This window comes from Chloroherpetonaceae bacterium, assembly GCA_025056565.1.
GTDB lineage: Bacteria > Bacteroidota > Chlorobiia > Chlorobiales > Thermochlorobacteraceae > Thermochlorobacter.
Genome location: JANWWA010000001.1, coordinates 115344 through 496255, shown reverse-complemented (window position 1 = coordinate 496255; position 380912 = coordinate 115344). Strand labels below are relative to the sequence as shown.

Annotated in this window: 330 protein-coding genes, 3 tRNA genes, 1 pseudogene and 1 riboswitch (2 of these 335 cut by a window edge); of the genes and pseudogenes, 191 read left to right on the top strand and 143 right to left on the bottom strand. The window is 49.5% G+C overall.

All coding sequences use genetic code 11. The features are described from left to right. Nucleotides 1–47: riboswitch (cobalamin riboswitch) on the top strand (it extends 145 nt beyond the left edge of the window). 223 nt (nucleotides 48–270) lie between these two features. From metE to NZM05_02165, 4 genes are all read left to right on the top strand, one after another. Continuing rightward, complete coding sequence (gene metE, locus NZM05_02180; GenBank protein ID MCS7012428.1) at nucleotides 271–2580, top strand: 5-methyltetrahydropteroyltriglutamate--homocysteine S-methyltransferase; 2310 nt, start codon at nucleotides 271–273, stop codon at nucleotides 2578–2580. A 451-nt stretch (nucleotides 2581–3031) separates the two neighbouring features. Then, nucleotides 3032–4246: a VLRF1 family aeRF1-type release factor gene (locus tag NZM05_02175; GenBank protein MCS7012427.1), complete on the top strand. Its 1215-nt coding sequence runs from the start codon at nucleotides 3032–3034 to the stop codon at nucleotides 4244–4246. A 173-nt stretch (nucleotides 4247–4419) separates the two neighbouring features. Next, on the top strand, nucleotides 4420–6366 hold the full coding sequence (locus NZM05_02170; protein ID MCS7012426.1) for a TonB-dependent receptor: 1947 nt from the start codon (nucleotides 4420–4422) through the stop codon (nucleotides 6364–6366). Nucleotides 6367–6393: 27 nt separating this feature from the next. After that, nucleotides 6394–6954, top strand: a complete 561-nt coding sequence (locus tag NZM05_02165; GenBank protein MCS7012425.1) for a cob(I)yrinic acid a,c-diamide adenosyltransferase — start codon at nucleotides 6394–6396, stop codon at nucleotides 6952–6954. Nucleotides 6955–6977: 23 nt separating this feature from the next. Here the strand turns inward: NZM05_02165 and NZM05_02160 are convergent, their stop codons facing one another. From NZM05_02160 to hscB, 3 genes are read right to left on the bottom strand one after another with little or no spacing between them, the layout of a single operon-like run. After that, nucleotides 6978–7568: a thioredoxin family protein gene (locus NZM05_02160; protein MCS7012424.1), complete on the bottom strand. Its 591-nt coding sequence runs from the start codon at nucleotides 7566–7568 to the stop codon at nucleotides 6978–6980. Between the two features lie 16 nt (nucleotides 7569–7584). Then, entirely contained in the window at nucleotides 7585–8595 is a 1011-nt protein-coding gene (locus NZM05_02155) for an SDR family NAD(P)-dependent oxidoreductase (GenBank protein MCS7012423.1), read from the bottom strand. A gap of 13 nt (nucleotides 8596–8608) precedes the next feature. Then, nucleotides 8609–9175 (bottom strand): Fe-S protein assembly co-chaperone HscB, encoded by a 567-nt coding sequence (gene hscB, locus NZM05_02150; protein ID MCS7012422.1) that lies wholly within the window; start codon nucleotides 9173–9175, stop codon nucleotides 8609–8611. Nucleotides 9176–9250: 75 nt separating this feature from the next. Here hscB and NZM05_02145 point away from each other — a divergent pair, with 75 nt between their 5' ends. Beyond that, on the top strand, nucleotides 9251–10534 hold the full coding sequence (locus NZM05_02145) for an insulinase family protein (protein ID MCS7012421.1): 1284 nt from the start codon (nucleotides 9251–9253) through the stop codon (nucleotides 10532–10534). Between the two features lie 64 nt (nucleotides 10535–10598). Here the strand turns inward: NZM05_02145 and NZM05_02140 are convergent, their stop codons facing one another. Then, on the bottom strand, nucleotides 10599–12782 hold the full coding sequence (locus NZM05_02140; protein MCS7012420.1) for a bifunctional (p)ppGpp synthetase/guanosine-3',5'-bis(diphosphate) 3'-pyrophosphohydrolase: 2184 nt from the start codon (nucleotides 12780–12782) through the stop codon (nucleotides 10599–10601). Nucleotides 12783–13036: 254 nt separating this feature from the next. Between NZM05_02140 and NZM05_02135 the strand changes: the two genes are divergently transcribed. Beyond that, the gene (locus NZM05_02135; protein MCS7012419.1) at nucleotides 13037–15805 is read left to right on the top strand and encodes a M14 family metallopeptidase; all 2769 of its coding nucleotides are present in this window, start codon (nucleotides 13037–13039) and stop codon (nucleotides 15803–15805) included. Between the two features lie 34 nt (nucleotides 15806–15839). On the opposite strand, the gene NZM05_02130 is transcribed toward NZM05_02135, so the two are convergent. The 4 genes from NZM05_02130 to NZM05_02115 all read right to left on the bottom strand — a co-directional run bounded on the left by NZM05_02130 (nucleotide 15840) and on the right by NZM05_02115 (nucleotide 18900). Further along, nucleotides 15840–15913, bottom strand: a tRNA-Arg gene (locus tag NZM05_02130). Between the two features lie 30 nt (nucleotides 15914–15943). Further along, a protein-coding gene (prfB, locus tag NZM05_02125) for a peptide chain release factor 2 (GenBank protein MCS7012418.1) occupies nucleotides 15944–17039 on the bottom strand; the annotation gives its coding sequence in 2 pieces (ribosomal slippage) (nucleotides 15944–16978 and nucleotides 16980–17039; 1095 coding nt in all). Between the two features lie 115 nt (nucleotides 17040–17154). Continuing rightward, entirely contained in the window at nucleotides 17155–17775 is a 621-nt protein-coding gene (locus NZM05_02120; GenBank protein MCS7012417.1) for a methyltransferase domain-containing protein, read from the bottom strand. A 21-nt stretch (nucleotides 17776–17796) separates the two neighbouring features. After that, a complete protein-coding gene (locus tag NZM05_02115) occupies nucleotides 17797–18900 on the bottom strand; it encodes a hypothetical protein (protein ID MCS7012416.1) in 1104 nt (367 codons plus the stop codon). Between the two features lie 149 nt (nucleotides 18901–19049). Between NZM05_02115 and NZM05_02110 the strand changes: the two genes are divergently transcribed. From NZM05_02110 to NZM05_02095, 4 genes are all read left to right on the top strand, one after another. Then, nucleotides 19050–19122 (top strand) — tRNA-Arg (locus NZM05_02110). A 60-nt stretch (nucleotides 19123–19182) separates the two neighbouring features. Then, nucleotides 19183–20607 carry a sigma-54 dependent transcriptional regulator gene (locus NZM05_02105; protein MCS7012415.1) on the top strand — a complete coding sequence of 475 codons (1425 nt, stop codon included), beginning with the start codon at nucleotides 19183–19185 and terminating at the stop codon, nucleotides 20605–20607. 77 nt (nucleotides 20608–20684) lie between these two features. Then, nucleotides 20685–21530, top strand: a complete 846-nt coding sequence (locus tag NZM05_02100) for a glycerophosphodiester phosphodiesterase (GenBank protein ID MCS7012414.1) — start codon at nucleotides 20685–20687, stop codon at nucleotides 21528–21530. A gap of 13 nt (nucleotides 21531–21543) precedes the next feature. Continuing rightward, nucleotides 21544–21924 carry a response regulator gene (locus tag NZM05_02095; protein MCS7012413.1) on the top strand — a complete coding sequence of 127 codons (381 nt, stop codon included), beginning with the start codon at nucleotides 21544–21546 and terminating at the stop codon, nucleotides 21922–21924. A gap of 9 nt (nucleotides 21925–21933) precedes the next feature. On the opposite strand, the gene murI is transcribed toward NZM05_02095, so the two are convergent. Beyond that, the gene (murI, locus tag NZM05_02090; GenBank protein ID MCS7012412.1) at nucleotides 21934–22788 is read right to left on the bottom strand and encodes a glutamate racemase; all 855 of its coding nucleotides are present in this window, start codon (nucleotides 22786–22788) and stop codon (nucleotides 21934–21936) included. After that, nucleotides 22751–23242, bottom strand: coding sequence for a GNAT family N-acetyltransferase (locus NZM05_02085; GenBank protein ID MCS7012411.1), 492 nt, complete (start codon nucleotides 23240–23242; stop codon nucleotides 22751–22753). Before NZM05_02085 ends, murI begins: the two co-directional genes overlap by 38 nt. A 209-nt stretch (nucleotides 23243–23451) precedes the next feature. Between NZM05_02085 and NZM05_02080 the strand changes: the two genes are divergently transcribed. Both NZM05_02080 and NZM05_02075 read left to right on the top strand, forming a co-directional pair. Further along, nucleotides 23452–24258: a cyclic nucleotide-binding domain-containing protein gene (locus NZM05_02080; GenBank protein ID MCS7012410.1), complete on the top strand. Its 807-nt coding sequence runs from the start codon at nucleotides 23452–23454 to the stop codon at nucleotides 24256–24258. Nucleotides 24259–24360: 102 nt separating this feature from the next. Next, nucleotides 24361–24738, top strand: a complete 378-nt coding sequence (locus tag NZM05_02075; GenBank protein MCS7012409.1) for a 2Fe-2S iron-sulfur cluster-binding protein — start codon at nucleotides 24361–24363, stop codon at nucleotides 24736–24738. Between the two features lie 83 nt (nucleotides 24739–24821). Here NZM05_02075 and msrA read toward each other — a convergent pair whose 3' ends face one another. From msrA to NZM05_02055, 4 genes are all read right to left on the bottom strand, one after another. Then, the gene (gene msrA / locus NZM05_02070; GenBank protein MCS7012408.1) at nucleotides 24822–25481 is read right to left on the bottom strand and encodes a peptide-methionine (S)-S-oxide reductase MsrA; all 660 of its coding nucleotides are present in this window, start codon (nucleotides 25479–25481) and stop codon (nucleotides 24822–24824) included. A gap of 50 nt (nucleotides 25482–25531) precedes the next feature. After that, nucleotides 25532–27850, bottom strand: a complete 2319-nt coding sequence (locus NZM05_02065; GenBank protein MCS7012407.1) for a TonB-dependent receptor — start codon at nucleotides 27848–27850, stop codon at nucleotides 25532–25534. Then, the gene (locus NZM05_02060; protein ID MCS7012406.1) at nucleotides 27834–28385 is read right to left on the bottom strand and encodes a transcriptional repressor; all 552 of its coding nucleotides are present in this window, start codon (nucleotides 28383–28385) and stop codon (nucleotides 27834–27836) included. The genes NZM05_02065 and NZM05_02060 overlap by 17 nt, the downstream gene beginning before the upstream one ends. Nucleotides 28386–28545: 160 nt before the next feature. Next, a complete protein-coding gene (locus NZM05_02055; protein ID MCS7012405.1) occupies nucleotides 28546–29016 on the bottom strand; it encodes a RidA family protein in 471 nt (156 codons plus the stop codon). A gap of 153 nt (nucleotides 29017–29169) precedes the next feature. On the opposite strand from NZM05_02055, the gene NZM05_02050 reads away from it, so the two are divergent. Continuing rightward, the gene (locus NZM05_02050; GenBank protein ID MCS7012404.1) at nucleotides 29170–29292 is read left to right on the top strand and encodes a hypothetical protein; all 123 of its coding nucleotides are present in this window, start codon (nucleotides 29170–29172) and stop codon (nucleotides 29290–29292) included. Here the strand turns inward: NZM05_02050 and asnS are convergent. After that, complete coding sequence (asnS, locus tag NZM05_02045) at nucleotides 29289–30647, bottom strand: asparagine--tRNA ligase (GenBank protein ID MCS7012403.1); 1359 nt, start codon at nucleotides 30645–30647, stop codon at nucleotides 29289–29291. The two genes, NZM05_02050 and asnS, sit on opposite strands and share 4 nt — an antisense overlap. 220 nt (nucleotides 30648–30867) lie before the next feature. Here asnS and NZM05_02040 point away from each other — a divergent pair, with 220 nt between their 5' ends. From NZM05_02040 to cdaA, 10 genes are all read left to right on the top strand, one after another. Continuing rightward, nucleotides 30868–31410 (top strand): hypothetical protein, encoded by a 543-nt coding sequence (locus NZM05_02040; protein ID MCS7012402.1) that lies wholly within the window; start codon nucleotides 30868–30870, stop codon nucleotides 31408–31410. 8 nt (nucleotides 31411–31418) lie between these two features. Further along, nucleotides 31419–31730 carry a (2Fe-2S)-binding protein gene (locus tag NZM05_02035; protein MCS7012401.1) on the top strand — a complete coding sequence of 104 codons (312 nt, stop codon included), beginning with the start codon at nucleotides 31419–31421 and terminating at the stop codon, nucleotides 31728–31730. 14 nt (nucleotides 31731–31744) lie between these two features. After that, nucleotides 31745–32617: a DUF4292 domain-containing protein gene (locus tag NZM05_02030; GenBank protein ID MCS7012400.1), complete on the top strand. Its 873-nt coding sequence runs from the start codon at nucleotides 31745–31747 to the stop codon at nucleotides 32615–32617. 128 nt (nucleotides 32618–32745) lie between these two features. Further along, complete coding sequence (locus NZM05_02025) at nucleotides 32746–33435, top strand: HAD family hydrolase (protein ID MCS7012399.1); 690 nt, start codon at nucleotides 32746–32748, stop codon at nucleotides 33433–33435. Next, complete coding sequence (gene aroA / locus NZM05_02020) at nucleotides 33432–34745, top strand: 3-phosphoshikimate 1-carboxyvinyltransferase (protein ID MCS7012398.1); 1314 nt, start codon at nucleotides 33432–33434, stop codon at nucleotides 34743–34745. The genes NZM05_02025 and aroA overlap by 4 nt, the downstream gene beginning before the upstream one ends. Before the next feature lie 25 nt (nucleotides 34746–34770). Beyond that, nucleotides 34771–35700 carry an SdiA-regulated domain-containing protein gene (locus tag NZM05_02015; GenBank protein MCS7012397.1) on the top strand — a complete coding sequence of 310 codons (930 nt, stop codon included), beginning with the start codon at nucleotides 34771–34773 and terminating at the stop codon, nucleotides 35698–35700. A gap of 198 nt (nucleotides 35701–35898) precedes the next feature. Further along, nucleotides 35899–36999: a site-2 protease family protein gene (locus NZM05_02010; protein ID MCS7012396.1), complete on the top strand. Its 1101-nt coding sequence runs from the start codon at nucleotides 35899–35901 to the stop codon at nucleotides 36997–36999. Between the two features lie 3 nt (nucleotides 37000–37002). Next, on the top strand, nucleotides 37003–37446 hold the full coding sequence (locus NZM05_02005; GenBank protein MCS7012395.1) for a toxin-antitoxin system YwqK family antitoxin: 444 nt from the start codon (nucleotides 37003–37005) through the stop codon (nucleotides 37444–37446). Next, nucleotides 37443–38369, top strand: a complete 927-nt coding sequence (gene folP, locus NZM05_02000) for a dihydropteroate synthase (protein MCS7012394.1) — start codon at nucleotides 37443–37445, stop codon at nucleotides 38367–38369. The genes NZM05_02005 and folP overlap by 4 nt, the downstream gene beginning before the upstream one ends. Next, nucleotides 38356–39213 (top strand): diadenylate cyclase CdaA, encoded by an 858-nt coding sequence (gene cdaA, locus NZM05_01995; protein ID MCS7012393.1) that lies wholly within the window; start codon nucleotides 38356–38358, stop codon nucleotides 39211–39213. Before folP ends, cdaA begins: the two co-directional genes overlap by 14 nt. 19 nt (nucleotides 39214–39232) lie before the next feature. On the opposite strand, the gene guaA is transcribed toward cdaA, so the two are convergent. Beyond that, a complete protein-coding gene (gene guaA, locus NZM05_01990) occupies nucleotides 39233–40765 on the bottom strand; it encodes a glutamine-hydrolyzing GMP synthase (protein ID MCS7012392.1) in 1533 nt (510 codons plus the stop codon). A gap of 77 nt (nucleotides 40766–40842) precedes the next feature. Further along, complete coding sequence (locus NZM05_01985; GenBank protein MCS7012391.1) at nucleotides 40843–41385, bottom strand: LEA type 2 family protein; 543 nt, start codon at nucleotides 41383–41385, stop codon at nucleotides 40843–40845. Nucleotides 41386–41684: 299 nt separating this feature from the next. On the opposite strand from NZM05_01985, the gene NZM05_01980 reads away from it, so the two are divergent. From NZM05_01980 to NZM05_01970, 3 genes are all read left to right on the top strand, one after another. Further along, on the top strand, nucleotides 41685–43889 hold the full coding sequence (locus tag NZM05_01980; GenBank protein MCS7012390.1) for an alkaline phosphatase D family protein: 2205 nt from the start codon (nucleotides 41685–41687) through the stop codon (nucleotides 43887–43889). Between the two features lie 318 nt (nucleotides 43890–44207). Beyond that, nucleotides 44208–45236 carry a 3-deoxy-7-phosphoheptulonate synthase gene (gene aroF, locus NZM05_01975; GenBank protein ID MCS7012389.1) on the top strand — a complete coding sequence of 343 codons (1029 nt, stop codon included), beginning with the start codon at nucleotides 44208–44210 and terminating at the stop codon, nucleotides 45234–45236. Nucleotides 45237–45277: 41 nt separating this feature from the next. After that, the gene (locus NZM05_01970; GenBank protein MCS7012388.1) at nucleotides 45278–46063 is read left to right on the top strand and encodes an ABC transporter ATP-binding protein; all 786 of its coding nucleotides are present in this window, start codon (nucleotides 45278–45280) and stop codon (nucleotides 46061–46063) included. A gap of 52 nt (nucleotides 46064–46115) precedes the next feature. Here NZM05_01970 and tgt read toward each other — a convergent pair whose 3' ends face one another. The 7 genes from tgt to pheT all read right to left on the bottom strand — a co-directional run bounded on the left by tgt (nucleotide 46116) and on the right by pheT (nucleotide 53712). Then, the gene (gene tgt, locus NZM05_01965; GenBank protein MCS7012387.1) at nucleotides 46116–47258 is read right to left on the bottom strand and encodes a tRNA guanosine(34) transglycosylase Tgt; all 1143 of its coding nucleotides are present in this window, start codon (nucleotides 47256–47258) and stop codon (nucleotides 46116–46118) included. A 36-nt stretch (nucleotides 47259–47294) separates the two neighbouring features. Then, complete coding sequence (locus tag NZM05_01960; GenBank protein MCS7012386.1) at nucleotides 47295–48050, bottom strand: sugar phosphate nucleotidyltransferase; 756 nt, start codon at nucleotides 48048–48050, stop codon at nucleotides 47295–47297. A 34-nt stretch (nucleotides 48051–48084) separates the two neighbouring features. Further along, on the bottom strand, nucleotides 48085–48483 hold the full coding sequence (locus NZM05_01955) for an aspartate 1-decarboxylase (GenBank protein MCS7012385.1): 399 nt from the start codon (nucleotides 48481–48483) through the stop codon (nucleotides 48085–48087). 87 nt (nucleotides 48484–48570) lie between these two features. Next, nucleotides 48571–50163, bottom strand: coding sequence for a ribonuclease Y (gene rny, locus NZM05_01950; protein MCS7012384.1), 1593 nt, complete (start codon nucleotides 50161–50163; stop codon nucleotides 48571–48573). Between the two features lie 366 nt (nucleotides 50164–50529). Next, the gene (locus tag NZM05_01945; GenBank protein ID MCS7012383.1) at nucleotides 50530–50814 is read right to left on the bottom strand and encodes a cell division protein ZapA; all 285 of its coding nucleotides are present in this window, start codon (nucleotides 50812–50814) and stop codon (nucleotides 50530–50532) included. Nucleotides 50815–50828: 14 nt separating this feature from the next. Continuing rightward, a complete protein-coding gene (locus tag NZM05_01940) occupies nucleotides 50829–51173 on the bottom strand; it encodes a hypothetical protein (protein MCS7012382.1) in 345 nt (114 codons plus the stop codon). A gap of 112 nt (nucleotides 51174–51285) precedes the next feature. Then, nucleotides 51286–53712, bottom strand: a complete 2427-nt coding sequence (gene pheT, locus NZM05_01935; protein ID MCS7012381.1) for a phenylalanine--tRNA ligase subunit beta — start codon at nucleotides 53710–53712, stop codon at nucleotides 51286–51288. 138 nt (nucleotides 53713–53850) lie between these two features. Here pheT and NZM05_01930 point away from each other — a divergent pair, with 138 nt between their 5' ends. The 4 genes from NZM05_01930 to NZM05_01915 all read left to right on the top strand — a co-directional run bounded on the left by NZM05_01930 (nucleotide 53851) and on the right by NZM05_01915 (nucleotide 58079). Next, entirely contained in the window at nucleotides 53851–54651 is an 801-nt protein-coding gene (locus NZM05_01930; GenBank protein MCS7012380.1) for a class I SAM-dependent methyltransferase, read from the top strand. A gap of 181 nt (nucleotides 54652–54832) precedes the next feature. Next, entirely contained in the window at nucleotides 54833–56476 is a 1644-nt protein-coding gene (lnt, locus tag NZM05_01925) for an apolipoprotein N-acyltransferase (protein MCS7012379.1), read from the top strand. Between the two features lie 159 nt (nucleotides 56477–56635). Next, on the top strand, nucleotides 56636–57454 hold the full coding sequence (locus NZM05_01920; GenBank protein MCS7012378.1) for a DUF3108 domain-containing protein: 819 nt from the start codon (nucleotides 56636–56638) through the stop codon (nucleotides 57452–57454). Between the two features lie 94 nt (nucleotides 57455–57548). Then, nucleotides 57549–58079 carry an HAD-IIIA family hydrolase gene (locus NZM05_01915; GenBank protein MCS7012377.1) on the top strand — a complete coding sequence of 177 codons (531 nt, stop codon included), beginning with the start codon at nucleotides 57549–57551 and terminating at the stop codon, nucleotides 58077–58079. A gap of 9 nt (nucleotides 58080–58088) precedes the next feature. Here the strand turns inward: NZM05_01915 and NZM05_01910 are convergent, their stop codons facing one another. The 7 genes from NZM05_01910 to NZM05_01880 all read right to left on the bottom strand — a co-directional run bounded on the left by NZM05_01910 (nucleotide 58089) and on the right by NZM05_01880 (nucleotide 67443). Continuing rightward, nucleotides 58089–58760, bottom strand: a complete 672-nt coding sequence (locus NZM05_01910) for a CBS domain-containing protein (protein MCS7012376.1) — start codon at nucleotides 58758–58760, stop codon at nucleotides 58089–58091. Nucleotides 58761–58852: 92 nt separating this feature from the next. Beyond that, nucleotides 58853–59320, bottom strand: coding sequence for a ribose 5-phosphate isomerase B (gene rpiB, locus NZM05_01905; protein ID MCS7012375.1), 468 nt, complete (start codon nucleotides 59318–59320; stop codon nucleotides 58853–58855). Nucleotide 59321: 1 nt separating this feature from the next. After that, nucleotides 59322–61433, bottom strand: a complete 2112-nt coding sequence (gene ppk1, locus NZM05_01900; GenBank protein MCS7012374.1) for a polyphosphate kinase 1 — start codon at nucleotides 61431–61433, stop codon at nucleotides 59322–59324. A 140-nt stretch (nucleotides 61434–61573) separates the two neighbouring features. Then, nucleotides 61574–65305, bottom strand: a complete 3732-nt coding sequence (locus NZM05_01895; GenBank protein MCS7012373.1) for a hypothetical protein — start codon at nucleotides 65303–65305, stop codon at nucleotides 61574–61576. Between the two features lie 215 nt (nucleotides 65306–65520). Next, nucleotides 65521–65907 carry an STAS domain-containing protein gene (locus tag NZM05_01890; protein ID MCS7012372.1) on the bottom strand — a complete coding sequence of 129 codons (387 nt, stop codon included), beginning with the start codon at nucleotides 65905–65907 and terminating at the stop codon, nucleotides 65521–65523. Between the two features lie 19 nt (nucleotides 65908–65926). Beyond that, a complete protein-coding gene (locus NZM05_01885) occupies nucleotides 65927–66739 on the bottom strand; it encodes an NAD+ synthase (protein MCS7012371.1) in 813 nt (270 codons plus the stop codon). Nucleotides 66740–66756: 17 nt separating this feature from the next. Beyond that, entirely contained in the window at nucleotides 66757–67443 is a 687-nt protein-coding gene (locus NZM05_01880) for an ABC transporter ATP-binding protein (GenBank protein ID MCS7012370.1), read from the bottom strand. Between the two features lie 89 nt (nucleotides 67444–67532). Between NZM05_01880 and NZM05_01875 the strand changes: the two genes are divergently transcribed. Beyond that, nucleotides 67533–67805 (top strand): hypothetical protein, encoded by a 273-nt coding sequence (locus tag NZM05_01875; protein MCS7012369.1) that lies wholly within the window; start codon nucleotides 67533–67535, stop codon nucleotides 67803–67805. Nucleotides 67806–67877: 72 nt separating this feature from the next. Here NZM05_01875 and NZM05_01870 read toward each other — a convergent pair whose 3' ends face one another. Together NZM05_01870 and grpE are read right to left on the bottom strand one after the other, a co-directional pair. Continuing rightward, a complete protein-coding gene (locus NZM05_01870; protein MCS7012368.1) occupies nucleotides 67878–68405 on the bottom strand; it encodes a glutathione peroxidase in 528 nt (175 codons plus the stop codon). A gap of 32 nt (nucleotides 68406–68437) precedes the next feature. Further along, nucleotides 68438–69886, bottom strand: a complete 1449-nt coding sequence (grpE, locus tag NZM05_01865; GenBank protein MCS7012367.1) for a nucleotide exchange factor GrpE — start codon at nucleotides 69884–69886, stop codon at nucleotides 68438–68440. 80 nt (nucleotides 69887–69966) lie between these two features. Here grpE and NZM05_01860 point away from each other — a divergent pair, with 80 nt between their 5' ends. From NZM05_01860 to NZM05_01850, 3 genes are all read left to right on the top strand, one after another. Further along, nucleotides 69967–70254 (top strand): hypothetical protein, encoded by a 288-nt coding sequence (locus tag NZM05_01860; protein MCS7012366.1) that lies wholly within the window; start codon nucleotides 69967–69969, stop codon nucleotides 70252–70254. 3 nt (nucleotides 70255–70257) lie between these two features. After that, the gene (locus NZM05_01855) at nucleotides 70258–70746 is read left to right on the top strand and encodes an NUDIX domain-containing protein (GenBank protein MCS7012365.1); all 489 of its coding nucleotides are present in this window, start codon (nucleotides 70258–70260) and stop codon (nucleotides 70744–70746) included. Between the two features lie 263 nt (nucleotides 70747–71009). Next, a complete protein-coding gene (locus NZM05_01850) occupies nucleotides 71010–72728 on the top strand; it encodes a cation:proton antiporter (GenBank protein MCS7012364.1) in 1719 nt (572 codons plus the stop codon). Between the two features lie 54 nt (nucleotides 72729–72782). On the opposite strand, the gene rfbB is transcribed toward NZM05_01850, so the two are convergent. The 4 genes from rfbB to NZM05_01830 form a co-directional block, all read right to left on the bottom strand. Next, nucleotides 72783–73808, bottom strand: coding sequence for a dTDP-glucose 4,6-dehydratase (gene rfbB / locus NZM05_01845; GenBank protein MCS7012363.1), 1026 nt, complete (start codon nucleotides 73806–73808; stop codon nucleotides 72783–72785). Nucleotides 73809–73859: 51 nt separating this feature from the next. Beyond that, nucleotides 73860–74384, bottom strand: a complete 525-nt coding sequence (locus tag NZM05_01840) for a tryptophan-rich sensory protein (protein ID MCS7012362.1) — start codon at nucleotides 74382–74384, stop codon at nucleotides 73860–73862. A gap of 2 nt (nucleotides 74385–74386) precedes the next feature. Further along, nucleotides 74387–74950 (bottom strand): crossover junction endodeoxyribonuclease RuvC, encoded by a 564-nt coding sequence (gene ruvC / locus NZM05_01835; protein MCS7012361.1) that lies wholly within the window; start codon nucleotides 74948–74950, stop codon nucleotides 74387–74389. A gap of 81 nt (nucleotides 74951–75031) precedes the next feature. Then, entirely contained in the window at nucleotides 75032–76786 is a 1755-nt protein-coding gene (locus tag NZM05_01830) for a tetratricopeptide repeat protein (protein ID MCS7012360.1), read from the bottom strand. A gap of 158 nt (nucleotides 76787–76944) precedes the next feature. On the opposite strand from NZM05_01830, the gene NZM05_01825 reads away from it, so the two are divergent. After that, entirely contained in the window at nucleotides 76945–77370 is a 426-nt protein-coding gene (locus NZM05_01825) for a sensor histidine kinase (protein MCS7012359.1), read from the top strand. 79 nt (nucleotides 77371–77449) lie between these two features. Here NZM05_01825 and NZM05_01820 read toward each other — a convergent pair whose 3' ends face one another. The 10 genes from NZM05_01820 to NZM05_01775 form a co-directional block, all read right to left on the bottom strand. Next, nucleotides 77450–78451: an SDR family oxidoreductase gene (locus NZM05_01820; GenBank protein ID MCS7012358.1), complete on the bottom strand. Its 1002-nt coding sequence runs from the start codon at nucleotides 78449–78451 to the stop codon at nucleotides 77450–77452. Between the two features lie 87 nt (nucleotides 78452–78538). Continuing rightward, nucleotides 78539–79183 (bottom strand): hypothetical protein, encoded by a 645-nt coding sequence (locus NZM05_01815; GenBank protein ID MCS7012357.1) that lies wholly within the window; start codon nucleotides 79181–79183, stop codon nucleotides 78539–78541. Between the two features lie 26 nt (nucleotides 79184–79209). Further along, on the bottom strand, nucleotides 79210–79743 hold the full coding sequence (locus tag NZM05_01810) for a hypothetical protein (GenBank protein ID MCS7012356.1): 534 nt from the start codon (nucleotides 79741–79743) through the stop codon (nucleotides 79210–79212). A gap of 27 nt (nucleotides 79744–79770) precedes the next feature. Then, nucleotides 79771–80790 carry a BMP family ABC transporter substrate-binding protein gene (locus tag NZM05_01805; GenBank protein ID MCS7012355.1) on the bottom strand — a complete coding sequence of 340 codons (1020 nt, stop codon included), beginning with the start codon at nucleotides 80788–80790 and terminating at the stop codon, nucleotides 79771–79773. Nucleotides 80791–80795: 5 nt separating this feature from the next. Then, nucleotides 80796–81314, bottom strand: a complete 519-nt coding sequence (locus NZM05_01800) for an NADH-quinone oxidoreductase subunit J (GenBank protein ID MCS7012354.1) — start codon at nucleotides 81312–81314, stop codon at nucleotides 80796–80798. Nucleotides 81315–81407: 93 nt separating this feature from the next. Next, nucleotides 81408–82127: an SDR family oxidoreductase gene (locus NZM05_01795; protein ID MCS7012353.1), complete on the bottom strand. Its 720-nt coding sequence runs from the start codon at nucleotides 82125–82127 to the stop codon at nucleotides 81408–81410. A gap of 90 nt (nucleotides 82128–82217) precedes the next feature. Next, entirely contained in the window at nucleotides 82218–83225 is a 1008-nt protein-coding gene (locus tag NZM05_01790) for a cytochrome c (GenBank protein ID MCS7012352.1), read from the bottom strand. 271 nt (nucleotides 83226–83496) lie between these two features. Next, the gene (locus NZM05_01785; GenBank protein ID MCS7012351.1) at nucleotides 83497–84465 is read right to left on the bottom strand and encodes an SDR family oxidoreductase; all 969 of its coding nucleotides are present in this window, start codon (nucleotides 84463–84465) and stop codon (nucleotides 83497–83499) included. Nucleotides 84466–84586: 121 nt separating this feature from the next. Continuing rightward, nucleotides 84587–85003 (bottom strand): acyl-CoA thioesterase, encoded by a 417-nt coding sequence (locus NZM05_01780; GenBank protein ID MCS7012350.1) that lies wholly within the window; start codon nucleotides 85001–85003, stop codon nucleotides 84587–84589. Between the two features lie 37 nt (nucleotides 85004–85040). Next, nucleotides 85041–86357 carry a BCD family MFS transporter gene (locus tag NZM05_01775; GenBank protein MCS7012349.1) on the bottom strand — a complete coding sequence of 439 codons (1317 nt, stop codon included), beginning with the start codon at nucleotides 86355–86357 and terminating at the stop codon, nucleotides 85041–85043. A 230-nt stretch (nucleotides 86358–86587) separates the two neighbouring features. On the opposite strand from NZM05_01775, the gene NZM05_01770 reads away from it, so the two are divergent. From NZM05_01770 to uvrA (NZM05_01760), 3 genes are read left to right on the top strand one after another with little or no spacing between them, the layout of a single operon-like run. Next, nucleotides 86588–87310 carry a hypothetical protein gene (locus tag NZM05_01770; GenBank protein ID MCS7012348.1) on the top strand — a complete coding sequence of 241 codons (723 nt, stop codon included), beginning with the start codon at nucleotides 86588–86590 and terminating at the stop codon, nucleotides 87308–87310. 31 nt (nucleotides 87311–87341) lie between these two features. Next, complete coding sequence (gene leuS, locus NZM05_01765) at nucleotides 87342–89786, top strand: leucine--tRNA ligase (GenBank protein ID MCS7012347.1); 2445 nt, start codon at nucleotides 87342–87344, stop codon at nucleotides 89784–89786. Continuing rightward, entirely contained in the window at nucleotides 89779–92640 is a 2862-nt protein-coding gene (gene uvrA / locus NZM05_01760; GenBank protein ID MCS7012346.1) for an excinuclease ABC subunit UvrA, read from the top strand. The genes leuS and uvrA (NZM05_01760) overlap by 8 nt, the downstream gene beginning before the upstream one ends. 89 nt (nucleotides 92641–92729) lie before the next feature. On the opposite strand, the gene NZM05_01755 is transcribed toward uvrA (NZM05_01760), so the two are convergent. The 4 genes from NZM05_01755 to NZM05_01740 all read right to left on the bottom strand — a co-directional run bounded on the left by NZM05_01755 (nucleotide 92730) and on the right by NZM05_01740 (nucleotide 96661). Next, entirely contained in the window at nucleotides 92730–93032 is a 303-nt protein-coding gene (locus NZM05_01755) for a hypothetical protein (protein MCS7012345.1), read from the bottom strand. Nucleotides 93033–93044: 12 nt separating this feature from the next. Beyond that, nucleotides 93045–94103, bottom strand: coding sequence for a sodium-dependent bicarbonate transport family permease (locus tag NZM05_01750; protein MCS7012344.1), 1059 nt, complete (start codon nucleotides 94101–94103; stop codon nucleotides 93045–93047). 83 nt (nucleotides 94104–94186) lie between these two features. Beyond that, nucleotides 94187–94879, bottom strand: a complete 693-nt coding sequence (locus tag NZM05_01745) for a carbonic anhydrase (GenBank protein MCS7012343.1) — start codon at nucleotides 94877–94879, stop codon at nucleotides 94187–94189. A 222-nt stretch (nucleotides 94880–95101) separates the two neighbouring features. Continuing rightward, nucleotides 95102–96661, bottom strand: a complete 1560-nt coding sequence (locus NZM05_01740) for a radical SAM protein (GenBank protein ID MCS7012342.1) — start codon at nucleotides 96659–96661, stop codon at nucleotides 95102–95104. A gap of 438 nt (nucleotides 96662–97099) precedes the next feature. Here NZM05_01740 and NZM05_01735 point away from each other — a divergent pair, with 438 nt between their 5' ends. From NZM05_01735 to NZM05_01695, 9 genes are all read left to right on the top strand, one after another. After that, nucleotides 97100–100309, top strand: coding sequence for a SusC/RagA family TonB-linked outer membrane protein (locus NZM05_01735; GenBank protein ID MCS7012341.1), 3210 nt, complete (start codon nucleotides 97100–97102; stop codon nucleotides 100307–100309). A gap of 74 nt (nucleotides 100310–100383) precedes the next feature. Continuing rightward, on the top strand, nucleotides 100384–101922 hold the full coding sequence (locus NZM05_01730; GenBank protein MCS7012340.1) for a hypothetical protein: 1539 nt from the start codon (nucleotides 100384–100386) through the stop codon (nucleotides 101920–101922). Nucleotides 101923–102204: 282 nt separating this feature from the next. Beyond that, a complete protein-coding gene (locus NZM05_01725; protein ID MCS7012339.1) occupies nucleotides 102205–105081 on the top strand; it encodes a TonB-dependent receptor in 2877 nt (958 codons plus the stop codon). A 120-nt stretch (nucleotides 105082–105201) separates the two neighbouring features. Next, nucleotides 105202–106653, top strand: a complete 1452-nt coding sequence (locus NZM05_01720; protein ID MCS7012338.1) for a hypothetical protein — start codon at nucleotides 105202–105204, stop codon at nucleotides 106651–106653. 30 nt (nucleotides 106654–106683) lie between these two features. Next, nucleotides 106684–107496 (top strand): DUF4397 domain-containing protein, encoded by an 813-nt coding sequence (locus NZM05_01715; protein ID MCS7012337.1) that lies wholly within the window; start codon nucleotides 106684–106686, stop codon nucleotides 107494–107496. Between the two features lie 106 nt (nucleotides 107497–107602). After that, nucleotides 107603–109033: a tetratricopeptide repeat protein gene (locus NZM05_01710; GenBank protein ID MCS7012336.1), complete on the top strand. Its 1431-nt coding sequence runs from the start codon at nucleotides 107603–107605 to the stop codon at nucleotides 109031–109033. Between the two features lie 177 nt (nucleotides 109034–109210). Next, nucleotides 109211–112534 carry a SusC/RagA family TonB-linked outer membrane protein gene (locus tag NZM05_01705; GenBank protein ID MCS7012335.1) on the top strand — a complete coding sequence of 1108 codons (3324 nt, stop codon included), beginning with the start codon at nucleotides 109211–109213 and terminating at the stop codon, nucleotides 112532–112534. Nucleotides 112535–112660: 126 nt separating this feature from the next. Continuing rightward, complete coding sequence (locus NZM05_01700; GenBank protein MCS7012334.1) at nucleotides 112661–114169, top strand: SusD/RagB family nutrient-binding outer membrane lipoprotein; 1509 nt, start codon at nucleotides 112661–112663, stop codon at nucleotides 114167–114169. Nucleotides 114170–114286: 117 nt separating this feature from the next. Next, entirely contained in the window at nucleotides 114287–115600 is a 1314-nt protein-coding gene (locus NZM05_01695; GenBank protein ID MCS7012333.1) for a tetratricopeptide repeat protein, read from the top strand. Between the two features lie 9 nt (nucleotides 115601–115609). Here the strand turns inward: NZM05_01695 and NZM05_01690 are convergent, their stop codons facing one another. Continuing rightward, nucleotides 115610–116227: a hypothetical protein gene (locus NZM05_01690; protein MCS7012332.1), complete on the bottom strand. Its 618-nt coding sequence runs from the start codon at nucleotides 116225–116227 to the stop codon at nucleotides 115610–115612. Between the two features lie 436 nt (nucleotides 116228–116663). On the opposite strand from NZM05_01690, the gene dacB reads away from it, so the two are divergent. Together dacB and hisN are read left to right on the top strand one after the other, a co-directional pair. Beyond that, nucleotides 116664–117965: a D-alanyl-D-alanine carboxypeptidase/D-alanyl-D-alanine-endopeptidase gene (dacB, locus tag NZM05_01685; GenBank protein ID MCS7012331.1), complete on the top strand. Its 1302-nt coding sequence runs from the start codon at nucleotides 116664–116666 to the stop codon at nucleotides 117963–117965. A gap of 51 nt (nucleotides 117966–118016) precedes the next feature. Continuing rightward, on the top strand, nucleotides 118017–118805 hold the full coding sequence (gene hisN / locus NZM05_01680) for a histidinol-phosphatase (GenBank protein MCS7012330.1): 789 nt from the start codon (nucleotides 118017–118019) through the stop codon (nucleotides 118803–118805). A 44-nt stretch (nucleotides 118806–118849) separates the two neighbouring features. Here the strand turns inward: hisN and NZM05_01675 are convergent, their stop codons facing one another. The 8 genes from NZM05_01675 to NZM05_01640 all read right to left on the bottom strand — a co-directional run bounded on the left by NZM05_01675 (nucleotide 118850) and on the right by NZM05_01640 (nucleotide 127980). Beyond that, nucleotides 118850–119962, bottom strand: a complete 1113-nt coding sequence (locus tag NZM05_01675) for an adenosine deaminase (GenBank protein MCS7012329.1) — start codon at nucleotides 119960–119962, stop codon at nucleotides 118850–118852. Between the two features lie 13 nt (nucleotides 119963–119975). Further along, nucleotides 119976–122084, bottom strand: a complete 2109-nt coding sequence (locus NZM05_01670) for a tetratricopeptide repeat-containing sensor histidine kinase (GenBank protein ID MCS7012328.1) — start codon at nucleotides 122082–122084, stop codon at nucleotides 119976–119978. A 12-nt stretch (nucleotides 122085–122096) separates the two neighbouring features. Next, nucleotides 122097–123110 carry an NHL repeat-containing protein gene (locus NZM05_01665; protein ID MCS7012327.1) on the bottom strand — a complete coding sequence of 338 codons (1014 nt, stop codon included), beginning with the start codon at nucleotides 123108–123110 and terminating at the stop codon, nucleotides 122097–122099. A 39-nt stretch (nucleotides 123111–123149) separates the two neighbouring features. After that, nucleotides 123150–123992 carry a site-specific DNA-methyltransferase gene (locus tag NZM05_01660; protein MCS7012326.1) on the bottom strand — a complete coding sequence of 281 codons (843 nt, stop codon included), beginning with the start codon at nucleotides 123990–123992 and terminating at the stop codon, nucleotides 123150–123152. Between the two features lie 100 nt (nucleotides 123993–124092). Next, nucleotides 124093–125166 carry a transglycosylase SLT domain-containing protein gene (locus tag NZM05_01655; protein MCS7012325.1) on the bottom strand — a complete coding sequence of 358 codons (1074 nt, stop codon included), beginning with the start codon at nucleotides 125164–125166 and terminating at the stop codon, nucleotides 124093–124095. Nucleotides 125167–125303: 137 nt separating this feature from the next. Continuing rightward, entirely contained in the window at nucleotides 125304–126533 is a 1230-nt protein-coding gene (locus NZM05_01650) for a sigma-54 dependent transcriptional regulator (GenBank protein MCS7012324.1), read from the bottom strand. Nucleotides 126534–126535: 2 nt separating this feature from the next. Then, entirely contained in the window at nucleotides 126536–127165 is a 630-nt protein-coding gene (locus NZM05_01645) for an SPOR domain-containing protein (GenBank protein MCS7012323.1), read from the bottom strand. Beyond that, a complete protein-coding gene (locus NZM05_01640) occupies nucleotides 127159–127980 on the bottom strand; it encodes an enoyl-CoA hydratase-related protein (protein ID MCS7012322.1) in 822 nt (273 codons plus the stop codon). The genes NZM05_01645 and NZM05_01640 overlap by 7 nt, the downstream gene beginning before the upstream one ends. An 89-nt stretch (nucleotides 127981–128069) precedes the next feature. Here NZM05_01640 and ispE point away from each other — a divergent pair, with 89 nt between their 5' ends. Then, complete coding sequence (gene ispE / locus NZM05_01635) at nucleotides 128070–128939, top strand: 4-(cytidine 5'-diphospho)-2-C-methyl-D-erythritol kinase (protein ID MCS7012321.1); 870 nt, start codon at nucleotides 128070–128072, stop codon at nucleotides 128937–128939. 47 nt (nucleotides 128940–128986) lie between these two features. Then, a complete protein-coding gene (locus NZM05_01630) occupies nucleotides 128987–129775 on the top strand; it encodes a geranylgeranylglyceryl/heptaprenylglyceryl phosphate synthase (protein ID MCS7012320.1) in 789 nt (262 codons plus the stop codon). 8 nt (nucleotides 129776–129783) lie between these two features. Here the strand turns inward: NZM05_01630 and NZM05_01625 are convergent, their stop codons facing one another. Continuing rightward, nucleotides 129784–129984 carry a hypothetical protein gene (locus tag NZM05_01625; GenBank protein ID MCS7012319.1) on the bottom strand — a complete coding sequence of 67 codons (201 nt, stop codon included), beginning with the start codon at nucleotides 129982–129984 and terminating at the stop codon, nucleotides 129784–129786. Between the two features lie 116 nt (nucleotides 129985–130100). Further along, nucleotides 130101–130310: a Fe-S cluster assembly protein IscX gene (iscX, locus tag NZM05_01620; GenBank protein MCS7012318.1), complete on the bottom strand. Its 210-nt coding sequence runs from the start codon at nucleotides 130308–130310 to the stop codon at nucleotides 130101–130103. Nucleotides 130311–130452: 142 nt separating this feature from the next. Here iscX and NZM05_01615 point away from each other — a divergent pair, with 142 nt between their 5' ends. From NZM05_01615 to NZM05_01600, 4 genes are read left to right on the top strand one after another with little or no spacing between them, the layout of a single operon-like run. Beyond that, entirely contained in the window at nucleotides 130453–131784 is a 1332-nt protein-coding gene (locus NZM05_01615) for an amidohydrolase family protein (protein MCS7012317.1), read from the top strand. Further along, nucleotides 131781–132980 (top strand): amidohydrolase family protein, encoded by a 1200-nt coding sequence (locus tag NZM05_01610; GenBank protein MCS7012316.1) that lies wholly within the window; start codon nucleotides 131781–131783, stop codon nucleotides 132978–132980. Before NZM05_01615 ends, NZM05_01610 begins: the two co-directional genes overlap by 4 nt. Nucleotides 132981–133000: 20 nt before the next feature. Further along, on the top strand, nucleotides 133001–134032 hold the full coding sequence (ansA, locus tag NZM05_01605; protein MCS7012315.1) for an asparaginase: 1032 nt from the start codon (nucleotides 133001–133003) through the stop codon (nucleotides 134030–134032). Between the two features lie 18 nt (nucleotides 134033–134050). After that, nucleotides 134051–135016: a cation diffusion facilitator family transporter gene (locus NZM05_01600; GenBank protein ID MCS7012314.1), complete on the top strand. Its 966-nt coding sequence runs from the start codon at nucleotides 134051–134053 to the stop codon at nucleotides 135014–135016. Nucleotides 135017–135115: 99 nt separating this feature from the next. Here the strand turns inward: NZM05_01600 and NZM05_01595 are convergent, their stop codons facing one another. Then, nucleotides 135116–135397, bottom strand: a complete 282-nt coding sequence (locus NZM05_01595; protein ID MCS7012313.1) for a hypothetical protein — start codon at nucleotides 135395–135397, stop codon at nucleotides 135116–135118. A gap of 344 nt (nucleotides 135398–135741) precedes the next feature. Between NZM05_01595 and NZM05_01590 the strand changes: the two genes are divergently transcribed. Genes NZM05_01590 through NZM05_01565 form a run of 6 tightly spaced genes read left to right on the top strand, consistent with a single transcriptional unit; the run spans nucleotide 135742 to nucleotide 142447 of the window. Beyond that, nucleotides 135742–136851, top strand: coding sequence for an ABC transporter substrate-binding protein (locus NZM05_01590; protein ID MCS7012312.1), 1110 nt, complete (start codon nucleotides 135742–135744; stop codon nucleotides 136849–136851). Nucleotides 136852–136911: 60 nt separating this feature from the next. Continuing rightward, the gene (locus tag NZM05_01585) at nucleotides 136912–137781 is read left to right on the top strand and encodes an ABC transporter permease (protein MCS7012311.1); all 870 of its coding nucleotides are present in this window, start codon (nucleotides 136912–136914) and stop codon (nucleotides 137779–137781) included. Further along, nucleotides 137778–138575: an ABC transporter permease gene (locus NZM05_01580; GenBank protein MCS7012310.1), complete on the top strand. Its 798-nt coding sequence runs from the start codon at nucleotides 137778–137780 to the stop codon at nucleotides 138573–138575. The genes NZM05_01585 and NZM05_01580 overlap by 4 nt, the downstream gene beginning before the upstream one ends. Continuing rightward, nucleotides 138572–139606: an ABC transporter ATP-binding protein gene (locus NZM05_01575; protein MCS7012309.1), complete on the top strand. Its 1035-nt coding sequence runs from the start codon at nucleotides 138572–138574 to the stop codon at nucleotides 139604–139606. The genes NZM05_01580 and NZM05_01575 overlap by 4 nt, the downstream gene beginning before the upstream one ends. Next, nucleotides 139603–141084 (top strand): aldehyde dehydrogenase family protein, encoded by a 1482-nt coding sequence (locus NZM05_01570; protein ID MCS7012308.1) that lies wholly within the window; start codon nucleotides 139603–139605, stop codon nucleotides 141082–141084. Before NZM05_01575 ends, NZM05_01570 begins: the two co-directional genes overlap by 4 nt. Continuing rightward, nucleotides 141068–142447, top strand: a complete 1380-nt coding sequence (locus NZM05_01565; protein ID MCS7012307.1) for an aspartate aminotransferase family protein — start codon at nucleotides 141068–141070, stop codon at nucleotides 142445–142447. The genes NZM05_01570 and NZM05_01565 overlap by 17 nt, the downstream gene beginning before the upstream one ends. Before the next feature lie 16 nt (nucleotides 142448–142463). Here the strand turns inward: NZM05_01565 and NZM05_01560 are convergent, their stop codons facing one another. Beyond that, a complete protein-coding gene (locus tag NZM05_01560; protein MCS7012306.1) occupies nucleotides 142464–143087 on the bottom strand; it encodes a 5-formyltetrahydrofolate cyclo-ligase in 624 nt (207 codons plus the stop codon). Nucleotides 143088–143119: 32 nt separating this feature from the next. After that, nucleotides 143120–144094 (bottom strand): sugar phosphate nucleotidyltransferase, encoded by a 975-nt coding sequence (locus NZM05_01555; protein ID MCS7012305.1) that lies wholly within the window; start codon nucleotides 144092–144094, stop codon nucleotides 143120–143122. Between the two features lie 40 nt (nucleotides 144095–144134). Here NZM05_01555 and NZM05_01550 point away from each other — a divergent pair, with 40 nt between their 5' ends. Together NZM05_01550 and NZM05_01545 are read left to right on the top strand one after the other, a co-directional pair. Next, nucleotides 144135–144434 carry a hypothetical protein gene (locus tag NZM05_01550; protein MCS7012304.1) on the top strand — a complete coding sequence of 100 codons (300 nt, stop codon included), beginning with the start codon at nucleotides 144135–144137 and terminating at the stop codon, nucleotides 144432–144434. A gap of 230 nt (nucleotides 144435–144664) precedes the next feature. Beyond that, a complete protein-coding gene (locus NZM05_01545) occupies nucleotides 144665–146122 on the top strand; it encodes an inorganic phosphate transporter (protein MCS7012303.1) in 1458 nt (485 codons plus the stop codon). 86 nt (nucleotides 146123–146208) lie between these two features. On the opposite strand, the gene NZM05_01540 is transcribed toward NZM05_01545, so the two are convergent. Further along, nucleotides 146209–148293: an ATP-dependent helicase gene (locus NZM05_01540; GenBank protein MCS7012302.1), complete on the bottom strand. Its 2085-nt coding sequence runs from the start codon at nucleotides 148291–148293 to the stop codon at nucleotides 146209–146211. A 380-nt stretch (nucleotides 148294–148673) separates the two neighbouring features. Between NZM05_01540 and NZM05_01535 the strand changes: the two genes are divergently transcribed. The 5 genes from NZM05_01535 (at nucleotide 148674) to NZM05_01515 (ending at nucleotide 157108) form a co-directional block, all read left to right on the top strand. After that, a complete protein-coding gene (locus NZM05_01535; GenBank protein ID MCS7012301.1) occupies nucleotides 148674–149672 on the top strand; it encodes a YegS/Rv2252/BmrU family lipid kinase in 999 nt (332 codons plus the stop codon). Between the two features lie 260 nt (nucleotides 149673–149932). After that, complete coding sequence (locus tag NZM05_01530; GenBank protein ID MCS7012300.1) at nucleotides 149933–151162, top strand: GlmU family protein; 1230 nt, start codon at nucleotides 149933–149935, stop codon at nucleotides 151160–151162. Between the two features lie 86 nt (nucleotides 151163–151248). Continuing rightward, nucleotides 151249–153381 carry a BatA domain-containing protein gene (locus tag NZM05_01525; GenBank protein MCS7012299.1) on the top strand — a complete coding sequence of 711 codons (2133 nt, stop codon included), beginning with the start codon at nucleotides 151249–151251 and terminating at the stop codon, nucleotides 153379–153381. A gap of 157 nt (nucleotides 153382–153538) precedes the next feature. Further along, nucleotides 153539–156136 (top strand): TonB-dependent receptor, encoded by a 2598-nt coding sequence (locus tag NZM05_01520; protein MCS7012298.1) that lies wholly within the window; start codon nucleotides 153539–153541, stop codon nucleotides 156134–156136. A gap of 90 nt (nucleotides 156137–156226) precedes the next feature. Next, complete coding sequence (locus NZM05_01515) at nucleotides 156227–157108, top strand: methyltransferase domain-containing protein (GenBank protein ID MCS7012297.1); 882 nt, start codon at nucleotides 156227–156229, stop codon at nucleotides 157106–157108. Between the two features lie 249 nt (nucleotides 157109–157357). Here the strand turns inward: NZM05_01515 and NZM05_01510 are convergent, their stop codons facing one another. Then, complete coding sequence (locus NZM05_01510) at nucleotides 157358–158863, bottom strand: ABC transporter permease (GenBank protein ID MCS7012296.1); 1506 nt, start codon at nucleotides 158861–158863, stop codon at nucleotides 157358–157360. Between the two features lie 389 nt (nucleotides 158864–159252). Here NZM05_01510 and NZM05_01505 point away from each other — a divergent pair, with 389 nt between their 5' ends. The 5 genes from NZM05_01505 to NZM05_01485 are packed head-to-tail and all read left to right on the top strand — an operon-like array spanning nucleotide 159253 to nucleotide 163935. Next, nucleotides 159253–160323 carry an NAD(P)/FAD-dependent oxidoreductase gene (locus tag NZM05_01505; GenBank protein ID MCS7012295.1) on the top strand — a complete coding sequence of 357 codons (1071 nt, stop codon included), beginning with the start codon at nucleotides 159253–159255 and terminating at the stop codon, nucleotides 160321–160323. A 13-nt stretch (nucleotides 160324–160336) separates the two neighbouring features. Then, on the top strand, nucleotides 160337–161419 hold the full coding sequence (locus NZM05_01500; protein ID MCS7012294.1) for a response regulator: 1083 nt from the start codon (nucleotides 160337–160339) through the stop codon (nucleotides 161417–161419). A 6-nt stretch (nucleotides 161420–161425) separates the two neighbouring features. Further along, nucleotides 161426–162310 (top strand): exopolyphosphatase, encoded by an 885-nt coding sequence (locus NZM05_01495; GenBank protein ID MCS7012293.1) that lies wholly within the window; start codon nucleotides 161426–161428, stop codon nucleotides 162308–162310. A gap of 26 nt (nucleotides 162311–162336) precedes the next feature. Continuing rightward, complete coding sequence (locus NZM05_01490) at nucleotides 162337–163017, top strand: methyltransferase domain-containing protein (GenBank protein ID MCS7012292.1); 681 nt, start codon at nucleotides 162337–162339, stop codon at nucleotides 163015–163017. A gap of 6 nt (nucleotides 163018–163023) precedes the next feature. Then, on the top strand, nucleotides 163024–163935 hold the full coding sequence (locus tag NZM05_01485; GenBank protein MCS7012291.1) for a DUF4905 domain-containing protein: 912 nt from the start codon (nucleotides 163024–163026) through the stop codon (nucleotides 163933–163935). A gap of 19 nt (nucleotides 163936–163954) precedes the next feature. Here NZM05_01485 and NZM05_01480 read toward each other — a convergent pair whose 3' ends face one another. Next, on the bottom strand, nucleotides 163955–164263 hold the full coding sequence (locus tag NZM05_01480) for a rhodanese-like domain-containing protein (GenBank protein MCS7012290.1): 309 nt from the start codon (nucleotides 164261–164263) through the stop codon (nucleotides 163955–163957). Nucleotides 164264–164333: 70 nt separating this feature from the next. Here NZM05_01480 and NZM05_01475 point away from each other — a divergent pair, with 70 nt between their 5' ends. From NZM05_01475 to NZM05_01455, 5 genes are all read left to right on the top strand, one after another. Beyond that, entirely contained in the window at nucleotides 164334–165107 is a 774-nt protein-coding gene (locus tag NZM05_01475; GenBank protein ID MCS7012289.1) for a lysophospholipid acyltransferase family protein, read from the top strand. A gap of 153 nt (nucleotides 165108–165260) precedes the next feature. Continuing rightward, nucleotides 165261–167057, top strand: coding sequence for a Na+:solute symporter (locus tag NZM05_01470; GenBank protein MCS7012288.1), 1797 nt, complete (start codon nucleotides 165261–165263; stop codon nucleotides 167055–167057). 50 nt (nucleotides 167058–167107) lie between these two features. Beyond that, nucleotides 167108–168172, top strand: coding sequence for a glycosyltransferase family 2 protein (locus NZM05_01465; GenBank protein MCS7012287.1), 1065 nt, complete (start codon nucleotides 167108–167110; stop codon nucleotides 168170–168172). Nucleotides 168173–168191: 19 nt separating this feature from the next. Continuing rightward, nucleotides 168192–169256 carry a flippase-like domain-containing protein gene (locus tag NZM05_01460; protein ID MCS7012286.1) on the top strand — a complete coding sequence of 355 codons (1065 nt, stop codon included), beginning with the start codon at nucleotides 168192–168194 and terminating at the stop codon, nucleotides 169254–169256. Nucleotides 169257–169345: 89 nt separating this feature from the next. Beyond that, a complete protein-coding gene (locus NZM05_01455) occupies nucleotides 169346–171751 on the top strand; it encodes a polysaccharide biosynthesis tyrosine autokinase (GenBank protein MCS7012285.1) in 2406 nt (801 codons plus the stop codon). 153 nt (nucleotides 171752–171904) lie between these two features. Here NZM05_01455 and NZM05_01450 read toward each other — a convergent pair whose 3' ends face one another. Continuing rightward, nucleotides 171905–172504 carry a T9SS type A sorting domain-containing protein gene (locus NZM05_01450; protein MCS7012284.1) on the bottom strand — a complete coding sequence of 200 codons (600 nt, stop codon included), beginning with the start codon at nucleotides 172502–172504 and terminating at the stop codon, nucleotides 171905–171907. Then, nucleotides 172407–173864, bottom strand: coding sequence for a lactonase family protein (locus NZM05_01445; protein MCS7012283.1), 1458 nt, complete (start codon nucleotides 173862–173864; stop codon nucleotides 172407–172409). The genes NZM05_01450 and NZM05_01445 overlap by 98 nt, the downstream gene beginning before the upstream one ends. Nucleotides 173865–174018: 154 nt before the next feature. Here NZM05_01445 and NZM05_01440 point away from each other — a divergent pair, with 154 nt between their 5' ends. The 5 genes from NZM05_01440 (at nucleotide 174019) to NZM05_01420 (ending at nucleotide 179360) form a co-directional block, all read left to right on the top strand. Then, nucleotides 174019–174531, top strand: coding sequence for a MarR family transcriptional regulator (locus NZM05_01440; protein ID MCS7012282.1), 513 nt, complete (start codon nucleotides 174019–174021; stop codon nucleotides 174529–174531). Between the two features lie 109 nt (nucleotides 174532–174640). Beyond that, a complete protein-coding gene (dxs, locus tag NZM05_01435; GenBank protein MCS7012281.1) occupies nucleotides 174641–176593 on the top strand; it encodes a 1-deoxy-D-xylulose-5-phosphate synthase in 1953 nt (650 codons plus the stop codon). A gap of 198 nt (nucleotides 176594–176791) precedes the next feature. Next, on the top strand, nucleotides 176792–177982 hold the full coding sequence (locus NZM05_01430; GenBank protein MCS7012280.1) for an MFS transporter: 1191 nt from the start codon (nucleotides 176792–176794) through the stop codon (nucleotides 177980–177982). A gap of 20 nt (nucleotides 177983–178002) precedes the next feature. Beyond that, nucleotides 178003–178488 carry a septal ring lytic transglycosylase RlpA family protein gene (locus NZM05_01425; protein MCS7012279.1) on the top strand — a complete coding sequence of 162 codons (486 nt, stop codon included), beginning with the start codon at nucleotides 178003–178005 and terminating at the stop codon, nucleotides 178486–178488. A 20-nt stretch (nucleotides 178489–178508) separates the two neighbouring features. After that, nucleotides 178509–179360: an SDR family oxidoreductase gene (locus tag NZM05_01420; GenBank protein MCS7012278.1), complete on the top strand. Its 852-nt coding sequence runs from the start codon at nucleotides 178509–178511 to the stop codon at nucleotides 179358–179360. Here NZM05_01420 and queC read toward each other — a convergent pair. Then, complete coding sequence (gene queC, locus NZM05_01415) at nucleotides 179338–180036, bottom strand: 7-cyano-7-deazaguanine synthase QueC (protein ID MCS7012277.1); 699 nt, start codon at nucleotides 180034–180036, stop codon at nucleotides 179338–179340. The genes NZM05_01420 and queC overlap by 23 nt on opposite strands. 288 nt (nucleotides 180037–180324) lie before the next feature. Between queC and NZM05_01410 the strand changes: the two genes are divergently transcribed. Then, entirely contained in the window at nucleotides 180325–181614 is a 1290-nt protein-coding gene (locus NZM05_01410) for a sodium:proton antiporter (protein ID MCS7012276.1), read from the top strand. Between the two features lie 5 nt (nucleotides 181615–181619). Beyond that, complete coding sequence (locus NZM05_01405) at nucleotides 181620–182357, top strand: SDR family oxidoreductase (GenBank protein ID MCS7012275.1); 738 nt, start codon at nucleotides 181620–181622, stop codon at nucleotides 182355–182357. A gap of 36 nt (nucleotides 182358–182393) precedes the next feature. Here the strand turns inward: NZM05_01405 and NZM05_01400 are convergent, their stop codons facing one another. The 3 genes from NZM05_01400 to NZM05_01390 all read right to left on the bottom strand — a co-directional run bounded on the left by NZM05_01400 (nucleotide 182394) and on the right by NZM05_01390 (nucleotide 187069). Next, complete coding sequence (locus NZM05_01400) at nucleotides 182394–184259, bottom strand: ABC transporter ATP-binding protein/permease (protein MCS7012274.1); 1866 nt, start codon at nucleotides 184257–184259, stop codon at nucleotides 182394–182396. 212 nt (nucleotides 184260–184471) lie between these two features. After that, entirely contained in the window at nucleotides 184472–184933 is a 462-nt protein-coding gene (locus tag NZM05_01395; protein ID MCS7012273.1) for an MGMT family protein, read from the bottom strand. A gap of 24 nt (nucleotides 184934–184957) precedes the next feature. Further along, on the bottom strand, nucleotides 184958–187069 hold the full coding sequence (locus NZM05_01390) for a M1 family metallopeptidase (GenBank protein MCS7012272.1): 2112 nt from the start codon (nucleotides 187067–187069) through the stop codon (nucleotides 184958–184960). A gap of 64 nt (nucleotides 187070–187133) precedes the next feature. Here NZM05_01390 and thpR point away from each other — a divergent pair, with 64 nt between their 5' ends. Beyond that, on the top strand, nucleotides 187134–187754 hold the full coding sequence (thpR, locus tag NZM05_01385) for an RNA 2',3'-cyclic phosphodiesterase (GenBank protein ID MCS7012271.1): 621 nt from the start codon (nucleotides 187134–187136) through the stop codon (nucleotides 187752–187754). On the opposite strand, the gene NZM05_01380 is transcribed toward thpR, so the two are convergent. The 6 genes from NZM05_01380 to NZM05_01355 all read right to left on the bottom strand — a co-directional run bounded on the left by NZM05_01380 (nucleotide 187749) and on the right by NZM05_01355 (nucleotide 192472). Continuing rightward, a complete protein-coding gene (locus NZM05_01380) occupies nucleotides 187749–188255 on the bottom strand; it encodes a GAF domain-containing protein (protein MCS7012270.1) in 507 nt (168 codons plus the stop codon). The two genes, thpR and NZM05_01380, sit on opposite strands and share 6 nt — an antisense overlap. A 63-nt stretch (nucleotides 188256–188318) precedes the next feature. Further along, nucleotides 188319–188654: a hypothetical protein gene (locus tag NZM05_01375; GenBank protein MCS7012269.1), complete on the bottom strand. Its 336-nt coding sequence runs from the start codon at nucleotides 188652–188654 to the stop codon at nucleotides 188319–188321. Nucleotides 188655–188803: 149 nt separating this feature from the next. Next, nucleotides 188804–189985, bottom strand: coding sequence for a PepSY domain-containing protein (locus tag NZM05_01370; GenBank protein ID MCS7012268.1), 1182 nt, complete (start codon nucleotides 189983–189985; stop codon nucleotides 188804–188806). Between the two features lie 212 nt (nucleotides 189986–190197). Continuing rightward, a complete protein-coding gene (locus tag NZM05_01365) occupies nucleotides 190198–190545 on the bottom strand; it encodes a hypothetical protein (GenBank protein MCS7012267.1) in 348 nt (115 codons plus the stop codon). Between the two features lie 18 nt (nucleotides 190546–190563). Then, on the bottom strand, nucleotides 190564–191088 hold the full coding sequence (locus NZM05_01360) for a flavodoxin (protein MCS7012266.1): 525 nt from the start codon (nucleotides 191086–191088) through the stop codon (nucleotides 190564–190566). Between the two features lie 376 nt (nucleotides 191089–191464). Then, on the bottom strand, nucleotides 191465–192472 hold the full coding sequence (locus tag NZM05_01355) for a hypothetical protein (GenBank protein ID MCS7012265.1): 1008 nt from the start codon (nucleotides 192470–192472) through the stop codon (nucleotides 191465–191467). A 9-nt stretch (nucleotides 192473–192481) separates the two neighbouring features. Here NZM05_01355 and NZM05_01350 point away from each other — a divergent pair, with 9 nt between their 5' ends. Beyond that, on the top strand, nucleotides 192482–192952 hold the full coding sequence (locus tag NZM05_01350; GenBank protein ID MCS7012264.1) for a retroviral-like aspartic protease family protein: 471 nt from the start codon (nucleotides 192482–192484) through the stop codon (nucleotides 192950–192952). Between the two features lie 5 nt (nucleotides 192953–192957). On the opposite strand, the gene NZM05_01345 is transcribed toward NZM05_01350, so the two are convergent. The 3 genes from NZM05_01345 to NZM05_01335 form a co-directional block, all read right to left on the bottom strand. Beyond that, entirely contained in the window at nucleotides 192958–193575 is a 618-nt protein-coding gene (locus NZM05_01345; GenBank protein MCS7012263.1) for an HmuY family protein, read from the bottom strand. Between the two features lie 198 nt (nucleotides 193576–193773). Then, the gene (locus NZM05_01340) at nucleotides 193774–194253 is read right to left on the bottom strand and encodes a hypothetical protein (protein ID MCS7012262.1); all 480 of its coding nucleotides are present in this window, start codon (nucleotides 194251–194253) and stop codon (nucleotides 193774–193776) included. A 146-nt stretch (nucleotides 194254–194399) separates the two neighbouring features. Next, complete coding sequence (locus NZM05_01335; GenBank protein MCS7012261.1) at nucleotides 194400–196418, bottom strand: TonB-dependent receptor; 2019 nt, start codon at nucleotides 196416–196418, stop codon at nucleotides 194400–194402. Nucleotides 196419–196718: 300 nt separating this feature from the next. Between NZM05_01335 and NZM05_01330 the strand changes: the two genes are divergently transcribed. Further along, a complete protein-coding gene (locus NZM05_01330) occupies nucleotides 196719–197540 on the top strand; it encodes a CHAD domain-containing protein (GenBank protein MCS7012260.1) in 822 nt (273 codons plus the stop codon). 70 nt (nucleotides 197541–197610) lie between these two features. Here NZM05_01330 and NZM05_01325 read toward each other — a convergent pair whose 3' ends face one another. The 3 genes from NZM05_01325 to NZM05_01315 form a co-directional block, all read right to left on the bottom strand. Beyond that, nucleotides 197611–198051 carry a hypothetical protein gene (locus NZM05_01325; GenBank protein MCS7012259.1) on the bottom strand — a complete coding sequence of 147 codons (441 nt, stop codon included), beginning with the start codon at nucleotides 198049–198051 and terminating at the stop codon, nucleotides 197611–197613. Between the two features lie 75 nt (nucleotides 198052–198126). After that, the gene (gene pbpC / locus NZM05_01320; GenBank protein ID MCS7012258.1) at nucleotides 198127–200559 is read right to left on the bottom strand and encodes a penicillin-binding protein 1C; all 2433 of its coding nucleotides are present in this window, start codon (nucleotides 200557–200559) and stop codon (nucleotides 198127–198129) included. Nucleotides 200560–200609: 50 nt separating this feature from the next. Next, nucleotides 200610–201395: a nucleoside monophosphate kinase gene (locus tag NZM05_01315; GenBank protein MCS7012257.1), complete on the bottom strand. Its 786-nt coding sequence runs from the start codon at nucleotides 201393–201395 to the stop codon at nucleotides 200610–200612. A 364-nt stretch (nucleotides 201396–201759) separates the two neighbouring features. Here NZM05_01315 and NZM05_01310 point away from each other — a divergent pair, with 364 nt between their 5' ends. The 5 genes from NZM05_01310 to NZM05_01290 all read left to right on the top strand — a co-directional run bounded on the left by NZM05_01310 (nucleotide 201760) and on the right by NZM05_01290 (nucleotide 205489). Beyond that, entirely contained in the window at nucleotides 201760–202185 is a 426-nt protein-coding gene (locus NZM05_01310) for a hypothetical protein (protein ID MCS7012256.1), read from the top strand. 94 nt (nucleotides 202186–202279) lie between these two features. Further along, nucleotides 202280–202438 carry a T9SS type A sorting domain-containing protein gene (locus tag NZM05_01305; GenBank protein ID MCS7012255.1) on the top strand — a complete coding sequence of 53 codons (159 nt, stop codon included), beginning with the start codon at nucleotides 202280–202282 and terminating at the stop codon, nucleotides 202436–202438. Between the two features lie 149 nt (nucleotides 202439–202587). After that, nucleotides 202588–203802, top strand: coding sequence for a M20 family metallopeptidase (locus tag NZM05_01300; protein MCS7012254.1), 1215 nt, complete (start codon nucleotides 202588–202590; stop codon nucleotides 203800–203802). Then, nucleotides 203772–204797: a lipase family protein gene (locus tag NZM05_01295; GenBank protein ID MCS7012253.1), complete on the top strand. Its 1026-nt coding sequence runs from the start codon at nucleotides 203772–203774 to the stop codon at nucleotides 204795–204797. Before NZM05_01300 ends, NZM05_01295 begins: the two co-directional genes overlap by 31 nt. Next, nucleotides 204794–205489, top strand: a complete 696-nt coding sequence (locus NZM05_01290; GenBank protein ID MCS7012252.1) for an SDR family NAD(P)-dependent oxidoreductase — start codon at nucleotides 204794–204796, stop codon at nucleotides 205487–205489. Before NZM05_01295 ends, NZM05_01290 begins: the two co-directional genes overlap by 4 nt. 15 nt (nucleotides 205490–205504) lie before the next feature. On the opposite strand, the gene NZM05_01285 is transcribed toward NZM05_01290, so the two are convergent. The 3 genes from NZM05_01285 to gcvT all read right to left on the bottom strand — a co-directional run bounded on the left by NZM05_01285 (nucleotide 205505) and on the right by gcvT (nucleotide 210407). After that, complete coding sequence (locus NZM05_01285; protein ID MCS7012251.1) at nucleotides 205505–208375, bottom strand: DNA translocase FtsK; 2871 nt, start codon at nucleotides 208373–208375, stop codon at nucleotides 205505–205507. 112 nt (nucleotides 208376–208487) lie between these two features. After that, the gene (locus NZM05_01280) at nucleotides 208488–209255 is read right to left on the bottom strand and encodes a 2-phosphosulfolactate phosphatase (GenBank protein MCS7012250.1); all 768 of its coding nucleotides are present in this window, start codon (nucleotides 209253–209255) and stop codon (nucleotides 208488–208490) included. A gap of 18 nt (nucleotides 209256–209273) precedes the next feature. After that, nucleotides 209274–210407, bottom strand: a complete 1134-nt coding sequence (gene gcvT / locus NZM05_01275; protein ID MCS7012249.1) for a glycine cleavage system aminomethyltransferase GcvT — start codon at nucleotides 210405–210407, stop codon at nucleotides 209274–209276. Between the two features lie 205 nt (nucleotides 210408–210612). On the opposite strand from gcvT, the gene NZM05_01270 reads away from it, so the two are divergent. The 16 genes from NZM05_01270 to NZM05_01195 all read left to right on the top strand — a co-directional run bounded on the left by NZM05_01270 (nucleotide 210613) and on the right by NZM05_01195 (nucleotide 225530). Beyond that, on the top strand, nucleotides 210613–211020 hold the full coding sequence (locus NZM05_01270) for a hypothetical protein (GenBank protein MCS7012248.1): 408 nt from the start codon (nucleotides 210613–210615) through the stop codon (nucleotides 211018–211020). Nucleotides 211021–211185: 165 nt separating this feature from the next. Further along, nucleotides 211186–211401, top strand: coding sequence for a hypothetical protein (locus tag NZM05_01265; protein MCS7012247.1), 216 nt, complete (start codon nucleotides 211186–211188; stop codon nucleotides 211399–211401). Nucleotides 211402–211514: 113 nt separating this feature from the next. Beyond that, nucleotides 211515–212438, top strand: coding sequence for a heme o synthase (locus tag NZM05_01260; protein ID MCS7012246.1), 924 nt, complete (start codon nucleotides 211515–211517; stop codon nucleotides 212436–212438). Nucleotides 212439–212462: 24 nt separating this feature from the next. Next, a complete protein-coding gene (locus NZM05_01255; protein MCS7012245.1) occupies nucleotides 212463–213119 on the top strand; it encodes a cytochrome c family protein in 657 nt (218 codons plus the stop codon). 19 nt (nucleotides 213120–213138) lie between these two features. Continuing rightward, a complete protein-coding gene (locus NZM05_01250; GenBank protein MCS7012244.1) occupies nucleotides 213139–216189 on the top strand; it encodes a TAT-variant-translocated molybdopterin oxidoreductase in 3051 nt (1016 codons plus the stop codon). Between the two features lie 11 nt (nucleotides 216190–216200). After that, nucleotides 216201–216380, top strand: coding sequence for a hypothetical protein (locus NZM05_01245; protein MCS7012243.1), 180 nt, complete (start codon nucleotides 216201–216203; stop codon nucleotides 216378–216380). Between the two features lie 3 nt (nucleotides 216381–216383). Next, nucleotides 216384–216665: a hypothetical protein gene (locus tag NZM05_01240; GenBank protein MCS7012242.1), complete on the top strand. Its 282-nt coding sequence runs from the start codon at nucleotides 216384–216386 to the stop codon at nucleotides 216663–216665. A gap of 19 nt (nucleotides 216666–216684) precedes the next feature. Further along, nucleotides 216685–216873 (top strand): hypothetical protein, encoded by a 189-nt coding sequence (locus NZM05_01235; GenBank protein MCS7012241.1) that lies wholly within the window; start codon nucleotides 216685–216687, stop codon nucleotides 216871–216873. A gap of 132 nt (nucleotides 216874–217005) precedes the next feature. After that, a complete protein-coding gene (gene nrfD / locus NZM05_01230; protein ID MCS7012240.1) occupies nucleotides 217006–218469 on the top strand; it encodes a polysulfide reductase NrfD in 1464 nt (487 codons plus the stop codon). Then, complete coding sequence (locus tag NZM05_01225; GenBank protein MCS7012239.1) at nucleotides 218469–219167, top strand: DUF3341 domain-containing protein; 699 nt, start codon at nucleotides 218469–218471, stop codon at nucleotides 219165–219167. The genes nrfD and NZM05_01225 overlap by 1 nt, the downstream gene beginning before the upstream one ends. Continuing rightward, nucleotides 219164–219817 (top strand): cytochrome c, encoded by a 654-nt coding sequence (locus NZM05_01220; GenBank protein MCS7012238.1) that lies wholly within the window; start codon nucleotides 219164–219166, stop codon nucleotides 219815–219817. Before NZM05_01225 ends, NZM05_01220 begins: the two co-directional genes overlap by 4 nt. Before the next feature lie 9 nt (nucleotides 219818–219826). Next, nucleotides 219827–221023 carry a hypothetical protein gene (locus tag NZM05_01215; protein ID MCS7012237.1) on the top strand — a complete coding sequence of 399 codons (1197 nt, stop codon included), beginning with the start codon at nucleotides 219827–219829 and terminating at the stop codon, nucleotides 221021–221023. Nucleotides 221024–221065: 42 nt separating this feature from the next. Further along, on the top strand, nucleotides 221066–221563 hold the full coding sequence (locus NZM05_01210) for a hypothetical protein (GenBank protein MCS7012236.1): 498 nt from the start codon (nucleotides 221066–221068) through the stop codon (nucleotides 221561–221563). Nucleotides 221564–221880: 317 nt separating this feature from the next. Further along, nucleotides 221881–222723 carry an SCO family protein gene (locus NZM05_01205; GenBank protein ID MCS7012235.1) on the top strand — a complete coding sequence of 281 codons (843 nt, stop codon included), beginning with the start codon at nucleotides 221881–221883 and terminating at the stop codon, nucleotides 222721–222723. 29 nt (nucleotides 222724–222752) lie between these two features. Continuing rightward, nucleotides 222753–223697 carry a cytochrome c oxidase subunit II gene (gene coxB / locus NZM05_01200; GenBank protein MCS7012234.1) on the top strand — a complete coding sequence of 315 codons (945 nt, stop codon included), beginning with the start codon at nucleotides 222753–222755 and terminating at the stop codon, nucleotides 223695–223697. A gap of 51 nt (nucleotides 223698–223748) precedes the next feature. Continuing rightward, a complete protein-coding gene (locus NZM05_01195; protein MCS7012233.1) occupies nucleotides 223749–225530 on the top strand; it encodes a cbb3-type cytochrome c oxidase subunit I in 1782 nt (593 codons plus the stop codon). A gap of 96 nt (nucleotides 225531–225626) precedes the next feature. On the opposite strand, the gene NZM05_01190 is transcribed toward NZM05_01195, so the two are convergent. Further along, nucleotides 225627–226139 carry a low molecular weight phosphotyrosine protein phosphatase gene (locus NZM05_01190; protein MCS7012232.1) on the bottom strand — a complete coding sequence of 171 codons (513 nt, stop codon included), beginning with the start codon at nucleotides 226137–226139 and terminating at the stop codon, nucleotides 225627–225629. Continuing rightward, on the bottom strand, nucleotides 226139–226678 hold the full coding sequence (locus NZM05_01185) for a hydrolase (GenBank protein MCS7012231.1): 540 nt from the start codon (nucleotides 226676–226678) through the stop codon (nucleotides 226139–226141). Before NZM05_01185 ends, NZM05_01190 begins: the two co-directional genes overlap by 1 nt. A gap of 263 nt (nucleotides 226679–226941) precedes the next feature. Here NZM05_01185 and NZM05_01180 point away from each other — a divergent pair, with 263 nt between their 5' ends. The 6 genes from NZM05_01180 (at nucleotide 226942) to NZM05_01155 (ending at nucleotide 234805) form a co-directional block, all read left to right on the top strand. Continuing rightward, on the top strand, nucleotides 226942–227649 hold the full coding sequence (locus NZM05_01180) for a TetR/AcrR family transcriptional regulator (GenBank protein MCS7012230.1): 708 nt from the start codon (nucleotides 226942–226944) through the stop codon (nucleotides 227647–227649). Between the two features lie 36 nt (nucleotides 227650–227685). Continuing rightward, nucleotides 227686–228741 carry an efflux RND transporter periplasmic adaptor subunit gene (locus NZM05_01175; protein ID MCS7012229.1) on the top strand — a complete coding sequence of 352 codons (1056 nt, stop codon included), beginning with the start codon at nucleotides 227686–227688 and terminating at the stop codon, nucleotides 228739–228741. Nucleotides 228742–228782: 41 nt separating this feature from the next. Next, nucleotides 228783–231956 (top strand): efflux RND transporter permease subunit, encoded by a 3174-nt coding sequence (locus NZM05_01170; GenBank protein MCS7012228.1) that lies wholly within the window; start codon nucleotides 228783–228785, stop codon nucleotides 231954–231956. 238 nt (nucleotides 231957–232194) lie between these two features. Continuing rightward, nucleotides 232195–233088, top strand: coding sequence for an AAA family ATPase (locus NZM05_01165; protein MCS7012227.1), 894 nt, complete (start codon nucleotides 232195–232197; stop codon nucleotides 233086–233088). A gap of 76 nt (nucleotides 233089–233164) precedes the next feature. After that, a complete protein-coding gene (locus NZM05_01160; protein MCS7012226.1) occupies nucleotides 233165–234103 on the top strand; it encodes a ParB/RepB/Spo0J family partition protein in 939 nt (312 codons plus the stop codon). 9 nt (nucleotides 234104–234112) lie between these two features. Continuing rightward, nucleotides 234113–234805 carry a DUF5683 domain-containing protein gene (locus tag NZM05_01155; protein ID MCS7012225.1) on the top strand — a complete coding sequence of 231 codons (693 nt, stop codon included), beginning with the start codon at nucleotides 234113–234115 and terminating at the stop codon, nucleotides 234803–234805. A 54-nt stretch (nucleotides 234806–234859) separates the two neighbouring features. Here the strand turns inward: NZM05_01155 and era are convergent, their stop codons facing one another. Beyond that, on the bottom strand, nucleotides 234860–235801 hold the full coding sequence (gene era / locus NZM05_01150; GenBank protein MCS7012224.1) for a GTPase Era: 942 nt from the start codon (nucleotides 235799–235801) through the stop codon (nucleotides 234860–234862). A gap of 82 nt (nucleotides 235802–235883) precedes the next feature. Between era and rodA the strand changes: the two genes are divergently transcribed. From rodA to ahcY, 5 genes are all read left to right on the top strand, one after another. Then, nucleotides 235884–237125 (top strand): rod shape-determining protein RodA, encoded by a 1242-nt coding sequence (gene rodA, locus NZM05_01145; GenBank protein MCS7012223.1) that lies wholly within the window; start codon nucleotides 235884–235886, stop codon nucleotides 237123–237125. Further along, entirely contained in the window at nucleotides 237088–238029 is a 942-nt protein-coding gene (locus NZM05_01140) for a DMT family transporter (protein ID MCS7012222.1), read from the top strand. The genes rodA and NZM05_01140 overlap by 38 nt, the downstream gene beginning before the upstream one ends. Before the next feature lie 22 nt (nucleotides 238030–238051). Further along, on the top strand, nucleotides 238052–238186 hold the full coding sequence (locus NZM05_01135) for a hypothetical protein (protein MCS7012221.1): 135 nt from the start codon (nucleotides 238052–238054) through the stop codon (nucleotides 238184–238186). A gap of 83 nt (nucleotides 238187–238269) precedes the next feature. Next, complete coding sequence (gene metK / locus NZM05_01130) at nucleotides 238270–239478, top strand: methionine adenosyltransferase (GenBank protein ID MCS7012220.1); 1209 nt, start codon at nucleotides 238270–238272, stop codon at nucleotides 239476–239478. Nucleotides 239479–239542: 64 nt separating this feature from the next. Beyond that, nucleotides 239543–240862, top strand: a complete 1320-nt coding sequence (ahcY, locus tag NZM05_01125; GenBank protein MCS7012219.1) for an adenosylhomocysteinase — start codon at nucleotides 239543–239545, stop codon at nucleotides 240860–240862. 139 nt (nucleotides 240863–241001) lie between these two features. Here ahcY and NZM05_01120 read toward each other — a convergent pair whose 3' ends face one another. Together NZM05_01120 and cdd are read right to left on the bottom strand one after the other, a co-directional pair. Further along, nucleotides 241002–241607, bottom strand: coding sequence for a thymidine kinase (locus NZM05_01120; protein MCS7012218.1), 606 nt, complete (start codon nucleotides 241605–241607; stop codon nucleotides 241002–241004). Continuing rightward, nucleotides 241540–242040 (bottom strand): cytidine deaminase, encoded by a 501-nt coding sequence (gene cdd / locus NZM05_01115; protein MCS7012217.1) that lies wholly within the window; start codon nucleotides 242038–242040, stop codon nucleotides 241540–241542. Before cdd ends, NZM05_01120 begins: the two co-directional genes overlap by 68 nt. A gap of 266 nt (nucleotides 242041–242306) precedes the next feature. Here cdd and NZM05_01110 point away from each other — a divergent pair, with 266 nt between their 5' ends. Continuing rightward, nucleotides 242307–244730: a PAS domain S-box protein gene (locus NZM05_01110; GenBank protein MCS7012216.1), complete on the top strand. Its 2424-nt coding sequence runs from the start codon at nucleotides 242307–242309 to the stop codon at nucleotides 244728–244730. Between the two features lie 47 nt (nucleotides 244731–244777). Here the strand turns inward: NZM05_01110 and NZM05_01105 are convergent, their stop codons facing one another. Then, nucleotides 244778–245806, bottom strand: coding sequence for a KpsF/GutQ family sugar-phosphate isomerase (locus NZM05_01105; GenBank protein ID MCS7012215.1), 1029 nt, complete (start codon nucleotides 245804–245806; stop codon nucleotides 244778–244780). 194 nt (nucleotides 245807–246000) lie between these two features. On the opposite strand from NZM05_01105, the gene NZM05_01100 reads away from it, so the two are divergent. The 4 genes from NZM05_01100 (at nucleotide 246001) to NZM05_01085 (ending at nucleotide 248328) form a co-directional block, all read left to right on the top strand. Beyond that, nucleotides 246001–246402 carry a hypothetical protein gene (locus NZM05_01100; GenBank protein ID MCS7012214.1) on the top strand — a complete coding sequence of 134 codons (402 nt, stop codon included), beginning with the start codon at nucleotides 246001–246003 and terminating at the stop codon, nucleotides 246400–246402. A 188-nt stretch (nucleotides 246403–246590) separates the two neighbouring features. Further along, nucleotides 246591–247922, top strand: coding sequence for a 30S ribosomal protein S12 methylthiotransferase RimO (rimO, locus tag NZM05_01095; protein ID MCS7012213.1), 1332 nt, complete (start codon nucleotides 246591–246593; stop codon nucleotides 247920–247922). A gap of 41 nt (nucleotides 247923–247963) precedes the next feature. Then, nucleotides 247964–248212 (top strand): FKBP-type peptidyl-prolyl cis-trans isomerase, encoded by a 249-nt coding sequence (locus NZM05_01090; GenBank protein MCS7012212.1) that lies wholly within the window; start codon nucleotides 247964–247966, stop codon nucleotides 248210–248212. Next, nucleotides 248203–248328 (top strand): FKBP-type peptidyl-prolyl cis-trans isomerase, encoded by a 126-nt coding sequence (locus NZM05_01085; GenBank protein ID MCS7012211.1) that lies wholly within the window; start codon nucleotides 248203–248205, stop codon nucleotides 248326–248328. Before NZM05_01090 ends, NZM05_01085 begins: the two co-directional genes overlap by 10 nt. Nucleotides 248329–248332: 4 nt before the next feature. Here the strand turns inward: NZM05_01085 and NZM05_01080 are convergent, their stop codons facing one another. Further along, on the bottom strand, nucleotides 248333–248959 hold the full coding sequence (locus NZM05_01080) for a hypothetical protein (protein ID MCS7012210.1): 627 nt from the start codon (nucleotides 248957–248959) through the stop codon (nucleotides 248333–248335). A 236-nt stretch (nucleotides 248960–249195) separates the two neighbouring features. On the opposite strand from NZM05_01080, the gene NZM05_01075 reads away from it, so the two are divergent. Further along, the gene (locus tag NZM05_01075) at nucleotides 249196–251649 is read left to right on the top strand and encodes an HAD-IC family P-type ATPase (GenBank protein MCS7012209.1); all 2454 of its coding nucleotides are present in this window, start codon (nucleotides 249196–249198) and stop codon (nucleotides 251647–251649) included. A 94-nt stretch (nucleotides 251650–251743) separates the two neighbouring features. On the opposite strand, the gene NZM05_01070 is transcribed toward NZM05_01075, so the two are convergent. Next, a complete protein-coding gene (locus NZM05_01070) occupies nucleotides 251744–252115 on the bottom strand; it encodes a hypothetical protein (GenBank protein MCS7012208.1) in 372 nt (123 codons plus the stop codon). A 222-nt stretch (nucleotides 252116–252337) separates the two neighbouring features. Here NZM05_01070 and NZM05_01065 point away from each other — a divergent pair, with 222 nt between their 5' ends. From NZM05_01065 to NZM05_01050, 4 genes are all read left to right on the top strand, one after another. Further along, nucleotides 252338–252706: a co-chaperone GroES family protein gene (locus tag NZM05_01065; protein MCS7012207.1), complete on the top strand. Its 369-nt coding sequence runs from the start codon at nucleotides 252338–252340 to the stop codon at nucleotides 252704–252706. Between the two features lie 13 nt (nucleotides 252707–252719). Next, nucleotides 252720–253433, top strand: a complete 714-nt coding sequence (locus tag NZM05_01060; protein ID MCS7012206.1) for a hypothetical protein — start codon at nucleotides 252720–252722, stop codon at nucleotides 253431–253433. A 72-nt stretch (nucleotides 253434–253505) separates the two neighbouring features. Further along, the gene (gene nadA, locus NZM05_01055; protein ID MCS7012205.1) at nucleotides 253506–254492 is read left to right on the top strand and encodes a quinolinate synthase NadA; all 987 of its coding nucleotides are present in this window, start codon (nucleotides 253506–253508) and stop codon (nucleotides 254490–254492) included. Between the two features lie 9 nt (nucleotides 254493–254501). After that, a complete protein-coding gene (locus NZM05_01050) occupies nucleotides 254502–255146 on the top strand; it encodes a VTT domain-containing protein (GenBank protein ID MCS7012204.1) in 645 nt (214 codons plus the stop codon). Between the two features lie 147 nt (nucleotides 255147–255293). Here the strand turns inward: NZM05_01050 and NZM05_01045 are convergent, their stop codons facing one another. From NZM05_01045 to NZM05_01010, 8 genes are all read right to left on the bottom strand, one after another. Next, nucleotides 255294–256181 (bottom strand): MlaD family protein, encoded by an 888-nt coding sequence (locus NZM05_01045; protein MCS7012203.1) that lies wholly within the window; start codon nucleotides 256179–256181, stop codon nucleotides 255294–255296. Further along, nucleotides 256178–256645, bottom strand: coding sequence for a type II 3-dehydroquinate dehydratase (gene aroQ / locus NZM05_01040; GenBank protein MCS7012202.1), 468 nt, complete (start codon nucleotides 256643–256645; stop codon nucleotides 256178–256180). Before aroQ ends, NZM05_01045 begins: the two co-directional genes overlap by 4 nt. A gap of 79 nt (nucleotides 256646–256724) precedes the next feature. Next, entirely contained in the window at nucleotides 256725–257438 is a 714-nt protein-coding gene (locus tag NZM05_01035; GenBank protein ID MCS7012201.1) for a Bax inhibitor-1/YccA family protein, read from the bottom strand. A gap of 97 nt (nucleotides 257439–257535) precedes the next feature. Further along, nucleotides 257536–258915 (bottom strand): ATP-dependent protease ATPase subunit HslU, encoded by a 1380-nt coding sequence (gene hslU / locus NZM05_01030; GenBank protein MCS7012200.1) that lies wholly within the window; start codon nucleotides 258913–258915, stop codon nucleotides 257536–257538. A gap of 177 nt (nucleotides 258916–259092) precedes the next feature. Beyond that, nucleotides 259093–259635, bottom strand: a complete 543-nt coding sequence (gene hslV / locus NZM05_01025; protein MCS7012199.1) for an ATP-dependent protease subunit HslV — start codon at nucleotides 259633–259635, stop codon at nucleotides 259093–259095. A gap of 101 nt (nucleotides 259636–259736) precedes the next feature. Further along, nucleotides 259737–261278, bottom strand: coding sequence for an RNA polymerase factor sigma-54 (gene rpoN / locus NZM05_01020; protein MCS7012198.1), 1542 nt, complete (start codon nucleotides 261276–261278; stop codon nucleotides 259737–259739). Between the two features lie 12 nt (nucleotides 261279–261290). Then, nucleotides 261291–261893: a DUF3109 family protein gene (locus NZM05_01015; GenBank protein ID MCS7012197.1), complete on the bottom strand. Its 603-nt coding sequence runs from the start codon at nucleotides 261891–261893 to the stop codon at nucleotides 261291–261293. A gap of 132 nt (nucleotides 261894–262025) precedes the next feature. Then, entirely contained in the window at nucleotides 262026–262970 is a 945-nt protein-coding gene (locus tag NZM05_01010) for a LysR substrate-binding domain-containing protein (GenBank protein MCS7012196.1), read from the bottom strand. A 141-nt stretch (nucleotides 262971–263111) separates the two neighbouring features. Here NZM05_01010 and katG point away from each other — a divergent pair, with 141 nt between their 5' ends. From katG to NZM05_00990, 4 genes are all read left to right on the top strand, one after another. Then, nucleotides 263112–265349, top strand: coding sequence for a catalase/peroxidase HPI (gene katG, locus NZM05_01005; protein MCS7012195.1), 2238 nt, complete (start codon nucleotides 263112–263114; stop codon nucleotides 265347–265349). A gap of 173 nt (nucleotides 265350–265522) precedes the next feature. Continuing rightward, complete coding sequence (locus tag NZM05_01000) at nucleotides 265523–265957, top strand: SusE domain-containing protein (GenBank protein ID MCS7012194.1); 435 nt, start codon at nucleotides 265523–265525, stop codon at nucleotides 265955–265957. Further along, entirely contained in the window at nucleotides 265958–267391 is a 1434-nt protein-coding gene (locus NZM05_00995) for an FAD-binding protein (GenBank protein MCS7012193.1), read from the top strand. 134 nt (nucleotides 267392–267525) lie between these two features. Beyond that, nucleotides 267526–271002, top strand: coding sequence for a hypothetical protein (locus NZM05_00990; GenBank protein ID MCS7012192.1), 3477 nt, complete (start codon nucleotides 267526–267528; stop codon nucleotides 271000–271002). Here NZM05_00990 and tilS read toward each other — a convergent pair. Beyond that, nucleotides 270999–271994 (bottom strand): tRNA lysidine(34) synthetase TilS, encoded by a 996-nt coding sequence (gene tilS / locus NZM05_00985; GenBank protein ID MCS7012191.1) that lies wholly within the window; start codon nucleotides 271992–271994, stop codon nucleotides 270999–271001. The genes NZM05_00990 and tilS overlap by 4 nt on opposite strands. A 56-nt stretch (nucleotides 271995–272050) precedes the next feature. Here tilS and NZM05_00980 point away from each other — a divergent pair, with 56 nt between their 5' ends. Continuing rightward, nucleotides 272051–272707, top strand: coding sequence for a phosphatidylserine decarboxylase (locus NZM05_00980; GenBank protein ID MCS7012190.1), 657 nt, complete (start codon nucleotides 272051–272053; stop codon nucleotides 272705–272707). 43 nt (nucleotides 272708–272750) lie between these two features. Here NZM05_00980 and NZM05_00975 read toward each other — a convergent pair whose 3' ends face one another. From NZM05_00975 to NZM05_00960, 4 genes are all read right to left on the bottom strand, one after another. Continuing rightward, entirely contained in the window at nucleotides 272751–275894 is a 3144-nt protein-coding gene (locus tag NZM05_00975) for a putative LPS assembly protein LptD (protein ID MCS7012189.1), read from the bottom strand. A gap of 32 nt (nucleotides 275895–275926) precedes the next feature. Next, complete coding sequence (locus NZM05_00970) at nucleotides 275927–277924, bottom strand: heparinase II/III family protein (GenBank protein ID MCS7012188.1); 1998 nt, start codon at nucleotides 277922–277924, stop codon at nucleotides 275927–275929. A gap of 81 nt (nucleotides 277925–278005) precedes the next feature. Further along, nucleotides 278006–278416 (bottom strand): MerR family transcriptional regulator, encoded by a 411-nt coding sequence (locus tag NZM05_00965; GenBank protein ID MCS7012187.1) that lies wholly within the window; start codon nucleotides 278414–278416, stop codon nucleotides 278006–278008. Between the two features lie 116 nt (nucleotides 278417–278532). Further along, nucleotides 278533–278979, bottom strand: coding sequence for a BLUF domain-containing protein (locus tag NZM05_00960; GenBank protein ID MCS7012186.1), 447 nt, complete (start codon nucleotides 278977–278979; stop codon nucleotides 278533–278535). Between the two features lie 120 nt (nucleotides 278980–279099). On the opposite strand from NZM05_00960, the gene NZM05_00955 reads away from it, so the two are divergent. The 6 genes from NZM05_00955 (at nucleotide 279100) to uvrA (NZM05_00930) (ending at nucleotide 286493) form a co-directional block, all read left to right on the top strand. Beyond that, entirely contained in the window at nucleotides 279100–279543 is a 444-nt protein-coding gene (locus tag NZM05_00955; protein MCS7012185.1) for a hypothetical protein, read from the top strand. A 143-nt stretch (nucleotides 279544–279686) separates the two neighbouring features. Continuing rightward, nucleotides 279687–280577 carry a methylenetetrahydrofolate reductase [NAD(P)H] gene (gene metF, locus NZM05_00950; GenBank protein ID MCS7012184.1) on the top strand — a complete coding sequence of 297 codons (891 nt, stop codon included), beginning with the start codon at nucleotides 279687–279689 and terminating at the stop codon, nucleotides 280575–280577. 24 nt (nucleotides 280578–280601) lie between these two features. After that, entirely contained in the window at nucleotides 280602–281288 is a 687-nt protein-coding gene (locus NZM05_00945) for a hypothetical protein (protein MCS7012183.1), read from the top strand. Nucleotides 281289–281329: 41 nt separating this feature from the next. After that, nucleotides 281330–282304, top strand: a complete 975-nt coding sequence (locus NZM05_00940) for an FAD-binding oxidoreductase (GenBank protein ID MCS7012182.1) — start codon at nucleotides 281330–281332, stop codon at nucleotides 282302–282304. Nucleotides 282305–282385: 81 nt separating this feature from the next. After that, nucleotides 282386–283477, top strand: a complete 1092-nt coding sequence (locus tag NZM05_00935) for a class I fructose-bisphosphate aldolase (protein MCS7012181.1) — start codon at nucleotides 282386–282388, stop codon at nucleotides 283475–283477. Nucleotides 283478–283664: 187 nt separating this feature from the next. Next, entirely contained in the window at nucleotides 283665–286493 is a 2829-nt protein-coding gene (uvrA, locus tag NZM05_00930; protein MCS7012180.1) for an excinuclease ABC subunit UvrA, read from the top strand. A 60-nt stretch (nucleotides 286494–286553) separates the two neighbouring features. Here the strand turns inward: uvrA (NZM05_00930) and NZM05_00925 are convergent, their stop codons facing one another. Continuing rightward, entirely contained in the window at nucleotides 286554–287264 is a 711-nt protein-coding gene (locus NZM05_00925; GenBank protein MCS7012179.1) for a 3'-5' exonuclease, read from the bottom strand. Between the two features lie 12 nt (nucleotides 287265–287276). After that, on the bottom strand, nucleotides 287277–289205 hold the full coding sequence (locus tag NZM05_00920; protein ID MCS7012178.1) for a DUF294 nucleotidyltransferase-like domain-containing protein: 1929 nt from the start codon (nucleotides 289203–289205) through the stop codon (nucleotides 287277–287279). Nucleotides 289206–289253: 48 nt separating this feature from the next. Here NZM05_00920 and NZM05_00915 point away from each other — a divergent pair, with 48 nt between their 5' ends. Next, the gene (locus tag NZM05_00915) at nucleotides 289254–289673 is read left to right on the top strand and encodes a hypothetical protein (GenBank protein MCS7012177.1); all 420 of its coding nucleotides are present in this window, start codon (nucleotides 289254–289256) and stop codon (nucleotides 289671–289673) included. 125 nt (nucleotides 289674–289798) lie between these two features. Then, on the top strand, nucleotides 289799–291751 hold the full coding sequence (gene gyrB, locus NZM05_00910) for a DNA topoisomerase (ATP-hydrolyzing) subunit B (GenBank protein MCS7012176.1): 1953 nt from the start codon (nucleotides 289799–289801) through the stop codon (nucleotides 291749–291751). Between the two features lie 131 nt (nucleotides 291752–291882). On the opposite strand, the gene NZM05_00905 is transcribed toward gyrB, so the two are convergent. Then, nucleotides 291883–292356, bottom strand: a complete 474-nt coding sequence (locus tag NZM05_00905) for an acyl-CoA thioesterase (protein ID MCS7012175.1) — start codon at nucleotides 292354–292356, stop codon at nucleotides 291883–291885. Nucleotides 292357–292507: 151 nt separating this feature from the next. Between NZM05_00905 and NZM05_00900 the strand changes: the two genes are divergently transcribed. After that, the gene (locus tag NZM05_00900) at nucleotides 292508–293950 is read left to right on the top strand and encodes an FAD-dependent oxidoreductase (GenBank protein MCS7012174.1); all 1443 of its coding nucleotides are present in this window, start codon (nucleotides 292508–292510) and stop codon (nucleotides 293948–293950) included. Here the strand turns inward: NZM05_00900 and NZM05_00895 are convergent. From NZM05_00895 to NZM05_00870, 6 genes are all read right to left on the bottom strand, one after another. Next, nucleotides 293885–294763 (bottom strand): fructosamine kinase family protein, encoded by an 879-nt coding sequence (locus tag NZM05_00895; GenBank protein MCS7012173.1) that lies wholly within the window; start codon nucleotides 294761–294763, stop codon nucleotides 293885–293887. The genes NZM05_00900 and NZM05_00895 overlap by 66 nt on opposite strands. Nucleotides 294764–294766: 3 nt before the next feature. Then, nucleotides 294767–295360 (bottom strand): DUF937 domain-containing protein, encoded by a 594-nt coding sequence (locus NZM05_00890; GenBank protein MCS7012172.1) that lies wholly within the window; start codon nucleotides 295358–295360, stop codon nucleotides 294767–294769. A 17-nt stretch (nucleotides 295361–295377) separates the two neighbouring features. Beyond that, the gene (cyaY, locus tag NZM05_00885; protein MCS7012171.1) at nucleotides 295378–295695 is read right to left on the bottom strand and encodes an iron donor protein CyaY; all 318 of its coding nucleotides are present in this window, start codon (nucleotides 295693–295695) and stop codon (nucleotides 295378–295380) included. Between the two features lie 14 nt (nucleotides 295696–295709). Next, a complete protein-coding gene (locus NZM05_00880; GenBank protein ID MCS7012170.1) occupies nucleotides 295710–296510 on the bottom strand; it encodes a DUF4198 domain-containing protein in 801 nt (266 codons plus the stop codon). Beyond that, nucleotides 296507–296902 (bottom strand): hypothetical protein, encoded by a 396-nt coding sequence (locus tag NZM05_00875; protein MCS7012169.1) that lies wholly within the window; start codon nucleotides 296900–296902, stop codon nucleotides 296507–296509. The genes NZM05_00880 and NZM05_00875 overlap by 4 nt, the downstream gene beginning before the upstream one ends. Before the next feature lie 81 nt (nucleotides 296903–296983). Then, nucleotides 296984–297616, bottom strand: a complete 633-nt coding sequence (locus tag NZM05_00870) for a DUF4230 domain-containing protein (GenBank protein ID MCS7012168.1) — start codon at nucleotides 297614–297616, stop codon at nucleotides 296984–296986. A gap of 73 nt (nucleotides 297617–297689) precedes the next feature. Between NZM05_00870 and NZM05_00865 the strand changes: the two genes are divergently transcribed. After that, on the top strand, nucleotides 297690–298361 hold the full coding sequence (locus tag NZM05_00865; protein MCS7012167.1) for a DUF2490 domain-containing protein: 672 nt from the start codon (nucleotides 297690–297692) through the stop codon (nucleotides 298359–298361). A 49-nt stretch (nucleotides 298362–298410) separates the two neighbouring features. On the opposite strand, the gene NZM05_00860 is transcribed toward NZM05_00865, so the two are convergent. Next, the gene (locus NZM05_00860) at nucleotides 298411–298881 is read right to left on the bottom strand and encodes a protochlorophyllide oxidoreductase (protein ID MCS7012166.1); all 471 of its coding nucleotides are present in this window, start codon (nucleotides 298879–298881) and stop codon (nucleotides 298411–298413) included. A 57-nt stretch (nucleotides 298882–298938) separates the two neighbouring features. Further along, nucleotides 298939–299457, bottom strand: coding sequence for a L,D-transpeptidase (locus NZM05_00855; protein MCS7012165.1), 519 nt, complete (start codon nucleotides 299455–299457; stop codon nucleotides 298939–298941). A 63-nt stretch (nucleotides 299458–299520) separates the two neighbouring features. Between NZM05_00855 and NZM05_00850 the strand changes: the two genes are divergently transcribed. The 6 genes from NZM05_00850 (at nucleotide 299521) to NZM05_00825 (ending at nucleotide 306230) form a co-directional block, all read left to right on the top strand. Next, the gene (locus tag NZM05_00850; protein MCS7012164.1) at nucleotides 299521–300006 is read left to right on the top strand and encodes a ferritin-like domain-containing protein; all 486 of its coding nucleotides are present in this window, start codon (nucleotides 299521–299523) and stop codon (nucleotides 300004–300006) included. 192 nt (nucleotides 300007–300198) lie between these two features. Next, nucleotides 300199–301353 carry a substrate-binding domain-containing protein gene (locus NZM05_00845; GenBank protein ID MCS7012163.1) on the top strand — a complete coding sequence of 385 codons (1155 nt, stop codon included), beginning with the start codon at nucleotides 300199–300201 and terminating at the stop codon, nucleotides 301351–301353. A 20-nt stretch (nucleotides 301354–301373) separates the two neighbouring features. Continuing rightward, nucleotides 301374–302297, top strand: coding sequence for a substrate-binding domain-containing protein (locus tag NZM05_00840; protein ID MCS7012162.1), 924 nt, complete (start codon nucleotides 301374–301376; stop codon nucleotides 302295–302297). A 68-nt stretch (nucleotides 302298–302365) separates the two neighbouring features. Further along, nucleotides 302366–303685 (top strand): GGDEF domain-containing protein, encoded by a 1320-nt coding sequence (locus NZM05_00835; GenBank protein ID MCS7012161.1) that lies wholly within the window; start codon nucleotides 302366–302368, stop codon nucleotides 303683–303685. A 53-nt stretch (nucleotides 303686–303738) separates the two neighbouring features. Further along, nucleotides 303739–304959 (top strand): ABC transporter permease, encoded by a 1221-nt coding sequence (locus NZM05_00830; GenBank protein ID MCS7012160.1) that lies wholly within the window; start codon nucleotides 303739–303741, stop codon nucleotides 304957–304959. After that, nucleotides 304956–306230, top strand: coding sequence for an ABC transporter permease (locus NZM05_00825; protein MCS7012159.1), 1275 nt, complete (start codon nucleotides 304956–304958; stop codon nucleotides 306228–306230). Before NZM05_00830 ends, NZM05_00825 begins: the two co-directional genes overlap by 4 nt. A 78-nt stretch (nucleotides 306231–306308) precedes the next feature. Here NZM05_00825 and NZM05_00820 read toward each other — a convergent pair whose 3' ends face one another. The 4 genes from NZM05_00820 to NZM05_00805 form a co-directional block, all read right to left on the bottom strand. Then, nucleotides 306309–307130, bottom strand: a complete 822-nt coding sequence (locus NZM05_00820) for a purine-nucleoside phosphorylase (GenBank protein ID MCS7012158.1) — start codon at nucleotides 307128–307130, stop codon at nucleotides 306309–306311. 30 nt (nucleotides 307131–307160) lie between these two features. Next, a complete protein-coding gene (locus tag NZM05_00815) occupies nucleotides 307161–308393 on the bottom strand; it encodes an aminotransferase class I/II-fold pyridoxal phosphate-dependent enzyme (GenBank protein ID MCS7012157.1) in 1233 nt (410 codons plus the stop codon). A gap of 17 nt (nucleotides 308394–308410) precedes the next feature. Further along, the gene (locus NZM05_00810) at nucleotides 308411–309205 is read right to left on the bottom strand and encodes a DivIVA domain-containing protein (GenBank protein MCS7012156.1); all 795 of its coding nucleotides are present in this window, start codon (nucleotides 309203–309205) and stop codon (nucleotides 308411–308413) included. A 167-nt stretch (nucleotides 309206–309372) separates the two neighbouring features. Then, nucleotides 309373–310131 carry a hypothetical protein gene (locus tag NZM05_00805; protein ID MCS7012155.1) on the bottom strand — a complete coding sequence of 253 codons (759 nt, stop codon included), beginning with the start codon at nucleotides 310129–310131 and terminating at the stop codon, nucleotides 309373–309375. 162 nt (nucleotides 310132–310293) lie between these two features. Between NZM05_00805 and dnaG the strand changes: the two genes are divergently transcribed. Beyond that, nucleotides 310294–312210, top strand: a complete 1917-nt coding sequence (dnaG, locus tag NZM05_00800; GenBank protein ID MCS7012154.1) for a DNA primase — start codon at nucleotides 310294–310296, stop codon at nucleotides 312208–312210. Here the strand turns inward: dnaG and NZM05_00795 are convergent. Then, the gene (locus tag NZM05_00795) at nucleotides 312207–313037 is read right to left on the bottom strand and encodes a sterol desaturase family protein (protein ID MCS7012153.1); all 831 of its coding nucleotides are present in this window, start codon (nucleotides 313035–313037) and stop codon (nucleotides 312207–312209) included. The genes dnaG and NZM05_00795 overlap by 4 nt on opposite strands. A gap of 230 nt (nucleotides 313038–313267) precedes the next feature. Between NZM05_00795 and NZM05_00790 the strand changes: the two genes are divergently transcribed. From NZM05_00790 to NZM05_00780, 3 genes are all read left to right on the top strand, one after another. Then, on the top strand, nucleotides 313268–314620 hold the full coding sequence (locus NZM05_00790) for a DASH family cryptochrome (GenBank protein ID MCS7012152.1): 1353 nt from the start codon (nucleotides 313268–313270) through the stop codon (nucleotides 314618–314620). A gap of 200 nt (nucleotides 314621–314820) precedes the next feature. Next, nucleotides 314821–315015, top strand: a complete 195-nt coding sequence (locus tag NZM05_00785; GenBank protein MCS7012151.1) for a hypothetical protein — start codon at nucleotides 314821–314823, stop codon at nucleotides 315013–315015. Nucleotides 315016–315060: 45 nt separating this feature from the next. Then, nucleotides 315061–315582 carry a hypothetical protein gene (locus NZM05_00780; GenBank protein ID MCS7012150.1) on the top strand — a complete coding sequence of 174 codons (522 nt, stop codon included), beginning with the start codon at nucleotides 315061–315063 and terminating at the stop codon, nucleotides 315580–315582. 99 nt (nucleotides 315583–315681) lie between these two features. Here the strand turns inward: NZM05_00780 and NZM05_00775 are convergent, their stop codons facing one another. The 5 genes from NZM05_00775 to NZM05_00755 all read right to left on the bottom strand — a co-directional run bounded on the left by NZM05_00775 (nucleotide 315682) and on the right by NZM05_00755 (nucleotide 321471). Next, the gene (locus tag NZM05_00775) at nucleotides 315682–316149 is read right to left on the bottom strand and encodes a hypothetical protein (protein ID MCS7012149.1); all 468 of its coding nucleotides are present in this window, start codon (nucleotides 316147–316149) and stop codon (nucleotides 315682–315684) included. A gap of 197 nt (nucleotides 316150–316346) precedes the next feature. Continuing rightward, nucleotides 316347–317576: a M48 family metallopeptidase gene (locus NZM05_00770; GenBank protein MCS7012148.1), complete on the bottom strand. Its 1230-nt coding sequence runs from the start codon at nucleotides 317574–317576 to the stop codon at nucleotides 316347–316349. Between the two features lie 111 nt (nucleotides 317577–317687). Further along, entirely contained in the window at nucleotides 317688–319067 is a 1380-nt protein-coding gene (locus tag NZM05_00765) for a DnaJ domain-containing protein (GenBank protein ID MCS7012147.1), read from the bottom strand. Between the two features lie 41 nt (nucleotides 319068–319108). Beyond that, nucleotides 319109–320104 (bottom strand): 2-hydroxyacid dehydrogenase, encoded by a 996-nt coding sequence (locus NZM05_00760; GenBank protein MCS7012146.1) that lies wholly within the window; start codon nucleotides 320102–320104, stop codon nucleotides 319109–319111. Then, nucleotides 320101–321471, bottom strand: a complete 1371-nt coding sequence (locus NZM05_00755) for a DnaJ domain-containing protein (GenBank protein ID MCS7012145.1) — start codon at nucleotides 321469–321471, stop codon at nucleotides 320101–320103. The genes NZM05_00760 and NZM05_00755 overlap by 4 nt, the downstream gene beginning before the upstream one ends. 158 nt (nucleotides 321472–321629) lie before the next feature. Between NZM05_00755 and NZM05_00750 the strand changes: the two genes are divergently transcribed. The 9 genes from NZM05_00750 to NZM05_00710 all read left to right on the top strand — a co-directional run bounded on the left by NZM05_00750 (nucleotide 321630) and on the right by NZM05_00710 (nucleotide 330239). Next, the gene (locus NZM05_00750; GenBank protein MCS7012144.1) at nucleotides 321630–322895 is read left to right on the top strand and encodes a mechanosensitive ion channel family protein; all 1266 of its coding nucleotides are present in this window, start codon (nucleotides 321630–321632) and stop codon (nucleotides 322893–322895) included. Between the two features lie 71 nt (nucleotides 322896–322966). After that, nucleotides 322967–323179, top strand: coding sequence for a CDGSH iron-sulfur domain-containing protein (locus tag NZM05_00745; GenBank protein ID MCS7012143.1), 213 nt, complete (start codon nucleotides 322967–322969; stop codon nucleotides 323177–323179). Continuing rightward, nucleotides 323137–325107 (top strand): hypothetical protein, encoded by a 1971-nt coding sequence (locus NZM05_00740; GenBank protein ID MCS7012142.1) that lies wholly within the window; start codon nucleotides 323137–323139, stop codon nucleotides 325105–325107. The genes NZM05_00745 and NZM05_00740 overlap by 43 nt, the downstream gene beginning before the upstream one ends. Before the next feature lie 32 nt (nucleotides 325108–325139). Continuing rightward, the gene (locus NZM05_00735; GenBank protein ID MCS7012141.1) at nucleotides 325140–325553 is read left to right on the top strand and encodes an ATP-binding protein; all 414 of its coding nucleotides are present in this window, start codon (nucleotides 325140–325142) and stop codon (nucleotides 325551–325553) included. A gap of 18 nt (nucleotides 325554–325571) precedes the next feature. Continuing rightward, nucleotides 325572–326237 (top strand): flavin reductase family protein, encoded by a 666-nt coding sequence (locus NZM05_00730; GenBank protein MCS7012140.1) that lies wholly within the window; start codon nucleotides 325572–325574, stop codon nucleotides 326235–326237. A gap of 45 nt (nucleotides 326238–326282) precedes the next feature. Next, nucleotides 326283–326957, top strand: coding sequence for a popeye domain-containing protein (locus NZM05_00725; GenBank protein ID MCS7012139.1), 675 nt, complete (start codon nucleotides 326283–326285; stop codon nucleotides 326955–326957). 98 nt (nucleotides 326958–327055) lie between these two features. Continuing rightward, nucleotides 327056–328084: an ABC transporter substrate-binding protein gene (locus NZM05_00720; GenBank protein ID MCS7012138.1), complete on the top strand. Its 1029-nt coding sequence runs from the start codon at nucleotides 327056–327058 to the stop codon at nucleotides 328082–328084. A gap of 172 nt (nucleotides 328085–328256) precedes the next feature. Beyond that, on the top strand, nucleotides 328257–329210 hold the full coding sequence (locus tag NZM05_00715) for a hypothetical protein (GenBank protein ID MCS7012137.1): 954 nt from the start codon (nucleotides 328257–328259) through the stop codon (nucleotides 329208–329210). Further along, nucleotides 329211–330239 carry a VWA domain-containing protein gene (locus NZM05_00710; GenBank protein ID MCS7012136.1) on the top strand — a complete coding sequence of 343 codons (1029 nt, stop codon included), beginning with the start codon at nucleotides 329211–329213 and terminating at the stop codon, nucleotides 330237–330239. It begins immediately after the preceding gene. A gap of 53 nt (nucleotides 330240–330292) precedes the next feature. Here NZM05_00710 and NZM05_00705 read toward each other — a convergent pair whose 3' ends face one another. Beyond that, a complete protein-coding gene (locus tag NZM05_00705) occupies nucleotides 330293–330586 on the bottom strand; it encodes a hypothetical protein (GenBank protein MCS7012135.1) in 294 nt (97 codons plus the stop codon). A gap of 14 nt (nucleotides 330587–330600) precedes the next feature. On the opposite strand from NZM05_00705, the gene NZM05_00700 reads away from it, so the two are divergent. The 3 genes from NZM05_00700 to NZM05_00690 all read left to right on the top strand — a co-directional run bounded on the left by NZM05_00700 (nucleotide 330601) and on the right by NZM05_00690 (nucleotide 336247). Continuing rightward, nucleotides 330601–331227, top strand: coding sequence for a CDP-alcohol phosphatidyltransferase family protein (locus NZM05_00700; GenBank protein MCS7012134.1), 627 nt, complete (start codon nucleotides 330601–330603; stop codon nucleotides 331225–331227). Nucleotides 331228–331314: 87 nt separating this feature from the next. After that, nucleotides 331315–333921 carry a DNA mismatch repair protein MutS gene (gene mutS / locus NZM05_00695; protein MCS7012133.1) on the top strand — a complete coding sequence of 869 codons (2607 nt, stop codon included), beginning with the start codon at nucleotides 331315–331317 and terminating at the stop codon, nucleotides 333919–333921. Between the two features lie 175 nt (nucleotides 333922–334096). After that, nucleotides 334097–336247, top strand: coding sequence for a DUF1926 domain-containing protein (locus NZM05_00690; protein MCS7012132.1), 2151 nt, complete (start codon nucleotides 334097–334099; stop codon nucleotides 336245–336247). Between the two features lie 82 nt (nucleotides 336248–336329). On the opposite strand, the gene NZM05_00685 is transcribed toward NZM05_00690, so the two are convergent. Beyond that, entirely contained in the window at nucleotides 336330–337124 is a 795-nt protein-coding gene (locus tag NZM05_00685) for a DUF169 domain-containing protein (protein ID MCS7012131.1), read from the bottom strand. A 129-nt stretch (nucleotides 337125–337253) separates the two neighbouring features. Here NZM05_00685 and NZM05_00680 point away from each other — a divergent pair, with 129 nt between their 5' ends. Genes NZM05_00680 through NZM05_00670 form a run of 3 tightly spaced genes read left to right on the top strand, consistent with a single transcriptional unit; the run spans nucleotide 337254 to nucleotide 339460 of the window. Further along, a complete protein-coding gene (locus NZM05_00680) occupies nucleotides 337254–337700 on the top strand; it encodes a hypothetical protein (protein ID MCS7012130.1) in 447 nt (148 codons plus the stop codon). Then, nucleotides 337697–338329: a hypothetical protein gene (locus NZM05_00675; protein ID MCS7012129.1), complete on the top strand. Its 633-nt coding sequence runs from the start codon at nucleotides 337697–337699 to the stop codon at nucleotides 338327–338329. Before NZM05_00680 ends, NZM05_00675 begins: the two co-directional genes overlap by 4 nt. Then, complete coding sequence (locus NZM05_00670; protein ID MCS7012128.1) at nucleotides 338330–339460, top strand: hypothetical protein; 1131 nt, start codon at nucleotides 338330–338332, stop codon at nucleotides 339458–339460. Nucleotides 339461–339810: 350 nt separating this feature from the next. Here the strand turns inward: NZM05_00670 and NZM05_00665 are convergent, their stop codons facing one another. From NZM05_00665 to lipB, 4 genes and pseudogenes are all read right to left on the bottom strand, one after another. Next, nucleotides 339811–339933: a hypothetical protein gene (locus NZM05_00665; protein ID MCS7012127.1), complete on the bottom strand. Its 123-nt coding sequence runs from the start codon at nucleotides 339931–339933 to the stop codon at nucleotides 339811–339813. Nucleotides 339934–340031: 98 nt separating this feature from the next. Continuing rightward, the gene (locus tag NZM05_00660) at nucleotides 340032–341006 is read right to left on the bottom strand and encodes an alpha-ketoacid dehydrogenase subunit beta (protein MCS7012126.1); all 975 of its coding nucleotides are present in this window, start codon (nucleotides 341004–341006) and stop codon (nucleotides 340032–340034) included. A 93-nt stretch (nucleotides 341007–341099) separates the two neighbouring features. Continuing rightward, nucleotides 341100–342098: pseudogene (locus NZM05_00655) on the bottom strand (thiamine pyrophosphate-dependent dehydrogenase E1 component subunit alpha). Between the two features lie 11 nt (nucleotides 342099–342109). Then, nucleotides 342110–342841: a lipoyl(octanoyl) transferase LipB gene (gene lipB / locus NZM05_00650; protein MCS7012125.1), complete on the bottom strand. Its 732-nt coding sequence runs from the start codon at nucleotides 342839–342841 to the stop codon at nucleotides 342110–342112. 121 nt (nucleotides 342842–342962) lie between these two features. Between lipB and NZM05_00645 the strand changes: the two genes are divergently transcribed. Further along, entirely contained in the window at nucleotides 342963–346889 is a 3927-nt protein-coding gene (locus NZM05_00645) for a S8 family serine peptidase (protein MCS7012124.1), read from the top strand. Between the two features lie 179 nt (nucleotides 346890–347068). Continuing rightward, nucleotides 347069–347142, top strand: a tRNA-Met gene (locus tag NZM05_00640). Between the two features lie 199 nt (nucleotides 347143–347341). On the opposite strand, the gene NZM05_00635 is transcribed toward NZM05_00640, so the two are convergent. Then, nucleotides 347342–348532 (bottom strand): esterase-like activity of phytase family protein, encoded by a 1191-nt coding sequence (locus NZM05_00635; GenBank protein ID MCS7012123.1) that lies wholly within the window; start codon nucleotides 348530–348532, stop codon nucleotides 347342–347344. A 266-nt stretch (nucleotides 348533–348798) separates the two neighbouring features. Here NZM05_00635 and NZM05_00630 point away from each other — a divergent pair, with 266 nt between their 5' ends. The 9 genes from NZM05_00630 (at nucleotide 348799) to NZM05_00590 (ending at nucleotide 363882) form a co-directional block, all read left to right on the top strand. Beyond that, complete coding sequence (locus NZM05_00630; protein ID MCS7012122.1) at nucleotides 348799–350595, top strand: tetratricopeptide repeat protein; 1797 nt, start codon at nucleotides 348799–348801, stop codon at nucleotides 350593–350595. 237 nt (nucleotides 350596–350832) lie between these two features. Then, a complete protein-coding gene (locus tag NZM05_00625; GenBank protein ID MCS7012121.1) occupies nucleotides 350833–353973 on the top strand; it encodes a T9SS type A sorting domain-containing protein in 3141 nt (1046 codons plus the stop codon). A 108-nt stretch (nucleotides 353974–354081) separates the two neighbouring features. Continuing rightward, nucleotides 354082–354984 carry an OmpA family protein gene (locus tag NZM05_00620; protein MCS7012120.1) on the top strand — a complete coding sequence of 301 codons (903 nt, stop codon included), beginning with the start codon at nucleotides 354082–354084 and terminating at the stop codon, nucleotides 354982–354984. Nucleotides 354985–355270: 286 nt separating this feature from the next. Further along, nucleotides 355271–356407: a DNA double-strand break repair nuclease NurA gene (locus tag NZM05_00615; GenBank protein ID MCS7012119.1), complete on the top strand. Its 1137-nt coding sequence runs from the start codon at nucleotides 355271–355273 to the stop codon at nucleotides 356405–356407. A 7-nt stretch (nucleotides 356408–356414) separates the two neighbouring features. Further along, nucleotides 356415–358457: a TlpA family protein disulfide reductase gene (locus NZM05_00610; protein ID MCS7012118.1), complete on the top strand. Its 2043-nt coding sequence runs from the start codon at nucleotides 356415–356417 to the stop codon at nucleotides 358455–358457. Beyond that, nucleotides 358454–359047, top strand: coding sequence for a hypothetical protein (locus NZM05_00605; GenBank protein MCS7012117.1), 594 nt, complete (start codon nucleotides 358454–358456; stop codon nucleotides 359045–359047). Before NZM05_00610 ends, NZM05_00605 begins: the two co-directional genes overlap by 4 nt. Nucleotides 359048–359051: 4 nt before the next feature. Continuing rightward, on the top strand, nucleotides 359052–360011 hold the full coding sequence (locus NZM05_00600) for a dihydroorotate dehydrogenase (protein MCS7012116.1): 960 nt from the start codon (nucleotides 359052–359054) through the stop codon (nucleotides 360009–360011). Nucleotides 360012–360409: 398 nt separating this feature from the next. Next, nucleotides 360410–361768, top strand: a complete 1359-nt coding sequence (locus NZM05_00595; GenBank protein MCS7012115.1) for an insulinase family protein — start codon at nucleotides 360410–360412, stop codon at nucleotides 361766–361768. 32 nt (nucleotides 361769–361800) lie between these two features. Beyond that, nucleotides 361801–363882, top strand: a complete 2082-nt coding sequence (locus NZM05_00590; protein MCS7012114.1) for an insulinase family protein — start codon at nucleotides 361801–361803, stop codon at nucleotides 363880–363882. Nucleotides 363883–363944: 62 nt separating this feature from the next. Here NZM05_00590 and NZM05_00585 read toward each other — a convergent pair whose 3' ends face one another. Further along, entirely contained in the window at nucleotides 363945–364586 is a 642-nt protein-coding gene (locus NZM05_00585) for a DUF429 domain-containing protein (protein ID MCS7012113.1), read from the bottom strand. A gap of 41 nt (nucleotides 364587–364627) precedes the next feature. Between NZM05_00585 and NZM05_00580 the strand changes: the two genes are divergently transcribed. The 3 genes from NZM05_00580 to NZM05_00570 all read left to right on the top strand — a co-directional run bounded on the left by NZM05_00580 (nucleotide 364628) and on the right by NZM05_00570 (nucleotide 369691). Further along, nucleotides 364628–366652, top strand: a complete 2025-nt coding sequence (locus tag NZM05_00580) for a PDZ domain-containing protein (protein ID MCS7012112.1) — start codon at nucleotides 364628–364630, stop codon at nucleotides 366650–366652. A 174-nt stretch (nucleotides 366653–366826) separates the two neighbouring features. Then, entirely contained in the window at nucleotides 366827–368587 is a 1761-nt protein-coding gene (recN, locus tag NZM05_00575) for a DNA repair protein RecN (GenBank protein ID MCS7012111.1), read from the top strand. A 225-nt stretch (nucleotides 368588–368812) separates the two neighbouring features. Further along, nucleotides 368813–369691, top strand: a complete 879-nt coding sequence (locus NZM05_00570; GenBank protein ID MCS7012110.1) for a universal stress protein — start codon at nucleotides 368813–368815, stop codon at nucleotides 369689–369691. On the opposite strand, the gene NZM05_00565 is transcribed toward NZM05_00570, so the two are convergent. From NZM05_00565 to NZM05_00555, 3 genes are all read right to left on the bottom strand, one after another. Continuing rightward, the gene (locus tag NZM05_00565) at nucleotides 369679–370902 is read right to left on the bottom strand and encodes an MFS transporter (protein MCS7012109.1); all 1224 of its coding nucleotides are present in this window, start codon (nucleotides 370900–370902) and stop codon (nucleotides 369679–369681) included. The two genes, NZM05_00570 and NZM05_00565, sit on opposite strands and share 13 nt — an antisense overlap. Nucleotides 370903–371006: 104 nt before the next feature. Continuing rightward, entirely contained in the window at nucleotides 371007–371870 is an 864-nt protein-coding gene (locus NZM05_00560; GenBank protein MCS7012108.1) for a hypothetical protein, read from the bottom strand. Nucleotides 371871–371950: 80 nt separating this feature from the next. Beyond that, nucleotides 371951–372541 (bottom strand): hypothetical protein, encoded by a 591-nt coding sequence (locus tag NZM05_00555; protein MCS7012107.1) that lies wholly within the window; start codon nucleotides 372539–372541, stop codon nucleotides 371951–371953. Nucleotides 372542–372750: 209 nt separating this feature from the next. Between NZM05_00555 and NZM05_00550 the strand changes: the two genes are divergently transcribed. The 4 genes from NZM05_00550 to NZM05_00535 all read left to right on the top strand — a co-directional run bounded on the left by NZM05_00550 (nucleotide 372751) and on the right by NZM05_00535 (nucleotide 375649). Further along, nucleotides 372751–373311 (top strand): OmpH family outer membrane protein, encoded by a 561-nt coding sequence (locus NZM05_00550; protein MCS7012106.1) that lies wholly within the window; start codon nucleotides 372751–372753, stop codon nucleotides 373309–373311. Nucleotides 373312–373343: 32 nt separating this feature from the next. After that, on the top strand, nucleotides 373344–373898 hold the full coding sequence (locus NZM05_00545; GenBank protein ID MCS7012105.1) for an OmpH family outer membrane protein: 555 nt from the start codon (nucleotides 373344–373346) through the stop codon (nucleotides 373896–373898). Between the two features lie 87 nt (nucleotides 373899–373985). After that, nucleotides 373986–374552 carry an LPS export ABC transporter periplasmic protein LptC gene (lptC, locus tag NZM05_00540; GenBank protein MCS7012104.1) on the top strand — a complete coding sequence of 189 codons (567 nt, stop codon included), beginning with the start codon at nucleotides 373986–373988 and terminating at the stop codon, nucleotides 374550–374552. Nucleotides 374553–374554: 2 nt separating this feature from the next. Further along, complete coding sequence (locus NZM05_00535) at nucleotides 374555–375649, top strand: D-alanine--D-alanine ligase (protein MCS7012103.1); 1095 nt, start codon at nucleotides 374555–374557, stop codon at nucleotides 375647–375649. A 61-nt stretch (nucleotides 375650–375710) separates the two neighbouring features. Here NZM05_00535 and NZM05_00530 read toward each other — a convergent pair whose 3' ends face one another. Then, nucleotides 375711–377357, bottom strand: a complete 1647-nt coding sequence (locus NZM05_00530; GenBank protein MCS7012102.1) for an N-acetylmuramoyl-L-alanine amidase — start codon at nucleotides 377355–377357, stop codon at nucleotides 375711–375713. Nucleotides 377358–377401: 44 nt separating this feature from the next. On the opposite strand from NZM05_00530, the gene NZM05_00525 reads away from it, so the two are divergent. From NZM05_00525 to NZM05_00515, 3 genes are all read left to right on the top strand, one after another. Further along, a complete protein-coding gene (locus tag NZM05_00525; protein ID MCS7012101.1) occupies nucleotides 377402–377974 on the top strand; it encodes a hypothetical protein in 573 nt (190 codons plus the stop codon). After that, nucleotides 377943–379412, top strand: coding sequence for a family 10 glycosylhydrolase (locus NZM05_00520; protein MCS7012100.1), 1470 nt, complete (start codon nucleotides 377943–377945; stop codon nucleotides 379410–379412). The genes NZM05_00525 and NZM05_00520 overlap by 32 nt, the downstream gene beginning before the upstream one ends. Before the next feature lie 184 nt (nucleotides 379413–379596). After that, nucleotides 379597–380912, top strand: the 5' portion of a protein-coding gene (locus tag NZM05_00515) for a PAS domain S-box protein (GenBank protein ID MCS7012099.1). The gene runs 1168 nt beyond the window's last position; 1316 of the gene's 2484 nt are visible here — the first part of the coding sequence; it begins with the start codon at nucleotides 379597–379599; its stop codon lies beyond the right edge, outside the window.

Sequence of the window (380912 nt, the reverse complement as noted above, 5' to 3'; positions counted from 1 at the left end):
AAAGACTGCTACAAGCCAGGAGACTTGCCTGCAAGGCATTGACAAATGCCCTCGTGGATTGGGGCAGGTTGTCGGGTCTGATGAACTCACAAAGAAAGCGCGCGAACACACTGGGCTACTTACTCGCTAGCGTTGCCTGTCCTGCTTTCTTTGGGGTGCCATCTTCGGATTCTTCTAACCTAACGACTTCATTTTCGTCCTGCCTTCACTCTGCGAGCGCATTGCGAGTTTTCTTTAATCGCGTTTTTCATAACTTAAACCGACGTCGCAATGCAAACGCACAACTTAGGCTATCCAAGAATAGGCAACCACCGAGAACTCAAAAAAGCCTCCGAAGCCTACTGGTCTGGCAAGCTCTCGCAAGAGGAACTCTTACAAGCTGCGCGTAACATCAGGGCGCAAAACTGGCAAACTCAAAAAGAGGTCGGGATTCAGCTCATTCCCGCAAATGACTTTTCGTTCTACGACCAAGTGTTAGATATGACGCTGCTTCTGGGCGCAATCCCTGACCGCTACGCTCGTCTTGCAGAAACAAAATCGCCGCTCGACCTCTACTTCGCTATGGCGCGCGGCTATCAAAAGGAGGGCTTCGATGTAACCGCAATGGAAATGACCAAGTGGTTCGACACGAACTACCACTACATCGTGCCTGAGTTCAAGAAACATCAATCGTTCCGACTCTTCGGCACAAAGGTCTTTGACGAATTTGAGGAAGCCAAAGCGCAAGGGATTGCGGCAAAGCCTGTGCTCATTGGTCCTGTCTCGTATTTGCTTTTGGGCAAAGAGAAAGAGGGCGGTTTTGCAAGCATTGATTTGCTTGACCGCTTGCTTCCCGTCTATGTCCAAGTGCTGCAAAAATTGCAAGCGCAAGGCGCAACGTGGGTTCAGCTCGATGAACCGTATCTCGTGATGGATTTAACCGAAAAGGAACGCCAAGCCTTCGCAGCGGCATACGCTGAAATCCGAAAAGCCGTGCCCAAGCTCAAACTTATCGTGGCGGCTTACTTTGAGGGCTACGGCGACAATCTTACGACGGCGCTGCGTCTGCCTGTTGAAGCCCTGCACTTCGATGTGGTGCGCTCTTCTGCGCAGTTGGATGACGTCCTCAATCACCCTGAGCTTGGCACGAAAATTCTCTCGCTTGGCGTGGTTGATGGCAGAAATGTTTGGCGCAACGATTTTGAGCGTTCTCTCTTGCTCATTCAGAAAGCCGTTACAAAAGTGGGCATTGAGCGCGTTTGGCTTGCGCCATCGTGCTCGCTACTCCACAGCCCGATTGATTTGGACTTTGAGCAAAAACTCAATCCTGAAATCAAACAGTGGCTTGCGTTTGCGAAGCAGAAGCTCAGAGAGGTTGTTACGCTGGCTCGCTTGGCGCAAGGCGAAAAGTCGGCGGAGTTGGAGAAAGAGTTGCAAGAAAATCTCAAAGCCAATCAAAGCCGCCGCACTTCAACGCTCATTCACAATCCTGCCGTGAAGGCGCGCCTTGCCGCAATCGAGGAGAAAGATTTTGAACGCAAGTCCGACTTTGCAACGCGGCAGCAAATTCAAAAAGAGCATATCAAGTTGCCGCTCTTTCCAACGACCACGATTGGTTCATTCCCACAAACGCCTGAAGTGCGTCAGCTGCGAGCGCGCCTAAAGAAAGGCGAACTGACGCAGGAGCAATATGAGCACGAAATTGAGAAGGAAATTATTGAAGCGATTAGATTCCAAGAAGAGATTGGGTTAGATGTGCTTGTGCATGGCGAGTTTGAACGCAATGATATGGTTGAATACTTCGGCGAACTGTTGGACGGTTTTGTTTTCACGGAAAATGGCTGGGTGCAAAGCTACGGCAGTCGCTATGTGAAACCGCCCATCATCTTCGGTGATGTAGCGCGCAGCCGAGACCTGACGGTGCGCTGGAGTCGCTTCGCTCAGGCGCACACTCAGAAGCCGATGAAAGGAATGCTCACAGGACCTGTGACGATTTTGCAGTGGTCGTTTGTGCGCGACGACCAACCTCGCAAGGACACGGCGTTTCAGATTGCGCTAGCAATTCGTGATGAAGTCGTTGCGCTGGAAAAAGCGGGCATCAAAATCATTCAGATTGACGAGCCAGCGTTCCGCGAAGGCTTGCCGCTTCGCAAAAAAGATTGGGCAGAATACTTAGACTGGGCAGTCAAAGCGTTTCGCTTGGCTTCAAGCGGTGTGGAAGACTCGACGCAAATTCACACGCACATGTGCTACTCGGAGTTTAACGACATCATTGAGCACATTGCAAAGCTCGATGCCGACGTCATCACGATTGAGACCTCGCGCTCGGAGATGGAGCTGCTTAAAGCCTTCACGGACTTCAAGTATCCGAATGAAATTGGCCCCGGCGTCTATGACATTCATTCGCCGCGCGTGCCCAGCGTGGAGGAAATGGTAAGCCTGCTGAACAAAGCCGCCGAAGTGTTGCCAGTGGAGCACATTTGGGTCAATCCCGATTGCGGCTTAAAGACGCGCAAGTGGGAAGAGACGAAAGCAGCGCTCAGAAATATGGTGCGTGCTGCAGCGCAGATGCGAGAGGTGTTCAGCGAAGTGAAAGCGTGATTTGTAAATTGGACTTGAAGGCTCGAGAGGGCTTTCAAGTCCGTTTTGGTTTGCGATGCCACATCACGAAGAGAAAATATGTCCGCGTTGCGGCGTGCGATTCGAGTGCAAGATGGGCACCATCAATCTTTGCCAGTGCTCTACTGTGCCACTCAGTGATGACGAGCGCGCTTACATTGCTGCAAGGTATGACGATTGCTTGTGCGCTCTGTGCTTGTGGGAATTGAAGCAAGAGCATAAAAAAAGTGCTGTGGCTAATGTGGGTTACTTACCAAAGCCTTCGCAAGGTTCCGCACGGTAGGCAAAAGCGCATTTCAGCAGAGCGGTGTCTGTGGTGAAAGCTTGTTTGAGTCTTGCATAGACTACTAATTTTTGTAAGCTGCCTTGCTTTGGCGATAGCGGGCAGTGCTATGCAGGCAGAGTTTTCACAAACCTTTAAACACCTTGCAGTATGAACTTTGAACTTGAGAACACCCTTGCTGCACTTAGGCAGTGGGGTGAGACAGCCGCCGACAACTTCCTGAGCATTTATGCTGACATCAATCCAGCAAAACCTGAAAATCTGGGTGGCGCTTGGAAGAAGCGCATAAAGAGCAGCTTGAAGGACCTGACGGCGATTCGTGAACCGCAAGGTAAGCATGACCAGCCGCTATACGACAAGGTTCTGGAGTTAATAGAGGCAGAACGGCCTGAAGCGCGCACACTGGCACTGTTTGCATACCGTGATGCAAGGGGCACACTGCACTATGAACGCTTAGATTTGCAAATCGAACTCCCTGTAATCAATGTCGCCAATGGGCATGTAGAAGTTCGCTACGGACGACCTTATCTAACGCCGCTATGGTTTGCAGTTGATGAGTATGAACGGGTCGGCATTCTTGTCTTAGATGAACAGCGATGGCGCATCTTTGAAGTCTATTTAGGTGAAGTGCGAGAGGACCGTGACATTTTTGCAAGCATTGATGCGGAACGCTGGGCAAAACTTCGCCATGAGTCTGAACTCTTTTCTATGAGTGTTCAAGCGCTTCGCTCAGGGCGGCGGTTTGAGCGACTTTCTGCTAAAGACCGAGCGGCAGCTCGTCTCAGTGATTGGCTGCAGAGTTTCTACAAGAATGTGAAAATCTTGCTTGAAAGGTTTGTCGATGAGCGGCGTATAGAGCGGCTTGTAATGCTTGGCGAAGAGTGGCAGGTGAGCCATTTTGAATCGTATCTCAGCCCACGCTTGCTTAGTAAGTTGATTGCGAAACGACCGCTGTGGCAGGAAGCCAGAGAAGCATCGGCACAGGCGATTTGGAAGAAAGTAGAGCCCGAGATTGTGGCCTATGAGCGAGCTAAGGAACTTCAACTGCTGGAGCAAATCAAAAACCAGCCCGGGATTTGGGGTGTCGACCCTGTGCTGGATGCGCTGCAGCTTGGGCGTGTGCGGCTATGGGTCTTGCCGTGGCATTTGGACCAAACAGTCTGGTATTGCCCCGATGACCAGTATTTAGCTGCGACCAAAGACATTGCAGACCGATTGTGCCAGCAGCCAATTCAAGTGTCAATCAAGGACTATGCCTTCGAGGTCGCATCAACCTATGGGACAGATATTGACTTCGTCTGTGGTGAAGCAGAAACACGTCTGCTGAAGGAAATGGGAGGAATGGCAGCTCTATTGCGCTGGTAAAGAATTTTGCGTCTGCACAAAAGGGGGCTTGACGCTATGCCTTCAGAGAAGACCTTACCTTGCCAAGCTCTGAGGGCTGCAAAGTGGTGCGTGAACATTCACCATAACCCTGAGATTTGCGTAATAGAATGCGCAGCGAATGCCTCGTTATACTGACCTGCATTGCGATAGCTGTGCAAGTGTATGCACATACGCCAGACTCCATTAAGAGCGTAGAGGGACGGGAGCTGGAGGTGCGCGCTAAGCGTGCCGTGCGTCCTGCCGAATCACCTATTCCGCTCGAGAGCCTGTCGCAAGAGGAACTGGTAAAAACTTCCGCCAATAGCCTTGCGGATGCCGTACGACAACTCCCGAGCGTGATGCTAAAAGACTATGGCGGGATTGGTGGGCTGAAAACCATCTCTGTCCGCAGCTTGGGCGCAGAACACACGACCGTGCAGCTCGATGGCATTAAAATCTCGGACACGCAGACAGGACAGATTGATCTCAGCAAGTTTTCTCTGGAAAATGTGGCTCGCATTGAACTCTCGCAAGGCAATCCGACCGATGACCTTAGTCCAGCGCGAGCATATGCCAGCGCAAGTCTACTAAGTATCACCAGCCGCTCGCAAGCCAGTGAAAGCTCAAAAATGCTGAGTATGCGAGCAATGTTGCAACTGGGGTCATTTGATTTTTTCGGACTCAGCGCCAGTGCTGACCTCTCTGCCAGCAAATGGCTGAGAGGTGCATTGAGCTTCGAGCGACAAACAGCCAGCGGGCAATACCGTTACCTTTTTCGTGACGGCGCCCAGCAAATTCCACTGCAGCGCCGAAATAGCGATGTGCACACGACGCGTCTGGAGTTCGACCTTGCCACTAAGCTTGCCAGCAAAACCACGCTGCGTGCCAAAGCATACTTTTATGACTCAGAGCGAGGACTACCTAACGCAGCAATCATCGGCAACTTTGAAAATTCACAGCAGCGACTGTGGACGCGTGATGCGTTTGCACAAGCCACATTTGAGACGGAACTGGCAAGTCAAGTCCGCATGGCGCTCAATGCCAAAGCCGCACATAATTATCTGCGTTTCATCGACCCACTGGCACTGAGCTTAGATGGCATTGATGACCGCTACACCCAGCGCGAGGGCTACCTTTCGGTAAGCATTTGTTTTAAGCCAGCAGCAGCCCTAACGCTCGCAGCCGCTAGCGACGCAGTGCTCAACGACTTAGATGCTACGCTGTGGCAATTTGCAAAACCAACGCGCTTTTCAAGCTACACAGCCGTAGGGGCTAAAGTCCGAGAGGAAGGATGGAGTGTAGATGCAAGTCTTCTTTCGGTCTTCGTGCAGGAAACAACCGTGCGTGGAGAAGCAGCGCCGAAAAGAAGCGTGCTGTTGCCCACACTGGCTATGGCGTTTAAGCCGTTTCGGGATATTGGGTTTCGCACGCGTGCAGCCTATAAGCAGAGTTTTCGAATGCCAACCTTCAACGACCTCTACTACACACGCGTCGGAAACATAAATCTCAGACCTGAGCGCGTAGAACTATTCAACTTAGGACTTGGCTACGAACTTTTGGCGACAGACCTGTTCCAATACGCTGCGCTTCGCCTTGATGGATTTCGCAATCTGACAACCGATAAAATTTTGGCCATTCCGCGTGATGCATTCAATTGGTCAATGCAAAACATTGCGGTGGTAGAGGCATGGGGAGTGGATGTACGCTTGGAACTCTTCTTCAAAAAGTGGCTAGGGATTGAGTGGGCGGTTACTGCAAACTATACCTACCAGACCGTTACAGATGTGACGCCTGACTCCCCGACCTTCGGCAATCAAATTGCTTACACGCCGTTTGAGTATGCAATGCTGATGCTCTCTGCGTCGTGGGGGAAGTGGAGTCTGGTTTGGATGCAAAGTTATGTGGGGTATCGCTATCAGCTGGGTGAAAATATCATAGCAAACCTGCTGCCACCCTATATGCTAAGCGATGTGTCGTTGCGCACGGAAGAGCGGCTGTGGGAACTCACGGCAGCGCTGAAGCTGGACATCAACAATCTGTTTGATGAGCAGTATGAGGTCATTCGCAGCTTCCCAATGCCCGGCAGAAATGTTCGTCTAACGCTGAGCGTTTCATACTAAAACCTTCCAACCATCGCACATAAACGAATGCATAAAATTCACCTCTACTACGGATACGGCAAAGGCAAAACCACATCCGTCATTGGGCTTTCAATTCGCGCATTAGGAGCAGGCCACCGAGTGGCAATTGTGCAGTTCGACAAAGGCTACGATGGACAAAATGAACACTACTCTGAGCGATTGATTTTGCGCAAACTTCGAGACATTGGCTACCCTATTGAACTGGTGCCAACAGGTTGCGAGCGAATGATGCCAGATGGCACGTTTCGATTCAAAAACCAAGACGAAGACCTAAAAGAAGCGCAGCGTGGATTGGAGGTAGCAAGAGCCTTTATCAAAAGCGGAAATCTCAATTTGCTGGTGCTCGATGAAGCCTTAGCCGCCGTAGCCTACAACCTGCTGAAGCCATCTGACCTGATAGAATTGCTCGATTGCTACGAAGCAGCAGGACGACCATGCGAGCTGGTCATGACAGGGCACAAAATCTGGGACGAACTGGAGCGGCGCGCAGACCTAATTACCGAAATGCGAAAAGTGAAGCATTACTTTGATGAAGGCGTGCCAGCACGCTTGGGCATTGAGTTTTAGCAAATCAGTCTTGGTAACTGACTTCAAGAAGAGCGTTTGATAAGGCAGCCACGTGCAGTTGTAACAGGATTGGGCACGCGCAAGCCAGCTAAATATGCTGCAATAGCTTCTTCCAAATCTTTGGACACCACTCGCTCTTCGCGTTGGTTGTCGTCAATACGGCCACGATAGAGCAATCGGAAATTGGCGTCCAGTAGGAAAACTTCTGGCGTGTATTTCGCACCAAAAAGGTCAGTGACGCGGTTGCCCTCATCTTTTAGAACGGGAAAGGGAAAGCCTTTTTCTCGAGCGTGCAAACGCACTTCATCAAGTGGCTCTGTTTCATTTGGATTGATGGCAATCCATTCTATCAGGCTTTGTTTGGCCATCTCTGCCAGCTTAATGTAGCGCGCATTGTAGGCATTGGAGACAGGGCATTGGGTCGAGATGAACACCACCACAAACCCCTTTTTACCCTTCTGCGCATAGAGCGAGTATAGCTCACCGTCAATAGTCGGCAGAGTAAAATTCGGCACGACGGCGCCGGGCTGTAAACCCGAAGGTTGAGCCCATAGCAACGATGCCATAAGCCCCCACAGTGCAGCAGCAGAGAAAAACTTAAAGATGTGCTTCATCGCTTTCAAAGTTTAGTTAGCCTGCACTCATGCTCGAGAAGCGTTGCAACTGAAACTTATACGAAGAAAAGAGAAGGGTTTCCAGCGTTTTTTCAATGGGCTGGTAGGTGAGACCTAATTCTTGGCGCGATTTGGTATTGTCGTAGAAAAGCACGCGCTCTGAAAGGCGCACGCTGTCGAGCGCGATTGGTGTATCAATGCCAAAGAGTATAGAAATCATCTCAGCGCTGAGTGCGAAGATGCGACCTAAAGTGCGGCTAAGGGGCACAGCCGTGCGACTGCGTCCACCCAGCTGAGCAAGATGCTCATACAGCGTCTGATACAAGAGGTTCTCTGACACAATGATATACCGCTCTCCACACTGACCTTTGTGCCAAGCTAAGTGATGCGCAGCGACGACATCTTCAATGTCGACAAAACCTGCGCCGCCAGTGGGGTAGAAGGGAATTTCACCACGGAAAATTTGTCGAATCAGTCGAGAGGTGGCATTATCAATTCCCCGAACCTCGCCAATTACGATGCCCGGATTGACGATAACTGCATCTAACCCTTCGGCAACGCCCCGTAAGACTTCCAACTCCGCCAAATACTTCGATGCCATATAACCAATCCGCATTTGCCAGCTCTGAAAAGGTGTTTGCTCCGTGTTTAACCTGCTTACCACGCCGATGGCAGCCGTCGAGCTGGTGTGGATAAGCCGCTTGACTTTACTTCGCAGACAAGCATCCACCACATTGCGAGTGCCCATTACATTCGTTTGGTAGAGCCGCTGGTAGTCACGTTGCTGGTAGGAGACCAACCCAGCAACATGGAAAACCACGTCGGCTTTCTCAATAGCACGCCAGACGGAGACTGCCTCAGTAAGGTCGCCGCTAAGAAATGTAATCGGCAAGTGCGAGAGCCGTTCACGTGGCGAACTTGGGCGAGAAAGTGCAAGCAGCGCAATGCTTCGCCCATAATGGCGATGTAGGTATTCTGCCAGTGCTACCCCAATATAACCCGTTGCACCCGTGATGAGAATGTTCATTTAGCCTTTGCGCTCAGACTTCGGATGGATTAAGCTCGCTTTCTATTGAGCTGGCAAGCGAGCGAAGGTAGTTTTTCTTCAGTAACCATTTGCGAATCTGGGCAAGCACTTGCCGTTTAGTCTCTTCTGTGGTGGCTTGGTCGAATTGCGTCATAAGGTTATTAATTGCTTCGTCAATACGCTGTTGCTCATTGCGAAGTGCTTGAACCTCACGCTGTAAGTCGATGCGTGTAGCATCATCCTTTCGGTGCTTGAAGTCCTCAAGTTTCTCGCGGATTTCCATAAGTTGCATAAGTAACTCGGAGGGCGTTTGTTTTTTTTCAGCATCGCTTAGCTCACCTAAGTAGGTGTTAATCACATAGTGCAGGCGCTTTTCGCGGTCTTTGAGGGTCAAAAATGCTTGGTTAAGTTCAGACGATGCGTCTAAGCTCAGCGTTTTTTGTGCCTCTGTAGCCGTCTGGTGAAAGTCGGGGTGCACAGCACGAGAAAGGGCATAGAAGCGTTTCTGCAATTCCTTGACATCAAGGTTAAGGGTTTCAGGCAAGCCAAAAAGCTCAAAGTAATTTTTCTTTTGCGTCATAGATAGCCGCTTTATATTCGCTCAAACTTTTTTGTCGCTGCTACGGTTTTTCTCTTATCAATTTACTTTGGGGCTATGCATAAGGCAAAGTTGGTTTCATCATCGCCGTTGCAAGCACTGCCCTCAACGGCAGAGATGACCACGCTTCCAAATGGTTTAACCGTGATTACGGAGACAGTGAAGACCGTCCGAAGCGTCTCCGTTGGGCTATGGGTCGGCACTGGCTCACGTGACGAATCCGCAGAGCTGAATGGCATCTCGCACTTCATTGAGCACATGGTGTTCAAAGGCACAAAGAAGCGAGACTACATTGAAATCTCAAAGAGCTTAGAACGCGTGGGCGGCTACCTAAACGCTTATACCAGCAAGGAGCAAACCTGCTTTTATGCACGCGTCTTGGATGAATATGTGCGTGTCGCTGTAGATGTGCTGGCTGACTTGGTCTTTAACCCCACTTTCCCAGACGAAGAGCTTGAAAAAGAAAAAGACGTCATCATTGAAGAAATCAAAAGCATTGAGGATACGCCTGATGAACTAATTAGCGATGAATTTGATGAGCTGTTTTACCCCAACCACCCACTTGGCTTACCAATTGCAGGCACGCCAAAGACGGTGCGGGCTTTTACACGCGCTGCAGTTCAGGAATACCTGAGCGAAGCCTACACAACCAACAAGATGTTGCTGGTAGCGGCAGGCAATGTATCACACAAGGCCATGCTGGCGCTGGCAGAGAAGTATATTCCAAAGCGTCGACAGGGCAATGGGCGACTGCGTCAAGCCTACTTGCACGAGACATACCGACCCTTCGTGAAAGAGAAAGTAAAGCCAATCTCGCAGGCACACATTATGCTGGGTTTCCCAATGGCGCGAAACGACGAGACCTACTATGCAGCGCATTTGCTCAATATGGTCTTAGGCGGCGGAATGAGCTCGAGGCTGAATTTGGAGCTACGTGAAAAACAAGGCTTGGCTTACACCGTCTTTTCGTCGCTGCATCACTATGATGAGACCAATATGCTGAGCATCTACATGGGCACGGATTATGAGAAGGTGTCGCAGTCTATACAATCCATTCGCAGGGAGTTAGATAAGCTGACAGAGAAAACCGTGCCAGCAAAAGAATTAGAACTGGCCAAAGCACAACTGAAAGGCGGGGTGATTATGGCGCAAGAGAGTATGTCGAGCCGCATCTCGCATATTGCACGCGATATGTATTACTTTGGTCGAATTCTTTCCAGCGACGAAATCATTGAGCGAATTGATGCAGTAATGCCAAAAGACTTGCGCGCGGTGGCAGAAACAGTGTTTGATGAAAGACTCGGCTCTATGCTAACCTACTTACCGAAGAAGCGAAAGTGAAGGTGTAACTCAAACTCATCAGTGTGCATCAGTAAAGAAGAAGCAAAGTGATGAGTGGGTGAAGTTACGCATTTGAGAATCGCTCTACAGTAAAGACACCATCAATGCGCTTGATGCGTTCCACTAAGCGACTGAGATGCGCAATATCTTTGACATAGACAACCACTGTGCCCTCGAATATCCCGTCCTTAGCATTAAGTGCAATACTGCGAATGTTGGTCTCCGTCTTAAGAATTGCTTGTGTGATTTCGTTAGTCATTCCCATCTTGTCTTCGCCGAAGATGCGCAGCCCTGCCAAGAATTCATTTGTGGGACTGGCTTTCCAACTGACGGAAACCAGCTTACCGCTTTTTAGAATTTGCTCATTGTTGACATTGCGGCAATTGCGACGATGAATCTTGACGATACCCCCAGCGGTTACAATACCGATAATTTCATCGCCGGGCACGGGATTGCAGCACTTTGCATACCCAAAGGCAATACCGTTCATTCCTTCAATGACCACTGGCTCATTAGACCGGTCTGCAACCAGCGCATGGGTTTGGCGCGCATCTTTGAGAAAGTCCGTGTAGCGAATAACCTGCTTTTCTGGCTTCTGCTCGGGCTGTGAAAGCTCGTGCAGAGCTTTCTCGGGGTTAATTTCTTTGGCAGCAATTGCACGGAAAAAGTCCGCTACAGTGGGCAACCCATAGTGCCGAGCAAGCCTAACCAGTTCGCTTTCACTGATAGCTTTCTTGGTTTTCTCAATGAGTTTTGCCCAAATGGTGCGTCCTTCTTCAATTTGTGTGCGGCGCTCTTCATTGAGAAACTGGCGAATTTTGAGCTTGGCTTTGTGCGTAACAACGAATTTTTCCCAGTCAGCTTTAGGAGTCTGATGTTTGGAAGTGATGATTTCAACTTGGTCACCAGATTTAAGTTTGGTGTTGAGCGCAACGATTTTACCATTTACCTTTGCGCCGATGCAGCGCATACCAATTTCCGTATGAATCTCAAAGGCAAAATCAACAGGCGTAGCGTTGCGCGGTAAAACTTTCATATCACCTTTGGGCGTGAAGACATAAATCTCATCTTGATAAAGATTCATTCGGAAGCCTTCCATAAAAGCGGAGGCAGAGTCAGCATTCTCAATTAACTCACGCGCCCAGCGAATCAGCGAGTCAATTGCCTCATCTTTGGTGCTGACCTTTTCCTTGTATCGCCAGTGTGCCGCTACACCGTTTTCAGCAAACTCATGCATTTTGCGCGTGCGAATCTGCACTTCCACCATTCTGCCTTTCGGACCAATTATCGTTGTGTGTAGCGACTGGTAGCCATTATGCTTCGGCACAGAGATATAGTCCTTAAAGCGCTCAGGTACAGGCTGGAAAATCTGGGTAATGTAGCCGTAGACGCTAAAGCAATCCGATGGATTGTCTGAATTGAGAATGATGCGAATGCCGTAGAGGTCATAGATTTCAGAAAGCGACTTATTTTGCGTGCGCATCTTGGTGTAGATGGAGTAAAGGTGCTTCGGTCGACCGACAATCTCAAAGTCAAAGCCGCGCTGACGCAGTTCTTTTTCAATCGGCTGCATCACGGTCTCGAGGTATGCCATGCGCTCTGCGCGAGTGAGCTTCAAGGCTTCCACCAAGTCATCATATGCTTCTCGGTCGAGATACTTGAAGGCAAGGTTTTCAAGCTCGATTTTGATTTTGCCTAAGCCAAAGCGGTGTGCAAAAGGCGCATAGATGTCGCGCGTCTCGGTGGCAATTTTCACTTGGCGATGCGGGGGGAGCGCATCTAAGGTGCGCATATTGTGTAGGCGGTCGCAAAACTTGATGAGAATGACACGAATGTCGTGAATCATCGAAAGCAGCATCTTGCGAAAGCTCTCTGCTTCCTTGATTTCACGATTCGCAAAAACATCGGAAATTTTTGTCAGCCCCTCCACAATCGTCGCCACTTCATCGCCAAATTCATCACGAATGTCATCAATCGTGTATTCCGTGTCCTCTACGACATCGTGTAACAACGCTGCCGCTACAGAGACATCGTCAAGCGGAATTTCTTCCAGCATAATTTTGGCAACCTCAACGGGGTGATAAAAGTAAGGCTCACCAGAGGCACGCTTTACAGAGCTATGCGCACGGTAACACATAAAGAACGCCTTGCGAATCAGCGTCTCGTCGTAGCGGTGCAGTTTGGCTCTGCAGAGTTCCAAAAGTTCATTGAGCTTGAGGTAGTGCTCTTCTTCTATTTGAACAATCATTGCCATAGCTTTCACCTCTCAGCATTTGGTTTACGCCTCTGTATTGCGCGCTACACAGTCTTGCAAGTTTCGACTTGGCTGGACTTGAAATAAAAACAATTGTCAGGTGAAAACCAATTCGTAAAGTGCTAAGCTGGTAGGCGCTGCAGAAAGCAAAGCGTTCAAGCTGAGGCAGTATCGTCAAAGGCGACGCTCTAAAAGACTGCAGCAGGTCGTATCTTTGTCAATTCCATCAACTTTAACTGTTCATTGCTATGTCAAAAAAACTACTGCGTGTGCTCACCCTCATGCTGTTCTTTACCGAAAGGATACTGGCGCAAGAAATGGAGCCGCCGCCCTTTTACCCGAATGCAAGTTACGACCCTGCAATTCCAACACCTGATGCGGTATTAGGCTACCCATTAGGCTCACAGGCGACAAGGCATAGCGACATCGTGCGCTACTTCCAAACGCTGGCTGAAAAATCGCCGCTGGTAAGGATTGAAACCTTCGGCGAGACCTTCGAGAAGCGCAAAATGATTTATGCAGTCATTTCCTCACAAGAAAATTTGGCACGGCTGACGGCAATTCGAAGTGATATAGAGAAACTGGCTTCAGGAAAGCTTTCTACCACAGAAGCGAATGCCCTATCGGAGAAGCTACCAGCGATTGTCTGGCTGGCTTACACCGTGCACGGCAATGAACTCTCTGGCTCAGATGCCGCACTGCAGGTGGCCTACCATCTTGCAGCAGGCAAAGATGCAGCGACCGAAAAACTGCGTCAAGCGCTGGTAGTGATTATTGAGCCAGTTGAAAATCCTGATGGCAGAGAGCGTGCGATTCAGCAGTTTGTGCAGTGGTCAGGCAGTGTGCCGAATCCTGATGCACAAAGCCTCAACCACACAGGCGGCTTTCCCAGTGGACGCTTCAATCACTACCTCTTTGATATGAATCGGGACTGGCTGGCGTTGGTAACGCCAGAAAGCCAAGCACGAGTAAAAGCCATTCAGGCGTGGCGACCGCAACTCATTGTGGATGCTCACGAAATGGGGTCTGACCAAACTTACTACTTCAATCCACCAAGTGAACCGATTAATCCCAACATCTCAAACATCACCAAAAAGTGGTGGAAAATTTTTAGCGATGAGCAAGCTAAGGCGTTTGACCAATACGGCTGGAGCTACTACACTCGCGAGATTTTCGATGAGTGGTATGCGGGCTATGGCTCTTCTTATGCGCTCTACATTGGGGCAGTGGGGATTCTCTACGAACAAGCCTCAACACAAGGCTCGCTGGTAAGGCGCCCAGACGGCTCTCTGCTAACCTATCGTGAGGCGGTGCATCATCATTTTGTCAGCTCGCTGGCAAACCTAACCACTGCGGCAAACAACCGCACAGAGCTGCTGAGAGATTTTTTTGCGCTGCGTAAAGAGGGGGCAACGCGTGGCGCAAACGACCCTGCCGCTTTCTTCATCGTGCCAACAGCTCAAATCACGCGCGTGGAGCGGATGTTGGAAAAGCTGCTGATGCACAAAATTGAGGTGGAGATTGCAGAGCAAGAGTTTTCTATTAACGCAGTCGACTACTGGAGCGGCAAGGCAACCGTGCGCAATTTTCCAAAAGGGACGCTGATTGTGCGCCTAAATCAGCCTAATGGTAGGCTCGCCAAAGTGATGATGGAATTCGACCCGCGCATGCCGCTGTCGTTTCTGCAAGAAGAGCGGTATGAGCTGGAAAAAAATGGTGAGTCAAAAATCTATGATGTAACGGGGTGGTCAATGCCAATCGCCTACGGACTGGAGTGTTATTGGAGTCGCACATTGCCGAATGTGCCAGCCAAACCGGCAGCAATGCCTACTTCGCCGCAAGGCAAGCTGGAAAATCCTGATGCTCGATATGGCTTTCTGTTAGATGCCACCGATGAACGAGCCATGTGGGCGCTCTCACGGCTTTTGGCAAAGGATTGCAAAGTCTATGCAGCACGCAAGCCGTTTGAGATAGCTGGAAGAAGTTACCCGCGCGGGGCACTGCTGCTTCGCAAAAATGAAAATCCACCTTCGCTACTGCAGACCCTCACCGAGATTGCCAAAGAGACAGGAGTTACATTCTATGGTGTCAGCACAGCGCGAGCCAGCAAAGGACCAGACTTAGGTGGCAACGAATTTGTGCTACTTTATGCGCCTAAAATTGGTATTCTTGTTGGTGATGGGGTAGAGCCAACCAGTTTTGCCCCGATTTGGCATCTTTTAGATGCGCGTCTAAGGCAGCGCGTCTCGCTTCTCAATCCGAATGCACTCTCTCGGTATGACTTACAGCGATACAATGTGCTAATTATGCCGAGCGGCAATTACCAATACTCCATCGGCACAAAAGGTGCAAAGGCGCTCGAAAGATGGGTGGAGCAAGGTGGCACACTGATTGCGATTGAGGATGCGGCAGCTTTTCTGGCTGATAGTGCGCAGTCGCTGACTAGCGTGCGACTCCGCAGTCAGGCTCTGAAAGCCTTGCAAAGCTACGAAGCAGCGTTGCAACTCGAGGAGAGCATAGGCAAAAAACTCGATAGCCTTGAGATTTGGGAGCCTCAACGCAGAGAAACCCCAAAGCCCAGTAAAGAAGAAAAGCCTGAGAAAAAAGATGATGAAGCCTTGCAGCGCGAAGATGAGCGCATCAGGCTCTTTATGCCACGCGGAGCTTTGCTCACCGTCAAGCTCAATGAGGAGCATTGGTTAGCGTTTGGGGCGGGTGAAAAAGTCGCAGCGACAATCGCAACGCCGCATATCTACCTTTCCAAACCACCTGTGGAGACGGTCGGGCGCTTTGCGGATGCTGAAAACTTGCGAGTGTCAGGATTGCTGTGGCCAGAAGCGCGTGCAGGGTGGGCGAAAACAGGCTACCTGATGCGAGAAGCTAAAGGACGAGGACAAGTAATCCTATTTGCAGGGGAGCCAAACTTTCGGGCGTATTTTCACGCTACTGAGCGGCTTTTGCTAAACGCAATCTACTACGGGGTTGGATTTGGCACGCGTCAGAGCGTAGAGTGGTAGCAGTGAACATACAGCTCAGCGGATAGGTAACTTGTGCACCGAGAGGGACTCGAACCCCCAGCCGCCAGAGTCGAAGTCTGGTGCTCTATCCAATTGAGCTATCGGTGCAAAAAGTGGCGCAAAGTTAGGTAAATTCGCTCAGTCGCCAAATTCCATTAGGTAGCGCTCGATGAAATCGTCAATGTCGCCGTCCATTACATTTTCCACATCATAGCGCTCATAGTTGGTGCGGTGGTCTTTGACCCGGCGGTCATCGAAGACATAGCTGCGAATCTGCGACCCCCACTCGATTTTTTTCTTCTTGCCTTCAATTTCGCGCCGTTTGGCTTCTTCTTCTTCACGCCTGAGCTGATAGAGGCGAGATTTAAGCATCTTGAGCGCACGCTCACGGTTTTGAAGTTGCGAGCGCTCTTGCTGACAGGCGACGACAATGCCAGTTGGAATATGCGTAATACGCACGGCGGTCTCAACTTTGTTGACATTTTGTCCACCCTTGCCACCGCTGCGGAAAGTTTCAATCTGCAGGTCTTCTCGACGAATCTCGATAGGGGCGTCTTCGGGTGCTTCGGGATAAGCAAAGACGCTGGCAAAAGAAGTATGCCGGCGCGCATTGGCATCAAACGGTGAGACGCGCACCAAACGATGCACCCCATTTTCAGCCTTCAAATACCCGTATGCGTAGTCGCCAATAATTTCCAGTGTGGCGGTTTTGATACCTGCGCCTTCGCCTTCTTGATAATCATCGGTGTAGACCTTGTAACCACGCCGCTCTGCCCAGCGCATATACATTCGGTAAAGCATCTCAGCCCAGTCTTGTGCCTCCGTACCACCAGCCCCTGCGTGAATGGTCAGAATTGCATTGCGCTTGTCGTCAGGGCCAGAGAGCATATTTTGAAGCTCAAGGGCGCGAACTTCGGACTCCAACTTTGCAAGATGCGCACTTGCTTCTTGCTGATAGCTTTCTTCACCCAATTCAGCGGCGACATCTAAGGCTTCGGCTTCGGATTTAAGGGCATTTTCAATGCGCAGAAAGGTCTCTGTCCAAGACTTGTGGTCAGCAATTTCTTTCAAAACCTTCTGTGCTGCGATGCTGTCATTCCAAAAAGTATCTGAGGCAGTTTGTGCTTCCAGTGCTGCGATTTTGGCAAGGCGCGCATCGATGTCAAAGAAACCTCCGGAGCGACTGCATTCGCTCGTTGAGCGCTTTGATACGCTCGCGTTCAGGTTCAAACATGGTCTGTCAGTGCTTTTTTGAGCGGCAAATGTAGCAAACCTTTAAGCGATATGAAAACGTTGCAAGGCGGCAAGAGTTGAAAAGTAGGGTGAGCGATTTCGTAAAGGCAAAGGGGCTATGGCTTGCGCCGCGCCACAACTGCATAAAGCGGGTCGCCTTGCGCTGGGCTGCGGTCTAAGCACTCAATCTGATACCAATTGCCAGCCTCTTCCAAGAAACGCTTGACCAGATGCAAGTGCTGTAAATCGTCGGTGTAGAGCCATATCAAAATGGCTTTGGTGGGAAAGCAGCGGTTAGAAAAGGTAATCACTACGGGGGCATTGGGCTTCATGACGCGCCCTAAATCGCGCAGCACAGCAATAGGGTCAATGAGATAATCAATTGAGACGCAAATGCCAGCGGCATCAAACTCCTCATCGCCAAACGGTAACTTTGGATTGGTGTTGAGATTGTGCACCACAAACTCGGTCAGGCGTGGGTTGGCAGCCAGCTCCTCTCGGTTCATGCCTAAGCCCACCACACGACGATAGGAAATCTCTTCTGGTAGATGGCTCACCCAACTGCTCATCAAGTCCAAAATGGCTGAGTCGGGCGGAAAGTATTCACGGTAAAGTTGTGTCACGGCAGCAATAGCACCGTCATCAATGTGCGTAACAAAGCGTGGAATGCTGTAAAAAATCTCGTCGGGTGAGTTGTCTTGTCGCAGGAAAGCTGCTTTGGGCAATTTGTCAAACATAGTGTCTCGCTCTCTGTTTCGTTAAAAGCTAATTGGTTTGGCATAACCTGTAAGTTCCACATAACCCTTGCCTGAAAGAGGCTGACCGTTGCACATACCTGTAATTTTAACGCTTCCTTCCCAATAAGTAATGCGCGTGGATTCTTCCGTAAGCAGCTCTTGGTCTTGCACCGTCGGTGCAAGTGTGGCTTCAAATCTTAGCTTCGGCACACGCACGGTCCACTTGGCAGGATAAGTCGCGCCAGACTTCTTCGATGTGTAGGTCTCTAAGACTTCTACGGCAAAATCTTCCTTGTGCAGGTGCTGCGTTTGACCGCTTTGGTCAATAAATGTGCCGCTAGAGAAGCGGTTGATGCTGCCATCAGCTTGGCGAATGCAAAAGAGCATGAGTTCTGTGCTATCGGAGAGCTGCATAGAAAACCAATCCCAACCGACAGATTGTGGCTCAAGCTGTGATGTGCCGAATTCATGGTCGTGCCAGCTATCACCCTCGACAAGGTAGCGCTGTCCTTGCACCGTGAGCGCACCAATAGACCTAAGGCGCGTGTAGGAGTAATACATGGAGGCATTTTGAGAAAGCTCACCTTTCTGCGAGTAACCTTTTTCACCGTGCAGGGCAGCTGGTTTTAAGGGTTCGAGAATAAGCGTGAGCTCAATTGTGTCTGTTTCAGCTTGGAGCAGCGTGTATTTGCCGAGATCTTGCACGGACCAATTACCGATGAAGACCTTGTAATACTCAGTGTGTGCGTTTGCATCGCCGAAAGTGCCACGCGACTGTTTTTCTTTGTGGTAGAACTTACCGTTTGTCTCGTCAGTAATCGCAAAGTGGGCAAAATAGATTTGCTTGCGGGCGCCGCCGTCGGTGTGCGGCTGGTCGGCAAGAGAAAGAGCAGTGCGGAAGAAAGTGAGCTGGTAGCCAAATTCCTGTCCGCTTGCAGCACGGAGATGTCCCGTGTAATACCACCACTCAGTTCGGAAAGACGGATGAGCGGCGTGGTCTTTCGGGAAAAGCAGCGAGTAGGCTGGTGAGGCATAGTCAAACTCGCTGCGCTGCTGGCACGCAACAAAGGCTGCAAAGGAAAAGGCAACGATGACGGCCGATGCCAAGAAAGCCTTGCGCCACATTTCAAAGAAAGTGTTTCGTTATCGGCTAAAAACGGTTATATTGCCAAGTAAACCCTGAACGCCGAAAACAAGTTTTGCGCCGCTCTCTCAGCGTGCAGGCAAAGTAAGTCGTGCGGCAAGTCTCAGCGTAGTAAAGTCAGACATAGCTTGCCCTTGTAGCTCAGTGGATAGAGCAGCGGTTTCCTAAACCGTGTGTCGGCAGTTCGATTCTGCCCAAGGGCACAAACAAGGGAAGTGCACACCGAAATCATTTAACCCAATATTCTGCTGGGAAAGTGAGGTATGACAACGGTTCTGGTTGTCGACGACGAGCATACCATTTTAGCATTCATCAAAGAGGCACTCTCAGAAGAGGGATACACGGTAGAGACCGCAAGCAATGGCAGAGAGGCACTGAGTATCGCAAAGAAATTTGCCCCTGACATTGCAATTTTGGACTTTATGATGCCCGATATGAACGGGCTGCAGTTGCTCACCGAGCTACGCAAGCTCGATGAAAGCATGCAGGTCTTGATGCTAACGGCTTACAACTCCGTGCCAACTGCGGTGCAAGCTCTGCGTTTGGGAGCAGCAGACTATTTGCTGAAACCTTTTGAGTTAGATGTGCTCAAGTTAGCGGTAGCCAAGCTGGCTGAGAAAATCTCGCTGAGAAATCAAATTCGCTTCCTGCGTGAAAGTGCCGCCAAGCGCATCGCTGATTCAGAATTTATCCTCTGTCCATCGCCACAGATGACTCGAGTCTATGAGCTGGCTGCACAAGTGGCACAAACCAACGACACAACTGTCCTAATTCTGGGAGAGAGTGGCACAGGCAAGGAGCATGTAGCCAAGTTCGTGCATCTCAACTCGGCACGCAAGCAAAAGCCTTTTGTGGAGATTAACTGCGCAGCGATTCCAGATAACTTGCTGGAGTCAGAGCTATTTGGCTACGAGCCAGGTGCGTTTACCGATGCACGCAGCAAAAAAATTGGGCTGTTTGAATACGCTGATGGTGGCACAATCTTCCTCGATGAGATTGGTGATATGCCGTTAGCCACGCAAGCTAAAATTTTGAAAGTAATGGATTCTAAATCGTTCCGGCGCATAGGAGGCCTAAGGGATATTAAGACCGATGTACGCATCATTGCGGCCACTAACAAAGACCTTGCACTGGCTATTGAAAAAGGTGAATTCCGTGAAGACCTCTACTACCGCTTACAGGTGATGCCGATTACACTGCCACCATTGCGAGAGCGACCCGATGACATTTTGCAACTGGCAGACTTCTTTCTCAATACCTTCTCCCACGCTATGCGCAAGCGTTTGGAATTTTCCGATGAAGCCATCCAAGCGATGCTCTCTTACCAATGGAAAGGCAACGTGCGGGAGCTGAAAAATGCCGTCGAGCGTGCGGTCATTGTCGCGCCCAGTGGTGCTTGCATTCAGCCTGAGCACTTAGCACTCAAAGTGGAAATGCCCACTAAGCCTGTAGCCAATGCAACCCATACATCTGGTGCAGCAAATGCGCACAAAGAAAAAGAGCCGATAAAAATTCCAGAACACTTTTCACTCAAAGATTACCTCGAGCAAATTGAGCGTGAGCACATCTTAGCAGCGCTAGCACAAACTGAGGGCAATCAGTTGAGAGCCGCAAAGCTCTTGGGTATTGAACGCCATGTACTCCGCTACCAGATGAAACGTTTGGGAATTGAAGCCAAGTCAGATTAGAAATGGCAGCTCAACAACTAATCTGCTGCATTGCAATATGCCTACTGGGCTGCGCAAGCATAACACCATCACCCTCTATGACGCAAGCACCCCAACGCAGAGCCTTTGATTTGCAAGGACACCGTGGCGCACGTGGACTTTTGCCTGAGAACACTATTCCTGCCTTTCTCAAAGCCTTAGAGTATGGCGTGACAACCTTAGAATGTGATGTGGTCATCTCAAAAGACCGTCGAGTAGTGGTCTCACACGAGCCGTGGTTTTCACACGAGATTAGCACTGCCCCATCGGGCAAACCAGTTGAGAAGAGCGAGGAAAAGCAATTCAACATCTATGAGATGACCTACGATGAGATACTGCGTTTTGACGTAGGCAAGCGTGGACACGCCCGCTTTCCCAAGCAGCAGGCAATGCCAGCTATTAAGCCTTTGCTCTCGGAAGTGTTTCGTGAGGTAGAGGCATATTGCCTAAAACATAACTTACCACCTGTACGCTTCAACATTGAAATCAAAAGCACCCCAGAGGGCGACGGCAAATTCCACCCTTCACCCGAAGAATTTGCTCAGTTGCTCTACAAGGAGCTATATGAAGCAGGAATGCTCACGCGTGCCACCGTGCAGTCGTTTGATGTGCGAGCGCTCCAAGCGATGCGCGCTATTGATTCCACTGTCACGCTTGCGCTGCTAGTAGACAATACACTGAGCCTGAATGAAAACCTGTGGCAATTAGGCTTTACGCCCGACATCTACAGCCCATACTACCGACTGGTAACACCAGAACTTGTAGAGGAGGTGCACAAGCGACGAATGAAACTCATTCCTTGGACAGTCAATGATTTGGACGAGATGAAATGCCTGTTAGATATGGGCGTCGACGGCATCATCACCGATTATCCTGATGTAGCCTCAACGCTTCACCAACGCTAACCTTAAAAAACTTATGATTGTCATTGTCGATGACAACCTCGAGCTCTTAGAGGCACTCAAACAGCTTTTTTCGATGACGGGCAAAGCCGAAGCCTTCTCGTCGGGCAAGCCAGCCTTAGACTTTGTGAAAGCACATAAAGGAGAGGTGGCTGTCTGCATTGTGGATTACTCAATGCCTGAAATGAATGGGATAGAGCTGGCACGTAAAATCAAAGAGGTGGACAAAGACATCTTCATCATTATGATGTCAGGCTTTGTGGACTTTGAAAAAGTGGAACCTTATCTCAAGGAGCGCATCATTTATCAGTTTTTCACCAAGCCACTTAACATTCCAAGTTTGGTAAAAACAGCAGACGAAGCAGCACGGCTTTACCAAAAGCGGCGAGCGTTTTAGCATATATGCTCAAAGTGAATCCCATAGGATAAGCTCGGGTTGGCTAAGCGCAAAGCCCAAGAAGCGCTCAGCAAGCTGATGAAATTTCTGCGGCAAGTCGCTTACCATAAATTTGGTGCGGCGCATAGTATTGCTGAGGTTAAGTAGCCCAGACCGTGTAAGGAGTGTTTCGACTTCAATAGCGACGGCTTCAGCAGAGTCAACAATAAAGACGTCTTCTCCCATCACATCGGCAATCACGCTGCGTAGGAGGGGGTAGTGTGTGCAACCCAAGATAAGCGTGTCGATACCAGCGTTGCGCAATTCGGAGAGATATTCTTCCGCAATCAGGTGAGTGGCGCGATGTGTCGTGAAACCTTCTTCAGCAAGTGGCACAAATAGCGGGCACGCTTTGGAGACAATCGTAGCATGCTGACAAAGACGAGAAAGTTCTCGATGATAGGCTTGCGAAGCAATAGTTGCTTCTGTGCCAATTACACCGATGCGCCGATGCGTGCTGCGCTCAAGTGCAAGCCGAGCGCCAGCAGTCACGACCCCAAGAACTGGAATATCCGCTGCCACTGCTTGCACCACATCTAAGGCTAATGCGGAGACGGTGTTACAAGCCACTACAATCAATTTGGGAGATTCCCGAAGCAAAAGAGCAGTGTTTTCGGCTGCATATTTGCGAATCGTAGGCACAGATTTCGTACCATATGGCACACGTGCAGTATCGCCAAAGTAGACGATGTGCTCAGTAGGTAGTCGCTCAACAATGCGGCGCACAACTGTCAGGCCACCCACACCCGAATCAAAAACGCCAATCGGGGCTTCAGCCAGCGCTCGCTTAGAGTGATTTTGTGTAGATGAGTTTGTCGTCTCCAAGGCTGTAAAAGTCTTTAATTCGGGCTACTTCTGTGCAGCCCATTCGTTCATAAAACTGACGCGTGGGCGCATATTTTGGCTGAGAGGCAGTCTCAATTACAAGCAGTCGCCCACCCATCTCTTGAATACGTTGGCAAGCAAATTCAAATAGTCTCTGACCAATGCCTTTGCCTTGCTCGGACGGGGACACAGCAATCCAGTAAAGGTCAAAAGTAGAAGTGGTCATCGGTGTTTTGCCAAAACACACATAGCCTACTACACGCTCGGCACTAAGAGCCACAAAAGTGTGGTAATCTTCAGGCGTAAGGTTTCCATTGCGGGCAAGCGTCTCATCAATCAGTTCAAGTGCAACGGCAATTTCATCGGGCCGAAACATGCCAGTCTCTTGCAGCAGTGCGCCAATCGGCGCTTTGTGTTCAGCCTGAACTGGGACAATGCAAAGCGATGAAAGCATACCGCAGTTTAGGATAGATTTCAGGCATTTGCAACCCAACGCTACGATAGAAAACTTGGTGCAGTTGCCGCTTTGGGCAGCACGGAACGCAAAGGTATGGATATTGGCGCTAAAAAATTATATTACTACTTGGGCGGCGCAGAAAGAGAGAAGTGCGCAGACCAAATTCGCGATATAACAATCTTCAACGATCTTTCAATCCCGCAAAGATGCGAAAAATAGACCCGTCGAACATACCAATTTTTGAAGGGATCTCGCCTGAGGAAATGGACCAAATTATCAAGTATGCCTTTATCAAGAGTTTTGAGCCCGGCTATGTGCTCTTTAGAGAAAATTTAATTGTCGGTCAAATTATGTATGTGATTCTATCAGGCAAGGTAGATTTGGCAAAGAAAAACGCAGCAGGCGAGGATGTGGTCTTTCTTACCTTAGGGCCGGGTGCTTTGTTAGGCGAAATGTCGCTCTTCGAGCAACAGAAGCGTTCTGCCTCTGCTATTGTGCGAGAGTATTCTGAGCTGCTGGTGATGCCGAAGTATAACTTCGACCGGATGATTCAGAGCCGACCGAATGAAGCAATTAAAATTCTACTCAACTTTATCAAAATTCTCTCGCAGCGCTTGCGTGATACCACCAACAAAATGATTCAAGCGCAAAGCGAAGCGGAAGAGAGTCATCATGCGTCACCTGCTCCAGCGCCACAAGCCGCACCACAACAAGCGCCAGTGCCAATGACTGGCGTAAGTGTGCCGCCGCCCAGCATTACGCCTGACCGCTTAGCGATTAAATCAGCAAATGACAAGGGCAGTGAAATGTATGTACTGACAGCCGAAGAGTTGGCAAGTGGCAACCTCGTGCAAATCATTGAAGAAAAGCGCCGGCAGGGACTGACCACCGATAGCAATGTGCGAATGCTGATGATTCGCGACCTTGTTAACTACTACCTGCAACTACCTCTCGAGGAGCTGCAGCTAAAGGTGCGCGAAATGGAGTTGCGCTTCCGAAGCCGACCAAAGTAGCTGGGCGCAAAGGTAAGTGCTAAACCGAGCACAACCAAAAGCCCGAAATGAAGTGACCTCTAAATGCGTTCTCACTGATACAACAACAAATAAGTGACAGCAATGAGTGCAAGTCAAACAAGCACATTGGGGAAGCCTGAGGCGGTAACTACGCCACGCCACAAGGTAACCTTCCACTTTTACAATCAGCCCGGTGTAGAGCGTGTAGTAGAGGTAGATGAAGGCACGACTATTCTGGAAGCCTGTATGGAAAATGCGATTCGCCTGCAGCACAACTGCGGGGGCGCGTGTGCTTGCTCAACTTGCCATGTGATTATTGAGAAGGGAATGGAAAATTTACCTGAGATGAGCGAAGAAGAAGAAGAGCAACTCGATGAAGCAGTCGGACTGACGCTCAAATCGCGCTTAGGGTGCCAGTGCCGCATCTATGGCGATGTGACGGTGTTTATTCCAGACCAATCGATTTACCTGGGGCATTAGGTTGCACATGGTTCAAACCTATTGCTCGCTCACAAAAACGTGTCCCCGCAAGCTTGCAAAACGCAACTATCACGCAGCTAACTTCAATCTTTGGCGTATTCTTTTTTTAGCTTGGCTTTATACTCCTTTCGCAGTTTTTCTACCTTCGGGTCAATAACAAAAATGCAGTATGGATTACGCAGGCGGTTTTGGTTGTAGTAATTTTGATGATAAGCTTCGGCTTTGTAGAAAACCGTGAAAGGCACCACTTCTGTGACGATGGGGTCTCGCCAAATTTTTGCAGCATTGGTTTCACGGATGACCTCTTCAGCAATCTGGCGCTGCGCCTCACTGTGGTAGAGAATAATGGAGCGGTATTGAGGCCCTACATCATTGCCTTGGCGATTAGGCGTAGTAGGGTCATGAGTGCGGAAAAAAATTTCTAAAAGTTCTTTGTAGGAAATTTTCTTTGGGTCAAATGTTACTTGCACGACCTCTGCGTGTCCAGTGGTGCCGGTGCAGACCTGCTGATAGGTTGGATTAGGCACCGTGCCACCTGCGTAGCCCGACTCTACCTTCAAGACACCTTCTACTCGCTGGAAGACGGCTTCTACGCACCAAAAACAACCGCCACCAACCGTCATAACCTCCGTTTGCCCATTTGTAACTTGCGACATGGTGAGCGCATTCTCAGGTTTAGTTTGAGCTTCACTGTATAGCACAAAGGAAGCGAAAAGCAGAGAAATGAGAACGAACACTTGCATAGTGCACAGTTTCCGAGCCTAACGAAAGAAGAAAGTGAGACGTTTCGGCGCTACACACTGGCGCGCACTTGCAAAATGAAATGGCGAATCGGCGCAAGGCTGCCCGGCTGCTCTACATAGTTGTAGTTAAATAGATTTCGCACCATCAAATTGACGACAAAACCAACTGTGCCGAAAGCAAATCGAGTGCCAAGCCGTGCATCTGAGATATGCGCATCGACCAAGCGATTGCCGTCAGGCACGATAAGCATCAGTTCAGGGTCGATTGTGTCAAAGCGACTGAGAAAGCGGTAGTTCCATTCAAGCGTAAGAAAGCCAACATTTGCTTCTGCATTGACATAAAACAGTCGGCGGTGGCGGTATCGCAGCCAGCGAACATTTGCTGCGTCGGTGTAGTCAATCGGATTGGTATGCGTGTAGGAAAGCGTAAGAAGCAAAAGCCGCTGGTTGAAGGCAAATGTGGAGGAAATTTCGTAGCCTAAAACATTGGCAGCGGTAATATTCTGGAAAGAAAAAAAGCCAGCAGGCGTTGGACGTACCTCAATCAAATTGTCATACACATTTGAAAAAGCAGCCACATCAAGCGAGACATTCGTAAGGGCAAAATTGCGGAAAAGTTCAACTGGAAGGCTGTAGCTAAAAAGATAGCCAAGCTCGAAGCTCATACTGCTTTCGGGACGCAGGCTGGGATTAGGCTGCACTTGAATAAAACCAGTCTGTGTTGCGACAAAGCGCTCGCTAATCGTAGGATTGCGAAACGCTGTGCCAAAATTGCCTCGTAGGGTGTGATGCTGACCAAGCGTCCAATTCAGTCCAAAACGCGGATTGAAGCGTCCGATGAGCGACTCTCTATTCACGGAAAGTCCATCGGCACGCACCCCGAAGCTGGCAATTAGGCTCTTGAACAGCGGAAGGTCACTCTGCAAGTAAATCGCAGCACCAACAGCCGAATGATTGCCATAAAGGTTTGAGCGCACATCGGTAAGGAAGCCCTCCACACCGCCTGTAACAATGAACCCTTTACCAAAATCTATCAAAAGCTGTGCGTCTGTGCCAAGCTGAGAGGAAAGCGAAGTGAGACCATCGGTATCTTCAAAGCGGGAGCGGTAGAAGCGATTGCGCACGATGAGAGAAGCCAGACTGGATAGTTTCAGGTTAAGTGTTGGCGCAAAAATGAGATTGTCTGAAGCAATGCGAGGTTTCGTAGGTGAGCCGTCGAGCAACGCAGCATCAATATTGCGCCAGAAAAAACCATTGCCGCGCTGTTCTTCAGCAAAGGTGCCAACCAGTGAAAGTGAGGCGGCATCAGAGAATTGATAGGTTGCTTTGGTAAAGAGTCGCCAGCGGCGAAAATCCGCATTTTCACGGTAGCTATCGCTGACGCGCCGTGTAAGAGAGCCATAGATGCAAAACTTGCCGAAATTTTGTGCATGCGACAGCTCAAAGCCCGATTGCCAGCGCGCTCGCTCCGACCATTGCCAAATCTCAAAAGCCGGCTTATCAAAGAGACCCACATAAGTGAGCAGCGAAGTGCGGTTTTGAAAGTCATTTCTGGTGACAATGTTAATTGTGCCCCCCAGTCCAGCCGAGCCATAGAGCGCCGATGAAGCCCCTTTAATGACTTCAACACGCTCAATAAAATCTACAGGAAAAGCGTCCCAACGTGCGGAGCCATCATCGGGAGCAAGAAAGGGCACATTATCGAGCAGAAGTTGCACGCGATTGCCCACGCCGAAGCTAACGCCACTGGAAGCACGAATGTTGGGCGTCTGGTTGGTAAAACTAACGCCAGAAACATAGCGCAGCGCCTCGTCCAGCGTATTGCTATTGCGCTCTACAATGAAATCAGGTTTCAGGATGGAGACTGAAAGTGACAGTTCTTGCAGTTTTCGCTCATAGCGGTCAGCCGTAACGGTGATTTCGCTCGCTTCGGAGACAATAGGCGAAAGTGCCATGTCAATCTCCGTAATGGTATCGCTCTTAATGGTAATAGACTTGAAGACGAAGGTCTTATAGCCTTGTGCGGAGTAGATGATATCGTAAGTGCCACGTGGGATACCCTTAATTTGGTAGAAGCCAGCCGTGTCGGTAATTGCGCCGTAGGAAGTGCCCCGCAAAGCGACACGTGCGCCAATGACGGGCAGTGCAGTGCGCTTGCGAATCGTTGTGGTCGTAAGATGTCCGAGCGAGTCTGACTGCGAAACTTGCTCGAGCGTAACGCGGCTTTCGAAAACAGTGCCACGCAGCGTGCCAAACCCAGTTGGCTGAGTAGACTGTGCAAAAAGTGGAAAGAGATGTGTAAAGAAGAAAAAACAAAGGCAGACAGACAGAGCAATGAGCTGTGCCAGTGGATTAGTTCGATGCTCCAAACGTGGCACGCTTCTTGCGCTCGCAGTCAGGCTTGGTGCAGTCGGCAAAAATCTGAAGCGTATGTTGCTTGATTTCAAAGCCAAACTGACGGCAGACGGCTTCCTGCTGTGCCTCGATCTGCGGACAGGTGAACTCGAAGACTTCACCGCATTGATTGCAAATAATGTGGTCGTGATGTTCATAGCCGTAGGTGCGCTCGTAATGCAGGTGCTTGTGCCCAAAACTATTCTGACTCACAAGGTTGCACTCCACGAGCAAATCCAGCGTGTTGTAGACTGTGGCGCGCGAGATGGCATACTTTTTCTGCTTGAGCTTGATAAAAAGCTCATCGGCATCGAAGTGTCCAGGGTCGGCGTAGATTTCGCGCAAAATCGCACTGCGCTCAGGTGTGACGCGATAGCCTTTCTTGCGCAAGAACTCACGGAAAATTTCCTCGACCTGTGCAATCGATGGCGGGTTCGATGAAGTAGGCGTCGATGCCACGACCTTTGCCGCACTTTTCTTAGAGCGAGATGATGCAACTGATGTCTTCATAGTGCAATCGTTAAGGTTGAAAATAAGGATTAGAACCAAGAAACTGCGTCAAGCCCTTAGAAATTCCCCCATCACGGAGCGCTATGGCTGAAAGCTGCAACACGGCAGGCTGCGGGCTATGAACTGCAATAAATGCAAAGAACAAAAGCAGCAGCAATCACTAACGCACTTCATAGATGGCTTCCACTTCCACACTTGCGCCCAAGGGTAACTCGGCGACGCCGACGGCGCTACGGGCATGTTCGCCTTTCTCACCAAACACTTCTTTGAAGAATTCGGAAGCGCCATTCCCAACGAAAGGTTGCTCCGTAAAGCCCGACTCGCTTGCAACGAACACAGTCAGTTTGACCACGCGCACCACTCTATCCAAATCACCAATGAGTGATTTAAGTGCGGCAAGAGAATTAATAGCACATATCCGTGCCGCTGCTTTGGCATCTTCCTTGCTGACGATAGCGCCAACTTTGCCTTTGCCACCGGGGCGAACCAATTCGCCATTTACAAGCGGCAATTGACCCGATACATAGACCATATTGCCCGATTGCACAGCGGGCGTGTAAGCCGCAAGTGGCTTGGTAACAGGGGGCAAGGTAATGCCCATTGAAGCAAGCTTCTGTTCGACAGACGACATAGAACTGACAGGGTTTTTTTGTGAATATGCAAGTGCGCTGAGGCAAAAAATCACACTGCCGACTATGCAAGCAAATGCAACAAGGCGCATAACCATTGAATTTGTGCCTAAACATAGCCGAATCGGACGGCTTTTACAAGAAAGAAGAAATCAATGCATGAAAAAAGTTACTTAAACCCACAAGCAGGGCGGCAGATGTTGCACTGCCTACCTGTGGAAGAGACCGACACACCACAGAACTCGCTTGATGACCTCGGCAAGCAGCGTTCAAGTTAGGGTGTATTGCGGTAGATCATTCTTGGATAAGGTGAAGTTTCGCGAATGTGCTCAAGACCGCAAATCCACTTAACCACGCGCTCTAAGCCCATGCCAAAGCCCGAGTGAGGCACACTGCCGTAGCGGCGTAAATCCAAATACCACTCAAAAGGCTGCATCGGCAGGTTATGTTCTTTGATGCGCTGGACGAGCGTTTCGTAGTCATCTTCGCGCTGTGAGCCGCCGATGATTTCGCCAGCGCCTTCGGGAGCCAGCATATCCATTGCGAGCGCCAACTCTGGGTTTTCAGGGTCGCGCTTCATATAGAAGGCTTTGACAGCAGCAGGATAGCGGTGGATAATGCAGGGCTTATCGAACTGTTGCATAATCGCCTCTTCCTGCGGAGCACCAAAGTCTTCACCCCAAGGAAAGTCAATACGGAGCTCACTGCCGTCCTCTTGCTTTTTGATGAGCTTGACATTGTGTTCATTGAGCCACTTTACGGCGTCGGTGTAAGAGAGGCGGTAAAATGGGCGCGTAACTTTTTCCAATTTGCTGAGGTCACGCTCCAAGAGTTTGAGTTCCTCTTTGCGCCGCTCAAGCGTGCGCTGCACCACATATTCCACAAGCTCTTCTGCTAAGTTCATATTCATTTCAAGGTCATAGTAAGCCATTTCAGGCTCTACCATCCAGAACTCTGTAAGGTGGCGGCGGGTCTTTGATTTTTCAGCGCGAAATGTGGGACCAAATGTATAGACTTTGCCAAACGCCATTGCAGAGGCTTCAGCATAAAGTTGCCCTGACTGTGTCAGATAGGCTTTGCCCAAGTCGAAGTAGTCCAGTTCAAAAAGCGTTGTGGTGCCTTCAACTGCGTTGGGTGTAATGATGGGTGAGTCAACCAAAATGAACTCACGTGCATTGAAAAAGTCACGAATAGCGTTAATGACCTCGTGGCGCACGCGCATAATTGCCCACTGGCGGCGAGAGCGCAGCCAAAGATGGCGGTGGTCAGAGAGAAACTCTATGCCGTGTTCCTTAGGTGTAATGGGGTAACCTTGAGCCAGATGCACCAGCTCAAGGTCGCGGATTTGTAGCTCGTAGGTATCGGGCAACTTCGGATGGCGGCTGACCTCCCCTGTGACGATAATTGAACTTTCTTGCGTCAGTCGCTCACACGTTTCCCAGACTTGCTCGCTGACATCTTTCTTAGACACAACGCCTTGCACGATGCCTGAACCATCTCGGATTTCAGGAAACATCAGCTTGCCTGAAGAACGAATGTTATAGAGCCACCCCTTGATGACTACCACTTCACCAAGGTGCTCACCAAGATGCGAAATAGATACAACCGGTCTTGAAAGCGTCTCTGCTTGCATAGTTCTTTGGAAAAGTAATTAAACCCAAAGATACAAATTCACCCAGATTGAGCGATGCAAGCAGCGGTGAGGCGTGGTAAAACTTACCTTCTGTGCCTTGTCGGTGGAAGGGGACGGTGTCAATTCGGAAAGATCTGGTATCAGCGAAAGAGTTGTCCAAGCAGTGGCGATAGCGATAATCTATGCGTTTGTATATTTGCTCAACCAAACCGGGCAAAAAATGAGCACTGCGAACTTTTGCATTGATGCACAAGTCTGCACCGTCTATGATGTCCCGATTGAAAAAAAGCCGCTAATGCAATTTCTGTCGCAGCCGCAGACCTTTGAAAAGTATATGCCATCGGTGCGAGCCGTCAAGCTCATTGGCAAAAGCCAAGCAGGGCAACCGCTCTACGAGTGGCATTATGATGTAGAGATGCCGCTTGCCCCTACTTTGCACATCACGATTCCGACGGAATTTTGCAAGAATGGGGAAGTCTTCACGCATCATACGCCCGATGACGAAGCACATAATTGGATGGCGTGTTCACTCTCGTTTGAATCAGTGCCTCAGAATGAAGGCGATGAACCACACACGCTGGTGAAAATGAACCTCCACATTAAGCTGCGCCGCCATTCTGGCTCAGAACTTCATCCATTAGGGGCGTTGATGGGACAAGCCTTCATGTGTAGCCAGATGAAGAATCGAATGCAGGAAATTGCCAACACTTTTGTGCAGCGCAGCGTCAATGCACTCTACCAAGAACTGCAAAGCAGCAGGTGAAGCTGGAGATGGCCGAAATTTGCATCACCGTGCGATATGGTGCAGAGAAAGAAGAAATCGTGCGGATAACAACTGATAACCCGACTGGAAGAACACTGCAAGATTTGGCCTTAGACGAGGGATTGAGCATCGGAGGCGCCTGTGGCGGCTTGGGACTGTGCACCACATGCCGAGTGCAGGTTGTCGCAGGAGCCGAAAAACTGGGAAAGCTGACACGCGCTGAAAAAGAGTTTCTCTCACAAGGCCTGCTGAAAGATAATGAACGGTTAGCGTGCCAAATTTCGCCAACCCACGACCTAAGCGTAATTGTAGAAAAATAGGAGAGACCACCGCGATGCCACGCCCGCAAATGCCCCACTACCTTGCTGCAATGGTTATGCTCTTAGCTGGGCTAAGTATGAGTTGCCGCACTACAAAAGTAGAGAAGCCCAGTTTTCCCAACACACCCGTGCAGTCCCAAGCTATAGATGAGCGCTACTTAGTGCCTCTCCAAAAGGCTGCGTCAGGCTACCAGAGCATTCAGACGCTTGAAGGCTACGCTAATGTAGAAATTGACGCACCTGAAATCCGTCAAACGCTAAGCTGCCTTGTAAAAATCAAGCGCAATGAAGCAATGTATATCGTCGGCACCATTTTCTTAGGTATAGTGGCAGCAGAATCGTTCTTGCGAGAGGATAGCGTATTTGTGTATGTGCCACTGCAGAATCTACTTCTGGTTGGTCAAAATAAGCCAGAGAACATTCGCCGGGCTGTTGGTTTTGCCGCAAGTTTTGCACAAGCCAGTGATGCATTTTTAGGCATTGCACACCTTAGCAGTCCGCTGGATTCTCTTCAAAGCCTGCACGCTCAAAATGGACGCATTCTGTATGTCTTTCAAGTCGGTGCGGAAAAGGAAGTGATAGAGCTGGATAGCCTTTCGCAGCAAATTTACGCTTGGGTGCGCCTTGACAGCCTGAGTCGCCCAGTGCTCAAGGTAACATTTGAGGAGTTTGAGTTAGCAGCAGCGGATAGTCTGCAACGGCTTTTACCAAAACGCATTGAAGCCATAGCATGGCAATACGCTGCCTTAGAAGCGAGCACCGCACGCCGAGTGAAAATTTACTACTTAGCCAGAACGATTAACCCGAAAGACTTCGCAATTTCCTTTCAAGCGCCCAGAGCCGCTATGATTCGCCGCTTGGAGGAACTCAACTTCTTTCAGCGCTAAATGCGAATAAGTTGAAACGAAACGCTGGCGGAATCCATGCTGCCAGCGAGGCTAATTAGGTTACTTCTCCTCGTTATCGTTGTTTTCGCTATTTTTTCACTTTTCTGACGACGCAACCAAATCGCCTGATGAAACCAAAACTGGTCTTGTTTGACATTGATGGTACGCTCCTGAAAGTCGAGGGGATTAGCCGCAACGCACTGATTGAGTCGCTGCGTCGCGTCTATGGCACGGAAGGCGCAGCACGCACACATGACTTTGCAGGTAAGCTCGATAGCGTCATTATCACTGAAGTGATGAAAGATGCAGGGCTAAGTGATGAAGAAATTGCCAAAGGGTTTGAGGAAGTCAAGCGCACCTACATTCAGCTATTCAAAGAGCGAGCGCGCTTAGAGCACATCAGGCTGATGACGGGTGTGCTAGAATTGTTACAAGCGCTCGCTGCTCAAGCCCATATCACGCTGGGGTTGCTGACAGGTAATTTTGAAGAGTCGGGTCGTTACAAAATCACGCTGCCCGGGCTAAATCATTACTTTCCATTTGGGGCGTTTGCAGACGATGCAAAAACACGGGACGAACTACCACCCATTGCAGTCGAACGTGCTTATGCTCATACTGGCATACGCTTCTCTGGCAAGGATGTGGTGATTATTGGTGATACGCCGCACGACATTAACTGCGCTAAAGTGCTAAACTCCAAAGCGATTGCCGTTGCCACTGGCTTTTACACGGCAGAGCAGTTGCAAACCTATCAGCCTGATTATGTCTTTGAAAACTTTGCGGATACCTCAGCCGTCATTGAAGCAATTTGTGTATGAACCCGCACACCTTGCGTAAGCTCACAATTACTGGCACGGTCAATAGCTTACCGCCCGATAAGTCCATTTCACATCGCGCAGCTTTGATTGCTGCACTGGCACACGGCACATCGCATATTGACAACTTTTCAGGAGGGCTCGATAACCAAACCACCTTGCAAGCACTGGCGGCACTGGGTCTGGAAGTCGTGCAAACCATTCATAACGACCGACGCACTGTCCGCATTCGTGCAAACGGGCTGTGGAGTTTGAAACCAGCGGCAAATGCAATTGAGTGCCATAACTCTGGCTCTACGATGCGAATGCTGGCAGGCATTCTGGCAGCACAGCCTTTCTCAAGCGTGCTAATCGGCGATGCATCGTTGATGAGGCGACCGATGAAGCGCATTGCAGACCCCCTGTCAGCGATGGGAGCTGAAGTTGCACTCTCGCCAGCTCAAACTGCACCCATTCGCATCACAGGCTCTAAGCACCTAAGACCCATTTCCTACACATCACCTATTGCGTCGGCGCAGGTCAAGTCTGCTATCATTTTTGCGGCGCTGCATGCTGACGGCACAAGCGAAATTATTGAGCCAGCTTGCTCACGAGACCATACCGAGCGAATGTTAGGCTTGGAGAGGGAATGCTTGCCGAATGGATACTACCGCACACGCGTCTCTGGCATAGCGACTCTGCCAGCCCGACACTTTGTAATCCCAGCAGACCCATCTGCAGCGGCATTCCTCATCGCACTCGCTCTACTGGCAGATAGGTCAGAACTGGTGCTTCAGCGCGTCTGTCTTAATCCAACACGCATTGCATATTTGGATTTGCTCCGAGCAGCTGGCGCATGCATTGCAGTAGAATCTGTCCAAGATGAATGCGGTGAACCAGTCGGCAGTATAGTGGTAACAACCTCTAAGCTAACTACACCACTCTGTATTTCTGGTAAGCAAACTGTCGCCAGTGTGATTGATGAAATCCCTATGCTGGCAATGCTGTCCGCACTGGCAACCGAGCGCTTTGAGCTGCAAAATGCTGAGGAACTGCGCACGAAAGAATCAGATCGAATTGCCGCATTGGTTAAAAACCTCCGCAGAATGGGCTTTGAATGTGAAGAATACCCCGATGGCTTCTTGGTGCGGCAGCGCAAGTTTGTGCCGAGTGCCCCCGTGCATATTGAAACCTTCGGCGACCATCGCATTGCAATGGCGTTTCACATTGCATCGTACTGTGCAGGTGCAGAGCTGGTGCTAAGCGAAGTAGCCTCTATCCCTGTCTCGTTCCCAAACTTTTTCGAAGTACTGAAAGCACTCATTACGGCTTAGAATTGTGCTAACTCGAACCAACCTTATGTCCCGCATTGTCTTTGTGCTGTGGCTCATACTTGCGGCTTGCGAGACTCCACCAAAAGTTCAGTATGTGCAGCGAGAAGTACCCACCACCCATTTGAAACTAAAGGCGGTCTTGCCAATAGAATCCGCTGTGCCGAACCTTGAGCTATCAGGACTGGCGCTATACCGTGATACGCTGTATGCCATTTGTGATGACCACGGTGATATGATTTTTCGCTTGAGAGTTGGCGAGGATAAGGTTGTCGCTGAACCATTTGTGCGCTTTCCTGCACCTTCGCTTCGCCCTGATTTTGAGGGATTGGATTGTGACAGTTGCGGCAACTTTTACATCGTCAGTGAATCAGAATGCCGCATCTTCTTTGTAAGCCACGATGGTGCAGTGGCAAAGTGGCTGATGCCCAGCTTTGAAGAAGCGGGGAAGGCAGCAGGGCTATTTCAGAAATTTAACGCATACCCTGAAGGATTGGCATTAATAAGTCCCAATGAATTCTTTGTGGCAGCAGAGCGCTCCCCCCGAGGTTTAATTCGCCTAGTCCGAGATTCACTGCGTCCGGAAGAATGGGATGTCAAGAAAATCTATGTGTGCGACTATACAGCCATGCAGCTTGCGCCGCCACGCGTGCCTGACTTTGCTGGACTGCACTATGAGCAAGGACGACTGTTTGCACTGGCTCGCAACCACGATGCAATTGTAGAGTTATCCCTGTCACAGGATAGCGTCTTTGAAGCACAATGCTGGTCGTATCGAGAAATTGCAGCGCGCGATAGCTTGCAGTATAGCGATATGCGCTTCGGCTTGGCAGAAGGATTGACAATGAGCCAGACGAACATCTATGTCGTCTATGATACCAACGGCGACCACCGCAAGCTCTCCAAAGATGATCGTCGTCCACTGCTGTTCATTTTTGAGCGTCCACCTGAAAGGTAATACCGAGTGAGAGAAAAGTTCCAGTGCTGCAAGAGCCGAAGAGGCGGGTGCATTCAAACTTTTGGCTAATAGGTTGGTGTTGGGAAAGGGTGGAGTAACACACGCATTCAGCGTGAAGAAAAGCACTCAGCGACAAAATGCACCCAAAAATTTGAGCAAAGTTTGCTATGTTCCTGCAAATCAAACAAAGAGGTGTAAATGTCCGATAACTTGTTTAACTCTCGCTTGCTCTTCAATGCAGAAGGTAGTCCCGTCTCGTTGCGCAGCCGAAACCTCACCTTTCGCCAGCGTGTCGGTGAACAAAAATACTGGCTGCACCTTTTGCTTTTCGTCACAACATTTGCGACAACGACTTTGGCAGGAGCGCAATGGGTTGGCAAAAACATTGATCTCACCAACTTCGAAATTATTCGGAAAAACTTTGCATTTGGCTTGCCTTTCTCAGTATCCTTTCTGCTCTTTCTGACATGCCACGAATTTGGACACTTCTTTGCAGCAATGTATCATAGCGTCCGCGCGTCTTTGCCGTATTACATACCGATGCCGCCAATTCCAATTTTGCTTAACATTGGCACCTTTGGCGCACTCATTCGCACGCGTGAGCGAATTCCAGACTCAACCAGTCTATTTGACATCGGTGTCTATGGCCCAATTTGTGGGTTTGTCATTGCGCTGGGTGTCTTGATTTACGGCTTTGCGACCCTTCCACCTATTGAATACATCTACCAGATTCACCCTGAGTATCAAGCGCTGGGTTATATTCCAGAAATCAAAGGGGCACTCTTTACAGGCAAAAATCTCCTATACTGGTTACTGGAAAAAGCTTTTGCAAGTCCCAACATTCCGCCGATGACTGAAATGTATCATTATCCGTTTCTTTTCGCAGGTTGGTTGGGGTGTTTTGTAACGGCGCTGAATCTATTGCCAATTGGTCAGTTAGATGGTGGGCACATCATCTATGCAATGTTTGGGCGACGCAAGCACCAGATTATTGCGCGTGCATTTCTAATTCTCATCGTGGGGCTGGGCATACCTACTTTTGCAGAGTGGGCAGTGGCGGTTCTGAGTGTATTTGCAAATTTTGAGTTTGAGGGATTTGGATTCCCAAAATGGGTCTATGAAGTCTCTTGGGGAAGTTGGATTATTTGGGCAATCATCCTTGCGCGTTTCGTCAAAATTGACCACCCACCCGTGTATGATGAACACCCCTTGGACACAAAACGAATGGTGATTGGTTGGATAAGCATCATTATTTTTGTGCTTTGCTTTACACCAGTTCCATTTTCACAATTGCCCTAAGCGATGCACAGATACACCATTGCATTTTTCGGTTTCACGATTTTATTGCTCGGCGCGCTGGGTGCATTTACATTTTACGAGCTGCGCCGCCATCACGGCGAAGTGAAAGAATACTACCCTAATGGTGCGTTGCGCTCAGTGGTGATGTTCAAAGATGGCAAGCCACACGGCATGGCACGCACCTACTACCCAAATGGGCAACTGCGCCGAGAAGCCTTCTTCCAAGATGGAGTACAGCACGGGCTGACAAGAAGTTATTACGAAAATGGACAACTGAAGTCCGAAGAATACTACGAGAAAAGTATGCTGGAAGGCTTAGCAAGGTTCTACGAGCCGAATGGGCGGCTGCAGTGGGAAGCTGTATTCCACAAAGGTCGAATGATTGATAGCACATTCAGAAACTACACCCGCACACCAACGCAAGAAACCACACAAACCACACAATGAAACCGAACATTGGTTCAGACCTGCTGCGCTTACAGTGTCGTGACTTTGTGCTAGACCTTCGTCGCCCTCGTGTGATGGCAGTGCTGAACTTAACGCCTGATTCATTCTCAGATGGAGGCAGGTTTTACCACGCAGGTAAAATCGACTACGATAGTGTGCTCGAGACCGCCTTGCAGTTTGAGCAAGAAGGTGCTGACATCATTGACATTGGGGGCGAGTCGACACGCCCGGGTGCGGTGCCTATCAGCGCTGAGGAAGAAATGCGCCGTATCCTGCCAGCTGTAGAGCAACTTTCCAAACGGCTGTCTATTCCAATCTCGGTCGATACAACGAAGGCGGTAGTGGCAGAAGCCGCACTTCAACGGGGCGCAAGTATCGTCAATGATATTTCAGGCTTTGGCCGCGATACGAAGATGCCAGAGGTGTGTGCTCGCTACGGTGCAGCAGCCGTCATCATGCATCTCCCTAAGCGCCCAGAGACAATGCAGTGGAGCTATCACGAAAAGACGGCTTACAAAAATCTCGTAGCAGAAGTGATGCAGGCACTCGCTGAGTCGATTCAACAGGCAGAGCGAGTGGGACTGACTGACGTGGCTATTGATGTGGGATTTGGTTTCGGCAAAAGTGTGGAGGACAACTACGAACTGCTGCGCCGCCTAAGGGAGTTTAAAGCACTAAGCCGACCAATCTTAGTAGGTCTTTCGCGCAAATCGTTTATTGGCAAAGTAATCTCGAAAGGTGATGCAGTAGTGCCGCCCTCAGAACGCCTGTTTGGCACAATTGCCGCCAACACCATTGCGCTAATGCACGGTGCGAATATCTTGCGCGTGCACGATGTGAAGGCGACCGTAGAGACAATTGAAGTGTTTTTAGCAACGATGCAATCCAATTCCGTAGAAGAGCGCAACGATGTTCCCATTTAATTTTGAAAACCCTGAGCTCTTCAAGTTGGGCTTTTTGAGCTTTACAGCACTTGATGCTGTCGATGTGATGTTGGTGACGGTAGTCTTCTACAAGGTCTATCAATACATCAAAGGTACGGTAGCGGCGCAGATTTTTATTGGATTGCTGGTAATTGTAGCAGGTTCGGGAGCAGCCAGTTTCTTAAACTTATCATCCCTCAACTGGATATTCAGTCGTCTCACAAGTGTCTGGATTATCCTTGTCGTCATCTTGTTTCAGCCTGAGATTCGGCGCTTACTGCTGTTTCTTGGACAAAGCCGCGTGTTTGGACGACTATTTCAACAGTCAAGCACAGACGTGGTCAATGAAACAGTGGCAGCCGTTGAAGAACTGGCAGCTCGACGCATCGGCGCCTTAATTGTGTTTGCGCGTAGCGTAGGGCTTCGTATGTATGTTGAGACAGGTGAAGAACTCAACGCGCGGCTGTCGCGCAAACTCTTGGCATCGCTTTTCTATCCGAATACACCGCTGCATGATGGTGCCGTGATTATTGATAACCAGCGCATTGAGGCAGCACGATGCATCTTGCCCCTAACGCAAAATGACACGCTGCCCAGCAAATACGGTATGCGACACCGTGCAGCCGTAGGACTAACGGAAGCAACTGATGCAATCGTCGTGGTCGTGTCTGAGGAGACGGGACAAATTTCACTTGCGGAGAATGGTCGGCTCATTCCGATTCGCAATACTGAGGAACTGCGCATTCAACTCTTGGAGCGACTCCTACCAAAGCGAGCACGCAAGAAGTCTAAACATGCACTTTCACCTGTGCTAACTGATGTGCATCAACCACACTTGCGCTAAACTGTGGTGCAGAGCATCACTACTCCCACTCAATCGTGGCAGGTGGTTTGGAGCTAATGTCATAGACCACACGATTGATGCCACGCACTTCGTTGATAATGCGGTTTGAAACCTTTGCCAAAAAAGCAGGCGGCAATTCTGCCCAGTCAGCCGTCATACCATCGGTAGAGTGCACAGCGCGGAGTGCGACCACATTCTCGTAAGTGCGGTTGTCGCCCATCACGCCAACGGTCTGAATTGGCAAAAGCACGGCGAAGGCTTGCCAGACTGAATCATAAAGATTGGCCGCTTTCAGCTCTTCAATGAAAATCGCATCAGCTTCTCGCAGAAGGTCGCACCGTTCTTTGGAGACCGCACCGATAACGCGCACAGCTAATCCAGGGCCGGGAAAAGGATGACGCTTCAAAATAGCATCGGGCACGCCTAAGAGCTTGCCGACCTCTCGCACCTCATCTTTAAACAGCTCTCGCAGCGGTTCAATGAGTTTAAGTTTCATTTTCTTGGGCAAGCCCCCAACATTATGATGAGTCTTAATCGTCTGCGATGGACCTTTCACACTAAGGCTTTCAATCACATCAGGATAGAGTGTGCCTTGCACTAAGAATTTCTCACGGTGAATGTGTTGCTCAAAAACTTCAATGAAAGTTTTGCCGATAATTTTGCGTTTCTTCTCGGGGTCAATGACGCCCCTTAGGCGCGAAAGGAAAAGGTCGGCTGCATTGACGACTTTTAATTTCAACCCAAGTGATTGCAAGGCGGCTTTGACTTCCTTTGCTTCATTTTTGCGCAAAAGCCCATTGTCGACAAAAATGCAGGTCAGTTGCTTGCCGATTGCACGGCTGACCAGCGTAGCGGCTACGGTGGAATCAACACCGCCTGAAAGTGCACAGATAACCCTTTCTTTGCCGACGGTCTTGCGGATTTTTTCAAGCTCTGCCTCAATGAAATTTTGGGGAGACCAATCAGGCTCAATGCCTGCAATTTCAAAGAGAAAGTTGGAAAGGATACGCCTGCCTTCTGCGGTATGATGCACTTCTGGGTGAAATTGCAAGCCATAAATTTTTTTCCCATTCTGCACATACTCCACTGCGCAAAGTTCTGAATGCTCGCTTTCAGCTGTAATGGCAAAGCCAGTGGGCAGGGCAGTGACTTTGTCGCCATGGCTCATCCAAACCACCGAGTCGGGCACATTTTTGAAGAGCAAACTTTCTTGACCGTTGCGCCGAATCACCAAGTTTGCACGACCATACTCACGCGTTTTAGCCACTTCAACCTTGCCACCAAACTGCTTGGCAATCGCTTGTAAGCCATAGCAAATGCCAAGTATTGGCAAATTCAAGTCGTAGAGCCGTGTGTCAGGCAAAGGAGCAGATTTTTCATATACGCTGGCTGGACCGCCTGAAAAGATAAGCGCCTTAGGGCGGAGCAAAAGAACTTTTTCTATCGGTGCGTGATAGGGTAGAATTTCAGAATAGACACCAAGTTCACGCACGCGCCGAGCAATAAGCTGCGTGTATTGCGAGCCAAAGTCCAAAATAACGACCGTGTTCATGGCAAAGTGAATTGAAGAATGCTGCAAAGAAAGCAGCGCTCTCTGAAGAAAGAAGCCAGATTGTTGTGCGTCCAAGTTCAGCGTGGCATCGCACCACCTTGCGAGAATTCAACGCCGACATCTACAGCGTAAGAGAAATCAACGCCAAGTAGATTTAGCACAGGTTTGATGCGAAGTAGCATACGCGTTGGTCGATTGCCTTCACCCAGAAGATTGAATGCAAAGTTTGCAATTGCATCGGCAGACTGACCTGAGAGTACCTGAAACAAGTCAACCGAGATGTTAAGCGGCACAATGGTCGAACTGTTCGGAGCAATTTCAACACGCTCACTGAGGTTGCCTGAAAGCATTTCAATCTGGTCAATGTAAAGCGTCCAAGACATCTGACTCATTGCTGCCGCGATAGAGTTCGGGTTTTGCGCTTCCATATTAAGCCTGAATGTAAGCGGCAACGACCGATTCCCAACTGCCAGTGCCAAGCGCCCTGCATCAATTGCACTAAGTTGGTTGCGTGAGGTGACATTCTGAATGTCAATTCCAGCAAGGCGTAGGTTGCTGACCGATGCCAAGCGAAACCGACAGCGTGCAAATGCTCGAGCTTCTTCTGCTTGACGTAGCACTGCGCAGCTTTCCACGAGTATCAAGAATAAGACCACTGCACTAAGACCAACAATAGCTGAAAGCTTCTTTCTCACGCTTTGACCAAACTGGTTTTTGTAACACGCAAAGATAGTCAAAATCGCCACCGATTCTGTGTAGGACAAGAAGACAAAATGCGGTGCACAACGACGAAGCCTGAAAAATTTAACGCTTGCGTAACACGAGTCTAAAATCCAGCGTGTAACTTTGCGCCCGACAAGTTCCACTTGATTGCAACTGCAACTTCAAACTTACCCTAACGACTTAACTTTGTTTTGCTATGACTCGCATTCTAACGCTACTCGGTCTCATCTTGCTGCATAGTGCGCCGGCTTTTGCACAAGTAACCGTTACACACGGCCCTGTTGTGGGAGCGGTAACATCAAGTTCGGCGCGCATTACCGCACGCCTGAGCGGAGCAGGCACCCTGTCGTTCCAACTAAGCACTAGCCCGAGCTTTGCCACCACTGTGGGCACAGTGCAATCTGCAGCCGTAGATAGCAACCTCTTTGCGACAATTGCGGTTACAGGACTTGCGCCAAATACGGAGTATTTTTATCGCCCTGTTATCAACGGCACGCCAGTTACGGCAGCCAGCGAAATCAGACGCTTCCGCACGGCACCCCGAGATGGGGAAACGACCAGCTTTGCCTTTGCCTTTGGCTCTTGCCAACAAGATGGCGATGCGCCGCCCGGCACTTCCAACATCGGCAATGTATTCCCGCGCATTGCACGCGATAACACCATTCGCTTTATGCTGCATTTGGGCGACTGGGGCTACCCCGATACAACTGACAAAAACCCAAACAATCCACGTGAGAACACCTTCAACCTAAACTTTGCTAATGTGCGAAATGCCTTTTTGGCACGCTACAGCCGCACCTATCAGATGGACTCAGTCTTCCGCGTGATGCCAGTTGCATACATCTGGAGCGACCACGACCATGCGAACAACAACACTGATAGCACCTACAATGGGCCGCAGCATCTTTCACTGCGTGGTTACCGCGCAATGTTCCCACATTATCCGCTGGCTGACTCTAACCGTGGAGTCTGGCAGAGATTCCGCTATGGCAATGCAGAATTTTTCCTGCTCGATACACGCTCAACACGTAGTCCAAACACTAATGCATTCCCGAACATTGCGCAATGGGCAGCAAATCCACTTTCCGTAACCAACCCGAATGGTGTACGGCTGATTTTCAATCCACCAAGCACGCACAAGATTATCAGCGATGACCAGATGACATGGCTTATCAATGGGCTGCGCAACTCAACTGCACACTGGAAGTTTATCGTAACATCAGAGACCTTCAACCCAGCGCATCGGGCAGCTTTAGAACTGGCGCTCTCGCTGCAGGGAGTGCGAGGTATTGACCCATTGAGAATCCCTGATGGCGTCTATACAGCGGCGCAAATTGCAATTGATATTTCTGATGGCTGGTGCGGTTTCCCTGAGAGCATTCGTCAGCTTGTATCGGCAGTAAGTCAAGCCGGAGTGCAGAATGTGATTGTGATAAGTGGCGACTCGCACACGATTGGCACCGATACGGGCGCAAATTCACTCTTCCCCGAATTTATGGCAGGAGGGTTAGACCAGAACAATTCGGAGATTGTAAGTCTCTTTGAGCAATTTGGCATTTTCGTCTGGAACCGAGCGCGCCAGTCTCGCACGCCGGGACTGGGTGCAGTAAGCAACTTCCGTAGCCACTATGGTCGCGTAACAGTGTTTGGTAACGACTCTGTGCGCGTGGATTATTTTGACGACCAAGGAACTTTTCTAGGCAGTTACACGCAACCCAGTGGCAGCCGCGTGGCAACACGCAACATTACCATTACGCCGCAAGGCTTCGACTACGGCAACATAACAGTGGGTCGCGATTCTACAGCGGGCGTCCTGCTCATCAACACGGGCATTGACACCGTAACCGTTTCGCAAGTGCGCAACACACGCACAGTGGGCGCACGTGCCACACCAGCGCCAGTGGCACTCCTGAACGGCACAACACCAACACCGTTCCCTGTTGCGATTCCACCACGCGGGCTAGCGATATTGCCCGTTACATTCCGTCCCTCCACGCAAGGTTTGAACATTGATACGCTGGTCTTTTTCACCAACGACCCAGACAATCTAGGATTAGGTGCAGGCATCATTCCAGCACTCTTTCGTGCAAACGGCCAAGCCGCATCCAGTGTGATTGAGCGTGAGGATACGCAACCGCGAGACTTCAAGCTGGAGCAAAACTACCCGAATCCTTTCAACCCGACGACGACCATCCGCTACTCAATCCCATCAACGCAGCAAGTTACCTTGCGTATCTACGATGCACTCGGTCGCTCTATTATCACGCTAGTGAATGAACGCCAGAGCGCTGGCACTTACACCGTGCGTTTCAATGCAGGCGACCTTGCCAGCGGCGTGTATTTCTATCAGTTGCAAGCAGGCTCATTCTCCGATGCAAAGAAAATGATGCTGGTCAAATAAAGTAAGCTCAGGCAGACCCTTTTCCTCAGAAAAGGGTCTGCAAGAGTTAATTCCCCCGATTGCGTGCAGTAGCGTACAGTGCATTTGCATTTTATCCGACCTTTTGTTTATACTTGAGTATGACTTACCTCGAGCCAACATACTGCATCGCAACTGCTTTGACCTACCGATACTGGCGATGCACAGCTTGGCGTAGCGACGCTTGGCGTAGCTAATCTTCTGGCTCTTTAGCCGCTCGTCTCTCTATCCGATTGTTTTCAATCCATATCCAACATAACTATAACCAAAAGAAAGGAGCATACTCTAATGCTTGTTGTAATGAGCTGCAATGCAACAAAGGAGCAAATTGAAGCAGTGTGCGAAAAAGTTCGTGCAATGGGCTTTACGCCACACCCAATTCCGAGCGATGTGCGCACAGCAATTGGTATTACGGGTAACAAAGGACCAATCAACCGTGAAATTTTTATGAGTATGAGCGGCGTAATTGATGCTGTGCCAATAACCAAGCCATTCAAGCTGGTAAGCCGAGAGGTCAAGCCGCAGAATACGGTCGTGCGCATTGGAGAGGTAACAATCGGTGGTGATGAGTTGCAGCTGATGGCAGGTCCTTGCTCAGTCGAGAGTGAAATGCAAATTTCCGAAGTTGCGGCGCTACTGCAGCAGACAGGTGTAAAGATTATGCGTGGCGGTGCGTTCAAGCCGAGAACTTCGCCGTATTCATTTCAAGGACTGAAGGCACAAGGACTAAAACTGCTAAAAGATGCAGCCGAAAAATATGGCCTGCTGGTGGTAACAGAAGTCAAAGACACTGACAGTTTGCCATTGGTTGCAGAGCATACTGATATTTTGCAAATAGGCGCGCGTAATATGCAGAACTTTTCTTTGCTGGAAGCGGTCGCTAAGTATCCGCACCCCGTTTTACTGAAGCGCGGCATGGCAGCCACAATTGAAGAATTCCTGATGGCAGCTGAGTATATTTACAGCAACGGTAATCCAAATGTGATTCTCTGCGAGCGGGGTATTCGCACATTCGAGACTTACACACGCAACACCTTAGACCTCTCTGCGATTCCTGTTATCAAGGCACTATCGCATTTGCCAATTATTGCAGATCCATCTCATGGCACAGGATTTTGGGAGTATGTGCCTGCAATGGCAAAAGCAGCAGTGGCAGCAGGGGCAGATGGCATTATGGTAGAGGTGCACCCGAACCCAGAATGCGCACTGTCCGACGGACCACAATCGCTAAAGCCAAAACGCTTTGTGCAACTCCTAAGGGAGCTTGTGCCCATTGCAGGTGCTGTAAATCGGAAGTTGCCAATTCTGGTCGAAGAAGAAATGAACTGAGCTGTGAGCAGACCGCGGCTTAACCTGACACTGAGCAAAGGATGATTGAGATTAAGAACTTGAAGAAAGCGTTTCGCAATAAGCGCGTCTTGCAAGGCGTAACGCTGGATATCCAGACAGGGGAGACGATGGTCATCATCGGGCGAAGCGGATGCGGCAAATCTGTGTTGCTGAAACACATTGTTGGGTTGCTAATGCCCGACGACGGTGAGGTGCGCGTAGATGGCAAAGTGATTTCTCAACTCAGCAAAGCGGAGCTTTACAAACTGCGACTACGCTTCGGCTTCTTGTTTCAAGGCGCCGCACTCTTTGATTCAATGACCGTCGGTGAAAATGTGGGGATTGCGCTGCGCGAAAACACTTCTCTCTCGGAGAAAGAGATTCGCAAAATCGTGGCAGAAAAGCTCGAAATGGTGGGCTTACCGAACATCGAGCATTTGAAGCCAGCAGAACTCTCTGGCGGAATGCGCAAGCGTGTGGGCTTGGCGCGGGCGCTGGCAACCAATCCTGAATACATCTTTTACGATGAGCCAACGACAGGCTTAGACCCAATTATGTCGGACTCAATTGACACACTGATTCAAACGCTGGCAAAGACGCTGCGCGTAACATCGGTGGTCGTAACGCACGATATGCAAAGTGTCTATAAGGTGGCAGACCGAGTTGCGATGATGCACGAAGGTAAAATTTACTTTCTCGGCTCGCCGAGCGATTTAGCTGCGACACAAGACCCGATTATTCGCAATTTCGTTGACCGCAACTCCTACCACGACGTTGAAATTGAAGATGAATTAGGACGGCTAAGCAGGCAGCAAAAAGCAAGCTAAGCCAGCCGTAACAATGAAACGCAAGATATGATGTGGTTAATCTTTCAGGGCCTTAGTGAACCTCAGCACGTTCGCCAGACTGGAATTGTTCAGTAAATGCCTCCTTCCAGTCCTTGAAAGTGCCAGCTAAAATATGCTCTCGCGCGGTGCGAGTCAGCCATAGAAAAAATGAAAGATTGTGCAAGGAGCAAAGCTGCAACCCTAAAATTTCGTCAACGTTGAGCAAGTGACGTAGGTAAGCACGAGAAAAATTCTGGCAAACATAGTTCTCAAAGCCTTCATCAAGGGGGCGAAAATCCTCAGCATATTTGGCGGCGCGAAGGTTGAGGGTGCCGTATCGCGTATAGACTCTGCCATTACGTCCTTCACGCGTGGGGACCACGCAGTCAAACATATCCATTCCCCGCTCAATTGCGTTCAGAATGTTAATAGGTGTGCCAACGCCCATTAAGTATCGTGGTTTCTCTTCAGGCAAAAGTGGTTCGGAAATCTCAAGCATTCGATACATTGCGTCCTCTGGCTCACCGACCGCTAAGCCACCCACAGCATAACCTGCAAAATCCATCTCTACTAAGCGTTTGGTGGACTGAGCACGCAAATCTTCAAAAGTGCCACCTTGCGTAATCGCAAAGAGCGCCTGAGAGTAGCCATAGAGCGGTTCTGTCTTTGCAAAGTGTGCCTGCGCACGCGCAGCCCAGCGAATCGTGAGTTCGCTGGAAGCCTTGATGTAAGCTCGATCTGCATTGTATGGAGGACATTCGTCAAGCACCATCATAATGTCGCTGCCAATGCGGCGCTGTGCATCAATCACATTTTCAGGTGTAAAGAAGTGCCGAGAGCCGTCAAGGTGCGACTTAAATGCAACGCCCTCCTCGTAGATTTCACGCAAATCAGAAAGTGAAAAGACTTGATAGCCACCACTGTCTGTCAGAATTGGCTTGTGCCAGCTCATAAAACGATGTAAGCCACCAGCCTTGAAGAGAACATCGGTGGAAGGGCGCAGGTAAAGATGATAAGTGTTGCCAAGAATGATTTGTGCGCCGATTTCCAAAAGCTCACGAGGGGCGACCGCACGCACTGCAGCCCGCGTGCCAACTGGCATAAAAACTGGCGTAAGAATCTCGCCGTGAGCGGTAACCAGCCGGCCTGCGCGAGCAGCAGTATGGGTGTCTTTTTTTTGCAGCTCAAAATGCATACAGAAACCGTTAGCGCAAAAATAGCAGCTTGCAAGTTATGCTTGGGGTAAAAACACGCGGCGACGCAGAATAGCCTCTGCTTCTTGAAGCTGTTCGGGAGTGTTGACCCCGCAAATTTCATCAGGCGACTCTGTAGTCAGAGCGGCTACAGGCAGATCTTCAGCAAGGAAAATGTTAAACACGTCAGGCAAATAGTATTCCTGCTGAGCGTTGTCATTGCGAATGCAGCGAAGTGCCTCAAAGAGCGGTTTTTTCTGAAAAACATAAACCCCAGAGTTGATTTCGCGCACTGCACGTTCCTCTGGCGACGCGTCTTTATGTTCAACCATCTTCACAATGCGAGAGGTGCTATGACTACGAATAATGCGACCGTATCCAGTAGGGTCTTCCACGATTGCTGTAAGCACAGTCGCAACCGCATTTTCTTTGCAGTGATACGCCCAGAGCTTTTGCAGTGTAGCAGCCGTGATGAGAGGGGCATCACCAGAGAGCACCATTACATCGCCGTTGAAGCAACTAAGCAGTGGCTCAGCTTGCATCACAGCATGTCCAGTGCCTAATTGAGGGGATTGTAAGGCATACTCGACCTTGAATGCCGCCGTGGCTTGTTTGACACGCTCTGCTTGATGACCAACAATGAGCACCACCTTCTTCGGTGAAAGCTGCAAAGCTGCGTCTAAGACATAGTCAATCATCGGACGATTCAGAAGAGGGTGCAGCACCTTAGCAAGGTCAGACTTCATTCGTGTGCCTTTTCCGGCTGCCATGACGACAATTGCTAAATCGTGCATCAGAGTTGGCAGGATTCAATTAAGTGTTGTTGTGCTAAGATGCATCGCAGAGTGAGGCAGCATTAGGTACATCGGCAGCATAGCGGTGAGTGATCACGTTTTGTTTGCTAACCAGCACAATTACGGGGCGGTGCAGGCGTGCTTCCTCAGGAGTCATATCGGCATATGTCATAATGATAATTTCATCGCCTACTGCAGCAAGACGAGCGCAAGCACCATTGAGCTGCACCACGCCAGAGCCACGCTTGCCCGGAATAATGTAGGTCTCAAACCGTGCACCGTTGTGGTTATTGACGACCTGCACTTTCTCGTATGGCAGCATCTGCGCAGCCTCAACAAGGTCCATATCAATCGTAATGCTGCCTTCGTAGTGAAGGTCGGCATGCGTAACCGTTGCACGGTGAATCTTTGATTTGAGCAAAAATACTCTCATTGCCAAAGCAGTTGGAGTCGTTGTAGCACGCAAAGTTAAAAAGCTTTGACAAAGAAACAACGTTACAGAGAGTAAGCGAGGCGAGCGTTATCGCTCGCGCGCATATGCGACCGCACGTGTCTCTCGCACCACCGTAACCTTGATTTGTCCGGGATACTGCACGGAGGTCATAATCTTGTGTGCAATATCGTGTGCGAGCGCATCTGCTTGCTGGTCGCTAATGCGTTCACCGTCGACAATAACGCGGATTTCACGACCTGCCTGCAAGGCGTAACTTCTTGCCACACCTTGGAAAGAGCGGGCAATTTCTTCCAAGCTCTCCAAACGCTTGATATAGCCTTCTGGGGTAATTGCACCGCGTGAGCCGGGACGAGAGCCAGACATCACATTTGCAATATCGACCAACTCGGCAATAGGATGCTCTTTGGGAACATCACCGTGATGCGCCGCTACGGCATTGACTACAATAGGCGGTTCTTTATACTTTTTCAAAAATTCAGCGCCAGCTAAGCCGTGCGGCTGTTCCTGCGACTCCAACACTTTGCCAATATCGTGCAAAAGCCCAGCTCGCTTAGCCAGTTTCGTATCTAATTTGAGTTCGGCAGCCATATAACCTGCGAGCATAGCAACCTCGAGTGAATGCTTGAGCAAGTTTTGCCCATAGTTGGTGCGGAACTTCATCTTGCCAATGAGCTTGACAATATCAGGGTGAAAGTTAGGGATGCCAAGCTGCACTACAGCGTCTTCACCTGCGCTCATAATAAGTTCATCAAGCTCTTTCTGAGCCGCTTGGTAGGCTTTTTCAATCGTGCCTGGGTGAATGATCCCATCGGCTAAAAGGCGCTGCAAGGTCATCTTGGCAAGCTCTCTGCGAATCGGGTCAAAGCAGGAAATGATGACCACCTCAGGCGTATCATCAACGATAATTTCAGCGCCTGTAACATTTTCAAAGGCTTTGATATTGCGCCCTTCACGACCGATGATGCGACCCTTTAGCTCATCGCTTTGCAGGTGCACAGCAGTAACCGTGTTTTCAATCGCTAAATTCGGTGCCGTGCGCTCAATAGCGGACATAATGACTTTTTCAGAAATTTTCTCAGCATTGGCTGCCGTCTCGTCGTGTATGGCTTTCAGTGTCTCTGCCGCTTCTTCTTTGGCTTTTGCGATAAGATTTTCAATCAGCATTGCTTTGGCATCTTCTGCATTCAAACCACTGATGTTTTCCAAGCGCTGATTTTGTTCGGAAATGAGATGTTGCAGTTCAGCGGTACGCTGCTCAACAAACTGCATCTTTTGCTGCAGCTCTCGCTGGAGTTCCTCGAGGGCTTTTTCGCGCTTTTGAAGCTGTTCAGCACGGCGGTTGAGCGCTTCTTCCTTTGCCTTCGCTTGCTTTTGTGCTTGGGCAAACTTGTTGTTCTTGATATTGACTTCCTGCTCAAACTCACGCTTTTTGCGTCGCCACTCTTCGTTGACCTCTTCCATCTTTGCGTCTTTGAGAGCCTGCGCTTCGCGCTGCGCTTCTTGAATGATTTGAGCAGCGCGTTCCTCTGCTTCTAAGACTTTGGTCGTGCCAACTCTATCCAAAATGTAGCGGCTGATAAAAAAGCCGATGATGAAGGAAACCAATGACGAGACAATAACTGCCACAAAGTTGATCGAGATATTCAAAACACTTTCCATAGCTAAAATGGTCTCCGTGTTGTTACAAGTATTAGAAATACGGTAAAAACAATTGACGAAATAAAAAATCCGCACGTCGTCCTCGGGCTGTGTTCGGTCCAAAGAATCCAGACCATCAAGATGGGTGCGTCCTCAACGTCTCGTGCTTCCACTGCGCCCAACAATCAACCCAGCGATTGTTGAGACAACTCAGAGCTGAGTCTGAGTGAGGCCTGCATTCAACGCCGAGAGAACAGCTCCCTGTTGTATTAGCAACGATTCTTTGTGTTCAAATGCACAGCCCTAAGTACTGGTGCGGATTAAAACCCATGTTCAGATAAGCACTTAGGTCAGAGCGACTTGGTAAAGAACAGAACAGCAAATTGGTTATTTAGAATAAAGATTTTTACCAGTATAATGTTGCGAAATTTGATGGGTAAGTTGTGTAATTTTACTGGTAAGATGGTTTAATCGCTGTTCAAGCTCAAGGGCTTTTTCTGCAAAATTGACAGCTGTTAAAATTGCAAGTTTTGTGGTACCTAAATCTATGCCTTTGCGGCGGTATTCATGCATCTGAGCATCAACTTGCTGAGCAGCTGATTCCGTAAGAAAGCGATTTTCCACCAGCAGCGGATACTCTTCTCCAAATATGCGCACTTTGATGGGTTCCATTGCAGAAAATGAAGCTATGAGCTTGGTGTGCCTGACGCATCTAAGCGATGTAATTCAAGCGTAATCCTTTCCAGAAGGTGCGTAAGGCGTTCCTTGAAATAAAGTCGCTCTGAGGCCGTGAGAACCACGACTGGCTCATCTGGTGTAGTGGGCGGTTGCGCAGTGTCCGAAGAAACAGGCGCAAGTGAAGCATGCTGCTGCAAAAGCTGATTAGCAAGGTGTGTTTGCTCTTCCAGCTGTCGCAACAAAGCTTCCTTCTCACGCCGCAGAGCTAAGTTTTCTGACACAAGGTGTTCTACATACCGTTCCAATTCTTCCAGTGCTGCTTCGGGCGTCAGATGCTTCTCTTGTTTATCCATCTCTGTTCAAGTAGTCGCCAAAACTCCTCAATGTGGTCAGAGAAACTGCAGTTGCAAAGAGCTGTCCGAACTGGCAAAGCTCTGTTTTCAACTGCTTTGCCCTGCGCAACGGTTAGGACTGGCGCAGTTCCGCACCGTACTTGGATTGAACTTGCTCGATAACTTTCGTCAGCAACGCAGAAATTTCAGACTCTGTGAAAGTATGCGTATGACTGACGAATTTTAGCGAGAAGGCAACGCTGCGTCGTGGCTTGCTTTCTGCATTGTGACCATTCACAGGCGGTTCATAAACATCAAATACCTCTACCTGTTCAATAAGGTTACTGACCTTGCGCATATCCGCAATCATTTCAGCGGACGCCACTGAGAAGGGCACGTAGAAAGCAAGGTCACGAACAACCGCAGGAAACCTTGCAGGCGCAACATACTGGTACTGCTCATCAGCAAATGCACGAAGCACATCTAAATTCAACTCTGCCAAATACACAGGCTGCTCAATGCCATACTGGCTAAGATGAACAGCTGGCACAATCTGCAACAGACCTGCATAGATGCCCGCAGTCGGCGCATTGCCACCTGCAACAATTTCTAAGCGCAGGCTGTCACGAGTATAAGGAATAAACTTTGATTTTTCAAGTAAATGCATTCGTCGGAGAATTTCTTCAACAGCACCCTTTAAGTCAAAGAAATCCGACATCGCATTAGGATGAGCCCAACTGCGCGGGGCACGCCGACCTGTGAGTGCCAATCCGAGCATTTCTTGTTCTCTGTAGCCCTTCACCGCTGTAGGTTCTTCAGGGGAGGCAAGCTCGAAGATGCGTGCAATTTCAAAGATGCGCATATCGAAGTTGCTGAGGTTCTGATTGTGCGCAATGACCCTGAGCAGCGAAGGCACAAGGCTCGGTCGCAGCGCTTCCATTTCCTCCGAAATAGGATTGAGTGTGCGAATGACGCGTGCTGAAAAAAGCTCTGCCTCTGAGAGTTTGAGAAGTGGGTTAGTTAAGACTTCCTTGAAGCCCATTCCAATAACCATCTCACGCAAGCGGTCGTTGAAGTGTTCTTTGGAGGGACGCATAGCAGGATATGCTGCGTTCATCTTTTCTGCGGGCGCAATCTGGTCATAGCCATATATGCGGGCAATTTCCTCAATTAAGTCAACTTCTTCGGCAATATCTACGCGCCAGCTGGGCACGGAGAAAGTAATTTGCTCAGGCGATTGAGTCCGTCTCTCAAAGCCTAAACCGACTAAAATGGAAATCATTTGTGAGGGCTCAAGGGCAGTGCCTAGGAACGCATTAACGCGACTTGGGTTAAGCGAAACCGACCGGCGCACTGGTTCTGCAGCCATAGCTTCAGTAGTCTCTACAACCTGCCCACCTGCTAGCTCCAAAATCATTGATGTAGCCAGTGCAGCAGCACTGCGCACCTGTCCCCAGTCGACGCCTCGCTCAAAGCGATAGGAAGCATCAGTTGAAAGCCCCAACTTTTTTGCCGCTCTGCGAATGAACTTGGGATGAAAGTATGCGGACTCCAAGAGAACATTGGTGGTAGTGTCAGAAATTTCTGAGTGTAAGCCGCCCATAATCCCGCCAATTGCAACAGGCTGCACGGCGTCGCAGATCATAATCATTCCGGGTTCAATCTGGCGCACTTTGCCATCAAGCGTGAGAAATTCACCAGAGATGTCGGTGCGCACGCGAATGCGTTGCTCAGTGAGCTTATCCAAGTCGAAGGCATGAAGTGGCTGACCGATAGAGTGCAACACATAGTTAGTAACATCTACCACGTTGTTGATTGGTCGCAGACCGATAGTGCGCAATCGACGCTGCAGCCAGTCGGGGGAGGGCGTAATTTTGACGCCTTTAATAATCACGGCGGCATAGTGGGGACACGCAACCGGATCTTCAAGGCGCACTCGCGAATTAGACTTTATAAATGGCAGAGCGCGATAATGTGGCATGGCCACGCCAGTAACGCCTACAAGCTCTCGCGCTACGCCAAGATGCGAAAGCACATCAGGGCGGTTAGGCGTAATCGAGATGTCAAAGACAGTGTCATGTTCAACATACTGCTCGAAGGGCGTGCCTAATGCAAAGGGAGCATCACCTTCCGCCAAAACCATAATGCCATCGTGGTTATCAGACAGTCCTAATTCATCTTCGGCGCAAATCATACCCATCGACTCAATCCCGCGAATCTTGGACTTTTTGATGGTAAGTGTTTCACCGCTTTTCGTATTCAGCACTGCGCCAACCAGTGCCACAGGCACATATTGTCCTACTGCCACATTCGGCGCACCACAAACGATTTGCAGCGGTGCGGCTTGTCCAACATCAACTTTGCAGACCGTTAGTCTATCTGCATTAGGATGCTTTTCGCATGAGAGCACTTTGCCAACGACAACATTTTGGAAGCGACCGCCTATCTGCTCAATACCCTCAACTTCAATGCCTAATGAAGTGAGCTTTGCAGCAATTTCATCAGCAGATAAAGTCAGTGAAGGCGCAAAGGTTTTGAGCCAGCTAAGTGAAATTTTCATAGCTTATGAAGTATGTGAAAACATAAAGATAACAACTTCGTGGCGAGATTGTGCATTCAAACATCACGTGTCCCGAGAATGATGCTTGTATCTCTTCCTTCTAACTTGGCAGCGTAGCTGGAACTGCGTGTGGGAAAAATGAGATGGACAACAGTTATACGCCTTGCTAAAAGTTACTCGCTGCATCGTGTTGGCAAGTGCACAGTGTGTGGCAAGCGCTCGCTGTTTTTAGCAGGTAACCTACCAGATAGATCACAAATGCGTGAAAGTCTGCTCTGTGTGTGGTGCCGCAGTTCATCGCGCAAGCGCCATGTCGCATTAGGGCTTATGCAGCATTTTGGACTGCCGCTTACCTCATTGGCTGAAAATCGTGGGGCGCTCATGCAGCGAAAACTTTACAGTGCCTCGGCAAACGAACCAATTTACAGGGCAATTGGAGAAGGAAACCCAAACTACATTGCATCAGAATTTTTCCCCGATGTGCCTGCAGGTAAGCAAAAGGGGGGAGTGCTTTGCCAAAACTTAGAATGCCTAACCTTTCCCAACAGCGCTTTTGATGCAGTGATTACGGAAGATGTCTTGGAGCATGTGCGCAACTGGCATCAAGCAGTGCGGGAAATTGCGCGCGTCTTGAAACCCGCTGGCGTGCATATCTTTACCGTGCCACTGTGTCTTGACCGCCCAACTGTAGAGCGAGTTCGATTCAGCGGTGAAGCAGTAGAATATCTTCTGCCACCTGAATATCATGGCGATCCGCTACGCGGAGAAATTTTAGCCTATCGTAACTTTGGTATAGATCTGCTCGAGCATCTACGCAGCGTAGGCTTTGAAACAAAGTTATTGCTTTCTAGCTACCACGATATGCTTCGTTTTGGAATTGCCGATAGCATTGTGCTCATTAGCAAAAAGCTGGGAGAGCCAGCATGCGAGTCTGGGTGAATGTTCGACAATTAGCAAGAGACAGGTAGGCTCTGCAAAGGTTTGCTTTGCAGCTCTGAAATGACTTAATTGCGCCAATTTTCTCTGAGAAGGAAAGTGTATAAAGTCGCTTAGACCTGTGCCAAAGACCTCACTCTCCGCCAAAAGCTCATCAAAGTCCCGTGCGGTGGCGGCGCCAGCTATGCCGCTGCGAAAAACACTGCTTCAGGCGCTGCGTGCTGAAGCAGTCAGGTTGCCTGTGCTATCGGGTGCAATGCTGGGCTTTGCCTTTCCAACCTATCCCTTTATTCATCTTGAACCGCTGGCGTGGATTGGCTTTGTGCCACTGCTCTTACAACTCAAAAAATCAGATTCGTTTAGGGCATTTTACCGCACAGCCTATTTGGGAATGTTTGTGTTTGTGCTTTGCTCAGTGTGGTGGGTTGCGCTCTCTACTGCAGTTGGCGGTGCATTGATGTATGTGGCGCAGAGCTTTTTCCTTACTGTGCCGTTAGTTGTGTTTTACTTCATCTGGAAGCGCACCAGCTGGCACATTGCGCTAATCGCCTTGCCGTTTATTTGGACAGCGTGGGAATGGATTTACCTCGATATGGAAATTTCTTTCGGCTGGATGACGCTGGGCAATTCGCAGTCTTATCTCTTCTGGCTCATTCAGTATGCAGATCTGTTCGGAGTGTGGGCGATTTCGTTTTGGATTATACTGTTTAATGTGTGTATGCTGGTGTGGTATGAACGCTATCAGCAGCATCGGATGCGCTGGAAATGGCTGGCAGAAAGCGGCATGGTTGCACTGCTCCTGCTCCTGCCGCCACTTGCTTATTCACTGTGGGTGCTCAATGCGCCATTGCCCACCACAGATAAAACAGCAAAAGTGGCCATCATTCAGCCAAATATTGACCCGTTTGTGAAGTGGGAACGGCATCAAGAAGCCTTTGTGATGCAAAAGCACTACGACCTCACAGACCGTGCTTTGCGCAAGGAAGCCGTAGATATGATTCTCTATCCAGAGACAACTATTCCATTTTACATCTTAGAGCCATACAATCAATTTCACCGAGAAACACTTTGGGCGAAGGTGCAAGAGTGGCAGACGCCTTTGCTGACTGGTTTCCCCGATGTAGTGCGTTACAGCGATAGCACGCAACGACAAGCTACAGCGCGCTTTGACCGTTACACAGGCAAATACTACGATTCATTCAATTCTTCAATGCTCATCACGCTTGACTCAGATATGCCACAAATCTACCACAAGATGAAACTGGTGCCGTTTGCGGAGCGTGTGCCTTATTTGGACTACTTGCCGCTGCTATCCACCATTACAATCGGGGTGGCAGGCATCAGCAGTTGGGGCAAAGGCAACGAAATAAAACTCTTGCAGTTCAAAACCAAAAGCGGAGACAGCCTAAAGGTCTGCGGGCTAATTTGCTATGAGTCAATTTATCCGGGGTTCGTGGCAGAGTTTGTGCGCAAGGGTGCGGACTTTCTGACGATTATCACCAACGATGGGTGGTTTGGCAAGTCATATGGACCGTATCAGCACGCAGCGTTTGCACGCTTGCGCTGCATTGAGACACGCCGAGCCATGGCGCGCTGTGCCAATACAGGTGTGTCACTGTTCATTGACCGCTATGGACGCGGATATGGTGAAATTCCTTGGTGGAAGGAAGCTTTTACGATTGCTGCACTGGAGATTGGCACGGGTGAAACGTTCTACGTGCGCCACATTGATGCGTTTGCCAAGTTCTGTGTGCTGATTAGCGGGCTTTGTATTGCTGCAGCCTTGCTTTACCAACTGGTGGAGCAACCTGTGCTGCGCCGCACATAACTTTTGCTCTCTCTCAGCGTTGAAAGCATTGAGGTGGTGCAGAAGGGTAGAGGAAAAAGAGGAAGCAGTGAAAAATCAGGGCAAGCACAAGTTCGCTCGCACTAGTCTTCTCCATCAGCACGATAAAATAACCAAAGTGCCGTTTAACCAAACAACTATATGATACGCTACCAGACTTGCTACTTTGCTTCAACGGTTCTGCTGCTAACAGCGATGTGCGCACTGCTTTTTGCGCAAGAATCGGCTGAAACGTTCACATACCGCAAAGTGCCGAACAACACATTTCGCACAGGGGAGCGGCTACGCTATCACTTGAAGTATGGAATTGTAAAAGCAGCCAACACAGAAATTGCAGTCGTCAAAGATACCATCATACGCGGTGAGCCATGCCACCATGTCGTGTTTACAGCTAACACCATTCCCGTGTTTGACAACTTCTTCAAAGTCGACGACCGCTATGAGACCTTCATTCACAGAGATGCGCTTTGCCCACTTTACTTCAAGCAACGACTCCGTGAGGGCAAGTTTTCAAGAGACGATGAGATTGAATTTTTCCATAGCAGCGGTCGCGCACGCTCCCTGATTTACAACAAGGAATTCACCATCAGCCCATATGCACAGGACATCGTATCGGCATATTTCTATGTGCGCACGCTAAATCTTAAAGAATTTAGGAACGGACAGAGCATTTTTCTAAGACAAGTCAGCGATGACAAGGAGTATCCGCTCGAGGTAAAGGTGCGCTACCGCGATGTGATTGAGACAGAAATTGGCACATTTAACACGGTTGTGGTTGAGCCGCTGGTGCAGGGAGCAGGTCTCTTTAAGAGTGAAGGGCGCATTCTCATCTGGATGACGGACGACGACAACAAAATTCCAGTCAAAATTTCCATCAAGGTGCCAGTGGGAGCGATTACCGCTGAAATCGCATCAATGGAGGGCGTGCTCAACCCGCTAACAGCAAAGCGTGACTATTAGCCGCATCGGCTCCCTGAAAAAAGTGGTAAAATAAGCGACTTGCATACTGTCCGTTATTTTGGCGTAACTTTGCCCAATTCCTTTGCGACGCGCAATGCCAAAAAAACTCTCACTTGCAGAACAGCGGCGGCGTGCAATGCGCATCAAACTGGTCTTAACAGACAGCGACGGTGTGCTGACTGATACGGGCGTCTATTACTCTGAGCGAGGGGAAGAGCTAAAGCGCTTTTCCATCAGAGACGGAATGGGCGTAGAACGACTGCGCAAGCTGGCACGGATTGAAACCGCTATCATCACAGGTGAGAATTCTGGAAGTGTGCGCAAGCGTGCAGAAAAGCTACGAATGCCGTTTCTCTACTTAGGCGTCAAAGATAAGCGTGCACATTTAGAAGTTATTCTGCGTGAAACTTCTCTTTCGCTGGAAAATCTGGCTTACATTGGCGACGATATGAATGACTTGGATATTCTGCAAACAATTGGTGAAGTAAGTCTCACGGCTGCACCCAGTGATGCAATGCCAGCAATTCAAGCGGTTGCACACTATATCTGCAAAGCACGTGGCGGCTACGGAGCATTTCGTGATTTCGCAGAGCATATTTTGCAGTTGCGAGGTATCACGTCGTAAGGGAAACGTTCAAAGCTCCAAATAGCGCAAAAATTCCTGCGCTCTAAGTGCAGCATCGTCCAAAATGCTTTCGCCAGCGTGGGAGTTATAGGTAATGAGATACCCATAGCGCTCAAGTGTGCGCTGCAGGCGATATGCATCAGGGGTATAGAGATGAAAGAGGAGAAATTGGCGGTCGGTGCTGTCAGGTACAGGGCGAGTACCAACCGTAAAAAGCCGCGTCTCATTTTGCTCTAAGAGCCGAATCACTTCTGAGAGGCGAATGGAGGCAGGGGTTTCAAGTTCTATTAAAATTCCATCGGTTTGAAGCGAAAAGAGCTCGAGAAGTTGCTGCTCGGCATCACGGCGCAAAATAGCACCCAGATATGTCGCGTCCGCTTCTACAACGGGAAGCAGCGAAAGCGAAGTGCGGCGAAATTGCTTAATTGCGTCTAAGCAGTGTGCATCGTGCCGAAGCGATGGAGGGTCTGCAAACTTGACTGAGCCAAGGGTTTGAGAGGGAGTTTCTTCTGCGGCTTTGATGAGTGCGGCATCATCAGCATGCAGCATCCCAATGAGCTTGCGATGCCGAAGCACAGGCAAGGCACCGAGCTGACTGGAACGGACAATCTGCAGCGCATCTGAAAGAGTATCCGTTGATTTCAAAGTCCGAATATCGGTGCGATACTGAAGTTGGCTCATAGTTGCATTGAGTTTGGTTGTTCGATACTTCCAAAGAACACTATGTAGAGTTTTAGTTAGTTAGACGATTTTTGCGCCCTAACCGTTTCGGATTATGAGGCTTGGTTGTGATAGGGCGCAAGACAAGTGGCATCAAGCTCAATTTTGGAAACGCGCTGGGCATGCCGACCGCCTTCAAACGATGCTGCAAACCAATTTTCAAGGCATTGGAGCATGTCTGCATCGCTCATAAAGCGCGCAGGTAGGCACATAATGTTTGCATCGTTGTGTGCGCGGGCCAGACGTGCAATTTCAGGGTTAAACACTAATGCGGCGCGAATACCCTTCACCTTGTTAGCGACTATAGAAACACCCACACCGCTCCCACAAAGCAAAATCCCTTGTTCAAATTTCCCTTGAGCGACTGCGTTAGCCACAGCACGTGCATAGTCGGGATAATCTACAGAATCGGCTGAGTAAGTGCCGAAGTCGAAGTATGTGTATTGCTTTTCGCCTAACCACGCCAGTATGCGTTGTTTCTTTTCAAACCCCGCATGGTCGCTACCGACTGCAATGTTCATTTTAGTAGGTAATGTGTGGATGTTGCAAGAATACAATTTGGCTATTTAGCGGCTCGCCTTCTCGTATGGTCTTCATATAGGTGCCATCAGGATAAAGCATCCACGACTGGACATTGTCTTGCAGCATAATTTCTAAGCAGTGTTTGATACTTTTTTTGAACGAAATATCCAAAATCGGGAAGATCGTCTCGACGCGTCGGTCAAGATTGCGCTGCATCATGTCAGCGCTGCCGAGATAGACTTCTTCATCGCCATTGTTATAAAAATAGAACACGCGGCTATGTTCCAGAAATCGTCCGACAATGCTCACGACGCGGATGTTGTCGCTGATGCCTTTTTGCATGGGGCGAAGTGAACAAATGCCGCGTATAATAAGGTCAATCCAGACCCCTGCTTGTGAAGCACGATAGAGTGCCGCAATAACCTGTGGGTCAACCAGTGCATTGAGCTTCAAGATAATATGCCCATTGCCGTGCTGGCGCTGATGGGCAATTTCACGCTCAATCATCTCCAAAATCCACTTGCGGATGTTGAGCGGTGCGACAATGAGTTTCCGATACTGATCCTGACGTGAATAGCCCGTTAGGTAGTTAAATAGCTCAGATACATCTGCAGCGATATCAGGATTGGAGGTAAAGAGGCTGTAGTCAGTGTAAATGCGTGCAGTGGTGGCGTTGTAGTTGCCGGTGCTGAGATGCACATATCGCCGCAGCCCATCCTCTTCACGACGCACAACCAGTAGCATTTTGGCATGCGTCTTTAAGCCAAGCAAGCCATAGACGACATGGGCGCCTGCTTTTTCCAGCGCACGTGCCCAAACAATGTTGTTTTCTTCATCAAAACGGGCTTTCAGCTCGACCAGAACGGCAACTTGCTTACCGCGTTCAGCAGCTTCAATGAGGGCTTGCACAATCGGTGATTTGCTACCTACGCGATAGAGCGTTTGCTTAATTGCCAGCACATGAGGGTCGGTGGCGGCACACTGGACAAAATCAATCACAGGTTGGAACGAATCGTAGGGGTGATGCAAAAGCATATCGCGCCGCCGCAACAGAGCGAAAATATCTTCGTCATCGGCAAGTGCAAAGGGATTGCGTGGCACAAACGGCGCATCTTTCAAATCAGGGCGGTCAATCGACATCACTTCCATTAGGCTACTTAGCCCTAAGGCGCCTGGAATTTCATAGACCTTGCGGTCCTCAATTTCAAGGTTTTCAATGAGCACTTGCCGAATGTAATCAGGAATGCCGGGGTTAACATCCATCTTGACCACACTGCCATAGCGACGCTGACGCAGACCTTGCGAAACCGTCTCGAGCAAATCGCCTGCTTCATCTTCTTCAATTTCAATATCTGCATCACGCGTAACGCGGAAAGGATGTGTGGAGATAATCGTTACATTCGGAAAAAGTTTCTGGATGTTGTTGGTAATGATATCTTCAATCCAGACAAACATAATTTTCCCCTTCGGCACACGGCAACCGCTGATTTTGTCAAGGCGAATAAGACGCGGCAGCCCATCGGGAACTTTCACGCGAGCAAAACGTGGCGGAGAATTTTCGTGTGGCTTTAACTGAACCGCAAGCGACAGCGAAAGATTGGAAACAAACGGGAAGGGATGTCCGGGATCAAACGCCAGAGGTGTAAGCACAGGAAAAATCTGTTCATCGAAATACTTATCCAGCGCAGTCTTTTGCGACTCTGAAAGGTCTTGATAGCGCACAAAAGAAATGCCTGCGTCTGCAAGTTGCGGAATGAGTTCGTCGTAGAACAGGCGAGAATGCTCCGCCAGCAAATCAATGACGCGAGTGCGAATTTCCAGAAGCTGCTGCATGGGGGTCATCCCATCAAAGGAGCGCATCGTAATGCCAGCCTCAACCTGCTCCTCTAACCCAGAGACGCGAATCATAAAGAACTCATCGAGGTTAGAGCTGAAGATTGCGATAAATTTAACGCGCTCCAAGAGTGGATGCGACGGGTTGCGCGCTTCGTTGAGCACGCGCTTGTTGAACTCAATCCAGCTCAGTTCCCGATTGATGTAAAGTTCAGGTGCAACAATGTCGCGCAGTGGTTCACTCAGGTTTTTAGGAAGTGTTTTTCTTGTTCGCGCCATAGATTCTCGAAATAAGCCAACAAGTTTCAACAAATACACTGAACATACTCATTAGGGGCAAAAAAGAAAAGGTTGCAGGGCATCGCATTGGCAATACACAGCAGTGATGCTGTCTGAGAACCGAATTTTTAGGTGTAAGTTCAAAACACGGCGCGCACTTCAGCACGTCCAGTGTGAATAATGCGACCAGTTGGAAGTGCACGACCGTCGTACCCAGCGGAAGCCGTAATGAAATTGCTCACTCGATAATCCACATCAATTCGCCAGAGGAGTGTGGTGCCAAATGGATTTCCGTTGGTCAGCTCAAAGACGGCTTCGAAGGGACTAATGCCTGAGAGAGTGGCTTCGGTGCGCTCGAGCTGTGCGCTGATGCGGCCTTTGCCGCGCAGCGAATAAATCGCACGAAGTTGCTGCGTGTTCAGCGTGGCAAGGGCGGCTTGTCCGATGCGTGAAGCGGGGAAAGTGTCTTCTCGCCACTCGTAGGAGGTGCGGATGCCTAGCTCTAAATCTTGGATGGGGCGGTATGATATGTCAGCTGATAGACCAATGCCGCTAATAAAAAATTGCCGACTGATGCCGCCAAAATCTCGTCCTTCCAGAGCGCTGGCAAATGAGCGGTGAAGTGTTGAGAAAAAGTTTAGCTCTATGCCCCAGCTGTAACCGATGCGGCTAACAGCGCGCAAGCTGCGCTCTACAAAGAGCCGCCGCTCCACACCCAAACTAAACTGATTCAGGCTGCTCCGCTGCTGAAAGCGCAAGCGTAGGTTGGTTAGCTCAGTCTCAAAGAGGAAAATGTCTTGTTGAACAGTAAATGCGCCAACCAGCGTGGTGGAGTCGTTCTGGAAGCGAGAAAAGTCCAAGAGGTAGATGCGGCTAAGTTCGCGCTCTGTGCTTCGTTCTTCAACGCGAAAGAGCGATTCGCTCGAGAGCGCAGAAAGAATGTGTTCAAAGAGAGACTCACGCTGACTGAAAAAGCGTGCTGGACGCAGGCGGAATCGCAGACTGGTGCGAAGGTCAATTGTCGGAAAAAGTTCATCGCTGGGGAAGGTGCGAAGAATATACTGCAAATTGTCATCACCGACTTCGCCGATAAAGGTAACAGGAATGAATTCATCAAATTCACGCAAGCCGTTCCCGTTACGATCGCGCCAGATAAAGTTGCCGCGTCCAAGTGGCACGGCAAAAAATCGCCGTTCTAAGCGAGAGGTTTGTTCGGTGGAGACATCATAGAGCCACTCAAGCTCCAAAGCTGCACGAAATGGGGTGTAGCGTGTCTGAAATCGCAGGAGAAAGGTCTCCACATCGCTGTTGCCACGCTCACGAAAGCGTTCACTGAAACGACGCACGCGATGCGTAAAGTTGAGAAAGGCTAAGAAGTCGCTACTTGGCAAAAGTTGCCACTCTGCTGAGAGAGTATGGGCTGCGGAGGCTGGAATGAGTGAAGCGCCGAAAGGCATCTGCGAATCAAATAGCTCATCGGTGCGGTAACCGAAGCTGGCAGAGAGATTCTGACCCAGAAAGTTTGTAAGACTAATGCCGACTACGGCATCAAGAATTTTATGGCTGTCGGGACGCAATGTATCCGTTAGAGCAGCACGCGTATCTTTTTCGCTAAGCTCCAAATTGAAGAAAGGCTTTGCCAAAAAGCTCCAAAATCCCCCGCTGGCAGGACGCAGCTCTACCCCAAGCTGCCCACTGTGCCGTACCCAGTTAGCGTTTTCTGCTGTCAGCGCATTTTGACTGGCTGTGTGAGCAATAGAGTAGGTTACACTAAGGAGCGAATCCAAACGCAGTTGCAAACCCACTTCTTGGCGCAAGGCACTGAACAGAGTTTCTCGCTCCAATTGCCCCAATCGGTATGAAAAAGCAAGTGGTCGGATTGGCTTATAGGTCAGAAAGGCACTGCGGAGTCGCTCTGCGGCTTGCGCCGTAAAAAGGAGACGACCGTCAAAGTCAATCAGGTTGAAGTCGCGATTTAAGTCAACAGGCAATGTGCGGTCAATGAACGCAAACTGCCGAGAGGTCTCGCGCTGAGAGAGCCGAAGGTCAAAATCACCCAGCTTCACTCCGAAAAGCTCAAATGATTGCGGTGAGAATGTGGCACTAAGCGTGTAGGCGCGTCCATCTCGCAGCGAATCGTCGAGCGGAGAGAATTTGTTGAGGTCATTTTGCGAAAGCGCCCCTTCGAGCGAAAAAGACAAACCCTTGACAGGAGAAAGCTGCAGCGACAGGTCTAAAACATTTTGCGCTGTAGGAAGGGGTAAAAGCGCAAAGGGAACATAGTTGCCCAAACCTTCGCCAACATACTCATAGATACCAAAGTTGAGACGTCGATACGAACCTTGTCCTTCAGGCACGATGCTGAAGGGCGGGTTCCAGAATGCATAAGGTGCGCCTTCGCCGACAAAGCGAAAAATGCTCCGCCGCTCACCTTGAATGACAGTGTCAATTTTGACGTATGCGCCACGCGGTCGACCTAAGGAGTCCACGCCAACGAATGCGGTTGTGTCGGTAGCACGAAGTCGGTCTGCGCCTGCTTGCCGCAGACTCTCTCGCCCACGCTCTGTCAGCAAAAAGTCAATTGGTGAGTTTTCATCGTCAGATTCAGAGATGAACGAGGCTTGAAAACGCAAGCGGTCATCAAAGAGTGAAGCAACAGTTTTGCTTGTTAGGAAATTGCGTGGATAAAGCCGTTCCGTGAATTGGAAGTCGACGGTAATGCGCGACTGTTGCGTAATGAGCCGACGTGGCTGAAAGTATATTTCGCCGGTTGCATATTCAATCACATAGTCATTGTTTTGTCCGCGCACCATTAGCTCGCCGTTCACATACACGCGCTCTGTGCCAGCCAGCACAATGATAAAAGGCTCGCCATTTGGACCAGTCAAGCGGTATGGGCCTTGCACGCCATCACGACCGTTAAACTGATTAGTGTGAAAGCGTCCACGTGCATTTGCAAAGCTGAGGAGCGTTGAGATGGAGCTGGTCTCTGAAAAATTGAATGTGCCTTCAACTTTGCCACCCTGTAAGCGACGCTCAAGGTTTGCAAACTCTGTGCCGCCAAGTGAGAGATTAAAATCGCCAATTGTGGCTCTGGCTTTCTCTGCTTTTACTTCTACAAACACTCGGTCAAATTCTTGCAAAGTTTGCGTATTGCCTTCAGGCTGGATAGGGGTATTTTCGTCAGTCAGCGCCGCGGCAATCTCAACGCCGGGCGCAAGAGTGCCTTCTAACTGCAGCCGCAGACCAGAAGTGACATTCAAGTCTTGATTTGAACCCACTGTAATGCCGCGCACCAAGCTGCCTGAGCGGCGAAGGCTTGTGCCAGCGAAAATGTCATCTATCTGCAGCAGGGGGGCTTTAGGCTTGCGAGCCGCCAGCATATCTGGCAGAAGTGAATCGCGAGCGGTCTGAAAAAGAATTTCTCGACGCAAATACTCGCGCTTCAAGCTGAAAGGCAGAGCGCGGTAGCGAACTTCCAAGCGATGCAGAAGGCTATCGCGAAAGAGGTAGCGCAGGTAAAGAATGCCACGCACATCGTCTATGCGGTAGCGCGTGGAATCCACTGGAAGACCGTCAAAGAAGATTTTTTCAGAGCCACGAAAAATGAACTCGTCAGGCAGTTTGAGTGAATCCACTGGCAGGGTGTAAAGGACAAAGACTTTTTCGCCCCTGTTTGTGGTGTAGCGCTCGAGAAAGGGGCGGGTAGAAAGGCTGTCGCCGCACAGCGGCGGCGGTTTCAATGCAGAAGAGAGGGAAGCCGAAGGCTGTGCAAAAAGCTTTGTTCCAAACAACGCTGCAAGGACAAATGCACCAAAAGACGATAGAGCCAGAAGCGACCCCGTGCCGCTAAATGCAAACCCTTGTAGCAATGCCGTGATACGGTCTTAAACTTGCGGTCTTGAACGAAGCGAACAGGCGCTGCTAGTGTTGCATAGATACCTTGACCAACACTGCCTCTACAGCATTCAGCAGAGTGAAGTTAAAACGAGCACGAAGACAAATTCAAGACCGCTCTATGGGCAGAAGTTAAGGGGAGCTGCAAACCAGTATAACCCTCTCTCAGTTGAGAGAGGGCTTAGCGGTGTCAGGTTAAATCATCTACGGCTTGAATGTGCATCACTTGATGCAGGTTCATCGTCTCAAAGACCTTTTTAAGGTTAGGATTGGGGTTGGCAATGATGAGCTTTGCACCGTGCTTTTCAGCTTTGACGTGCAAGCGAATAAGTAACCCTACGCCGGAGCTATTGGCAAAGAAGACGTTTTTGATGTTGAGAACGATTTCCTTGTGCCCGTCCTCGAGCAGTTTCGTGACGGTGTTATATAGCGGTTGGGATTGCTCGCCGCCCCAAAGCTCGCCGCTGACTTCAACGACGGCGCGTAGGGTCGTAATGCGCGTGTTCAAGGTCAGAGACATTAAGTCAGCATCGTGTTGCGTTGGTTGCGGAATGGTTAAAAGTAGAATCGTCTGCATCGTCGTTTTGAGTTTTAGGCTATTTTATGGCTTGCCAATCACGTGCGTAGCGAAAGTCAGCGCCAATTGTACGCGGCGAAAGCTTAGCGATCACCGGCGTAAGGCGCTTGAATTGGCTACGCACCACAAGCCGCCTCGTTTTACTCAAAAACGCCAAAGAAGTTCCATTCTTCAGAATTTCGTCATCGCTGAGCCGCAAGTCTATCATCTGGTAGAGCACCCTGTCGACATCTTGATAAGTGAAGCCCAGCTCATCTTCATCTGTTTGACCTTCCCAGAGATCGGCACTGGGCTTTTTTTCAATGATGCGCTGCGGAACGCCCAAGTGTTTAGCCAGTTCCCAGACTTGGGTTTTGTAGAGGTCACCAATTGGGTTAATTGCTGAGGCCATATCGCCGAAAAGTGTCCCATAGCCCAAGAGCAGCTCTGTCTTATTGCTGGTGCCGATAACGAGCCGCCGGTCACGCATAGAGATGTCGTAGAGCACAATCATACGCATTCGTGCCATCACATTGCCGCATCGCACCTTATCGGCATCAGGGCGAGAGGCTAAGAAAGCATCTACCATTGGTGTAATATCACATCGCTCAGAGGCAATGCCAAGCTGCGAGACCAGCAGTTCAGCATCGCTGAGGCTATCAGGGCTGCTGGTCTTGTAGGGCATCATCACAGCAAGAACGTTCTCCTTGCCAAGAGCGCGTGTGGCAAGCGTGCATGAGACCGCTGAGTCCACACCACCCGAAAGGCCGACAACCACTTTTTCGAAACCGAACTTGCGCACTTCTGTGCGAATGAAGTTGAGCAGAATGTCTTCGACAATTTGGTAATTCATACCTATTGTAAGGCGAGTCAAGGTTTAACAGCCAGTTCATCCTCGACAACCTTCCCATCACGCAGCGTGATGATACGGTCGGCAATTTGTGCCACGTCGTGTGAATGAGTAGCGATAATGAAAGTCTTTTTTTCTTCTCGCGCCAGTTCTTGCACCAATTCCAAAATTTGCGCGGCATTCTTAGAGTCCAAATTGCCGGTGGGTTCGTCAGCAATAATGAGGTCTGGATTATTTATCAAAGCCCGAGCAATCGCCGTGCGCTGCATTTCACCACCCGACAGCTCGAAGGGCTTATGCGATAAGCGATGTCTCAAACCTACACGCTCGAGCAGCATCACTGCGCGCTGTCGCATCTCTGGCTCTGGTAAGCGTGCCAGATTGCTCGGCAAGAGCACATTTTCGAGCACAGTCAGCGTAGGCATCAGATTAAAGAACTGAAAAATAATGCCAATTTTCTTGCGCCGAAACAGCGTAAGCTGCCGCTCCGTCATTGTAGTAATGTCTGTGCCATCAATCAAGACTTTGCCGCGTGTAGGCTTATCAATTGCGGAAAGGATATTGAGCAAAGTGGTTTTGCCGCTACCTGAGCTACCCATCAAGGCAACCAGTTCATTACGGGCAATCGTGAGAGAAATGCCGGACAAGGCTTGCACAGGGGAGAGGTGCTCATTGTAGAGTTTTTCAACGTCTTGAAGCTCGACCATGGATGTATAGCATTTCCTGAAAACAACGCCGCACTGCGCAAAGACGTTCAGAAAGGGTGTATCTTTGCAAAAGCTTGCAGAAACAAATTATGTCGAGAAACGTGGTTGGTTTCAAAGAAGCGGCGCAAAAGGCGCTTTCGCACTTTCGTGATGTAATGCAAAGCACGCCGTATCAGAACATCTGCGTCGAGGAAATTGAAAAATCAGAAGATGGACAATTCTGGTTTGTAACAATTGGCTACGATATGCCAACCAATGATTCTTCCTACGCGCTCTCCAATATGGTGCGGCGCTACAAGGTCTTTAAGGTCGATATTCTGACTGAAGAAGTGGTCTCAATGAAAGTGCGAAATTTGGAGTGAGCCTTTTGTGCTCCCTGCCAGTGAAAGAAAGCAGCAAGTTCTAACTTCAAGGCATCTTTTTAACTTTTCTGCCTACTTCTTTGCTAGCTCAGCCTCTACGGCTTTGATAACCTCCTGACTCATTGGATTAACACTGCTTTTGAAGCGTGCAACAATTTTGCCATCACGAGAGATAAGAAACTTCTCAAAGTTCCAGCCCACTTCGCCCGAAGGCGTAGCATGGCTGGTAAGGTAGGCGTAGAGGGGGTGCTTCTTTTCGCCGCGCGTAGAAATTTTCTCAAACAGGTCAAAGCTGACGCCATAGCGCGTGGTGCAGAACTTTTTGATGTCTGCATTGCTACCCGGTTCTTGCCCGCCATAATCGTTGGAAGGGAAAGCTAACACCGCCAAACCTTTTTCACGGTAAGTTCGGTAGAGTTTTTCAAGGTCAGCATATTGTGGCGTGTAGCCACATTCAGAAGCCACATTGACGATAAGAAGCACCTTGCCCCTGTAATCAGCGAGTGATTTTTCCACGCCGTCAATTGTTCTAAGCGTAAAGTCATAAATCGATGGCACAGAGAGCGTAGCAGTAAGCAGTGAAATAAGAATAACTGTCATACAGTTAAGTTGGTTTCAGGTGTTGGACGAGATTACTCAGCTTTAATGACTTGGGCTTTGCGAATAGAGCCATCATACACTAAGCCGCGTCGAAGCACCTTGATAACAGTGCCCGGCTCATAATTCGTTTTGAGCACTGCGCCAACCTTCTCGTGTTTTTCTACGTCGAAAAGTGACTGCTTAGGACGAACTTCTATCTCCGTTACATTCAGCGCTTCCATCAACGCTTTGAGATATTCTTGCACGCCGTGAGGGGTGTTAAGTGGCGCATCAGGCTCAGCTTGGAAGAGGGCATCGATTTTATCAATGTGCGGAATAACGCACTTCTGAATAAAAGACTTTGACTGCAAGCCTGTGTCGAGAAGCACTAAATCAGAGCGGAGTTCATTGAGGTAAAAGAGCAGTTTTTGAAGAAGTTCATTCTCTTGAATGGGGGGCGCAGTTTGCCAGCGAGAAATGAAAGAAAGAATAAGCGCTTGAAGACGCTGACCGAGTTCGCTTTTTATCTCTATGGCAGACGGCGCGAGATTGAAGTGCCGTTCTAGCGCCGCAAGGCGAGCTGCGAGAATTTCAATTGTTTGTGCACTCGCTGCACTGGGGTCGCTTTGTTGCAACACTTCTTGATAGAAAGGTTTATTGAGCTTGGACTCGAGATGGCGCACTTTGGCGTCCAGTTTAGAAATCTGGTCGCGCTTTCGGCGCAAAAAGCCAGTGGAAACAACTGCAGCATAGAGCGACACAACTGCAGACAGGAACGCAAGAATCACTGCCCAAGTGGCTCGCTCATCTGCTTTCTGGATTTGTTTCAGTTGCTCAATCGGCAGTTCAGTGTGCTGGGCTTGCGGCTGGCGCACATCAAAAATCTGCTCCAGCACACTGCGACGAATAAGACGCAGAACAAGCGCACTTTTCAAAATGCGGTCTTTGTAGTCAATAAGCGAAGGGCGAAAAGCCCATTCACCCACCGCAAAGTTGTAAAGTGCAAGAGCTTCAGCAGTGCTGGGGTCTTTCAGTAAAACTGGGTTCGCTTCAGCCGCATCGGCATTGAAGACGATGACACGGTCTTTGATACCAAAGGCACTAACGCTAACTTGCTGAACAATGCGCTCACCACTAAGGAGCGCATCAATCAAGTCTCTATACTGAGCGGGCGAAGCAAGTTTGCGCTTGTCAAATTCCGTAAAGAACGACGCAAGACGGTTTTCTAAGACTTGGACAATTTCAGCATTACTGAGCGGCAAGCTTGGAATCGAGCGATCACTTGCAAGCTCCAGTATAAGGGATTTCGTTTTAGACGGAAGGCGCAGTCGCAGTTCATCAGAACGCTGACGATGATTCAAAATGAAGAGCGTGTAGCCTTCATCGAGGTCTAAAGGATTTTGACGCTTGAAGTAAAAGCAAACGGTTGGCTGCTCGGTCTGTGCCCAAAGCAGCAGTGGCGCAAAGAGCAGCATGGAGAGCAAAAAGAGGCGTTTGAACATTTCTCTCTAAATTTGCAAAACTTAGGTTCTGGATCGGCATACTTTGCGGTCGCCAAAAATAATGAAAATCACATAAGCCTGTGAATCAAAAAGCTCGAACCTTCGCCCCGCTATCAAGGGAAGAGGAACGCGTTTTAGATGCATTGCATTTTGTGCTCTCTTTTGAGGAATTAGCCGAAGAGACACACTTGGAAGCAACGCGTTTGCACGAAGTGCTACAAGCGCTCTTAGTCAGTGGTGATGTGCAAGCGTTGGAGTGGGTAGAGTCAAAAAAAGAGTTTCTCCCTGTGGAAGCGCTGCAAAAGCCGCTGGAAACTTACTACTTTCTTGCGACCAAAGAGGGGCTGTTTCGCCACCATTCTGCGTGAGCAATGACGGGAGGTAACCAATACATTCGCCTGCGCGTGGCGGCGCTTTGCATTCAAGAACATGCGGTGCTCTTTGTGAAGCATCGTCGATTTTTGCCCGATTTAGACTTGCCTGATGAGACATGGATTTTGCCCGGTGGCGCTGTAGAGGTAGGCGAGACATTGGAGCAAGCCGTTAAGCGAGAAGTGCAAGAGGAAACTGGCTTACTCTGCAAAGTAGGCAGAATGCTCTTTGTCAAGGAGCTGATTTTGCCAGCGCGCCATGTGCTCTCACTCTGTTTTTTAGCAGAGATTACAGGCGGCACACTGCGCACAGGTCGAGACCCTGAACTGCCAGAGGAACAGCAATTAATCTTGGAAACAGCGTGGCTGCCGATTGAATCGCTGCATCGATATCCTGTCTATCCGCCATCGCTGCCAGCCTTCATACAAGCTGGTGCCCCCTCACACTTTGCCGAATATCGTGTGCGCTACTTCAAGAGCGAGGAATAACCAAGCTGTGGATGTGCCGCAAGAGATGTCCCCTTCTCTTCAGAGAGGGTAAAGGTAAGGGTACAACGCAGCATAGCAGGGGAAACTGAGGCGAAGAGACTGGTGTGCCCAAATTGACCTTAGCGCATAAGGCACATCTTGATACCAATCTGCAAAGTGTGCGATTCCTTAACTGAGAGAAGACGACAACAATTAGCGAGCTTAACCTACTTTTGCAGTTCTGCTGTGTTGCAACGAACTCAGAAAACGAGCAAACACTCAAGATGCATCATAACGAACTTTTGCCAGCTATTGCTATCAGTGTGATGGCGGCAACAGTGCTAGGACTTCTGGCGCGTATGGCGCGCTTGCCACTGCTGATTGCCTACATTTTGGCAGGCGTTGTAATTGGTCCGAAAATTGGTTTTGGGTGGGTTAAGAGTGAATCTGAAATTCAATCTATCTCTGAAATCGGCTTAATTCTGCTCCTTTTTATTATCGGCTTAGAAATTGACCTCAAAAAACTTTTCCAAGCTGGAAAAGCTGTAACGATTACGGGACTATTGCAAGCGCCGCTGTGCTTTGCATTAGCTTGGGGCGTGCTCTGGCTGTGGGGTTTTGAAAACAAAAATGGGCGGTATGAACAGCTCTACCTTGCATTTTCGCTTGCCATTAGCTCCACCATGATTGTGGTGAAAGCACTTTACGAAAAACACGAACTGGACACGCTAGTCGGACGCATCACGTTAGGCGTATTAGTGTTTCAAGACATTTGGGCTATTATCTTCCTGGCTATTCAGCCTAACCTAACAAGTCCGGAGCTATGGCCGCTGGTCGGCTCCTTTGCACGAGGTGCAGGACTTATCGTGTTTTGCTTGCTACTAAGCAAATATGTGCTGCCATACCTTTTCAACACGATTGCTAAGCTCCCAGAGTTAATGCTGGTGGTGTCGCTGGCATGGTGTTTTTTGGTTGCCTCACTAGCTACACTGGCAGGGCTTTCCAAAGAAATGGGAGCACTCATTGCAGGCGTAAGCCTTTCAACCTTCCCCTACAACTTAGATGTGGCGGCTAAGGTCATCAACATTCGTGATTTCTTCATTATGCTGTTCTTGGTAGCGTTAGGCATGCAAATTCCGATGCCGACTGCATCGGTCGTAGGAGTTGCGCTCGGTTTGTCAGTGCTAGTGCTACTGACGCGAGCCATAACGGTTTGGCCGATTCTCGCTGGGCTAAGATTAGGGCGGCGAGTGGGCATTGTAAGTGCCATCAACCTTTCGCAAATCTCGGAATTTGCATTAGTTGCAAGTGCAATCGGGCTGAGCTACAAACACATTGAAGCGGAAACCATTTCTTACATCGTCTTCACGCTGGTCATCACAGCCGTGCTTTCCACCTACCTTATTGCAGCAAGTCATGACATCTTTTTGTGGATAAATCGAGCACTGAGCCGAATTGGGTTTAAGGAACGCATCGGCGAAGAGGAGCGTAATGAACAGGTCAAAAAAACAATCTTCATCCTGGGCTTTTTCAAGTTTGCAAGCTCGCTTATCTATGAGCTGGAAATGCGGCAGCACATCTTGAAATCACAAATACGCATTATCGACTTCAACCCAGCCGTAATTCAGGCGCTGCGTGAAAAGGGCTATGATGCGCAGTATGGCGATATTTCGCATCTGGAGACTTTGCACCACTTAGGCATCTCGCAAGCTGAAGTGGTCATCTCCACGATTCCAGATTCCTTGCTCAAAGGCACAACCAATTTGAATCTCTTGAAAGCCATGCAGCAGCACGCGCCGAAAGCAAAGACAATTGTGATTTCCGAAGATATTGGCTACGCTGTGCAGCTCTATGAAGCGGGGGCAGATTATGTGCTGGTGCCAAGACTGCGCATTGCCCAACAGTTGCTTGAGATTCTTGAAAAATCCTTCAATTGGACAAAGCCCGGCACTGACACAGAAGGCTACAAGGAGCTTCAGGTGCGCAAGGAAGTCCTAAGCTAACAGCAGAAGGTAGAGCGAAAATTGCGGCTACCTTGCCGAGCACATTTACCCCTACTAACGATTGGCATACTGGCGTTCATAATACTTTTGATACTCGCCGCTGATGATACGTTCCCACCATGCTCGGTTGTTAAGATACCATTGGATGGTTTTGGGCAAAGCAGAGTCGAAGGTTTCAGCAGGTTTCCAGCCAAGTTCTCGCTGGATTTTGGAGGCATCAATTGCGTAGCGACGGTCGTGTCCAGGACGGTCAGTTACGAAAGTAATGAGGCTTTCTGGTTTTTGCAGATATGCCAAAATGCGCTTAACAATCTCGAGATTGGGCATTTCGTTGTTACCGCCGATGTTATAGACTTCACCCACTTTGCCTTTGTGAAGGACAAGGTCAATGGCGCTGCAGTGGTCTTCCACATAGAGCCAGTCGCGCACATTCATTCCGTCGCCATAGATGGGAATAGGCTTGTCGTAAAGGGCGTTTGCAATTGTAAGCGGGATAAGTTTTTCAGGGAATTGATACGGACCGTAGTTGTTGGAGCAGCGCGTAATGATGCATGGTAGCTTGAAGGTTTCCACATATGCACGCACCATTAGGTCAGCGCCTGCTTTGCTGGCAGAGTAGGGTGAGTTCGGACGCAGAGGGGTCTCTTCTGTAAAGTAGCCAGTCTCACCCAGTGTGCCATAGACTTCATCTGTCGAGATTTGAATGAATCGCTGAACACCGAACTCTTTGGAGACCTCCAGAAGCGTCTGCGTGCCTAATACATTGGTTTCAACAAAGACGCGAGCACCCATAATGCTGCGATCCACGTGCGATTCTGCCGCAAAGTTGATAACCACATTGATTTGGTGCTGCTCGAAAGTCTCCCGCAGTTTGTCTGCATCGCAAATATCGCCCTTGACAAACTTGTAGCGCGGTTTATTCTCGACATTGCGCAGGTTTTCCAAGTTGCCAGCGTAAGTGAGTTTGTCGTAGTTAATGAGGTTATAAGTGGGGCGCTTTGCCAGCATGTAACGAATAAAATTTGAGCCAATAAACCCAGCGCCACCTGTAACTAAAATGTTGAGCGTTGGTGTCGGCATAGACCGTGTTTTTAGGTTGCAAATTTGGGTCTCTACCCCCTCTCTCTGCACTTAGCGCACCGCAAAAGGCTGCGTGCAAAAGAGTTCATCGGGTGTGTAGAGGAATTGCCAGCCAGCGACCGAAAGCGCAAGCGTAAGCCAAATCATAAGCGGCAGAAGCAAAAGTGCATAGCGTTTGTCGCGTGCTTGAAATCCAAAGTAAAGGTTAAGCGCATTGGTGGCAAACATTCCGAGCGTAGTCAGGAAGCCCAAAATTGGGCTATGAAGACCGAAGTAAAGCCAACTAAACATCGAAAAAAATCCCCATAGTGAGGTATAGCTCCAAAAGAGCACAGTGTATTGCGGCTCTGTGCGCATTTTTTGCACGAGCAAAAACCCAGCCCACACCATCAGTGCTTGAAGCACGACCCAGATAGGCGCAAAAGCCCAGTCAGGTGGCATAAACGGTGGGCGACCAACAGCGTCCAAATAAGAACGCGTGGCAATCCAGCCACCCGAAAGCAAGTTCATCACAAAGAAGAACAACACACCGTGATACCAGCGTAACTTTGACCAGAAAGTGTAAATCTTGTTCATTGCTAAGACTGAATAATGAGATGCGGATGAGCTTCAAGAAAACGTTTCCAACTCTGGCTTTTACGCTGAAGCGTGCGTTTGGTAACAGCTTGGGGTGAGTTATGTCGGAGCGCATCGCAGAGTGCAATGCCTAAGGCATCGCTGGCATCTAAGAACGGACCTGTGTCAGAAAGGCAGAGAAACTTTCGCACCATAAAGGCAACCTGTTCCTTTGCAGCGTTGCCATTGCCAGTGAGGGCTTGTTTTACTTCGCGGGGTGAGTATTCGGTAATCTCTAAGCCGTAGCTGACCGCAAGCAAAAGCACGACACCGCGCACTTGACCTAATTTCAACGCAGATTGTGCATTCTTGCCATAGAAGGCAGTTTCCAGTGCAAGGCGAGTGGGTCGGTATTGCTGCAATAGCTGCGACAGCCTGTCGTAGATATGTTTGAGGCGAAGTGCCATCTCCTCTTTGGCATGAGTGCATACAACACCGAAATCAACAGCAGCAACTGCCTGTGATGCAGCATCAATAATGCCGTAGCCAGTAGTAAGCGAGCCCGGGTCAATACCGATGATGCGCATCGTCTTTGTTGGTATTAGTTAGCAAAGGACAAAAATACACACAGAAGCATTCTGGGTGTTCAGGCGAAATGAACAGCGGCACTATGGCATACGTGCGCCGCTGACTTTCTCACGCAGGGAGACACTGCTGCTGTTCATTTGCAAGGCACGTTGCCAGAATTCTCTGGCTTTGTCAGGTTTGCCAAGTTTGTGATAGACATCGCCCAAGTGTTCCAAAACAGCGGGGCTTTCGCGACCAGCACTCAGCGCTTTCTCAATCCAGATACGAGCCTCTTCATAGTTTCCAAGCTTGAAATAGACCCAGCCAATTGTATCCAGATAAGCGCCGTTATTCGGCTCTTTTTGAACCGCAAGTTTTGCCATCTCAAGGCAGCGCTCTAACTGCTGATTACGCTCTGCCAAAGAGTAGGCAAGGTTATTAAGCACAAGTGCATTTTCGGGATCGAGCTTCAAGGCAGCCTCATAGCTGCGCTGGCTGTCTTCAGGTCTGCCAAGTCGGTCATATGCAATACCGAGTGTGCTGTAGGCTTGCACCCGTTCTGCAGAAGTGCCTTGGTCAGTAGATTGCAAAGCTGCCTCAAGCACATCCACGGCTTCACGGTCACGGTTCGCTTGACTGAGAGCAATGCCTAAAAGCATTTGCGAGCGGAAAGTCGGTTGCGGTTGTCGCTTCAAAGCGAGCTTGAAGGTGAGTATAGCTTGTTCAATCTCATTTTTTTGCAGGTAGGCAATGCCCAGATTCTCCCAGCCTGCAATCATATCAGGGCGCAGCACGGTGAGCTGCTTGAAATTCTCAATTGCCTGAGCAAGATTGTGCTGCTCGATGTGCACAATACCCAAAAACCAATACGGTTTCCACTCTTTGGGATAGAGCTTTTGCACTTTGGTTAGCACAATCTCAGCAGGTTTGAGAAAGAGCGTATCTTTTGCAGCGCGGCTAAGGTAGGCTTCGGCGAGTGTCATACGCTCCTCTTTGGTGCGGGAGCTATGCTCAAACATTTTCTCAACAATAGCTTCAAAGCGTTTCCAGTCGCGCTGACGGATATAGACTTCAGAGTAGCCAGCAAAAAGACGCGGTTCGTGCGGGGTGCGCTCAGCAATCTCGTCGTAAGTGGCAAGGGCTTCCTCATAGCGCGCCGATTTGAGGTAAATCTCTGCCAGCATATAGTAGAGATCATCATTGGTGGGGTCAATCACAATCATTTGCAGAAGCGTGAGCGTGGCTTCGTCATCGCGCTTGAGCTGAAGCTGCAAGAGCAATTTTTTGTAAAGGGCTTCGAGGTCAGTGCCGGAAACTTTCAGAATGCGGTCATAGACTTCAATTGCTTTGTCATACTTCTCACTGGCAGTATGAGCAGCAGCCAGCATGTAGAGGGCATTGACATCGTGCGGAGCTTTGCTCAAAAAGCGCTCTAAGGTGGCAGCGGAGGCATCGTATTGCTGAGCTTCAAAGTAAATTTGTGCAAGCAGATGGTCATACCACTTGTTAGTGCTATCCAGTGAGGTGGCCTTCTGTGCAGCTTGAATCGCTTGGTCTAATTTGCCAAGTCGCTGATAACACTTTGCAAGGGAAAAGTAAATAGCAGCTTCGTTAGGCGCATAGCGTAGAGCGTCTTGATACTCCAAAATCGCTTGTGAGAATTGTTCCTTAGCTTCGTAAAGCGCACCGCTCACAAAATATCGCATGGCTTTCGCCAAATTGGGTTTTGTCGGCTCAGCGGGCTGAACTTTGCGCTCTGGAATCTGCAATGCCGTGTTCTGAACCGTTGCGCAGGCAGAAAAAGTCATTGCCAGCAGCAAGAAGTATCCCAATCGTGAAAGCCTAGCGTATCTCATTGTTAGGTCATCTATGTGTAGAGCCGCCAGAGGCTCGCAAATTGCTTAGTAAGTCTGAGCAACAACAATGAGGAAGTTAAAATTTCCCGAGCACTCTTAAAACAACTTTTGCCGAGGCGCAAAGAGAGAGGGGTTACAGGCAAAAGATTGTGGCGGCTATGCGTGCTGAGAAAATAGTGTGTGTAATTGATAACCTGATTTCCAACGCTATTAAGTATTCACCTGTCAATACCACCATCTGGGTAACGATAGAAGAACGGCGTGAGAACCATCGCATACAAGCAGTGCTTGCTGTCAGAGATGAGGGACAGGGGCTAACTGAAGCAGATGTCAAGAATGCGTTTGGCAAGTTTCAGCGCCTTAGCGCTCAACCAACAGGCAACGAAAGTTCATCAGGGTTAGGGCTTTTCATCGTGAAGGAAATTGTAGAACGACATGGTGGTAAGGTATGGGTAGAATCGGCAGGAAAAAATATGGGTGCGACATTCTTTATTACCCTACCTGCACTTGAGCAAAATCTCAGACCTGCAGATGAAACCTGTGCCTCAAAAGTGAGCCTAACTAACCAAGCCAGCGCAAGCTGAAAAACCCATCAGAGCAAAGTATCGAGAAACGATGCACAATCGGGAAGAGCCTCAATACCACTGATGCGGCGTTGCCAGCCTAAATTAACCGGTGAGCACGATACCACGAAAAAGCGCGTGCAATCGTTTCCACAAATGCATCACCGACGCTGCGAGCGTTACTAAAGCCAAGCTCACTGATAGCCTTCTGAGAAGTGAAATAGAAAAACTTAGTAGCAGATATGAGAATTTCTCGGTTGGCTAAAGCGGTGATGCGTCTGAGGCGACGCGCTTTTTCAGTGAGCGCAACAAAAATCTTCACAATACTCTCCGAGAGTGGCACAAGAACTTTCGGTGCGCCCACCACGCGGCAAATAATGTCGAAGATTTGTTTGTAGGTCAGATTTTCGCCGCCTAAAATGTAGCGCTCGCCACGCTGACCTTTTTCCATTGCTGCAAGATGTCCTTCCGCCACATCTTCAACATCTGCGACGCAGACACCACCAGTCGGGTAGACAGGAACTTTGTGGTAGTATAAATCACGAATTAACTGTCCAGCATGGAAATTGATATCGCCAGCACCGAACACATAGCTTGGATTGACAATCACGCAGTCCTGCCCTTTTTGTGCAGCTTCTCGCACAGCTTCCTCTGCCAGATGTTTGCTTGTGTAGTAAGGCACGTTAAGCGTATCTAAGTTCCATCGCTGTGATTCGTCAGCAGGCTGTTTCGTGCCTGTGATGCCAATTGCAGAAACGGAGCTGGTATAGACAATGCGCTGAACATCGTTGTAAGCTGCTGCTTGCAGAAGGTTCTTTGTGCCTTGCACATTGATAGCGTATAACTCAGCTTCTCGTTTGGGGCCAATGTAGGCTTTGCCCGCACAGTGGTAGATATGCGTGATGCCTTTCGTGGCAGTGATAAGCGACGGCAAATCAGTAACGTCGCCATAGCGAATCTCGACTGAGCTGAGAATATCTTCTACAGCGTATAACTTGTGAGGGTTACGCACCAGAAGCGTAACTTGCTCGCCACGCTGAACAAGTTTGCGAGCTACAGCAGCACCGATAAAGCCCGTTGCGCCAGTAACCAGAATGTTCATACTTACCTCCTTTTTCAGGGTGGCAAACGAAGTCTAATTAGCGTTCATTTTCCTTGTCTGCCACAGTGCCTTGCTGAAAGGAACAACTTACCGCTTGCGTGTTTTTGGGCTTTGAGGTGTAGGAGCCGTTGCAACCATCTTTGCCGCTTGTTCAAGACTATCGAGCTGGGCTTCGTAGCGCCTAATTTTCTCTTTAAGCTCTTTGTGCCTGTCCATATAGTTACTGCTCAGTTCGGCGCGGAGCTTGTCAGCTTTTTGCTTGAAGCCATCGAATGGCTTGCCTTCAACGACACCACCTTTGAAGTCTTCCTCTATAAGCCGACGGTCAAAAGCAAATGACCCGTCTTGGAGCTTCGGAATAAGTCCGCGGCTAGCCTCAATCAAATCTTTGAGCGAGTTGAGCTTAGCTTCATGCTCGTCAACGATTTTCTGGTGAGCCTTCGTCAGAGCGTTGTAGGTGGAGTCGTGTTTGCCCAGCTTCTTTTTGAGTGCAGCATTTTTTTCGTTGAACTCCTTCTGCTCTGTACTAATGTGCTCTTGATTCTCTGTGAACTTGGCAATCTCAGGCTCGAGAGTGCTGATAAACTGCTCTATCTCTGCGATAAGCGCTTTGTTTTGAGCAGGGGGCTGGCACGCTGCTACAAGCACTACCCACAAAACCAGCACCAATCGAGCAAGATGCCCGCAGTGCTGCGCCGCAACTTTAACGCCTCTTGCAAATGTCAGTGGCATATAGACTTTCAGGTTTCTCGTGTAATTTATTTCTTTTTTGGCTGATTTTTAGGTTGCGCAGCGCTGGCTTGAGCAGAGAGCAGTTCGTCAAACTTCTTGTGGTCAGCGTCCATATTGGCGTGCTCTTGCTGCATCTTACTATGTTCCGCACGCATAGCCTCTTGCTCCTGTTTGATTTGCTCAAGTGCTTTTTTCATCTCTGAAAGCTCACCGATTTTGGTCGTGTATTTTTTGACCAGCTCATCGTGGGCTTTCATTTTGTCCATATGAGCTTTCATCATGGCGTCGTGCTGTGCCAAGACCGCTCTGTGTGCCGTAACCATTGAATCCAAAGCGGGGTTCGACTGACTAGCTGCTTTCAAAGAGTCATACTTCATTTCCATTTTCTTGTGCGCTTCGTCTGCCTGCTGATGTTCTTTCATGACAGCATCGTGAGCAGCAGCAAAGTCGCTGACAGCTTTTTTCATCTCCTCAAGCGTCTGGAGTTGCTCTTTGCTGGGACCGCAGCCAATTAAGAGCGCGACAAAAAGTAACATGCTGAGAGAAAGACGGCTTTTCATCGTTTGAGTAGTTTTTTGAGTTTGAAATTAAAGTGGTTTCAGCTCACCGCTGATGATTTTAGCACGAAGTTCCTCGACCTTTGCACGCACTTCGGGCGTAATCAGCGATTGGTTTTTTTCATTATAGACGTAGTCGACGCCTCTTTCTGCTAATCCCAAGACTAGCGGTGCGCCGCCCTTGAATGTGCCTTCTTTGACAGACTTTGCCACATTGTAGACCGCTTGGTCGACCAATTTCACCATACTGGTGAGCACCAGCCCAGGCGCTTCAGCCTCTTGGTTCATATCAACGCCGATAGCCAATTTCTGCTTTTCCCGTGCAGCTTCAAAAACGCCTAACCCAGTAATGCCTGATGCGTGGTAGATAATGTCCGCATTTTTACTGTACTGCATCAGAGCGATTTCCTTGCCTTTCGCAGGATTTTTGAAGCCCTCGCCGCTCAGTCCTGCATAACCAACCTCGACCTTGATGTCAGGACGAACATATTTCGCACCATTGGTATAACCGCGCTCAAACTTTTTGATAAGGGGCGAATCCATGCCCCCCACAAAGCCGATAACACCTGTTTTGCTGGTCAGGGCAGCAATCGCACCGACAAGAAATGACCCTTCTTCTTCCTTGAAGAGAATCGGCAAGAGATTTTCGGGGATTTTGCGTGTGCTATCCAGCGTGTAGTCGACACAGGCAAACTTTTTGTCTGGGAACGCCTTAGCCACATCGGTGATGTCGTCCGTGAAGATAAACCCTGCACCAACAATCAGCTTGACATCAGGCTGCGCAGCAAGCTGCTCGAGAGCTGTGCGTCGGTCTGCACCTTCGCCGGGTTCAATATACTCGAGCTTGAGCGACAGTTCCCTTGCGGCACGCTCGAGTCCTAAATATGCCGCATCGTTAAAGGACTTGTCGCCACGACCGCCAACATCAAACACAAGACCGACCCTAAAGTTAGCAGAGCCGGCTGGCTCTACCACCCTTCTGGGGTCTCTTTTAGCGGTGCAGCTAAGCAGCATCACGCATAGCAAGAGTGCCACGCCAGTCTTTTGCATAAATGCTATGAAGGATTAAGGCGTTTCTTCGACAGCACCACAGCACCTACAATCGCCAGAAGCAGGAGTGCCGAGATAATTTCAAATGGAAACAGAAAGTCGGTCAGAAGCGCTTTGCCGATAAACTTGGCTTCACCCATTTGCTCGGGCGGCAACATAGCAGGCTTCACAGGTAAATCAAGCTTGAGACTCAAAATATAGACCAGCTCTAAGAACAAGGCAGCACTAAGGAGGATAGCAAAACCCTTTCTGAGATCGAATTTTTCAGAGAGTGCGGTTTCATTATCCAAGTTGAGCAGCATAATCGTAAAAAGGAAAAGCACCATAATCGCACCCGCATACACCAAGACTTGCACGACCGCAATGAATTGGGCTTCCAACAAAAGGTAAAGACCGCCTAACGCAAAAAAGTTAAGCACCAAGAAAAGCGCACTCGTTACAGGATGACGAGACCAGACTGTGCCCACTGACGCCACAATGACCTGTGCACCGAGAAACACAAAGAGGAGACTACTGATGCTCATCAGTGCAAGTTGTTTGGAAGGTTACGCCGTTTTGCAGCGCAAAATTAACCAAAATTATCTAACCTAAAAAGCTGGGTGCAAGGTAGTTGGACTTTACGACAAATCGCCGGCAATCGGACGCAACACGATTTCTTCAACGCAGGTGCGCTCAGGCTGGAGGAAAGCGTCCACCACGATTTTAGCAACATCTTCAGGCATCATCATTCGATCTCGGAAGTGCTCGCCCGCTTCGCCCCACATTGGCGTATAGACTGCACCGGGCATCACATTCGTGATGCGCACATTACACTTGCGTCCGTAGAGCCGCAGCACTTCAATCAATCCTTTTTGACCGAACTTAGACATACAGTAAATCGCACTTTGCTCAAAGGGCGTGAAGGCAGCGACGGATGTAATGAAGATGATGTGGCCGCTTTGGCGCGCCTGCATATCGCGAAAGACTTTTTGCGTAAGAAAGAACGTCCCTTTGAGATTGGTGTTCATCGTGTAGTCATAGTCGTCCTCAGTGAGCTCCAGAATCGGCTTAAAGCGACCAACGCCTGCATTGTTGATAAGGCAGTCAATTTGCCCAAAGCGCTGCACAGCACAGGTGTATAAGCGCTCGACTGCTGCCATCTCTGCAAGGTCAGCAGTGCAAAAGTCTGTCTCTACGCTATACAACTGGCACACTTGCTGCACGGCTTCTAAATCTGCTTGTGTGCGAGACGCTAAAAACAGTTTGGGCTTAAATGTATCAGATGCACGCTGCGCAAATTCTATCGCTAAAGCGCGACCGATGCCTTTGCCTGCACCAGTAATAAGGATAACGGACATAGCATTTAGAGGTCTATGGACAGCAAAAAGAAAAGCGTTTCAAGACCGACTGCCTTGAAACGCTTGAAAGTCTTGTCACTACGAGGCAAATTAGTTCAGCTTAGCACCTGGAGCACGAATGTAGGCCGCAATTTTTTGTGCCTCTTCGTCGGTAAAGGCTTTCGAGCGATCCTGCTTAGCGAGGCGCTGCATCCACTTCACCAGCTCCAGTGTTTTGGCATCGTCTTTCATCCACTTTTGGCGCATCTTGCCCAAGTTAGCAGCCAAAGAGTGGCAACCCGCACACTTTTTACGGTAAAGCGCTTCATAGGCTAAGGCATCTTGACCAGCGGAGGCAGGCACAACTGCTGCTTCGGTCGGTGCTGGAGCAGGTGCAGGTTCAGGCGCAGGAGCGGGTTCCGCTGCAGCCACGGGCGCAGGAGCGGGTGCAGGAGCGGCTGAGGCGGACTCCGAAGCTTTCTTCTCCTTTTCCTCCTTGCGTCGCAGGAATTCCTTCATCAAGTAGTTCTGAATCTTGAAGACGTCCGCATCTTCAACCTTAATCGGTTCGCCTTTGGAGTTCTTAGAGGCAAGCATCTGTGCGACGAACTCATTCACCTTTGATTCGGAGGTGATAAAGGTCTCGTCGAACTGGCGGAACCGTTCGGGGAAGTCATATTTTTTCATCAGCTCGTCATACTCTGCTTTGGCAGCATCGGCTGAAGTCAGAGAAGGTGGGGCGGTTTCAGCAGCTGGTGCTGCAGATGCAGGCGCTTCGCCAGAGAGTTCTGCGACAGTGCGCGGCGCAGGTCGACCGTCCTTATACATTCTGACCTGACGTGGGTTAGTCGACACGACACCAATCCACGCAAAGAAGACAGAAGCCATTCCAACAAAGATGATGGGCAAAAACCAGCCAGAGTTATACTGCTGAACGAATTTGCCTGCAATCCAGACCGTTAGACTTGCGCCCAAGAATAGTGCCACGTATCGAACATAGGTGTAAGCGACCTTGCTAATCGGCACGCCATTCCAAGCAGCGACCGCAACATAAATCAGGAAAATCCCGACAATGCCACCGACCACCGCTAAAAAGAGCTTGATTGATGACTTTTCCATAGTTCGAGAAAGGTTATTGGTTATTGATAGACACCGATTGTTGCTGCCTGCAACAGCCACACATCGTTGGATAAAACTTGCTGCAATTACTGTGCAAGTAGCTCGTAGGTGCTGAGCAGGTAGCCAAAACTACACCCTGAAACCACTCAAATTTACGTAAAGTTCTTTCGCTAGCGCGCCGTGCCAGTCTGAAAGCGCCAGCCTGCTATGAAAACCCATCTCTCGTGCTGAAAGCAGTTAGTAGTAAATTCGTCTGTATCGTCCCCACGTCCTAATTGTGTGATGGGGTAGGTGCAGCAGTTGCGGAGAGGCGGCGACTGGCGTATTTTTTCTCATACGCCTCAGTGATGTATTCCTCGAGTGTCATCAGGCGGTCAATGCCTAAGATACGTTTGGGCTCGGTCATATCGCATTCCATGTTGTCGTAGCTAAAATCCAACAGGTGCACGATGCCCCAAGCCTGTTCCCAGAAAGGTTTCACGGCTTCGGCAAAAATGCGCAGCGGCGTAACAGGAATGTGAAATGGAATAACAGGCTTGCCTTCATATTTCAAGCGCACCCTTGACCACTCTTCAATGAGTTCATCAAAGGTCATCACGCGCCCACCGCCGATTTCAAGAGTGCGGTTCATACACTCTAAGTTGCCAATCGCTGCGACATACATCTTGGCAACGTCTTGCTCGGCTAACATCTGTGTGGTGGTCTTGCCATCGCCCAAAATTGGGAAGGCATTGGTAGCTTGCACAAAGGGCTCGCCACGATAATACAGCTCATAGAAAAATCCACAGGGGCGAAATATCGTATAGGTTAGACCGCTTTCACGTAACTTTTCCTCCGTCATAAGTTTCGCCCACACGAAGCTGTAGCCTAAGGAATTCTTCGGAAAAAGCGTAGAGGTGAAGATAAACTGCTTGACGCCTGCACGTTTTGCTGCTTCAATTGCATTCATCTGCCCGTAGTGTTCAGCTTTGCCACGCGATTCAGCCGTGCGATCTTGCCCAGCACTGACGCACGAAATGACGACATCAATGCCTTGCATGGCAGCTTGCAAGCTAGGAGGATCCATAATGTTGCCATACGCAACTTCGAACTCAGGTAGACCCGCCGCATAAGCCGCTTGCAGCTTTTCCTTAGACTCAGGGCGCACGAGCCCACGCACATAGTAGCCTTTGGCTTTCAGGCGTGGCACCAACTCGCGCCCCAAAACACCCGTTGTGCCAATAATGAGCACGTTTTTCATTGCTTGAATGTCCTCTATGGATAGGTTGAATGGTGATTGAGCAGTTCATTTAGCAACGCCCGTAATAATACAACCAAGCAAAAGTCCTGCACAGGGCTACCTTAGATTGGAGGCGCTGCTTTCAGGTAAAGCGTTCTACTAAATCCTGCGTAATGCGTCTTGGACGAAAAGATTGTCGGTCAAGTAAACACCACACACTGTGAGCTTTAGCCAGAAGACAGTGATCGCTAGGTCGCCAAATTTCGGTGAAGCGCTCGCAAGTCGCTGCAGTAGCGTTGCCAATCCAAGTTTTTGCAAGCAGTTCCTGCCCTAAAAAAGCGGGTCTGAGGTAGTCAATCTCGTGCCGAATAACAACCCAAGTAAAGGCTTCTTGTTGCTCAAGTGTGGCGCGGTGCCGCCAGTGCGATACTGCTGCATCTTGCACCCACTTTAGGTAAGAGATGTTGCTGGCGTGGTTCTGCACATCAATATCCTCAGGTAAGACACGAAAATGGTGCTCAAAAATATGTGCAGAAGCAGCTAACGAGGTGGTGCGCATGGCAAAGCGGTAAAAATTGTGATAATAACTGCACGCATTAGTCGGACGCTACGGCTAACACCCGTGCGAGCGAGACTTTGCTTTCTGCCTCAAACTTTTCTTGTGAAAATTGCGGTAGCATCAATGAAGCAATAGTGAAGGCTAAAATTTCTAATCCAAAAACGGCGCTATATGCGATTGTCGGATTGGGAAAAAGATGCATCAAGGCATCGCGCACAGCACCCATACCTAACTCGCCTGTAAAATTCGCAAGGCTTTGCGCAGTGCCCCAAAGTCCCAAATACAAGCCTGAGCGACCTGCGTGCATAGAAATCATAAAGACGATATTGCCAACGGTGCAACTGCCCAGCCCAATCCCAATAGTGACCAAGCCAATATAGAGCAGCTTGAGGTTAAGTGTAACAGCTGATGCGAACAAGATAGAAAATCCAACAGTGGCAACCGTGTTTCCAAAAACGATAGCGTTCTTTAGCCCAATGCGATTGATGGAAAAACCCGTAAGCAACATAAAGATCAGCTGCGCCCCGCCAAGATATTGACGAAACTTTGTGGTTTCACTCACGCTCAGCCCATGCACATCTGCGCCGAAGGGTTCCATAATCAGTTCGTTACCAAATGCAGCGAAAATGGAGATGAAAACATAAACGAAGAAGGCTTTGGTCATTGGCGAATCGGCAATCAGCCTCAGCGATTGAAAGAACGATAGCGCTTCGCCATCTTGCTGCGCTGCATCAGTCTCACGGCGTTCGACGCCAACAATCGTGACGACACCAATTGCAAGGGCAAGCAAGCTGGCATTTTGCATCGCTGCGATAAGCTTCTCATTTGTAAAATCCTTCAAAGCTTTGCTCATCACCACCGAAGTGAAAATGCCTGTCAGCACCATCAAAATCCAGCTGGTTGCCGCAACCTTGCTCAGGGATTTTTCGCCCACATAGTCCGCAATCAAGGCGTAGTAAGTAGTCAGCGAAGCGTGGTAACCGATACCAAAAATCGTAAAGACTGCAATCAGTAGAGGCAAATACAGCCAAAAGTTTGTGTTAAGTTCAATTGCCAGTGGAGCAATGAGCGCAAACATTGCACTGCAGAGAAGAAGCCCGCCTAAAATAAACGGCGTGCGCTTGTAGCCAAAGAAGTGCGTTTTATCGGACAGATTGCCTGCCCAAATTTTTACCCCAAGCAGAACCATTACTTCACGAATGCCAATGAGCGCGCCCACTAGCGCAGCCGCAATGCCAAGTTCAATCGTCATGACACGATTGAGCGTATCTGTGAGAATCGCATAAATAATGCCAAAAGATGTCTGGAAGAAAGCAAGGCGCGTCAGGTTGAAGTAAAAGGCAAGTTTCTGCATAGCTCAGAGGAAAGTCTTTCAGTTTTTTACTTCACAAGGTTAAATGTCGACTAAAAAGCGGAGAAAGATAAAAAACGAGAGTGGATTCTCAATTAGTGAGCGCTCGAGCGAGCAGCCTCTTCCAACTGGGAGAAGAAACTGCAACTTTATGCTTTCGCAGCCCTGTTAGGAGAGACGCAAAACTTGATATAGTTTGAGTATCTTCAAGGTTACAGCTGAATGCACAGGCAATGGACAGTTCAGACTTCAATCGTCGGCTTACTGACCTTGAAGCCATACTGGGCGAGTATATGGCTCAGAGTGCGCTAGCGGCGCGCCGTGCCGAAATTGCACAAGCCCAACGCGATAAGGAGATGCAAGCCTTCAGGGAAGAGATGCAGACGCTCAAAGAGGCAGTGCGTGTTCTTCAAGATGAAATGCTGACACTCAAAGATGGAATGCTGACACTCAAAGATGGGGTACAGGTTTTCGAGAAGGAGACAAGGGAAGTCATCAAAAACTTAAACAAGAAGTGGGGAGAGCTGTCCAACAGACTCGGCACGATTGTCGAGGATATTGTTGCACCGAACTTGCCAGCTGTTGCTGACCGCTACTTCGGTCTGAAGAAAATAGACCGAATGCTGCTCAATGTGTATGCCAGCAGCAGTAAGCCTGATGGAGTGGGCAGGGAGTTTGATGCAATTTTAGTTTCAGGCGATACGGTCTTGTTAAATGAGACTAAAGCCACAGTTCGGCAGCATCACATAGAAGATTTCGCTGAGGTGCTGCCTGAGTTTTTCGACTATTTCCCAGAGTACAAGGGCAAAAAGCTTATCCCGATTTTCTCCAGCCTCTCGCTCAATCCATCGCAGGTGGCGTTTCTGACAAAGCGCAACATCTACGCAATGGCAATGAGCGGCAATACGATGGACATTCTGAATTTCAACGATGTGCATCGCAACGGTCAAACTTAGTCAAAACATATTGCTTTACGCATAAATCACAATGAAATACAACTTTACCGAGATTGAAAAAAAGTGGCAAGCCTACTGGCAAGCCCATCGCACCTTCGAGGTAACCGAAGACCCTACAAAGCCAAAGTTTTATGTGCTGGATATGTTCCCGTATCCAAGCGGCAGCGGTTTGCACGTAGGACATCTTGAAGGCTACACCGCTACTGACATCGTCGCCCGCTACAAGCGTGCCAAGGGCTTCAATGTACTGCACCCAATGGGCTGGGACGCCTTTGGACTGCCAGCTGAGCAGTATGCCATCAAAACGGGCACGCACCCGCGCCTCACAACCGAGCGAAACATTCAGAGCTTCAAGCAAACTTTAATGCGCTTTGGCTTTGCTTATGATTGGTCGCGAGAAATCAACACAACGGACCCAAACTACTACAAGTGGACACAATGGATTTTTCTCAAACTCTATGAGAAAGGTTTGGCTTACACTGCCGAAGTGCCTGTCAATTGGTGTGTGGAGCAAAAGGTAGTGCTAGCAAATGAAGAAGTAGATGAATACTTGGAAAAGGGCTTTACAGTGATTCGAAAGCCACTGCGCCAATGGGTTCTGCGCATCACAGCCTACGCAGAACGATTGCTGCAGGACTTGGATGAGCTGGACTGGAGCGAGAGCATCAAAGAAATGCAGCGCAATTGGATTGGCAGAAGCGAAGGCTGCGAAATTGATTTTGCGCTGGCAGAACGCAGCGAAAAAATTACGGTTTTTACAACTCGCCCCGATACGCTATTTGGTGCAACCTATGTTGTGCTTTCGCCAGAACACCCACTTGTGGAGCAAGTAACCACGCCTGCGCAGCGCGCTGCGGTTGAGGCCTATCGTGAAGAAGCGGCAAAGAAGAGCGACTTGGAGCGCACGGATTTGCAGAAAGAAAAAACGGGCGTCTTTACAGGTGGCTATGCTATCAACCCAGCCACAAAGTCACCTGTGCCGATCTGGATTGCGGATTATGTCTTGATGAGCTACGGAACTGGCGCAATCATGGCAGTGCCCGGACACGATGAACGCGACTGGGAGTTTGCCAAAAAATTCGGTTTGCCCATCAAAGAAGTGGTGAAAGCATCGCACAGCCTTGAGGTGCAAGCCTATACAGGCAAAGACTCTGTCTGCATCAATTCCGCAAATGATGAGATTTCCCTCAATGGCTTGGGCTTCAAGGAAGCGTTTGAGCGCATGGTGAATTGGCTCACAGAAAAGGGAATCGGTCGGCGCAAGGTGAACTACAAGCTACGCGATTGGGTCTTCTCACGCCAACGATATTGGGGAGAACCAATCCCAATCAAGTACTACCAAGATGAAAAGGGCGAATACACAATCCCAAGACCTGAAACCAATTTGCCGCTACTTTTGCCCGATGTTGAAAAGTATGAACCCTCTGGCACAGGTGAATCGCCCTTAGCGAACATTACTGATTGGCTGTATGGCGAAGATGAATACGGTAAATTCCGCCGAGAAACTAACACAATGCCCCAATGGGCTGGAAGCTGTTGGTATTACCTGCGCTTCAAAGATGCAAATAACCCTAACGAGTTTGTTTCGCCTGAAAAGGAAAAGTATTGGGGCGCAGTTGACCTCTACATAGGCGGTGCGGAACATGCTGTTTTGCATCTGCTCTATGCGCGCTTCTGGCACAAAGTGCTTTATGATTTAGGACTGGTCTCCACCAAAGAGCCGTTCCAAAAGCTCTTCAACCAAGGAATGATTTTGGGCGAAGACAATGAAAAGATGTCCAAGTCGCGTGGCAATGTGATTCCAGCTGACAGAGTCTTGGCGGAGCACGGTGCAGATGCAGTGCGGCTCTACGAGATGTTTCTTGGGCCGCTGGAACAAGTCAAACCTTGGAGCACCAAAGGCATAGAGGGTATCTCACGCTTCTTAGGCCGCGTATGGCGACTGGTCTTCAAGTCGCACGAGACAGATGAATTTGACATCATTGTAAGCGATGAGCCAATGAGTCCAGAGATAGAGCGCGCCATGCACAAGACCATTAAGAAAGTAAGCGAGGATTGCGAAAACCTGCGCTTCAACACCGCTATTGCGGCAATGATGGAATTTGTAAACTTGCTCACAAAAGAAAACTGCCACAACCGCACGGCAATTGAAAATCTGCTCTTGATTTTGGCACCGTTTGCTCCCCACATTACCGAAGAGCTCTGGCATGCCATGGGACACAAAGAGTCTATCAGCCAAGTGCCGTATCCGACCTACAATCCTGAACTAGCAAAAGATGAAACAGTGACGATTGCTGTGCAAGTCTCAGGCAAGCTGCGTGGCACATTTGAAGCCACAGTGGGAATGAGTAACGAAGACCTCATTGAGCGCGCCAAACAAGTGGATTCGGTCGCCAAGTTCATCAGCGGCAAAGAGATTATCAAGCAAATTGTGGTGCCAAATAAACTGGTTAATCTTGTCGTGAAAAATGAGTGATAAATCGCTTCGTGAGGCAACTGCGACTCCTGAAGCACCCAACCCAGAGATTCGCCGAGGTATTTTTATCAAAGGCGCGCGCACGCATAATCTCAAGAACATTGATGTCTTTATCCCACGCAATAAACTGGTAGTAGTTACAGGCGTCAGTGGCTCGGGCAAATCCAGCCTTGCCTTCGATACGCTCTACGCAGAAGGGCACCGCCGCTATGTGGAGTCAATGTCAGCCTACATTCGCCAGTTTCTTGAGCGAATACCACGCCCTGATGTGGATTACATCTCTGGCATCGCACCTGCGATTGCAATCGAACAAAAAACCGTTTCTAAAAACCCACGTTCAACCGTAGGCACAGTTACGGAAATCTATGACTACTTGCGGCTGCTCTTTGCGCGCATTGGCAAAACTTACTCGCCTGACACAAATGAAATGGTCATGAAGCACTCGCCCGAAGATGTGCTAATTACGCTGCGCCTACTGGACGAGGGCACAAGGTTCTATATCTGCTTCCCTTTTCCGCACCACAAAGATGAACACAAAAAAGATCGCACCTTCAAGGAAGAAATTCACACGCTGAAGCAGAAAGGTTTCTATCGCATTGTGCAGGGCGAAAAAATTATTGACGTGAGCAATCCATACGAGGAAGCAGCTTTGCTCTCAATGCCAAAAAAAGAGCAAGAAAAACTTTTGGTGCTGGCGGATAGAGTGGTGCTAAGGCCCGATAGCGAGACTGAGGCTCGCATTACTGAAGCTGTAGAAACTGCCTTTGCAGAATCCAATGGATACTGCATTGTGCGTGTCTTAGGCGGACGAGACTACACATTTAGCGATAAGTTTGAGCTGAATGGCGTCGAATACGAAGAGCCAACGCCGCAGCTTTTTTCCTTTAACTCACCGTATGGAGCTTGCCCAACCTGTCAAGGTTTTGGACGTGTGGCAGGGATTGATGAAGATGCAGTCGTGCCGAATGGTGCGCTAGCACTTCGTGATGGCGCAATTGTATGTTGGAACTCAGATAAACATTCACAGCATCTGCGCGCATTGATTCGCATTGCGCCAAAATACGGCATTCCGCTCGATGTGCCTTACAGCAAATTGCCTGCGAGCGCCAAAAAGCTCATCTGGCAAGGAGTGCCCAAAGAGGGCTTCATCGGCATAGATGGCTTCTTCAAAGAAGTGGAGCGAGAGGCGCAATACAAGATGCACTATCGTGTTTTGCTGAGTCGCTATCGTGGCTACACGACTTGTCCTGACTGCGGAGGCTCGCGCCTACGCAAAGAAGCGCTCTACGTCAAAGTAGCAGGCAAGACCATTTTTGACATCGTGCAAATGACCATCGGCGAAGCCTACACTTTCATCAAGACAATGGAGATTTCGCGCTTTGACCGAGAAATTGCACAAACCATTCTAAGTGAGCTGGAAAAGCGTCTGGGCTATCTGGTAGAAGTAGGGTTGGAGTATCTCTCGCTGGGGCGTCCAGCCAGCACGCTGTCTGGGGGCGAGTCGCAACGTATCAATTTGGCGACCTCACTGGGTTCATCGCTGATGGGTTCAATTTATGTGCTAGATGAACCCTCTATTGGTCTGCATCAGCGCGATTCTGCACGCCTCATTCAAATCTTGAAGCGCCTGCGCGATATTGGAAATACAGTCGTGGTGGTCGAGCATGACCGTGAAATGATTGAAGCAGCAGATGAAGTCATTGACTTAGGTATCGGTGCAGGGCGAAATGGTGGTTCAGTGGTCTTTCAAGGACCACCGTCTGAGATGGTCCAATCGACAGTTTCACTAACAGGCAAGTATTTGCGCCATCGAGATGTGATTCCTGTGCCGAAAGTGCGCCGCAAACCTGATTTTTCAAAGGCGATTGAAATCGAAGGCGCAATGGAAAACAATCTGAAAAACCTTACGGTCAAGTTTCCTCTGGGCGTGATGACCTGCGTAACGGGCGTCAGCGGTTCAGGTAAATCGACGCTGGTCAATGATGTGCTATACTTAGGCTTGCTTAAACAAACGGTTGGCACGGCAGAACGGGTTGGCACGCATCGTGCACTACGGGGGGCACATTTAATTCAAAAAGTGGAACTGGTTGACCAGTCGCCAATCGGACGCACCAGTCGCAGCAACCCTGCCACATACCTTAAAGTCTTCGACGAGATTCGCGCACTGTTTGCTCAAACGCCCTACGCCAAAATGAAGGGCTGGGACGCAGGATACTTTTCGTTCAATGTGCCCGGCGGTCGCTGTGAAGTCTGTGCAGGCGAGGGCGTGCAGCGTGTCGAGATGCAGTTTCTTGCTGATATCGAAACCATCTGTGAAGCCTGCAACGGCAAGCGCTACAAGCCTGATACCCTGAATGCCCTCTACAAAGGCAAGTCTATTGCAGATGTGTTAGAAATGACTATTGCCGAAGCATATGAATTTTTCAGCGACCAAAAGCAAATTGCTAAGAAACTCAAGGTGCTCTTAGATGTAGGGTTAGGCTACTTGCAGTTAGGGCAATCAGGCAGCACCCTTTCGGGCGGAGAGGCGCAACGCCTAAAATTGGCTTACCACATCGCCAGCAGCGACTCGCAAAATAGCCTCTTTATCTTTGATGAACCCACAACTGGCTTGCATTTTGACGACATTCTAAAACTTATTCAATGTTTTAACCGCTTGCTCGAGCAGAACAATACGCTTGTAATCATTGAGCATAACCTTGATGTAATTAAGCAAGCTGATTGGATTATAGACCTTGGGCCAGAAGCAGGCGAGCGTGGGGGCGAAATAGTAGCACAAGGCACACCTGAAGAAGTTGCGCAAGTGCTGCATTCCCATACAGGACGATACTTGCGAGAGTATCTTCAAGTCTAGAACTTTCTGAGCGAAAAAGTCCCCTTTCCTTCATTTAGGAAAGGGGCTTACGGTCTGAAAGTTTGCCTCGTGCATACCTCACGGCTTAGTTACGCAAATCGATCTCCACGCACCACTTCGACACGCTCCACATATGCGATAACGCTATACTGGTCGAAGTAATGCGCAGCTAAGCGCTCCAAGATTTTATCGGCAACAGCTTCGCTCACGACGGTTTCAATGCGGATATTTTCGCCTTCAAACTCGTTTGTGCGGTCAGTATGCAAACCGACCCCACGCACGTTGGCAATGGTGTATCCTTTCGCACCCAGTGCTTTCAGGTCGCGCACCAGTCGCGCCTCTAAGCCGTCTTCTGCAATAATGGTAACCAGTTTAAGTTGTGTGGTGTTCATTGAGAGTACTCCTTATGCTCCGTAAATAAGTTTTGCAATGCTATGGTAGAGCGGTAGCCCGACAATGATGTTGAACGGAAATGTAATAGCTAGCGAGGCAGTGAGAAAGTAAGTTGGACTGGCCTCTGGCAAAGCAACGCGCACCGCTGCAGGGGCGGCAATGTAGGAAGCACTAGCTGATAAGACGCCCAAAATGGTTGCGCCGCCCATCGAGAGGCCGGCAAGTTTGCCCAGCACGATACCCAAAATCGCGTGCAGAACAGGCATAATAAGACCAAAGCCAATGAGAAACCCACCGACTTTCTTCAAGTCAGCCAGTCGCCGCCCCGTTACCAGCCCTGCTTCCAGCAAAAAGAGCGTCAGAATGCCACGAAAAGGTGTGTCAAAAAATGGCGAAACCTGCTCCCAGCCACGCTTGCCAGCCAGAGCGCCAATGACAAGGCAGCCAACAAGCAGCAAAGTGCTCTTGCCTGCCAAGAGTTCACGCAGCACTGCACCAGCTCGAGAGTTTTCCTCCTCATACAGTCCGCCATTTGCCAGTGCAAGGCTTACTTTGCTGGTGCGCGCAATAAAAAGCGCAACCAAAATACCGGGAACTTCCATAATCGTAAGTAAGCTTGGCATAAAGCCTTCATAAGTTGCACCCATCGCTCGCAAGGCAGTCTCCGTCAAAGCAGGGTTTTCTTCCAGCAAAGCCGCTTTGAGGTTATCGTGAAATGCAACAGCTTCGGCAAACGTAACAGCAGAGACGGAGCCATAGTGCGCCGCCACAGCAGCGGCATTGGCAATGTCAAATTTGCCAAACCTGTGCAAAATCCAGTATGACCAAATTGGAATGAGTATGCAAATTGCGATTGCGACAACGCCGGGCTTCCAGAATTCGCCAAACGGTGTTGTAGAAAGTTTGTATCCACCTTTCAGCCCGATGGCGACAAGTAAGTAAATAGTGAGTGCAATGTAAAGCTCTTCAGGAAATTTAAGGTCGCTCTTGATGAGCGTGGCAATGATGCCTAAGACAAACGCCAAGACCATTGGCGAAAGCAGACTGACAGTAAAATCTTGAATGCCCATTTTGCTGTTTGAGGTTGAATGGTTACATGAAATACACAAAAAGGTGATGCGGAAGAGCCAAACTCTTCCGCACCGAAAATGTGCTATCGTTGTGCGGTCTCTCCGTCAGGGAGAAACTCCACCTTGCCAGTGGCAAGGTCGTAGATTGCACCAACGATTTTGATTTGTCCTGTTCTAACTAATTCTGCCAAGATTGGCTCTAATCGCTGAAGTTGCTCGACTTGCAAGCGCACATTCTCACGCACAGCAGCATTGACGAATTGCTCTTTTGAGAGCTTTCCCATCTTAACCAGTTTCTCCACGGTGATAGCAGCGGGCTTGATAGCATTGACCAGCGTGATGATATGTCCAGGTACAGGCTTTTGGTAGTTGCACGCTGCTGCCACCGCACCACACTCTGTATGTCCCAACACCACAATCAAGTTGGCCCCAAGCACTGCACTGGCAAACTCCACGCTACCAAATGAAGCAGCGGCAGAGACCTGACCAGCAGTGCGCACGATAAAAAGGTCGCCTAACCCTTGGTCGAAGATGATTTCATTTGGCACGCGACTATCGGAGCAGCCAACGATAATTGCAAAAGGCTTCTGCCCCTTTGCAACCTCACGAATGCGCGCAGGGTCTTGACGCGGGTGAATGGTCTTGCCCTCTACGAAGCGACGATTGCCTTCTTTGAGGCGCTCTAAGGCTTGGTCAGCAGTGAGAGGATTGCGTTCCTGTGCAAGTAGCATTGGCACAAGCAGCGAAGAGAGTAGAATGAGAAGTGTCTTTTTCATTTTCAGTTTAAGTTTAATTTTCAAAAAAATGCAAACAAAAAGTGCGCAATTATATAAAGTGTTTGTCAAATAAAAAAAATTTTTTTGATATTCATCAAAATTTTTTTAAGCGACAAGAAAAAGTGAGTGCTCGCAGGCGAAAGACAGTGCCCTGCATTAAGAAGAAAAGAGCAGGCAAGTCGCTGCTAACTGAACAAGGTAGCTCGGACTAAGCCGATGCAGTTATGCTACAGGCTCAACTTGTGACTTCGGCATCGTGTTGTGGCGCTGCGCAGCCTCGAGCTGCTTCTGAATAGGGGCTTTCTTGCCACTGAGCACGCTTTTAAGCTGATCTTTCAAATTACGCTTAAAAATGAGGCTGGTAACAAGGTTGATAAGTTTGTTCGGATTCAAAAGCACGCGCTTGATAATCGTGCGCCACTTGTAGAAGCCGAGAAAATGCTTGAGGTATCGAATTTGGAACTCCATTGGGTCGTATCGGTCGCAGCGAATCACAAGGTTGTGAGCGGTGTATTTGTCCCAGTCCTCATCAACGATAAGCCCTTTGGCTTTGTATTCCTTATACATTGTGGTGCCTGGGTAAGGTGTGAGAATGGAGTAAATAGGCATCATCAAAAGGTTATCGTCGACAAACTTTTCAACCGCAGCCATGTCCTCATATGTATCAATAGCGGGGTTGACTAAAAAGTTACCTTGGACATTGAGCCCCATTTCTCGGCATTGCCGAATAACCTGTGCATACTTCTTGACGTTGTTCATCTTCCATTTGTCGTAGTGATTGACCGTCTCTTGATTGACAGACTCAAAGCCTACGAGTGCCATCACGCAACCAGCTTCCACCAGCTTTCGGACGGATTCTTTATCCTCCAAGAAGTTCATGCTGATAAATGAGCTAAACTTGATGTTGCACTCTTTCAGTATGTCCATAATTTGCCACATCTTGGCTTTGTTGACGCCCAAATTTTCGTCCGTGAACATAAACCACGGCTTATCGCCGTATTTGGTTTTCTTGAACCAAACGCGCTTAGCTGTCTCAACTTGCTCTTTAATGGTGTCAAGCGACTGGATGCGATAGAGCCGACCAGTGAAATTGGGGGTAACGCAAAATGTGCAAGTATAAGGACAACCGCGCGTCATATAGATTGGAATAGACTTGCGCGCATCGACTTTGCCGCGCTTGCTCGCTTTGAAGATGCGCTCGTAGTCAATCATAGGCACTGCTGTAACAGGCGGGAAGTCGGTGGCATTGTAGCGCGGTTGCAAGTTTCCCATTGCCACATCTTGAAGCACATATGCCCAAAGATTCTCTGCCTCGCCGCAGACAACCGAATCGCAGTGCTGAATCGCTTCCTCATAGTTAAACGACACATGCACGCCGCCCATAATGACCTTCTTGCCACGACGACGAAATTCGTCAGCAATCTCGTAAGCGCGTGTAACGTTCATTGTGCGTGCCGTAATGCCGACAAGGTCATAGTCTCCATTGAAGTTGATTTCGTCACCGAAAAGTTCATCGACAAGCTCAATCTCATGCTGCGGCGGTGTAATGCTCACCAAGACAGCTATTGCCATTGAAAAAAGCGGCTTTTGGCTAGTGTCTTCTTCCTTCTTGCCCTTCGGCGTAACAAAAAGAATCCTGAGCGGTCTGATGCTCTCTGGCGGCAGCAGGTCTTGCCGAACAGTCTTGCTGGGTAAAGTAGGCAGCACATCGGTGGTGTGGGCTGCTTCACGATGCGTAACAGCGTATCCGTTGCTGGCAAGTGATGGCTCAAGGCTGGGCATAGTTATTCCCTTTTAATGTTGGGTGAAGTTTTTGAGTAAGATACCGCCCTGCGTGAGAGATTCCAAATCCTTCACTGAGGTAGTGCAGTGCCGAAACACTGCCCTAACACCTGCGCAGAGATGAGAGAAAGCACACTTCTCTTCAGTGCAAATTTCGTGATAAAAATCCTCTGAGGCAGAGTTTTTACTTTTGGGCGAAATATGTAAATTGACGCTGTGGCAAAGGAGGAGACTGACTGAACATTACGCTATCACAAAACACGCGCTGCAAAGGGGAGAGAGGTAGCTCTGGTTCATTCCAATCTCCGAGAAAGCAATCTCACCTTGACAAGAAAGAGGAAGGTTTTCCTCTTCAGGCTTGGTAGGGGAGAGTGCAGCCTTTGCCTATTGAACTCTGAGCAAAATTGCATTTTCTCAAACAATAAAAAGAGAACGGAGATGAAAAAAGCGGTAATACTTTTTCTCAGCGTCGTTTTCCTGTGCACAGGTAGGCTTTGGGCACAGGAGCGCACCGTTAGGGGGACAGTAAAAGCGGCTGAAGATGGCAGCCCGCTGATTGGTGCCACCGTACTCGTGAAAGACACGCGAGTGGGCACGAAGACAAATGTGAATGGTCAGTACTCCATTCAAGTGCCCAGTGGAGCGACCACACTGGTGTTCAGTTACATTGGCTACCGTACTATCGAAGTGGCTATTGGGGATAGGACGGTAATTGATGTAACGCTCGAAATTGATGCCAAGCAGGTCGCAGAAATCGTGGTAACAGGCGTGGCAGAGGGCACATCGACCAAGAAACTGGGCTTTGCGATTGGCAAGATTGATGAAGAGACCATTAAGCAAGTGCCAGCGGTCGATCCAGCCAACGCAATTCGCGGCAAAGTCTCCGGCGTAACAATCGTGCAGCCAACGGGCATTCCAGGCACCGCACCCACGATTCGGCTGCGCGGCTCGACCAACATTCAGGGGCAATCGACGCCACTCATTATCATTGATGGCGTAATTACGCCGCCGGGCACCACGCTGGCTGATATTGATATCAATAGCGTTGAGTCTATTGAGATTATCAAAGGCGCAGCAGGGGCATCGCTCTATGGCTCACAGGCTGCAAACGGTGTCATTCAAATCATTACCAAGCGTGGAGCGGATAACCCAGGTGCGACTGACTTTACCGCTCGCACTGAGTGGGGCTTTACAAATTTGCAGAAACTCTATCCACTGGCTAATCACCATGCGTGGAGAGTCGAGAACAACGATTTTGTGCCCAGAACTCCTGGAAGTCCACTTCGTGCCTTAGAGGCAGATCAGTATGTGGATAATCCTTACCCTGGACAAGTGCGAGATCATCAGAAGGAGCTATTCAAGAACAGAAGTTTTAACCAGAACTTCTTCTCTATTGGTAGCACGGGCAAGAATACCAACTTTTATGCGTCTGGCGCACGGCTCTTCAACCAAGGTATTTTGGAGCTCACGCCTGCCTTTGACCGCTACAATGTAAATCTCAATGCAGACCATAAGATTGGGGGGTTCAAGCTCTCTGGTGCGATCCGATACACAAATTCAGTAGGACCAGATGCAATTGAGCGTACGCAGGGCGGGCCATTTTACGGAGTCTTACTCTTGGAGCCCGACTTTGATCTCTACACACCTAACCCTGATGGTACGCCGTATTGGGCATATCCTGGGCAAGTGCTAGTGCCAGGGGGGCGAAGCACTATCTCGAATAACAACGCAATTAACCCGCTATACTCACTTTCTACTACAACCTTTGACCTGTTCCGTAGCCGCGTACTAGCTAATGCATCACTTAGCTACCAAATTTTTGACTGGTGGAGAGTGGAAGCGCAAGGCTCGTACGACCGTGCAAACGAAGAATATAAGAATGTGACCCGGCGCAATACTTATAACAGCAATATGACAGGTTACACGAATGGTGGGCTGTTTGCATATAATAGCATGTCCGATGGGCTTATCTTGACAGCAAACTCCTACTTCAAAAAGAGCTTTGAAGACTTTAATCTCTCATTGACGCTGCGATACCAATTTGAGCGCTACACGACGCTCTTTGACCGAGTCTCAGGAAGCCAGTTTGTCGTGAGCGATGTGCCTCAGCCACAGGCGCTGACCACCTCGACACTTTCTAACTTCGGCTCGAACACAGATGTGCGTGCAGAGAACATCTTTGCAAATGCAATCATTGACTACAAGGAAAAATACATTTTGGAAGCACTGGTACGCCGCGATGCGTCATCACTCTTTGGACCTGACGCACGCTCGCAATTTTTCTACCGTATTTCGGGTGCGTGGCGGGTAACGCAGGACTTTGACATTCCGAATATCCAAGAGTGGAAAGTACGTGCCTCATACGGTACTTCAGGTCAGCGGCCGCCCTTTGTGGCGCAGTATGAGACTTTCGATATTGTCAATGGCGTGCCTGTTAAGAACCTGCTGGGCAATCGGGCACTGCGTCCATCACGCGTAGGGGAGTTCGAAGTCGGAACAAACTTGCTCTTTCTCAATCGATTCACCTTTGAATTCAACTACGCTAATAGCATTGCCGATGACCAGATTCTCATTGTGCCGCTGTTTGCATATGCGGGCTTTACGCAGCAGTTCCGAAATGCGGGCAAAATGCAGAGCACCACATTTGAATTCTCGCTGGGAGCAGAAGTGCTGCGAGAAGAAGACTGGAAGTTCAATATGAACATTGTGGCAAGCCGCATTCGTCAAGAAATTGTGGAGCTGGGCAGACCACCATTCCCAACTAATGGAAACTTTGGGGTTGCGTCAGCAGGTGGTGTCGCAAACACAATGTTCCGCATTGAGGCGGGGCAACCTTTCGGCGTGATGTATGGCAATCGCCACGCTCGCTCGCTGGATGAGCTAAAAGTTGACCAGAACGGCTTTGTAACTAACCTTGTAGGCTTGCCCCGTGGTGTTTTGCGCCGTGAAGACTTTACGATTAACTCCGATGGGTATGTAATTCGCCGTTTTGCACCGATTTCTGCAACAAACCCAGCAAATAGCACCACCCCAGCAGAGGGCTCGCCGTTTGAGCGACCATGGTTACTGGCAGACGAAGATGGTTCGCCACTTGTAACGAAGATTGGCGATAGCAACCCTGATTGGCTCCTTAGCATTAGCGGCACGCTGTCATGGAAGAAACTCTCGCTCTATTTCCTTCTGGATACACAGATTGGTGGTGATATCTACAATGCGACACGCCAGTTACTCTACTTCGCTGGTAATGGCGATTATGGACGTCATGGTGACCTCGATCAAGCTGGAAAACCACAGGACAAGAAAAAAGCTTTTCCGTATTACACAGCGACTACGCAGCTTGGTTACGGCACAGGGCTATACAATGGTAACAACCCGACCCAGCATTTTGTAGAATCAGGGTCTTTCCTGATTGTGCGCGAGATTAATGTCGCCTATACCTTTGATGCGGATCTTTTGAATAGCATCGGCTTGAACTTCATTCGCGATATTCGCTTGGCGCTGATTGGTCGCAATCTCTTTACCTTCTCGAGCTACTCAGGCTATAACCCTGAAGTGGCGCTAGCAGGTAATGCGACCAGCTTCCGCGTTGACCAGTTTACTTATCCTGTATTCAGAACCTTTACTGCATCGCTACAAGTGCGATTCTAAAGATTTGGGAAGAAGGCTGCTCCTTTCAGGGCAGCCTTCGCTGAAAATTTCAAACCTTAAACCAAGAACCAGAAATGAAAAAAGTTATTGCTCCAATTCTGGCTGTATTGTTGCTCGTGGCAGTAAGCAGTTGCGCTGACCTCAATGTGAATAACCCGAATAACCCTGACACACGGCGCGTTTTAGCCACACCGCAAGACTTGCAAGGCATCGTAGCAGGCGCTTTTGTAACGCTCTATAACCCATACATCGGATACCAGAATAATGTCCACATGGAATGGGCTGCAGACTATGTAACGATGACTAATGCCTTTCGTGGATTTTGGAATTTCTTCAAGGTCGAACCACGCGTGGCATGGGACAATACGCTGGCAAACTCTAATGGTGATATTGCGTCCATTCCATTTCAACGCTGGCATGCAGCGATTTCCAACGCAAATGATGTTATTCGCGCGATTGAAATAGAAGGAAAAAGTGCGGGTGCCAGAGACGTGAATGCGGCAACACTGGCAGGTGCATACTTCGTAAAAGCAATGGCTCTCGGGTACTTGGCTAACACATTTGATAAGGCTTATATTGTCTCGCCTACCCAAGACCTAAGTCAGCGGCTGGACTTTTCTGACTACCGCGCTGTGATGGCAGAGGCACAGCGAAATTTTGACCGCGTCATTCGCATCTGTGATAGCGTCAACTTCACCTTACCAGCAAACTTCATCAATACACCGTCGCCCTATACCAGCGATCAGCTGGGGCGTTTGGCACGTACCTACGCTGCCAACTTCCTTGTGCAGAATGCTCGCAACCGCCGAGAAAACAGCCAGACTGACTGGAACCGCGTGTTGCAACTCACTGAGCGCGGTATGACGCAAGACTATGTAATCAATCTTGACGGCAACAACTGGGAGAACTGGTTTGTAGAAATCGCTGGGCTGTTCTGGTATTGGCGCACAGACCATCGTGTAATTCGCATTATGGATCCAACCTACCCCACAGGCTACCCTGCAACAGGCACATTGCGCCGTGCTGATAGCACGCTCGATGCCCGAATGAGAGAATCCACAGGCTACTTTAGGTATGAGACCAACTTGGCTTTCTTCCGCCTTGATAGGGGACCGCAGCTCCGTAGTCACTATCGGTTTAGTCGCTATGATGACCTGTATAATGCAAATGGCATTGGTCCCTGCGTTTTTCTCTATGCAGAAACAAACCGATTGCTGCGGGCTGAAGCGTTGGCGATGCTGAATCGCGTGCCAGAAGCGGTAGAGATTCTCAATCAGTGCCGTCGTGTGACCGTCGGACGCCGGCCGCCCCTGCCACCCACTGCTTCACGAGACGAGGTGCTCCGCGTAATTTTTGATGAGCGAGATATTGAGCTTATGATGACGGACTATGGACTGCACTTCAAAGACATGCGGCGCCGAGACGCTTTACAGCGTGGCACACTTCTGCACTTCCCCGTTCCAGCTGTAGAGCTGGCTGCACGCCAAGAGCCACTATACACCTACGGTGGTGGCAACGGTGATGGGGTAAATACAGCTGATGGGTCGAACTCATGGCTTGGCGGCCCGAATGCGACACGCTTTACAGGCGGGCAAGTTCAACCACAACCATAGAGTAGGATACGCAGAAGCCAGCCTGTAGGCTGGCTTCTGAGTTTCAATGGGACAAAATGAGAGGCGACAGTGTATTCCTTCAGTAGCTCTGTGAGCACAGATAGTAATTGCAAGTTTGAAGACAGTTTATTAAACTGCGCCGACTAATTTGAAAGCACGTTGGAACATTAGTCCAGCTTCACACTTCAACTCTTTCCAGCCCATTTCCTGCTTAGTTGCGAAGTAGTGCAGCGAAGGCTAATTCCAAGTGAAGGTATCAACAAAACAACCAAACAAAATGCTATGATGCGGTCTACAAGAGCAAAGCGAACTTTCGGAGCAGTCTTTATACTTGGACTAATCATACTATCCAGCAGCACCCTCTGGGCGCAAACCGGTGATATCAAGGGGGTTGTAACGGACGCAAACGATGGTCAAAAGCTGGTTGGTGCGCAAGTGGCAATTTTAGATACGAAGATTGGAACGGTAACCAATTTGGACGGTGAGTATGCACTGCGCCGCCTAAAACCCGGTGAATACACGCTGGTGGTCAAGTATATCGGGTATAAGACCGCAACGAAACAGGTTACTGTCGAGGCGGACAAGACGGTTGAGGTAAACTTTGCGCTGCTTCCTTCGGCAGTAAGCGCAGAGGAAGTCGTTGTAACAGGATTGGCAGCAGCGACGGAAAAGCGTAAGCTCTCTGCGCCAGTGCAGTCTATTACGCCACAGATGATTCAAAACGTAACGGTACAGTCGATTGATCAGCTTTTGCAGGGGCAAATTGCAGGGGTTTCGGTGGGGATGGCTTCGGGCTTACCCGGGACAGGCTCACGCATTCAATCGCGTGGTGTGAAAAGTGCAGCTAATAACTCGACGCCTGTCTTTTATGTTGATAATGTGCGTGTCGATGTAGGCGATAACTTTGGTATCGGCACTGGCGGCACCGTAAGCTCCTCTATGGCACAGCTTGTAACAGGTGAAATTGAGCGCGTGGAAGTGGCACTGGGTGGCTCAGCGGCAACGCTCTACGGCACGCAAGCGGCAAACGGTGTAACGCAGATTTTTACTAAGAAAGGCACGCCAGGCTCCCCAACCGTAAGAGTGGTCGCAACCTTAGGTGCGGATAATCCTGAAACACGCTTCATTCAAGAAGAAGTAACGCGCAGACTCTTCTTCCAAACGGGCTTCTTCCAAAACTACACGCTAAACTTGAACGGCGGCGGTGATATTTTCACCTACAACATCTCTGCAATGGCACGTAGCACCAATGGCTTTATTACAAGAAACCAAGCAAGAGATGACCTTTACAACATAGCTTTCGGCGCACGCGCAATTTTTAATGAAAACTTAGATGCGGAGATTTCTACCTCCTTTGTGCGAAACGGCTTTAGCCGCTTCAATCAGGGGAATAACCTTCTGGCGCCGCTAGGTCAGATGGAACATGGAACCGCGTTCCGTGACCGTCGCTTTACTCCGGCAGGCACGGACAATCCCGACAGTCTTCTTGCTATCTGGATGCTGCCGGAGTATGATGAAAACGTCAATCGCGTTATTACTTCTCTGACGCTCAATTACTCACCCTTCAAGTGGTTCAGCAACCGCGTAACGATTGGCTTCGACTACAACAAGCGAGAGGCACGGTTCCTTACGCCTATTGAAGCCAGCATTGCATTCGGCTCGGCTGTGCTGGGCAGCATCACGCGCTCAGATCGAGAATTTATGCAGCCAATTATCAATTTTGCAGGGAGCATTAAGCTGCCTGAGTTAGATGTTGCCTCTATCTCGCTAAACTTTGGGGGCGAAGCCTTCCGCCAAGATGTGCGCGTGATAACTGGCTCGGGACAAAACCTTGCCGCAGGCACACGCACCTTTAACCAAGCAGGTATTGTAACAGGCTCAGAGAGTGTCGGCTCAGTGTTTCTCGCAGGTGTCTTTGGTGAAGTGCGTGCAGAAGTGCTAAAGCACATTTTCCTTGATGGAGGGGTGCGTTTTGACGGTAGCACGGCATTCGGTCGAAATGTCTCCTTCATTCCACTGGCAAGAGGAGGCATTGCAACCATTCTGTCGGACTTTGAGTTCTACCCTGCAGAGTGGAAAAAGTATGTCTCATTTCTCAAGCTGCGTGGAGCGATTGGTCAGACCGGTAACTTTCCAGCGCCGTTCCTAAGAGACCGCACCTATAGCGCGCCATCATTCTTAGGTTCTGCAGCTATTGCGCCAGCAAATCCAGGCAATCCTGACATTAAACCTGAATTTGTGACCTCACTGGAAGGTGGCATTGAACTGGGTTTCCTCGATGACCGCATTTCTTTCTCAGCAACTTACAGCTCAACCCTCACTACGGACGCGCTCTTTGCCGTGCCCAGTGACCCTGTAACAGGGTTTGGACTGGTGCAACGCAACGTGGGTAAGGTGTTCAACGGCGTCTGGGAACTCTCTATTTCCGGCAATGTCATCAAGATTACGGATTTCGAGTTCAATGCTCGAGTAAATATGGCGTTTGTGCGCAATGAAGTAACGGATATCGGCACCATCGGTGGCAGACCGATTCCGGGGTTTGGAGTCGGTGGGTTTGCCTTCTCAGGATTGTTTGTTGAGAACGGGCGTCCGATTGGAGCAATTCGTGCCAACCGCTTGGAGAGAGAAGCCGATGGCACATATCGCGGGCGTTTTATCTCTAACCAATTCAACGGTGCCCAATCCATTCCGACATACTTTGGCTCTGTAACTTTGGAAGCAGTGGTGATGCGTGATATTACGATTAGCGCACTGTTTGAATACTCGGGCGGCAATGCGCTGATTAACACGCTGCAAGTGCTAAGAATTGCAAACAACTATCCTGATGCACTCGCACGTGTGCCGGGGTATGTCTCCTTCAGTCAGAACTCGGTTGTAACGCCCGGAAACTTTGCTGCATATGGTTCATTCTTCGCAGAAGATGCGCGCTGGATTAAGTGGCGTGATATAACGGTTCGCTATCGAAATGCCTTTGGCTTCCGTGGCGCAAATCTAAGTGCGGCAATCCGAAACCCGCTGGTCATTGCGACGGCAGCGACTGGTGTCGACCCCGAAATTAACTGGGCACGTGCTGCAGGCGCACTAGACTTAGGCTCAACAGGTGGTGCAAACCTATCCCCAGCGCGGCAAATTCGGTTCACCGTGGAATACAACTTCTAAGCAACGCAAAAGAGCCTGAAAATCTGCAAAAACTAACCTTTAGGCGACATGAACAAACAAAAGTTTAGCTTCAAATCTCAGGTTTGTGCGGCCGTGCTTGTACTCATCGGAGGGAGTACAATGCTTTTCTTCAATGCCTGCCAAACTAATCCAACTGAAGTCATTAACCCAACCATCACAGATGAAGCGCTGCGTGCCTTTCCAGGTGGCAGTGCGAACCAAGTGCTGCAAGGTGTGCGCAACCAATTTTCGGCGATGATCGCAAACGTTACGCTCTACAATGCATATGTCAGTGATGACTATGTCAATATCTCAACTTTTCTTTCGCCAGTAGCCGATAACCCGCGCAATATCAATGCAGACGACATCAGCTTGCCTGCCTCGTATTCTAGCGCACAAACATTGCGGGCACAAGCGGAGTTTGCAATTACACAAATTCCGCTGGACCGAACACTCACGGCAGATCAGCGAACTAATGCAATTGCACAAGCGCGCTTTTTCAGAGGAATGGCGCTGCTGGTGCTAGCAGAGAACTTTGCGAACATTCCGCTTGTAGAGGGTGGTCCAGGGCTTACTTCAAGCCAAGTGCTGCGGGAGGCAATCAATGACTTTTTGGCTGCGTTGCCTGGCTTAGCGCTGCCGTCGCTTTTGCCATCCGGCTCTGACACACGCTTGGCAATTAACCAAGTAGCGCCGCGTCTTGCCTTAGCAAGAGCGTATCGCTTGCTGGGTCAGGCGGATAGTGCTGCATTCTATGCAAACGCCGCTCTGAACACACCGGGCAGCGCAGGCTATGTGTATCGAGCGCTCTACGATGCGCAGAATTTTACCAACGGCGTGATTCCGTTTCTGATTACACGACCAGCACGTGACTTGCAACCGTTGCCACGGCTAGACTTTTTAGATCCAAAATACACGGCGGTAGATTCACCTATCCCTGTGCTAAAAATTGAAGAAGCACATCTGATTTTGGCAGAGGTAGCGATTGCAGCAGGTAACTTTGCCGAAGCAAAAGCACAAATGAGGCGGGCAATTGCCGCTGCATTGCGCCCTGACTCAGTTGTGGGCTTCAATAGCACGAATACACGCCCGAATGTACCCGCAGTTGGAGGATTTCGACCACGCTCGGCTGACCTTTTGGTGCGAGCTGACGCAACTTCTCCAGCGATTCCAGGGCTGATTCGCACGCGCCCAGGTCTGATCAACGTTTATCCAACATCCTTTACTAGTCTTCGTGCCTCAGACATTGATGCGTTGCCAGACAACGAAGAAGAGCTGGTGCGCACGCTCTTTCTGTTGCGACAGGAGATTTTCTTCTTAGAAGGACGGCGCATCTGCGACTTGGGTATGCGCTTACCACTCTGGCGCCGCCAGTTAGATGTCAACCCGATTGGCACAGGACCTGGGTTTGACTTACCAGTTATCCCAACCTACATCCCAGGCTTTGCCAATATCAATCCCGGCACACACGACATGGACGCGTTCACGGTCTCAGGCAATATCGTTACCTGTGGTGTAGATATGAACCGTATCATAGCGCGAAACCGTGCATACCCACTGAGACGTCCATAAGCTTTCTCAGAACTTCAAAAACTTTTGGAAATGCTGAAACAAAAAAACTTGCTGCTCTTGGGGTTGGCACTGACGCTGTCTATTGCGACGGTGTCATGCTCAAACCTGCCAACAACAGGTGAGACACCTGAAATTGGTAGCATCCGCATTCTACATCTTTCTGCGAATGCCGGCCCTGTGGATTTGCTCTTGGACAATCGCGTCGTAGGCGACACCGTCTTTGCTTTCCTGAATCGAAGCGTGCCGGGCACACCGCCGCGCTTTACAGGACCAGCTGTTTCTTACTTAGGCAATACAGGATACATTGGCGTTGATGTCGGGAATCGGAATTTGAAGGTGTTTGCGGCGCCAGGTGGTGTGGCAGCGCGCCCACCCTTGCAATCGCCTGACCCACGCGTGGTGGCGCAAGTAGATGTCAATGTTGCAGCCAATCGCGCATACACCATTTTTATTTCCGATACAGTTGGGACACCGGGCGGTATTCAACCCAAAGTGGTGCAAGATGATGTGCCGAATTTCCCTGACCTGACGGTCTTTCGTGGCAGTGCACGGTTTGGTCACTTCTCGCCGAATGCCCCAGCCGTGCGTGTGCTAATTACGCGCACCAGTAGCCCGGGTATCACCAACTTGGAACTCTTTGGGGAAACGCGCTACAAGGATGTGCGCGACTTTGTGCCAATTGATACAGGCACGTTCCGTGTCGACATTGTTGCTGGCGGACAGACAGTAACCAGCGCAACACTCACTGTAGCCCCACGCCGTGTCTACACCATTCTTGCAAGAGGATTAGTTGGCGCAAGTGGTGCAGCAGCCTTGGGCGTAACATCATATCTGAATAACTGAACAAGAAAAGGTGCGCAGGAACGCCAACCTGAAAGTTGGCGTTCCGCTTTTTTAGCGACGTCTATCCAATAGGTGAGGAAGCGGGAACAGATAATTGAGGTAAGAGATGACAGGACAAGTGAGAGGTAAGCAAGGGTGGACGCTACTGGTTCTAATTCTCTTACTGCCTTGCGTAGCACTGACGCAGCCGAAACTGGCAATTCTCAAGCAAAAGCCAGCGAAGGCTTTAATAAGCGACAGCTTGTATGTGGAAGGCGTAACTGCAATGCGTCAAGCAGAATTTGCACGGGCAGCCACCCTCTTTTCAGAGGTAATTGAGAAGGACTCGCTGTATGTGCGTGCCTACCTGATGCGCGGCTACGCTAAACAATTCTTAGGTGACACGATCGGAGCCTTTGCTGACTACAATAAAGCCCTTGTCATAAACCCCCGAAACTTTGAAGCCTACATTTTTCGCGGACAGCTGGCAAGAGCAGCACGCAATTTTTCACGTGCAAATGCCGATTTTACGGCGGCAATCAGCCTGTCGCCAGATAGCGTGCAAGCCTACTTCTACCGAGCAATGGCAAGAATTGGGCTAGGGGCGCTGGAAGAAGCAATTGAAGACTTGACAACTGTAATCAACAGCAAAACCCCATTTGATGAAGCCTTCTCACAACGAGCGGCATGTTATGCCAGTCTCGGTCAGACTGAGCTGGCACTAAAAGATTATGCCGAGCTCATTCGGCGGCGTGAAGACGCTGAAGCCTACAGACTTCGCGCTGCCTTTTACCGACGCCAGAAACAGTATGGGCTGGCACTGGCAGACTTTGAGCGGGCCGTGGAGCTGAGACCAGACCACCCTGAACTGCTATTTGAAAGCGGCACACTAAAGCTCGGAATGGGAATGAAAGAAAAGGGACTGGCAGATGTACTCAAGGCGCAAAATCTGGGCTACAAGCCAGCAGCAGAGCTTCTAAGCAAGTATTACTCAAAAGACAGGACGCTGGATTCGCTGCGGGTGTATTACGCACCGCAAATTGTGGTTGAGGCACTGACGCCTGAGCAAGCGGCTGCTGTAAGGGAAATCAAGCTAATGTCTCAGGCTGGTACGAGCGTGGCGAGGGCAAATGTCGCCTCCATGCGCTCGGGTCGTGCCCAAGACCTCTTTAATCATCCTGTCTTCAAAGCAGCGCGCGTAGGGGGAATGAACCTTTTTGGCTGCAATGAAAATGCTTTGCTTTCAGCAATCTCGACAGACAACAGCCAAACATTGGGGGTTTTGGAAGGAAGTCGACTGCGTGAAGTGCCAATTCAATGTGTGGTAATACTGTTGCAGCGGCGAGCACAAATCCTGCAGGATGCCTTTGTCGTGCGGCTTGTGCAAGAGATGGCATTTCTGGTGGATAGAATCAATAATCAGATGCAGATGGCAGAGACATCACAAACGATTGACGACGCTCGGCGAGAGGCTGAAAACGCAATTCGTGAAATTGAAGAGAAGATTCAGCAGCTGCGAGAGTATATGCAAGCGAAAAATTATCCACTGACAAATTGAGAAAAGCAAAAATTCTGCTGCATTTGCAGCAGTGCTGCATACTGCTCGTTTGCACGTGTCTGGACTTTTGCGTAAATACAGCGCATTCTATCAACAGACATCGGCTCGGAGAGACTTGCTCCGTTTTTAAACGAGTTGATACGAAGACTTTATCAACAAAACAACAAACAGCGAACTATGAAGAAAGCAATACTCTGCTGCATTACCTTTTTGTGCATATGCGCGCATAGCTACGCTCAGCAGCAAACACAAACGATTTCAGGGCGCATCATTGATGCCGAAACAAAGGAAGGGCTGCCAGGTGCAGTGGTCTCTATTCCTGCACTGCGCATTGGTAGCTCGACCAACGCAAACGGCGAATACTCCTTCAGAGCCCCGATTGGCACACACATTGTTGAAGTCAAGCTGATTGGTTATGAGACCAAATCACAGACGGTTACGGTAACAGCCACAGAGCCAGTTAGGCTGGACTTTGCGCTACGTGTGAAAGCATCGCAAGCTGAAGAGGTCGTGGTGCTGGGACTTTCTGGTGAAGTTGATCGCAGTAAGCTGGGTGCGGCAGTGGGCAACGTCGCTGGCGAGCGCATCAATAACATTGCTTCACCAGCAGCGATTGATGGTCTATCTGGACAAGTTACAGGTATTCAAGTAACGCGTGCTTCAGGCGTGCCCGGTGGTTCAACCTTTATCACGGTGCGTGGTCCGAAGTCGGCACGTGGCAGCTCTGAGCCAGTCTATATTGTCGACGGTGTCATCATTGACAACACGCAAACCAGCCCAAACCAACCAGCTGTTGATGCGGGCGCACGCGCAATTGATATTAACCCACAAGACATTGAATCAATTGAAGTGTTGAAAGGTCCAGCGGCAGCGGCAATCTACGGTGCTGTAGCTGGCAATGGCGTCATTATCATCAACACGAAGAAGGGCAAATACAATAATCTCGAACGCCCAACGAAAATCAGCGCAGCAGGCTTCTATGAAACTGCAAGCCCACTTGGCTCAATTGATTTGCAAAAAGAATATGGTCAAGGTGTCAATGGCGTAGCAGGACCGAACGCCTATCGTGAGCCAGGTCCGGGTGAAACACGCGGCACGCCCGGTGGCGCATTCAGTTGGGGACCGCGCATACAACCCGGGCAGCCTGTCTATGACCAGCTCAATGGTATTTTCCGCACCCCAAATAGCTGGCAGCAGACCGTAAGTATCTCTGGTGCAACTTCATACTTTGACTACTACGTAGGCGGCACATTCGACCAAAATCAAGGCGTGTTCCGTAACTCTGACCTCAACCGCAATAACTTTCGCGCTAATGTCGGCTTTACGCTTCTGCCCGGCGTGCGCTACACCACTACAAATAACTACATCGTTTCGCAGACGCTGATTCCAACCGTTGGGAACAGTATTTCAGGTATCTACCTCTCTGCGCTGCGCACGCCGCCAGACTTTGACAATACACGTGCATATGAGCCTGACGGCTCTCAGCGCCGCTACGGTCCATATGACAACCCTATCTGGACACAAGAGAACAACTCTTACACATCGCGCCTGAGCCGATTTATCCATAACTCCGCTCTCACTTGGGACATTTACCAAAACCCTGAAACGGGTTTCGTAGCAAACTTGCGCGCTCAGTTAGGCTTGGACCGCTATGACCAAACCAACACTTATATCCTTGCACGAGGCGCAAGAGATGCGAATTTTGGTCCAGGTGGCACAGGCGCAGTGGTCAGCGACCCTCGCTTCGACAACCAACTGAATTTGGAAATAGCGGCAACGCTAAAGTATAATTTCATCAAGGACATCAAGGCGACACTGGTGGCAGGCGGTCAGTCCATCTCACTTCGCCGTGATGCTATCAACGCACAGACCAGCGACATTTCGCCTTTCTTCAGTCAACTGAACTCAGGTGCAACCCAGTTAGCCTCATCGAGTCGTCAAGAGTGGGTGATTATCGGACAGTTTGCACAATTGACACTGGACCTCTTCGACCGAATTGCCGTAACAGCCAGTGTCCGCCGCGATGGTTCCTCTGCATTCGGCACCAATCAGCCATTCTCGTTCTTCCCGAAAGCAGGCTTCTCCTACAACTTAGGTCAAGAAAGCTTTATGGAGGGCTTAAAGGGGATTGTGGATAATGTCATCATTCGTGCGGCATATGGAGAATCTGGCTCACCGCAGCAGCCTGACCCGTATGCAACGAACTTCCTCTATACTACGGGTGGCATTACCGCATCATTTGCGCGTGGCACATGGTCAAACCGCTTAGGCAATGCTGGTCTTAATGCCTCAACAGTCGGCGGTGCTACGCAAGACGTGAGACCCGAGCGGTTGGTTGAGCGCGAGATTGGTCTGAACTTAGGCTTCTGGAATAACCGCATCAATGTGGAAGCCAACTACTATATGACCAGCGTCTTTGATATTATTGTCTCGTTCCCTGTGGCACCCTCAACAGGCTATAACTCCGTGCTGCGCAATGCAGCAGCGATGACCAACGAGGGATTTGAGCTATCTATTCAGGGCACAATTCTCAACACGCCTGAAGTTACTTGGAACGCTACGCTGAACTATGCGCGCTTCCACAACATTGTAAATAGCCTCTCTGGTGCAGCACCAATTCTCTTGGGTGGCTTTGCAGGTTCTGCAGCGTACATCAACGAAGGACAGCCTTACGGTGCGCTGCAAGTCAATGGCTGGCTGCGTGACCAGAATGGTAACATTGTGCGCTCAGGCATCACTTGGGTGCAAGTCGATGCAAGTGGCAACATGGTGCGTCAAGGCGGGCGTGTCATCAGCGTGGCACCAAATGCACCGAACTCTCGCTTGGTGGTGGCAGGCGCATTCACAGCAAATGATGTGGCAAACAACGGTGCGATTACGGGACTGGTAGGAGCACCTGTGCAAGATGGGCAGCCTATCTTCGGATTTGCAAACCCATGGCCGGCTTACACGCTCTCACTGCGCAATGATTTCAGAATTTTCAAGAATCTCTCTATTAGCATCTTGTTCGATGGCGTCTTTGGCAATCGTGTCTTCAATGGCACACAGGGTGGTATGATTCGCTTTGGCACATGGGGACCGACCCGCGACCGTGAGGAGCCGGCTTTCTTCGAAGGCGAGCCAATTATCGTCGATCCAAGACGCACCACACCACTGACGCTCTTTGGCGTAACCTATCAGCCCGGACAGCAGGTACAGCGCACTGTGCTTTATCGTGGTTTCCTCGATGGCTTCGTAATTGCTGAGCCACATATTCAGGATGGCAGCTTCCTGCGCCTGCGTGATGTAACCATTCAATACAACTGGGACATCTTAAAGGACTTCGGCATTAGCCAGCTCTCCTTCATCTTCTCAGGTCGTAATCTTGCCACCTTCTTTAAGAGCTACACTGGCTACGACCCTGAGGTCAACTCTTTCGGCAACCAAAATGCACGCGGCATTGACTGGTTCCAGTTTGCGCAAATTCGCTCGCTGCGGTTTGGCGTGCAGCTAACTTATTAAGGGAGAGGTGGACAGGATTCATCTGTCCACCCCTCAAAGTAGCCCAAATCATATCGCAAAACTCAGCTTTCAGAGCATAAGGTTGAAAAACAACGGATTTCCAAAAATTTTAGAGACTCAAACACTATGAAACACCGTAGATTTAAGTTGCATCTGACTTCACTACTGATTGCAGCAATTCTTTGGCTTCAAAGCGGTTGCAACATTGATCCAAACCTCAATAACTCGCCAAATGCACCGAATGAATCTGTCATTGGCACGGTTGATGGGCTGAATGCGTTGTTAGTTGGACTAATTTCAGGAGGCGGTGATTTCTACTCTGGCGACCGAGCGATGTTCTGCTCAATTTGGACTTGGCAAATCATCAATGCTGATGGACGCACGCAGATTCTACAATGGAATGACTATGTAGAATCAACCTCGCGTGAGTTCAACCTAATCTGGCTGCAAGGCTACCAAGTGATGAAATCGGCTAATGACATTTTGCGCCTTGCGCCGAACATTGCCATGCCTGCCGAACTGCGGAATACCTATATGGGCATTGCGTTCTGGTATAAAGCGCTGGCAATCGGTGAACTTGCGGCGCTTTTCGGCTCAATCCCGATTCAAAGTTTGCAAGACGCAGGAGATTTTGTAAAGCGCTTTGACCCGCCACCGTTTGTAAGCCAAGCCGAAGCATATGCACAAGCGCAAGCTAATCTGGACTCAGCACTTGCACGCTTCACCGCAGGCACCGCAACGCTACCGCAAGACCTGATTTACGGCGGAAACCGTGCAAACTGGATTGCCGCCACGCGTTCACTCAAGGCGCGCTACTTCCTCCATGTCAAGAACTATACTGCAGCCTTAGCCAATGCAAATGCAGGACTTTCAGGGGCAGTGCCAAGTGTAAGGGCACGTGCAAACGCAGCGAATGTCAATGAGCAGGCCCTTTTTGGCACATTTCTCGCTAATGAGCAGGGGTTTCCTGTGCGCGCCGACAAATACTTTATGGACATTCTGCAAAACATTGACGAAATCTCTGGACCAAACGCTCTATCCAGAGCACCCGGTGATGACCGAAAGGAAGACGCACGAATGCGGCGCTACTTCGAAGCCCCAACCACTTCACCCGCGCGTGGCTCATTCTTCGGATATGCATATGTGCCTAACCGATTTAGTGCACGCACAGGCAACACGCAGCGCGACTCAGCTGAACGCTCTCCTGCAGGGGCCGCTTTCCTAAACCGCGCTACAGGTGGCTATGGCAATCTTGGCACTGACTTCCCAATTATGAGCGCACGTGAGACGGCATTCATTCGCGCTGAATGCCTTGCCCGAACAGGCAGCCTCGACTCAGCCGTGGCGCTACTGAACACGCTGCGAGCAGAGGGGAACTTGGGCAATTACGCCGGCCCTGTAACGCAGTTGGATGTCGTGCGTGAAATTTTGCGCCAGAAGTATATTGCGCTCTTCCTTGAAGGGCAAGCCTACCATGATATGCGACGCACCAACACGCTACCACGCCGTGCAGACGGCGGCGGGCGCGCACCGCTGCGCTTTACCTATCCAATCAATGAACGCTTGCGGCGGCCTGATGTGCCACCCGATAACGACAACCTTGTCTCAGCGCTGGTTGGGAACTCTATTCTGTAGCAGACTGAAAAATTAAATGCGAAAATGGCGCAGCAATTTTGTTGCGCCATTTTCTTTTGAAAAAGCACATTTAGAGAGTAACTCTGAAACCCTATGCGAAGCATCCGTAGATGGAAAATGCGCCTCTGCATTCTTCTTTGCGCAACGCTACTTGCAGCAGCGAAGAGCCGAGCACAGACTGCTGATGAACTGTATGCCTCTGGCTTAGCACATCTTTCCAATGAAGCATACAGCGCAGCACTGGTAGATTTCAACAAAGCAATTGCAAAAGACCCAAGCTACTGGCGCGCTTACTGGGGCAGAGCCTACACGCAGTGGCTCTATTTGCAGGATACAGCGGCAGCCCTGACCGATTACACCAGAGCAATTGAGTTAGCCCCGAATGAAGCAGACCTATACTACTACCGTGGACTTCTAAGACAGGAGTTGGGACAGCATGCGCGTGCGAATATAGACTTCACACGTGCGATTTTGCTGAATCCAAACAATGCAGACTACTTCTTTCAGCGTGGGAGAAGTCGCTTGGCCATTGAAGAGTATGCGTTAGGCATTGAGGATTTTAGCGAGGTCTTAAAGCGGGTGGCGGAGTCTAGTTCGGCATATTTTTATCGTGGGTATGCGAAACTAAGTTTAGAAAAAGCACTGGACGCTATTGAGGACTTTACCGCATCGCTCTCGCTGGTGGAGACTGCAGAAGCCTACTACTATCGTGCGATAGCTTACCGCAAACTAAGGCAGTATAACAGTGCACTAAGTGACCTGAACCGTGCGTTGCGCTTGCGCCCAGCATTCTCTGATGCATACTTTATGCGAGGCGTCGTGAAAGCAGAAATGGGACAAAAAGAGGAAGGTATTGCAGATGCGACCCTAGCACGAAAGCTAGGCTACCAACCAAAAGGCCGCAAAGCGCGAAAGATAAGCACGCTGGAGGATTCGCTCTATGTGTATTCTGCACCTGAGGTGGTGGTTGAAGCAGAGCGACCAGAGTATCGAGAGGCTTTGAGGGACACTAAGCAATTAGCTGTGCGTGGACGCAATGCCTTAGCAACGCGCATTATCAGTGTGACAGCTCCAATTACCTTTCTGCCCTCTACGCCACCCAGTCCTATCAGCTCCTTCAATACAGTTGATTGCAACAAGCAGACCTTGATGCTCAAGCGCCTCACCGAAGTCAACTTGCTATGTATCGTTCGACTCCTCAGAGAAGAAGCACGCCAGCTAAAAGATGCAGTGGTCGATAACATCATCGCACAGATTTCGGACATGGCTACCGAGTTAGCCACATTAGAAGACAATCTCCTGCGTGGTGCAATGCCTGAGACTGCAGCAGCAGTTGACCGCCAGCGACGCATTCAACTGCTGGTAAATGTGCAACAGCTAATGACAGACCTGCAGGAGCATTTAGACCGAAAGTCTGGTAAAAAAGAGTAGGCTCAATACTCACTTTTCTTCATTGACTTCAGCAGCGCGCATCATTGCCTGCATCTGTTGATGGAAAGCGTTGACGATGACATCGGCAATGATGTAATCAGCGCCATTAACGCCTGCCAGCATTGTCGTCCACTCCAAGCCACTTGCACTGCTGACCGTCATAGAGTTGTAGCGGGCAAAGTCGTGTGATTCTGCACGGGAAATAAAGTGCGCGCCGCGATTGGTCGATTTAAACGAAAGCGAAATGTCATAGAGAGCACTCGGGTTCGTAGTAGAGTTAAAAGGTGTAGCTAAATAATCTGTTGAGTATGTAATTAATCGATTTAGACGCGCGCTGGTATTCGAGGGAGAAATGCCAGATGAAGAACGTGTGGGATTGATCACGATAAGCAAAAGAGCATCGTGTTCTTCGTCAGTAGTGTATGCCGCAGTAGGCACGCCAAAGTCACTGAAGCGCGCAGACAACCGCTGAAAAACTTGCTCGCGCTGAATGAGGTTGAGACTGGGCGCAATGATTTTGAGCACAAGATGACCTTGCCGACCAGCAGTATTGATGGTTTGGGCGCGAACCGAAGCGGGAAAGAAAACCACGCTCAAAGCTGCGAGAAGAAAAAACGGGCGTCTCATAGTTTCAAGCAGGAATAGATGTTCGTGCAAAATTGTCTTCACAAAGGTATGCAGCGAAGTATAGCAAAAAGTGTTTGCTCCAAAAAATGCATAATCACTGAATTAGAAGCCAACGTCAGCAGGTTCAGCAATATGCCTTACTCAATTCCAACCTGCATAGCTCACCTGTTTCCCTGTAGTGAAAAAGAGGGAATGTAGCTACCTTCAGCCACGCTGCTTACGTTCCTTTTTGCACAGCACAATTTTTATTATCTTCCTGCACGCTTGGTTACCTGAACAAGGCTCTCTCTGGCGTTAAGCAAAAAACCAATTCCAAATGCGCTTAGCAGCAAACCTGTTACGCATCATATCCGCCCTTTTGCTGTTCAGCCTGCTTACTTGCGTGTCACTCGAGACGGTTCTCGCAAATGCTCACAAGCGACGACGCCCCAAAGCGATGAGCAGCTTTTCGCTAAGGCTCAGCGGCGTAACTGAAGCAGAACGGCTTGCAGAGTGCGTAGAAAAGATTGAGCAACTGGTTCAATCCCGCAAACGTGGCACAATCGGTGTCGCTATTCAAACCGTCGGAGGCGAAACAATTTATGCCTATCACCAAGATGAACTGTTTAAGCCCGCTTCAAACCTGAAACTTATCACATCAGCAGTTGCAATCGAGAAGCTGGGCGCAAGCTACCGTTACCGCACAGATTTTTTCGTAGAGGGCGAGATTAGAGGCGGCACGCTTCAAGGAAATTTGATTATGATGGGCAGCACTGACCCAATGCTTTCAGGTTACTTTGAAAAGGAGATTCACGACATTATCAAAACTTGGCTCGATACGCTGCGCCACTACGGGATTGCAAGAATAGAAGGCAATTTGATTCTTGACAATAGCTACTATGTGGGCAACAGACCGCTCAGCACAGAGGAACGAGATGTGCGCTTTGCCACGGTTGCCAATTTTAGTCGTGCCAGTGAGCAGCAATTGCGAAAAGTCTCACGCGTGCGTGTGATTAGAACAAAGGATGGCAGAAAGCGTGTAGTAAGGCGCGGGTTTCGTCGTCGCAGTCGCTTGAAGCTGGTCTCAATTGAGCCGAATGTCTACTGTGCCACTGTATTGCATCAAGCACTTCAAGATGCAGGAGTGATGCCTTCATCAAGCCGCCTCGAGAAGGTCTCATACAATCGCAAAATTGACCGCACGCGTTGGAGACATCTGTTCTCGCACTACTCTATTTCACTGACCGACGCCCTAAAAGCAACGAATAAAATTTCCGATAATTTTTATGCTGACCAGCTACTACGCACCTTGGGCGCGGAGTTTTATGGAGAAGGTTCTATTGAAAAGGGGCTAGCAGTTGTGTCAAAGTTTCTAAGAGACGAACTGAAAGCACAGCCGAGCACTTATCGTTTGACAGATGGGTCGGGTCTTTCACACGAGAATTTTGTAACGCCACATTTGATTGTGGAAACACTGGCGTATATGCGCACGCATAGCTCAGCATTTCGTGAATACTATGAATCGCTAGCTATTCCAATGACTGATGGCACGCTGGCTGGGAGGATTCATCACCCGCTGGCGCATCAAATTCGCGCAAAAACCGGCTCAATTACAGGCGTGGTGTCGCTCTCAGGTTACCTTAAAAGCAGAAGTGGCAAGGAGATAATCTTCTCAATTATTGCAAACGGTTTAGGTCGCCGCACCAGACAGGCAAAAGCCTTAGAAGACGCAATTTGCAAACTGCTGCTGGAAATTTAGCTGCTTTCCTGCATGGGAAATCCATAGCTTGGCAACCCAAATGCGCTGCAGATGACAACGGACTTGGAAATTGCCTTAGAAGCTGCAACCGCGGCAGGAAAACTGACGCTCTCTTACTTTCGTCGCCGAAACCTTAAAGTTTTTACCAAGCGCGATGCATCGCCCGTTACTGAAGCAGATCGCAGCGCTGAAAAAAAGATTCTCTCAATTCTGCGTGCAAAATTTCCAAAAGATGGATTCTTAGGTGAAGAGTTTGGCGAAAAGCCAAGCAAAAGCGGTCGCCGCTGGATTATTGACCCGATTGACGGCACGAAATCCTTTATTCATGGTGTGCCGCTCTATGGCGTGATGCTTGGCTTAGAAATCAATGGCGAGGTGGAGCTTGGGGTAATTGATTTGCCGGCGTTGTCTGAGACCGTCTATGCACAGCGCGGTTATGGCGCGTTTCGCAATGTCCAACGGCTAACTGTCTCGGCGATTGCTTCTCTCTCAGAAGCCACGTTGCTCACATCCAGCGAATCCTATCTGCTCAATGCAAAGCACACACATCCGCTGGATGCCATCAAGCACGAGGTAAAACTGGTGCGAATGTGGGGCGATTGCTGGGGACATACGCTTGTGGCAGCAGGTCAAGCCGATGTGATGATTGAGCCAAAAATGAGCCCATGGGACGCAGCTGCACTGGTCCCTATCATTGAAGAAGCAGGTGGAATGTGCTTTGACTATTCTGGCACACGCACGATTTATGGCAAAGGGTTCGTTACGGCGAATGCAGCATTAGGCGAGCAACTCTTAAAACTGGTTCGCTCTCAGCGTAAGAAAGCAAGCACGCAAGATTAGCAGATGCTGCACAGTATCCGCCACGCAGTCTTTGAACAAAGGTGCTACGCGCGGGCTTCAAGGAATTTCTCGTTTTGCAAGGCTAAGGTTTTCCGTAACTCCGCAAAGCGTGGCTTGATGACATTGAAGATAATATCCACGCGCTCATTGTATGGAATGAAAGCACTTTTCATTGCATTGATAGAAAGCCGCTCCAAATCGTCGAGGCCCAATCCATAAACATCGTGTGCAAGTTTATACTCTTGCGTAAAGCTGGTGCGGCTCATCAAGCGGTTATCGGTATTGAGCGTAACACGGAAGCGATGCTTGTAGAAAATCCAGAAAGGGTGTTCAGCAAAGCTGCGAGCCGCACCTGTGTGAATGTTCGAAGAAAGGCAAATTTCTAGTGGAATTCGCTTATCGAGCACATACTGCGAGAGTGTGCCTAATTTGATGACTTCGTTGTTAAGCACAGCCATGTCGTCAATGAGGCGCGTGGCATGACCAATGCGATGTGCGCCGCACCACTGCAAGGCTTGCCAAATGGACTCTTTCCCGAAGGCTTCACCTGCGTGAATAGTGATGTTAAAGTTCTCGCGCTGGCAGTAGTGAAAGGCTTCCACATGTTTTTTGGCAGGGTATCCGCCCTCTTCGCCAGCAAGGTCAAAGCCGACCACGCCACGGTCTCTGAAATCCACCGCCAATTGTGCCATATCTAACGAATGTTGACTGTCGAGATTGCGCATGGCGCAGATAATCAATCGTGCCTTGACGCCAAAGGTGCGCTCACCCAGTTCTAGGCCTCTCAATACGGCACGCACCACTTCTTCCCAGTGCAGACCTTTCTGCGTATGAAAAATCGGTGCAAAGCGCGTCTCCACATAGCACACGCCATCGTGATACATATCTTCTACCATCTCAAATGCCACGCGCTCGAGAGCTTCGGGAGTTTGCATCACGGCACAAGTGTGCGCAAAGCCAGAAAGATACTCAGGCAAACTGCCTTTGTTGGCGCCACGAAAGAACCATTCAGCCAGTTCAGTCGGGTCAGTCGTGGGTAAGCCAGTGTAGCGCTGGTCACGCGCTAGTTCGATAATCGTTTGCGGGCGCAAGCCGCCGTCTAGATGATCATGCAGTGCGACTTTGGGCATCTGGCGAATAAGTTCAGTAGTAAGCATCGCTATCTCCTTCCTATTGAGCTAAAGGCTCTGGCTGTTTAATGGGCAGTTTTACGATAAACTCCGTCCATTCGTTAGGGCTACTTTCAAAGGTTATTTCACCGTTATGTCCTTTAATGATTTCGTAGCAAATTGCCAGCCCCAAGCCCGTGCTGCCTGAGACACTAGGTTTTGTGGTGAAAAATGGCAGAAAAACTTTTTCTCTGATTGCACTGGCGATGCCTGTGCCATTATCCCAGATGCGAATTTCAACTGTGCCGTTTTGGCGATGAGTCTGCACACGCAGTTCAGGTTGGTAATTCGGCAAACCTGATTGCCACTTTTCCTGCATTGCATAGAAGCTATTGCTGAATAGGTGGCTCAGTGCACGGCTCATTTCCTGCGGAGAAAGCAAGACCTTGCCAATTGAGCGGTCATGCTGCAAAGTGAGCTTGACTTGGAAATGAGGGTTGGTGCGCTGCCACGCTCCAGATACTGCTTTCAAGGCTTCGCTAATCAGTGACTCGAGGTCAGTTTCAACCTTCTCTGCGGCATGCAGGTTAGCGTATTCCAAAAGACTGTGAACAATTTTGGCAGCGCGCTCACCGTGATAGAGAATCTTCTCTGAATGGCGTAGGAGGTCGCTCACCGCAGGAAGTAAAGCCTTTTTCTTCTCTGGCTCGAGATTCAGGGCGTCAAGTTCTTGCATCAAACTTTCGCAACGCTCTTTGGAGAGTTCGGCAAAGTTGCTCACGAAGTTAAGTGGATTTTGAAGCTCATGTGCCATACGGGTGGCTAATTGACCTGCTGACGCCATTTTTTCAGCGTAGATGAGTTGCGCTTGGGTCTCTCGCAATTGTTTCAGTGTGGCTTGAAGCTGAAGGTTCTGACGCTGTTTGGCGCGATAACTGGATGCGATAAGCAAAACAATCACAAGAAGCAGGAATGAACCGCCCAGCAGCGAATTGCGAATAAGGTTTTGACGACTTTTTTCCAATTCTAATGCTTTAATGCGCTGCGCTTTTTCCTCAACGGCAATTTTGGTCTGCAAATTGGCGATATTGCTTTGCACTTCTGAGGAGAGCAGAAGGTCTTTCATTTCCACATACTTGCGGTAGAAAAGTAGTGCACGCCGAGCATTGCCTTGCGCATCGTAGATATCAGCTAAAACACGGGCAGTTTCTTTCAGACCACGTTGCATACCAATTTCGTCTGCGATTTCATAGCCTTTTTCTGCTTGAGCAGCAGCAAGCTCATAGCGTTTCTGGGCAAGATAAGTCTCAGCCATATAGCGGCGGGTATTCACCTCAGATTGTTTATCACCCAGTTTCTCAAAGGCAGCTAAGGCTTTCTGATAGTATTCCAATGCAGTTTTGTAGTCACGGCGGTTGTGATAAACTCTGCCCAAGTAGCGATTGGATGTCGCAATGTCCCATGCATCACCAATTTCTTGCATAATTGCCAAAGAGCGAGCAGCATATTCGAGCGCTTGGGCGTTGTTGCCTTGTCTATCCAGAATTTCACTAAGGCTGCGCAGTGCTACAGCGATATTTTGTTCATCGCCCAAGTCTTCTGCGACTTTCAGAGCACGGCGGAAGTATTCCAGTGCGGACTTATCGTTTTCTTGGTCATTATAGACATAGCCAATAAAGCGCAGCATATCACCGATGCTGCGCTTATCGCCTAAGGTTTCATAGTGCTTATGAGCTTGAAAGGCGTAGTCTAAGGCTTCAGCATAGCGACCTTGAGCGCGCTGAATGAATGCCATTCGTTTCAGAATCTCAGCCAGTCCACTGATGTTTTGATCACTTTCATAGATGAGACGGGCTTTGTCGTAGTATTCAAGGGCGTTTTGAAATTGGGCTTGGGCGTAATGGTAGTCGCCGAAGGCACGCAGTGAGCGCGCCACGCCAGCTTTGTAGCCAAGCTTAATTGCAACTTGCTGCGCTTGGTCAGCATAGAGAAGAGCACTGTCGCTTGGGATTTCTTCTGAGATGCGAATCAAAATTTCAAAGCGGGTGCTGTCATCAACTTGTGGCAAAAGCTGACGCAGGCTATCGAGATTTACTTTCGGTTGCCCATAAAGCGAGAGGCTAAGCGCAGTAAGCCACCAAAGCACTGCCAACGGAATCGTGCGAACCATTCGTGCAAATCGCTATTGAACCAATTTAAGTTGCCGCAGTGGCAAAAGATACAACGCATTTTCAGTTAGTAAATACAGCGTCTCGTTAAGAATCGCCGCATCGCTGAGCGAGCTAACCCGACTGCCTATGAGCAATTCCAAGTCCGATTTAAGGCACTTGCCAAAGAACTTGAAACCAGTGTGTGGTTCTGTGTGAAAGAAAAAGAGTGCGCTTTCATCTACAACAACCAACCACTCTTGCAAGTCGGGACGACTTTCTACAGTAGGAGGCACAAGTCCTGCACCTAACCCTTTCAGCGCCTTAAACCAACCTTTGCCGAGTTCTGTAACATAATTGCCAAACATATCATAGACGACAACGGCGTTTCGTCCTACATCGGCGACAAAAATTTTCCCACTGCGGCTGGTTTGTAGGCAGCGAGGTTCAATCAAGTTGCCTGCGCCGGCATCAAAGCCGCCAAACTGAAATTGATTTGGATTCTGCCGCTGCTGAATTTCGGCTGCAAACGTGAGCGGGTTGATGCGAATGACTTGTCGCTGTGCTTCATCTAAGATGTAAAGGTCACCTTGTCCCAGAATAGAGACGCTAATTGGACGCCAGAGTTGGCTGGCAGAATTAGTGGGTTCGCTAATTGTTCCAAAGGGCACAAGTGGAGTAGGGCGGTTTTGCAGGAGCGTAACGAAGTTCAGGTAGCGGTCAAATTGTGAGATGCGCTGATTGCCTCTATCTGCAATAAACACATTGAGACCATCGGTCGTAAGGTCGAGCGGCATATCAAAAGCCTCACGGTCAATGCCAAATCCACCGACATGAGCAAGTTTCTTTCCAGTTGGGTCTAACTTATAGAGCCGTGATAGGGCGCCATCCAGCACAAAAATTTCGCCTAACGGTGTAACGGCAATAGCGCGGGCCTGTTGAAACTCTGCAACGGGCAAAATTCTTGCACTAGGTTCCTCCTGCGCGGCAAGAAAGAAGGGAGAGAAACATATCAGCTGAAACCCACATAGCCACAAAAAAGCACGCATAGAGAAACGTTGCAGCTTGGCTTTATTCTTCAAACTTGTTCAAAAGACCGTAAAAAGGTCTGGCTCGGCTAAGCGTGTCAGCAAATTTGCAGGTGGCTGACCCCAGATTTCTGCTAAATTTTCAGTGCAGGCGTAATCTTGATAGTATTTCTGAACGCAGTCTGCTTCGCGTAGGCGTTGCAAGCGCTGCTCAATGCAGGCGACGTTTTGAGGGTCTATTTCAATAGAGATGGAGTGGCGACCGATTTGCGAGGCAACTACGGCAGTAGTGCCTGTGCCTGCAAAAGGGTCTAAAACAGTATCCCCAACTCTGGTAGAAGTCAAAATAATGCGCAGCAGCAGCGATACAGGTGCTTGTTGCTTGTGAAATCGCTCACCTGTCTCAGTTCTAATTGCCTCATCACCAGCGAAATAGCCAGAGATCAGCTCACGTATATCGTCCCAGACATCTGTAACAAAGATGCCGTTTTCACGTTCGTATTTGTAGTGAGGTGGAAGCTCAGGATTGATGCGTAAGCGGTGAAAGGTTTTCGGCTTTTCACCTTTGGTCGCAAAGGCAATAATCTGGTATTGCTTGCTGTATCTGCCTCTAACAGGCACAGCGGAAGTGCGCGTTTTCCAGACGATAAGATTCTGAAATTCCCAGCCCGTTTCTCGCAAAGTTCTTAAGGCAAATTCAGCATTTTTTTCACGCTGCATAAAATAAATTGCACCGCCATCGTTACTAAGGTCAAAAATCAATTGGCACACGCGCTGCATCATCTCCCAGTATGCGTCGGGCGACATAGCGTCATTGTGGAAGGCGTAGTCTTTCTGCTGGTTAAATGGCGGGTCAAGGAATGTCAAATCTACTTTTTGCGTAAGCTGTTGGAGAAGTTGCATGCAGTCTCCACAGAAAACTTGAGTAGTCATATGTCTCGGCAGGGTTTCAAAAATGGCTTTACTGGCTTTAGGTGCAGCCTGCTTACGCCGCCATACACCTTTAAGGCGCAATACGCAAGCGCTGCCCTACTTTGATAGGTTCGCCGTCTCTAAGCTTATTGAGCTGCCGTATCTCGTGCACTTCTAAGCCGCATTGATTTGCAATGCTTTCCAGCGTGTCACCTTCACGCACAATGTAAAACCCTTGCGCCTTTTGCTCTGCATTTTCCGCGTCGAGCGTGTAAGCATAGTTGTCAGTTGGCAATGCGGGCGAGGTTATTTTGGGAAGCAGAATTGCAAAAGTTTTGTTAGGTGGCGGAGCAGGCACAGTGCGGTTGCGAATCCAAGGGTTAAGATACTTGACCATCTTCAATGTCGTGCCTTGCTGACGTGCCCAAAGCGCAAGGTTTGGAATCTCTCTTTTGACTTCCACCACCTTTGTCTCAAGTGGCTTATACGGCTCGACATCAGCGAACCCATATCGCTCAGGGTGTTCCATAATCTCCTTGATAGCGGCAATGCGAAAGATGTAACGTGCTGTTTCACGGTTGAGGTAGAGATTAAAGTAGTCTTTTTCAGCTTGATACGCTTGCTCGTCCTGTGCACCGTGCATTCCCATATTGTAAGCAGCGGCAACCATAATCCAGTTGCCGAACTTTTTGTAAGCCTCTTTGAGATAGCGAATAGCGGCGGTGGTGGCTTTGTCCAAGTTGTAGCGCTCGTCGATCTGAGCATTAACGATGAGACCATACTCTCGTGCCACTGAAGGCATAAGTTGCCAAATGCCTGCAGCCCCAGCAGGGGAACGCAAGTCCATCAGTCGGCTTTCGGCAACGGCTAAGTATTTGAAATCCTCAGGCAGGGAGTCTGCTCTAAGACGCGCTTCAATGTAAGGGAAGAAGCGACCAGCGCGCTTGAAATACATAATCATCTGCGCTCGGTCATTGATGTTGTAGATGTACTCCCGCTCGAAGCGCTCGAAGACTTCATCGTCCTCAAAGGGTAGGCGCTCACCGAAAAGATACACTGCTCGATTGCGCGGAAATTGCGCATATGAAAAACTGGGCTGCTCCGTGGCGGAAAAGCGGCGAGTGGGCTGCAGCGTGTCGCGAGAGATGGTTTTCAGCGAATCCATAAAAGACGGTTCAGCTTTGGCGCAAGCGCTGCACAGGCAAGCAAGCAGACCCACTGAGAGCATAACACAAAAGCAGGGACGCAAATAGCAAATCATCGGTCGCAAGTGGTTTATCAGTTTCAAGGCATAACTTGGCTTTAGCGACTCAGTTTATATTGGTTCAATTTGCGATAGAGCGTCCGTTCTGTGATACCTAAGGCTTCTGCGGTTTTGCGCTTGTTGCCGCTAAAGCGCTTTAAGGTTTCTTCAATCGCATAGCGCTCTAAGTCTTCCAGCGAAGGAATTTGCCCATCTTTGGCTAAGGAGCGGTAGAACGAGTTAAGGGCTTCGCGTAAATTATTGCTGTTATCTTTACCATTCGCAGTGCCATTTGTCCATTGTCCATGCGCACCATCTGGCAAAAGAAGCGTCTCTTTGGGTGGTTGAACTTGCAGCTTTTCAATCAAAGTGAGCAGCATTGATTTCAGCTCGGCCATATCTGCTTGTAGGCTCATTAGGGCACGGTAAATCATTTCTTGATGCGAGGCAAGGCTGGGTTCTGGCAGTGTGCGATGAGCTGGGACGACAGCTGGGAGCATCAGCGGTGGTTTTGCCTCAGTTTCGGGAGCTGGTTGCAGGCGGCGCATCAATTTCTCAGCCGTGATTTTGCCATCGCGCTCCAAGACAATGAGTGATTCGATAATGTTGCGTAGCTCGCGCACATTTCCGGGATAGTGGTAAGAGAGCAAAAGTTCGGTTGCCTCTGCAGTAAAGCCCGGAAATTTTAGTCCGTGTTTGCGCTCAAAATCACGCACAAATTTTTCAGTCAGCAGCAAAATATCGCCACGTCGCTCTCGCAGGGGCGGGATGTGAAGTTCAACGGTGCGCAGTCGGTAGTAGAGGTCTTCACGAAAGCGCTTTTTGGCCATTTCTTCCTCGAGGCGGCGGTTGGTAGCGGCAATAACCCGTGTGTCGCAACGCAAAGTCTGTGAAGAGCCGACACGCTGAAACTCGCCTGTTTCCAGCACGCGCAGGAGTTTGACTTGCACTTCGAGCGACATTTCGCCGATTTCATCAAGAAAAATCGTGCCACCATCTGCGCTCTCGAAGTAACCTTTGCGTTGGCGGTCTGCGCCCGTAAAGGCCCCTTTTTCGTGCCCGAACAGCTCGGATTCCAAAATGCTTTCAGGAATCGCCCCACAGTTGATAGGGATAAAAGGTGCATTGGCACGACGGCTCTTTTCGTGAATAAAGCGGGCAAAAACTTCTTTGCCCGTGCCACTTTCGCCCGTAATCAGCACGGTTACATCAGTTGCCGCCACTTGCTCAGCTAAGGCAACCAACCGCTTGATTTCAGGTGATTCACCAATGATGACTGTCTGTGCCATATCTACTTACTTTCCTCCACGACAAAGAACTCTACGCCAAGCGACTGTCCAAAGGCACGTGCTTGGTCTCGATGCGTCGCAAACTCCGCCCAACGCACTTTGTAGGTCTTTTGTCCTTTCTCGTCTTCGACCTCTAACACTCTGGTTTTGACTTTCGGTTTCAACTCATTGGCGCGCAGGTCTGCCGCTGCACGAGAACTAAAGCTGCCGAACTGCAAAGTGTAGCGTGTAGTTGGCAAATTTGGTGCAGGCCGCTCCGATTTCAGCTCAGGCTTGGAAGGCGGAGGGAGTTTTGGAGCAAGATGAGCTAAGGCTTTCGTAGCCGTTTGATACTCGGCTAAGCGCTCACGGCAAAGCGGTGCAAAGGCAGAAGTGGGATAATCGGTCAGCAACTTCAGATAAAGCTCAGCCGCACGCTTGCCCTCGGTCGTGGTGAGTGCATCAATCATCAAACGCTCATCACTGCTCAAGGGTAATGCTTTCATCGTCTCCAAGTGCTCCCAATCGCCTGAGTAAGCAAAGTGCAGGATATTGTCGGTAAACTTGCCCTTCTGCGTTTGTGCGCTAAGTGCAGTCGCCATCAGTAGTGCCGTAGCAAAGCCAAGCTGCCTTACGATGCGAGGTGTTACCATTTGAGCGTCTCCTTTCGCAAAAAGAGTTGAATGCCGCGTTCAAGGTCTGCGGTCTTGCGAGAAAAAGCGTTGAGCGCCGATGCTAAATTTAGCGCATCTTCAAAATCCATTGTTTCAATGGACCAAAGCAGTCTTTTGGTCAATGCAGTAGAAGTGGGGCTGACGCTGGTGCAGATTTCTCGTGCAAGAGCTTCAGCAGTGGCGTCAAGTTCAGCAGAGGGCACACTATAGTTAATTAGCCCCAAGCGCAGCGCTTCATCGGCCGAAAGCACATTGGCGCGCAAAAGCATTTCCCGAATGCCAGCATGGCGCGAGCGACGCAAAATCAGCACGGCGACAATAGCAGGAACGAACCCAATTTTTGCTTCGCTATAAGAAAACTTGGCATTGTCTTTATCAGCAATGACGATATCAGCTGCGCAGGCTAACCCGCATCCTCCTGCAAAAGCCGCGCCTTGCACCTTGGAGATAATCAGCTTTCTATGCGTGTAAATGTCACGGAAGAGTGCGGCAATCGCCTCAGAATCATAGAGATTGTCCATTGCCGACTTTTCAGTGATTTTGGCAAGCTCTTCAAGGTCTAAGCCAGCACAGAAGGCTTTGCCGTCGGCTTGCAGCATCACAAGGCGCACAGCGTCATCCGAGTTAGCATGTGCGAAGGCTTGACGCAGTTCTGCAATCAAGGTAGGTGTCAGCGCATTGCGTTTTTCGGGGCGACTGAGCGTAATGTAAGCCACACGCTCACGCACTTCGTAGCGCAGTGCAGTAAAGTGCGAAGGTGCAACGCTGAATGGCTCTTGAATAGAGTGCTGCATAGCTTGGCATTCTTACGCTTGAAGATAAAATTTTTTGCGCACTTCAAGTTCGCACGCTTCAGCGTAAATTTGCGCATCAGTATTGTGCAATGAAAGCCTTTGCCAAAATCAATCTGGCGCTCTTTATCACCAATCGCTTGCCAAATGGTTATCACGCGCTGGAGACCATTTTTGCACCAATCAACTGGTTCGATGAACTCTCTTTTGAGCCGTCTGACCGGCTGGAAATGACCTGTTCCGACCCAGAGATTCCATCTGATGAGACCAATCTTTGCCTGCGTGCCGCAAAGCTGTTGCAAGACTTCACGGCGACAAAAGATGGCGTCAAAATTCACTTGCAGAAGCACATTCCGCACGGCGCAGGGTTAGGTGGCGGCTCCAGCGATGCAGCGCTCACGCTCAAAGCACTGACGAATTTCTGGCAACTGGACATCTCACAAGCAAAGTTGAAAGAACTGGCAGTGTCGCTCGGTGCCGACGTGCCGTATTTTCTGTCGGCGCAAACTTTGACATATGCAACGGGCATTGGCGACCAGCTCTTTGACTTAGAAGCAACTTTTCCAGCTGCAATTGTGGTCGCGTTTCCAAGTGTGCGCGTCTCAACAGCATGGGCCTACAAAAACCTGCGTCTCAATTTCCCAAGAACAGCGCCAGACTTAAAGGCTTTGACGCTAAAGCTATGTGTCTCACGCGACCTGGAGATTCTGCGCCGATTTGAAAATGATTTCGAGCCGACGGTCTTGCCTGCGTTTCCAGCAGTAAAAAAACTGAAGGATATTTTTTGTTACGATGTAAATGCCGATTTTGCGCTAATGTCAGGGAGTGGCTCAGCCGTCTTTGGCGTCTATGAACATCTCTCGCGAGCTGAAGACGTGGCTCGGCAGCTCTCAGCAGAGTATGCGGTGTCGCTCACGCCGCCCTTTTTCTCACCCCAAGAAGCCCAAAACCAGACCGACTGAAACCAGACCGATTGTGAGAATTTTCCTATTTTTAAGGTTAAATGTCGATGAACCAAGCATCGCGAATGGGCTTCTCTCAAAAAACCTTCGACTACCTGCTGCATATCAAAGCACGCAAAGGCGCAGGATTTCTCTTGCTCATTGACCCAGACAAATACGCTGCAGATGAAATGATTAGGCTGGCAGTCGATGCAGAGGAGTGCGGCGCAGATGCGATTCTCATCGGCGGCAGCGTAATGGTAACCCATCGCTTAGATGACTACATTCGGCGCCTTAAAGCTACGGTCTCACTGCCTGTAATCATTTTTCCGGGCAGCGTGATGCAAGTGTCCAAAGAAGCTGACGCGATGCTGTATTTGTCGCTGGTAAGTGGTCGCAATCCTGAATACTTAATTGGCAACCATGTAATTGCTGCGCCAGCTCTTCGGCACTTGGGCTTAGAGCCTATTTCAACCGCATACCTATTCATTGAATCGGGCAAGATGACCGCCGCAAGTTTTATTTCGCAAACATTACCCATTCCGCGCTACAAGCCTGAGATTGCAGCTGTGCACGCGCTGGCGGCTGAGTATATCGGAATGAAGCTCGTGTATTTGGAAGCAGGGAGCGGCGCAGAGCTGAGCGTGCCGGAAGCAATGGTGCAAGCGGTTTCACAGACTGTGTCCATTCCGATTGTGGTCGGCGGCGGCATTCGTTCACCACTGGAAGCACGCGAAAAGGTAGAAGCTGGGGCGTCGTTTATCGTGGTTGGGAATGCTTTCGAGCAGCGGCGCGATAAGCTCTACCTGCGCGAGATGATTGAGGCGACGCATACGAAACTGCCAAAGGAGGTGTAGCAGTTCAGTTAACGAGGCGACCAGCGTGCAGCATCGAGAATTGACCAGAGATGAATAATCCAGCCAAGGAAGAATATCCACAAAACCGCAGCTAACACAAAGTGCACGATGGCCATCAGCAAGCGTCCTTGCACCAGTTGTCCCAAACCCGGTATGAAAAAGCTGCACAGTGCAGCAATGATATTACCACCTGAACCCTGTCCAGCCATTCGATAGCGTAGGTTGATTTTGGGAAAAGTTGCCTGCTACCTTGAGTGGAGCATAGCAGCGCAAACTCAGTGCCGAAATTAAGAAGGAATCCCAACAACAGAAAGAAAGCACCGTGCTACTTTGCGCTTTTCCATTCTTCATACCACGCCATTTGGATAGCCTCCAGTTTGCTTTCGTTTGATGCCTTTGGGTCGTCGGAAAAATCTGGCAGCTCGGTCACATATCGGTGCAAATCTGTAAAGCGCACCGTAAGCGGGTCAATGTCAGGATACTTTTCGTGCAGAAGGATAGCGATGTCTTCTGCGTCGTTCCAAGTCAGTTTCATGGTGCGTGCCGGTTATGAGTTTCAAAATGCGTTTGTGCAAAGTTACTCAAATGTAGCTTGCGTTCACGCTACGATGTGAAAAAGAAACGGAGAGTGTTTATTTTTCGGCAGTCGAAAAAAATTGAAAAAGGAGGAACAAAGGATGACTGCCAAAGCAGCAGCAACCGTCTCCCACCTTATCGTCTTCACGCTTTTTGCAATTCGTCTCTCTGCGCAGGAGCAACCGCATGTCTTTCGTGGAGCATTGATTTACCCGATTGCTGGCGAGCCGATTGAAAATGGGGTCTTAGTCGTGCAGGGCGGAAAAATTCTGGCGGTTGGCAAAGCGGGCGAAGTGCCTGTGCCACAAGGCGCAGTGGAGCACGATGTGCGAGGCAAGGTGATTATGCCTGGGCTTGTCGATACCCATTCGCACATTGGTCGTGGTGATGGAGGTGATGCATCTGCCACGCTGCACCCAAGTGTGCGCATCTTAGATGCGATTGACCCACGCGCCAGCAATTTCAAAAAAGCATTGGTGGGTGGCATTACCACCGTGAATGTCTTGCCCGGTTCTGGGCATTTAATGAGTGGACAGACGGTCTATCTCAAGCTGCGCAAGAATGCCAATACGATTGAAGAAATGCTCTTTGTTAAAGACCCAACCAATGAAATTGCTGGGGGGCTAAAAATGGCAAACGGCACAAATCCATTGCGACCGTTTCCCTTTACAGGCACGCGTGGCAAGTCTGCAGCAGCCGTGCGTGCCCTCTTCATCAAGGCACAGGAATATCGTGATAAAATCAAAGCCGCAGGCAATGACAAAGAAAAACTCCCAAAGCGCGACCTTGAAATGGAATGTCTGGTGCAGGTCTTGGAAGGCAAGCGCATTGTGCATCACCACACGCATCGGCACGATGATATTCTAACCGTGCTACGCATTGCCAAAGAGTTTGGCTTTCGAGTGGTGCTGCATCATGTCAGTGAAGCGTGGAAAGTTGCCAAAGAAATTGCCGAAGCTAAAGCGCCGTGCTCGATTATCGTATTAGATTCGCCTGGTGGCAAGCTGGAAGCTGTAGACATTCGCTTCGAGAATGGCAAAGTGCTGGAAGAAGCAGGCGTCGATGTGGCTTTTCACACCGACGATGGCATTACAGACTCACGGCTGTTTCTGCGGTCAGCAGGCTTGGCGGTGCGAGCAGGAATGTCGCGCAAAAAGGCACTGGAAGCACTCACGCTGGCAGGTGCACGAATGCTGGATTTGCAAGACCGCATTGGTTCGCTTGAAAAAGGCAAAGATGCCGATTTCATCATTCTCTCTGGCGACCCATTTAGCGTCTATACCCACGTGTTGGAGACTTGGGTGGAAGGAGAGAAAGTCTATGACCGCACTAACCCAGATGACTACAAGTATGCAGTAGGAGGTTTCGGCGTCTATCGTGGTGCGGACGCCTTAGACGATAACGGTCAATCTGAAGTGGGAGGGGAAAAATGAAACCTTTACTACTCATTCTGGTCTGGCTTAGCTTTGCGGCTCAAAGCTGGGCTCAGCTGGCCATCAAAGGCGAAACCATTTACACGATGTCAGGGCCGCCCCTTAAAAACGGTGTAGTGCTCATTAAAGACGGCAAAGTTGAAGCGGTAGGCACCAATATAGCAGTTCCAAGTGGATACCGTATTCTCTCCGCAAAGGTCGTTACGCCCGGCTTAGTCGATGCACACTCTGTCGTAGGACTGTCAGGCATTTTGAACTACAATCATGACCAAGATCAGTTAGAACTCTCCGAAGCAATTCAGCCTGAGCTACGCGCAGAAGACGCTTACAACGCCGAAGAGCGACTGGTAAAGTGGCTGCGTGACTACGGTGTGACAACTGTGCATACGGGACATGGTCCAGGAGCGCTTGCAAGTGGTCAAACGATGGTCGTCAAGACCGATGCGAACACTGCGCCAAGCGCTATCGTGAAGACCCCCGCAATGGTTGCCTTTACACTGGGCGCATCAGTCAGCCAGAACTACAAAAAGCCGGGCACACGTGCTAAGGGGGCGGCGATGCTGCGCGAGGAATTCATCAAGGCACAAGACTACGCGCAGAAAATGCGGTCTAAAGACCCGACAAAGCGACCTGCGCGCGACCTCCGAATGGAGATTCTGAATGAAGTGCTGACAGGCAAATTACCTGCTCTCTTTACGGTGCATCGGGCCACTGAGATTATAACGGCGCTTCGCTTGCAAAAAGAATTTGGCTTCAAGCTGATTCTGGATGGAGCGGCTGAGGCGTATCTGGTGATTGATGAAATTAAAAAAGCAGGCGTGCCTGTGATTCTGCACCCGCCAATGATTCGCACAGTAGGTGAAAGCGAGAATGCATCGTTTGAGACGGCTGCAAAGCTGCGGCGTGCAGGCATCAAAATCGCCTTGCAGTCAGGCTACGAGAGCTATGTGCCAAAGACGCGTGTGGTGCTCTTCGAAGCAGCAATTGCTGCCGCAAATGGACTGTCGTTTGAAGAGGCTCTGCGTGCAATTACGATTGATGCGGCGGAGATTTTGGGCGTAGCTAATCGAGTGGGCTCAATTGAAAAAGGCAAAGATGCAGACCTTGTGCTCTTCGATGGCGACCCGTTTGAATACACGACACATGTCTGCCAAGTGATTATCAATGGCAGAGTCGTAAAAGAAACCTGCAACTAAAGCAGGCTCACAGAGAAAGAATGGCACGCCGACGCGTTAGGAAAAAAATCTACATCGCCTACACGGGTGGCACAATCGGTATGAAGCAGACGCCGAAGGGCTACGTGCCAGAAAAAGGTTTCTTGGAAAAGCAGCTTGCGGCACTGTCGCTTTTTGCATCGCCAGATTTGCCAGAGGTGCACATTCACGAATACGAGCCGCTCTTGGATTCTGCCAATATGACACCGCGCGAGTGGATTCGCATTGCAAGCGATATTGAAGCGCATTACGACGACTACGATGGCTTTGTGGTGCTACACGGCACGGATACGATGGCCTATACCGCGTCGGCTCTGTCGTTTATGTTTGAGCATTTGGGTAAGAGCGTGATTTTAACGGGCGCTCAGATTCCGCTTATGGAGTTGCGCTCCGACGCACGTGAGAATCTTATCGGGGCGCTGTTCATAGCGGCAAACTTTCAGATTCCCGAAGTGTGTTTGTATTTCGGCGGCAAGCTCCTGCGCGGCAATCGTGCAGTGAAAGTGAGCGCCAGTGGCTTTGACGCATTTGAGTCGCCAAACTATCCACCGCTGGCAACTGCAGGAGTACAGATTGAAGCCAACTGGTCATACATTCTGCCAAAGCCGAAGGGAAAATTTCGAGTAAAGCCGCTCGAAGCAGCACGCATTGGTGTGCTGACGCTCTTTCCGGGCATCTTGCCAGAGGTGGTGCAAAACTTTTTCCGGGCACCAATTGAAGGCGTTGTGCTCAAAACATATGGCGTGGGTAATGCGCCTGATAGCGACGATGCCTTAATGGAAGTATTCCAAGAAGCCGTAAAGCGAGGCATTTTTATTGTCAATGTCTCGCAGTGCCTAGAAGGGCGGGTTGAAATGGAGCGATACAGGGGTGGACAACGCTTGCGAGAAGCAGGGGTACTTTCTGGCTATGATATGACCACCGAAGCAGCCTTAGCAAAGCTCTTTTATTTGCTAGGCAATCGTACTAATCCGCCGAGCCGAATCAAAAAGCTGATTGAGCAAAATTTGCGCGGTGAATTAACAAGGGCGTAACAAAGAAAGCGTAAAGCTGTGGAACACAATCAAGCCATTTACCTTAGGCGGCTGGAAATAGGGAAATCTGCACAGCAGAGTTTAGCCGTTGCGACTGCCATTACCACCAGCATTTTCCTAATGGAGCTGGTAGGAGGATTTCTTAGCGGCAGCTTGGCACTGCTGGCTGATGCAGGACACATGGCAACCGATGTGCTAGCACTCGGACTGGGTTGGGTAGCTATCTGGTTTGCCAAAAAGCCAGCCACTCCAGAACGCACTTACGGTTACTATCGCGTAGAGATTTTAGCAGCCCTTGCAAATGGCACGCTGCTTTGTGCGCTCTCACTGGTGATTTGCTATGAAGCGATTTTACGCTTTAGTGAGCCAAAGGATATTTCTCTTGAGCAAATGATGGGATTTGGTGCAGCAGGGCTGCTAGCAAATCTGGCGTCAGCGTGTCTGCTCCACAAATCAAGCAAGGCAAGCGTGAATGTGCGAGCGGCGTATCTGCATGTGCTAAGCGACTTGTTAGGGTCAGTGGGCGTGGTGATTGGAGCGCTGGTGATGCGACTGACAGGCTGGCTGGTTGTCGACCCCCTGATTAGCCTGTTGATTGCAGGATTAATTGTGCGAAGCGCTTGGGGCGTAGTAGTGGAGGCGGTTGATGTGCTCTTAGAGTCTGTCCCGAAAGAAGTGAATTTTGCAGAAGTTGAGACCGCGCTGCGACGAATGGAATATGTCCGTGATTTACACGACCTGCATATTTGGTCTATCACCTCAGGCGTCAATGCGCTCAGTTGCCACATTGTCGTGGAACGGTATGATTGCAGCGAAAGGCTAATTTTGGCAATTAACAAAATGCTGAAAGAGCGCTTCGGCATTGAGCATGTAACGATTCAGTTAGAGACAGCGAAAGTGCAGTCTGAGATTCGGCATCGCTCAATAGCAGAAAGCGTGGCAGCCAGAGAGCGCAAGCCTTGTCACTCCCACCACTCACACTAACTTGTAACGGTAGGTAAAATCGCTTCGCCACACACGGTGCATACTGTTGTCAGTAGGCTGCAAGCCGCTTGTCTCTGCGCAAAGCGTAAGGTGCAAACACTAAGCCAAGTTACTGTCTTCCCACTTGTCTTGTGGCATGTAGTCCGTAGCGAGTTTGAATAGCTCGCGTCGCAACCAGACGACAGTCAAAGTGTCGCTTGATATGGTGCGAATAAATAGCAATTTGGGCGTAGCGATAGTATCGCCGCAAAAACTCGGAGTTTTTGGGGTAACCTTTGGAATGCAGCGTTGTGCCTCTGTGAGCCGCCCAAGAAAAATCAAGGAAAAGACGCGCATCACTTCAGCGCGATGTCGCGTGGTCTCAGTCTTTCTGATGGGCAACAAGGTGGCAAACGGTCAATCTCCGAAAAAGAACACCTTTCAAATTGGGAGTGGACGCAAACATAGACGAACCTTAAAAGGTTGGGATAGAAGTAACGCTAAAAAGTTGTCTTTGTGAGTGTGGCGAAAAGTGAGGCGATAATGCCAGTGCTCTCCTCTGAAGGTAAAATTTCTGCAGCTGTGGCAGCGCACACATTCAGTGCCCGTGCTTTGCTGGCACTTGTAGATTGGGCAACACTTCTTTTTGCGCAATTGAATACGAGTGTGATTTTGTCTATATTGGTGCTATTACAACCGTGTTGGAAGTAACCGGAACTCGACTATCAACAAAACTAACAAAAACAATGAGGACGGCAAACAAACTAATCCTGTTGCTTGGCATCATTGGCTTGCTAAGCAGCTGCGGTGGAGGCAAATCGGACAAACCGACATCTGAAAAAGCCACAACTGCTAATTTTGCAGGCAAAACACTTAACATTCTCTGTTGGGAAGGGTATGCCCACGAACTCTTCACCAAGCCCTTCGAGCAAAAATACGGCTGCACTGTGAAGGGAACGTATTTTGGTTCTTCCGATGAGCTAATCTCTAAGCTGACAGCAGGTGGTGGTGAAGTCTATGACATTGTGTCCCCTTCTGCTGATATGGCACAGGCGCTCATTGAGCAAGGTTTGGTGCAACCTATTGACATAAAGAAAATTACGCACTACGACTCCCTTGCGCCAAAGCTCCGAGCAATGCAAGACGTCATCAAAGATGGCAAAGTGTATGGTGTGCCGTTCACTTGGGGGCCGGATTATCTGGTCTATAATGCAGACGAGGTCAAAAATCCAGATTCTTGGATGATTTTCTTTGACCCCAAGTATAAGGGCAAAATTGCTTTGTGGGACGATATTTCCAGTCTCTACTTAGCGGCAATATGGCTGGGCTTCGATAAGCCTGATAAAAGCGCCATTTACAATATGACCGAAGAGCAACTGGCAGCCGTCAAAGCCAAGCTCCTCGAGCTAAAGCCACACGTGCGTAAGTTCTGGATGACGGCAGGTGAGCTGGACAACCTCATGAAAAACAAGGAAGTGGTAGCGGCGGTAGGCTGGCCAATTACACCTGCTACGCTCTCTAAAGAAGGTCTCAACATCAAAGGCATTGTGCCAAAAGAAGGTGCAACAGGCTGGATTGACCGACTGATGATTACCAAGACCTCGCCAAATGTAGAGCTGGCGCATCTATGGATAGACTACATCACGCAAGCCGAAAACATGGCAAAGGTGGCCAAAGTGACGAACTACTCTGTGGCAAACCCTGGCGCCGCCCGATACCTTACGCCAGAAGAGCTCGAACTGACGCAGATGAATAACACGAACTACTACTTCGAGCGCATCAATTTCTGGCAGTATGTCAAAAACCGAAAGCGCTACAACGAAGTCTGGAATGAAGTCAAAGGAGGCGTGCAGTAAGCGATTGGGGGCAGCAGGAAAAGTCCTGCTGCCTTTTTTATCAAACCACATTGATATTGTATGCAAAAGAAGCTAGAGCTCAATTTTTGGTTGCTTTTTCTGCCGCTCGGAATCTGGTTGACGCTGTTTTTGATTTTGCCATATCTCAGGGTATTTGCGCAAAGTTTTTACACCACTAACGATTTTGGAGTCTTGCAGCCTGACCTAACCTTAGAGTCATACACGAAGTTTTTCACCAAAGAACTGTATCGCTCTACGCTCATTCGGACATTTGGTCTATCGGCTAGTGTAACCACAGCAGGCTTACTGCTTAGTATTCCGCTAGCTTATTACATCGCATTCAAGGTCGAAAAGAACAAAACGCTGCTTTATACATTAATCGTCTTGCCGCTTTGGGTGAGTTATATCGTTAGGGCATATGCTTGGAAAATTATCTTGGGCAAAGAGGGTATCTTGAATTCCTTCCTGATATTTACAGGCATCGTCAAAGAGCCAATTAGCGCGTTGCTCTACAGCGACTTGGCAGTGGTGATAGGTATGACACATATCTACACGCCCTTTGTGCTGATGCCGATATACACAGCCTTTGAACAAATTCCGAAATACTTGGTCGAAGCCTCCAAAGACTTAGGCGCAAACCGCATAACGACCTTCTTCAAAATTGTGCTGCCTCTAAGCTTGCCCGGCATTATTGCAGGGGCAACGTTCGCTTTTGTGCTCTCTCTGGGCGATTTTCTAGCTCCAGCCCTGCTCGGTGGCGTAGAAACGCTCTTTATTGCCAACATTTTTCAAAATATGTTTGGCACATCTAACGATAAACCTTTAGGCTCTGCAATTGGTATCGTGATGCTCATCGTGGTGACGATAGTGCTGGAAGTGTCTGCTTGGGCTGAAAAGAAATTTGCTTCGTTTCAATCGCAACGACTATGAAACAGCGTCCTGACCTTATAAGTGTGTTGATAGCGCTGGCAGCCTTTGCCGTGATGAGCTTTATATACTTCCCGCTGGTTACAGTCGTCATATACTCCTTTAACATTGACACTGTAAATTCCTTCCCGATGCGCGGCGTTTCACTCAAGTGGTATGAAATTGCATTTTCCAATTCGGCGCTGCTGCAAAGCCTAAAAATTAGCATTGCAGTGGCGCTGTCAGGAACGCTGATGGCGCTTGTGATCGGCACGACTGGCGCATTAGCGATGCACAAATATGACTTCCCGTTCAAGCGTTTCTTTGAGCGTGTCATTCTCCTGCCCATCACCTTGCCCGGTATCTTGACAGGTGTGGCGATGCTATCTTTCTTCCCACTTATTGGCATTAAGCTCTCGCTAACTGCTGTCGTGATTGGACACACCACATTTTTAATCAGCATCGTGCTCACACAAATCTATGCGCGGCTAAGGCGACTGGATCCATTTTTGGAAGAAGCAGCAGCGGATTTAGGCTCGAACCGCTGGCAAACTTTTTGGAAAGTAACATTGCCGAACATTAGAACCGCACTAATTGGGGCAGCCTTGCTGTCCTTTACGTTGTCGCTAGATGAAATTCCCGTAACCTTCTTTCTTATTGCCAGAGAAAACACATTGCCAATTGAGATTTACACTATGCTGCGGCGCGGCATCACGCCAGAAGTCAATGCAATTTCCACAGTGATATTTGCGATTTCTCTCTTTGCGCTTTTGCTCTTTGTCAAACTCGGTGAAAAACAGGCATCAACGGTGGTATGAGTCTGCAACTGGTCAAAATATCTAAGTCGTTTGGAAACAATTTGGTCATTCCCGAACTCAGTTTGGAAATTCTTGATGGAGAGTTTATCACGCTACTGGGACCGAGCGGTTGCGGCAAGACCACCTTGCTGCGCATGATTGCAGGCTTTGAACTACCAAGCTCAGGTTCTGTGGTGTTGGACGGAGAAGACATCACGCCGTTGCCGCCTTACCGCCGAAATGTCAATACTGTTTTTCAGAACTATGCACTGTTTCCGCATCTTAATGTGTTTGAAAATGTAGCCTACGGTCTGAGGCAAAAGGGCATCAGAGGCGAGGAGCTAAAGAAACAGGTGATGGCAGTGCTTGAAAAAGTTCAGATGGTAGATTTTATCAATCGCAAGCCCAGAGAACTCTCTGGCGGTCAGCAGCAACGTGTTGCACTAGCCAGAGCAATTGTCAACAAGCCAAAAGTCTTGCTGCTTGATGAACCACTAAGCGCCCTTGACCTCAAGCTAAGAAAGCAAATGCAGATTGAACTGAAGCAGCTACATAGAGAGTTAGGCATGACCTTTGTGTTTGTTACGCACGACCAAGAAGAAGCCCTGACAATGTCAGACCGTATTGCGGTGATGAACAAAGGCGTCATTGAGCAGCTTGCTGACCCACAAACCTTGTATGAAAGACCCAGAACAAAGTTTGTCGCTGACTTCATCGGTGAAAACAATACGCTGATTGGTGAGGTGCATAACGGCGTCTTCAAAGGAAAAGGATTTGAGCTGCCTGTTCAGACAGAGGTGCGTGGTAAAGCGATGCTCTTCATTCGTCCCGAACACATCTTTTTCAACATTCGCTCCCAAGAGGGTATTAAAGTCAGGATTGTGGATAAAACCTTTTTAGGCAATATGTGGCGTATTCGCTGTGAGACATTGGGACAAGAATGCATAGATGTAACGATTAAGCCAGATGAAGTGGAAAAACTCAGTGACCTCAGCGAAGCCTACATCGTCTGGCGGCAAGACAAGGCTAACATCATCAATTACTCACTATGAAACACTACCAGATGTTCATCAATGGAGAGTGGGTCAATGCGGCTGATGGGGGCACGCGTCAGATTATTGACCCAGCAAACGGTGAAGTGCTTGCCACTGTGCCCGAAGCAACCAGTGAAGATGTGGACAAAGCCGTAAAAGCAGCGCGTTACGCCTTCGACCATACTAATTGGGGCAGTAGCGACAATGCGCTGAACCGTGCCAGACTGCTAAATGCACTAGCAGACAAGCTGCGTGAAAACGCCAGCTTTTTTGCTGAGCTGGACACACGAAACTGCGGTAAGCCGATTGCTGAGTCGGAAATCGATGTGGCAGATTCAGCCAACTGCTTTGATTACTATGCGGGCTTAGCTACAAAAATCATGGGTGAGACAGTGGCAGTGCCTGCAAATATGCAAAGTATGGTATTGCGTGAGCCTGTGGGCGTGTGCGCCCAGATTATTCCTTGGAACTACCCCTTGCTGATGGCAACATGGAAAATCGCCCCAGCACTGGCGGCTGGCTGCACCGTGGTCTTAAAGCCCTCTGAACTAACCCCGCTTTCCGCCTTAGAGCTGGCGAGATTAGCGCAAGAGGTCGGCATTCCCGCAGGTGTGCTGAACGTGATAACAGGGGTCGGTGAAACCGCTGGTGCAGCGCTGGTCAGTCACCCTGACATTGACAAAATTGCGTTCACAGGTGGCACCGACACAGGTGTGAAGATCATGGCTGCTGCCGCCAAAGGCATCAAAAGAGTCACGCTGGAGCTGGGCGGCAAAAATCCTGCAATTGTCTTTGCCGATGCAGACCTAAACAAGGCGATTGAGTGGGTAGCCTTTGCTGGATTTGCAAACCAAGGAGAAGTATGCTCCGCTGGTTCACGAATTCTGGTAGAGCGCCCTATTTACAATGAAGTCATTGAGAGAGTGAAGAAAATTGCAGAAGGCATTAAGCTGGGACATGGGCTGGAGAGAGATGTAAAGATGGGACCATTGGTCTCGAAGGAGCAGTATGACAAGGTGATGCATTACATCAAGAAAGCACTGGAAGAGGGAGATAGGCTGGTTTGCGGTGGCAAACACCCTGAGGGCGCAGAGTATCAAAAGGGCTTCTTTATTGAACCAACCATTTTTGCCGATGTCAAACCCGACCACACACTTTTCCGCGATGAAGTGTTCGGGCCTGTAATGTCCTTTACGCCATTCGATAGCGAAGAAGAGGCCATCGCGCTGGCTAATCAGACCGAATATGGGCTGGCGGCAGGCATTTTCACGGAAAACATCGCCAGAGCACATCGAGTGATGAAACAAATCCGAGCCGGAATTGTCTGGGTAAATTGCTACCACCCCACCTTCAATGAATTGCCTTGGGGCGGTTTCAAGAAGTCAGGCATCGGTCGTGAGCTAGGCAAATACGGTCTGGAAGCCTATCTGGAAACGAAGCAAGTAAGTATCAATCTGGACTCTGGAAAATTAGGCTGGTATGAAGTCAATGCGTAACGATTTACCCAAAGTGACATCGCAAGAATTGCTGCAAAGGCGGAATAAGGTTGTCCCCAAAGCAATGCAGATGAACTATGCAATTGATGCAGCCTTTGCTAAGGGAGCAGTCTTTTACTCGCACGATGGAAAAGAATACATTGACTTTTCTGGTGGCATTGGGGTGCTAAACGCAGGGCACTGTCCGCCGCCTGTCGTGAAAGCTATTGCACGCCAGTCGAGAAAGCTAATGCACACCTTCTTCAATCAACTGACGCATGAACCCTACATAAGGCTGGCTGAAAAACTCATTGAACTTTTCCCGCACGGCGAAGAAACCAAAGTGATGATGGTGAACTCTGGCGCAGAAGCCGTCGAAAATGCTGTCAAAATTGCGCGGCAGGCGACTAAACGCAACGCAGTGATTTGTTTTACAGGTGGTTTTCATGGTCGCACCCTGCTCGGCATGACGCTCACATCCAAAGTCTCCTACAAGCAGCACTGCGGCCCGTTTGCGCCAGAAGTGTATCGACTGCCTTTCCCTGACTACTACCACAATGCCGTGAGAGGGCAATCGTTTGAAGAGTTTGTTGACCAAGAAATCGCTAAGCTGAAGAAGTATTTCAGCTCAGTGGTTGCGCCAAATGAAGTAGCGGCGGTCATCATTGAGCCTGTGCAGGGTGAAGGCGGTTTTTATGTAACGCCCTACCGCTACATGAAGGCCCTAAGAGAGATATGCGATGAGCACGGCATTGTGCTGATTCTTGATGAAGTGCAGAGCGGATTTGGCAGAACAGGTAGGTGGGCAGCCTACGAACACTATGACATCATACCTGACCTCTCAACTTGGGCCAAATCAATAGGGTCTGGGATTCCTATCGCTTGCGTCATTGGGAAGGCGTCCGTGATGGACAAAGCAGCGCCAGGTACATTAGGTGGCACATATGCAGGCAATCCAGTAGCGTGTGCCGCCGCTTTAGCGACCATTGAGTATATGGAGAAAATTAACATCAACGCAAAAGGCGAGCGGATTGGAAAAATCATCTTTAACTTTTTCAAAAAGCTGCAGCGGCAATGCAAGGCAATTGGCGATGTGAGAGGCTTAGGAGCAATGGTCGCCATCGAGCTGGTCAAAAATCAAGACCCAAATCAGCCCGATGCGGAACTCACCACAAAGCTGGTGCGCGCGTGCGCCGAAAGGGGACTGTTTATTATTTCAGCTGGCGTGTATGGTAATGTGATTCGAGTGCTATGCCCACTGGTGATTACCGATGCGCAGCTTAAAAAAGGATTGAACATCTTAGGAGAGGAGCTGATGAGACTGACAGCAAGCCCTATGCCGATAGCTACACCACAAAGGCAAGCGGTTCAACCTTCTGCCTGAGGTGGAAAAGAGCATTTCAAGTGGATTGACGCACAACTTCAATTAAGCCAGTCTCCGTAGCAATTGCATCAAGTGGAATATCCTTGTGCTCTTTTTCATGGATTTGTGGGATATGGTCTAAGATTTGGAAAGAAAATGCTAGTCCGATTTTGCGTGGCGAAACCCCCATTGAAGCAAGACGAGAAAAGAAATTGTCGTAAAACCCTTTGCCGTAACCCAATCGATTGCCAGAGCGGTCGCAGGCTAAAAGCGGGGTGAGCACCACTTCAATTTGCGAATCGTCAACAGGTGTGCGGTCAATTGGCTCTAACACTTCAAAGACACCACTGGCTAATTTGTCCATTCCAAGAAAGCGGGCGCTAAGCAAGTTGCGAGCCTTCATAACAGGCACAAGCACTTCTTTGCCTTGCTCTTGCAGCCACTTCAAAATAGGCTCGGTGTTGACTTCTCGCCGCTTAGCGATAGAAATAAAGCAGTGCACGACACGGGCGCGCTGCAGGGTTGAATCGCTTTTCAGCACCTCGAAAATTTTTTGGCTACGCAAAAGCCACTCAGCTTCGCTGAGCGCTGCACGTTGCTCAGCCATTCGAGAGCGAATAGCCGCACGCTCTTCTAAGACTTGCCGAAGAGAAGACTCCATTTTAGGTCTGACAATCAAGCACAGCAGAGTGCTTAGCTTAAATCCACTTCTGAAGAGTCTCCGATATTGACGCGTCGCGCCTTGCCACGCACAATTGCATTGTTGCCGATAATAGACTCGTTGAGCAACATTGAAGTTACTCGAGCTTGCTCACCCACAATTGAGTTTTGCACGAGTGAATTTTTCACCACTGCTTTACTGGCAATCGTCGCATATGGACCGATAATAGAATTCTCAATTTCTGCATCTTCGGCAATAAAAACAGGCGGATTGATAACACAGCCGTAAATTTCTCGGTAGCGCGATTTGGATTTAAGCAGTTTTTCATTGGTCGAAAGCAGTGTTTCTGGCTTGCCGCAGTCATACCAGCCGTCGACAGGGAAGGTAGAAAACTTCTCGCCCGCTTCAATCATGGCTTGAAGGGCATCGGTCAATTGAAACTCCCCTTTGGTGCGACGATTCTGCTCAATGTTTCGGCTAAGGCACTGCATCAGTAGCTGAGGATTTTTGATAAAGTAGAGCCCAACCACTGCAAGGTTAGAGGTAGGGTGTTCGGGCTTTTCAATGAGCTTCGTGATGAACCCATCTTGCACCTCTGCCACGCCAAATCGACGTGGGTCTTCGACGGCTTTGACACCCAAGGCAGAGTGCTCACGACGAAAGACATCTTTGAGGTCAACTTCAAAAATCGTGTCGCCTAAAATGATGAAAATGGGGTCAGTGCCGATGTGCTCGCGTGTAATCCAGATAGCATGTCCCAGACCCAGTCGTTCTTCCTGCTCAACAAAGGTGAAGTGAATGTCATAGTGGCGTGTGAGATACTCTTCAATCATATCGCCCAAGTATCCGACCACGACAATCGCTTCTTTAATGCCTTCCTCAATAATTTTGTCAATAATGTGCCCGATAATTGGTTTGCCAGCGACATTAAGCAGAACTTTGGGCAGCGTGTAGGTGTGAGGACGCAAACGGCTACCCACCCCTGCAACGGGAATGATGGCTTTCATAACGAACAAAATTAAGTTTGCAAAAACAGCGTGCGAAGTTATGCAAAACCGCCGAAAGAAACGCTATCTCAATGCGCCACGCAACTTAGTGCGCGCCGCCAAGACAGTTTCACGAGAGGAAATTTTGGACCTGAAGTATGCACTCTGGATTTCGCGTGCCAAGTTTGTGAGAGGTGAACTGGAGTTTGAAGCGCTGCGTCGCTGTGCCAAGCAACTGGCTGAGGCAATTGTGGCGCGCTATGAGCAGCGCTTTGGTAAAAACGCGCCGCTGACCCTTTTGCGAGACTTGTCGGAAGTGATGCACGAGCCCTGTATGTGCAACCACACGCATCGCCCATAGAAAGACGTGCCGGCACAAACACGCAGCGTGAAAAGACCCCTGCTTCCAATTTTTGTGGCGAAATTCGCAAAACTGGAGTGCAAGGTGATATGACACGAGGCAGGCAAGTTTGCTCTGCCCCTGTGTTACATTTTTGTTAAATCTGAATGTGAGCGTTTCATCTAAGCCCGAGCGCTGCTAATTTTACGGTTACCTGCGCCTATCTACATCTGCATAAACTATCTTCTGATATGGAAGCACTCTTTGATGGTTCGCTGACAAGCGGGATGATGATACTCCTATTTCTCTCACTAGCAATTGCGTGTGGGTTTGAGTTCGTCAATGGGTTTCACGATACAGCAAATGCTGTAGCCACTGTGATTTACACAAAATCCCTCAAACCAGTGCCTTCTGTAGTCTGGTCAGGTATCTGGAACTTTTTGGGAGTGTTTCTGGGCGGGATTGCTGTAGCAATCGGGATTATCAACCTCTTACCTGTGGATTTGCTGGTCTCGAGCGGCACTGGAGCAGGAATGGCAATGGTGCTTGCTTTGCTCATCGGCGCAGTGATTTGGAATGTAGGCACTTGGTATTTTGGCATTCCAGCTTCCAGCTCCCACACACTCATTGGTTCAATTTTAGGGGTGGGGCTGGCGAATTCGCTTTTGCCGGGGCACATTTTCGGAAGCGGGGTCAATTGGTCAAAAGCAGGAGAAATCGGACTGTCGCTGCTCATCTCACCGCTCATTGGTTTCACGCTGGCAGCGCTCTTGTTGCTCTTGCTCAAAAGGCTGGCACGAAACCCCAAACTGCATCAAGCGCCAGAAGGCGACACACCGCCTCCTTGGTGGGTGCGAGCGATCCTAATTTTCACTTGTACAGGTGTGAGCTTTGCACACGGTTCCAACGATGGACAAAAGGGCGTCGGCCTTGTGATGCTCATCCTCATCGGTATCTTGCCGGCCAGTTACGCCCTCAATATGGACTGCAGCAGGGAGCAGCTAACGGAGACACTGGCAGCCTCTCGAGAACTGGAAGAGTGGGTGCAGCACGAAATGACCGCAGCACTTATTATGCCTGCATCGCTGATGGCAAGTCCAGTGCAACAAGAAAAACAGTCGCTGTTTAGGACGCTCAAAGACAATTTGCGCGTGGTTCAAGCTAAGCTGGCAGGCAAATCTTCAGTGGTGGAAATTCCAAAAGAAGAACGCTTTGAAATTCGAAAGCGCATTTTGCTCATCACGAATGCATTCAGCAAGCTGGAAAAAGAAAAACAGCTTGCGTTACCAGAAGAAGTGCTGTTGTCGCTTAAAGCACGCCTAAAAGCCTTGCGCAACATTACGGAGTATGCTCCAACTTGGGTGATTGTAGCCATTGCGCTCTCACTTGGCATTGGCACAATGATTGGCTGGAAACGCATTGTGGTAACGGTAGGCGAGAAAATCGGAAAATCTCACCTCACTTATTCGCAAGGGGCTGCAGCTGAAATCGTTGCAATGAGCACAATTGGGCTGTCTTCACTCTTAGGCTTACCAGTCAGCACAACGCATGTGCTTTCATCTGGCGTAGCGGGCACAATGGTGGCACAAAAAGCGGGCATTCAAGTTGATGTAGTGCGCAAAATTGCGCTGGCTTGGCTTCTTACGCTCCCTGTCTCAATGCTTTTAGCAGGCACACTGTTCTTGATGTTCCGCGCCATCTTAGGCTGATGCTCCAAAGACCTTTCCATACAGAGGAAGCGCAGTGATACAGGGAAAAAAAAGTTTGACAGTCCGCTTGCGCCGCAGCGAAGGGCTTAGAAGAGAGCATCGAAGGCATCACTATCTGGAGGCGACGAGGTAGAAGGACGAGTGGAAGTGCGTGGCGAAGCCAGCGCTTTAGGCGCAGTGCGAGCGCTCACAAGCAAAATGCGCTCATAAAGCTCCGAGGGCAACTGTGCCAAAAACCGCGATGGGTTGCTGAAGTATTCTTCTTGCTGGCGACCTCGCAGAATTGGGAAAGAGATGTAGAGATACTCCTTTGCACGCGTCAGTGCCACATAGAGCAAGCGCAATTCCTCATCTAACTCCTCGTCGCTGACCGCATAGTAGGAAGGTAAGATGCCATCTAATGCATTGATGAGAAAGACAGCCGTCCACTCCAAACCTTTCGCCGAGTGAATCGTGGAAAGCACCAGTGGCGACTCGTCTTTACGGGCGGTTTTGGTGTCTATGGCCGAAAGGTCAATCGGCTCTAAGGCTAAGTCTGCTAGCAGGGCTTCCAGCGAGGTGTAGTTAAGAAGGATGACAAGGAAGTTTTCAAGGTCTTTCTGCCGCTTTGGGTAATCATCAAGATACTGCTCCTGCATGAGGGGTAGGTAGTATCTGTAGATGCGCTTGGCTTTTTCAAAGAGCGGTGCTGTGCTTTGGCTTAGCTCTGAGAGAAGCAAAGCCAGTGCGCGCAGCGATTCCAAATACTTGGGTGAGACGCTGGACATATCCACGCGGTAAGGGTCTGGAGCAGACTGAACCCACTCGGCAATGTCCTGCGCCGTCTTTGGCCCAATGCCTTTCAGCAATTTTAGCACACGATTCCAACTGAGCACATCGCGCGGGTTGTAGAGCAGTTTGAGATAGGCCACAAAATCCTTGATGTGAGCGGCTTCGGTGAGTTTCTGTCCGCCAAATTTGACAAATGGAATGTTGCGTTTTCGGAGCTCCAGTTCAAGGTCAAATGAGTCACGGCTATTTCGCATCAGGACCGCCATCTGGTTGAGAGCTAAGCCAGCTTCACGCAGTTCCAAGATGCGCTGAGCAACAAACTTGGATTGAAATTGCTCATCAGGCGCATGGACAATTGCAGGATACTCGCCATTAGGCTTAGTGGTCGTATAGAGCCGCTTGGAGAATTTTTCTTTCGCCTGAGCGATGACAGCATTAGTGAGGTCTAAAATATGCTGTGTGCTGCGATAATTCTCCTCGAGCTTAATAATGCGGCAGTTTGGAAAGTGTTTCGGAAAGTCCAAGATATTACGATAGTTTGCACCGCGAAACGCATAGATGGATTGCGCATCGTCGCCGACAGCCATAACGTTGCCGTGCACTTCGGAGAGCAGCTTAACCAGTTCGGCTTGAACGAGGTTGGTATCTTGGTATTCATCGACCATAATGTATCGCAACGTGCTGGAAATGTGCCGGCGCACAGTCGGATTGTCAGCAAGAAGTGTAGCCGTCAGCGTAAGCAAGTCATCATAGTCGACCAGCGAGTTTTTGTGCTTGTAATCACGATAGGCAACGGCAACTTTTTTTATATCCTCCACGACGCCTAAAAACTGCGGGTAGAGGGTTTCTACAATAGCCTCAATAGGCAAGGCACGGTTCGCAGCGTAGCTGATAATGGTCTGGAGCGTGTCTTTTTTCGGAAATCGCTTGTAGAGACCTTTTCGGTCGTAGCCCAGTGCGGCGCGGACAATGTCAATCACATCACGCGAGTCGCTCTGGTCTAAGATGGTAAATTGCTCAGAGAGTCCAATTGCGGTGCTATGCTGGCGCAGAAGACGGTTGGCGTAGCTATGGAAGGTGCCGCCGAGAATTTGTGCACAAGCGGGTCCAGCAACCATAGCTGCACGGGACAGCATTTCCTCTGCAGCACGCCGCGTAAAGGTGAGAAGCAAAATCGACTGAGCGGGCACACCAGACTCAATTAAGTAAGCTACACGGTAAGTAAGCGTCTTGGTTTTGCCTGTGCCCGCACCAGCGACAACCAGCACAGCACCTTCAGTAGTGCGCACAGCCTCTAACTGTGCAGCATTTAGCTCCTTTTCATACTTTGCGAGCGAAAAGCCCGAAGCAGCTGTCTCCGAGAAATGGTCACCTGATAAAACAAATGTGCGCGTTGGCATAGTGCAAGAAGTCACCAAGCTGCATTGAGTGAATGAGGCAGAGAGACCTATGCTCCCGCTTTATTTGATGGTGTCAATACAACATAGAGCGAAAATACAGATTCAAAGCGTGAGTTGCGAGAAAATTTCACTTGGAGCTTAGGCGTGCAGGGTCTTGCTTGAACGAATTGCCAGACGCTAAGGCTTCAAAAACAGCATAGGCAAATCACTTGCAAGGTGCACAGGCACGCAAAGCGACCAAAAGCGCTATGGTGCAGTGTTCTGCGGATTTTGCAAACACCGCTAAGCTTTCTACCTTCCGCAAGTTTGTAAAGTTGTCAGTTGCACTGGTCGCCTAAGCCACAACATTTTCAGAGATAAACCTTTGACACAACGCTGCTATGAGCTACAGTCAAGCAAATCTGGCTCTGGAGAAGTCGCCGCTGCCACAGACAACACCTGAGCCACTGCATCAGCGATACTGGTTTATTTTTAACCCTGCTGCCAATCGTGGTAAAGCGAGACGATGGGTCAAGCCATTGCAGGCGGTGCTGAAAGCCAATCAGATTGATACGGTCATTCAGCTGACGACACAACCTAATGATGCAACAGCGTTTGCAGAAGCGGCACGCAGAAAAGTAGAAGTTGTAGTAGCCTGTGGTGGCGATGGCACTTTCAACGAAGTGGCACAATCGCTCATCTACTCTGAGACCCCATTAGGCTGCATTCCACTGGGGTCAGGAAATGATTTTTATAGCAACCTTTCGGGCAATACCGCCCCAAGACGACTGCCACTGGACAATGCTGTAAGAAAAGTGCTAAACCAACGTGTGCAGACAATTGATACAGGTGCTGTGCTGTTTCAAAGTCAGAGAGGCAAGTACCAACGTGCATTTCTAAACTCAATGGGCATTGGCTTTACGGGCGAGATTGCTCGTGTGGCTAAATCAGTACGATACCTGCGCGGCGACCTTATCTACCTCTACGCGCTATGGTGGGTTGGCAGAACCCATCGTGCAGCACCAATGACGATTGAACTAACTACGCCGACAGGGCAACAAACCTGCTACGAACAAGTCTTTTCAATTATGATTGGCAATGGCAAGCGGGAAGGTGGCAAATTCTGGATTGCACCTGAGGCAGAAATGAACGACGGCTGGCTGGACATCTGTATCTTGAAAGAATTTCCGATATGGCAACTTCCGAAATGGGTGTATGCCTTTCTGCGTGGCAAGCATATCTACACCTCGCAAGTAATTTATACCAAAGTTAAAGCGGCGGATATTCATCTTTTGCGACCTGAGTCAATGCACTTGGATGGTGAAGTCTTTGAGCAAGTCTCTGGAACGGTAAGTGTGCAGGTAGTGCCACAATCGCTGAATGTAATAGCGGTCGCCTAAGGTGATTTCTGCCGACTACACCGCTACTTTTGATGGGTCAGGAGGCATAAGTTGCGCAAGGTTGTGCGAATCACACAATGTGGAGTAGGGTGCTCAGACAAGCCGTCTGCCTACAGAGGCGAGAATACAAAGCAACTTGCTTCGGCTTCTCAGTTCTCGCCGCTGCCCTCAACTGTGCACGTGATGCAGGACAAAATGGAAAAGCGCCTTGCAAGGCACCTTATTCCTTCTCTATTTTGGCAGCACATAAAATCGCAACTATGCACCTTGTGCTTTTTGAAGACGAAGCCGTGCTGAAGTTTCAGCCACTTTTGCATCTAAAGCCAATTTATGAACTCACGCTTGGAATGCGCACCTTGCGTGAAAAATTTGAACACGCGCTGCCCTCTATGCCACTTAGTCTGCAAATGCGTAGGCAACTGGTGCCGTATTGGCGCACGGTGTTCCCAGAGCGCGCCATTAACCAGTTTGAAGACGATACGCTGTTCATCAACGGCAGGGTGATTTGTGACCGTGTCTTTGCGCAAAAAGTGCTGAGTGGTGTGTTTGAGCATGGTAAAGCCTATTTCAACGGTGGGCAGCTGGTAGCATTTCGTGGCAAAGCAAGCGAGATTTTCCCAGACGGCCTGCCCGATCTCATTGAGGCGAAGGTGATTGCAGAGAGATTTCCAAGCTCGCAGGTAGACTGCCGCTATGTGGCATTTATGTGGGACTTGGTGCGCCTGCACCCTGAAGAATTTCGCCGAGAAGCTGTGCTATGCGAGGACTTTGGCACGATTCGTGGCACGGTGCATCCGCGTGCATGCCTTGTCAATGAAGCGCGCATTTTTGTAGGAGAAGGCGCTGAGATTCGTGCAGGAGCCGTCTTAGATGCCACCGACGGCTATGTGTATGTAGCGCCTGATGCCAAAGTGTTGCCTAACGCTGTGCTGATGAATTACGTCTATGTAGGTAAGGGCGCAACGGTCAAAATCGGTGCAAAAATTTACGACTATGTCTATGTCGGTGCGTATGCCAAAGTAGGCGGCGAAATTGAAGGGAGCATCGTAGAGCGCTACGCCAATAAGCAGCACGAGGGTTTCTTAGGACATTCCTACATTTCGAGCTGGTGCAACTTGGGCGCTGACACCAACACCTCCGACCTCAAAAACAACTACAGCACCATTCGAATGAAAGTAAATGGCAAGGAGATAGATACCAAGATGCAATTTCTTGGGCTAATTATGGGTGAGCATTCCAAGTCAGGCATTAACACGATGTTCAATACGGGCACAGTGGTGGGGATGAGTTCGAACATTTTTGGTGCAGGCTTTCCGCCCAAAACAATCGGTTCATTTCAGTGGGGGGGTGCTGAAGGGTTTGTGCGGTATGATTTGGAAAAAGCCTTAGAAGTGGCGCGCATTGTCATGAAGCGACGCGGTATCGTGCTCTCACCGGAGTATGAAGCAATGTTTCGGGCAGCTTATGCACACGCAGAAAGTGAAGTCTAAGAGCGGCAGCCAATTCAAAAAAGTAACTGGGATATGTGGCAGCAGAGTGTGTGCAGCAAAAGTCCGCAATTTTGCATTGAGCCAGTATGATCTTCCTCAATCCAGCAATGCTTTTCGGGCTGCTGGCAGCCAGCTTGCCAATTTTGCTCCACCTGCTCAACCTGCGGCGACGCACGCAGCTCGAGTTTAGCTCGCTTGTGCTACTGCGTCAGCTCGAGCAAAGTGCATTGCAGCGCTTCAAAGTGCGTCAGTGGCTATTGCTATTAATTCGTAGCCTTGTGGTTTTTTTCTTGGTGTCATCTTTCTCAAAGCCGATTGTGCCGGGCTATTTAGCAGGCTCGAGCTTCGGAACACATACCAAAACCAGCGCCGTGATTGTGCTGGATAATTCCCCGTCTATGGGATATAGCGACCCACGCGGAGGTGACCAGTGGAAACAAGCGCGAGCGGCAGCATTGAAAATTTTAGAGCACTTTTCTGAGCAAGACGAGATTTTCCTCTCCATCGGTCATCATACCAAGCCTGAGCGACTGGCTCTCTCAGAAGCAAAGCGCCAAATTGCCACAGCTGAGCTATCTGCGCTGCCTTTCTCAGCAGAGGAAAGTCTCCTGCACGCTATGTCTGCCTTAGCAACAAGCCAGCACTTTAATCGAGAGGTGTATGTTATCTCTGACTTTCAACCAAGCGATTTTCTGCGCCGAGATTCTTCTCGCCAGTATCAATACAATTTTGATTTCAAGCTCTATGCGGTGAGTGTGGCAGCAAGTCGAAAGCAAAATGCGGCGCTGACAAATGCAGAGCTGCTCACAAAGATTCTTGAGCCAAATAAGCCTGTGCGCGTTGAAGCCACGCTGCAGCAGTTTGGTGTATCATCTAGCCAGACAGAAAGCGTCTCACTTTGGCTGGCAGGCAAACTCTCAGCAGAAACTGCTGTAGAGTTACCCGCTAATCGCTCGACTTCAGCGGTGCTGACGGCAACCCCAACTCAGCAAGGATTTTTGTCAGGAGAATTAAGAATAGAAAACGACGCACTCGAGGCCGACAATCATCGCTACTTTACATTTTTCGTGCCTGAAAAGCTGCGAGTGCTGATTGCCTATCGGAACGAAGCGGACGCAAGATTTTTGCGCTTGGCGCTGGAGAGTTTGCAGAACAAAGATTTTTTTGAGCTAACGCTTGTGCCAGAGCCCGCCTTAGATGCCCAAGACTTCTCCAAGTTCGATGTGCTGATGCTCTGTGGCATTGGCACCGTCTCAAGCTCAGCCGTAGCCCGCATTCAGCAATTTGTGCAGCAAGGTGGGGGACTGGTAGTATTTGCACGCCCAGAAAGCCCTGAGTTTGGGGCGCTGAATGCAGTGCTGACTCCAATGAACGCAGGACAACTGATTCCAATGCCAAGCGTGTCACAGGCAGCACCACTTTCTATTGAGCAGATTGACTACCGACACCCTCTGTTTGAAGGAGTGTTCCAAAGTGACATCTCACGCCGTAAAGCCCAAAGTGCAGCAATAGAAGAGCCGTTCTTACTCTACGCCGCAGCGGAAATTCTTCCCACGGGGCAAAGTGAGGCGGTAATGCGTTCTGCGACAGGCAAGGCGTTTCTCACGGTTACACGCTACCAGTCTGGTTTAGTACTGCTGTTTGCAGCATTGCCAAAACCTGAGCACACTTCACTGGTGCTGCAGCCTTTGTTTGCTCCGCTGATGTTTCGCGCAGCACTTTACTCGAGTGCCAAGGCGCATAGCCGAAACTACCAATTCACCTGCGGAGAGCTAAGTGAAGTGAGCGTGCCAGTGCTTGCAGGTGAGGAGGCGCTGGTGCGGAAGCCAAGTGGCAAATTCTTCTTTGCGTCACTGAATCGTCGCCATAGTGAAAGTCGCTTGTTGCTGGAGCCCAGCGTCTTCAATGAAGTGGGTATCTACGAAGTCTTCTCGCGTAAGGGGTTGGATACGGTGCTGGTAATGAAACTGGCATTCAACATCGCTACATCAGAATCCGATGTGCAAACGCTTTCGCCTGACATGATTTACCGCTTTGCGAATTTAGTGGCTCTCGAAAAGAGAAATTTTTTCTTCACCAGTGTTGCAGAGCGGCTCGAAGAAGTGGATTCAATGCTACAAAACTCACGCTACGGTTTTGGCATTTGGAAAATTCTCTTGGCGCTGGCTGCAATCGGGCTCCTTGCAGAAAGTATTTTGGGTCGCCGTGATACAGCTTAAATCTCTCTGGAAAGTAGACAAAAAAGACTGAAGTTGTGGCAGTTACGGTGTAACGTCGGGTGTGGAATTTCTGGTGAGCACAGAATGTTTTGGCAGCTGGAAAAAGTTTGCCCCAAGTTAGGGTATCGGTAATTTGGTGCAGGAATTGCGTCTGAAAATGCTCTCTCTGAAGATGAATCCGAGAAAGGTAGTAAAGCTCTCCCTGCTGCTTGCGTGGTTCTCGAGTCTTCATACTGCTGTGCTGGCGTCGGGCACAATTAGTGGGAAAGTGGTAGATGCGACAAGTAAGGAGCCATTGGTAGGTGTCGTGATTCGCCTTGAAGGCACGGCATTCGGCGCCATCACCAAAACCGATGGTCGATTCCGCATTGAGAATGTCCCAGCTGGCGAATATGTGCTCAAAGCCAGTTTTGTAGGCTATAAGTCCCTGTCGCGCACGATTGTAGTGGAGGAAGGCAAAACCCTCTGGCTGGTGTTGGAAATGGTAGAGGGCAGCGTGGAGACAAGCGAAATTGAAGTAACGGCTGAAAACTACCGCCAGCCAAAAGAAGATGTGCGCACCAGTCTCTACAAGCTCGAGCCTAAACAGGTGAAAAACTTAGCGGGTGGTGTGGAAGATGTGTTGCGTGGGCTGCAAGCGGTTCCGGGCGTACTGGCTGCCAATGATTTTTCATCACAGCTCTACATTCGTGGCTCTGGACCCGACCAGAACTTGATGCTGGTGGATGATATTGAAGTCTTCAACCCGTATCGACTCTACGGCACAATTAGTATGTTCAACCCAGAGACGATTGCAGACATTAGCCTCATCACAGGTGGGTTTCCTGCGAAGTATGGTGATAGGCTGTCAGCAGTGCTGGACGTGAGCAACCGTGATGGCATTCGCGACCGATTTTTTACAGCGCAAATCAACGCAAATATCACCGATGCAAATGTGGTGGCGGAAGGCAAAGTACCATTTGGCGTAGAAGGGTCGTGGCTATTGTCTGCACGCCGCACCTACTACGACCTTATTGTCGGTCCAATTTTGCGGAGCGCACGCTTGGTAGAGGGCAATACAGCGTTCCCTAACTTTGCCGATGTGCAACTTCGCTTGGCATGTCAACTGGCGCCACAACATCGACTGCAATTTACAGGCATTTTAGGGCGTGATGGCATTGATGTAATCAGCGCAGCGCGCAATCAAGACCAACCTGATAGCCTCAACGTAGGCAACATAACCAGCAACGATGTAGCAGGGCTGTCGTGGCACTTTCGTCCGAATGCAAACACGCTAAGTAAGCTCACTGTGTCTTGGTATAAAAACGGTGGGTCGTCACGGTTTGCAGGCAATTTCGTTGACCGCCTGAACTATCCGCAAGATAAGCTCGACAGTGCCCTGCAAGCTAACCCGCTGGCTGTGTTGCAGTTGGCAGCTGCAACCTTGCAGTCAGAAAATGCTTTTGGCTTTGAGAAATGGAATTTTAGGGAAGATGTGTCTCTAAGGTGGGGAGAAAACCTATTGGAGGTCGGTGCAGGCGTGGACATTATGACAACATCTATTTTCTTCTATCTCCGACCGAATGAACAATTGCGGGCAGGTTTTCTGGCTGCACAAGCCTCTGGCAGAGTGGGGGCCTTGCCACTTGACACAACCGTAAGCCAGCAGCAGTCCTACCTTCGAGCCAACTTCTACCTGCAAAACCGCTTTGAAGTGGTCGACAGCAAGCTCTTTGTTCAGCCCGGTGTGCGAGTAGATTACTACCAAATTATTGAAAAGCTCTACCTGTCGCCACGACTAAATTTCTCGTTTGCGTTTGATGAAAGCACCACATTGCGCGGCGCATGGGGCATCTATGTGCAATCGCCCGGCTATGAAAAGCTCATTGACCAGCAGCAATTTATTGACCTACGCGACCCTGAGCATATTCGCTCCCTTCGTGCAGAGCGCGCAATGCATTTTGTCTTAGGCGTTGACCGATGGCTCGATGACAAGTGGCTCTTTAAAGCCGAAGCCTACTACAAGCTCTTTGATGACCTTATTGTGCAGCGTAAAGAAGAGCAACTGGTCTATACATCTCGCTTCTTGGGTGGCGATGCTTACAATGTACGCAACTGGTCAACGCCTACGCCAGAGCGACGCAAAGTGCTCTCGGCAATCCCTGTAAATGATGGACGCGGTGAAGCATATGGTGTGGAACTATTGCTCGAAAAGCGCCTTGTGTCGTCGCAAGACCGATTTAGCGGCTGGTTCAGCTATGCATTAGCGTTTGCTAACCGCTACCGTGATGGACTAACGATTCCTTTCAACTTCGATCAGCGACACACGATAAACATTGTCGGTAGCTACAAATTCAATGACTGGCTTGATTTGGCGGTGCGCTGGCGTTACGGCAGTGGATTCCCTATTACGCTGGCAATTGGCTTGCAGCCACGCATCATTCGCAACCCAAATGGGCAGTATGTCGTGCAAGAAGATCCGCTCTTCGGGCGAACAATGTTCTCGCTGGATTTCGGGGGCGAAGAAAATATCAACGCTGCACGCTTGCCTGAATATCATCGTTTAGATGTACGACTGACAGCACATACGGAGTTCTGGGGCGCACGCTGGGATTTCTATCTCGATATCATTAACCTCTACAACCGCACCAATGTGATTGGATACAACCACGATGTGGAGTGGGACGTGCCAGTAGGTCAAGTGCCAAGCGTAATCCGCTATGTCAACGGAATGTTGCCCATCGTGCCGACTTTGGGTATCAGCGCCGCATTTTAGCGGTGCTGCAACTTGCGTAGGACAGTTTCGTTGTGTCGGGAACAAAGTGGCTGGTCGTAGCAGTTAGGCGTTCAAACTTTTTTTGAACAAATGCAAACTTTTCCCGAAACAACTGAGCTAAACACTTCCAAAGAAACACACATTGAAGGGCAAGTGTCAAAAAACCAAGCTTCTGCAGCACAAAATTTTCTTGCCGAAGCGCAGCCCAGTCCTGAGACGCTGAGCTATGAGTGGTTTAGCGCTTGGTTTAGTAGCCCGATATATCTCAAGCTGTACGAGCATCGGAATTTTAAGGAAGCGGAAGAAACGGTCGAGATGATTCTGCGCCGCACGGGACTGAAAGAAACGCAGCCGAAGCCGAAGGTCCTGGATATTGCTTGCGGAGCAGGGCGGCACGCTGTGGCCTTTGCCGAAAGAGGGTGCGATGTAGTAGCCAGTGACCTATCAAGCTTTATGCTGCAGGAAGCTAAGCGTGTGGCAGAAAAACACAGCGTCAGGCTCACCTTCTTGCAACAAGATATGCGGGCGCTGACAGCTGAGGAGGAGTATGACCTTGTGGTGCAGCTTTTTACGAGCTTTGGTTACTTCGACAACTCAGAAGACGACCGGCGTGTCGTGCAGAATGTGAGGCGGGCGCTGAGACAAGGCGGCATCTATGTGCTGGACTTTTTCAATGCCGAGAAAGTGCGCCAAAGTTACAAGCCCCTAACACAGCGCGTTGTGGACGGCATGCTGATTTGCGAGGAGCGAAAAATCGTCGGCGATAGAATTAAGAAAACCGTAACGGTGTCTGAAAACGGCAATCTTAAGCGCTTTACGGAGTCCGTGCGGCTCTACACAGCAACCGAGCTGGCAGAGATGCTCACGCAAGCAGGATTCAAAGTTCGTGAGATTTTGGGTAACTACGACGGCTCCCCGTTTGATGCCGCTCAGTCGCCACGAGCTATTCTCTTCGCAGAGAAAGTGAAGTAGCAAACCGCTGTCAGGACTGGGCATACTGCGGTTTTCTTGTACGAGTAGGCTAACTTTGTATCTCAAACCTTGCGCGCTGCAAAAGCATAATGCTGTTGTAGTCCATCGGATCACTAAACCCAAACTCCCATAGGGCGTAGGTGTCAAGCCGCTTCTCAAAGAAAAACACGCGCACTTTCTTTGCTTGATAGCGCCAGTTTGTAGCTCATCGGATAGTCATGACCTCCAGAGAGTGATGATGAGCAGCTGTCAATCCCGCTGGCGTGGGTCTAAAGCATCGCGCACCCCATCGCCGACGAGATTAAAGCAGACCACAGTCAGCACAATTGCAAGGCCGGGAAAAGTAGAAATCCACCAGTGGCTAAGGAGATTGTCACGCCCTTCGCTAATGATGTTGCCCCAGCTCGGAGTTGGCGGTTGCACGCCTAAGCCTAAAAACGATAGCGCCGCTTCAACCAGAATGATGTTGCCAATGCTAAGCGTTGCCGCCACGATAACAGGCGTGAGCGCATTTGGAACAAGATGACGAAAAATGATGCGCGCATCAGAAAAACCCAGCGCACGACAAGCCTGCACAAAATCTTGCTCCCTCAGCGAAAGCGCTTGGCTGCGCACAATACGCGACACATTCATCCAGCCTGTAAGCGAAATCGTAAGCACGATGAGAAAAATGGAGTTGCCGAAAAGTGCAATCACAATCAAGATGAGAAAGATGCGTGGAAAAGCAATGAGCACATCAACCGTGCGCATAATCAGGTTGTCAATAAAGCCGCCAAAATAGCCTGCTGTGATACCCAGCACAGTGCCAATGGTGATAGAAATAAACACCACAAGAAACCCTATGGAGAGCGAGATGCGAGAGCCGTAGATAATCCGACTGAAAATATCTCGTCCATACTGGTCTGTGCCGAGCAGATAAAACTTGCGCATGACGAAATCGCCGTCTGCCAGTTCACGGCGCTGGAACGTGCGCGTGCGAAAATCTTGCTGAATAAAGACGGTCTCGCCCTCAAGGCGATAGTCAGTGACGAAAAGTTTTTGCTCGGTGTCGCCACGCAAGCGAAGCCACCAGTTGCGCTCAATCAGTCGGTTGGTCAGCCGTGATGACAGCGTAGAATCTGCTCGCAGGGGGATAGAAAAAGTCTTTTGCGCCTTGAGCCGAAGCGCAGTCAGCGTCGAGAGAGGGGGCTGGAATGCCGTAACCGTGAAATCTTGCTGGTCGTTAGGCTCATACGGAGCTAAGAAGGGAGCAAGCAACGCAACTGAGTAAAGCACGCCTGTAATGACAAGAGCAACCAGTGCAACGGTGCGCTTGCAGAAGGAGCGCCAAGCCAGTTGCCAGAGACTTCGCCCGCTGCGTTGCATTGTGCGCTCTACTACAGTTTTTCGAGACGCACGATGTGCCCAAACTGCAATGAAAATAGGCGCAGTCGCTAAGTAAAGTGAGGCGACCCAAAATTCGAGCACGTCGCTTGAGAAGGTGTCCACAAAATCTTTCCAAGAAAGAACTGCCAAAAGCAGCGATAGCCCAAAAGACTCCAAGCCACCGATGAAAAGAGAAAACTTGTAAGCGATGAGAAAGAGAAAGAAGGCAGTGGCGCTCATCGCTAAAAAGCCCGAAAAACGCTTGCCAAGGCGAATTAAGCCAAGACCAACTAGCAGACTATCGAGAACTGAGAGCCTGTAAGAGAGATTCTGAGACGGGGGCTGCGGCGTATCAGTGGATGCGTCTCTGTGCGATATGTGAGTGTGCATAGCTTTGTGTGTCCAGATAGAATTAAGCACGCCTGAAAAAGCAGAGCAAGAAATACTTTAACCCTTTGCGCATCATGATAACAACGTGCTGGAAAGTGTATCAAATTGGCCAACAGGGCGTGGAGCAACTGACTCTTGGCAGAAATATACTGTGCTACACTGTGCAGGTAAAGCAGATGGAGTGGCAAGTGAGGAAAGCTATCCTCCCTGATTCCGGCACGGTAAGGCACACCTGTTGCCCAAACGATAGGGAAACTCAGAGAGGGGCTATGTGTTGAGGCAGTTGACCTGTGTTTTTACTTTGATGGAAAATGCGTTATCTTCTTTCCCTTAACAACTCAAAAACTCTCGGCTTTGCCGCTTCAAGAAAAGTAAATTTCGACATACGAATGTCTGTATCAGTAACACCCAACGGCTCCAGCAACGGGCAACTTGCGCAAAATGGCTCGCCTGATGTGGCAGACATAACGATTATCGGTGCAGGGCCGACAGGACTGTTTGCCGCCTTCTATGCAGGGCTTCGCTCAATGCGCGTGCGCATTCTGGAAAGCCTGCCCGAGATTGGAGGCCAGCTAACGGCGCTGTATCCGAAGAAAAACATTTACGACGTAGCAGGCTACCCTAAAGTGCTGGCAGAAGATTTGGTGAAAAGTCTCTATGAACAATGCGCACAGTACAATCCTGAGATTCTTACCTCATCGCGTGTCGAGAAGCTCGAGCGAGAAAATGATTTATTGAAGCTCACTGTTGAAGATGGGCGCGTCTATTGGTCAAAGACGGTGCTTATTGCTGCAGGTGTCGGCGCATTTACACCTCGTAAGCTCGAGTCCCCTGAGATTGCACCGTGGGAAGGCAAGGGGCTTTACTACTTCGTCAAAGACCCGAGCATGTTCTACGGCAAGAAAATTCTGGTAATCGGTGGCGGCGACTCAGCAATGGACTGGGCGATGGCGTTGGGCGACAAAACCGACATGTTGCTCATTCATCGCCGCGATAAGTTTGTGGCGCATGAGGACAGTGTCCGAAAGGTGCGTGAGATGGGCATTCCTATCCGAACATTTTGGGAGCTGAAGTCGATTCAAGGTGAAAATGGACAAATTCGCAGCGCTACGATTTTTAACAACAAAACAAAAGAGGAAGAAACGATTGAAGTTCAAGCAGTGCTCTGCAACTTGGGCTTTCATACCAATCTGGGTCCCATTAAGGACTGGGGCTTAGAGATTCACAACAATGGCATTGTGGTCAATGCTCAGATGCAGACGAACATTCCGGGCGTCTATGCCGCTGGCGATATTGCATGGCACGCAGCAAAGCTCAAGCTCATTGCAACTGGGTTCGGCGAAGCAGCTATTGCGGTCAATCACGCCAAAACCGTGATAGACCCGCATGCGACCTTCTTCCCAGGACACAGCAGCAGCAAAGACGACAAGAAGGAAGACAAGCAGCATCAGCCTGCTTAGACGAGCTATTTTGATGAACTTAAATCTGCTTGCGATTATGCCTGATGTGTTACAAAGCACGGTCCCAAAGAATGGTCTGACCAGACCAAACGACCGCCCTCTGGCAGACATTCTTATTGTCGATGACCAAGAGATTATCCTCAAGCTGCTGGAAGAGACGCTTCGCAGCGAGGGCTACACGGTGCGTATGGCGACCAACGGCTTCGAAGCCCTTGAGGCCGTTAGCCAGAAAAAACCTGACCTCATTATCACCGATATGCTGATGCCAAAAATGAACGGCGTCGATATGGTGGCAAAGCTCAAAGAATCGGTCGATACGCGCCTCATTCCGACGATTATGCTCACAGGGCTTTTTGACTTTGATAACAAGGTGAAGGCACTGGAAGTTGGCGTCGATGATTTCTTGGGCAAGCCGTTTAATCGCGTGGAACTGATCACCAAAGTCCGTGCCTTGCTTAAGACCAAGATGTATATTGACCAGCTTGAAAATGCGGAAACAGTGATTTTCTCGCTGGCACTGGCGATTGAAGGACGAGACCCTTACACCAACGGACATTGCCACCGCCTCTCAGACTACGGAATGAAGCTAGCAAAGAAGATCGGCCTGAGTGAGTGGGATATTGACGCTGTGCGCAAAGGTGGAGTCATTCATGACATTGGCAAAATTGCTGTGCCAGATTCTATTCTCCTCAAGCCCGGTAAGCTTACGCCTGAAGAATACGAGATAATGAAAATTCACCCCGAAGCGGGAGAAAATATCTGCAAGCCGCTCAAGTCGCTGCATCATGTCTTGCCCATCATACGTGGGCATCAAGAGCGCTGGGACGGTTCTGGCTATCCCGATAAACTGGTTGGCACCGCTATTCCTATCACCGCTCGCATTATCGCCATCGTTGATTTCTACGATGCTTTGATGACAGTTCGACCGTATAAGCGTGCACTGGATGTCAAGGAATGCTTAGCAATTATGAGCCAAGAAACCCAAGAGCATAAGTGGGATCCAAACTTGATGCGCGTCTTTCAGGAAATGATTATCTCAGGTGAACTGGATAAGCCATTTTCAGAAATTCAACCGATTCCATACGAGCATCAATAGCTGGCTATGAAATACAACATTCTGACTCGTGCCGATTTAGACGGATTAGTCTGCGCCGTTATCTTGAAAAACACGGAAGAAATTGACAAAGTACGCTTCGTCGAACCAAAGTTTGTGCAAGATAGGGAAGTGGAAGTCTATCCAAATGACATCATCACAAATTTGCCATATCACCCGAATTGCGCAATGTGGTTCGACCACCATGTTTCAAATGTGCGACCAAAGGAGTTCAAGGGCGCCTTCAAGGCAGCGCCGTCCGCCGCACGCGTGGTCTATGACTACTACTTGCCGAACTTTCCGCATCTGACAAAGTATGATGAACTGCTGCGTCAGACTGACCGCATTGATTCCGCAGACCTGACCTACGATGAAGTTCTCTCGCCTGACGGTTACCTTCTGCTCTCAATGACCATTGATGGTAAGTTTCACGAAGATGAGCCCTACTGGCAGCGTCTCATTGACCTTCTGAAAGACAAGACGCTGCCAGAGATAATGAATGACCCCGAAGTGAAAGCACGGTGTGAAAAGTTCCGTGAAGATGACCTTAAATTCCGTGAGGCCATTCGTAAGAACTCGCGCGTAGAGAAAAATGTGCTGATAACAGACCTAAGAAGTTATGGCGATAGCCTGCCGAATGGCAATCGCTACTTTGTATATGCTTTTCAAGCAGCAACCAATCTGTCAATGCGTATCACGCCAGATCGCGAGCGCCCAGGGATGGTCTCAATTGGCGTCGGATATAACATCTTCAACCGCACCGCAAATGTCAATGTGGGCGAGCTGATGAAAAAATACGGTGGTGGCGGCCACAAGACGGTTGGGAGCACCAAAGTAAAAGCAGAAGACGCAGACCGTATCGTGAAGGAACTGCTGACTTACCTAACACGTTAAGCCTGCAAAGAACCCCTCATTCCTAAATGCTGCACACATCACATCAAGCGCTGCAAGAGCGGCTTGCGTCGCAATATGCGCTCTCGCAAGCAACCTACTTCATTGGTCGACATCGTTTTGTCTTCTTTAGCGTTGCCAGCAGTTATGACCTCTTAGACACTTTGCCAGAGGAATATATCGCAGCCGATATAATGCCTTATTGGGCAGAAATCTGGCCAGCGTCGTTTGTGTTGGCAGAATATCTGCTTGAAGATTGCCAGATTCAAGGCAAGCAATGTCTGGAGTTGGGAGCAGGCGTAGGGGTCGTCAGCGTTGTGGCAGCAAAGGCAGGCGCAGAGGTGCTGGCTACCGACTACGTGGTCGAGGCTCTGCCGTTTATTGAACTAAATGCGCACGCTAACGGTGTATCGCTTCGAACTGCACGATTGGATTGGAACGACATCACACTGACCGAGAAATTTGATGTGGTGCTGGCAGCTGATGTGCTCTATGAACGGCGAAATCTAATAGCGGTGCTGGCAGCAATTGACAAGGTGCTCAAGCCAGATGGACTGGCACTGATTGCCACACCGCGTCGTGAAATGTGCAGCCAGTTTCCAGCGTTAGCCATTGAGAACGGTTTTGCGGTGTCGCACATCATCAAGCCACTGTGCTTGTTAGGCAGAATGCAACCGATGGACATCTATGAACTAACACGAAAGGAGTAAAAGGGTATGCTGGGACTGTTCAAGAAGCGACTAAAACCTATCTGGCAATTTCACAAGCCAAATGGGCTGATTTGGCGTGCGCTGTTTCTAGACCCGCATTACCTCATTGGAGAGTTTCGAGAACGCGGTGCACGCAAAGTCTCTTTCTTTCTGCTCGATACGGAAACAGGGAAGCTCATTTGGGATAACTTCGTGCTCGCCGATGCGGCGGCCAGACCAGTGGGCGACGGCTGGTGGGTTGGGATGGAAACAGTCTATCGTGGCTTGGTTTTGTTTCATGGCTACTACAGCCCAAATGTGCCTGAGCATCTCGGCATTTGGGCGTTTGACCCGCTAACGAAAACGCTACGCTGGGTACGCCCTGATGTAAGCTATCTCTGTATTGTAGATGACCAACTGCTGGCAGTGCGTAATGTGCTAGTCGATGGCTACGCAGAGCGTGCCTTTCTATCGCTCAATCCACTCACAGGAGAGGCAATTGAAGATTTTGGACAGAACACAGCAGCCGTGAATGCACTGCGAGAGCGAGCACCGAACTTGCTGGAAGAACAGAACATCACCCTGCCTGAACACATCACGGAGCAATCGCCGAACTACGCAATTGTGGCAAAACAAGCACAAATGCAAACAGGCGCAGCGCGCGTGGTCGCAGGGTTCGATGTTCTAACCTATCAAGGTAAAACCATTCTGGGGTATCACGAGCAGACAGCACAGTGGGTGACCAACCAAGCAGGACTGCGTGTGCAAGCGCTAAACTACAAGCTTTTCGTGCTGGACGAAAAACAAGCAATCATCTACGAAGATATTTTGGGAGCGCAAATGAGTGGGCTCTTGGTGGATGGCTTCTTTATGCGGCAAAATCGGCTGTATTATGTAAAAGAAACAAACATGCTCTGTGCGGTAGAGTTGTTTTCCTGAGACTTGCGGAACGGAGCATTTATCCTGAAATCGTGCGATGTAGCCAGCGCGACATGCCGCCCGTCATATTGAACACCTTTGTAAAGCCAAGTTGCACCAGCATACCACTGGCAGAGAGGCTACGAATGCCATGCTCGCAAAGCGCAACAATCTCTTGCTCTGGGTCGAGTTCACCGTAGCGATGATAGAGTTCATCGAGCGGAATGTTGATAGCAGTGGGAATGCGCCGCCGATAAAACTCCTCTGGTGTGCGCACGTCTAAAAGGATAAGGTCTGGATTCATCTCCATTTTAGCGAGCACTTCCTCAGGGGACAGATGAACTACCATCGTCTAATAGTTTGATTGTGACAAGTAAATTTGCGCACTCTAAAACGAGAGACCTAAGGCAAAAATTTCAATGCTGAAAGTTCGCCGCAGCGCACTCTACACTCTTTGGTTTCGATACTACTCTCGGGCACAGCTACGCAAATACTTCGATAAAGTGCGCACCAAAGGCACAGAGGCACTCCAAACAATGAATCTGTCCATTCCAATCATCTTCTACTGCAACCATGCATACTGGTGGGACGGATTCTGGACACAGCTTTGTACTGAAGCCTATTTCAAACAAAATCTTTACATTATCATTGAGCACAAGCAATTGGTGCGTTACCAATTCTTTACGCGCTTAGGGGCATTTTCTATTGTGCGAGAAAATCCACGCCAAGCAATTGAGAGTATCAATTATGCCGTAGACAAGCTGCTCGAACCCTCACCCAAACAGAATGCATTATGGATTTTCCCGCAGGGCATTATTGAGCACGTAGATAAGCGGCCGCTACGCTTCTTTACAGGCACAGCAAAAATTGTGGAAAAAATTGTTACGCAAAGTCGGAGCGTGTATCTGGCGTCAGTGGTCTCCCGCATTGAGTATCTCGAGGAGCAAAAACCAGAGCTATTTCTTTCTTTTCAGCCCCCTGATTTGATTAGCCGAGAAAATTTTCCAAGTGTCAAGATGCTCACGCTGAAAATGCAGGAAAAGACAGAGCAGCATTTAGACTGGCTGCGTGAGCAAGTGCTAAATCGGCAGTTCGAGGGCTTCCACACATTGCTGGAAGGGAAGCTCTCTATCAATCGCCGCTGGGACCGCTTTCGCGAGCAACTTGGACTGCAAAGAACCCTGAGCGATTGAGGCAAATCGAGGCAGCAAGAGGCAGTGGTCAAGGGTGTTTTTCTGCGCAGAAAAGAGTGAAAAGCAGTAAGAGACCTGCGCTCCTGAGTGCGTTGTATGCAAAACTGCGATTTTCTATTTTGACAGCGGGACAAAGCAACAAAAAACCAAGAAATGCATCTATCACCACTCGACTTTGCCATCATCGCCGTATACCTTGCTCTCAGTGCAGGCATTGGGATATGGTTTTCAAAGCGAGCCTCTGGGAGCACATCAGAGTTTTTCCTCTCAGGCAGAAAGCTCCCATGGTGGTTAGCTGGCACAGGAATGGTGGCGACAACCTTTGCAGCTGATACGCCCTTAGCGGTGGCAGGATTGGTCGCAAAAAATGGCATTGCAGGCAACTGGATGTGGTGGTCGTTTGTGGCAGGCAGTATGATGACCGTATTCTTCTTTGCACGGCTCTGGCGGCGGGCACAGGTGCTGACCGACTTAGAGTTCATTGAACTGCGATACAGCGGCACGCCAGCCCTGTTTCTCCGCAGTTTTAAGGCTGTCTACTTTGGTGTGGTGATGAATAGCATTATCATCGGTTGGGTGAATCTGGCAATGTATAAGATTATCAAGATCCTCCTACCAGAGTGGAATGCCGAGTGGACAATTGTAGCGATTGCTTTGCTAACCATGCTGTATTCTGGACTAGGAGGGCTGTGGAGCGTATCGGTAACGGATGCAATTCAGTTTGTAATTGCGATGTCGGGCAGTATTGCCTTAGCCGTGATTGCACTTAATCGACCAGAGGTAACAGATGGTGGAGGACTGCTGCAAAAGTTGCCTGACTGGATGTTTCAATTTCTACCGACTTTGGTAGAGATTGCGCCCGATGCACGAGCAGGGGGTGCCTTGGAGCTAACGGTGAGTGCCTTTTTGGCGATGGTGGGTGTGCAATGGTGGGCATCATGGTATCCAGGAGCCGAGCCCGGTGGAGGGGGCTATATTGCTCAGCGAATGATGAGCACCAAAGATGAGCGGCACGCATTGCTGGCAACGCTTTGGTTTAGCGTGGCGCATTACTGCGTGCGACCATGGCCGTGGATTCTGGTTGGACTGGTGAGCGTAGTAATGTTCCCACTTTTGCCACTAAATCAAAAAGAAGATGGGTTTGTGTATGTGATGCGAGATGTATTGCCAGATGGCGCAAAAGGACTGCTCTTTGCGGCGTTTTTAGCTGCTTATATGTCTACGCTTTCGACACACCTAAACTGGGGCGCAAGTTACCTTTTGAATGACTTCTACAAGCGGCTCCTTAAGCCAAGTGAAACGGAATCACATTATGTGCGTGTAGCACGCATGGCAACGGTAGGAATTATGCTTCTATCGCTGTTTATCACTTTTTTTGTCTTAGAAAGCATCTCTGGTGCATGGGCATTTTTGCTCGAATGTGGGGCGGGAACTGGATTTGTGCTCATTATGCGCTGGTTTTGGTGGCGACTTAACGCATGGTCGGAAATCGCCTCAATGGTGACGCCGTTTCTGGCATATGCAGGGGTGCGGATGCTAACCAGCTTAGCCTTTCCAGAGTCACTTTTCGTGATTGTGAGCATCACCATTTCGGTCACGATAGCTGTAACATTCCTTACCAAACCTGAGAGCATAGAGCACCTAAAAGCATTCTATGCGAAAGTGCGCGTGGGAGGCTGGCTATGGCGGTACATCGCAAAGCAAATGCCTGAAGTAAAGGTTGAAGAGAACCTGTTTTCACAGCTAGTGAATTGGTTTTTCGGTGTGGTAATGATTTATGCATGGCTCTTTGGCGTGGGGAAACTCATTTTCGGACAAATTCTTTTCGGATTATTTTTGCTGATGACCGGCATTGCAGCAGGACTATTCATTTACAATCAGCTGAGTCGAGAATCAATGCAAACGCCTATTGCTTCACCCAGCGTCTCAACAAGTAGGCAGAGTCCCTAAGTTTTTTTAGCTTTGCTTGTTTGCGTAAGCAAGTTTAATGTGTAGATAATTTGATAGACACGATTCAAAAACATAGCCGCAAGAAAAAAAGCGAACACAAGACGCTGCCAAGCGTAGATGTGATTATCCCGCACTTCAACGGTGTGGAAATTTTAGACAAGTGCTTAGCCTCGCTGGAGAAAACCCGCTACGCAAACTTCTTAGTTACAATTGTCGATAACGGCACAGTTGACGAAAGTATCAAGCTAGCACTGGAGAAGTATCGTAGCATTCGAGTCATCAGTGCAGGGCGAAATTTGGGCTATGCAGGTGGATGCAATTTTGGCTTTCGGCACACAGAAGGGAAGTATGTGATTTTCCTCAACAACGACACAGAGCAAGAACCCGACTGGATTGAGCACTTGGTTGAGGTGGCAGAGAGTGATGAAAGGATTGCGGCCTTGCAGCCCAAGCTGCGCTCCATGCAAGCCAAGCTACGGGGCGAAAAAGTATTTGACTACGCTGGGGCGGCAGGCGGAATGCTGGATATGCTGGGCTATCCATATGCATTGGGGCGAGTTTTCAATGCAGTTGAACCTGACCATGGTCAGTATGATGAATCTCGGGATATTTTTTGGGCTTCAGGGGCGGCAATGATGGTGCGGCGAAAAGCCATTGAGCAGGTCGGTGCCTTCGATGATGATTTTTTCGCCCATATGGAAGAAATTGATTTATGCTGGCGACTAAAAATTGCAGGCTACCGCATTGTTAGCGTGCCAAAGGCGGTGGTCTATCACTATGGTGGGGCAACACTGGCAGCAGGCAATCCCCGAAAAATCTACCTCAATCACCGAAACAACCTGATGATGATTATCAAGAATGCGTCATGGTCGCGCTTGCTATGGCTGCTGCCAGTTAGGGTGTTGCTGGAACTGGCTGCGCTGATTTACTACCAGCGCTATGCTAGCGAGTATGTGCGCTATGTCTGGCGGGCGCTCTGGTGGAATGTGCAGCACTTTATAAAGAACATTGCCAAACGTCGAGCCGTGCAAAAAACGCGCACACAAAGCGACCGTGACATTTTCAAGCACTCAGGTGGCTTAGTGGTTCTAAGAAAAGTTCTGCTAGGCCGATAGGAGCTTAATAGATACATCAATGCTCAAACAAATCATCAAGTATAGCGTCTCGCTCGTTATAGCAGGTGTATTCTTTTGGCTAGCCTTCAAAGATTTTACACAAAGTGACCTTGAAAAGCTCTGGCAGATGATCACAGGAGCAAATTACAGCTGGCTAACTGTCACAGTGGCAATAATGGTGCTAAGCCACATCATTCGGGCGTGGCGCTGGGGCGTTTTGCTTTCTACGGTCAAAGAAAAAATGAGCCTACTGAATCTCTTCTACGCAACAATGATTGGCTATGCGGTCAATATGGTCTTGCCACGAGTTGGAGAAGTAACGAAGTCAGTAAACCTTGCACGCCAAGAAAAGCTCGACGCCAAAAAAGTGCTGGCTTCTGTTGTGATTGAGCGCATTTTGGATACGCTGATGTTTGCGTTTCTTTTAGCCGTCTCTGCTTTCTTTTTTCGCACAAAGATAAACGGCGCCTTTGGTGAAGTAAAGCTTTGGGGATTGAATGTGTCATTTGAGATTGCAACCTACCTCATCTTGCTGGCATCGGTAGCGCTGCTTACTGCGTTTGCAATACTGTCGCTCTACCCTGAGAAAATCGCAGGCTGGGCGGAGACAGTATTGGCGAAGCGCTCGAAGAAGTGGGCAGAGCGTATTGCCAATGCTTTACGGGCCTTCATAGAAGGCACAGCCTCGTTGAAAAATCGTGCCAAGTATGCAGAAATTGTTGCCTCGTCGCTAGTTATCTGGGTGCTTTACCTACTTGGAATGCTGCTACCATTTTATGCGCTCTCAATGCAGGAACGTTATGCACTGGGCGTCATGGAAGCCCTCACGACGCTAAGCATTTCAGGCTTCGGACAACTGATTACGCCAGCAGGTGCGGGGACTTACCAATATGCCTGTCAAATCACGCTGGAAAAAGTCTTTGATGTGGCGCGTGTAGAAGCATCTGGCTTTGCCTTGATTACCTTTGCGCTGCAAACTTTAACAAATGCCAGCTTAGGCATGATAGCGTTCCTTGCACAGGCAAAAGAAGAAGCGGGCGTCCGTGCAGAACAAGCAATTGCAAGCGAAAAACCAGTGGCATAAGCAAGGCGTTGCTCAAAAGCAAAAAAGAAGTAGTAAATTTCAAGTTCGAGTGAATAAAAAACTCGCAAAAACGAAGAGCCGAAGAGACGATGGATCGCACGACATCAAACGGATATAGAATGCCAAACGAAACACCGCTAAACTACAAGCAGCTGCAGCAAATGCTGCAAGAAGATGAAAGCAACGCCGATGTGTTTTACGCCTACCTGAGAGCGTTTGCAAAAGGAAAGTGGATTATTCTCACGGTGTTTCTGACGTCGGTATTTGCAGGTTATCTCATCAATCGGGCGCAGCCAGACATTTATGAGGGGGTTACAACTGTGCTGGTCAACAACAACCGTTCCACAGCATCGGTGGTCATCAGCTTAGACCTTTCGCAGCGCGAGTCAAATGTGGACGACATTGAAATTCTAAAAAGCCGCACAGTGTCAGAAGAAGTGGCCTATAAACTCCTGCAAACTGTCTACAAAAACCCAGCCGAGAAGCGCGACACACTGGACATTATTTTGAATGCTGAGCGAAAGATTGCAAGCGTAGATGAGATTGCTGGGCGCGTGCGAATGGGAATGTTTGTGCAGCCTTCTAAGGTGCCGGGAAGCAATATCATTGCAATTGGCTTTCGCGCACTAAATCCAGAGGACGCAGCCACTGTGTCGCGGGCGATTGCAGAGGTTTTTCAGGAACGAAAGCGTCGGTCAGCCAACAATGCGGCACGAGTGCTCAGGCAATTTATTGAAGACCAACTGGCACAGAAGAAGCGGCAACTGGCAGAAAGTGAGCGAGCCTTGCAAACCTTTATGGAGCAAAATCGCGTCGTAGCACTCAATGAGGAAGCGACGAGAATGATTCAGCGGCACTCGCAGGCTATTGCACAAATGGACGAAGCGACCGTGATGCTCAATGCACTGAATGCTTCGCTCAAGGCTTATAATGAAGAGCTGGCAGCTTTACAGCCGAAACTTTCCAACTCTGCAGTGCAAGCGACCATTGACCCCTATGCCAAGCAGTTTCAGGCAGAGATTGCACGATTGGAATTTGAACGGGACCGCGCACTGGCAGACCCCGGCACACAGTATAACCTGAGCGCGCAAGAGCGTGTGAAGCAATACGAAGACCAAATTGAAGCCTACAAGAAAAAGCTCCAACAAGCCTACGACCGACAGGTTAAGCAAGGCTTGGCGAACACGAACAACACAGAGTATTTCCGTGAGCTATACAAAAAGAAGCTGGAGACAGAGCTGCAAATCGTGGCTGTGCAGACGCGTCTCAAAGCATACAAAGAGCTAGCAGAAGAATATGACAAAGCGTTTCTGAAAACACCGGGCAAAAACATTGAGTTTGCACGATTGCAGCGCAACAATAAAACGCTGGAGGAGCTTTTCTCGCTGTTGGAGAAACGATACCAAGAGGCGCTGATTGCAGAGGAGCAAGTTCCAAGCGGCGTTGAAATTATTGACTGGGCTATACCAAACCCCTTCCCCGTCGGTCCAAATAGAAAAGTCAATATCATACTGAGTATTGTTGTAGGACTGACACTTGGCATAGGGGTTGTGATGCTCATTCAGTTTCTCGATAAAAACATTCACACACCAGAGCAAGCAGAAAAGCTGGGGTCACTGCTGGCTACAATTCCCGTCATTGAAACGTTTGACGATACCGTGCGCGACAAATCTGGCACCAGCGTGAAAGTGATTGAAGGGCCCGAAGCAGAATACAAAAAAATTGCCTCGCACCTTGTAACGCACCTCGACCCGAAGAGTGCTGTCTCAGAAGCCTATCGCTCGCTGCGAACAGCTATTCTCTTTTCAAGTTCTTACAATGCAAAGGAAAATGGTAGTGCAGGAAAAGTTTATGTCATAACAAGTTCCTCGCCGAAGGAAGGTAAATCCACAACAATTTCAAACCTTGCAATTACGCTGGCGCAAGGCGGGCAGAAAACCTTGCTGATTGATGCAGACCTGCGTCGCCCAGTTATTCATTCCATTTTTGGGTATAGCAAAGAGCCGGGCTTAACAAACTACTTGGTTGGACGCTCGAAGATTGAAGAAGTCCTGCGGACAGCACCCGTGCCAAACTTAAGCATTATTACATCTGGCACAATCCCGCCAAATCCATCGGAGCTGCTGGGTGCGCCGAGAATGAAGGATTTTCTGGCAGACATGAAGGCACAGTTTGACATCATTCTGTTTGATAGCCCACCTGTGCTGGCTGTAACTGATGCACAGGTTTTGTCGCAACATGCCGATGGGGTTGTAGTGATTCTTGCAGCAGGACAAACTCAGTTTGAGCTGGCAAAACGCACCAAACAAGCGCTAATGAAAGTCGACGCACCAATTTTAGGCTATGTGCTCAACAACTTTGACCTGAACAAAGCATATGGCTCTTACTACAAGTATTATCGCTACTACAACTACTACTACGAATCCAAAGGCGCTTCAAGAAAGAAAAACCTTTTTGAAGTGATTTCTGACCGACTCAGTGGGGTTAAGTCGTAAATCGAAAGGCACGGGGCGAGTAAAAACTCGCCCCTATGGTTTAGGCGCAGCCTAACTCTTTTGGGAACAGATGAGAAGTTTGCCGAAAGCGTCGTGCCAAGTGGAAAGAAAAGTGCTCCCAAAAGAGCACTTCTCCATCCAACGAAAGACGACTTACTTCACCAGCGTCATTTTGCGCGTCTCACTAAATGCACCTGCTTGCAAGCGATAGAAATACATTCCGCTGGGCAAGTTGGCTGCATTGAACGTTGCCACATAGACGCCAGCAGCTTGACGCGCACTCACAAGCGTTGCGACTTCCCGACCCAGAATGTCAAAGACTTTCAAGCTCACTTGTGCGGTTTGCGGCAAGGAATACTTGATGTGAGTGGTCGGGTTAAACGGGTTCGGATAGTTCTGTTCTAATGCAAAGCCATGTGGCATCGCATCAGGCAGGCGCTCCACAGAGGCAACTGCACTCAGTTGAATGGTCGTAACAGTGCCGCTTACTTCATTTGCAACCACAAGCAAGGGACGGTTGTTGGGACTCAGATTTCCCGGAATAAACAGTAATCCCTCTGCTCCCAAATCACCGACGCGGTCAGCGGCAACAGGTCCAGCTGCCGCGCCAACCAGCACAGTGCTCGCACTAGGGGTTACGCCAAAATTGCGATTGTTAATGTATGCCACGAAGCGAGGCGCAGTCGGAGAAGTGATATTGTAAATCATCACACCGCCAATGCGCTCTAAGCCGATGAACGCATATGAACGCATAGAGGCTATCACCGACCCGACCAATTTTGATGTCTTCCGGCTCAGGTCCTTTGTCATCACTGCGGTTATCACGGTCATTACTCGTGTTATTGGCATTAAAGTTAGCGGCAAACCGCTCAGCGGTAATGCGCTCGAAGTCCTCACCGCTGTCATAGACACGAACCAGCGTATCACGATCAACTCGGAAAATTGAGAATGAGCGACCACCAAAGCACTGCAAACTGCGGTAGAGACCAGTCGGTGTGGTATCAGGTATCGCAACGGAAATCTGCAGGCGTCCTAAAAGTGAATCACGGCGAATCCCCGTAGTGCGTGATGTATCTCCAAATACGGTAGGGTCTAAGCGAATGCTAAGAGCGCCTGCACGTGTCTCTGGCTCATTGGTGCCAGCGTAAGCATCACGTGCATCACCTTCGTTGGCGGTAACGAGAAAAGTCTGCCCGCCAACGCTATATGCGGCAATGCCATCGGGCTGATAAATACCGAACACAGGACGCGGTGCAATACTGATGGCGTTATCTCGGTCGCTGGGGTCAAGACCGAAGCCAGCTAAGTTATGGTTTTTCAATCCCAAGCCGCGAATGCCAATGAACGATGCCGTGCTGATGCGCACCAGTGCAATTGCGTTGTTTTCTTGGCAGACCACATAAGCAGTGTCGCCTTGAACAGCAATGTATTCGGGCTCTAAGTCTTGCGCCGCCGTTGCGCGCGGTCCGAAAATGCGCACGCCACGTGCGCGCAGTGCCGTTTCTTGCCCATTGAGCGAGCGAAAATCTACAGTGCGCACATTTGCCTGCGTGATAGCTTGCGCACCAGCAGCAGGAATTTCAATGATGCTCACCGAGCCTTCAGGGTCAATGTTGCCAGCATTGTAGTTGTTCGGTTCGCCTTCATTGGCAACAAGAACAAATCGGCCATCTGGCGTGAAGGTAAGCATGTCGGGCAGTGCACCGACTTGCACTGATGCCAGCGGTGAGCTGGTGGCGCCAGCAGTCGCAGCACGATAGAAAAAGACTCTACCCGATGCTTGACGGTTGGTGGAATCTACCGCAACGGCTAAAATGCCATTGCGAATGTCGATGCTGTTCGGCGAACCAGTAGTGAAACGAATGGAGTCAATGAGACGGGGTGAAGCAGGATTGCTGAAATCCAAGACCAGCACATTGTCGCTCACACTATTTACCACAAACAAGCGGCGAGAGGGAGGATCATATGCCAAAATTTCCGCAGAGCGTGGGTCAGCACTGCGATAAATGCCTGTGCCCCAAGAGCCAAGAACTGTAGGCGAAAGTTGCGCTGCTGCACGCTCAGTAGCGAAAAGCGCCAGTGCAAAACAAGTAAATCTTAGGATATGTTTCATAACGAGGTGTGTTTAGTGAGTGCAAAGACGTGTTTAAGTGCTCAAAAATACTGGCTGCTGAGTTAAGTAACTGTTAAATCAATATGAAAGTGGCGGGAACTTGAAGACGAAACTTTCAATTTTTTTTGAAAGTTTTGAACAGTAAATTTGTGTTGTGGAAAAACTAACACTGAGCGAGGCAAAAGAGAAGTTCATTCAGGCTTGGGGAGCTTTGGGGTCAAACTGGGGAATTAGTCGCACGATGGCGCAGATTCATGCGCTGCTGCTGGTATCGGTCGAGCCGCTCAGTGCTGAAGACATTATGCAAACACTGGGCGTCTCGCGCGGCAACGTCAATATGACCCTACGCGAGCTAATTGACTGGGGACTGGTAAAGCGTGAGCATAAACCGGGTGAACGAAAAGAGTTCTTCGTAGCAGAAAAGAACATTTTTGAGGCGGCGAAAATGATTGCTCGAGAACGCCGCAAGCGTGAGCTTGAACCGCTGCTCAAAGTCATCGCCGAGCTGAAACAGGTAAGCCCAGAACGCAGCGATGACTACGATAACTTCCGAACAATCGTAAGGGACGTAGAAAGATTCGCAAAGAATATAGATGCAGCACTCGAAAAGGTCGTCAAGTCGGATGAGAGTTGGTTCTTTAGCTTCTTCGCTAAACTGTTCAAGTGAGCGTCATGACAGAAGGGAATTTTTACGAAGTAAAGTGAATTTTTAGCTTAGCTGCCCTTTGCTTAAAAAACGGACACTTTGCAGTCAATCCTGAAACACTAAAAACACTATGATAGAGCACATACAGCCTCGAGAGGATCTTGTCAATTACGGCAAGTATCTGTCGCGCATCAATTCGCCCGACGATCTAAAGAAATTTCCTATTTCCGACCTTCCTGCTATTGCACAAGAATGCCGTGAGTTTGTCATTGACCTTGTTTCGCAATACGGCGGACACTTTGGTGCGAGCTTGGGTGCGACAGACATCACGGTAGCGCTGCACTATGTCTATAACACGCCCAAAGACCAGCTCATTTGGGACGTAGGACATCAAGCCTACGTGCACAAGATTCTGACAGGGCGACGAGGGGTTTTCCACACTAATCGGCAATACAAAGGCATTTCAGGTTTCCCAAAGCGCAGCGAAAGCATCTATGATACCTTCGGCGTAGGGCATGCTTCGACATCAATTTCAGCTGCAGCAGGGATGGCGGTGGCGCGCGACCTGAAAAAAGCCGACTACAAAATCGTAGCAGTCATTGGCGATGGGGCGATGACAGGCGGAATGGCATTTGAAGGGCTGAATCACATTGGGCATCTGAAGACCGATGTACTCGTCGTGCTGAACGATAACTGTATGTCAATCGACCCAAACGTAGGAGGGCTGAAAGAATATCTCACAGACCTCACCACAAATTCAACCTACAACAAAATTCGGCGTGACATCTGGGAACTCCTAAGCCGAATGGATAACGAACTTGGGGAGCGCGCAAGGCAATTTATCCGCAGCCTCGAGCAGGGACTGAAAGCAGCGCTGACGCCCGGACAATTCTTTGAAGCCTTAGGCTTTCGCTACTTTGGTCCAGTCGATGGGCATAATGTAATTCACCTTGTTGAGCTACTGCGCGAGTTGCGCGAAATGCCCCACCCAAAACTCTTGCATATTGTTACCATCAAGGGCAAAGGTTTTAAGCCAGCTGAAGAAGACCAGTTGAAGTGGCATGCACAAAGCTCTGCTTTTGACAAAATCACAGGCAAATCGCTCAAAGCACCCAACCCAAATGCACCACCGCTCTACCAAGATGTGTTTGGCAATACGATTACAGAGCTGGCCAGAATGGATGAGCGCATCATTGGGATTACAGCTGCTATGCCATCAGGCACCTCGCTCAAGATTTTGGAGAAAGCAATCCCAGAACGCTTCTTCGATGTGGGCATCGCTGAGCAGCATGCTGTAACCTTCGCTGCAGGACTGGCAACCCAAGGAATGAAACCCGTGGTGGCTATCTACTCTACCTTCTTGCAACGCGCATATGACCAAATTATTCATGATGTTGCACTGCAGAACCTGAATGTGGTTTTTGCAATGGATCGAGGCGGTTTAGCGGGCGCAGATGGTCCAACACATCACGGTGCATTTGACCTGTCATACCTGCGGCTAATACCGAATATGGTGATTATGGCACCGATGAACGAACAAGAACTGCGCGATATGCTTTATACAGCTGTAAAGTATGACGCAGGACCCATCGCAGTGCGCTACCCGCGTGGCAATGCTGTAGGCGTGCCGATGCGCAAGGAGTTCAGGCAACTGGAGATTGGTAAGGGTGAGCTACTGCGCAACGGCGAAGATATTGCGTTCTTGGGCATTGGCGTAATGACCAATCATGCCATGAAAGCGGCTGACCTTCTGGCTGAACAGGGTATCTCGGCGGCAGTGGCAAATATGCGCTTCGTCAAACCACTCGACACGGCGCTCATTGATGAACTTTGCGAAAAGTATGAGCGACTCGTCACAGTGGAAGAAAATACCATCAAAGGGGGATTCGGTAGTGCAGTCTTGGAATACCTGCAAGAGAAAGGTTACAGCAATAGAGTGCTGGTGATTGGTCTGCCAGACCGATTTATCGACCACGGTCAGCCTGCTGAACTGCACAAAGAAGTGGGCTTAGACCCAGAAAGCATCTGCCGACGCGTGCTGGCATTTCTCAATGCAGAAGAGCTGCAAGCAGTGGCAGAGTAGAAGTAGAAAAAGTTGTGCGAAAGGGGAAGCCGAAAGCTTCCCTATTTCGTTTTGCAGCGGGCATCACGCTACGCTGTGAGCAGGTAAAAAATTTGCGGCTCAGGAATGAATATCTAATATCTGCCTGCTCTCTCACCAGTAGCGACAACAAAAGGCAAGAAGCAGGTATTTTACAACGCCGATGTTGAAGATGGCTTTATGACAGGGGCTTACCAGCGCGCAGAAATTGCAGTGGTCTATGCCGTAGCGTTCTTTCAAGGCATTGGAAATGTGGCATTTCCAGCTAGCGCCACTCTCTTTAAGAGCCATCACGGGCTAAGTGATGCAGAGTATGGGTTTCTTTACCTGCCAATGATTACTTGTGCAATCGTTAGTTCGCTCAGTGCCACGTGGCTAGTGCACCGCATGGCTCTGAAAACACTGCTGGTAGTGGGAATCGTAAGCTACGCGGTGGCGCAAGGACTTCTGGCGCTGAGCTTTCCACTGCAAAGCTACAAGGTGCTGTTGTGGTCAATTGCAGTCTTAGGCGTTGGATTCGGCTATACAGGTGCCGCAGTGAATTTCTACCCGACACAATTTTTCCCGCTGCACCGCGATGCAGCAATCATTTTTGTCCATGCGGCATTTGGCACAGGGGCAACGCTTGCACCACTCTTACTTAGCTGGGTTGAACACATAGCAAGTTGGGTGGCTTACCCTACAGCTGTGGCAGCACTAATGAGCTGGCTGGCTGCAAAAGCGCATTCACTGCCATTACGGGTGAGAATGCCTATACGGCAAGCAGAGAGAAAAGTATCTTTGGGAGTTCCGTTTGGACTTTGGCTCTTTTGCGTTGTGGCGGTGCTGTATGCGTTGTGTGAATCAACATTTGCAAACTGGTCGGTCATTTTTCTAAGGGAAGCAAAGGGACTGTCTGACACATCGTCACAATCAGGGCTTTCACTCTTTTGGCTGGCGCTCACTTTGGGACGTATTGCCGCTTCGGCTGTCTCCCGCCGAGTGGGTGCAGAGAAAATTTACCTAAGCCACTTGCCTGTAATAGCCATTGCATTTCTCTTAGCATTTTACAGCGAGAGTGAAATCGTGTTGCTGGTCTCCCTTTTCGTCGCAGGACTTGGGTGTTCTGCATTTTTCCCGCTTAATGTCAGTCTCGCAATGAAATACTTTCCTGAGCAGGCAGCCGCGACAAGCGGACTAATGAGTGCGTGTGTGATGCTGGGAATTGGAATAGCCGCTTACGGAATTGCACCGCTGCGTGCATATTTTGACTTGGAGCAGATTTACCTGTTCTCCGTAATGTATCCGCTTGCTGCACTACTTATTGCAGGGTGGCTAATCAAGAAATTTGCGTGTGCAAAAGTGTCACACATTGTTTCGAGCGATGTGTAACGCAAAGAAAAATTACATCAGTGCATAGTGTTCGTGCAGGTCTAATAGTGCTATTGCTCAGCACAGTGGGGCTGAATGCGGTCGGGTGCCGCTCAGTGGCACGCTTTACTGCCACGCCAAGCCCTGCGACGCCGAGTTTGCGTGCAACCGCTGATACAGAAGCCTTGCCCAAAATACAGGCAAGTGGCAGAGCAGCGGAGAGGGTGCTTTCCGTAGAAGAAGGGTTTGCCTCCTACTACGCAGCAGAATTTCAGGGACGCAGAACGAGCAGTGGAGAAGTGTTTGATGCAGAGGCACTGACTGCGGCACACCAAAGTCTTGCCTTTGGCACACGCGTGCGTGTGACGAATCAAACAAACCAGAAAAGTGTAATTGTGCGCATCAACGACCGCCTGCCACCAAACTGCAAAGGGCGAATTATTGACCTGTCGCCTGCTGCAGCGCGTCAGATCGATATGATTCAAGCTGGTGTCGTGCGCGTAAAAATAGAAGTGCTTGCAAACTAATAGGCTAATAGGCGTAATCAATGCAGGGAAAAATTGTAATTGTGACCGGTGCAAACTCAGGTATTGGCTTTGAGACTGCCAAAGCCTTAGCGAAAATGGGGGCACAAGTGGGGCTGGTTTGCCGCACTGCTGCAAAAGCTGAGGAAGCAAAAGCCGCTATACTGCGTGCCGTGCCAGAAGCAAAACTAAGCACATTTGCAGCGGACCTTGCATCGCAAGCAGAGATTCGCCGTGTGGCAGAGGAGATCAAACTGACCTGTCCCAAGATAGATGTGCTAATTAACAACGCAGGGGTGATAGAAAACGAGCGCAAACTCTCGCCAGACGGTATTGAGATGACCTTTGCCGTGAATCATCTTGCTTACTTTTTGCTGACGCATCTGCTCTTGGATAAAATCAAAGCGGCTGCACCGTCGCGAATCGTGAACGTCTCATCAGCGGCACATTTCGGTGCATCAATCAACTTTGATGACCTGCAGGGAGAAAAAAGCTACAGTGCTTGGCGTGCATACAGTCAATCCAAACTGGCAAATGTGCTCTTCACATATGAGTTGGCAAGACGACTGGCTGGCACAGGCGTAACCGCAAATTGCTTGCACCCAGGTGTAATTAGCACGAAGCTGTTTCGCAACTTTGGGCTGTTCAACACTCTAGCAGGGATTTTTCTTGCCAGTCCTGAAAAAGGTGCAGAGACGTCTGTATATCTGGCTTCTTCGCCAGAAGTGGAAGGCATAACGGGCAAATACTTTGATAACAAGCGTGCTGTGCCATCCTCACCAGCTTCATACAATCTCGAAGATGCCAAGCGGCTGTGGGAAATTAGCGCGGCACTGACGCAAGTGCCTGAACCTAAAGCGATTCACCGTAGCTGATGTAGCTGGGGCGCACGGCATACTCAATTGGGTCACGAATACCTGCTTGTTCAAATGCACGCAGTCGCAAGGCGCAACTGTCACACACGCCGCATGCAATATCGTTGGATTGATAGCAAGACCAAGAGAGTTCAAACGGCGCTTCCAGCTCCATGCCACGAATCACAATTTGCCACTTTTTCATGTCAATGACGGGCGTAACTACCTCAATGTGTGTGGTTGGTTTTGTGCCCAAATGAATCAGGGTGTTGAAGGCAGCATAAAATTCTTTGCGGCAGTCAGGATATCCAGAAGAGTCTTCCTCGACCGCACCGATAAAAATTTTATTAGCACGAATGACTTCAGCCCAACTGGTTGCCATTGCTAAAATGTTGGCATTGCGGAAAGGCACATAGCTAGTGGGAATCTCACGGTTTTTGAGATTGGCAAGGCTGACGGGGATAGAAGGGTCAGTAAGAGAAGACCCGCCAATTTGTGCCAGATGCTTTGCATCGATAACCAAGCGGCGAGAGATGCGGTAGTGGTCGCAAATATCGTGAAAGGCTTGCAATTCACGACGCTCCGTGCGCTGCCCATAGTTGAGGTGCAACGCTGCCAATTCATAGCCTAAATGCTTGGCAATTGCGGTGGTAACCAGACTATCCATACCGCCACTAAGAAGCGTAACCGCTAGCATAGTTCAATCTGCGTTAAGTTTTTGTAAAGTTACACATTCGCAGCGTCAGAAGAAATCAGGGCTAGAAAAGTCTGAAGAGAAAGTAGCAGGTGTATGCTAAGTGACAGCTGAGGTAGAAAGAACAGTGTGCGCAAGCTCACTTTGTGCAGAAAAGCAGTGTTACCGAAACATTAAAAGTTTTAGCGCCGTTGCAGAGAACCACGAGGCGGTGCTATCTTTAGGCGCTGCTGACCAATCTCTGTGCTGACTGCATCAGTTTTCCTTCTACTAAAATCAAGCAGAAAAATTATGGCTTACAGTGTTCCAGCTTGGTCTCTGACGCCCTTTGTGTTGATGCTCGGTGCAATTGCGGTGTTTCCGCTTGCCTACAACCACTGGTGGGAGCATAATCGCAATAAACTCATTATTGCAGTAACACTATCTCTGCCCATTGTGGTATATCTGATTGCGACGGGGCATTGGCATGAGTTGGAACATGCGCTCATCTTTGACTATGTGCCGTTTGTCATTCTCTTGGGTTCACTTTTTGTGATTACAGGCGGCATTCGCGTCACAGGAGACATTGAGGCAAAGCCGATTATTAACACGGCATTTTTAGCGATTGGTGCGGTGCTGGCATCATTTATTGGCACAACTGGTGCGGCAACCTTACTGATTCGCCCAATTTTACAGACTAATAAAGAACGAATGTTCAAAGTCCACACTGTGCTGTTTTTTATTGGGGCTGTAGCAAACTGTGGGGGCTTGCTAACTCCGCTCGGCGACCCACCGCTTTTTATTCTTTACCTGCGTGGCGTGCCTTTCGACTGGTTTCTGCAACTGCTGCCACAGTGGTTAATGGTCAACCTGCTTCTGCTCCTGATATATTTTGGTGTCGATACATACTTCTATGACCGTGAGCCGATTGAAGCCATTCGTCGTGATGTAACGGAAATTACGCCGATTCGTGTGCGCGGGCTAATCAACTTCGTTTGGCTGTTAGGAGTAGTGTTGTCTGTAGCATACCTCAATGAGCAGTATGTGCCGACCTTCAAAGAAGTGCCTGCGGCAAAGTTTCTCCGAGAAGTTGTGATTGCAAGCTTTGCAGGACTGTCGTTAGTGACCACGAAAAAAGAGATTCGCGAAGGTAATAACTTTACTTGGGCGCCAATTGAGGAAGTGGCTTACTTGTTCTTAGGCATTTTTATTACGATGGTGCCATGTATTCTCTATCTTGAAGCTAATGCAAAATCTCTGGGTGTATCGGACACGATGCAATTCTACTATGCAACGGGTGCGCTGAGTGCCGTCTTGGATAATACACCCACTGCACTCACATTTTACTCTTTAGCGGTCGGGCTGGCGATGAATGCGCCAGAGATGGTGGCTGGCGTGCCAGCTGAAGTGCTGCAAGCAATTTCTGTAGCAGCCGTTTTCTTTGGCAGCTTAACTTACATTGGCAATGGACCGAACTTTATGGTTAAAGCGGTCGCAGAAGAAAATGGGGTCAGAATGCCAGACTTTTTTGCCTATATGTATAAGTTTTCGCTGGTGGTGCTCTTGCCACTCTTTGTGCTGGTGCAGATTCTTTTCTTCTAAATGAAATGGAGGCGGAGTCTGAAAAAGTCTGCTTTATTACTGGTGCAGCAGGTCGGTTAGGCAGGGCGATGGCGATAGCACTCGCAGAACGGGGATACAGTGTATGCTTTACCTATCGCACGTCGCTACTAGAAGCACGCCAAACGCTCAAATGTCTGCGAAAATTCGCACCTAAATCGCAAATGGTTCGTTGTGATGTCTCTAAGGTACGCTCGCTGGAGCACGCCTTTAAGTTCTTTGAGCGACGCTTCTCTCGGCTGGATTTGTGCATTGCGAATGCATCGAACTTTTTCCCAACGCCACTACCAGAAGTGACTGAAAAGGACTGGGATAGTCTCGTGGATACCAACCTCAAAGGCACATTTTTCACAATGCAGTTTGCTGCACGCCTTATGCAAGCGCAACCATTTGTATCAAGGATTATCACGATGGCAGATGTGGCGGCAGACCTTGTGTGGCGACGCTACGCACCTTACACGGTCTCAAAAGCAGGAGTGGTGCACCTGACAAAAGTTTTTGCAAAGGAGTTTGCGCCTAAAATCCTTGTTAATGCAATCGCACCCGGCACGATTCTTTTACACCCTGACCGTGACAAGCAGTATGAACAAGACATTCTCCAGAAAATTCCACTCAGACGACTCGGTACGCCCGATGACATCGTCAGAACAATGCTTTTTTTAGCTGAAAGTGAGTATATCACTGGTCAGGTAATTACAGTCGATGGAGGGAGGCGACTGTACTAACGCCAGATGGCTGATTAGCAACCGAATGTGGCAAGGTTATTGATATCCTCTTGCCTGCAAGGAGAAAAGTTCAGCATACCGTCCACCCTTGCGCATAAGTTCATCGTGTGAGCCCATTTCCAGCAGTTTGCCTTGCTCGAGCACGAGAATCGTGTCTGCCATTCGCACTGTCGAGAATCGGTGAGCAACCAAAACAGCGGTTTTGCCTTGCGTGAGCGTAACAAAGTGATGAAACACTTCATACTCGGCTTCTGGATCGAGAGCGGCGGTCGGTTCATCTAAGATGTACAGTTCTGCATCGCGCATATAAGCGCGTGCAAGGGCAATTTTTTGCCACTCTCCGCCCGAGAGATCGACCCCATTTGCAAAGCGTCGCCCAATGCGTTGCTCATAACGATGGGGCAATTTTTCAATGATGGAATGTGCCAAGCTGCGTGCAGCTGCCCATTCAATTCGTTGCTGATTGTGTCGTAGCTCGATTTCACCGACTGCAATATTGATGGCGGCAGTCATCTGGTAGCGAATGAAGTCTTGAAAAATCACGCCGATGCGTTTGCGCAACTCTTCTGGTGAGTATTCACGCAGGTCGTAACCATCAAGCAAGATGCGACCTTCGGTTGGCTCATAGAGCCGCAAAAGCAACTTGGTAATCGTGGTTTTACCAGCGCCGTTTTTGCCGACCAGTGCCAGTTTTTCACCTGCACGAAGCTCAAACGATAAGTTGCGCAGTGCCCATCGGTCGCTATGGGGATACTTGAAACTCACATTTTCAAACACAAAGCCTCTTCTGATAGGTACAGGCACAGGACGCGGTTTCGGCGGCGACACAATGCGAGGCCTTAGCTCGAAGAAATCAAAAAGGTCTCTTAGGTAAAGCGAGCCTTCCATCACCACTGGAAAGCGTAGGAGAATACCCTCCAAAAGTGAGCGCATATTTGAAAATGCGCCAGTAAAGTAAGTCAAGTCGCCTAATGTGATACGCCCACGCACAGTCTCGAGAGCAATGAGGAAGTAAGCAAAAAAGTATGCAGCACTACCAATTGCGGCAAACACTGTGCCCCAAAATGCTCTGCGCGTCGCTAAGGATTTATTTTCTCGATAAAATTTCTCGGACAGTTCCTTAAAGCGAGAAATTAGAAAATCCGATAAGCCGAATGACTTAATTTCCTTTGCGGTCTCGTCGCTAGCGCCAATATGACGCAGGTAATCCAGCTCACGCCGTTCAGGCGTGCGGCTATGCGCCAGTGAATAGCTTTGTCCGTTGAAGTGTGACTCACCCAAAAATGCAGGCACAAGCGCTACAGCTACTAATAGCACTAAGTAAGGTTCAAAGACAATCAGCCCTGCAGCTAACATCACGACCGTTAGAAGTTGCTGCAATTGCCCAGCTACTTCTGCCATAAGCCAAACTGGAGTGCCTGCCTGATTGCGTGCTCGCTCAAGCTTATTGTAAAACTCAGCATCCTCGAATTTTTCTAAGTCCAGCGTAGCGGCATGCTGCATGAGCTTGACAGATGTGTCATTGACAACTTTATCGCCTAGCATCCCGTTTGTCCAAGCATTTGCACGTCCCAGACCATCATTTAGCACAGTCAGAGCAAGCTGCACCGCAATCCACAGTATCAGGTTCGAGAAGTCTCTGTCACCTTCAGTCTGAATTAAGTGAACGACTTCATCGGTTAAGTATTTTGAGGCATAAAGCATAGCTAATGGTGTCACGGCACGGCAGAGCCGAATGAGAAGGTCAGCCACCACGAGCCTTGAGTCGACCTGCCAAACCAATTTGAAAAGTCTAGGCAGGTAGCGTAATGCAGCAAAGCCTTCTTTCAGGCTAAGCGGCTTATCTACGCCGGCAGCAATCGGCCTTCGCCAGAACGATTGCAAGAATGAAAAGACAAACATTGCTCTTCTCCAATCTCTCCAAACGGTTTATCAACGAACCCTGCGAAAGGAAACGCGCCGCGCACTGCGTTAGGCGGCAAGGGTTACACAGTCTGGCACTGGATAGCCCTAATAAATCCCTGACCGAATTGCAATCGTTCCCATGGCGTAGGGCTGAGGTAGAGGTCAGTGTTTCTCAGTTGTAACGGAGTAAAATGCGTTCAAGGCGCACTTCACTTCCGTTTCTGCTTTGCGTAGTTATGCGAAGGTCTGCGAGATGTTTTTGGGTGCTGAATACGCTGGGAGAGCCTTGTCGAGCGTTGATTGAAATCGTAGAAATGCTGCTCCATTTTCACTGTGTCATCGGGATTGAAGGTAACGCCTTCTTCGAGCAGAAGTTGTTTCATTAGGTCGGGGTGACCGAAGTGGTGCTTGCCAGTTAGTGCGCCAAAGCGATTCACAACGCGGTGGGCGGGTACATCAGAGCCAACGGCAGCATGCAAAGCATAGCCAACCATTCTGGCTGAAGCACGCGTGCCTAGCTCTGCCGCAATGGCTCCATATGTGGTAACAAAGCCGGGCGGCACACGGCGCACAAGCTCATAAACTTTTGTGTAAAAGTTCTCAGTGCGTTGACCAGATAGGCGACAGCGACGGTGACTGCCGCCCATCTGAATCACAGCGTGCTTTCCCATATGGGCTTAGAATTACATTATCATTTAATTCGGTCTTGTTGGGCGTTCTTCTTTTGGCTGCACCGTGGCGGGCTTGGCTTTACTGCGTTCCCAAACATTGTCGCTGCGGTCAACATCAGCATACACTTCTCTGGGGTCTATCACAATTTTTTCTACTTCCTTGTTGCTGAAGAAGCCTTTGATAAACTCAGTTTCATCTTTTCGCCAAATATCTATCGGCATTTTCATTGTCTCCTTCGAGCCATCGGCATATGTAACCTCCATTTCAAGCGGTAGCACAAGCCCACCCTTGTTCTTCACCTTGACGCGGTAGTAGTATTTGCCTTTTGTAGCAGCGCTGCCTGGAAGCAAAGAGTCGGACAGTTGCTGCGTAACCTCGACGATGGCTTGATCATTGTAATGCGTGGTGTAGAACCAACCACGCCAGAACCACGAGAGGTCTTCTCCAGCTGATTGATTTATCATTCGGAAAAAGTCATGCGGTTGAGGGTGTTTGAAAGCCCAAGTTTGGGCGTAGTCACGGAAAGCTTCATCGAAGACTTGTGGAGTCAGGATATTTTCACGCAGCATTACCAGTCCTGCCGCAGGCTTAGAGTAGGCATTGTTACCATATGTGCCGTCTGGCACAATATCAGAGTGCGACATAATCGGCACTTGATTCGGGTCGCGCATATAGGGCACAATCAGCTTGGCTGGACCGCGCCGCACAGGAAAATTTGGATTCCATTCTAAGCAAGCGTAGTATTCTAAGAAAGTATTCAAGCCCTCGTCAAGCCAGCCATACTTGCGCTCATCTGTGGCGACAATCATCGGAAACCAGTTGTGCCCAACTTCATGGATCGTAACGGCGACCAGCGCATTTTCTAACTGCTCCGTGTAAGACCCATCAGGGGCAGGTCGGGCACCGCAGAAGCAAATCATTGGATATTCCATTCCAAAGACGGGTCCGTGCACATTAACCGCTTTTGGATACGGATATGGGAACGCCATTCGCCCATAGGTTTTCATTGTTTGAATGATGGCTTTGGTCGAGACTTTGTCCCAAAGTGGCATCGCATCACGAGGGTAGAGGGAATGACACTCAATAACCCGACCATTTGGTTCATATTTGAATCCAGCAGCATCCCAAACATATGTCTTAGAAGACACCCAAGCAAAGTCGCGCACATTTTCCGCCTTGAACTTCCAAGTAATCGTGCCGCTTTGCTTAGGACGGGTTTCAGGTTTCATCACTTCATCGGGGCGAATAATAAACTTTGGGGTCTCGGACTGGAAAGCCTCCTTTAGGCGGCGCTGCTGTTCTGCCGTCAGCGTTTCATTTGGATTTTGCAAAACGCCAGTAGCTTGAACGATGTGGTTCCATGGCACAGTAATTTCCACATTATAGTTGCCAAAATTAAGATAAAACTCGCCTGTGCCTAAGTATTGGTCAGTTTGCCAGCCATTGACATCATCATAGACACAAAGGCGTGGAAACCATTGCGCAATTTCATACAGCCAGCCATCACGTACAAGCTCCTTAGCGCCACGACCGTTGTCAGGGATTCGATATGACCAGTCAATTTCCAACTGCACTTTTTCTTTGGGCTTTAGAGGTTGCAAAAGCGTTACCTTCATCATCGTGCCGTTGATATAGGTTTTGGCATCAATGAGCTTACCTTTTGCATCAACAAGTTGCACCCGCGTAACCTTGTGGCCGCCATCAAAGTTATCAATGTCAATAAAGCGACGGAATCGCTCGCCAATTTTGGACGGGAGCGCAGGGCGCGATTGATAGGTGCGGCTGTGCTCTATGGAGTTAAGGTTTTGGTCAAGCTGTATCCAGAGAAAGGGCAGTTCGTCAGGTGAGTTGTTGTAGTATGTAATGCGCTCTGAACCGATGACTTTGTGCTCGACCGTGTCGAGTGTGGCTTTGATGTCGTAGTCGACGCGCTGCTGCCAATATCGGTATCCGGGGCGACCGCTTGCCGTGCGGTATTCATTTGGTGTAGGCGCATCCTCTAAGGGCCGGAAAATGGAGCGATTGGTGCGGGTGCTATCGTAAGCGGCGTTAATCCAGCGCTGTGCCCAAGCGACTTGAATAGCCCCTACGATGCACCAACTCAGCAACAGCGAAATAAATACCCTGTGTTTCATTGAATTTGTGTTAATTTGATTAGTTACAGTTTGAAAAAAGAAGTTAAAAATTTCAGAAAATCTTGTGCAAACCAAGTTAAAAAGTGCTGCGCGTGCCCACTCTCTCAAAATTCGCGCATTTGTAGGTATTTGGCTCAGTGAACCATTGAGGGAGCGAGCCGAAGCACTGCAGCAGAACCTCATGCAGCACTGTCCAGCGCAAGCCGTCAAATGGGTAGAGCGGCAAAATCTGCACTTTACGCTCAAATTCTTAGGCGAGGTGAAGATGGAAGCCGTGCTGGCACTGGAGCAAGCCTGCCGACGAGCGGCGAGTATGACCGCGTTCAACATCACGGTAGCCGGCCTAGGGGCTTTTCCGTCGCTGTGGCGTCCTGAGACGATATGGGTCGGCATTGAGGAAGGCAAAGAACAGCTCGCAGCGCTGGCAGCAAGGCTTGAAGAGGAAGTTGCAGAGCATGGATTTGCAAAGTCAGCGCGCCCGTTTTCGCCGCACTTGACGCTGGGACGTGTGCGAGATGGACGCTACAGCAAAGACCTTGGACTTGCGCTCCAAAAAGCAGGTAACCCGATACTCGGCTGCCAGCCAGTGAGTTCCTTCACTTTGATTGAGAGCCGCCTAACGCCACAGGGACCAATTTACACACCTTTGGCTGACATATCGCTATGCACTGTGCCGCTTTTATGATGTCTGCTGCTGGCCAAGAGTAGAAGCCAAAAAGACCTCAACCAAGTTTTCTAAGCCAGCTTTGTCCTCTTCATCGAAGCGTGCCAAAAGTGGGCTATCCAAGTCTAACACGCCAATGAGCTGACCGCTTCTTATCATTGGCACCACAATTTCAGAGTTCGAGGCGCTATCGCACGCGATATGCCCAGGAAACTCGTGCACATTCGGCACGATAATGGTTTTCTTACGCTCAGCGGCAGTGCCACAAACGCCTTTGCCGAGTGCAATGCGCGTACAAGCCGGTTTGCCTTGAAACGGTCCTAAGACCAGCTCGCCTTGCTTGTAGAGGTAAATACCAGCCCAGTTAAGGTCGGGCATCGTGTGGTATAAGAGGGCAGAAAAGTTAGCAGCATTGGCAATAAAGTCGTGCTCACCTTCGAGAAGGTGATAAAGCTGCATTGTAAGGGTTTTGTAAAGGTCAGTCTTAGTTAAGTTAGATGTATCAGTCAGTTCAAACATCATATTGGTTGTGGTTTTTCATATCTCTACGCACTTTGCCTGAACGGCAAGAGCTTGTCAAAACGTTCATTGCAATGAGGTAAGCAGCTGGCGAATGTTTTTGGAAAACTCAAAGCGAGAGAGAACACGAGTGCAGCCTAAGGCTTCAGCTTGTGCCTTGAGGTCAGTGTGGATATGAGGCAGAAAAGCCAAAGTCGGCACAGCGGGAAACTTCTCCCGAAATGCGCGTAGTAATGCAAGATTGCCAGAACTAAGGTCAAAGACAGCAAGCGTCGGTGTTGTGTCTGCGGGCAGTGCATCGGGCGAGCTAACAAACATGAGCTCCGCATCACTGCCTTGCATGGCAACACGCACTTGACTTTGGAAAAGCAAATCCGTGATGAAAAGTGCAATCTTGGGCATAATGAAAGTGTTGATGCCCAAAAATACAGAATCACTTCAAATCTCACTTCCTGTGCGTCAGACTGGAGCACACGGCAATAGTGGAATACCTAGCGCAGTAAGCCTTACCAAAAAGATGCAGCTAAGCAGTGCGGCTTTCTGATGAGCACTTAGCTAGGCTTACGAGTTGCCGCAGCTGGCTTTACTGGTGCAAGTTTAAGCGGAAGAGCTGTAGGCTTCGGCGATGGCTGCGGTTGCATTACAGATATGTTCTTCCTTCGGCGTTTCCACCAAAGCACAAGGCCTGTAACAGAGAGAATCGCAGGTGTAAAACCGCCAAGCGAGTAGATGATTTTTACGAATATGCCACCAAACTGCCCAAAGTGAATAGAACGCAGCATCATATCAGCTTTCTCACTAAAACTGGCAGTGCGGATGTCCTGCACCTTTAGCACTGTGCCATCTTGCTTAAAATTCACATAGCTGCTGAGTTCATTGTAGAAAGGGTTTGAGGAGGTAGCATATCCCAAGACACGAATGGGGGCTTTTTCATTCTGTGGCAAAATGAGACTTTTAGGTTCAAAGTCTGAGATGAGTCCTCTGGCAACATTCATCAGCGAATCAGTGGAGAGCGAAAGCACAATAGGCTGAGACTTTTGCTCTGATGAGCGTGCTACAAATTGTCTTTGCCACCACTCAGGGTCAAAGATGTAAAGCATCATATAGAACCCAGTAATAGACATCACAAGGCAGAACAAAACGGAGGCTGAGCCAATGAGTAAATGAAAATCATGCGAAGCGACTTTTGTGCCTGCTTTCCAGCGAATAGGTTTCGTGTAGACACTGAAAAGCGACTTGCGCTGAATCCAAAGTCCTGTGAGCGAAAGTCCAATGAAGCAAAAACCAACGAGCGCCACAATGCCATCGCCGAAAGGACGCATAAGTAGCGTAAAGTGCAACCGCAAAAGCCAATTGGTGAGACGTGAGTGCACTTCAATTTGTCCAGTAACTTTACCCGTGTATGGGTTGAGGTATGTGTAAAGCCGTTCTTTGCCAAGTTGCATCACGGCGGTGTAGGCTTTCTTGGGCGAGTCACTTTTTGTAAGACGCAAGACTTTTGCGTCAGGATATTGCTGGTATAGTGCAGATAGCAAAGCATCAAATGATTTTGGCTCACCTTCTGGCACAATAAAGGCTTGCTCACGATAAATCAATTCGTTAAGTTCATCAGAGAAAACAATGAGTGAGCCTGTCAGGCCGATTACAATCATAAAGGTGCCTGCGAAAACCCCAAGCCAAGAGTGGAGCGAAAAAACTTTGGCAGTAAGCCCCTTCATCAAATTTTTCTTCATAGTTTACGGAGATGATTGGTGTTGCACGGAAAAAAGACAGGGGCTCTAATGCAGAGAGTGCATCAGAGCGCCCTCGTCGTAGTATGCTCAGAAAGAACACAGCATAGCAACTTCAACAAGTGAAAGAACAGACATCACACTAAAAAGAACAGCGTCTATAACAACAGCAACAGAACGGAGGACAAAAGAACAGAAAGAACAAACCGGAGAGACTAATTCAGCCGTGCCTGTGCAGCCTCGCAGAGCTGACGCTGTGCGAGCATAAAAGCAGCCCCGCGCGCCAGTTCTTGAAGCTGATGAATTTCGTGGAGATAGAAAGCGGCCTTAATAGAGGCACGCTCAAACGACAAGATGAGCTTGCGGCGGTAGAGATAGCTGTGATTCATCTGCTCGCACTTGGCAAAATCTACTGTGTTTAGACTGTCGCAGAATGTCTCAAAGCCCTGCATCGTAAATTCCAAGATGACATTGCCAAACTCCAAGTGAATCGTGCCGCAATCTTTGCAGAAAAAAATAGCGCCATGCTCCGTCTCAAATAGGCACACTGCGTGTTGATGCATATTTAGACGCTCCTTTCTCTACGGTTTTGCTTCAATGCCAAGTTCTTCACGGATTTGCATGCACCATTGCTTGATGCGTTTGTCGGTGAGGTTACTTTGGTTCTCGAAGTCAAGAACAAGTCCCCAAAAGTGTTTGTCGTCATAGAGTCCTTTTGAAGACTCGAACTGGTAGCCATCACGGGGCCAAAGCCCAAAGACCTGTGCGCCACGCGAGACGACGGCGTCAGCAATCACGCCGATAGAATCCACGAAGTATTGCGAGTAGCCAACTTGGTCGCCCAGCGCAACGAAGCCGACATACTTGTCCGTAAAATCAAGCGACTCGAGCTGTGGCATAAAATCTTCCCAGTCAGCCTGCATCTCTCCATCATACCAAGTCGGCGCAGCAAGAATGAGGATACTGTATTGCGCCATATCGTCCGCCGTCGCATGCTTGACATTGTAGAGATCGACAAGGTCTGCACCCAACTCTTGCTGGATTTTCTGAGCAACAAGCTCCGTGTTGCCCGTCTGCGTCCCGTAGAAAAGCCCGATGTAACCCATAGTGTGATAAATTTTTTTAATTAGACTAAGTCTATTTAAGAGTAAAAATTGAATTTTCCAAGAGTGACTTAGTGCCTTAAAAGGGGCGTGCTAATTCAATGAAAAACCATAGAAAAAGTGCTGGCTACACTGATATAGGTGGCATTCCGAAATGTTTGACCCAGACGATTTACTACGCCATGCAAGATCATTTGGCGGCACTTGGTTTGCAGCGTAGGAGGAGCGGCAGCACTGGTTTTTTGTCAGCACACTTCGGAGCAACGCAAGATAGAGCAAAACGCCGCTGCCACCCACTACGCTAAGTGCAAACGCTACGAGCATAAGAAATAGCCGCAACTGCTCAATCACTTTCAAGACGTCCTCAACAGCTTGCATATTACCTTGCGCCAACCTGCACTGCATGAAAATGCTGCTCAATGAGAGAGCGAATTTCAGCACGAACATCACTTGGTTTTCTGCCCTGCTTGAAACTTTCTTCATCCAGTTTGAACAAAGCTGCAGCCAGTTTGCCATCGCCATCTTTTTCCTTGAAAGCAATGTCGCGCTGCTGTGCATAGATATCGTTCCAGACAGCCAATACTTCACGCCAGAACGGTCGGTGTTTGTCCCACCATTCTTTTGCAGGGTTGCCCATCGTGGCATCCTCAACGCGCTTATACATATTCAGCCCTTTCTCTGCTACCAGCACGGTGTCAGGTGCACCCGCTGTGCGAACGATTTTGAGGTTATCTTGTTCGTGCAGAAAACCGTAGTCTGTGAGAATATGCCGGTTGCGACGGCGAAGCACATTGTAATCGCTGCGCTTCGTGTATTCGCGGCGCGGGAGCGGCGCATCAGCTTCCGATTCCCAGTAATGCTTCCCGTCGACATGAACCCATGTGCCAATGCCTTCATAGCGCGGACTGTCATCGACCGAGTAAACCTTCTGCACCCACCTGCCTTTTGCTTCTTCAGGTGAGAGTTTCCGATATCGCCAAGTAAGATTGTGGTCAAAAGAGTAGAGATCTGTGCATTCATAAATCCAATCTTCGCGCCAGTGCTTAATGATGGATTTTTCGCCTTTGGAATCTTCTACAATTAAGAGATGAAGGAGCGAGATTTTGTTATCTGTCTCTTCATCAATCACGATGCATTCTAAGCCGCTGGCGCGATACGGCTCTTTGAGCTTGTAGTCGGGGTCTTCAGCGAAGGTTTCTGCATAGCGAAAATCTACAAAGTATGTGCCCGCCATCGCTTTGATGGCTTGTTTGTCTTGTTCTTTTTTGCTCATTGCGGCAGCATCTTTAGCTTTCGCTAAGTCAGATTTTGACGCAGGTTTCTTTGCTTGCGCAAAAAGTGAACCAGCAAAAATGAGTAGCATTGAAAAGACGGTTAAGCGTTTCATAGCGTAACGATGTTTGAAGTTGACGAGTTAGAACCAAAATTCAAAGAGACGACAATGGAAATGGGACGAGTGAAGCAAACCGCTTTTCTCCAAAACAGCGCTGACCTTGTCCAAGCCCAAGAAGGCAAGTTGCCCATCGAGAAGGTTCGCTCGCTGGAGGTCGAGTTTGTGGTTGACACAGGTGCTGCATACATCTGCCTGCCGAAGCGAATGATTGAAGCGCTTGGACTGGTAAAGCAAAAAGAGAAAGATGTGCGCACGGCAAACGGGATTGTGAAGCGCAGCATTTTCAGCCCCGTAAACATCAAGATTTTTGACCGCGACGCGAATCTCGACGTGATGGAACTTCCCGATGATGGCACGCCGCCCCTGCTGGGCTACCTTGCGCTGGAAGCGATGGATTTGCTCATTGATGCCAAAGAACAGAAAGTAATTCCCAATCCTGCCAACGAAGGAAAATGGGTGATTGACTGCCTCTGATGCTTCTACTTCACGCGCCGCGAACCATCGGGCTGAAAGACATAGCGGAAGGTATAGACCCTTGCGCGGTCTCTGAACCCGTCAGGATTTTGTGGCGCACCAAGGTAGTAGCTCAGAATTTGCAGTTTGGCGAATCGCCCGTCTGCCGTGCGAATCCCCAGAACGACACCCGGAATCGGCGAAATCACGTTGGTGGCTTGGTTGTAGTTATACCACGCACGGTCGCTGCCAACGGGAATTGCAAGACTTGCTGCCGAAGAGTCCACGCGCCAACCTGTTTCAGGTAGTTCTGCAAGCGCATTGAAATCGGTGCCTGTTAGAACGATTGCACCACCACGACCAAAGCGAATGGGACCGCCATTGATGATGACTGTCGTGGCGCGAAAGGCAATATCCCAGCGAGTGGTGGCTGAATCGGAGTTGGGCACAATGGAGCTATCTCGCAGCGAAAAGAAGGTAAATCTGCCCGTGTTGGCGGTATCGGCTTGTAAATTGCGCACAATGCGCACAGGCAGTTCCGCTGGCTGACTGGGACTGGTTCCACCGCTGCCTGAACCACCACAAGAGACCAGCGCAGCTGAGAATGCAGCAAACCCTATCAATCGGAAAATGTTGAACTTCATAGTTCCTACTGAGTTTAGATTCGTTTCAAGATTTTCGTTTGTAATTTCCTTTCGCAAAAACGAGAGACGGGTCAGCAAGCCCCTCTGCAAGAAGCCCCTTTGCGTTTAGCCAATCCGCGATGCGGGTTCTTTGCACGTTTTTGCGTTTCAGCGGAGCGCGCCCTGCACGCGCGCTTCGCTTTTTGTTTTGTGCGTCGCTTAACTCACGGTTGCTGATTCTTTTGCAAGTTTAGATTCCCTCAGTTCTGGACTTTCAGCTTTAAGCGTTTGACCTTTGCCTTCTTTGAGCCATCGCCACGAGACCACATTCAAAAGCACGCTCACAACCAAAACCAGAGAGAGCAAATTCATTTGCGACATATCGGGCTTTTCAAACTCACGAATGAGGTGCGAAGCGTGGGCAAGTGTGTAGAGAACGCTCACGCCAAAGTGTGCCACACGAAACCACTGCACTTCAAAGAAGAGCAGAAATGTAACTGCCATCATTGGCGCAATCTGAAAGACGAAGCGAACGAGCCAAATCGTTGGCGGAAATTCACCCGTTGCGTTTGGGCGTTTGAGGTCAATGCCGTAGAAAATGCCGCTCACGTGATAGTCGAAGTGGAGCATCATGCCCACGACCATCAAGAGCCACAGGAGCGAGAGTTGAATGCGGCAAGTTGAAATCGCATTTGTCATTGTGATTGTCGTTTTGAGTTGTTAGCTATTGCTGCAAGAGATGTTTGGCAATCTGCTTAGACCTCACCCCTAACCCCTCTCCTTGCAAAGGAGAGGAGAACGATTCCGACCAGAGTCGGAATCGGGGGTGAGGCATGCCAACTGCATTAGAAACTCTCCCAACGCACGCCCACGAACCAAATTCGTCCGGGCAAGAAGGGCGTGTAGAACGGGTCAGTTTGATTGAAGATGTTGTCTACGCCTATCTGCGCGCTAAAGCCCGCCCAGAGTTTTTGGTTTATCGTGATGTCCCAAATCGCGTAGCCGGGCGCGTATTCGCTATCGTCGTCTAAAATCAAGTTCCCGTTGCGGTCTTGGAAACCATAGCGCGAGCGAATCACGCCGCGAAGGAACGCGCTGAGTCCCATCTCTTCGTTTTCGTAGAGCAGTTTCACATTCAAGAGATGGTTCGAGCGACCAAAGAGACCGCCATACTGTGATTCAGTAATCGGAACGAAAACGGGATTCAAGACATCGCCTGCGGTGCGACCGATTCTGCCTGCGCGAATTTTCTCGAGCACGCCTTCGTCTTTGGCATTGACGAATTGATAACCCGCCGAAAGCGTGAGACTTGGAAACAGTTTCACGGCGAGTTCTGTCTCAATGCCTTCGGTAAAGACGCGGTTGAGATTGAAGTAGGTGAAGATGTTTCCACCGCCCGTGCGCACTGCAATAGGCTGCGTGTCAATTAAGTCGCGCACGTTGTTGCGAAAGACGTTGATCTTGAACGAAAGGAATTTTGCGGGCGACATATCTGCGCCCACATTGAAGGCAAGTGAGCTTTCGGCGCGAATTGGCTCTAATTGACTGGGGTCAAGCAAGATGCCCTGAATCAAACCCTGCTCTTGCAAACGTCGAAACGACTCGCGCACGTTGGTTGAGCCAAAGACGCTGTAACCCGCTGCGGCATTGGTGAAGTCCAAGTAAAGTTGTTGGAATGTGGGCGCTTTGAACCCGCTGCCAACGGAGGCGCGAATGGAAAGCCATTCGGTTGCCTTGTAGAGCGCGGCGATGCGCGGCGAGAGTTGCGAGCCGAAATCGCTGTTTCTATCGAAGCGAAAACTGGCGGTAAGATTGAGCCAAGAAAACGGAATGAATTCGTTTTGCGCATAGAGGTAGGCAGTGTTCATTGCGCGAGAGCCGCCTGCGATTCTATCGGCGGCGACGCCTTCATCAATGTAGCCTGCGCCAATGGTGAGAATGTTACTGACGCCTATCACCCAATCGGTTTGCGACTCAATTTTTAGCATTCGTTGATCAAATGCGCCTGAGAAAAAGACGCTACCGTCGTCGCGGAATGTATTGGTGAAGCGATTGTCGTAGCGCGAGCCATAGAGGCGCAGACTGGTTTTCACGAAGGGCGAAAATTTGTGCGTGAAGTTTGCCGAAGCGTTCCAATCGAGAAGCGATTCTTTGGAATCAACAAGACGCATGCCTGACTGTGCAATGCCACGCTGCGACTCTACAAGCCAGCGCACTGCAAGCGCAAGCGTCGTAGCGTCACTGAATTTGTAGCAGAGTTTCGGGTTGAGTGTGTAGTTGTAAAATTCAGGCGTAGTGCGGCTTTCGGTTTCGGGCGTAAGGTCGTAACCGCTTGAACTATTGCGATTGATGATGAGCGAGGCAGAAAGATTGCCCGTTGAGCCTTCCAGAATCGCGCTAAGGTCTGCAGCGTCGAACGTGCCATATCTCGTGTTCAGCTTTGCTTTGAACGGCTCTTCGGCTTGTTTGGTGATGATGTTGATGACGCCGCCCAGCGCTTCGCTGCCAAAGAGCGAAGACGATGGACCTTTGACAATTTCAATGCGCTCGATGTTGGCGACTGTAAAGCGTGTAAGTTCCAGCGTGCCAGCGGTGCGTCCAATGACAGGTTCGCCGTCAATGAGAATGAGCGTGTAAGCGGGTGAAAAGCCTTGCATTTGCACGCCCGTGCCATGGTCATGCATAATCACCAGTCCCGTTTGTTCCTCAAGGACTTCGCTCAGACGCATCGCGCCTTGTTGCTCAATGCGTTTTTTTGAAATCACCGTTACGGGCAGCGCCACATCCTCCAACTCTTTCTCTGAGCGCGTTGCCGTGACGACCACTTCTTTGGCACTGTGCGTGTTCAGCGAGTCTATTGCCAAAGAATCAGGCTGAGCTTGTGCAGCTGCAGAAACTGCGCAAGCAAGTATCACGCAAATGCTACAAGATGCCCATAGACTAATATGCTGCATAACCTTTCTGGATATCTTTGTGCACTGCACGCAAAGCCGATGCAAGCTGCACAATGTTTTCACTTATTTAGACTTAGTCTACTTTAATAAAAAAGTTAATTCTCTCCAAATCGCTTGCCTAAGCGTAGTCAAAGCTCACAGATGAGGGAGCAAAAACTTTGAAGGTGGATATGCAAGCATTAGATTCCTTTTCTTCTGGAGGGCTAAACGATGAGCAATGGGTCTTCACTTCTGCCGCACTGGCAAAAAGAGGCTGAGCGTTTTCACCAGAAAGTTGCGCTTCTTGAGCGTCGCCTAAGCCACCCTGCGATTCACGATGCAAGGGTTGCAATGAAGAAATTGCGTAGCTATGCAAGGTTGGCAGATAAAGTGATGCATACATCACTGAGGGTCTCGGTTGCGCCGTTTGCCACACTCTATCGCACAGCCGGTGCATGCCGCGATGCCTACAATGCAACTCAGTTGCTCCAAACATTCAGCCGACAGTTGGAGTATCGATTCCCACTGTTTGAAGCGTATCTGAAGATTGCGCTGCAAGCAAGCGCGCGATACCTACGCAAAATGTTTGCGCTTCTACCTATTTCGGAAAATGAGTGGCTACTGCTGGCTGAGCCACAAGGCTTAGGCAAGATGCTTTCGGCGCAGACGGTGCAGGCCATGCAAGATGAAGTGCAAGCGCTATGGGAAAACGTGAAAATGCCCGCCTCGAGCCGTGATGCTGAGGCTTTGCACGAATTGCGCAAGGAGCTAAAGCGGCTTTTCTACTGGTTGGAAGTGGTGCCTGTGTCTCAGACCTTTGCGTTCCGTCATCACAGAGAATTAGAAGACCTAAATTCACTGCTTGGCAAGTGGCATGACCTCTACCAACTTGAAAGACGGGTGCGCACTTTTCGAGAAGAGCTTTTAGGCAAAGGCACAAATGAGCGACGCCAGCTCAAATTGCTCCTAAAAGAAATTGAGCAGCGTAAGCGAAAGCGATATGAGGCAATGTGTGAGAAACTCTCATTCTTGCTAAAAGCGTATCCGAAGTAGTGCGCATGCAATGCGTAAAATCGCGGCACGGCAATGCCCCATCAGAGAACACACTACGCTTTGCTCACGCCTAAGATGAAGATTTGGGCGGCTCTTTGGTAGGAATCACCATACCGTTGATGCGTAGTTCATACCGCTCTTCTGCAGCATTCGCAAATACATCCATAATTTCTTCTTCTGACATGCCGTGCGCATACAAAAATTCCATATAGCGGAAAAGCCCAAAGTCTGCAAGCATAGCGGCAGGAATCGCCTCGCTCGGCAAGCCATAGCTCTGGCAGTGCTGCTCAGCTTGCAAGAGCCAGTTGCGGATAAATGTGTCGTCTTCGCCGCGCTGACGGAAAAAATCGGCAATTGTCTGCTGCACGCGTTCCATCGTGGGATTGGGAGTTTCAGCAAGACGGCGTTCCATATCGGCAGAAATGCGAGCAAGCTCAATGAAGGCATCTTCGTCCAGATACTTCATGAGCAGCTCAATGACTTTTTCAGTTCGGTCGTTTCTCTCGGTCATAGTTGGCTCCGTTAAGATGATAAACTGCACAAAAACTCTGGTAAGAGAAAGCAAAAAGTGTAGGTATGCCCAGCGCTACTCAATCACGGTAAAGGTAACAGGAGCGCTACGCCGGCCATCCACAATCGCTTCTAAGCGATGCCGTCCTGTGCGTATAGGCCAGAGCCACTCTGGCTTTTCAGCGTTGCTTTCGCCCAGCTTTTCGCCGTCTAAAATCCACTCAATTGTGTGTGCCCCATTCGGCACAAGCGCTCTGAAAACGATGGCTTGAAAATTGGCACGCAGGTCTTTGTCGCGTGCAAACATCATGTCTGAGACAGGGTAGGCGATTTTGGGTTCGTGCGGCGCTGCATCTTGCGCCAAATGAAGCGAGTCATCAAGCAAGGAGAACATGCGGGGAGGAAGGGGTCTATGCTGTGCCGCTGCCCACGCACGATATTCAGGCGGATAATCTTCAAACACCGTTTCGCGAACAAATTCTCGGGGCGTGTGCGGCGTGGCCAGTGCGCCGTTGCGGGTGTCAATTCTAAAAAGGCGGTGAATGGTGCATCGCCGTTTAGGCAAGTGGTCAAAGATGAATTTTTCCTCTATTGCACTGGGACAATGCTCACACACAAGGTCGCCAGAAAGTGGGCACACTTTGCGCACCTTGATGGTCGCAGGCATATCAAACTCAGCCTTCTGAAAGCCTTGCCTGTCAGGATAAGTTTTGAAAAGGTGCATCATAATATCCCGCATGATAGGACCAGCGCCATCGACGCCAGACACATTCTGCATGGGCGAACCGTCAAAGTTGCCGACCCAAACGCCAACGGTAAAGTCTTCCGTTGCGCCAAAGGTCCAGTTATCGCGAAAGTCCTTTGTCGTGCCTGTTTTGCAAAGCGTCGCAAAGGGGAAGCGCAAGACGGAATTAGCGCCAAAGGCAGGTCGGCGTGCTGCATTGTCGCTAAGAATATCAGCCACAAGGTAACTGACCTCGGGCGAGAGGTATCGCTTTTCGCTGGGCTGAGCAGGCGCAAGATAAATGGTGTCGCCATTGGGTTGGACAAGGCGCATGACCCATCGCTCGGGCAGAAACCGACCGCCACGCACAAAAATCGAATAAGCCCGCACCATCTCAAGCAGCCGAACCTCGCTGCTGCCTAAGGTCAGCCCTAAGCCGTAATGCGTAGGGTCAGAAGTCAGCGTGGTAAAACCAAGCGATTTAAGTAGGGCATAGAAATTTTCCACGCCGACATACTCCAAAACCTTCACTGCGGTAACATTGTAAGAACAAGCCAACGCTTGGCGCAGACGCACAGGACCGTGAAATTTTTTGTCAAAGTTTTGCGGAAAGAAGGTTTCAGGAACGCCGTCGGGGTTCTGAGGCGCCTCAATGGGAAATGAAAGTGGCAAATCGGGCAAAAGGGTGGAAGCCGTCATTCCCTTCTCAAGCGCCAATGCGTAGGCAAACGGCTTCAAGGCAGACCCGGGCTGGCGAGCTGCCAATGCGCCGTTGTAAGCCCCATTAATCTCCTTGTTGAAATAGTCGGCTGAACCAACCATTGCAAGAATATCACCCGTGTGATTATCCATCACGATAGCCGCCGCATTGGTAACGTGGTGAAAGCGCAAGCGTCGAAGGTGGTCGCGCACATATCGCTCGCAGGCTTCTTGCAGCGGCAAATCTAATGTGGTGTAGACGGCAGCAGGACGCGGTGCAGAAGGCACCATGCCACGCATTAGAAGCGCATCCACAAAGTGGGGAGCAAGAAACGCACGCTTGGCACAAGCAAGCTGACCAGCTGGCTCAAAGAGAGGTTGCTCGAGCGCATCATGCAGCTCTTTTTCGCTAATGAAGCCTAAGGCGAACAGTCGGCGCAAAACTTCTTCTTGCCGCTTTCGGGCTGTCGCAAAGGAGTGAAAGGGATTGTAGCGCGAAGGCGACTGTGGCAAGCCTGCAAGCAATGCGGCTTCAGCAAGCGTGAGTTGAGAAGGCGGCTTTTGAAAATATCGCTCCGATGCTGCAGCAACCCCAAAGGTTTGGTTGCCAAAAGGCGCACGGTTAAGATACTCCTCTAAAATGTCGTCCTTTGAAAGATAGAGTTCCATCCGAAGAGCAAAAAGCACAACCCAGAGTTTATCGAGCAAACTGCGCTCTGCGCGCAAAATCAAGCGGGCTGTCTGTTGCGTGATGGTGCTTGCGCCAGAGACGACGCGCAGTGCAGTAAGATTTTGCCACGCTGCACGTAGCAGCGCGCCGAAATCAATGCCGATGTGCGAGTAGAAATTTTTGTCTTCAATAGCGATAAACGCTTGGGGAAGATAGGGCGGCAACTCTCTAAGTGAGACGCGCTGCACCACGCTAGATTCATCACTGAGGACTTCCCGCAAAAGAAGTCCGTTGCGGTCATAGATGCGAATGGAGGGTTGAAGCGTCTGCGCAAGCTCATGCTTTGAGAGCGGCAAAAGCACATACAGCACAGGCAGCGCCAGAGGAATCATCAACAGCACATAGATGCGTCGCATGCTTCGCTTGGAGTTGAGTTAGAAAGCCATGGCGCTGCCTTCTGTGCAAGCTATGCGCCGATATACTGCACAAAGTGGAACATTCCCAAAAACTTCATAATCATATTCGAGACATCTTGTTGCGAGAGCACGACATACTCGCCACGGTCAATGACTTCGGAGAACTCATGCTTACGCTGCTCATACTCAGAGCGGTCTAAGCAAGTCTTAAAGCTCACGGCTTTTTCCATCAGGAGCAGCCACTTGAGATAGCCGTGCGTTTTAAGGAAGTATTCGCCGAGACGAATCTTTTGCACCTCGGGCAGCTTATCGCTTTCGTGCCCGATGCGCTTGACAGTGCTTTCGCTCATTCGGCGCCGTGCTTCTTTGGAGTTAATTTCAATGACAGCAACAAGCGCATAAATCTGGCGCTGTGCTAAAAACTTCTGAAAGTGCTTGGCTTGCTCGAGTGTGCGCGGGTAGCCAACCATAATGAACGGACGGCTGTAGTATTCATCGCTGGTGTGGCGCTTGTCGTAAAACTCATGCAAAGCCCAGTCAGCGACCTTGTTGCGAAGGGGGTCGGGCAAATAGACGCTATTTTGCAAACACTCGGCAATAATTCGCCGCTCTTCGTCATTTTCAGGCGGATACTTTGTAACCCACTCAGAGAAAGCAAACTTCGGCAAGTTCAGCTCTTCGCTCATAACTTGCGCTTGCGTGTGCCGACCTGAATAAGGCATTCCCTCAATGATGATACAGGTATTGGCGCTGGGTGGCAAGTTCTTAAACTCCTCAACGGAAAGAAAATTGGGCAAATCAAGCCAATCTTTTGGCGGAAAACGAAAGTTGCTCATAGCGATACCTCCTTTGCGATAAAGTCAGAAGGAAAACGGTGCAATTTATCACTTCGCTGCAAACTTTCCACCTCACCCCCGACCCCTCTCCTTTGTAAGGAGAGGGGAGGAGCGGTGTCCCTTTCCTTTGCGAGGAGAGGGACATTCTGACGCGGTCAGGACAGGATGAGCATACTTCCAGCCCCTTTCCTGTGTAAGGAGAGGGGAGGGGCGCTGCCGCAGGCACTTTTTGCCTCTCTTTTACTTGACTCCTTGCTTGATGAGTGATTCAGCAATCCACTTGACAGTTTGCAAGTGTTGCAAGTGCTTTGCTACGTTTCGCTTGCCTGACAAAACAAATTCCCAAAACCAAATAGCCCCAAATATGAAAAGACTGGCTTTACTGCTGGCATGTTTGTGTCTGCTCTCAGGCGCAGAGTGCCTGTTTGCGCAAAGCACCAGACAGCCTTCGGTGAGAGAAATCCTAAACCCTGACGGCACGCTGCGCTTAGATAGGGACGGCGGATACAGCCTTGAAGGGTTTTCGTTGCAGCTGGATGCACAGGGTCGACCGATGGTGAAGCCGAAGGCAGAGGCGGAGACGCAAAGCGGCACAGGCAGTTGGGGCACAGGCTCGGCAAACGGGGTCAATAGCACGGTCAATGCCCTTGCGGCGTATGGGGGCAGCCTCTTTGTAGGCGGCGTCTTCACAGTCGCTAATGTCACTATCCCCTCTGCTTCCATTGCCCGATGGACTATCCCCTCTACTGCTAATGCTTTGAAGTGGAGGTGGTTTGCCGAGGGGGTATGAGTTGAGGCAGAATTATCCGAATCCGTTCAATCCGCGGACGGTGATTGGGTATGCAGTGCCAGTGTCGGGAGAGGTGAGTTGACGGGTGTATGATGTGTTGGGTCGGGAGGTGGCGGTGTTGGTGGCAGCTCGTCAGGAGGCGGGGCGGTATGAGGTGATGTTTGATGGGAGTGGGTTGCCGAGTGGCGTGTATTTTTACACGCTGCGAGCAGGGCGGTTTGCAGAGACCAAGAAAATGATATTAGCAAAGTAACGAAATCAAGGAAATGAGCTCAGGGGGGCGATTCTACCCCCTTTTTATTTTATCTTAGCGGGCAGAATAGAGTGCGCAAGATGGTGGGTGAGCGCGCTCGGTTCTTGCTAGCAACGGCATTTTTCGATGAACAAACGGCAAGTTGCAGAATGAACACCGAACAGATAAAAGCCGCAATTTCAGCGGAGACGGACAAGATTTTTGATGAAGTGGTGGCACTTCGGCGTGAGTTTCATCGCTATCCAGAGCTGGCTTACGAGGAAGTGCGCACGGCAGGCATTGTAGCGGAGTATTTGGAAGGGTTGGGGCTTGAAGTGCAGCGTGGCGTAGCTAAAACAGGCGTAGTGGCGCATCTCAACGGGGCAGCGGCAAACGGCAGTTCCAAAGTTGTGGCGCTACGTGCGGACCTTGATGCGTTGCCCATGCCTGAGGAAACGACGCATGCCTTTCGCTCAGCCATTGAGGGACGAATGCATGCCTGTGGGCACGATGCTCATACCGCAACCTTATTGGGGGCAGCCAAAGTGCTCTCATCCCTTCGAGCGCATCTTCAAGGCACGGTGAAGTTTATTTTTCAGCCATCAGAGGAAAAAATTCCGGGCGGTGCAAAGCCAATGCTGGAAGCAGGGATCTTCAAAGACCGCACACCTGACGCTGTGTTTGGGCAACACTGCATGCCACAAGTGCCCGTTGGAAAAGTGGGTTTCTACGCAGGCGCCATGATGGCTGCAGCCGATGAGCTATACATCACCGTGAAAGGCAGAGGTGGACATGGTTCAGCGCCACACCGCACCAGCGACCCGATTGTGGCAGCGGTGCAAATTGTCACCTCGCTGCAAACGATTGTCAGTCGCAATATGCCGCCTGCTGCGCCCGTTGTGGTGAGCATCACCGCGATTCACGGCGGCAGCGCCACGAACATCATTCCAAACGAAGTGCACATGATGGGCACCTTGCGCACAATGGACGAAACGGTGCGAGAACTGGCACACACGCGCCTAAAAGACATCGTGCACTTTACGGGCAAGGCAATGGGCGTAGAAGCTGAAATTGAAATTCGCAAAGGGTATCCAGTGCTCATCAACGACAAAGCGATGACGGAGTTTGCCTTCAAAGCGGCGCAAGAATACTTGGGTGAAGAACATGCTGTGCATGCTGAGCCAGTTATGGGCGCAGAAGATTTTGCTTACTTCCTGCAAGTCTGTCCGGGCACATTTTGGCAATTAGGCGTGGGCAATGCGGCGCGTGGCATTGTGCACAACATTCACTCCACGCAGTTTGACATTGACGAAGAAGCCCTGCGCGTGGGCACAGGCTTTATGAGCTATCTGGCTTGGAAATTTCTTTCTTCGACGATGTCGTGAAAAAACCGCTGCCGCCTTACACCCTGTCGGCGCTTTGTCCTCCAAACTATGAGCACCGCTATTTTGAGAACTGGAAAGCCCACCGCTTTAACCCAGATGCCACCACATTTGACCTGTGTAATGCGTGGTGGCTGGCTGAAGCAGCACTGCTGGCTTACGCCGATACCGCCTTTGTTCAAAAGGTGTTTGACGAAGCGGACCTACACGAGACAGGTGCAAAAATCAAACCCTTCCACAAGCAAAGTATCTGGTGCTATGTGGCTTACACGGAACAAACCATTCTGGTTGCTTTTCGTGGCACAGAGCTGCAAAGCTTTTGGGACAGCGTGCAAGACTTGATGACAGACTTTGACTTCTTTCTTGTAAGCGACGGGGCAGGTGCAAAAGTGCATCGTGGCTTTCGTGATGCGGTAGAAAGCATCTGGGACGAACTGGCGGCCTACCTTGCGGAGCTGTCGGCACAGCGTCCGCGCCGACTGTGGCTCACGGGACATAGTCTCGGGGCAGCGTTGGCGACAATTGCAGCAGATAAACTGGCACGCTGCTCTCCGCTGGTGGTGCACGGACTGTACACTTTCGGCTCCCCACGCGTAGGGGACTTGCGCTTTCTGCATCGCTTTTTGTTACATCCCTTTGCGCAGAATACGTTTCGCGTGGTGCTGGGCGCCGATGTGGTTACACGAGTGCCACCTGTGCGCTGGTTTCGGCATATTGGCAAGCTCTGCTTTATCAATGAGCGTGATGAACTGCAAACGGCGCTGCCACGCTACCCATCGCAAAAGATGCACTTGCGCCAGCAATGGAGAAGGCTGCTGAGAGCGCTCACACCCCTTAGTTTGAAAAAAATTTCCGAATTTAGCGAGCTGCAAATTGTGCCAGACTTTTTGGCTGACCATGCACCGATTTGCTATGCGATTCGTGTCTGGAACTGTTATGTGCAATCGCTTCACCAAACTCGGCGCACTGGCGCAATATCAACCGCATACTCGGTATGAAAAAAATCGCACTCATTACTGGCGCAGCGGGCAACTTGGGTGTCGCTGTTGTCCGAAAATTTCTTGCCGAAGGGTATCACATTGTCGCCACGCTTGAGCCCGGCATTGATAATTCAGCCTTTTTGGCAGCCTTTCCAAGCGTGGAGACCGAAACCGTCGATGTAACGCTCGAAGAGCCAATGCGCGGGCTGGTGCAGCGCATCGTGCAGCAGCATCAGCGCCTTGATGCGGGCATTTTTCTGGTTGGTGGCTTTGCGATGGGAAGCCTTGCAGAGACAGACGATAAAGCGCTGGACAAAATGATTCGGCTGAATTTCAAATCTGCCTTCTTTTCCGCAAAGCCCGTCTTTGCGCAAATGATACAGCAAGGCTTTGGCAATCTGGTGTTCATTGGGGCGCGTGCAGGTTTAGATTTGAAAAGTGGCGGCTATGCAGTGGCCTACGGATTCTCCAAATCGCTGGTCTTTCGATTAGCCGAATTGCTCAATGCAGAGGGTAATGCAAGAGGGGTGAGCGCATCGGTCATTGTGCCCAGCATCATTGACACGCCGCAAAATCGTGCGGCTATGCCCAACGCCGACTACAAGTCGTGGATAAAACCCGAAGAACTGGCTGATGCAATTTACTTTACCTGCTCCACTGTAGGCTCTAAGCTGCGTGATACTGTCCTAAAAATCTACCACGATGCCTAACTGGTAGAAGGTGCACTATGCTAACTTTTCCAGACGCGCATCTAACTCGGCTTCGGATTGAATGAGCACTTGACGCGGCTTGCTGCCATCGGGCGGACCAACGATACCGTATTGCTCCAATTGATCCATAATGCGTGCGGCACGTCCGAACCCCAACTTAAGGCGCCGCTGCAGAAGTGACACACTGCCTTGCTGATGACGCACCACCAGCCGAGCCGCTTCAGCAAACATCTTATCAAGCTCACCAGTGCTCTCCTCGTCATCATCGTCCCAACCCACTTGGCTTTTCCCGTTCCCTGAGGCTTTCATATCAGGTGCAGGCAAGAGATAAGCCATACTGGGGCCTTTCTGCGAGGCGATAAACGCCGTGAGCGCTTCTACTTCTTCGGTTGTAACCAGTGCATTCTGCAAGCGAATAGGTTTAGGCTGCGAGGCGGGCAAATAAAGCATATCGCCGTTGCCTAAGAGTTGCTCTGCGCCAACTGTATCTAAAATCGTGCGAGAGTCAACTTTGCTAGCGACTTGATACGCAATGCGTGCAGGGAAATTGGCTTTGATAACGCCTGTAATTACATCGACTGATGGACGCTGCGTAGCCACAACCAGATGAATGCCAACTGCGCGCGCCAGTTGTGCCAGACGAGCAATCGGCTCTTCTACCTCACGCCCTGCGGTAATCATCATATCAGCCAGCTCATCAATCACCACCACGATGAAAGGCAACGCCTCCTGCGGAAACTTTTCATTGTAGGCTTGCAAATTTCGCACGCCTGCTTTAGCCAAGCGTTCATACCGATTGTCCATTTCCTTTTCAACTGATTTGAGCGCATAGACCGCTTTGCTGGTGTCAGTAATGATTTGCTCTTCCAAATCTTGGAACTTGACCAAAAAGTGGTCTTTAAGGCACTGATATGGAAAAAGCTCCACGCGCTTGGGGTCAATCAAAAGGAACTTTACTTGCTCAGGTGAGCAAAAGTAAAGCAAGCTAGTAAGAAGGGTATTAATGCCCACAGATTTACCTGAACCCGTTGCACCCGCAACCAAAAGGTGAGGCATTTTGCAAAGGTCATCAATAAAAATTTCATTGGCAATCGTTTTGCCAAGCGCAATAGGCAACTTGAACTTGGAGTGTTTGAACTTCTCGCTATTGAGAAGCGACTTAATGCGCACAATGCGTGGCTTATGGTTGGGAATCTCAACGCCCACAGCGTTTTTGCCCGGAATAGGTGCAATGATGCGAATGCCGCGTGCCGCCATAGCCATTGCAAGGTCATCTTGAAGTGCCACAATGCGGCTAACCTTGACATCAGGCGCAAGCTCCAGCTCAAAGAGCGTCACGCGTGGGCCAACTGTAGCCTCAATGCGCGTGATTTCAATTTTGTAAATGCGCAGTTTCTCTAAGAGCCGACGCTTGTGCTCCTCAAGCTCCTCGAGCGAGACAGGGTCTTGCTCTGGTTCAGGGTCAAGCAGCAAGTCAATAGATGGAAATTGGTAAGTGAATTTTTCCTTTGTCTCCACTTCAAGCGGACGGTCATCTAAGTTTGCAGGGACTTCTTCAGGCGCTTGAATTAAAGTTATCTCTGGTTCAAGGGGAGCGGCAGAGTGATGAGTGAAAGCAGGGTCAGTGGCATCGTTAGGGGAAGCAAGGCTGCCTCTTTTCTGGCCTAAATAGTAGTCTTGCAAAATGTCATCAATGCTATCGTCGGACTGAGTCAAGAGCGCCGTAGCCCAGTTGGTAGAGGTTTTAACCGCAGACGCTTCGAAGGCTTCTTTGTCGCTCTCTCTGAGTATGTCTCCGAGTGGTAGAGAAGTATCGGCGCAGCTTTCTTCACGAAGCACGGGCGGCTCGAGTGAAAGAGCAGTGGGTGCGGAGTGTTGAGGAGAAGTCTCTGATAGAGACGGCATAGGCTCTGAGGTGTTTTTGACAATGAGCGGCAGGTCACTTGTAGAAGACGGCAGCGCAACGGATGCAGCAGAAGTGTGTTCAGTCGAAGCTGCAGTCTCTGAAGCAAATTGAGCCGATGAGGTGGACATTGGAACGCTGAGCTGCGACAAGGCGTCGGAGAGGTGAGGTGTTGGAGCGGGTGCTTCAGTGTCAGTGATTGGAGAAGATTCAGCCGTGCTGGCTGCACGGTCGCACTCAGCGCCTGCTTCACTGGATTCAGCCGCCTGCTGAGCTTGTCGCATAGCGGCTCGGGCTTTGTGCCACTCCTTAAATCGCATCTGTGCTTCGCTGGCTTTGTTGCGGAATAGGTAAAGCAAGCGGTCGGTTGTTTTCTGCAAATCAAGGTCAATGCAGAGCACAAGTGTAATGCCGAGCAAAGCAAGGAGAATCACCCACGCCCCAAAAGTGCCAACGCTGGTCGAGAGCACTGTAGCGATAAATCGCCCAATAGCACCCGACATCACTTGGCTGAACGAGAAGTGAGTCAAGCCAAAGAGAGAGGCTAAGAGTGTAGAAAACAGCACAGCATAAATTGTAACGGTCAGTGCTTTGTCAGGCGCACGTCGGCGAAAAAGCGACCAGCCCCAAAACCCAACTGCCAGCACCAGAATTGCAGTCGGATAGCCTAACACGGTGCACACCAGTGCGCCAGAGAGCTTGGCACCCAAGAAACCTAGTGGGTTTCGCACTTTTGAAGCGGCAAGTCGCCCCACTTCGGTGAAGATCTCAAAGAGCGAGACGTTTTCAATGACAGAATCATCGTCAGGCGAGTAAGCGACAAGAGCAATGAGCAAAAGCAGTGAGAGAAGCATCAGTGCGGCGCCAAGCAGCTCAGACTGGCGTGCCGAGAGTGCAGAGAGAAAAGCTAGTTTGGCTTGCTTCGCTTTGCGTTTAGACTTTGACTGGCTGACTGAAGAAGACTCTCTTTCCGAAGTTGGCATCACAAGTTACAGTTTAGGCGTTTGAAAAACGATGCGGTAAGTGCTGCCTAAGCACGCAAGGCGCTCCCGAAACACTTACCGCGATGGCCTTCAACTTGTGATGCGCCGTAATTTAATCAACGCGCTTAAATTTTTTGGTCTCCAGCTTGTAGAGCCGCAGCACCCCATCTTCAAGAATGGGTAAGGCTTGTGAGGTGTCGAGCTTGGCAGCAAACTCGAGGTCTTTGGAGAAGCCAATAGTAGAGAGGTAGCGACCGTGCTCACTTTCTTTGAGGGCGGCAAGTTCATTGCCACGAAACTTTTCATAGAGAATGCGTGCCGAGAGAGCAGAGTCGGAAAGCGAGATGACTTGCGCTTTTTTGTCGGCAAGCAATTTATCGACCAGAAGCCCCGCACAGAGTGCATCTTCTAACGAGAAGCGATTTTCCTTGCCAGCGCAGACAATCGCAAGATTGTAATCAATGTTTTCAGGTCGGACCAGAAATTCTTTGACGATGGAGATGTTGATAAAGGCGCCAATTGTGGTCGTTTTTGCGCTCCGAGCTTTGAGCACGGCTTTGGTGCCGTTGGTGGTGCAAAAAATGAGCGGCTTGCCAGCGACCACTTCGGCGGTAAATTCTTCGGGTGAGTTGCCAAGATCGAAGCCCTCAATGATTTTGCCGTGTCGCTCGCCGCAGAGAAGAGGCTGTTCATTGAAGAGGCTGCTGGCGGCAGAACGAGCCTCCTCAATGTCCGTGTAAAGAGCAATTTCTTTGGCGCCATTTTGCAGGGCAACAATGATGCTGGTGCTGGCACGCAAAACATCAATGACGACGGCGTGCCGCTCACGCAAATAATCATCATCAAACCCCTCTGGCGTAAAGAAGACATCAATTTTCATTGACGATGCCGTTGTGGTTTAGTTCTTCTGGGCAGACACTGCAGCCTGCCGTCGTGCTTTTGAGAGAAATGGGAGACGCACTACTTGAGCGTCATGTAGCTGCCCTCGTATAGATATGTAGATGCGTGAACCCGCTTCACGATGCTCAAGCAGGACATATCCCGTGCCGATGGGTTTGTTGAGCGTAGGAGAAAGCGTGCCGCTACAGACCGTGCCAATTTTCTCACCATTTGGCGAGAAAATCTCAAAGCCTTGACGGGCAATGACGCGCCCCATCAGTTCAAACCCGACCAGTGTTCGGCTTAAATGTTCAGCGGCATAGAGGCAAGCGGCTTTGCCTTTGAAAGTGGGCTTGTGAAGTTTCGTAATCCACCCAAGCCCAGCTTCAATAGGATTGGTAAAGTCAGTAATTTCATGCCCGTAAAGCGCATAGCCCATTTCAAGACGCAGCGTATCGCGTGCGCCCAATCCGATGGGCATAATATCAAACTCACGCCCTGCATCAAACACGGCTTGCCACACTTGCTCTGCATACTGATTTTCGAAGCAAAGCTCAAAACCATCTTCCCCTGTGTAGCCCGTGCGCGCAACATACATCGGCACGCCTGCAAGCACGCCGTGTGCAAAACTGTAGTATCGCATCTCAGAAAGCGAGAGAAGCGTGAGTTTCTGCAGGGTGGCTTCAGCGTTGGGACCCTGCACCGCTAAAAGCGAATACTCATCGGAACGATTGATGAGCGAAAGGCGCGGCGGTAAGTGGCGACAAAGCCACGCCCAGTCTTTTTCAATGTTGCTCGCATTGACAATCAAGAGAAAATGGGTGGCGCTAATGCAATAGACAATAAGGTCATCAACGATACCGCCATCTGGATAGGTGGCATCGCCTTCATAGAGCATCGCATTATACTGGGCACGCCCAGGCACAAGGCGACTAACATCATTGGTAAGCATCTCGTTTAGAAACGCCTGCGCACCCTCGCCAATTAGCTCAAACTCGCCCATGTGAGACACATCAAACACGCCTATTGAGCGCCGCACAGCGTGGTGCTCCTCAAGAACGCTACGGTATTGAACTGGCATTTCGTAGCCGCCAAACTCGACAAACTTTGCGCCCAGCGATTGATGAACACGGTATAACGGCGTGCGCTTCACGGAGCGGAGAATTTCCTTCAATGGTTAATGAAAGCACAAAGATACGAAAAAACTAGGGCGTTTTAAATTAGTGTGAGAGGAAGTATAGCCAAGTTTCTTGCAACCGCATACATCTCTGAAAAGTTTGTGCATAGCTCGGAGAGAAAGGTTGCCGCAAATCCGATTAAATGTCTAACTTAGAGCAAGCAAAGGAAGGGGGCGAAAAATGAGCTGGCAAAAGGACGACCTTTGGCAAAATGGCAGTGCTCACGAGGACGGAGCGCCTGAGCAAGACGAAGAAAAAATCATTCTGCCACAGAAAGGTAGCATCGGTGAGAAACTACGAGCACGCAACCAGAATCGCTCGCTGCTTGGAGGACTGACTTTCACAGAAATTACGGGCTATGGGTTTTCCTTGCTGTTCTTTACGCTTTCTGTAGGAGTGTATTTTCAGCTGGGACGCAATCCTATCACTGAGCAATACGGCGTGACGCTTTCTGCAGTGCTGGTGCTCTACGGCATTTATCGCTTCGTGCGCACGCAAAACTGGACGCGCGCAAGGCTACGCCGTGCGGAACTGCGCAAACATCGTGAGCGCCTGCGCTTGGACAATTGGAACGACGAGGAAGAATAGCACGGAAAAATTTCCCTGCATTTTTTTGCAACTTCTTGCATAGCCTAAAATTTTTTCTTATCATTGTCCAGCGCCAAAAATGAACGCACTAGCTTTCTCTGTGCAGGTTTGAAGCAGCAGTATCGCTTCACGCAGAGAGGCAAAACAAAAATGAACGATTGTAGTATGCAATCCTTCTCCAACATCGGCGATGCGGTCAAGCAGAACTTGACTGGCATTGCACCTGAGATGCCCGCCATCCTGACCGTTCATTCTTGGCTTTCGCTGCTGCAATGTGATGCCTCAGCTGCTGACTTTGTTGGCACTGCAAAGATGAAAATTTTTTCAAGGTGCATATTCCAAAAACGTCAGACAGTAATACAGTGCGCCAGCACAGGCTGACAAGAAAAGCTGCAAACACCGCTGCCTCAAAGAACCTTTCGAGCGAACATTTCAAGCCATACCCTTTCGGTATGAAAGTGTCTGTAATGCCATAAGGCGACATTGATAGAAGTATGGAAGTGAAGCAAGCAATATCCAGTGAGCACGCTGGAAAGCATACGGTTGCAGAAGTGGTCAAGAACCTCTTGCTGCTGACCAAACCCACGATTATGCTGCTGGTCGTGTTTTCAGCGGCGGTGGCATTGTGCTTAGAAGGCAGTCTGCTCACAGACCCGCTTCGCTTCGGATTGATTCTCTTAGCAGTCTATCTGACAGGCGGTGCAGCAAATGCGCTCAATCAATACTTTGAGCGTGAGATCGATGCCCAAATGGCGCGCACTCGGTTGCGTCGACCACTCCCGCAGGGCAAACTGACGCCCAATCAAGCCTTAGGGTTTAGTGTTGCAATTGCAGCAATAGGGGTTGGGATTTTTGCCGCTGCATTTAATTGGCTGAGCGCCACTATTACGCTTGCAACGATTCTGTTCTACGGCTTTTTCTACACGCTTTGGCTCAAGCCCACTACGCCACAGAATATCGTCATCGGCGGTGCGGCAGGCGCGATGGCACCGATTGGCGTTTGGGCCGCCGTAACAGGCAATGTAGCACTGGAAGCCTATCTGCTCTTCCTCCTTGTCTTTTTCTGGACACCACCACACTTCTGGGCACTGGCAATGCTATGCAAGGAAGACTACCAAAAAGTGAACTATCCAATGATGCCTATCGCAAAAGGTGATGAGGTGACACTGCGGCAAATGGTCATCTATACCACTATGACCGTTGCAGTCTCGCTTGGGCTTGCCGTGCTCATTGGCGGCTATGTCTATTGGATTGTGGCGTCGGTCTTAGGCGGACTGTATATCAAGAAAACCTTTGATGCACAGAAAAATCGGGGGCGAGAAAAGATGCGTGCGCTATTTAGCTACTCGATTCTTTATCTCTTCGGACTCTTTACTGCGCTGGTGATAGAGAGCGTGGTGCAACGAGTTTTTGCATAAACAAACAAACTGGTAGTTGGAAGTATGGCACAGCTATTCCCAAGATGGACAAACAAATTTCCAACAGTCTTTGCGATTAGTTTTGTTGGAGGGCTAGCGCTGGTAGTGTTGCTGATTTGGTATTACTGGTCCCCCAAAGCGCTCGATGTGGGCTACAGACCCAAGCAGCCTGTCCCATACAGCCACAAGTTGCATGCAGGCGACTTAGGGCTGGATTGCCGCTACTGCCACACAACTGTAGAAAAAGCGGCTAATGCCAGCGTGCCACCTACGCAAACCTGTATGAATTGCCACGAAAAGCATGTCTTGCCTAAAAGCGAAAAGCTGCTACTGGTTCGAGAAAGCTGGACGACGGGCAAACCCATTGAGTGGATTAAAGTGCATAAGGTGCCCGACTACGCCTACTTCAATCATAGTGTTCATGTCAATGCGGGCGTAGGCTGCCAGAGCTGCCATGGCAATGTAGCGCAAATGGACGAGCGAGGCGTGATGCAGGTTGAGCCGCTCTCCATGGGTTGGTGTTTGGATTGTCATCGCAATCCAGACCCGCACCTGCGACCCGTTAGCGAAGTGACCAATATGAACTGGGTCGTGCCTGCCAACCAAGCCGAATTAGCGGCAGAAATCAAAGCCAAAAAGAAACTCAATCCGCCGACGGAATGCTCGGCTTGCCACCGATAAACCAAAAAAGTGTAGAAGTATGAAACGCACACCGCGACCGAAAATTGACCAACCCCTTACAGGCAAGAGGTATTGGCGCAGTTTAGAGGAAGAAGTCAACACGCCTGAATTTCAAGAGTGGGTTGAGCGAGAGTTCCCCGAAGGCGCTATTGAGATGAGCGACCCCATTTCACGGCGCAAATTCTTAACGATTATGGGCGCATCGTTCCTATTAGCTGGGCTGGCTAGCTGCCGTCGCCCTGTAGAGAAAATTGTCCCCTATGTCAAAGCGCCTGAGGACATCACGCCCGGCATTCCGCAGTATTACGCCACGACGATGCCATTTGGTCTTTCAGCATTGGGCATATTGGTGCGTAGCCACGAAGGCAGACCGAACAAAATTGAAGGCAATGAAAGGCACCCCTCGAGCTTAGGCGCAACGAATGCTTTTGCACAAGCGGAAATCCTGAATCTCTATGACCCTGACCGCTCGCAAGTGGTAAAGCATCTGGGAGAAAAATCGTCGTGGCAAGCCTTTACAGAATTTTGGCGAAATGAACTCTTGCGCCAAAAATCGCAGAATGGTAGAGGCTTAGCAATTCTCACTGAATCGTTTGCGTCGCCTTCGCTGGCGCGCCTAATGAATGAGTGTCTGAAAACCTTCCCCGAAGCGAAGGTCGTCGCTTATGAACCAGTAAGCGATGAAAATATCTATGAGGGCGTGCGCCTTGCCACTGGCGAAGTATTGCGTCCGCTCTACGACTTTCGCGCAGCAAAGGTCATCTTGTCGCTCAATGCCGATTTTCTCCTAAAAGAAAGCGAAAGCGTAGCAAACGCCCGAGCGTTTGCAGAGGGGCGACGTGTAGCGTCCGAAAAAGACTCAATGAATCGGCTCTATGTGGTGGAGGCGGCATACAGCGTAACGGGGGCGATGGCAGACCATCGCTTGCGACTGCAAGCCCGAAAAATCGGCGCATTTGCTGCAGCCTTAGCTGAAGAATTGCAACGACAAGGAGTGGCAATTCCAGGCACAGAAACCCTGCAAGCGCCAAGTGAAGACTTCGACAAAAAGTGGATTGAAGCACTTGCCAGAGACCTCATTCAGCACAAGGGCGAATCGCTGGTTGTGGCAGGACGAGAGCAACCTGCAGCCGTGCACGCCTTAGCGATTGCTATCAACGCCGCACTGGGAAATCTGGGCAATACGCTTTCTTTCGTGCCGTTCAAAGATGCAGCGCTGCCGAGCCGAAGCGAACTGGTAGAGCTGGTAAAAGCGATGCACGAGGGCAAAATTGAGACGCTGGTGATGCTGGGTGGCAACCCTGTCTATAATGCACCAGCAGACTTGGATTTTGCCAGTGCCTTGAAAAAAGTGAAAACCTCCATTCACCTGAGCTATCACGACGATGAAACATCGGCACTGTCGACTTGGCATTTGCCGAAGTCGCACTTCTTGGAGTCATGGGGCGATGCGCGCGCTGCAGACGGCACCGCCAGTCTGATTCAGCCGCTCATTGCACCGCTCTTTGACACACGCTCTGTGATAGAGGTATTAAACCTGCTAACCACAGGCATTGATGGCAAAGGCTATGCACTGGTGCAAGAGACTTGGAAGCAGCAAACCGGTCTCTCAGGCATCGCCTTCGAGGATTTCTGGCGCAAAAGCCTACACGACGGCGTGATTGAAAACTCCGCCTCACAGAAGCTGGTGCCTTCGCTCAAAGCTCAAAGCCTTGCGCAGCTCTTTGCGCAAAAGCCATTTGAAGTGGCAGCCCGAGAGAACACGCTGGAACTGTGCTTCCAGCCCTCTACGGCAACCTTCGACGGGCGATACGCCAACAATGCTTGGCTGCAAGAGACGCCTGAAGCTATTACCAAAATCTGCTGGGATAATGCAGCACTAATGAGTCAGGGCACCGCCAAGCAGCTTGGGCTGAAGCACAAGTTTGCCTTGAGTGAAACGCATCGTGAAGTGATTGCCCTGCGATTGGGCAATAGGCAGGTAGAACTGCCTGTTTGGGTTGTGCCCGGACATGCCGATGGTTCCATCACTGTTGCACTGGGTTACGGTCGAACACGTGTGGGACGTGTGGGCAATAGCGTGGGCGCAAACACCTATGCGATTCGCACCAGCGATGCCATGGACGTTTGCTCTGGGGTAGAAGTCATAAAGACTGGCAAGACAATGCTAGTGGCCTCAACGCAATACTATGGCTATATGGATGGACGCGCTATCGTCATTGAAGGCACACTGGCAGAATACCGAGAAAAGCCAGACTTTGTGGAATCGCACCTCACAAAGTATCCACCGTCCAAGCTCTACGACTCGCCTTACAAGTATGACCAAGGACATCAATGGGGAATGACCATTGACTTAAATGCGTGCATTGGGTGCAATGCATGCGTGGTGGCGTGCCAGAGCGAAAACAATGTGCCTGTCGTGGGCAAAGAGCAGACTGCAAAAGGTCGGCATATGCACTGGATTCGCATTGACCGATACTTTGTAGGTGAAGGCGATATGCCTGAAATGGTCTATCAACCTGTTGCTTGCCAGCATTGTGAAAATGCACCGTGTGAGCAAGTTTGCCCTGTGGTCGCAACGGTACACGACCAAGAAGGTCTCAACACAATGGTCTACAACCGCTGCATTGGCACGCGCTACTGTGCCAATAACTGCCCCTACAAAGTGCGCCGCTTCAATTACTTCAACTACCAGAACGACAATGTGGTCTGGAATCGGGAGATTCCTGAAATCACCAAGATGGCGATGAATCCTGAAGTAACCGTGCGCTCACGCGGCGTGATGGAAAAGTGCACCTACTGCGTGCATCGCATTCAGACCACGAAAATTCTGGCAAAGAACGAAGGCCGAGATGTGGTAGATGGCGAGATTATGACTGCTTGCCAGCAAGTTTGCCCGACGCAAGCAATTGTGTTTGGTGACATCAGAGACCCTAATAGCAAGGTGTCGCAAATCAAAGCGCAAAACCGCAACTATGCGCTCTTGGGTGAACTCAATGTCAAGCCGAGAACCACTTACTTAGCAAAGTTGCGCAATCCAAACCCTGAACTTGAACAACAAAAAGCATAAAGGAGAGAAGTATGCTACGCCGTTCTGACATCTTTTTTATGCTCTCGGCATTCGTGGCGTTTGTCCTTGCAAACATGCTGCTCATTCAGGGCAAGCTAAACGAAGCACTCTTTGTAAGCCTCTGGGTGCCAACCAACTTGGTAATGGGCATTTACTTCCGAAACATTGCAACCACTGCGCCAAAGGAGTAAGCTATGGATAATCAAGTGATTTTAATTGCGGGTATCGTCGTAACGCTGCTGGCGTGTATAGGCATCGTCTTTGCGCTTCAAGAGATGAATCCAAAGAGCATTCGCACCTTCGATTACTTCTTTCTGGGTGCGGTCATTGTGGCTTATGCCTTTGGCAACTATCTCTGGTTTATTGAGAAGAATCAAGATGCTGGGCAAATTGTAGCGATTTGGGTCGTCGGAAGTATCTCGCTGGGGCTGTACTTCCGCAGCATTGTAACTCGAACACCGATTAACCAAGATTGAACCGAAGGAGGGCAGTGCGATGAGCGACACGATGTTACTGATATTCGGCTCACTGATTACTGTGATGCTAATCGGTGGGATTCTTTTTTCACTGTTGGAGTTTAAGCGAATGCACGATAACCCTCGACCAGAAAACATTACTGACCGTGTGCCGCCAACCAATACCAAGTCAAAGCAAAACACCCGAGTTGCCAAAGATGAATACTGATGCAAACAAAGCAGAGTGGCAAGTCGCTCGCACTGCTCAGTGCTACACATCGCTATAAGGCATTGTGACGGCAAAAGAAAGTTTCTCTGAACCGTTCAAACGAGAAAGCGTATGCAAGCAACACTTGAAACTGTGGAAGAAAAAAAGCGGCTGGAAGCTGTAGACCGACCGCTCATTGAGGGAAATCCAACCTTTCACACAATTACGCAAGATGTCAGTGAAGTAACAGAGAATCCTGCGCCCAAAGCATGGTGGATTGCTTTCGGTATTTCCTTTGCTGCTGCCTTAATGTGGCTCGGCACGGTAACTTACCTTGTCTTCAAAGGCATTGGTATCTGGGGTAATCAAACAACCGTCGGTTGGGCGTGGGACATCACCAACTTCGTCTGGTGGGTTGGTATTGGACACGCTGGCACACTCATTTCAGCCGTCCTTTTTCTCTTTCGCCAAAAGTGGCGCACCTCTATCAACCGCTTCTCCGAAGCCATGACGATTTTTGCGGTTATTTGCGCCGCCAGTTTTGTGTCGCTTCACACAGGTCGGCAGTGGCTGGATTACTGGCTGTTCCCCGTGCCTAACCAGATGCAGATGTGGACAAACTTCCGCTCTCCCTTGATGTGGGATGTCTTTGCAGTTTCCACCTACTTTACCGTTTCGGTGCTATTCTGGTATGTGGGCTTAATTCCTGACCTTGCCGCGCTACGCGACCGCGCAAAGCCCGGACTACGCAAATACATTCTTGGATTTTTCGCAATGGGCTGGCGCGGCGGCAATCGCCAGTGGAAACACTATGAAAAAGCCTACCTGATTTTGGCAGGACTGTCCACGCCACTGGTGCTTTCGGTGCATAGCATTGTCTCGTTTGACTTTGCCACCAGTATTTTGCCCGGGTGGCACACCACAATTTTCCCACCCTACTTCGTCGCCGGTGCCATCTTCTCAGGTTTTGCGATGGTGATGACGCTGGCTGTGCTGGCACGCATCGTCTATCCCAAAATGCAAGCCATCATCAACATGCAGCACCTCGAGAAGATGAACATCATTATGCTAGTGACAGGCATGATGGTCGGTTATGCCTACGGCTGCGAGTTTTTCATCGCTTGGTATAGCGGCAATGAATACGAAGCGTCAATTTTCATCAAGCGCGCCACAGGTCCATATGCTTGGGCATACTGGTCAATGATTTTCTGCAATGTGGTCGTGCCACAGGTCTTCTGGTTCAAGAAATTGCGCCAGAATATCCCCGTAATGTTTATTGCGTCCATTCTCATCAACGTGGGAATGTGGTTTGAGCGATTTGTAATTACCGTTACCTCGCTTTCGACCGACTTCCTGCCGTCAAGCTGGAAATACTTTACGCCCACGATTTTTGATGTCATGACCTTCGTGGGATCATTGGGGGTCTTTATGACACTCTTTCTGCTCTTTTTGCGCTTCATACCGATGGTCGCAATGTTTGAAGTCAAAGGCGTCTTGCCCCAAGCTAACCCGCACTGGGAAGGCTATGGGCATCACGACAATGGACATCACGAGGCATCTTCACACCAGAGTGGCGCAAAAGCCGAAGCTGAACTTAGCGTGAAAGGAGGACACTAATGAACGAGATTCAAAATCAGCCTTTGCAAAACGGTGGCACACAAACGCTGGAGGAGCTTAAACGCAATGCTGAGGCGGTAAAAGATGAAGCACGCCAAATTCTGATTGAAGCTGAAGCGGAAGCCGTCATTGCAGAATTTGACAATCCAGCAGAACTCCTACGCGCCGCCAAAAAAGTGCGCGAAGCAGGCTACGACCGATATGAATGCTACTCGCCGTTCCCCATTCACGGAATGGATGAAGCAATGGGGTTACGTCCCTCCATACTTGGCTATATCGTCTTTGGCGTCGGATTCTGCGGTTTTCTCTTTGCGGTCTGGCTGCAATGGTGGACAAATGTAGTGGACTACCCGCTGGTGTTTTCAGGCAAACCGTATTTCAGCTTGCCGACTTTTGTGCCCGTGATGTTTGAGCTTATGGTGCTGACTTCAGCCTTTGCCGCAATTATTGGAATGTTCTACCTCAACAAAATGCCACGCTTTTTCCACCCAATGTTCTACTCTGAGCGCTTCTGCTCAAAGGCTACGGACGATGGCTTTTTCATTGCGATTTTTATGTGGGACAAGAAATTTAATGTCCGAGAAATCAAAGCCTTCTTTGAGAAAATTGGTGGCAAAAATATTGAGGTGGTGCATCGCCCGATTGAAGAGATTGAAATTGAGCACATCGCTCAACAAAAAATGGAGGCAGTAAAATGAATTTGAAAGTAAGTAGCAAAAGTCAGGGGCTTGCAATCATTGGGGTATGGACGGCTGTGATGGTGCTGGCAGGTTGCGGCGTGCGCGGTTTGCCAAGTGAAAATCCACCCATTCACCCCAATCCGAATATGGACACGCAAGAAAAGATGAAGCCCTTTCGCAAGAGTGAATTCTTTGAGGACGGCTTGGCAATGCGTATTCCTGTTGCAGGCACAGTTCCGCGCGGTGGCTTGCGTGAAAATAGCGTCTATTACACGGGCATTAGCAAGACTGGCGACACGGTAAAGGTAATCCCGATTGATGTTACAATGGAGCTTCTGCAGCGTGGTCAGGAGCGATACAACATCTATTGCGCGCCGTGCCACAGTCGCGTCGGGGATGGCAAAGGCATCATCGTAGAGCGAGCGGTGCAAGGCGGCTATCTTGTGCCTGCGACAAACTTACATGAGCCACGATTGCTGGCTGCACCAGACGGACATCTGTTTGCCGTCGCCTCAAATGGCATTCGCAATATGGCAGGCTACAAGCATCAAATTTCTGTGCAAGACCGCTGGGCGATTGTAGCTTACATTCGAGCCTTGCAGCGCGCTCAACACGCCTCTATTGCCGATGTGCCTGAAAATGTTCGCAAGGAACTTATCAAGCAGTAAGGAGAAACTATGAGCGTTCAAGAACTGAGAATCACCAAAGACAATCACTTTGGAAAAATCGTCCTTGCTGTGGGAATTGCGGGGCTGATGGCGTCAGTGGCTGGCTTCGCAATGAACCGCACAGAATTTTTCCATGCCTATCTTGTCGCCTATTGCTTCTGGCTGGGCATTTCGCTGGGCAGTCTCTTTTTTACAATGCTGCACCATGTTGTCAGTGCCGACTGGAGCACGGTCTTTCGCCGCATCTCTGAATCCTTGATGATTACAATGCCCGTGATGGCGGTGCTCTTTATTCCAGTCGGGCTAGGCATTCACGACCTTTATCATTGGTCGCACCCCGAAGCCGTGGCAGCTGACAAGGTGCTGCAGCACAAAGCAGGATGGCTCAATACAGGGTTTTTCCTAGTGCGCGCGCTAATCTACTTTGGCATCTGGACAGCGCTGGCATACTCACTCTACAAAACCTCGCTCGAGCAAGACCGGCGCTACGATGAACGCCACCGACCAACCTTCAAGGCAATTAGTGCCCCCGGCATCGTGCTGTTTGCGCTCTCGCTCACATTTGCAGCATGGGATTGGGTGATGTCTTTAGACCCACATTGGTATTCTACCATTTTCGGCGTCTATATCTTCGCCGGAGCGTGGTGGTCGACACTGGCGTTCATTGTCTTCTTTTCGCTCTACCTACGCTCACAAGGCGTCTTGGCAAATGAAATCAAAGTTGACCACTACCACGATATGGGCAAATTGATGTTCGGCTTTACCGTCTTCTGGACTTACATCGCCTTTTCGCAATTTCTGCTCATCTGGTATGGCAACATTGAGGAAGAAACCATTTTCTACAAGCATCGCTGGGAACACGGCTGGCAGTATGTTTCCATTTTCTTGGCAATAGGGCACTTTGCAATTCCTTTCTTTACACTGATGCCACGCGCAGCAAAGCGAAACCTGACGGTAATGCGCATTATCTCAGTATGGATGCTTCTGATGCAGTATGTCGACTTGTTCTGGCTGATAATGCCGAACTATGGGGCACACGGTGGCGAGCACGCTGTGCATGGCGTACATCTTTCGTGGATACACCTTGCAACCTTTGTGGGCATCGGTGGCATCTTCCTGTGGTTCTTCTGGCAACGCCTAACTTCAGCGCCACTTTTGCCGATTGGCGATGCACGCCTGAAGCTCTCGCTAGAATTTCATCAGTGAGTGCACAGTTAGTTCAAACAAGTTCCCGAAAGGAGAAACGATATGCTTGAAATGCAGGAAAAAAAGCAAGTCCAACAGGATCTGGAAAAGTCGGAAGAAAAGCCGATACAGCCTGTGGTCCTCTCACCTGATGAGGTCTTCAAAGATGCAGAGATTGATTACGAGCGACAGGACGTCAGTGGCAGTCGCATCATTGGCTCGTTTATCATCGGCACCATCTTGGTAGCTATTGTAATGTTTTTTATCACGCAATACTTCACAATTAGCCGAGAGCGAGAGATGCTGGAGCATGCCTTGAAGCCCGAATCCAATCTTTTGCGCGATGTGCGCCAGCGAGAAGAAGGCATGCTCAAAAGCTACAGAGTGATTGATGAAAAGAAGGGCATCTACCAAATCCCGATTAGCGAAGCGATGAAAATTATCGCTGATGAAGCATATCAGCGAAAGAAAGCAGCACTGGAGATGCAGGAGGCAACTCCTCCAAAGAAAGAGGACGCCAAAACAGACCTTTCGACAAAGGAGATAGGCGGCAGAAAGTAGTGGCAAGTTTCCGTGTCCCGCTTCAATTGGGTGGGCGCTAGTGCAGAAGAGACTGAGAAATAGCGCAATGCTCTCAACATTATTCTTTATGATAGTGCTGACCGCTGTGGTATTAGGAGTGGGACTAGTGGGCATCACAATTGCAAGAAAGTTGATCAAGCCTGAAAATGAAGAGGGAGACTAAGGAAAGAAGTGAGAAGCGAGGAGTGAGAGTGGAGGGTGAAGGCAAAGCAGTGGTAGCAACCTGAATAGGGAGTGCTATGTGTATTAGTAGGTGAGCAAACCTGTGTAGTGAGTAAGAAAGAGAAAAGACGAAAATGATAAGACAGATAGCTTACATCGTGCTGCTTGTGCTATGCTATGCGAGCATTGCAAGAGCACAACTCATTGAGGAAAAGCCAAGAGCGTTGCAAGGCATTGATGTTGTAGAGCGTTTGGGCGAGACGATTCCAGAGACCTTGACTTTTCAAGATGAAACAGGCAAGACGGTAAGACTGGGCGATTACCTGCACAAAGGCAAGCCAATTATTTTGGTGCTGGCATATTATCGCTGCCCAATGCTCTGCAATATGGTCTTGAATGGCGTCTGTGAGGCTGCAAAGACCCTCAGTCTGACCTTGGGCAAAGATTACACAATTCTGACTGTCAGTATCGACAGCCGAGAGACGTGGGAGCTTGCAGCGGCAAAAAAGACACGCTACAAGGAAGCCTTTGGTAAGCCAGGCGTCGAGGAAGGTTGGTTTTTTCTTACAGGTGCAGCAGAGCATTCAAAGGCATTAGCTGACGCTGTCGGATTCAAGTATTTCTATGACAAAAAGCGTGATGAGTTTGCACACCCTGCGGTGATTATGCTGCTTTCACCTGAAGGAAAAATCACGCGCTATGTCTATGGCATTAGCTACAAAAACTTTGACTTAAAACTTGGGCTGATTGAGGCTTCACAAGGCAAGGTGGGCACAACCATTGATCGGCTCATTCTCGCATGCTTTCACTACGACCCGCAAGCAGGTAGCTATGTACCTGTGGCAATGAACATTATGCGCATCGGTGGCGTCATTACGCTCGTTGTTCTGACAGTGATGCTGGGAATGTTCTGGGCACGTGAGAGTCGACGCCACAAGCAAAAGGGAAACTTGAGCGTTGATATTCCGCAAAACTAAGCTTGTTCAACCAATTCTGGAGTGCAATTATGAATCCAAAACCTGCAAGCAGCTGGGTGCCACCCGAAGCATCAAGCATCGCACACCAAACCGATGGGCTAATTATCTTCATTGCAAATGCCAGTGCAATTCTTTTCGTTGCTGTTTCTCTGGTTTCGCTCTACTACCTCTGGAAGTATCGGCGCAGAGGCGAAAAGCCGACCTTTACCTCCTCAATTGCGCATAACAATCGGCTGGAACTCATCTGGACAATTATCCCAACCATACTGGTCTTCGTTGTCTTCTTTTGGGGCTTTACGTCCTATATGGATATGCGTGTCATTCCAGCCAACTCAATGGAAATCAAAATCACAGGCAAAAAGTGGTTCTGGGCATTTGACTATCCGAATGGGAATAATAGCGTCAATGAACTGGTGGTGCCCGTTGGCAAGCCGATTAAAGCGCTCATTTCCTCAACCGATGTGATTCACAGCTTCTATGTGCCCGCATTTCGCATCAAGATGGACGCAGTGCCCAACCGATACACGACGGTGTCTTTTACGCCAACTGAGGTGGGCACATATGATATTTTCTGTGCTGAATATTGCGGCACCAGCCACTCTGGAATGATTGGTAAAGTGCATGTCAAGACTGAAGCAGAATACAAAAAGTGGCTTGAAGAAGCCGAGAGCGGAGGCAAGATGTCGCCTGTGGAGTTTGGAGCAAAACTCTATGTCTCCAAAGCCTGCGCCACTTGCCATAGCATTGATGGGAGTGCGAATACAGGTCCGACTTGGAAAGGCATTTTCGGCACGAAGCACAAAATGGCAGATGGCTCAGAAGTCTTAGTTGATGAAAACTACATTCGCCAGTCCATTTTGGAACCGAATGCGAAGGTGGTTGCAGGCTACCAGCCTGTAATGCCAACCTATCAAGGTTTGCTGAAGGAAAAGCAAATTGAGGCGCTAATTGAGTATATCAAGAGCTTGAAGTAACAATAACGCCAGAAGAAATAACCTCAAACAAACCAAGAAAAGGAGTGAACTATGGCAGCACTGCAAGAGACCGGTGCGATAAGTGCAGTCAAGACAAAAGAGAGCGAGACGACCAGAAATTATCTGAACTCGCCGAAGGGCATCTGGTCGTGGATTTACACGCTCGACCATAAGCGCATCGCTCTACTGTATCTCTTTACAGTAATGGCGTTCTTCCTTGCAGGTGGCATCTATGCATTACTGCTGCGCTTTGAGCTATGGTTTCACGGCGCAGGACTGCAAACCGAAGTAATGAAGCGAGGACTGGTTGGACCTGACACCTACAACCAGCTCTTTACGATGCACGGCGCAATTATGGTTTTTCTCTTCATTGTGCCAGCAATTCCAGGTGTCATTGGCAACTTCGTCCTGCCGCTGATGATAGGTGCAAAAGACTTGGCATTCCCAAGGATGAACTTAGCAAGCTACTACGTCTATCTCTTCGGTGCGCTGTTTTGCATCTACTCCATCGCCTCTGGCGGTATTGATACAGGCTGGACGTTCTACACGCCATATAGCGTCGAGACAAAAGGTTCAGTCATTGCAATGACGCTGGGTGTCTTCATTATGGGCTTTTCCTCAATTTTTACGGGCATCAATTTCATCGTAACAATCCATAAAATGCGAGCGCCCGGCATGACTTGGTTTAATATGCCGCTGTTTGTGTGGGGCATCTATGCATCGTCAATTATTCAGGTAATGGCAACACCTGTCTTGGGTATTACACTGCTGCTCCTCATCCTTGAGCGCGCTTTCGGTATTGGCATCTTCGATCCCGCACTCGGTGGCGACCCTGTGCTCTATCAACACTTCTTCTGGTTTTACTCGCACCCTGTCGTGTATGTAATGATTCTGCCAGCAATGGCAGTTATCTCAGAGCTGATTACGACTTTTTCGCATAAGAAAATTTTCGGCTATAAGCTCGTTGCCTTTTCCAGTATAGCTATCGCAATGGTGAGCTTCCTTCTATGGGGACACCATATGTTCACCAGCGGTCAGTCTGAACTAGCCGCAACGCTCTTTTCCTTCCTGACATTTCTTGTGGGAATCCCGTCTGGAATTAAGATTTTTAACTGGGTCGCAACGATGTATCGTGGTTCGCTGTCGTTCAATGCACCGATGCTGTATGCGCATGCGTTTCTTTCTCTCTTCTCAATTGGCGGTCTCACAGGGATTTTCTTGGGCGCACTCTCAGTTGATGTGCACTTGCACGACACCTACTTTGTAGTTGCACACTTCCATTACACAATGATGGGCGGTGCCGTGATGGCATTTCTGGGTGGCTTACACTACTGGTGGCCGAAGATGTGGGGCAAAATGTATGACGAATTCTGGGCAGCGATTTCCGCCGCACTGATTTTCATCGGCTTCAACGTAACATTCTTCCCACAATTCATTATGGGCCTGCAAGGTATGCCACGCCGTTACTATGCCTACCTTGACCAGTATCAGACCATGCATATGCTCTCTACGTTCGGCACTTGGATTCTGGCACTCGGCTTTATTGTGATGGCGATTTACCTCATTCACTCGCTCTTCAAGGGCAAGCCTGCCCCACGAAACCCATGGTATGCTTTGGGTTTAGAGTGGACGACTACTTCACCACCGCCAACGGAAAACTTTGTGGGTAACCCGCGTTTACTCTGGGGTTGCTATGACTACGACCGCGTGATGATGGATCAAGATGGACTGGTGACCTTTAATCCGAACTTCAAGGACGAACACGAACACGACAAAAAGAAGCCAAAAGAAGACGGCAAGGCACGCTACGAAACCACTCGTTCTTTCAACTAAGCATTCAGCAAAGCGTTGCTTTTATTGGATGCGACGATGGGCAAGCAGCAGCTTGCCCATCTAATTCGCTCAAGATGCTCTTTTGCAACACTTGCGTTAGTTTGGTTGCTGAATCAAGTAGTGCTGACGAAGCCACTCTAAAAGTCCCTGACAGGCTTTTTCTAAAAGATCCAGCACATACTCAAAATCACGGTCATCACCGTAGTAAGGGTCGGGCACTTCCTCAATGCCCGTCTCAGGCGCAAAGCTCATCATCAGCCGAAGTTTATGTTGATGCTCAGCAGGGCAAAGACGCTTCAAGGTCGCAAGATTACTTTTGTCCATTGCCACAATCAAGTGGTAGGTGTCAAAGTCCTTACGGTGAATTTGCCTTGCACGGTGCGCTGAAATATCAATGCCCCGGCGAGCTGCTGCATCCTCGGCACGACGGTCAGCAGGCTCACCAATGTGGTAACTTGCCGTGCCCGCAGAGTCAACTTCAACAAGATGGAGTAACTGAGCCTGCTCGAGCTGTTTGCGAAAAACGCCCTCCGCCGATGGAGAGCGGCAAATATTGCCTAAGCAAACAAAAAGGATACGTAGGGGATTCGGCAGTGGTGTAGTGGACATTACTTAACCAGTTTTGAAATTTCTTTGAAGACGGGCGTGCCAGCTTCACGCAAAAGCTCAAAAAGTGACATTTCCGTGCTGGTCAGGGTGGCGCCCATATCCTTCATTCGAGAAAGACCAAGTGCGCGATTTTCTGCCGAGCGCGATGAAACCGCATCAGCCACCACCTCAACCTCGTAGCCCTCTCGAAGCAAATCGCGAACCGTTTGATAGACGCAGATATGTGATTCAATGCCAGCAACCAGCATCTGTCTGCGCTGAAGAGCACGCAGCGCATCAAGAAAACGCACTTCTCCGCAGCAACTAAAGCTCATTTTTGTAATAGGTGACACATCGGGCATCAGGGCTTTCAGTTCTGGCGCAGTCTCGCCTAAACCTTGCGGGTATTGCTCAGTAAGCACAATAGGAATGCCCAGAAGTTTCGCTCCCTGAATAAGGCGTCTGAGGTTTGCAAAGAGTGTTTCCCTGTCGTGCATGAGAGTTGCGAGTTTTCCCTGCACGTCAATCACGATGAGTGCCGTTTGGCTTTGTTCAAGCATACCCGAGAGGATTACATAGTGTATAGCACAAAGATGCAAAACTTGCAGCAAATTAAGAGAAACCAAGCGAAGAGTGTGCCACGCTGATGGGAGATTGAGTGAAATAGCGGGGGGCACTTAGCGCACGGCAGAAAATTTTTGGCAAATGAAACTTTAGAGCCAAAACTTCGCTTAAAGTGGGCGTAAACTGACTTCTGGTCATTTAATGACCAATCGTCAAAAAATGCCTGCGTGAGTGTAGCGCGCAGTATCCGACATTTGCCATGAGCATTACAGAACGAAAGGAGCGTGAAAAGGCAGAGCGCCGTCACGCTATTCTCAAAGCAGCCAAGGAAGTCTTCTTCAAGCATGGCTTTGAGCACACGTCAATGGATATGATTGCGGCTGAGTCCGAGTTAGCGAAAGGCACGCTCTACCTCTATTTCAAAAGCAAAGAAGAGCTGTATGTATCGCTGGCCGAAGAAGGCTTAGAGACGCTCGATGCCATGACTCAGGCTGCGCTAGCCTCTGCAAAAACGGTGGAGGAGAAGTTGCTGGCGCATACCGAAGCCTACTACGATTTTGCGCAAGCGCACCCTGCTTATATGCAAATCTTTATGGCAATCCACACTGGCATTTTGAACGACAAAGTGGAGCCTGGGCGCTTGGCGCAACTTCAAAACGAAAAGTGGAAGCGCTTTACACAGGTGGAAAACCTGCTTAGAGAAGGTATCAAGCAAGGCATTTTCCGACGCAACATCAATCCCAGAGAAATGGTACTGATGGTCTGGTCTGCTATTTCAGGCGCTATGATGATGTCTTCTGAACGATGCAATCACACTGCACTTTTTGAAAACATTGACCGCAAGCAATTTGTGATGAATATCGCAAAGGTGTTTTTGCACTTTGTAAAGGTGAAATCTGATGTAACAATCGTGAGCGCAGAAAAGTCACCCAAGCGCCGTGCAGCGGTGGCTCACGACGAGGCATAAGAGTCCGTTTCAAACGCTCAATCAACCTAAACTGCTATGAAAACGCTACGAAATATTGTAATTGTGGTGGCGCTGTTTGCTGGCATTATTGCCATTCTGCTCAACAACAAAGCAAAATCCGATGCAAAAGCGGCAAAAAGTCAAGAAACGGAGAAAGCCGTATCGGTGGCGACCATAACTGTCGGGCGGTCAGTACTAAGTGAGACACTCTCGCTCATTGGCACGATAGTAGCAAACAACGATGTCGCAATTGTCTCCGAGACCGCTGGACGTGTGGTTGCGGTGTATGCAAAAGTAGGCGACTACAAGCCAGCTGGCTCGGTGCTAATGCAAGTCGACGATGAGTTGCGGCTGGCAAACTTGAAGTCTACAGAGGTGGCTTACGAAAAAGCCAAAAAAGATCTCGAGCGCTACGAAGCTTTGTTCAAAGAAGGGGGGGTAACAGAAGCACAAGTTGAATCGGCTCGCCTAAACTTCAAATCGGCAGAAGCACAGTATATCGTAGCGCGTCGCCAACTACGAGACACACGTATCACAACACCTATCTCGGGCATTGTAACTGACCGCAAAGTCGATGTCGGTGCAATGGTGAGTAACGGAATGGTCGTGGCAAATGTGGTCGATATTTCTAAGCTGAAGCTCAAGGTGAATGTGGCGGAAAAAGATGTCTTCAGGCTGAAGGTTGGTGAGGAAGTGGAAGTGACAACCGATGTGTATCCGGGCGTTAAGTTCAAGGGTGAGATTTCCACAATTAGCGCAAAAGGCGATGAAGCTCACACCTACCCCGTTGAAATTACACTTAACAATAGCAAAGAATACCCCTTAAAAGCAGGGATGTTTGGGCGCGTCACTTTCACATCGCTAAGCCAACGTGAAGCACTCGTAATTCCACGCGAGGCGCTGTTGGGAAGTGTGAAGGCTGCACAAGTGTTCGTGGCAGAAAATGGAGTGGCAAAACTGCGGCGCATTACGGTTGGTAGAGAAGCGGGCAAGTATCTGGAAGTGATAGATGGTTTGCGTGAAGGTGAAGAGCTAATTGTGAGCGGACAAAATAACCTGCGAGATGGCTACGCTATTAACGTCATCAAATAGCGGTCTAATTTTGCACAAACCCTAAACGAGCAAAAGAGAGTATGTCAATTACGAGGTTACTGATTCAGCGCTCTACGCTGGTTGTGGTGTTGTTTGCAGTCTTGGCAGTGTTTGGCATTTACGGCTACACGCAGATGCGCTACGAGCTTTTGCCAAAGTTCAGTGCACCAGTCATTACCATCACGACGGCTTATCCGGGCGCTTCGCCAAATGAAGTTGAAAACTCGGTTACCAAACTCATAGAAGATGCGGTCTCTGGCTTAGATAAAGTTGATGCGATTACAGCGACATCAACTGAAGGAGCGTCGTTTATTGCAGTAGAGTTCAAGCAAAACACTGATGTAAATGTTGCCCTGCAGGATGCGCAGCGCAAAGTTGATGCAATTATTCCACAGTTACCAGCTGATGCCAAAAAGCCCGTGCTCTCCAAAATTGCCTTAGATGAAATTCCAGTGCTGCGAATGGGGCTCACAAGCAGAATGCCAGAAACGGAGTTTTACACGTTTGTAACAGAAAAATTGCAACCGCGCTTAGCGCGCATTGCGGGCGTAGCGCAAATTGTGCTCATCGGCGGCGAGCAACGCGAAATCAAAATCAATCTGAATGCGGAAAAACTGAAAGCCTACGGGTTATCGCTACTGCAAGTTGCCAATGCCATCAAGAATGCAAACCTTGACTTCCCAACAGGGCGGGTCAAAGACACCGATGGGCAGTTTGTCGTGCGCTTAGCAGGCAAGTTTTCCTCACTGGACGAGATTCGCAATCTGGTCGTGGGGCGCTCTAAGCAGGGTGGCGAAATTCGCCTCGCTGACATTGCCGAAGTCGAAGACGGACGCAAAGAACCTACCAACATTAACCGCATCAATGGCAAATCCTCTATTGGTATGCTGGTCAACAAGCAGGCTGATGCCAATGCGGTTGAAGTCAGCAAGCTGGTGCGTGCCGAAGTAGAAAAAATTGAAAAGGAATATGCTGACAAAGGGGTGCGGTTCGACATTGCGCAAGACGGGTCAACCTTTACGCTGGATGCCGCTCACGCTGTGCAAGAAGACTTAGCGCTGGCTGTTTTGCTGGTTGCCTTAGTGATGCTGGTCTTTCTGCACAGCATCCGCAACTCTTTCATTGTGATGATTGCGATTCCTTGCTCGCTTATTTCCACCGTTGGCGTAATGTATTTCTTGGACTACACCTTTAACCTAATGTCACTCCTTGCATTGTCGCTGGCAGTAGGCATCTGGGTTGATGACTCAATTGTGGTGCTGGAAAACATTTACCGCCGTTTGGAGCTGGGAGACGACAAAATTACAGCAGCGGTGCGTGGGCGCGATGAAATTGGCTTTACGGCACTGGCAATTACGCTCGTAGATGTCGTAGTGTTCGTGCCACTGGCGCTAACAGGTGGTATTATTGGCAACATTATGCGCCAGTTCTCTATCGTAATGGCAGTCTCCACACTCTTTAGCTTGCTGGTGTCTTTTACGGTGACGCCCGTCTTAGCCTCGCGCATTTCACGGCTCGAGCATCTAACGAAAGATACGCTGATGGGACGCTTCGGAATATGGTTTGAAGGGCTGTTCAAGCGCTTTACTGATAAATACATTGAGATTTTGAAGTGGTCGCTGCAAAATCGCTGGAAGGTCTTTGGCTCGGCTTTCTTGATGCTGATTGCTTCATGCTCACTTTTCCCGCTGGGCTTTATTGGAGGAGAGTTTATTGCACAAGCTGACCGTGGTGAATTTTCTGTTGCACTGGAACTGGCTCCGGGCACAAAGCTGGAGGAAACCAACGCACTGTCGCAGAAGGTGGAGCGAATGCTGATGGATATTCCTGAGGTAGAGAAAGTAACAGCCAATGTAGGGGCTTCTACTGATGGATTTGTTACGGCGTCATCGAGCAACCTTGTTGACATTAGCGTCAAACTGTTGCCAAAAGAGGAGCGAGAAGCGCGCGGAATGCGCTCAACAACCGATGTCAAGCTCTATGTAAAGCAGATGACGCAAAACATTCCAGGTGCAAAAGTGCGCGTCAATGACATTAGCATTTTCGGCACGGCAAACCAAACACCGATTCAACTTGTCGTGAGCGGTCCTGACCTCGATAGCGTAAAGAAAGGCGCAGTGCATCTGAAAGAGATTCTAAAAGCCACAAAAGGTGCAACCGATGTGCGGCTCTCGGCTGAAGACGGCAATCCCGAAACGCGCATTGAAATTGACCGTGACAAGCTGGCGTTCTTCGGACTATCTATTGCAGAAGTAGGAGCGGCTTTGCGCATTGCCTTAGCAGGTGATAATGATGCAAAGTTTCGTGAAGGTGATACCGAATACGACATTCGCATTCAGCTTGATGAATTTGACCGCTCCAACACCGAAAACATTGGCCATCTCACATTTGTCAATCAAAAAGGACAGGTTATCGAGCTAAAGCAATTTGCGAACATTTATCAAACCACAGGTCCTACCAAGCTGCAACGCCGTGACCGTAACTATGCAATTGTCGTCTATGCACAGCTAGCAGGTCGCTCACTGACCTCCGTGTGGCAAGATGCGCAAAAAGCACTGGCACAAAATCCGATGCCGGTTGGCGTAACGATTGCGCCACTGGGCGACCTCAAAAACCAACAAGAAGGTTTCGGTAGTCTTGTGCTGGCGCTGGTTGCAGGACTAATTTTTGTCTATCTCATTATGGTGGCGCTCTACAACTCTTACAAGTATCCGCTGGTAGTACTCTTTTCTATTCCGCTGGCAGTCATTGGGGCACTGCTGGCTATTGCGCTGGCTGGCAAGAATATGAGCATCTTTACGATGCTGGGAATGATTATGCTCTTGGGTTTGGTCAGCAAGAATGCGATTCTGCTGGTGGATTTTGCAAACCGTGCAAAGTCGGAAGGACTCAACACGATTGAAGCGCTCGTTGAAGCTGGTCGCGAGCGACTTCGCCCAATTCTAATGACCACGCTGACAATGATTTTCGGTATGATGCCAATTGCGCTCTCAGGTGCAGCAGGCGCAGAGTGGAAAACAGGACTAGCTTGGGCGCTTATTGGCGGCCTTACTAGCTCAATGTTCTTAACACTCGTCATCGTGCCGATTGTCTATTACTGGTTCGATAACGTTGGCAATGCGCTAGCAAAAGTGAAAGTCTTTGCACGCAAGCCAGTCGAAGAAAAGGTCATTGAGCCTGTGCCTGAAGCCGTAAATTTTCAAGCAACAAAATAAACCTGTTCGGTATCGTTTTACACGGCTCTCCAAAAGCGAGAGCCGTTTTGTTTATGTAGCCCGCTTGAAGTTTTGCTGAAAGCACAACTGGCTCAAAAAGAAGCGCTGGTGGAGCGTCCTGCACTGTGCAATGCTCTACGGACACTTTGGCGGCACTTATTTTTTTTCGCTATATTCGGTTTCAAGCATATCTGACCGAATGACGCCTTGACAGGGCGCTCTAAACCCGAGTGAATCAATGGGAAAAGTTATTGCGATTGCAAATCAGAAAGGCGGAGTAGGGAAAACTACTACAGCAATTAATTTGGCGTCATCGATTGCGGCAGCAGAGATGACCACGCTGCTGATTGACATTGACCCACAAGCGAATGCAACCTCTGGCTCTGGCACGCAAGTAAATGAGAACACAAAGACAATCTACGAAGTGCTCATCGAGCAAGTGGATATTGAAGAAGTCATTCAGCCTTCCGTGATGCCTTATATGGACATTGTGCCGTCGCACATCAATTTGGTAGGCACAGAAATTGAGCTCATTGATGTGCCTGAGCGAGAGAAGGTGATGCGCAAGGCTTTGCAGAAAGTGCGTAAGAAGTATGACTATATCTTGATTGACTGCCCACCGTCACTTGGTCTGATTACGCTTAACTCGCTGACTGCAGCAGATTCAGTGCTCATTCCTGTTCAGTGCGAATACTATGCTTTGGAAGGGTTGGGGCAACTGCTGAACACCATCAACATTGTGCGCAAGCATCTGAATCCAAATCTGGAAATTGAAGGGGTGTTGCTGACGATGTATGATAGTCGCCTGCGGCTTTCGAATCAAGTGGCTGAAGAGGTGCGCAAGTATTTCAAAGACAAGGTCTTTAACACTCTCATTCGCCGAAATGTCAAAATCTCTGAAGCGCCCAGCCACGGAAAGCCGATTATCCTTTACGATGCTCAGAGCTTGGGCACGAAGGATTATATGGATCTTGCATATGAGATGTTCGAGCGAGACGGTATTGAAAAGTTTAGCAAGAAAAAGTCAGAGATAAGTGGCAAACGAGAGTCAAGCGCAGGTTCATCAACGATGCCCGATACCCCATCACCGATGCCAATTTCAGAAGAAGCGCCAGATAATCGCACTCCCTGAGTCATCAAAGAGGGGGTGTGCAAAGGCAGTTCAAAATGCTGTTATGCCTTAATAGGAACGAAATCCAGATGGCAATATGGCAAAGTTAGCACTTGGTAAAGGCTTGAAAGCACTGATTCCAGACGAGACAATTGAGGTCATCTCCAAAAAAGAGCACCGTTTGCCGGGCGGACGCGGTTACCAATTTCGCGATACGCGCACAGGCGAAGTAGGAATGATTGGAATGATTCCTGTCAGCAAAATTTCGCCTAACCCCTTCCAACCGCGTATGGATTTTGACCGCGACGCACTGGAAGAACTGAAAGCCTCTATCAAGGAAAAAGGCGTCATTCAGCCTATCACGGTGCGTCTTAAAGGTGATGGCTATGAACTCATTAGCGGTGAGCGACGGCTGCGTGCCTCTATTGAAGCAGGGATTACAGAGATTCCCGCATATGTGATTGATGTCAAGAGCGACCAAGAAATGCTCGAGCTAGCGCTGATTGAGAACATTCAGCGCGAAAAGCTCAACCCTATCGAAATTGCGCACGGTTATCGGCGGCTCATTGAAGAATGCAACCTCACGCAAGAGCAAGTTGCACAGAAAGTCAGCAAGGACCGCACAACGATTACCAACTTTCTACGCCTACTTAAGCTCCCCAAACCAATTCAGAAGAGCCTGCGCGACGGAGAAATCACGATGGGGCATGCACGAGCCTTAATTTCGCTCGAAGACCCCGAAACCCAAATGGAAATCTGGGAACTTACGCTGAGCAAGGGCTTGTCAGTGCGCAAGGTTGAAGCTTTAGTCAGCCGAGCAACACGTGCGAAAAAGAAAGCCAAGCAGAAGGAAAAAAGCAGTAAGGAAACACACGATGTGAATGTGGCTGAAGTAGAAGCCACGCTTCGAAATCGATTAGCCACTCGGGTAAAAATTGTCCACACCAGCAAAGGGTCAGGAGAAATTATCATTGAGTATTACTCGCCCGATGATTTGGAGCGCATTGTCGACGCCATCGGCAATTCTGAAGTGTAATGCATCTCTATGAGTGCACGGGTCTGGCTGGTTGGTGCAATTTTATTGCTCTTTGCAAAAAGCTTGCCTGCGCAGTCCGATTTGAGTAGACCTACCTCTACTGCATTAAATGAAGCGTGGTTGCTAAGGGGGCAAATTGATACAGTGCGCAAAGCTGCATCTCCTAAGGACACGCTTGAGCAGCACACTGCCGAAACGACATTAGAAAAGCCAAAACAAACGGTGCAGCGTGATACACTTGCCCAGCAAGCGCAAAGTGATACGCTCGCCAAGAAAGATTCGCTTTCTAGTCGGCTTCGCCCAGAGCTGGTGGCATTAGGAGCAGCACTGCTGCCGGGCTTTGGGCAAATCTACAATCAAGCATACTGGAAACTACCGATTCTCTATGGACTCTTAGGCTGGTTTGGCTACAACTTCTTTACACAGCACCAGCTTTACTTGGAATTTCGTGACCGATACAATAGCGACCTCGAGCAACGCCCCATACCGCCAAGTGCGGAAGCCAATCGCCGCTTCCGAGAGTTTTATCGTGAGCAGCGCGATGAATTTGGGGTCTATATCCTGTTGGTCTATTTAGCGTCTATCGTTGACGCATATGTCGATGCGCATCTCTACGGCTTTGACATCAGCGATGATTTATCGCAGCGTGTTCCAGTGGCGATGCCGACCGTGCCGATTTTCACCATCAAGTTGAGATTCTAAGGGGCACGCCGCGCCACAAAACTTGCACCAAAGCGAGCGATGCGCAGATAGATGTTACCGATACCCAAAGTGCCTCAGATGGCTGTCTTTTTCGCGCCAGTCGGGACGCACTTTCACGAAGAGCTCGAGATAGACAGGGCGCTGCAGAAAGGCTTCAATTTCGCGCCGAGCACTTTCGCCAAGTTTTTTAATTGCTGCGCCACCTTTGCCAATCAAAATGGCCTTTTGGGATTCGCGCTCAACGACAATGGCGCAGCGGATGACATCTTTTTTGCCTTCCTTCTCAAACTGCTCCTTGAACTCTTCAACTTCCACTTCGGTCGCATATGGAACTTCTTGTGAAAATTGCTCAAAGATTTTCTCACGAATCAGCTCTGCAACAAAGAACCGCTCTGGTGCTGTGCTTAAAATATCTGTGGGGTAGAGCGGTGCAGGATAAGGCAAGTAGGGCTGCAAGGCACGCACCAGCTCCGACACATTGATATTTTGCAGCGCAGAAAGTGGAACGATTTCCTTAAAGTCAAACTCTTTGGCAAGACGGTCTAAGAGCACAATCAGTTCATCTTTCTTTAGCAGGTCAATTTTATTTGGCACAAGCAAGACAGGCTGCTTTGCCGTCGCAATCGCTTCAAAGGCAAGGTCATCTTTCAGGGCACGATGTTGCTTGCTATACTGCGCCGCATCAATCATAAAAACAATTGCATCAGCGTCATTTCGAGCGTTGCGAGCTGCATCCAGCATCGCTTGATGCAACTTATACTTCGGACGCATAATGCCCGGCGTATCAATGAAAACAATCTGGCACGTAGAACTTGAGTAAATGCCAAGAATTTGCCGTCGCGTGGTTTGTGGCTTTGGCGTCACAATCGAGAGCTTTTCGCCCAAAATAGCATTAAGCAGCGTGGACTTACCCACATTTGGCTCACCGATAATGGAGACAAATCCAGCGCGGAAGTTTTTATCCTCTGCAGGCGACTTGCTTGGCTCCGTTTGCATGTCGTTTGAAAAAGATAGCTATCTTCGTGCTTTGGCTTCAAAAACACCAAAACGTTCAAAAACACAAAGATAAAGCTCCAAGATGGAATATGAACTAAGAACATCGAAGCCAAAGCTAGTTGACTGGCTAACGCTGCTAACCGTAGCAGCACTAATTGGGTTTGGCTTGATGGCAATCTACAGTGCCAGCCACGGCGTAGGCGTGATGACCAATTTTCATAAGCAACTGGTGTGGCTAGGTATTGGCGCCGTCGCAATGCTAGTGGTCATGCTGTTGCCATATCGTTTTTTTCAAGATTGGGCATATCCGCTCTACGCACTCTCTATTCTGGCTTTGGTGGCAGTATTGATATTGGGGCGAAAGGTAGCAGGGTCACTGAGTTGGATTCAAGTAGCGGGGGCGAACATTCAGCCATCGGAGCTTGCAAAACTCACAACCATTCTGGCGCTGGCACGATACCTTTCTGCTCGTGAGACCGATATTCGTTCGCTCAAAGGCATTTTAGTTGCACTGAGCCTTGTGCTCTTGCCCGTTATACTCATTTTGCTGCAGCCCGACACAGGCACTGCACTGACATACCTGACTTTCATCGTGCCGATGATTGTGATAGCGGGCTTTGAGTTTTACTATGTGCTCGTAGCAGCAGTGCCAATAGGTTTTGCATTGATTGGGTTCCTGAATCTCTATGCACTAGCTGTGGCAGCAGGCATTTTGCTACTGATGTTTCTATTGATGCGGCGCACCCTTTGGCTTTCAATTGCAGCACTGGGCGTTGGCATTGCCGCCGGCATTATGACCAATCTCTATGCGGCAAAAGTGCTCAGACCGCATCAACTGAAGCGCATTCAGACTTTCTTGGACCCTATGCTTGACCCACAAGGCGCTGGCTACAACGCCTTACAGGCGAAGGTTGCAATTGGCTCAGGTGGCTTATTTGGCAAAGGATTCCTGCAAGGGACACAAACACAGCTACGATTCATTCCTGCACAGTGGACGGATTTTATCTTTTGCGTAATTGGTGAAGAATTTGGCTTTATTGGTGCTGCGACCGTGCTGGTGCTATTCTTTATCTTGATGCTACGCATTGTAAGCCTTGCAACGAGCATCATCAATAAATTTTCGGTGCTGGCACTGGCAGGTATTGCGTCACTACTCTTGGGGCATATTGTCATCAATGTCGGTATGACGATTGGGCTGTTGCCCGTGATTGGGATTCCCTTGCCGTTTCTTTCCTACGGCGGTTCATCACTTTTGGCAAACTTAATTGCTATTGGCTTCATCTTAAATGTCCATCGCAACCGCAGAGACCTCGCTTTCTCCTAGCGCTGTGCATGTGCGTAATCAGCGCTTAGGCATCCTTGCAATGGTTGGGCAAACCACAATTGCCAGTTTAGCCTACGGCTTTACGCGCACAGCCGCAGCAGAATTTGACCCATTTGTGCTACCGTTTCTAAGAATGTGCGGTGCAGGTCTCATCTTTGCGCTGATTTTTTTCTGGCGTGGTGGCTTGCAAGGGCGCGCACACACTCTGAGAGACTGGCTTAAATTCTCACTACTCGGCTTGCTGGGCATTAGCATCAACCAAGCTGCGTATATGATTGGCTTGAAATACACAACCTCTGCCAATGGTGCAGTACTGTATGCGATGACGCCGCTTATCGTGCTGCTTTTTTCCGTCTGGTTTTTGCGCATAGAGCAGTTTTCAGTGGGTAAAGTAGCAGGCATTGCGATTGCACTGGTAGGAGTAAGCCTTGTACTCTTTGCGCGTGGCGTCTCCACCGACGATGCGCTGATGCGTGGCAATTTGATTATGCTGTGTGGGGTGTGTAGCTGGTCGCTTTACATTGCACTAAGTAAAAAATGGCTGCAGGGCTACGACCCCATTCAAGCCACTGCGCTTATTATGATGCTGGGCACCGTGATGTATGCCCCAGTCGGACTGTGGCGAATTGGAGACTTCGACCCCAGTCGCATTTCACTCAAAGCGTGGATAGCATTTGCATATGTAACGCTCTTTATGTCGGTTGTGATGTATGTGCTGCTGACATTTGCGCTGAGCAAAATTGAGTCGTCTCAGGTCTCAATTTTTATGAATGCGCAACCGGTTGGAGCAGCGCTGTTCGGAGTGCTGTTTTTCGGAGAAAGTCTTACATGGAATGTAGTGATAGGCGGCGCATTGACGATTGCGGGGATTTACACGATGCAGCGTGCACAGCTTGGGCGATAGCTTTTGTAGAAGAGAAGCGCAGATGTATATTTGCAGCGCTTTCGGCATCCCCATTATCTATGGACACGGTGTCGAAGCTGCAAAGCCAAAGTGCCTTGCAGGCTTCTGGGTCTTAGCCGTGTCTCTCTCCATAGAAACCTGCATTGCACTGGCGTAAAGCAAAGCAAACTGAGAAAGTCGCCCGAAAAAATTGCACACAGAGGTTTTTTTCACGCAAACTCTAAACAACACTAAACATCTATGGCAAGATACCTTTTTACTTCGGAGTCGGTCTCAGAGGGACACCCCGATAAAATTGCAGACCAGATTTCCGATGCACTCTTGGACGCCTTTTTAGAACAGGACAAAGACTCACGTGTGGCATGTGAGACGTTCGTAACAACTGGACAGGTCGTAGTTGGGGGCGAGGTAACCACGAAAGCATATGTGGAAGTGCCTGATGTGGTGCGTCGTGTCATTGAGCAAATTGGCTATACCAAGGGAGAATATATGTTTGAAGCCCGCTCTTGCGGAATTCTCTCCGCTATTCACGCTCAGTCGCCTGACATCCACCGTGGCGTAGACCGACACAAGTATGAAAAGCTAAAAGACCGTTACGATAGCATTGGAGCAGGTGACCAAGGAATGATGTTCGGCTACGCGTGCAAAGAAACACCTGAACTGATGCCTGCACCAATTATGTTTGCGCATCGCTTGGTGAAGCGCCTTGCTGACATTCGCAAAGAAGGCAAGGAAATGACTTATCTACGACCTGATGCGAAGAGCCAAGTTACGCTGGAGTATGATGGCAACACAGTCGTGCGCGTCGACACGATTGTCATCTCAACGCAGCATGACCCAGAACCAGATGGAATGACCAGTAAGCAGTGGCAGCAAAAAATCAAAGAAGACGTCATCGCATGCGTAATCAATAAGGTCATTCCCAGAGAGCTAATTGACAAGAAAACAAAGTTTTATGTGAATCCGACAGGCCGATTTGAAATCGGCGGTCCGCATGGGGATACAGGTCTAACTGGACGCAAAATCATCGTGGACACCTACGGTGGTGCAGCGCCACACGGCGGCGGAGCATTCAGCGGCAAAGACCCCTCGAAAGTCGACCGCAGTGCCGCCTACGCAGCTCGACATATTGCCAAAAATGTGGTGGCAGCAGGTTTAGCTGAAAAGTGCACCGTGCAAGTCTCGTATGCAATTGGCATTGCACGCCCTGTGTCGATTTATGTCAACACGCATGGCACAGGTTTGCCTCACATCAGCGATGCAGAGCTGCAAGAGAAAGTCGAAAAGCTCTTCGACTTGCGACCGCTTGCTATCATTGAGCGCTTCAGCCTCAACAAGCCGAAAGGCTGGCGCTATCAAGATAGTGCCGCATATGGACACTTCGGGCGCGACATTTTCCCGTGGGAAAAATTGGACATGGTCAAAGACCTACAGCGTGCCTTCAAATAAGATGTGGATAAACGGTTCTTAAATCACTTAGCTGTCTTTCATAAACCAAACTCAAAAGAAAATTATGGCAACTGCAACTGAAACCAAGAGACTGCCTTACAAGGTGAAAGATATTACGCTGGCAGACTGGGGACGCAAGGAAATCCGTCTGGCTGAAGCTGAAATGCCGGGGCTGATGCAACTGCGCAAGGAATACGGTCCTAAAAAGCCGCTTAAAGGTGCGCGCATTGCAGGCTGCCTCCATATGACGATTCAAACGGCTGTGCTGATTGAAACGCTGGTGGAATTAGGTGCTGAAGTGGCATGGTCGTCATGCAACATTTTCTCAACACAAGACCATGCAGCCGCAGCTATCGCCGCAGCTGGCATTCCTGTCTATGCTTGGAAAGGAATGACGCTCGAGGAATTTGACTGGTGCATTGAACAAACGCTCTTTGCCTTCAAAGATGGTCAGCCACTTAATATGATTTTAGACGATGGAGGCGACCTTACCAATATGGTGCTAGATAAGTATCCCGAGCTTGTGCCCGGCATTCGCGGCATTTCAGAGGAGACCACTACAGGCGTGCACCGACTCTACGAGCGTCAGAAGAATGGTAAGCTGCCGCTGCCTGCTATCAATGTCAATGACAGCGTAACCAAGTCAAAGTTCGATAACAAATACGGCTGCCGTGAATCGCTGGTCGATGCCCTGCGTCGTGGCACGGATTTAATGCTAGCAGGCAAGGTGGCAGTGGTGGCAGGTTATGGCGATGTGGGCAAGGGTTCAGCAGAGTCGCTCCGTAACGCCAAAATGCGTGTAATTGTAACGGAGGTTGACCCCATCTGCGCCTTGCAAGCCGCAATGGAAGGCTATGAGGTCAAGAAAATGGAAAATGCGGTGAGAGAAGCCGATGTCATCGTCACGGCAACAGGCAACATAGACATCATCACTGAAAAGCACTTCCGCTTGATGAAAGATAAAGCGGTGGTCTGCAACATCGGACACTTTGACACAGAAATTGATATGGCATGGCTCAATAAGCACTACGGTCATACCAAAGTGCAAATCAAGCCGCAAGTGGACCTCTACAACATTGATGGCAAGGAAATTATCATCTTGGCAGAAGGTCGGCTGGTGAATCTCGGCGTGGCGACGGGACATCCATCGTTTGTGATGTCATGCTCCTTTACCAATCAAGTGCTGGCACAAATTGAGCTGTGGCAAAACTACGGCAAGTATGAAAACAAAGTCTATACGCTGCCAAAGCACTTAGATGAGCAAGTGGCACGCTTACATCTGGCTAAGCTCGGCGCCGAGTTAGACGAACTGACGCCCAAGCAAGCGGCTTATATCGGAGTTAATCCCCAAGGACCGTTCAAGCCAGACTACTACCGATACTAAGGCACACTGCACAAAGAGCGTAGGGGGTAGGTTCGCCTACCCCTATGTTCTAATTGTGAGGCGTAAAAGGTCGTGGCAGGCACTTTTACTGAAGAGAAACTTCGCTGTGTGCCGCCCAGAGCGAAGCTACCCACTGGCATCAAAGTGTATTTGCTTCGGGCGGCGGCTCAAAGTAAGCACGGTGGCGAGCTTCGTAAAGATTGCTATGCCCGATTAGAATAAGTTGGTTACTGTTCGCAAGCCGCTGCGTTCGCGAGGCAGGCAAACCAGATTTCATGCAAACTGCCAAAGTTTTGGTAACCTCTTCCGCAATCGCCATCAGAAAAGGCATTGGGCCAAATGGCTTACCGCGGTAGTCCAAATCCAAGCCTGCTACAATAACGCGTTTGCCATCGTTAGCCAAAGCCTCGCAGACGTCGACGATGCCCATATCAAAGAACTGTGCTTCATCAATGCCAACCACATCTGCTTCTGCAGAGCGCAAAAGGATTTCTTGAGAATGCGAGACAGAGATGGAGGCGAGTTTCAGCGCGCTATGCGAGACAATTTCATCAGCGCTGTAGCGCGTGTCAATCACAGGTTTGAAGATCGCAACATTGAGTTTAGCAATCTGTGCACGACGCAACCGACGAATTAGCTCTTCAGACTTGCCGCTGAACATACAGCCGGCGATAACTTCAACTCTTCCTGTAAGCGCCTTTGGACGAGTGGGCTTTGCTTTGGGTTTGTAATAAAGTTGCCGCATGGTTAGAGTGTGTCAGGTTCGAACTCTCTCTAAGATTGGCTGAAGAAAACGACAGAGGTAACAAGTCAGATAGCCTGAGGGTTTTCGTCTCACCTCGATGATTAAAAAGATACACCGTCATTTCAGGGGCGAAATCCATCAAGACTTGCCGGCAAGCCCCGCACGGCGGACAAAAATCGCCAGAACTGGCAACAACCGCAATAGCAGTGAAGTTGCGTTCTCCCTCGCTGAGAGCCTTGAAGAGCGCCACGCGCTCCGCACAAATTGTGAGGCTGTAGGACGAACATTCAATGTTGTGCCCTGTAATGATTTTCCCGCGCTTGGTTTTTATGGCGGCTCCAACTTGAAAGTGCGAGTAAGGCGCAATCGCTTTGTGCATGGCGTCTTGAGCAGCGTGTCGCAGCAGGTCAAGTGCTCGATGTGATGCTTTCATTCAGAATACTGACTGGTTGCAAAAGGAAGTTAAACGATACAATCACTCCCAAAATTGCCACAGAATCGCTGACGCTTGCAAGTGCAGAGGTCGCTTTTGTATGTTTGGCAAGCCTGATTGTTCTCCCGCTGAGAGGAAGTAAGCCGAACACTTCAAGGCGTAAAGCAATTGCGCTTCGGTTGTGACGGAGCGCACAGTGTGTGAAACAAGGAGAGCTAAGTTCAGCGTTGAGCTAGTAGCACATCAACAAAGTGCCTGAGTGCAAGATGAATGTCATATCCACTTCACTGCTTGAGCAAGCGACCAAACGCGAGCGCCAACTGAGCCTGATTGTTGAGATCGATCGCTTCCTGCTCACCACGCGCAACCTCAATCGCCAGACCTGTCAGCCACTACTGCAGCTGGTAGCTGAGCTTGCAGAAGCCGACCGTGTGTTCATTCTTGAAAAAGAACCTGCCCAGAACAGTCAAGCCGCTGCGACCTTCATTGCAGAGTGGCATCGAGAGACGGTGCAACCCAGTCGCTTACTGTCGCAGCATATTGAGGACAGTCAAGCTCTGGAAAGAATCCAATGCTTGCTGGAATCAGGTGAAGTGATGATGAGCCGCGTGGCAGATTTATCTGGTGCAGAGCAGGCACTATTTGGGCAATCTGGTGCGCAAGCGCTGCTTCTCTTGCCGATTATCGTGAAAGGCAAATTTTATGGATTGCTGGGTTGCGAGCGGCATGGCTCGCCGTTGCTATGGGAGTCTGACAGCCTCAACTTGCTCAAAGCAGCTGCCTCTTCGGTCTCAATCGCTTTGGAGCGCAAGTATATTGAGCAAGAATTGATGGAAGCCAAAGAGCAATTTCAGGCGGTATTAGATGCGGTGCCGGGGTTTGTGTCGTGGGTCAGTGCCGATATGACCTATCTCGGATTGAACCGCCATCTGGCCGCAGCGTTAGGAGGCAAGCCAGAAGACTTTGTCGGCAAAAAGGTAGGTTTTCTCAACTCTAAGTTCTACAACTTTCTCAAAGGTCTGTTTGAGTCGCCGTATCAAGCCAGTGTGATGGAAGACACCATCACGATTGCAGGGAGACAGATGCAGCACCTTGTGTTTGCGCAAAAGTATCATCAGGGACAGGCAGCTGTGTGCGTAGGCATTGATATTACAGACCGAAAGATGATGGAAGAACGGCTGCGTGAGCAGGCAAAGCTGCTGGAAGTTACACGCGACGCGGTCATCTTGCAAGATTTGCAAGGGAAAGTGCTTTACTGGAATCCCGGCGCAGTGCGCCTCTACGGCTGGACAGAGGAGGAAGTGCTGGGTCGTTCTATCCGAGCCGAACTCTATGATGAAGCTGACTTGGCGCAAATTGAGGCTGTGCATCAGAAAGTGCTGCAAACAGGGCAGTGGATTGGAGAGTTGCGTCAGCGCACAAAGAGCGGCAAGAAAGTCATTGTTGAGAGCCGTCGCACGCTGGTGCTGAACGAAAAGGGGGAGCCTGATAAAGTGCTGGTGGTCAATACAGATATTACTGAAAAGAAAGACTTAGAAAGCCAAATGCTCCGCAACCAGCGAATGGATAGCATCGGTCTTTTGGCGTCTGGCATTGCGCACGATATGAACAATGTGCTTGCACCAATTCTGACAGGATTACTTTTGCTACGCAAACAAAATCCCGATGAGCAGTCTCGAAGATGGATTGCCTTGCTTGAGGAAAGCGCTATTCGCGGTAAGGAGTTGATAAAACAAATCCTAAGCTTTGCGCGTGGCAATAGTGGTGAGAAAACCGTCTTCAATCCGAGCCATATCGTCAAAGACGTGGCGCGCTTTATCTCACAGACTTTTCCAAAAGAGATTGAAATTGAGTATGAAGCTCCTGCGACGATATGGAGTATCTTCGGCGAACCGACGCAATTGCATCAGGTCCTGCTCAATCTCTGCGTGAATGCCCGCGATGCAATGCCAAATGGCGGACGGCTTACGATACGGGCTGAAAATGTGGTATTAGATGCAGCCAAAGCCGCAGCCTTCGTTGATGCAGAAGAAGGGGAGTATGTCTGCCTAACCGTAAGCGATACAGGCACTGGCATTGCACCCGATATTCTGGACAAAATTTTCGAACCTTTCTTTACAACCAAAGAGGTTGGCAAAGGCACAGGATTGGGGCTCTCGGTGGTCTTTTCCGTTGTACGCAGTCATAATGGCTTTATTGATGTGAAAACGAAGGTCGGTTCAGGCACGTCGTTTTTCATCTATCTGCCAGCGACCAAGACCGAACAGAAAGAATTTGGCGAAGAATCAATGGAGGCAATGCAAGGCAGCGGTGAAGTGATTTTGCTGGTAGAAGATGATGTGGCAGTGCGGGAAGTGGCACACGCCATCTTGCTCAGTATGGGCTACACGGTGCTTACAGCAAACAACGGGGCAGAAGCGGTTGCCATCTTTGCGCAGCATAGCAGTGAAATTAATCTGTTGCTGACCGACATCATGATGCCCGTAATGGACGGCATTGCATGCGTGCATGCAATCCGCTCCCTTCGACCTGACCTTCCTGTGGTAGTAATGAGTGGCTTGATGGAAGGCGAAAAGGTGGCAAAACTTAGCTCATTAGGTGTGCAAGGCTCTATTACAAAGCCATTCCGCGCAGAAGCGTTGCTGCAGACTGTCTATCGTGCCTTGAAGCAAACCACCGTGCGCTATTAGCGTGCAGGGCGCTAAAAGTGAAAAAGCTGGAGATGTTCAAATCTTTGCTACAGCCCTAGTGAGACAAGGTCGTGTAAGTGCACGATACCTATCGGTTTGCCAGAAGCATCGCAGACAGGCAGTTGTGTAATGCGATGCTGTTCCATTGTCTCCAAGCAAGCTTTTGCCATCGTATCGGGGGTCGTGAATTTGGGGTTGCGACTCATAACATCACAGGCTTTCAGGGCGTCAAGCGGGACGCCAGAGAGCATCAGGCGTCGCAAGTCGCCATCTGTAAAAATGCCAGAAAGTTTTTGCTTGCTATTGACGACTAACGCCGCACCAAACCGCTTAGCCGTCATTTCTAAAATCACTTCCCTAAGCGAGGCATTTTCCGCAACCAGTGGCAGACGGTCGCCTGTAGCCATGACCTCTTCGACGCGCATCGTGAGCCGTCGTCCCAGTGCACCACTGGGGTGAAATTGTGCAAAGCGCTCAGGAGAAAAATTTTTAAGCCGCATAAGGGCAACTGCCAAAGCATCGCCCATTGCCAGCATAGCCGTTGTGGAGGTTGTGGGTGCAAGGTCGAAGGGATCGGCTTCTTTACTGACACTGACATCTAAGACCACATCGGCGCGCATAGCCAGTGTGGAACGCAAATTCCCCACCATTGCCACAATCGGCACGGACAGCTTCTTGAAGACAGGGAGAATCACAATCAGTTCTTCTGTGATACCGCTTTTGGAAAGAAACAGTGCCCCGTCACCTTGTTGCACCATTCCCAAATCACCGTGTGCAGCCTCAGAAGGATGCATAAACACAGCAGGCGTGCCTGTTGAAGCAAGCGTAGCTGCAATTTTCTGAGCAATCAAGCCTGACTTGCCCATGCCAGAGACAATCAGTTTGCCTTTCAAACTTGCAATGCACTGAACGGCTTTTGCAAAGCTCGCATCAATGCGGTCAGCAATCTGCAAAAGCGCGTGTGCTTCTAGGCGCAGGGTCTCTTTGGCTAATGCTTGCAATGCACGATGCTCTGGCACGGCGGCTGGCTGCACCGAAGGTGCAGAGGGTTTTTGGGTCTTACGAGATGCGCTCATTATTCAAAGTTTTTTGGTGAATATCTCCGCTCGGTGGAGAACTAATGCCTTAAAGCGTCCAAATCGGCTTTCTAAAAGAGAGAATGATACAAAAAGTCGCTATTAGTTCTGGCGTGAAGCGTGCATATTCGCTTTGAGCTTCCTAAGTGGAAGATGCAACTTGAATTAACCTTAGACGAAAAGGAGAACCAGTTATGCCTGCGTCGCTCTCTTGGCTTTACATCTACGCCTTTGCGCTGCCGATTTTCTTCATCTTGGTATTCATTTTCTACAAGTTTGCCTCATACAAGTTCCAAAAAGACAATATCCAGATTGAGCCGCTCAGTGCGATGTATAGCGACAATATCGTGGGGCTTTCGAAGGAAGAATTGGCGGAACGCAAAAAGCAAGAAGAAGAAAAACTCAAAGCATTAGGTGAAGCGTTGCGCAAGATTCCGATGAAGTTAGTCGATGGCAAGTTTGTGCCGATGACGGGTGAAGAGTTAGAAGCGGAATTAGCGCGCCGTCGCGAAGAAGAAGCACGACGCGCTGCAGCGCAAGCAAGTCAAGCAGTAACCGCAGCAGACACCCCGACGAAAAATCAAGCGGCTGCCTAAGGAGTGCTTCTTTGTTCTTTCTCCTGTCTTTATGCGTTTGTTGGTTGAAGGTTGAGGGTCTCTTCTGCTTCGGCAGAAGAGGCTTTTTTATTTACCCTCACTCTGCCAACGGCGCGTCTATCACTTTTCGGCAGTTTGCCCAATCTTTCCTATCTTCGCCGCTCTAACTTTGAGCAAGAAAAACAAGAATGAAAACAAAACTGCCGAAACTGCACGTCTTAACGCTTGGCTGTTCTAAGAATGTGGTGGATTCAGAAATGTTGCTTGCACAAGCGCGGGCAAATCAGTTCCTGCTAACTGACGACCCGCGCAAGGCAGATGTGCTTGTAATTAACACATGCGGCTTCATTGAAGAGGCAAAGCAAGAATCTATTGACCATATCTTGGACGGAGTTGAGCTGAGAAAGAAAGGACGGCTGAAAAAACTTCTGGTAATGGGCTGTCTCTCCGAGCGCTATCACAAGGAGTTGGCGGCTGAGATTCCAGAAGTAGACAGGTATTTTGGCGTGCTAGATTTCGAGGGCAAAGTGCTATCTCAGATTTTGGAGGAAATGGGTGGGCATCTGAAAAATGAACTACTGGGCGAGCGCTGGCTGAGCACGCCGCAGCACTTTGCCTACCTCAAAATTTCAGAAGGGTGTGACCATCCGTGTTCCTTTTGCGCCATTCCTTTAATGCGGGGCAAGCATCGCTCTAAGCCAATGGAGGTGCTCCTTGCCGAAGCGACAGCTCTGCGTCAGCGTGGCGTAAAGGAGCTGATTCTAATTGCACAAGACCTCACCTACTATGGATTGGACTTATACGGCAAGCGCAAGTTAGATGAGCTGCTAAGACGCCTCTCTGATATTGGCTTTGAGTGGATACGCTTACTCTATGCATACCCAGCTAAGTTCCCAAAGGAAATCTTGCCTGTTATCCGAGAGCGAGAAAACCTCTGCAAGTATCTCGACATACCAATCCAGCACATCAACGATGAGGTGCTAAGGTCAATGCGACGCGGCATTACAAAGCGCAAGTTGATTGAACTCCTCAGTGAGATTCGCACCGAAGTGCCCAACATTCGCTTGCGAACAACCTTCATTTTCGGCTATCCAATTGAGACAGAAGAAATTTTCCAAGAAGCCTTAGACTTCATTGAGGAAGCAAAGTTTGACCGCTTAGGCTGCTTTGCTTATTCCCACGAGGAAAATACAGCTGCTTTTGCGCTGCAAGATGCCGTGCCGCCTAACGAAAAGCTCCGGCGTGTGGAGACCGCAATGACCTTGCAAGCAGAGATTTCAGCCGCCAAAAATCAGCAGCTCATTGGCACAAGACTGCGTGTGCTCATTGACCGCATTGAAAAAGGGGTGGCAGTGGGACGCACAGAGTTTGATGCACCAGAAGTAGATAACGAAGTGATTATTACATCAGCTCAAGATGGCTTTTTACCAGCTAAGTTAGCCGTCGGCGAGTTTTATGAAGTAGAAATAACAGAGGCAGAAGCCTTCGATATTTTCGGCACGATTACAAAAAAACTTTAACACGACGAGCATAAAAAATGTGCAGAACCGCTGTATTGTGTATGCTGCTCGTGCTGTCTGTGGCGTGTCAGAATAGAAAAATTGAGACGCTGCAGGTCATTGATGAAGTGGTGGGCACAGGAGCAGTCGCAGAACCCGGCAAAAAACTCACGGTGCACTACACGGGTATGCTCACAGACGGCAAGGTGTTCGATTCCTCTCGCTTGCCCGGGCGCACACCGTTTGAGTTTGTGCTGGGAGCTGGGCAAGTGATTGCAGGCTGGGACGAGGGACTAAAGGAATGCGAGTAGGTGGCAAGCGCAGGTTGGAAATCCCACCGCACTTAGGCTATGGCAATGCACAAGTAGGAGAAATTCCACCAAATAGCCCTTTGATTTTCGAGATAGAGTTGCTAAGCGTCGAGTAGAGTGCTACGCTGCCAGTGAGTCAGATGTGCCAGACGAAAGCAGAGCAACAGGCACAGGTGAATGACTTGTGCTTGGCTGCTCGGGCGCTTTGGAGAGAATATGAAGATAGCGACGGCACATTTCCTTGTGTAGCAAAAGATCTTCGGCACGACAGTATGCAATGCGTACCAAATCAGTGTTGACAACCGTCAGACGTCGCTTGCTAATGCTAAGCAGTAAGCAGAGCTCAAGGTAGTTGAGGCTGAAAAAAACGGCTTCATAGAAACGAAGTGGGCGGGTCTTGAAGCCAAACTTCCGGAGCGTCGCATCGCTAAAGTAGTGTGTTGTGCCCCGCAACACAAGGTCTCTGGGATATTTGCCACGCTCGACATCTTCGCAAAACGCAAGCAAACCTTTGGAGAGTAAAATAAGCATCTGACGCGAGCCACTGGCACTGGTGCGGAAAAAGTCGTAAGCCGTACCTAAGTGAAGCTCACGCTTATTTCTCCAAATCGGCACGGTAAAAAGCATTTCAGAATGGTAGGTATAGATGCCTAATTTGACGAAAAGCGGCGTTGTAATGAAGCGCAAAAAACGATAGATGACGATAAAGAGGAAAAGCCAAGCAAACGAGGTGAAGATGAATTTCATGCGCAGTGTTCCATATGGTTGCTTAAAATCTACGGAAATTTCTGTTTCCAAATTGTAAAATCTGCAAAGGTATGGTGAAATCGACTTTTCTGGACGATGCCTTAAAAGAGGGGCTAAGAGGGCGATTCACCGATTGCAAAAAAATTTGCATTTTGGCGCAAGGAAGATGAACAGGTACAAGGTATTGTGTGCCAAAGGGTTGCCATGATTTCCAGCCTGAAACTTACCAAACCAGTATGCCACCACCGCTTCAAGGCCTGTCAGAAGAAGAAGTCGCAGCGCGCCGCCGTCAAGGGCGTATCAACATCGCACGCTCACCGCACACCAAAAGCTCACGCGAGATTTTCCTTGAAAACACCCTCACTATCTTCAACCTTATCAACTTCGGCATCATTGCTTTTCTCTTTGGCGTGTTCTTTTGGTCAAATGATACGCGTCTGTTGCTCGATAGCGTGGGGATTATCTTGGTGGTGGTCTCCAACACAGCAATTGCCATCGTGCAAGAATTTCGCACACGTGCGATTCTGGAAAACACGCGCCTGTTGCTCTCGCGAGAGGTAACCGTCGTGCGAGATGGCAAAGAAATGGTGATTGATCCATCAGAGGTAGTCGAGGGCGATGTGCTGAAAATCACGCGTGGAGAGTATGCTGTGGTGGATGGCAAAGTGGTTGCGTCATCTGCCTTAGAAATGGATGAGTCCTTGCTCACAGGTGAGTCACTGACGATTGAAAAGCCAGTTGGAACGCAGCTCTTCTCAGGCAGTTACTGCGTGGCGGGAAGCGGCTACTACCTTGCTGAGCGGGTAGGCAGTAGCTCCTATGCGGCGCGCATTACTGCTCTGGCTAGGGAGTATAAGTTCGTCAGCACCCCTTTGCAGCGTAAAATTGACCGAATTTTCGTCTGGTCATTTGTAATTGTCTTGATACTGGCGCTACTGGAGATTGCAGCACGTGCACAAGCTGGAGCGCTATCTGACTTAGAGTTTATCCGCCGCATCGTAACCGTTGTGGTAACGCTCTTGCCAGAAGGCTTGGTTTTCTTTACGACGATTGTCTTTGCGACAGGCGTCTATCGTGTAATGAAACTGGGTGCAGTGGTGCAAAAGCTGAACGCTATTGAATCGTTCTCCACGGTTGAAGTAGTTTGCTTGGATAAAACGGGCACGCTGACCGAAAATCATCTTTCGCTGCATGACCTCTATGCATTTGAGAATGGGATTTCCGAACCGAATATCAAAGGCTTGCTCAGTGCATATGCATTTGCCTCATCTGACTCGAATGCAACCATTCAAGCCCTGCGACAACTGCCCAGCAAGCCAAGTCGCGTGTTATCTGAGCTGCCTTTTAGTTCCGCAAGAAAGTTTTCAGCACTGCATCTGGAAACAGAGTTTGGCACTTTTGCGCTTGCACTGGGCGGTTACGAAGTGCTGGCTAAATTCTTAGACGAGCCGAATCAGCGAGCACTGGACGCAATTCTCGACACGCGTAACCTGCGCGGCTACCGCAATTTGCTCTTTGCTGAACTGCAAGATGGAGCGGCACTTGCTGCGCTGACAAACCCTAATCCCGACAACAAGCTAAAGCTCAAGCCGCTTGCACTGATTTCACTGAGCGGCGCACCACGACAAGACATTTCAGAGGCACTCAAACTGTTTCGCGAAAATCATATCCAGCTCAAAATTCTCTCAGGCGATACAGCCGACTCCGTTCAGGCAACTTTGCGTGATATTGGCTGGCACACTACAGAGGCAGATGTGATGACAGGTGCGGAGATTGACCGAACCGATGCACAAACATTTTCCGAAAAAGTGAGAACCAAAACAGTGTTTGCACGCCTTTCGCCCGAACATAAGCAGCGCATCATTCGCGAGCTAAACAAACATCACCGCACGGCAATGATTGGCGATGGTGTCAATGACGTGCCCGCAGTCAAAGAAGCCACGCTGGGTATTGCAATGGAGGAGGGCAGCAGCATCACCAAAGAAATTGCTGACATTGTGCTGCTCAAAAATAAATTTTCGCTTCTTCCTAAAATCTTTGAGCAAGGTCGCTTGATTTTGAACACTGTGCTGGCAATTGCAAAGCTCTACCTAACCAAGAATCTCATTGTGCTGCTACTGGAAATCCTTACTATCTCACTTGGAGCACTTTTTCCGCTAACGCCTCGCCGCTCCGCGTTGCTAAGTCTCTTGGGGGTTGCTTTGCCTGTGTATGTGATTACAGCATTCAATCGACGCACCACTCCGCCACGCGCATTTTTTACAGAGCTATTTGCCTTTATCGCTGTGTCGCTGCTTGCGTTTTCCACGGCTAGTTATGCCGCACAAAGCCTTGCTACGCTGCTGTCTATGCCGAACTTGATAGAAGAGAAAATGGTCATGACCTCCGCACTGGTGATAATGTGCTTGGGCAATTTTGTCTATCTTTCCATTCGTGCTAACGCGCAAAGAGCCGCATGCTATGTGCAGGTGAGCATTGGGATTCTGCTACTCTATGCCTTCTTAGCCCACACGACTTGGACATTTTTTCCAATCAACGCAATCAAAACATTCTATGAAATTGAAAACTTCCGACCTGAACTCTGGCTTGCAATTGCGCTGAGCAGTGCAGGAGGATTGCTGCTACTGTGGTTACTTCACGGGCTTGTGGAACGCTGGCTGCTGTGGCGAGCAGAGCAGAAGAGGGCGTAGAATGGAGATTAGCTTGCACAGAACAAGCTGATAGAGAAACACAAAACGGGGTATGCAACTCTGATGAGCTATCCTGTAAGGCAAAGAGCAAACCTTAAGCAGGGGAGAGCCAATGGGTTGCGTCTTGCATTGAGAAAAACACCCGCATCTGAATACCAGATAGCTCTAAAAATCGACTAAGCAGATTGCCAAGACCAAAGTGCAGAAAGTTGCTCACAACCAGTGCAGTTCTTCCAGAACATCGGTCTTTGAGAGAGATGAGCACATCTGCGAATGCGCGCAGTTCCGAAAGCGAGGGCGAGTAGTTAAGCTGGCAGATATCAACCAAGACATTGAAACCTTCGCGAAAGCGGGTATCGTTGGCAATGCGCAAAAGACCTTCTACGCCGTTTTGGAAGTTGCCAGTGCCAGAGACGAAGACAGACACTAGCCCTTTATGCTCGCAAATCTCAAACTCGAACGTCATACCAAATCTGTTCGTTAGCAAAGTGAAATAGCAGAAGATAGCAGTTTTGAGCGTTTGTTCAAGAGTGTGGGAAAGATTGTTCAGTTTAGTGGGGGGTATCTCTCTGCATCTGCGAGCCTTGACAATAGATGGCACCGTTGCATTGAGAGCTGAGCTTGCCTGTGTCAGTTGCCTAAATGCCCTGCTTTTTTCTTACATTTAGGTATAACTTGAAACACTGCTATGCAAACTGTTACGGACAAGTTTATCGTCATTGGCGACCGTGTGCTAATCAAGCCAAAGAACGATGAGCGCACGCGTGGAGGGTTATATCTGCCACCGAGTGTGCATGAAAAGGAGAAAATTCAGAGCGGATATGTGCTCAAAACAGGTCCGGGCTACGCTGTAGCACCACCCCAAGACGCTGATGAGCCATGGAAAGAGGCTACGCGGCGGCCTCAGTATATCCCGCTGCAAGCTATGGAAGGCGACTTAGCTATCTACCTCCAGAATCTCTCGCACGAAATTGAGTTCGAAGGAGAAAAATATGTGATTGTGCCGCATTCGGCCATCTTGCTCCTGATTCGGGAAGACCTAACCAGCAACGACTAAAACCATCATAACAATGAAAAAACAGCTCTGGCTTCTCTTCGGGGTGCTTACTTTAATTTTGGGGTGTCAGCAAAAAAGCAACTTTGAGGATTTTGTGCGTGCTGAGCAGCAAATTAACGAGCGCCAGCAAGAGATTTTAAAGCAATCTGAAGAATTAAATCAACTGATTCGCGAGGTCAATCGACGCTTCCCGGATAAAAAAATTTCACTGGACACTGCGTTAGGTTTCACCAAAGAGCAAGAAGCGCTCTTGCTAAGTATGATTCAGCAAGAAAAGGATGTGTCGACCAAGGGCTTGCTTCAAAAAATCTTGGATTCAGAAAAGCAAATTGAAGAGTTGCAGCAGAAAATTAAAGAAATCACGGATAAACTGCCTGCGCCACATGTGGTCAAAAAAGGTGAAACACATCGCCAAATTGCAATGGAATACTTGATGAATGTGCATAAGTTAGACGAAAAGAAAGCAAAAGAACTGGTTGATAGGGTAGCACTCGTGGATGCGATGGAAGTGGGCTATAATGTGTGGCTTTACTACAATGATGGCGTCTTTGGCACCTTTGTAACGCAGGGTGAGGCTAAAATTAGCCCATACAAGCTGAGCCGTCTGATTCGCCGTCGAGAGCTGGAGCGCGCACGTGAAGAAGGTCGTCAGCAAGCACTCGAGGAGATTCGGCAAGCTCAGCAATCACCTGCGCCCGCCTTCCCTGATACGGGCAAGCAACAATAGGCGTATTGCTGCGTATTGCAACGTTTCTCAGAGCGATGTGGTTCAAGGAAAACCTTTGAAAGGAGTCGTTGTATGACTGAAACTGCACCGTCAAGGCACGATACGCTAAGCAGCCTAAGGAGTCTTGCAAAGCTTGATCTATTTGCAGAAATCGAGCGACTCAAAAAAGAAATGAATGCCGTTATTCTGGCGCATTACTACCAAGAGCCAGATATTCAAGACGTGGCTGACTTGTTAGGAGATAGCCTGCAGCTCGCACAAGCGGCACAGAAAACCAATGCTGATGTGATTGTGTTTGCAGGCGTTCACTTTATGGCGGAAACGGCAAAAATTCTTAACCCTGATAAGCAAGTATTATTACCTGACTTGAATGCAGGCTGTTCGCTAGCAGATAGCTGTCCGCCTGCACTATTTGCTAAATTCAAGGAACAGCACACAGATGCAGTAGTAGTGAGTTACATTAATTGCTCGGCGGAAATCAAGGCGATGTCAGATATTATTTGCACATCTTCAAACGCTGAGAAAATTATTCGTAGCATTCCAGAACATAAGAAAATTATTTTCGCACCCGACAAAAATCTGGGAGCATACCTAGTAAAAAAGCTCAATCGCCCAATGATTCTCTGGCAGGGTACATGTTTTGTGCACGAATCCTTTTCCGAGCGCCAGCTAATTCGGCTCAAAACAGCATATCCGAACGCCAAAGTGATTGCGCACCCTGAGTGCGAGGAATCCATCTTGCGCCATGCAGACTTTATTGGCTCGACACGTGCGCTCCTAGATTACACCATCAAAAGCCCTGATGACACTTATTTGGTTGTAACTGAAACGGGTATTATTCACGAAATGAAAAAGCGTTCCCCACATAAAAATTTCATTGCGGCACTTTACGAAGAAAAGAAAGGCTGTGCCTGCAATGAATGCCCGTATATGAAGCTAAATACACTGGAAAAGCTATACCTTTGTATGAAAAATCGCTCCCCAGAAATTACGATGCCAGAAGAGCTACGCTTGCGTGCCTTGAAGCCATTGGAACGAATGTTGGAGATTTCTGCTTAAAATTAGGCTATGGATGTGTTTCAACATTTCTCATCGTTAGATGAGATGATTCGGTGGGGCGGCTACACCCTTCTTTTCTTTATTGTCTTTTCAGAAACAGGTCTTTTCTTTGGATTTCTTCTTCCTGGCGATTCGCTTCTAATTACAGCAGGTTTAGTTGCAGCAAGTGGCAAGTTAGGCTATTGGGAAGTGAACGCCACAATGATAACTGCTGCAATTTTAGGAGATAGCACTGGTTACTTTATTGGCAAGTCGTTGGGCAAAGCGCTATTTAGAAAAGAAGATTCTCTTTTTTTTCGCCGAGAGTATCTCCTACGCACTCAGACCTTCTATGACCGACACGGAGGGAAAACCATCTTTTTTGCCCGGTTTGTGCCAATTATCCGTAGCTTTGCAACCACAGTTGCAGGCATTGCAGGGATGCCTTACCTACGGTTTATTGCATTCAGTATCTCTGGGGCCATCACTTGGATTGCGAGCCTCACTTCACTGGGTTATTTTCTCGGCTCACAATTCCCCGAGCTAGACACTTATATTAACTTGATTATTAGCATTACGGTTTTAGGAATTGTTCTCAGCATTGTTATCAAACTCGTGCGGGCTAAAATTGAGCTTCAACGCACAAAATCCCTTAAATCTACCGATGTGCATTAAGCCGCACATACTGCCAAGCATGTGAAAAATTATCAGGTGTGAAGTAACCTCATCAACTGCCTACTGGGAAAGAAGAGACAAAAGTAATTGGGGTAAGGGAGTTAGGGAAAGCGGTGGAAGGAATCTTAGAAAGCCAATCCGAGCAGCCTAAAAGATTCTCAGCTGCACTTTAATACCCTCTTTTTGCCCTAACTTCAAAATAGAGTCTAGATTGTTGACCACGCTATCGAGCTTCATTACGAATTTTTCATCATTTAGCACTTTTCCAGCAAGCGAAGCACGGTCATTTTTTAAGCGGTCGGTTAGCTCGCGTAGGGAGATAAGTAGCGAGTCAGCGTTTCGTAGCGTGTGGCGAGCTTCACCAATCGCACCTTTTACTTCTGGCTGCAGGTCACTGAGCAGTGTCTCTACGGAATTGACAGTGCGGTCGATATTAGCAAGCAACTGCTTGATGTCAGCAGAGCGCAAATCGCGGCTTAAAACAGCTAAATCTGCAGTAGCAATCCGTAAGTTTCGCACAGAGGCTTTGAGGTTCTCCTGCACTTCTTCATCGCCCAAAATTATATTAGCATTGTAGAGGGTGCGCTGCACATCTGCAATAAGGTGGCGTAAGGTATCGACCGTGCCACCTGCACTGCCAATTAGCTCAGGAATGTCAGCTAAAAAAACGCCACGAATGCGCTCCCCGTCTTGCAATTCGCCCGCGTCTTTACTGCCTTGCGTAAGCTCAATTTTCTTGCCCGTCATAAGCTCCAGCATAGCGATATGCGCAACAGCATTGCGGTAGAGCGGCACATCAGGTGCAATAGACAGCCTTACATCAATTCCATTCTCTACTAACCTAATATCGTCAACCTTGCCAATGCGTAAGCCATTTACCATCACAGGATCGCCAGTTTGCAAACCGCTGACATTGCTAAATCGGGCATAGATGTGCTTACTGCCGACCTTTACATCTTTTGCCCACCAAAGCGAAAAACCTAAGAGCAACAGTGCCACAGAGACAGTAAGACCAACTTTTAATTCCGCTTTCATTTCTGCTTGTATTCGAGACGAGTTTGCTTGAAGTAACTTTTTAATGCTAAAATCCCTAAGGCGTAACTTTCTTCTCCAAAACCAGAAATCACACCTAAGCAAACTTCTGACAAAACTGATATGCGGCGAAAAGGCTCGCGTGCATAAATGTTTGAAAGGTGCACTTCTACAACAGGCAACTTAATTGCAGCAATCGCATCGCGCAGAGCAATAGAGTAATGCGTATATGCGCCAGCATTAAGCACAATCCCATTGACTGCCCCGCTATCCTCCGCTTCATAGAGCTTTTCAATTAGCTCGCCCTCATGTTCAGTTTGGAAAAATTGAAGCTCTGTGTCAGGAAATCGCTGAACCAAAGAATCGTTAATTTCTTGCAAAGAACGCTTGCCGTAGTGCTCAGGTTCACGTCGACCTAAGCGAGAGAGGTTGACTCCATTAAGAACAAGAATTCTGAGCGAATCCATCGGTGCAGTGTTTGAGTCAAAACTTTGAAAAATAAAAAGGGCGGCTCAAAATTTGCCGCCCAGCGTAGAAATTTTCACTTTACTCTTCGTTACGTCCGCCAAACAGATTTAAGAGACTTAGGAAGAGATTAATAAAGTTTAAGTAAAGTGAGAGTGCGCCGATAACCGCAAGTTTCCCTTCGCTTTCACCGTCTAAGGCAGACGCAGCCATTTCCTTAATGCGCTGTGCATCATAAGCCGTAAGCCCTGTGAAGACCAGCACACCAATTGCGCTAATAATCATATTCATTACAGAGCTGGTAATGAAAAGATTAACAACGCCTGCAATCACAAGACCAATAAGCGCCATAAGGAGCAAATTGCCCAAGCTGGAAAGGTCGCGCTGCGTGGTGAGTCCATAAAGGCTCATAATGCCAAAGGTGCCAGCAGTGATAAGGAAAACACCCGCAATAGAGCCTAAATTAAACACCATAAAAATGGTTGAGAGCGTAATGCCGTTAAGGGCAGAGTAAATGAAGAAGAGCGAAGTGGCTGCAACCGCTGAGATACGATTAATAAGCCCACTGATGGCAAATACTAAACCAAGCTCACCCAAAATTAGTACCCACATCACCCAGCGGTTTTGCAGAAGAAAGGAGCGAATGTCTGCCGTATCGGCGCAATACCACGCAACAGCGGCTGTCAGGGCGAGACCGAGCATCATCCAAGTATAGACTTGGTTGAGCACGCGCTTTTCGACAGCGGCAAGAGCCTGCGCAACTCCAGCGCGAGAAGAGAAAAGGACATTCTGCATAGCGATACGAAAAGTTTGGTTAAACAAATTTCAGTTTTCCAGCCTCTTTTACGCCTTGCAACAAAAATTGTTCATCAGGGCGTTCCAGCCTAATGCATTAGAGAATGTATCGACTAAGGTCGCGATCTTTAGCAATTTTGCTCAGTTTGCTTTCAACCATTTCTTTCGTTACAACCACTTTTTTGCTAGGTATATGCTCAGGCACATCGAACATTAAGTCTTCAAGCAAAGTGGTCATAATTGTGTGCAAACGTCGGGCGCCGATGTTCTCGACCGTTTCATTGACCTCAGCTGCAGTGCGGGCGATGGCACGAATACCATCTTCGGAAAATTCAAGCTCGACGCCTTCGGTTTTGAGCAGGGCTGCATATTGCTTGATAAGTGCATTTTCTGGCTGCGTAAGGATAGCGACAAAATCATCCTCCGTGAGGCTTTTTAGCTCTACACGAATCGGGAAGCGGCCTTGCAATTCCGGAATTAAATCGGAAGGCTTGGAGACATGGAAAGCACCAGAGGCAATGAAAAGAATATGGTCAGTTTTGACCATACCGTATTTGGTCATCACATTTGAGCCTTCAACGATAGGCAGAAGATCGCGCTGGACGCCTTCACGACTGACATCAGGACCACGACCGCTTGCGCCCCCTGCAGTAGCGACTTTGTCAATCTCGTCAATGAAAACGATACCCGTTTCCTCTACACGGTGGATGGCTTCCTTGATGACCGCGTCCATATCAATCAGCTTCTGAATTTCCTCTTGCTCCAGAAGCACGCGGGCTTCAGCAATCGTGACACGGCGTTTTTTGCGCTTCTTGGGCAGACCGCCAATAAGGTCTTGCACCATTCCGCCAATATCTTCCATTGCGCCGAAAGGCCCAAAGATTTGCATAGCAGGGAAGTTCTCGGACGCCAGTTCAATTTCAATAATGCGGTCTTCAAGTTTGCCAGAGCGCAGGCGCTCGCGCATTTTTTCGCGACTTCGACTGGTGGCGTGAGGCACACCTTCCGTGTTACTGTCTTGTGGCGTTTCTTCACTCTCTTCTCCGTTGGCGGACTTGCTGGTGTTGGGTAGCAAAATGTCTAAAATGCGCTCTTCGACCAATTGGGCAGCTTTTTCTTTGACCTCCGCAGATTTTTCTTGGCGCACCATATTGACAGCAAGGTCAACAAGGTCACGAATCATAGACTCCACATCGCGCCCAACGTAACCCACTTCAGTGAACTTAGAAGCTTCAACCTTTATGAAAGGTGCACCAGCCAGCTTTGCTAAGCGACGGGAGATTTCTGTTTTGCCCACGCCAGTTGGGCCTATCATAATGATGTTGTTTGGCATAATTTCATCACGCAGCGGGCCTTCGACTTTCTGTCGCCTATATCGATTCCGCAAAGCAATCGCAACAGAACGCTTGGCTTCATGCTGACCGATGATATACTTATCTAACTCCCGCACAATTTGATGCGGCGTAAGTTGCTGCATCTGACTCATCAAGTCCTGTTTGGGTGATTCACTATGCTTACCGTTCTGGAGGGCTTTTGCAGACTTTTCTTCAGTGAAGGTCTCGCTTGTTGACTTTCTTGCCATTGTTAAAGGTGTTCGTTTTGCAGTTAAATTGAGTCGTTGCTTCAGTTTCAGAGATGCTTACTGGGCTTTGTCTTAGAGTTCCTCAATTTTGATGTTAAAATTTGTGTAAATGCAAATTTCTGACGCAATCTTGAGTGATTCTTCCACAATTGTTCGGGCATCTTTGTTAGTTGAACGAAGCAAAGCGCGCGCAGCAGCCAACGCATACATTCCACCACTGCCGATAGCGACGATGTTGTCTTCTGGCTCAATGACATCGCCTGTGCCGGAAATGATAAGTGCGCGGTCAGCGCTCAGCACGGCTAACATCGCTTCCAAGCGGCGCAAATACTTATCGGTACGCCAATCTTTGGCAAGCTCGACCGCCGCACGCTCGACTTTGCCACTATGTGCTTGCAGCTTTTCATCGAAGCGCTCCAAGAGCGTCAGCGCATCGGCGGTAGCCCCTGCAAACCCAGCCAGAATTTTGCCGCCAAGCATTCGGCGCACCTTCGAAGTCGATTGCTTCAAAATGGTGCTACCGAGTGTCATCTGACCATCGCTGCCTAAGGCAGCTTTGCCGTCTCGCAAGACACCGATAACGGTCGTTGCGTGTAAATCTAAACGTCTTTTCACCGTTGGAAGTTATGCCTTCGTCGTTAATTGTGAAGTTAAATTTTTGTTGCGTTAAAGAGCCTAAAAGTTACGCAAATTCTCTGAGATTGAGTGGGATATTTTTATTCGCTGGCTTCCAGTTTTTTGCGTAACCGTGCGACAGGGATATTGAGCTGCTCGCGGTATTTGGTAACGGTGCGTCGGGCAACCTTGTAACCATGTTGCGCCAGCAACTCCGCTAGCTTATCGTCGGAGAGAGGTTTGCCAGATTCTTCTTTTTCAATAAAGTCCTTAATGAACTGCTTGATGACGCGGTTGGAAATCTCATCGCCTGACTCTGTTTCAACCGCCGCGCTGAAAAAGTACTTTAACTCCCAAATGCCTTTGTCAGTCTGCACATACTTGCCGTTAACGACACGACTCACGGTTGAGATGTCTAGTCCAGTATCTTCGGCAATGTCTTTCAAAATCATTGGCTTGAGCTTTTCAGGACCTACTGTAAAGAACTCATACTGTCGCTGCACGATAGCCGTCATAATCTTTTGCATCGTATGGCGGCGCATCTCAATGGCGCTGATGAAACCTTTTGCCGCTTCAATCTTCTGCTTGATGAACTCTTTGGTTTCTCGACTCTGTGATTTGCTTTCCAGAAGGTCTCTGTAGCGGCGGGAGATACGCAAAGGTGGCAATTGCCGCTCATTTGGCGTAACCATCACCTCGTTACCTTTGATAGTTACAATGAAATCAGGAATGATGTAGCGGGGCGCCTCGCTGGAGCCGCGAATCGGCTTAGGATTCAGCTTTTGAATGAACTGCACAGCGCGACGCAACTGCGCTTGCGTGATGCCTAAGTTTTGCATCAGCTTCTGGTAGTGCATCATCGTAAAGTCTGCATAGTGGTGTGTGAGAATTTTTTGCGCCAGCAAGCGGTCATCTTCGCGTTCATCATCAAACTCGCCAGCAAGAGCGTGCAACTGAATGAGCAAGCACTCCTGCAAGTTACGCGCACCGACCCCTGCAGGCTCCAACTCCCAAATTTTTGCTAAGACCTCTTCAATTTCGTGTTCAGACACTTCCACGCCCAGCATCAAGACTCCCTCGCGAATGACTTGCAGGGGACAGCGCAAATATCCATCGTTGTCAAGATTACCAATAATCTCTTCGGCAATCAGCATCTCGCGCTCGCTGAGTTCCAAGAGGTGAAGCTGACTGATAAGGTCTTCTCGCCAGTTTTGTTCGGCAACAGGCTGAAGGGAATCGGACTCATCGTCTGGTGTACCCAGCGGAGCGGTCTTGAAGCCCTCATCATCTTGCTCACGCAGATATTCCTCGATTTCACTCTCAAAAGCGGTTTCATCTTTAGCTTTGGGGTCAAGCACAGCATCAGACGATTCAGATGAGTCAGTGCCGTTCATCACCAGCTCTACAGGATCGACCTCCGTGGGTGGATCCGCAGGAGGGATATCCTCATCGGCTGCGGACAGCACCGTCATCTCTTCCGACTCTGTGCCTTCTTCAAGGGCAGGATTTTCCTCCAGCTCTTGTTTGATGCGATGCTCCAGCTGCAGCACAGGGAGTTGTAGCAGCTTGGTGTAAAGGATTTGCTGAGGACTTAGACGAAGCGTTTGAACTTGGCGCTGCGATAACCCTTGTGTTCCCATCATCGTGCCGCTGATTTATCGATTGAAATGTTTTGACTGAGCAAACCGAAGGAGCTTCTCTGCCCAGTTTTTGCCGTAAAGGCGTTCAAGTGCAGGCCGAACAAACTCAATGAGGGGCTTATGGAGTGCGGCGCCATGCACTCGACCGCCTTCGCATTCTGGAATCTGTGAGTAAATGAGGTAATCGGTGCCTAAGCGGGCACGCACGCGAATCGGATAAAGATGACACGAAATCGGCTTTTGAAAGTTCGAGACACCTTGCTCGAAGGCATACTCCAACATACAGCGTGCCGTGCCGTCTGCTTCCAGCTTTGCAAATACACACTCTTGCCCATCAACTGTCTGCAGATATAGCTCACCACGGTAGACCTCGTAGATGCCTTTCTTCGACAAAACCTCCAAATTTTTCTCAGGCAAAAAAGGCTTGACGGCCTCTAAGTTGGCTTCAATCTGCTCAATTTCTTTGGAGAGAACGGGTGCACCCTTTTCACCTGACACGCAACAAGCACCCTTGCAGATGCGCACATCACAACAAAACTGCGCCGTAAGCACATCTGGCTCAATAAGCACTTCGCCAATCGCAACGAGCGCAACATCTTGATTTGGAGACGACTTCATACCCAAAACGATGAGCCTTTTCGGAATCTACAAAAATTCGGGAAGACCTTAGCACGTAAGCAACAAACGTAGCAAATGTAGCGTGTGCTCTCCCCTGAATTTCGCTTGACAGCATTAGGCAAAGTGCGTTATCTACTCTAAGCTAATTTCAATCACTTTTTTGTTTTTCTCGCTTAGCATCTCAGGGGGTAGAGCACTGAGGATTTCAGCCTTCAATGCATCTAACATTTTTTCTTTCACAAAGTAGCGAAAGCTAACCAGCCCAATTTTTCGCACAGGCACAGGGGGTTTGAAGTAACGCACACGACGAAGCTGAGCTTTCGTTAAATCACGAAGCGCAAGGTAAGGCAACACCGTTACGCCTTCATTGATGTCGACCACTTTTTTGAGCGTCTCGATGCTCGAAGCAGAGAGATCTAAGCGATGTCGACTGCGTTCTTCGAGCTTCAAGCCACAGAGATTGATGACTTGATTGCGCATACAGTGTCCTTCGTCCAGTAGCCAGAGCTGGCTGACGTCTAAGTCGGCTGGGGAGAAATGCATTTTGGGGGACTGTGCATGTTTCTCAGAAAAGTAGATGACAAATTCTTCGCTAAAGAGCGGCTGTTCAATAAGGTCAGGATCGGAGAGAGGAATAGCTAAAATGCCCGCATCTAAGGAGCTATGCTTGATACGCTCAATGATTTCGCTCGTGGTCAGCTCACTTAGTTGCAGTTTAACCTCTGGATACTTCGCTAAAAAGTTTTTTAGAAAGAGCGGCAAAAGGTAAGGTGCAAGAGTGGGAATAATACCGATTTTGAGTTCGCCTTTGACCTGTGCAGTTTCTTCCTTAACAATCTCTTTGATTCGTGCGACTTCACGAAGCACAACTTTGGCTTGCTCAATGATTTTTTCACCAATGACAGTCGGCACAACGGGTTGCTTAGCACGGTCGAAAATCTTGACACCGAGCTCATCTTCAAGCTTTTTAATCATCATACTAAGCGTGGCTTGCGTAACGAAGCACTTTTCAGCAGCTGTTACAAAGTGCTTGTATCGCTCTACGGCAACGATGTACTCTAACTGTTGAAGGTTCATTGTGAGTATAGGTTTAGTATCAAAAAAATCTATTGAAAGATAGAAAATATCAATTTGATAGATATATGCACAACCAATACTTTCAGGGCGTCAGTTTTTGACGCCTTTGTTTATTCAAAACTAAACCTTGCACAGAGAGTTATGGAAAACATCATGGCTTCTTCGACCACAGCAAGCGCAACAAACGGCGCTTCGAAATGCCCCTTTACAGGTGCATTTCGCAATGGCTCTGCGGCGATTGGCACCAAGAATACTGACTGGTGGCCGCATCGGCTCAATCTATCTATTCTGCGTCAGCACTCGGAGCTGACCAATCCAATGGATAAAGGCTTTAACTACCGTGAAGCCTTTAAGAGCTTGGATTACCAAGCCCTAAAGCAAGACCTGCACAAGCTAATGACTGATTCGCAGGATTGGTGGCCGGCTGACTTCGGTCATTACGGTGGGCTGTTCATTCGAATGGCGTGGCATGCGGCAGGCACATACCGCATTGGCGACGGCCGCGGTGGCGCTAGCAAAGGTTTGCAGCGCTTCGCCCCAACTAATAGCTGGCCAGACAACCAAAACCTTGACAAAGCGCGCCGCTTGCTTTGGCCTATCAAGAAAAAATACGGCAGCAAGATTTCATGGGCCGACTTAATGATTCTGGCGGGTAACGTGGCGCTCGAATCAATGGGCTTTAAGCCACTAGGCTTTTCAGGCGGGCGTGAAGATGTCTGGGAGCCAGATGAAAGCATTTACTGGGGCGCTGAAAAAGAATGGCTAAGCGACAAGTATCGCTACTCGGGCAACCGTGAGTTGGAAAATCCGCTTGCCGCCGTGCAAATGGGATTAATTTATGTCAATCCTGAAGGGCCAAACGGCAATCCTGACCCTATCGCTGCAGCCAAAGATATTCGTGAAACGTTTGCACGAATGGCAATGAATGATGAAGAAACTGTGGCACTCATTGCAGGCGGACACACATTCGGCAAAGCCCACGGCGCTGGGGATAAGTCGCTGGTCGGTCCCGACCCTGAGGCAGCCCCAATTGAAATGCAAGGCTTAGGCTGGGCAAGCAAATATGGCACTGGAAAAGGCCCTGATACCATTACTAGCGGCTTAGAAGTGACTTGGACACGCACACCGACTAAGTGGAGTCACGATTACTTCAAGCATCTTTTTGAGTATGAGTGGGAACTGACGAAGAGTCCATCAGGTGGCTATCAGTGGGTTGCAAAGAACGCCGAGCCGGTCATTCCTGATGCATATGACCCGAACAAGAAGCACCTACCCACGATGCTCACGACCGACCTTTCGCTGCGCTATGACCCCATCTATGAAAAAATTTCTCGCCGATTCTATGAACATCCTGATGAGTTCGAAAAAGCCTTTGCACGCGCTTGGTTCAAACTGACGCACCGCGATATGGGGCCAAAAATCCGCTACATTGGTCCTGAAGTGCCTGAGGAAGAATTCATCTGGCAAGACCCAATTCCACCCGTAAACTACAAGTTGGTCGAGGAGCACGACATCAAGGCGCTCAAGGAGAAGATTCTGTCCTCAGGTCTCAGCATTGCGCAACTGGTTCGCACAGCGTGGGCGTCGGCTTCAACCTATCGTGATTCGGACAAGCGCGGTGGAGCAAATGGCGCACGCATTCGGTTGGCTCCGCAACGCTACTGGGCAGTCAATAACCCCACCGAGCTTTCACACGTCTTAGGCATTTTGGAAAAGATTCAGCAAGAATTTAACAGTGCGCAGACCGATGGCAAGAAAATCTCACTGGCTGACTTGATTGTGCTAGGCGGCTGTGCAGCTGTAGAGAAGGCAGCCAAAGCAGCAGGGGTAGAAATTACTGTGCCATTTGCGCCCGGACGCAACGATGCTACACAGGAGCAAACCGATGTGCAGTCGTTTGAAGTCTTAGAGCCTTTCGCCGATGGCTTCCGCAACTACCTCAAAGCCAAGTCGGTAGTGCCAGCGGAGCACTTGCTGGTCGACAAAGCACAGCTTCTGACCCTCACAGCACCAGAGATGACCGTGCTGGTGGGCGGTATGCGTGCGCTCAATGCGAACTACGATGGCTCCAATCTTGGCATCTTTACAACTCGCCCTGAGGTGCTAACCAATGACTTCTTCGTCAATCTGCTGGATATGAGCACCGAATGGCAGCCTGTTGATGAATCGCGTTACATCTTTGAAGGACGCGACCGCAAGACAGGACAAGTAAAGTGGCGCGCCACGCGGGTCGATCTCATCTTTGGCTCAAATTCCGAGCTGCGTGCGTTAGCGGAAGTCTATGCCTGCGATGATGCGCATGAAAAATTCGTGCGAGACTTCGTTGCTGCATGGACAAAGGTGATGAACCTCGACCGCTTCGATCTCCATATGCGCTAATTTGAGTGCTGCTCCTCGTTCTTTTCAACTTGCGCTGTCAAACAAAGGCTGTTTCCTATTTCGGCGGGAAGCAGCCTTTCTTTTTTTCATCATTCTCAGATTTGGGGCACTGGCAACACCGAAAACTTTATCCAGTTTGTTAGATTTGCAGGTTCAATCCTTTGACCAAAGCAATGAAAAAATATCTTGCGCTTTCACTGCTGACAGTCCTCGCTGTAGTGCAGTCTTGTGGGCCGGAGAGCAATCCATCAGCGCCTCAAGTGCCGCGTCGCACGATTGGTGCGTTCCGCCTGCTGGTGCCTGCCAAAGATTCACTGGTGGTCATGAGCCAGCGCGATACGCTGCGGCTGGTGTGGGAGTCAGCTCGCTTCGAGCTAGGCGGCGTGATTAAATACACTGCGGTACTGGACTTGGACACAAATTTCGACAATGGTCGAGTGCTCAGTGTAGAGACGACAGCGGAAAGTTTGCTGGTCTCTGGTGATTTCCTGCGTGCCCTGCCCTCATTTCAAAACAATTCGCCATACTTCTACACGGTCTTTGCCAGCAATTTTCGTGATACCTTGCGCTCGGTCGATCGGAATCAATTTTTTCTACGCATTGAGTAAATGATTGCAAAAAGCGTACTAAATGCGCTTCGTGAAATCGTCGGCAGAGAAAATTATTTGGATTCGGAGCTGGATAAGCTGCTTTACTCCTACGATGCCACGCCGATGCTGCGCCAAAAGCCTGAGGCAGTCGTCATCCCGCGCACGCCCGAAATGGTATGTAAGATTATGCAATTAGCCAATGAAGCACGCTTTGCGGTGGTGCCACGTGGTTCGGGTTCTGGGCTTTCAGGTGGAAGCGTGCCTGTGCCAGATAGCATCGTGCTGCTTTTTCCACCGATGAACCGCATTTTGGAGATTAACGAAGCAGATTTTACCGCAACTGTAGAGCCCGGCGTTATCACTGCAGTGCTGCAAAAGGCAGTAGAAGAAAAAGGCTTGTTTTATCCGCCTGACCCGGGCAGTGCGACCATTTCTACCATTGGTGGCAACATTGCCGAGAATGCGGGGGGCTTGCGGGGCTTGAAGTATGGTGTGACCAAAAACTATGTGCTGACGCTTGATGTGGTGTTGCCATCAGGTGAGCTAATTACGCTGGGCTCGCGTTCCATCAAAGATGTGCAGGGCCTAAATCTCAAAGATGTCTTTATCGGCTCTGAGGGCACATTAGGCATTTTCACCAAAGCTACTTTGCGGCTTTTGCCGAAGCCTGAAGCTTCGAGAGTCATTGTGGCGTATCTGGATTCGCTGGCTAAAGTGGGCGAATTCGTAGTGGAAGTGGCGCGCGCTCGCATTGTGCCAGCGATGTTTGAATTTTTAGACCAAACCACCATTCAAGCCGTAGAGGGCTATGCGAAGATAGGGCTACCAACGGATAGTGCGGCACTGGTGCTGATTGAGTTAGATGGGCACAAGGCGGTGGTGGAAGAAGAAGCACAAACCGTTTTTCAACTTGCGCAAAAGCTGGGGGCACGCTTTGTGCGTGCAGCGGAAACTGAAGCCGAAGCTTCGCGCCTCAAGCTGGCACGCAAGTCCGCTTTCTCGGCATTAGCGCGCCTAAGACCTACGACCATTCTGGAAGATGCAAGCGTGCCACGCTCAGCCTTGCCCGATATGTTGGAGCTGGTGCAACGCACTGCCAAAGCCCATCAAGTGTTGGTCGGAAACTTTGGTCATCTTGGCGATGGCAACTTGCACCCGACATGCCTCATTAGCGAGCGAAATAAAGATGAAGTGCACCGCAGCGAGTGTTTCTTTGAAAAAATCTTTGATGCAGCCGTGCAATTTGGTGGTACCATTACGGGTGAGCACGGCACAGGGCTGGCAAAGAAAAAGTTTCTCGAAAAAGCTGCAGGTAGCACGCAAGTGGAAGTGATGCGTCGCTTCAAAGCCGCCTTAGACCCTCATAGCGTGCTGAATCCCGGCAAAATCTTTGACCCAAGCACATTTTTCAAGTCCAAGTGTGAGCGTCGTGTGTCCTTACCGGCTCAATAGTGACAAAAGAGCTTGCCAACCGTGGCAGTGTGCAAGCGACACTGTTGTGAATTGTTTTATTAGACAATGTTCGGCATATTTGCGCACTCACGCTGTATGGACGCTACTAAAACGCTGTGCAACCATAGATTCAGATGCAGCCGTTGCGAGCTACTGCCGCTTTTGCCGTTCTACTAGGGTGTCTACTTGGCGGCGCGCCAACACTCTGGGCGCAGCCTGAAGCCTACAGCCACCCCGAGTTACGCTGGCTGACGATTGAGACCGAACACTTTGCAATTCACTACCACGAAGGCGCTGAGCGCAGCGCAAAGGTCGCGGCGAAAATTGCAGAGGAAATTTACAAGCCAATTACCTCACTGTATCAGCACGACCCCGGCAAAGTGCATATCATTATCAAGGACACAGATGACTACTCCAACGGTGGCGCATACTTTTTTGAGAACAAGATTGAAATCTGGGCGCCAGCACTGGAATTCAACTTGCGCGGTCAGCATAATTGGCTACGCAATGTCATCACGCATGAATACACGCATATTGTCTCGCTGACCGCAGCTCAGAAATTTGGGCAACAAGTGCCTGCCATATACTTGCAAGTCTTTGGCTATGAGCAGGTTCGCCGTCCAGACATTCTCTATGGCTTTCCAAATCTTGTGGTATCCTACCCAATTGCAGGTATCAATGTCCCATTTTGGCTGGCGGAAGGTGTGGCGCAATACCAACGTCCTGAGCTGCGTTACGACACTTGGGACACACACCGCGATATGATTTTGCGCACGCTAACGCTCGAGCACAAACTTCTGGACTTCGACCAGCTTTCTAACTTCAGCTCTAAGCGCAGCATTGATTTTGAATTTACCTACAACTCTGGCTTTGCACTGGCGCGCTTTCTGGCTATGCGGTATGGCGAGGAGAAACTGGCTGCGCTCTGCAAAAACTTTGCCTCGCTGGGCACGCTCAATATGCATGCTGCAGTGGAGCAAACCTTTGGCAAGCCGTCCAGTGAAATCTATCAGGAATGGCGCACATATCTCGAGCGAGACTACCAAGCCCGCATTGCGCCTGTGCTGGCGCATCAAGTTGAAGGCAAAATCATTGAATCGCGTGGCTATGCGAATCTCTACCCGGTCTTTTCACCTGATGGCAGCCGCCTCTACTACATCTCCAATCTTGGTGCAGATTTCGGCGGACATAGCGTGCTAACGCGCCGCCTATACGGTGATTCACTGTGCTCAGAGGCCATGCCAACCGTCCGCAAATTGACGCAACTTTACGCAGCAGGAGAGCGTGAGCCACGCTTTTCGCAGTGCAAAGTGTGTGCACGACCGTTTCACCCGACCAGTCTGGATGTGCTGCAAAGCGGCGTGTCGTCGCGTTTGGTGCTTACCAAAGATGAGCGATTTCTCCTCTACTCTCGCTACACAGGCACAAACTTTCGCATTCAAAAGTATAACGACCTTTTCGTCTATGATTTGCACACACGCCAAGAGCGTCGCTTGACTTACCAAGCACGGCTGGAAATGCCTGCGCTCTCACCAGATGAGACGCGATTTGTCGCCGTGCACCAGCGCGATGGCACGCAGAATTTGGTAGAAGGCAATTTCATTCCAGATGCGGACGGCGACAGCGTAAAACTGGCAATTCGCCCACTCACGCACTTCTCGAATGGCGAGCAGGTACAATCGCCACTTTACTTGCCCGATGGTAAGCACCTTGTTTTCGCATTAGGCGTTAAGAATTCACGCCGATTGATGCTGCTTGAACTTGCAACAGGTGCTCTGATGCCGCTCACTGATTCTCTTGATGTGCCCGAAGACCTTGACGAGCGTGATGCGGCGCTTTCGCCCGATGGCACATTCCTCTACTTTGCAAGCAATCGCACGGGCATTTTCAACATTTATCGTATGCACCTTTCGACACATAAAGTGGAACAGATGACAAATGTGGTGGGCGGTGCATTTATGCCAGCAGTCAACCAGTTTGGCGACCTTGTCTATTCGCTTTTCACCGCCGATGGCTACAAAATTGCTTTGATTAAGCAAGCCGAACCGATTGCTTATCCGAATGCGCAGTATGTCAGAGTGCCAACCCCAATTCCAGCAGCGAGCACATTGCAAGAGCACAGCGAAGCGGAAACGGTGGAGCAAGCACTGGCATCACTGGTTTCGGCAACCATGCAAGGGTCGCAAGCATTGTCTTCGCAAAGGGCTGTAGCCGCGCAGCTATCGGACTATGATGATCGCAAAGTCCCTAACTTTAAGTCGACCGAATACAGCACTACTTTCAGCACGTTGTCTATCTTGCCGCTTCTGCGCTTTGATGGCTATGCCCGAACACAAGGCAGCTTTCTGCGTGATGTGTGGCGTGCAACGAAACTTGGCGTCGCATTTGGCTCATCGGAGCTGTTAGGACGTCTGAGTTTCTTCGGTTCGCTGGCGATGGCGCCCGGCTCTGGCGTCTCAGGGGGCGCATCAGGATTAGCTGGGCTCTTGGAGCTGGAGCGTGACGCACTGCTTTCGTTTGAATACACGGACCAGAACGTGCTGCCGCCTGCCTTTCTACCACGTCTGTCGCTAGACATCTACCATCAAACGCGCAATGTGCAAGATGGCGCGCAAATCAAAATTGGGATTGATAGCGCCACTGCAAATGTCTTCTACACGCTAACGCAGTTCGATCTTTCGCTGCGTTTCCGACTACCGATTGAGCACTGGCTGTTTCAAGCAAGTCAATTTCGGCTCACTTTCTCGTTCAGTCCGTATAGCTCAAAAGTCAGCGCATTTTTCTGGCAACCACTTGGACAAACCTTGCCAGCCAGCTCTGAGACCTACTTTATCGGTCGCACGCTGACATTTGTCTGGAACACAGATTTGCGTGCTCGGACAACCCACGCCGCCATTAACCCAATCGGCTTTTTCTCCCGCATTCGATTGGATTATGAGCATAGCAGCTTGCAAGATTCACTGGTGTTCAGCGAAAGCGCAGGTCGCTTGATTCCACAGTATCAAACATTTTCCTTTTTGCGGCTTACGACTGACTTCAATTTTTACTTACCGCTTCCTGCTTTCAATCCAAACTTTCGCCACACACTCTCCTTGCGTGCTTATGCCGCCCTGAACTTCACGGGGCGAGAAACAAACATTTTCTTCCACAATTTTATCTCAGGGCTTTTGGGAATGCGAGGTTACGAATACTTTGCAATCGGGGGCGACAAGGCGGCATTTCTCCACATTGAGTATCGCTTTCCGCTTCTGGAGCGTATCAACTGGCAGGTGGCACAGTTCTATTTCGATAAGCTCTATCTCTCCACATTCTTTGATATTGGCACAGCGTGGTCGCAAGGCGGTGTGCCTGCTCTCTCGGCATGGCGGCGTGACATTGGCTTTGAGCTGCGCTTAGAAGCACCATCGTTCTACATTTTCCCAACACGGCTATTTGCCAGTGCCACATATGGTTTGGACCGCTTCTCACAACCGTTGCGGCAAGGTTTCTTTACCGCCGATGGCAGCAATTTTGTCACATATGGAGGGCAATGGATGTTCCACTTTGGGGTGCTCTTCGAGTTTGATTTTGTCTCTGACCGCAGTCCTGCGCGTCTATGTCCGATGCCTTAGCGCGCAGGGTCTTCTCCTGCTGCTTTTTCCACAAAGTAGATGTGTGTGCCTTTCCGAATAACTTCCAGCTTCGAGTTAATTACCACCTTCCTGCCTGATTGGAGACAAAGTAAGTTAGTAAGGCTTTGCAATTGCTGCGCTGTTGGAGAAAGGCCAAACTTTTTCAGCGCGCGCTTAAAAAGCTCCTTTTGCTCAAATAGGGTCAGTTTCTGCAAGGTTTTGACCTCAAATGCATTGTGTGAGAGTGAAAGACCTTTTTTTCGGAGGAGAGTCTCAATGTGGTGTTCTACAAACTCCGAAAGCTCTGCGGCATTTTGTGACAGGCGTAAAAGACTGGGCACAAGTTTGTGCTCGAAGCGCTGTTCAAGGAGCGGTATGACTTTGTGGCGAATGAAATTGCGGTCGTAGTCTATGTCAAAGTTGCTGCGGTCAATGCGATAAGGCAAGTGGCGTGCATGCAGGTATTGGAGAAGCTCATAGCGCTCGAAGGGAAGCAGGGGGCGAAGGATATGTGCGCGCCGCTCTGGAATGCCGCCCAGTCCCAGCAGCGACGCACCACGAAAGAGATTGAAAAGCACCGTTTCGGCATTGTCGTTAGCTTGATGAGCTGTAACAAGCGTATCGTATCCGTGCTCTTGCATGACGCGTTGAAAAAAGTCGTATCGCAGGTTTCGGGCAGTCTCTTCGATTGAAGTTTTCTGGGCTTTGGCAATTTCTGCAGTGGCAAAGCGTTCCACAAAGAAAGGGATACCGTGACTGGCGCAAGTTTTTTGACAGAACCGCTCATCAAGCAAGCTAGCACGGGCACGCAATTGAAAATTGCAATGAGCAGCGCCCAGCTCCACTTTCAACACGGGGCGCACAGCAAGCAAGAGATGCAGAAGCGCTGTGGAGTCTGCCCCGCCTGAAAAGGCAACCAGCACCCGTTCACCTTTTTCAAAAAACTTGCGCTTCTGGCAATGCTCCAAAAATTTTTTCTCAAAGGCAAGCATGCAGGTTTGAGCGATTTCTCTTACTTTTGCGCCAGATTTTTTACGGCATTGTCAAAATGATTACGCCATTCGGCTACTCAACTATTGCAAAAGTGGGCATTCTCTCTTTGGTGCTGTTTGCAAGCGCATGGGTGTTGCCCGCAGCCATCGCGCTGTTCTCGGTTGGCACAGGGATTTTTCTGCTGGTTTTCACGCTCCAATTTTTCCGAGACCCTGAGCGTATTCCACCAAAAACTGACCGCGTGATTCTCTCGCCCGCCGATGGCACGGTTGTCCTTATCCAAGAGATTGCGCACGATTTTTTTGCAGGACCAGCAAAGCAAATCAGCATTTTTATGTCGCCCTTAGATGTGCATGTCAATCGCAACCCGATTTCGGGCAAAATTACGCATCTGCGCTATATCTCTGGTGAATATCTCGTAGCATTTCAGCACGATTCAAGCGAGCGCAATGAGCGAACAGAAATTGGCATTGAAAACGAACACATCAAGGTCTTCTTTAAGCAAATTGCAGGCTATGTAGCACGCCGCATTGTGTGTAACCTGCAACTTGGCGACACGGTGAAGATCGGCGAGCGCTTCGGAATGATTAAGTTTGGCTCCCGCGTCGATGTCTTACTGCCGATGTCTGTGCAGCTAAGAGTCCAGCAGGGGCAGCATGTCAAAGCAGGGGAAACTATTCTCGCCGAGTATGGGGGTTCTGAAGAGGGATAAGTGGAAATCGCTTCAGGTGAAGCGTGGCGCTGCAGGCAATTTTCTATGGCGAGAAGAAGATATTTTGGGGCGTATCGCGTCGCTCAATGCGAATGTCACGCAGTTGAGGCGCTTTGACATTGATTTGCAGGAAGATGCTGCTAAAAGCGCCAATCGGCACCCAATTAACGCTCATCTCCCAGCAGTGAAAATCCCGATTAATTTGAATTTGAGGTGCGGCAAAACGGCGCTCGCGAATCGAATAAGACGCGGTCGCAGTGACTTTCCAATTTGGCGTCGGCGTAATGCCTATTTGCCCGCTAAGAATCGCATCCAGTTGCAACGGTTCAAGTGGATTGATTTGCGTGGCACTGAGGTTCGCATTGAGCGACAGGTTCCAAGGAATGTCGTAGTCGACATTGCGTCCAAGTGCTAAACCACCTAAGTCGTTAGGTAAGATAGTTGCGCTGGCATTTTGTAGTTGCGGTTGGGTGGTATCCGCAAAGGTTTGTCGTTGTGGGTTTGGTTGTCGCTCACCAGAAAGGTTGGTGGAAAATTGGAGCGAGGCTTGTGTCAGCCGCAAGACTCCTTTGCCATCGTTCCATAGAAAACGGTTAAGGCGTTGCCCTGTGCTATCATTGAAGCTATAAAAGTCAAATGTGGCGCTGGCGTTAAGCGAAAGGGCAGGAGCGAGTGTGTTGCTTTGCGCCGTAACTTGCAAAGGAGCGAGATTGAATTCTGTCGCCGCAAAGTTGTAGCCTGTCGAAAGCCCCAAGTTCAGAGCTTGAATAACTTTTTCGTTGCGAGCAGGGTCATCAATTGGCTTGGTGGTGTCAAGAACGGCCACCTTCATTTCAAAGATGTTCTGCACATTGAGGTTAATAGATTGGCTGGCGCTGGGCACGCCGCTAAAAAGCGCTCGTTCGTAGCGATTGTAGCGCTGCACTCTGCCAAGCGTGTCGACAAAAGTAGCAAAGTTGCCGAACTCAGGACGCTGAAAGTCGGGGTTGTAGACAAACGAAATATTTGGCTGCAGGGTATGACGCACAGCTTTCAAGCCGATGATGTCCTCAAGAAATGGCGTAAAGAGCGTGCCAAAGAGGCGTGAGCTGACGCCAGCTGAAAGCGAGTAGGTGGTAAAACCTGTAAGACCGCGTCGCTCAACAGTGGTGTCGCGCCGTGTGGTTGGACTGATAAATTTCTGCACCGTGCGGTCAATGAGAAAAGTGCTGAGGTTTAAGCCAAAGTTGAAACTGGTGGTGTAACGCGGCAAAACCAGCGAAAAGCTAATAGGGTATTGAAGCTGTGCGCCCGACTTTTCTTGGTCGGGATTAAACAAACCGATTCGCTGCGCATTTTGATACTGTCCATTTGCTGTGAAGTTCGCAGCCAGCGTGTATTGTAAGCCGGGCACGATTTCCTGCTGCACATTAAAACCAAACTGCGTGCTTGCATTCACGTTAGCAGAAAAGGTCGTATCGGTGTTGTTCAGCGTGCCGCTCACATTGAGGTTAGGCGCTAAGCCAATTTGCTCCAAAAATCCTCTGCCAGTGCTTTTGCGAGGACGGAAGGGAAAGAACTGGATTTGGTTAAACGCAAACGAGACGCTATTGGTCAGGTTAGTTTCGCGTAGGTTTTGTGTGCGTTGATAGCCGATGTTAATGGTGCGCTCATTTTCGCCAAAAGTCTTTTGAAAGGTGGCGCTCGAAGTTGCTTGCTGGCTCAAAATGTTCTGTGGGTTAAAGGTTTGCAAGCTGAACTGGCTGCCGCTTACGAAGTTAAGGTTGGCTGAAAGCGACATAGTGGGGTCAAAGGTATGCGTATGCTGAATACTTAAATTCCACTGGTCGCTTTGCCGAAAATCAGGGTCGCCCGTTTCGTTGAAAATCAGTCGCTCAAACTCAGTTTGAATACCGCCTTGAAAATCGTAGCGCTTGACATAGCGCAAAGCACCGCCCAGTCGCCAGCTACCGCGAAAGCCAATATCGCCGACAATGCGTGCATCAAGGTAGTCGTTAATCGCAAAGTAGTAGCCACCTTGCGCTAAGTTCCAACCCTTAAAATTGTCTCGCCCATAGCGCGGCACAATGATGCCTGACGACCGACCGCCACGCGTGGGAAAGAAGGCAAAAGGCAACACAAACACGGGTACATCTTCAATGTAAAGCACAACTGGACGTGCAATCACACGGTCGCCCGGAATGATTTTCATCTGGCGGCAGTAAAAGTAAAAGTGCGGAATAGGGTGGTTGCAAGTAGTGTAGAAGGCGTCTTCGACATTCAGCTCCCCCGTCGCCTGCCGCTTAATAGTAGCGCCACGATAAATGCCATTGTCGATGACGGTTTCCACATACTTCACCTTGCCGCGCTTGGTTTTGAAGTTGTAGCTCATTGTCTCGGCATCGTATTCGCCTGTAGGGTCTTTGAATTTCGGATTTTTAATCGGCTCACCTTGTTCATCGTAGAGGCTTTTGGCTGTGAGCGTATAGGTCTCTGGCTCCAGCACGACCTCAGGCGCATAGAGCTTGAACTCTTGATAGTCAATTTTAGCATCGCCATACAAGCGAATTTCCTTGCTAACCAGATCGAAGACAACCGAATCTTTCGCTGAGTAAAAAACAATAGTATCCAGCTCGCCAGCACGCGCTTTGGCTTCTTCAATTGCGAAAATAGAGTCAAGAATTGCCAAAGTAGCACGACCAAAAATGCGTGTCCCAATAGGTTGAGCAACCGTAAGCGCAGTATCAATCAGCAAGCGGATATTAGGAGCAGGCAAAGGCAATATCGGCAAAGCTTTAATGCGACTTACCTGACGCTGCTCGCGTAAGGGCAGTGGCTTTTCACGAGGAATCTCTCGGGGCTTTTCAAGGCGTAGGCGCACCGTATCAGCTTGTGCAGTCTTTTTCTTCTGGCTGGGAAGGCTAAGTGGAGCTTTTGCCGATTGTTTTAGTTTGGTGGTATCAGGTATTACCGAGAGGCGTGAAGGTGTATCGGAGCGTGCAGCTTGAGCAAGTTGAGCGGGCAGTGCGCCGACTGTATCAGCCTGCGCAAGGCGAGCAGTATCCAGTGGCGTGCGAGAGGTTCGCAAGGAATCTTTCGGCGGTAAGGCACGCAGCGTGTCGGGCAAAACCTGTGTTTTGCTTAGCTCGCTCAGCTTACAGGCAGAAAAGCTGGCGACAACGATACTTATCACGAGCAGCGTAGGCAACAGGTGTAAATGTGCAGACAGCTCCCTTTGCATCATCCAAGTGATGTGTGGCGTGGCGCTGAAATAGTTGTGTGAAGTTCTGCCGCTGGGGAAAAGGTTTTTTGCGCTCGCAGTCTCAGGCTGGAAAGGCGCTGCCCATAGCGGGGTGCAAAGTCGCTTGGCTCAATTGCAATCGAGTCGGCGCCTTCAATTGTAAGAAAAAGCGCAGACTGACTGTCACGATGCAAAAGATGGTAAGTGCCGTGCGTCATTTCTTTGACCTCAATTTCAGGTGCAAAATGCAAAAAAAGCGTGGCTTGATGAGTGCCTTTGCCAAAGAGCTGGTCATGAATTTCAAAGCGGGGGATTGGCTTGTGCAGTATGAAGCGGCGGCGATGTGTAATGGGTTGGGGCAAGCGAGTATAAGCATAGTGTTCAACTTCCAGCTCATCGCAAGTGTGGCTAGTGTGCCACCGTAGCACGGTGGGTTTTGTCCAATCCTTTTTCACTTTGAAATCACTAGCAAATTCAGCGAGTTCTACGCCGTCAAGCATAATCGTGTTATGCGCAGCCGTAGAGCGAAACTGATTGCGCAGGGCACGGTCTGAGGTGTAGCAGAAATTTCCAGAGTCCGTAATGAAGGTCGCGGTATCGTAAAACAGTTCAAAGGAAAAAGTGTCGTTGTGTCCGTGTCCGCCCCAGCCGCGTTTGCCAAGTTCGCCAGCGTCAATCGTAATGTGCATCTGAGGGGCGTAGAGCACGGCGAGTTTGCTTTCAGCAAAGAGCTTTGAGCAAGTAGGACGTGGTGCATCCGGAAGACGCTGAAAAGTCTCCCAGCCCTCAATGCCCGTAAGCCACAACGCATGCTCAGAGAAGTGGCGAGCACCCGCTTTGAAGTCGCTGCGCTGAAACACTACGCTGGCTGTGGCTAAAATGTCGGTGTGGCAGTTGAAATCACTTTCCAAATTAAACCAAAAGAGCCGCCCATCGTCGGCATCACCAATGAGCGGTGCAGTGCAGTCAGGCTTGATGTAGTGCAAAATCACCTCGAGCATCTTCTCCAAGCGCGCCTTGAAACTGCTTGAAAAGGGCTGGTGATTGAGTGATGCCAAAATCCAAGCGGCTAAGAGGAGTTCTGTTACAAAGCGGTGATAAGCAAGGCTCATTTCATAGCTAAGCCCATCGGTGTAAGTCTGACGCAAAATTTCTTCTTCCAAAATTGTTTTGGCTACCCTAAGCCACTTCTGTCCTTGTGCAGTTTGCTTGAAGAAGAATCCTAGCATCAAAAGTCCCAGTGCATCTGCAAGAAGATGATTGCCACTTCGGCGCGTGTATTCAAGGTTATGTTCAAGATATAGCCCGTGCTGAAAGAGCGATTTAAGAAAGCGTATCCAGAACGAAGCAGACTGTAGGTCGTGGCAGAAAAAGTAAAAGCCCGCAATCCAGTTTGCGGCACGCAAGGCTACATCCATCGGTGAAAGCCAATTTACGCCATAGCAGAATGGGTTTTTCGCAAGCCAGTCTGAAATGAGCGCAATGAATTTTTCTTTGTAGGCACTCCGATTTGTTGTCCAATACGCTTTGCCAAGCGTCCAGATAAAATGCGCGCGAGAAAGCTCCCAAGGAAACTTGATGTCGGAGCCATTGCAAGGCAGTTTGAGAGCGGTGTAGAAGGTCTGAGCGTCGAACTTTTGCCCTGTGCGAAAGTCTAAGTGCCAATCCCACTGGTCTTGAAATTGGTGCGAAGCGCTAAACAAAGTAAAGCGGTTTCGCATAATTTGCTCTGCCTGACGCACAATATCAGTTTGCGAATGAAGTTGCCACAAGGATTGCATGAAAAACTCCTTGCGGTTCGTGAAGTTGAAAAAGAAGCTGTAGCGCGAGCTGCGTAAGAAGGTATCAAGGAAAAGCTCAGGCTGAGTGGGATAGTCGGGAAAGCTTTGCAAAAATGCCTTGTCGGACAGCGAACGCCGAAGAACTCTTTGCTGAAATGCGAACCAATTTCGTCGCAAAATGTAATGCTCCGTGATGCGCAGGTATGTGCTCAGCATATTAAGTGTCCAAGTGCCCTGTCAGACAGGGAAGAGTGTCGTGCAGAACAAATGTGCTGCAAAGCCAATCCACCTTGCTGGCTACTTTAGCTTTTCCAGAAGCTCTTCAATAACGGCACGCATTTCCAAGAGCAGTTTGCGCTGCTGTTCGGTATTCTTACTAACCAGCTTAATCGGAGGTTGCTGCTGGCGAAGCAGGGTTTCGGTCTCCTTTACCATATCGTTGGAAACCGGCTGACCGCGCAGCATTGCACGGGCTTTTTCTATCGTGTAGCCATCTTCATAGATGAGCTTTTTGATAGTGAGCACAGTGGCAATGTCTTTGTTGGTGTAAATGCGATTGCCTTTGGCATTGCGAGAGGGTGAAAGCTGTGGAAACTCATTTTCCCAATGTCGAAGCAAATACGCTGGAAGCGAAGTAATCTTGCTAACCTCCCCGATGGAGTAATAAAGTTTTTTTGCCTCGAAGGTTTTCATATCTGCGTGCGACATTCGTAAGCGAGCTCAAGTTGCCTTTCTCAAATTTATGCTTCGCACGCCACACTTCATACTGAACTGCATCGCCTGTGCTATGCCTTGCAGTAAAGGCACTGAATCGAAGTAACGGCCTAAGTTACTGCCAGCGTAAGAGGATTGCGACGCTGTTTTTCCAAGAGCTCGAAGACAAGTTCTGCGCAGGCGTTGCCGTCTAAGCTCAGTGGGTTAAAGTCTCGCGTGGCACTGAATTTGCTGTACTCCGATTGAAACTCGCGTGCTGTCGCAAAAAAGACAAGCGACATATCCCAGCCCCGAAAGAGCCGCTTTGGGATTTTGCCAAACTCTATGAGCTTGATGTCGTGATGTCGTTCATCGCGCACAATGCGAGAAAACGTATAATTCACTTCCTCAAGGCCGCCTTCCAAAACTTGTAAAAATTGGCTTTCGCAATACAGCAAACCACCTGAAATCGCGCGCTTTGCGTTGTTAAGACTAGCCTTGCGGGAAATTTCTTTGACGTCCTCAAGCGTTAGCGTCTCAGATGCAAGGCTGCAATAGACCAGTCGGTATAGCGACATCAGAATATCAGTTTAAATGCGGTTGATGCACTGCTTGAGCCTGCTTAAACAACAAGATATGCTTGTTCAGTTTTTTGAAGGCGTAGAGAATTTGCAATTTGCAGCAGGTAGTTCAAGTCTATGTATGAAATTGATGACTCAACTTTTCCGCTCCTGACGCTGCGCACAGGTTCGCCCGTCAGTCAAGCGATGCTGAAAGATTTTTACAAAGCGATTTATCGGGCTGTGGAGCGAAAGGAAGTGTTTGGTATCTTCTATCGCTGCGATGCCACCGAGCCAAAATTGCCGCGCCCGAAACCGCCGTTGATTCTGACAGAGCAACTGCCGCCTGACTTGCACGAATACCTTGCGGGTCTGGTTGCCGTGATGAAATCAACGAAAATGATTCGCTACTTGCGCCCAATTTCTGTGGGCTTAACGAAGGCTATGCCAAAGTGCCCCATCAAAATTTTTACATGGGGTGAAGAGCAAAATGCGCGAGCGTGGATTACAGCGCAAATTCAAATTAAGCAAAGCAAGCTAACGCTGGATCGACTGGCCCAAAAACCAAAGCTGGCTGACTAAGTTCCAACGCGGAAAGTAAGACAGAGTGCCAACGCATAGCCCCACTTGAAAAAGTAGAATGATGATGTGAAGGGTTGTTAATATGCCCACGCACAGTCCTTTCGTTGCAAAGCGATATATTTGCACACTTAAATCGGTAAGCTATGTTAGTCCGAGATATTCTGAAATCAAACAAGACTGCCTTCAGCTTTGAGTTTTTCCCACCAAAGCAAGAAGCCGATTGGGACAAGCTCTTCCACACGATTGCGGATTTGATGGCGCTCAAGCCCTCATATGTGAGCGTCACCTACGGTGCAGGGGGCACGACACGCGAGCGCACCCATAACCTTGTGGTGCGCATTCAGAAAGAGACCAATTTGACGGTGGTCTCACACCTGACAACAATCGGCTCAAGCCGAGAAGAAATTTACCAGATCCTAAAGCGCTACGATGAGAATGGGGTGCATAACATTCTGGCTCTGCGCGGCGACCCACCTCGAAACATTCCAAACTGGACGCCTGAGCATCAAGACTTCAAGTATGCCGCCGAACTGGTGGCATTTATCAAAAAGCACTTTCCGCAAATGGGCATTGGCGTGGCAGGTTTCCCCGAAGGACACCCTGCAACGCCAAATCGACTCAAGGAAATGGACTACCTCAAGATGAAAGTCGATGCAGGAGCTGATTACATCGTCACACAGCTCTTTTTTGACAATCACTACTTTTATGACTTTTGCGAGCGGTGTGAAATTGCAGGTATTCGCGTGCCAATTATCGCTGGAATTATGCCTATCACCACGCGCAGCGGTATGCTTCGAATGGCTGAGCTGTCGCCCGGCACCTGTTTCCCTGCAAAGCTTCTGCGCGCAATTAACCGTGTGAAAGATGATGCCGACGTCGAAAAGGTTGGCGTGCACTGGGCGACTGAACAAGTGGCAGATCTAATGCACCATGGCGTAAAAGGCATTCATTTCTACACGCTAAATAGCTCACGCGCCACGCTCAAAATCTACGAAACGCTGGGCGTGCAAGACTCCGAGCAGCTGGCGGTTTAATTTTCTCAACCCTGAACCCTGCAAATGATGCGACAACTTGTGATAACTGGACTGCTGCTTGTTTCGCTCTGTGCCCAAAGCTCAGCACAGTCTCTATCCTTCCAGACGGATTGGGCGGCAACCGTAAGCATGCCTGCTGTAAGTAGTAGTGTGACGATATATCAAGTAAGGCAAGAGGAACAAAGTTCTGTAGGATACAAATCGCCATTTGGAATCAAGTGGCTAAGTGGCGTAGGCGGCTTGACAGTCGGTCTATTGGTAGGCGGAACGCTGCAAATTATTCAGCAGAATGTTGTAACAGGTGCTTTGGTACTGCTTCTAACCACAGCAGGCTGTGCAGGCGGTATTACACTGGCAGGTAATAGCTATGGCGACGAAGGTTCTTTCTGGCTCTCGTGGCTAGGTTGTGCAGGAGGGACTGTACTCACCTTCTTTCTGGCGGAACTCTCTCGAGGACTGACCATTCGAAATAACGATGTAGTAGTGTTCGTATCAGGGGTGGCAGCAGTATTAGGCATTTTCATAATAACACTGCTTGCTGGCACATTCGGTTACGACCTATCACGACGCGCGCCAAAAGCTGGAGAAAGCGGCTCGCTCCTGCACATCAAAGATGGACAGCTCTGCATCTCACCAGTGCCAAGCGTGTCAGCAAGTTATCAGCATCCGACAACGCTGTATTCGGTGAGGCTCTTGCAAGTGCAGTTTTAGAGCGAAAAAGTGAGAATGCGGCGTATTTTCACTAGAAAAGTATGCGCACTGTAACTATTATCGGCGCAGGTGTAATGGGGCTCTCGACCGCTGTGCGTCTTTTAGAGCAGCATCCTGAGCTTCATCTCAAAGTGCTCGCAAAGGCGCTCCCGCCTGAGACAACATCTAATGTGGCAGCTGCCATTTGGTATCCTTACAATGCGCGACCCATTGAACGGATGAAAGGATGGTGCAAGGCGGCCTTTGAACGCTTCAAACAACTGGCAGCAGACCCTGCTGCTGGCGTTTCGATGGTCGATTTTATCGCCCTTTATGCTGAGCCAACGCCTAACCTGTGGTGGCGTGAAACCGTTGAGCAAATTCGCCGCCTCTCACAAAGCGAGCTACCAGCGGGGTTCGCCGATGGCTACCTTGCCAAAGTGCCATTGGTAGAGACCAATGTGTATATGCCCTACCTTTTGCGCTGGGCGCAGCACTTGGGCGCAGAGGTGGTGCAAGCTGAAGTGCACTCTGTGCAAGCCCTTGCGCAAACATCGGCACTGGTAGTGAACTGTGCAGGCTTAGGGGCACGCGAACTATGTGGTGATGAAGCCCTCTATCCAATTCGTGGGCAAGTTCTGAGCGTGGCACGACCAAAACAGGTGCAAGGCTACACATTTGACAATCCACCTTGCCCAACACGACCAACCTATATCATTCCGCGTTCACACGATGTGATTCTTGGCGGCTCGGCAGATATAGGCGAATGGGATTGCACGCCCGATGAAACGCTGTCGTCGGATATTGTGGCGCGCTGCGTGGCGTTAGAACCACATCTGCAAGGTATGCCGATTTTAGGCGCAAAAGTGGGCTTGCGTCCGGGCAGAACTGAAGTGCGTCTGGAGCGCGACCCCAAATGGCCGAATGTAATTCACAACTACGGACACGGCGGTAGCGGCATTACGCTTTCATGGGGGTGTGCCGAAGAGGTTTGTCAGCTGGCGGCCGCAGTGCTACAAGATAGAGTGAACGATTGAATAAACATCTCGTGTGCGTATATTCCAGCGTTTCCGCAAGAAAATGAACGCAAGTTTTTCCAACCAAAATCTGTTACAGCTATGAGTACTGCCGTTCTTGAAAGCACCCTCACAATTGATGTAGAAGAGGTGCTAGGTGCAGAAGCAAAGAATCTTTTAGAGTATCGCGCTAAAGTTCCAAAAGAGCACTTGCATTTGCCTGGGCCAGATTTCATTGACCGTGTCTGGGTGCACTCAGACCGAAGCCCAAATGTCTTGCGCAATATGCAACTACTCTTTAACACAGGGCGCTTAGCGGGCACGGGATACTTGTCTATCTTGCCAGTCGATCAAGGCGTTGAGCACTCTGCAGGGGCATCGTTTGCGAAAAATCCAATTTACTTTGATGGCGAGAATATCGTGAAACTGGCGATTGAAGGCGGGTGCAATGCTGTAGCCTCCACATTCGGCGTTTTGGGAAGCGTGGCGCGCAAGTATGCGCACAAGATTCCGTTCATTGCCAAGATTAACCACAATGAATTTCTCACATACCCGAACAAGTATGACCAAATTATGTTCGGGAATATCAAGATGGCGTTTGATATGGGCTGCGTGGGTGTTGGTGCAACGATTTACTTTGGCTCACCTGAATCCAATCGCCAAATTATTGAAGTCTCGGAGGCCTTCAAGCAAGCACACGACCTTGGAATGGTCACGATTCTGTGGTGCTATCTGCGCAACCCTGCCTTCAAAGTAAATGGAACGGACTACCATGTGGCAGCAGACCTCACAGCACAAGCCAATCACTTGGGCGTAACAATTGAAGCGGATATCATTAAGCAAAAGTTGCCTGAAAACAACGGGGGTTACAAGGCACTCAGCACAAAGGAAAATCCATATGGCAAGACCGATAGCCGAATGTACACTGACCTTGTAACCGACCACCCGATTGACCTTTGCCGCTATCAAGTCATCAACAGCTACATGGGGCGCGCAGGACTGATTAACTCAGGTGGTGCATCAGGCGATAACGACCTCTACGATGCGGTGCGCACTGCCGTCATCAATAAGCGCGCCGGAGGAATGGGACTCATCTCAGGACGCAAAGCCTTCCAGAAACCAATGAAAGAAGGCATTGCGATTCTGCACGCCATTCAAGACGTCTATCTCGATAAAAACATCACGATTGCCTAAGGAGAAATCCAACTCACAAACAGTCTGCAGAGCCGTGCTGCAATTTAGGCAGGCTTTGCAGACTTTTTTCTTTGCGCAAAAAACTTTGCAAAAAGTGCTCTCCCGCCCTATGCACCTTGCCGTGTGATATGCGTAGCGAAGCGGATTTGGCGTATATTTGAGCTTAATTTTTTTGAAGGTTGCTTGAATGTCCGAGTTGCAGCATATCATTGTGCGGGGTGCGCGGGTGCACAACTTGAAGAATATCCATGTCCAGATTCCTCGCAATAAGCTTGTGGTGATTACGGGGCTGTCTGGCTCAGGCAAATCCAGCTTGGCATTCGACACCATTTACGCCGAAGGGCAAAGGCGATTTATGGAAACGCTCTCTGCTTATGCCCGTCAATTTGTCGGTGCAATTGAGCGACCTGATGTGGATTTTATTGATGGGCTTTCGCCCGTTATCTCTATTGAGCAGAAGACCACTGCCCGCAGCCCACGCTCGACGGTCGGCACGATTACGGAAATCTACGACTTTATGCGCCTGCTCTGGGCACGCATTGGCATTCGCTATGACCCCAAAACTAACCAACGCTTGGAAAAACAGACCGAAGAAGACATTCTGGCCGCAATTTTGCGCTTGCCCGAGAAAACAAAGGTGCAACTGCTGGCACCACTGGTAGTAGGACGCAAAGGGCACTACCGTGAGCTATTTAGCGACCTCTTAAAGCGCGGGTTTGTGCGTGTGCGAGTCGACGGTGAAACCGTTGAACTCAAAAAGGGCATGAAGCTCGACCGCTACAAAGTGCATGACATTGAACTGGTCGTTGACCGCTTTGTGATTTCGCCCGAGATTACGCCGCGTCTAAAAGAAGCCATCTCGCTCGCCTTGCAGCTCTCTGAAAGCAAATCCACGATGATTTGCGAGGTACTCGGCGAAAATCGGCGAGATATGTTTTTCAACAAGAATTACGCCTATTCTGATGGCACGCTGGCGCTGGCAGAATTAGCTCCAAATAATTTCAGCTTCAATTCTCCCTACGGCGCATGCCCAACCTGCGAAGGCTTGGGCGAAGTGATGCAAGTCTCCCCCGACCTGATCATTCCTGACCCTGAACGCAGTCTTGCAGAGGGAGGGCTTGCTCCACTGGGCAGAGAAGGACGCAGCAGTATGTGGCAGCTGGTAAAAGCCTTAGCTGAACAACATCAAGTTTCCCTGAGTACGCCGATGTCCAGTTTGCCCAAAAAGTTCATTGACCTATTGCTCTATGGCTCGCGTGAGCCAGTAACGCTGCGCTACAGCTACGGCGGACGCGAATATGCTTACAGTGCACCGTTTCACGGACTGATTGACTATGTGCAAAGCACGCATGCAACTACACAATCCGCATCAGTGCGAGAGTGGGCAGAAAGTTTTATGCAGAAAGAGCCTTGCCCAACCTGCAAAGGTGCACGGCTGCGCATTGAGAGCCTGTTTGTGAAAATTCAGGAAAAAAGCATTGCGGAAGTTGCAGACCTGCCAATTCCAGAGTGCAAAGCGTTTTTTGAATCGCTGCCAAAGGCTCTATCAGGACGCGACCTTGCAATTGCCACGCCGATTCTGGCAGAAATCACCAAGCGATTGAATTTTCTACTCAATGTTGGATTAGACTACCTCACGCTTTCACGCTCGGCTGCGACACTCTCGGGCGGTGAAGCACAGCGCATTCGCTTAGCGGCACAGCTCGGCTCACAGCTAACAGGCGTGCTGTATATCCTTGATGAACCCTCAATCGGGCTGCATCAGCGCGACAATATGAAACTGATTCAATCGCTCCTGCAACTGCGTGATTTGGGCAATAGTGTCATAGTGGTTGAGCACGACCGAGAAACGATGGAGCATGCCGACTACATCATTGACTTAGGGCCGGGTGCAGGCGAACACGGTGGCTATGTCGTAGCGGAAGGCACGGCGAGAACGCTGAACCGCGAATCGCTCACAGCAAAGTATCTGCAAGGCGTTGAAAAAATTGCTGTACCCAAACAGCGGCGTGCGGGCAACGGTAAATTCATCGTCTTGGAAGGCTGCACAGGACATAATCTGCAAGATGTAACTTTACATCTGCCGCTGGGTAAGTTTGTAGCGATTACGGGCGTCAGTGGTTCAGGCAAATCGTCGCTCATCAACGAAACGCTCTATCCAATTTTAGCCAGCCGCTTCTACCGCTCGAAACTTCGCACATTGCCGTACAAGAGCATTTCAGGTGTGGAGCACATTGATAAAGTAATTGACATTGACCAGTCACCGATTGGACGAACCCCCCGATCAAATCCAGCTACTTACACTGGTGTCTTTACACTCATTCGTGATTTTTTTGCCTCCTTGCCTGAGGCGCAAATTCGTGGCTACAAGCCCGGTCGATTTAGCTTCAATGTCAAGGGCGGACGCTGCGAAGCCTGTGAAGGGGACGGTGTAAAGAAAATCGAAATGAACTTTCTGCCCGATGTGTATGTAACCTGCGATCTGTGCAAAGGCAAACGGTATAACCGTGAAACGCTAGAAGTGCGCTACAAGGGCAAATCAATTGCCGATGTGCTGCAGATGACCATTGAAGAGGCGCGTCTCTTTTTTGAGGATTTCCCACGCATCAAGCGCATCTTGCAAGTGCTGGAAAGTGTGGGTTTGGGCTACCTGCGCTTAGGACAATCTTCCACCACCTTATCGGGCGGCGAAGCGCAGCGTATCAAGCTCGCTGCAGAACTGGCAAAAATTCAAACAGGAAAGACGCTTTACATTCTCGATGAACCAACTACAGGTCTGCACTTTCGCGATATTCAACTGCTGCTTGATGTGTTGCATCAGCTCGTCAATAAGGGCAATACCGTCGTGGTAATTGAGCACAATTTAGATGTGATTAAGCAAGCCGATTGGGTAATTGATTTAGGTCCAGAAGGCGGAGAGCGTGGCGGACGCATTGTGGCAGTGGGTACACCTGAAGAGGTAGCCGAAAACCCCCATTCCATTACGGGTTATTTCCTGCGCCGTGAGTTGGATTGACAAATAGGTAGGAAAGCGCACACTATAAGAGCCAGTGTAGCAAAGGAAATAAGTGCGGCATCAAATGCGTGAAAGGTAGAGCAAATCTTGCAAAGTATGCACGCCAACTTGAGCGAGACGTTTGAGCAGCACAGCCGCAATCTGTGCAGTTACGACTGCATCATTCAACGCATCGTGGCGCGCTTCCAATGGAATATTGAGCGACTTTGCGAGCTTATCTAACTCGTATTCAGGCATCTGTCGTGGGTTTAAGCCCAGATACTCGAATGATTGCTTCGTGCTGGCAAGAGCATGTGCAAGGTCAATCGTATCGAGACAGTAGTTACGCAGTTCTCTGCCATAGTGCTTACGCAAAGCCGCATTGAGAAATGCTAAGTCAAACCGAGCGTGGTGCGCAATCAGCACATTTGTACCAATGAAGGAGAGGAATTGGGGCAATACTTGCGAGAGCGGTGGAGCACAGCGACTTTCCTCAGGAGTGATAAAGTGCACCGCAATCGTTTCAGGTGAGGCAGCTTGTTCGCAGTAAATTTTTTCAAAAAAAGTCTCGCTTAAATCCACTCGCATCGCTCTCAGGCGCACTGCACCAATCGAGAGCAGTTGGTCTTTGGTAGGATTCAGTCCAGTCGTTTCTGTGTCAATGACGACAAAAGTGAGCGTGTCAATCGGTAGTTTTTTGTGAGGTAGGGGACTGGTAAAATAAGGCAAGAGTGCGTCAGGCAGTGCTTGGGTGGCTTGCTTTTGCGCAAAAAGTTGTCTAAGCCAGCTCATTGTGATGGTAGTTTATTCATAAAGCTCTACTTCACGCCCGCCTGCAAATTTATCACGCAATTCGGCTTGTAGCTCTTCAATGACACGGAAGGCTTCTTTGACCGCATTACGCTCTATGGAGGAGAGGTCGTCAGGGTCAATGAAGTTATCAGGCGTTTTGCCTAGTTGCCGCTGTCGGCTATGATGCGCAAGCCGCAAGGTCATTAGGTAGTCAAAGGCTTCAATTGCATTGTCTAAAAGGGTGTCTCGCAAAAGGTGCTGTTCTTTTGCAATTGCAAGGCGCTTAGCGGTAGAGGTTTCCGAAGAGCGTGCAGCAAGCGATAAAATTCGTGCAGCATCGATGAGTGGGCGAAGCGCACGCTCTTTAAGGTTGAACTTGTGCTTATTTTCACCCGACGACTCCACGACAAATGTGCCGAAAAAGCCGATAGGCGGTTTGGTGCGCAGCGCATTTTGCGTGATGAAGAAAAGAAAATTCGGCGCTGCTTCAAGCTCCGCAAAAAGCGTCTCGTAGAGTGCATCAGTCAGGCGGCTTTCACCGTAGAGCGTGCGGAAGTCCAAAAATATGGTGATGTTGAGCAAAGCTTTTGGGTGCGCTGAATGCACCCACTTGCGAAAGTGCTGTTTCCATTCATTCAGAGAAACGCACCACTCGGGTGTGGTTGCCATAATCAAGCCTTTGCACTTTGGAAAACCGCAGCGCTCTAAGTCATCAACCACAAACCCAGCCATTTTGCGAAAGTATTGCTTAGCCGCCGCAAGCTGAGAGGTGTTCTCGAACACAATAGCGTTGTCTTGGTCGGTTGCTGTGGTTTGTTCCTTTCGTCCTTCGCTGCCAAGTGCCATCCACGAGTAGGGGCAAGGCGGCTTGCCTTCTGACAGCTCTTGCATTCTCTGTTCAGCAAACTCAATGAGGCGCTCAGTGAGCTTATCGTTGAAAGCTGTGATGATTTCCGTAAGCTTGCGTGCGCGAATGCCTTGTGCAATGAGGGAATCGACAACAGCGTCCATCTGCAAGCGTGTCTCAATGAGACCTTCAAGGCTTTGCTGAGCCTCTAAGTTCTTAATAGCTGCAACTGGACTAATGCCGTGCAGGAGCATCAAATCATGTTTGGAAACCACCCCAATAAACTGCGCGCGCCCTTCTTTCTGCTCTGTAACGCAAAGGTGGTGAATGCGCCGTTTGGTCATCAGCATAATGCCGTCCAGAATGCTTTGCTCAGCATCAATCGTGATAACTGGCTGAGACATCACTTGTGCAATCGGGGTGTCAACAGGTACATTTCGCGCCACAATTTTGGCGCGCATATCTGTATCCGTGAGAATACCTTGCGGACAGCCAGCGTCATCGACGACGACAATTGAACCAATGCGTTCCAGCGTCATTACTTCGGCAGCCTCACGCACGGACAGCGTAGGTGGACAGACTACAGGGCGACGCTTAATCAAATTGCGAATAGGTTGATAAAGCAGCGTCGGCTCATCTCCTGCACGGCGCTGCGAAAGCCGAAGTGAGCCTTCCAGATAGGCGTTTGAAAGTGAGACGGAGAGCTTGGAGGAGAAAAAGTCAGCAATCGCTTTATGCTTGCTGAGCAGGGCTTTAAAGTCATCTTTCGGCAGAAGGTAGCAAATCGTGTCTTGGTCAGCTTTGGCGTTGAAAACAAATGCTTCGCCTTCCAGAACCGAAGAGACACCAAAAATATCTTTTTCGCCGCAGATGCTAATCAAGCGCTCATTTTCATTGAGGATGCCGCGCGTGATGCGAACCGCGCCTTTGCGCACGATGTAGACAAACTCTGCCTTATCAACATCGCGCCGCAAAATCAGGGTATCTTTTGGGAAAAATTCAATCAGCAATTTTTTACCAATTTCCTCAAGCTCTTTGTCTGCAAGCAAGGAAAAAGGGGCAACGCCTTTCAGGAAACTTTGAACCGATTCCATAACTTTCGGTCGTTTGATGGGAAGTTACACGTTTTCTCAAAGTTTCAGATGTCGGAACCTGCACTTACAAGTGAGCACAAGTCGCCAACGCTGCCAGAGTTGCCCAGCCCGAAGCGCTCAATGTTTCTTGGAGCGTTGGTTTATTTTGTCATCGGCATTATTCCATTTGTCAATCAGCTAAATCGGTATGGGATTGGGCTGGTCATCTGCGGTGGATTGACGACATTTCACTACATCAAAACGCATCAACTTTTCCTAAGCTACTGGGAAGCCTTTCGCATCAGTGTAACAGCCTCACTGCTGGCATGCTTGGCGCTAGATATGCTGCAACTTTTGCTTTTCGGTGGCTATGTGGTGCGACTGCTCTACGATATTGCCGTCGCAATTGTCGTAGGAGGACTTGCAGGCATTATTTCGGCATCGGTAGCCCGCAAAGCCTATCGCACAAATCCGCCAGCGCAAAGCTAAGTGCTGGCAGCACAACGTTTTAGCCGAAAAGCACTTCGAGCTTGATTGCCCTGAGGCTCTGCAAAGCCGCATTTTTGCGTATATTTACGGCTCAAGCAATTTGTATAAACTAAACCTTGAGGTCAATGGCAGAAGAGTCTGTTCGGCAGACCGCAGCGGTAGCAAGCGAGTATAGTGCTGAGAGTATTCAGGTGCTGAGCGGCATTGAGCATGTGCGCAAGCGCCCAGCAATGTATATCGGCGATGTCGGCATTCGTGGCTTGCATCACTTGGTTTATGAAATTGTCGATAACTCTGTCGATGAAGCCCTTGCGGGGTATAACGATTTCATTTATGTCGGTATCAATAAGGACGGTTCGGTAACGGTCTCAGACAGAGGACGGGGTATTCCTACGGACATCAAGAAAGAGACAGGCAAGTCCGCCCTCGAGCTGGTGATGACGGTAATTGGTGCGGGCGGTAAGTTTGATAAAAGCGTCTATAAAGTCTCAGGCGGTTTGCACGGGGTCGGCGCATCGGTGGTGAATGCGCTTTCGGAATGGTGTGAAGTAACAGTCAAGCGAGACGGTAAAATTTTCTACCAGCGTTATCAGCGTGGGGTGCCCGAAGCACCCGTCAAAGAAATTGGCAAGACCAAACCAACTGACACGGGCACAAAAACCACCTTTATGCCTGACCCACTGATTTTCAAAAATCGTGAGTTCCGCTATGACACATTAGCTGACCGCATGCGCGAGTTAGCCTATCTCAATCGGAATCTTCACATCGTCATTGAAGACCTGCGCGAAAAAGAACCAAGGCGAGAAGAGTTCCACTTCAAAGGCGGCATTGTAGAATTTGTAAGCTATGTAGATGCCAACCGCCTACCCTTGATGAAAAAACCCATCTACATTGAGGGTGAGCGTGATGGCACATTGGTCGAAATTGCCTTCCAATACAACGACTCCTATCAAGAGAATGTGCTCTCTTATGTCAATAACATTAACACCGTAGAAGGCGGCACGCATCTTTCAGGCTTTCGCAAGGCACTGACGCGCACAATGAACCAATACGCCGCCAAAAACGACCTCCTAAAGTCGGCCAAAAACATTCAGCTTACAGGCGATGACTATCGAGAAGGACTAACTGCGATTATTTCAGTCAAAGTGCCTGAGCCACAGTTTGAAGGTCAAACCAAGACCAAACTGGGCAATAGCGAGACGCAGACAATTGTTGAAACAATTGTCAATGAAAAGCTGGGCGAGTTTATTGAGCAAAATCCCAGCGTGGCCAAAATCATCATTGAAAAGGCATTAGGCGCAGCGCAAGCGCGAGAGGCGGCACGCAAAGCCAAAGAGTTAGCGCGTCGTAAATCAGCTCTCGACGGCGCTGGACTGCCGGGCAAACTGGCAGACTGCACTTACACCGACCCCGAACTCTGCGAACTCTACATTGTCGAGGGCGATAGCGCAGGTGGGTCAGCAAAACAAGGGCGCGACCGACGTTTCCAAGCCATCTTGCCGCTGAAAGGCAAAATTCTCAATGTGGAAAAAGCGCGCCTCAACAAAATGCTGGAAAACGAGGAAATTCGCACCATCATTATGGCATTAGGCACAGGCATCGGCGAAGATGAATTCAATCCCGAAAAATTGCGCTACGGAAAAATTATTCTAATGACTGACGCCGACGTCGATGGCTCGCATATTCGCACCTTGCTTTTGACCTTCCTCTACCGCTATATGCGCGGTCTCATTGAAGCGGGACGCGTCTATATTGCACAGCCACCACTCTACCTCATCAAGTCAGGGAAAGAAATGGTCTATGCATGGGATGATGAAGAGCGCGACGAAGCGATTAAGCGCTTCGAAGAAAAAGGCAAAGAAGTGATGGTGCAGCGCTACAAAGGCTTAGGTGAAATGAACCCTGAACAGCTCTGGGAGACAACGATGAACCCAGAGAAGCGCACTTTGCTCAAAGTTGGCATTGAAAGCGCAATGGAAGCAGACAAAATTTTTTCAACGCTGATGGGCGATGCAGTAGAGCCGCGCCGTGAGTTCATTGAAAACAACGCCAAATATGTGCGCCGATTGGATATTTAACCCGAGCTTGAGTAAAGTGCCCACACATTGCCAAGTCCCCTGATGTAAGCAAAGAGTCATGGCAGTGCAAGTTCAGAAATCGCCGATGAACTGATGCAGCGCGCCGTGTTCCCACACCCTTGTTGGCGCGATTAGTGATGATGGCGAGCTTTCTTCTCAGCTTCGTGGTAAATGCGCATCAGTTCCTCTGGAATGGGCACAGGGCGCATCGTGGAGAGGTTGACAAAGATACCCAACTGCTCAGCTTGCGCAACGGGCTTGCCCTCTACCAAAAATTCTGCTGAAGCAGTCCATCGCAAAGGGGTAGCGTGGCTAATCCACATCCTGCCAACTAACTTATCCAAAAACTTAACGGCTTTCTTGTAGTGAATTTCAGTTTTTAGCAACACGGGAGAAATTCCCATCTTCAATTGCTCCTCGACTGAAAGGTAAGCTTGAATCATCTTGACACGAAGCATCTCCAGCCAGCGCACATAGGTGATGTTGCTCACGACACCAGCATAGTCGATATCGTGAGGCATAATTTCAATCGGTAGGGTCAGCTCAAATGCTTTAACCTTCGGTTTTTGAGTAGAATGCGCCGTGTGACTGTGATGTTGTGACATATTGTGCGTGATTTGAATCTAATTTTCAAGTATGTACAGTTTGCTGCAATATAGTGCGAAGCAAATAAACTGCTTGCCTTCACCCACATTGAACAAAGTGGGAAACCATCAGAGCAAAAAGTTGTTTTCTCCTGAAAAAAAGACGCTTCTAATGAAGATTGCCATTTTCGGGGGTGGCATTGCAGGGCTAACCGCTGCCATACACTTGCTTGATAAAGGCTACGAGGTAGAACTATATGAAAAACGTGCGGTGCTAGGCGGTAAGGTCTCTGTTTGGAAAGACCAAGATGGTGACACGATTGAGTCAGGTCTGCATGTGCTGTTCGGAGGCTATAAGGAACTGCAATCGGTGCTGAAAAAGATTGGTGCAGAAAACAATTTTGAGTGGAAAGACCTTGCGCTCATTTTTGCCGAAAAAGATGGACGGCAGACCCGCTTTGAAAAAGCCAAAGGCTGGCCCAGTCCTCTCGCAGAGCTGCTTGGCGGCTTGAAGACCAATGTAATTAACTGGCAAGATAAACTTTCGCTGGTGCGTGGACTGTTACCCTTATTGCTCTTCGGCAATGAAGAGTATTTTCGTGCACAAGACTCCCTCACTTACTCAGACTGGCATGCACGGCACGGCTGCACAGAGCATTCTCTGCAACGGCTCTGGCGACCGATTTCGCTGGCTCTCAACTTCATTGAGCCAAATGTGATATCGGCGCGACCAATGGTAACCATCTTCAACTACTTTGGTCGCAACTACGAAGACGCACGGTTCGGCTTCTTTAAGGCAAATCCGGGCGCAAGTATGATTGAACCCATGCGGCGCTACATTGAAGAGAAAGGGGGCAAAATTTTTGTAGGTTCGCGCCTCAAAGAATTCGTGCTAGATAGTAAGCTTGCTGTGCAAAGTGCTGTGCTGAGCGACAGTCGCTTCGTGGAAGCCGATGCATACATTTCAGCCCTGCCCGTGCATAGTCTCAAAAAGCTCATTCCTAAGGCATGGCTGCAATATGATTACTTCTACAATCTCTATCACTTTGTAGGCAGCCCAGTGGCAAATTGCCAGATGTGGTTCGACCGAAAAATCACCGACACCAATAACCTGATGTTCGCACACGGCACCACCTTTACCACCTTTGCCGATGTCTCAATCACCTGCCCCGAGGATTTTCAGGCTGGGCAAGGCAGTGCAGTAGGGGGAAGTGTGCTTAGCTTGGTGTTAGCCCCTGCACATCACTTAATGCAATTGCCTAATGATGTGATTGTCGCACGCGTCTTAGAGGAATTGAAAACACTCTTTCCAGTGGCACGAACTGCAAAACTGCTGAAAGCAACAGTGGTCAAAATTCCTGAATCGGTCTACAAAGCAGTGCCTGGCGTCGACCGCTACCGCCCCGACCAGCTCTCGCCGATTGAAAATTTCTATCTCTGCGGTGATTACACCTATCAGAAGTATTTAGCCTCAATGGAAGGGGCAGCACTTTCTGGAAAAGCCGTGGCGGAAAAGTTAGACGCCAAAGTAAGGCTTGCAGCCAGCACATTAAGCACCGTATCGGCGCAGCGTGGTGTCAATAGCGGACCAGTAACTGCGACCAAACAAATTTAGATGCACCAGTAGTGGGTAGAGGTTGTAGAGGTCAATGCGTGCACGCCAATTCGGGGCTAAGGGAAAGGTGCAGTGGTAGGCATCAAAGAGCCGCTGGTCGAAGCCGCCAAAAAGGTGCATAAAAGCCAGCTCCGCTTCACGATGCCCGAAGTAAACGGCTGGGTCGAAGACGACTGGATTGCCCTGAGCGTTGCAAAGAAAATTGCCACTCCAAAGGTCACCATGAAGAAGGGCTGGCGGCTCGGATGGGAAGATGCTTGGCAGCTTTGGATAAAGGGATTCAAACCGTTGGACAGCATTCGTAGTCATTTGTCCAGCGGCAACTGCACGCTCCACCATAGGCTGCAGTCGCTCACAGATGAAAAACTCCACCCAGCTCGAGTGTGGACGATTGCGCTGCGGCAACGCACCAATAAAGTTATCACGCACATACCCGAATGTCATTTGCGTATGTCGATGCAAGGCCGCCAGTTGCTCTCCAAATGTTTCCCAGAACTTCGCTGAAGGCACGCCTTGCACGATATACTCCAAGACCAGAAGCGCATCGTGTTCAGTCGCAGCAACAAGATGCACAGTGGGTACAGCAAGGGTGTTCGTGCTTTGCAGCTGCCTTAGCCCATCAGCTTCCGCTTGGAAGTTCTCGTAATGCGAGCGTGCATTATGCTTGAAGAAAAACTCACCGACATTTGTCTTAACATACTCGGCGTTGTGAATGCAGCCCCCTGATACAGGGCGACGGGCTAATACTTTCACTGTGGTCTGGAATCGCTCCGAAAGTAGATGCGTCAGTGTGTCGTAAATTCTTTCGCCCACGCTCTACTGCTTACGCCGGTTAAGGAAACCGCTGAGAAGGTTAGCTGCATCGTCCATAATGGAGCCGTCCGCATTGCGGTCTAAAAAGCGCGTTGCAAGGCTCATCAGGTCAGGAGCTTGAGCGGCAATTTGCTGGCGCTGCTGACCCAGAAATTGCGACAATCCACCAGCGTCCAGATGCTTGGCAGCACATAGCTTGCCCAGTGCGCCCATAACCAGCGGGGAGAGTATCTCCAGCAGATGCCCAATTTGCCCAGTGCTGAGACCAAAGCGCTCAGCCAGTGCCTGCTCAATCGGCGCGCGCTGGCTACCAAGCAGATGGCGTAAAATGCCTGCACCGTTTGCTGTCTGTGGATTCTGCAGAAAATCCATCACATTGTCCAGTATTGAGCCACTGTGGTCGCGCTGCAGGGCTTGCGCCAAAGCCTCAGCACCATCAGGCTGGGACGCATTCTGCGAAAGTGCAGAAATGAGTAGTGGCACGGCTGCCTGAAGAGCCTGCTCAGTAGTGCTGCGCTCCGCACCGATTTTCTGGCTCACTTGCTCAATCGCCTCGCTACCAAATTGCGACAGTAGCACCTGCACAAGATTTTCCATTTTTCATTACAGTTTAGTTATTTAAGAGAAATAGGCTGTCCCAGCTTGGCTTGCATGAGGTCAGCGAGGGCAGCGGATAGCTCAATGCCGCGTTTGTCATCAAGCCACCTGCCATCTTTCCAGTCAAAGCGCCAGCCACCTTGCGGCTCTGCGAGCCAAATTTGATTGGTCGCGCTCTGTCGGTTGACAATAAACTTCGTGCCATCTTCAAATTCAATCACCAGCTTTCCATCAGCAAGCTCGATTTCCACGTCGTCCAAGCCCAGTGCGTCAATCGCATTAAACAGACGCTGAAGCTCTTTTTCAATCTCAATTGGAAGATTGGGTTCTGCCATAGTGTTTGCGTGTGTTAGCGGTCATATCCAAAGGTAAGTGATGCCCAGAAACTTTCGTAGTCTGCTTTGGCAGTATCGGTTGCTTCAATCATCTTGACTAAGCTAATCATCCACTCACCATCTGGCACAATCGCAAACGAAGCAAAGCCCAGTTCGTCAGTGTGAAGTGTAGTCGTTGTAACCTTGCTGCCACGTCTGTGCCAGACCTTAATTTGTGCCCGTGAAAGAGGCTTGGCATTGAAGACAACCCGAAACCGCATTGCGTCGCCAGCTTGGAGCAGATATGGATTATGTTCAGGAATGATTTCAAGTGGAAAGCCTAACTCTTTTGACGCTGTCTCATCTGAGAGGTGTCCGACCTGAATAAGCGTTTTGGCGCATCGACGATATAGCTCCCGCGCAGGCTTTTTGACGTCGCCTTTTTGGCTGCGCAGTGCAAGTATATCTGTTAGCCCTTCTTCCTTGAGGTATGCGGCAAATTTCTCGGCATCTAACTCAATGAATTTTGGCGAAGTATGAAGCCCAATGAGGTAAGTGCCGTCATACTTGAATGAAAGCTCAATCGGTGCCGCAACACCATCTTTAATAACAGGCACTAGAGTCTCTGTAGCAGAGCGGTGGCACTGGAGAAATGCAATTGCCGTGCTTTGTCCAAATTTCCATGCTTCCCCTGTAAAGTTTTCGCCAACTAGTAGCGAAAGCGTGGTGCGCTCACCTTGTTTTAGACGAAACTTGGCAGGGCGGAGCCAAAACTCGTGGGCATAAAGCGTGGTGGCAATCAAATAAACGAAGAGGGTCAAGCAAAAACGCATCATTTTTTGCAAGGAGTTGGGTTAAGGGTCATTCCGCTAATAGGCAAAGCAGCGATTTTCAGAAGCAAGGCGTTCATCACACGAAGAAGTTCCTGCAGTTCAGAATCGGTGTGCCACTTGGCAAGGTCGCTCACATCACCGCTGCCGAGATGCTTTTCATGCAGCTCATCGTGAAAAAGGTGCACAAGAAAATCAGGCTTGAAGCGACTGTCGCCAACTTCCCAGTCTAAGCTCTCAATAAAAGGCGAGCGATGCTCAGCAAGCGTTTCTTGCACCAACGCGCGCAAGGTCTCGTAGAGGTCAACCTTTTCTTCAAGTTCAATTTCAATAAGCAAGCCACGGATACGCTCTTGCTTAAAGCGCGCCAGTTCTGTGAGGACTTCAGCTCTTGTCATCAGATTAAAGCTACATAATCTACCCATCGTGAGCAAGGCAGCGTAAGTGCTTGCTGTGATGTGCGCTAAGGAACTGAATCGCTATGGCTTTCTGCGAATCGAGATGTCGAGCGGAGTGTGGTGCACGTAAAGAGCTGCTTCCAACTGTTTTCGCATCAAAGTTTCTGCATCGTTTAGGAGGCTCGAGACAAGTAAATGCTGCTCGGCTTTCTGGCGCAGCCGTTGGACTGCCGCTTCACGCTCTTCGCTGGTGAGGCGATTCCACCAGCCGCTTTCCTCTTGCACAATGTCGTAGCGCGTCATCTCTATGGAGAGAAGTTTAGGAGCAGGCAGTTCTGCAATGAGTTTGGTTGGGTTGGTTTTGACAGTCAGTAAAAATTTTTCTCTAAGGTCAAAGCCTGCTTTTGCAACAAAAGTGCCACGCACGACCAGTGTTTTCGTGCTACCAAGAAAGGTGTGGGTGTATGCATCTTCTACTAAAATCTCCTTAGAGACAGTTGCTAGCTCAAGAATCGGGGTCGATTGCTGCACGACGATGGTTTCATTGAGTCGCACTTCGGGCGTAAAGTGCAAAGTGTGGCGCACACTACTAGCAACTTTCTCAGCAAGGTCCGTGGGAACCTTAACGAACACCACATAGACGGCACCAGCAATAGCGAGTGCTGCAAAGGCAACAGCGGCTATAAGTAGCGTAATGCGAGTCGTAAGCGTCATGTTGGCTTGCGTTTTCGAGGAGAAATCCAGACGTTTGAGACAAACAAAGTTGCGAACATTTTTGCCTTAAACAATGCAGAAACAATTTTGGGTCTTGTGCTTCATCTTTTGCTCGTTGCATCAAGTAGCGCGTCCGCAAACCATTGAGCACGATTTGGTAAGCTGGTCAGGTGCGATGCTGACAGTGCGATTTGGAGAGTCGCCTTGGTCGGCACAGGTGTTTGTGCAAAACCGAATGGTGCAAAATTTGTCTCAGTTTCAAACCGTGGTGTTCTTGCTGTATGGGCTCTATCGCTTCGTGCCGTCAAGCTCAGTAGGAGCAGGCTATATTTTCCTTACGCCTATCAACAACCGCATTCTGGACATTTTTTCCTTTCAGCTGTGGCACGATTTCAAAATTGGTGAGATGCCTGCGGTGCTCCGCTTGCGTGCAGAAAGCCTTGCGTGGCATGCTTTGCAAGACCCGTTCTTTGAGGTCATTCGGTCGTGGCGATTTCGTATCCGTCCCGAGCTGGCAATCCCGATTGCTGGGAATTTCTCGTGGCTCATCAATAACGAATGGTTTTTTACGCTGGAAGCCCCAGTCTGGAATCAAAATCGATTTCAGACTGGGGTGCGCTACCGACAGCCCGGAATTGTCATTGATGTGCTGTATCAAAATCGCATCATCAACCGCATGTCTCCGCAGCCCGTGCGTATGGAGCATATCTTGCTGCTGAATTTCTTCTACACGCTGACTGTGTGAACAGCTTGCACGGTTTCAAGGTATTCACAGAACGCCGTGTATAATCAGGTCAAGACGCTGCCCCAGCTTTCTCCAAGCGCTGCATAGCTTTCTCATAAATTTCATTAGCAAAGTCAATTGGCGCTTGAGGATTGTTTTTTTCGGTCAGGCCGAAGAGCTTATCGGCAATAACATTATGATTAAGTAGCCTTAGGCTAAGTTGCGGACGATAAAGAAATTGTGCGGTCAGTTCTGGGCCACCGAACACCATAAAGAATGCAACCAGCTTTTTCTTAATGCTCTCCAGAAGATTGCTCTGATTGAGCGCGCCAACAAAGTTGGGAGACATCGCAAGGTTGTAAATCGGTGTGCCAAGAATGATGAGGTCAAATTCTTCCAGAAAGCTGTAGTCGGCGCGAGGTGGCGTTTTTGCTTTCTCAACATAGACACCTTTCTCTACCAGAGTCTGCCCAATCGTGTCAATAATGCGGTCTGTAGAACCGCCTGTGGTCAGTGCGTCATAGAGGATAATCGCTTTCATACTGCATTGCGGTGTTAGGTTACTGGATTATTATGCGGCATTTTTGCATCAAGGTTTCTACTCCACAATTCTGACCTCAGTGCCAATTCGAATACGCGATTTCAAGTCAAGAAGGTCGCTATTGCGCAGCCGAATACACCCCTCAGTTGCAGCAGTTCCGATTGAACTTTCATCGTGCGTGCCGTGTATGCCAATGCCTCGCCACGCTTTGCCAGACTTCGTGCGTTCTTTAGAGGTATGCAGTCGCAAGAACCACGGTCCGTATGCGCCAGCAATTTCTCCTTTGCCATCTTTGAAATCGTGCGTCCACTTCTCCGAGTTCTGAATCTGGGAAATGTAAAAGTAGCCCTCAGGTGTGCGCATATCGCCCTCTGCTTCCTTGTCGCCCTTATTCTTCCCAACTGCAATAGGGTAGACTTTTTCAAGCACATCTCCGCAATAGAGATAGAGCTTATAGTCGCTCTTTTTAATCACAATGCGTGGCTTTGGAAAAGCTTGCCACTGCGTCGAACTCTGCTCAGGTAGATTCGGTCTAAATTGGCTGAAAAAACTTATCGCAAAAAGCAAGCTCCACATCACTTACCTTTACATAAATTTTTGCCAAAATAATTTTCTCTAACGCTTAAACCAACTGCAGCTATGTCGATTACCACAACCGTTCTTGAGGAGAAAATTGATAAAAAAGCTGTAGCCGCTGTGCTGAACAAAATTTTGGAGACCGAGCTGGCAGGCGTCGTGCGCTACACGCACTATTCGCTGATGATTTATGGCTACAATCGCATTCCAATTGTCTCTTGGCTACGCAACCAAGCCAGTGAATCGCTAGCGCATGCACAGCAAGCTGGCGAACTAATTACAGGCTTGGGTGAACATCCCTCTTTGGCAATCGGTCCACTCTTAGAGACGCACAACCATGACATTGGAGCAATTCTGCGTGAGTCACTCGAGCACGAAATGACAGGGCTGGCAGCCTACCGTGAGCTACTCTCTCTGGTAGAGGGGAGGTCTATCGTGCTGGAAGAATATGCTCGCCAAATGATTCACGACGAAGAGCTACACATCATGGAGGTTAATAAGATGCTGCGCAAGCCGGGCGAAATTGCAGCATTCCAGAATGGACAGTAAGCTTAGCAAAAAAAGAGGCGAGCGTTCGCTCGCCTCTTGTTGAAGCGGGTGGTAACACATCTCCAAAACGCACTAAACCCCATCTATATAGCCATAATGCCTGACCTTTTTTCTTTGCCCAATCTACTTTACTTTTGCCTAAGAGACATATGTGCGGCACTGTCAAAAAACTGTCATAACCAGCTTTGCAGTATGCTTCGCCAGCTTTTCTTCGCTCAACATAAAGCAGCGCTGTGCGTCGTGCTTGCCACGGTTTTTTCTGCCTGCGCAAAGCCTGAATACGATGTAAAGCTCGCTGCATTACCCAGTGGCGTGGAAATCCCAAAGGAATTGCAGGAGAAAGTGCGCTACGATGCCGCTAAGCAAAGCCTAATTGTGAAAGACCATATCACAGCGGCAGAAAAGGAGATGCTCCTAAAACTCTCAGATGACAAAATTTACCGCCGAGCCGTGCAAGCGCTCTATGAAGCCAATCAGCCAGATGAAACCCCTCAGAAGGGTGAAATGTTGGTTGGCGTCGAGCCAGCTCTAATGCCCCTTGCTGAAATTCTGGTAAAAGCGTTTAATGAAAAGCGCCCAGAAGCAAAAATTATGCTCGAGCCAATGTCGGCTAGTGAAGCACTGTCTGAGATTGCAAACAAACGTTTGCGCTTTGCAATCACCATACGCGATAGCTCCAGTCAAGAAAGTGCGGCGTTTCGGGCTAATGATGTCAGTGTGCAGCGTCGCAAGGCCGCACTGGACGCATTTTGTTTCATCGTGCACCCGCAAAATCCAACCACCGAGTTAGGCTTTCAGCAAGTCAAGTATCTTTTCACGGGCAAAGTGAAGGATTGGTCAGACATCGATAAAAATCGTAAACCGCTGCCTGTTACACCGCTGCTCACCAATGATGGGCGGAGCGACTATCTGCGGGATTCGCTCTTGGCAGGCGAGAAGTTCTCGGATAGCGCTGTAGTCTGCAAGTCTAAAGAGGAATTGCTGGCGACGCTAAGCCGCACACCCGGCGCAATCGGTTATGTGTCAATGTATGATGTAAAAGATGTGATTGGTGTAAAGGAACAAGGTGGTAAGTTCGTAGTGGATATAAAGGATACTACACGGTTCAAAGTGGTGGCAGTGAAGGGGGCAGGCTTTGAAGCCTCACCTGTTCTGCCTCTGCAAGGCTATGTGGCAAACGGTGAATACCCCGCAAGCTATGCCATTCAATACTTTCAACGCACAGTTGGTCGCTTACCTGCGGGATTCTCGGGATTTTTATACTTCGGTACACCGGGCGAAGGGCAAGAAGTTTTCTTCAAAAATGGACTGGTGCCCTTTACGCAGAAGATAGTTATCCGTCAGTAGCATTTTAGTCGCCATTTTCGATGCAGCGATTGCTTCATATTTTGCTTGTAGGCTTGCTGGCTTGGCTCTTTGTGCAAGGCTGCTCAGGCTCGAGCGAGGATAGAAATGAAACCACCACTGAGGGCACACTGCGCTATGCGATTGACGAATCCTTGGCGCCTGCGATGGAGCCACAGCGGCAAGAATTTACACGCATCTGGCAAAGCGCAACGCTCATTGCAGAGACACTGCAAACACGGGCGGCAGTGCAGCGCCTACTGGACCGCAAAGTGCGCCTCATCGTCATCAACCGAGATTTGAAACCTGATGAAGTAGAGGCGTTCAAAAAGCTCGACATCCAGCTGGAAAAAAGACCTGTGGGCGTCGATGGCGTATGTTTTTTGGTGCACCCTGAAAACCCTGTGCGCCAGTTGAAGCTCAGCCAACTGCGCGACATTCTTTCAGGCGCGGTTACAAACTGGTCGCAAGTGGGTGGTGCAAATGCCCCTATTCAATTACTGATTACTTCGCCTAACGATGGAATGCGAGACCTGCTGCAAGATTCTTTGCTCAAATCGCTGGAATTTTCCAAGTTAGCCTACCCCTGCACCTCATTTGCACAGATGAAAACCTATATGCAGCGCACAAAGCACTTTTTGGCTTACACGGGCACTGCACACGCCCGCCCCGCCCTGAATGTAAAGCAGATGGATACCACAGCCTTTAAGGTGCTGGCACTGGCGGCTGATTCTGCAAATGCAGAAGCAGTTATGCCTTTCCAAGCCAATGTTTATGAAGGCAAGTATCCATTTGCGCATTTTGTCTATGTGGCTCACCTGCGCGGAGAAAAATTGCCAATCGGATTTACCTCCTTTCTTTTGCGTGAAGGACAGCAAATTTTCGTCCGACACGGCTATGCCCCTTACAAAGTGCCTATCCGAATCGTGAACTTCAAAGAAGATTGATTGACGCTCAAGCCTGCACACCTTATTTTCGAAATTCGTATGTTGCAGGCTGACGACAGTGATGGGTTATGACATTACGTGGCAAGATTATTTTTCTGTCGCTCTTTGTGCTCATAGTCTCTGGTAGCTATCCAATCGTTTCACTCTGGATGCTAAACCAGTTTGAGCGTGATTTTAAGCGTTATATAACTGAGCAAAGCAACGACTTTATCACACTCAAGGAAGTCAAAACACGCCTTCTGATTTATGACTCAGGACTGTGGAAATTTGTGGCAACAGGTGACAGGTCACTTTTCTCCAAAATGAAACCGCTGGAAGAGAGCATTACACGCGACCTGAAGGGGCTACTAAAAAAGGCAGATACAAGTTCGCTATCTTATTTCCATCTCTATCAAGTCAAGACGCTTTCGGAGCAGTATTTCGCAGAAGTAGCAGAAATTTCAAAGTCCCAAAATGCAGTTCGGCAACTGGCATTGCAGCAGCAGCAAAGCGTAGATAGAATCCTACGCGAAATCAATGCGCTTTTGGAGAAAAATCAAGATGACTTGGTCGGCGCATCAAATAAGCTGCGCGAAGAGCTTTCTACGCTGGCTTACCTTGCCTTTGGAATGGCCGCGATTTTTGTGCCTCTTTTGGCGCTGGTTACGTTTGCAATCTACCGCTCAACGGTCGTGCCTATTCGGGACATTCGTGACCGCTTAGGGAGCGTGAGCGTAGATGATAACAGCGCAATCAACCAAATGATTGCCGATATGCGGCAGTTCTGCCAGTCGCGACCAATTAACGATGAAATCACATTGCTGGTGCGAAAAATTACGGAGTTCGGCAAAGCAATCAACGAAAAGAACGAAGAGCTGAATCGCCTCATTATCACGGACGAGAAAACGCAGCTGTACAACTTTCGATACTTCAAGTCGCAACTGCATCAAGAGGTGGTACGGTCGCGTCGCTTCGGTGAGCCGTTTTCACTTATCATGGTCGATGTGGATAAGTTCAAACACTACAACGACACAAACGGACATCTTCTGGGCGATGAGGTGCTAAAAAAAGTTGCACGACTCATTCGCCAAGAATGTCGAGAAACCGACGTGCCCGCACGCTTCGGCGGAGAAGAGTTTGCCGTGCTGCTACCACGCACCGACAAGGAAGAGGCAAAATTCGTGGCAGAACGCATTCGCAAAGCAATTGAAGATGAAGTCTTCATCAATCAAGAAAAACAGCCCGGTGGTAATCTGACTGCCAGCTTAGGAATTGCGACTTTCCCGACTGATGCAAATACGGAGGAAGAACTTGTGAGCGTTGCCGATATTGCGCTCTACGAAGCCAAAGCACGCGGACGCAATCGTTCCCTACACTACGCCGACCTGCAACTCAGCAAAGCAGAATAAGTGCCGTGAAGTTTGAACTGGAAGTAGCTCGGCGATTTGCTTTCCCAAGTAGAGTGCGGCAAACTCGCCCATCGTTTATTACACTGATTGCTGTGATAGGCTTAGCCTTAGGCACTGCAGCACTCATTCTCACGCTTACAATTGTCTATGGCTTTAGCCGTGTTATTGAATCCAAAATTGCCCTGTTTGGGGCACATATTCAGGTTTCACACGCATCGCTGAAAGAAATGCCGCTTGATACGGTAGTGCTATCTGAGATTTCAAAGGTGCCTAATGTTGCAGCGGTTTCACCATTTTTGCAGCGCAGCGTCATTCTCAAATCACGGGCACCGAATGGCGACCCCTTGCTGGAACCTGCACTGCTGAAGGGTATTGTGCCAACAGAAGACGTAAGCCGCATTTGCGAAAAAGTCGTGGCAGGTGCATTCCTCTCCGACTCGGCATATCGCTCAGGGCTACCGATTCTTATCGGTAAAAAGCTGGCGCAGCGATTAGCGCTATCACCTCAGTCAGAAGCGCTTGTGATTGCATCAGCTACTGCACTGGATGCGAGCACGGTGCTGCCCCAAAGTCCAGAAGCCCTCTTGGAGCAACTTCGGCTGGACAATGCAGTCGTTGTGGGAATTTATGAGACAGGTCTTGCACAGGGCTTTGATGAAGCAGTGGTGTTTACAACGCTCCCTGCTTTGCAACGCTTCGTGGGCGCACCAAAGAGAATTTCTGGCTACGAAGTGCGCACCGTAGAGTTTGAGCAGGTGCGCCAAACAGGGAATGAGCTAAATCAAATCTTGCGTCCGCCACTGATGGCGCGCACAATATATCAATTGCACTCGGCTATTTATGCGTGGCTAAGCCTGCAAAAGAATGTAGTGCCACTGCTTTTGGTGATGGTGACCATCGTGGCTGCGTTTAACGTTGTCTCCACGCTGCTCATTATCGTGCTGGAAAAAAGCGCAGAGATTGGCGTGCTAATGTCATTTGGAGCAAGCCCAAAACACATTCGGCGCATCTTTGTCTCACAAGCCTTTTTCATTGCGCTGGTGGGCATTGCAGCGGGGAATGCCTTGGCGCTGTGTCTTTCACTGCTCGAGAAGCACTTTCATCTGATTCCCTTGCCAGCAGAGACCTACTACATTTCGGAAACACCGATTTTCATTGAACCACTGCACTACGGAGTTGTGTCTATTACAGCACTAGCAATTGCACTGCTTGCCTCACTGATTCCAGCGCAAAGTGCAAGCCGCTTGAAGCCAATAGATGCCATACGACTATGAGCACGCTCTCCCGAGCAGCGCAATTGAAGACCGCTCTGCTGGTTGCGCGCCGATTTATCTTTGCAGCAAAGAAGGTGCGCATGATCAACATCATCACTGCGCTGAGCATCTTGGGGGTGATTGTAGGCACCGCCACCATCGTAATTGTTCTCTCCGTGATGAATGGGTTTCGTGACCTTGCATACAATCTTTTCTTAGCAATTGATACTGAAGTGCGGCTGATTCCAAAGCAAGGTGCAACGATGACAATGTCAGACTCACTGCTGCTGCAACTGCGCCAGATTGAAGGCGTGGCATCGGCGCGACCATTCGTAGAAGGAAAAGTTTTGCTCATTACGCCAAAGCAAAGCGGGGTAGTGATGCTCAAAGGCATTGAGCCAGAGGCATATCAGGAACTTGCTCCCTACTTAGATGAACACCGCCGCTTTCTGGAAGAGAACCACATCATTTTAGGCTTGCCGCTGGCGTATCGTTTTTCGGCAATGTATAACACCGATGTGCGCGTGCTGTCTACCAAGCAAATTGATGAGGGACTGGCAGCCTTGCAAAATCCTTTGCTTCGCTCTGCGATAACACTCCCTGTGCTGCGAGTTGGCAACTTTTTTTCAGCGCATCGGCTCTACGACGATGTGTATGCACTCACCGCACGGCGTACTGCACAATCGGTGTTTGGATATACGCCAGAGGTTGTAACAGGAATTGAACTGCGTGCAAAGTCAGGGGTGTCTGATGAAGCACTAAAAGCGCGTCTTGAAAGCTGGCTAAGACAACAGGGACTATCGGAGCAATTTGCCGCCGAGAGCCTATCCGACAGATTTCTCGAGCTCTTCCGCGTAATGAAGTTAGAAAAGTGGGGCAGCTTTATCATTCTGCTCCTAATCGTAGTGGTCGCCGCAACCAGTTTGATTGGCTCATTGACAATGACAGCTATTGAGAAGCGGCGCGACCTATACTTTCTTGCCTGTATGGGATTAGCACCTCAGAGCTTGCGACATCTCTTCATCTTTGAGGGATTGCTAATTGGCGTAATAGGCACAGTGAGTGGCACACTGTTCGGCTTTCTTGTCTGCTTTGCGCAAAAAAAGTTCGAGCTGGTGCCGCTGCCGTCGGCTGAATCGTTCATTATTCGTGCCTACCCTGTTTCAATGATTGCAACGGATTTTGTAGCCGTGGTGGCAGCAACGCTAGTGATTGTCTTTTTAGCAAGCCTCTATCCTGCGCATCGTGCGGCACTGCTGGCAAAGGTGCAGCCCGACAAATTGCGCACTTAGGGGTGCGCAGACTCTGCCGCCGATTCTGACAAATCGTTTCCTTCTCCCTTTCGAGGGAAGGGCGTAACGCCATTTGCCCTACAACTTTTCAATCACGCGCTTAAATATTGCAGTCATCTTAGGCTCAGCTTCATTAGCCGCAGCAATAATTTCTTTGACATCAACAGGTTTTAGGCTCTCTGGAAAGCATTCGTCAGTGATGATGGAGATGCCTAAGACCTCTGTGCCTTGATGATTGGCAACGATGACTTCTGGCACGGTAGACATGCCGACCACATCGGCTTGGAGCAAGCGGAGCATACGATATTCAGCACGAGTCTCTAAGCTCGGCCCTGAGAGCGCTACATAGACGCCACGATGCACCTTAATTTTAAGCTCCAGAGCAGCTTCTTCAGCCAGCGCAATAAGCCGTCGGGAGTAAGGCTCGCTCATATCGGGAAAGCGGGGGCCGAGCTCATCATCATTTTTCCCAATAAGGGGGTTATCGCCAATCAAGTTGATGTGGTCGTCAATAATCATAATGTCGCCTTTGCGATAGAGCGGGTTCAGGCCGCCACACGCATTGGAGATGCAAAGCGTTTGGACGCCCAGCGTCTTCATGACGCGAATGGGGAAAGTAATTTCTTGCATGGAGTAGCCTTCGTAGTAGTGAAAGCGCCCCTGCATTGCGACGACATTTTTGCCACTCAGCGTGCCGAAAATAAGTCGTCCGTGATGCGACTCTACAGTTGAGAGCGGGAAGTGGGGAATTTTGTCATAATCCAAGCAAAGTGTTTGATTGATTTCTCTGGCAAGTCCGCCAAGACCTGTGCCGAGCACAATGCCAATCGGGTAAGTGTCACGGGTGTGCTGGCGGATGAAGTTGCTGGCTTCATTGATTTTTTGGCGCAATTCTGTCATAGCTGATGATTGGGTTCAGAGTATGCAAGGTTATTTTGCAACAGCGGATAAGCGAGTCTCGCGAAAGACACGCGTAAAGTCTGCAACACGTGCATACACATCTTTCAGCGTTTCGGCGTCAGGCAAAAACACGACTCGGAAAAACCCTTCTGTGGGATGAGTGCCAAAGCCAGAGCCATGCACGAACAGCACCGCCTTTTCGCGTAGCAGTCCTAAGACAAATTCTTCATCTGTGCCAAGCTCCCCTTGCTGCAAATCAACCTGTGCCATGGCGTAGAAAGCGCCCTCAGGCTTGTTGCACCTGATGCCCGGAATGCGGTTAAGGGCTTCGAAGGTAATGTCGCGCTGCTGGCGAAGGCGAGTGAGCGTAGGTTCAAGGTAGGAGGCAGGCAACTGCAAAGCAGTTTTGATGACATGCTGAGGCGGCATAGGGGCACAAAGCCGAGCATCGGCTAACTTGCGAATCGCAGCCATCAAATCGGGAATCAAGTGCGAGTTCGTCACGCTCATCCAACCCAGTCGCCAGCCCGGTGCAAGATAATTTTTTGAGAGCGATTCCATTGTAATAACAGGCAAGTCTTTGTCTGCAAGGCTACCTATCGGGATATGCTTGCCTTCAAAGATGAGCTTGTGATAGACTTCGTCGGCAATTACAACCAGTTTGTGTTCACGAGCGACTTGGAGCATGGCGCGAAGCGTAGCTTCAGAGTACAGTGCACCAGTCGGATTATTTGGGTTGATAATCACCAGTAGCTTTGTGCGAGATGTAACTTTGCAACGCAGTTCATCGGCGTCTGGCTGCCAGTTGTTTTGGGCATTTTGGCGATACTTTACTTCAACTGCGCCCAGTTTGGTGGCAATCGCAGTATAAAGCGGATAGCCGGGTGCAGGCACTAAGACTTCATCACCGGGCTCAAGAAGCGCTGTGAAGACAAGATCAGCTGCTTCTGAAGCACCATATGTGAAAATCACGTCTTCGGGGGAAGTGGGAATGCCACGATGGGCTGCCTCATCGGCAACAGCTTGGCGGGCTTCCAGAATGCCAACTGAAGGCGAATAGCCATTATGCCCATCTCGCATCGCTTTGATAGCTGCCTCAATAAGCTCCTGCGGTGGCTGAAAGCCATAAAGCGAGGGGTCGCCGATATTGAGATAAGTAACGCGCCGACCTTGCGCTTCAATTTTCTTGGCTTCAGAGACGATGTTGCGAATGGCGTATTTGTAATTCTGCGTGCGACGCGCAGGTTGATACGGCACTGACATATTTGGAACAGATTAGGTTATTCTAAGCTGTTTAGGATTTCATCAATGTTGATATGTCGCTTGCTTACAGAGCCTTTATAGGTTTCAACAGGCACTTCGTAGCGGGTGGTTTTCTCTGACTGAGTTTGCTCCAACGTAGTATCAGCGGCAGTAGAGCTAACAGAAGGCATGGAAGAAACAGACGGAGCAGGGGCAGGAGAAGGTTCAGAACGGGGTGGGGCGTCTGTTGGTGCTAAGTCAGGTTGACTGGTGCTGGCTTGGGCTTGCAGACGCATCTGCTTGCGTGCGGCAATTTGATTGACAATGTAAGCATCTTCATCAGCGGCAAAGGAATTCAAAAGCTCTAACTGTGAAGCAAGCAAAAGACGAAGTTTTTGAACAATCTCGTGTTTTTGCGCATTCAGGCGTTGGATGTCGTCGCTAAGGGCAATCGCTTCATTTTTGGCACGCTCGAGGATTTGCGCAGCTTTCATCTGCGCTTCTTGCCGAATCAACTCGGCTTCGCGCTTGGCATTTTCAACAACGCTGGCTGTAGATTGCTGGGCTTGTGCCAGTGTTTGATGTAAAATGCTTTCAACTTCCTTGAACTTCTGCACCTGACCCTCAAGCTCATAGAGTTTGCGTTTCAGCGCATCTTGTTCAGCCAAAGTTTCTTCCCACTGCTTGGCAACGGTGCCTAAGAAAGCCTCCACCTCCTCGGGGTCATAGCCACGCAAAACTCTATTGAAAGTTTGCTTTTTGATGTCAATTGGCGTGAGTTTCATGATGCGCGTCGGTTTTGCAATTTCTCGAAAGGTAACGATAACAAGCATTTTCACAATACACTGGAGGGCGCAGGCTAAATTGCAAGGTCAGGCTATGGGTTTAGCAAAAACATGAAGCAGCATCCCTCTCCCAGTCGGAGAGGGACACTTCGGCTGAAAGGGAAGCATGAAGATAACCGACTCTGCAGGAGAGCATCCCAATCGCAAAGCGTGAATTAGCCACGCTTTTGATTGAGCTCTACCATTAGCGTATTCTTCACCCAATCGTAGTCGGGCTTGATGGAAAGTGCATGCTGGTAGTATTGACGCGCTAAGCCATAATTTTCTTGCTCAAAAGCAGCCTTGCCTAACCAAGCATAAACTTCCTCTCTTCCCCAGTCAGGATACATTGGCGACTGCAATTGATAGGTCTTAAAAAGCTGCTCAGCTTTGCTAAGTGACTCGACAGCCTTGCTAAGGCCGCCGCCAAAAGTTTCAGGTAGGACAAACGAAGTGATGCCTTCAACCAAATGCAGGCGAGGATTATTTGCTTCAACGACTTTGGCTTTGCCCAAGGCTTCCGCAATTTTCAGGGCATACTTCATTGCTTCGGTGGCAGCTTTGACAATGCGCTGTGCATAGATGTAGGCTTCTAAGATGTGGGCTTCGGCAAAGTCGCTTTTCATGGCAAGCGCTTTGCCAAGATGTTCCATTCCCGTCTCAAACGAGCGTTCCATGCCGACCTCATCTTCTCGCTTGATACACCGCAAGGCATAGCGCACGCTGGCAAGCGCAATGTAGTAGTGAAGAATCGGAACGTGTTCATGCGTAGAGACCATCTTCTCTAAAGCAGCCACATAGTTGAGCAAGATGTTATCTTCGAGCGCATCAGGATTGTGCAAAGCGGCTCGAATTTCGTGAAACAGCATTTCCCGCTTCTTGCTGTCGGGTTTGGCTGACGGTGTGGTAAGTGGTGTATTAGTCTGTATTGCCATCGTTACATCTTAGTAATTTATCGTTATGTAATGCTCTAAGCTTGTGGAATGGCTCTACCGTTAAAAACCTGCGATGAAATAGCAGAGGCAAGGCACAAAGGTAACATTTTTTTTTGCAGTCGCACAGCGGTTACAGCACAAAGATAAAAATTTTCTTTGGCGATGAGATTGCCCGAAGAAAAAATTGAGGAAATCCGCCGCTTAGCCGATATTGTTGATGTGGTATCGGAGTATGTCCCCTTGCAGCCAGCTGGCAGAAACTACAAAGCACGCTCTCCTTTCACCAATGAAAGAACACCATCGTTTTTCGTTTCGCCTGAGAAGCAAATCTACAAGTGCTTTTCCAGCGGCAAAGGCGGCAATGTCTTCACGTTTGTGATGGAGATGGAAAAAGTCGGCTTTCTTGATGCAGTGAAAATCGTAGCAAAGAAAGTCGGCATAGATCTCTCGCAGTATGAGAAAGGCTCTGATGCAGCAGAGAAAGAACAAATTGAATACGCAGTGATGCGCTTTGCGGCAAGGTTTTTTCACCAAGCCCTCAATACGGCTGAAGGAAAAGTCTGCCTCGAGTATTTCAAAAGTCGTGGACTAACTCGGGAGACCATCTCACACTTTGGGCTTGGTTACGCCTATAACCACTGGGATAAGCTGATTGAGGCGGCACAGAGCGAAAACTTTTCGGTCGACTTGCTGCGGACACTGGGCTTGGCCAGCTACAGCGAAAAATCAGGCAAACACTACGATACCTTCCGCCATCGAGCCATGTTTCCGATTTTCTCAACAGCGGGCAAGGTAGTTGGCTTTGCTGGTCGCTTGCTCGAGGACGAAAAAGATGCACCAAAGTATATCAACTCGCCAGAAAGCCCGCTCTACGAAAAATCCAAGCTGCTGTATGCACTGAACTTTGCCAAAGATGACATTCGTCGAAAAGGAGAAGCCATTTTGGTAGAAGGTTATATGGACGCCATTTCACTGCATCAAGCAGGCATTTGCAATTGTGTGGCGTCCAGTGGCACAGCGCTGACAACTGAACAAGTAAAGTTGCTCTCACGCTACAGCAGAAATATCCTCTTTCTCTACGATGGCGACCGTGCCGGGCTTTCAGCAATGCAGCGAGGCATTGATACCATGCTCGAGCAAGGCATGACGCCGTTTGTGGTCATTTTGCCTGATGGACATGACCCTGATAGCTTTGTGCGAGAAGCAGGTGCTGAGTCGCTGCGTCAGTTTATCACGGCGCACCGTTTTTCCTTTCTGGACTTCAAAATTCAGATGCTAAAAGAGAGCGGGGCATTATCAGACCCTGTGCAGTTTCGTCGTAGCCTCTCAGAATTGGTGGCCACGCTGCTCAAGCTACCTGATGAGCTAGCACAGGAAATTTACTTTAAGGCGCTGTCAGAGAAGTTAGACATTAGCCTTGCACTGCTGCGAAATGAAGCAGAGTCGCAACAGGCAGAGAAACGCAGAAAGCGTCTTGCGCCGAAGCTGTCTGTATCGCCAGCCGTGCAACAGGCAGCGGCGCAGCACATCGCACCAGCAAAGCCTTCGCAAGCAAAAGAGGTTTTATCGGTAGTAGAGCGCACATTTCTAAAAGCACTGCTGGAAAGCACGGCACACGGATCTGCAGCGTTAGAGTTTACAGCCGAGTATCTTTCGCTCCTAAACTTGCAGCACCCGCAGGTGCAAGCAACGGTGGCATTCATACTCAGACGCTATGAGCAGCTTAAAGCACGTGGGCTAAATACGCTGGATGTGCCAAGTGAGCTGGCTTATTTGGAAGACGAAAGCCTACGCAACTTCATCTCAGAGCTGCTAATCGAAACACCCATTTCAGAACGCTGGCCGGAAGAATCCGCAACTCATCACGCGCGCCGATGCCTTCAAGCATTCTTAGACGCTACGAGTAGATTGATGATGGCTCAGTGCGATCACCTGCTAAAAGAAAATCTGGCAAAGCTGCAGCACACATTAGACGAAGCAGAACAAGTGCGCTTGCTCGAAGAACAAAAGCGCATTCTCGAGCGTCGTCAAGAAATACGCCGAGAGTTTGAAGCCATCTCAAAAAATTGGGGATGCTAAGCAGCACTTTCCGAGAGCGGACGGAATGCGTATAGGTGCTGCCTAATGTAGCTTTTGGTGTCTTCCCAAAAGCGAATGTAAAGTGGACCGTCTGTGATGCTGAGCGGATAGTGGGTGTCAGTGATGCCGTATCCAGAAGGTTTTTCTTTAGGCAAATAGGCTGTGCCAAATAGCCAATCCCAAATCGCTAATTTGGTCGAGAAGTTTATACCACCTTCTTTGATGTCACAGGAGTGATGCCAGCGGTGCATTTCTGGACCGTTGATAATGAGCTGCAGCACACCCGATTTGACATCAATGTTGCTGTGAATCCACATTCCCCAGATGCCGTCAATGGCGCCTTTAATGAGAATCATTTCAGGAGGAGCACCCAGCAACACAATTGGTGCAAATTCAATTGTTTGGTTAATCAAAATCTCCAGCGAGTGTGAGCGCATACCTGCAATCCAGTCAACCTGCCGAACAGAGTGATGCGCCTCGTGCAGTCGCCAGAGCACTTTGTTGTGATGTTGCCAGCGATGAAACCAATAGATGTAAAAGTCATGCGTAATCAGAAAAATGAGCGTTTGTGCCCAAAGTGGCACGCCCTCCAACAGCCTTAGTCGGGATAGCCCAGTCTGAGCGTCAATCCAATACACAATAGCTGAAATGATGAGCGATAGCACGTAGCTCTGCAAGAGGGCATAGAAGACAAGGTCAGCGAAAAATCCCTCTCGGAAAAAAGGCTGCCCTTTATCGTAGGGGAAAAGCCGCTCCAGCACGATGAACAGCACCGCAGCAGCGATAACCAGAATTGGTAGAAGACTGGCAAGCGCGGTAATGGTCATTTTTGCAAAATGTTTTCTCGGGCTGCAAAGATACGACTTCTTGGCAAATTAGACCGACCAAGTAAAGGGTATGGCGGAGAAGAGCAGTAAACAGATGCGGCATCGGTAGCACGCAATTGTGTTACCGACTCTACGCCCTTGTTTCAGAACGAGCAATAAAATGCGAACACGACACTCTGTTGTTGAACCTGATTCGACAATTTTTGAGTTATGTGGTAAAAAGCGGGTGTATGTCGTCTTGGAAAAATCTTGTTTGGCTGCGCAATGATTTGCGCTTGCACGATAACGAAGCCCTCACTGCGGCGCTAAGTAGCTCTCCCGATACTTTGCTGGTCTATTGTCTCGATGAGCGTCTTTTGGGCACGCTTCCATCAGGCTTTCCCAAGATGGGGAAGTTCAGAGCAAAATTCTTGCTTGAAAGTCTCGCAGATTTGCGTGAGCAAGTTCGCCAAAAGGGAGGGGAGCTAATTTTTCGCATCGGTAAGCCAGAGGAGATTGTGCCTGAGCTTGCCAAGGTCGCAGGCGTCTCTTTTGTGTATTTCCACCGAGAAGTAACCAGCGAAGAGCTGCGTGTGGAAGCCGCACTCCGAAAAAATCTGCAGGCCATAGGCATTCAAACCAAAGAGTATTGGGGCAGCACGCTTTATCACTTGAACGATTTGCCGATGTCTATTGAGCACTTGCCCGACGTGTTCACACAGTTCCGCAAGGAATGCGAAAAGCGCGCAACTGTGCGTGCCACGTTCCCCGCGCCGAAATCGCTGCGTAAGCCCACCAGCATAGAGGTAGGGGCGTTGCCGACGCTTGAGCAGTTAGGAATACAGCCGCCGCAGCCTGAGCCGCGTGCAGCTTTTTACTTCAAGGGCGGAGAGCGTGAAGGTCTGAGGCGCTTAGAAGAATATTTCTGGCAGAAGGATTTACTCAGAAACTACAAAGAGACTCGCAATGGCTTAATTGGTGCAGATTACTCCTCAAAATTTTCGGCATGGCTGGCTTTAGGGTGTCTGTCACCACGAAAAATTTACGAAGAAATTAAGCGCTACGAAGCCAAGCGCATTGCTAATGACTCCACCTACTGGCTCATTTTCGAGCTTATCTGGCGTGATTTTTTCCGCTTTGTTGCGCTCAAATATGGTAATCGCTTGTTCCACAAATTCGGCATTAAGGGGCAGCCAAAGAAGTGGTCTCGCGATAGAGTATTGTTCCAAAGATGGGTAGAAGGACGTACAGGACAGCCGTTCATTGATGCCAATATGCGTGAGCTAGCTGCAACAGGGTTTATGTCGAATCGAGGGCGACAAAATGTTGCCAGTTATTTGGTGCATTATCTGCAAATCGACTGGCGACTAGGCGCTGAGTACTTTGAGTCAATGTTGGTCGATTACGATGTGTGTAGCAACTATGGCAATTGGAACTATGTAGCAGGCATTGGTAACGACCCACGAGAAAACCGCGTGTTCAACCCTGTGCGCCAAGCGGAAATGTACGACCCCGAAGCGGCATTCATTAAACTGTGGATTCCTGAGTTGCGAAACATTCCGGCACGCCAAATCCTGACAGCAGAAAGGCTATCATACTCCTAAGCTATTCTGCTGTGAAGAATACCCTCGCCCACTGAAAATGATAAGACGAGAGTGAGAGATTTCTGCTTTGCGCGCATTCTACCATCGCAATTTGCTTAGTTACCTCTTGAGCCCAATGCCTTCGCCATCGGGGTGGTTACTCATTGGTTACTCGAGTGCTACATCTTGTCTGCAAAATTGCACACCATTGTCGCAAAGCGATGCTGAAGCGAGAGACGTTTGTAATGAAGCTATTTGCATATAGCGAGTCAGAGACAAGCTCTCTGAAAATTCAGCTGCAGCGCTCTGCGTCGGGAGAGACAGTCATCTTCAGCAGTGTGGAAGAATTAGCTCGCTACATTGAGCGCTGGGCGCGGCAGCAAACCTCAACGGATGGCGGACAAACCGAGAAGTAAAGTTGTTCTTTGAGGCTCAATCACGTAACCTAAACACATCAAACTATGAAACAGCTCTTCTTTCTTGGTTCTGCGATGGCTGTGCTGAGTGCAGTCGTAGCAACGGATCTCTCGGCGCAGATACGTCCTGATGCCCGCTTGGGTATCTATACCAACGGTGGGAATTTCTCGCTCGGTGCGGGTGTAGCGGTGCCGGTCAAAGTTCCCGGCTTTGGCACGCTTTCCATAAATCCTACTGCGGATTACATCTTTATATCCAGTCCGCCCGGTGGCAGTGCCCTCAGCATTTTCGTGCATGGTGATGTCGCCTATATTTTTGATATCCCTAAATCTCCAATTGCACCATATGCAGGGGCAGGTTTGCTAATCGCCTTTTCATCTGTCTCAGTTGATGTACCAACATTCGGTGGGGGCACGCAGCGTCAAACCTCGAGCTCGACCAATGCAGGCTTAAATCTGTTCGGCGGTGCGGAGTTCCCAGTGGGACCAGTGGCAATCTACGCACAAGCTAAACTGCTAATTTCGTCGGGAACAAATTTCCAGATTGGCGGCGGTGTGCGTTTCTGAGTAGAGCATAGTGGGCATATGGGCAGCACAAGAGGTGCTGCCTTTCTGTTTTAGGCAGGCATAGCAAAACAACCTTGAAGTCTAAGGCAAGCAAAGTGATTACATTGAGGACTTCCACTTGCCAGCAAACTCTTTGGCAAGCTGGCTGCTTAGGTAATTTAGCACAACTTTCTGCTCATCGGTAAGGTTGAGACTAATGTGGGTGGAAGAAGTGCCCCAGACAGCCTTGTAGTTTGCTTTTACGATTTCGGGCTGACCAAACTTGCGTGTAAGTTTGTGCTCCAAATCCTTGATAAGGTCGCTAGTGGAAACGGTGCCCTCATACTGAAAGATGCAAGTGGCCTGAATGAGCTTATTTTCTACGAAGCTGTAGACAATAATCGCAGGGTAACCTTCCTCTTCGCCTCTATAAAAAAGTCGTCCGGGGCTTTCTTTGATAAGCTGAGCAGTTTCTACGGCAAGCACTTGGGCAGGCTCCATTCCCCAAACCACATTTCGAAATACAACTTCTTGCTTCTGAACACCGAGCAATAGCAGCAGAACTCCAGCCATGGCAGCGCGCATCATACTCATTGCAATGGTTATACTCGCTTCAAGCTGGAGCAAAAATACGCAAGCAAAGAAGTTTTGACTTCCAAATAGGAGTTAAAAAATTGTTAAATCTGCAAGGCTGAGGAAGTGACAGACTAAGGGGCAAAAGACGCAAAGGGCGGATTTTGGCAAAGCATAACGCCGCTCGGTCAAATCCGCCCCACAAACTGTGCTTAGCGCGTGTTGCGCATAAAACGCTCTTTGAAGCGACCTTTAGTAGTGGGCTTGTAGTGCGTAGAAACGAATGCCCGGATTTGCTTTATGCGCTCGCGAGCATCGTCAGGTGCGAAGTATTCGGAGCTATATACTTTGGGTTCAGCCATCTTTGCTTGCGCCAGCGCAACCGTTTCACTGATGCGAATAATGCCAAATGGGTCATAGCCTGCTTGTGCAGCAAGATAAGCACCGTAGCGGTCGGCTTCAAACTCGTATTTGAGTAGACGCTTGCGAATGGCACGCTCATATGATTCAGCGGCAATTTCCTCAAGCTCTTGCTCGCTTTCATCCATTTCTTCTTCCATTTCTTGCTCGAGCTCGGCAAAGGCTTCAGCAGCTCGGATTTTTGCAATGCGCTTTGTGAGTTCTTCCATTCCGTGTCGGCGAATGACATGCGCAATTTCATGCGCAATGACAGCCGCCAGCTCTGATTCATCTTGGCAAGCATCAATCATACCTTTGGTGAGAAAAATATAGCCGCCAGGGCAAGCAAACCCGTTGATGGTTTCGTCTTGCAAAATAAAGACGCTAAAATCCCAATCGTAGAATGGTGTTTGCTCCACGATAGCGGCACAAATCATATTGACATACTTACTAAGTCGCGGATTTTGAATGACACCAAATTCAGAAGCAAGGCGAGCCGCGACGCCTGCGCCCACTGCAAGTTCATTGAGCCGGGCATCATACATCGGTGGTTCAAGACCCAGCGCAGCGAACGATACTTTGGTTGGCTCACCTTGTGCCTGCAACTCCCGCTTGAACGCTCGGAACTCAGCTTCGGAAAATTCATTAAACGTCTGGTCAAGCACGATGTCCAGCGTTTTATCGGTGAATTTCTTGGAGCGTTTTGCGAAGCCTTTGACTGCCGCTGCTACAGCAGCACGAGAGGCTTGCGCCGTGCTCCACTTGGTGATGACGCGCGTGCTGGGCACTTGCTTTTCTTCTAAGCAGTTTTCGGCAATCCAGCCACGTGTCTTCTTGTCAGGCAGTTCCACCTTCACCCAGCGGTCAGCTTTTTCGAGCATCGTAAGGGGGGTGTTAGCGCTCAGTGTTGCAATGAGCTTGTAGTAAGAGCCAGCGCCATCGCGCACTTGGCTATTGTCGCGCTTGGTATAGACCCGCTGCGCAAACGCAAGCTCTGCTTGCAGAAAGAGTAGCGCAAGAATAAAGCAAAATAACTGGCGCATATTTGAATCAATTTGAGTTAAAATCAATGAAAAGATGCTTCTCCAGCAAGCACCTTTACGAGTGCCAGCAAAGCAAGCTGTGCGCTATCGCACAAAGGTGATGGGCTACCATCACGGCAAAGCGGTTGAATACGGTCGCATATCCCACGCTTTGATGGTGCTATCTGTGCCAGCTGAGTAAAGCAGCAGACCGTCGGGCGAAAACTTGACGGAAGTGGCTTTGCCTTTTCCCGATTCAGGTGCGTGGGCTGCAATAACATCTAACTTTTGACAAGTCTTGGCTGAGTAAATCCGCACAAATCCATCGGCATTTGCCGTCGCAAAAATATGACCTTTTGGGCTAAACGCTACGGCAGTGATGGTCATAGGCTCTGGTTGTGTGGTGCGCACAGTGCCTGTAGCAAGGTGAGTTTGCCGAACGACACGGTCTTCGCCAGACGAAAGCACCCAATTGCTATCAGCATCCATTGCAAGGAGGCGCTTGCGGTGCAAACCGATGTTGCGAAGTTGTCCCTCTCGCCAATTCCAGACCATTACTTGCTGGTCGTTGGTGAAGGCGATATGTTTGTCGTCGCCTGTGAAAACCGCTGAGTAGATAGGGAAGGCAATCCCCATTCGAGTTCTAAGCAGTTCGCCCGTTTCAGCGTGCCAAACCTTTGCAGTTTTGTCCCAACTGGTAGTAACAAGCAGCTTGCCATCATGGCTGAAATTGACGGACGTGATAACGCTCTGGTGAGCAGAGAGAGTGCGCTGCAAGATGAGCGAGTCGCCTTTGAGTTCGAAGAGATGCAAAAGCCCGCGCATCGTGCCCAGTGCCAGTCGATGGTCAAACGCTGCAAGTGAAACGGCGCTGGTATCAGCATAACCAAACCACATTTGCTCAGGCTGTGCGGTGCGCCACATCACAATGCCTTTGTAGCTGGCTACAGCGGCGGCGTACTTACCATCGTTTGGTAAAGCAATAGATTGCAGCGCTGCACCAGCGCGATAAATCTCCTCTGGAAGCGTAACAGTGGGCACTTCTGCTGCAGGCGCGGGCTTACCGAATTCTTCGGGGTTGACAAAGCGCCAGAAAAGCGAAATTGCAGCAAGCAAAAATAAGATAACAAAGGTGAGTGGGCGGACACGAGAGCGCGCACCTGCAGCAGCGTTCCAGCGCTCAATTTCAGCCATTCGCGATGCATACTCGCTGTAGGAAGAGCCATCGTAACCTGCTTTTGCGGCAAAAGCCATTGCTTCTGAGAGGCGCTGCTGGTAGAGAGCATCGTATTGACGGCGTTTTTCTTCGTCAAGGAGTGTATTCTTGGCTTCATTGAGGCGCTGAGCACGGCGTTCAGCACGCTCACGCTCACGGGGCGATGCAGTCTGAAATTTATCAGGGTGGGTTTCTTTAATCAACTCCTTGTAAGCTGCACGAATTTCATCAGCTGTTGCATTAGGCTTGAGCCCAAGCTCCGCATAGTAGTCCACAAAGCGGTCTTGCTTGTTCATAGTGTTTCTCCTTCACAGTGTCGAAATGTGTTGAAGAAAGACTACTTCATGACAAGCTCATTTGGACTTTCCTTGCCGCATGCCCAAGCATCAATTGTCTCAAAGGTGGTATCGGCAATGTTGCGCAGGGCAGTGTCCGTCAGAAAGCCTTGATGGCTGGTGACGATGACATTAGGGAAAGAGAGCAGTTGTGCTAAAATTTCATCTTGCAAAACATAGCTGGAGCGGTCGTAAAAGAACAGCCCCTTTTCTTCCTCATAGACATCTAAGCCCAAATAACCAATCTTGCCAGAGCGTAAGCCATCGAGTGCAGCCTCAGTCTTCACAAGGCCGCCACGACTGGTGTTGATAAGCATCACCCCATCGCGCATTTTAGCAATCGTGTGTTCATTGATGAGATACTTTGTCTCAGGCGTAAGTGGGGTGTGCAGTGTAATGATGTGGCTTTCCCGAAAGAGTGTATCGAGGTCGACATACTCCAGACCATATTCCTTTGTGAGTGATTCATTGGGGTATATGTCGTAGCCAAGCAAGCGGCAGCCAAAGCCGTGCAGAATTTTAACAACAACTGACCCAATTTTTCCAGTACCAATGATGCCTGCAGTTTTGCCGTTCATATCAAAGCCGACTAAGCCAGTGAGCGAGAAGTTCAAGTCGCGCACGCGGTTGTAAGCACGTGGCAACTTGCGATTGAGGGCCAACATCAAGGCGACCGTGTGCTCTGCCACCGCAAATGGTGAATAAGCAGGCACATTAGCAACCCGTATGCCTAATTCGCGGGCTTTGTCAAGGTCAACATGGTTGAATCCAGCGGAGCGCAAGGCAATATGCTTGATGCCAAACGAAGCCAATTTTTCCAAAATCGGCGCAGAGCCATCATCATTGACGAAAAGCGAAACCACATTTGAGCCTTTGGCCAACTCAACGGTTTCAGTCGTGAGCTGAATCCTTAGGAAATTAAGCTCATACCGATTGCGAGCAGCCTTGATAAGGAAGTCTCGCTCAAAGGTATGTGAATCAAAGAAGGTAATTTTCATAGTTCGGGTGATTGCAGTTGAGCAGAGTTTGACGAATGTGAGGCATTGGGCACAGCCCAAATGCGAACCACTTGGTCTTCGCCGAAAGAGTAAATGTGCTTGCCATCATCACTGAAACCGATTTCCAGAGCCTTACCCAAGTGGGCGTTCCAGACTTCAAGTAGCTTGAAGGCTGCGGCATCATAGAGGCGCAATCGTCCGTCAGAATTGGCAGTGAGCAAGAAGCGGTAATCAGGGCTGTAAATCATCTTGGTAATTTGCCCAGATTCTTGACCAAGATGCTTGGCCGCACCAGTAGCCAAATGGGTCTGGCGAATCTCGCCGCCTTCGCTGGCAGAGGCAACCCAGTGGGGAGAGCAGCACACGTGAAGCAATCTGTCACGGTGCTGTGTAAGACGGCGAACAGCTCCATTTTTCCACATCCAAATTTTAACCCAGCGATCGTCTGTGAAGGCAATGAATTTCCCATCGGGCGAGTAGGCTAGCGAGCGAGCAGGTTGAACACCCGAGACAAAGGAGCGCTCTAACTGACCGGTCTCTAAGTTCCATACCTTGATGGTGTGATCATCAGCGGCGGAAGCAAAGCGTGTGTGGTCAGGTGAAAGCGCAAGGGCACAAAGTGGCTTTTGATGACCTGAAAAAAGCTGAGGCGGTGTCTGAGCCTTGTGCGCCCCAGCTGCTAAGCGCGCACCATCACTGGCAACCCACACAGTCGCACTGAGACAAAGCAGCGAAGGTGAAAATGGAAGCCTATATTGAGCACGAACTTGCCCTGTGGAGAGAGCATAGAGCGCAATGCCGTCTGGTGTGGAGCAAAGCACAGTCGGCAATGTGTCAGCCCAAGGTGCAAAGGCTACAGCAGTGGATGCCAGACGATACTCAGCAAGCGGTTTTGAAAGTGTCGTAACAGGTTCCGCTTCAGCAATACGCACCACACCGCCTTGCGTCATCACACCACGCCAGATAAGTCCCACTGAGGCGAAGAAAATGTAGAGCACACCTATGCCGAAAAGCACATAGCCCGGATTGATGCGCTGCATTGACTCTGTGAGGCGCAGACTGCGGTAAAACTCAGCGCGCCGTGCCTTAGAAGTGTCGCCTTGCGAGCAGTGGCTGTAGCCTTTTTTGGCGCGGTAAAGAGCATCAAAGGCTTGGCGACGAGTGGGTGACAGCAGCGTCTCTTTGGCAAGATTGAGTAAGCGAGCTGTTTCCTCAGCTGAGGCTTTCGTGTGAGCTGAACAGTGGGGCATCGTATCGGGGTGAGTTGCCTTAATGCGCTCAATGTAGGCACGGCGAATTTCATCATCGGTTGCAGTCGGCGCAACGCCTAATAGCGCATAAAAGTCAATGAACTCTCTGGGCGACATAGCTACTCCTTTCCAAATGTTGGCAACACAACCAGAGACAATATACAAAACCCCTGCAATGTAATTAAGAGCTGTGGTGAGAGTGCCCAGAAATAATTGGATATTTTTGGCTAACTTGCACGCCAACAATTTGGAACACCGTAACCTCAAGAATTACGATGGACGCACTCCAACAGTGGCTTGAATCGGCTGGAATCAAGTATGCAAATCTCATAACGCTGGCGCTCGGGTTTATTTTCTTGATTGTGGTCTGCTACGCTTCCCATTTCATTGCGCGGCGTATTCTCTTAGCATGGATTCATAGACTGGCTCAGATGAGCACATCGAAGTGGGACGATGTGTTAGTGGAGCACAAAACCTTTGACCGTGTGGCACATTTAGCCCCAGCAGTGGTGCTGCAGGTCGGGGCACCGTTTTTCTTTCCGAACTCACCAGATATAGTGGCTTTTCTTGGTCGCCTGAATGATTTTTACATCATCTGGGTAGCTGTGGCGGTGTCGTTTTCGCTGCTCAATGCAACTGCAGCGCTTTACCTGTCGTCACCAAAATCAACCAAAGAGTTCCCCATCAAAGTTATTGTTCAGGTCTTCCAGATTGTTGCAGTCTTCGTAGGTGCAATCTTTGGGTTAGCGATTTTGCTGAACGAGTCGCCCTTAGTCTTGCTCTCAGGTCTGGGTGCAATTACTGCCGTGTTGCTCATTATTTTTCGTGATGCACTGCTTGGCTTCACCGCTGGCATTCAGATTGCAACAAATCGCTTGGTGGCAATAGGCGATTGGATTGTGATGCCAAAATACGACGCCGATGGCACTGTTACAGAAATTGCACTAACTACGGTGCGAGTGCAAAATTGGGACAATACTTTCACCATTATTCCAACATATGCCCTCATTAGCGAATCGTTCAAAAACTGGCGGTCAGTGTTTGAAATGGGGGCACGGCGCATCAAGCGTTCCATCAACATTGACATTCATTCGGTAAAGTTTCTTGATGAAGCCGCAATGGAGCGCCTCTCAAAGATCAAGTATATCGCAGAATATATTGAGCAGCGGCGCAGGGAAGCAGTGCAAGAAGGCAGCGCAGGTTTGGTTGATGAACGCCGAATTACCAACTTAGGCGCCTTTCGTGCATATGTGTTCAACTACATTAAAAATCACCCCAAGATTCACAAAGGAATGACCTTCAATGTGCGGCACTTGCAGCCAACCGAGAACGGCATACCTATTGAGATTTGGGCGTTCACGACAGAGACATCGTTTGTAGACTATGAAAATGTCCAAGCCGAAATTTTCAACCATATTATTGCCATCGTGCCAGAATTTGAGCTACGCATCTTCCAGCGCCCGACGGGCTACGATATGCGGCAGATGTATCTAACAAATGGCGAAACAAAACGAGCGGCAGCATTACCACAATCAACCTAAGGCAAACGGTGGAGCCGCGGCAAAGTGTTTAAACAGGGAAAACAATAAACAACTGACTAACCTTCTTCGCAATGCCTGTTAAAATCACCGTGCTAAACAACGGCCCAATCAAAGTTGAGGGCGATACATTTGAACTTTGTGATGCGGCAGGAACAGCGTTTCAGCTGTCTAAACCGACAATTTTTCTTTGCCGCTGTGGTGCGAGTCAGAAAAAGCCATTCTGCGATGGTTCTCACCGCACGTGCAACTTTGTCTCCGAAGTGAAAGCCGAAGCGGCGCGATAAGGCACGCCTACGGACATAAGCTGCGAAGGTGGCTAGTTGCAGCGCTGTGGATACTTTGGCTTCCCACTGCCTTACAAGCCCAAGATTCGCTACGCCCAAAGACAGCATTCGGAGCGCTGACAAGTCGCAGCGTAAGTGTCTCATTTGAGCGATTTTTGAATACTTACTTTTGGCGTGCGCGAGCAGGATTCTTCCATGACTTCGGTGGTTGGCAACTGTCCGCAAGCGAGGCATTTACATCAAACCTTGCAGAGTTTGCGGGCGTAGCGCGTGAGCAGGCGGTGCGCGACGAAAATCAGTTTCAGGCAGAGCTGGTGCATCAAATTCAGAGTGGCTGGACAGTGCGGGCACAAGTGTCAAACTTTACACTCTCCGATAGCCGCAGTCTATTTCGCAACGATGCATTGGCGAATGCAGTGGCGTTGGGAATGGGCTTTGCACCGTCTTCACTACTTTTGCTCAGTGTGCTGGCGGGTGCAAAAGCCGAACAGCAGTTGGCTCAGCCATCCAGTGGCATAACTTATGCGCTCAGTGCGCAGCTCGACAGTCTAAGGGTCGGTAGTCTATCCGCATTCTCCAGTCTAAACCTAAGCGAAGAATTTTTAAGTCCTCGTCGCAATCAAACCGCACTGGCGACGCTGGTGTTGCGTCAAAATTACAGTGATGCGGCGTCGCTTTCTCTGTCAGGCGGCTACGAAAGGGTGCAGCGCGATTTTTTCTCGAATGTCTTTTTTACTGGTAGCCCCGAAAATCCACAAGTGGCCGTCGAGCGGCGCGTAGATCAAAACCTCTATACCCTCGATTCGATCTCCTATCACTTAACTGAAGCACTGTCAGTGGTAGCACGCTTCGAGCTGCGCTACCGACTGGTAAGGCGTGAAAATAGCCAGCAATTCTTGGACATCTCTCGCAGTTTATATGATAATGAAATTGCGCAGCAGCGATTGCTAACCCAAGCCAGTGCACTGTATCGGACGGCGTCGCTGCAGCTATCCTTCTCCTTTCTCTATCAGCAGCAATCGGAAACCTACCGCCCGATAAATGCCTCGCAAAATGTGCCAGAGGCACTGCGATTAGAACGACTGCGCAACAACGCCTTTGAAGTGGCGGCACTGGTCTGTGGCGCAGAGTGGCACTTGCGTGATGAAACAGGCGAGCCTATCAATCGGCTGGCGTTGCAGTATCAGATGCGCGGTTTTCGCTTCGATACCCCTTCGCCTGAAAACAACGATGACCGAGATGAGGTGAGTTATTTCCTAACACTGTCCGATAGTGTGCGCCTGAGCAAGTTTCTCGGGATAAGTCTCTTGCTGTCAGGCGCGCTGAGCCGCAATGTGTTCATTTTTCGTCAGCAAAGCGCAAATAGCACCGATAATTACATTTTGCGTCTCTCACCTGCGGTATGGTGGAGAGTTGGAGAAACTTTTCGAAACTATGCAGAATTTGGCGTGCTGGCAAACTACACGGTGTATCCTTTTGAGACCGTGCAAAGCGTGCGCAGCTTTTCCTTCCGTCAGTTCAACTTCTTAGACTCGGCGGAAATTTGCCTTTCCAAGACATTCTTTCTTAAATTACTCTATGACCAACGTATCTATGAACGAGCAGAGCTACTTTGGCGCGATTTTGCAGAACGACCACTCAACTCGTTCAATGACCGATTGATGCACATAGAAGCGTGGCTACGCCGTGAGCAACTGGCAGTCGCAGCTGGCGTAAGAGTCTTCTGGCGCCAGCAGTTTGGATTTCTGGGAGCTGTGCCACGCTTACAGCAAGAAGTGTTATATTTTGGTCCGACAGCTCGCATTACTTACTACCCAGCGCCTCAAACGGAACTGGAAGCGAGCGGGTGGTATCAAGTTGAGCAACTGGACGGCACAGTCATTCGTATCATTCCGAATCTAACCTTAGCCGTGCAATTCTCGTGGTGAATCGTCCAGCAGAGGCAACCGATTTCCCGCTGATGAAGACATCTTACGAACTGCGCCTGAAGAGTAAGCTGACCGAAGTTCGTAGGGTTGAGAAGTTTGTAAAGAAACTGGCAGCGCAGCATCACTTCTCTGAAGCGCGCCTGCATGATGTGATGCTGGTCATTACCGAAGCTACAAACAACGCCATTTTGCACGGCAATAAGTTAGATGCTAAAAAACGGGCAACGCTGCGCTGCACTGTTGACGGCAATCGTCTCTTGGTCGAAGTGCACGATGAAGGCAACGGCTTCGACCCCGATGCGTTGCCTAACCCGCTTGCAGAAGAAAACTTGCTCAAACCTTCTGGTCGCGGCGTGTTTCTTATCAAGCAGCTGGCAGAAGATGTGCGCTATGAGTTTTCTAAAACAGGCACCACAGTTCGATTTGCCATCACCTTTAGAAACTAAACCCAAATCTAATTACCCGTGAAAACCACAATCAACCCGCAAGAAGTCTCACCACGAGACTTTTACAAAATTCTGATTGGGTCAGTCTTGCCGCGCCCAATTGCATGGGTCTCAACAGTGAGCAAGGACGGCATTGATAACCTTGCGCCGTTTTCATTCTTTACGGTCGCTAGTGCAAACCCCCCTGTGCTATGTTTTGCACCAGCTATTAAGAGTGATGTCGTAGGTAGCCGAACAGTAGGCGTGCCGAAAGACACGCTCATCAATGTGAGAGAGACAGGTGAATTTGTCGTCAATGTCGTGAGTCGACATTTGGTTGAGGCAATGAATCAGACAAGCTACGACTATGACCATAGCGTCAGTGAGTTTGATGAAGTGGGGCTGACGCGTGAGCCATCGGTGCTGGTAAAGCCAAAGCGCGTGGCAGAGAGCGCAATTAACTTCGAGTGCAAGCTCTACAAGCTCATTGAGATTGGCTCGGAGCCGTTAGGTGGCACGCTGGTATTAGGTGAAATCGTGCTAGTGCATCTTGCGGAGCACGTGTTCAAAGATGGCAAAATCGATATGGATGCCTTAGACCCCATAGGGCGGCTGGGCGGACTATGGTATGCAGGTATCAAAGACCGCTTCGAGCTTCCACGCCCGACTTCGCCAAAGCTAACAGCCAAAGTGGCAAAGGAATAGAATTCCCCAAAAGTCGTATCTTCGCAAACGCCTAAGCCGACGACAATGAATGAGCTGGTAGGATTTCTAATCGGCAACGTGGCGTTTGCGCTGATTGCTCTCTCCTACTTGGTGCGAGATATTTTCTGGCTGCGCACGATGTCGATTGTTTCGTCGCTGGCAGGCATTTTTTACTGCTATGTTGTGCCAGCCGAGCCGCTTTGGGTAAATATCTTTTGGAACGGTGTGTTCATCGTAGTAAATCTGGTCTGGATTGGGATTCTGCTCAAAGAGCGACGCAGCGTGCATTTCAGTGAGGAAGAAAAAGAACTTTACAGCACCATCTTTCGGACTTTTTCACCAGTAGAGTTTATGAAGCTGATGCATATAGGCAAGTGGAAAGAAGGTAACCCAAACGATATACTCATCGTAGAGCAGCAGCCATGCGACTCAATGATGCTCATCTATAATGGAGAAGCTGAAGTGCTTTCCAAAGGACGGCGCGTTGCCATGCTAAAAGATGGTGCATTTGTCGGAGAGATGAGCTTTCTGACAGGTAATCTACCGTCCGCAACCGTTCGGCTTACGACGCCTACACGATACATTGCTTGGTCAAAAGATGAACTGCGACGACTCTTGAACCGTAACCCGTCGATGTGGGCAACGCTGCAAGGCGTGCTGAGCACAGACTTAACAAAGAAATTGACAGTTCGGAACGAAGAGGTGGCGACGCGACCATAACGCAGGGTCGTATAGGTAAATGCAGCGACGTACATTCACTTTGACAAAGACACCAGTAAAGGCTTTAAGCTTTGCAAGACAACAAAAAACACTCGACTATGAATCGCACTGCTTTTTCTATGTGGCGCGGCGTTCTTTTCTGGCTGGCACTAATTGGTGGCGCAGTCGGTTGCACATCGAAGCCAGAAGAGCCAAAAAAGCCTGAAAGTTCTATTGAAAAACCGGCCAAGAAACCTGTCGTGATTGGTTTTGTGCAACCCGTCGAGGATGAAACGCTCGACGAGGCACGCAAGGGCTTTATTGATGCGCTGGCTAAAAGAGGATACTCTGACACGGCAGGGACGGCGAAAATTATCTACCAGAACGCACAAAATGATATTCCAACGCTAAACCAGATTATTGATAAGTTCATTGCCGACAAGGTAACCTGCATTGCAGCCAATGCCACCTTGCCAATGATGACAGCACTCAAGAAAACCAAAGAGATTCCAATTTTTATGATGGTGGGACCCGCGCCAACCATTAATGACCTTGCAATTAAGACCAAAGATGGCAATGTCAAGCCGCCACCGAACCTTGTTGGCGTCTATGAAACACTGGCATATATTGATTCCAGCATTTCACTTATCAAGCGAGCGTTTCCGAACACAAAAACAATTGGCGTGATTTTCAACAGTGCTGAGCCGAACTCTACCAACGCAATGGGGGAGCTCCGAAAAAAGTGCAAGCAGAATAATATCAAACTGGTGGAGCGGGCTATTACCTCGACGGCAGAAACCCAGCAAGCCGTGCAAGCGATTTTGGCAAAAAATCCCGATGTCTTTTTTGCCTTACCTGACAATTTGGTCTTTGCTAGCTTTGAGATTATCCTGAAGGAAACACTCGCAAAGAAGGTGCCGATTGTAACCTCCGAAACGGGGCTTGTGAAGCGTGGGGCAACGATTGCCTACGGTGCAGATTTCTATATGTGGGGCTATCAAGCAGGTGAGGCTGCCGCTGAATACTTTGACACAGGCGACCTTGTGGCAGTAGGCTTGCGTCCAGTTAAAGTGCGAAAGCTGGTGCACAATGCAAAAATGGCGCAGGAACTTGGTTTCACACCACCGCCAGAATCGCAGCCTTTGTAATCAAAGTCTCTTTCGTGGCAAGACAAAGGCGGGTCAAGCCCGCCTTTCTACATTTCCGTCCTATCTTTCTGCCTTTTCGAAGAAGCAAGATTTGAGGCACAGAAATCAGAGTTTGAGATGCACTTTGCACACTAAAAAATCAATGCAGAGAACGTAACACGACCAAAGACCTATGCGACGCATTTGGGGGAGCCTGAGTCTGATTCTGCTCGTAATGCAAGGTGCACTGGCACAGCCTGTTGCAACCGTGTCGCTATCGCCAGATACATGCACGATTGGCGATGAAGTGTTCTACACCATTCAGGTGCTTAAAAAGCCATCGGTGCAGATGCAGTATCCGGCCGCAAGCGACTCACTGGTATTTTATCCGTTTGAAGTGCGCCAGATGAATCGCTTGCCTGACGAAACCAGAGAAGAGCTACGACTGGAGAGCGTGCGCTATACGCTGACCGTGTTTGATACAGGCATGCAGGTCGTGCCACCCATTCGGCTTACTTACTTTGATGAAGCAGCAAATCGTGCAGATTCACTGTGGTTAGGGGCGCAAAAGGTTTATGTTCGTTCCTTGCTGGATACAGCACGTAAGGATATTGTGGACATTAAGCCAGTGCGCAGTGTGCCTGTGCCAGCGTGGATTTATGTGTTGGGCGGTGCATTGCTGCTGGCAGTCGCAGTGGGCATCTACCTACTGGTGCGATACTGGCGGCATCGTCCTATGCCAATGCCAACACCGACCGTAGAGAACCGACCTGCCAAGACGCCTTACCAAATTGCATCTGAGAAGCTGCAGAGCTTAGCAGACTACTCGCTGCGTACGCCTGAGGACTACAAAACCTACTACACTCTGCTTAGCGACACTGTGCGGGAATTTTTGGAAAACTACTACAACTTCAACGCACGGGAACAGCTAACATCGGAGATTTGTGCTGTAATGGAAATGCGCCGACCGCCCGAAGAAGTGGGACGCATACGCAGGCTATTGGAAACAGCAGATTTGGTCAAGTTTGCTAAGTTCCAGCCTGAATTCTCTGAGGCGAAAGAAAGCTGGGCATTGGCTTACCAAATTATTGAGGTAGCCAAGCCAGTAGAGCCAGCACCGACAACGAACTTAGCAAAAACGCCATAAATGGTAGAGCTTTTCTTTCAAGAAAACTTTTCGTTTCAAAACCCCGAAGCGTTCTGGTTGCTGCTGCTTCTGCCTGTGCTGGTGTTCTGGCACTGGCATCGAGTGCGAACTGGGCGGTTGCCAGCAGTGGTGTTCTCAAGCGTGAAGGAGCTGGTAAAAACGGGGCATCAGGCGATTTGGCTGCAACTGGGACGCTATATGCCGCTCGGGCTGCGCATTTTGGCACTCAGTTTTCTCATTGTGGCACTGGCACGTCCGCGCTTGGAAAATCAGCGTCAGACCGTGTATGCAGAAGGTATCGATATTATGATGGTCATAGACCTCTCTGGCTCAATGCTGGCAGAAGACTTTGAGCCGAAAAATCGCATTGAGGCAGCCAAAGAAGTGGCAATTGATTTTATCAACCATCGTATCAGCGACCGAATTGGTCTAGTTGTGTTCGCAGGACAAAGCTATACCCAATGTCCACTGACGCTGGACTACAATCTCCTCAAAACACTGATTGCGAAGCTGGAAGCAGGGCAGCTTGCAGAGGACGGCACGGCTATTGGGCTAGCGATTGCAACGGCTGCCAATCGTTTGCGAGACTCACAGGCAAAGAGCAAAGTCATCATTTTGCTGACAGATGGACAGAACAACGCAGGTGAGATTGAGCCGATTACTGCGGCAGAGTTAGCAGCCGCACTGGGCATCAAAATCTACACGGTCGGCGCAGGCACACAAGGCTATGCAAATTATCCCTTTGAAGACCCGCTCTTCGGCAAGCGCTATATGCGCGTCAAAGTCGATGTCGATGATGCGACACTCACACGTATCGCAGATTTGACAGGAGGTCGATACTTTCGTGCAACCGACTATGAAAGTCTCAAAAAGATTTACCGAGAGATTGACGCGCTGGAAAAAACCAAAGTAGAGGTGGAGACCTTTACGGAATACAAAGAAGAATTTGTGCGGTTTCTGACGCCAGCGCTACTGTGCCTTGCATTAGAAGTGTTGCTGATAAATACGCGTTGGCGTCGTGTGCCTTGAAGAGCAGCGTATAGAATAGCGCAGTGCACAGCGAAAAGACATTGTGCACAACTCTAAAACTCTGGCTCTAAACCGCGCAAGACCGCACACATTCGGCAGATTTTTTCCCCTGCATCAACCATAAACCATGCTTTGCGAGCGTTATACCATAGATCGCAATCGCTGGCTTCGCACTTCTCAAAACCAATTTCAGTGGCAAAAGCAATGATATTTTCCTCCGTAATTTCTACGGGCAAACGATTGCCTAACTGAATTTCCTCTATCAGGGCGGCTCTTAGGACACCGAAGGAGGCAACAGGCTTAAAAATTTGCAGGCGCTCAAGCGCAGTATATTTGTTTGGGACCATTTGTGCATTAGATTTTGACGCCAACGCTTCTGAAAAGCGATTTCAACGCCACGTTTAATATGCAGAGCACTTCTACTCATCGAGCGCAAGAACGCATTTTTACGCTGTCTAATTTCCTAAGCGTGCTGCGCATTTTGCTTGTGCCACCGTTTATTTACTTCTTCTCCAATGGCGACAAACTCACAGCATTTGTGCTCATGCTGGTGGCGATTTCAACAGACTGGTTTGATGGACGCGTAGCACGCTGGACAAACAGTGTCTCTGAAATGGGCAAAATTTTGGACCCGCTTGCCGACAAGCTCTCGGCAGCGCTGATAGGCATGTACTTTGCCTACCTGGGTGAATTGCCGCTGTGGTTTGTGGTGTTTCTTTTCCTGCGTGATGCGATTATCTTCGGTGGAGGAATTTATGCCAAGCGCCGCAAGCATATCCTCACAACGGCGTTGCCAGCGGGCAAGTGGGCCGTTGGCTTTGTGGCACTGCTCTACGCAATGATTGTGTTCCCTTATCCGACGATTGACTTCTCTTTGGCAAAAACCGTGTGCATCTGGATAGCAACCGGCTTGCTGTTTGCATCATTTGTGCAGTATGCAATTCGCTTTCGTGATATTCTTCAAGGCAAAGAGGTGATCAATCTCTGACAGTGCAGTTTGTATTTTTGCGTAGGTATTCTTGCTAAACTATCGCCTAAGCAAGCTGTGGCAAAGAAGCAGGACGACACGCCGCTGATGCGGCAGTATGAGAAAATCAAGTCGCGCTATCCAGATGTGATTTTGCTCTTTCGCGTGGGCGACTTTTACGAGACCTTTCACGACGATGCCAAGCGACTCTCTGAAGCAGTCGGTATTGTGCTGACAAAGCGCGCAAACGGTGCGGCAGCAGATGTGCCGCTGGCTGGCTTTCCACATCACGCCCTTGAAACTTATGTGGCAAAGCTGGTTAGACAAGGGTTTCGTGTAGCCGTGTGCGAGCAGATGGAAGACCCAAAGTTTGCGCGCGGCATTGTCAAGCGGGAAGTAACGGACATCATCACACCCGGCGTCAATTTTAGCGATAAGCTCCTTGATGAAAAGCGCAACAACTACCTGTGTGCCGTTCACTTTGCTGCTAAGGGGAGCATCGGCATTGCTTTCATTGACGTAACAACCGCTGAGTTTCAAGCCTTAGAAGTGGAGCGTGGTGCATTTGCCGAAGCACTGCAAACCATTCAGCCCTCAGAAATTCTTTACTCTAAAAAGCAAAAAGCAGAGCGCCTATTCCTTGAGCAAAGTGCGCCTGCGCAGGTAGCCTTTACCGAACTCGATGAGTGGCTGTTTAGCCTTGATTACGCTGAGCAGACGCTACGCAATCATTTCAAGGTGCATTCACTCAAGGGCTTTGGCATTGAGTCGCTGGATGCGGCCAAAGTCGCAGCCTCTGTCATTTTGAACTACTTAGCCGACACGCAGCGCCACAAGCTCGAATACATTCGCAAGCTCTCTCGCCTTGACTTGGGCGACACAATGACGCTTGACCCACAGACCAAGCGTAACTTGGAGATTCTTTACTCTATGCAAGATGGCTCGCGTAGCGGCACGCTGCTTGGCATTTTGGATAAGACGCTTACCGCAATGGGCGCGCGAATGCTTAAAAAATGGCTGGCTCGCCCTTCTCGCAATTTATCCCTCATTCATCAGCGGCTGGATGCGGTGGCAGAGCTGGTTGCTGATAGCCACCGTCGCACTGCTCTGCGCGACTTGCTTAGAGGACTATGCGACCTTGAGCGTGTACTGTCGCGCATTGCGATTGGGCGTGCGGCGCCCAGAGATTTGCTCATTCTTGCAGGGTCGCTTGCGCAGATTCCGAACGTTCAGCACTACCTGTCTGCTTGCCAGAGTCGCTTGCTGCGACAGCTATGTGCGGCGCTCTATGACTGCAGTGAGCTGGTCTCGGAGATTCAGGCCGCAATTTCGCCTGATGCACCGGCTTCGCCTGCGGATGGAAATGTGATTCAAGCAGGCTACCACGCTGAACTCGATGAGCTCCGTGAGATTGTGCGTAATGCAGAAAAACGCTTGATTCAAATTCAGCAAGAAGAGCGTGAAAAAACAGGTATTGCGTCGCTAAAGGTGCTCTACAACAAGGTCTTTGGCTACTATATTGAAATCAGCCACGCCAATCGGAGTAAGGTCCCACCGCACTATGAGCGCAAGCAAACGCTGGTGAATGCCGAGCGATACACCATTCCTGCACTCAAAGAATACGAGGCAAAAATTCTTTCTGCTGAAGAAAAGCGGCTCGAGCTCGAGACGCGCCTTTTTAGCGAGCTATGCCAAAAAGTGGCCAGTGCAGCAGAGCGCATTCAAGCCAATGCTGAAGCATTGGCTATCTTGGACACGCTGCAATCCTTTGCAGAATGCGCCACACTCTACGGCTACAGCAAGCCTGAGGTAACTGATGAAGACATCTTGCAAATTGTTCAGGGGCGGCATCCTGTCTTGGAGCGCCTCATGCCACCGGGCGAAAAGTATGTGCCGAATGACTGCTTGCTCGACAGCGAGACGCGTCTGATGCTGATCACGGGGCCGAATATGGCAGGGAAAAGCTCTTACTTGCGCCAGACAGGGCTAATTGTGCTGCTGGCACAGATTGGCTCGTTTGTGCCAGCAGAGCGTGCCAGAATTGGACTGGTGGATAAGATTTTTACGCGCGTAGGCGCAAGCGATAACCTTGCAGCAGGTGAAAGCACCTTTCTGGTCGAGATGAACGAAGCCGCACACATTTTGAACCATGCGACGGCACGCAGCCTCATTTTACTTGATGAAATCGGACGTGGCACTAGCACCTACGATGGAATGTCAATTGCATGGGCAATCACGGAGCATATCCACGATGTGATTGGCGCAAAAACACTTTTCGCCACGCACTATCATGAGCTGTCTGAATTGGAAGCGCACCTCCCTCGGCTTAAAAACTTCAATGCAGCAGTGGTAGAAACTGGGGACAGGGTGATTTTCCTGCGCAAAATTGAGCGAGGCGCGGCACAGAATAGTTTTGGTATCGAAGTCGCAAAGATGGCTGGTCTGCCAGCGTCGGTCATTGAGCGAGCGCGAGAGATTCTGGCGCGCCTTGAGCGTGAAGAAGCTCAACGGCTTGCTGAGGAAAAGGACTTGCGCAGCAAAGCCAAAAAAGTTGAGCTGCGAGCGATACCGCAGGAGAATTTTCAAATCTCGCTGTTTGAAATGGGCGACAGCAAGCTGCGTGAAGCATTGCTGCAGTTAGACCTCAATCGCCTGACGCCAATTGAAGCCCTTTTGAAACTGGCTGAACTGAGGCGCCTTGCAGAAGGCAAGTAGCACCGAGGGCAGGGGAGGCGCAGCTTGCAAAGAAGAAAAGTGGGAGCAAGCAGCCTGACGAAACCCCACTGCAATTATCTTCGGACTGAGGCAATACGCTACAAGCCCTGCGCCACTCAAAAAATGCCTGCAATTCTTTACCTTTGCGCCTAAACTGACAATGCCGACGCTCGCTATGAAAAAAATCAATCTCATTTTCGGCACGCATAATCACCAACCTATCGGCAATTTCGACTCTGTCTTCGAAGACGCTTACCAGCGTGCATACAAGCCCTTTCTCGATGTCTTTGAGAAGTTCCCAAACCTCAAAATCTCCAAACACTACACGGGCATTCTCTTCGAGTGGCTCTTGGAAAAACACCCTGATTTCTTCGACCAGCTACGAGCGCTGGTCAAGCGTGGCAACATTGAACTGATTAGCGGTGGATTCTATGAACCTATCTTAGCGGTTATTCCTGACGAAGACAAAATTGGGCAGATTGAGAAACTCACGAAGTTCATCAAAAAACACTTCGGCTTTCGTGCCGAAGGACTTTGGCTGGCAGAACGCATCTGGGAACAACATCTCACTAAACCGCTGGCACAAGCAGGCATTCGATATGTGATTTTGGATGACACGCATTTCAAGTATGCTGGTCTTAGCGATGAGCAACTTCTGGGCTACTACATCACCGAAGAGCAAGGCTACACTACAAACCTTTTCCCAATTTCCAAAACTTTGCGCTACACCATTCCTTTTCAACCTGTGGAAAAAACACTGGAATATCTCTACAGCGTCGCAGATGAAAGCGGAGAGCGGCTAGTGGTTTTTGCGGACGATGGCGAAAAGTTTGGCGTCTGGCCCAACACCTACGAACATGTCTATGTCAAAGACCGTTGGCTTGAGCAGTTCTTTAAAGCGCTGGACGAAAACCGCAGTTGGATTCGAATGATGACCTTTGCTGAAGCCTTGCGTGAGCTGAAACCGATTGGCAGAATCTATCTCTCAAATGCGTCTTATGCCGAGATGATGCACTGGTCGCTGCCGACCGTCAAATCCTATCGTGCATTTGAACAATTTGAGAAAGCGCTAAAGAAGCACCACTTGCTTGATGGCAATGATGTCTTCGTGCGGGGAGGCTTTTGGCGCAATTTTATGGTGAAGTATCCCGAAGCCAACCAGATGCACAAGCGAATGCTGGAAGTCTCTGCACGGGCGCAAGCCTTGCTGGCAAAAGGCAAGAAGGTAGGCAGTAAGGTTTTAGATAAAATCTGGGCGGCTCAATGCAATTGTCCGTACTGGCACGGTGTATTTGGAGGCACTTATTTGCCAAATTTGCGCCACCCCATCTACCAAAACCTGCTTGAAGCAGAAGTGGCGCTGGATGCAATTGACAACAAGCACGGCGACGTAACCGTCTCAGTTTATGACTTTGACCGTGATGGTCAAGAAGACATCGTGCTTAAATCCAACGAATTAGGGCTATACTTCAAGCCTTCGGACGGCGGCAAACTGGTCGAGCTGGATTACAAAGCTGCACGCAAGAACATTTTAGACATTCTGACACGCCGCGAAGAAGGATACCACGCCGAGCTACGTGAGTTTGCAAGAAAAGGCTCACATGCTCATGCACAGAACGAAGGGGTTGCCAGCATTCACGATATCGTGAAGATGAAAGAGGCGGACCTTGACAAGTATCTCTACTACGACACCTATCGGCGTGGCAGCCTGATTGACCACTTCTTTGAACCATCGGTTACGGCAGAAGACCTCTACCAAAGCAAAGCCGTTGAACTAGGCGACTTTATTACGCGAGCCTATTCTTACAAGCTCAGCGGCAACAAAGCCAAACGCACCGTCGTGCTTGAGTGCGTTGGCGAAGTGCGCTCGGCAGGCAAGGCAGCATTTGTTGAACTATCAAAAGCTGTAACGCTTGCCAAAGGCAAATCAGAGTTCACGGTAGATTATGTGCTGCGCTTGGTCTCTGACGAAGTGCTTCCGCCACTTCGCTTCGGCGTAGAGTTTGCTTATGGACTGCTGGCAGGCGATGCACCTGACCGCTACTATTACTTTGACGGCATTGAGCTGGCTGACCGACGTTTGCGCTCAATGGGCGAAGTGCGTTCCCGAATGGTTGGCTTAAAGGACGAGTGGTTGCATATTCACGCACGGCTGGAAGCGTCGGAAGACGCAACTGTCCTGCGCTACCCCATTGAGACCATTTCGCTATCGGAAGATGGCTTTGAGCGCGTCTATCAAGGCTCTGTTGTGGTAATGTGCTTCGACCTCAAGCTCACAAAAAAGCCCTATCGGATTTCCTTTGTGCAGCGCTTCTCACGGGCTTGATAGCAGCATAACCCTTTTCACAAGGCCAGCGAAAAGGATGCGCCACACTTTCGTGTAGAGATTCAGCGCGCTCTGCACTGGTTTATCCTTGCGCAGCAGACCGCTTGTTACCGCCATAGACATTTTCCTCAAAATATGACGGGCGAATGCGCTTGCGCATTTCAGCAGGTGTGATTTTGAAGCTATCCGCCACTGCGAAAAGATGCTTAATGTGGTCACGTGGAATACAGGCGAACATTTCGCTGGTCTGAAGGTGGTTGTGGATTCTGCCGCCACCGTCGCCCACGACAAAGACGCTATTATTCTCCAAATACGGCACGCTGAAGAGCGAAGAACAGGCACTCATTCCAAGTTCGCCAATTGGGAATTTACCAATGCGTGTTGAGGCGGCCCCTGCAAGAATCATCGCATACTGTGGCTCACAGATGACAATGACAAGGTGCACCAGACTTTCGTCTTCCACCATTGAAATTGGCGCGGCAGCAATCGCCTTAAACTCACCTTTAGGCAAGTTGGCAGTGTTGTGTTTGTTAGCTTTGGCTGCCTCGAGCGTGTAGAACTGCTGCACATCGGTCATATAAATGCCGTCGGTGATGTATTCGCTGGCATTTTCAAGCATACCGAGGTGGTAGAGTCCGACGAGGCAATCATGGTTGTGGCGATCGATATAGACGCGCTTGCCTGTATCGGCGTGATACACAAGGGCGCATGGCACATCTTGAATAGGCGTATAGCCCGGAGGCGGTTCATGGCGGCAGTAAGTGATGGCAACGGCGTTGTGCTTCAATTTGAATTGCGCCATCACAGCTTGGAGTTTTTGGAGGTCAATTTTTTCGCCGGTCTCGCTTACAGCATTGTAGGAATTGATGATTTGCATACTTCCTCCTTTTTCAATGGAAATGTTACAATGATGCCGAAACTTACGGCTTTTTTCGCAACGGAAAAAGCAATCGCGTCCCGCTTTTCCGTATAGCTTGATTTTGCATGGAATTCACTTGCGCTCGCAATGCGTAGACTGCTCATCATTTCATGCTCCGACCGCAAGCGTTCAAGCAAAGGCAAACTGCCTGCGTGGGAGCGTTACGACGGCGTAAGTTTTCGCCTGCTCAAAAAACTGCAACGCGAAAACGCTTTCCCGAAAAATCTTGACGTCTTGATTCTTTCGGCAAAGCACGGTTTGCTCTCTCCTGAGACGTGGATTGATGACTACGATTTGAAGATGACCGCTGCGCGCGCCTTTGAGCTTGCTCCGTCTGTCTCGAGGCAGCTTGACCGCTTGCTTCGAAGGGAAAAATATGCCGATGTTTTTGTTAATTTGGGCAAAGCATATTTCTCCGCGCTTGCCTTATCGGAAGAATTGCCCAAGCTCAATCTAACTTGCGCGCAAGGCGGAATTGGTAGTAGAATGAAGCAAATGAAGGCGTGGATTTTTCAAAGCGAGGTGAGGCGATGAGCGAATATCTTTCAGAAGAAGGTGTTAAGAAGGATCTGCAGCGGCAGCCCAGCATAATGCTCAAACTCGCCGAAAATGCTCTACAAGTCGCAGAAAGCCTCAGAGGAAATTATTTCAACAACACTGCTAAATTCATCGCTGCGCTCCGCAAAGCGATGGAGCGTACTAATGAGCCTATTTTCACCAAGCACAAAATCAGCAATGCAGATTGGTCTCAATTTCAAGGCGAAGTCGTTGCGTTCATAGATGGCGGCGTGGGTCAAGTCGAGCTTTCCAGTCAAGTTCCCGTTCTATTGCGCGTCGGTTCATACGTGGTCAAATCAGGGGAGCGCAATTTGGCAGAACGAGAAAAGTTTGGCTACTACCCTGTAATTCTCGGCGATTTAGAAGGTGGAACCAAGGAGCGACACGACTTTATTGACATTGTGCGCATCATAGCAGAACTGCTTGGTGGCTTATCGATATTAGAAAGCTATGAAAAAATCAGCGTATTAATGTTTCACGGACCACTTGTCTATACGGTCAATCACTACACGGGTCACTCACCCTTCACTGAAAATGATATTGATAAATTTCTTGCTCACTATGGCGCAAAAAGTCAGCGTGGGCGCGAAATAAAAGAGAGTTAGATGACCAGAGAAATATCTTTTGGGCAATACGCTCTAAAAACGCCAGCGATATTTGCCAGTTACCGTTTAGGCGATTTTCCGAGTGCAGGACTCAAAAGTCATCCTTGGAACATCACTGAAACCGAAGCCCTGCTTATCAACGCTTTTGACTTCACGCGCCCAAAGTTTCGGAAACATTTAGAAAACGGCTGGTCGGTTGAAAAATATCTTGACTTCCCCAATAAACCCGTAATGATTGATTCGGGCGCATACTACTTTTTGAAGCATCCGCAGATTACAGTTACGCCCGAAGAAATTTTAGAAATTGAATTAAAAGCCAAGGCTCAGGTGGGCGTCGTGCTCGACCACCCATTTCCTCCAAATGCACCTGACAAAAAACAACGGATTACGACGACGATTCGCAACACGAAGCAGATGTTTCTTGCGCTGTCAAAAAAAGAAAGTCAGATGGAATTGATGCCAGTTGTTCACGGACATAGCAAGCAGGAAATTCGTGATTGCATTCGTCGAATTCGTTGCGCAATGAATGCGGACATTACACGAATTGGCATCGGCAGCATTGCTCCCCTTGCGAAACACGGCAATGGCAAACTGGCAAGCGAAGTCATCAGAGCCGTGAGGGCTGAACTTCCGAATGCGCACATTCACTGCTTTTCAATGGGTTCGGCACTTTCAATGTTGCTGGCGTTCCACAGCGGCGCCGATACCGTTGATTCGCAAAGTTGGATTCTTTCTGCGGCGTTCAAGTTGGCTCAACTGCCAGGGCATTATGTTACGCGGCTTGCGGACCGCGAGTATGAAAATCGCGAGCAATTCAAAGCTGCCAAGCGCGCTTTCGCTGAACGCATCAAGCTACTTCACGACGAAGAGGGCTATTACGTCAAAGATTGGCAAACAGGTAACTGGATTAATATTGCTTGCAACGGGGAACTAAACGATTACGTGGATAGCCTATCTGACATTCATAGCAACGAAAATGTGCACAATCGTGCTTGCCACAATCTTTGGACATATAACTTCGAAGCACGGAAAGCGCGAGAAGCAATGCATAGCGACAAGTGGGAAAAATTTATCTGCAAACGACTATCCAATACGCGCTACAAATTCATTCAAGCTGAAAAGCAAATTTGAAAAAGTATGAGGGTGTTTGTGGTGTATCGTGTGCTAAACACTTCTGCAAGTAGGAAGTGAATGCCCGTTGTCTCGTCCTTAAACTCGTCTTCCGTAAAGACCTTCGGTTTTTGATTCGGCAGGCAGAGCGCGATGCTTTCAAAAAACAGTTTCACTAACCATACTGCACTTCTCGCCCGATTCAAAATACTGCTGAGCTTGTCAGAAAAGTCCACCGCACTTTGCGAGAGAGATAATGTCAATTGCGGTGAGCAGCGGCACAGTCATCTGCTGCACATCGTGCTGCTAATCAATAGAGAGCTTGAGATAAATACACAAGTTTAAACGCAAGCTCGCTGGCTATGCTGAACTTAGCGTATCGGGAGAGAATGTTCCCTAAGCGTAGTTGAACGATAGAGCGATTCAAACTCGGCATCGTTTGCCGCGCTCTTTTTCGTAGTCTGAAATGTGGATGAAGCTGAGATGTTCTGCATTGCGCAACGATACTTAATTAACACTGCCTCGAGAGGTATGCACATTTTTCCCAAAAGCCGAAACTACGCAACACGCTAATGCTGCGCCACTTCAATGCTCAAAACGCTGCTAAGCGTCTGAGAATGTCCAGCATTTTCTTCTCGTTAGGCAAAGCGGCTTCTTCCAAAATCGGATTGTAGGGCACGGGAATATCCAAACCGCCAAGACGCATCACAGGCGCATCAAGATAAGTGAAGCAATGCTCCGCAATGAACGCCGCAATCTCTGCGCCAAACCCTTGCGTGAGTGTGTCTTCATGCGCCACCAGAACTTTGCCTGTTTTCTTCACCGTGTTGAAAATCGCTTCCTTGTCGTAAGGAATAATCGTGCGCAAGTCCACCACTTCTACGCTCACACCTTCTTGCTCCAACTTCTTTGCAGCATTTAAGGCTTGCTGCACCAGCGCGCCGTAGGTAATCACCGAAATGTGCTCGCCTTCTCGCACCACTTTAGCTTTGCCAAACGGGAGAAAATATCGCTCGTCAGGTTCAGGCGATTTGGCAAAACTTTGACGATAAAGATACTTGTGCTCCAAGAAGAGCACAGGGTCGTCCATTCGGCAAGCTGTTTTCAGCAGACCTTTGGCATCAGCTGCATTGGAGGGAAAAGCGATCTTGATGCCGACGCAATGGGCAAAAATACCTTCAATGTTTTGCGAGTGGTAGTGCGCCCCGTGAATATATCCGCCCACAGGCACGCGAATCACCACAGGACATTTCCACTTGCCTGCAGAACGATAGCGCATCATTCCCAGCTCGTTGCGAATCTGCATCATCGCAGGGAAGATGTAATCGCCAAACTGAATTTCCACGACGGGCTTATAGCCCATCACGGCTAAGCCAATCGCCGTGCCCACGATGGAACTTTCCGCGAGCGGCGAATTGAAACAGCGGTCTATGCCGTGTTTTGCCGTTAGCCCACGTGTTGCGGTAAACACACCACCTTTGCCACCAGCGACATCTTCACCGTAGACCAGCATTTTAGGGTTGTGCGTCATTTCTTCATCGAGAGCCTTGTTAATGGCATCGACCATCACAATAGGGGCGCCGCTGGGCACAGTGGCTTCAAACTCTACTGGCACAGGCTCACTGCTAAAGATGTGCTTTTCAACCTCTTCGGGCTTTGGGTCAGGGCGCGATTCAGCCCAAGTGGCGGCTTCATCAATCTGTCGCCTGATTTCTGCACGGATTGTCTCCAGTTCTTCCGCCGTAACCACGCCTTCTTCCAAAAGATACTGCTCATACTTGATGAGGCAGTCCCTCTTGCGGTCTTCGGCAAGCTCTTCTTCGGTGCGGTATTTCGTGTGGTCATCAGATGAAGAATGCGGCAACAGTCGCACCACTTTGGCGTTAATCAGCACAGCGCCTTCGCCTTTGCGGCAGCGTTCAACCGCTTCTTTAGCCACATCATACATCTCGAAGAAATCCGTGCCATCCACATCGTATCGGATTAAGCCCTCGTAGCCCGCCGTGAGTTTATAGACCGATTGTCCAGCTGTTTGCTCCCGAATAGGGACGGAGATAGCGTAGCCATTGTCCTCAATGTGGAAAAGAACGGGCAGTTTTTCGCGTGAAGCCCAGTTCAAAGCTTCGTGAAAATCACCTTGTGAAGTGGTGCCTTCACCGCTGGAAACATAGACGATTTCAGTTTTCCCTTCTGCTTGATTTTGTCGCTTGCAGCCCATTGCAGTGCCAACGGCTTGCAAGTATTGGGTGCCAGTGGGCGACGACTGCGAGACAATGCGCAGCTTATCGTTACCAAAGTGCCCATACATCTGCCTGCCTGCAGTGCTGGGAGATTCCTCTTTGGCGAGGAACTCAAGCATTGCATCTTCAATCGTCATACCCATCGTAAGGCAGTAGGCAAGGTCGCGGTAGTATGGGTAAGACCAATCGGAGGCAGTTTTAAGATGGGCGGCGATGGCAACTTGTGCCGCTTCGTGACCCGATGTGCCAATGTGAAACGACGCTTTGCCTTGCCGAAGCATTTTAAGCAGCTTGTCGTCAATGCTCCGCGCCGTGAAGATGAGCTTGTAGTATCGGAGAAGTTGCTCTTTGCTAAGCTCGCTGCTGGCGCTTTTCTTTTTTCTTCTCCCGACAGATTTTTTTGCGCTGGTTTCAATCATAACGAAGCGACTTAAAGAGAAGTTGAAAAAGTCTTGGGTTCTATGCGATGCAGTTCTGCAGCTAACGTCTGCTGGCTGACGGGCTGAACTGCGACACCAAATACCGTGCTAAAATGCTTGACAAATAGGCTCTCAATATACGATAGCGGCACCTCTCGCTGTAAAATTTTTGCGAGTGAAGTTACCCCTTTGTCCGTAATTCCGCAAGGAACGATGCCTTCAAAGTAGTGAAGGTTGGTATTGACATTGAGCGCAAGTCCATGCATAGTAGTCCAGCTGGAAAATCGGACGCCGATAGCGCAGATTTTTTCCTCGCCAACCCAGACGCCTGTGTAATTCTTGCGAGGATCAGGGTGCCGTTTTCGCCCAGCCTCAATGCCGAACTCACTGAGGAGATTGATAACAACCTGTTCTAAATCACGGAGATAGCGATGCACATCTTTGTAGAAGTGATTCATATTGAGGATAGGGTATGCGACAAATTGCCCAAAGCCGTGATAGGTGATGTCGCCGCCTCTATCGGTTTCAAACACACGAATGCCTTTTTCTTTGCGAATGGATTCATCCCACAAAAGATGCTCGGGCTTCGTCTGTTTGGTAAGGGTATAGACATGCGGATGCTCAACGGTGAGAAGGGTATCAGGTATGTCTTCCTTTCGCACGCGCTCAAAGATTTGCTTCTGGAGCTGGTAGGCTTGGTCGTAAGCCAGCGTGCCCAGTGAGACAAGTTGAACAGTCCGCATACCGTGTAAGTGTTTCGCAACTGTGTTGCAGCTAACGTTGCCGTTTTGTTAATTTCTGATTACGTTACTATACTTAAAAAACTGCTGCATCTTCTCTCTATCAACACAACAAGGGATGGCTATGAAAAAACTGGCACTGCTCTCTATTTTTCTCTTCCTCTTTTCTATGGCGTCTGCGCAAGATTACTACTACTATCAAGGGCAGCGGATTACGCTGCAGCCAAGAACTGACAAAATTGCAGTCGTTCTGAAATCTACTGCGAATGCAGCACTTGCAGAAACGCAAGTGCGTGCGCTGCTTAGCTCCAGTGATACGGTGGCGCAAGTGCTTCCAAATGTCCTGCTGGTGAGTTTTAGCACAGCTCGCTCTCTACCTGAAATCCAGAACCTTCAAACTCAGATGGAAGCACAAGACCCTGTGAAGTTCTCCTCAACCGTCTACTTTGGAGAATCTGAGCAGGTCTCACAGATTGTAACCGATGAATTCATTGTGAGGTTGCGCCCAAGCGTAACCGTTGCAGAACTAAACCAGTTTAATGCTCTAAATGGCTGCACGATTGTAAAGCCCTTGCTGCTGGCTCGCACCTATCTTTTGAAGAGCAACGATAATGTGGAGCTCAATGCACTCCAGCTTTCAGAAATCTATCGCCAAAGCAATCTTTTTGAGTGGACAGAGCCTAACTTTGCCTATCCCAGTTTTTGCCTATTGCACAGCGCACCAAATGACCCGCTCTACAGCCAGCAGTGGGCAATTAAGAACACAGGCACGGTTCCGCTCACAACAGGTGGCAACTCTGTCGCTGGCGATGCCACCACAACACTCGGCATTGCAGGGGCTGATATGAGCGTGGAGCAGGCTTGGAATTTTGCAACTGGTGCAGGCGTCAAAATTGCGATTCTGGACAGCGGCGTCGACGAATTGCACGAAGACCTAACTGGCAACATTCCTCTTCCTGGATATGATGCGTTTACAGATACCTACTTTTCCACGAAAGGTCAGTACGATTCGCAGGGACACGGCACAGCATGCGCAGGTTTGGCTGCGGCAGTCACAAACAATGGAATTGGTGTGGCAGGGATTGCCCGCAATGCAACGCTGCGCTCCTACCGCATTTTTAATCCTAATGCGGCAACTGCCGCTCAAATTGCTACAGCGATTACGCGCGCCAAGAACGATGGAATGGATGTGCTAAGCAATAGCTGGGGCGGTGGCTCTCCAAGCAATCTGATTACCAACGCAATTGATGATGCAGCAACGACGGGCAGAGGCGGTCTTGGTTGCATTATTCTCTTCTCTTCTGGTAATGACGGGCGCTGCCCACCTTCATATCCTTCTTGGCTTCCAAATGTGGTTTGCGTTGGTGCTTCTACACAGCAGGATGTGAAGAAATCAGCTGGCACGGGCAACCAGTGGTGGTGGGGCGGCAACTTTGGCGAGCGTCCGTATCCGGGTGGGGGCGACCTCGATATCGTGGCACCTACGGTTTGCATGACCACTGACGTTACGGGTAATCCTTCTGGTATCGGTTATGACCCCGGCAACTATACAGCCACATTCAACGGCACGTCCTGCTCCTGCCCAAATGCTGCAGGCGTGGCTGCGCTGATTCTCTCTGTCAACACTAGCCTGACACGCCTGCAAGTGATTGAATTTCTCTATCGCGGCGCCGATAAGATTGATAACATCCCTTACAACGTCAATAAACCTTTTGGCAAGTGGAACCCATACACAGGGTATGGGCGTGTGAATGCACTAAACTCCGTGCGTTTGGCTGCAGGCGTAGATGTAACGCCGCCCACAATTGTGCACACGAATGTGCTATCTCATACTAGCACCTACCCCACCATCATCACGGCAGAGATTGTCGACCAAAATGGTGCTCCAGTGCCCACTACTGGCCCAAATAGTCCAAGACTCTTCTATCGCTTGAAAAAAGGGGCTAATCCTTGGAGTGCCTTTGTGGAGGTGTCGGCTTTCTCAGTCGTCGGGAATGTGTTTTCGTTCCAAATTCCGTGTGTGGGGCACGAAACACAAGTGCAATACTACATTCGTGCTCGCGATGCGGCTGGAAATGAGCGCACTTTCCCACGCTTTGCTAACCCAAATTTCCCAACGACGCTTTGCTACTACGCCGTTGGCACATTCAACACGACAAGTCAGACGATACCCTCTTTCACACTGGCGCCGACCAGCGCTACTGGCATTAGTGTCCTGTCATCGTCCGTTACATTCAGCAGCCCGATGACTATCGTAAACACACGCGTGCGTCTGAATATGAGCACGCGCCGTCCTGTCCGTCAAAGAGTGATTCTGCAAGCGCAGAGTATCACTTCCAGTGACCCAACTAACGACCGCAAAGTACTTTACTCCTTTGCAGGAATTGGAGAAAATGGTGAGCTGTGGGTGTATGGCACAGCAAATGCAGTTTGGATTAATAACGCCATTGTCTCAGACACAGCATCCCAATACTTTGGCAATATTCCCACACCGCTTTCAGCGGCTTACTCAGGCTCATTTTTGCCTGACCATGTGATGCGAGGCTACAATGGCGTCTCACTCCCTGCAAATCATCAGTGGCGCGTGATTGCGACTAATAGCACACCGAACACATTTTCTACACCCAACGATGCAGTGTGGAATGCCATAGAGATTTTCCTTACGCACTTAAGTGGCACGCCCAGCGCGGCGGCTCGTTTAGATTCGCCAGCTGATTCCATTCTCAACTTCGGAAACGCTACAACCGCCACAGTCGATTTGCCTTTCGTCTTGCATAATGTCGGCAATGCCACGCTCACCTGTGGCACGCCGACCTTTACTGGGCCGTCTGCCTCGCGTTTTTCCATTCAAGGCACACCACCTAGCTCAATTGCTGCGAATAGCTCTGGCACCTTCACCATTCGCTATACGCCAAGCACACCCGGCGTCGACCAAGCGGTTTTGGAGATTCCAACCAACGACCCATCAAAACCCGTCTTCAAGGTGTCGCTACGTGGCGTGGCGCCAACCGTCTACTCTAATCTCTTTATGCCATCTGGCTCGCCTTCTACAATAACCTTTGGCGGCACCAATCTGACTTTCACGGCAAATGTAACAACACCCGCAACCGTGAATGTCGGTTTCTATAACTTTGATATTCCAGTCCCAGGCACCTTACCGCCGAACATTGTGCGTATCAGCAAATACTATTGGGCGATTCAGTCCTCAACCCTTGGCTTTAGCAGTGGGGTCGTGCGCATTCCTTTAACGGCAATTGCAGGTCTTGGCACGCAGCTAAACAAGCTGCATATCCTCAAGCGCGATGAGCCTGCAAATCCCGGCGATCCATGGCAAGATATTGGCGGCACTATCGTTGGAGGAAACCTTGAAAGCACTGTCGCGTTTAGCTCGCTCTCCGAATTTGCAATTGGTGATGAAATTGACGGTGATAGTCCACTGCCTGTAGAGCTGGCTGCATTCACAGGTCAAGCAACCCCGCAGGGCGTTCAGCTTAGTTGGCAAACTGCCTCTGAGCTGAATAACGCAGGCTTCATCGTGATGCGCTCCGTTGTGCCCGCAGCAGGTGAAAATGCAACCCCTGCAGTAGCCATCGCTTCATATGAGTTTTCAAGGGCCTTGCAAGGCAAAGGCACGACCACTTCTACGACCCAATACAGCTACTTAGATAACACGGTAGAAGTAGGCAAAACATACACCTATCGCTTGCGCTCCGTCGACTTTGACGGCACTATTCATGACTACCCGCAAACTGTTACGGTCGAGGTGCGTGAGCCAATTCAAGCCAGAGCTTATGACTACGCGCTTGAGCAGAATTACCCGAACCCATTTAATCCGTCCACCATCATTCGCTTCACAATGAAAGAAGCAGGCACGGCAACACTCACTGTGACTGACATCTTGGGTAGGGTGGTCAAGCAAGAGCAGTTGCAAGCTCGCGCTGGGGAGAACATCTACCGCTTTGTTGCGGAAGGGCTGCCCAGCGGAATGTATTTCTACACGCTTCGTGCCGCTAACTTCCAGCAAACCAAAAAGATGGTGCTAATAAAGTAAAGAGCAACGTTGCATCACCGCTGATCCCTCTCTCTCCTTACGAAAGAGAGAGGGGATAGCTGGCGGTGGAGCAAATCGGAGTTGATATAAGTTAGTGGAGTTCCGCGCTGCTTTAGCGAGGAAGTTTCCAAAGCAAATTGCAGAGTTTAGAGGAATTGCTATATTTGTTACATAGCTCAGGTGAGGTAGCTCAGTTGGTTAGAGCACAGGATTCATAACCCTGAGGTCGAGGGTTCGACTCCCTCCCTCACCACGACACTGCGATTCCCAAGTGCTCTCACTGCATCACGTTAATGGAGACCTCAGCTTTGAGCGCCTTGCTTCAAAGTGCCTCTGCTTAAAAAAGCTCTGCCGCCGACCTTAAGGTATGATGCTGATGCTACGCATCACTGCTCCTCAAAGAACGCAGCAAAACCCTCAGAGACCCGGCAACCTGCACAAAAACAGAAGCTTTAAGGCAAGACTTCAAACGCAATGAACTGCGTAACCTGTGCAGCATTGAAATTATCGTCTGAGACGACAACAAGCGTGCGATTCCCATTCGATAACCTAGGCCCGAAGCACATTCCCTCGATGTTGTCGATACGGCGGTTCTGCAAGTTTGCGGCAATTGACTCAAAGTCAATTACCAAGCGCTTGCGCATCACAGAGACAGTAGCAGGATTGATTGCATCAATTGCTGAAACATCTTGAGCGCCTTGCAAGCTGGCTTCATAAATGCGAATGTTGTAATCAGGCGTGCCGCCCACTGCAAAGGAGCGTTCCATCACAAGCATTGTAGTATCAGTAAGAGGCAAGATTTCCACGACACCGTGCACAAAAAACGCAGTGGGCGGATTGGGAGTCGGTACAAGCCTGTCCATTCTGTATGCAAATTCACCTGTGCTGCGTCCAGTAGCTTTGTCAAAACGAATCATTCGGATAATGCCTTGATTGGTCGCCGTGGAACGGTCGCCATCTTGAAAGAGCGGCTCTTCCATTGCAGCCCAGACGCTACGACCATCGACACTGAGCGCGACGCTTTCAAAGACACCGTTGTTTCTCGGACCACGTGCAGGCACAGAAGTCGTATCCATCAAGTAGCGTGAAGGCAATGAGAGCGCACGAATGTGACTGCCATCACGGCGAATTTCGTGAATAAACGGCTGTGCAATAATCCGACCGTTGACGGGATTAGGACCACCGCCTGGCGCAGGACGGTAGCCTTCACTAGACCAGTAAAGCGTGTTGGTTGAGCGGTCATAACAAAGTCCCTCAGGGTCAACAGCATCTGCACTTGGGCGACGCGGGAAAGCTCTGCCAGAAGGATCTTTAATGAATGTAACCCCTGTCAGTTGAACTTGTGAAAAGGCATTTTGCGAAATCGTCAAATTAGCCGTGTAAAAGCGCACTTCGTTAGAGTCGGCTGCATCGTCGCACATCAGATACCACGTGTTGCCGTCGTAATCAATGCCTGAAAGACCCCCAACCGTCGTGCCCTGAAATTTGGTATTGAACGGAATGCGCTGTTCGCCGATAAAGCGCAGCGACCCAACACGAGTAGGCGCCTCTGACGATGAGGGCGAAGAGCTACCAGAGCAGCTGGCAAGAAGCAACGCACCACAAAGACTTGTGATGACAAGGAAGATGCGATTGGAAAGCATAATCATCTGAGCAATCTAAGTGTTGTGAGCGCAAATGTAGAGCACAGGTGTTAAGGCAGTGTGAGACAATCGTTAGAAAAAGGTTAAAGGTGAAGAAAAGGGGTAAGGGTGAGGTAGGCTTAGTGCTGGCATTTCGTCCAAAGTCAGCACGACTTGTTACGTGTCAAGAACTGTGGCAGCGGATAATGCAGACAGACAAAGCAGCTGCCTGCAGACTTCGCAAACGCACAGTTTTGTATCTTCACACGGCGAACTGGAGAGACGGTATGAAAGCCCCAAAGCGTGCTGAATATCCCAATCGCTCAGTTTCAAAAGTAAAAGAAACTGCAAGTCAGGAAATTGATACGGAACTTGAGCAAATTTTTATAGAGCTTCATCAATCGCCACGTGAGACGCTTGCCAGAATTCGCCGTCTCCAAGAGCTGGTGCACAAACATTCCAATCCAGAAGTGCAGTCAAGAGCACTGCTGGCTGAGGGCATCGCTGAGGTCTTGCTGTCCAACTACGCACGCGGAAAAGAGTATCTCAGTTCAGCAATAGCGCAGCTGAGCAAGCTCGGAGACCAAAAGGGAGTTGCCTTAGCTCACCGGTTCACAGGCGCCGCTTACTTCAAGACAGGAGATTACCAGAAAGCACAGAAAGCATTTCAGCGCGCGAAGAAAATCTATGAACAGATAAACGATTTGCGAGGTGTGGGCGTAACACTCAACAATTTGGCTGCACTCGACCAACGATTTGGAAACTTTAAGGACGCGCTAAGCAAATTTTTGGAAAGCGCTGAGATTCTAAGGCGATGTGGCGATGAAGCAAATGAAGGAGCAACATTAGCAAATGCAGCGCTTCTGCTTGAGAGATTGGGGGACTACCGCACTGCGCTCGAGTATGCGTTGAAGGCTCTCACCTGCATAGAAAAGCATCACAACCCGATGCACACCGCAGCGGTATTCACTACGCTGGCGTCACTTTCAATGAAATTGGGAAATCTTACTGCAGCGATGGATTATGCATTGAAGTCCAAGCAAAGTTTCGAGGCATCTGGCGAAAAGTTTGGCATTGCGACTGCACTGACCTTACTGGCTGAGCTTTACCAGCAACAGAGGAAATTTCCAGATGCGCTGGCAATGTATCGCCAAGCCTTGTCGCTGCGTCAAGCCCTGCAAGACCGCTGGGGCATGGCAGATGTATGGATGCGCATCGGTCAACTCTTTGCTGATGAAAAAAAGTGGCAAGAAGCAGAGAACGCCTACGAAGAAAGTCTATCACTCTTTGAGCAGGGCGGTGAAAAAGCGCGTCTGGCACAAGTAAAGCTGGCTCTGTCCAAAGTGTGGCTACAAAAGCAACTGTTCAAAAAAGCTGAAAAAATGCTGCAAGACGCACTGACACTTGCGGAGGAAGCAGGAAGCACCGAGGAGATAGCTGCTATTCATAACGCGTTGGCATTGCTCTATGCGAACACAGGACGCTACAAGCAAGCCTACGAGCATCACTGCAAATTCGCTCAAATAGATGCTACGCTTAAAGACGCAGAGCGGCTAAAGCAAATGCAATACCTTCAAATCCGCTTCGATGTGGAGCGCCTTCGAGACGAGCGAAAATTCTTTGAGCACAAGGCAGAGAAATTAGAAGGCGAGATGAAGCGCAAGCAAAAAGAACTGATGAGGCTGACAATGAGCCTTGTGAGGAAAAATGAGTTTTTGAAAAGTCTCTACGACATGCTCGGCGACGTGCAACTGGGGGCGAGCAAAAAAACGCAAAACGCTGTGCAGAAAATCCGAGCTGAGATTCAAGCCAGCCTACGCTCCGAAGAAACCTGGAGACTTTTCGAAGCGCAGTTTTCGGAACTGCACAAAACCTTTCTGCAAACGCTTGCAGAACGCTATCCCAACCTGACACCCACAGAAATCAAAGTGGCGGCAATGCTGCGGCTGGATTTATCCACGAAAGAAATTGCAGCATTGCTCTATGCATCTGAACGCACCGTCGAGACGCATCGACAAAACTTACGCCGAAAACTAAGACTGGGAGCGGAAATCAGCTTGCAAACCTTCCTCGCCTCGCTCTAAAAAGCGGGTCTAAACTGACGCCAAAGGCGCAACTTACAGCCCGTCTCCGTAGAAAATACGTAGTCCCCTCGCAGGAAAATTTTGCTACACTTATGTTGAATCTTCGCAAAAAAATTAACCAGTGGGTAGCGAACGATGAAACAACGTCTTCTCCAACTGCCGGCAATCGTGATGCGGAGTTCAAAAGTTAGTAGCGTATGCTTTGCAAGCTGCCTTGCCTTGTGCGCACTATTCGCAATGCCTGAAAAATCAGCTGCGTTCTCAGTGCTGGCAAACTACACACTGAATCAGACGCTAAGCGATGAGCAAGCACCAACTAATCCAGCTCGCAACATACAGCACATTGGTGGCACGCCCACCTACTCTCTTAACGGGATTCTTCTTACAGGCACGCAATATCTACAATCGCCAGCCGTTTCAGGGTTGGGGAACAGCCGTTTCACCATCACGGCTAATTTTCGCATCACAGGATACCCGAGCGATTATATGCCGGTTATCACGGCTTTTGATTCTGAAATTGCGGTTCTGGTTACTTCAAGTGGCACGCTGCAACTACGCGTAGGCACAAGCACTGTAAGCACCACACAAAGTGTGCCGCTAAGTGAATTTCATAACATTACCGTTACGCGCGGTGATGGCACAACGCGGCTTTACTTCAATGGCGTATTGGTCGCAACCAGCACAAGTGCAGTCAGTAGCAGTACCAATCAATTACTGACACGCTCTTCAATTGGTACCACACTTCGGTATTTCAACGGCATTATCAAGAACATACAGGTCTATAACCTTGATTACAGTGTGAATACGCTGACCGATGCCACGTCGCCTTCCTTAGGACAATTCCGCCGAGCAGTGCGTGACATTCCAAGCGGTGGCTCCATTGTCTTTGAGCCGACACTCTCTGGCACGATTGACCTCACTGTGGGCGGAACCTTAGGTATAGGCACGCTACTGGGCACGCCGTATGGTGCTCTCACAATTTGCCAACCACCCAGCGGAAACATCACCTTGCGAATGAATCGTAATATCCCGACTTTTGAGATTGCAGAGTTTGAAAATTTTGGTCAACCGTTCCCCGATGGAGAGATATCAAATGCAAAGAAGCCCGATGCAGCGGCAAAAGAGGTCGGTGAAAGTCGTCTAAATGCGACTGGCACAACGAGTGATATCGTCAACATTGCTGGTATCACGATTGATGGTAACAATGCAGGGGGCGGTGGAATAGTGTTTCTATCGGAGAGTACGAGTAGACTATTAACCCAATTTGGAGGCACATTTCGCGCCACAAACTGCGTGTTCAGAAACTGCCGAGGGGCAAATGGTGGAGCAGTAGATATCCAATCCACTAGCACTGCAGGGTTTAACTTTGTAAACTGCACCTTCGAAGGCAACCACGCTACCAGCGGCTGGGGCGGCGCCATCAGTAGTACGCCCGCTGGCATTCTGGATATTACAAATTGCACATTCACAAACAACCAAGCTGCACTCTCAGGCGGTGCAATTGGCTTGCCGAGCGGTGGCACAGTGAACATTACGAATTCTACATTTGCGAACAATTCATCGCAGCGCAATGGCGGTGCGATTGCTCTCCAAGCAAGTGCTGCCGCTTGCACACTGAGCGTAACAGGCAGTACGTTCAGCAACAATAGCGCTGCAACAGGTTTCTCAGCAGGTGGTATGTTCGTCTCGGCGGCGAGCGGGAGAAATGCCAGAGTTGTGCTCACAAACTGCACCTTCAGCGGCAATACAGCTGGCACATCACCAGCAGGAATTAATATGATAGGCAGCGGCACGATTTCAGCAGAGCTACGCCAATGCACTGTTACCGAGAACAGTCCAGGTGGCATAGGAATTGGCAGCGGTGCAGCAATGGTGATGGTGAATACAATTGTTGCCCTAAATAGTGGGAGCGACATTACAGGTTCAATCAGTACTACTGGGAGTGTCCATAACCTTGTCGGTAATGGCACGGGTATGACAGGTATTGCCAATGGGAGCAATGGCAATCAAGTTGGCACAGCCACCTCACCGATTAATCCTCGGCTGTCTGCACTAGGCAACTATGGCGGTCCTACACAGACACGAGCACTACTGCCGGGCAGTCCTGCTATTGACGCAGGTGCAAGCGGCGCGCCGGCAACAGACCAGCGGGGTGTTTCGCGAGTGGGTGCGCCAGACATTGGTGCCTTTGAGTCGCGTGGTTTCACCATAACTGCAACAGGAGGCACCTCGCAAAGCACATTGGTTGGCACAGCCTTCCCAACCGCATTGTCAGCCTCTGTGTCTAGCTCGTTTGGTGAGCCAGTGAACGGTGGCGTGATTACCTTCACTGCGCCAGCTAGCGGCGCAAGCTGCACATTCAGTCCCAATCCTGCAACAATCTCGGGAGGAGCCGTGAGCACCACCGCTACGGCAAATAGCACATGGGGGAGCTATACCGTTACAGCTTCCGCAGCAGGCATAAGTGGTTCCGTCTCTTACAATCTGGTCAATATCGCGCCTGAACCGACGGCATCATCAGGTGTCCCAGTGCTGAGCACCACACCGACAGCACCACCTAACATTACCGTGAGCTTTACCCCGGCATCGCCTGCACCGACGGGCTACTTGGTCGTGCGCCGCCCAGATGGCACACCACGCACTTCGCCTGCCGATGGCACGCCATACACCGTAGGCAGCACCTTCTCGGGGCAGACAGTGGTCTCCAATACTAATGCCACAAGCTTTACGGACAATACCGTTACCTTCGGTGTGGGATACTTCTATGACGTCTATCCCTTCAATGGTGCAGGGCCTGCTATTAACTACTTCCAAGCAGGAGTGCGAACTAATGCTGTGCCGCTTGTGGCGCTTCCAGTAGAGCTGACATCGTTTGAAGCAAAGGCTCTGGCACGTGGCGTGGAATTGCGCTGGACAACGGCGTCGGAGCAAAATAATGCAGGCTTTGAAGTGCAGCGCCGACGCATTCGTGGAGAAGTGGGCAGCGAAGCATGGCAAGTCTTGGGCTTTGTGCGTGGCTATGGCACAACCAGCGAAGCCAAATCGTATTCATTTCTCGACCGCACAGCCTCAGGCAGAGTCGAGTATCGCTTAAAGCAAATTGACTTTGATGGCACTTTTGAATATAGCCCCGTGATTGAAGTGGAAGCCAGTGTGCCCCGAACCTTTGAACTCTTACAGAACTATCCAAATCCATTTAACCCGACAACAGTGATTAGCTACGAACTACCCGTAGCCACCGAAGTGAGATTGGAAGTCTTTGATATGCTAGGCAGAAGAGTTGCAACGCTGGTCAACGCAAGGCAAGAGGCGGGGCGCTATCAAGTATCGTTCAATGCAAGTGAACTGACCTCAGGGCTGTATCTGTATCGCTTGTAACTTTCAGCAGACCAAAAAAATGATGCTGATGAAATAAGAGAGCAAGTTGTGAGTAAGTGTCTCTAACGTCTATCTAAAAATTCGCTAACCTAAAAAAGCTGCATAGCCATGAAAAACATTCGACTGTCTGCTGTGCTGCTTTTGCTGGCAGCACCATCGCTCTTTGCACAACAAGAGGAAAAAGACATTCCAGGTGCCAAAGACCACCCCCTATTTACACGCCTCTCAGGGTTTGTGATTACAAAGTATGAAGAGAAAGACTTCGACCGTGCTGAGATGCCTGTTGCGGCAGATGACCCAAAATGGCTCATCTGGAAAGAACTGGAGGGCAAAGTTACAAGGATTACTTACCGCGCAAAAAAAGATGTAAAAGTTACAGAGCTTCAGGTGGCTCGCAACTATCTGAATGCAGCAAAAAATGCAGGGGGTGAAATTGTCTTTGATGGCGATGGTCGAAACTGGACCTACAGGACGCGTGAATACTTCACAGCGACATCTGGCAAAATGTTTGACGTAACGGTCAAATTTAAAAGGGGTGGCAGGGAAGCGTGGGCACACATAAAAACCAGAGCACTAATTGGAATGCCGTTAGAATACTTCCTGACCGTCGTAGAGCTGGAAGAGATGAAGCAAGAAGTAGTAGCCTCCAGCGAAATACTGGATGCGCTGAATAAAACGGGTCGTGTGGCGCTTTACATTAACTTTGATGTGGGCAAAGATATCATCAAACCCGAGTCGCAGCCTATCATTGACGAAGTGGTAAAGCTCCTGAGAGAAAATCCTTCGCTGAAACTGTCTATTGAGGGTCACACAGATGACACAGGCACACCCGAGGGCAACCAGCGCCTCTCAGAGATGCGCGCCAAAGCCGTGATGAACGCACTGGTCAGTCGTGGCATTGACGCCAAGCGTCTCAGCGCCGTAGGGTATGGTCGCACAAAACCGATTGCCGACAACGCCACTGAAGAAGGACGGGCGAAAAATCGACGTGTGGAATTGGTAAAAAAGTAACCCTCTGTACCTCTGCCTGTTCTTGCCAAAGAAAGAGAGCTTTACCGAACAGATGAGTATGGATTTAAAACGCAAGAGCGCCTTTCGGCGCTCTGCGTGCTATACGTCCCCCACACCGTATAGCCACCCAACGGGCGTCGGGTGTTTGAAGATTTGCAGTTAACACAAACTTAATACTAAGAAAACATTTTTGCAACACTTGCACAAAAAAATTTGACTGCGTGAAACACTCGACTTTTTGCCTGAGAGCACCTTTCCTATCTTTGAGCTTCAAAAAAAGAGCACTGTGCTAAAAGTCAGCAACCTCTACCCACAACTGCAAGACCTAAGCAGCCGGCTTGCGCAGCGCGCGCCCCAATTCAGCAAGAACCTAAGGCGCTTCTATGAGCTACTGCAGAGCCAGTCAGCGCTGAAGGCGCGCTTCAACCCTGAGCAGGCAGCACACAAGGTTATGGCAATTCCAATTGAAGAACCGGCCCTGAAGAAAGCAACGCCACCTCGACCGAAGGAACTGACGCTCTGCGCTAGCGATGGCTCGCAGATTTTTCCTGACCGACATCTGAGCGCAGATTTTTTTCTGCTGAACCTCAGTCGAATTGTATTGCATCTGGGCGTAAATGAAAAGCCAATGCTCCGAAACGAGGCTCAACTCTTTGAGCGTGAAATGCTGGCAGAGAAGCTAAATGTGTCCGAAGAAGATGAACCGATTCTCACGGTTGAGTTGGTAACGGCAATGCGCCAAGAAGCAGAGCTTCAAGTGCTACTGGAAACTTGCCAAAGTCTGCGCGTACATCGCCCGCTGCTGGCACTTGCCGATGGCACTTTGCTCTGCTGGCACCTAAAACGCTTGCAACCGCTGGCTCTGCAGCGCCACTTCATTGAACGGTATGCATCAACCCTTACGCAGTTTCAAGCAGGGCAGCTAACTGTGGCCAGCTACATTAGCGCGCCCAGTAGCCGAGAAGTGTCGAACTTGCTACAGCAACTCCTCTGCTCTGAACTTGAAAAAGAAGACCTATCGCTTGAGCTGTGGCTCAATGATGCAAGACTTTTCTTTGGCTATTTGCAAAGGGGAGAGCGCTCCGCCGTCTTTGCAAGCCGCTCTGAAATTTTGCAGCACTACGAACCAAGCGACCGAGTGTATTTCTTCTATCTGCACACAGGCTATGAAATTGCACGTGTCGAATTTCCAAAATGGTGTTATGACGCAGGGGCAACCGACTTTATTCATGCCGTGGTGATGGACGATGTGCAAAAAGGCAGGGGCTACCCGATGATTCTGACTGAGGCACACGAACAAGCAGCCATTACCCCTGCTGAACAAGAGGAATTTTACCGACTGTTAGAACATCTATGTGCCTTGCAGGGGCAGACATTAAATTACTCGGCGAAAAGCCTCTCAAAGCGAATCGCAAAACTCTAACTTAGCTATGGCTCTAAACCAAATGCGCTACCAACCTGTTCTTTGGCTTAGCCTGCTAAGCGTAGCTTTTTCAGCCTGCCTCACACTCGACCCAGATGAGACGCCTGTGATTGATGCAGAAACGCGCCTCAAGCGAAGCTCTACCATTATCGGCGATACATTCAATGTGGTGCTCTTGCCGCCTGAGCCGATTGATTCAGCCGCCAGGCCGCCTGAGGTGGTCTATACCTTCAAATTCTGGCAGCCTGAGTTTTTTGAAAATGAGGCGCCACAAATTCGGCGAGTGAAAATGGAAAACTACCGTAACCTATACTGGTTTGCTCCGATTGCGATTCCTTCGAGTGCACAAATTTTATCTTACTACATCACTGGTGCACCCTATCACGATTCTTCAGCTGTTGAAAGCTACTTGGTCTACAATCGCTCTGGCAAGCCCGTGCAGTGGTCGCATTATCGCTTAGCAAATGTGCTTCGGCAGCGAGGAGCACCAATGGATACGGTGCTAACACTTCTGCGCACAGAGCTATCGCTCTACCCGAATAGCGATGATGCTTATATCTCATACTGGTCGTTGTATTTCCAGTATGCAGGGCGTACCGATGAGGCACTGGCAACGATTGAGCGAGAAATTGCTGAAGTGCGCCGCCAGCGCCGTGATGACCCCCGCTTGCTTGAGGCAATTGCAATTATGTATGTCTATGGAATGAATGACCGTCGGCGCGCCTACGACATCACCCGTGATATTCCTGACGCCTATCTGCACCCGCTCAACCTTTACAATCGCTTTCTGACTGACCCTGATAACGACCGCCGTGAGCTGGCACTGGCAGCAATGACCGAAAAATATCCCACGCACCCACTGACCGTGAAGATGAACCTTTCGCATCTACTATTCTACCTTTCGAACCAAAAGCTCTCAAACTACAAAGACCGTGGCGCGATCTTTGCCGAAAATTTGCTGAACCGTCGCCTAAGTGCTTTTCGCACCAGTCGCATCAATACCTACGCTGTGCGCTATCTTTTTGACTACTACGCCGACCTGAATCTTGCCAAAGCCCTCCCATATGTGAAAGATGTGCTGCGTATGGATTACGACCGTGAAGTGTATGACCTACGCACACTCTTGCACTTCTCAGAACGGTTTGCTAGCTCAAAAGACTATGCGGGCTTTGCGATTGACCTTGCAGGCAAGGTGCTTGAAGCTGTTGAAAGCGAGCAAAAAAAGCCGCTGGTTCTGCGCCCTGAAGCAGAGTATGTGCAAACTGAGGCAGGGCGACAGCTCTTTTATCAAGATGCCATGGGCTGTGCGTATTATTGCATCGGCAAAGCCTATCGCAGCATTGGCGACGAAAAGAATGCGCTAAGTAACTTCCGAGAAGCAGAAAAAAGCTGCCTGTCTCGCCGAGCAGAGTTGTATTTTGAGATGGCGCAGTCACTCTACGCGTTAAGAGAAGAAAGCGCACTCACATCTGCCCTAAAGTCGCTTGCAGCACAGCCCTCGCAGAATGTGCAAAAGTGGATTGAAGAAACCCTAAAGCCGAAGTTCAAAAAGGGGGAATCCTTAGAGACAATGCGTCTGGCAGCAGGAAGCACAGCATCGGCACCAGCGCTCCAGCTCTCTATGCTCGACGGCAAAACGGTATCGCTGGCTAGCCTATCCAGCAAGTTAGTGCTGCTTTATGTGTGGTCGCCCAATTCTACACTCTCAAAGTTTTTGCTGTCAGACTTACAGCTTCTTAACGCAAAGTATCGAGCCCGTGGTGTGTCCATGATTGCGTTAGATGTAGAGGACGGATTGAAGACTGTGCGGCAGTCACCCGATGAATATGCTTACGGCTTGACCTTTGCAGCCGCATCACCTGCTGCAGTGCAGGATTACCAAATCTGCTTGCTGCCAAGTGTCATTCTTATCAAAGATGGCAAGGTGGTTTATCGACAGTTTGGATACAGTCGTGAGTTTTTATCTCAGCTTGAAACAGCCTTGCAGGAGTTTCTCTCGGAGCCGACCGTGTCCAACAGTTCAACCAAAGAAAGAGCAAAGAAACGATGAGGGGGTCGTATATTGGCGAAATTGTGCGTGCGCACACATCAGAGTTTTCAGCCGTCGTGCCACCCGCATTGCTGGAGCAAGGGAACTTGCCGGTGTGCTTGGGAACACTGGTGAAAGTGCAAACCGCACGCGCTGCGGTCTATGGTATTGTTTCTTTCATTGAACACGCTCCATTCGACTCCAGCCGAAAAATTCTGCCGCACGGCAAGAGCAGAGATGAGCTGCGCAAAGAAATGCCGCAAGTGTTTGAGCTGTTGCAAACTGAATTTACGGCAATTGCAGTCGGCGTAGAGACTGCAGAAGGCAAGCTGGTGCAGACCGTGCCACCGACACCGCCTGATTTGCACGATTTCGTCTATGCAACTTCCAGCCACGACCTTGCACGTTTTCTGGAAAGAGCACCAACTTTTTTACGACTGGTGTTGCAGAGCCGCAGCACTGTGTCCGATGAAATTATCGTTGCCTTTTTCCGTAATTACCAAGCTCAGATGAGTCGCCAGTGCTTGGTAAAGCTGGGCAAAGAGCTGTCTTACCTTTTGAGTGACGATTACCGTCGCTTGGAATCTATCTTAATGCGCATCTATGACTAATGCGATGCTCACAACGAAAGCTGCAGTGCCGGAGACTGCTGCGCTGAAAGTGCGCCCATGTGCCGTATCACTGGGGCGGGGACTGGACTTGAAAAATCCCGTCATGCTGGCATCTGGCACAGCCTCCTACGGCGAGGAGCTAAGTGCGCTGGTGAATCTAAATGCGTTAGGTGGCTTGGTAACCAAAGCCATCTCGCTGGAGCCACGCGAGGGTAACTTGCCGCCTCGCATTGTGGAAACGCCAGCAGGAATGCTCAACGCAATCGGCTTAGCAAATGTAGGAGTGGAGCGTTTCGTGGCAGAAAAACTGCCTTTTCTGCGCACGCTGCAGCTTGCCGTAGTGGTCAATATCGTAGGGCGATCAATTGAAGACTACTGCGAAGTGGTGCGCCGTTTAGATAGAGAAGCAGGTATCAGCGGCTATGAAATCAACCTGTCGTGCCCAAATGTCAAAGGGGAGTGCATCATCTTCGGGGTCGATGAGGGTGCAACTTACGAAATCACAGCGGCCCTCAGAGCCATCACCTCGCGCCACCTAATGATTAAACTGACGCCAAACGTGACATCAATTGCCAAAATTGCACTGGCAGCGGAACGAGGCGGAGCAGACTCAGTGTCGCTAATCAACACGGTGGTGGGAATGGCAGTTGACTACAGGACGCGCCGCCCGAAACTGCACAACATCACAGGAGGGCTGTCTGGACCTGCCATCAAGCCAATTGCACTGGCAAAAGTCTGGGAGGTCTACCAAGCAGTGCGGATTCCGATTGTGGGAATGGGCGGCATTAGCAGCTTTGAAGATGCAATGGAGTTTTTCCTTGTGGGCGCAAAAGCAATTCAAGTCGGCACAATGAACTTTGTGCAGCCTAATATCAGCGTAGCGCTTGCACAGCAGCTTGAGGCACACTTTGCGCAAGCCGATTACACCTTCTCTGACTATGTCGGTAGCTTGCGTGTGGCGTAGTGAATTCAATTTGTTTCAAACGTTCAAAACCTACGCCTTGCGTGATGTACATCACACCTTGTGAAACTTCACCAAAATTTTACACCTCAGAGCGAAACAACACTGAAAGAGTTGCGTATATTTGCACCAGTTCAGGTAACACTCTGTTCTTTGCCACATCAAAGACTCTGCACCTACAGTCAAGCGCCCTTTTGCTTGCAGCAGAGCCTCCTTTGTTGTTTTGTTGTTTTGTTGATAGAGGGTCCCGACCACCGTGTCGGGACTTTTATTTTAGACATCCTCTAAACCGTATTGCGCTTGCCAGCGCTGCAGAGGTAAAGAAAAAAATTTCGCAAAAAATGAGGAAAGCGCATAAATTTGCGCCAGCTTGTCCTGTCAAACCGACCAAACTTAAAACTATGCGGCAGTTCATCATTATTCTGCTACTACTGCTATGTTTCTGCGTGGAAGCCAGTCTTGCACAGCAGAGCAAAAGCCAACCTCCAAAACGCAAAAAAATTGAGTTCATTGAATACGACCTGCCAAATGGCTTACATGTAATTTTGCATCAAGACCGCTCTCTGCCTGTCGTTGCCACATATGTGCTCTACCATGTTGGTAGCAAAAATGAATCGCCTGACCGAACAGGCTTTGCGCACTTCTTTGAACACCTGATGTTTGAAGGCACGGAGAACATCAAGCGGGGACAAATTGACAAGCTCATCTCTGGTGCAGGAGGCAATCTTAATGCATCAACCTCCTTTGATGCAACCGACTACTTCTTCAACCTGCCGTCCAATCAGCTCAAACTGGCGCTGTGGATTGAATCCGAACGAATGCTGCACGCCAAGATTGACTCGGTCGGTGTAGAAACACAGCGACAAGTCGTCAAAGAAGAGCGTCGTTTGCGTTATGAGAATCAGCCATATGGCACAGTTTTTTTTAACCTTGCATCAACTGTGTTTGCAGGCACGCCATATGCTTGGACACCTATCGGCGAAGCGCAGTATATTGACCAAGCCACGATTGACGAGTTCCGTGCATTCTACAAAAAGTATTATGTGCCCAACAATGCAACCTTAGCGATTGCAGGGGATTTTGATATTGAGGAAACCAAAAAACTGGTTGAAGCCTACTTCGGTGAAATCCCACGTGGTGCCGACATTGAGCGACCCAAAATCACCTTTGCGTTGCAAACCGAGCCACAATACCGCGAAGTGGTCAAAGACAATACGCCACTGCCTGCAACCATTCACGCTTGGCGTGCTACGACGCAAACTGACAAAGATGCCTACGCACTGGAAATCCTTGCAAATATTCTCGCTAACGGCAAAAGCTCACGGCTCTACAAGCGAATGGTCGAAGATGAACAGGTTGCCGTGCAAGCTACATTCTTCCCGTTTCTGCAAGAAAATGTGGGTATGATCGCTGTATTCGCCGTTGGAAATCGTGGAGTAGACATCAAGGAGCTGGACAGAATCATTGATGAAGAAGTAAAGAAAGTGGTTGAAAAAGGTGTAACAGACGAGGAACTGGAAAAGGCAAAAAACCAGAAGGAAGCAGAGTTTGCAAATGCGTTTGGCTCAATGTTTAGCCGAGCACGCAGTTTGGCGAATTATCATCGCTTCTATGGTAATACGAATCTCATTAACACAGAGCTGGAGGAATACCTCAAAGTTACACGTCAAGATGTGCAGCGCGTGGCAAAGAAATATCTCACGGAAAAAAATCGCTCGCTGATTCACTACCCGACGCCTGACGGCAAAAAAGGACAGTAAGAACCCAAAAATTCAAAAAAATAAAGTGCACAATGCAGAAGTCTATTTTCATTTTCTTAGCGGTAGCACTCTTTGCAGTAAGCCAAGCGGGCTTTGCACAAAAAATTGACCGCACCAAAAAGCCCGAAGCAGGACCTGCGCCAGAAGCCTCGTTCCCAAACTACACCGAGACGACTTTACCAAATGGGCTTAAAATTTTCGTCATTGAATCAGACCGCAAGCCAACTATTACTGTCCGAATTTTGGTAAAGGCAGGTAGTCGCTTCGACGGTGAGAAGGCAGGTTTAGCGAGTTTGACGGCTGAGCTACTGGGCAGAGGCTCAAAAAAGCGGAAAGCCTCAGACTTTGCTCGAGAAGCGGATAAAATCGGTGCAGATTACGATGCTACAGCAGGTGATGATGCAACCTTCATCACGATGTCAGGTTTGACCAAATACACTGACAAGCTGCTCGAATTGCTGGCTGATGCAGTGCTGAATCCCACCTTCCCAGAAGAGCAGCTGGAAATTGTGCGCAAGCAAACACTCTCCAGCATTACGGCTGGCAAGAAAACCCCCGCCACGCTGGCAAGCAACCTGCAGCGCAAAGTGCTCTTTGGTGAACACCCCTACGGTAAGGTTCAAACTGAAGAGAGCGTAAATGCAATCAAAGTAGAGGACTTAAAGAACTTTTACAATGCACATTACTTTGCAAACAATGCGACGATTGCCGTAGTGGGTGATGTCAAAACTGCGGAGATTGTCAAAAAGCTCCAGAAGTATTTTGGCAAGTGGAAGCAAGGCACACCGCCAAGGCAGACGGTAGCCGAGATGCCTGAAATAAGCGGCAAGATGATTCACTTGGTTGATTTGCCCGGCTCCGTGCAGTCTAATATTCGCGTTGCATTTCGGAGCATACCTCGCAACAACCCCGACATCGTAGAGCTGGGTGTGGTGGAATCCGTATTAGGCGGAGGCTTTTCAGGGCGACTGTTTCAAAATCTGCGCGAAAAACACGGTTGGACATATGGGGCATACTTGGGCGGCAGCGCGCTCTTGCTTTCTGGCTACACAAGTGCCAGTGCAGAAGTGCGCAATGCGGTAACTGACTCAGCGATTGTGGAAATTCTGTCAGAAATGCGTCGCATCAAGTCGGAGCTGATTGCTGAAGAGGAGCTTAAGCTCCAGCGTGAGTATCTGACAGGCAATTATCTCTTAAGCCTTGAGCGCGCTGAGCAAAACGCCACACGCTTGCAAAACATTGAGTTCTACGGGTTGCCAGCCGATTACTACAAGACATATGCCAAAAAAGTCAGCAGCGTAACGCCTGAACGTGCGTTAGAGCTTGCAAAGAAATACATTGAAGCTGAGAATTTAGCCATCATCGTCGTGGGCGACGCAAAAGAAATCAAGCCGAAGTTAGAAAAAATTGCAAAAGTGCGCGTCTACGACACAGACCTTAGGCCTGTCATTTCACTCACGCTCGACCTAACTGGCGAAGAGCTTATCAAGAAACACATTGAAGCAATTGGTGGCGAAGCAGCAATTAGGAAGATTCAAGACCGATTGATTGAGGGCAAAGTGAACATCTTTGCAGGTCCGCAAACCATTGAAGGCACTTTTAAGCAAGCACAGAAATTTCCAAACAAGCAGATGCAAAGTATCACAACACCGCTGTTCTCGCAGGAAGTCTATTGCGATGGCAAAAAGGTGGTGCAAAGTGGAATGGGTGGCACGCGTGAGCTGTCGGGCGAAGAGTTGTCGGCGGCATTAGAAAATGCACAGTTTAATGAACTCTATCGCTATGCCGAATTGAAGTACAAAATTACAGCGAAAGAGAAAAAGATGATGAAAGGCAGGCCTGTCTATGTAGCAGAGTTGGAGCGACCGTCTGGCAGAAAATCGACGCTCATTTTTGATGCGGAGGACTTTATGCTGATTTCCGAGACGCGCAAGCAAAACACGCCGCAAGGCGAGCTGGAAGTAACGACTACATTTTCAGACTTCAAGCCCGTAGATGGCGTCATTCAGCCGTTCAAGATTACGCAGTCTCTGGGAATGGCAGATGTGCAGCTTGTCGTGAGCAGCATCAAGCATAACTCAGGTATTTCAGACGAGATGTTTGTGAAGAAGTAGAGTGCGTTTTCAGGGTAAAGTTGGTTTTTTTAGCCGTCGAAGTGACTTAGCAAGAACGAGTTTTAGCAGGTGTGATTGAGCTCAGCGAGGCGTTTGTTGATGTCAGGGACAGGAATGTAAATGACACCTTCTTGGCTATCGCCGATAGGTTCAGTGAGCTTGTGGAAGTGTAGATAGGCGGTGTAGGCAGCAATAATCGCATCAATTTCGTCGTCGCTAAGCAAGATTTTAGAGGCACGTGGCATATTTTTGACATAGCGCGAAAGTTTTGTCTGCAAATACTCACGTGACTCCGCCCCATTTTTTTTGCCACTGGGTGCAATGCCTAAGCGTGCCTTCGTTGCCTGCGGATAGACTTCAATAGCGTCGTATCTAGGTTCTAAATGCTTGCGCAGCGAAATTGCCCGAAACGTGAGTTGAGCAAGCATTGATGTGGCAAATGTGGGAATCCCCAAAGTTGTAAGGTCACGGTCGCACTTACGGCTGGCATATGTGCCGTATTTGCCACTGGGAAGAGAAAGTGGCGCATCAATACCGACCAGCACGGGGCGGTGATACTCAATGTAGTTGTTGATGGCAATATCAGGCTTGACCGTATTGACCAAGATAAGTTCTCGCTTGTCAGAGATGGCAGCAATGCCGGTGGGTTCATCAATGCGACCTGCAAGGTCGACACCGAAGAAGACTTTCGACTTTATCGGCATACTACTACTTGCCTTTCTAATGTAATGTTGGAAATTGTCGCATGCCTGCGAATAGACTGGTGCAATATACGCAGGCTGTAGAGACTTTGGAAAAGAATCACTATCTTCTGCGCTACTTTGTTCGCAATGAGGATAGGGATTTTGTTGCGTTCTCTATCAACAAAACTAAACTTGCAATGCACGCTAAGGCATTTTTTGCCATTACAATCATCACACTTTCAACAAGCTCGTGGAACGATATGCCTATCTTAGCGAGTAGAACTGCGGTAAAATCTGCATCGCTGCGCCCTACAAAAGCAGCAAAGCAGTCCGATTTGCCCAAATATGCAGCGGCATACAGAATTGAGTCACTCGCACCAAACCTGCACCTTTACCAAATTTCCATTACGGTGCAGAACACAGAGCAAAAGCCAGAGCTGGATTTCATTTTGCCAGCGTGGCGACCAGGGCGCTACCAGATTCAAAACTACGCGGCTAATGTGCAGGAGTTTAGCGCTCGAGCGGGCAAAGTGCCGCTCTTTTCCACCAAAATTGATAAGCAAACTTGGCGTGTGCGTACCGACAATCACAGTGAGGTAACCGTATCCTACAAATACTACGCTGGCGCACAGCTCGATGCGGGAAACTCATATGTGGGACGAGAGGAGATGTATTTCAATGGCTCAAATCTTTTTATGTACACACCTGAGACGCGCTTCAAACCCGTTAGCCTTTACATTGACTACCCAGAAGGCTGGTCTGTAGCCACCCAGCTGCAACGCACCGATAACCCACGACTCTTTACGGCGGAAACCTATGATGACTTAATTGATTCGCCAACGATTGCCAGTCCTACACTTGTAACTTTCTCTACAAAGGTCAAGGGCGTAACGCTTCACATCTGTTTCCACAACGGTGATGCGCTCAGCGGTAGCCGCTTCAATCCGGCACAGATTTCAAAAGACCTTGCAAAAATCGTAGAGACGCAGTTTGAGATGATGAAAGACGTGCCGCTAAAGGAATACTGGTTTCTCTACCACATTATGCCATATCCATTTGGACACGGCGTTGAGCACAAGAACTCAACCTCTATCGTGCTTGGTCCAATTGATGCAGTCAATACGGCTGAATTCTATGACCGCTTCTTGTCCATCACCTCACACGAGTTTTATCACGTCTGGAACATTAAGCGCATCATTCCAAAAGAATTCGTGCCTTACGACTACACACGAGAAGTTTATACCCCGATGCTCTATGTTTCCGAAGGCTTCACAAGTTACTATGGCGACCTAACCTTAGCACGCAGCAAGCTCTGGTCAGCAAAGCGCTACCTGAGTGACTTGGCAGCAAACATTACAAGTATGCAGAACCAGTACGGACGCAAGGTGCAGCCCTTAGCGCTCTCTTCGTTTGATGCATGGCTGTCGGGATATGGAACAGGGCGAGCCAATAGCACCGTGAATTTTTATAGCAAAGGAGAGCTAGTCGGGCTAATTTTGGATATGGAAATTCGAAAGCGCACCGCAAACAAAGCCTCGCTGGACGATGTGATGCGGCTACTGAACACAGAATTTGCTCAGAAGCAGCGCGGTTTCTCTGCAAAAGATTTCGAGTCGCTGGTTGAGCGGGTTGGACAGTCGTCCTTTGCCGAATTTTTTGAAAAATATGTCTATGGCACCGATGAATTGCCCTTCGAGCAAGCACTAGCAGTAGCAGGGCTTGAAGTACGAAAGCTGCCAGCACCACAGCCTTACTTTGGTGCGTCAGTAAAAACAGAGAGAGATTTTCAAGTAATTGAAAGCGTTGTGCCTGAGTCGCCTGCTGCACTGGCTGGCTTCGACAAAGGCGATATGCTAGTGGCTATCAATAACGAATCATTGATGGGGAAAACGCTCACGGCAGCGCTAGCAAAGCTCAAGGCCGATACAACGGTAAAAATTGCCTTTTTCCGAGACGGCAAACTGATGGAGAAAAGCGTAAAGCTGGCGGAAGCTTACACCTACGACATTGTAAAAAGAGCAAATCCAACAGCACTACAAAGAGCAGTGGCTGAATCGTGGCTTGGCACGCTATGGAATGAGATATGAGCGGATAAGTTGCCGAGCAATGTGTGTGCAACTACATCGCTGCCCTGATTCCGACAAGGGCAAAAAAGAGATGCACTTTGTGGCTGCAGATTCGCCTCAGAGTTATCCGCTATGAATGCTTTATATTTGAGCCAGAGACAACGACAAACAAAATCCCCCGCATAGGTTTAGGCTATGCTGAAAACGCTTTACATCAAAAATTTTGCGCTGATTGATGAGCTAACGATTGAATTTGGCAGCGGGCTGAATATCATTACAGGTGAGACAGGAGCGGGTAAATCAATCTTGATTGGTGCGCTCAGCTTAGTCTTAGGCGACCGTGCAAGCTATGATGTGGTGCGCAAAGAGGCTGACAAAGCAATCATTGAAGCGGTGATTGATGCCTCAAACAATGAGCGTGTCAAACATCTTCTACTGGAACACCACCACGAGTATCGTGATGAAATGATTTTGCGGCGTGAGATTTCTGCCAAAGGTCAATCACGCTGCTTTATCAATGACTCACCTGCCACGCTGGCTTTACTTAAAGCTGTAGGGGAACTCTCTATTGACCTGCATGGGCAACACGAACATCAATCGCTCTTGCGCGTGGAGACGCATCAGCGCCTTTTAGATGAATACGGCGGTTTAGGGGGCTTGGTAGAAGAGTATCAAGCTGAGCTGGCAGCATATCGGGAAAGCCAAAAGAACTTAGCTGCACTGCGCCAGCAAGAAAAAGATTTGTTTGAGAAAAAATCGCTCTGGGAGTTTCAAATCCGAGAAATTGATGCCGTCTCGCCTGAGGAAAACGAAGAAGAGGAGCTGATAACTGAAATGAATGTGCTGGAGAACTCCGAAAAACTGTTTTCCGTTACCAGCCACATCCATGAGATTCTCTACAGCTCAGATGACTCAGTGCACAATCGTCTGGTGCAAGTGCGCAACCTGTTGCAAGACTTGTCACGCATTGATAAAAGCTTTTCAGATGTCGCAGCCGATGCGCGCTCAGCACAGGTTTTGGTTGATGAAATCAATAAGTTTGTGCAAAGCTACAACTCCCGCTTAGAGTTTAATGCGGAGCGTCTGGAAGAGGTGCGAGAGCGGCTATCAGCCCTGCAAGCATTGAAGAAAAAGTATGGCGCAGGCAAATCGCTGCGAGAAGTGATTGCCTATCGGCAGAGAATTGGAGCAGAGTTAAGTGTTGCAACAAATTTTTCAGAAGAAATTGCAAAGCGTGAAAAAGAGCTGGAGCAGCGCCATGCCTCTCTACTGGAAGTTGCCCTGAGACTCTCACAGAAACGACAAGAGACCGCTAAGCGACTGAGCCGAGCTATTATTGAAGAGCTGCGCAAACTCGGTATTCCCCATGCCAAGTTCGAGGTTGAGCTCAGCCGTGAGGAGCGTCAAGATGGGGACTTGCGATACGGAGACAAACGCTACGCCGCATTTGCTACAGGCATAGACCGCATAGAATTCAAGCTTTCTACCAACCTTGGTGAAGATGTAAAGCCGCTGGTGAAAGTAGCGTCTGGCGGCGAGGTATCGCGTGTTATGTTGGCACTCAAAAGTGTGCTGGCAAAGTCAGACCGACTGCCCATTTTGGTGTTTGATGAAATTGACACTGGCATTAGCGGCAAAATAGCGCAGACCGTAGGTCTAAGTATGAAAGACCTGTCACGCTACCATCAAATTATCGCCATCACGCATCTGCCGCAGATTGCAGCGCTGGCTGATATGCATTTTCAAGTGCGCAAAGAATTGGTAGGCGGTCGCACGGTCTCGCGAGTAGAACGCCTAAGCAGTGAGGCACACCAGTATGAAGTCGCACGCTTGTTATCTGGCTCAGAGGTAACTGATGCGGCACTAAGGTCTGCACAGGAGCTAATTGCAGCAAGCACAATGGTGCCTGAAAGTGTCAAGGCAAGTAGAGTGCTGGAAGAAGAGAAAACCGATTGAAAGATGAGCTGAGCACCCTGCGAATTTTAGCGTCTGCGCCGCTTCGTTCCCCGCAAAAGAGAGAAAAGTCATTTAATGCATGTCTCTCTCCTATTGAAGTGGGAGAGGAACAGTTAAACTTGCACTGGAAAACTTACGGTTTCGCTTTTCTAAAACTTTTTTCAAAATTCACAACTGCCGAAAGGCAAGCAGTTTTTTCAACATCACTTCTCTCAGGGGGTTGCTATGAAAACCATCCTCGTTCCAACCGATTTTTCCAAGCACTCTGATTGGGCGATGGAGGCGGCGGTTTCACTTGCAAAGAAGCTTAAAGCGGCGCTGCACCTAATACATGTGGTCGATATGCCGCAGTATGCGTTCAGTGCGGCGCACGAGATGTGGAATATGGAAGAGCGCCAGCGTGTGGTAGGTGAAACATATCAGAAACTCAAAGCGCTCTCGCAAGAGCCACCGCTAGCAGAATTGCCCGTCCAAATTGCAGTCGAGCAAGGCTCAGCATATCAGATGATTTGTCAATACGCTAGCGACAAATCAATTGACCTCATTGTGATGGGGTCGCATGGCATCACGGGGTTACGCAAAATTTTTATTGGCTCAGTAACAGAGCGCGTCATTCACCATGCGCCTTGCCCTGTGCTCAGTATTAAGCATGAGCATCAAGCGATGAACTTTCGCAACATTGTGTTTGCCTCAAATTTTTATCAAGAAGCTGTAGAGGCCTTCGGGGCGGTGCAGCACTTTGCTGAGCTGTTCGGAGCGAAGATTCATCTTGTCCGCATCAATACCCAAGCCCGATTTGAAAGCACGCGATTTGCAAATAAGCTCCTACGCGACTTCGTAGAGCAAGTGAAGCCTAAGAACTACACTATCAACATCTACAACGACGAGAGCGAAGAAATTGGAGTCTTGAACTTTGCCGAGGATATTGAAGCGGACCTGATTGCATTACCCACGCATGAGCGCACGCGAATCAGTGAGCTAATCAATCCCAGCATTGCAGAAAGCGTCTCAGAGCGTAGTCCTATCCCTGTGATGACAATTAAAATCCCAACGCCTGCGTTCCGCTACGAACTAAGTCGTGCAGATAGAACTTATCTGGCTTGAGCTTCAGCAGACACACGCGCCGCTTGCAAGGGCGGCGCAAGTTCAAGTGAGAACAGAGCGAGGGAAAGGAAAAGCCCGACAAGCAAAAATGAGCCACCAACTAAATACGGCGCATGAGGGTCTAAACCATAAAAAAGGCTTCCAGAAAGCGGTCCTAAGATGCGTCCGAGTGAACCAATTGACTGCGCAACGCCCAGAAGCTCCCCTTGCTCCTCTGGCTTCGCATAGAGCGAGATAAGCGAAGTGTTGACCGGCGTAACTAACCCATTCCCAATAGCAAGCAGTGTAAGTACGAAAAGACCAGCTGGGAAAAGCCAGCCTTCAGGCACAAATGGAATGAGGGTGATACCGACGCACATTGTGGCAAGCCCTGCCGTTAGAACTTTGCGTTCTCCAAAGTGGCGTGAGAGCCGACCAATTAGCCCACCCTGCACAATCACAGAAATAATGCCAACAAGCGCAAAAAGGTAGCCAATTGCCTTGTCTGTGAGTGCGTAATGCTCTCTCCAAAGCAGTGGCACAGAAATTTGCATATTGACGAAAGCAAATACGAAGCAAAAACCAATAATAAGGAGACGACTGAGTGCAGGGTGTTGGAAAGCGCTGGCCATCTTATCTATCTGCAGAAAAGTAAGGCGCATTGAGCCAGACTTTTTTTCTTTGAGCGACTCTGGTAGCAAGAAATACGCTAGAAGCAAGTCCAGGCCTGTAAGAAGTGCAGCAATGTAGCCAACTGCTTCGATACCATATGCAGATTTAACTATACCGCCAATCGGCGGCCCTAACACGAAGCCAAGTCCAAATGCAGCGCCTAAAATGCCCAGTGACTTGGAGCGATTCTCGAGAGTGGTGATATCGGCAATGTAAGCCTGTGTAACCCCTACGTTTGCTGAGCCAATGCCTGCTAATATGCGTGAGAGGAGCAAAAGCCAGACTGTGTGCGATTGCGAGAAAATAAGGTAAGAGACAGTCGAAGTCGCCACGCTGATTAGAATCACAGGGCGGCGACCGATTCTGTCGCTAATCGTGCCCCATAGAGGCGCAGAAAAGAATTGCATCAAAGAGTAGCTACCAGCAACTATGCCAATCAGCAAAGGCGAAGCGCCTAACTCACGCGCATAGTTCGGCAGAAGTGGGAGAACAATGCCAAAGCCAATAAGGTCAAGAAAAACGGTGAAAAAGAGAATGACGAACGAAGATGTGTTACTCATAGTAAAGTTCCCACGAATGTAAAACGCTGGCTGCGCAACGGGCTAGGCAAATGAAAGATACGAAAAAGGTAGGGTGAAAATGGTAGGGGCAACTTTCAGATGGCTTAGGGCTTAGAGGGAAAACGAGTCGGATTCTTGCGAGATGGTGCTTGGTGAGTAGGCGTAAGTTTTGCGCGAAGCGAATCTCTACGAACAGGAGTACGGGACACAAGAAAAGGTGAGCGCAGGTCAGATTGTTTGATGCGCACCAGCACATAGAACATTTCATCCTTGAGTGAATTCCAGCGCTCCACAACCTCAATGTTACGGAGCTGAAACTTGAGCTTGAGAGCAGTGGCGGTCTCATACAGGCGCTCACTGGGCACTGTGCTGCGGATATCAATTCGAATGGAGTATAGTTTTACAGCAGTATTGGTAAGGAGAGCAAACATTGCCTGCTCCTCGGCAGTCTTCCACGCATCATTCTTTGCACCGCGAGATGGGTAAAATCCAACGCCATAAAGGTAGCCATCCTGTATCCAGAAGCGTTTTTGTATCCAATCAGGTTCTGGCAAAGTTTTGATGTCAAGAAACTTACGTGGCACACTAAGGGTGGAATCCAGAGAAAAAAGACAAGCCATATCACGCCGCGCCACACTGGTAATGAAGCAGTCAATTTGATAGAGGCGGTCTTGAACCACTTGCAAAAGGCTATCTGGAAAGTAATAGTAGTAGTCGCTATGGATTAAAAACTGGTCGTTTTGCTCATTGGTATAGACAATGTAAGTGCCGCTGGCAATGCATTCACGATAGACGCAATACATTCTGGCTGCATCAATTTCCGCTGGGGTGCGGTTGTATGTAAAGCCAATCACAGTGTTAGGATAGCGTGATGGATAGAGAAACCACTCTGGATACACTTGCGCACGACTGACTGCAGGGAAAGCAAAGGCAAGCAAAGAAAGGAGCCAGACAAAAGGCTGTGACATTGCAGCAGTGATAGAGTGTTAAAAATTAGAAAAGGGAGGGCAGAGATTCTGCCCTCCGAGACGGCGGTGACAGACTTGGCTTACTTTTCGTATTCAGCCATTTCTTTCTCAAGTTCCTTGTATGCCTGAGAAGCGCGGAAGCGTTCGTAGAGCTTCGGATTGGTCTTGGTTTGGTCAATGATAGACTGATTGAGCATATCAGGATCCATACCATAGACGACATAGACGCGGTAGTTGCCGTCTTTCTTCTTGTAGACTTTTGGCGGAGCAAGCTTTGTAGCGCCTTGCAAAACATTCTTGCTGGATACTTTCATCACATTCGTGAAGGCTTCGTTGATTTCAGGACCGCCCGCAGAAGTGTTACCACTAATTTCTTCGGCGAACTTCTTGGTGAGGGTCTGAACCTTTGCTTCATAGCGCTCAGAAATTTTGCGCTGGCATTCCATCACGGCTTTCTGCTCAGCAAAGTCCTGACGCGGAGATTCTGAGTAAGAAACCTCAGCAATGCCACCCTTCTTATTGATGCGCTCCGCTAACTCGTAAAGCTCAGGCGCCATCTGCTTGACTTCCGTGAATTCATCTTCGGCTTGCTTAGCTGCGCCACCGCCGCCACAGCCAATTGCAGCAGTTACAAGGGAAACAGCGAGAAAGAGAGATAGAAAGGGTCTCATAACTAGTTACCTCCATTTGGTTGGTGAAGATGTATAGCTACATCTGCCTTTGAAATCATAGGCAGACAAATATAGTGTATGTGCTGTAAGGACAAAAGTTGCATATATCAAGCAGCCAAATCGCTCACATTTTGTTTATTTTGACTTGAAGAAAGCAAAATTTTTTGCTACCTTCACGGCTCAAAATTTTTAGCGGAGATAAATGAACGATGAGGTGGGCGTGGATATGTGCGGTCTTGTGGCTTGGGGTGATGATAAGTCCAGTGGCGGCACAGCAGTCGCAGAAAATTGGCTTCATTGATTCGCAAGTGATTATTGACGCCTTACCCGAAGCGCAAGACGCAAAACGGAAGCTGGAAGCGCTCTCCAACGAGTGGCAGGCAGATATCAAAAAAAAGCGAGAAAATCTGGAGAGAATGTTTCAGGAATATCGCACCCGAGAAATTCTCTATACCGAAGAAATCAAAAAGCAGAAGCAAAGTGAGCTAATTGCTGCTGAAAGAGAGATTACAGAGTATCAAAATCAAAAATTTGGCGTAAATGGGGAATACTTCCGCAAGCAGTCAGAATTGATGCGTCCAATTCAGGACCGAATTTTTGCGGCGCTAAAGGAAGTAGCCGTAGCAGAAGGATATGACTTTGTCTTTGACCGTGCGTCTGATACGCTACTGCTCTATGCCAGTGAAGAGCATAACCTAACGAAAAAAGTTTTGGAGAAACTCTCCGGTCTTTTTCGCCGCAATTCAGGCGGCTCATCGTCTAATCGCTGAATCTAAACCAAAACGGAGGAGCAAACGGAAAAATGTCATCTATCAAAGAATGCTTGCAACACATTCCCGCTGCAAAGGGCGCAGTGTTAGGGTTCGGTATTGCACTGGGCTTTATGCTAGGCGTAGCTGCATTGCCACCAGCCAGTGAAAGAGTGGGCTTTGTGGAGGTCGAAAAGGTGATTGCCGAGCTGCCAGAAGCAAAATCTATCAAGGAAAAGCTCGAAAAGGAGCAACAGCAGGCAATGAAGGAACTGGAAAAGAAGCAGAAAGACCTCAAGGACGCCTTCGATGAATATGAGCGCAAGAAAACAATGATGCGCGCCGAAGAGCAGAAGAAAAAGGAAGAAGAGCTGCAAGCGCAACTGGCACAGTATCGCCAGTTGGAACAAGCCAAAAGTGCAGCGTTGCAGCAAAAGCAAGCCGAGCTACTAAAACCAGTAGAAGAGAAAATTGCCAAAACGATTGAAAAAGTGGCTCAGCAGCAAGGCTACACACTGGTCATCAGCAAAGGTGGAATTGCAAATCCCGTGCTTTACGGCGACAAGAGCGTAAACTTGACCTACAAAGTCATAGATGCAATCAAGTAGCTGAGCTTGGTAAAAATCCAGACGGCGCAGAAAGTTCTGCGCCAATTTTTTTGCTTGTCCAGATGTTCAGAAATACTGCCGAAGTCTATGCAGCGACTGCTTGGTAGGTGGCTTTCAGTGATGCTGACCGCTGTGCTGGTTTCGTGCAGCAGCCGAACCATGCCGCCCCGTCAGAGCCTGCTGATTATCACCAAAGACTTTCCAGTGCAAGAGACTTGGGAAGCCACAGTCGTCTTCACCGATTCAGGTAGAATGAAAGCCACTATTTATGCACCGCATGTAGCGCAGTATGCCAGAGAAGGCAATACGAACACAGAAAAACGACTGGACGGCAACATCGTCGTGCACTTCTATGATGCACAAGGGCAGCATTCTTCCCAGCTGAATGCCAAGCGCGGCATCATCTATCCAAACAACGATATTGAGGTCTTCGACCAAGTTGTAATGCGCACGCGAGACTGCACCACCGTCCGAACCGAATACGCAAAGTGGACAAGCAAAGACCAAAAAATCCGCTCCGATAAGTTCGTCACGATTCAGCGACCAACAGAGACACTAAGCGGCATTGGTTTTGAGAGCGACCAGAACTTAAAGCATTACCGCATCTTCAAAGCCAATGCAGTCCTGAAAGTCAAGCAGGAAAGCGAATTGTAGGAATGTCAATACGCCTTGCACTGATTTTCGGCGGACGCTCTGCCGAACACGAAATTTCCATTATCTCGGCGCGTTCAGTTGCCAAAGCAATTGACCCGAAAAAGTATCGTCTCACTCCTATCTACATTACCAAAAGCGGTAAATGGGTTGGCAGAAGCCTCTCACAAAAAGTGTTGGAAACAGACTACGAGCAACTCATAAAAGATTTGACTGCTTTGCACAAAGTCGAGGCAGAAGTTGAGGCAGCAGCTGACAAAAGTGGCTTCAAGTTTGATTTCAGTCAGTTCGATGTAGCGTTCCCAGTGCTGCACGGCTCATTTGGCGAAGATGGCACAATTCAGGGACTTTTTGAGATGCACCAGATTCCCTTCGTAGGCTGCGGTGTGCTAGCAAGTGCCTTGACAATGGATAAAGCGTTCTCCAAGATTTGCTTCAAAGCAGCAGGACTGAATGTCGCAAAATACTTGGTTTATTGGCGAGAAGACCTTGAAGCTCGGCTTAAAGAGGTGGTGGCAGAGTCGGAGCAGAAAATTGGTTACCCGATGTTCGTCAAACCAGCTCGCTCAGGCTCTTCAGTTGGTATTTCAAAGGTGAAGAATCGAGCACAGCTACAAAAAGCACTGCAGCTTGCAGGAGAATACGATGAAAAAATTTTGGTCGAGCAGGGTATCGATGCAAGAGAGTTAGAAGTGAGTGTGTTGGGCAATCGCTCGCTGGAGGTGTCAGTAGTAGGGGAAATTGTGCCTGTCAATGAGTTTTATGATTACGAGGCAAAGTATGTGAAGTCAGGGTCTCAGCTCATTATCCCAGCCGAGTTGCCTAAGCGTGTGGCTGAAAAGGCGCGTGCGGCGGCTGCAACAGCATTTCGTGCAACAGGCTGCGAAGGAATGGCGCGCGTAGATTTTTTCTTAGAGCGCAAGACCAACCGCCTGTACATCAATGAAATCAATTCTATTCCGGGCTTTACCTCTATCAGTATGTATCCGAAGTTGTTTGAAGCCTCAGGTGTGCCCTACCCGGAGCTTATTGATAGGCTTATCACACTGGCATTTGAGCGCTACGAAGCAAAAAAGAAAAACAAAATTGCATTTCTTTGATGCAAAAAAGAGGGAATTGCTGCCGCTGGGTAGGACGTGCATTGCATGAATACTTGAGGTCTTAGCGCTCAGCATGGTAGGAATACTGGAATTTCAGAATTGCTTCGTAAATCGCTTCGGCAATCTTCTGTTGACCAGCTTCAGAGGCAAGAAATTTTTCGTTCTCAGCGTTTGTAATGTACCCTGTCTCGACCAAAATGCTGGGCATAGAGGGTGTCCAAAGTACCATGAACCCTGCCTGTTTGACCCCATTATTTTGAAGCCCACTACGCTGAGCAATGCTTTTGCTAACCAATTCTGCCAGTTTTTCTGACTGCTGCATAAAGGCGCTTTGCGCCATTGTGACCATAATCAGATTTTCTTCGGTATAGTCTTTGTAGCGGTTCTGGAAATCAGCTTCTTCGGCAATCACGGAGTTTTCGCGCTGGGCAACTTTTAGGGCAGCTTCAGTCTTGTGTAATCCAAGTAGGTAGACTTCTGTGCCTTCTGCCTTTTTGTTCAAGCTAGCATTGCAGTGCACACTGATGAAAAGCTTAGCGCCATTTTTGTTAGCAATTCGGCCACGCTCGTCAAGCTCGACAAAAACATCGCTTTTGCGCGTGTAGATGACCTTGACATCGGGCATATTTTTCTCAATGAGCTTGCCCAGCTTGAGCACAATACCGAGTGCGACCGTTTTCTCAAATGTGCCACTGGGACCGATTGCGCCGGGATCTTTGCCGCCGTGCCCTGCATCAAGACAAATCACATCCAGTTTCCACTTTTCGCGCTCCTGCTCAAGCTCACCACGAATGCGCTCGACTTTTTCATGCTCTAAAATTTCCTCGACATTCACATCGCGTAGCACAAGCAGAAGAAAGTGATTCGAGCCACGCTCTCTGGCGAACTCGCTGGACTTGATTTTGTAGCGCGCAGTGTTAAACTCGAAAGTAAGCTGCAGTGCACCTGACCGAAGGCGGATAGCTTGGATAGATTTAAGGAAGCTGGTCTTGGCAAACTTTTGTGTAAGCGCAGCAATGTTTCCTGTGGCTTTCACAAATGTAAGATAAGCAATGCCATTTGCATCAGGTGGAATGAACTCATACTGCACATGAGGTTGCGTGGAGAAAATGCGCACAACCACACCATTCGCTTTTTCATCAACACTAAGGCTAGGAATTGTGAAGCGTTCATCCAGTTCTGGCTTAGGTAGTGCAGCCGTATCGGTGTTTGTGGCAGCAGCAGTTGCAATCGGCTTTGCGGCGCTGTCGGCTTGCGTAGGTCGGAAGACAAGCGTAAGTTTCTTTGCAGTTGGGTCATAACTGGCGGCAGCGCCAAGCCACAGTGTGAGCCACTTACCAATGTGCTTGGGAGGCAAAAAGTGTTTGCCAGCCTGCAACAGCGGTGCAGCGGGTAACTGCATGGCTTCTTTGGTATCTGGATTCCGCCAGACTAACATAAAATGGTTGCTTTGCCGCAGCAGACAAGAATCGCCTCTTGGCGTGGCAACGGTAAGTGTAAAAGCAGTCTCTGAAAAGGGGTAGCGAAGTGCGTAGCACAAGTCGGCTACAGCAACCATTTCCGTGTTCTGAATGACCTCTAAAGGCACTTTGTCTATGACAGAGCGTCCGTCAGGCAGGGTCATATCCAGCGTGAGGATTGGCTGCGCAACTGCGGCGCGCCAGCACACGAGCAGCCACATCAGACCAAAGAGGGCAGGCCGTTTCATTGTCAAAAGAATTCGGTCAAGAAATTCTAATCCAAAGTATAGAGATGCTAGCCCTCATTGTGATGCTAATGTGCGTGCAAGATGAGATTTCGGAGCGCTTGCTCAGAGCGGCTCAGCACCCAAATTTAGTAACAGTTGCGGCGCTTCCAAACTCTCACCCTGAAACAGCCCGTATTAACGCCATTGCGGCGTACTTGTTTCAGCTATCCACCTTGATTCGCACCACAGGTATCTGGCAAGTGCAAAAGGCTGAAAAGACAGTGCTCTACTCAGGCATTGAAAAAGGTTGGGTCGGAGGAAGAGGACGGTTCAGCCGACCGAATGCGCTGGGTGCGGCGGCCTTTGAGGTGCTGGTTTCAAAAGATGGGGCACGTGGCAAAGTGCTGTGGTATGCTGACACACTCTTTGCGCAAGCCAGAGCCATATTTGAGTGGATAATTCGCGAGCGTGCCTCACTCTACACCTTGCGTGAGTGGCAAGCCGATACGCTAACCGTTGAGCAGCTTGAGCTCTATCGCAGTGGGGAAGGCGAGTATGAGCGACGAAGAAATCATCGGCTGACGCGCAAACTTCATTGGACGCACAATGGCAAGCTGCAATGCGATGAAATGCCGTAACCTTCTGCAGCGAGGATTGGCGTGGGTCGGGCTATGCACAGTGCTGGTGCGTCAGCTTGCGGCGCAAGATATTGCCCCAAACGTTGAGATGCCTCCAGCGGAACTGCGTGGCGTCTGGATTGCGACCGCATTTGGCATTGACTTTCCAAAAAGCACCCGCCCCGAAGAGCAGCAAAGGCAACTTGATTCAATGTTTCAAGACCTCAAAGCTCGGAGATTTAATGCAGTCTTCTTTCAAGTGCGCATTCGCGCAGATGTGGCGTTTGAGACCCCGCTGGAGCCTTACCACGAATACTTCACAGGTGTCTATGGAAAGGCACCTGCTTACGACATTGTGCAATACGCTATAGACCTTGCCCGCAAGTATGGACTGGAGTTCCATGCGTGGTTTAATACGATGATTTTGCGTGGCAAAAACACGACGAAAAAATCAGTGGGCGTGCCGTCGCTGTGGGAGCGTTACCCTGAGTGGATTGATGCACGTGCGCATGCAAATCCTGATGAACCTACAGCCTTTCTAAATCCAGCAAAGCCAGAAGTGCAGGCGCATTTGCTTCAGCTGATCTTGGACTTTGCACGCCGCTATGACATTGACGGCATTCAACTTGATGACTATTTGCGATACCCAACCGTAGACTTTCCAGATAGCGCAGAATTTGCGCGCTATAACCCACGTGGCTTATCACGAGCTGACTGGCGGCGTGAGGTGATTACACGGTTTGTGGAAATGGTCTATGATAGCCTGATGCGGCTGAAGCCCTACCTCAAGTTTGGTGTAACGCCAGTGGGCGTCTATCGCCGCTTAGATAGTGAGCCTGTGTTAGAAGGCTATGCGCTGTATCAAGATGCGCGGGAGTGGACACGCCGAAAAGTGTGCGACTATCTTGCACCGCAGCTCTACTTTCACATTGGTCGCACTACTGAAGAGGAGGCACGCCTGCGTCAGTTCAACCCTGATTTTGCTGCGCTGGTCGAAGACTGGTGCAGCAACAAGCACTTTCGTCATCTCTACATTGGCATTGGTGTCTATAAGCCGGCAGTGAAAAAAGAGTGGCACAGACAACTTTTGCTGGCGCGTCGTGCAGGTGCAGATGGCATTATTTTCTACCCATACAGCGCAACGGCAGGGATTGCGGCCTTTGAAGAATTTGCGCGTCTGCCAGCTATGCAATGGAAATGCGCAGTGAAGCCAAGTTCGCCACAGGGTATTGAAGTGAAATGGCAAGGCAGCACCATCACGCTCACTTGGCATCATCAGCCTGAGGCACGTTGGTATAACCTCTATGCCCTGCAAGGCACACGCTTGACGCTGCTGCAGCAGCACCTTTCGCGCACTACGACGACTTTCTCAGTATCATCTGGACAAAAGTTCTTCCTCACGACAATTGACCGATTCGGTAACGAAAGCGCACTCTCACCCGTCATTGAAATTCCTTGATACGGTGCTACGACACTCCTCTGCGACATTGGGGCGCTGAGCCTGAGGGTTTCACAGGTGATAGCAGCAAGTGTTGGATAAAGAGACTGAAAGCTAGAAAGGAACGGACTTGGTCTTGAAAAGAAAGGCTGCAGGCAACCGTCTTTTTGCGGAGTAAGTCTTATCTTCGCTGGTGGAGGGCGAAATGAATGGGCGAGAGCTACGCATACTGGTCGTCAATACCTCAGCAGAAGAGACGCATAGTCTTGCACAAGTCTGGCAAGCAGCAGGGTTGCCAGTTCGTGCAAGGGAAGTGCGCACGCGTGAAGCTCTGCTGCGTGCCTTGCAAGAAGAACGACCCGATGTAGTGCTGAACTGGTGTCTTTTCCCTGAGTTGGACGGTGTATCAGCTTTGCAACTGGTTCATCAGGTCGCAGAAGATATACCATTTGTGATAGTCGGCGAGAGACGAGGGCAGGCAGCACAGTTGTGTTTAGATGCGGGAGCAACCGCTTTCTTTGAAAAAGGTGAGGCGCAGAAAGTAGCAGAATTTATGCGTTCGCTATGTAGCGGGCTGCAGGCGACTCAGTCAAGCGAAGTTGTGGCAAAGCGTAAGGTGGCGTTGCTCATAGAGCCGTTGTCGCTGCGTCTGCGAATTGAAAAAATGTTGCAGAAGCGTCGTGACATGGTACTCCTGCCGCTATTGCGAGGAATGTCTAATGCACCGGCCACACCTGATCTGCTAATTGTAGCATTAAATGAGCTAACCCCCTTTTCCAGCGTAATGGTTTCAGACTTGCCACTCTTTTTACTTGCTAGTGAAAACACGGAAACCCAAGCAATTGAATATCTACGGCAAGGTGCATTAGGATATGCACTGATAGAGAATTTGACAGAAAAACGCTTAGATGCAGCACTCTATCAAGCCTTCAGGTGGCTGGATTTGGAGCAGCGGTATGTACAAGAACATCAAAACATCAAGAAGTTGAACGACGCCTTAGATGTGCTGGAGCAGAAGTGCAAGAAACTGGAAACAAGATGCTCAGAAATGGAGCTGGTGCTTAGCAATGAAATCGAGCGGGCTGAGGGGCTAAGACGAGAATTGGCAGAGCAAAACGAATTGTTTGTGGCGCTTGCCAAAGAAAACGAGGAGCGCCAGTTCTGGATTGAGGCTTTGGCGCAGCGAGAGCAACGCTTCCGAAAAATGATTGAGCACTCCAGCGATATGATAATGCTGCTTGACAGTCAGGCGCACATTCTCTATGAGTCATCAGTGGCTGAGCGGGCTTTGGGTTACAGCAGCGAGGAATTGCTGGGGCATTCGCTTTTTGAGCTGGTGCATACCAGTGACAGGGAAGCAATGCAAGCGGAGTTTCTGCAGAGCATTCACAAGACTGGAGACATGCCGCCCATGCGGCTACGAATGCAGCACAAAAGCGGCGAGTGGCGGTATATCGAATTGGTCGCAAATAATCTTTTGCACGACAATGCGATTTGCGCCATCATCGTCAATTTGCGAGA

What these genes read in the sequence shown, in the direction of transcription:
- NZM05_00840 (MCS7012162.1), top strand. Translation starts at nt 301,374, where the DNA reads ATGCAGCGATTGCTTCATATTTTGCTTGTAGGCTTGCTGGCTTGGCTC.
- hslU (MCS7012200.1), bottom strand. Translation starts at nt 258,915, where the DNA reads ATGCAGCAACTTACGCCGCATCAAATTGTGCGGGAGTTAGATAAGTAT.
- rodA (MCS7012223.1), top strand. Translation starts at nt 235,884, where the DNA reads ATGGAATATGAACTAAGAACATCGAAGCCAAAGCTAGTTGACTGGCTA.
- NZM05_01730 (MCS7012340.1), top strand. Translation starts at nt 100,384, where the DNA reads ATGAAAAAAGTTATTGCTCCAATTCTGGCTGTATTGTTGCTCGTGGCA.
- NZM05_00850 (MCS7012164.1), top strand. Translation starts at nt 299,521, where the DNA reads ATGTCGATTACCACAACCGTTCTTGAGGAGAAAATTGATAAAAAAGCT.
- NZM05_00690 (MCS7012132.1), top strand. Translation starts at nt 334,097, where the DNA reads ATGAAAAAAATCAATCTCATTTTCGGCACGCATAATCACCAACCTATC.
- grpE (MCS7012367.1), bottom strand. Translation starts at nt 69,886, where the DNA reads ATGTTCAAACGCCTCTTTTTGCTCTCCATGCTGCTCTTTGCGCCACTG.
- NZM05_01855 (MCS7012365.1), top strand. Translation starts at nt 70,258, where the DNA reads ATGACGGGAGGTAACCAATACATTCGCCTGCGCGTGGCGGCGCTTTGC.
- ruvC (MCS7012361.1), bottom strand. Translation starts at nt 74,950, where the DNA reads ATGCGCATCATCGGTATTGACCCGGGCTCGCTTACTACTGGCTACGGC.
- NZM05_00520 (MCS7012100.1), top strand. Translation starts at nt 377,943, where the DNA reads ATGGCAAGCTGCAATGCGATGAAATGCCGTAACCTTCTGCAGCGAGGA.
- NZM05_01160 (MCS7012226.1), top strand. Translation starts at nt 233,165, where the DNA reads ATGGCAAAGTTAGCACTTGGTAAAGGCTTGAAAGCACTGATTCCAGAC.
- NZM05_01530 (MCS7012300.1), top strand. Translation starts at nt 149,933, where the DNA reads ATGCACCTTGTGCTTTTTGAAGACGAAGCCGTGCTGAAGTTTCAGCCA.
- NZM05_01340 (MCS7012262.1), bottom strand. Translation starts at nt 194,253, where the DNA reads ATGACAAATGCGATTTCAACTTGCCGCATTCAACTCTCGCTCCTGTGG.
- NZM05_01825 (MCS7012359.1), top strand. Translation starts at nt 76,945, where the DNA reads ATGCGTGCTGAGAAAATAGTGTGTGTAATTGATAACCTGATTTCCAAC.
- NZM05_00870 (MCS7012168.1), bottom strand. Translation starts at nt 297,616, where the DNA reads ATGACGCTTACGACTCGCATTACGCTACTTATAGCCGCTGTTGCCTTT.
- NZM05_01720 (MCS7012338.1), top strand. Translation starts at nt 105,202, where the DNA reads ATGCTTTTCTTCAATGCCTGCCAAACTAATCCAACTGAAGTCATTAAC.
- NZM05_00720 (MCS7012138.1), top strand. Translation starts at nt 327,056, where the DNA reads ATGAATCGCACTGCTTTTTCTATGTGGCGCGGCGTTCTTTTCTGGCTG.
- NZM05_01870 (MCS7012368.1), bottom strand. Translation starts at nt 68,405, where the DNA reads ATGACAGTTATTCTTATTTCACTGCTTACTGCTACGCTCTCTGTGCCA.
- NZM05_01315 (MCS7012257.1), bottom strand. Translation starts at nt 201,395, where the DNA reads ATGAGCAACTTTCGTTTTCCGCCAAAAGATTGGCTTGATTTGCCCAAT.
- NZM05_00525 (MCS7012101.1), top strand. Translation starts at nt 377,402, where the DNA reads ATGCTAGCCCTCATTGTGATGCTAATGTGCGTGCAAGATGAGATTTCG.
- NZM05_00620 (MCS7012120.1), top strand. Translation starts at nt 354,082, where the DNA reads ATGAAAAACATTCGACTGTCTGCTGTGCTGCTTTTGCTGGCAGCACCA.
- NZM05_00965 (MCS7012187.1), bottom strand. Translation starts at nt 278,416, where the DNA reads ATGTCGCACGCAGATATGAAAACCTTCGAGGCAAAAAAACTTTATTAC.
- NZM05_00750 (MCS7012144.1), top strand. Translation starts at nt 321,630, where the DNA reads ATGGACGCACTCCAACAGTGGCTTGAATCGGCTGGAATCAAGTATGCA.
- metE (MCS7012428.1), top strand. Translation starts at nt 271, where the DNA reads ATGCAAACGCACAACTTAGGCTATCCAAGAATAGGCAACCACCGAGAA.
- NZM05_00665 (MCS7012127.1), bottom strand. Translation starts at nt 339,933, where the DNA reads ATGCAGAACATCTCAGCTTCATCCACATTTCAGACTACGAAAAAGAGC.
- recN (MCS7012111.1), top strand. Translation starts at nt 366,827, where the DNA reads ATGCTGAAAACGCTTTACATCAAAAATTTTGCGCTGATTGATGAGCTA.
- NZM05_01045 (MCS7012203.1), bottom strand. Translation starts at nt 256,181, where the DNA reads ATGAAAGCGGAATTAAAAGTTGGTCTTACTGTCTCTGTGGCACTGTTG.
- NZM05_01665 (MCS7012327.1), bottom strand. Translation starts at nt 123,110, where the DNA reads ATGCGTGCTTTTTTGTGGCTATGTGGGTTTCAGCTGATATGTTTCTCT.
- NZM05_00765 (MCS7012147.1), bottom strand. Translation starts at nt 319,067, where the DNA reads ATGAACAAGCAAGACCGCTTTGTGGACTACTATGCGGAGCTTGGGCTC.
- NZM05_01240 (MCS7012242.1), top strand. Translation starts at nt 216,384, where the DNA reads ATGGATAATCAAGTGATTTTAATTGCGGGTATCGTCGTAACGCTGCTG.
- NZM05_01420 (MCS7012278.1), top strand. Translation starts at nt 178,509, where the DNA reads ATGCAGGGAAAAATTGTAATTGTGACCGGTGCAAACTCAGGTATTGGC.
- NZM05_02160 (MCS7012424.1), bottom strand. Translation starts at nt 7,568, where the DNA reads ATGAAGCACATCTTTAAGTTTTTCTCTGCTGCTGCACTGTGGGGGCTT.
- NZM05_02165 (MCS7012425.1), top strand. Translation starts at nt 6,394, where the DNA reads ATGCATAAAATTCACCTCTACTACGGATACGGCAAAGGCAAAACCACA.
- NZM05_01310 (MCS7012256.1), top strand. Translation starts at nt 201,760, where the DNA reads ATGAAAAGACTGGCTTTACTGCTGGCATGTTTGTGTCTGCTCTCAGGC.
- NZM05_00735 (MCS7012141.1), top strand. Translation starts at nt 325,140, where the DNA reads ATGAAGACATCTTACGAACTGCGCCTGAAGAGTAAGCTGACCGAAGTT.
- NZM05_01290 (MCS7012252.1), top strand. Translation starts at nt 204,794, where the DNA reads ATGAAAAAAATCGCACTCATTACTGGCGCAGCGGGCAACTTGGGTGTC.
- aroA (MCS7012398.1), top strand. Translation starts at nt 33,432, where the DNA reads ATGAACCCGCACACCTTGCGTAAGCTCACAATTACTGGCACGGTCAAT.
- NZM05_01725 (MCS7012339.1), top strand. Translation starts at nt 102,205, where the DNA reads ATGATGCGGTCTACAAGAGCAAAGCGAACTTTCGGAGCAGTCTTTATA.
- NZM05_01515 (MCS7012297.1), top strand. Translation starts at nt 156,227, where the DNA reads ATGCAAACTTTTCCCGAAACAACTGAGCTAAACACTTCCAAAGAAACA.
- NZM05_01080 (MCS7012210.1), bottom strand. Translation starts at nt 248,959, where the DNA reads ATGAAATTCATCTTCACCTCGTTTGCTTGGCTTTTCCTCTTTATCGTC.
- NZM05_00725 (MCS7012139.1), top strand. Translation starts at nt 326,283, where the DNA reads ATGAATGAGCTGGTAGGATTTCTAATCGGCAACGTGGCGTTTGCGCTG.
- NZM05_01585 (MCS7012311.1), top strand. Translation starts at nt 136,912, where the DNA reads ATGCAAAAGAAGCTAGAGCTCAATTTTTGGTTGCTTTTTCTGCCGCTC.
- NZM05_01250 (MCS7012244.1), top strand. Translation starts at nt 213,139, where the DNA reads ATGAAACGCACACCGCGACCGAAAATTGACCAACCCCTTACAGGCAAG.
- dxs (MCS7012281.1), top strand. Translation starts at nt 174,641, where the DNA reads ATGATAGAGCACATACAGCCTCGAGAGGATCTTGTCAATTACGGCAAG.
- NZM05_01155 (MCS7012225.1), top strand. Translation starts at nt 234,113, where the DNA reads ATGAGTGCACGGGTCTGGCTGGTTGGTGCAATTTTATTGCTCTTTGCA.
- NZM05_00875 (MCS7012169.1), bottom strand. Translation starts at nt 296,902, where the DNA reads ATGACAAGAGCTGAAGTCCTCACAGAACTGGCGCGCTTTAAGCAAGAG.
- NZM05_01940 (MCS7012382.1), bottom strand. Translation starts at nt 51,173, where the DNA reads ATGGATAAACAAGAGAAGCATCTGACGCCCGAAGCAGCACTGGAAGAA.
- NZM05_00820 (MCS7012158.1), bottom strand. Translation starts at nt 307,130, where the DNA reads ATGACAGAATTGCGCCAAAAAATCAATGAAGCCAGCAACTTCATCCGC.
- NZM05_00550 (MCS7012106.1), top strand. Translation starts at nt 372,751, where the DNA reads ATGAGGTGGGCGTGGATATGTGCGGTCTTGTGGCTTGGGGTGATGATA.
- NZM05_01135 (MCS7012221.1), top strand. Translation starts at nt 238,052, where the DNA reads ATGTATATTTGCAGCGCTTTCGGCATCCCCATTATCTATGGACACGGT.
- ppk1 (MCS7012374.1), bottom strand. Translation starts at nt 61,433, where the DNA reads ATGGCGCGAACAAGAAAAACACTTCCTAAAAACCTGAGTGAACCACTG.
- NZM05_01245 (MCS7012243.1), top strand. Translation starts at nt 216,201, where the DNA reads ATGCTACGCCGTTCTGACATCTTTTTTATGCTCTCGGCATTCGTGGCG.
- NZM05_02015 (MCS7012397.1), top strand. Translation starts at nt 34,771, where the DNA reads ATGTCCCGCATTGTCTTTGTGCTGTGGCTCATACTTGCGGCTTGCGAG.
- NZM05_02135 (MCS7012419.1), top strand. Translation starts at nt 13,037, where the DNA reads ATGTCAAAAAAACTACTGCGTGTGCTCACCCTCATGCTGTTCTTTACC.
- NZM05_01655 (MCS7012325.1), bottom strand. Translation starts at nt 125,166, where the DNA reads ATGGATTCGCTGAAAACCATCTCTCGCGACACGCTGCAGCCCACTCGC.
- NZM05_00855 (MCS7012165.1), bottom strand. Translation starts at nt 299,457, where the DNA reads ATGTGGAGCTTGCTTTTTGCGATAAGTTTTTTCAGCCAATTTAGACCG.
- uvrA (MCS7012180.1), top strand. Translation starts at nt 283,665, where the DNA reads ATGTCCGAGTTGCAGCATATCATTGTGCGGGGTGCGCGGGTGCACAAC.
- NZM05_00675 (MCS7012129.1), top strand. Translation starts at nt 337,697, where the DNA reads ATGAGCGAATATCTTTCAGAAGAAGGTGTTAAGAAGGATCTGCAGCGG.
- NZM05_01205 (MCS7012235.1), top strand. Translation starts at nt 221,881, where the DNA reads ATGATAAGACAGATAGCTTACATCGTGCTGCTTGTGCTATGCTATGCG.
- NZM05_01520 (MCS7012298.1), top strand. Translation starts at nt 153,539, where the DNA reads ATGCTCTCTCTGAAGATGAATCCGAGAAAGGTAGTAAAGCTCTCCCTG.
- NZM05_01190 (MCS7012232.1), bottom strand. Translation starts at nt 226,139, where the DNA reads ATGTCCACTACACCACTGCCGAATCCCCTACGTATCCTTTTTGTTTGC.
- NZM05_00535 (MCS7012103.1), top strand. Translation starts at nt 374,555, where the DNA reads ATGTCAATACGCCTTGCACTGATTTTCGGCGGACGCTCTGCCGAACAC.
- NZM05_00780 (MCS7012150.1), top strand. Translation starts at nt 315,061, where the DNA reads ATGAAACAGCTCTTCTTTCTTGGTTCTGCGATGGCTGTGCTGAGTGCA.
- NZM05_01395 (MCS7012273.1), bottom strand. Translation starts at nt 184,933, where the DNA reads ATGGGAAAGCACGCTGTGATTCAGATGGGCGGCAGTCACCGTCGCTGT.
- NZM05_01560 (MCS7012306.1), bottom strand. Translation starts at nt 143,087, where the DNA reads ATGGAGTCTTCTCTTCGGCAAGTCTTAGAAGAGCGTGCGGCTATTCGC.
- NZM05_02060 (MCS7012406.1), bottom strand. Translation starts at nt 28,385, where the DNA reads ATGAAGACATCAGTTGCATCATCTCGCTCTAAGAAAAGTGCGGCAAAG.
- NZM05_01490 (MCS7012292.1), top strand. Translation starts at nt 162,337, where the DNA reads ATGCTGCACACATCACATCAAGCGCTGCAAGAGCGGCTTGCGTCGCAA.
- NZM05_01790 (MCS7012352.1), bottom strand. Translation starts at nt 83,225, where the DNA reads ATGGAAAAGTCATCAATCAAGCTCTTTTTAGCGGTGGTCGGTGGCATT.
- NZM05_01175 (MCS7012229.1), top strand. Translation starts at nt 227,686, where the DNA reads ATGAAAACGCTACGAAATATTGTAATTGTGGTGGCGCTGTTTGCTGGC.
- NZM05_01700 (MCS7012334.1), top strand. Translation starts at nt 112,661, where the DNA reads ATGAAACACCGTAGATTTAAGTTGCATCTGACTTCACTACTGATTGCA.
- guaA (MCS7012392.1), bottom strand. Translation starts at nt 40,765, where the DNA reads ATGAACACGGTCGTTATTTTGGACTTTGGCTCGCAATACACGCAGCTT.
- NZM05_00570 (MCS7012110.1), top strand. Translation starts at nt 368,813, where the DNA reads ATGAAAACCATCCTCGTTCCAACCGATTTTTCCAAGCACTCTGATTGG.
- NZM05_01805 (MCS7012355.1), bottom strand. Translation starts at nt 80,790, where the DNA reads ATGCAAAAGACTGGCGTGGCACTCTTGCTATGCGTGATGCTGCTTAGC.
- NZM05_01675 (MCS7012329.1), bottom strand. Translation starts at nt 119,962, where the DNA reads ATGCTTACTACTGAACTTATTCGCCAGATGCCCAAAGTCGCACTGCAT.
- NZM05_00860 (MCS7012166.1), bottom strand. Translation starts at nt 298,881, where the DNA reads ATGAAAGCGATTATCCTCTATGACGCACTGACCACAGGCGGTTCTACA.
- NZM05_01360 (MCS7012266.1), bottom strand. Translation starts at nt 191,088, where the DNA reads ATGGGTTACATCGGGCTTTTCTACGGGACGCAGACGGGCAACACGGAG.
- NZM05_00845 (MCS7012163.1), top strand. Translation starts at nt 300,199, where the DNA reads ATGCTTCGCCAGCTTTTCTTCGCTCAACATAAAGCAGCGCTGTGCGTC.
- dacB (MCS7012331.1), top strand. Translation starts at nt 116,664, where the DNA reads ATGAGCAGCTTTTCGCTAAGGCTCAGCGGCGTAACTGAAGCAGAACGG.
- NZM05_01890 (MCS7012372.1), bottom strand. Translation starts at nt 65,907, where the DNA reads ATGCAGACGATTCTACTTTTAACCATTCCGCAACCAACGCAACACGAT.
- NZM05_00900 (MCS7012174.1), top strand. Translation starts at nt 292,508, where the DNA reads ATGAAGATTGCCATTTTCGGGGGTGGCATTGCAGGGCTAACCGCTGCC.
- NZM05_01775 (MCS7012349.1), bottom strand. Translation starts at nt 86,357, where the DNA reads ATGCAGAAACTTGCCTTTTACTTCAACCTGACGCGCCTTGCTTTCTTC.
- NZM05_00610 (MCS7012118.1), top strand. Translation starts at nt 356,415, where the DNA reads ATGGCTCTAAACCAAATGCGCTACCAACCTGTTCTTTGGCTTAGCCTG.
- NZM05_01510 (MCS7012296.1), bottom strand. Translation starts at nt 158,863, where the DNA reads ATGCACACTCACATATCGCACAGAGACGCATCCACTGATACGCCGCAG.
- katG (MCS7012195.1), top strand. Translation starts at nt 263,112, where the DNA reads ATGGAAAACATCATGGCTTCTTCGACCACAGCAAGCGCAACAAACGGC.
- ansA (MCS7012315.1), top strand. Translation starts at nt 133,001, where the DNA reads ATGGCACGCCGACGCGTTAGGAAAAAAATCTACATCGCCTACACGGGT.
- NZM05_01810 (MCS7012356.1), bottom strand. Translation starts at nt 79,743, where the DNA reads ATGAAAAGCCGTCTTTCTCTCAGCATGTTACTTTTTGTCGCGCTCTTA.
- NZM05_01960 (MCS7012386.1), bottom strand. Translation starts at nt 48,050, where the DNA reads ATGCACGATTTAGCAATTGTCGTCATGGCAGCCGGAAAAGGCACACGA.
- NZM05_01920 (MCS7012378.1), top strand. Translation starts at nt 56,636, where the DNA reads ATGATACGCTACCAGACTTGCTACTTTGCTTCAACGGTTCTGCTGCTA.
- NZM05_00955 (MCS7012185.1), top strand. Translation starts at nt 279,100, where the DNA reads ATGTATGAAATTGATGACTCAACTTTTCCGCTCCTGACGCTGCGCACA.
- NZM05_00880 (MCS7012170.1), bottom strand. Translation starts at nt 296,510, where the DNA reads ATGATGCGTTTTTGCTTGACCCTCTTCGTTTATTTGATTGCCACCACG.
- NZM05_00935 (MCS7012181.1), top strand. Translation starts at nt 282,386, where the DNA reads ATGAGTACTGCCGTTCTTGAAAGCACCCTCACAATTGATGTAGAAGAG.
- rpoN (MCS7012198.1), bottom strand. Translation starts at nt 261,278, where the DNA reads ATGATGGGAACACAAGGGTTATCGCAGCGCCAAGTTCAAACGCTTCGT.
- NZM05_01710 (MCS7012336.1), top strand. Translation starts at nt 107,603, where the DNA reads ATGACAGGACAAGTGAGAGGTAAGCAAGGGTGGACGCTACTGGTTCTA.
- NZM05_01485 (MCS7012291.1), top strand. Translation starts at nt 163,024, where the DNA reads ATGCTGGGACTGTTCAAGAAGCGACTAAAACCTATCTGGCAATTTCAC.
- NZM05_01460 (MCS7012286.1), top strand. Translation starts at nt 168,192, where the DNA reads ATGCTCAAACAAATCATCAAGTATAGCGTCTCGCTCGTTATAGCAGGT.
- NZM05_02005 (MCS7012395.1), top strand. Translation starts at nt 37,003, where the DNA reads ATGCACAGATACACCATTGCATTTTTCGGTTTCACGATTTTATTGCTC.
- NZM05_01470 (MCS7012288.1), top strand. Translation starts at nt 165,261, where the DNA reads ATGCATCTATCACCACTCGACTTTGCCATCATCGCCGTATACCTTGCT.
- NZM05_01475 (MCS7012289.1), top strand. Translation starts at nt 164,334, where the DNA reads ATGCTGAAAGTTCGCCGCAGCGCACTCTACACTCTTTGGTTTCGATAC.
- NZM05_00625 (MCS7012121.1), top strand. Translation starts at nt 350,833, where the DNA reads ATGCCTGAAAAATCAGCTGCGTTCTCAGTGCTGGCAAACTACACACTG.
- NZM05_01405 (MCS7012275.1), top strand. Translation starts at nt 181,620, where the DNA reads ATGGAGGCGGAGTCTGAAAAAGTCTGCTTTATTACTGGTGCAGCAGGT.
- NZM05_01885 (MCS7012371.1), bottom strand. Translation starts at nt 66,739, where the DNA reads ATGAATTACCAAATTGTCGAAGACATTCTGCTCAACTTCATTCGCACA.
- NZM05_00835 (MCS7012161.1), top strand. Translation starts at nt 302,366, where the DNA reads ATGACATTACGTGGCAAGATTATTTTTCTGTCGCTCTTTGTGCTCATA.
- NZM05_01100 (MCS7012214.1), top strand. Translation starts at nt 246,001, where the DNA reads ATGCCTGCGTCGCTCTCTTGGCTTTACATCTACGCCTTTGCGCTGCCG.
- NZM05_01735 (MCS7012341.1), top strand. Translation starts at nt 97,100, where the DNA reads ATGAAAAAAGCGGTAATACTTTTTCTCAGCGTCGTTTTCCTGTGCACA.
- NZM05_01540 (MCS7012302.1), bottom strand. Translation starts at nt 148,293, where the DNA reads ATGCCAACGCGCACATTTGTTTTATCAGGTGACCATTTCTCGGAGACA.
- NZM05_01000 (MCS7012194.1), top strand. Translation starts at nt 265,523, where the DNA reads ATGAAAAAATATCTTGCGCTTTCACTGCTGACAGTCCTCGCTGTAGTG.
- NZM05_01575 (MCS7012309.1), top strand. Translation starts at nt 138,572, where the DNA reads ATGAGTCTGCAACTGGTCAAAATATCTAAGTCGTTTGGAAACAATTTG.
- NZM05_00595 (MCS7012115.1), top strand. Translation starts at nt 360,410, where the DNA reads ATGCGGCAGTTCATCATTATTCTGCTACTACTGCTATGTTTCTGCGTG.
- NZM05_01880 (MCS7012370.1), bottom strand. Translation starts at nt 67,443, where the DNA reads ATGGTCGAGCTTCAAGACGTTGAAAAACTCTACAATGAGCACCTCTCC.
- NZM05_01670 (MCS7012328.1), bottom strand. Translation starts at nt 122,084, where the DNA reads ATGGTTCGCACGATTCCGTTGGCAGTGCTTTGGTGGCTTACTGCGCTT.
- queC (MCS7012277.1), bottom strand. Translation starts at nt 180,036, where the DNA reads ATGCTAGCGGTTACGCTTCTTAGTGGCGGTATGGATAGTCTGGTTACC.
- NZM05_00795 (MCS7012153.1), bottom strand. Translation starts at nt 313,037, where the DNA reads ATGACCATTACCGCGCTTGCCAGTCTTCTACCAATTCTGGTTATCGCT.
- lipB (MCS7012125.1), bottom strand. Translation starts at nt 342,841, where the DNA reads ATGCGGACTGTTCAACTTGTCTCACTGGGCACGCTGGCTTACGACCAA.
- NZM05_01910 (MCS7012376.1), bottom strand. Translation starts at nt 58,760, where the DNA reads ATGAGCCAACTTCAGTATCGCACCGATATTCGGACTTTGAAATCAACG.
- rny (MCS7012384.1), bottom strand. Translation starts at nt 50,163, where the DNA reads ATGGAAAGTGTTTTGAATATCTCGATCAACTTTGTGGCAGTTATTGTC.
- NZM05_01705 (MCS7012335.1), top strand. Translation starts at nt 109,211, where the DNA reads ATGAAGAAAGCAATACTCTGCTGCATTACCTTTTTGTGCATATGCGCG.
- mutS (MCS7012133.1), top strand. Translation starts at nt 331,315, where the DNA reads ATGCGGCAGTATGAGAAAATCAAGTCGCGCTATCCAGATGTGATTTTG.
- cdd (MCS7012217.1), bottom strand. Translation starts at nt 242,040, where the DNA reads ATGAAAGCATCACATCGAGCACTTGACCTGCTGCGACACGCTGCTCAA.
- NZM05_01565 (MCS7012307.1), top strand. Translation starts at nt 141,068, where the DNA reads ATGAAGTCAATGCGTAACGATTTACCCAAAGTGACATCGCAAGAATTG.
- NZM05_01085 (MCS7012211.1), top strand. Translation starts at nt 248,203, where the DNA reads ATGCGAGTAGGTGGCAAGCGCAGGTTGGAAATCCCACCGCACTTAGGC.
- NZM05_01930 (MCS7012380.1), top strand. Translation starts at nt 53,851, where the DNA reads ATGAGATGGACAACAGTTATACGCCTTGCTAAAAGTTACTCGCTGCAT.
- coxB (MCS7012234.1), top strand. Translation starts at nt 222,753, where the DNA reads ATGAATCCAAAACCTGCAAGCAGCTGGGTGCCACCCGAAGCATCAAGC.
- NZM05_01830 (MCS7012360.1), bottom strand. Translation starts at nt 76,786, where the DNA reads ATGAGATACGCTAGGCTTTCACGATTGGGATACTTCTTGCTGCTGGCA.
- NZM05_00815 (MCS7012157.1), bottom strand. Translation starts at nt 308,393, where the DNA reads ATGTCAGTGCCGTATCAACCTGCGCGTCGCACGCAGAATTACAAATAC.
- folP (MCS7012394.1), top strand. Translation starts at nt 37,443, where the DNA reads ATGAAACCGAACATTGGTTCAGACCTGCTGCGCTTACAGTGTCGTGAC.
- NZM05_02075 (MCS7012409.1), top strand. Translation starts at nt 24,361, where the DNA reads ATGAGTGCAAGTCAAACAAGCACATTGGGGAAGCCTGAGGCGGTAACT.
- NZM05_00685 (MCS7012131.1), bottom strand. Translation starts at nt 337,124, where the DNA reads ATGCAAATCATCAATTCCTACAATGCTGTAAGCGAGACCGGCGAAAAA.
- NZM05_00940 (MCS7012182.1), top strand. Translation starts at nt 281,330, where the DNA reads ATGCGCACTGTAACTATTATCGGCGCAGGTGTAATGGGGCTCTCGACC.
- NZM05_00770 (MCS7012148.1), bottom strand. Translation starts at nt 317,576, where the DNA reads ATGCGCCAGTTATTTTGCTTTATTCTTGCGCTACTCTTTCTGCAAGCA.
- NZM05_01610 (MCS7012316.1), top strand. Translation starts at nt 131,781, where the DNA reads ATGAAACCTTTACTACTCATTCTGGTCTGGCTTAGCTTTGCGGCTCAA.
- NZM05_00945 (MCS7012183.1), top strand. Translation starts at nt 280,602, where the DNA reads ATGATGCGACAACTTGTGATAACTGGACTGCTGCTTGTTTCGCTCTGT.
- lnt (MCS7012379.1), top strand. Translation starts at nt 54,833, where the DNA reads ATGCCGCTGCGAAAAACACTGCTTCAGGCGCTGCGTGCTGAAGCAGTC.
- gyrB (MCS7012176.1), top strand. Translation starts at nt 289,799, where the DNA reads ATGGCAGAAGAGTCTGTTCGGCAGACCGCAGCGGTAGCAAGCGAGTAT.
- NZM05_01445 (MCS7012283.1), bottom strand. Translation starts at nt 173,864, where the DNA reads ATGAAACATATCCTAAGATTTACTTGTTTTGCACTGGCGCTTTTCGCT.
- NZM05_01945 (MCS7012383.1), bottom strand. Translation starts at nt 50,814, where the DNA reads ATGGAACCCATCAAAGTGCGCATATTTGGAGAAGAGTATCCGCTGCTG.
- NZM05_01215 (MCS7012237.1), top strand. Translation starts at nt 219,827, where the DNA reads ATGAGCGTTCAAGAACTGAGAATCACCAAAGACAATCACTTTGGAAAA.
- cdaA (MCS7012393.1), top strand. Translation starts at nt 38,356, where the DNA reads ATGTTCCCATTTAATTTTGAAAACCCTGAGCTCTTCAAGTTGGGCTTT.
- NZM05_01280 (MCS7012250.1), bottom strand. Translation starts at nt 209,255, where the DNA reads ATGAAAATTGATGTCTTCTTTACGCCAGAGGGGTTTGATGATGATTAT.
- metK (MCS7012220.1), top strand. Translation starts at nt 238,270, where the DNA reads ATGGCAAGATACCTTTTTACTTCGGAGTCGGTCTCAGAGGGACACCCC.
- tgt (MCS7012387.1), bottom strand. Translation starts at nt 47,258, where the DNA reads ATGCATTTTGAGCTGCAAAAAAAAGACACCCATACTGCTGCTCGCGCA.
- NZM05_01745 (MCS7012343.1), bottom strand. Translation starts at nt 94,879, where the DNA reads ATGAAAAAGACACTTCTCATTCTACTCTCTTCGCTGCTTGTGCCAATG.
- NZM05_01955 (MCS7012385.1), bottom strand. Translation starts at nt 48,483, where the DNA reads ATGAGAGTATTTTTGCTCAAATCAAAGATTCACCGTGCAACGGTTACG.
- NZM05_00790 (MCS7012152.1), top strand. Translation starts at nt 313,268, where the DNA reads ATGTCGTCTTGGAAAAATCTTGTTTGGCTGCGCAATGATTTGCGCTTG.
- NZM05_01980 (MCS7012390.1), top strand. Translation starts at nt 41,685, where the DNA reads ATGACTCGCATTCTAACGCTACTCGGTCTCATCTTGCTGCATAGTGCG.
- NZM05_00530 (MCS7012102.1), bottom strand. Translation starts at nt 377,357, where the DNA reads ATGAAACGGCCTGCCCTCTTTGGTCTGATGTGGCTGCTCGTGTGCTGG.
- asnS (MCS7012403.1), bottom strand. Translation starts at nt 30,647, where the DNA reads ATGCAAGCAGAGACGCTTTCAAGACCGGTTGTATCTATTTCGCATCTT.
- NZM05_01370 (MCS7012268.1), bottom strand. Translation starts at nt 189,985, where the DNA reads ATGAAGAAAAATTTGATGAAGGGGCTTACTGCCAAAGTTTTTTCGCTC.
- NZM05_01625 (MCS7012319.1), bottom strand. Translation starts at nt 129,984, where the DNA reads ATGGCTGGACAGGGTTCAGGTGGTAATATCATTGCTGCACTGTGCAGC.
- NZM05_00600 (MCS7012116.1), top strand. Translation starts at nt 359,052, where the DNA reads ATGCTCACAACGAAAGCTGCAGTGCCGGAGACTGCTGCGCTGAAAGTG.
- NZM05_00905 (MCS7012175.1), bottom strand. Translation starts at nt 292,356, where the DNA reads ATGTCACAACATCACAGTCACACGGCGCATTCTACTCAAAAACCGAAG.
- NZM05_01815 (MCS7012357.1), bottom strand. Translation starts at nt 79,183, where the DNA reads ATGCCACTGACATTTGCAAGAGGCGTTAAAGTTGCGGCGCAGCACTGC.
- lptC (MCS7012104.1), top strand. Translation starts at nt 373,986, where the DNA reads ATGCAGCGACTGCTTGGTAGGTGGCTTTCAGTGATGCTGACCGCTGTG.
- ahcY (MCS7012219.1), top strand. Translation starts at nt 239,543, where the DNA reads ATGGCAACTGCAACTGAAACCAAGAGACTGCCTTACAAGGTGAAAGAT.
- NZM05_02175 (MCS7012427.1), top strand. Translation starts at nt 3,032, where the DNA reads ATGAACTTTGAACTTGAGAACACCCTTGCTGCACTTAGGCAGTGGGGT.
- NZM05_02145 (MCS7012421.1), top strand. Translation starts at nt 9,251, where the DNA reads ATGCATAAGGCAAAGTTGGTTTCATCATCGCCGTTGCAAGCACTGCCC.
- NZM05_01375 (MCS7012269.1), bottom strand. Translation starts at nt 188,654, where the DNA reads ATGCCCAAGATTGCACTTTTCATCACGGATTTGCTTTTCCAAAGTCAA.
- NZM05_01430 (MCS7012280.1), top strand. Translation starts at nt 176,792, where the DNA reads ATGACAGGGGCTTACCAGCGCGCAGAAATTGCAGTGGTCTATGCCGTA.
- NZM05_01390 (MCS7012272.1), bottom strand. Translation starts at nt 187,069, where the DNA reads ATGAAACACAGGGTATTTATTTCGCTGTTGCTGAGTTGGTGCATCGTA.
- NZM05_01615 (MCS7012317.1), top strand. Translation starts at nt 130,453, where the DNA reads ATGACTGCCAAAGCAGCAGCAACCGTCTCCCACCTTATCGTCTTCACG.
- NZM05_00920 (MCS7012178.1), bottom strand. Translation starts at nt 289,205, where the DNA reads ATGGAATCGGTTCAAAGTTTCCTGAAAGGCGTTGCCCCTTTTTCCTTG.
- NZM05_01630 (MCS7012320.1), top strand. Translation starts at nt 128,987, where the DNA reads ATGAACCAAGCATCGCGAATGGGCTTCTCTCAAAAAACCTTCGACTAC.
- NZM05_01015 (MCS7012197.1), bottom strand. Translation starts at nt 261,893, where the DNA reads ATGAAGTCGTCTCCAAATCAAGATGTTGCGCTCGTTGCGATTGGCGAA.
- NZM05_01050 (MCS7012204.1), top strand. Translation starts at nt 254,502, where the DNA reads ATGGATGTGTTTCAACATTTCTCATCGTTAGATGAGATGATTCGGTGG.
- NZM05_01970 (MCS7012388.1), top strand. Translation starts at nt 45,278, where the DNA reads ATGATTGAGATTAAGAACTTGAAGAAAGCGTTTCGCAATAAGCGCGTC.
- NZM05_00890 (MCS7012172.1), bottom strand. Translation starts at nt 295,360, where the DNA reads ATGGAAAATCTTGTGCAGGTGCTACTGTCGCAATTTGGTAGCGAGGCG.
- rimO (MCS7012213.1), top strand. Translation starts at nt 246,591, where the DNA reads ATGAAAACAAAACTGCCGAAACTGCACGTCTTAACGCTTGGCTGTTCT.
- NZM05_01570 (MCS7012308.1), top strand. Translation starts at nt 139,603, where the DNA reads ATGAAACACTACCAGATGTTCATCAATGGAGAGTGGGTCAATGCGGCT.
- NZM05_00865 (MCS7012167.1), top strand. Translation starts at nt 297,690, where the DNA reads ATGCAGAAACAATTTTGGGTCTTGTGCTTCATCTTTTGCTCGTTGCAT.
- NZM05_02100 (MCS7012414.1), top strand. Translation starts at nt 20,685, where the DNA reads ATGACGCAAGCACCCCAACGCAGAGCCTTTGATTTGCAAGGACACCGT.
- NZM05_01740 (MCS7012342.1), bottom strand. Translation starts at nt 96,661, where the DNA reads ATGCCCAGCCTTGAGCCATCACTTGCCAGCAACGGATACGCTGTTACG.
- NZM05_01225 (MCS7012239.1), top strand. Translation starts at nt 218,469, where the DNA reads ATGAACGAGATTCAAAATCAGCCTTTGCAAAACGGTGGCACACAAACG.
- NZM05_01105 (MCS7012215.1), bottom strand. Translation starts at nt 245,806, where the DNA reads ATGAGCGCATCTCGTAAGACCCAAAAACCCTCTGCACCTTCGGTGCAG.
- NZM05_01660 (MCS7012326.1), bottom strand. Translation starts at nt 123,992, where the DNA reads ATGCAACTTCTCCAACAGCTTACGCAAAAAGTAGATTTGACATTCCTT.
- NZM05_00715 (MCS7012137.1), top strand. Translation starts at nt 328,257, where the DNA reads ATGCGACGCATTTGGGGGAGCCTGAGTCTGATTCTGCTCGTAATGCAA.
- NZM05_01795 (MCS7012353.1), bottom strand. Translation starts at nt 82,127, where the DNA reads ATGTCCGTTATCCTTATTACTGGTGCAGGCAAAGGCATCGGTCGCGCT.
- NZM05_01505 (MCS7012295.1), top strand. Translation starts at nt 159,253, where the DNA reads ATGTCTGTATCAGTAACACCCAACGGCTCCAGCAACGGGCAACTTGCG.
- NZM05_00755 (MCS7012145.1), bottom strand. Translation starts at nt 321,471, where the DNA reads ATGTCGCCCAGAGAGTTCATTGACTTTTATGCGCTATTAGGCGTTGCG.
- msrA (MCS7012408.1), bottom strand. Translation starts at nt 25,481, where the DNA reads ATGCAAGTGTTCGTTCTCATTTCTCTGCTTTTCGCTTCCTTTGTGCTA.
- uvrA (MCS7012346.1), top strand. Translation starts at nt 89,779, where the DNA reads ATGAGTGATAAATCGCTTCGTGAGGCAACTGCGACTCCTGAAGCACCC.
- NZM05_00810 (MCS7012156.1), bottom strand. Translation starts at nt 309,205, where the DNA reads ATGCTTGTTATCGTTACCTTTCGAGAAATTGCAAAACCGACGCGCATC.
- NZM05_01035 (MCS7012201.1), bottom strand. Translation starts at nt 257,438, where the DNA reads ATGCAGAATGTCCTTTTCTCTTCTCGCGCTGGAGTTGCGCAGGCTCTT.
- NZM05_01535 (MCS7012301.1), top strand. Translation starts at nt 148,674, where the DNA reads ATGAGCTACAGTCAAGCAAATCTGGCTCTGGAGAAGTCGCCGCTGCCA.
- NZM05_02095 (MCS7012413.1), top strand. Translation starts at nt 21,544, where the DNA reads ATGATTGTCATTGTCGATGACAACCTCGAGCTCTTAGAGGCACTCAAA.
- NZM05_00980 (MCS7012190.1), top strand. Translation starts at nt 272,051, where the DNA reads ATGATTACGCCATTCGGCTACTCAACTATTGCAAAAGTGGGCATTCTC.
- NZM05_01285 (MCS7012251.1), bottom strand. Translation starts at nt 208,375, where the DNA reads ATGCCAACTTCGGAAAGAGAGTCTTCTTCAGTCAGCCAGTCAAAGTCT.
- NZM05_01780 (MCS7012350.1), bottom strand. Translation starts at nt 85,003, where the DNA reads ATGCGCACCACCTCGTTAGCTGCTTCTGCACATATTTTTGAGCACCAT.
- NZM05_02085 (MCS7012411.1), bottom strand. Translation starts at nt 23,242, where the DNA reads ATGCTTTCATCGCTTTGCATTGTCCCAGTTCAGGCTGAACACAAAGCG.
- NZM05_00670 (MCS7012128.1), top strand. Translation starts at nt 338,330, where the DNA reads ATGACCAGAGAAATATCTTTTGGGCAATACGCTCTAAAAACGCCAGCG.
- NZM05_01210 (MCS7012236.1), top strand. Translation starts at nt 221,066, where the DNA reads ATGCTTGAAATGCAGGAAAAAAAGCAAGTCCAACAGGATCTGGAAAAG.
- NZM05_00785 (MCS7012151.1), top strand. Translation starts at nt 314,821, where the DNA reads ATGCTGAAGCGAGAGACGTTTGTAATGAAGCTATTTGCATATAGCGAG.
- NZM05_01185 (MCS7012231.1), bottom strand. Translation starts at nt 226,678, where the DNA reads ATGCTTGAACAAAGCCAAACGGCACTCATCGTGATTGACGTGCAGGGA.
- NZM05_01550 (MCS7012304.1), top strand. Translation starts at nt 144,135, where the DNA reads ATGCAAAACCGCCGAAAGAAACGCTATCTCAATGCGCCACGCAACTTA.
- NZM05_00545 (MCS7012105.1), top strand. Translation starts at nt 373,344, where the DNA reads ATGTCATCTATCAAAGAATGCTTGCAACACATTCCCGCTGCAAAGGGC.
- NZM05_01645 (MCS7012323.1), bottom strand. Translation starts at nt 127,165, where the DNA reads ATGGTAACACCTCGCATCGTAAGGCAGCTTGGCTTTGCTACGGCACTA.
- ispE (MCS7012321.1), top strand. Translation starts at nt 128,070, where the DNA reads ATGAAAGCCTTTGCCAAAATCAATCTGGCGCTCTTTATCACCAATCGC.
- NZM05_00635 (MCS7012123.1), bottom strand. Translation starts at nt 348,532, where the DNA reads ATGCTTTCCAATCGCATCTTCCTTGTCATCACAAGTCTTTGTGGTGCG.
- NZM05_02055 (MCS7012405.1), bottom strand. Translation starts at nt 29,016, where the DNA reads ATGTCGTCTGTCGAACAGAAGCTTGCTTCAATGGGCATTACCTTGCCC.
- NZM05_01495 (MCS7012293.1), top strand. Translation starts at nt 161,426, where the DNA reads ATGAAATACAACATTCTGACTCGTGCCGATTTAGACGGATTAGTCTGC.
- NZM05_00805 (MCS7012155.1), bottom strand. Translation starts at nt 310,131, where the DNA reads ATGGCAATACAGACTAATACACCACTTACCACACCGTCAGCCAAACCC.
- NZM05_01590 (MCS7012312.1), top strand. Translation starts at nt 135,742, where the DNA reads ATGAGGACGGCAAACAAACTAATCCTGTTGCTTGGCATCATTGGCTTG.
- NZM05_01140 (MCS7012222.1), top strand. Translation starts at nt 237,088, where the DNA reads ATGTCCATCGCAACCGCAGAGACCTCGCTTTCTCCTAGCGCTGTGCAT.
- NZM05_01075 (MCS7012209.1), top strand. Translation starts at nt 249,196, where the DNA reads ATGCCACCACCGCTTCAAGGCCTGTCAGAAGAAGAAGTCGCAGCGCGC.
- NZM05_01325 (MCS7012259.1), bottom strand. Translation starts at nt 198,051, where the DNA reads ATGACCGAGAGAAACGACCGAACTGAAAAAGTCATTGAGCTGCTCATG.
- aroQ (MCS7012202.1), bottom strand. Translation starts at nt 256,645, where the DNA reads ATGGATTCGCTCAGAATTCTTGTTCTTAATGGAGTCAACCTCTCTCGC.
- NZM05_00995 (MCS7012193.1), top strand. Translation starts at nt 265,958, where the DNA reads ATGATTGCAAAAAGCGTACTAAATGCGCTTCGTGAAATCGTCGGCAGA.
- NZM05_01065 (MCS7012207.1), top strand. Translation starts at nt 252,338, where the DNA reads ATGCAAACTGTTACGGACAAGTTTATCGTCATTGGCGACCGTGTGCTA.
- NZM05_01170 (MCS7012228.1), top strand. Translation starts at nt 228,783, where the DNA reads ATGTCAATTACGAGGTTACTGATTCAGCGCTCTACGCTGGTTGTGGTG.
- NZM05_02050 (MCS7012404.1), top strand. Translation starts at nt 29,170, where the DNA reads ATGCATGAAAAAAGTTACTTAAACCCACAAGCAGGGCGGCAGATGTTG.
- NZM05_01580 (MCS7012310.1), top strand. Translation starts at nt 137,778, where the DNA reads ATGAAACAGCGTCCTGACCTTATAAGTGTGTTGATAGCGCTGGCAGCC.
- NZM05_01070 (MCS7012208.1), bottom strand. Translation starts at nt 252,115, where the DNA reads ATGACGTTCGAGTTTGAGATTTGCGAGCATAAAGGGCTAGTGTCTGTC.
- NZM05_01400 (MCS7012274.1), bottom strand. Translation starts at nt 184,259, where the DNA reads ATGTTTGTCTTTTCATTCTTGCAATCGTTCTGGCGAAGGCCGATTGCT.
- NZM05_01180 (MCS7012230.1), top strand. Translation starts at nt 226,942, where the DNA reads ATGAGCATTACAGAACGAAAGGAGCGTGAAAAGGCAGAGCGCCGTCAC.
- hscB (MCS7012422.1), bottom strand. Translation starts at nt 9,175, where the DNA reads ATGACGCAAAAGAAAAATTACTTTGAGCTTTTTGGCTTGCCTGAAACC.
- NZM05_01695 (MCS7012333.1), top strand. Translation starts at nt 114,287, where the DNA reads ATGCGCCTCTGCATTCTTCTTTGCGCAACGCTACTTGCAGCAGCGAAG.
- NZM05_01915 (MCS7012377.1), top strand. Translation starts at nt 57,549, where the DNA reads ATGCCAAAAAAACTCTCACTTGCAGAACAGCGGCGGCGTGCAATGCGC.
- NZM05_00760 (MCS7012146.1), bottom strand. Translation starts at nt 320,104, where the DNA reads ATGAAAATTACCTTCTTTGATTCACATACCTTTGAGCGAGACTTCCTT.
- NZM05_00560 (MCS7012108.1), bottom strand. Translation starts at nt 371,870, where the DNA reads ATGTCACAGCCTTTTGTCTGGCTCCTTTCTTTGCTTGCCTTTGCTTTC.
- NZM05_01785 (MCS7012351.1), bottom strand. Translation starts at nt 84,465, where the DNA reads ATGAAAAACGTGCTCATTATTGGCACAACGGGTGTTTTGGGGCGCGAG.
- NZM05_01355 (MCS7012265.1), bottom strand. Translation starts at nt 192,472, where the DNA reads ATGAAACGCTTAACCGTCTTTTCAATGCTACTCATTTTTGCTGGTTCA.
- NZM05_01090 (MCS7012212.1), top strand. Translation starts at nt 247,964, where the DNA reads ATGCTGCTCGTGCTGTCTGTGGCGTGTCAGAATAGAAAAATTGAGACG.
- NZM05_00825 (MCS7012159.1), top strand. Translation starts at nt 304,956, where the DNA reads ATGAGCACGCTCTCCCGAGCAGCGCAATTGAAGACCGCTCTGCTGGTT.
- NZM05_01500 (MCS7012294.1), top strand. Translation starts at nt 160,337, where the DNA reads ATGAACTTAAATCTGCTTGCGATTATGCCTGATGTGTTACAAAGCACG.
- NZM05_01820 (MCS7012358.1), bottom strand. Translation starts at nt 78,451, where the DNA reads ATGAACATTCTGGTTACTGGCGCAACGGGCTTTATCGGTGCTGCTGTA.
- NZM05_02025 (MCS7012399.1), top strand. Translation starts at nt 32,746, where the DNA reads ATGAAACCAAAACTGGTCTTGTTTGACATTGATGGTACGCTCCTGAAA.
- NZM05_00605 (MCS7012117.1), top strand. Translation starts at nt 358,454, where the DNA reads ATGAGGGGGTCGTATATTGGCGAAATTGTGCGTGCGCACACATCAGAG.
- rfbB (MCS7012363.1), bottom strand. Translation starts at nt 73,808, where the DNA reads ATGCCGACACCAACGCTCAACATTTTAGTTACAGGTGGCGCTGGGTTT.
- NZM05_00680 (MCS7012130.1), top strand. Translation starts at nt 337,254, where the DNA reads ATGCGTAGACTGCTCATCATTTCATGCTCCGACCGCAAGCGTTCAAGC.
- NZM05_02140 (MCS7012420.1), bottom strand. Translation starts at nt 12,782, where the DNA reads ATGATTGTTCAAATAGAAGAAGAGCACTACCTCAAGCTCAATGAACTT.
- NZM05_01165 (MCS7012227.1), top strand. Translation starts at nt 232,195, where the DNA reads ATGGGAAAAGTTATTGCGATTGCAAATCAGAAAGGCGGAGTAGGGAAA.
- NZM05_01255 (MCS7012245.1), top strand. Translation starts at nt 212,463, where the DNA reads ATGGCACAGCTATTCCCAAGATGGACAAACAAATTTCCAACAGTCTTT.
- NZM05_01380 (MCS7012270.1), bottom strand. Translation starts at nt 188,255, where the DNA reads ATGATGTTTGAACTGACTGATACATCTAACTTAACTAAGACTGACCTT.
- NZM05_00660 (MCS7012126.1), bottom strand. Translation starts at nt 341,006, where the DNA reads ATGGTCGATGCCATTAACAAGGCTCTCGATGAAGAAATGACGCACAAC.
- NZM05_01265 (MCS7012247.1), top strand. Translation starts at nt 211,186, where the DNA reads ATGCAATCCTTCTCCAACATCGGCGATGCGGTCAAGCAGAACTTGACT.
- nadA (MCS7012205.1), top strand. Translation starts at nt 253,506, where the DNA reads ATGACTGAAACTGCACCGTCAAGGCACGATACGCTAAGCAGCCTAAGG.
- NZM05_01750 (MCS7012344.1), bottom strand. Translation starts at nt 94,103, where the DNA reads ATGGGCATTCAAGATTTTACTGTCAGTCTGCTTTCGCCAATGGTCTTG.
- NZM05_01060 (MCS7012206.1), top strand. Translation starts at nt 252,720, where the DNA reads ATGAAAAAACAGCTCTGGCTTCTCTTCGGGGTGCTTACTTTAATTTTG.
- NZM05_00970 (MCS7012188.1), bottom strand. Translation starts at nt 277,924, where the DNA reads ATGCTGAGCACATACCTGCGCATCACGGAGCATTACATTTTGCGACGA.
- NZM05_01650 (MCS7012324.1), bottom strand. Translation starts at nt 126,533, where the DNA reads ATGGCACAGACAGTCATCATTGGTGAATCACCTGAAATCAAGCGGTTG.
- NZM05_00775 (MCS7012149.1), bottom strand. Translation starts at nt 316,149, where the DNA reads ATGATGCGCGCTGCCATGGCTGGAGTTCTGCTGCTATTGCTCGGTGTT.
- leuS (MCS7012347.1), top strand. Translation starts at nt 87,342, where the DNA reads ATGAAATACAACTTTACCGAGATTGAAAAAAAGTGGCAAGCCTACTGG.
- NZM05_00990 (MCS7012192.1), top strand. Translation starts at nt 267,526, where the DNA reads ATGCAGCCGTTGCGAGCTACTGCCGCTTTTGCCGTTCTACTAGGGTGT.
- NZM05_01235 (MCS7012241.1), top strand. Translation starts at nt 216,685, where the DNA reads ATGAGCGACACGATGTTACTGATATTCGGCTCACTGATTACTGTGATG.
- NZM05_02115 (MCS7012416.1), bottom strand. Translation starts at nt 18,900, where the DNA reads ATGTGGCGCAAGGCTTTCTTGGCATCGGCCGTCATCGTTGCCTTTTCC.
- tilS (MCS7012191.1), bottom strand. Translation starts at nt 271,994, where the DNA reads ATGCTTGCCTTTGAGAAAAAATTTTTGGAGCATTGCCAGAAGCGCAAG.
- aroF (MCS7012389.1), top strand. Translation starts at nt 44,208, where the DNA reads ATGAGCTGCAATGCAACAAAGGAGCAAATTGAAGCAGTGTGCGAAAAA.
- pbpC (MCS7012258.1), bottom strand. Translation starts at nt 200,559, where the DNA reads ATGCGACGCATCTATGTGCTGTTGATGATTCCTCTGGCGCTGCCTGTG.
- NZM05_00630 (MCS7012122.1), top strand. Translation starts at nt 348,799, where the DNA reads ATGAAAGCCCCAAAGCGTGCTGAATATCCCAATCGCTCAGTTTCAAAA.
- NZM05_02105 (MCS7012415.1), top strand. Translation starts at nt 19,183, where the DNA reads ATGACAACGGTTCTGGTTGTCGACGACGAGCATACCATTTTAGCATTC.
- NZM05_01270 (MCS7012248.1), top strand. Translation starts at nt 210,613, where the DNA reads ATGAGCTGGCAAAAGGACGACCTTTGGCAAAATGGCAGTGCTCACGAG.
- NZM05_01330 (MCS7012260.1), top strand. Translation starts at nt 196,719, where the DNA reads ATGAGCAATGGGTCTTCACTTCTGCCGCACTGGCAAAAAGAGGCTGAG.
- NZM05_00555 (MCS7012107.1), bottom strand. Translation starts at nt 372,541, where the DNA reads ATGAGACCCTTTCTATCTCTCTTTCTCGCTGTTTCCCTTGTAACTGCT.
- NZM05_01690 (MCS7012332.1), bottom strand. Translation starts at nt 116,227, where the DNA reads ATGAGACGCCCGTTTTTTCTTCTCGCAGCTTTGAGCGTGGTTTTCTTT.
- NZM05_02040 (MCS7012402.1), top strand. Translation starts at nt 30,868, where the DNA reads ATGAGCACTGCGAACTTTTGCATTGATGCACAAGTCTGCACCGTCTAT.
- NZM05_01800 (MCS7012354.1), bottom strand. Translation starts at nt 81,314, where the DNA reads ATGAGCATCAGTAGTCTCCTCTTTGTGTTTCTCGGTGCACAGGTCATT.
- cyaY (MCS7012171.1), bottom strand. Translation starts at nt 295,695, where the DNA reads ATGGCAGAACCCAATCTTCCAATTGAGATTGAAAAAGAGCTTCAGCGT.
- NZM05_02030 (MCS7012400.1), top strand. Translation starts at nt 31,745, where the DNA reads ATGCCACGCCCGCAAATGCCCCACTACCTTGCTGCAATGGTTATGCTC.
- NZM05_01755 (MCS7012345.1), bottom strand. Translation starts at nt 93,032, where the DNA reads ATGAACACCACACAACTTAAACTGGTTACCATTATTGCAGAAGACGGC.
- NZM05_00915 (MCS7012177.1), top strand. Translation starts at nt 289,254, where the DNA reads ATGTCGGAACCTGCACTTACAAGTGAGCACAAGTCGCCAACGCTGCCA.
- NZM05_01365 (MCS7012267.1), bottom strand. Translation starts at nt 190,545, where the DNA reads ATGCATCAACACGCAGTGTGCCTATTTGAGACGGAGCATGGCGCTATT.
- hisN (MCS7012330.1), top strand. Translation starts at nt 118,017, where the DNA reads ATGACAACGGACTTGGAAATTGCCTTAGAAGCTGCAACCGCGGCAGGA.
- NZM05_00645 (MCS7012124.1), top strand. Translation starts at nt 342,963, where the DNA reads ATGAAAAAACTGGCACTGCTCTCTATTTTTCTCTTCCTCTTTTCTATG.
- NZM05_01850 (MCS7012364.1), top strand. Translation starts at nt 71,010, where the DNA reads ATGCATCATAACGAACTTTTGCCAGCTATTGCTATCAGTGTGATGGCG.
- NZM05_01770 (MCS7012348.1), top strand. Translation starts at nt 86,588, where the DNA reads ATGGACAGTTCAGACTTCAATCGTCGGCTTACTGACCTTGAAGCCATA.
- NZM05_01480 (MCS7012290.1), bottom strand. Translation starts at nt 164,263, where the DNA reads ATGGTAGTTCATCTGTCCCCTGAGGAAGTGCTCGCTAAAATGGAGATG.
- NZM05_01875 (MCS7012369.1), top strand. Translation starts at nt 67,533, where the DNA reads ATGTCGAGAAACGTGGTTGGTTTCAAAGAAGCGGCGCAAAAGGCGCTT.
- NZM05_01345 (MCS7012263.1), bottom strand. Translation starts at nt 193,575, where the DNA reads ATGAAGTTCAACATTTTCCGATTGATAGGGTTTGCTGCATTCTCAGCT.
- NZM05_00585 (MCS7012113.1), bottom strand. Translation starts at nt 364,586, where the DNA reads ATGCCGATAAAGTCGAAAGTCTTCTTCGGTGTCGACCTTGCAGGTCGC.
- NZM05_00705 (MCS7012135.1), bottom strand. Translation starts at nt 330,586, where the DNA reads ATGGTCCCAAACAAATATACTGCGCTTGAGCGCCTGCAAATTTTTAAG.
- rpiB (MCS7012375.1), bottom strand. Translation starts at nt 59,320, where the DNA reads ATGAACATTGCAGTCGGTAGCGACCATGCGGGGTTTGAAAAGAAACAA.
- NZM05_01450 (MCS7012284.1), bottom strand. Translation starts at nt 172,504, where the DNA reads ATGCGTTCATATGCGTTCATCGGCTTAGAGCGCATTGGCGGTGTGATG.
- pheT (MCS7012381.1), bottom strand. Translation starts at nt 53,712, where the DNA reads ATGAAAATTTCACTTAGCTGGCTCAAAACCTTTGCGCCTTCACTGACT.
- NZM05_02035 (MCS7012401.1), top strand. Translation starts at nt 31,419, where the DNA reads ATGGCCGAAATTTGCATCACCGTGCGATATGGTGCAGAGAAAGAAGAA.
- NZM05_01195 (MCS7012233.1), top strand. Translation starts at nt 223,749, where the DNA reads ATGGCAGCACTGCAAGAGACCGGTGCGATAAGTGCAGTCAAGACAAAA.
- NZM05_01455 (MCS7012285.1), top strand. Translation starts at nt 169,346, where the DNA reads ATGGATCGCACGACATCAAACGGATATAGAATGCCAAACGAAACACCG.
- dnaG (MCS7012154.1), top strand. Translation starts at nt 310,294, where the DNA reads ATGAGATTGCCCGAAGAAAAAATTGAGGAAATCCGCCGCTTAGCCGAT.
- NZM05_01260 (MCS7012246.1), top strand. Translation starts at nt 211,515, where the DNA reads ATGGAAGTGAAGCAAGCAATATCCAGTGAGCACGCTGGAAAGCATACG.
- NZM05_01410 (MCS7012276.1), top strand. Translation starts at nt 180,325, where the DNA reads ATGGCTTACAGTGTTCCAGCTTGGTCTCTGACGCCCTTTGTGTTGATG.
- NZM05_01555 (MCS7012305.1), bottom strand. Translation starts at nt 144,094, where the DNA reads ATGAAAGCCATCATTCCCGTTGCAGGGGTGGGTAGCCGTTTGCGTCCT.
- iscX (MCS7012318.1), bottom strand. Translation starts at nt 130,310, where the DNA reads ATGAAACTGACTTGGAACGACGCAGAAGACATCGCTATCCTTCTGCAC.
- NZM05_00565 (MCS7012109.1), bottom strand. Translation starts at nt 370,902, where the DNA reads ATGAGTAACACATCTTCGTTCGTCATTCTCTTTTTCACCGTTTTTCTT.
- NZM05_01300 (MCS7012254.1), top strand. Translation starts at nt 202,588, where the DNA reads ATGAACACCGAACAGATAAAAGCCGCAATTTCAGCGGAGACGGACAAG.
- NZM05_01640 (MCS7012322.1), bottom strand. Translation starts at nt 127,980, where the DNA reads ATGCAGCACTCTATTCAAGAGCCATTCAGCGTTGCACCTTCGCACTTT.
- NZM05_02120 (MCS7012417.1), bottom strand. Translation starts at nt 17,775, where the DNA reads ATGTTTGACAAATTGCCCAAAGCAGCTTTCCTGCGACAAGACAACTCA.
- NZM05_00925 (MCS7012179.1), bottom strand. Translation starts at nt 287,264, where the DNA reads ATGAGCTGGCTTAGACAACTTTTTGCGCAAAAGCAAGCCACCCAAGCA.
- NZM05_01715 (MCS7012337.1), top strand. Translation starts at nt 106,684, where the DNA reads ATGCTGAAACAAAAAAACTTGCTGCTCTTGGGGTTGGCACTGACGCTG.
- NZM05_01220 (MCS7012238.1), top strand. Translation starts at nt 219,164, where the DNA reads ATGAATTTGAAAGTAAGTAGCAAAAGTCAGGGGCTTGCAATCATTGGG.
- NZM05_01350 (MCS7012264.1), top strand. Translation starts at nt 192,482, where the DNA reads ATGTTTGAAGTTGACGAGTTAGAACCAAAATTCAAAGAGACGACAATG.
- NZM05_02080 (MCS7012410.1), top strand. Translation starts at nt 23,452, where the DNA reads ATGCGAAAAATAGACCCGTCGAACATACCAATTTTTGAAGGGATCTCG.
- metF (MCS7012184.1), top strand. Translation starts at nt 279,687, where the DNA reads ATGTTAGTCCGAGATATTCTGAAATCAAACAAGACTGCCTTCAGCTTT.
- NZM05_00590 (MCS7012114.1), top strand. Translation starts at nt 361,801, where the DNA reads ATGCAGAAGTCTATTTTCATTTTCTTAGCGGTAGCACTCTTTGCAGTA.
- NZM05_00745 (MCS7012143.1), top strand. Translation starts at nt 322,967, where the DNA reads ATGCCTGTTAAAATCACCGTGCTAAACAACGGCCCAATCAAAGTTGAG.
- NZM05_00580 (MCS7012112.1), top strand. Translation starts at nt 364,628, where the DNA reads ATGCCTGCGAATAGACTGGTGCAATATACGCAGGCTGTAGAGACTTTG.
- NZM05_00710 (MCS7012136.1), top strand. Translation starts at nt 329,211, where the DNA reads ATGGTAGAGCTTTTCTTTCAAGAAAACTTTTCGTTTCAAAACCCCGAA.
- NZM05_01120 (MCS7012218.1), bottom strand. Translation starts at nt 241,607, where the DNA reads ATGCGGCAACTTTATTACAAACCCAAAGCAAAGCCCACTCGTCCAAAG.
- NZM05_00960 (MCS7012186.1), bottom strand. Translation starts at nt 278,979, where the DNA reads ATGTCGCTATACCGACTGGTCTATTGCAGCCTTGCATCTGAGACGCTA.
- NZM05_02010 (MCS7012396.1), top strand. Translation starts at nt 35,899, where the DNA reads ATGTCCGATAACTTGTTTAACTCTCGCTTGCTCTTCAATGCAGAAGGT.
- NZM05_01545 (MCS7012303.1), top strand. Translation starts at nt 144,665, where the DNA reads ATGGAAGCACTCTTTGATGGTTCGCTGACAAGCGGGATGATGATACTC.
- NZM05_01110 (MCS7012216.1), top strand. Translation starts at nt 242,307, where the DNA reads ATGAATGTCATATCCACTTCACTGCTTGAGCAAGCGACCAAACGCGAG.
- NZM05_01010 (MCS7012196.1), bottom strand. Translation starts at nt 262,970, where the DNA reads ATGAACCTTCAACAGTTAGAGTACATCGTTGCCGTAGAGCGATACAAG.
- era (MCS7012224.1), bottom strand. Translation starts at nt 235,801, where the DNA reads ATGCAAACGGAGCCAAGCAAGTCGCCTGCAGAGGATAAAAACTTCCGC.
- NZM05_01525 (MCS7012299.1), top strand. Translation starts at nt 151,249, where the DNA reads ATGATCTTCCTCAATCCAGCAATGCTTTTCGGGCTGCTGGCAGCCAGC.
- NZM05_01840 (MCS7012362.1), bottom strand. Translation starts at nt 74,384, where the DNA reads ATGAACAAGATTTACACTTTCTGGTCAAAGTTACGCTGGTATCACGGT.
- NZM05_02155 (MCS7012423.1), bottom strand. Translation starts at nt 8,595, where the DNA reads ATGAACATTCTCATCACGGGTGCAACGGGTTATATTGGGGTAGCACTG.